We start from the raw sequence: 461,373 nt of genomic DNA on the forward strand, positions 1-461,373 counted from the left end.
GAAACAGAAATGGCCGCCGGACAATTCCGACGGCCATTCGTATGACTGTTACAGGGTTGGATAAACCAGTTCGTGCAGGAGTTTAGGAAGCTGTTCCTCCATGTTTTCATCGCCAAACTGGCAGGTGCCGACGTTCTTGTGACCGCCGCCGCCGTATTTTAACATCAGGCTTCCGACATCAAGAGACGCGGTACGGTTTAAGACGCTGTAACCGACTGCGACAGAGCAGCCGATACCGCCCTTTCCATTGACGATCCATGCGGAAATATTCTGCTCCGGATACATGCTGTAGATCAGGAAACGGTTGCCCGTATAGATGGGATCGACTCCCCGCAGGTCTGAGATGATCACATCCTGTTCCACTCTGGTATGTTTGGCAATCATGGCCATGAATTTCTCTGTCTGCTCAAAATAGACCTCGATCCGCTCCTGTACATCCGGAAGATTTAAGATTTCCTCGGTGTTCATGGTGCGGCAGGCGTCGATCAAACGCTCCATTAACTGGTAGTTGGAGATCGTAAAGTTCCTCCAGCGTCCCAGGCCGGTTCTCGGGTCCATCAGAAAGCCGATCAGTATCCATCCCTTCGGATTCTGGATTTCATCGATGGTGAGGTGACCGGAGTCCACCTTGTCCACGGCCTCCATCATCTCATTAAAATGAGAGAAACGCTCATTTCCGCCGTAGTATTCGTATATAATCCTGGCACAGGAAGGGGCCAGACGGCTCTCTCCTTTGTATTTGCCTTCCAGCTCGAGCCTCTCGAACTCGCTGGAATGATGGTCGAACCAAAGGCCGCAGCCTTCTACAAAGGGGACATTTGCCAGACAGTCATCCTCTGTGATCTCGACGAGACCGTCCTGTAAGTCCTTCGGATGAGCAAATTTCCAATGGTCGATGACGCCTGCCTCTTTTAGAAGAGCGCCGCAGACGAGACCATCAAAGTCAGAACGTGTTACTAATCTCATGGTTTCATTTCCTCCTGCTTTTGACATTTTCGTACATTTTATGTAATTACTGCCTCTATCATATCACTTTTGAGGGCAGTTGAACAGTGAATAAAAAAGTTTGCTTCCTATGGAAAATGCTTGACAAGGCTCTTTTCATACGATAATATTAATATCGCAACAGAAGTAACAGGAAACAGAATAACAATTGAAAAGTACGTAATATCCCTTATTCAGAGTGATGGAGATAAAAGGATCTGTGAAGTCACGGCAACCCCGGCCTGAATGGCGCACATTGGTGTGCAGTCAGGAGAGGGCGGAAGGTGCCAACCTGAGCGAGAAATCGAGCAATAAGAGGATTTGATACATGATTTATCAAGTCCGCATTGCTGCGGGCTTTTCTTTTTGTTATTCCCGCGGGCAGCGAGCCAAAGTCAAGCTTGTTTGAATTTGGCGACTGCCGCGAGGGTCAGAAAACCGGCAGCTGGCTGCAGGTTTTCTGACTCCCCCATGTACATAAGGAGGAAATGACAACATGGAAAAATTATTATTTACATCCGAGTCCGTGACGGAAGGCCATCCGGACAAAATGTGCGACCAGATTTCCGATGCGATTCTGGACGAGATGTTAAAGCAGGACCCGATGAGCCGTGTGGCCTGTGAGACTTGCTGTACCACAGGTCTTGTACTGGTTATGGGTGAGGTGACCACTCACGCATACGTGGATATCCAGAAGGTAGTCCGCGAGACGATTCGCCAGATCGGCTATGACCGCGCGAAATACGGCTTTGACTGCGATACCTGCGGTGTGGTCGTATCCCTGGACGAACAGTCCCCGGATATCGCTATGGGCGTAAACAAGGCTCTGGAAGCGAAGGAACACACGATGTCTGAGGCTGAGCTGGATGCAATCGGTGCCGGCGACCAGGGCATGATGTTCGGTTTTGCCAGCAATGAGACGGAAGAGTATATGCCTTATCCGATCGCCCTGGCTCACAAACTGGCACTCCAGCTGACGAAGGTGCGCAAAGACGGCACGTTAAAGTACCTGCGTCCGGATGGAAAGACTCAGGTTACGGTGGAATACGATCAGAATGGCCGTCCGATTCGTCTGGAAGCAGTGGTTTTATCAACCCAGCACGACGAGGCCGTTACTCAGGAGCAGATTCACAAGGATATCAAAGAGTATGTATTTGACGCCATTATCCCGGCTGATATGATCGATGAGGAGACCAAGTTCTTCATCAACCCGACAGGACGTTTCGTTATCGGCGGACCGCAGGGAGACAGCGGACTGACAGGAAGAAAGATCATCGTGGACAGCTACGGCGGATATGCGCGCCACGGCGGCGGCGCCTTCTCCGGTAAGGACTGCACCAAGGTAGACCGTTCAGCGGCCTACGCGGCCCGCTACGTGGCTAAAAACATGGTGGCCGCAGGTCTGGCGGATAAATGCGAGATTCAGTTGTCCTATGCCATTGGTGTGGCACATCCGACTTCCATCATGGTGGATACGTTCGGAACGGGTAAGTTAAGCGACGACAAACTGGTTGAGATCATCCGTGAAAACTTTGACCTCCGTCCGGCGGGAATTATCCGCATGCTCGATCTTCGCAGACCGCTTTACAAGCAGACTGCCGCATACGGACATTTCGGAAGAAATGATCTGGATCTGCCGTGGGAGAAGCTGGATAAGGTGGAGCTATTGAAGAAGTATTTATAAAGGGAATAACGCGATCACTCCGGTGTCCGGCCGGGGTGGGAAATTAGTGAGAAAAGACAGGTGAGAAAGAATTGGCAAAGCGTCTCAAAGCGCTTGAAAGATTCCTTTTCACCTGTTTTTTGTGTGATAATCCGTATGGGCCTGACAAGTGACTATCCTCCCGAGCGCCGCCGCGTGACTTTCCGCCATGAATATGTTATAGTCAGCTCAACAGATTATTAGGGGAAAATAAGGGATACATGAGCGTACAAGGACGCATGGTATCCATGAGAATGGAGGAATCGCTATGGGCTGTGATATACATCTTTTTGCAGAAGGGTATACCGCTGATGTTCGTAACAACGCGCTCCGGAACAGGGGACCCGGTAACCGGCGCTGGAAGAACATCGAACACTGGTATCGGGACGATGTGTGGGCGGATTTAAGGATTCAGGGCGATGGCGGCTTCAGCCGTCGTGATTTGATCGATGGGCACCGCGATTATGGGTTGTTTTATCTGCTGGCCGGAGTCCGGGGAGAAGAGGAGGAAATCTCCTGGCCCCCGATTGCGAAGCCGCGAGGCCTGCCGGAGCAGATGGACGAACTGGTTTTTCGGTATGAGACAGACGAGATGGAGATCGGAAGCATTGACTGCCACGATCTCTCCTGGCTGACGCTGAGAGAACTGAAGGAAAGCGGTTACGGAGGACGATTGCCGTTAAAAGGCTGGGTCAGGGAAGATGAATATGAGAAAATGCTGGAGTTTGATGCGGCTGGTAAACCTTACCAGCTGGCGTTCTGTGATGAAAAGAGCAGGGAGACACCGGAGGCCGGGCTGGTCTACCGGGAATGGCTGGGGTACTTAAATCTGAACCTGACCATGCTGATCAGCCGGCTGGAGGCGCTGAAAGAGGAGTGGAGAATCAAAAGTGACGATGAGGTACGCATCGTGTTCTGGTTTGACAATTAGAGAAAGGCCCGCAATTCAGACGGAACTGGAGCTGGATGACGGAGCCGTGAGAATGAGCGCACTCCAGGGCGGCGCAGAACCGTCAGTCAGACCATTTGCAGTGATTCCGGCCGCATGCGGCGGAAATGCATACGTAAATCAGTACACGGTTCGGAATCTGGAGGCAAACGGCCTTCTGCTGACCGATGAAATGATGACAGAAGGGAACGGCAGTTTATAAAGGGACAGGCAAATTTTATAATAGTTTTATAAATGCGGTCTTCATTCTGTGTTATAATATTTTTGTATAAAATGGAATACTATAAGCAGAGGAGAGACGCACGTTGTGAAACTAAAATTAAGAACACGTCTGGCGGTCGCTTTTGTGATCATAACCGTGGTGCCGCTGGCGCTGATTTACGCGGTTGTGGCGGGACTCAGCAATTATCAGATGAAATCGTTCCGCAAGGCGTATAATTTAACGGAGCAGGTAAATCTCTTTTCCGGCAATTCCCTTCAGATTTTTAACCGAATGACGCAGGTTGAACAGAAAGAAATCGAGAAGATTTTAGACAGCAGCCCGGAGAAGTTTAGTGATATGGAATATATGCAGAAGCTGAATGAAAAGCTGTCGAATAAATATGCATATATGATTGTACGAAAAGACGACCAGATCGTATTTGACGGAAACAGTCATGTGACTCAGGAGCTCCTCGATCAGCTGCCCAAGTATGAAGATGTGGACAGCAGCATTGACGGAGCCATCTATCTGGATGGGGATACGCAGCATCTGGTCAAGCAGATGGATTTCCTTTACCCGGATGAGGGAAAGGGCAGCGTGTTCATTGTATCCAATGTAGACGGACTTCTTCCGGAGATTAAGGCCATGATGGCGGAGATGCTTCTGGCGGTAATTCTGATCATCGTGTTTACGGACGCGATCCTGATGATGTGGGTCTACAGTTCTGTGGTACACCCGCTGGGGCGGCTCCAGGAGGCCACGAAGAAGATCAGGGACGGCAATCTGGATTTTGCACTGGAAGTGGAGAACGACGACGAGATCGGCCAGCTGTGCCAGGATTTCGAAGAGATGCGCATGAGGCTGAAGGAGAACGCGGAAGAGAAGATCCAGTATGACAAGGAAAATAAAGAGTTAATCAGCAATATTTCTCACGATTTAAAGACCCCGATCACAGCCATCAAGGGTTATGTGGAAGGGATCATGGACGGAGTGGCGTCCTCACCGGAGAAGTTAGACCGGTATATACGGACCATTTATAATAAGGCGAATGACATGGATAAGCTGATCGATGAGCTGACGTTCTACTCAAAGATCGATACGAACAAGATTCCGTATACATTTTCCAAGATCAATGTGGCAAGCTACTTCAGAGACTGTGTCGATGAGGTGGGGCTGGAGATGGAAGCGAGAAATATCGAACTGGGATATTTCAACTATGTGGACGAGGACGTGATGGTCATCGCCGACGCGGAGCAGATGAGACGCGTCATCAACAATATTGTCAGCAATTCAGTGAAGTATATTGACAAGAAGAGCGGAATTATCAATATCCGCATCAAGGACGTGGGAGATTTTATCCAGATTGAGATTGAGGATAATGGAAAAGGCATTGCGGCTAAAGATCTGCCCAACATTTTCGACCGGTTCTACCGGACAGACTCTTCCAGGAACTCCTCTCAGGGTGGAAGCGGTATCGGGCTTTCTATCGTAAAGAAGATTATCGAGGACCACGGCGGAAGGATCTGGGCGACCAGTAAGGAAGGCATAGGCACAGAGATACACTTTGTGCTAAGAAAATATCAGGAGGTTATTGCAGAATGAGCAGGATACTGATTATTGAAGACGAAGAGAGCATTGCAGAGCTCGAGAAGGATTATCTGGAACTGAGCGGCTTTGAGGTGGAGATTGAGAATGATGGAGAAGCCGGACTTACGAAGGCTCTTCATGAAGACTTCGATCTGCTGATTCTGGATCTGATGCTTCCGGGCGTGGATGGATTCGAGATCTGCCGCAAGGTCCGGGAAGTGAAGAACACCCCGATTATCATGGTATCTGCGAAAAAAGAGGATATCGATAAGATCCGCGGGCTGGGACTGGGCGCCGACGATTACATCACGAAGCCATTCAGCCCAAGTGAGATGGTAGCACGTGTCAAGGCTCATCTGGCCAGATACGAAAGACTGATCGGAAGCGGAACCCCGGATAATGAAATTGTCGAGATCCGCGGCCTGAAGATTGACAAGACTGCGAGACGCGTGTGGGTCAACGGAGAGGAAAAGAGCTTTACAACAAAGGAATTTGATTTGCTGACCTTCCTGGCACAGAACCCGAACCACGTGTTTACCAAGGAAGAACTGTTCAGCAAAATCTGGGACATGGAATCCATCGGAGATATCGCTACAGTCACGGTTCATATTAAGAAGATCCGCGAGAAGATCGAGTTTAATACGGCGAAGCCGCAGTATATCGAGACGATCTGGGGCGTGGGGTACCGGTTTAAGGTGTAAGACGGGGCGATAACAATGAAGGAAAAATTATATGAAATACCAATGAATGACGCGATGGATGCGGATGACGAATGTCCATTCTGTTACGTGGAACGGAAAACGGAGCAGGAGTTAATGGACTTTGTCCTGGGTTCCTGTGCCTCGTATATGGAGAGTGATACGAGGGAAGCGACGGACAAGGCGGGATTCTGCCGGGTCCATCAGAAGAAGATGTTTGATTATGGCAATGCACTGGGGAACGGATGGATTTTAAAGACGTATTATAAGAAAATGATTCAGGAGATGAAGTCCGAGTTTAAGGATTATACGCCGGGAAAAACCTCCATGATGGACCGGATTACGGGAAAGGCCGGAAAACGGGACGGCGGTAATGGGAATCCCATTGAAAAATGGGTGAACGAAAAGGAACGGACCTGCTATATCTGTGATCGTTTTAATCAGGTCTATGAGCGATATATCGCCACATTTTTTCATCTGTACAAAAAGGACGCGGCCTTTCGGGAAAAGGTTAAGAACGGGAAGGGCGTCTGTCTCCATCATTTTGCAGAGCTGTGCGCAGGGGCGGACCGGTATTTAAACGACGCTGAACGCAGAGACTTTTATCCCATGATTTTTGATGTGATGCAGCGCAACATGGAGCGCCTGTCCGCGGATGTGGACTGGTTTATTGAAAAATACGATTACTTAAACCGTGATGCAGACTGGAAGCAGTCCAAGGATGCCATTCAGCGGGGCATGCAGAAGATCCGCGGCGGATATCCGGCGGATCCGGTTTACCGGATGAAATAGGATATCGGATGTGCCGAATCATATAGGAAATAGAATACAGGATATGCCTGTCAGGGATGGACATATTAAACAAAAAGCTGCCTGCTTATCGGAATGATAAACAGGCAGCTTTTTTACGTATAAAGACAGGGAAAAATAGTTGAAAATTATACGATATAAACGAAAAAAATATAGTTATTTTACTTTAATTGACACTAATTACTAAAGGTGCTATGTTAAAAACAAAGCTGACCGTCAGATTTTTAAACCAGGAGGAACGGGTATGGAAAATGAAATGTACCGGTATCAGAAAGTGAAGCAGGATCTTCTGCAGGAGATCAGGCACATGGCCCCGGATTCCAGACTGAAGTCCAGGCCGCAGCTGGTAAAACAGTATGATGTGACACGGACTACCATAGACAAAGCCATTTCGGAGCTGATAGGGGAGGGATATTTATACGCAAAAAACGGAAGCGGAACCTATGTTTCTCAAGGGAAAGAAACGGAGACAGAGATCATGTTTCCTTCTGCCAGCTGGGGCGTGATAATTCCGGATATTCGCAAGGATGTCTATCCGGGCATGGTTAGAGGAATTGAGGATGTGGCAAATCGTTATAATGTCAATGTGATTATTGGCAATACGGATTATGAGATGGACAAGCAGGATGAATATATCAGTAAATTTATCAGATCCGGAATCGGAGGACTGATTATTGTACCTACTATCCATGAATCTGGGCGGATTACCATGTTTACGGAGGCCAGAACAGCGGGAGTCCCTATCGTCTTCTGCAACAGAGGGGTGTCAGGCTTCGAGGCGCCGCTGGTGCTGTCCAATGATTTTTACGGCGAGTACATAGCTGCAAAATATGCGATTGGCAGCGGATATAGGAAAATAGCATTCTTAGCCCGGTACTGGTATTCTACATCCAGGGCGCGTCTTCAGGGATATTTAAGCGCTATGACAGAACACGGGATAGTACCGGAGGAAATTTACTACAGTTATAATGGTCAGGATAAGATTGATGTGGAAAAAGCGGCAGAAGAACTGTTGGTGAGGCCGGAACGTCCTGATGCGATTATGTGCTTTAATGACAATATAGCAGAGATTGTATACCGGGTTGCGGAGCGGCTGGGGATTGCCATTGGAAGCGATTTAGGACTGATCGGCTACGATAATACGGCGCTATGCGAACAACTGCCTGTTAAGCTGACTTCAGTCAGTTTCAAGACTTATGAGATAGGGGAAAATGCTGCAAATCTTTTGTTGGACATCACCAACGGGCGTCAGATATCCGAGAAAAAGATGGTTGTTCTGCAGCCGGAACTTGTGGTGCGGCAGAGCTGTTTGGGCAGGAGATGCCGGACAGGAGAAGCGTTGGCATAGCATCGTACTGTTTTGTACAAGATTACGGCGATGCTTTACCAGTTTAGAATGGAGGAGTTTATATGAGGAAGGTTGTTTCAGTAATATTGGCAATGAGTATGGTTTTATCGCTTTGTGCATGTGGCAGGAAGGAAGAAAAGACTGCCGCGTCAGAGACGGCGGCGGAAACAAAGACAGAGGCCGTTGTGCAGGAGAAAACTTCTGAGGCCACAACAGAACCGGTTTCTGAAGCAGAAGCAGGACTGCCGGAAGGACCTGTGGAGATCCAGATGTGGACAGATTTTAACGTTAGTGAAGAGGTGCTGCAGGGAGTGATTGACAGATTTGAAGCGGCTTATAAAGATCAGGGCTATACCATCGTTCTGGATAAGTTCGCGGGTTCAGACCGGGCGACGAAGCTTTCACTGGCAAAAGAATCCAGGACGCTGCCGGCTCTGTTCTTATCCGCATGGTTTACTTCGGCAGACGAAGTACATCAGGGAAATATTCTTGATATTGATGATATTGCGCAGACGGCGAAAAGTGATATTTACCCATCAACGTATGACGCAACCTGTATTAACGGAAAGAGTTATATGATTGGCTTATATCAGTCGTACTTTGGATTGCTTTACAATGCAGATTATTTTAAAGCGGCCGGTCTGGAGGAATTCATTCCTGCGAATGAGCTGGAAATTGCGGCATGGAGTCTTTCAGATTTCCAGGAAAAAATATTGCCGGCGCTGGCAGAGCAGTTTAGAGGGACGGAAAAGTATCCGCTGGGACTTTTTGCGGCTTCTGTACAGGCGGATACCCACATGATGAACTGGCTTAGTATGTATGGCGGACAGATGTGGAAAGATGGAAGGAGCAATTCTGGTTCTGATGAAAAGGTAATAAAGGCACTGGATACCATGAAGGCCTGGACAGATGCAGGATACACCAATACAGATGTTGCTACCAAGGACGGCACCGAGGTTATGCCTGATTTCCAGAACCAGCTGTGTGCCATTTCCCATGGTCAGTACACCAATTATGTAGCAACCAAAGGAAAGATTGACAGCGGAGAAATCGAGAAGTTTGATGTCAGGCTTGCTTCTGTTCCGGCAGAGGATAACGGGAGCGACAGAAATATCATGGCCAGCTACATATACGGTGCCTGTGTTATGAACAATGGAAAAGAAGACGAAATTGCGGTGGCCAAGGAATTCCTTCGCTGGCTGCTTCAGGATAAGGAGAGCTTGACAGCAATTAATACTGCCGGTACTCCATGCTTTAAATCCATTGCAAAGTCCGTGGAGGCGGAATATCCGATTTATGCCTCTTATGAGAAAATGTCGGGGAATCTCTGGGATTTTACGGGAAATGTACCAGGCTTTGTAGAGACGAGAAAGGATTTGTTTCCGGCGATCCAGTCCGTATACTCGGGAGAAAAGACGGCGGCCGATGCGCTGACGGAGTATTCTGAAAAAGCAAACAAGGTAATTGATGAATATACACAGAATTCTCTGGTATTAAATCCATAAGCAGATTGGAAAGGTGACTGCCATGAAACGGAAAAAACTGATGGCAAATCTGCAGGCGTACCTCTTTGTGGGACCGTTTGTGATCTTGTCAGTAGTATTTATGATTTATCCCATCATCAGTGGGTTTATCAGCAGCTTCTATACCACGAGATTCAGCCGCAATGCATTTGTGGGGCTGGAAAATTACATAAAAATATTTACGGACGACATTTACCTGATAGGAATCCGCAATAGCGTGCTGTTTGTGATAACCGTGGTACCGCTGCTGATTATTATGGGAATTTGGATATCAGGGGCGATTTTTGACAAGCTGCCGTCCTATATCTCGGCGGTGAGAGTCTGCCTTTATATTCCTGTAATTGCGTCCATGGTGGTTATGTCCATTATCTGGCGGTTCATACTGGATTCACAGTCCGGCCTTGTGAAATATTTTAGCATGGTGTTCGGGTTCGAGGCGGTTAACGTCCTGGCTGACAGGACGTGGACCCTCGTGCTTTTGATCTTTATTCTGTTTACCATGAATATCGGTCAGAGTGTGATTCTGTATGTGGCCGATATGATCGGAATATCAAGGGATTTAATCGAGGCCTGCAAGATTGACGGCGGTTCCAGACTGGATATGTACCGCTATGTGCTGGTACCGTTGACAAGGCCTACGACTGTTTTTATCTTTATCACGCAGACTGCCGCTGTAATCCGGGTGTTTGTTGTGATACAACTGCTTACCCGCGGAGGCCCCAGTTACCAGTCTACTACGATGATGTATCTGATGTACCAGCAGGCCTTTGAACAGGGCAACACAGGCGTCGGATCTGCAATCGGAGTGCTGCTGTTCCTTTTTACCCTGGTACTTGTACTTTTACAGCAGCTGGTCACCGGAAAGAGGAAGGGGGGCTGATTATGGCTGGAAGATTTACTGTAAAGCTGAGACATGCATCCAAATTTGACTTAGTGTCCAACGCGCTTATTATTTTATTTTGTTTCTTTTCACTGTTTCCTGTCTATTGGCTGCTTACCGGTTCTATAAAATACTCTTCGGATATTGTGAAGATTCCACCGGACTGGATTCCTTCCAGAGTGACTGCACAGAACTTCCTCCACGTATTTGAGAAGAATCCGGCATGGCATTGGATGTTCAACAGTGTAGCAATCACTGTGATTACGGTGGCTCTGCTGGTGCTGGTGTCCTCAGCGGCAGGATACGGATTGTCGAAAATGGAGTTTGTGGGCAGGAATATTATTTTTGCTTTTATTATTGCAGCGCTTTTGATTCCAAAAGAAATATATATTATTCCGCTGTATAAGCTGATGGTGAAGTTCCAATGGGTAGGGACGTACCGGGCGATTATACTGCCTGATGTGGCAATGCCTTTCGGTGTTTATCTGCTGAAAAATTTCTATGACTCCATTCCCAATGAGATTATGGAGGCCACTGAGGTAGACGGCTGCAGTAAGATGCGCTTCTTTCTGGAATTTGGACTTCCACTTTCCAAACCGGGTATCGGGGCACTGGCGATTCTGTCGGCTGTCCGAGTATGGAATGGTTACTTATGGCAGCTGGTGAACGCTACAGATAAGTATTCTTATACACTGCCGGTGGGAGTGGCAAAGCTGTTTGACACTACGGGAGGCGATGTGGATTACGGGCTTAAATTCGCCGGTGCGGTGCTGACTGCCCTTCCGCTGTTTATCATTTTCTTTTCCTTCCAGAAGTTTTTTACGGAAGGAGTATCGGCCGGTGCGGTCAAAGGTTGACATAAAAAATAAAGATTTAGAGGTAATGGTATGAATAAAAAATTTAAAGGTATTTATGCGGCCTTATTGACCCCATTCGATCAATACGGCCAGGTGAATGTAAAAGAGATGAAAAAGCTGGTTCGGTATCTGATTGGAAAAGGAATCGACGGGTTCTATGTGGCAGGAAGCAGCGGTGAGACCTTCCTGCTCTCTCTGGAAGAACGGAAACGGGTGCTGGAAGCGGTGCTGGAAGAAAATAACGGGGAGAAAACGGTGTTTGCACATGTGGGTCATATTTCTACTGAATTTGCAAGGGAATGCGCCGTACATGCCAGGCAGGCCGGTGCTGACGCAGTGTCAGCCATCAGTCCGTTCTATTACAAATTTACCGCCGATGAGGTGAAACAGTACTATTTTGATATTATGGACTCCAGTGATCTCCCCATGTTTATTTATAATTTTCCCAGTCAGTCAGGCTTTTCCCTTACAACTGATTTACTGGATGAGTTGTGCGCCAACGGTCGTGTGGCAGGAGTGAAGTTTACCTCCAATGAGTTTTTTCAGATGGAGCGAATGAAGGCGGGACATCCGGAGCTGACCCTGTTTAATGGATTTGATCAGATGTTCTTATCAGGTCTGGCGGCCGGAGCGGATGGCGGAATTGGGAGTACCTATAATATTCTGGCGCCAGTGATACGGAAAATCTATACTGGTTTCTTAAGTGGGGATATGGAGACAGCCAGGGAGAATCAGGCCCGCGTCAACGAAGTAATTTCGGTTACCAGAAAATATGGAACTCTGAAATGCATCAAGGCAATTCTTCAGATGGAGGGCATTGAAATGGGAGAAATGAGACGTCCGTTTCTGCCTCTGCCGCAGGAAGCCATGGACAGTATGCATCGTATCTGCGAAGAGTTTGTGAGACAGCCATAAAGACGGACCGGGGGTGTGAGATGGAACTGTGCGAAATGCCGTTTGTGCTGGAATTGAACAGAATTTCCTACCTTATGAAAGGAGGAAATTTATTAAAAGAGTTTTTTGGATACAGCGATCCGGACTGCCGGTACTCCCAGGTCTGGCTGGCCTCCACGGTGAGATCCGCGCTAAACGGAGGGCGGGAGGGGCTGTCTGTGCTTAGGAAGGATTATGGAGGGGATTATCTAAAAACGGTGCTGGAAAGGAAGCCAGAAGAATTTCTCGGTAAGGAACATGTGAACAAGTATGGCGCTTCACCCGCTGTACTGGTCAAACTGCTGAATTCGAAAACACGCCTGCTGGTACAGACACATCCGACGAAGGAGAAGGCAAAAGCGTATTTTGACCTGCCGTTTGGGAAAACAGAATGCTGGTATGTCCTGGATACAGTCAAGAATCGTACAGCGTATATTTATGCAGGATTCCGGCCGGGAGTGACGAGGGAATGCTTTCGATCTTATATAGAAATGCAGGAAACTGAGAAAATTTTAAACTGTCTGCACCAGTTTACTGTCGCTCCAGGGGATGTGGTCTATATTCCTGCGGGTACGCCCCATGCCTTGGGAGCGGACAGTCTGGTGGCGGAAATTCAGGAACCGGTGGATTTGACACTGCGGGCAGAGCGAATCCGCCCGGATGGCAGTGTGCTTCCGGAAGAATCGCTTCACGGAGGATTAGGAATGGCCGTTCTGCTTGACTGCTTTGATTTTACCTGTCTGGAACGGGAGCAGGCGGGTAAACGGTATTTTGTAAAGCCACAGACGCTGGCTCAAACGGGTGGAACCAGGGCTGTTTGTTTGATTGGCCCCAGTACCACGAAGTGTTTTTCCATGAACCGGGTTACCTTGTCGGGGGGAGGGGAATACAGTGCCCAAAACCACCATTTTGTAATTGTATTTGCTGCAGCGGGCAGAGGGGAACTGATGGTTGGGGGCCAGTCACTTAAGATAGAAAAGGGGATGGAAATCTTCATTCCTTATGGTGTCAGGGAATACCGGTATCGGGCGGAAAACTCTCTTGAGGTTCTGGAGTGTTTTCCGCCGGAGTAAGAGGAGGGGAAGGACAGATAAAACGGAGTACGGATCGGCTCAGTCCCTGTCCGCTTCCCCCTCCGGGAAAATAATTTTATAAACAGGAAAGTAGATCACCATCTGTACCCCTCCGTTAATCACTGTGATAATAAGATTATACACTGCTGGCGGCAGATAATTTCTGCAGACGGGAACGTAAAAGGACATCAGCAGACTGCAGGTGACCGTGATGACGATCCAGGCTGCCGCATACCAGGCCATCTGGTACCAGATATTTCCGTGGGAGTGAAAGGCAAAATTCCGCTGCATGGGAAAGTTCACACACTGAGCGATCAACAGAGTGACTGCAAATGCTGAAAAATAGCCCATACCTCCCAAAGCATCTCCGGTAACCGGGTAATTAAACACATAGGTATCTACTACTCCAAACTGCAGGTGAATAAGCTGGCATGGGATACTGCACCAGTCTGTGGCCCGGTAAATGATCCCGGGAAGAAACGTCAGCAAAAGATACTGCAGAAGCGTTACCAGCAGGGAAAATAGATAGAATTTTATAAACTGGACCAGCATTTTTGCCAGCTTTGGATGGCTTTTTTCAAAGGCAGACCAACCGTTTCTGTTTATCGCTGTCGTATTCATTCTAAATCACTTCTTTCTGTAATTTTTATCCGCGTTTCCCCGGTATGGATGCCGTCGGCAGCTGACAGATGGATTTCGCCTCCACTGCCGGCCATGACAATTGCCAAAGCTTCGCCAAAGTACGTATCCGTGGTGTCGGAAAGCCAGCCGTCACTGTTATACGGACAGGCGCTGCCAAGAGCCGTCAGCTGCCCGCCAGTGACAGTGACTCGCACCCGGTGACGCTCCAGGGGCTTTATGACGCCGTTTAAATCGGTGTATTTCAGGCGGATAAAACAGAGTCTTCCCTGAGCAGTTTCGGTTTGGTCGGGAGTGGCTTTTAATACGGTTTCCTCTCCCGCAGTCATAAGCGATGACCGGGCGATTTCTTTTCCGGAGTGATCGTAAGAGATGGCCATGATCTCTCCGTTTTCATAGGCTGTATGAAAAAGGGTGCGGCATGTATTTTTCAACACTTTCTTTCCAACGGATTTACCGTTAATTAGCAATTCTACGGAAGCAGCCCGTGCATACACCTCGATCTCCGCCCTGTACCCTTCACAGCCGCGGAAAGACCAGCTTTCCAGTGCATTTGTCATCTTCCAGGCGGAGGGAGAATGCTTTTCTCCAGTATGATTAACCGGCCGGACGGCAATAACAGGCCCTTTCTCCAGTTCGAATGCGACACGGGTATAGGCCGCTTCTGCCAGAGGCCTGCCGGTGAGATCGATTCTTCCGGATCCGGCCGATATCCAGCCAGGGCCGTGAGAAAAGTCGGGGGCATAGTCTTTATACTCCCATGCGCCGATTCCGACTTCCCCCAGATAATCCATACCGGCCCACACAAAATCCCCGATGATACGAGGGTTCTTTTTAGCCAGCTCCCAGAACGCATACGCATCCTTGCAGAAGGTTTCGCTGCCCAGAATCAAACGGTTCGGATATTTTTTTAAATCATGGCAGTATCTCAGGATTCCGTAGTTGTATCCGGCAATATCCATGGAGGCAAAGGCGTCTCTCGTCCTCACATCACAGCCGTGAAGGGTGGCGCCCAGTTTCATGGTATTGTCACCCAAAAGCCCAGCCAGATTGTTGAAGAACTCACTGCCCACCGCTTTTGGTTTTCCTGCCTTTTTGACTTCTTTTCTGGCTTTTTTGTCATTGTAGACGCCAAAGCCTATGGAGCTTAGAAAGTTAAAGAAAATGTTAATTCCACAGGTTACAGGGCGGTCATCCAGGGTATGTAAGTATTCTGTCATGTCCTTTGTCAGCTGTATTCCTTTTCTCTGGGCTGTTTCAGAAACTTCATTTCCTGTAGAATACAGGATTACACTGGGGTGATTGTAGTCTTTATCCACCATATCCTTTAAATCTTCCCGCCACCAGTCCTCAAAATATCGGACGTAGTCATATTCAGTTTTGTGGATGTACCAGGCATCCACATACTCGTCCATGACAAGCATACCCTGCCGGTCACAGACATTCAGGAAGGCTTTGGAGCAGGGATTGTGAGCGGAACGAAGCGCATTGTAGCCGTTTTCCATCAGAATACGGACCTTTCGTTCCTCAGCCTCGGGATAAGCGCAGGCGCCCAGCAGACCATTGTCATGGTGAATACAGGCGCCGCGCAGAATGACGCGTTTTCCATTGATGCAGAGGCCATCGCTTCCATATGATATGGTGCGTATTCCAAATATTACAGTTTCTTCATCTGTTCCGAATGTTACCCGGCAGGTGTACAGTTCTCCTTTTCCGGGTTCCCACAGTCTGGCATTGGGGATTTCTGCTTTCATGACAAGCTCACCGGTGGTAAAAGCAGAGTGGCTGAACACGTCTTTTCCACCGTCAAAGACGGAAACGTTCACTGCGCCTTTACCCTCCGTCATTATCCGGATCTCAATGACTGCCGGATGAAGGCTTACGGTGCGGATTTTTACACCGTTTAAGAGGATTCTCTGCTGGTCTGAGATCCACATCACCACCGGACGGTAGATGCCGGCGCCGGAATACCAGCGGCTGTTTGGCTGGTCACTGTTTCTTGCGATTACCTGTATTTCATTGGCTTGGCCGAAGTTTAAATAACCTTCTGTATCTACATAGAAATTGGTGTATCCATACGGACGGAAGGCTGCTTTTTTTCCGTTAAGTATTATTTCTGCGTTATGGTAAACGCCTTCAAATTCTAAAATAATCTTTTTACCTTCGTACTCCTGCGGGATGTAGAAGGTTTTGGTATATAAATAGTCATGGCCCTCGTACCAGCCGGTGTTGATGCCGCCAGGGCTTAAGGAAGAACGAGCTTCCTTAAGCATGGCGTCATGGGGGAGAGCGGCCGGAGTGGCCGTCTCCTCCGATTCCAGGTGTCTATAGAACCACCCGTCGTTGAACGCAGCAGCTTTCATGGTGGTATATTCAACTCCCTTCTTTTACCTGCTTACAAAAACTTGCCGCAATGCAGGCTGCCATAGTCAGTACGTAGAAGACGACAGCAGTGAAAAATGATGCGTGAAGAGGCGCAAAGTTGGCATTATGGGCGGCAAGACCGCCGAGCCATTCCATTCTGCCTGTGATAAAGCGTACCAGACAGAATGCGGACAGTAAAGCTGCCAAAAATGAGGCTGTGTTATAATAAGTTTTTCCAGTTTTCGTCTGATTGAAAGCCATCACGGCCAGCTGGACGGCAATGGCGGCCACTGTCAAAAGATAGACGGAGCCAGGGGTATTTTCACCGTCCTGTGCCATCATGGCGTAAGAGATCATGGCGATCACCGCCAATATGACGGAGGCGGCCGAGATATAGAATCCCGCTGCTTGTTTCTTTAAAAAGTGATTCATCCTATTTCCCCTCCTTATTTCTACGGTTCCGGACAAGAATCCGTGTATTTACCAGGTACAGAATAAAGCTTACAGCCGCCAGTGCGGCCAGGGCGATACTGATGCCGTTCAGCGCTGCTTTCCACCAGGGAGTGACTCTTACGATGGTAGAGTTGGAGGACACTCCGTTCATGGCATTGCTATTTACATAAGTGTAGAGAATCCTGTGACAGGACTCACGTACTCCCGACAGCAGCGTTAAGTCATTTTTCAGTGATTCTGCATTAATGGCGGAGAAATCACTGATCATGTTGTCAAATGCGTTGGTTCCGGAGGTGATGGAAGCGTAAGGGTACATTAAGTCACTAAATGCAAAATCTGTGATCGTATAACCTTCAAATCCCCATTCGTCCCTCAGAATGCTGACCTGAAGCGGTTCAGAATAGGTGACATGTGTAACTCCGACACGGTTGAATGCCGTCATGGTACCCATGGAGCCGCCCTCATCTGGGAGGAAGGCTCCCTCGAAGGCGCGAAGCTGGATTTCCCGCGCAGCCTGCTCATTCATAAAGGTAGCCACACCCTGGCGGTTGGTTTCCTGATCATTAAAGGCAAAATGCTTTGGCCCCGCTACGCTGCCGTACCGCTGACCCTCCGCGCAGATTTCCGCGGCCATTAAGTTTGTGAGCATGGCATCCTCAGAGAAGTACTCGTAGTTACGGCCTGAATACGGCGTGCGGTGAAGATTACAGCCGGGCGCCCAGATCTCGGTATAGCCGGACCAGAGGGAATCTTCCCCATTCACTCTTCCGCGTTCTTTCGCAAGCTCAGGATTAAAGGAAGCGGCCAGAACCGGCTCTGTGCAGAATGTGGTAAAATTGTAATTGCGTATGTAATCGGATTCCGTACCGTCGATGTGGTAGACAGCTTCCGTATCCGTATTGAATTTGGCATCGTATCCAATGGGGCCATCCTTGTCGAGGCTGCCGCCGTAGTTGATGGTTGCGACAGGAGTCGTGTGCTCGCAGGCATCTGTGACAAGCTGGGCCATCTCATCCGCTGTCATCTGGTTTAAGATGCTTTCCCAGAGCTCGTCGTCGTAGGCTGCGCCGCGCATTGTGATTAAGTTATAGCTTGTTTCCGCAGAACCGGTCACAATCGGGGAGGTATCGGAAGATCCTGCCTCGTAGATTTCAGTGGTCAGCCAGGGAATCATCTCAGAGGTTGCCTCCAGTCCGTCATAGCCATCGGACCAGGTTCCGCTCCAGTCATTTCTGGAAAGGTATGTGACGGTTCCCGGCTTCCAGTAATTATAATCAGCATCCTCCAGCTGATTGGTGATTTTAGTCTCTCCGTCAAAGGCAAAGGAGTAGTTTTCCATATCGCTGTCTGTTTTCGACCAGTGATATGCGTTCCCAGCATTTCCGTCGTAATCCATTCCTTCCCCGGATGTCATACCCTTTGCAGCCAGAATATGGTTCAACGCATCATGGGCGCCGTTGCCGATTGAAAAGTAGTAGTCTCCTGCTTCCATGATGTAGGTTTTTGCGTTCTTGTAATCGTAGCTGGCCAGATATTTTAAGTCGATGTCGATGGTGAGTGTCTCCGATTCTCCAGGCTCCAGAGTCTGAGTCTTGTCGAAGGCCATCAGCTGAACCGCCGCCTTTTCTACCTGGTTTGCCCTGTCATAGTCCGTGTAGGGCGACTGGGCATATATCTGAACCGCATCCTTTCCGGCAGTGGTTCCGGTATTGGTCACAGTAACTGTGACGGCTGCCGATTTGTTTTCCTCATCCACCTCCACACTGTCCAAAGTCTGGGTAAATGTGGTGTAGGACAGTCCATAGCCGAATCCATAGGAGACTTCATCGTCATAATTCCAGGAATCACTGCCGTTTGATGCACCTGGGGCCGAATCTGCGCTGCCCGCACCCAGTACACAATCCTCATACCGGGTTTCATAGTATTTATACCCCAGGTAGATGCCTTCCGCCTGAACCAGATAGTAGCTCCCATAGTTTCCCAGATTCTCCGCCTCTGCATTGGAAAAGGTAAAGCTGCCTGCGTTTTGCCAGGCAGGGGAGGAGACGGAGCTGACTGCATAGGTATCGGGGAGGTGGCCGGAGGGGGTTTCTCTGCCTGTAAGGATATCGGCTACCCCATAGAGTCCGTGGGTACCCGGTTCGCCGATCCAGAGTATGGAATCGATATCCGGGTCCTGTTTAAGCGGTTCGATCTCCATGGCAGCAGAGCCGTTTAAGATAACGATCACCTTATCAAAATTCTGCTTGGCCTCATCGATTAAAGCCTGTTCCTCCTTTGTGATGGATAGACTGCCTTCTTCTAAATCGCTGCCTTCCCCTTCCAGACGACAGAGCATGACAATGGCTGCATCGCCGTAGGAGGAATAGCTGTCTCTCCAGCCTTCAAAAGCTGCTGATGCATCCGCCTCCAAAGCACCTCGGGACCGGGTGGCCAGCTCCACCTTTTCATTATCCCAGGGACCGCTGGTGGTGACGCTTCCGTCCCGTCCGGTGGAGTCGATCACGCAGTTTTCGGGGATGCCGGTTTTTCTATACCACTCCCGAACCGTCTCATTAATGTGGATGCCGGATTCTGTAAATACCTGGTAAATAGGCACAATCTGGTCTGTGTTTTTGATAACGCCTCCGCCCTGGGCACCGGCATAGACAGGGCTGACGCCGCCGATGCCAAATACGGTGACGTTGACGCCGCCGGTTCCCAGCGGCAGAGCATTGTTCTCATTTTTTAAGAGCACCGAGCCCTCTGCTTCAATTTGTTTATTCAAGTTCTCCCTGTAGTCCACCAGTTCCTGGGCAGATGCGAAACCAGATTGAAAATAGACGCTGCTTTCTGCTTTCCCTGAATCTACGCTGATTACCCTTGAGGACTGTGTGCCGAAAATAGAATTAATTCGCGCCTCCATGGTGCCGGCAATCGATGTCCCGCCCAGCACGACTGCGAGAAGACAGCAGCTCGTTGTGGTAAGCCCATGCCATAGGCGCTGTGATGTACTTGTAACCCTCATAACCTTCCTCCTTCATATGATAATTGCACATTAATATTGAAGAATAGAATCATTTGCGTTCAATATTAACGTGAAAAATAAATAAAATATATCCTGTCGAGCTATATATTATCATATAAATTCATAAAAAAAAGGGTTCTCTCGCAAGTGGCGGAAACTTCCGCGTAAGTGGTCGGAAAACAGAAAAAACGTGTACGATTTGATGAAATCGCACACGTTTTTTCTGCCCTTTATCTGTTATATCAATGGAAATAGGAGGTTTAGGGAGAAGATATTATCTGCACTCTGGATAGACATGGTCCCACCGTATTTCTCTGTAATAAAGCGAATACTTTTCAGACCATAGCCATGGTAGGCGCGGTCGGCTTTTGTGGTCACCGGAAGGCCGTCTTCAAAGGTTAGCGGTCGGTCAAAATAGTTTTCCATGTGGATGACGAGACAGTTGGCCCTGGCTGATACATTCATGCTGATAATTCTTTTTTCCTCATCTGCTAATCCGCAGACGCTTTCGATCGCATTCTCCATCGCATTGCCGAATAGGGAGCAGATATCTGTGGGACTGATAAAGCCCAGGCGGCGGCCATCGACAATATAGCTGAAACGGATTCCGAATTTCTCGCAGTAGAGTCCCTTTTCCGCCAGGATAACATCGAGAGAATCGTTGCCTGTTTTAGCAAAAGCGTCATAGATCATAATGGCGTCTTCCAGTTCTTTGATACTTCTGTCATGCTCGCTCTGGCTTTCCGCGTAGCGCAGGGCGGAAATCTGGTGTTTTAAGTCGTGGCATTTCAGATTGATCAGTTCGATGGTCTCTCTGGAAATAGCGTGCTGCTCCTGTTCCATATGGAGAACCTGCTTCATAATCTCATTTTGTTTTTGAATATTTCCCCATTCGAACATGCCGAACTGGAGAACAAGCAGAAGAATACAGCAGAAGCAGTCAAATAAATTACAGCCGATAGTTTCTGTTTCTGTCATGGTGGTCCAGAGGCTGACACAGTATACCATAAACATGGAAAATAGGGTAAATGCAGTCAGGTAACGGTTTTTGACGGCGATATCCTCTCCCTTTTCCAGACGGCGTACAAAAACCAGATAGAAGGCGAGATAAAGGATCACGGCCAAAAACAGCTGGACGAACTGGCTCGTCATGGTATCACCGAGTGAGAGCGCCATATCGAATATTTTCGATACTGTGTGGACGAGATGCTGGATCACACAGGCTGCTGTTCCGTAAAATGCCAGGTATTTAAAACCGGGGATTTCGAAGCAGTACCAGATCAGGACGAGTGATAGTACCAGCATGATTAGAAAACCAAAGGTAAACCAGTTTCCCACACGAAATCCGGACCAGAAAAAACTTTCAGGCAAAAGATAGGGAAGCAGACTGTAAACCGCTGTACCGGCAATGATCGTCGGCCAGAAGTTTTTTTGACGTTTCAGCTTTAGACAGAATAACAGCTCTGCGGCCAGAATCTGAATATGAAACGAATTGAGAAACAGCCAGGTTTGTTTGATATTGCCCATCAGAAACCACCTCCCATATAGTCAGCCAGATTTTTCATAAAATCCTTTTTGCGGCGCCGGCTGATCGGAATCTCATCATCACCGATAAGGATAGAATTGGGGCGTACCTCTGTAATGTGCCTTAAGTTTACAAGATAACAGGAATTGCATTTTGTAAAATTGCAGGGAGCCAGAATCTCCTCTAAGTTCTTTAACTGTCCGTATGATTCGTATGTATGGCCCTCTGTATGATAAATTAGAGTGTGATTGATGACTTCTATATAATAGAGGTCGCGGACAGAAACTCTTTTTATTACATCTCCGGTATTGATGGTTATCTTTGTGTCCTTATGTTTTTCAATATAATGGATCACCCGGTTCAGTTTCATCTCAAAGTCGTAGTATTTCACTGGTTTTAAGATAAAATCGAGGGCGTTTACCTCATATCCCCGGATAGCGTACTGCGCCATGCTTGTGATAAAGATTAACGCTGTATCTTCATCGATCTTCCGCAGTTTTTTTGCCGCCTCCATGCCATCCATATGCGGCATTTTAATATCCATAAAAATCACATCGTAAACAGGCAGATAATCGCTGATAAATTCCAGGCCATTGTTAAAAAAGACCAGCTGACAATCCGTATGATGGGTCTGCTGGTACCGTTTTATGTAATTTTGTAATAAGGAAGCGCTGCTCTCGTCATCCTCAACGATTGCAATTTTAATCATTCGTTTCCCCTCCCCCCAGCGGTGGCAAATGGTTAATGGCAGTAATCCACCGCTATCAGTATACCATCCCGAAGAGCGGCGCGCAATAGAGCGCCGCTCTTCGGGAAATGGAAGATAAGGAGGGGGTTACAGTGCGGACCGCAGACTAAAAGTGCTCTGCAGCGGAAACAGTTTAGGCCATGATAAAAGATGCATTAAATCTGTCTTTTCTGTATGGATCATAAAATCCGTCGCTGATATCCCAGCCCTCGAATTCCTCTGGTGAAAAGAGCAGATGCTCTTCCCGGTGAGAGCGGATTGGAAGCTCTCCGATCAGAACGCCCTTTTTAGCCACCCGAAGAAGTTCTTCCGTGGCCTTTTGGGCATATGTCTTATTATCAAAATACAGAAATACGCCGTAGCAGATCACCTTGTCAAAGAATTGATCCTTAAACGGAAGGTCAGCCGCTTCACCGACCAGTACCGGGTTATGTAAAAGTTCGATGTGGCGTCTTACGAGAGTGGGAGAATAGTCGATGCCGGTATAGTCACAGTCCAGATACTGGGCCAGTGCGCCTGCACCGCAACCGACTTCCAGCACACGGTCCTCTTTTCTGATATCGAGCCGGCGGATAATCTCTGCGGCTACTTCTTTCATGTCAACCTGTGTCCTCTCATATCCATCAAATTCCAGAAGGTTTTCAAGGCCTCCGGCGGCCCTGCCCTTACGAGTCCAAATCTGTTTCCAGGTTTCTGCTTCCATGGTCGAGTTCTCGCTTGCGACTGCCTGTGATATAACGGGAGCGGTTACTGTGCCGTTACTGTTTTTCTCTGATCCAATCATGACTAATCCTCCTTGTGTTGTGCTAGTATTCAAAACTTGTTCAAAAAATATAAAATTTATAAATTATTGAACATCCTAACAGCAAAAAAGCAGTTTGTCAATAGCATTTTACATTAAAATATTTTTACGCCTTTTTCTTTTCCTTCATAATCAGAAAGATACTGATACACATAGCCGCCAGCTGGGAGATCGGTACTGAGAGCCATGTTCCGCCGATCCCTGTCATTTGCGGCAAAATGAGCAGCAGCAGGAATAGGATTATTACTTCCCCATAGATCATAATGTAGGCCTGCAGGTCTTTGTCCGTAGCGTAGAAATAGGCCGTCGTCACCCTGGATATGCTGACAAATAAGTAACCGCTCAGGAATATAGGGAGAATATCTGCAACGCGTGCTGTAATCTGGGGAGAGGCGCCGAACAGCGCGGCCGCCTGTCCTCGAAGGAGAAACAGCACTCCCATACACAGGAGTGAGACCACGGCGGCAAAGCTATACGCCAGGTTACGGAACTGTTTTGTGCGGTCGTGACGGCCCTCACCGTAGGAGAGACTGATCAGCGGCTGACAGCCGTCACTGACACCCTGCAGCAGGAGGATGATGACGGCGGAAATATAGCTGACCGGCGCATAGCAGGTGACAGCCGCCGCACCGCCTGCCAGGGCCGCGCTTTTATTGATCAGGATCAATGTGATATTAGGTGAAAATGTGAGTCCAAAGGGAGATAGGCCTACCTTCAGAATCGTTTTAAAGAGAAATGTACCATCTTCTCCAAACCGGAGCAAAGGTTTCTTCTTTTTCGCAATGAAAAATGCCACGCACACCAGAAAGGTTACCGCCTGCCCAATAACCGTCGCTACGGCGGCTCCCATCATACCGAAGGGAAGATGCCATACGAACAGGTAATCGAGAAATATGTTCGTTAAAAAACCTGCGATCATAGCGGCCATGGCCGAAACTGCGCCTCCCATATTGCGAATGAAAGGGACAAGCCCCGTTCCCAGAACCTGAAAAATGGCTCCAAAAGCAATATAAAGAATGTATTCCCGCGCCAGCTCCCCGATCGCGCCAGACGCACCAAAAAAGCGGAGGACCACAGGGGCGCTTAACAGCAGCAGCGCGGATAAAAGAATTCCGGAAATGGTTAACATAATGAGAGACATACCAAAATACTGGCGGCCCCGTTTATGATTTTCCGTGCCGGCGCTGATGGCGTACTGGATTGCGCCGCCCATGCCGATTCCGGTGCCGACGGCCTGTAAAAAAGCTGTCAGCGGGTATGCAATATTGACTGCGGCCAGGGCGCTGTCGCCCAGGGCGTTGCCGACGAAAAATCCATCGGCGATGGCATAGACGCCCGACAGCGCAAAGGCCAGCATGGAGGGAATGACGTAGTGAAAAAACTCTTTATGCAGTTTCATTTGAGTCTGTCTCCTTAAATAGTTTGTTATAGAGCGCGGTGCTCTCTAACAGTGCACTGGCATTCTCCTGGCCCATCTTTTGCCAGACGGACCTTTCATGGGCCTGAAGATCGGAAGCAGTAGCTTCCATAAATAACCGACCCGCGTCAGTCAGCAGAATGACCCTGCCCCGCCGGTCTTCCTCCGAAGGCACAAGTGTAATCCAGGCGCGTCCGGCAAAGTTTTTCAGGATGGTGTTGACCGTCTGTTTCGGAAGCTGCCAGTGGGTGCAGATGTCTTTCTGAAGACACGGGCCGTCCGGCTCCATGATGGAAAGGATAACCAGGAGTTCATAATAGGACAGACCACGCTTCTTGGCCCATTCTTCGTACAGGGCGCTGGTTTCCCGCCAGAGTACGGTGTAGTGTTTTAGCTGTTCCGTCAGAATATCGTACATGATTGTGTTGACCTCCGTTTTATAGATGAATAGTCCGGTGACGGACTAATTGTAACATGCAGGGAGAATTTTTGTCAAGGAAATATTTTGTGAATATTTTTGTTTAGATGGCTTATTTTCAGAGCTGGGGGATTTGTGACTTGCGGCAGCTTCTTCTATAACATATAATGGGTGGGAGAGGTGCTATGAAATGGAAGAGATATTTTGAAATGGAAGAGATAGGACGACAGGAAAGAAATGCATCAAGTACTGCGATAATATAAAGGACAGGGGGGGATTGCCAATGCGTGAACTCGAAGTTCAGCTTTCAAAAAAGGATATTCTGCGCATGATGTCGGATATGAGGTTTAAGAAGGACGGGATGAAGGAGTCAAAGATTCAGGCTGTTATGCTTATCATAGCCGGAACATCCCTGATCTATACCGTGGGTGTTATGCTGCTTGGCGGTCATGACCCGTCTATTTTCTGGTGGCTAACCGATCTGTGCGCGGGAATCGGGCTGTGGCTTGGCTTTGCCGTGATGATCACGATTTTCATTAAAACGGTTCAATACTTCAGAATTATAAAAGGTCCGCTTATGCACAGGCAACTGGTTCGGTTTGAAGAACATCGGATTGAGATGTGTACGGAGGAAGGCGTAAGCTGTTATCCTTACGCCTCCATTTTATATGCGGAAAAGACGAGGCATCAGATCCTGGTTTATATGAAACGGATTGGGACGGTAAAGACGCTGCTGACGCTTCCGGATTCTGCGTTTACCGGCGAAGCCGAAATGGACTGCTGCCTCGCCTTTCTGCAGGAAAAGCAGCAGCAGGAGGCCTTTATGGATCCTCTGGACCAGCAGGCGGAGATCATATGTCCTGAAGAACAGGTATATTCCTTTGCATTTATTCAGGAGGAGGCAGAATGGCTGGATGTGCTGACTGCGGGCAAGTATTATATGATGCGGACGAGGTATGCGCTTAAAATACCAGAAAGCATGACTATGATACTGTCGTTGTTTCTGGTTACCGGCGTTGGAATCTTTTCATTTATACGGGACAGAGATCCGGTGACTGCCGCGGTCTATGGAATTTTTATTATTCTGTTTATTGGTATGGCTTATCAGATGTTTTGCAGCAGGAAATGGATTTACCGCGGCGTAAAACGAGCCTTAAAACGCGGAAAAACGGTGCCGGACAGGACTGGGCGCCAGGTAATTTCCTTCGACCGGTCGGGAATCAGCCTCTGTACGGATAAGGAACAGTGGAACCTGACTTATCCCACGATTTACAAAGTGGTGGAGAGCAAAAAAGAGGTATTTATTTTTACGAAAGGTCCATATTTTTTGAATATTCCAGTTTGGGCATTTCAGACAGAGAGGGAAATGCTGGAGGTACTGAACTACTTAAGAGCGCGCGGGATTTGCGTGTTACAGAAAAATATATAGTCGGGATATCATGGATATAAAGAAAACTCCTTGACATGAAAAAATATTTCTGTTATAGTTTAAACTTGTGAAACGAGAGGATGAAGGTCTGAAACGTATACCTGACACCTCTCGTTTTCTTTGCGAAAAGTGTGTGTGCGGCCGTCGGCAACAGGTGAACCCGGCAGGCCTAGAAAGGACTTATTTATTTATGGAGACATTGAGATTTGACGAATTACAGTTAGACGAAAGAATTTTGCGGGCAGTTGCGGACATGGGATTTGAGGAGGCTTCGCCGATTCAGGCACAGGCAATTCCGGTACAGATGGAGGGCAGGGACATCATTGGCCAGGCTCAGACAGGAACCGGTAAAACGGCCGCATTTGGTATTCCGCTGTTACAGAAAGTGGATCCGAAATCCAAGAAACTTCAGGCGATCGCCCTGTGTCCCACCAGAGAACTCGCAATTCAGGTGGCTGACGAAATCCGTAGATTAGCAAAATATATGCACGGTGTCAAGGTTCTTCCAATTTATGGAGGACAGGACATTGTTAAACAGATACGTTCTTTAAAAGATGGTACCCAGATTATCATCGGAACACCGGGCCGTGTGATGGATCATATGCGCCGCAAGACGGTGAAATTTGACCATATTCATACCGTAGTCATGGATGAGGCCGATGAGATGCTGAACATGGGCTTCTTAGAGGATATGGAGACCATCTTAAGCCAGCTTCCGGAGGAGCGCCAGACTGTGATGTTTTCCGCCACCATGCCTCAGGCGATCGCGGACATCGCGCACAAGTTCCAGAAGGAACCGGTGACTGTGAAGGTGGTTAAGAAAGAACTGACCGTTCCGAAGGTAACCCAGTATTATTATGAAGTAAAGCCGAAGACAAAGGTAGAGGTTATGTGCCGTCTGTTAGACATGTACGCACCAAAGCTTTCCGTTGTATTCTGTAATACGAAGAAGGGCGTGGATGAACTGGTACAGGCACTTCAGGGACGTGGTTATTTCGCGGAAGGTCTTCACGGTGACTTAAAGCAGATTCAGCGTGACCGGGTTATGAACAGCTTCCGTAACGGAAGAACGGATATTCTGGTGGCCACCGATGTGGCGGCCCGCGGAATTGACGTAGATGACGTAGAAGCCGTATTTAACTACGATCTCCCGCAGGATGACGAGTACTACGTACACCGGATCGGCCGTACCGGCCGTGCCGGCCGTGAGGGGATTGCATTCAGCTTTGTCGTTGGAAAAGAAGTTTATAAGCTTCGCGATATCCAGCGTTACTGCAAGACCAAGATCATACCTCAGGCGATTCCTTCCTTGAACGACGTGACAGGAATTAAGGTCGATAAGATTTTAGAGAATGTGGCGGACACCATCGAAGAATCCGATTTAAGCGAAATGATCAATATTCTTGAAAAGAAGCTGCTGGAAGAAGATTATACTTCCCTGGATCTGGCAGCCGCTCTGTTAAAGATGATGATGGGCGAAGAGAGTGAGGACATTGTCGACACAAGAGAACCACGGTCTCTCGACGATTTAGACAGCTATTACAGCGGAGGAAGCCGTAATGGCAACGGACGCGGAAGAGGCAGAAGCGGCGGCGGCCGTGACAGCCGGTATGACAGCGGCCGTGAGGATATGGCCCGTCTCTTCATCAATATCGGAAAGAACCAGAACGTGAAGCCGGGCGACATCCTGGGAGCCATCGCAGGCGAGTCAGGAATGCCGGGTAAGATGGTCGGAAGCATCGACATGTATGACAAGTATACATTTGTGGAAGTGCCGAGAGAAAACGCCGATGCAGTGTTGAAGGCCATGAAGGATGTGAAGATTAAGGGTAAGAATATTCATATGGAAAAGGCTAACGGCGGCAAGGCGAAATAGGAAGCCGGAGACGAATTGGCGGTAGTAGGCCGGTGAAGTCTGGATGGCGGTTAGATAGAGCAGTTGATGAATAGATGATAATTAGGAAGGCTGATAATTAGGGCAGCTGATAATTGGATTAGCTGTTAATTAGGGTAACTGATAATTAGAATCGTAAGAAACGGTTGTGTAAGGGCGTAATGAAGATCGCTCGTATACAGCCGTTTTTGATATGAATAAGTGGTTTGATGGTCTGATCTGGAAGAATAATTATGCTGTGTAATTTTGATATTTGGCAGAGACGGAGATATTTCTTGCGTATTGAAAGGAAAGAGGATAGAATAAAACTTAGCCGAAAGAAATTCATATATGCTGGAATTAAGGTGATATTCGGAGTATGCTGCCGGGAGGACGACAGGATGTCTGAAAGACGGATACGCGTTTTGCCAGTGTATTGAGATGGAATTAAAACGAATCGTATAGAACAATCGGGGAGAACAATTAATATGGAATGGAAAAAGAATGACAGGATTCAGGTGACAATAGAGGATATGGGAGATACAGGTGAAGGAATCGGCAAAACCGATGGTTACATCTGGTTTGTGAAGGATGCAGTAATTGGAGACGAGGTGGAAGCCAAGGTAATGAAGACAAAAAAGTCTTATGGCTTCGCCCGCTTAGAGAAAATCATCAATGCGTCGCCAAACCGTGTGACGCCGCGATGCCCGGTGGCCCGCCAGTGCGGCGGCTGTCAGCTCCAGGCAATGGACTACAAAGAACAGTTAAATTACAAAGAACGGAAAATATATAATAATATTACACGAATCGGCGGATTTGACGAAGTTCCGATGCTGCCCATTATGGGGATGGACGAGCCATGGAGATACCGCAATAAGGCACAGTTTCCCTGGGGACTTGATAAGGACGGTAAGATTATAACCGGATTTTATGCAGGCCGGACACATGCCATTATTGAAAACGGGGATTGCCTGCTGGGGATTGAGGAAAACAGAGAGATACTGAAGATAATCAAAAATCATCTGGAACGCTACCATATAAGACCATACGATGAGGCATCCCATTCAGGCTTAATCCGCCATACCCTGATTCGAAAGGGATTTCATACCGGCGAACTGATGGTATGTCAGGTGATCAATGGAAAAAGCCTGCCTCATCAGGATGAGCTGACAGAGCAGCTGTTAAAGATACCGGGAATGACGAGTATTTCGATTAACATAAATCGTGATCAGACAAATGTGATACTTGGAAATGAAGTAATCAATCTTTATGGGCCAGGTTATATTACGGATTCGATTGGCGGCGTGAAATACCGCATTTCCCCGCTGTCATTTTACCAGGTAAATCCGGTGCAGACGGAGAAACTCTACTCCACAGCCCTGGAATATGCGGGACTGACTGGCGGAGAAACCGTGTGGGATTTGTATTGTGGGATCGGTACCATATCACTATTCCTTGCACAGAAGGCGAAGAAGGTCTATGGCGTGGAGATCGTGCCGCAGGCTATCGATGATGCCCGGGAGAACGCAAGGATTAATGGGATAGAGAACGTGGAGTTCTTCGTTGGAAAAGCGGAGGAGGTACTGCCCCGGGAATATGAGAAGAACCAGGTATATGCCGATGTGATCGTCGTGGACCCGCCGAGAAAAGGCTGTGATGAGGTCTGCCTGGATACGATCGTGAAAATGGGACCGAAGCGGGTGGTCTATGTCAGCTGTGACTCGGCTACGCTGGCGCGGGATATGAAGTATCTGGCGGAGAGAGGGTATGAGGTGGCGAAGGTGAGAGGGTGTGATATGTTTCCGCACGCGGGGCATGTGGAGACCGTAATAATGATGCGGAATTGTGGGTTGAAGGGAAAATAGAAGGGTTAAACCACAAAATATAGTGAAAAATAATAAGAAATTGGTTATTTAGAGTATTATTATGAATGTTTGAAAAATATGGGGGATGAAGATGATTAGAGGTAAAGGGGCAATGGTCTATCACTATTGTGATTTAAATGCATTTTTAAATATTATAAAAACAAGAAAATTATGGTTATCTGATGTTAAGAAAAGTAATGATTCAATTGAAGGTAAGTATTTAGCATTATTAATGTTACAGTCATTAGACAGTGGAATAAAACTTGGATTTTATGATGATAAGGTTTATGAAGAATCAAACGTTTTGGAAGCAGCAGAAACATTAAATTCTTTTTTAAATAATAAGTCATTTCGAAAGTATATTCCAAAAGGGTATACCATAGATTCATTAGAAAAAATAGAAAAAGTAATTGAACAAATAGCGGAAGGAAAATCAAGTATTTTAATGTACACAACTGAAGACGGAATTACTAAAGTTGAAGTTACATTTGATAATGACACGGTGTGGCTCTCGTTGGATCAGATTGCAGAGCTATTTCAAAAGAATAAGTCTACAATATCCAGGCATATCAAAAATATTTTTTCAGAAGGTGAGTTATTGGCGGAAGCAACTGTTGCAAAATTTGCAACGGTTCAAAAAGAAGGGTAGACAAAGTTCTAAAACTTAAAACAATGTTTTACTCGGATTCCATAACGTATTTAGGATTTGATTCTGAAGCTATAAACAAAATTATTTAATTTTGATACAACAAAGAATTTACATTATAAATAAAGTAAACAAATGGATAAAAAGGAAGGAGAATAATCGTTGAAGTGCAATAACTGCGGCGGGAAAATGGTCAAATGGAAATACCTGGATTATGAGGAAATGGAGACTTATTTATTGAGTGAAGAAAAACAGTCAGCCAGCGCGGGTACATATGAAGAATGGCTTAGGTCACTGCACGCAGACGAACTGGTTTTAACTTCCTTAAAAAGGATAGATTTCAGCGGAGAAAAAGAGAAGTATTACGTAAGGGTAGTAGAAAAGACAACAAAGAACGGTATAAAACTGAAGCATCTTACTAAAATATTTCGTTATGGAACAGGGGAGGTCAGATATGAGGGGAAAAGCAGATTTGCTCCAACTGCAATATATAAGATACTCCCGATTGATGAAACGATCGGCAAAGTTATTCGAAATTACTGCAAAGATGATGTGAATTTTGACATTGATGTATGAAATAACCTTATAACAAAAATACGAGAAGATTGCGATCAGGGGGATAAATAAGATGGCGTCTGCTATGAATTTGAAAGAGTTTACATTAGCTGTGGATCAGGCAGCGCAGAATATGGATCAGGGACAGCTGCAGCTTTTGATTCACAGTATTGCGCGAAAAATACCGGAAGAGAACCGTAAGGATTTTATGGGACTCCTTAAAACTGTGCAGGGAAGCAGTACCGCAGAGTGCAGCGGAGGCAAACTGAAAATTGATATTAAAAAAGCAGATGGAATTGAAATCAAAAGGGATATGGAGCGCCTGAAGAAACTTTTCCATGAGATTGAAGACGAAGAGATATGCCTGCAGGCCGATGGTTACGAAGATTATTCCATGGGGTATGGCGGTGATAACTGGGTATGGGAGTATGAGGAAACGGATGAAATAAAAAAGGTTTTCGAGGATTCCGGCAGACTGCTGATACGCTGCGTCAATGACGGATTTTATCACGAGGCAGTGGAGCTGTTTAATATTATGATGGAAGCAGAGGTAACGGTTGAAAACGACTGGGACCCGTTCACTATGGGACTGGAAGAATTGCTGGATGAAGGATTAATATCCGTAAATCTTGAAAATCTTGCACTTCATGTTTTGTTTGCGGTATATCAGAAAGCGGCTCCGGAAGAGAGGGCGCGGGTGCTGTATGATTATTTTTCGATTTCGTTTTTTAAGAACATAAATTTGGAGAACATGCTGAGCCTGGGAAAAGAAGAATTGAAAGACTTACCACAGTTCTGGGAGACGTGGATTGCTCTGCTGTCGGAAACACCCGGAGATACAGCACAACGGCTATTGGAGGAGGCTGTTATTTACCAGCATGGAGAAGATGGATTGTTGGCGGCAGCGCGCCTGGCTTGTGAAAACCATCCGTCACTCTATTTGAGAACGCTTCAGGCGCTGGAACAGCTTCATGATAGTGAAAAATTACTGGAGATTGGAAAAGAAGCCCTTGAAAAAGTAAATAAAAAATATGTGGTACGCAGTGAAATCGCATTGAAAACTGGGGAAGCGGCTATTGATTTGGGAGGCGAAGAGGATGCTAAAGTCTATTGGCTGGAAGCATTCCGTTCTAATCCGTCTCCAGTGAATTGCCTGCGGCTTATGATAACAACCCAAACTCAGGACAACTGCCGAAAAGCCATGAAGGAGATTATAGATCAGCCGCACTCTTATAGCGGCCGTGAATATAATTCCGTAAAGGAACTGGCTGAAAATCTTGTCACGGCAGATCATAAAAATATACTAAGATTTCTGAACGGTGATTTTGACTTCGTGATGAATCAGTGCCGCCAGATAAAAGTATCCCTTGGCTGGTCTTCAACCTTTATGAAATGTGGGATTTCGTTACTGCTGCTGTTACTGTTAAAAGACGATGATTTAAAGCAGGGGTGTAAGAAACTGGCAGAAGCTGCACGCTGTTACATGAACTTCGATGCAGAAACTTATTTTAAAGGTACCGGACATGCAAGGGAGTACGGCAAAAACCGAACCGTTTCCCCGAATGAACAGAAGATTTTCTGGCAGTGTTTTCGTCAGTGGAAGACAGAATTTTCTGTAACGGATGAACAGGCAGCACTGTATTTAGCGGATTTAGAAACAATTATCGATAAAAGAGTAAGGGCAATTATATCCGGTCAGCACAGGGCGCATTATGGCAGTGTGGCAGTATTGGCGGCAGCTTTGGGCGAGGTAAAGGAGTCTCGTGGAGAGGCGTCCGCCAAAGAGGCAGTCCTGCGGAAGTATTGGGAAGCGTTTCCACGGTATTCAGCATTTCATGCAGAACTGAGAGAATATGGGATGAAAGATATGCGGAAAAAGAAGACAAGGTGACAGGACGGAGGATTCATATGGCATATAAACCGGAATTATGTCCGGCAGCTTTTGAGATTTATGAACAGCTAAAAGAAGAGTACGGTTTTAGAAGAAACAGATAATTCAGAAATTAAATCTCAACCCCATGAAACCCCAGAAAATTCCGCGCCGCCCGAGACAGCGGATACTCCTTATTAATAATAAACGCGCTGGTAATAAACAGATTGTCATCAGAAAAATGTTTCACTGCCAGATCCTTAATCTGCTGAAAGTCGGCAGTCGTCAGCGAGGCCAGCGCGACGGTGCCGAAGGATCTGGCCCACTCGATGGCGGTTGCGTTGGATGAGGTAATGATAGAAATATTCGGCGCAAGCAGGCGGTGTCCAAAGGAAGAGCGGACCAGGTCCAGGCAGTCAAAGGGAACTGCCAGCGGGTAATCAGCCAGTTGAGCGATATCGAGAATATCACCTTTTTGCATCAGAGGATGATCTGGTTTACAGATAGCGACGATCTCCTCTTTCTCATAGGGATAGACGGCCAGGGATGCATAACCAGGGAGGCTGGAACGTATGAGGCCGATCTCCGTTACGTGGTTTAGGACATTGGGAATCGCAAAATCACTGGGAATTTCATAAAAATCAAAATTGACATTAGGGTAAGCCGCCCGGAAATCATCGAAGAGATGGTGCAGAAAATAGGCGGAGTTTCCCGCAGGGATTGACAGCTTTAGCAGTTCGGAAAAAGCTGTTTTTTTGTTGTGAATCTCGTTGTGAAGTTTCTCCTCGGCCTGGCAGATCTCTCTGGCATGCAGATAAAAGACGCGCCCTGCATCGGTCAGTTCCAGTTTGTGCCGGTTTCGGATTAGCAGCTTCGCTCCATAATAGGCTTCTATATTTTTTAACTGATTGCTCAAAGATGGCTGAGCGATCAGCAATTGATTCGCCGCGGCCAAAATACTTCCGCATTCCACAATCGCAACAAAATTTCGGTAAGACTCTAAAGTCATAGAGCAACCCTCCTCATTAATATAATAAAAATATTATATAATATATGTAAAAATGATAGTTTTATTATATTAAAAAATATGCTACAATGCAAATTGTTTTTAAAAATGCATGCTTATAAAAGATATAATAATTATAAGCAATACTAATTAATAAAAATAAGGGGGACTAAAGATTACGATGAATGCTTTACTGACAGATTTACTTGCCGTATTTGGTGTTGTTTTGAATGCGCTTCCTCAGGGACTTTTGGCGCTGTCATTTGGATTTGCAGCTGTCCCAACGGCGATGGCGTTTTTTATTGGAGCAGCAGGAAATGTAATTACGGGAAATGTGGCGCCTATCTCATTTCAGGCGGAGACCATAACCTATGCGGGAACCAGCGGCAGGAACCGCTCGGAGCGGTGTACCATGATCTTTATTGGTGCGGTCATTCTTGCGGTGGTCGGCGCTTGTGGGATGCTCACAAAAATTGTGGATTTTATTGGGACAGATATTGCGAACGGAATGATGGCCGGCGTGGGGCTGATTTTGACGAAAGCGGCTGTCAACATGGTAAAGGAAGATCACATTGCCGGCGGAGTGTCGCTGGCTGCGGCTGTTATCACTTATCTTTTGACCAGATCCAGCGCCAATACTCTGGTTTATACAATTGTTATTTCGGTTATCGCTTCCAGCATTGCTTCTGCGGTTCTGAATAAAGAAAAGAAGAATATTGTTATTGTCGATGATAAATTTAAGCGGCAGAAATTTACGATAAACGGAACGGTTATTTTTGGAGCACTCGGTATGGTATGCTTAAATATCGGGTCCAACATTTCCTTCGGGGCAATTACTGCCAGCATGGCGGGGGCAGATACTTTTAATGTGGATCATTTAACCCTGATCTCGTCCCTTGCGGACATCGGCTCCTCCTTCTTCGGCGGCGCGCCGGTTGAGTCAATTATTTCCGCTACCGCAAATGCGCCCCACCCGGTATGGGCCGGAGTTGCGATGATGGTAGTGGTAGGCGTGATTCTTTTAAGCGGCCTGCTTCCGAAGATCGGCAATTACGTTCCGTCCTCGTCCATCGCAGGCTTTCTGTTTGTGCTGGGCCTGTTCAAGACATTTGTGCTGGATGCGCCTGCGGCGCTTGCGGTGAATCCGGCAGTGGGCGGAAGTGCACTCGTTGTCACGGCAGTCTCCAATCCGTTTCTCGGAATGCTTGCCGGAATTGCAGCCAGAATTATTGGAATGTAAAGGAGGAAATTATTGATGAAAAACTATGAATTAAATCTATTTGGTGTGAAACGGAAACTGCCTTTTATCGATCTGGAGGATAATCTGGCATTTGCAAGTTTTGTCATTATGGGGGATACGGAGCTTATTATGGCCTGCGCGCCTAAGCTCGCCGAGAAGATCGGGGATGTGGATGTCATTATAACCGCGGAAGCCAAAGGAATTGCGCTGACCTATGAAATCAGCAGAATTCTTGGAAAAAAAGAGTTTATCGTTGCAAGGAAAAGCATCAAATCCTATATGAGCGGAGTCGTGTCGGTTTCGGTACACTCCATTACGACTTCAGGAGAGCAGCACCTGTACCTGGACGGCCATGATGCAGAGAGTCTCAAGGGGAAAAAGGTGTGTATTGTGGATGACGTCATTTCCACCGGAGAATCGCTTTACGCGCTGGAGGCACTGGTGGAGAGTGCCGGGGGAATCGTCACCAAAAAGGCAGCAGTGCTCGCGGAGGGAAATGCGGCGGAGCGGGATGATATTATCTTTTTGCAGAAACTGCCGCTGTTTCAGAAAACAGAAGATGACGAATATGAAATCAAGGAGTCATAGGGGCAGAAGAAGCTTTAAATAAAAGCAGATATCATATCATTCCAGAGGGAATGGATCATATCTGCTTTTTATATCAAAACAATTCATAAAAGCGTGTTTTGAAGGAATCGAAGGAATCTCTTTAAAACAACAATCCAGTCAGTATAGAAGAAACAAAAATAAACATTGATTATAAGCAAAAACGCCTTATAATAGAGATTAAGACAATTCAAAAGCAATAACAGGAGGTATTCTTGTGACAGACAGATTGGAAACGGACCGATTGATTCTCAGACCATGGGATGAGGCGGACGCGGAGTACTTATACAACTATGCAAAGGATGACAGAGTGGGCCCCATCGCGGGATGGCCGGTACATACAAGTGTGGAGAACAGCCGCGAGATCATTAGGGATGTCCTGTCGAGGGAGGGAACGTATGCGGTTGTTTTAAAGGAGACCATGCTTCCGGTGGGAAGTATTGGATTGATGGCAGGCAAAGACAGCAATCTCAATATTCCTGATACAGAAGCGGAAATCGGATACTGGATCGGAGTTCCTTATTGGGGCCAGGGGCTGATTCCGGAAGCGGCACGCGAACTGATTCGGTACAGTTTCGAGGAACTGCATATGGAGAAGCTGTGGTGCGGATATTTTGATGGAAATGAGAAATCCCGCCGTTCTCAGGAAAAGTGCGGCTTTCTTTATCACCATACCAATGAAAATATCCATTGGGAACTGATGAATGATACCCGTACAGAACATATCACCTGTATGACAAAGAAACAGTGGGAAAAGACAAATACACAGAGAGTTAAGGCAGAATTATGATATTTCAACTGATGGGATTAGCGGTGATGCTCCTTTTTTATGGGGTTTATTTTGGAAAGATGGCGGCTCAGAGGAAGCAGGGCATACAGACCGATCACATTGCCAAAGGCGGAAAAAAGGGACGTCTGTTCCGGGTGGAAATGGCTATGAAGGCGGCGACTTATGCGGTCCCTGTTGTGGAAATCATAAGCCTGCTCTCAGGGACCAGCCGGATGCCGGCTTTGATCAGATATTTGGGGGCGTTGGCAGCATTTGCCGGAGCGGTGTGTTTTGCTGCTTCTGTTTATACAATGCGGGACAGCTGGCGGGCCGGGATACCGGAAGGTGATAAAACGGAGATTGTGACGACTGGAATCTACAGTATCAGCCGCAATCCTGCATTTCTGGGATTTGATCTGGTGTATATCGGCTTGCTGCTCATGTTTTTTAATCCTGTGTTACTGGTGTTTTCGATTTTTGCAATGGTGATGCTGCATATGCAGATATTGCAGGAAGAAAAATATATGACAGATACATTTGGCGGCGAGTACGAGAAATACAGAGAACACGTTTACAGATATATAGGGTCGAAATGAAGATATGGAGGGAATACAAATGAAACGTGAAATGGGTATAGCAAAATGCGGGCTTGCCTGCTGTCTGTGTTCGGGGAACGACACATGCGCAGGCTGTAATTCCGGTGAATGTCCGGGCCGGGACTGGTGCGAAAATCGGAACTGTTCCATGGAAAAAGGAATTGAAGGCTGTTACGTCTGTGACGAATCCTGTTCAAAAGGGCTGCTGGGCAAAATAAAACCGCTTGGATTCCGCACATTTATTCAGCGATACGGCGTGGAAACGCTGCTGGACTGCCTGGAACGTAATGAAAAGAATGGAGTCCTATACCACAGGGAGGGCATTAATGGGGATTACGATGATTTTGAAGATGTGGAAGCACTGATTTCCTTTATCCAGTCTGGAAAATAAATCGTAACGATGGTAGACAGGGAGACTCAGAGAGGAACTGCGGTATGAGTCTGAACAGTGCCCAGACTGATCGCGTATAATTTAGGACTGTCAGGGAGAAAATAGCAGGGTAACAATCAATCACAGATCATTCATAGGGGGTGTATTTGCAGCTGCAAATATACCCTCTTTTTACAGAAAGGAGGTGGTCCTGTGGACAATCATAAAAATATACCCAATAGATTAATCAATGAAAAATCGCCTTATCTGCTGCAGCACGCTTACAATCCCGTGCAGTGGTATCCCTGGGGCGGGGATGCGTTTGAGAAAGCAGTGCTTGAGGATAAGCCTGTTTTCCTATCTATTGGGTATAGCTGACCTGTCTACAATGACGTACATGCCACTGGTGCCATGTGATGGAACAGGAATCATTTGAAAACAATACGATCGCTGAGCTTTTAAACAGGGAGTATATCTGTGTAAAGGTGGATCGGGAGGAACGGCCGGATGTGGATGCTGTATACATGTCAGTCTGCCAGGCCATGAATGGACAGGGTGGATGGCCGCTCACGATTATTATGACGCCTGCGTGCAGACCGTTTTTTTCGGGCACGTATTTACCGCCTAAAGCACGGTATGGTCGGGTTGGGCTGGAAGAGCTGCTGACTGCGGTGGCAGGGCAGTGGAAAACGGGCAGAGGAAAACTCTTAGACAGCGCAGGACGGATCGAAGCGTACCTGAAAGAACAGGAGCGGGCGACAGTGTCGGCGGAGCCCGGAATGGATCTGGTGCATCAGGCATTTCGGCAGTTTGCAGGCAATTTTGATAAGAAGAATGGAGGCTTTGGCGGCGCACCTAAATTTCCGACACCCCATAATCTGCTGTTTCTGATGGAATATGGAACGAGGGAGAAGAAGCGGGAAGCTTTGACTATGGCGGAAACAACGCTGGTACAGATGTACCGGGGTGGAATTTTCGACCATATTGGAGGCGGATTCTCCAGATATTCTACGGACGAAAGGTGGCTGGTGCCGCACTTTGAAAAAATGCTTTATGATAATGCGCTGTTGGCGCTGGCTTATGTGGAAGCCTTCGGCCTGACCGGCCGTGAGTTATATGGAGGCGTGGCGCGGAAGATTCTTGCATATGTGGGTGCGGAACTGACGGATGCACAGGGCGGATTCTATTGCGGACAGGATGCGGACAGCGACGGCGTAGAAGGAAAGTATTATGTTTTCACTCCAAAGGAAATATGCAGGGTCTTGGGCGAAAACGCAGGTACGGCATTTTGTGACCGTTATGGGATTACGGAGCATGGAAATTTCGAAGGAAAAAGCATACCGAATCTGTTGGGAAATGAAGCGTATGAGGAAGATGTAAAAGCAGGAAACACAAAAGCGGAACAGGCAGAAAACGAACTGACAATAGCTGACCTTCAAAAACTATATGAATACCGAATCCATCGGACCCGGCTTCACAAGGATGATAAGATTCTGGTTTCCTGGAACGGCTGGATGATCTGCGCGTTTGCGAAGGCCGGAGCTGTGCTGGGTGAGACGGAATATGTGGATCTGGCTGTGCGGGCGGAAGCATTTATCCGTAAAAACCTTGCGAAGAACGGTCGGCTGATGGTGCGCTATCGTGATGGCGATGCTGCGGGAGAGGGAAAGCTGGACGATTATGCCTGCTATATTCTTGCATTGCTGGAGCTTTACAGGGTGACCTTCCAGGAAGATTATCTCGCGCGTGCGTCCATGTGGGCGGAAACGATGATTGAGCAGTTTTTTGACCGGGAGCGGGGCGGATTCTATCTTACGGCAAAAGACGGGGAACAGCTTATCGTGAGGACAAAGGAGACTTATGACGGTGCGATGCCTTCTGGAAATTCGACTGCTGCCCGGGGACTTCAGCAGCTGGCTCAGATTACCGGGGAGTCAAAATGGCAGGAAATACTGGATCAACAGATGCATTATCTGGCCGGCGCCATGGAGGGATACCCAGCCGGGCACAGCTATGCGCTGCTGACAATGATGAGTGTTCTGTATCCGTCAAAAGAACTGGTTTGTACGACTTCACCTGCTGTCCGCGATGCAGAGCAGAAAACTCTGTTTAACCGTCTGGCCTATCTGTCAGAAACGGTGCCGGGACTGGCCGTCGTGGTGAAGACTGCGGACAATGAAATGGAACTGGCAAAGCTGGCGCCATATACCAGAGATTATCCGGTGCCGAAAGACGGTATGCTGTTCTATCTCTGCAGCGGCAGCAGATGTTTGCCTCCTGTAGAGAAACTGGAGCAGTTGATGGAGAAATGGTTATGAGCTTAAAAGACAGAAACGAAAAAGAGATGTATGGGGAAGAGCAATACAGAAAAATAGAATCACATCTCCTTCTGGACAACCGTCCATCCGAGTATCTGGAGAAAGTAGGAGAAACGGAAGAATTTAATCATTTCCCCTTCGATCTTCTGAAACGAATGAAAAAGACAGAGCAATCACCGAAATACCATCCGGAAGGCAACGTATGGATTCATACGATGATGGTGGTGGACGAGGCGGCTAAGCGCCGGGAACAAAGCCAAAATCCGCAGGTATTTATGTGGGCTGCCCTTCTTCATGATATTGGAAAGCCGTCCGTTACCAGATTCCGGAATGGAAAGATCACCTCCTACAATCATGACAGGGAGGGGGCGGAACTGGCGCGGGAGTTCCTTCTGGTCTTTACAGAAGATGAGGCGTTTATTGATGCAGTCTGCGGGCTGGTGCGATACCATATGCAAATCCTGTTTGTGACAAAAGGGACAGCACGCGCACAGCTGAAGGAGATGAAGCGTTCCGTGGACATCCGGGAGGCGGCGCTGCTGGGACTTTGCGACAGGCTGGGACGCGCCGGTGTGGATATTGAGAAGGAGAAAGAGAGCGTCATGGCTTTTCTTCAGGTATGCGGCGTTCCAGGAAAGGATTTTGATTTCATCTAATAACCGGGCTGAAGATAATACCTCTTATAAAAACAGCAAATTAAGCGGCATAGGCAATATTGGCTATGCCGCTTTGTTTGCTGCGGTATATCGGACTTGAGATTTAAACAGTGATCTGATATAGTGTAACTATTTAGAAAAATAAATTTCAGAAAACAGTGATGAAACAAAGTATAAGCAGGAGGCAGCCTAAGCCGGATGCGCAGGGCTCTGCCTGGCGGTTCTGTGGAAAAAGAAAGAAGGGGATATTGAAAATGGACGCTGTAAATATCAATATTGAGGAGCTGGAGCACCATCTCCGGCAGGCAGGAAAACTGTTTCAGGATAGAACGGCCGCCGGGCAGGTTCAGACAAAGGGAATTGCGGATTACGTAACAGCAGTGGATTACGCGGTACAGCAGTATATTCAGGAGCATTTAGAGGTCTCTTATCCTCATATTCAGTTCTTGAGTGAGGAAAAGGCAAACCAGGAAATCGATCAGTCGGGTCTCGTGTGGGTGCTCGATCCAGTGGATGGAACCACCAATCTGATTCACGATTACCATACCAGCTGTATTTCCCTGGCTCTGATGGGCGGGGGAGAGGTGGTGCTTGGTATGATCTACAATCCCTACAGCAAGGAACTATTTCAGGCGAAAAAGGGCGGCGGCAGCTATTTGAATGGGGAACGGATTACGGTAAGCGGTGCCACGAAGATGGAGGAAAGTCTGATTGCCATAGGCACCTCGCCTTATCACAAAGAAATGGCAGATGAAAACTTTGAGCTGTTTAAACGCCTGTTCCTGGACTGCCAGGATATCAGAAGGAGCGGTTCCGCAGCCCTCGATCTCGCACATGTAGCCTGCGGGAGGCTGGAAGGCTATTTTGAAATCGGCCTGAAGATCTGGGATTTTGCGGCAGGTATGCTTTTGGTGCGGGAGGCTGGCGGAAGCGTCCTGGATTACAGCGGAGCCCAGGCAGATACCAGCATGGTTAATAACATTGTGGCGGGCAATTCTGAGATATGCCGTCTCTTGGCGTCTAAATACTTATAAAATCGGGTTTGGAGGGATACGGTATCCTGGGGGCCTGTGCATTTCCGGAGGAGGAATGATTGCTCCGCATCATGGCAGCTAAATTTGCTATTGAAACTATATCATTTTCTTCTGCCCAGCGGCCTTGGCAAGAGGATTTTCGATCAGATCCACGAAAGGAATCTACTATTTTAATGGTTAAAATATCGTTCAATCAGTTGGTGATTGAGCGGTATTTTTTGCCGGTCAGCAGGAGATTGACTCTGGGGCCGATCGTACAGTTTAACCGTCGGGCGATCATGCCTACCAGGACAGCGGCCACGATCGTCCCCTCCCTCACTCCGGCCAGTTCCCTGTAAAGGATGAGTCCGATGATGGCTGCGGCCACAGTGATCGAAGTATCGAAAGCCACCTTGGTCCTGCCGAAATCGGTATGAAATGTCCTGGAAATGGCGTTGACGAAGCATTCACCTGGCAGCATGACCACGCCTGCGGCCATTTCCATAAATACTCCGAAACCCAGGATGCCGCAGCCCAGCAGCAGGCATACCACCTTGGCAGCATAAACATCCGGTGTCAGGAATCCCAGCAGTTCCATGGTCATGTCAATGAACCAGGAAAACAGAAAGGACACGGGAATCTGCAGCAGATACTGCCGGGGAAAATCCCTGCGCAGCAAAATCATCTGAACCAGGATGAGCACAATACTCATATACAGAGTAAACATCCCCAGTGTGGGGGCGAAGCCGAGACTTAATGTATAGGGAACGCTGGATATGGGTGAAGTCCCCAGGGCGGCCTTGGTTATGAAGCTGACGCCGAACGAGTTAATAAAAAGCCCGGCCAGAAAAAACAGATAACGTCTGCACCATTCTCTTCGGGTCATTGCAGTACCTCCAAATCAGTCATATTGCGGCATAGGGAAATTAGGGTTTCCTTGAGTGCGTCCATCTGAGGGGCGCTTAGTCCGCCGCAGATTTGTTCTTCACATTCCTGAAACACATCCATTACTTCCCTTTGCTTTTTCCAGCCAAGCGGCGTTAAATAGACGTGGAATGAGCGGCGGTCGCCGCCTTCGGTTCTGCGTTCAATTAGCTGTTTTTCCTCCATACGTGAAAGAAGGCCGGTCAGCGTGGCCGGATCAATCTGGCAGCCCTGGGCAATCTGCCGCTGCACGCTTCCGTCATGAAGCCCGAGATAGTCCAGAATTTTAGGCTGCCCGGGACCTAAATCGCTGAGCCCGCTGAATACCTTTTTCTGAAACAGAGAGTGGGCTGCCATCAGTAAATAGTGAAGACTTGTATCCATAATACCTCCCCCAAGATAGAACCAGATAAAAAGTTTGTATAGAAATAATTTGTATACAAACTATTAAGAGCCAGATATTAGTCTAGCATAAATATTTGATTTGTCAAGAACAGCCTGTCCGGAGCTAACCAGGAATATCAAATATAAAACATAAAAATATAAATTATAAAATATAAATTATAAAATATAAAAACGGCCGGTTAGGCGGCCGCTTTTAATTCAGAACATAAACTTGTTTTAATCCACGCTCGATAATTCCCCTATCCACTCACACAGATCCCCTATACCTCCAGCCAGTCAAATGATGCCGGTTTATTTAAGCGTACCAGGGAGACCGCTTTTAGATCGCCTCCGGACGCAGCAGGCAGTTTCACTGCGGTAATCCGGCTGTCATCATATGTTTTAAAGAAATATTCTTTTGCGGTAAGATCGATAAACGCCGTGTACTGTGTATAGCTGGGAGTACCTCGGGAGGTCATGACGGCCCCTTTTGGGATGGTGACACTGTCCATTATATGAAAACAGGTGTTTACAGCGGCCTGTCTGTCAGCAGGAAGCGGAGTGTGACTCTTGAGCCATGCGGTCCGCACGAATCTCGACGGCGAGGTGTAATCCCCCGGAAGGCCAAAGGTTCCCCCTCCCTGTCCAAACGGCGTAAGCTTTACGGAATCCCACTCCCTTTCGGGGGTTTGGTCCGATGTCACATTCATGTAATTGCGTAGATTGGTCAAATGCCATGAAAGATCGGGGCTGTTGGTCAGCACACCCATGGGATTCTCCATGATGTGTAAGCCGTCCGCAGTTTTTTCCGCGACCATACATTTTCCGCTTTGATCCGCCATGATCCAGTGAAGCGGAGCGATGGAGTGGGTGACAGAATCTTCCGCTCCTACGATCCTGACAGAGCGGAGCAGGGATGCGGCCTGATCTACGGAGGGGCATAATCCCAGCAGAAAATTAACCACCTCCAGGGCAGTAATGGAAAGTCCCTTAGAATCCGGTGAGGCGATGGGATCGTAAACAGCATAACCAGGGAAATACAACATTGCAGCCGCAAACCCCATCTCGTTGACGCCATCGGCGAATATGATCCGTGAGATATCCTGGCCGATTCCCATAAAACTGTATTGATTCCTGATCTTGTGAGTGTTCAGGAGATTTTTCCACTCATACCCCTTTGGAATAAAATACAGCTCCGGCTCCAGTTGATAGGAAAAATCCATGGTGCGGCCAAAATATGCTTCTCTTTGCGGTGTCTGGACAGTAATTGCGGTGCACATTTCAATTCCTCCATGTCGGGTAACAATAAGATATGGTTATGTATATTCCCGCCGCCGCATAAATATTCAGCCAGGTATATCATCAGGAGGAATACGGCAGAGATACCGTAAAAGCAGAGCCGCCGCCGGGGCAGCTGTCCACCGTGACGGAGCCTGCGCAGAGCTCGACAATCCGTTTGACCAGGGCCAGCCCCAGGCCGTTGCCTTCCATATTCCGGTTGCGTTCCCCCTGATAAAATTTGTCGAAGATATGGTTTTGTATTTCTTTTGCCATGCCAACACCGGAGTCTCTGATTTCGACGGAAACGAAATCAGGGGCTTTTTCTATTTTAACGGATATCGTACCATTTTGAGGCGTGAATTTGACCGCGTTGGAAAACAGATTGGTCCACACCTGGTAGATCAGATCCTCATTCCCATAATATTCCACCTCGGGCAGGTCGATCTCAATATCCAAATTCTTTGCACTCCATAATGGCTCCAGGGACAGCACCGCCTGACGCAGCTGTTCGTCTAAGGAAAATAAGCTTTTCTCCGGTAAGATCTGCTGGTTTTCCAGCTTGGAGAGCCTCAGGATGTTGCCGGTGAGGGACGAGAGCTGCCGCGTGCTTTCCAGAATCCGGTTGGCGTACTCGTGGAGTTCTCCGTTAAGCGGTGCGGAATTCAACAGGGTAGCGTAGCCCTCGATGGCCGAAAGCGGGGTTTTAATCTCATGGGAGACATTCTGAATAAAATCGCTCTGAAGAAGCTCCATGGAATTTAATTCGCTTACCATCTTATTGAAATTTACATTCATCTCTGTCACTTCGGGAGTTTCGGACTGTTCCGGCAGGCGCACGTCAAAGTTGCCGGAGGCAACCTTTTTAAGTGCGGCAATCAGCCGTTCAATGGGGATAAAAAATGTCCTGGAAATCATAAATGTCAGAAATATGGAAACAACGACTGTGGCAGTAGCAAGCCCCAGCATTGGGAGCCAGGCGGCCGGCCGGCTGTATTGATCGGGAGCCGAGCGGAGGCTTAGATACGTCAGAAAACCGGTGGCGAAAAAAGCCATCGCCATAATCAGGGTAATTGTGAAAAAGAATGCGACGGACAGCTTGAACTTACGGATCATTTCAGCACCACCTTATATCCCAGTCCGCGAACCGTGACGATCTCGAAATCAGGATTGTCACAAAAACGCTTGCGAAGCCGGTTGATATGGACGTCTATGGTCTGGACATCGGATGTACTGCCCCGGCCCCAGATCTCATCCATGAGCTGAAGGCGTGTAAATATTTTATTAGGATAGGAAACAAGCTTAAACAGTAAGTAAAATTCCTTCTGAGGGAGCATCAGAGGGGTGTCACCCACAGTCACGGTGAGCGCGTCATAATCCAGTACGGTACCTGAAAGCACCAGCTTTCTCTCAGACTCTATGTTCGCTCTGCGCAGCAGCGCCCTGACGCGAAGAACCATCTCATTAATATCGATGGGCTTTGTCATGTAATCGTCGGTTCCCAGTGAAAATCCCCGGCTCTTTGATGAAAAATCATCCTTTGCCGTGATCATTAACACCGGAAGCATGGGATTGCTTCTTCTCAGCAGTTCTACAAATTCATACCCATCCATGACAGGCATCATGATATCGGTCATGATTAAGTCAATGTGTTCTCTCTCAATCACATCCCACGCCTCCTGGCCGTTATGCGCCAGAAATGTGTCATATCCTTCCTTTCTCAGTGCAATGCTGTACAGCTGGAGAAGTGACGGATCATCCTCAATAATTAAAATTTTATGCATCAGCATAGAATTCACCTCCTGTTTATGGCGGGAAATAATTCCCGCCCACTGATAAGACGGCCGCTGTGCGGCCAGACGTTCCATTTCTTCTATTATACATGACCAACATGAATTAAAGATGAATGAAACGGCAATAAAACAGGAAAAGTGTGAAAAAAGTATGATTTCATGTTGCGTTCATCATGAGTTTAAAGAGGGTTCATCCAGGTGTGATAATATGTCATAAGCCGGAATTCAAAAGGTTTCAGCCTGAGGGCTGTCAGACTCATGGAATTCAATAAAGGAGGATAACAGATGCCGACGCAAAGATTTACCCGGTTACAGGAAGAAAAAAAGAAGAAAATAAGCGAAGCGGTCATTCACGAATTTCAACGGACTTCCTATGGGGAACTTCAGATATCAAAGATTGCCAGAAGCGCCCACGTGTCCAGAGGAAGCCTGTATACATATTTCCGTGACAAGGAGGATATGTTCCTGTTTGCATTAAATCAGACGTGGAAAACCATGCTGGAATACAACAAACGAAAATTAATTGAAAACGGCGGCGACTACTGGGAAATGATGTTCTCGTCGCTGCAGTACCATTTGAGAATCTGTAAGACCAACCAGATCTACCGCCTGCTGTATCTGGCCTCGGAAAATGCGGTACTTCCGTATGAGGCAGCGTTCAGCAGGAAAAGGGATGAGGAGTACAGGAAATACAAAGAATGGATCTGTGAACATACGGCGAGAGACAGTTTTAAAGATCTGACGGAAACGGAATTCAGTGTCCTGCAGGATACCTGCCAGTCACTGCTCATGGTATCCGTTCAGATGTATTTACATGACAGCAATGTGGAATCGGTAATCGAAAGAGATTTTAAGACCAGGCTGTTACAGATAAAAAAGGGAGCATGCTTAAGCAGGTGATTGAGAGGAGATAACCATGAAAAAGGGAATTATTACAGGATGCGTCGTGGCGGCGGTCCTGTGTGCAGTAATCGTACCAAAGCTGTTGACAAAAAAAACATTTGCGGAGCCGGTGTCTGATCCGGTCGTGGAGGTGGAGAGTCCGAAAAACGGTGATATCATCCTGTCTTCCGGTCTTGTGGGAAGTGTGGAGCCGGAGGAAGTCGTCTATATCTATCCAAAAGCATCGGGTGATGTCACGGAGGTGAAAATAAAGGCAGGCCAGACTGTGGAAGCCGGGCAGGTCATCTGTGTGATTGATACGAAACAGATTGAGAGCGCCAAAAGTTCGCTGGAGTCCGCACAGCTTGCGTTAAAGCAGGCAAACGAGGAACTGTCGAGACAGTCTGTTCTGTATGCCAGCGGAGGAATTTCCGAACAGGCCTACAGCCAGTATCAGGACAGTGTGAAATCAGCGCAGATTTCCTATAATAATGCAAAGACCAATTATGACAACCAGGTATCCTACAGCCAGATCACGGCCCCCATCACCGGAACTGTGGAAGTCTGCAATATAGAAACCTACGACACGGTTTCCCAGAATGACCTGATCTGTGTTATCTCCGGAGAGGGAGCGCGGATCGTTTCATTCTCCACATCGGAGCGGATCAAGAAGAATCTGACAGAGGGGGACCATATCATTGTCGAGAAGGACGGAGAACAGTTTGAAGGGACGATCTACGAGGTGAGTTCTATGGCAGATTCGTCCACAGGGCTTTTCAAAGTAAAGGCGAGGCTCGATGAAAATATGGATGAAACGAAGCTTTCCACCGGTTCGATGGTGAAGCTGTATGTCGTATCGGAGAGCGCACAGGATGTCATGATGGTTCCGGTTGACGCCGTATACTACGACGGCGGGCTGTCCTATGTCTATACATACGACAGGGAAACAGGAACACTGCATAAGATACAGGTGGAAACAGGACTGTACGATGCGGATTACATAGAAGTGAAGAGCGGTTTAAACGGAGAGGAAGAGGTGCTGGTAACCTGGAGCACGGAGCTGCATGAAGGGACCAGGGTCCGCTTAAAGGGGGACGAATGATATGGGAATTACGAAATTTGTCCTGAAACGGCCGGTTACAGCAGTATTGTGTATCCTGTGCCTGATTGTCTTTGGCTACCAGGCTATAACCGGAGCCACGCTGGAGCTGTCACCGGATATGGATATGTCCATGATGATCGTCTACACCTCCTACTCCGGCGCCAGTCCTGAGGATGTGAGCGAGCTAGTGACGAAGCCCATCGAGGAAAAAGTGAGTACGCTGAGCGGCCTCGACTCGATTTCATCTACCTCAAGCGAAGGTACCTCCATGATCATGCTGGAATATGAGTACGGCACAGACATGGCGGAGGCGTACGATGATTTGAAGAAGCAGATTGATATGGTTGTGCGGGAACTGCCGTCTGATGTGGAAACGCCTACCGTGATTGAGATGAACGCAAATTCTTCCTCGGATATTACGATGGTTATTGACAATCCAGAGAAAGATAATCTGTATGATTATGTAAACAATGATATTGTTCCCGAGTTTGAGAAGCTTTCCGATGTGGCCGAGGTCGTGGTGACAGGCGGTGCAGAAAACTATATCAGGGTGGAGCTTCTGGAAGAGAAGATGAAGCAGTATGGCGTAACCATTTCTTCCATTGCAAGTGACATTAAGGCTGCGGATATCGCTTATCCCGCCGGATCTGCAAAGGTGGGAAGCCAGGAACTGTCTGTATCCACAAGAATGAACTACGATACCGAGGAGCTGCTTAAGGAAATCCCGCTTACAACGGGAAGCAGCGACGTCGTATTTCTGGCCGATGTAGCCAATGTCTACACAGCTTCGGATGACGAGGACAGTGTTGCGCGCTATAACGGCAATGACACCATATCCGTGCAGATCACGAAGCAGCAGAGCGCAACGGCGATGAATCTTTCCTCCGCTGTGGAAAAAGTTATAAACTCTCTGGTAAGACAGGACCCGGCGCTGAATATCACCGTGGTAAGCGACAGTGCGGATTCCATTGTGGACTCCCTGTTGTCGGTTGTAGAGACCCTGGTGCTGGCTGTCATTATTTCCATGGTAATCATCTGGCTGTTTTTCGGGGATATTAAAGCCTCCCTGATTGTAGGAAGCTCGATTCCTGTATCCATCCTGGCATCACTAATCGCCATGAATCAGATGGGACTGTCCTTAAATGTCATTACGCTGTGTGCGCTGACGCTGGGCGTCGGCATGATGGTTGACAACTCCATTGTAGTGCTGGAGAGCTGTTTCCGGGTTTCAGTAAACAGAGAGTCAGGGCTGATTGAGTATATGAAGGATGCCCTGGAGGGAACGAAAATTGTTGGCGCCTCTGTTTTGGCCTCCACGGTGACCACCTGTGTCGTATTCCTTCCGCTGGCGTTTTTAAACGGAATGACTGGCCAGCTGTTTGGCCCGTTAGGCTTTACAATTGTATTCTGTATGGCGGCGTCTCTGCTTTCTTCCATTTCGGTGGTCCCGCTGTGCTATATGCTGTACCGGCCGAAGGAGAGAACAAGGGCTCCGTTATCCGGGCCAATCGTGAGACTGCAGGATTTATACAGAAGCGCCATGCGTGTGATTCTGCCGAAAAAGAAGACCGTCATGCTGACTTCCGTCCTCCTGCTGGTTCTCTCGTTTTTACTGCTTACGCAGCTGGATATGGAGCTGATGGCCTCCGATGACCAGGGGCAGGTGTCAATATCGGTAGAGACGAGGCCGGGACTGGAGACCGCGGGCGTGGATCAGGTACTGAGACAGATAGAAGAAATCATTTTCCAGCATTCGGACCTGGATTCCTATATGACCACCAGCGGAGGAAGCGGCATGATGAGCGGCGGAAGCTCGTCGATCACGGCTTACTTAAAGGATAACCGATCCATGTCCACGCAGGAGGTTGCAAGCCAGTGGAAAAAAGATTTGCAGGATGTGGCCAATTGTAATATCACGGTAGATGTCGGTGGTTCCATGAGCATGATGTCTTCCTTTGGAGAGAGCTTCGAAACCATTGTCCAGGGCGCCGATTACGATGAGGTAAAGGCCGCCTCCGATGCGATCGTATCAGATTTAATGGAGCGGGATGAGGTGGCAAAGGTTCACTCCGACGCAGAGAACTCCTCCCCCGTGGTCGAGATTACAGTGGATGCCATCAGGGCCAAGGCTGTTGGACTGACTGCTTCTTCCATCGGAAGCACGATCAACCATATGTTAAGCGGAATCGAGGCGACTGAGCTTGACGTGGATGGAGATAAAATATCCGTCATGGTAGAGTATACAAAGGGAACGTATGAAACGCTGGATCAGATCAAAGGAATTGTGCTGGACGCAGGGGCCAATGGCTCCGTTCTGCTGACAGATGTAGCGGATATCGGATTCAAGGACAGTCCGGCCTCCATCAAGCGTGAGAATAAACAGTATAAAATAACAGTTTCGGCCGATTATACCGAGCTGGCTACCAAACAGAGTATGATGACCCTGAACTCGGAGGTGGTACAGCCGCATCTGTCCGAGACGGTTACCACGGGCATGAATTCCATGGATCAGTCCATGAATGAAGAGTTTTCCGCCCTGTTCAGTGCCATTGCAACCGCAGTATTCCTTATATTCGTGGTTATGGCGGCACAGTTTGAATCACCGAAGTTTTCACTCATGGTCATGATCACCATCCCGTTCAGCCTGATCGGATCCTTCGGCCTCCTGTGGCTGACTGACTGTAAGATCAGTATGGTTTCTCTGGTAGGATTCCTTATGCTGGTCGGTACCGTGGTAAATGCCGGTATACTCTATGTGGATACGGTCAACCAGTACCGTGAGACCATGGACCGGGACACTGCCTTAATTGAGGCGGGAGCCACAAGGCTGCGTCCGATCCTGATGACGACGCTGACAACCATTATTTCCATGATTCCGATGGCCATGGCGATGGGGAATACCGGTTCCATGACTCAGGGGCTGGCTATCGTTAATATCGGTGGCCTGACCGCGTCGACAGTTTTAAGCCTTCTGATGCTGCCGGTGTTCTACAGCATCATGAGCCGTACCCCGAAGGAACAGGAGGCCAGAGAGGAAAAGAAGAGGAAAAGGAGCAGAAACAGGAGGAAGAAAGGAAGGGCATCGGATGAGGAGAATGAGTAAATTAAAGATCCTGCTTCTGGCCGGCGTCATGGGGATGAGTCTCCCCATCACGTCCATGGCCAGTCCCGAGTTCTCCCGAACTGCCGGGGAATGGAGCAGTCTCCGGGACAATGTGCTGGAGTACGGGGAAATTGCGGACCTGATTCATGAATATAATGTCACAGTCCAGAATAACCGGTACGAATACAATGAGTTTATCAAGGACTATGGAAAGAAAAAGGATGATGTCGCCCAGGCGTACAGAGATCTTGCGGACGATCTGGAGGCGGAGAAATCCGGGGACGACAGCGCCATGTCCAGAGTGAGTGATTTACAGCTGGATATCCAGGCAAAGCAGCTGAGAGAGCAGGCGGATGACAACTTGGAGGACAGTGAAATCCACTATCTGTCCTATTCCCAGGCGGAAGATAATCTGGTACTGTCGGCGCAGTCGAAATTTATCTCCTATTACAAGAACCAGCTGGAGCTGGAGGCGGCGGAAGCTCAAAAAAAGACGCTGGAGAATACAGAGACCCTGACGGCTGCAAAACGTCAGGCGGGTATGGCCACGGAGGCAGATGTTCTGAGTGCGCAGGAAAGCGTCCTGGAACAGGAAAAAACCATTTCCGGCTTAAAGCAGGAGATTGAGCGCACGAGACAGGAGCTGATCATCATGCTTGGCTGGAAGGGGAGCGACCAGCCGGAGATCACGGGGCTTCCGGACAATATCATGGCGGAGCTGGATTCCATAGATTTGCAGGCGGACCAGGAGACTGCGCTGGAGAAGAATTACACGCTTCGGATCAACAGAAAGAAACTGGAGAACGCGGATGACGCGGACAGCAAGGCTAAAATCAAAAACACGATCAGCGGAAATGAAAGACAGATCGAAGTTTCCGTTACCAATGCGTGGGAGGGACTTCAGACAGGGAAGCTTTCCTATGAACAGGCCGTAAGCGATGCGGCGGCGGAGGCCAGAAACATGGAACAGGCGGTTCAGAAATGGTCGGCCGGGATGATTACAAGGTATGACTACGAGCAGCAGCAGGCTGCTCTGACAAAGAAGGAGCTGGCTGTGAAGACTGCAGAATTAAATCTGATAGATCTTCTGGAGACGTACCGGTGGAATGTAAACGGCCTGGCCAGTGCGGAGTAGGAGGGAAAATGGCAAAGAAAAAAAGCGTGCGAAATGCGTATATCTGTGCCGCGCTGGCCGGTATCCTCGCCTGCTCCGGCCCAGGCAGCATGACCGCATGGGCGGAGGAAGAGCTGTATCAGGCAGTTGACGGAAATCAGATTGCAGAGGAACGGCTGCGGGATCAGACAGTCGAATATGAGGAACTGGGGAGTCTGATCCATGCTAATAACGTAACCGTTCAGAATGCGGCCAGCGGTGTCGAAAACAGCAGGAAAACGTACACAGAGGACCTGGAATATCTTCGCTCTGAAAAGGCCAGTGCCAGGTGGAATAAGGATGAGGCGAAGGACGAAGGAGATATGGTAAGCTATGCGGAATATGCGTCCTACGAAGCCGTCTACAAATCCTCGATTAAGAGTTACAACAAGATGCTGGACCGGTTAGATCAGAATTCCACGAACAAGAGCAGGGTGATGCTGGAAAAGCAGCTGACCAATGCGGCGCAGAGCCTGATGATGTCGTATCAGTCCATGACGCTTCAGAAAGAGTATTTAGCCACAATGGAGGAATTACTGCGGACTCAGTATGACAATGCGCAGACACGGCAGCAGGCAGGCCTTTCGACAGATCAGGAGGTAATGACGGCCCGCAGCAGCTGGGAGTCTGCCAGAGCTTCACTAAAATCCATGAAGTCCGGGGAAGCGGCCATTTATCAGAATCTTTGTATCCTTTTGGGCGTTGGAGAAGAAGGGGAGGTGACGATTCAGAAGATACCTTCCGTGGACGTACAGAAGATGGATGAAATGAATCTGGAAGAGGATACGAAGAAAGCCATCACCAATAACTATGATATCATCAGTGAACGAAGCCAGTCTTCCGGAAGAAGTACGGCGGGTGTCAACAAGAAGACGCGTACAGTGGAGGAGATGGAAGAGAAGCTGACCGTGAAGATGAACCAGCTGTATGAAGATGTGCAGCAGGCCAAAACTGCTTACGACGCCGCAGAGGCCGGAAATTATGCCGCGGATATTACGTGGAACAGCGCTCAGAAAAAGCATGAAATGGGGATGCTGAGCAATGACGGATATTTGCAGGAACAGATTCAGTACCTTCAGAAAAAGAATAATTTTGAGTCTGCGGAGCTGAATCTGTTTCAGGCGCTGGAGACTTACTGGTGGGCGGTTAACGGTATTGCAGATTTTTAAGAAGAACACAGGGGCGGTATGATTACCGCCCCGTAACTGTGTGATAAATGGTAATAAACCCTGTAATGGTCACGATGGCGACCATTACAGGAGTGATAAATTTGATTAAGAAAACCCAGGCCTTTGCGAGCTTGAAGCGCACGCCGTCCTGTTCGATTTCCGCGATCAGATTCCTGGGGCTCCATTTCCAGGCTACGTAGTAGCACATGAAGATGCCGCCCAGCGGAAGAAAGATGTTGTCCGTCAGCATGCAGACAAAATCAAATATATTGTAATTCAGTATGGAGATATCCGCCAGTGGTCCAAAGGACAGGGAACTGGGGATTCCAAGCAGGAAGATGGCCGTGGCTAAGAGAAGCACGGCTTTTTTTCTGCTCCAGTGCCACGTACCCATGACGAAGGACGCGCATACCTCAAGAAGCGCTACGGCGCTGGTAACAGCGGCAAAAAATACCAGTAAAAAGAACAGGGTTGCAAAAACAGTGCCGCCCTTTAATGCGTCAAAAACTTTTGGAAGTGTGACAAAGATCAGGCTGGGTCCGGAAGCCGGCTCCAGGCCGCTGGCAAATACGGCCGGAAAGATGGCAATTCCGGCCAGCACGGCGATGGTGGTGTCCAGCGCGGCGATATTGATACAGCTCTTCGGGATGCTGACCTCTTTGGTTAAATAGCTTCCATAGGTGATGGTGATACCCATGCAGAGACTCAGGGAATAGAAGACCTGTCCCAAAGCCGCGCTTACCGAGGTGATGTTAAATGCGTCAAATTTGGGTGAAAAAATAAAGGCAATCCCTTCTCCGGCACCCGGCAGTGTAACGCCGCGGATGATGATGACGATCAGTATGACAAACAGCGCCGGCATCATGAATTTACTGGCCTTTTCGATTCCGTTTACGCCGAAATAACAGATCAGGCCGGTGATCAGCATGAATAGGAAAAACCAGATAAGCGGTTCCACCGGCTTGGCCGTAAATGCCCCGAAATCAGCGGGGGCCTGAAATGTGGTCGCATAGCTGACAAAGTATTTGATAATCCATCCGCCGATAATGGCGTAATAGGACAGGATGACGAAGGCCGCCAAAACACCGAAATAGCCCACAATCCTGGCATGCGGATGAATCGTATCATACGCCAGAACCGGATTTTTACCGGTTTTCCGTCCGAGGGACATTTCCGTGATCATGACGGGAACGCCCAGTATGCAGATAAAAAACAGATAGGCGATAAGAAACGGAAATCCGCCGTTACGCCCCATGAGATACGGAAACTTCCAGAGATTCCCCAGGCCGATGGCTGCGCCGGCGGTAGCCAGGATAAAGCCCATCTTGCTGGCCCATTTGTTGTTTGTTTTCATAAGTCCATAACCCCCAATTATATGTTCTTTTCTCGTGTGTACACGCCGAAGGCCAAGGCCTGAAAATGGGCGTGCCGATACACAGCCTTTCTATTATACTGAATAATTGGGGAAATAGCAATTCTCAATTGAGGCCAATAGAATGGCTGCTGAGAAAAATAGACCAGTACGCTGTATTGACTGGTTCCTTTTTTTGTCGTATTATAACGGTGTTATATAACACTGTTATAAAAAATGCTCGAACCAGAGCAGAATTGAGGTAATAAATGGGTACCCAAAACAGAGATACGGCTGCGGCGATTCTGGAGGCCAGCAGGAAAGAATTTATGGAATACGGATATGAGAAGGCATCGTTACGGCGGATCGCCAAAGAGGCCTCGGTCACCACCGGCGCAATCTATGGCTATTTTGCAGGAAAGGATGCGCTGTTTGCGGCGTTGACGGAAGATGCGGCGGAGGAACTGGTGGAACTGTATACAAAGGTGCACAGCGACTTTGCGTCGCTTCCGCCCGAGGAGCAGCCGGATATGTTAAATGTTGTGACGGAGGAGTGTGTTCCGTGGCTGGTGAATTACGTCTATGACCATTTCGAGGCGTTTAAGCTGCTTCTGTGCTGCGGCGCTCCCGGCTGCGGAGAACGCTTCTTTGACCGGCTGGCCGAGGTGGAGGAGCAGTCATGCCATGATTTTGTGGCGGCGGTAGAGCAGATGGGTTATCCGGTCCCCAAACTGGGAGACGCGTTGATCCATATCGTGTGCAGCACCTTCTTTCGGCAGATTCAGGAGTTTGTAGACCACGATATCCCGCGGGAAGAGGCGATGTCCTGCTCTCTCATATTAAGCCGTTTCCAGCATGCGGGGTGGAAAAAGATTTTGAATCTGCCTGACTAGTACAGCATTCACCGGAACTTATGCAACGCTGTACTAGTCAGGAATGGCAGACAGATAGGTCAGATGAAGTAGTACCTATAAATAGGAACGTATCCCGCCATTAAGTTAGTTAGAACTAACTAGACTGTGAGTTACGATGCGAGTTGCGATGTAAGTTACAATGCGAGCTATGATGCGAGTTGCGATTCAACAAAAAGGAGGATGAAAAATGGAAAGCAGTAACAGGAAAATCATGACACGGCTTCCGGAGACAAAGAAAGTCACGCTGATGACCTTTGCCGGAAAGTACCGGTTTCTCACGGGGACCGGCTGCGTCTTATCGGGAATCAGTTCCGTAGTTGCGCTGGCGCCCTATCTGTGCATGTGGAATGTAGTGAAAGAGGTGGTTCTGAACTGGAATACCGGTCTGGACGGCCGAAGTCTGGTTCATTGGGGCTGGCTGGCGGTGGCGTCTTCCCTGATCAGCATGCTGTTTTATTATGGAGCGCTCATGTGCACTCATTTCTCGGCCTTTCGCACAGCCAGAAATATGAAGACCGCGGCGCTTCATCACCTGACAAGGCTGCCCATCGGATATTTCAAACAGGAGGGGAGCGGAAAGCTTCGACGGATAATCGACGATGGAGCCGGCCAGACGGAGACGTATCTGGCCCATCGGCTTCCGGATCTGGCAGGGGCTATTGTGACGCCTGTCGCCGTTCTTGTGCTTCTCCTGGTATTTGACTGGAGATTCGGCCTGATCAGCCTGGTTCCGATGGGCGTGGGCGTATTTTTCTTAAGCCGCATGATGGGAACCGGGATGGCGGAGTGTATGCGGCAGTATCAGAATGCCCTGGAGGATATGAATAACGAAGCGGTGGAGTATGTCCGGGGAATTCCGGTGGTTAAGACGTTTCAGCAGAGTATATTTTCGTTTAAGAGCTTTCACGATTCGATCCTCCGGTATCGGGACTGGGCGGTGAATTATACCATCTCTCTGCGCATTCCCATGTGTGCCTATACAGTCAGCATCAACGGGATTTTTGCAATACTGATCCCCGCCGGAATTCTGCTGATCGGTGATATTTCCAGAGGAGCCTCCTATACGGCTGCGGCGCTGGACATTATCTTTTATATTTTATTCAGCCCGATCTGTGTGGCAATGATGGATAAGATCATGTGGACCAGTGAAAATACCATGGCGGCCAAAGACGCCATGAACCGCGTCTTAAAAATTCTGAAGGAAGAGCCGCTTTCCGAGCCGCCCGCGCCGAAGAAGCCAAAGGATTATACGATTCAGTTTCAGGATGTGACCTTTTCTTACCGGAAGGGAGGAATTGCAGCTCTGGATAAAGTATCCCTTACGGTTCCGCAGGGGGCTACCGCAGCCGTGGTGGGCGCTTCCGGCAGCGGCAAGACAACATTAGTAAGCCTGATTCCCCGGTTTTTCGATGTCAATGGCGGAAGCATCACCATAGGAGGCATTGATGTGCGTGAGATCAGTACGGAGGAGCTGATGAAAATGGTCAGCTTTGTATTCCAGGACTGCCACTTATTTAAGGATACCCTGCTGAATAACATACGGGCGGCCAGGCCCCAGGCTGCGGAGGCCGAGGTGAGGCGGGCTCTGGAAGCCGCACGGTGCGAAGATATTATTGAGAAAATGCCGCAGGGTCTCCATACTGTGGTCGGCACAAAGGGAGTCTATTTATCGGGAGGTGAGGTACAGCGGATCGCCCTGGCGAGAGCCATCTTAAAGGATGCCCCCATCGTTCTGTTGGATGAGGCGACCGCATTTGCAGATCCTGACAATGAGTACCTGATTCAGCAGGGATTCGAGAAACTGGTAGAAGGCAAGACGGTTATCATGATCGCCCACAGGCTGTCCACCGTCTGCCGTGCGGACCGCATCTTTGTGATGGAGAAGGGACGCATTGCGGAAGAGGGAAGCCATAACGCGCTTCTCGCCTCCGGCGGACTGTACGCCAGGATGTGGGCGGATTACCAGAGGTCAGTAGAATGGAAGGTAGGTGGAAAGGCATGAGTAAATATCTTCAGAAAAAATTTGCGTTGAGCGGGCAGGGAGGAAAAGATCTGACAAAGGCAATCTTTTGCTGTGCCCTGACGAATATCAGCCTGATGTTTCCGATGGGAATCCTGTTCCTCTTTATGGAGCGGCTGACCGGCCCTCTCGTCGGCCTGGAAGCCCCGGACATGGGAATCGGCGGATATGTGGGAATCAGTGTGGTTCTGCTGGCGGTGATTGGCTTCTTTGAGTGTCTGCAGTACAACGCCACGTTTCTCTCTTCCTATCAGGAGAGCGCCAATATGAGAATCAGGCTGGCGGAACGGCTTCGTATGCTGCCGCTGTCATTTTTCGGTAAAAGAGATCTGGCCGATTTGACGACTACCATTATGGCGGACTGTGCATTTGTGGAGAAGGCATTTTCTCATTTTATTCCGGAACTGATAGGGGCTTTGATTTCCACGGTGCTGATCGGAGTTGGACTTCTTGCCACAAACTGGAGGATGGGAATTGCGGTCCTGTGGGTGGCGCCAGTGTCATTTCTGCTGGCTGCTTTGACAAGACCGCTTGTGGACCGGATGGAGCGGAGACAAAAGGGGAAAAAGATCGCAGCCTCCGATGGCATTCAGGAATGCATCGAGAATATTCAGGATATCCGGGCCAATAACCAGAGCGCGGATTATCTGAAGAAGCTGGATCAGAAAATCATGGACGTGGAATCCATTACGGTTAAACTGGAGCTGTTAAACGGCACGCTGGTGACCTCGGCTCAGATGATTCTAAAGATCGGCATGGCAACCACGGTTCTGGTGGGAGCGTCCCTTCTCGTTTCCGGCTCTATAAGCTTTATGATCTTTCTGATGTTCATGCTGGCTGCGACCAGGCTGTACCAGCCGCTGAGCGGCTGCCTTCAGAATCTGTCTGCCGTGTATTCCACGCTGCTTGTGGTAGAGCGGATGAAGTCCATCGAGGAACAGAAGATTCAGCAGGGGAGAGAGGACGCCGCCTATCGTGGGTATGATATCGTGTTTGACCGGGTGGGATTTTCCTATAAGGAAGGGGAACCGGTCCTGCGGGAGGTGTCCTTTACCGCGAGACAGGGGCAGGTTACGGCTCTCGTAGGCCCGTCCGGAGGCGGCAAATCCACCAGCGCAAAGCTGGCCGCACGGTTCTGGGATATCGATAAGGGAACGATCACCATCGGCGGCAGTGATATCAGCAAAATAGAGCCGGAGACGCTGCTGAAGAGCTTCTCCATCGTATTCCAGGACGTGGTTCTGTTCAACAATACGATTATGGAAAATATCCGCCTGGGCAGAAAGGGCGCCTCCGACGAAGAGGTTCTGGCGGCAGCCAGGGCAGCCCAGTGTGAAGAATTTATTAGCCGTCTTCCTGAGGGCTATCAGACCCGGATCGGAGAAAATGGCTCCACCCTTTCCGGAGGCGAACGGCAGCGGCTGTCCATCGCAAGGGCTCTTTTAAAGGACGCACCAATCATACTCATGGATGAGGCCACGGCATCCCTGGACGTGGAAAATGAGACGCTGGTCCAGGAGGCCATCTCCAATCTGGTGAAGGATAAGACTGTGCTGATTATCGCCCACCGGATGCGGACTGTAGCGGGCGCCGACCAGATTGTCGTACTCAAGGACGGATGCGTGGCGGAACAGGGAACGCCGGAAAAGCTGCTTGAGGATAATGGGATTTACCGTCATATGACGGAGCTTCAGAATAGAAGTTTGTCCTGGAGTTTGTAAAAATTTAGAAGTTTGAGAGAGTCATTGCCGAACAACGGCGGCTGATGATACAATAAGTAATCATTATTTAAAAATATGAATGGCACATCTTTTACCAATTTGGCGTAATACGTAAAATACCCGTTTTACGTATTACGCTGTTGTCCATGATTCAAAAAGAATATAGTCATCTTCCGTTTCAATCAGATAATCGAAAGCGTTCCAGGCGTGAATATCACCGTATCGAATGATAGAAATAATACGTGATGGAACTGCAAGATCAAGTATTTTATTCTTAATATCGAATCCTTCTATGGTATCCGCCTGTATATATTTGATACTTGAAGTACCTCTACACGAAAAGTATTCTGGTATCCAATTGTTTTTTAAGTGCTGTTTCCATTCACCAGTACTAAAATTATTCTTCCACGGTTTTCCTGTTTTCGGCCATTCTTCATGATCATATAATGAATAGATAAAAAGGGCAGATACTGCCATTTCCAGGGAATTGCACAAAAATTTTGGAATTGCACAAAAAAAGGCCCCTTCTTCTCTGGCATCGCGGGAATATACACGATTGCTGCGTATGCTGTCTTTATAATTTTCTACAGCTACTTTTGAGGCTAATTCAGCAAAATAATCTATATCACAAAACAACTTACCCACTGTATTTAATATAAAATCAACCTCCTGTTTCAGTTTACATACTCAAAGTGTCTGTTATAAATTGCCTTTATTTCACATCTTTCGGCTAAGGTAAATATTTTTTATTGCCTGTATAGCTATTTCAGGTGTCATAAGACGGCAAAGAGTTCTATAGGGCTACCCCGCAAACCCTCATGAAATGGGTATTTTCTCAAATTCCACGAACAATGCGGCATAACCTTGAACACATGGTTTTGTAAGGTTGGGCGCCATCTTGGCACCACAAAATAAAATATCAGCAAGCCCTTCAGAGGCGTTTTATACCCCCGAAACCGGGATAGGGTTCCCATGCGGTACAGCCGGGGGCTCACGGAAAACAATCGTGGCAAGCAGGGCAGGAGTATGGCACTCCCGCAAAACGCGTAGCCGCTCCAGCTGTGGCGCGTTTGACAAGGCGGCGTAAGCGGCCCTTGCCGGGGGATTGAGGGCGGCCCTCAACAAGCAGATTTTACTGGTTTTCGCCGGGGTGAAAATCGCAAAGTGTGTATCACTTTGCCCTGTTTGCCAATATTGAAAACAGATAAAAGGAAAGTACGTATTATACCAATAATGTGTACTTGAATAGGCCCAATAAAATGGAAGTTATCAGGCTTATACTAAGTAGATTAAACATCTGATACCTCAAAATTTAATGTACCCCTCTCGACACCGTTGACAATTAGCGTAACAGAATGAATTCCGGGATAATGCTTCCTTGTGCTTGCATCTGCAAAGGAATGTGTTTTACTATAAGATTTTTTTTCATTTTTCCTCAACGTAGGCTCGGATATTTTAAATATCCTTCGGGAACGCGTGCCGTTTGCTTTCACATAATCAATGCCATATTCCAGCCGTACCTTGATTTCCTTATTATTTGCTACAATTCGGAAAGAAAAGACCATATCCTCTCCAACGCAAACAGAAGCGGCATTCAACGAGAAGTTATCAATATTTACGCAATCGGCATCTGTAAACCCGAAAATGCCTAATACATCCCTGTTACCCTTTTTAAGAAGTGTCCTGCATCCGTGCTTTATAATCCAATCGGTATGCTCATTTTTACCGTACCAATCCTTTGCAAGTCCTACTATTAAATCGGGATGGTTTTTTGAAATATCGTTTAGATTGTTTGCTACACTTTTGCGGACATACAACGATGGGTCGGCTTTCAGCCTCTCTAAAATTCGGAGAACTGGCGACGGGTCTTTTTTGAAACTGGTCAACGCCTGTCCCCAGGGTAGCGCCGGACGGCACCCCTCGCTGGCAAGCCGCCGCACATGTTCGTTGTCATGCTCCGCCCAGGAAGCCATCTGCGCCATCATTCTGACTTCATGCTTGATAATAAATGGCCTTACAGCAAATTCTGCCGTCGAATATTGCGTATACCGTTCCAACGCAACCATTGATAAATCCCAATAGCGCTCATCTTGACCATACACTTCAACGAAATCGGGGAAGTAAAGCAGGCCGGAATCCACATTTCCAACTGGATAATCCGTAATAGCCTTGTCCAAAATACCGAGAGCATGTTCGTAATCAGGTGGCAGATATTTTCCTAAATTGATAGTGATGCGCCGCATACGGGCCTTCAATTCCAATGTATGCCATGTTTCGTCCATAACGTCGGTAATAAAATCATCGGCCGGAAAGGTTGGATATACGGCGTTTACGCACATAGCAAGTTCATGAATTGTATTGTAATTATAATATCGATCCTTCATTAAATCAGGCATATACTTCCTCTTTTCTAAGGGGGACTGTCTAAGGTTCGCTACTTACGACAGGAAACTTCTTCTTAGGACTAATTCACAATTTCCGATTTGTCGAGTGCGCTTTCTCCGCCTAAGGCGTACAAACCCATAATCTTTTTTCATTTTAATATGACCGCATGGAAATGTCAAACAGCTCATTTTGTTTCCTTACTTCATGCTGCAGCTCATAACTCGGTTTGTTTGCTTGGGCACCATTTTACCCTTTGCAGGACGGTTTCTCACATGGCAGAAATGCTGATTTCATTGGCCTTTCCGGCTGGAAAAAGGATTTTATGGTTCCTTTTTGGTTTCCGGAAATATGAATTTTGCATATAAGTGATCCGCCCCACACAACTACCCGCGTTTTATCAGGAAATATCTGTAAAAAAACAGTATTTGATGGTAGAATGGTTATTAACACAAGCAAAGTAACTATTGCAAAGACGGGAGACGATCATATGGAGAATCAGAAAATCAGAATCATAAAGAAAAACAACGATTTTTCCCTGGAATACCAGCCTGGAGATATTTTTACGGTAGACAGCACCTGGTACGGAGGGGTCAACGTGACCAGCAAATCCGGAATTCCGCTGTCGCTCGACCGGGAAGAATACGAGCTTTATCAGGAGGAAGAGGAGCCGCGCCGCGAGATCGACCGGTATTCCTATCACCTGGGCGCGATAGACAGTTTCTGTGAGATGGTGGCGGCGGGGGTAAAGAAGCTGGCCATGAGCCACCCCTGTGCCACAAAGGAGGAACGGGATTTATTTCTGCCGGAGGTGAAGCGGATCTGTGATTCGTACGGGATACGGTTCTATCCGGAGGATGAAGCGTTTCTGACGGACTTATTTCCTGAGGAGCTGAACCGGGGGACGTATAACTATCTGTTTTACAGCGCAGACGAGGTGCTGGAATCGTATCTGGGTCTGAAAGAAGAGCAGAAGCGGCTTCTGGAAAACGGCACTTACACCAGACAGCAAAGCTATGAGACTGCCAGGAAATTCGGGCGGCTTCTTTCCTATACGGAGGAGGGAACCAGGCGGCTGATCGAGAAAACAGAGAAGCAGAAGGCGGAAGGAGACACGAGCCATGGCTGATCAGAAGAATCAGGAACGCTGCCAGGAAGTCGATGATTATATCGCCGGTTTTGAGGCTCCGGTGCGGGAGCGGCTGGAGGCGGTCCGATCCCTTGTCCTGGAGACTGCCGCCGGATGCAGCGAGAGGCTGGCGTGGGGCGCCCCAACGTACTACTTAAACGGATATCTCTTACAGTTTGCCGCGTATAAGAAGCATCTGGGCTTCTACACCACCCCGGCCACGCTGGAGCATTGGAAAGAGGCGCTTTCCGGTTATAAGACAAATGAGAAGAATACGGTGCAGTTCCCTCATAATAAGGAACTGCCGCTGGATCTGATGAAAGAAATGATTCTGTTCCGGATCCGTGAGAAGGAGACTGATGCGGATGGCTCTGTTAAAATGTAAGATGTGCGGCGGAACGCTCACAATTGATAAAGACAGCAGCCTGGCTGTCTGTCCTTACTGTGGGACGAAATCCACAGTATACGATCAGGACAGAAAACTGTTCGAGCAGTTTCAGACCATGTTTGCGGCTCTTTTGAATAAAGATGCAGACGCGGGAAAGACGGAGGAAGGCTTCTGGGTGGAGGCCACGGACGAGGAGCTGGTCAGGGAGGATGGGGAGATTATTGCCATCCGCTGCCTCTGGAGGATGAAGGCCGATTTCTGTACCGTGTATGTGGCGAAGAAGAATGTGATTTACACGTTTGATAAACAGTATGAAGCCTATGCGGACCGTTACATCAAGATGGTTTCGGAGGTGAAGTATCCGAACCGGGAGATGGAACAGGAGCTGAAAAACTACATTCCGCAGGTGGTGACCCACTGCCGCCTGGAAGACGGAGGCCGCATGGTGGCTATAGAAAAGAAGCCGGGCGTCTATCCATTACGGCTGTTAGGCATTCTGCTGGACCGCCATGCGGCCTGGGTGATCAGCCGGCTGGAGAATTTGTGCTGCCTCCTCTCCTATAGCGGAATTGTTTTAAATGGCCTGACACTGGACAATTTATTTGTGGAGCCAGCCACCCATCAGATTTACTTATACGGCGGATGGTGGTTCGCCGGATATCAGAACGGAACGATGAGCGGAATCTCCGCGGACGCAAGAACATGCATCTACAGGAAATACCTGGAGAGCAAGCGATGCCATTTCTCCACGGACTTGGAATCGCTGCGTCTTGCGGCGGCAAAGCTGCTGGGATGCGAGACAAGGGAGGCGGTGGAAGGCCTTCTGACTCTGCCGGAACCGTTCCGGGAGTTCCTGCTGGAGCCGGCAGCAGGCAGTGCCGGAAGCGATTTTGCCGAGTGGGACAGAGTGCTGGAGGCCTCGTACGGGGAACGGAAATTCATTCCCCTTCCCGTCACGGATGAGGAAGTCTACAGCTAGTACAGCTTTGCATCATGGCAGTATACCGGAATAAAAGATCTATCACATATGCAGGAGGAAACAGTATGGGACACGGAAGTTACCAGAGTAAGGATTGGAATAATTTAAGATCAGCAAGAAACATCAACCAGAATTCCACGGTGAACGATATTTACCGTTCCAGGCAGATGAGACCGAATCTGGACCCCAACGGGGTGAAATACCGGGAATCGTGTGATTCCATGGATAATCCGGCGTCCACCGCAATTATTTTCGGGCTGGATGTGACGGGCTCCATGGGATACTTATCGGAGGAGATCGCCAAGGGCGCCTTAAACCGCACCATGCTGGAGATCTATGAGAAGGAGCCCGTTACGAACCCGCATATTATGTTCCAGGCCATCGGGGACTCCAAGACGGATGATGCGCCTCTCCAGGTGACCCAGTTCGAGGCGGATATCCGGATTGCGGAACAGCTTTTGGATGTCTGGTTCGAGGGCAGGGGCGGCGGCAACGGCGGGGAGTCTTACCTGCTTTCCTGGTATTTTGCGGATAAGCATACGAAGATTGACTGCTATGACAAACGCAGGGAAAAGGGATTCTTATTTACCATAGGCGACGAGCGGTGCCATAAGATTCTGACGAAAGCGGAGATCAAGCGTGTGTTTGGAGATCTGGCTTTCCGGGATTACAGCGCCGAGGCCCTCTATGAAAAGGCCTCCCACAGATATGAGATTTTCCATATCGTGATGAAAGCCGGAGCCTACAAGGCACAAAACAGCGGGGAAGACTGGAAGCAGCTGATCGGATCCCGGGCCGTAGAGCTGGATCCGAACGACCTGGATGTGCTTCCGGAGGTCTTTGTCAGCCTGATGCAGGCGGCCAGAGGTATGGAGACAAAGGCAATTACCGCGCAGTGGAGCGGAAAAGCCGCGGACGTGGTTGCGGAAATTATAAAAGATATCAGAAAAGAAGAGGGAGAGGGCTTCCTGACATTTTGACATGGGTGATTACGGGAAAGAGGTAAAAGCGGTTATCGGCAAGAATTTCGGTGACGAGGGAAAGGGAAAATGCGTGGACCTCCTCTGTGCCGAGGCCATGGAACAGGGAAAAAAGGCTGTTGTAGTGCGTCATAACGGCGGCGCGCAGGCAGGCCACACGGTGGAGGGGAAAAATTTCCGGTTTGTATTCCACCAGCTGGGGAGCGGCTGCTTCAGAGAGACGCCGTTTTACTGGAGTGAGACATTTCTCCCTGATCTGGTGAAGCTGGGGGAGGAGGCAGAAGCGTTTGAGCGGATACGCGGTGACAACGGGGCCGGGCATGACTCGGTGGCCGTCTATGCCAACCCGGACTGCGTCTGTGTGACCGTCTTTGACGTGCTGCTGAACAGTCTGGCGGAGGAGCTTCGGAGGGAGGCGCGCCACGGCTCCTGCGGCATGGGGATCTATGAGACGGTCCGCCGCGCCAGGTCGGTTACGGGCGGCGCAGTGACCTTCCGCCTCGGTGATATGGAGGGAAAAAGCACGGAGGAGATTGCCGGGATGCTGAAAAGGATCCGGGACTGTTACGTACCCGGACGACTGGAGGAACTATGCAGGGAGCTGGACGGCGGCCTGGAAGCGTCCTTTGACCGTCACGGTGACTCGTGCGCAGAGCGTGCGGGTGATCGTTGGGACAGGCTGTGGGATCATGAGTGGTTCCGGCTTCTGCGTGATGACAATGTGCTCTGGAACGCGTCAGATCAGATGCGGGAAAATTTTAACCGCTACGTCATCACGGCAGATCCCAGCCAGGTCTTTGAGCCGTTCGATACGGTGATATGCGAAGGCGCCCAGGGGCTTTTACTGGACGAGGACAATACGGAGTACTATCCTCATTTGACGCCGTCCCACACGGGACTGTTCAATGTGAGCCGCCTTCTGGCATCGGCAAGAATCGAGCCTGCATCGCTGGACGTCCGCTATGTGACACGGTCCTACGTGACGAGGCACGGCGGAGGGCGGCTGGATCATGAGTGCCGGAAAGAGGAGATCAATCCCTTCATGCAGGACTTAACCAATCTGCCCAATCCCTGGCAGGGAGAGCTGCGGTTTGCAAAGCATCCTGACGTGAACGGGTTCTTTGCCCCGCTGGAAATGGATCTGGGGAATTTACCCGCACGGTTTAAGAATCGCCTGTGCGCGCGGATCGAGGTGACCCATCTGGATGAGACAGACGGGCGGATTCTGTGCTGCGGCGGCTCCCGGGAACTGGAGGAGTTTCAAAAAGAATGTGAGAACATGGGGAAGGAAGTGCTATGTTTCAAAATATAAAAGAAATCTGGTTGACAATCTCTCTGAAGCGGAAGATCGGCTCTTTCGCCGTCATGGTAATCCTGGTCATGGGGCTTTCCGTGGCCTTTAATATTCGTATTATGGATTTCTCTCTGGGCAGTTTCAATGTCATTCTCGACGATAATTCACGGTGTCACGATTTCCAGGAGGCGATGGAACTGGAAATAAAGGCGTTTGAAGTGTATGTGAGAGACCGCACACAGGAAAACAGGGACGAGTATATCCTGGCCTGCGTCAGGTCGGAGCGGTGTCTCCGCTCCCTGCCCTTCGATTATGAGCGGATCGGCGAGGAACGGTATGCCAGGACCTGGAATGTGAAGAATGGTTATGAGGGGTACTTAACGGCCCGCGATCAGCTGCTGGAGATGGATTCCGGCTCCGAGGACTTTATTCCCCGTCTGTACGAGATCTATGATATGCAGTCTTACATTCAGACCTACGTCAGAAGACTGGTGCAGGTAACCTTAAAAGAGGGAAATGCGACCTACCAGGAGAAGGTTCCGGTGTTCTACCAGCTGCCGTATCTGATCCTTCTGTTCTCCGCCGTCATGATGGTGGTGGCTTTATGCCTGACGAAGCTGCTGTCTGGCGCCCTGATCGATCCGCTGGTCAAGCTGGCCCACACCTCCAGGAAGATTGCCAGAAATGATTTCAGCGGCAAGGACATAACCGTTGAAAATAAAGATGAGATGGGGGAACTGGTCAGCGCCTTTAACAAGATGAAGCACGCCACGGAGGGGTATATCAACACCCTGAAGGAGAACAACGAGATGGCTGAGCTTCTCCACAAGGAGGAGCTGGAGAAGATGGAGATGGAGAAACGTTTGGACGCCACGCGGCTGGAGGTGCTGAAGAGCCAGATCAATCCCCATTTCCTGTTCAACACGTTAAATATGATCGCATGTACGGCAAAGCTGGAGGAGGCGAAGACCACGGAGCGGATGATCGCCAGCATGAGCAACCTGTTCCGGTATAATTTAAAGACATCGGAGCAGATTGTGCCGCTGGAGCAGGAACTGAAGGTGGTGGAGGATTACATGTATCTTCAGCAGATGCGTTTCGGCAGCCGGATCGGGTATGAGTGCCGGATCGATGTGGATGCCAGGCAGGTGATGATCCCGGCCTTCACGCTGCAGCCGGTGGTGGAAAATGCTATTATTCACGGCCTGTCGCCAAAAGAGCAGGGCGGAAGGGTCTTTTTAAAGGTGTGGAAGGACGGAAACAGCGTGATAATCTCCGTGGCCGACACCGGCCTGGGAATGGAGGAGGAGACGCTGGAGGAACTGGTGGCCGCGCTGAAGAACAGCCACACGGCAAAGGTGGGCATAGGCCTGGGTAATATCTACCAGCGGATTCAGACCATGTACCAGAACGGCGGCCTGAGGATATACAGCAAAAAGGGGCGGGGAACCGTCATTCAGATGACGATACCGCAGGAGGAAGTATGAGTATGTACCGTGTATTAATTGCAGATGATGAAATGATTGAGAGAAAGGTTCTCTATAAGACGCTTACGGAAAATCTGGGGGACCAGTGCACGATTTTCCAGGCGGAAAACGGGCGGGAAGCCCTGCGGGTCTATGAAGAGGAGAAGATTCAGATTGCCATCTTAGACATCGAGATGCCTGGAATCAACGGAATCGAGGCCGCGCAGAAGATTCGGGAGCAGGACGGGGACTGCTGTATTATCTTCCTGACTGCGTTTGATGAGTTCGCTTATGCCAAAAGCGCCATTACGGTTAAGGCACTGGACTACCTGCTAAAGCCGTATGACGAGCAGGAACTGATGCTCGTCCTGGAGGAGGCCATGCGGCTGACCGAGGGGCGGATGAGGCGAGAGAGAGCCGCAAAAGAGAAGATGAACGCAGGGGCATATTCCGGTACCGGACCAGACGGCAGATCTGCTTCCGAGACGGCCGGATGCGATGGAGGCGTCGCGGAAGCATCCAAAATGACGGGACGCGACGGAGGCGGCGCGGAAGCTTCCAGGGATGAGGGTGAGGATTTCGGCAGCATCCGTCTGTCCAGAGTGGCAGAAATCATCGACAAGTATATCCATGAGAATTACATGTTTGACATATCCATGCAGGACATGGCCAGGATGATGAATTATTCGGAGGCCTATTTCTGCAAGCTGTTCAAACAGTGCTTTAATAAAAATTTCACATCCTACTTAACCGAATTCCGTGTGGCGGAGGCGAAAAAGATGCTGGAAGAGCCGACGGTGAACGTAAAAGAGATCGGGAAAGCGGTCGGATATGCGGATTCCAATTACTTCGCAAAGGTTTTCAAACGGATTACAGGGCAGAGTCCCACGGAATACCGTATGGTTATTTTTCAAAGAATGTAAAGAACGTGTTAAGAAGGTGATTGTTAGAAGTGCATAAATAAAAACGAAATATAGGTTAAAATAATACTATGATTCACAATTATTTACCGTTTTCACGGAAAAGAAATCCTCTTATAATGAACTTAACGTAAAGAAAACGTTAAGAAACACACAGAAATGTAAAAAGAGTGTTAAGAGGAGGAATTGTGACATGAAGAAGAGATTTGTGAGCACAGTGTTATGCGCGGCAATGGTAGCGGGTTCCCTGGCGGGCTGTGGGTTAAAGACACCGGAGACGACGGCGGCGCCGGCACCTGAGACCACCACGGCAGCGGCGGCTGAAGAGACGAAGGCAGCAGCAGAGGAGACTGCAGCGGCGGCAGAAGCTTCCGACACGCCGGAAGTAACACTTGTTTATGCCGAGGTAAACCCGTTAGACACCATCGTCGGACAGATGGCAACCGCGTTCAAGGAGAAGGTAGAAGAGCTTTCCGGCGGGAAGATCGCCATCGACATTCAGGCCAGCGGTGTTCTCGGTTCTGAAAACGATGTCCTCGACACCATGCTGGGCGGCGGCGGAACCATCGACATGTCCCGTATCTCCGCGTTCGCTTTGACAAGCTACGGCGTGGAAAAATCCGTACTTCTGTCTATTCCGTATACATTTGTAAACCGTGACCATTTCTGGAATTTCGCCAACAGTGACCTGGCGCCGGAATTCCTCATGGAACCGCATGACAACGATCTGGGAGTAAGGGGCTTATTCTATGGCGAGGAAGGATTCCGCCATTTCTTCACGGTAAAAGAGATCAGTGGCCTGGAAGACTTAAAGGGCATGAAGTTACGAGTATCCAACGACCCAATTATGAACGGTATGGTTCAGGGCCTGGGTGCCAATCCAACCGTTGTTTCCTTTAACGAACTGTATTCCGCTCTTCAGACCGGCGTTGTAGACGGTGCGGAACAGCCGATTGCAAACTACAAGTCCAATGCGTTCCAGGAAGTTGCGCCGAACTTAATCCTTGACGGCCACACCCTTGGCGCGGTTCAGGTTATCATCACAGACGAAGCATGGGATAAGCTGACGGAAGAGCAGCAGAACATCCTGATGGAAGCAGGAAAATACGCATCTGATTTCAACAGAAAGATCTCCGAAGAGGCAGAGAACAAGGTCCTGGATGAGCAGAAGGCAGAAGGCATCAATGTCATTGAAGTGCCGGATATCACCCCATGGCAGGAAGCCTGTAAGGATATCATCGATTCCTCTACAGCAGACAACAAAGAACTGTATCAGAAGATTCTCGATATGAAATAAACTCATAAATTGTTGCTGCAATGGAAATGGGCACAGAGGAAGATTCTTGTTACGCCTCTGTGCCCCGTTCGTTCCGGGGCATGTGCGCGAAAGTGTGCATGCGGCCGTATTGGAAAGGGGATCAAGATGCCGGGTATTTTTAATAAAATTGATAAGATTAAACCTGCCTACGATGCCACCTATCAGTCTGTCATGTTCTTATGCAAGCTGCTTCTGGTCGTGGATATCCTCATTACCACCATGTCTGTAATTGGGCGGTACGTTCCGTTTATTCCGGATCCAGCATGGAGTGAAGAGGTGGTTTTAACCTGTATGTCCTATATGGCGGTGCTTTCGGCTGCTCTCGCAATCCGGAGAGGCGCCCACATCCGCATGACGGCTTTCGACTCGTATCTGCCGAAAAATGTCGTAAAATTTTTAGATTTATTCTCTGACGCGGCCGTTCTGGCCCTGGCGCTGATCATGATTTTCGTCGGTTGGAAGTATGCCAGGGGAATCGGCTCCAAGGGTTCCTACGTGAGTATGCCGAAGATCTCCAGATTCTGGATGTATTTTCCGGTTCCTTTAGCGGGTGTGGCCATGATGATTTTTGAGCTGGAGGCAGTATACAATCACATCAAGAGCTTTTTCGTAAAGGAGGCGGACCAGTCATGAGTGGAGAAACATTAGCAATTGTCGTTTTACTTGTCAGCTTTTTTGTCATGGTTTTTCTGCGTTTTCCGATTGCCTACGCGGTGGCGCTTTCCTCCGTGTTCTGTCTGCTCTCCCAGGGACTTCCGCTGACGACTATCTGCCAGCAGATGGTAAAGGGAATCAGTTCCTTCAGCCTCATGGCGGTTCCGTTCTTTATTACCATGGGCTGTCTGATGGGCTCCGGCGGTATTTCGGAGAAGCTGATCGCGCTGGCCAACGCCTGCGTCGGATGGATGCGCGGCGGCATGGCAATGGTAAATATCGTTGCCTCCTATTTCTTCGGAGGAATCTCCGGTTCCGCGGCAGCGGACACCGCGTCCCTCGGCACAATTCTGATTCCAATGATGGTTGACCAGGGGTATGACGACGATTTTTCAACGGCCGTTACCATCACCTCATCCTGTGAGGGTCTTCTCGTTCCTCCCAGCCATAATATGGTCATCTATGCCACCACGGCGGGCGGCATTTCCGTAGGAAGCCTGTTCCTGGCCGGATATATTCCCGGTGCGCTGCTGGCGGTATCCTTAATGGTGGGATCGTATATTATATCGGTCAGACGCAACTATCCGAAGGGCGAGAAATTCAGCATTATCAACCTGCTTAAGCAGCTGGGCGTGTCCTTCTGGGCACTGGCGGCGGTTCTGATCGTGGTATTCGGCGTTGTCGGCGGTGCGTTTACGGCGACGGAGTCTGCAGCGGTCGCGGTTATCTACAGCCTGGTTGTCAGTGTGTTTATCTACAGGGGGCTGGACTGGAAGGGCGTCTGGAGAGTTCTCGGCGACTGCGTCGACACGCTGTCCATCGTGCTGATCCTGATTGCCACCTCCAACATCTTCGGCAACTGTCTGACACGCCTCCACGTTCCGGTTCTGGCAGCGGGTGCGATCATCGGCCTCACCGATAATCCAATTCTGCTGGCTCTGCTGTTAAACTTGATTCTTCTTGTACTTGGATGTATTATGGATATGGCGCCGATCATCCTGATCGCTACGCCGATTCTTCTCCCGATCGCCACGTCGATCGGTATCGATCCGATCCAGTTTGGTATTATGGTAATTCTGAACTGTGGTATCGGGCTTTTAACACCTCCTGTAGGCGCGGTGCTGTTTATCGGATCCGCGGTATCCAAGACGCCGATGGAGCGGGTTGTCAAGGCGACGCTGCCATTTTACCTGTGTATGATCATTACGCTGATGCTGATTACGTTTGTTCCGGCCTTCAGTATGTGGCTGCCCATGGTATTGGCGAAATAACAGCGTTTGGCGGTTCGGAGGTGCGAGTGATGAAATATAAGTATACCTACAGGAATACCGCAGGCGAACTGTGGCAGCTTTCCATGTATTATACGTACGGTTCGATGGTCGGGATGTGCAACCTGATCTTTACGGCAGCTGTGATCGCCCTGACCATCAATAAATGGAATACAGTCAGCAGTGTATGGCGGTTCCTTCTGCTCCTCGCCTGCTGTCTCTTTACGGTCATCCAGCCGCTCGTCGTCTGGAGAAAGGCCGAAAAACAGGCTGCCGTGATCAGCCGGGATACGGAGATGGAGTTTGGAGACACGGGAATCCGCATCCGGGTGGGTGACGAGAACTCGGCGATTCCATGGACCGCAGTTAAAAAGATTTCTAAGAAACCTACAATGATTGTCCTGTTTTCCGATACCACCCACGGTTACGTGCTTACGAACCGGGTGCTTGGAAAAGACCGGGAGGCGTTTTATAACTATGTAACATCAAAAAGTGCTGTATAGAGGGAACATGGCGGAAAGGAGGGACTGTGCTGTGAAAATAAAGACGGCTGCTCTGTTTGTCTTTGCAATGGTTATCCTGGCTGCGTGCGGCGGCCGGAAGGAAGACCAGACAAAGGCTGTAGATCCGGAATATGTATTTACGTATGCAGAGAATCAGGCAGAAGACTACCCCACAACACAGGGGGCCTACAAATTCGCCGAGCTTGTGGAAGAGAAGACCGGCGGGAGAATTGTGATCTCGGTCAACGCACAAGGCGTGCTGGGCGATGAGAAGACGGTTATTGAACAGATGCAGTTCGGCGGTGTCGATTTTGCCCGTGTGTCCTTATCGCCGCTGGCAGAATTTGTTCCCAGGCTGAATGTGCTTCAGATGCCGTATCTCTATACGGGAAGGGAACACATGTGGAAGGTCCTGGATGGGGAGATTGGCGACGATTTCTTAAATTCCTTCGATGGCTCCGATCTGGTAGCCCTGTCCTGGTACGATGCGGGAGCACGTAATTTCTATAGTTCGACGAAGCCGATCACGAAGCTGGAGGACATGAAGGGCATGAAAATCCGTGTCCAGGAGTCGGAGCTGATGGTGGGAATGATGGAGGCGCTGGGGGCCACCGCGGTGCCTATGGCCTACGACAAGGTCTATTCCGCCCTTCAGACCGGGATTATCGACGGGGCGGAGAATAACTGGCCTTCCTATGAGTCCACGGCTCACTATGAGGTCGCCAAATATTATACCATCGATGAACACACCCGGGTTCCGGAGCTTCAGCTGGTATCCCAGGCCACATGGGAGAAGCTGAAGCAGGAGGACCGTGATATCATACGCGAATGCGCCCAGGAATCCTCCCGTTATGAGAGGAAGCTGTGGGAGGAGCGGGAGCGGACCTCTGAGGAAAAGGTACGGGCGACAGGCTGCCAGGTGGTGGAGCTGCCTCCGGAAGAAAAGGCCAGATTCCAGGAGGCAGTCACGTCCATGTACGGCAAGTACTGTGCGGAGTATGTGGATGTCATTGATGCGATTGTTGCAGAGGGGAAATAAATGGCTTACCATTTATTTCCCTATTGCTTTTTCCAATTCACTGATCATCATGGTTATATCCAGCGGTTTTACCAGATAGCCGTTCATGGAGGCCTCGAACGCCTTCTTCCTGTCTTCCTCGAAGGCGTTGGCCGTCATGGCCAGGATGGGTACTGAGGCGGAGTCCTCACGGTTCAGGGCCCGGATTCCCCTTGTGGCCTCCAGCCCATCCATGACAGGCATGCGGATATCCATCAGAATGGCCTGATACGTTCCGGGTTTCTGATCGCGGAAGCAGTGGATGGCCGCTTCCCCGTTCCCGGCGACATCCACTGCGGCGCCGTTCATCTCCAGGAGCGTCTTTGCAATCTCCTGATTGAGCTCGTTGTCCTCCACCAGGAGGATGCGGGCGCCCTTCAGAACGGATTCCTGAGTCCGCGTCTCGACTGCGGCCGGTTCCGCGGAGTCTTTTTTGTCCAGCTTCGAAAAGGTATCGTAAATGACCGAACGGAACAACGGTTTGGCGATGAAGTAGTCGATTCCGGCCTCGCGGGCCTCCTCCTCAATGCCGCGCCAGTCGTATGCCGTAATCATGATAAGCATGGTGTCAGGGCCAACCAGGTGGCGGATTCGCCGGGCGGTTTCGATGCCGTCCATACCGGGCATCTTCCAGTCGATCATGGCGATATCAAACATCCAGTTCTCCCCGATGGCCTTTTCCACTTCCCGGACAGCCCGGATACCGGCGTCCACCCACAGCGTTTTCGCCCCGATATCGTCGAGAATCAGGGAGGTCTGCCTGCCGACGGAAGGATCGTCGTCTACCACCAGTACCTGGAAGCCCTTTAAGAGATTCTGGCGTTTCCGTTCCCATTCGTTCTCCTCATCGTCGGTTACCAGCTGGAAGGGAATGGTGACGGTGAACTGGCTTCCTTCCTGCTTACGGCTCATGACGGAGATGGTTCCGCCCATCAGCTGCACGAGGCTGTAGACGATGGAGAGTCCCAGGCCGCTTCCCACGTTGTTGCGGGCGTTGCCGGGGGATTCCTGCTCAAAGGGCTGGAAGAGACGCTTCATAAAGTCTTCCGACATACCGATCCCGTTGTCCTCAATGGTAAACTGGATATAGGCGTATCCGTTGGTTCTCTTTTCTTCCGCGATATCGACGCAGATCGAGCCTCCTGGCGGCGTGAATTTCAGCGAGTTTGACAGGAGATTCATGAGAATCTGCTTCATGCGCAGCGAATCCCCGATATAATGGCTTTCCAGAGGTTCCAGGTGACGCATTTCATAGCCTATCTCCCGTTCCAGCGTCTGCGGATAGATAATCTGGTTGATCTCCTCCACAAATGCCGTGAAATCGAAGAGGTCATGAGCGATTTCCATCTTATCCGTCTCAATCCTGGACATATCCAGAATGTCGTTGATCAGGGAGAGGAGAAACTTAGACGAGGTATCAATTTTCTGGAAGCAGTCCTTTACGGTCCTGGTATCGTTAAGCTTAACCTGGCCGATGGTGCTCATGCCGATGATGGCGTTCATCGGTGTCCGGATGTCGTGGCTCATGCGGGAGAGAAAGTCCGATTTGGCACGGCTGGCCGCCTGGGCTGACGCGAGGGCATCCCGGAGCAGCTGTTCCTGACGGGCCTGTTCCTGCCGCAGTTCATCGAGGAACTTGATCAGACAGATCGTCAGAACATCGTCGCTGAACGGATTCTCCACGGCAATCGCGTGGATAGAAAGCCAGTGGTATTTGCCGTCCACTGCCCGTCCCTGCAGTTCCATATAGACTTCCTGTTCTCCGGCTGCAAAGCGGCGAAGAAGGGCATCACGGCGGAAGGCATTGGTAAAATCAGCCTGGTAGGTGCTGTAGATTCCCGGAATGCTGTCAGCCTGAAGGTCTGTATAGCGGCCTTCCTCAGGAAATTGATACTCCAGCTGGTCATTTACAAAGCAGTGGTACGTGTCCTGAGTCAAATTGACGCTCACGATCAGAGGATAGGCAGTGCAGATCGCAGCACGCAGCGAACGGTTTTCCAGAATCCGCTCCTGTTCCTGAGCCTGCTCCAGACGCATCTGTTCGGTAATATCGGTAAATACCGCCTGGATGACCTCCAGACCGTTGCTGTTGATGATTCGTCCCATCACCACATTGATCCAGGCTTCCTCCCCGTCTTTTTTGATGCAGTGACGGCGGTAGGAGGCGGACTCTCCGTTCAGAGTGAGACGGTCTAGCAGCGCCGAAATCCAATCCTGGTCCTGTGTGTCAACCTTTTGGAGCGGGTTCCTGACCGCTTCGCGGTACTCCGACTCCGAGGCGTATCCGTAAAATCGCCATACCATGGGGTTGACCGAGATGATGCTGCGGGACGGGTCGGTGGAAAACTGGAGGATACCGCAGGGAAGCGTATGGTACAGCTGTTCCAGAAAACGGGTCTGATGTTCGTATTCCTGTTTTTTCGTGTCCAATGCGGATTTCAAACGCTCGAAGGCCTGGCGGCCCGATTCCAACGGAAAGAGTTCGTCGTCCTGAATCTCCGCAAATGGAACTGAGTTATGAATATGTACCGTTTCCAGGTCATCCCCTTTTTCGCGGAAAACGAAGGTAGCCCTCTGCTGGGTATTTAAGTAGGTCTCGGATTCGGGCTTGCTGATCAGACGGCTGACCGCCTCGCATAAGTAGGAGCCGCCTAAATCGATGGAATGATACTGTTCCTCGTACATGTCGCAGGCGATCATCCCATCCCTGCCGCTGCGGAAAACTGCGGCTACTGCTTCTTTTCCTTCCGCCTTCTGGTGTTCTCCGCCGCCAAGCCATACGATGTCATCTGCAAATGTCGAAATCATAAATTCCATGTCAGAGTCGCAAAAGTACGTAGTCAGTATTTTGCGGGCCAGTGACTCTATCTCAGCCAGTGTTTTCTTACCCAAAACAATTACCTCCCGGTTCAAACCTAAAGTATATTTCTTTTATCATAGCACAGTTTGATAGAGGAAGAAAGTGCGTAGGCCGGGAAACCACGAAAAATAAGGGATTTTGCCTTTGACATCGGGATAATAATTGGATACAATATTAAATATAAAAAGAAAGCCGGGTAAGATCAATGTACATGTGTGCCAAATGTAAAGTTTACGCCTGCAGTGCAGGAGAGAAGAAGGCGCTTCCTAAAAACTGCCCCATGAGAAATGAACCGCTCTTGAAGGAAGCGCTGTCCGAGTATGAAAAACCGGAAAATCACGATTTTTACGTGACTTCGTCGGAGATAGAGAGCCTGGGATACGGTCAGTGGGTGAGAGTAAAGGAAACCATAGAATTTTGCAGACGTATGGGATACCGGAAGCTTGGCCTGGCGTTTTGCAGGGGCCTCCGGAAGGAGGCGGAGATTGTGTCGGATATCCTGACGAGGCATGGATTTACGGTGGTATCCGTGATCTGCAAGGCCGGAGGGACAGACAAGAGCCGCATCGGAATCGCCGAGGAACGGAAGGTCCATCCGGGCGAATTTGAGCCGATGTGCAACCCGGTCTTTCAGGCCAGACTGCTGAACGAGCAGAAGACGGAGTTTAACATCGCGCTGGGCCTGTGTGTGGGCCATGATTCCTTCCTGTATAAGTATTCGGACGCATTTGTCACTACGCTGGTGGTCAAGGACCGCGTTATGGCCCATAATCCGGTTGGTGCTTTGTACTGCTCGGAGGGGTATTATAAAGAGAAACTGAACGGATAATACACGATACCGGAAGAACAGGAGTGATAACATGGAGACAGTGAGCGCAGTACAGACAAAAGATTATATCGTTTCCGTCATACGCAGCGAGATTCTGGCCGGCAATATGAGGCCGGGCGAGGAGCTGACGCAGGAACTGATCGCGGAACAGCTGGGGGTGTCGCGCATGCCGGTCAGGGAAGCGCTTCAGTCTCTGGCGCAGGAAGGCCTGATTGTGCGCCTCCCCAACCGCCATATGCAGGTCGCGGCCATGGAAGAGAAGCAGGTGAGGGACACTTTTCGCATGGCTGCCACCATGGAGACGGAGATCCTGCTGATGATACCGGAGGAAAAGAGGGACGAGCTCCTTCTCCGGCTGTCGGAGCTGGCAGAGACAGCGGGAAGCGGAGAACGGAAGGCCGCCGCCGGGGCCGAGATGGCCTGGCATAAGTATGCACTGGCCAGCCTCAGGAATTCCTATATTCATCAGCTGTTTCGGCGCCTTTTAGACAGCTACGTTTCCTATGCGGTCGAGAGATTAAAACGGGGAAATGCGGCTGCGGAACTGCTGACTGATGTGGGAGCCGCGCTTGCGAGCGGGAACGAGGGGGCGTTGAGGGCCGCCATGAACCGTTACTACGGCCGTATGGCGGACTGCCTGCTGAACAGTAAGGAGGAAACTCATGAATAATCTGGGAAAGGTAAAGCTGCTTCCGGCCCGGGAGCAGGTAGCGTCTATTCTGAGAAAAGCTATTCTTTCCAGGGAGCTGCAGGAAGGGCAGGAGATCACGCTGGAAGGAATCGCCGAGCTGGTGGGCGTCTCGACGACACCGGTGCGGGAGGCATTTCAGATTCTGGCCAGAGACGGGCTGATCAAGCTGCGCCCCAACAAGGGGGCCGTAGTCCAGGGGATCAATGAAAAGACCATCCGGGATCACTATGAGACGAGGGCCGTCCTGGAAGGGGAGGCCGCGGCCAGGGCCAGCGCCGAGGGCGTGGATTTATCCGCGGTGGATCAGGCGTATCAGATCGCTGAGAAGGCGCTGGAGGACAACGATTCGGCGGAATATTCCAGATATAACCAGGCATTCCATATGGGAATCTGGGAGGCGGCGGACAACGAGAAGATGAAATCGCTTCTCTCCTCCATGTGGAATGGGCTGTCCATGGGACACAAGGTGACGGAAGAGGATTATGCAAAGATTTCCATCTACGAGCACAAGAAGATTCTCGACGCCATGAAGGCCCACGACGGCAGCCGGGCCAGAAAGCTGATGAACGACCATATTATCAGAAGTATGAAGAACATCCTCACCAGATTCGAGACAGACTGATGGGATCAATCAAAGGTTGGAGATGCCGGAATTGATGGGATCAGCCAAAGCCTGGTAAGGCGGAAGTTGTAAGAATTGAATAAAAAGCATCACTGAAAATCGTACAAAACAACGAAATCAAACAAACGCCTTGACAAATGGATCTGCCGAGGCGTATGATTAGGATAACAAATGGATACATTATCATATATCAAATATCAAGAAGTGTATCCGATGAAAAGGAGGGGCTTTATGGATCCAGTAGTTGTTACACTGTTGTTTCTCTTGTTTGCCATTGTGATGTTCGTGTGGGAACGGATTCCGCTGGCAGTCACGTCGATGATCGTGTGTATTGGCCTTGTGCTCACGGGAGTGCTGAGCACGAAAGACGCGTTTGCGGGCTTTACGAACAGCAATGTCATTCTGTTTGTGGCCATGTTTATTGTCGGGGGCGCGCTTTTTGAGACGGGAATGGCCAACAAGATCGGAGGCGTGGTTACAAGGTTTGCAAAGACGGAGCGCCAGCTGATCGTCACCATCATGATCGTGGTGGGCCTGATGTCGGGCTTCTTATCCAATACGGGTACGGCGGCCGTATTGATTCCGGTGGTAATCGGTATTGCGGCAAAGTCCGGGTATTCGAGATCCAGACTTCTGATGCCGCTGGTATTTGCGGCAGCTCTGGGCGGTAACTTGTCCCTGATCGGAGCACCGGGCAACTTAATTGCCCAGAGCGCCCTGCAGGAGATGGGAATGAGCTTCGGTTTCTTCGAATATGCCAAGATCGGCCTGCCGATGCTGATCTGCGGCATCATCTATTTTGCAACCATCGGTTATAAATTCCTGCCGGACAAGACACCGACCGACGGGGACAGCACCTTCGATGAACAGGTGGACTACAGCAGCGTTCCGAAGTGGAAGCAGAGCGTATCCCTGGTTGTCTTAGTCTGTACGATATTAGGAATGATCTTTGAGAAGCAGATTGGAATCAAGCTGGAGATAACCGGATGTGTCGGCGCGCTGATCATGGTCTTAACCGGAGTTATCAGTGAAAAACAGGCCTACAAGGCCATTGATATGCAGACGATCTTCTTATTCGGTGGAACGCTGGCCCTTGCAAAAGCGCTGGAGACCACAGGAGCCGGAGCAGCCATCGCCGATTTCGTGATTGGACTTCTCGGTAAGAATGCGTCTCCGTTCCTGCTGCTGGTAGCCGTATTCATGATTTCCTGTGTGCTGACAAACTTCATGTCCAACACAGCGACGACGGCACTGCTGGTTCCGATCAGCGTCTCGATCGCAGCCGGTATGGGCGCGGATCCGAGAGCCGTTCTCATGGCAACCGTAATCGGCGGTTCCTGTGCCTATGCGACACCGATCGGCATGCCTGCCAACACCATGGTCATCTCGCCAGGCGGGTATAAATTTATGGATTATGTAAAAGCAGGGCTTCCGCTCATCGTGGTATCCACGGTTGTGAGTCTGGTGCTGCTGCCCATATTCTTCCCATTCTATCCGTAAGGACCGGGAAGGAATGATTTAAGATACGTACTGTACATAAGCGGCCCGCAGACAGCCGCAAAGTGCTCATAACAAGGAGGATGTAAGAAATGAACAAGGAACAGGCTGTTGCACAGATGACAGACACCATGGCGAAGTTCGTGGCTTATTCGGGAAAGGTACTGCCCGACGACGTCTATGCGAAATTGGAAGAACTGAGAGAGAAGGAGACCAGCCCGCTGGCTAAAACCATCTATGATACCATGTTTAAGAACCAGATGCTGGCAAAGGAGCTGGACCGTCCCTGCTGTCAGGATACGGGAGTCCTGCAGTTTTTCGTGAAATGCGGGGTCCATTTTCCACTGATGGGAGAACTGGAGGCGCTGTTAAAGGAAGCGGTGATCGAGGCCACCATCAAAGCACCCCTCCGCCACAACAGTGTGGAGACCTTTGACGAGTATAACACCGGCAAGAATGTGGGAAAGGGAACGCCGACCGTATTTTGGGAGATCGTCCCGGACTGCGATACGTGCTGCATCGATACATACATGGCGGGAGGCGGCTGTACACTTCCCGGAAAGGCCATGGTGCTGATGCCGGGAGCCGGATACGAGGGAGTGACCCAGTTCGTCATGGACGTGATGACCAGCTATGGACTGAACGCATGTCCGCCTCTTCTGGTGGGCGTAGGTGTGGCTACCTCCGTGGAGACGGCGGCCCTGCTGTCCAAGAAGGCGTTAATGAGGCCTCTGGGAACTCACAATCCCAACGAGAGAGCCGCCTCGCTGGAACGTATGCTGGAAGACGGGATCAATAAGATCGGCTTAGGGCCCCAGGGCATGAGCGGAAGCTATTCCGTCATGGGTGTGCATATCGAGAATACGGCCCGCCATCCCTCCACCATCGGCGTGGCGGTTAACGTCGGATGCTGGTCGCACAGAAGAGGACACATCGAGTTTGATAAGGATTTAAACTATACCATCACATCTCATAAGGAGGTAACGTTATAATGGAGAAGAAGGTATTAACAACACCGCTTCGGGCGGAAGATCTGGAAGATATCCATGCTGGAGATATTATATACTTATCCGGCCATATCGTAACCTGCCGTGATGTGGCACACCGCAGACTGATCGAGGAAGGCCGGGAGCTTCCGGTCGATGTGAGGGGCGGAGCCATCTTTCACGCAGGCCCTATCGTAAGGCCCATTCCGGGAACCGATGACGCGTTTGAGATGGTATCAGTAGGTCCCACTACCAGCATGCGTATGGAGAAATTTGAGAAGGAATTTATCGAGGAGACCGGAGTCAGGGTCATCGTCGGAAAGGGCGGCATGGGAGAGAAGACCATGGAAGGATGCAGGGAAGGAAAGGCGATTCACTGTGTATTCCCAGCCGGATGTGCAGTCGTGGCCGCCACCTGTGTCGAGGAGATTGAGGACGCACAGTGGCGTGACCTGGGCATGCCGGAAACGCTCTGGGTGTGCAGAATCAAGGAATTTGGCCCTCTGATCGTCTCCATCGATACCCATGGAAGAAATTTATTCGAGGAGAACAAGGTGGTGTTTAACCAGAGAAAGGACGAGGCAGTGGAGGAAATCTGCCGGCACGTCAGCTTTATCAAATAAAAAATAACCTGTTTTCTGCCGGAAGAAGGCCGGTTCGCATCTGCTGCGGACCGGCCTTCTTTTCTGTTTGCTGTATGGGGCAGAATGGGGAAATATTCTTCCTTCGGGTCGTTTTATTCGGTGTCTTCCTCTTCATAAGGGATATATTCGCGGGATTCTCCGATTCCCTCATCGTAGAAGTATGCCGGTTCCCGGGGCGTCTTGTTTACACGGAGCTGAAAGACGTCGAAACGCTGGTAGGCTCCCGCGATGTCGTGGATTCCCTTTGCCGTGATCTCGTTTGCAATGTCGCAGTCGGCGTAAATAATGCCTTCCTGATTATTCTCGATCGATGGGCAGCACGGCTGTCCATTAGGGCCGGCAATCATGGTCAGCGCCCAGGACTGGTTGTGGAGCCATTCCTTTAAAGCGGGATCGCCCACGGACATCTGCTCCATGGCATCCTCGTCGAGGGACGCGGAAGAACAGATATTGAACACCTTTGCCTCAAATGCGTGAGCACAGGTGCGGACGCGCAAGCAGTCGGCGTAGTTGCCTTTTTCTCTGTTGGTTGGCCAGCAGGGCGGATAAACGGAGATATGAACCTGCTCTCCCTGGGCTACCAGGGCGTAACGGGCCAGAGTATTGGAATTCTCGCCGCAGATCAGGGAACCGATCCGGCCGATCTCCGTGTCATGAATATTGAGTGAAGAGCCGTCACCGAACGCCCATACCAGCTTTTCTCCCCAGGTGGGAAGAAGCTTTCTGTGGTGGCCGATCATATTGCCTTCCCGGTCGAACAACAGAGTGGTGTTCCACATCGTCCCAAAGTTGGCCGTGCTCTTCTCGCAGATGCCGACGGATAGGAAGATGCTGTTGTCACGGGCAATTTTCTGCAGTTCATGAAAGGCAGGTCCTGGAACGGTGACTGCATTTTCAAACAGTCTTTTGTAAAATGGATGCTGGTCTACCGGCGGCAGGAACAGGCACCAGAGCGGGAAGGTAGGAATAAAGGATTCCGGGAATACCACGAGGTCTGCCCCGTTATCCTTAGCTTCCTTTGTCAGACGGGCGACCTTCTGAACCGTCGCATCGCGGTTTAAGAATACGGGTGCCGCCTGAACGGCCGCGGCTCTTAATTTAGGCAGTGTATCACCGATGGTATGAGTAACTTCTTTGACTGCTTCTTTTTTAGACATAATATCTGCACTCCTTTTCTCTTTGTTGTATGTTTGACTTGTTTTATAAGCGGCGGATTAATACACCGCCGTCTTTCTACGGAATCAGTCCCAGAATCTTCCAGTAGGGCACGCTTGCGGTCAGTGCCAGAATGCTTACGATGTGGAAGACCAGACAGAATGGCACCAGCATGGTATGGCTGAGTTTCTCATCTCCGCCGGCCGAGTTGAACGCGGCGAGGAAATTGATGTTCTGATACTTGGTAAAATACGGATATACCACGCAGTAGGCCGCCATGGCCGCGATCCATGGACTCATGCCTGCCTGGAGACAGAACGGAGTCAGGATTACGATAAAGAGCGTGTAGCAGGTGGTCATATCCACAATGATGAAACGTGCCAGCAGGGCGACTGTGGCAATGACAAAGACGAATAAATACGGATTGCTGATGAGACTCGCCATGGAGGCTCCGAAGGTATTGCCGAGCCAAGTGTCGATTCCCACGGTGGTGATGGCATTAGCCAGGTTGATGGCACCGCCCATAAATGCGATAATGCTCCAGTTGATACGGCTGTTATAGTCCTTCGGTGTAATGACGCCCAGGGCCAGCAGCGTGGACATACCTAATACCGCAGTGATGGCTGCCGGAATGTTTAAGGTGCGTTCCAGAACCCAGAAGAAGATACAGGCAACGAGCACGATCAGTGTGATCTTTTCATTTCTCGACATGGGGCCTAAGTCGGTCAGCATCTTGTTGACGTCTTCCTTTGTCAGCTTCGGCGCCTGAGTGGGCCGGTAAAGGATCCGGATGGCGAAGTAGCTGGCAATGGTACAGATAATGAGCCACGGGAGCATGGCACGCAGCCAGAACATCCAGCTGAACTGAGCCTGTACATTTTCCGGGAGAAGTCCCATGATGATGTAGGAAAAGAAGGAGGCGCTCAATACCGCCTGACTTAACAGCGTATAGCCCGCGTACATGGCGGACCACATGCCGGCCATACCCTTGGAGCGGTCCTCAAAACCCAGTTTCTCACCGATGTCGGTGGCCATGGCGCCTACGATAGATACCTTGGCGATGGTGGAGGGAATAAACGGTCCAATGATGACGCCGGACCCCAGCAGGGCCAGAACCTGTCCGTTAAAGGTTGGCGGGCAGACACGCATGATCCAGAGCGCGACTCTTGCCAGCAGCCCGCTCTTGGTTACGGCGGCGCCGATTCCCATGGCCGCGATGAGCAGCCAGACCGTGGTTCCTGAGAAACTTCCAAATGCCGTTGTAAACGGCACAATTCCTAAGAGAACCCATGTACAGCACATGATGAAGATGCATACAAAATCGGGGATTGCATTGGTCATCCAGTTGATAATAGCCCAGATTAACAGACCCATTGTCCACATCGCCTTTTGCTCCAGCCCCCCGGGTGCGGGAATCAGGGCGATGCCAAGGCCCACAGCGATGGCGACAGCTTCGCTTATGAGCTTCTTTTTTGTCTCTTTTGTCATGATAAAAGTACCCCTTCCTTCAATAAATGAATGACTGGGCACAGCCGTCAGTACTTCACCGCAGCAGCATCATCCCCCCGGATAATCATGGTTCCTCCTCTCTCTTGCCCGATAGATTTGCGATAGAAAGTAAGTATCTGTGCCTTCTCCCAATTGCATATTGCAATAGTGACAAAAATATTTGCTATATAAGGAATTATATGTGCATAACGCCATAATGTAAAATACTAATACATTTATAGACTTATGCCTTTTTTGTTATGTATCGGGGGAAATGATTGATGCAGCGGGTGATATGAATGCAGGCATGATAATAGCCTGAGGCAGAAACCCCAGGCCAGTGTTGGTGTGTCTATTTTTCAATTCGCCCGGCGAATTGGTGCGAGCGCCGTCATGCCCCGCATGACATATTACCTTGGGGCGCTCTGCACATCCGCCGGAGGCTTCGACATTCAGAAGTGGATTGCACCACCACTGATTAAAATTTGCCTTAACCCGCCACCTAAGAGGTAGGGGAATCTGCTTGTGAATGTTGAAATGTCTTAAAATAATCCTGAACAAAGTCGCGGAACAGAATTGCAGCAGGAGAGAGATACCCCTGAGCGCGCCAGGATAAGTTGATGTAGCGTCTGCACTGCGGGAAGGAGATGGGGACCAGAACGATGTTCTCCGTATCCATACCCTGCCAGGTAATAGAAGGGATGAAGGAGATGCCGATGCCGGCGCGGATCAATTCCCGGACGGTCTCCGGGCTGTCGCTCTCCAGCACGACGGAAGGTTCGAAGCCGGCTATCTTGCAGAAGGTGTCGGTGATGGTACGTAAGCTCTTTCCCTGCTGGAGGCAAATGAATTCCTCACCCGCCACCTCGCTTAAGTTTAAGTTCTCCCGTTTGGAGAGCGGATTGGACTCGGGCAGGGCCAGGAGAATCTCTTCCTCAATCAGGGAGGCGGAATGATCCTGCGTACACGGCTGCATGGAGGAAAACAGGGTCAAGTCACATCCGTCGGGTTGATTCTTGGTCAAGTCTTCCTGGATAATCTGAAGCCGGATGGAGGGATATTCATGTTTAAACGCCATGACCAGTTCCGGAAGAAGCTTGGAAGCCGCATAGAGGGAGAGTGTTACGGTCCGGCTGCGCTCCCCGGCCGCATCGCCGATCTCCTGCTCGATGTCTTTCAGCTCCTGAAGAATTCGATTCGTATGGTTTAAAAGAATCTCGCCGTAGGAATTCAATATTATGTTTTTCCCGGAACGTTCAAACAGCTGGACACCCAGTTCCTTCTCAAGCCGGGAAACCGTACGGCTTAAAGAAGGCTGTGCTACGTGGAGTTCTTCGGAAGCCCTGGTGATGTGCTGAAGCTCTGCGACTTTCTTAAAATAAGTGAGAGAATGAATGTCCATGAATACGCCTCCTTATATAACATTTTAGATATCGTTATGTAACAAAGTATATATTGGACGTTATAAAAAGTCAATGCTATTATTTTTTTATCAGGAACGCATTTTAAGAAAGGGGAGAGCGCATGATTTGGGATAAAGAACGCCGTTCAAAGGCGGAACGGATGGAGAAGGCTGCCGGATATGCTAAGGGAAAGCGAGTTGGGACGGGAGAGATCATTCCATTTTTAGAGAGTATTTTAAGGCCGGGTGACAGAGTCGTGCTGGAGGGCTGCAATCAGAAGCAGGCCGCATTTTTAGCAGAGGCGCTTACAAAAGTAAATCCGGAAAAAGTCCACGATCTGAATATGATCATCCCATCGATTTCCAGGGATGAGCACCTGGATCTCTTCGACAGAGGGATAGCGTCGGAAATCAATTTTTCTTTCGCCGGGGTACAGAGCAGGCGGCTGGCGGAAATGGTGGCGGAGAACACCGTGAAAATCGGGGCAATCCACACGTATCTGGAGCTGTACGGCAGGCTTTATGTGGATCTGACGCCCAATGTCTGTCTGATTGCCGCGGACAAGGCGGATTCAAACGGAAACTTATATACCGGCTACAACACGGAGGAGACGCCCATGCTGGCGGAGGCGGCCGCATTTAAGAGCGGGATTGTCGTCGCACAGGTCAATGAGATCGTGGGAGAGGGGGACCTCCCGCGGGTCGATATTCCGGGTGGATGGGTGGATTATATCGTGAAGGCAGACGAGCCGTATCCAATGGAACCGTTGTTTACCAGAGATCCGGCCCGGATTCAGGAGGCCCATATTCTGATGGGTATGATGACGATCAAGGGAATCTATGCAAAGCACGGTGTGGAAAGCCTGAATCACGGCATCGGCTACAACGGCGCGGCGATTGAACTTCTGCTTCCCACCTTTGGCGATTATCTGGGACTGAAAGGGAAAATCTGTACCAACTGGGTCTTGAATCCCCATCCCACCCTGATTCCGGCTGTGGAAGCAGGCTGGGTGAAACAGGTATGCGCCTTTGGCGGAGAACTGGGTATGGAACGGTATACCGCCGCGAGATCCGACATCTTCTTTACCGGAAAGGATGGCATGCTCCGGTCTAACAGGGCGGCCGCCCAGGTGGCAGGGCTTTACGGGATCGACCTGTTCCTGGGAGGCACACTCCAGATGGATTATGAGGGGAACTCCTCGACCGTGACGGGCGGACGGCTCAGCGGCTTTGGCGGTGCCCCCAACATGGGAAACAGCACCGGCGGGCGCCGCCATACGACAAAAGCATGGCGCGACATGGCTCCACTGACCGGTTCCATGGCCTCCGGGCGGAAGCTGGTGGTTCAGATGACAAAGAGCCAGAGCAAATACGGCCCGGCCTTTGTGCCGGAACTGGATGCCGTTAGGATCGGCAGAAAGGCCGGCATGGATGCGGCTCCTGTCATGGTCTACGGCGAGGATGTGACCCACGTGGTGACGGAGCAGGGAATCGCCTATCTCTACCAGGCGCAGAACGCAGAAGAGCGGACGAAGATGCTGGGCTGTATCGCTCAGGGAACGCCGGTAGGTTCCATGGTGGGGAACGGGGAGATCGAACGGATGCGGAGAGAAGAAAAGGTGGCGTATCCGCAGGATCTTGCCATTTCACCTGACGCGGCGAAGCGTGAACTCTTAGCGGCGAAATCTCTGGAAGAGATTGCCGATCTGTCCGGCGGTTTATACCGTGTGCCGGAGCAATTTAGAAAAAAGTCTGAGTGACGGTCTGGAGGGAAAAGGAATTGGCTACAAAAAAACAGGAAGAACTGTTGATTTTAAAGAACAAACTGCGGATGGGCGGCGGTGAAAAGGCCATGGATAGGCAGCACTCGGCCGGGAAGATGACCGCCCGGGAGCGGCTGCTGGCACTGTTTGATGAAGGAAGCTTTGTGGAGACGGGCTTATTTGTGAAACACCGCTGTACGAATTTCGGCATGGAGAAGAAGGAGTCCCCGGGAGAGGGCGTCGTGACAGGCTATGGAACGGTGAATGGAAGGCTTACATACGCCGCGGCCCAGGATTTTACTGTGATAGGCGGTTCTCTGGGAGAGATGCATGCGGACAAGATTGTAAAGACGCAGGAGGCGGCCATGAAAGCGGGAGCCCCCATGATCTGCATCAATGACTCGGGGGGAGCGCGCATTCAGGAAGGTGTGGATGCCCTGGCGGGCTATGGACGCATTTTTTATAACAATACCATGGCTTCGGGGGTGATTCCCCAGATATCCGTAATCATGGGCCCGTGCGCCGGCGGCGCTGTGTACTCGCCGGCCCTGACGGATTTTATTTTCATGGTAAAGAATACGAGCCAGATGTTTATTACCGGTCCTTCGGTAATCGCGGCCGTTACGGGGGAGTCGGTGACAGCGGAGGAGCTGGGGGGAGCGAGGACCCATAATGCGATCAGCGGGGTGGCCCATTATATGGCGGAGGATGAGGGCAGCTGTATCCGGCAGATCAAAGAACTGCTGGGCTATCTCCCCCAGAATAACATGGAGAACCCGCCGGAAATGGATCTGGGCGACGACTGGAACCGCATGGCTGAATCTTTAAATGAGCTGATACCCGAAAATCCGGGGAAGCCCTATGACATGAAGGCCGTCATCGAAGCCCTGGCAGACGGCGGTCAGTTCATGGAATACCAGGAGTATTTTGCCCCCAATCTCATTACCGGATTCATTCATATGGGAGGACGGAGCACAGGAGTGATTGCAAACCAGCCGAAGGCCATGGCGGGCTGCCTGGATATCAATGCCTCCGACAAGGCCGCGCGTTTTATCCGCACGTGTGATTCCTTTAACATACCGCTCCTTACACTGGTGGATGTGCCGGGATTTCTGCCCGGTACGATGCAGGAGCATAATGGAATTATCCGTCACGGCGCCAAGATGCTGTACGCTTACAGCGAGGCGGTGGTGCCGAAGATAACAGTAATCACGAGAAAATCATACGGCGGGGCCTATATTGGAATGTGCTCCAGACATTTGGGAGCCGACGCGGTCTTTGCGTGGCCGGATGCTGAGATTGCGGTAATGGGAGCTGATGGAGCTGCTAACATTATCTTTTCCAAAGAGATAAAGAACGCTTCCGACGGAGCGTCCAGGCGGAAGGAAAAGATCGCCGAGTACCAGGAGTCGATGATGAATCCGTATGTGGCGGCCTCCAGAGGATATGTGGATGACGTCATCATGCCGGCCGAGACGAGAAAACGCGTCATCAGCGCGCTGGAGGCGTTCCGCGGCAAGAGGGTTCAGAAAATGCCGAAAAAGCATGGAAATATTCCACTGTAGGAGGTGTGTCATGTTTGGTGATAGTGTGACTGTGGCGGATACGCTGTTGATTTCCGGATTCAGTATACTGATTGTGTTTCTGGTGCTGCTTCTGCTCTCTTTTATGATTGATTTCTGCGCCTGGCTTTTAAGACGGCGGGAGGGTGCGCCTTCCTCACAGGAGCCTGGCGCCGGGCCGGCGGCTGGGAACAACAGCGACGCGGTGCTTGTCGCTGCGGCGGTTGCGGCATATCTGGAGTCGGATCCGGACGAAATTGTGGTGCGGAGAATTACCAGAGTGGAAGACTGTGACAGCGCGTGGGCCAGAAATGCGCGACAGGAATCCATACGATAAAGAACAGGAAAAGGAGTTAAAACCATGGGAATAAAAGTATTTCGGATCGTGCTTGACGGTGTGGTTCATGAGGTGGAAGTGGAAGAGATTCACCGGGAGGTACAGGGCGGCGGTTATGCGGCGCCGGCGGGGGCCGTTCCGCAGAAGCAATCCGCAGGAGGAACTCGAGCCGCTGCAGAGCAAAAGAGAAGCGATGCTTCCGCAGGCGGCGAGGTGATCACCGCGCCTCTTCAGGGAATCGTTCTGGCGGTTTCCGCAGCTTCCGGACAGACAGTAAAATGTGGGGAAGTGCTGGTCATCATCGAGGCAATGAAGATGGAAAATGAGATTATCGCCCCGCGCGACTGCACGGTGACCTCCATCATTACCTCAAAAGGCGCTTCCGTGGCAGCAGGGGATCCGCTGCTTGAAATCTCTTAAGGAGGCTAAAAGGATGAATGGAATTTTACTGGAGTTCTGGAAGAGCAGCGGATTTTCACAGCTGTTTCAGTGCGATACCGTGCTGTTTGGCCTGCATCTGCCCGGCGAACTCATTATGATCGGAATTGCCTGTCTCTTTCTCTATCTGGCGATTCATAAGGGGTATGAGCCTTATCTTCTCATTCCCATTGCGTTCGGTATGCTTCTGGTTAATCTTCCGAAGACCGGCCTGATGGCCGCCGCGGTGGGGGACGAGAATGGAGGCCTTCTATATTATCTATACCAGGGAACAAATTTAGGAATCTATCCGCCGCTGATCTTTCTGTGCATCGGCGCAGGGACGGATTTCGGCCCGCTGCTGGCCAACCCGCGGAGTCTCCTTTTAGGGGCTGCGGCCCAGCTGGGAATCTTCTTAACCTTTATCGGAGCGATTATGCTGGGATTTGTAGGACCGGAAGCCGCCTCCATCGGAATCATCGGAGGTGCGGATGGGCCGACGGCGCTTTATTTAACCAGCAAGCTGGCCCCGCATCTGCTGGGAGCAATTGCTATTGCGGCCTATTCCTATATGGCGCTGGTACCTATCATACAGCCGCCGATTATCCGTCTTCTCACGACAGAGAAAGAGCGGAAAATCAAGATGGAGCAGCTGAGAGCGGTCGGTAAAACGGAGAAGATCGTATTTCCTATCGTGGTAACCTTATTTACGGTACTGCTTCTGCCGTCGGCAGGCGCGCTGATCGGTATGCTGATGCTGGGAAATTTAATAAAAGAATCTGGCTGTGTCCCACGCCTCGTGGACGCATTACAGAATTCCCTGATGTATATTATCTCTGTCTTTCTGGGAATTACTGTTGGGGCAAAGGCCAGCGCGGACGCATTTCTGCGGGTGGATACGTTAAAGATTATTGTTCTGGGCCTGATCGCATTTTCAGTGGGAACCGCCGGCGGTGTGCTGCTTGGTAAGGTGATGTGTAAACTGTCCAATGGCAGGGTGAACCCCATGATCGGCGCCGCAGGCGTCTCCGCAGTCCCGATGGCGGCCCGCGTGGTGCAGAAGGAAGGCCAGAAATACAACCCCTCCAACTTTTTGCTGATGCATGCCATGGGCCCCAATGTGGCCGGTGTCATCGGCTCGGCGGTGGCGGCCGGAATGCTCCTGTTATTTTTCCAGTAGCAGGAAACGTCGGTCTCCGATCCGTATGTCCGCCTTTCCTTCCCAGGGCAGATCGGTGAGACAGACAGCAGGCCCGGATACATGTCCGAGAACTATTTTTGCCAGTAGATTTTTGGGTTCAATCCATTGTATAATAAAAACAGCCGGCAGGTCATGGTATGGCCTGCTTTCTGATTTTACTTTATTGGATGGAAGGAATTTAATTATGCCAGAGAATAAAAATGGTTTGGAAATAGAGATGACATGTAATAATGAAGAAACATCATCAAATACAGATCAGGTGTCCCCCAACGGATTCCTTTCGTACGCCATTTCTCAGGAGATCGTCCGTGCATTGGAGCTCCTGGGGTATCACGAACCAACGGAGATACAGCGGGAAGTGATCCCTGCGGTTCTGGAAGGAAAGAATGTGGTGGCGCGGTCCAGGACGGGGACGGGAAAGACGGCGGCATTCGGTATTCCGCTCTGTGAGAAGATTGTCTGGGAAGAGAATCTGCCTCAGGCGCTGGTGCTGGAGCCCAGCAGGGAACTGGCGGTCCAGGTGAGCAGCGAGCTGTTTCACATAGGACGAGGCAAACGCCTGAAGGTCCCGGCGGTCTTTGGCGGCTTTCCGATTGATAAGCAGATACGCACGATCAAACAGAAGTCTCACATTGTCGTGGGAACTCCGGGCCGTGTCATGGATCTGATTCAGAGGGACTGTTTAAAACTCACCGGCATCCGGTATCTGGTCATCGACGAGGCGGATCTCATGCTGGACATGGGGTTCCTGGACGAGGTGAAACAGATCATGGCTCTTCTGCCGAAAGGCGGAACGGTTCTTCTGTTCTCAGCTACACTGGATGAGAAGGTGCGGCTCCTGGTGGATGAGTATATGGCGGACGCCGTCATGATTGCCCCGGAGGCGGATACAGAGGAAGAAGAACCCGCGATCTCCCAGGCGGTATACCGCACGGACCAGGAAGAGAAATACGACCTGCTGAAACGGGTTCTGATTCTGGAAAATCCGGAGAGTTGCATGATATTCTGCGGAACCAGAGAGATGGTAAATGTGCTCCTTCAGAAGCTTAAGAGAGACCGGATATTCTGTGGGATGATTCATGGAGAAATGGAGCAGAGGGAGCGTTTAAAAACAGTGGACGCTTTCCGGAGAGGCGGATTCCGCTATCTGATCGCCACCGATGTTGCGGCCAGGGGGATTGATTTCGATAAGATCGATCTCGTGGTGAATTATGATTTCCCGGGCGGCCGCGAGACCTACGTACACCGCATCGGCCGGACGGGAAGAAACGGAGAAAAGGGGAGAGCCGTAAGTCTCCTGTGCGAGAACGAGGAGCGGATGCTTCATATGGTGGAAGCCTATATGGGGCGCGAACTTCCGATGACTTCATGCCCCGAACCGGATGAGGAGACGACGAAGGCCTTTTGGGCGCGGCAAAGGGAGAGACGGGCCCCGAAAGCACAGAAGGGAGCCGCCTTAAACGCTGGAATCATGCGTCTTTCCATCGGCGGCGGCAGAAAATCGAAGATGCGAGCAGTGGACATTGTGGGTACAATCTGCAACATCGATGGGATTCGGGCGGAAGATATCGGTATTATCGACATCAGGGAAAGCCTGACATACGTGGAGATTCTAAACGGTAAAGGTCAGGTGGTACTGGAAAAGCTTCAGGAAAAAGCAATTAAGGGCAGGCTGCGGAAAGTGAGGATCGCGCGCAGATGAGTATGACGCTGGTGGATATGGCATGCATTACGCTGCGGGTGGCGTGCTGCTTAGGCGTATTCGCATTTTTTCTGTTTTGTTCGTTTCAGTCCCGGCTGAAGCTGGGATATGGGAAGACGGCGGCGCTGGCTTTCTTTTATATAGCAGTTACAGCAGCAGTTACCATTTTATTTCTCGTTCCGGGGGCGGTCTTCCGGGAATATAACATTTTAGGGATCTGTTTGTGGCTTCTGATGGCAGTTGCAGTGTTCCGGCTTGTTATTAAGGGGAGCGCCTTTGAGATTCTTTTTATTATACTGGTGACGCTGAATTTATATGTGAATATTGTGGCGATTGCAAAAGTGATCGGGAATCTGCTGAACCTGGATTCCGCGGCGGAGACGACGAAGATGGTGCTGGTGCTGGCCGTTTTGGCGGCCTATACGCCTCTTTTGTGGCTTTTAATGGCAAAGCTGTATAAGCAGGTGATTGATTTTCGGCTGTCACTTTCTTTCTGGAACTATATCTGGATTATTCCGGCGCTGACGTACTTGATATTCTATGTGAAAATTGTCAATGATTACTGGATAACCGGGGTCCATACGGGGCCGGGTGACGTGGTTTTCGTGATTCTCTGGTCGTTTGCCACCTATGCATTCTTTTACGTGACGCTGCAGATGTTAATTCAGGCGTACAAGGGAATTACGGCGGTACAGCAGGCGGAAACGGTTTCGGCCCAGCTCACGCTGCAGAAGGAGCAGTACGGTAAACTTCTGGAGAGTATCGAAAAAACGTCGCGGCTGAAGCATGACTGGCGGCACCATCTCCTGTCCATCAACGGATTTGTGGAGGCGGAGGATATAAAAGGGCTGAAGGAATATGTAAAAGAGCTGATTCCGGAGTATATAGAGGGAAAAGAGATTTCCATCTGCCGGAACCATATTGCCGATGTCATTCTGCGCCATTATGCGGGGGCAGCGGAGGCAGCCGGGATCCGGCTGGATATCAGCGCGAATCTTTCGGAGATACCGGATGTTTCCGATATGGATTTGTGCATTCTTTTCGGCAATCTTTTAGAGAACGCGCTGGAGGCGTGCAGCGGTATGGAGGACGGCGCCGGTCATGTGGAGATTCAGGCGGAGATGAGGGGGAAACAGCTGGTTCTTCAGATTCAGAATACATATCAGCGGGATGTGATTTTAAAGGAAGGGAAGTATTACTCCACAAAACACAGCGGAGTGGGGATTGGTCTCTCCTCTGTGGAGAAGGTTGTGGATAAGTATCATGGAATCATGCGGGTCAGCTATGACCGCATAATTTTTAAGGTCCAGATTCTGCTTTTCTGAATAGGATGCCATTAGAACATCATATCAGATGGGAGAAATCTATGAATCGAAGAGTATTGTTGGAACCGGCGGCGGAGACTGTCTGTATTGAGAATTCAGTTCCGCCGCTGATTTTTGAACTGCCGCCGGAAGAGGGACGCCGGGTGCTGGAGAAGGCCCAGGACGCGCCGGTCTACATGTATCCGGCCCAGGTGGAGGCTTCCATGGTCGAGACAGGCCATTGGGGAAGCATTCCCGTATACCGGGTAACACCGATAAACAATGAATTTGCAGAAAATGTGATTTTCTATATTCACGGAGCCGGATGGGTATTCGGGAGTTTCCATACGCATGAGAAGCTGGTGAGAGAGCTGGCCGCCAGGACCGGATGTACGGTCATTTTCCCGGAATATACCCGGTCTCCCGAGGTGTGTTACCCGAATGCCATTGAGCAGTGCTACAGCGTACTCTGCCAGCTGCCCCAGCTGTTTGAACAGATGGGAAGAGGGCTGAATGGTAATACATTGACCGTGGCCGGAGACAGCGTGGGCGGTAATATGGCGATCGCCATGACGCTGTTCTCCAAATACAGAAGGGGGCCGGCCATCCACAAGCAGCTTCTCTATTATCCCGTGACCAACGCCTGTTTCGATACGGCGTCGTACTGTGAGTTTGCGGAGTGCTACTACTTATACCGGGCGGGTATGATGTGGTTCTGGGATCAGTACACCACATCGGAATGCTGCAGAAACCAGATCACCGCCTCCCCGTTGAGGGCATGTACCGATCACCTTACCGATCTTCCGCAGGCCATGATTTTAAACGGCCAGGCGGATGTGCTGAGAGACGAGGGTGAGGCCTATGCCGAAAAGCTGCGGGCGGCAGGCGTGTCAGTGACGGCGCTGCGTTTTCAGGCGATCATCCATGATTTTGTCATGCTGAATGTGCTGGATCAGACCAACGCGTGCCGGGCGGCGATGGACGTTTCCACAGAATGGATCAACAGGAAGAATATGGAGTGGTACCAGGACAACGAAGAGCGGTCAGCGGATCAGTGATATAGGGAGAGTTCCCGTTTCTGTATGAGTATTTCTGCGTAAACGGGAACTCACATGGTGAAAGTGCGTAGTGAATGCACAACGAATAAACATTTCGTAAAATGCGCGATCAGGATAAAATGACATGGAGGAATGGTATGATGAATAAAAATACATATTTAAAGCTGCGTCTGGAACGCCAGCATTTCACAAAGCCCGCCGGGAAGAAGGAATATGGAGTGCTTTTTAAGCAGATGTCTCCCGTACTCTGCGTATACTGGAGCTGTCCGGGCTCTCCGCCGGAGCTTTTATACCGCGCGGCATTTGATGACAGGAAGTATTGCTATAAGATGAGGGGAAGCCGTACTATTATGAAGGGAAGATTCCAGAACGGTAATATCGCCTACATTTATGCGGACGAACTGGAGCTGTTCGCGGCTGTCTACCGGAAGGACAAGCCTCTTACGGACACAGAGCTGGAGCTCTATGAACTTCTGAACCGGGAAGGCCCGATGACGATCCATGTGATGAAGGAGTTCACGGGTATGCTGACGAAGGAGATCACGCCCGCCCTGCACCGCCTGCAGGAGAAATTCCTCGTATTCGAAGATCAGGCGGACAGCGAATGGGATCGCGCCTGGTATCCGTTCGAATCCGAGTTTCCCGATGTGAATCTGGAACGGTATACAAAGGAGGAGGCGGAAGAGGAGCTGATAAGGCGGTTCGTGTGGCTGAACGTCTGGATTGACGCGGCCATGGTGAGGTCCTTCTACAGGCTCCCGTTAAAGGAAATAAAAGGCGTGCTGGAACGGCTGGCATCAAATGGAACGCTGGCGCCGTATGAAGGGGGATACGTTCGCAGAGAGGACTTACAGCTGCTGGTGGGGGTACCGTCTGATACAGTGGAGAATGCGCCAAAGAAGGTGGAGAAACATTCCGTTTTTATTCTCCACAAAAATGATTTTCTGGTGAAGTCCAATGAGCACTGGCTGAAGGATACATTTACACACCCGGAATACGATGTTCTGGGATATCTGCTGATTGATGGTGCGTTTAGGGGATGCCTGCTGGGGCATTTCCGGAACGGGCCCTTTGAGCTGGAGGACGTGGCGCTTTGGGCAGAAACAGAGGGAGAGGCACCGGTTTGTCTGAGGAATGAAGCTGCTGATGGATTAAATGAGGCATTAAAAGAGGATATTTTAAATGCGGTGGAGCTTCTGTATGATCCCGAGATTAGCCCGCTGAAGCGGTATATGGGTGAAATGCTGTAATATTTCAATTCGCGCTTGACTCTCACACTGTGGTACGGTCTATAGTGATATTGAGCTCAAAAACACATATATGTGAGGTGACAATATGTTAAAGATTGGTGATTTTTCAAAGCTGTCGAGAATCAGTATCCGTATGCTGCGCCATTATGATGAAATTGGCCTTATGGAACCAAGAGTAGTCGATCCCGCCACCGGTTACCGGTATTATGGGGAGGACCAGCTCTCCGTGGCGGGGCAGATCCAGAGCCTGAAATCCATGGGATTTGGCCTGACGGTTATCCGTGAAATCTTAAACTGCTGCGGCGGACCGGAGGAAATGGAAAAGTTTCTCCGGGTTAAGAAGAGAGAGCTGGAGGACCAGCTGGGCGACATCGGTACGAAGCTGCAGCTTCTTGATAACACCATCAAATGGATCAGAAAGGATGGAAATATGATGGATTATCAGGTAACGTTAAAAACTCTGCCGGAGAGGTATGTCGCAAGTGTCAGAAAAGTGATTCCGGCCTACGACCAGGAGCAGATTTTATGGGGAATTCTTCATGGAGAGACGGGCAGCCAGAATCTGCAGATGGCATCCCCGGGGTATGGCTTGGCTATCTTCCACGATGAAGGTTACAAGGAGCAGGATGTGGATGTGGAGATTCAGATCTCAGTTGAAGGAACATGCAAGGACACGGAGCATGTGAAATTTAAAACTGTGCCGCCTGTGCTGATCGCTTCTGCTACTTATCAGGGAAGCTATGCACAGATTACCAGAGTCAACGAGGCGGTAGCCCGCTGGATTCACGACAACGGTTACGAGTACGAGGGTGCTTCGTTCTGCATCTACCATGTCAGCCCCCACGACACATCGGATCCGGAGAAAATGGTGACGGAGGTGTGTTATCCGGTGAGGAAGAAATAGATAAGGAAACAAAGGCGGATGGGATATGCTGAAACCAGCATACCCCATCCGCCTTATTCGTCTGTACCAGGCCCCGGCGGCGCCAGCAGAACCTGGGTCAAATCGCCGCTCAGGCGTATTTCCCATCCATCAAAGCCGGAGGGCGGCTTTAAAAATGATTCCCGGTCCGTCTCGGTCAGCTGCCGGTAGGGAGGAGCCGCCTCGGCAATTACGATGGGAATGCCGGCGTCGTTGGGGCTTACATAGCCGGAGCCGTCGATCTGAATCCTGGAACCGGCAGCCAGCGGCCCCACGATCCTGACGATGGAGTTTCGCGAGGAGAGGTAGACACCGTTTGTGATAACCCGTGTGTTTTCGGCCCGGAACTCTCCGCTGTTGTAGATGCCCGGCGCGTACAGGGAGGCGGTATTCGTGCCCTCACCGCCGAAATCCCCGGTGGAGGAGAGGGTGACGCTGGACTGCTCTGCGTTATAGATGCCGCCTCCCGCGTCCGAGCTGTTTCGGCTGACGGTGCCGCCGGTGATCAGCAGGGCCGCACCGGGATCGTTGTAGAAGCCGCCGCCGTAGACGGCATGGTTATCCAGGATTTCACCGCCGCTCATGGCAAATACACTCCTGTCACGGAGCCAGACGCCTCCGCCGTAGCGGGAGGAACGGTTGTCATGGACAGACCCGCTTAAGAAGGTGAGGCGTGACTGCCCGGAAGCGGCAATACCGCCTCCGCGGGAGGAGGCCGTGTTATGGCTTATCTCGGTCCCGTTTAACGTTATGACGGCAGGCAGGTCAGCGGCGGTGTTTTTAAACCAGAGTCCGCCGCCGGACCCGGATTCGCCGCTTTGCGCCGTATTGTCAGACAGGCGGCTCTCAAGAAACGTTACGGCCCCGCCGAAATTCGTGAGCAGATAGATGCCGCCTCCGGTCCCTGCGGTATTGCCGGTGACAGCAGATTCGGTGATCAGGAGGTCCGCTCCCGCGGTGGGTGCCAGACAGCAGATGCCGCCTCCCGTCCCTGCGGCCGTATTGGCGGCAATTGTGCCGCCGTCCGTCACGATCATACGGTCTCCGCAGTTTGCACCGTAGAAGAAGACGGCGCCTCCGTGAACGGCTGTGTTACCGGAAAGAACGACTGATCCATCCAGCACGAGAAGCGAGGGCGCGCTGTCTCCCGGCCGGTATCCGGAAAATGAGATGCCTCCTCCTGCAAAATGCGAAACATTGTCCGTGATCCGCGCCTGTTCCATGACGGCCAGGGTACCGCCGAGGCAGGGGATTTCGGAAGTGAAACTGAGTCCGCCTCCGTTCAGCGCCGAATTGTGGTCGATCACGGCCTGGTCTGAGATGGAGATGCAGTCGTCGGGACTGCTTAAGGAGACCGCCGCCCCGCCGCCGTTTGCCCGGGTGGAACAGCCGGTGATCCTTGCACTGCCGTTCATTTCAAATCGGTTCGTACAGCAGGTGCCGCCGCAGATCCGGACCCCGCCGCCGTCGCTGTAGGATCTGTTGTTTTTTAACACGGACTGAGTATCCAGACAGAGGGAGCCATCCGTCACACAGATGAGGGAACGCGCCAGCACGGAAGCCGGATCATGGTCCTCCGAACGACCGTCGAGGGTGATGTTTGCAAGCCGGAGGGCGCCGCCTCCGAAGATCCGGAACAGAAAGCCGTCATAGCCCGGATCCTTGAACAGCGTATGAAGGGAATACGGCGCAAGACTTTCTATTGTAACATCATACAGGATATTCAGCTGGGAAGTGAGGGGAATATCAGCGGTTATCTGTATGGAGGGTTCCTGACGGCACAGCGCGGCGGCCAGCTGTGCCTGATTCGATACGTGTGCCATGTGGCTTCACCTGCTTTCTCATAGATATATCATTTTATGCGGAGGCCGAAGCGCGTGATACCGGAAGAACAGGGGAAATTGTCATTTCCAGTCCGGGATGCTATAATAGAATCCATTAAAGAATAAATAAGAACTGGGAAAAAACTGGATTGGGGAAATATGAAAAAAGTCTGGAAAATGGAACGCTACCGTAACGCGTCCATTCAGAAAAAACTTACTTTATCGACATGGGTGGTGGCAATTATACCGATTATGATTATATTTGCCATCGTTTTTTTCGTGTTCATAAATGTTAGCGTGGAGAATTCAAAACGCCAGTCTCAGATGCTTTTGGATAAGACGGTGGAAGAACTGGATTCGTATTTCGCACAGGCGCAGGAGGGCATGAATCTGATGGTAACGGACATCAATGTACAGAATACCATCGATGATTACGTGATGGGAACCTATAAGGAAAGGCTGGATTTAAGAGATTTTATCAGGAACCGCCTGACCAATATGAGCACTGTGGGGAGACGAACAGGCGCGATATCCATCTACATTAAGGAGGCCGATAAGACGTTTTCCAGAGACTTTTCCGACAAGGATCTATCGGCGGCCTGCGCCGGTGCGCCCTGGTTTGAGGCGCTGCTGGCGGGGGATACAGCCTTTGTCCGGGAGGACGGAGATTCCCTGCAGGACGGGAGGCCGGTTTGGATTCTGGCGTCCAATATTGTCAGCGTCAAAAACGGAGAGGTCCAGGGCCTGGTCTATGTGGAGTTGGATAAACAGAAGATGATTCAGCCTTTTTACGATCTGGTGGAGGGCAGCGGAGATGAGATCATCTGCAGTGGAAACGAGATTATCTCCGACGCCTACAGGGAAGGCGGCCATTTCGTCCCGGTGTACTCCTATTCCTCTGCCCTTGGGCAGGACGTGGAGTTCCGGCTTCAGTTAAAGGAACTGCAGAGAGGCTACGGCGCGGCTCTGAGTTATTTCCTGATCGGCATGGTAGTCCTCATTATCCTGATCTATCTCATCGACAAGCTGCTGGCGGACTGGTTTTCCAGGAGAATCATCACGCTGCGGGATGCGACGAGGGAGATCGCCACGGGGAATTTAGATGTGGTCGTCTGCGATGACCATACCGATGAGATCGGAGAACTGGTACAGAGCTTAAATACCATGGTAAAGGATATGAAGCGCCTGATTGAAAGCGAGTATATGGTCAAAATTGAAAGCCAGCAGGCTACCCTTACGGCGCTTCAGAGCCAGATTAACCCTCATTTTATCTACAACACGCTGGAGAGCATCTCCATGCTGGCGCTGATTCGGGATAATTATGAGATTGTGGATATGGCACAGGCATTTTCCATGATGATGCGCTATTCCATGGAGCCGTCCACCCTTGTGGCGGTCAGAGAAGAGGTGGAAAATGTGCGGAATTTCGTGACGATACAGAAAATCCGTTTCCCGGACCGCTTTCTCGTGGAATACGCGATAGATGAGGAGTGCATGGCGGAAAAGATTCCGAGACTGACCATGCAGCCGCTGGTGGAAAATGCATTTAAACACGGTTTCGAGGATACGCCGGAACACAAGCGCCTGCTGGTTTCCGTTTTAAAGCGGCGTGGTTTCCTCGTAATCAGGATTTTTAACGACGGTATGGCGGTTCCGGCAGAGCGTATCGCCAGAATCAGGGAACTGTTAATGCCGGATAACCAGGAGGAGACTCTGGATTGTTTTGCGCTGCGGAATTTAAGCAGGCGCCTGAAGCTTCTGTTTGGGGGAAAAAGCCGGGTGACGCTGCGTTCGGGAAATGGCATTGGAACGATTGTTTCACTGAGAATTCCGCTGCGAAAAGAGGGGGAAGAGGACGATGATAAAGATTTTGATCTGTGACGATGAGGCGATCATACGACAGGGGATCAGAAAGATTCTGGAGAATTTCTACGGGGATATCGAGGTGCGGGAGTGCGGTGACGGCATGGAGGGATATAAGACCATGGCTGTGTGGAATCCGGACGCGGTCATCACGGATATCCGCATGCCGGTGTTGGACGGGCTGGCCATGATTGAGAAGGCGCTGGCCGCGGGAATTACGACCCAGTATGTGGTAATCAGCGCGTACCGGGATTTTGAGTATGCCAGAACGGCGATCCGATGCGGAGTGCGGGAATACATTTTAAAGCCGGTCAACCGTTTTGAACTGACAGACTGCACTTCGCGCCTCCTGGGGATCAGAGAGCAGGAGGAGACGAAGGAAGAGAAGGGGACGGTGCCGGAGGAGAGCGGAAGCATCGGCAAGGCGGTCCAGTACATAGAAAATAATTTTTACCGCAACATCAGCCTGGAGGAGGTCAGCCAGGTGGTTCACATGAACACGGCCTACTTCTCCACGCTGTTTAAAAAACAGACGGGGAAAAAGTATATCGACTACGTAACGGACTTGCGCATGGAAAAGGCGAGAAAACTGATTTTAAATACAGATTTAAAGATCGTAAATATCGCGGAAATGGTAGGATACAGCAGCACAAAGCATTTTGCACGAATTTATAAGGAGAAATACGGAGTCACACCCAATGGGGAGAGATAAAGTGCACAATAATCATGCATAATAAACTTAAAAACTATAAAAACAGCACTAAAACTAAATTTTGGGTCCCTTCTCTTTTGATCAGCCTCTGTTATAATGAGAGTATAAAAGTTAAGCGGAATGAAACAAACCGAAATAGAAAAAAGGAGGATTTTTTTATGAAAAAAACGCTTGCTGTTGTACTGTCAGCCGTAATGGTCAGTGGGTTAGCCTTAAGTGGCTGCGGAGGTAACAGCACATCAGCCACCACTGCCGCGCCGAAGGAGTCAACGACTGCCGCACCGGCGGAGACGAAAAAGGAAGAGACGAAAGGGGAAGCCGCATCGGGAGAACAGGTGACGATCACCATGAGCAACTGGCTGGAGGCGGAGGAAGCCACTTCAGATATTTTCAAAGAACTTCTGAATGATTTCATGGCGGCCAATCCCGATATCAAGGTGGAGTCCCAGGCGATCCCGTTCAACCAGTATAAGGATCAGGTCTTAATCGCAGGAACCTCCGGCAATGCAGCCGATGTCATCATGGGAAATTCTCAGATGATGAGCGCATTTAACGGAGCGGGAATCCTGGCAGAACTGGATGATCTGGCCTCCGGAGATGTGCTGGACGATATTTATCCTGGCTATTTATCGGGAACGACGTATGGCGGAAAGGTAAAGGCATTATCCTGGGCGCCGCATCCGATCGCCATGTATTACAATAAGGACTTATTTACCAAGGCCGGTTTAGACCCGGAAAAAGCGCCTGCAACCTGGGAAGAGATGACGGAAGCCGCGAGAGCCATTGCCAAGCTCGGAAAAGACGAAGCAGGCAACACACTCTACGGCCTGGGAATCCCAACCGGCAAGGTTGCCCATACCGGTACCGTGTTTAACGGCATTTTCTATACGTACGGCGGTCACTTTGTTGACGATAGCGGAAACGTTGATTTAAATAACGAAGGCAATGTGGAAGCGCTCACGTGGACCAAACAGCTGGTGGATGAAAAAGTGATTCCGGCAGGTCTGGAAATCAAGGATTTAAGAGGTTTATTTGCATCAGGCCAGATCGGCATCATCTTTGACGGCGACATGGGCCGCAGCGCATTCAGAAGCAGCAGCGGACTGAACGAGGAATTTGACAAGAAGATGGGAATCGCTGTGATTCCGGCAGGAAAGACAGGACGCAGTGAGACGGTGTATACAGAGCATCAGCTGGGTGTATTTGCAAAATCAGAGCATAAAGAAGCAGCAGTCCGCCTGGTAGAATATTTAATCGGCAAGGATGCCATGGTAAAATACCACAAATCCAATGCAGTGCTTTCCGCAAGAAAATCCATAGCGACTCTTCCGGAGATGAACGAAGATTACTTCATGGAAGTATTTAACAAGCAGTCTGAGACGGCCAGCCCGCTTCCGGCTACCAATGCGATGTTTGACAATGCCATGAATGAGGTGACAAAGGCGATCGAACGGATCGTTGTCAATAATGAAGATATTAAAACCGTACTGGAAGAAACCAATAAGACGATCAAAGAAATGTACGGTCAATAAGAATGGAACTGAACTTATCAGTCTGAACGATCACTCGCCCGCACTGCGCGCGAGCCACCGTAGCAATCAGGAGCGGCTGCAGATCATCCTGCATCCGCTCCCTTTGTATCTATTGGAGGTTGTATTATGGGTGAAATAACGCGAAAAAAGAAAAAAATCAACTGGTTCATGGTGATGCTTCTGGTACCCGCTCTGGCGATGCTGACAGTCACCATCATCATCCCGGTATTTGTCGTGGTTGGAATGAGCTTCTTTCATTACAATCTGCTGGATATGAGCAATATCAAATGGAACAATTTTTCCAATTATAAAGCGGTCTTTTCCGACGCGGAGTTTATCCGGACCTTTGGGAGAACGCTGGTCTATGTGTGCGGGACAGTCATCGCCCAGTTTTTTATAGGTCTGGGGGTGGCGCTGCTGCTGAATAGCGGAAGCCTCAGGGGGAGAAAGGTGTTCAGAAGCCTTTTATTCCTTCCGTGGACGATCCCGTCGCTGGTGGTGGCGGTCACCTGGATGTTTATCTTTCAGCCGCAGTACGGCATTGTCAATTACCTTCTGGGCCTGGGGGATTACAGCGTCCTGGGAAGCCCGAAGACGGCCATGCTGGGCGTTATCATTTCGGCGGTATGGAAACAGATGCCCCTGATGATGATCATGCTTCTCTCCGGACTGCAGACCGTGCCGGAGGACTTAAAAGAGGCGGCGGAGATCGACGGAGCCACCGGAGCACAGAAGTTCTGGTGCATCACAGTGCCGTGCATCATGCCGGTTGTGAAAACGGTGACGCTGACCTCTATCGTGTCGAATTTCCAGATGTTCGTTCTGTTCTTCACCATGACAGGAGGCGGTCCGGTCCGCGCGACCACTACGCTGCCCCTGTATACGTATGAGACGGCATTTTCGGGCTTCAATCTGGGCAAGGGCGCGGCGATCGGGGTCTGCTGGCTCGTGTTCCTGGTAATCTTCTCTACGGTTTATAACAGGATTCTTTCTTCCAAAGAAGTGGAATATTAGGAGGTGGGCAAATGAAGAAGAAAACTTATCGGAAAATTCTTATGTATGCGGCGATTCTGGCCGCCACGATCTGCTTCGTATTCCCTATTTACTGGATGCTGCTCACATCCTTAAAGCCCAATGAAGCGATTCTGCGTCTGCCGCCCCAGTTTCTGCCGGTAAACGCCACGCTGGCCAATTATAGGGGGATTTTAACCGACGGAAAATTCCTGATTTTCTATAAAAATAATATCATCGTCTCGGGAATTACCACACTGGTGACGCTGACGCTGGCAGTGCTGGCAGCCTATGCATTTTCCCGGTACCGGTTTAAAGGCGACAAGTTCGTGATGATGCTGTTTCTCTCAACGCAGATGTTTCCGGCCATGACGCTTTTAATCGCTCTTTACAACATGTATTTCCGTCTGGGCCTGTTAAATACGTATACGGCGCTGGTTCTGGCCTGCTCCACCAATGCGCTGCCCATGTCGGTATGGATTCTGAAAGGCTTTTTTGATACGATCTCCAAGTCCCTGGAGGAGGCGGCCTACATCGACGGCTGTTCCAAGGGGAGAACCCTGGTGCAGGTGATACTCCCGCTGGTTAAGCCGGGAATCCTGGCTGTGGGCCTGTATTCCTTCCTGATTTCCTGGGAAGATTTCCTGTGGGGCTTAACGTTGGTGAATAAGACGGAGATGCGGACGCTGGCCTCCGGTATTGCCATGACGTACCTGGGGGAATACAACTACGACTGGGGCCGCGTTATGGCCGCTGCCGTGGGCGCCGCAGTTCCGATTCTCGTGATCTTTATTTTCCTTCAGAAATATATGATCGCCGGTCTGACGGCCGGTGCGGTGAAAGAATAGGAGGCAGTTTATGAAACAGAGACAGAACATTGTATTTTTCTTTTCCGACCAGCAGCGGGCGGATACGCTGGGCTGCAACGGCCAGCCGCTTCCCGTATCGCCCAGGCTGGATCAGTTTGCCTGTGGGGACGCGGTGAATTTTGCCAATGCTTTTACGCCCCAGCCAGTCTGCGGACCCGCCAGAGCCATGCTCCAGACGGGACTGTATCCGACACAGACCGGCTGCTACCGCAATGCGGTTTCCCTGCCGCCCGGCCAGAAGACGGTGGCTAAATATCTGCGGGAAGCCGGATACCGGGTGGCTTACGTGGGGAAATGGCATCTGGCATCCGATAAAGATGAGAACCATTATGAGACGGTTCCGGTGCCGGCCGAGAGGCGCGGCGGTTACGACGACTACTGGATGGCGGCCGATGTGCTGGAATTCACCTCTCACGGATACGGCGGATATATCTTTGACAAGGATGGAAATAAGCTGGAGTTTACCGGATACCGGACCGACTGTCTGACGGATTATGCGGTGCGCTATATTGAGGAGTATGAAGATGAGAAACCATTTTTCCTGATGGTTTCCCATATCGAACCGCATCACCAGAATGACCGGGCCGATTACGAGGGGCCGGACGGAAGCCGGGAGCAGTTCGCAGGATTTGTCCCGCCCCCGGATCTGAAGCCTGGGGAGGGAGACTGGGAACGGTTCTACCCCGATTATCTTGGCTGCTGCCACGCCCTCGACCGGAATTTTGGCCGCATTGTAGATGTGCTGAAGGAGCGAGGGATCTACGAGGATACCATGGTGATATACGGCAGTGACCACGGCTGCCATTTCCGCACCCATGCAGACGAGGTGGCGGAAGGCGGATATGATGACTATAAACGCAACAGCTTCGAGGGAACCATACATGTTCCGCTGCTGATCAAAGGGGCTGAATTTGAAAAGGGAAAGCGGGAGGAGAAGGTGGTAAGCCTTTTAGACCTGCCGAAGACGATTCTGTCCGCCGCCGGATTCGATACAGAGCTTCTGGGACTCCAGGGGCGGCCGCTTCAGGAGGCGTGTAATCCCGACTGGGAGGAGGCAGTCTATATCCAGATCAGTGAGAGCTTTGTGGGCCGCGCACTGCGCACAAACCGGTATAAATACGTGGTTCACGCCCCGGACCGCGATCCATGGAAGGAGAGCGGAAGCCCGGTTTATAAGGAAAAGTATCTGTTTGATCTGGTCAATGACCCGTTGGAAAAGGTGAATCTCGTCAATGACCGGGCGTATGAAGAGATAAAGAACGCGCTTAAGGAGAGACTGATCCGCTTCGGTGAGGAAGCGGGAGAAACGTTTATCGTAGAATGTTAATTGGTGATTTCAAGTGAATTGTCAAGGCGGCAGGAGAGCGGGTGAGTTCTTTTGCCGCTTTTTCATTACATAGGAAATTCGTCCTATGAAATAAAAACCCTCCGGGAGGATGCACACTCCGCGCTAAGGAAGTATGGCCGCTGAAGCGACCGCGCTCCGGCGCGAGAGTCCGGCGAGCCGGACTCTTTATTCTAGAGAAGAATTGGGAATATACTATTAAACATAAAATCGATCAAGCGCTGCCAGGGAGAGAAATCCACTTGCATTTCCGGCCGCTGTCTGCTATACTATTATCCGGGAATGAGGTCTCCCATGGTAGTGTAATATTTACCAAAACCGCTTATGACGGCTGATGGCTTCTGCATTGTGCAGGAGTCACCAGCTTTTTTTGTGTCTCTCCTGCAGGTCAAACACGCCCTGAGGTGCAGCCATTTTGCAGTGCTGCGGGTGGAAATAAAATACAGGAATTCGGAGGTTGCAACGTATGCTTACAAGTTTATCACTGGTTTTTCTTCTGGGAATGCTGCTCAGCTGGGCATTTCAGAAAATCAGGCTTCCCGGGCTGCTGGGAATGCTGCTGACGGGCATGATTTTGGGGCCATATGCCTTAAACATGCTGGATGGATCTATTCTGGGTATTTCGGCGGATTTGCGCCAGATTGCGCTGATTATTATCCTGACGCGCGCCGGTCTGTCCCTGGACATTCAGGATTTAAAAAAGGTAGGGCGCCCGGCCGTGCTCATGTGCTTTGTACCGGCCTGCTTTGAAATAATTGGAATGATCCTTTTGGCGCCGCGGCTTCTGGGAATCTCCATATTGGACGCGGCCATCATGGGAGCTGTGGTGGGAGCTGTGTCTCCGGCCGTGATCGTTCCCAAAATGCTGAATCTGATGGAGAAAGGGTACGGAGTTAAAAAGAGCATCCCGCAGTTGATTCTTGCCGGAGCATCGGTAGATGATGTGTTTGTCATTGTTATGTTTACGGCGTTCACCGGGCTGGCGCAGGGCGGAACATTTTCACCGGCCAGCATCCTGTCGATTCCGGTTTCCATTGGAACGGGTATCGTGGCCGGCGGACTGGCCGGGGTCCTTCTGGCACTGTTCTTCCGAAAGGTTCATATCCGGGATTCCGCCAAGGTGGTGATTCTCTTAAGCATCTCATTTCTGATGATTGAACTGGAGAACCGTTTGAAGGGATATGTGCCTTTTTCAGGTCTGCTGGCAGTTATGAGCATCGGCATTGCCCTGCAGAAAAAACGGTATGAGGCGGCGGCCCGTCTTTCCGTCAAATACTCCAAGCTGTGGGTGGCCGCTGAAGTATTGCTGTTTGTTCTGGTGGGAGCAACCGTAGACATCAGCTATGCGATGAAGGCAGGAGCCGCGGCTGTAATTTTGATTTTCGGCGTTTTGATTTTCCGTATGGCGGGCGTTTTTTTCTGTCTGCTGGGAACGGATATTAACAGGAAGGAACGGCTTTTCTGCATGATTGCTTATATGCCGAAAGCAACGGTTCAGGCTGCGATCAGCGGGGTTCCTCTGGCTATGGGACTGGGCTGCGGTAAGATTGTTCTTACGGTGGCGGTGCTTGCGATTCTGATCACTGCACCGCTGGGAGCGTTTGGAGTTGAACAGACATATAAGCGGCTGCTAAAGGCTGAATAAATGAACATTTTATAATGCAGAACCGATATGAGGGGCAGGATTTGAGGAAATGTGGCCGGGATAGAAGGCTGTAAATAGTAAGAAAAAATGGAATTGTGATGCTTTGCGGTAAATCGAATGATTTCCGCAAAGCATTTTTGTTTTTCTGGTATACAAATTTTATTCTAAGAAAAGCATTAATTAGAAGTAAAGTGTATAAAAGTAATAATTACTTATAAATATAGTGTAATCAGATAAAATATATAATATATGAGGTGTTGACACAAAATTAAAAAGCTGATATTCTGAGAATACATTGACAGATCTATATTTATACAGGGGTGTATTTATGAAGAGAATATTGGGGTTTTATATTCCGGATAAGGAAGAACGAAGAAAACGGGATGATGAAGTGCTGCATCGTTATTTCCGCTACGGAGCAAAGCACAGGGACAGGGTAGGAGAGCTTTTGGAAGAACTGATTCCGGGAGAGAAGCGTGAACATCTGATTCTGTATTATATGCAGATCAAAGACCGGCTGGAAACAAACGAGGCGCGGACATTTGAGGAGGCGGTAAAGCAGATCAGGCGTAAGTATATTATTATTTCAGCGAATGATTCAGTAAACCGATATTACAAGGCGGTCATGGAAGCGGATGCGGCGATTCATGAGGATCTGTACTTTCCATGTGCAGACGAGATACGAAAGATGGTTGAGCAGGATGGGAAAAATTATACTGTATGATCCGGAAAAACGGCTCGCTGGACTGGGAGATTCGTTTTCTGCCGGAGAAACGGCGGATCACAGGACCTTACATACGTTTACGTCAGAAGACCAGCTGCTCTTTTACTTAGAAGAAGTGGACGAGGATGTAGATATTCTGATTGTAAATCTGGTGCGTCAGAAGGAAAAGGGAGCAGGGCTTGCAAGAATGTGCAAAAATAGAATTCATCATTTAAAGCTTGTTCTGGTGATCGACCGGCTGGAAGGGACGGAGCATTTATTCGAACTGCAGCCGGACTCTCTGCTTTTCTTTCCTCCGGATCAGGATGATTTCCAAAGAACCATTCTGCGCCTGGAACAGATGGCACAGCAGGAGTACAAGCGGTGCCTGACACTGGTGACGAAAGGGAAGATCTACCGGATCCCATACCAGAAAATTCTGTATGTGGAGAGCAGGGGGCATCAGCTCAGCGTAAAAACATGGGAAGAAGAGATACGGGCTTATGGGAAGCTGGATGACCTGCTGAAGCGGCTGCCGCCGTATTTTCTTCACTGTCATAAGAGCTATCTGATTAATTCAAACTACGTCCGGCAGCTGGAGATGTACCGAATTCGTCTGGAGGGGAAAGAGGAATGGATCCCCGTCAGTCAAAAATATTATAAGATAATCAAAAATACCCTTCTTGCCGAGGCAGAATGATAAAAATGATGTTTCCGCCCTCGATTTTGCAAAACCCCCCAGATAAAAATAACAGGATATATAATGACAACAGAATATAGTTTACCGAGGTTAGTAAATAAAGTTTACTTACTAAAAAGCGAGGAACGACATGAAAGGGCTGAATCTGTACCTGATCAACGGGATGTACTGGATTACAGCATCTCTGTATCTGCCTTTTATTACGATGTATTTTTCACAGAAAGGGATGGATTCCATGCAGATCGGGATTCTGTCGGCACTCCTTCCGATTGCGTCTCTGACGGTACAGCCTCTATGGGCGGCACTGGCAGACCGGACGGGAAGACGGCGCCGTGTCCTGATTTTGCTGAATCTGTGCTGCGCGGCGGCAGTTCTGCTCTTTCCCGGGATGGGTTCCTTTGGTGAAATCCTGGGAGCGGTTACCTGCTATGCATTATTTAACAGTGCGGTGCTTCCGATCTGTGACGCATTGGTGGTGAGTCAGGCGGAAGAAAAAGGAATCAACTTTGCATGGGTCAGAATGTGCGGGACGGTCAGTTATGCAGCTATTGTTTTGGGCATGGGATTTTACTTGAAAAAACATATGAACCTCATGTTTTATGGAAACAGTGCATGCTTTCTGTTGTTTACACTGCTCTGCCTGACGCTGCCAAAGGACAGAAAAACTTTGAATGCGCAGGAGCAGGGAGGACGAGGTCCGGAAGCTGATAAAACCGTAAAAAAGGCAGGGAAAGGTCCAACCTTTCAATCGAAGGAAATTTATCTGATCCTTCTCTTCGCCTTTGCCATGCAGTTTGGAATCAACTACTATTCGGCCTTTCTGGGGGTATACCTGCTGGAACTGGGATACAGCCAGTCGCTTCTGGGCGTGCTGAACTGTATTTCGGCGCTCAGTGAGATTCCGGTTTTGCTGCTGATTCACCGGCTGTCACGCCGGTATAAGGAAACCGTGCTGCTGACTGCGGCTGTAGGCTGCATGGCCTTAAGACTTGTATTGCTGTCCGCCGGGAACGTAGCGCTCATGGCGGCGGCGCAGCTTTTGCAGGGGCCTTCGTATATGGTGTGCTACTTTGTCTGCGTCACTTATATCAACCGCATGGTGGTGCCGGGAAAGATATCCCAGGGGCAGAGCACGCTGGCGTTTGTCCAGATGGGGCTGGGCAGTCTAAGCGGCAGCCTGCTGGGCGGAGTCCTGGCCAGTGTGTACGGGATAAAAGAGGGATTTTTGATTATAGCTTTTTTACTGCTGGCCATAACGGCCGCGGCAGGCATAACGGCAGGATGGAGAAGAACGTGAAATGAAGATCAGGAGAATGGGAACACTTCCGGATTGTACCGATGTTCAGGAAGTGGTGATTGCGAACGAATCCGGAATGGCAGCCCATATCATTACTTACGGTGCTGTCATTAAGAATCTGAAGGTTCCGGATGAGAATGGGAATATGGATGATCTGGTGCTGGGACAGGATACGCTGGAAGAATACAGAAGGAATCCATCCTGCAGCGCGGCTGTTATAGGCCGGGTGGCGAACCGGATCAAGGGCGGTGAATTCCATGTGAACGGCCGGGGGTACTGGCTTGAACGCAACGACCGGGGCAATTGTCTTCACAGCGGAAGCGCGGGCTACGCATCGAAGAATTTTCATATAGCAGCTGGCGGAGACGACTGGGTTACGCTGTACTGGAAGGATTCCGCAGCAGATGGGTTTCCGGGCAGTGTCTCGCTTGAAGTCACCTACCGTGTGACGGCCGATGATGCACTCGATATTCGTTACCGGCTCATACCGGAAGAGGATACTCCGGTGAACCTGACTAATCATGTTTATTTTAACCTGTCTGGCGGGAAGGATGCAACTGTTTTTAACCATGAGATGAGAATAATGGCTGATTTCTATACGCCGGTAACCTCAGACAGGATTCCAACCGGAGAGATCCGGAAGGTAGCCGGAACGAACCTGGACTTCACCAATCGGAGAACGTTAGGCGAGGTGCTGAACGAAACGTCAGGCCTTGATGATAACTATGTGCTGCGCGGCTGGGGCTATCGGAAAGCAGCGGAGCTATGGCATGAAAAGAGCGGAAGATGGCTGGAGGTCTATACAGACCAGCCGGGGATTCAGATATATACGGGGAACCACTTTGACGGCAGTCTCGCCTGTAAAGGCGGTGTACGCTATGAGAAATATGCGGGTATCTGCTTCGAAACACAGGGATTTCCCAATGCAGTCAACTGCAGCCATTTTCCAGGCTGTATTGTAAGAAAGAACACGGTGTTTGCCTCAAGGACAACATACCGGTTTCACATCGGACCGCAGCCGGGAGGGAATGGAAAGTAAAGTGAGGATGATTCACCATGCTGGATGCAAGAAAGGTGAAGGCAGAAAAGCCCAGGAATATCAAGCGAAGAAACCAGAAGGCGATTGTCGCACTGCTTCAGAACAATACGGAGATGACAATTCCGGAGATCGCTGAGCGGCTGGAACTGAGCAGGACATCAGCCACTCAGATTGTAAATGAACTGTGCAAAGAAAAGGTATTAAAGAAGGTGGGCACCAGGGACGCGACGACTGCCGGGGGAAAGCCCCCCAGAGTTTTTTCCATGAATGCATCATTCCGTTACACTATTATTGTAACTATAGGGAACGATTTTATCAGCTGTAATATTTCCAATATGAAGTGCCGCGTCATTCAGAAAAGAGTGCGGGATATCGCTGATATCAGCAAGTGGAATGGCTGGAATCTGGCGATGGAGGTTACCGTGGCTGAAGTGAGGCTTCTGCTGAAAGAAAGCGGTATCCGCAAGGAACAGATTTGTATGATGGTAGTGGCGTGCGGGGGCGTTGTTGACAGAAAAAGAGGAGTATGTATGTTTCCTATTGGAACAAAGCGCAGGAACGATTTTCCCGTTTGCGAATTTCTTCGGACAGAACTTCAATTTTCATTTCCAATTATTATTGACAATGTGGGACGTTTTCTGGGGTACGCAGAGTTGTTAGAGGACCCATCCCTGAATCACAAGACAGTGGCTGCATTATTTATGCACTCCGCGGGCAGCGTGGGAGGCTGTGTGATTGAGAAGGGGGAACTTTTGTATGGCAGGCACGGTTATCAGGGTGAATTTGGCCACCTTCTGGTAGAGACACATCAGGGCAGAGCGTGTGTCTGCGGAAACGACGGGTGCCTGGAGAGTATGATGTCACCGGAATCCTTAAGAGCGATCTGGAAAAAGCATGCGGCGGCGTATCCGTCTGTCATCCTGGACCGGCGGAAAGCAGGGGATATCCGGGAAGTCTTCCGGGAGGCCAATGGCGGTAATCCGCTGGCCAGGGTCATGGTGGATGAGTTTGCCGTTTATGTGGCGAGAGCGATTTATAATATCGTTCTGATGTATGATCCGCAGCAGATTATTTTACAGGGGCTGCTGGCTTACGGGGGAGAATACTTTGAAAAGAAACTGAATGATCTGGTAAGGATTTTTCCTTCCTATGGCAACGCAGAGACAGGGATAGTCACATATTCGAAGATAAGCGATTCAGACGGAGGATTTATAACCGGGGCGGCACTGTACGCGCTGAATACCTGTCTGTTTGGTGACAAATACCTTTTCGATATAGAGCAGTAAAGAAACTTGGGGGATTATTAAAATTCACATATAAGAAAAAGGAGGAGGCAGTTATGAGGTACAAGCATTTTAAGAACGCCGATGTATCCGTCTCGGCACTGGCGGTGGGCACCTGGGCGATCGGCGGCCAGAATTATGGCCAGGTTGACCGGAGTGATTCGGTAAGAGCGATCCGGACCATGATTGACCAGGGCGTCAACCTCGTAGACACAGCGCCGTGCTATGGAAACGGTGCGTCTGAGAAGATTGTGGGGGAGGCACTTCGGGGGATTCCGAGAGATCAGATTCTTATTTCCACGAAATTCGGCCTGATCACAGACGTCTATTCCGGCGAATACATAAAACACGCCAGCTATAAGAGCGTCATGCGCGAGGTGGAAAGCTCTCTGATGAATCTGGAGACGGATTACATCGATTTTTACTACGTCCACTGGCCGGATGTGAACACACCCATTGATGAGACCATGGCGGCATTAAACACACTGAAAAAACAAGGTAAGATACGGTTCATCGGCGTATCCAATTTCAGTGAGGAACAGATTCTGGCAGCAGAGGAATACGCCAATATTGATGTTCAGCAGCCCCCGTATTCCATGGTAAACCAGAAGTTTACCGGTCTGATGAAGTGGGGATATGAAAGAGGAATCGATTCCATGACCTATGGCTCTCTCGGCTCCGGAATACTGGCGGGTGCGATCCGTACCATGCCTGATTTCAAACCGGGTGATATGAGACTGACATTTTATGATTTCTTCAGGGAACCGGTATTTTCAAAAATCATGGAATTTTTAAAGACCATGGACCGGATCGCCGAAGGTCACGGTGTCCCCGTGGCGCAGGTGGCGCTTAACTGGAGTACCCAGAAGGAATTCGTGGGAACGGCGCTCTGCGGTGTCAGAAATGAGCAGGAGGCAGCCCAGAACTGTAAGGCGTTCGAGTGGAAACTGGCCGAGGATGAGATCGCAGCTTTGGACCAGGAACTGGTAAGATTAAATATAGGTTTTTAAAACGGGAGGAAGCATATGAAAAAAACAGTTAAAAAGGCACTTGCATTATCCATGACAGCAGCATTATTTATGACAGCATGTTCCCAGAAGGCGGCGGAGACGCCTCCCGCCACGGCAGGAGGAGATACAGGGACGGCGGCCACAGAAGCGGCAGCCGCGGCCACAGAAGGCAAATCAAAGGCCGAGCGCTCAGTGGCAGGTATGACATGCTATATGTATTCCGATACCCATATTGCCAACGTACGTAATACTGTGTTAAAAGCAGCGGAAACAGGTACTGTTGCTGTCGAGACTTCCGATTCCCAGTTTGACGTGGGCCTTCAGATGAACGCCATGGACGCGTTTGTGACAAAAGGCTGTGAATATCTGGTGATCAACAATATCAATACCAATGCGAAGGATCAGGTTATCGATGTGGCGCGCAAGGCGGACCTTCCGATTATTTTCTGGAACACCGATTCTCCTTCGGACGAAGAGATGGATTCTTACGGCCCCTGCTATTTCGTCAGCTCTGCGGCCGAGCAGTCCGGTGTCGTGCAGGGAGAGGCTGCGGCAAAATACTGGAAAGAGCATCCGGAGGCAGACCGCAATGGAAACGGCAAGATGGATTACGTCATGCTGATGGGGCAGATCGGAAACTATGATACGGAGATGAGAACCAAGTATTCCATCGATACCGTCAAGGAAGCCGGCGTGGAAACCAACTGCCTGCTGGAGGTTGTCTGCGAATGGCAGAGAGCGAAGGCGCAGGATCAGATGGCATCCGTAATTTCCGCTAATGCGGATGATATCGACATTGTATTTGCCAACAACGATGACATGGCCCTCGGAGCAATTGAGGCGTTGAAGGCAGCCGGATACTTTACTGACGAAAGTAATTACATTCCGGTACTCGGCGTTGACGCGACCAAAGTAGGACTTCAGGCACTGGAGGACGGAACGATGCTGGCAACCTCATTAAACAATCCGGTAACCATGGGGAAATGTATCTATAAGATCCTGGAACTTCTGGAAGCAGGAGAAGAAATCACATCAGAAAATCTGGGGTACGATATTGACGAACACAAACGGGTATGGCTGGATTATGTGGCAATAACCAAGGATAATCTTGAAGACGCGGATCTTTCAAAATACGAATAGTCGCCAGTCCTTTTTTGGTGGACCGGTATGTATCATACCGGTCCACGCTCATTGTCACGGCTATTTCTGCGGACCGTATTCCGGGCGGATGTGCCTGCAGGCCCGTCTGGCGGCTGCCGCGAAGGGATGACCGTATAAACAGAAGCAGGAGAAGACAGTATGGAAGATAAGAGTATCATATTGGAAATGAAAAACATCAGCAAAAGCTTTCCGGGTGTAAAGGCATTGAACGGCGTTTCTTTTACGCTGAGGCCAGGAACGGTACATGCTCTGATGGGAGAAAACGGCGCGGGAAAATCAACTCTGATGAAATGTGCTTTTGGCCTGTATGATCCGGATGAGGGAGAGGTGTATTTTAAAGGAGAAAAAGTACACTTCGATAATCCCCGTCAGGGTTTGGAAGCAGGAATATCCATGATTCATCAGGAACTGAATCCGATCCGCAGAAGGAGCATAGCGGAAAATATCTGGGTAGGGCGGATGCCGGAGAAGAAGATAGCGGGACTCTCTTTTATAGACCATAAGAAGATGTATGAGGAGACGAAACGGCTTTTTGACCAGCTTCATATGAACGTAGACCCCAGAACACAGGCGATCGAACTTTCGTCATCTGTGCTGCAGCTTGGTGAGATTGCGCGTTCGATCTCTTATGGGGCAAAGGTCATTATCATGGATGAGCCCACATCATCTCTTACAGAGACGGAGACCGCTACGCTTTTTGAAGTAATCCGTAAGCTGACCTCGGAAGGAATTGCTATTGTATACATATCTCATAAAATTGATGAAATTCTCAAGATATCCGATGAAGTGACAATTATGCGTGACGGCTGCAAGATCGGGACGTGGCCGGCGGAGGAACTGACAGAGGAACTAATTGTAAACCGGATGGTGGGCCGTCAGATGGATAACTGGTTTCCGGAACTTGACAACAAGCCAGGAGACGTGGTTCTGGAGGTCAAGAATTTCACCTCCCCCAATCCAATGTCGTTTCAGGACTGCTCGTTTCAGCTGCGCCGCGGGGAGATCCTGGGGCTGGGCGGACTTGTGGGAGCACAGAGAACCGAGCTGATGGAAGCGCTGTTTGGAATCCGAAGCGTTCAGTCGGGCGAGGTCTATAAGGACGGAAAAAAGATTTCCATCAAGTCATCGGCGGACGCCATTGCCAATAAAATCGGACTTCTGACGGAAGAACGAAGGGCGACGGGAATCATACCGGGGGCAAGCGTGCTGGACAATACAGTAATTGCAAAGCTTGGAGAATACAGCAATGTCATGGGAATGCTGGATTTGAAAAAATGCCGCCAGGATACGGACGAGTATATTAAAACCATGAATATAAAAACACCGACCAGGGACACGAGAATTGCCGATTTATCGGGCGGAAACCAGCAGAAAGTGCTTCTGGCCAGGTGGCTGCTGACAAACCCGGATATTTTAATTCTCGATGAGCCGACTCGAGGAATAGACGTCGGTGCAAAATACGAAATTTATACCATCATGCTGAATCTGGCAAAGGAGGGAAAGTCCATCATTATGATTTCCTCAGAGATGCCGGAACTTATGGGAATGTCAAACCGGGTGATGATCATGTGCGAAGGGCATGTGACCGGTTTCCTGGAAGGAACGGACATTGATGATTCCAAGATTATGCAGTTTGCCAGCAAGGTGAGTTAAATCTGCCGGGGGCGGCGGTGGGTACGTCCGGGCCCGGATAAGGAGAAAGGATTGGTTAATATCATGCAGACGAAGCAGTTTGATATAAAGAAATGGGCGCAGAACAATGCGATCTATCTTGTCTTAATCGCAATTATTATATTGATAACAGTAAAGAATCCGGCATTTCTGTCCCTCCGTGTATTTCGAGATATTTTAATGCAGTCTTCAACGAGACTGATTATGGCAATGGGGTGTATGTTTGTTATTCTGTCCGGTGGTGCGGATCTGTCCGGAGGCCGTATGCTCGGAGCGGCGGCTGTCCTGGCAGGGTCACTTGCACAGATGTCCACTTACGCCAATAAGTTTTTCCCTAATCTGCAGGAACTTCCGATTATCGTTCCGATCATTGCCTGTCTTCTGATGGGGATGGCTATGGGGCTGTTAAACGGAATCGTAGTGGCGAAATTAAATGTTCCCGCTTTTATTGGCACGTTGGGCGTTCAGCTTATCATTTACGGTGGAATCTCTATTTACTATAACATGGAGCCCAACCGTTCCCAGCCATTAGGCGGTTTTTTAAAGACATACTCAAAGCTGGGTACCGGGTCATTTTTCGGAATACCATACATATTAATCATCGCGGTAGTTCTGATGATCGCCTGTCACATCGTACTGAATTATCACCGGTTTGGAAAGACGCTGTTTGCCGTTGGCGGCAATCAGGAGGCGGCCAGAGTTTCAGGAATCAACGTCCAGAGAATTATTATGATCGTCTATATTATTGCCGGGGCATTTTATGGACTTACAGGAGCGCTGGAGGCGGCCAGAACCGGCGGTGCTACGAACAATTATGGGCAGGGCTATGAACTGGATGCCATTGCTGCCTGTGTGGTTGGCGGCTGTTCCGTAGCCGGAGGTGTCGGCGCGGTTCCTGGTGTAGCGATTGGCGTTACGGTATTTACTGTAATTCAGTACGGAATGACCTTCGTAGGAATCAATCCATACTGGCAGAATGTTGTAAAAGGTGCAATCATCGTAATTGCAGTAGCTATTGACGTTCGTAAATATGCAAAGAAACGGTAAGCGTTTCTTCGCGGAAAGGATAACTTATGATTCGATATACACAGGACAGAACGATCGTACTCGGTCTGGTTCCGGTCCGCAGGGATATGTTCCCGCCGGAACCGGCAATTGCTTTAAAGGACCGGGTGGTAAAGCGGTTTGAAGAGATGGCGGAAAGTAATGGAGATATTCATCTGGTAACCATAGATGCGGTGGTCGACGGCGGCATGCTCTGGGATCTTCGCGATGTGGAAAAGGTCGTGGATTTATTCCGGGCGGAGAAAGTAGATGCGATCGTCTTCCCGCACTGTAATTTCGGACAGGAGGAGGTAGTCGCAAAGACTGCTGCGGAGATCGGAAAGCCGGTTCTCTTATGGGGGCCGAGAGATCCTTCTCCGGAGACGGATCAGTCCGGCAAGACCGGCCCGAGAGATTTCGACACACAGTGCGGAATGTTTGCAACCTCCAGAGCTCTCAAGCGTTACCATGTTCCATTTACCTACATAGAAAACTGCTGGCTGGACAGCCAGGTGCTGGACCGTGGTTTTGAAGAATTCCTGCGGGTGGCTTCCGTTGTAAAGGCATTCCGTGGCATGCGTATCGGTCAGATCGGAGCGCGGCCGCGGCAGTTCTTATCTGTCAAGATCAATGAATCGGAGCTGCTTTCCAAATTCGGCATTGAAATTGTCCCGATCTGGCCGGAGGAGGTAAAACGTACTGTCGAGAAATTAAAGAGAAATATGCCTCTGTCACCGGAAGGCTGTGAGCTTCCCATGGGACAGCCGCCTCTTCCGCCCGGAGAAGGAATGTTATCAGATCCCAGGATCGCCGATATCGTGAAAGAGATCAAGGAAGCTGTGGACTGGTCTTCGATCGGCCACGAGGCAGTGGAAAAGATGGCATATTTAGAAGCTGCCATTATGGATCTTGCCTCAGTGAACCGATGTCAGGCGGTAGCGGTGGACTGTTGGGGCTTCTCCCAGGATTCCTATGGAATCCCAAGCTGTTTTGTGCTGGCGGAGTTGTTTGACCGGGGATTGCCTGCGGCATGTGAGACAGATATTCATGCGGCAGTTGGCGCGGTTCTGCTGCAGGCAGCAGCCAGATATACCACTCCGGCGTTTATCGCTGATGTCACCATACGCCATCCGGAGGATGATAATGCGGAACTTCTATGGCACTGCGGGCCCTTTGCAAAGTCACTTGTGAGAAAGGGAACGGTTCCGGCTGTCAGAGAGTGTAAGGGAATGTATGAGATCGAAGGCGGACCGCTTACTGTGGTACGGTTCGACCAGGATGATGGAAACTACATGCTTCTGGCTGATGAAGGCGAAGGTACAGAAGGTCCAAAGACGACTGGAAATTACGTCTGGTTCAAAGTGAAGAACTGGGTGAAATGGGAGAAAAAGCTGATGTATGGACCGTATATCCATCATGTAAGCGGAATTCACGGCAGCTTTGCAAAAGTACTAAAGGAAGCCTGTAAGTATTTAGGCCCGGTCGCACATGACAGCGTCGAGCCCGTGGAAGAGATGTAGGAGGAAAATGGAATGCCATACGTAAAAGTAAAAGAACTGCTGGCAATGGGAAAAAAGAACAATGCATGTGTACTCGCGTTTGACGCCGCGGATATCAATATGATTAAATCCGTGATTAAGGGTGCGGAGACAGCCGGAAGACCGGTGATTGTCATGTTGTATCCCGGTATGAGAAATATCATGCCCTTTGGTGTGTTTGCGGAAGTGACCAGATATTACGCAGAACGTGCATCTGTCCCGGTAGGGCTGCATCTGGATCATTGCAGCGATTTTGACATGATTCTTGAGGCGATTCACGAGGGCTTCCCATCGGTGATGGCAGATGGCTCCGTACTTCCGTTTGAGGAGAATGCGGCGTTTACAAAAAAGGTGGTGGAAGTCGCCCGGAATTTCGATGTTGATGTGGAAGGTGAGCTGGGACATGTGGGAACGGCAGCCGATTCCGATGAATTCAGCCGGAAGGAGTTTTTTACCAGACCGGACGAGGTCAGGGAGTTTGTAGAGAAGACGGGAGTCACCTCTCTTGCCGTGTCTTTCGGCAGTGCGCATGGATTATATAAGAGCACACCGAAACTGGATATCAATCATTTAAAGACCTTGAGCGCCGCTACGGATATTCCGCTGGTTCTTCATGGCGGTACCGGTATTCCGGATGACCAGCTGGCGCAGGCCTTTTCCAATGGAATCAACAAGATCAACATCGGAACGGAATTCTTCAATTTAAATACGAGGTTGAATCAGGAATTCTATGCTCAGGACTTTTCAAAGGCGGATCCCTTTGGGTTCCCGGAGTATATCCAGCCAAGGCTGACCGAATATATTGCGGGCAGGCTGGAACTTTCGAAAATCGTATTGTAAAAGGAGTCTGTCATGGAGAAGGTTTATGATGTAATTGGGGTGGAAAATCCAATCATGGATTTTGCGGTGAGCATTGACCGGCTGCCAAAAACGGATTCCATGAGTGTCATGCACGATTATTTATGGCAGTCCGGAGGAAACGCCTCTTCCGCCATTGCAGCGCTGGCCCGTCTGGGGGCGAAGTGCAGTATGCTGGGAGTGGTGGGTACCGACGAATTCGGTACATTCTGCCGTGATGATATGGTCCGCCACGGTGTGGATGTCTCTCATTTGTATACACAGGAGGGAGGGACGACCTTTACCATCTGTCTGGCAGAGGAAGAGACAAAAGGCAGGAGTTTTCTGGGGAAAATGGGTGTAAACGGAACCCTGACCGACGTACAGGTGGATGAGTCTTACATCGCAGGGGCAAGGTATATACACACCAGCATGATTGAATGCTCTGCAAAGAAAAGAGCTGTCGAGTTAGCAAGAAAGAACGGGGTTCTTGTATCGGTAGACGGAGGGGCGTATACGGCCGAAGCGGACTTCCTGGTGACAAACTCTGATATATTGATTATATCGGAGGAATTCTACGGCGCGCTGTTTGACGATGGGAATTACGTGGAGAATTGCAGACGGATGGTTGAGAAAGGGCCGCAGATCGTCATAGTGACGCTGGGATCCAAAGGCTGCGCAGGGGCGGACCGGTCAGGGAATACATTCAGGCTCCCTCCGTTTTCAGGACACAAAATCGTCGATACGACAGGAGCCGGAGATGTATTTCACGGAGGCTTCCTATACGCACACAGTCAGGGCTGGGAGCTGGAATACTGCGCAAGATTTGCAAGCGCGGTATCCTACATTAACTGTACCAGTTTGGGCGGCAGGGTGGGAATTCCTGACCGTGCCATGGTGGAACAGTTTTTAAAAGACAACACGATCGACTACTCCGGTATTGAACCGAGAAAGGCATTCTACCGGAATGTGATGAAATTTAACAGGGAAAGAGATTTATGAAAACAGAAGAAGGAATCCGCAGCTCTCATGTGGGGATTAATGTCTGTGATCTGGATAGAAGCATCAGGTTTTATGAGTCTCTCCTTGGCTTTCAGCTGGTTAGCCGGATTGTTCTTGAGGATGGGCTCAGAATCGGATTTCTCGAGCTGCCGGAGGCTGCAGGCGGAAGGCATTATCTTTGAGACGGAGAAGCTGTTTAGGAAGGAATTCTGGGAACACGGTATGAAGTTTGCATTCTTCCGGGGACCGGATGGGGAACGCCTGGAGATTGCAGAATATTAGGAGGGGCTTCAACATGGACAGAAACTTGTATCAGAAACTATTGGTAAGCTTGAAAGCAGGGGAAAGGCGGATCTGTGCAGACGGGGCAGTGATTGCGGTCCGCAGCTGTTATGACCGGGAGGAAGGCTGTCTCGATCCGAGGACGGAGGCTGCTGCGACACTGACACGGGAAGATTTCGAGACGCGGGCTGGCGAGATTGACCCGGAGCTGTTAAGAAATCAGGACAAGCTGCTTGGAATGGATAATCCGGAGGGGCATACCCTGCTGGAACAGCTGCGATATCAGTTCGGCTGGAGGACTCTGGACCGGAGTTCCGGAGTCAGAACAAGATTTGTCTCTATGGATCAGGATGGATACAGAGGTGTGAGGTGGATCTATACACCGGAGGACGGTAAAGCAGAAAAGCCATGTCTGATATTTATTCACGGAGGAGGCTTCTTCGGAGGCGATACACTGACCGTGGAGAATCAGTGTAAGCGTTTTGCCGAACTGGCAGATGCCGTTGTTATCTCTGTAGACTATCCGCTGTCGCCGGAAGTAAAGTATCCGGTCGCATTTCACATGTGCTGTGAGACGGTCCGATGGGTATGGGAAAATGCAGGCATGCTCGGCGTAGACAGGACGAAGATCGGGATTTCCGGAGACAGCGCGGGCGGAACCATGGCTGTTGCGGTAACTCTTTGGGACAGACAGGAAGGGAATGGCTGTATTTCCTATTCAGGCCTTATTTACCCGTCTGTCGTGTGGGACCCGGATATGAGTAATCCACACTATGTGTGGAAGAGAGAAATGTTTGACAATCCTGGTGGAAACCGGATTATTGAGGAACAGATCGAGACGACCGGAGCGATGAAAAGAGAAGTATGCGGCTGGTATTTTGAGGATAATGAAGATATCCACACTCCATATATCAATCCGGTCGAGGGCGATTTTAAGGGATTCCCGAAGACGTTAATTATGACTGCGGAATATGATTACTTAAGACCGGAGTGCGAGCTGTTCACGAAGATTCTGCAGGATGTGGGAGTGAGCGTACGCCATATCCGCTATGGAGGAATTGTTCATGGCACCTTTGACCGTCTGGGCTACGCCCCTCAGGTTGAAGATATGCTGATGGAGATGGCGGCGGATTTCGCCTGCCTGTGAAGGAGGGAATGTAATGAAAGAGATTAAGGTACGGTGTCTGGGCGATGAGGCGTTTAGAAAATATGGTGTATATCAGAAACTGACAGCCGATGCGGAAATGAAGAACAGAGTGATTCCGTGCGGAGATTTTTATCCCGATTTACTGACACTGGATTTTGGAAAAACTACCCTGCCTACGGTTTCCTGCTGTCATGTCTATAAACAGGAGCGGATGGTCGTAGACTTTCTGGAATATCATAAATATACGTGCGAAGGCCTGGTTCCCCTTGACGATGATGTGATTATCTATGTGGGCGTACCGGAAATGGGAGAACTGAGGATTGAGAATCTGGAAGGATTTTATATTCCCAAACACACCTTTGTAAAACTGAATCCAATGATCGTCCATGGAGGACAGTATCCGGTGAATGAACCGGAAGCTCATTTAATCTGTATGCTTCCAGGAAGGACATTTCAAAACGATATGGTGTACTTAAGGATTGAGGAAGAGGATAAAAAGGGTGTACTGATTATGTAGGAGGGAAATGCTCATGTATAAACAGAAGGTTATACTGGGGGTAGCTCCGGTTAAGAGAAGCTTTCTAAGCATGGAAGAAGCTGTTCGCCAAAAGAAGCGTTTTATGGCGGTGATCAGAAGAACACTGTCCGAATCAGTGGATATCATTGATATTGATGATATCAGCGAGAACGGAATCTGCTGGAGGACGGAGGAGACACCCGCAATCGTGGAGAAATTTAAGACTGCCGGGATTGATGCGCTCTTCCTCCCGTTCTGTGATTTCGGAGAGGAACAGGTAGCGGCACAGATTGCTGCATCGTTTCATCTGCCAGTACTGATCTGGGGAGCCAGGGACGAGAGGCCGAATACGGACGTAAGCCGGGGACGGGATACCCAGTGCGGAATGTTCGCTGCGACTAAGGTGCTCAGGCGCCATGGTGTGAAGTACAGCTATATTTATAACTGTGAGACGGAGAGCGATGCATTTGCACAGGGATATGACCGGTTTATCCGAACGGCGGCTGTGCTGAAGGCGCTTCGGAACCTGCGTCTGGCAAAAATAGGCGACCGCCCGGTTCCGTTTATGAGCGTCATGACAAATGAAGCCGATTTGATCCGCCGCATGGGGGTTACTGTGATCCCCATCTCCCCTGCTGAGGTAAGCAGACGGGCAAAGAAGATCGTGGAAAAGAAAACAGAGGATTTTCTTTCCTACTACAACGATCTGACTGCGCGTATGAACACGGATGCGATGAGAGAGGAACTGGTGGAAATGGCAGCGGCCACGAAGCTGGCGCTTTCAGAGCTTATGCGGGAAAATGACTGTTCCGTGGGTGCGTTTGAATGCTGGTCCGCCTTTCCTTCCCTGATAGGTGTATGCCCGTGTGTGGCGCTGGGGGAGATGGCGGATGAAGGGTATCCTCTCGCATGTGAGGCGGATGTAAATGGAGCGATTACCCTTGCTATTCTGCGGGCATGCAGTCTGTATGAGAAGCCGCCGTTTCTGGCTGATCTGACAATCCGCAATCCGATTCATGACAATTCAGAACTGCTGTGGCACTGCGGCCCATTCCCCTATTCTTTAAAGGCGGAGGACAGCCCGGCCGCACTGGTGGACGGACAGGAGCGCTTTCGGATGAGGCCGGGTCATATGACTACATGCCGGTTCGACGACGCGGAGGGAAAGTACTATCTGTTTGCCGGGGAAGGCGATACGACGGAAGGGCCGGAGACCAACGGAACCTACGTCTATCTGGAAGTAGACGACTGGAAACGGTGGGAAGAGAAGCTGATGTTTGGTCCATACATTCACCATCTCGGCTGTGCATACGGCTCTTATAAGCCGGTATTAAGAGAGGTGGCCAGATATCTCGATATCATATTCGATGATGCGGATGTCCGGGAAACTTACAGCCTGTAAAGGAGATGGAAATATGAAATTCGAGAATGTGAAGAATGTGGAACGTCTGTTTCAGATAATACGGGATGAATGCAGCGGAACAGTGGAGCTCGTGTCCTCCGAGGGAGACCGCATCAATCTAAAGTCCAGGCTGTCCCAGTATATTTCAATGGTACGGCTTCTGGATACGGAATTCGTAAAGGAACTGGAGCTGGTGGCTTCCGATCCGGCGGCTGTGGATCGGCTGCTGCGGTTTATGCGCGATGGCGAGTGAGATGTTACGAGGAGGTAGCCGCACTCTGCGATATTACTGAGCGTGGATTGAAACAAAAACACAGAAAGGCCTAACTCTTTTTCAAAAAGGGTTGGGCCTTTCTGTGTTTTTGTTTGCACTGTGACTCGTGCGCAGCGTTCCGGTGTGCAAGCCCGGCTTGCCGGCTACTCTGTATTTACAGAATATTTATAGCAATCACTGGAATCGCCTTGGAATGTTTATACGGAGTGATGATAGAATAAGAATCTGTTACAGAACAGATTAAGGAGGTAAAGGGCATGATGGACATTTGCATGATAGGAACTATTTTAGTCAGTTGTATTCTCATGAAATTGTTCGTAAACTGGTGCGATTCCCAGGTGGATCCGAAGACAAAGAAATAAGACGTGTAAGCGAATAAAAGGGAATGCAGCACGAAAGATTTACGAAGAGACAATTCGGCAGACAAGGAGTGAGCGGTATGGTGATTTTAGGCGTTATCATTCCGGGATTGGCGGCATATCTAGTGTATGCCCTGGTTAATCCTGAGAGACTGTAGGGCAGAAGATATGAGGAGGAATAACTGAAATGTTTCAGATTATGATGACATTGCTTATCTATATGATCCTGGTAATCCCCATTGGAATTTATCTGTATCATGTGGCAGCGAAGCAAAAGACGTTTGCAGATCCGGTATTTGACAGGATTGATAATTTGATTTACAGGGTTTGCCGGATCAACCGTGAAAGTATGAACTGGAAGGTCTATGCACTGAACCTTATTATGACCAACGCGGTAATGATTTTAATCGGATATGTGGTACTTAGAGCGCAGGGGCTGCTGATGCTGAACCCCAACGGAATCGGAGCTATGGAACCAACGCTCTCCTATAATACGATCATATCCTTTATGACCAATACGAATCTCCAGCATTATTCCGGTGAGTCGGGACTATCCTATTTAAGCCAGGTGGCCGTTATTATATTCATGATGTTTACTTCGGCGGCAACTGGTTACTCAGCCTGCATGGCATTTTGCCGCGGTCTGTCGGGGCGGCCTATGGGGAATTTTTATGAGGATATGGTCAGAAATACTACCCGTATTCTGATCCCACTCTCCTTTATCGTCGGCCTGATCCTAATCTGGCAGGGGACGCCGCAGAACTTCCAGACGAATTTCACCGTACATACGCTGGAAGGAAAATGGCAGGATATTGCTACCGGTCCGATCGCGGCATTGGAATCCATTAAGCACGTCGGTACCAACGGCGGTGGATTTTTAGGGGCAAACTCTTCCACACCGCTGGAGAATCCGACGATTATTACCAATCTGGCAGAGCTGTATTCCATGATGATACTGCCCGGAGCCTGTGTGATTGCCTTTGGACATATGATTGCAGACAGGCGCAGGGGAACCGGTAAAAAAACTGTTTTCGGCAGTCAGGGCAGAACGGTATTTGCGGCAATGGCAATTATTTTCCTGATCGGAATCGTCGTTTGCTATACAGCAGAGAAGGCGGGAAACCCCATTCTGGCAGGCGTCGGATTGAATCAGAGTATGGGCTCCTATGAGGGAAAGGAAGTCCGGTTCGGTATCGCCCAGTCGGCTCTTTTTACCACAACGACAACCTCTTTTACCACGGGAACGGTTAACAACATGCATGATACGCTGACCCCCCTGGGTGGCATGGTGCCGCTTCTGCACATGATGCTGAACTGTGTATTTGGAGGTAAGGGCGTAGGGCTTATGAACATGATCATGTACGTGATTCTTGCGGTTTTCCTGTGCGGATTGATGATCGGCCGTACGCCGGAATATTTAGGAAAGAAGATCGAAGGAAAGGAAATGAAGCTGGTTGCCATCTGTCTGATCGTGCATCCGCTCCTGATTCTTGGCTTCTCCGCACTGGCTGTTGCAACGCCGGGAGGATTGGCAGGTATTACAAACCCTGGATTCCATGGGCTGACACAGGTCTTGTACGAGTACGGCTCCTCCGCCGCCAATAATGGCTCCGGATTTGAAGGGCTCGCTGACAATACCGCATTCTGGAACATTACGGCAGGACTGGCCATGTATTTCGGACGTTTTCCGGCAATTATCATTCAGTTGGCAATCGCAGGCAGCATCCTTGCAAAACGCAGGGTAAATGAGACAATCGGCACACTCAGAACGGATAATGTGATATTTACACTGATACTCGTATTTATCGTATATATTTTCGCGGCGTTGACGTTCTTCCCGGCACTTGCCCTTGGACCGGTCGCAGAACATCTGACGAACTGGTTCCCGTTATAGAGTTGAGTTTAGGAGGCAATTTCAAATGTCAAAAAAGAGACAACAGTCAACAAAGTTTATAACGCGTGACATATTAAAGAGTTCCGTATTTGGAGCGTTTCAGAAGCTTGATCCCAGATATATGCTTAAAAATCCGGTAATGTTTGTGGTGGAAGTCGGATTTCTTATTACTCTGGTTCTCTGCTTCGTCCCCAACCTGTTTGGAGATGTGCAGGCACTTGCTGGTAAGCTTCCGGCAGCGTCCTTAAGAACCTATAATGTGATTGTGACGCTGATCCTTTTTATTACGGTCTTATTTGCTAACTTTGCCGAGTCGGTGGCTGAGGGACGTGGAAAGGCCCAGGCGGAGACGCTGAAGAAGACGAAGAAGGATACGGTCGCCCACTTACTCTGGGACGACGGTTCTGAAACGGAGGTTTCCGCTTCTGAGTTAAAGAAGGGGGATGTGGTCATTGTAAGAATCAATGAGCTGATACCCAATGACGGAGAGGTAATCGAAGGAATTGCCTCCGTTGATGAGTCCGCCATTACCGGTGAATCCGCTCCGGTAACGCGTGAAGCCGGCGGCGATTTCTCGTCAGTAACCGGGGGCACCACGGTGGTGTCCGACTGGCTGAAGATCAAGATAGCAGCGGAGCCGGGCGGTTCCTTCCTCGATAAGATGATTGCTCTGGTCGAAGGGGCATCCAGGCAGAAGACGCCCAATGAGATAGCTCTTAACACCTTGCTGGTCGGCCTGACCATCATATTTCTGATTGTTATAGTCTGCCTCTATCCATTTGCGGTTTACTCCGGCGTTCAGATTCCGGTGGCAACCCTTGTGGCGCTCATGGTCTGCCTGATCCCCACTACTATTGGCGGTCTGCTCTCCGCAATCGGCATCGCCGGGATGGACCGGGTGACGAGGTTTAATGTCATCGCCATGTCGGGAAAAGCGGTGGAAGCCTGCGGTGACGTGGACACCATGATTCTCGATAAAACGGGTACCATCACCTTTGGAAACCGTCTGGCTGCGGATTTTTATCCCGTGGAAGGCATAGACAAAATGGATTTAATCGACCTTTCCGTTCTCGCTTCCTTAGAAGATGCCACACCGGAGGGAAAATCCATCACGGATCTGGGTCATAAAATGGGCAGCCGCGTTGAAAAATCGATGGTGAAAAAAATGAATTTTATTGAATTTACAGCTCAGTCAAAAATGTCCGGGGTGGACTTATCTGACGGCACCAGGATCCGTAAAGGTGCGGGAGAAGCCGTAAAAGAGCTGGTTTTGGCCGAAGGCGGTAGAATCCCGAGGGACCTGGATAAAATTGTGGAAGAGATCTCGAAACTGGGCGGAACACCGCTTACCGTCTGCGCCGATCATAAGGTTTACGGCGTCGTCTATTTAAAGGATACGGTCAAACCTGGTCTGGCGGAACGTTTTGCCAGGTTAAGGGAGATCGGAATCAAGACGGTCATGTGTACGGGAGATAATCCCCTGACTGCGGCCACCATTGCGAAAGAAGCCGGCGTGGACGGATTCATCGCAGAGTGCAGGCCGGAAGACAAGATAACCGAGATTAAGAAAGAACAGGCAGAAGGAAAGATCGTAGCCATGACGGGAGACGGCACCAACGATGCACCGGCCCTGGCGCAGGCGGACGTGGGGCTGGCAATGAACTCGGGCACACAGGCCGCCAAAGAGGCCGCCAACATGGTAGACTTAGATTCGGATCCGACGAAGATTCTGGAGGTGGTCGAGATTGGAAAACAGCTTCTGATCACAAGAGGTTCCTTAACGACCTTCTCTGTTGCAAATGACGTGGCAAAGTATTTTGCAATCATACCCGCCATGTTCCAGCTGGTGATTCCGCAGATGAACATGCTGAACATTATGAAGCTGACGACCCCGTACAGCGCAATCTTGTCGGCGCTGATCTTTAACGCAGTCATCATCCCGAGCCTGATTCCGATTGCCATGCGCGGCGTGAAGTACAAACCGATGCGTTCGGAAAAAATGCTGCTGAAAAATATGGGAATCTACGGTGTCGGCGGAGTGATCGTGCCGTTTATCGGCATCAAACTGATCGATATGATTGTGGCCCCGCTGCTGGCCGTGCTGGGCCTGTAGACCAACGGGCAGAGAAGCGTATGAAAGGAGATTTGGATGAAATCATTTATGAATTATTTTAAAAATGCATTGATATGCACCATTGTCCTGGGTGTCCTGTGCAGCGTCGTGTATCCGGCGGCGCTGACACTGGCCGGGCAGGCATTTTTCCCGAAACAGGCAAACGGCAGCCTGATTGCGGTTCAGGCGGGTGGACAGGAGCAAATTGTAGGTTCGAAGTTTGTAGGACAGCAGTTCGAGGATTCCCGTTTTTTCCATGGGAGAGTGTCCTCTGTAAACTATAACTGCTACACGGATGAGGAGAAAGAGGACGGCAGTTACGGCGGTGTATCTTCCGGATCGTTTAATTACGCAAACTCCAATCCGGATTTAAAGGCACGTGTGGAAGAAGATATGGCGGCCTGGATGGAGGCGCACCCGGATGTGAAGCAGGAAGACATTCCTTCAGACCTCCTGACCGCTTCCGGTTCCGGACTGGACCCTCATATAACGGTTCAGGGCGCGCGGGTACAGGTTGGGGCAGTGTCGAAGGCCTCCGGCCTGACGGAAGAGGCGCTTAATGATATCATTGACCGAAACACGACGGGAAAGCTTTTGGGCATATTCGGAGAAGAGACGGTCAACGTGCTGGGATGCAACCTGGACATTGCGGAGGCATTGGGCATGATCATCAGTACTGCACCGGAATTTACGCAGCGCAGTGCTGGAGAGCAGGGATAGGGTTATGCAGGAAAATGACACGCGTCCTGATCCGGAAGTGCTGCTGGCCAGGCTTAAGCAGGAAGAGCAGGAAGAAGGCGGCCGCGGAAAACTCAGAATTTATCTGGGCTACGCGGCCGGTGTCGGAAAGACATATACCATGCTGCAGGCCGCCCATGAGGCTGCGGACAGCGGAGAAGACGTGGCAGCAGGTTACATAGAGCCTCATGTCCGCCGGGATACTCAAAAGATGGCCGAGAAACTTGAGACGATTCCGCCGCTGATGGTATCATACAGAGGAACAAAGCTGAGAGAATTTGATTTGGATGCCGCTTTAAAACGCCATCCCCGGATCTGCCTGGTGGATGAGCTGGCTCACACCAACGCTCCCGGCCTGAGACATATGAAGCGCTACCAGGATATCGAGGAACTGCTGGACGCGGGAATCCATGTGTGGACGACCGTAAATATTCAGCATCTCGAAAGCTTAAACGACATTGTAGGAAGTATTACCGGAATTACCGTGCGGGAAAAGTTCCCGGACAGCGTGTTTGACCACGCCGATCAGGTTAAGGTAGTGGATATAGAGCCGGAGGAGCTGTTAACCAGGCTCTCAGAAGGAAAGATTTACAAAAAAGAGCAGGCGGAGCGGGCCGTAAACCATTTCTTTACAAGGGAAAAGCTGGCGGCCTTAAGAGAGATCACGCTCCGGCGTACGGCTGACCGGGTGAATCATCTGGCGGTAGAAGAGAAGAAAAATCGTCAAAAGACGGGAGACTATTATACAGGAGAGCACATACTCACCTGTATTTCTCCTTCCCCGACCTGCGCGAAGGTGATCCGGTCAGCGTCAAGGCTGGCCTACGCATTTCACGCGGAATTTACGGCTCTCTACGTCGAAACGCCGCAGATGTCAGGGGCGTCTCTGAAAAATAAGAAGGCACTGGAGGACAACATACAGCTGGCGAAGGCTTTGGGTGCGAAGATTGCCACGGTATACGGGGAAGATGTCGCATACCAGATAGCCGCCTACGCCAGGGTGTCTAATGTGTCAAAAATCGTCCTGGGAAGAACGAATCACCGGATCATCCTGGGACAGACCAAGGGGACTCCGGCGGAACGGGTGGCGCAGTACGTCCCCAATCTGGAAATTTACATTATACCTGATGCGACAGCGGCTGGAAAACGGCGTGCGCTGACGATGAGTGACTTCGGGCAGAAAATGACCGCGTATAAACCTATTTACATTAATACGCTTAAGATTACGGCGTTTACCAGCCTGGCCACCTTTCTTGTGTTCCGGATATTCGGGATATGGATGGCGCGGGAACATGTGATCATGCTCCTGATTATGGCATTTATTATTGCAACGCTGCTCACAACTGTCAAGCGCCAGTCCCAGGAACTGATAAAAAAGTCCCATCGTCTGGAGATTCTTCTGGAAAATTCTTCCCGCCTCAGAAGGTGCGTCACGATCAGGGATGTAGAGAATGAGGTGGCGGAGCGAATCGTTCAGCTGATGGATTTATCGGTCATCTTTTATTTACGGGGAGAAGGGGATCATACGCTTCCCTTCAATGGACCTGATTTTTATCCGAAAAAGGGGGTGGCGGCATCGGAACTGGAGTTTTTTAAGGAGCAGCAGGAGACGGCCACGGCCGGATGGGTGATGAGCAATGGAAAACGGGCCGGATGCAGTACGAGCGCCCTGCCCAGCGCGAAAGCAATCTATCTTCCCGTGAGACTGGATGAGACCGTCTACGCAGTGGTGGGAATCTATCTGGAAGAGGGAAGGGGAATTGCTGAATTTGAGTATGGAATCATCAGTGCGATGCTGAATGAGGCGGCGCTGGCATTCTCGAAACGGTACGGTGATTTCTGGGGATATAATCCCGGTATGCAGGTGGAGCGGAAGAACGGGCAGGCGTCAGCCCCTCTCCGCAGGATGTGAAAAACTCCCGTTTAAAAGCGGGAGTTTTCCTCTTATCTATATCAAGGCCTTCATGGAAGTCGGAAGTAAATCACGTTCTCTGTTTATTTGGAGGAACAAAAAAACAGCGCTTCATGATCTTACTCTCTCTTACCGCTCCTGCAGCAGCAGGATAACAGCATACATGGAAAGCTAAAGCAGCAGTCACCCTGCGGAAAGCAGAGCCCGCGCCGGCAAGGAGGATCAAACCGGTAATGCTGTTGTGGCGGCTGTTGCGGAATCACTCACGATAAATCTTCTATATGATTGGGAAGAAGAGCCGCAGGGATTTGTCCTGCTGATATATAGTATGACAGGCTGTACCGTTTGGTTACGATCGTTCCAAAGAAGCCTGTCCTTTCGTCTGCCGCGTGCCATGAGCCCCCTCATTTTCCCCCTGTTTTGGAGTGCGTACGCCGATTACCAGGAAAAATACTGACAAATGCCTGCATGATGTGCTATAATAGAAGTAAATCAAAATTGATGCCTTCGGATGCAATCACTTCTGAAGCATCTTTTTTTTATTCTCAGACGCGGTTTTGTCTCTGAATGATCGATTTGGCGGTATCTGTTGGTTGGTTTCAAAGGAGGTAAAAATGTATCAGGTAAATGACCATGTTGTCTATGGAAACTATGGGATCTGTGTGGTGAAGGCGATTGGAAAGCTGGAGATGGATTCGGCTGCGAAAGACCGGCTTTACTATACACTGGAACCGTTGTATTCGGAGAAAAATACAATCTATACCCCGGTGGATAAAAAGGACGCTACCATGCGCTGCGCGATTACGGAACAGGAGGCATGGAATCTGATTGACGGAATTCAGGGACAGGAGATGATACAGGTCGCCGATGAGAAGAGAGCGGAACACGAGTACAGAGAAATTATGAAGACAAATGAGTGCACGGGATGGAGCCGGATTATCAAGACCATCTATTTGAAAAACCGGAAACGTCTGGAAGGCGGAAAACGGTACACGGCGAAGGACGACGTCTATTTACGTCTGGCCGAAGACTTTTTGTACCGGGAACTGGCTGCGGCTCTTAACGTAAATAGGGAAGATGTGGAATCGATCATATCGGACAGGGTAAAGCAGCTGAACTGATGTGATAAGACTGCCCCGCAGAAAAACATTTTTCTGTCAACTTTTTTGATGGCAAAAAAGCAAAATGCATGGTAAAATAAGAATAATTGTGTGCAGTTAAATCCCCCGCAGCGAACTACGGGGGATTTGCCCCGTGAACGGCAGTGCCCGATAAAGAGGGGGGAGGCTGCCATCAGACGGAACGACAGGCTCGTTACCCGTGGGAGTCAAAAACCCTGCTGCAAACAACGGGAATCAACAAAAGTCGAAACAGAGGGACAAGAACAATGAGGTTTATCGGAAGCAAGACATTGCTGCTGGATCATATCAGAGCGGTTGCAGAGGAGAAGGCGCCGGACGCCCGGAGCTTCTGCGATATTTTTTCGGGAACAGCGGCTGTGGCGAGACATTTTAAGCAGTGGTATGAGGTGTATTCCAACGATCTGCTGTATTTTTCATACGTACTGCAGCGCGCTACCATAGAGAATGACAGTGTGCCGGAGTTTGGACGGCTGAAGGAAGAGCTGGGAATTAAGGACCCGGTGGAATTCTTTAACGGAAAAGAGACCCGGGACATGGAGGACCTGGTGCAGGAGAGACGTTTCTTTCAGAATACGTACGCCCCTACAGGCGGTCGTATGTATTTAAACGATGACAACGCCCTGCGCATTGACTATGCCAGATGTACCGTGGAGGACTGGAAGACCGCGGGACTGCTGGATGAGAATGAATACTACTATCTTGTAGCCTGTATCGTGGAGGGGATCCCGTTTGTATCCAATACTTCCGGTACGTATGGTGCGTATCACAAGAGCTGGGAACGGCGCAGCTATAAGAAATATGAGTTGTTCCGGCTGGATGTGACGACGAATCACAGGGAGAACCGCTGTTACAACGAGGACGGTGCCGAGCTGTTAAAACGGCTGCAGGGCGACATCCTCTATGTTGACCCGCCCTACAATGAGCGCCAGTATCTTCCGAATTACCATGTTCTGGAGACGGCGGCCAGGTACGACTACCCGGAGGTGACCGGCGTCACGGGACAGAGGCCCTATGAGAATCAGAAGTCGGAATTCTGCATGAAGAAGAATGTGACCGACGCCTTCGAACGGCTCATCAGCAACGCCCGTTTTCAGCACATCATCTTAAGCTACAGTACGGATGGTCTGATGACGACGGAGGACATCGAGAGAATCATGAAGACGTATGGAAAACCGGAGACATTTCACATTTATGAGATTCCATACAGGAGATATAAGAGCAGAAAGGTGAAAGAGACCGAACGCCTAAAGGAACTGCTCGTTTACGTAGAAAAGCAGGTGGAACCATGTATATAAAAAGCCCGCTGAACTATACCGGGGGCAAATATAAGATCTTAAAGCCGGTTCTGGGCGCGTTTCCGCGGCAGATCGGCAGCTTTGTGGATCTGTTTGCCGGGGGCTTTAATGTGGGGATCAACGCATCAGCGGACCGCATCTTCTGCAACGATCAGATCACGTATTTGATCGGGATGTTTGGCATGTTCCGGGAGACGGAGACGGAGGTGCTTCTTACGCGCATCCGGGGGCTGATTGCCGCGTACCAGCTGACCCAGCAGAATAAGGAAGGCTACCTTGAACTGAGACGCCACTATAATGAGAGCAAAGATTTGACGGAGTTATTCGTTCTGACCTGCTATGCGTTTAACCATCAGATCCGTTTTAATAACAGCCACGAATTTAACTCGCCCTTTGGAACTAACAGGAGCTCCTTCAACGGGAATATCGAGAAGAATTTAACCGCCTTCTGCCGGGCCCTTAAGGAGAAGGATATCGTATTTTCCACCACGGATTTCCGGGAGATGGATTTGGGATTCCTGGGAGAAAATGACCTGATTTACTGTGATCCGCCATATCTCATATCCACCGGCTCCTACAACGATGGGAACCGCGGATTCCGGGACTGGCACGAGGAGGAGGAGGCGGCGCTCTTAGGGCTGCTGGACCGGATGAACGGTCAGGGAACGAGATTTGCGCTCTCCAATGTCCTGTATCACAAGGGACTCTCCAACGATCTTCTCATCGAATGGAGCAAAAATTACCATATCACCTACATCGATAAGAGCTACGCCAACTGCAACTATCATTTTAAGGACAGGGACGCGGTGACGGTGGAGGTTCTGATTACCAATTACGTGCCGGAGGGCGCGGAGGAATAGAAAGCGTCATGCTATGTGACGCTTTTTTCTATTGACTTTTTGTAGGCCGTCTTCTATAATTACATTAACGATAACATTAACGTTAATGTAAAAGGAGAAGAAATGAGAGAAGGAGTGGTTTTCGATGTGGAGGAATTTACCGTTTTCGATGGTCCGGGCCTTCGGCAGACCGTATTTTTAAAGGGCTGTCCCTTGAGATGCAGCTGGTGCCACAATCCGGAGGGGTTAAGCGGGGGTCCCCAGCTGATGGTCAGTACCGCCTCCTGCACTGGCTGCGGGAAGTGCAGGGAGGTGTGCCGGCATGAGACTTGCATCAGCTGCGGAGAATGTATTCCTGTATGTCCGCTGCATTTAAGACGGATTGCAGGCGAAAGGATGACCTCGGGGGAATTAATCCGGCGGATCCGAAAGAGCAGTGATTACTACGCCCGGTATGGCGGCGGAGTGACATTTTCGGGGGGCGAACCGCTTATGCAGGCGGACTTTTTGACGGAAGTCTTATGTGGTATTCCAGATGTTCACCGGGCTATAGAGACCTCTGGTTACTGTGAGGAGGATGTCTTTCGGCGTGTGACCACCCATCTGGATTATGTGATGCTGGACATCAAGCTGTTTGACGCCGCCCTTCACAAAATGTATACAGGAGTAAACAATGAAAGGATCTTAAGAAATGCCCGGATACTCTGTGAGGGGGAGATTCCGTTTGTTATCCGCATCCCGCTGATTCCGGGCGTGAATGACAACGAGGAGAATTTTAGGAGTACTGCAAAGTGGATCGCAGGGGCCAGGGCACTGATCAAGGTAGAACTTCTGCCCTACCATAAGACGGCGGGGGCCAAGTACGCCATGGTTGAGAAGGAGTACAGGCCGGCCTTTGACCCGGAACAGGCCGTGTGGGTGTCACAGAAAATATTTGAAGAATATGGAATAAGGAGCGAGGTATTATGACAGAGAGAATTGAGAGGATGCGTCAGTTTTTTGTGGTGGATAAGGGGCAGAAGGCCATGTGGCAGAAAGAGGAGAACCCTTACGTGCTGGCGGAGCAGTTTGCAGCGGAACAGACTCCGGATGTGGACCGGGCGGCCAGGCGGCTGATCTATGTGCTGGATAAGGAAGTGCCGGTCTTATTCGAGGATGAGCGGATTGCATTTACCAGGACAGTGACAACGATTCCGGAGATTTTTACGGAGATGGAGATGGAGGAACTTCGGAAGGAACACTGGATCCACGAAAAGGGAGACGTGTGTAATATCAGCGTCGATTATACGAAGCTGCTGAATCAGGGCTTTGATGCGAAAAAGGCGGAGCTGGAAGCGCTCAGACAGCAGTTTTCTCAGGTGGGGGAGGCAGCAAAGGCACATTATATAAAGCTCCAGATCGATATTCTGGATCACGTGCTTGCCCTTGCCGCCAGATATCAGGAATTGGCTGAAAAGAAAGGGAATGATGTGGTAGCCAGGACATTAAAGGCCGTACCGGCGCACGCGCCGCAGAGTTTTCTGGAGGCGCTTTCTATGTTTCGGATCATCCATTTTACGATGTGGTGCGGGCGGAACTACCACAATACGGTGGGACGGTTCGACCAGTATATCTATCCGTACTTAAAGGCCGATCTGGATAAAGGACTGTATACGGAAGAGAGTGCGCTGGAGCTGCTGGAAGAATTCTTCTTAACCTTTAACCGGGACAGCGACTTATACCCGGGCATGCAGCAGGGAGATAACGGCCAGAGCCTGGTGCTCGGGGGCCTGAATGAAGATGGTTCGGACAGCTATAACCTTCTGTCGGAGCTGTGCTTAAAAGCCAGCCTTGAGCTGAAGGTGATCGATCCCAAGATCAATCTCCGCGTGCATGAGAAGACACCGCTGAGTACCTACATACTGGGAACACAGCTGACAAAGCAGGGCCTTGGCTTCCCCCAGTATTCCAATGACGACGTGGTGATTCCGGGTCTAATGGAACTGGGATACGAGAAAGAAGATGCCTGCCGCTACGTGGTAGCCGCCTGCTGGGAATTCATCATTCCGGGCGCTGCCATGGATATACCCAATATTGAGGCGCTTTCCTTCACAAAGGCCGTCTCCGATGCGGCTATGGAAAAACTGGAGCAGTGCCGGTCCTACGATGAATTCGAGAAAATGGTCCGGGATAAAATCAATGAACAGGCCGATGAATTATGTAAACGGGTGAGCGGAGTCTACCTTTATCCCGCGCCGTTTTTATCTCTGATGATGGATGGCTGCTGTGAAAATGGAACCGATGTGTCCCTGGGCTGCAAATACAACAATTACGGTTTTCACGGAACGGGTATCGCCACGGCGGCGGATTCCTTGGCGGCTGTAAAGAAGTTTGTCTTTGAGGAAAAGAGCATGGAGGCCTCTGCGCTGGTGAAAGCCCTTGAGAATGACTTTGAGGGCGAGGAACTTCTCTGCAACCGTCTGCGCTATGAGTCCCCCAAGATGGGCAACAACGACGATTACGTGGATGAGATAGCGGCCCGGCTGCTGAATGATTTTGCCGATTCCCTAAAGGGACGGGTCAATGACAGAGGCGGCATTTACCGGGCGGGAACGGGTTCCGCCATGTACTACATCCGCCATGCCGAGAACCTGCCGGCGACGCCTGACGGAAGGCGAAAGGGGGAGGGCTTTGGCGCCAATTACTCTCCCAGCCTGTTTTCCAGATGCAGGGGTCCTGTTTCCATTATCCAGTCCTTCACCAAACCGGATTTAAAACGGGTGATTAACGGCGGCCCGCTGACGCTGGAGCTTCATGACACCGTGTTCCGGACAGAGGAGAGCTGTGCCAAGGTTGCGGTGCTGGTAAAGTCCTTCATGGATCTGGGCGGTCACCAGCTTCAGCTGAATTCCGTGAACCGGGATACCATGCTGGAAGCACAGAAACACCCTGAAAATTATAAGAATCTGATCGTGCGTGTGTGGGGATGGAGCGGTTATTTTGTGGAACTGGATAAGGAGTATCAGGATCATATTATTCAGAGGATGGAGCTGATGCTGGCTGTATAGGGGAAAGACGAGAATGGCAGAACGTGGTATCGGATGATATAGATGAAACAGGGGCGTGAGGATCATGACAGGTATCATGATTCCCACGCCCCTGTTTCTGGTTGGGGTGGTGATGCGGGCCGGCGGCCTTTCTTACGTCTTTCTTCGCAGTTTGTCGTTCTGTCCCATATTACAGGGAATTCTGACAAACGCCGTCGTCCCCCGGTCCGGCTCGCTGTCAATCGTAAGCATATAATGATCCCCATAGAGCAGCCGCAGCCTGTCGTTAACATTTTTCATGCCGTAGCCGCTCGTCTGCACGGAAAACAGATGGTCCACAGCGTCCTTTTCCATACCGCAGCCGTTGTCCTCAATCCAGATGGAGATGAAGTCCATCGTCATGTACTCCTCCTTTTTCACGGTGACGGTCAGTTTTTTATCTTTCTTCAGACTGTTCTTTAAGCCGTGGTCGAGCGCATTTTCCACCAGGGGCTGAAGGATAAAGTTGGGAAATGGGGCACCCGATAAGGAAGTCTCGATGTTGTATACAACGTCGATGGACTCGCTGTAGGAGAAAAGCTGTATTTTTACGTAGGCCTGGATATTCATCAGTTCATTTCCCAGTGTGGTGATATCTTTTCCCTTATTCAGAGCGGTTCGGTAGAAGGTGGACAGGAGGATGACCATCTCGCTGATATCGTTCTGCCCGGACAGGATCGCCCGGCTGTTGATAAGTGATAAAGAGTTATAGAGGAAATGTGGATTAATCTGTGCGTACAGGATTTTCTGTTGATAATTCTTTTTTTCCAGCTCATGTTTTAAGTTCACCATAATATAGTGGTTGATTTCCCCCATCATGTGTGAAAATGTGTGAAAGAGCGTGCCGATCTCGTCGTGGCGTTCGCTCACAAGGGAAACCGACAGATCGTTCATATCCCCGGAACGCACCTCGTCGATCTTTTCGGTCAGGTCCTCGATCGGAGTGACAATGGAGATGGAGATGATTAAGACCATAACTCCGAGGAACAGCAGGATAATCCAGCCAAAGGCGTAGGTGCCGCGTGTGATCGCATTTACCGCGCTGTGGATCGAGGTATAAGTCTTATAGTAGCAGATGTTCCAGCCGGTCTCTGGTATGAAGGAGGTCAGCTTTAGATACTGAGTATCGGACATATTGGCCAGAAATGGAGTCAGCTCCTCCTCCGGCAGATCAGAGGTGGAAAAGATCAGGCTTCCATCCCGGGCCGTAACTACTACATCGTATTTATCCTCCGAGAGAGATAAAAATGGTTCGAAGAACAGGTCATAATTGATTCGGAAGGAGAGGTAGTTGGAGTTCTTGTACTGTCTGATATCCCCGATCAGTCTGGTGGAGTAAAGATACGGTTTGCCGTCTTCCATAGAGGAGACCCAGGTGGGAATATACTGGTTATGCACCTGGGGAAACCAATCCTTCTGATACAGGCTGTCCAGGCCCAGAATATAGTTATTATAGGGATGGATATCGCCGGAAGAGTAGATCGTGATCGCCTCCAGATCCGGATACAGGGCGTAGTAGGTGAGAAAAAGGGGCTCGATGGTGTCGGAATACGCCTTGTACATTTTAAAGTAATCATCGTTGTAGCTGGTGTTTAATACCTTCAATATCGCGTTGTTGTTAAACATGAAGTTAGAGAGGTTGTTATAAGTGACAAGCTTATTGTCAACGGAGCTGACCGCCTGCTCCAGGGCGAGTTCGGTCAGGGAACGTTCTCTTTCCAGTATGATCCGGTTGGTGTAGCGGTTGGAAAGGATGATGTAGCACAGAAATGGAAGCGCTCCCATCAGAAGGAATATGATCAGTACCTTTCTGCGGATCCCCAAGTCCAGAAAGCCCCGTTTGATTCGTTTCAGCGTATTTGTCATCAATGAGTCTCCTTCTGACGGTAATTTTCCGGGCTTTCCCCATAGTAATCACGGAAACGCTGGGAAAAGTAGGAGGGATTGGGAAAACCGACGGATTCGGCTATTTTGTTGACTTTCATCTCCGTCTCCAGGAGCAGACGGGCGGCCTGCTCCAGCCGGTATTCATTGATGAATTTCATCAGGTTGCACCCGGTCTCTTTCTTAAACACGGAACAGAGATAATTGGGGCTTATGTAAAAATGGCTGGAGATGTCGTTTAAGGACAGTGGCTGGGCGTAATTCTGGCAGATATACTGCCGGATCTTATCCGATTTCAGGCAGGTACCCTGGCTCCTTTGGGCCTGGCTGCGAAGTCTTCCGGCCAGATCGTAGGTCATATCCATCAGCTCCACGATGTTGGCGGAGCCATAGATCTTTTCCGCCACTTTATTTAAATCCGGCTGCTGGTCATCTGGAAGATAGCGGATAATCTCCTTCATCAGCTCCGTAAAACAGTATTTGACAAAAATAAGGGAACGGGTCTTCTCGTGTTTTAAGGATTCGAAGAGATCCTCCAAATGAAGCATCAGAGAATCGTAGTCCTTCAGACGCAGATCGTCGGATACAATATCAATGGAAATGTGGCCGGAGGCGGCATAGGGGTGGTCCGGGCCGTCCGGCAGGAAGATATTCTGATCCGGAAAGAAAAAGTGGTTTTCCAGCCGTTCCTCCAGCTGTGTGTAAACCTGGCTGATGGAGCCGTTGTCGGGAAGCGTCTGAAACGCTACGCAGCATTTCTGATGGAATTCCTTTTCGGCGCACAGGCAGACCGACTGCGCACAGGAAAAGAGAAAGGCCCCTTCCTTGAAAAACAGAATGCTGCGGGACGGATCGAGATTCAGATAGTCGAAGGGGACGGTGAGAATACCTGCCAGCTTTTCCTGAAATAAAATTCCTTCCAGACTGAAAAATTCATTGTCACATTCGACTAACATGAGGCCGGTATAGCGGTCTTTCAAAAAGGGCGTACTGTCCGCAATCATACTGGATTTACCGTTGACGGCCAGCCAAAGCATATGATTTTTTAAAATCTTTGCCTCACTGCGGCGTGTCCTGAGCTGGCGGTTGGTCTCTTCCACACTGTTTATGACGCGGGTCATGACAGAGACGAATTCATCAGGAATTACCGGTTTCATCAGATAGTCTTCCACTCCGATGGTAATGGCGGTTTTGGCATATTCAAAATCATTGAAACCGCTGAAAATGATGATTCTTGTATTCGGTGAAAGTTTTCTCACCTCTTTGGACAGCCCCAGACCGTCGAGAAAGGGCATGCGGATATCCGTAAAGAGAATATCATAATGATTTTCAGGTTTAAAAAAAAGCTCCAGAGCATCCTGACCGTTTACCGCCGTGGTAACCTCGAGAGGCAGTTTGTATTTCTTTATAAGAAATGTGATACAGTCAACATCGAGAACAGAATCATCGACAACTAAAATCTGATACATGGCTAACACTCCTTCCAATCGCGTATTTCCATAAATTCATTCTATCAGATTTGCCGGAAGGAAAACAGTAGTAGGACATAAAAGGGTAATTTTGTGATAGGAATGCGAAAAACCTTGTATATACAGGGAAAATAAGAGGGGATATAATAAATACATGAAACAAAACGCTGCTTAAGGCGCCGTAAGCAGCCAGGGTTGAAGAATAATAAAAACGGAGGTTACCATGAAAAGAAGGAAAAAATTAGTATCATTGTTACTGACTGCATGTATGGCAGGGAGCTGTTTGGCAGGCTGCGGGGGAAATACGAAGGCGCCGGAAGAATCTTCTGTTAAAAATGAAACTACAGCGAAGGAAGTACAAAACGAGACGACCGAAGGGGCGGCTGTGGGCACAGAGGAGGTAGATCCTTATGGGCCGGTCAGCGAGGAGAAGACCGTAATCCATGTGGGAAGAGCGGAGTCTGCCAACGTCACGTACCCGGACGGTGAAGATTCCCACAACAACTACATCGTAAAATATCTTCAGGATCAATTGAATACAGAATACATATATGATTTCTCTGTTGACGACGCTTCTTATCCGACGAAGGTTGCCATGGCCATCGCATCGGGAGATATGCCGGATGTTATGAACGTAACGTATACCCAGCTGGTTCAGTTAGTGAACGCCGGTGCAGTGGAGGACATGACGGATGCCTTTGCAACGTACCGTTCCGACGCATTAAAGAAATGCTTTGATTCGACCAACGGCATGTCGGAAGGTCTTGCAACCTTCGACGGAAGGCTGATGGCCATTCCTGATATCCAGCCTGGTATGGACAGCGTTCCTCTCGTCTATATCCGCGGCGACTGGATGGAAGAGCTGGGATTGGAAGAGCCGAAATCACTCGACGACATTGTGAACATTGCCAGGACCTTTATGGAGAAGAACCCTGGCGGCAATGTGACAGATGGAATCGCTGTGGGTCTTTCTTCCGATAAGAAGCTTGTTCAGAAGAATGGGGGAACGTGGCATGTAAACGGACTGTTTACCTTATTTGATGCCTATCCGAAGATGTGGATCAAACAGGATGACGGCTCCGTGGTATACGGTTCCATCACAGAAGAGGCCAAGACGGCTCTCGGTGAGATCAGATCGCTGGTAGAAGAGGGCATTATCGATCCTTCTTTCGCAGTCAGAGACTCCGAGCAGTGTGTGGAAATGATCAGCAACGGCCAGGCCGGCATCTTCTTCGGTGCATGGTGGTCAAACCAGTGGCCGGTAGTATCCATGCTGGAAGGCGCGGCTGACTCCGTTAAATGGAATTCCTATGTAGCTCCTTTGAATGCGGAAGGCAAACTGAATGTGCCCATGAAGAGCCCGACCACCACTTATATTGTAGTGAAAAAAGGCTGTTCAGAAGAGATCAAGGAAGCAGTCGTAAAGACCGTGAATTATCAGTATGATTTAGACCAGTCCCAGGCTGAGAATGTGCGTCCAAACGGTATGGACTCACCATTCTCCTGGCACTATTATCCCATCAATGTCCTTCACTGTGACTATGATGCCAAGGAAAAACAGATCCAGTCAGTGATGGACTGCATCGACGGAAAAGTGGCTTACGACGATTTAAGCGGTGATGGAAAGACATGGTACAACGGTTATACCGCGGTTTTAAAAGACGGCTTCAGAAAGACCGTGGAGAAAAATATTTCCACTGCCAACGGCTGGGGCTGGGCCAACGGCGCCTGGACCGTGCAGAGCCAGGCTGACAAGCTGAATCTTCAGTATGCCGCAAGCTACGCAGATTCACCATCCATGGAATCCTTATGGGCGACCCTGGAGACACAGGAAGATGAATTCTATTTACAGGTACTCACCGGAAATACCTCTGTCGATGAATTCGATAAATTCGTCAGCCAGTGGAAGGCTCTGGGCGGTGATACGATTACACAGGAAATGACGGAACTGTCTGGTGCCAATTAAAGACGCCGGGTAAAGGAGAATCAGAAAACCGGAGGCCCAAAACCTCCGGTTTTCAAAATCGGGATGAACAGGAAGGAAGTTTCGTATGGGAAAAGTAGCAGGAAGGAAGAGAAGAAGAAAGGAAGGGAGACACGTCACCATAAGGCAGACATACCAATACCATCTGCTGATGCTGCCAGGCTTTATCATATTGTTTATTTATACGATTATTCCGTTTTTCGGGAATATTATGGCATTTCAAAATTATCAGCCGATCATGGGATTTTTAAAGTCCAAATGGGTGGGGCTTGCCAATTTCAAGCACATGCTGCTGCTGCCCGATACGGCCAGGATATTCCGGAACTCGTTCACCATCGCGGTGGGGAAACTGGTACTCACGATGGTGCTGTCCATATTCTTCGCCATTCTTTTAAATGAGATTACCAGCGTGAAGTTTAAGAAATCGGTCCAGACCATCTGTTTTCTGCCGCATTTCCTGTCATGGGTGATTCTGGCAACGATATTCAAGAATCTTCTGGACACGGGAGGAATCTTAAATCAGGGTCTTATGAGTCTCGGAATCTTAAAGGAACCGTTAATGTTCCTAGGCTCCAATAAGCTGTTTCAGGGCGTGGTGATCAGCACAGACGTGTGGAAGGAGTTCGGCTACGGGGCCATTATCTTCATTGCGGCCCTCATGGGCATTAATCCGGAACTCTATGAAGCGGCCTCGGTGGACGGCGCAGGCAGACTGGCGAAAATATGGCATATTACGCTGCCCAGCATCCGCGTCACCATTGTCATGGTAGCTACCTTAAATATCGCCAATATCTTAAACGCAGGCTTCGACCAGATCTATAACATGTACAGTCCGGTCGTCTACCAGAGCGGAGATATTATCGATACGTATGTATACCGGTTGAGTTTCGTCAACGCCCAGTACTCACTGGCCACCGCCATCGGGCTCTTAAAGTCGGCGATCAGTTTCATTATGATTGTCACGGCGCATAAGATGGCTAAGAAATTTGCCAATTATCAGATCTTTTAGGGGGGATAAACCATGAAAAAATATAATACATGGCAGAACCGGGTGTTTGACTTCTGTGTCTTTCTGCTTCTGCTTATCCTGGGACTCAGCTGTTTAATCCCTCTTTTGCATGTCATTGCGCTGTCGCTCAGCAGCAAGACGGCCGCCCTTTCGGGTAAGGTGACGCTCTGGCCGGTGGAACTGACCTTTACACCGTACAAGGTTCTGATGACCGATCACAAATTCATGCAGGCCATGTGGATCTCCGTACAGCGGGTGGTCTTAGGCGGTGCGATCAATCTGGTTCTTACGGTAATCACTGCATTTGCCCTGTCCCAGGACGAATCGGATTTCCCGGCCAGAAAGGTGTATATGTGGTTTATGATCTTCGCCATGCTGTTCGGCGCGAGCCTCGTCCCGTGGTACTTCGTCATAAAGGCGACCGGGCTTATGGATACCATATGGGCGCTGGTAATTCCCGGAGCACTTCCGGTTTACAACACCATTCTCCTGATGAATTTCTTCAGAAATCTTCCGAAGGAGATCAAGGAGTCGGCCATGCTGGACGGAATCACCCCATTCCAGATGATGATGCGTATCTTCGTGCCGTTAGCCAAGCCGGCGATCGCCACTGTGACCGTATTTTCCGTGGTATTTCACTGGAACAACTTCTTCGACGGCCTTCTGCTGATGAATACGCCCAGCAACATGCCTTTACAGACCTATATCCAGACTCTGACCAATACGACGGTCAGCGTCATGAGCTCCTCATTAACTCCGGCGGAAATTGAAGCGCTCACCTCGCTTAAGACGTTCAACGCGGCGAAGATTGTCGTGGCGTCCCTGCCGATCGTAATATTCTATCCATTTATGCAGAAATTCTTCGTCTCCGGCCTGACGCTGGGGTCGGTGAAAGAGTAGGCGTATCAAATAAAGGAGATTTAATCGTATGAGAATCAAACGTATGGCAAGCGTGCCCCTGCTGGTGCACGATCCCTATTTTTCTATCTGGTCACCAGCCGACTGTCTCTATGACACGGACACAGCTCACTGGAGCGGAAAGGAAAAACGACTTTACGGCCACGTCACCGCGGATGGAGAACGTTTCCGCTTCCTGGGCGGTGAGGACGGCTGTCCGGTCATCCCCCAGACGAGCCTGGAGGTTACGCCGACCGCGACTACCTGTACCTTTGAAAATGAGAAGCTGAGGCTTTCCGTTCGTTTTCTGTCACCGCTTCTGCCGGAGGATCCGGTTCTGGTCTCCAGACCGTGTACCTACATCGATTTTACTGTAGACAGGAAGCAGGAGGTCTCCGTGAAGATTGATTTTACCATTACCGGAGACTTAGTCTTCGATACGCCGGGGAAAATCATTGGCGGAAGCCATGAAAATGAGACGTATCATTTCCATTATGGTACTATGAGGAAGGCATTTCAGACACCTTTAGGACACAGTGGGGACCGGATTACCATAGACTGGGGCGATATGATTCTGGCCTCGGAGGACGAAGCCGTCACAATCTTCTTCGATCCGGATTACAGTCTGCTAAAGGCGTCTGCGGAGCTGGGGACCGATCAGACAGCGTGTACGGTGATCGCCGCCTATGACGATCTGCTCTCCATCTTTTACTTCGGTTCCTGGCAGAAGGCCTATTGGACGACGAGATATGAGACCATTTTCGATGCGGTTGGAGAGAGTTTCCGTGATCGGGAAGAGGTGACCGAAAAGGCGGAGGCATTTGACCGGAGTCTGGAGGAGCAGGCCAGGAGTACAGGCGGGGCCGACTACGCGTTTCTATGCAGTATTTCCTACCGCCAGGTCATGGCAGCCCATAAGCTGATCGCGGACCAGGAGGGGAATCTCGTCTTTCTTTCCAAGGAAAATGACTCCAACGGGTGTACGGGGACCGTCGATATCAGCTATCCATCCGCCCCCATGTTCCTTCTCTTTAATCCGGAATACGTGAAGGCCATGCTGCGGCCGGTCTTCCGTTTTGCCGGCTGTCCGGTGTGGGAGTACGACTTTGCGCCGCATGATGTGGGTCGGTATCCGTATGCGGCAGGCCAGGTCTACGGACTTGGAAAAGAAGGGGAAAACCGGGAATTCTGCTACGATAACGGCGCCATTTTCCCGTTTTACTACGAGTATCCCGCGGGGCTGTCCGTCTACGATGTGAGGGACCAGATGCCGGTGGAGGAATCCGGCAATATGATGATTTTGACGGCAGCGGTGTGTGAACTGGAGCGTTCGGGGGCCTTTGCCGCGCCGTATTACGAGGTGCTGAAAACATGGGCCGGATATCTGCTCGCATACGGTGAAGATCCGGGAGAACAGCTCTGTACCGATGATTTTGCCGGCCATCTGGCCCACAACGTAAATTTGTCGGCAAAAGCGGTTATGGGAATCGAGGCCTTCAGCAGAATCGCCGCCTGTCTCGGAGAGGAAGAGGAGGCGAAAAAGTACCATGAGGAAGCCGTGAGGATGGCACAGAGCTGGGAGAAGCGTAGTGCCGCCGGCGATCACTACCGTCTGACCTTTGACTGTGAAGAGTCCTGGAGCCTGAAATACAATCTGGTGTGGGATCATTTCTTTGGAAGCGGTCTCTTCAAGCCGGAGGTATTTGAGAAAGAGACGGCGTTTTATTTAAAGAAGACCAGTACCTTCGGTGTTCCGTTAGACAGCCGGAAGACGTACACAAAGAGCGACTGGATTCTCTGGTGTGCCTCGTTTGCACCTGATCGGGAGGCATTTTACCGTCTGACGGCTCCGGTAGCGGAGTATGCGAGGTCCACAGAAGACCGTGTACCGTTTTCCGACTGGTACGATGCAGAGAGCGGAAGATACTGTCATTTCATAGGAAGAAGTGTTCAGGGCGGCATATATATGCCGATGCTGATAGAGAATAGGAAGAAAAAACAGGAGGCTTAAAGCATGAAAAAAGCGGTAATTAAGATTGACAGGGATTATAAAATCGGCCCGATCGACAACCGGATCTACGGTAATTTCATCGAGCACATCGGCAGAGCGGTCTATGGAGGAATCTATGATCCGGGCCATCCGCTGGCGGATGACATGGGATTTCGAAAGGATGTGATCGCGCTCACAAAGGAACTGAAGGTTCCCATTGTGCGGTACCCGGGCGGCAACTTCGTCTCCGGCTACAACTGGGAGGACGGAATCGGACCGAAGGAGCTGCGGCCGAGGAGAACGGAGCTGGCATGGTTTGCCATTGAGGACAACCAGGTGGGGACGGATGAGTTCTGTGAGTGGAGCCGCCGGGCAGACACGGATGTGATGATGGCCGTGAACCTGGGGACGAGAGGCGCGGACGCCGCCCGCAATCTGGTGGAATACTGCAACTTCCCGGGAGGCACCTACTGGAGCGATCTGCGAATCAAAAACGGTTATCGAGATCCCCACGGTGTGAAACTCTGGAATCTGGGAAATGAAATGGACGGCCCGTGGCAGATCGGCCACAAAACGGCAGAAGAGTACGGACGCGCGGCCTGCGAGACAGCCAAGGTCATGAAATGGGTGGACCCGTCAATTGAGCTGGTGGCCTGCGGAAGCTCCAACTCGGGTATGAACACGTGCTATGAGTGGGAGGCTACAGTGCTGGATCATACCTATGACTTTGTGGATTACGTTTCTATGCATCAGTACTACGGAAATGAGAAGAACGATACGCCCAGCTTCCTGGCCAATACCATGGATATGGACCGTTTTATCAACCACATCGTCTCTGTCTGCGACTACATACAGGCGAAGAAGCGCTCCAAAAAGGTTCTGAACATCTCCTTTGACGAGTGGAATGTCTGGTATCACGCATTTGCGGACAATGCCAAAGCGGAGAAATGGAGAGAGAAACCGGCGTACAATGAGGATCAGTATAACTTCGAGGATGCTCTTTTGGTGGGCGGCATGATGATTACGCTCCTAAAACACGCCGACAGGGTAAAGGTCGCCTGCATGGCTCAGCTGGTCAATGTCATCGCGCCGATCATGACGGAAAACGGCGGCAGGATCTGGAAACAGACAATCTACTACCCATACCTTCACGCTTCTCTCTACGGCAGAGGAACAGCCTTAAATGTGCTGGTGGACGCTCCTAAGTACGACTGTAAGGAGTACACCGATGTGCCGGCTCTCGAGAGCATCGCAGTGGAGAGCGAGGACGGAGCGTATGTAACCATATTTGCCATGAACCGCGGCGAGGAGGACCTGGAAGTTTCCTGCTGTCTGCGGGATTATCCGGGCTGCCGTGTGGAAGAGTTCATCACCATGGCGGGATACGATTTGAAGCAGTATAATACGGCGGACCAGCCGGACCGCGTGATTCCGCAGTCCTCCAGTGCCTATGAGATGGAGGGAGACTGCCTTACGGTTACGTTCTCGTCTTATTCCTGGAATGTTGTGAGGGTGAGAGTGGGGAAATAGATTTAATGAATTGAAACAATATCATAATTTACAGAGGCGGCTGAACCATATTCATATAATTGGTTCTGCCGTCTTTTAAACTTATCCTTTCTATTCCAGATAGTTCTAAACGTTCATTTTGAATTTCACTGTAAGAAAATTTCTTTCATATCCAAACGTTGGAACAGACGCGCATTTTCTGATTAATTGATAATGAATGGTAAAAAATGGATATCCAGGCAAAACGAAAAAAAGCGGTCTTCTGTATGGTATAGTTATGATACCGGAATACAGAAAACTGCTTTTTATCTCTCCGCCTGAATTCTGTCCATCACACATTTATGCTCTTTGTATATCTGTTGAATAATATGAATACTGCTGGATAATGGTTTGCTCAGATACTTATTTTTGTGATAGAGCAGGAGTGTTTTTCTGGTTCCCTGAAATTCCATGACAGGAAACACATGCAGTGATTCAAAACATTTTGGCTGAGTATCATACAAGTGCTTTAAAAGCATGGGGGTACTGAAAAATACACCATATCCTTCCGCGCAGAGAGATACAAGAGAGCTGGTCAGTGATGTTTTTATGCGCATAAACGGCGGTGTACCATTCTGGACGAGCTTTGATACGATCGCTTCGTGCAGGCGGCTGGAGGCAGGATGTAAAAACATTGGAACATGGGAAAAATCGGTTACAGAGACACCCTCCATAAAGGCTGTTTTACAGGCTGGATATTGATCACTGAAATATTTGCGGAGCAGCCCATCCGAGATAATCAGATACAGGTCTTCCGTTTCCAAAGGAACGATTTCACATAAATCTGAATCAAAATACTCATATTTTGAGACAAGCGGGAGTGCAAGGTCAATCTCGTTATTTTTAACAGCCGCAGATAAATCAGGAGATGTTTTTTCAACCAGATGTATGGTCATGTTCGGATATTCGCTGGAAAAATGCGGAGTAAATTCGCAGACAAATGCTGTCGACCTGTTTGGCGGCAGTCCAATGGTAATTTCGCCAACAAATTCGTCCTGCATGGTAATAAACTGGTTCAGCAGCTGATTCTCCCGGTCTATAATATCTCGTGCTGCCTCCAAAAGCATCTGTCCGGAGGGCGTCAGCTTCAGAGATGGTTTGCGTTCAAACAGTTGTACCTTATAGGTACTTTCGAGATGCTTGATGTGAAGACTTACAGCCTGCTGAGAAGTATAAAGAGCTTCAGCGGCCTTTGTAAAGCTCATTAGTTCCGTCACCTTGATAAAGCATTGAATATCGGTCATATTCATAATTAGGTTCTCCTTGCATAAAGACAAGTTTTTTGTTGTGACTTTGACAAAAAAAACAATATTTTCTTTTAATTTTAAACGAATTATAATGGAAATACAATAAAAATTTTTGTTGATAACAGAGAATGAGAAGGAGAAGATTATGATAGTCGGTTTTATCGGTTTTGGCGAAGCGGCATCGTCCATCGCGCTGGGGCTGCGCGGAGAAGGTATCGACAGAATGGTGTGCTATGATGCCATGCAGGATGATGAACGTATGAGTGAAATCATGAAGGAGAGGGTAGCAGCCTGTCAGGGAGAAAAAGCGGAGAGTGCTGCAGCGGTATGCCGGAAATCGGATGTGGTGATTTCAGCGGTTCCTTCCAACTATGCAGTATCCGCTGCTGAAGATGCAGCGGCGGGAATCAAAGAAGGACAGCTCTTTCTGGATGTGTCTACAGCGACACCGATAGAAAAGAAAAAGATCAGTGAGATGGTAAAGGCCATGGGAGGCCGGCTTATTGACGGAGCGATGATGGGGGCATTGCTAAAGAGTAAGCATCAGGTGCCGATGTTGTTGAGCGGCGATGGTGCGAAAGCCTTTCGGGATAAAATGGAGCCATACCATATGTGCCTGGAAGTCGTGGAGGGGGAGGCCGGGACTGCGACGAGTATTAAGTTCATACGCAGCATTACAGCAAAAGGACTTAGCTGTTTGCTGATTGAATCACTGCAGGCGGCACAGCGGTTTGGCGTGGAGCAGACGATTGTAGACTCGTTTGTGGATACTTTTGGATCAGAATTCATTGGAATCATCAACGGATATGTTTCGGGGGCGATCATTCATGCGGAACGGCGTGAACATGAGCTGAAAAATGTTGTTGATTTCTTACAAAGTGAAATGCTGCCATATACAATGGCTGAAGCTACTCGGACAAAGCTGCAGTGGCTGGCTGATCATCATGTGAAGGATAACTTTGAATCCGGTGTTGCCCGTGATTGGAAAAAGGTATTGGAGGGATGGAAACTGTAGCACATACCGATAAACGCGTTTAAAAGGAGAAGTGAGTGATTTGATAAAGATTAATGTTCCGTTTAGAGACAAAGAATGCAGTCTCAAAGCCGGTGATTTGATTGAGATGAGCGGAAAAATATATTGCGGCCGTGATGCGGCACTCCCACATGTCGTGGAGCTGGCGAAGAAGGGTGAGCTATCGGAGCACGGTATTGATCTGGAGGGGGCTGTAATTTTTCATACTGCGGTAAGCTGTGCCGGCATAGCGCCAACTACTACGAGTAAGCCGGAAATTGAGGGATCGATTATACCATTATCAGAAAAAGGTGCCATGTTCCATCTTGGTAAAGGCAGGCTCCTTCCTGAGACCATTGAGGGATTAAAAAAGAATAGGGCGTATTTTCTGATTACTCCGCCGGTATCTGCATTACTGACTGCTTCGATGAGTGAATGCCGCGCGGTACTGCATCCGGAATTTGGGATGGAAGCATTCTATGAGATTACGGTTAAAGATCTTCCAGCAATTGTTGCAGTGGCTGACGGAGAAAGTGTTTTTTCGAATTAGGGGGGACATATGGTATTTTTAAATAAAGTGACAGATGATGTCGCTCGGACGGTGGTAGATGCAAGCTCTCACTGGCGAGACGATCAGGTTGCCTGCTGGAAACAGGCATGTGCAGAGGAAGAGATTCCACATGCAAAATGGGCAATGGAAAATTTTATTAAAAATGCAGTTGTTGCAGATAAGAAACATTGTGCATTGTGCGATGACACAGGGACGCCGCACCCGTTTCTGGAAATTGGAGATGAGGCCAGCCTTCCGGCTGGATTTCTGGAGGCAATGGAAGAGGGAATTAGAAAAGGATTAAATGACCTGCCGGCGCGTCCGATGGGAGTACGCGGAGATGAATTAGAGCGTATTTCACAGTGCAAAGGCCTATATGACGAGCCTGGTATGTTAAAACCCGCTCCTACACAAATCCGCCGTATGGCGGGAAGTAAAATTCGTCTCACCGTCCTGATGCTTGGAGGAGGACCAGAGATCAGGAGCAGAACCCAGGCTTTATTTCACATGCATTCTCTGGATCATGTAGTTGAGGAGATGATCACATGGGCGGTTCCGCAGGTAGCAGCGCTTGGATGCCAGCCGTGTACACTGTCATTTGGCCTTGGGCGTACGGCGGTGGAAGCCTCTTCACTCTCTCTTGAGGCAATGAAGGACGGACGTTATGATGTGCAGAGTGAGATAGAGAAACGCATCACGGACGCAGTCAATGGAAAGGGGATTGGACCGATCGGTTTGGGTGGTGCCAGTTCGGTGCTTGCTACATTTATTAAAATCGGAGACATGCGTGCGAGCGGCTTCCGGGTGGTTTCGATGCGCCCGAACTGCTGTATGGAGATTCGTAAAGCATCCTGTGAATGGGAGACCTTATGATAACGGAAACAAAGTCACTGCACTAAGCTCGTGAAAGACCTCACTAAGTGCCAGTGATATGTATCGCACGTAAGCGGCTAAAAGACAGCCGCTAAGTGCTCATAACAAGGAGGAGAGTATGAGAGAACTAATTCAAGGGGCATATGATCTTCATGTGCATACAGCCCCAGATGTGCTGCCAAGAAGACTCGACGATTTCGAGATGGCACAGCGGGTAATGGACAGTGGGATGGCTGGATTTGCAATGAAGTCTCATTACTTTTGTACGGGAGAACGCGCTGCAATGACCAGGAAGCTTTATCCCGCATGCGATGCGGTGGGGACAATTACACTAAATGGTTCGGTAGGGGGAATCAATCCTGCAGCTGTGGAGATGGCAGCACGCGCTGGTACGAAGCTTGTCTGGTTTCCAACCAGTGATTCTGCGCATGAGCAAAATCTTACTTTGGGAGAGGACTGGAATCCGGATAAAAAACTTCCGTACTGGGCGCAGGTGGTACTGCAGATGCGTGAAGAGGGAATTGACAATCCGGTTATCCGCGTGGTCGGTGAAGACGGGAGGCTGACAGAAGCAACGCATCAGGTTCTGGAGGTGATTGCAAGACATCAGATGATCCTGGCAACGTCGCATCTTTCACATGAGGAGACATTTGCTCTTGTAAGGGCGGCGAAAGAACACCGGGTAGAGCATATTATTATTACACATGTGGACTTCCCAACCACATTTTACACGGTGGAAGAACAAGTGGAACTGCTGCGCTGCGGTGCTTATATGGAACATTGTTTTGTTACATATAATTCTGGAAAAGTAGACTTTGAAGTAGTGTTGGAACAGATACGTGCGATTGGAGCCAGCCATATCATTCTCTCTACGGATTTAGGACAGAAAACAGGAATATATCCGGATGAAGGTCTGGAGCAGTTTGTGACAAGCCTGTATGATCGGGGTATTTCAGAAGGGGATATTAAGAAAATGACATGTCATAATCAGCGGATACTGCTGGGAAAAGCATAACTGACATCACTCGCAATATTTATCACAGATAGAACAGGGGGTTTCAAATGAAGAGAAAGAATACAGGTTTGGCGATGCTGGTGTTGGCAGCTGTTTTCATGACTGCAGCATGCAGCCCGACAAACAGTACAACGGGGAATTCCGGCAGTACGGCGGCCGAAGGTGCTTCAAGTGGCGGAACACATTATGACCTGACACTGGGAACCGCGGCCAGTACTGGTACTTATTATGTTGTCGGCGCTGCAATTGCTAATGAAGTCAATACAAAGAATCCCGACTTAACGGTTGTGGCACAGACTACAAATGGAGGGGTGGAGAATGTAAACCTTTGTATGTCAGGAGAGATGGATCTTGGCATGACAAACGCAGATGCTGCCTACTGGTCATCGCATGGAGGCGGCAGTGGTTTTTATGAAATCTATGCAGAACCAGGCAATGTAAAAGGCGTTATGCGTCTGTATGAGAGCCAGGGGCATATGATTACAACGGCAAATTCAGGTATCGAGACGTATGAGGATTTAAGGGGCAAGACAGTTTGTCTTGGACCGCCAAGCAGTACGATTCCCGCTATGTCTATCGCAATTTTGGAAGCTTACGGTATCAATACTGATTCGGATATCAAAGCGGTTTACTACTCCATTGACGAGGGGCTCGAGAAACTGACGGATGGTGTGATTGATGCTACATTTTTTGTCGCCTCGGCACCAGCATCGGGTCTTACGAGTGCTTCTGCTACCTCTGATTTAAAGTTTGTTGACGCAGGAGAGGAGATCCTTAAGCAGGTAGTAGAGAAGTACCCATACTATACCGCTGCGACTACAAAAGAGGGGGCATATCCAAATATGAATTCCGTGAATACACTGAAAATATATACGGAAATCATTGCATCCGGAGATGTTCCTGAAGAGGCGGTCTATCAATTTGTGAAAGGGGCACTGGAAGGACAGCCTGATTATGTAGACGCACATGTGGCATGTCAGGAAATAAATGCGGAGACTGCAGCTTCTGCGGCGGCCAAACTGCATCCTGGTGCGGCGCGTTACTACAGGGAGCTGGGATTAGTTGACTAGAGCGTGAACTTGTGAAAGGAATTGTTTATGACAGAAAAATTAAAACACCAGAAGATGGTAGATATGATCGCACTTGGCATGTCTGTAGTACTTTGCCTGTTCCATATGTTTTCTGCCTCCTACGGAACTTGGACCTCCTACGTCCTGGCGGCGGTTCACTGGGGCTTTATTGGGAGTTATATTGTACTCAGGAAGCCCACAAAACTTAAGTATATCGGACCAGTGTACGATGCCGTTATTATTATGCTGACGATTTATACCTGTTATCATCAGGTTGCCATGCAGGAGCGTCTGGTCACGCAGGCAGGACTTTATACCACAGAGGATATCATTGTAGCGGTAATCGCTGTACTGCTTGTGTTGGAAGTCGGACGGCGGGCTGTAGGGAAGATTCTCCCTTTAATCGGGGTTGCGTTTCTTCTGTACTGCTATTTTGGGAATATGGTACCAGGGCTGATGAAGACAACCAGGTTTACAGTGAACCGAATTGCGATTTTTATCTATACCTCCAGTGATGGAATCTTTGGACAGACCCTGTACGTGAGTGCGAAGTATATATTCCTGTTCATTTTGTTCGGGAGCATTCTGGAACTTACAGGCGCCGGCGCATTTTTCGTGGATTTGGCATTTGCGTTTGTGGGTAAGGCGAGGGGAGGCCCGGCACAGGCTGCGGTTTATTCCAGTATGCTGATGGGAACTATCAATGGCTCAGGGGCCGCAAATGTAGTAACGACAGGTACCTTTACCATACCACTGATGAAAAAAATTGGCATTCGGCCGAGTACTGCGGGCGCCATAGAGGCAGTCGCATCGTCTGGCGGCCAGATTATGCCGCCGGTTATGGGGGCCGTGGCATTTCTGATGGCTGAGATGACAGGGATCGACTATGCCAAGATTGCATTGGCGGCGTTGGTTCCGGCAATTCTTTATTATATGACATTGTCATTGTCAGTATATTTGATTGCCCGCAGAGATAATATTGCGGCCGGCAATCCTGAGGATATTAAAAAACCGCGCGAAGTATTGAAAGAAGGCTGGTTGTTTATTGTTCCTTTGCTTGTACTGGTGGCACTTATCATTTCAGGCATGAGTGTTCAATTATCTGCGTTTTACAGTATTATCGTAACATTAATTGTTGGTTTTATTAAAAACCGCAGGAATATGACTGTTGGAAATATATTAGGAGCCTGCGAAAATTCGGTGAAAAGTATCGCCCCGGTAGCGGCTGCATGTATATTGGCCGGTATTATCATGGGCTCCATGAGTCTTACCGGTTTTGGACTTAAGATCAGCAGCCTGATCGAAATGATATCCGGAGGAAATTTATTGTTTGCACTATTGCTTTCCATGGCAGCCAGCCTTCTGCTTGGTATGGGACTTCCGACATCGGCGGCATATATGGTATTGGCGGTATTGGTTGCTCCTGTATTGCTGAACCTTGGAGTGAGTAAAATGGCGGCACATTTGTTCTTGCTGTATTTCGGCGCGATTTCTACAATTACACCTCCTGTTGCACTGTCGGTATTTGCTGCTTCCGGAATATCAGGGGCGGGGGTATGGGAAACTGGCTGGGATGCGCTGAAGCTTGCATCAACCGGATTTATTATTCCATTTATCTTTGCCTTTGATAATAGTCTGCTGCTGATGGGAAATCCGGGAATGATTGTGATTGCAGTAGTCACCGCAGTCATAGGCTGCATGATTTTGTCAGTGGCAGTGTCGGGATGGCTGGTACATAATTTGAATGTAGGTACAAGACTGCTTTTACTGGTTGCGGGTGTGTGTATGATTATTTCAAATCCGTTATGGATTAATGCGGCAGGTTTGGCGCTTGCCGTTATCGTAATAGTTACGGTTTTAAGAGCAAATCAAAACAATACAAAAACTGAGGGGTATGTTAATTATGGAAAATTATTATGAGTTACCGGAATTAATTTCTGAAGATCTTATTGAGCGCGCATCTAAGCTGAGCTCAGCAAATATTTGTGATGGTCTAAGCAAGCTTGGACTTCTTGCGGGCCGTTGTATGAGCGGACAGATTAAACCGGTTTCAGATAAGATGAGTGTTGTCGGGACCGCTTGTACTGTGGAAACAAAAGATGGTGACAATTTGCCGCTGCATGTTGCAATTTATAACTGCAGGCCCGGATATGTAATTGTTGTAAGTGGAAAGGCCTTTGAAGAGAGGGCTTATATGGGTGACTTGATGGGCGGTGCGGCAGAGGCAATCGGTGTGTCAGGAATTATCGTCGACGGATATATACGTGACAAGACAGGTCTTGATGAAATCGGAATGCCGATGTTCAGCAGAGGTTATAAGCCGGCGAGTCCGGCAAAAAAAGGACCAGGAGGATTGAATATCCCAGTCGAATGTGGCTCTGTCCTGGTAAACCCGGGAGATTTAATTGTTGGAGATTATGACGGAGTGGTGGTTGTACCGAGAGAAAAAATAAAAGAGGTTTTAGAGGCGGCAGAAGTAAAAGTTGCCTACGAGGAAAAAAGGGTAGCCGCTATCAATGAGTACAGGAGATGCAAGACAGAAGGTTCTGATTTGCCGGATTTGACACCTGCATGGGTTAAAGAAATGATGGAACAGAAACGGGAGGCATAATTATGCCGCGAATTCAGATTCAAATGCTTAAGGGACGAACAGCAGAGCAAAAACGGCGACTTGCTAAAGGTGTAACAGAAGCGGCGTCGGAAGCTCTTGGAATATCACAGGAGCGCATTTCACTCATTATGCTGGAGGTGGAGGAAGATCAACTGGCACACGGTGGCCTGTTATGGTGCGACAGAGAGGTGAAGCCTCCGATTTAATGACGGAGATAATTTTAAGCCCTCATAACAGGAACTGATATGCTGGTGGAAGGAGGAAATAAGCCGGGCTCATGATTGAGTACCGGTTTTTCCTTTTTTATGGGGAGTGCAATTAAATTTGTCCGTTTCGGCTGGAATAATGACTCTGCCCTTGTGTTTCCACATGGAACAGGATATAATTTTTATATCGTATGTGGTGTGTAAGGAGGATTTCAATGCAGAAAAAGCCTTTGCCTGTAGGAATTGATGATTTCGAAAAGTTAATTAGAAATAATTACTACTATGTAGATAAAACTCTTTTTATCAAGGAACTGCTTGACAAAAAGGGGGAGGTAAATTTGTTTACCCGGCCGAGAAGGTTTGGCAAGACCTTAAATCAAAGCATGATCCGCTTCTTTTTTGAGAATACCGGAAGCCTGGAAGGAAATGAAGCGAATCAGGCCCTTTTCAAGGATATGCAGATCATGAAGCAGGGAGATCGTTATACGCAGGAGATGAGCAGTTATCCGGTTATCAGTCTGTCTCTTAAATCCTCTAAGCAGCCGGATTGGGAATTGGCCTATGGCTGTTTGAAGGAGGAGATAGGAAGAGAATACTTAAGACACCGGATTGTGCTTGATTCTTTGAAGGTACCAGAGCAGAAAAGAAGATATGAGGATATTATGAATCTGAGTGGAAGCCAGCAGGACTTTGCCACATCGATTCGCTTTCTTTCCGAGTGTCTGTATCAACACTGGGGGAGAAAAGTCATCATTCTGATTGATGAGTATGATGTACCGCTTGAAAATGCCTGGTTTTCAGGATTTTATGATAATATGATAGGATTTATCCGATCGGTGTTTGAATCTGCGCTTAAGACGAATCCCTGTCAGGAATTTTCTGTTGTTACAGGCTGTCTGAGAATTACAAAGGAATCTATATTTACAGGTTTGAATAATCTGGATATTATTTCAATATTAAGCCGCTCTTATGATGAGTACTTTGGTTTCACCCAACAGGAAGTTGACAGGATGCTGCGGTATTATAATCTTGACATGAAAAGAGAGCTGATTAAATCATGGTATGATGGGTACTTGTTCGGTGATGCAGAAGTTTATAATCCATGGAGTGTGACAAACTATATCAAAGCACTGACTGTTTTTACCGATGAACTGCCGACGCCATACTGGGCCAATACAAGCTCCAACAGCATTGTTCGCAGTCTGGTAGAACGGGCGGATATCTCTGTAAAGGAAGAACTGGAGATTCTGTTAGCCGGCGGAACGATAGAAAAACCTGTCCACGAAGAAATTACGTATGACAGCGTATACGATTCAGAGGATAACTTATGGAATTTTCTGTTTTTTACGGGGTATTTAAAACAGATATCCAGGAAGATGGAGAATGAAACCCAATACCTGACAATGGCGGTTCCAAATCTGGAAGTTAAGTATATTTTTAATAATACAATCACCAAATGGTTTCGCGATCAGATAAAAGTAAAAGATTTATCGCAAATGTATGCGGCCATGCTGGAAGGGGATGCCGATCAGTTTCAGGCAGAGCTATCCGGACTGCTTCAGGAGAGCATCAGCTATATGGATACCCAGGAAGTTGGTAAGTCCCCCTCACTTTCGTTCGGCGGAAAGTATTATCATGGTTTCATGATGGGTGTATTAAATAATCTAAGGGATTATCTGGTAAAGTCGAACCGTGAGAGTGGAAATGGGCGTCTGGATATACTGGTACGCAGCCACAATGTGTCAAAAACGCCAGTCATCATGGAACTGAAAGTATCCGAGACCTATAAAGGCATGGAAAATGCCTGTGACACAGCAATGCAGCAGATTGAAGAAAAAAAGTATGATTCCAGTCTGCCTGAGGAGGGATACACCGATGTTCTGCTCTATGGCATTGCATTCTTCAGGAAGCAGTGCAGAATTAAGGTACATCGCAAACAATTTTAAAAAGTGCCAGTTCAGACGGCGGGAAAATTATGATTGCGTAAAGACATATGGAACTGCAGTTTCGTTTTGCATAGGAAACTGCAGTTCCTGTTTTTTTAACAGATAATTCTCCCAATCTGCGCTCTATTTTAAAGCGTACTTCCGGCTTTCTGCTTGACGCACAGTGGAAAAAAAGATATACTTTCATTAACGTTAATGGAAAGGAAGTACATCATGAACAGAACCATATTTGGAGCAGCAGAAGGAGCGCAAGAAGTCAGCCTTTTTACACTGAAAAACAGAAACGGCATGGAGATCACCATGTCGGATTTAGGAGCTGTGCTGACCAGAGTTATCGTGCCGGACCAGGAGGGCCATCCGCGCGACGTAGTATTGGGATACGAAAGCCCGGAGGAGTACCGAAAGAATACGAATACATATTTCGGCTCAACAGTAGGGAGAAATGGTAACAGGCTGGAAGGCGCCGCAGTCACCCTGGAAGGGAAAGTCTATCATATGACGCCCAACGAAGGGGAGAACAATCTTCACAGCGGCCCTGACGGATATCAGATCCGTATGTGGGAAGTGAAGGAGACGGCAGAGGACAGGAATGAGGTTACGTTCGTCCTGGAGAGCCCCGACGGCGACCAGGGATTCCCGGGTAACTTAAAGCTGGAGGTCACCTATGCGCTGACCGATGAGAATGAGATCCGCATCACCTATAAAGGCGTGTCGGATGCAGAGACTGTATTTAACCCGACGAATCACAGCTACTTTAACTTAGGCGGCCACGACAGCGGCACGATTTTGAATCATGTACTGACTCTGATGGCAGATTCCTATACGCCGGTCAGAGATTCCGCCTCGATTCCCACCGGCGAGAAGGCGGATGTGACGGGGACTCCCATGGATTTCCGACAGGGGAAAGCGATTGGCCTCGATATCGATGCAGATTTTCAACAGCTACAGTATACCGGAGGATATGATCACAATTTCGTAATCAATCAGAATTCCGTCTCAGACGATACCACCACAGGTCTTTATAGAGCCGCTGTCGTTGTCTGTTCTGAGAGTGGGATTACCATGGAAGTGGATACGGACAGACCGGGTGTCCAGCTGTACGCAGGGAATTTCCTGAAAGAAGAGCCTGGAAAGGGCGGCGTGAAGTACGGAAAAAGATGTGGATTCTGCCTTGAGACCCAGTATTTTCCCAATGCAGCCAATGAACCGGCTTTTGCATCTCCCATCATAAAGGCCAATGAGCCGTGCGTGACGGAGACGGTATACCGCTTTAAAAGCCAGGGGCTTAAACAGGGCGGAGAAGGCAGATGAAGAAGAGAAGACCGGCCGTCACGTTAAAGGATATTGCTGCGAAGACCGGTTACAGCGTCAATACGGTTTCTAGGGCGCTGAGGGATAAAGACGATATCGCAGCCCCGACAAGAGAGATGATTCAGAAGACTGCGCAGGAAATGGGACATGTAAGCAACACGCTGGCGGCTTCCCTGCGTCTGGGATATACGAATACCATCGCAGTGATTTTAGGAGACATCTCCAATCCTCATTTTTCCATTATGATGAAGGAGATCGAGGGCTATGCGTGGAAAGCCGGATACACCTCCATTCTGTTTAACACCAATGAAAATGAGGAGCTGGAGCTGGCGGCGATACAGTCCGCTCTCAACAAAAATGTGGACGGTATTATCATCTGTCCGGCACAGAAGACACCGGACAACTTAACTTATTTAAAAGAGTCGGGCGTTCCCTTTGTGCTGATCGGGCGCCGTGACGAAGCATACAGCTACGTGGTCTGCAACGATGAACTGGGCGGGTATCAGGCGACGAAGGAATTACTCTCGGCCGGCCACCGGGATATTCTGCTCCTTCATGGAGCCACCTATATATCCAGCGCCAGGGAGCGTCTGGAGGGCTACTGCCGGGCGTTTCGCGAGGCGGGGGTTCCCGTGAATGAGCGGCTGATCCGCCAGGTTCCGGTGGTTTCCGACGGATGCGAGGCTGTTTTAAGGGACCTGGAGAACGAGGGACAGGAGTATACTGCGATCTTTGCCTTCAGTGACATGCTGGCCTGGGAGGCCTGGTGCTGTCTGTTAAAACGCGGCAAAATGGTGCCAAAAGACTGTTCCATCATTGGCTTCGACCATATTGAGTCGCGGTTAAAGCTGCCCCTGGGCCTGACCTCTGTCAGCTCCTATAAGGGCAGGATGTCCGCCATGGCCGCACAGATTCTGGTGGAACAGATACAGGGAAGTGCAGAGATCAGGCAGGCGGTGATCGATACAGCGATTGCGGCTGGCGGGACGGTCAGAAATAGAAACGAGTATAATTAGACGAGGACAAATAAATGGGGATTATGCATTCGGAATACAGAGACAGAATCAATCATTGGATCAGGACCCTGAAGGAAGATTTTTATACCCCGGCAGGTACGCTTGACTGGGAAGTATTTAAGACGATGGAGCAGCTGAGCTTCGAGGAGGCCGGCGAAAGAACGTATGAGAGGGTGGAACCCGGCTATACCTGGGGCGATACCTACGAATATGCGTGGTTCCGCACGAAACTCACGCTGCCGGAAGAGACTGCCGGAAAGAGAATTGTACTGAACTTATGTCCGGGCGGAGAATCTACGGTGTTTGTGAATGGTTCAGCGTTTGGCACGTACCGGGCTGACTGGGTGAAACAGCCCCACCATTTTCTGGTGGATAATACACTGACCCGGGAGGCGAAACCGGGAGACGTATTTGAGATCTGCATGGAGACATACGCCGGCCATTTCTACGCAGAAGCCCAGGACAGCGGCTGTTCCACCGGTCCGGTTCTTCCCGGACTTTACAGGGACGAGCTGGCTGAGGGAGCAAGAAGGACGCTGGGAGAAGGAACCTATGGAATCTGGGATGAAGACGCATACCAGCTTTTTATGGATGTGGAGACACTTTCCAGCCTGCTTAAGACCCTGGATGAGGATTCCCTGCGGGCGGCCAGAGTCGCGGAGGCGCTGGAACAATTCACACTGCTTGTGGATTTCGAGCAGGAAAAGGAGGCCAGGAGCCGGGATTACCGGAAAGCCCGTGCCATGCTGGAGCCGGTGCTTTCCGCTGTCAATGGCTCTACGATGCCGGTATTTTCCGCGATTGGAAACGCCCATCTCGATCTGGCATGGCTGTGGCCCATGGCGGAGACCTACCGGAAGACGGCCAGGACATTTGCGGCACAGCTGCGTCTGATGGAGGAGTATAAAGACTACAAATTTATCCAGAGCCAGCCGGCGTGTTATGAGATGTGCCGGAAATACTACCCGGAGCTGTTTGAGGAGATCCGAAAAGCAGTGAAAAACGGCCAATGGATCGCAGAAGGAGCCATGTGGGTGGAGCCGGATACGAATATGGCGGGCGGTGAGGCGCTGATCCGCCAGCTTCTGTACGGCAAGGCATACTATAAAGAAATGTTTGACGTGGACAGCAAGATGCTCTGGCTGCCGGATACCTTCGGCTACACTGCGGCGCTTCCGCAGATTCTGAGAAAATGCGGCGTCGATTATCTGGTCACCCAGAAGATATTCTGGTCCTACAACGAAGGCGAGCAGTTCCCCTACCACTATTTTTCATGGAGAGGAATGGACGGAAGCGAGATAGAAGCCTTCCTTCCTACCAACTACACGTATTATACGTCCCCGGAAGAGATGAACACCGTGTGGAAGAAACGGGCTCAGAAGCGGGATCTGGATACGTTTCTGATTCCGTTCGGCTACGGAGACGGGGGCGGCGGTCCGACCAGAGATCACATCGAGTTCATAGAGCGTCAGAAGGATTTAGAGGGCGGTGTCCGCATCGAGATGGAGAACCCGGTCGATTACTTTGAACGCATGGAGAGCCGGGGCGGCCCGGCCAATACGTATGTGGGAGAACTGTATTTTACGGCTCACCGCGGCACCTACACTTCACAGGCCGCTATCAAGAAATGGAACCGCAGAGCAGAACTCACCATGAGAGACTTAGAACTGTGGGCATCCGCCGCCGCATCCATGGCAGCAGGGCACGGCACAGAGAGCATTTCCGGGAACAATACGGAAAATGCCGCGGGCAGCGCTTACCAGTACCCCGCAGAGCAGACGGAACGCTTATGGAAGGAAACACTGCTGAACCAGTTCCATGATATTCTCCCCGGCTCCAGTATCCACCGGGTATACGAGGAAGCGGAACGGTCTCTTGGCCGCGTCTGTAAGGAAGCAGAAAAACTCTGTGGAGAAGCAGTTTCAAGCCTGATAAAAGAGGGCGATGGAATTACCGTGTTTAACTCCCTTTCCTTCCCGCGCATCTGTCTGATCGAAGTTCCGGAGGAGTACGAAAAAGGCTGCAGGACTCTGGAGGGTGAGGCAGTCCCTGTGTATACCGATGGAAAAACAGTTACCGCCAGAGTGGCAGTCCCGCCGATGGGCGCGGTTACGGTTGTTCCGTGCGAAAATGAAGAGACGATACCTGGAGCGATAAAAGAGACAGCGCCCGCGGCGGTGAAAGGGACCGGATCCGTTCCGGCCCCATCCTCAACTCTGGCCGTAGTCATACCACAGGGGGACGGCTTCGTGATGGAAAATGACCGGCTCCGGGTAACCGTTGCCTCCAACGCGGAGATCACCTCCTATGTGCTGAAGGAGAGCGGAAGAGAATTTGCCAGGACACCGATGAACCATTTCCGCCTGTTTAAAGACGTGCCGAGAAAATTCGACGCCTGGGATATCGATTCCAATTATGCGGAACAGGAAATCGGGGGCGCCTTCGATGTGCACGTAGAGATTGTCTGCGCCGCAGGCGCCAGAGCAGCTCTGAGGGCGGCAGGAAAGATTGGCAGTTCTTCGTTCAGCCAGGATATCACTCTGGCTGTGGGAGAAAGCAGGCTAGAATTTGCGACGGAAGTTGACTGGCGCGAACTGCACAGGCTGTTGAAGGTCAGCTTTCCTACCGTATTATACGGAGAGTATGGGATCAATGAGATGCAGTTTGGCTATGTGGAGCGCCCGATGCACCGGTCCAGGGCGTATGATAAAGACCGTTTCGAAGTGTGCAACCACCGGTACAGCGCCGTGTGCGACGGCGGCAATGGATTCGCTGTCTTAAATGACTGTAAGTACGGAATCAGTATGGAGGACGGAGCACTGGAGCTGACGCTTCTCCGCGCGGGAGCCTGCCCGGATATGCGGGCGGATAACCGGATTCATACCTTTACGTATGGAGCGGCGGCATGGAATGGAAGTATCCAGGAGAGCGATGTGGTCAGACAGGGGTATGAGATGAATGTAACACCTCTTGTCGTAATCGGAAGAACAGATACCTTCTCATTGGCAGAGACCGGATCAGACCACGTAGTGATCGAGGCCGTGAAGCTGGCAGAGGACGGAAGCGGAGATGTGGTTTTACGGCTTTATGAATGCAAGAAACGGATGGATTCGGCAGCTGTAAAGATCAATCTTCCGGTGAAATCCGCATGGCTGTGCGATATGCTGGAGAATAAGGAAGAGGAAGCAGCTGTGACGGACGGCGTCATCAATCTGGACTTCAAGGCATTTGAGATAAAAACAGTGAGAATTGCTTTAAAATAATGGAAACAGGAGGCATCTCATGACGATTCAACAGCTCCAGTACGTATTGGAAATCAGCAGGACAGGTTCCGTATCGAAGGCGGCAAAGACGCTCTACCTTTCCCAGCCCAACTTAAGTAACGCCATTAAGAACCTGGAAAATGAGCTTGGAATTACCATATTTGAACGGACACCCATGGGGATGCAGCTGACGGCCAGCGGGATGAAGCTGGCGAAAAAGGCCACCTCCATCATGGCGGATATTCAGGAGATTACCAGCGGGATAAGCCAGGAAGAGGACTGTCTGTTCCGGCTCGTATACCCCCGTTACGTGCCTGCCTTCGAGGCCTTCTGGGATTTGTGTACCGATTACCAGGAGATGGCTCATCTTCATTTTTCCTGTTATATCGGCGACGGGGAAAAACAGGTGGAGGCGCTCTACAGAAACCTCTGCGACCTGGTAATCTATCTTGAGACAGGATCATCCAGCTTTGCAAGGCTCTGTTCCGACCTCCACGTGAAATTTGTAAAGCTGAAGGATGTGTGCTTCTATGTGCAGCTGGCCGAAAACCATCCGCTGCTCCAGAAGCCGCATTTTGATATGGGAGAGCTGAAAAACTATCCCTATGTGGCGTTTTCGAATATCTATGAGAGAGATGCCAACTGGATGCCCTGGCAGGATATTGTTAATCCGAACCGGCTGATCTGCGTTCAGTCCACATCCTCCCGGGTATCGCTGGTCTCCAATTCCCTGGCGTTCAGCATCGTGCTGCCCCATTCGGAGGAGTATAACCGCGCCCATCACGTAGTCAGCATACCCTTTGACAACCGCCAGCTGGAACTGGGATACCTCTATCCCATGGACCGTGGTTTGAGCGATTACGCCAAAGAGTATCTGGAGTATTTTAAGAAGAGAATCAATTTTTAATTATAAAAACGCTGTGCAGAGACTGTCTGCCGGCGTTTTTGTTTTATAAAAAATCCAGCCTGTAATACAATGATTTTCAACATTATTCAATATCACCATATAGATTGTTTATATATCTCCATAAATGAATCATATTTCCTCCTGAACCCGAGTATCTGATAATATTAACTATAACAAATGCACAGAAGGAGAGGGGAAAATGGAAGAAAGACAATTAATTCATGACATCGTGGCAGAAAAGGCAGATATCATTGCCGGAATCAACCGGGCCGTGTGGGATTATGCGGAATTTGGTTATCAGGAAGATCAGAGTGCGGAGAAGATCAAGGCGGTTTTAAGACAGGAAGGCTTTGAGGTGGAAGAAGGGGTGGCGAAGATCCCTACCGCATTTGTGGGAAGATACGGAAGCGGTAAGCCTGTCATCGGAATTTTGGCCGAGTATGATGCTTTACCAGATTTAAGCCAGAAAGCCGGATGTGCGAAGCCATGTCCCATCGAAGGAAAAAAGTACGGACATGGATGCGGCCACAGCGCCCTGGGGGCAGGGGCCGCAGGGGCGGCGATTGCGGTGAAGGAGTATTTACAGAGGACCGGAGTGACGGGAACCGTGGAATTATACGGATGTCCGGCCGAGGAGACTGGATTCGGCAAGGCATTTATGGTAAAGGAGCACTGTTTTGACGGCATCGACGCGGCGTTCAGTTGGCATCCGATGGACGGCAACATGTCCATGTCGGTGAGAACGGTAGCCTATTATAAGGTCCGGTTCGATTTTAAAGGGACGACCGCCCACGCGGGAGCAGCTCCGGAGCTGGGGCGCAGCGCACTGGATGCCTGTGAGCTGATGAATGTGGGCGTGAATTACCTGCGGGAACACATTATTTCCGATGCCCGTGTGCACTATGCGTATTTAGACTGCGGCGGAGAGGCCCCCAACATTGTACCGGATCACGCCTCGCTTCTTTACTTTATCCGTGCTCCAAAGCTCGTTCAGAGCGGAGAGATCCTGGAGCGCATGAGAAAGATCGCGGAAGGCGCCGCGCTGATGACAGAGACGAAGGTAAGCATCAAGGTCCTGGGCGGCTTAAGCGACACCATTCCCAATCCGACGCTTTCCATGCTTTTATCCGATGCGTACTTAGAAACCGGCGCCCCGGATTTTGGGGAAGAGGAATTCGCCATTGCGAGAGACTTCCTGGCCGCCATGCCGCAGGAACAGAGAGAGCGGGTGGTGAAAAACGGAGCAAAGCAGAACGGAATCAGCGAGGAAGAATTTGCGCAGCGTCCTCTCAATACTTTTATTATGCCTTATACGCCTGCCATGAGAGACAAAGTGATGACCGGCTCCAGTGACGTGGGAGACGTGAGCTATCAGGTGCCGACCGCTCAGATCACGGCGGCGACGGGAATCCCGGAGACTGGCGCGCATACGTGGCAGATGACGGCGCAGGTGGGAACCTCCATCGGTGACAAGGCCAGCCAGGCGGTAGCGCGTGCGATTGCCCTGGCCTGTGCGAAGATCTATGGAAATCCGGAGATCCTTGATACCGCAAAGAAGGAACTGGAGGAGGAAACCGGCGGCGTATACCTTTCACCGATTCCCGAAGGAGTCCAGCCAGGAGAGATTTCCTAACCAGGAGAGAGTTCCTGACCGGGTGATGATCCCTACCATATAAAAAGGAGAAAAGAATCATGACATTTAACGAAATAATGAACAGTCCGCTTCTCTACGCGTTAGTCGGGGCGGGAATCGTATATATCCTGATATTCTGCATAATTACACTGAGAAAAGCATACCGTCACGGTCTGGAAATCGGCCTGACAAAAGAGAAACTGAAGACGGCTATTACCTCATCGGCCATCTATTCCATCGTCCCCTCCATTTCCATCGTCATCGGTCTGTTCAGTCTGGCGGCTGTTCTGGGGGTCCCGTGGTCATGGTTCCGCTTATCCGTGGTGGGCTCCGTTACGTATGAACTGATGGCGGCCGATATGGTAGCCACGGGAGCCGGCTATGAATCCATTGCTGCGCTTAACGCGGCGGGAGATGCCTCCATCGTCGGTACCGTCATGTTTGTTATGAGTATCTGTATTCTGGGTGGTATTGTCGGCGTCCTGATCTTTGGAAAACGGGTGCAGACCAGTCTGCAGAAGGCGAAAAACACACATGGAGCGATGGGCGCTCTCCTGACAGGCGTGCTGTCCCTGGCTATCATCGAAGCATTCCTTCCGATTCAGATCATGAAGGGACCGGTCTATCTGGCGGTAGTCGTCACCTCCTGCGTGATCGTCATGATACATATGGCTGTTATTAAGAAATTTAAGATTCTCTGGCTGCGAAATTTCGTCATGGCAGATACGCTTTTGCTGGGCATGGCATCGTCCCTTTTGTGGGTCAGGATACTTGGTTAATGGGGAAAAGGAAAGGAAGGTATTATCATGGATAAAAATTACGAGACAAGCATCCACCGGACCGGGCGCATCGGCGTTATCATAGCAATCGGATTTATGATGGGAATTCCTGCGGTCATATCCACGGTCTACGGCGTATGGCCGGAGAGCATCGGACAGATATTTGCAGTGGGAGGCGGACTGCTGGCGGTCTTTCTGCCCACAAACATTGCAGAGGTACTAAGCTACACGCCGATCCTGGGCTCCTCCGCGTACTTAACCTTTTTAACCGGTAATGTCATGAACTTAAAGATACCGGTGGTCATCAACGCCCAGGTGCTCACAGACACCTCGCAGGGCACAGATGAGGGAGACACGATTGCGACGATCGGCGTCGCGGTTTCCTCCATTGTTACCACACTGATTATTGTGCTGGGAGTTATTCTTCTGGTACCGCTCCGCCCGCTGCTTACGAGTCCGGCGGTTCAGACGGCGACTCAGTACCTGCTTCCTGCGCTGTTCGGCGGAATTCTTTTAAGCTTTGTCAATGACGACTGCGGAGAATACGAGGCAAAGGGAAAATCACTCACCATGATCTTTCCGCTGATTCTGGTGTTTGTTATCAATGCATTTTACCCGCTGGGGGGCAAAGAGGGATTCGTAGTGCTTTTGTGTATGGGTGTCACGGTTGTCTGTGCCATGGTGATGTATAAGACAGGGATCATCAAAATGACGCTGAAGAGCGAGTTAAAGGCCAGAAAGAAAAATTAATGGGAATGCAGGGAGATGAATAATACCCTGATTAAAAAAGATGAACGTCCACTCATTCAATTGAGCGGGTATTCATCTTTTTTGTCTATATTGTACAATTATTGCGCTGTTATCGTATATCCTTCACATAGACATCATATCTTCTGCGTGTTATGATAGGCTTAAATAAAAGGTAATACCTATTACCCATTACCTAATACTATTAAACAGGAGGATTCTATATGAGTTACCAGAGCCATGAATACTATTTAAGACGTGCAATTGAGATATCCAAGGAGGCCCGTGCTGCGGGCAACACACCCTTCGGAGCGCTTTTAGTGAACAAGGACGGAGACATTGTGATGGAGCAGGGGAATATCGAGATCACAGACAAAATCTGTACAGGTCATGCGGAAGCAACTCTGGCAGCGCGTGCATCCCATGAATTTACAAAGGATTTTCTCTGGGACTGCACCTTATATACCACAGCGGAACCATGCGCAATGTGTGCCGGCGCCATCTACTGGGCCAATATCGGCCGCGTAGTTTATGGCATGACCGAGCGCCGTTTGCTGGAGCTGACTGGCAGCAATGAGCAGAATCCCACCTTTGACCTTCCCTGCCGTGAAGTATTTTCCCGGGGACAAAAGGCAATTGAGGTGGTGGGACCTGTTCCGGAAGTGGAAGTAGATGCAGCCAAAGTTCATGAAGGCTATTGGGACTAGCAGGAGGACCTGATATGGATATGTTTTCTGAGAAAATAAGCCCTGGCAAGAACCTGTTGGTAGGCTTCCAGCATGTGTTAGCCATGTGCCCCGGAACCATTGCGGTTCCTCTTATCATGGGCGGCGCCATGGGGCTGGATGCCAGGACCACTGCGTTTCTGGTATCAGCCAACCTTTTTACCAGCGGAATCGCTATTCTGATACAGGTATTTGGTTTGAGCAAATACATAGGCTCCAGATATCCTATCATTCTGGGCTCCTCCTTTGCACCTCTGGCTCCCATGATCATGATTGGCAATACTTACGGCCTTCCCACCCTGTTCGGAGCCATTATGGTATCCGGTGTCCTGATCTTTCTTCTATCCTTTTTCCTGGATAAGATTCTTATGCTGTTTCCGCCGGTGGTCGTTGGTACTTTCGTTACACTGATCGGCGTCAGCCTGGCCCCTACGGCTATCCAGGATCTGGCCGGAGGAGCCGGCAGCAGTACGTATGGATCGGTACAGAATCTTCTGCTGGGATTTGGCGTTTTAATCTTTATCATCCTGGTGGAGAAGTTCGGGAAAGGAATCTGGCGGGCCATGTCTCTTCTGCTGGGGATTATCGGCGGAACTGTGGTCGGGGCTTTCCTGGGAATGGTGGATATAACACCAATTCAGGAGGCAAGTGCATTCCGGCTGGTGACACCCTTTTACTTTGGTGCACCGCAGTTTGAGGCGGGTTCCATATTGATTATGACCATTTTCTGTATTATAAATATGATTCAGTGCATTGGCGTCTTCTCTGTTTTGGATGAGATTGCCGGAACGCATACAGACAATGCCACTAAGATTAAAGGCATCAAGGCGCAGGCGGTTTCGCAGGTTATTACAGGAGCCTTTAACTCCGTCCCCTCCACCATGTTCAATGAAAATGTCAGCCTGATCGACCTCACAAAAATAAAAAGCCGCTCAGTAATTGCAACAGCCGGAGTGATGATGCTTCTTCTTGGCATATTCCCCAAGGTATCTGCGGTGATAACGGTTGTTCCAAAGGCAGTTCTGGGAGGAGCCACCCTGGCTCTGTTTGGCGTCATTACTTCGTCAGGCATCTCCATACTGTCCAAGCTGAATTTCTTTGAAAACAATAATTTCACGATTGTAGGAACCAGTATTGCCATCGGCGTTGGTGCTACCTTCACCTCAGATATTTTTGCAGGTCTTCCCTCCACACTCAGCATGATTTGCAGCAATGGTCTTTTTATGGTAAGCGCCAGTGCCATTCTTCTAAATCTTCTTTTAAATGGAAGCAAGGGTTTGAAGCGTTGACAAAGAGCCTCCCACCAACTATGATTAAAGAAAAAGGCAGGAGGCTATCACATGGAGTACCAGAAGCTGAACACACTGACACTTTCCGAGCAGGCAAAGCGTGAAATACATAAATATATCAAGAACATGGATTTAACCCGTAATAATAAGCTTCCCAGAGAAGAGGTGATGGCTGAGCTGATCGGTGTCAGCCGCATCACCATACGACAGGCGTTCAATGACCTGGCTTCAGAGGGCATTATCTTTCGCCGCCAGGGAAAAGGCACCTTTGTAAACGTAGATTCTCTCAATATTAAGGTTAAATTTAATCCTTGTATGGAATTTACTCAAATGATTGAGAACAGTGGATATACACCTTCTGTCAGGCTGCTGAACATTCAGAAAATCGACCGGGATGAAGCCATCTGCCAGCAGCTGCAGATGGAGAGCGGTGAACAGCTCGTAGTAGCGGAGAAGATGTTTCTGGCCGATGATACGGTATGTGCTTTCTGCCGTGATTATTTTAGTTTATCTCTTATCGGAGGGGAAGAGGCATTTCGTGAATTCAGCAAATATGAGAATTCCATTTTTCAATACATCTACAATCTTTCCGGTGAAAAAATCGAATGGGACAAAGTGGAGATCGATACTATTCTGACGACAGAGATCGAAGGGCTGGACCAATATGCAGATATGAATCAGCTGGGGTGTAAACCCTTTTTATACTTGAAAGGAATAAACTACAGTTCATCGGATCGGCCTCTGATTCATGCAAATGAGTATATAAACACGGCCATTATAAAGTTTAATATGATACGGCAGAAAAATATACGGTACTAAAAAAGAGGAATTTCAACTCAATGAAATGAGCTGAAATTCCTCTTTTCTATACCATATTTACTCAGATTCCCGTTCCACCTTGATCTCCCAATGGATCAGGAATGTCAGCGCCGCCCTTAGGGCGATAATCGCGGCCACCACGGCCACTTCCGACAACTGGCGTACCACCACGGTACGCAGGATCTCGCTTCCCAGTTTGAATTCCAGCCCCAGAGCCATGCCCTGGGCCAGATTCAGACGGATTGAGGGGTTCCGTTTCACGTAATCATAAATCCCGCGGAGCCCTGCCGCGATGATGACCAGAACTCCCATAAATTCGAACAGGAGAATGGTGATATCGACCACCTGCTGTAAAATTGTTTCTAATGCGTTTACCACGATGCGTCCTCCTGACTGCGGCGGGTACTGTCATGCGTAAGCGATGCAGCCCTAATTCGATTTCACTTCTTTCCAGTATTCATTATAAATAGAATCTACATCAGTTCCAAGATACTGAAAAACTTCGCAGTTTTTCAGAGAATCGGTATCCGGAAATACAGCCTTGTTGTTCTGAAGATCAGAATCAAGTAAATCAAAGGCACCCTTGTTCGGTGTCGGGTAGGTGATGTATTCAAAATTCTTCTTGGCGATTTCCGGGCGGCAGAGGAAATTAATCCATTTCTCTGCATTCTCCTTGTTCGGAGCGTTGGCCGGGATTACCCAGGAATCCAGCCAGAGATTGGTTCCCTCCTCGGGGATTACGTATTCCAGCGAGTAATCCAGTCCGAGATCGGCCACCTCCTGCTGAATGTAAAGCATTTCACCAGAGTAGATGACACCCATGGCAGCTTCGCCGCCGATCATCTTGTCGCGGACCTGATCGATCACATACGCCTGAACCAGAGGCTTCTGCTTGATCAGTAAGTCTCTCGCCTCGGCAATTTCCGCCTCATTGGTGGTATTCATCGAGTAGCCCAGAGATTTTAGCGCTACCATGAACGCATCGCGGACGCTGTCCTGCATCAGGATATTGTCCTTAAATTTCTCATCCCATAAATCGGACCACTTCGTCGGTGCATCCTCCGGGGACACCATGCTGGTGTTATAGAGGATTCCCACGGTACCCCAGCAGTAAGGAACGGAATATTTGTTGTCCGGGTCAAAGCTCCTGGACATATCCATATACTTGGAATCAATTTCTTTAATGTTAGGAACATTGTCAAAATTGATTTCAGCAAGCATGTTATTCTCGATCATCTTCTGAATCATATAATCGGATGGGCAGACTGCGTCGTATTTCACGCCGCCGGCTTCAATGACCGGGTACATCTCTTCATTAGTCTCAAACATATCGTAAATAACCTTGATCCCGGTCTCTTCTTCAAACTGGGAAATGACATCCTCGTCAATATACTCCCCCCAGTTGTAAACGTAAACTTCTCCGGCGCCTCCTGCTTTTTCGGCAGATTTGCCGCAGCCGCTCATGGTGACGGCGGATAATGCGGCCACGGCCAGGACGGCCATGATGGAACAAAATCTCTTTTTCATAATCTGTCTCCTTTTAAATGATCTTAATAAATGATCTTAATAAATGATCTTAATGTTTCTTCCGTTTCGGTGCAAAGTTGGTAATCAGTAAGAGAATCAGCACTGTTAAGAAGATGATGGTGGACAGCGCGTACATGGATGGCTTGATGCCGCGGCGTACTTCGCTGTATATTAACGTGGATAAGGTGTTGATGCCGGCGCCGCGGGTAAAATGGGTGATGATGAAATCATCCAGCGACATGGTGAAGGCCAGCAGAAAACCGGAGAGCACGCCCGGAAGGATATCCGGAAATACAACCTTGAAAAAGGCGTAGACCGGAGTTGCGCCCAAATCCATGGCGGCCTCATAAGTACTCTTATCCGTTTGTTTTAACTTCGGCATGACACTTAAAATGACATACGGAATGTTAAAGGTAATATGTGCAATCAGAATCGTTTTAAACCCGAGGGAGATTCCGAAGGCGATAAATGCCAGCATCAGGGAGATGCCGGTCACAATATCTGCGTTCAGCATGGGAATATTGGTGATTCCCATCACAATACTGCGGGGAACACGCTTCATATTATTAATGGCAATAGCTGCCGCCGTGCCGATGATGACCGCGATGATCGAAGACAGAAAGGCGATCAGCAGCGTATTGTAGAGCGCTGTCATGATGGTACTGCTGGAAAACAGCTCCGTGTACCACCGTGTGGTAAAGCCGCCCCACTGAGTCCTGGACTTGGAGCTGTTAAAAGACAGCACCGTCATGGTCGCAATCGGAGCGTACAAAAATACCAGGATGAGGACCAGATAAAAGTCCTGAACAAAACGTTTGAGTATACCAGTCTTTTTGCCCATCAAAATGCAGTCCCCTCCCCATTTTTATCGTATTTGGCGATCAGCGCCATACTGATTAAGATAAATATCATCATGACAAGAGAGAGGCCGGAACCCAGGTTCCAGTTGCTTCCCTTGGTAAATTCCTGCTCGATGACATTGCCGATTAAGAGGATCTTGCTTCCGCCCAGTAAATTGGAGATAACGAAGGTGGTAAGCGCCGGCACAAACACCATGGTGATTCCGCTGACGATCCCCGGGATGCTTAACGGGAGCAGGATGCGGAACAGGATCTGAAAAAAGTTGGCTCCCAGGTCCTGGGCGGCATTTATGACGTTGTCATCGATCTTGGACAGTACATTATAAATAGGAAGAACCATAAATGGCAGGAAGTTGTATACCATGCCGAGAATAATGGCTCCCGGTGTGTTGATTAAGCCCTGGGTCGGCAGGTGGAGCGCCGATAAAATTCCGTTGATCACTCCGTTCTTCTCCAGAAGCGTCTGCCATGCCAGCGTGCGCAGCAGGAAATTCATCCACATCGGCAGAATGAATATGAAGACGATAAAGCTGCCCTGGCCGATGCCCCGCGACCGGAGAATGAGGGCCAGCGGATAGGCGAGGATGAGACAGATAATAGTGCTGACGAAGGACAGCCCGAGGGACAGCCACAATGCCTTGGAGTGTTCCGCCGTGGCGATGGATAAGACATTCGCCAGAGTGAACGCCCCGCTTCTGTCTGTCAGACCATAAAATACGATCAAAGCCAGCGGAATGATGGTGAAACCGATCATCCACATGAGATAGGGACCGGATAATAATTTCTTACTCATTGACTCCCACGGCCTCCTCATCCTCTGAAGCCGGTTTGTTCATGATCTGGATGTCGAATGGATCCACGTGGATATCCACTTCCTGTCCGACCGGGAACATATCCGTGCTGTGTACGAGCCACTCGAAGCCATCCGGTGTGGTGACTTCCATCTCGTAGTGAACGCCTTTGAAGATTAAATGGGTTACGACGCCTGAGATCGAGCCCTGTCCGGGAGCCACTAAATCGATGTCCTCCGGACGGATTACCACGTCAACCGGCTTGTTGTTGCCAAAGCCCCTATCGACACAGACAAACTTCGCGCCAAAGATTTCCACCAGCTCATCCCGGATCATGATGCCGGGAACGATGTTGCTTTCCCCGATAAAATCCGCCACAAAGGCATTTTCCGGTTCATTATAGATGCTTTCCGGAGATCCCATCTGCTGGATATAGCCCTGGTTCATGACGACGATGGTGTCGGACATGGTGAGGGCTTCCTCCTGGTCATGGGTCACGTAGATAAAGGTGATTCCCAGTTCATTCTTTAAACGGATCAGCTCATACTGCATATCCTGGCGGAGCTTTAAGTCAAGCGCTCCCAGCGGTTCGTCGAGGAGCAGGACGCGGGGCTCATTGACGATGGCGCGTGCAATGGCGATTCGCTGCTGCTGGCCGCCGCTTAAGGAGTCCACGGTACGGTTTTCGAAGCCGTCTAAGTTCACCAGCTTTAAGGCGTACTTGATCTTATCCTGGATATACGTCTTCGGTTTGTTTTTGATCTTTAGTCCGAATGCGATATTTTCCGCAATGGACATATGGGTGAACAGCGCGTATTTCTGGAATACGGTGTTCAGCTGGCGTTTATTTGGCGGAAGGCTGGTGATGTCCTGGCCGTCAAAGATGACCGTGCCCTGATCCGGCCGTTCGAATCCGCCGATAATCCGGAGCGTTGTGGTTTTACCGCAGCCGCTGGGTCCAAGCAGTGTGACAAATGTATTTTCCTTTACGGAAAGATTTAAATCGTCCAGCACAACCGTGCCGTCAAATGCCTTCGTAATGTTTTTTAAATCAATTAATGGCTGACCCATGACCCTTTATCCTCCTCGTTATGAGCACTTAGCGGACGTCTTTTGGCCGCTTACGTGCGATACATGTAATTTAAAAGCTGGGCGGAGAGCTGACCCAGATTAAGACTGCGCCGGCCTTGCTGCTTAAATAGTGCTTTTTATCTGAAACAAAGTAAAAGGATTCCCCTTTTTTCGCTTTATATGTCTTGCTTCCTATATGAATGGAGATATTTCCCTGCAGGACGTAGCCAAACTCTTCTCCCTCATGCGGATTGTCGGGGTACGTTTCCCCGCCCGGCTCCAGTGTCAGAAGAATCGGCTCCATCATGTTCTTCTGTGCGTTGGGAATGATCCATTTGATCTCATTTTTCAGTTCCAGATCGTGCTTTTCAAAGTAATCTGTCTTTCCAAAGACGATCTGCTCCTCCGGAGTCTCGTTAAAGAACTCTCCGATGGAGGTCCCAAGGCACTGCAGGATGTCCATGAGAGTCGCGATGGAGGGGGAAGTTAAGTCCCTTTCCAGCTGGGAAATGAATCCCTTTGACAGCTCTGCACGGTCTGCCAGCTCTTCCTGGGTTAGGCCTTTTAAGATCCGAAGTTCTTTTAATTTCGCACCGATATCCATACGCTCCTCCTTTTAATAAATATAAGCCTGGAGTTTAGTTATACTAACTGATGATAATAATAACTAAAAAGTTTAGTAATAATAAACACACGGCAAAATACATTATACCGGATTTTATCCGTATGTCAATAGTTTCTCCTTAACAAAAATACATTTTTATGATATGATATTTTTAGTTTATACAAGGAACAATCCAGGAGGACGCGAATATGAAAGGAAAGTATATGGCATACGTAGGTTCCTACTCCTACAACGGCCAGGCAAAAGGGATTACGGTGTACGATGTGGACGTGGCCAAAGGCCGTTTTATACCGAGATGCGAGATGGAAGTGGACAACTCTTCCTATGTCATCGCATCGAACGACGGAAAGACCCTGTACTCCATCGCGGACGAGGGTGTCGTATCATTCCGGATTCATGAGAACGGGGCGATTACAAGACTGAATTCCGCTAATATCAAGGGAATGAGGGGCTGCCATCTGTCTACAGACGATAAGGACAAGTATATATTTGTATCCGGATACCACGACGGGAAGTCCACAGTGCTGAGACTGAACCCGGACGGAACGGTGGGTGACATCGTAGATGGAGTGTTCCACAAGGGACTGGGCAGCGTGGCGGAGAGAAACTTCCGTCCGCACGTAAGCTGTACGAGAAGAACGCCGGATGGCAGATTCGTTATGGTGGCCGATTTAGGGATCGACCAGGTAAAGATTTACCGGTTTGATGAAAAAGAGGAGAAACTTATGCTGGTGGATGCGCTCCGCTGTGAGCTGGAATCCGCGCCCAGATGCTTCCGGTTCAGCTCAGATGGTAAATTCTTCTATCTTTTATATGAATTAAAGAACGTAATCGACGTTTACTCCTACGAGACGGGCGAGCGCCAGCCGAAGATCGAGAAGATACAGACCATCTCCACGACAGGGCCGAAGGCATTATCCCAACTGACCGCTGCCAGCTCCATGCGCTTATCCACCGATGAGAAGCACATGTTCTGCGGCAACGCCGGCGATAACACGGTAACGGTCTATGACCGCGATTCAAAGACCGGCCTTTTGGATTATATCTGCTGTCTTCCCATCAGCGGCAGTTACCCGAAAGACATCTGTGTATTCCCGGATGATAAGCACATTGCTTCCATCAACCATGATAACGGCAGTATCACATTCTTTTCCGTGGACTACAAAAAGGGTCTGCTGATCATGAACGGCAAGGAAATCAGAGTCAATGAACCCAACAGCTGCGTGATCGTAAAGGTCAGCGACTGATTGCAGAAAATGGTATTTGAAAACCGGGGACCGGTCCGTTTGCACAATGGACGCGGGCCCCGGTTTTAAAAGCTGAGATAAGGAGAGATCATACATGGCAGGATCAACACTGGGGACCATACTGAAGGTAACAACCTGGGGAGAATCACACGGAAAGGGAATTGGCGTCGTGGTGGACGGATGTCCGGCGGGGCTTCCGCTCACGGAAGAAGACATTCAGGCGTGTTTAGACCGCAGAAAACCGGGGCAGAGCCGTTTCACTACCAAACGCCAGGAGGCGGACCGGGTGGAAATCCTTTCCGGAGTGTTTGAGGGGAAGACGACGGGAACACCGATTTCCATGGCTGTGATGAATACGGACCAGAGATCGAGGGATTACGGGAACATCATGGAGGTGTACCGTCCCGGCCATGCGGATTATACCTTTGACGAGAAGTACGGATTCCGGGATTACCGGGGCGGCGGCCGTTCCTCAGGCCGGGAGACTATCGGCCGTGTGGCTGCGGGAGCCATTGCGGCAAAGCTATTAAAGAGCCTGGGTATTACGGTATGCGCCTATACGAAGGCGGTAGGACCGTACGAAGCGGATCCCGCACAGTTCGATCCGGAAGAGATGTACAGAAACCGTCTCTACATGCCGGATGCAGGAGCCGCTGCTTTAGCCGAAGCGTATTTGGACCGTATGATGTCGGAGTGCAACTCTGTAGGCGGCGTGGTGGAGTGCGTGATCGACGGACTTCCTGCCGGAGTGGGTGATCCGGTCTTTGAAAAGTACGACGCATCTCTGGCAAAAGCCATCCTGTCCATCGGGGCCGTGAAGGGCTTTGAGATCGGAGACGGATTCCAGGCCGCGAAGTCGGTCGGTTCGGAAAACAACGACGCGTTTCGCATGGACGAATCCGGTAAGATAAAGAAGGAGACGAACCACGCGGGAGGAATCCTGGGCGGCATCAGCGACGGAAGCCGGGTCGTGCTGCGGGCGGCCTTCAAACCGACGCCGTCTATTGCACAGCAGCAGAAGACCGTGACGCGCGGTATGGAGGAGACGGATATCGAGATCAAAGGCCGTCACGACCCGATTATCGTACCGCGGGCCGTGGTGGTGGTGGAAGCGATGGCGGCGCTGACTACGGCGGACTTACTCCTTCTGTCCATGACATCCAGACTGGACCGGATTCAGGGATTTTTCGGAACACCAAATTATGAAACATACAATTAACAGGACCATACAATCAATCAAAACAGGAGAGAAGAAAATGAAAATAGCAATAGGAAATGACCATACAGCCCTTGAGATGAAGAATGAGATGAAGAAGTTTCTGGAGGAAAAGGGATACGAAGTAATCGATTACGGCACGAATTCCACGGAGAGCTGCGACTACCCGGTTTACGGAGAAAAGGTGGGCAGCGCGGTGGCAAACGGCGAGGCGGATCTGGGGCTCGCCATCTGCGGAACCGGCGTAGGCATTTCGCTGGCCTGCAACAAGGTAAAGGGAATCCGCTGCTGCGTCTGCAGTGAGCCGTATACGGCAAAGCTTTCCAGAATGCACAACGATTCCAACGTCCTTGCCTTCGGCGCCAGAGTGATCGGTGTGGAGATGGCGAAGATGATAACGGAAGAATGGCTAAATGCAGAATACGAAGGCGGAAGACACCAGAGACGTGTGGACCAGGTGATGGATATCGAGAGACGTAACCAGAACGCGCTGTAGTCCGGTGTATGGTATGAACGGATGAAAAAAGGAAAGATTACAAAGAGTCTCTATCTGTGGGTGCGGTCCTTTATCATCGTATCCGTCGTCATGATCGGCATGCTGGTGGCGCTCACGACCTGGATGGTAAAAGAGTTCTCCGGAGAGATTGAAGAGTTGAATCACGGCCTGACATCCGTGCTTCAGACCAGCATCGATATCCGCCTGAATGATATCGACAGTTTTGCCGCCCAGCTGCAGATGAACGCTGTGAACCTGAAGCTGAGCCGCTCAAAGGAGCTGAGTGAAATTGACAAGGATTTTCTCGTTCAGTTTTCACGCCAGCTCTATGATTACAAGCTTTCCAATACCTTTATTAAAGAAATATACGTCTATTATCCCCATTTGAACTATGTGGTTGGCGATCTGGGATACTTTGGAGCGGAGAAATACTATCTGCTGAAAAATGAGTTAAAGCTGGACGGATATGAGGAGTGGCTGGAGACGGCCGGCGGCCAGAAGAGAGACGGCTACAGCTTCATGCCTCAGGGCGACGGGAGCATGGAGCTGTGCCTGTTCCGCCAGCTTCCCTACGACTTATCCAGCGATAAAACAGCCATTTTGATGATTCTCATCAATAAATCGGAGGTGGAATCCATTCTCCGTAACGCAAATGAGGGGATGGGAAACACCATGACCGCGGTAGTTGCCGCGGATGATTCCGTCTATGCCAGCTTCGGCTCCGGAATTGACCACGCGGACTTAAAGGAAAGCCTGCAGGCAAACGGCGGAAAGCCGTTATTTAAGATGGAGGGCAACTACGGTTCCGTGATGGATTCAGATTATTACGGCATCAAATACGTCACCTTAATCGAACGGCGCAAGCTGCTGGACTCCGGTTACTTCATACGGAATATCGCCTATGTTTCCATCGGGCTGTGTATGATATTCGGCGCGGTCTTATTCGTCCTTCTGGGACGCCGCAACGCAAAGCCGCTGAAGGACATTCTGGATAAGGTTGTGAATAAGACGGATGAGGGCGGCCGTTTCCTGGATGATTACGATCTGATTGACAGCGGAATCAGCCGGATGCTGAAAATGAATGTGGAGAGCACCCGGAAGCTGGAGGAACAGAGGGAGGCCATAGAGGGCCTGTTCCTGTGCAATCTCTTAAGCAGCGAGGAACGCAATAATTCCGTGATTTTCGCATCCATGCAGAAATTCGGCATTCAGATGGAATACTCCCTGTTTCAGGTCGGATTGATTCGAAATCCCATGGGATTCAGCCAGGATGAGATTCACGACGCGGACGTGCGAATTCGCGGGGCGCTGAAGGAAAAAGAGGATATAGCCGTCATGACCGCCGAGTTTGACGGAAGCCTCGCACTGCTGTTCCATATGGAGCCGGAGTACGGAAAGGCGGAGATGCAGGCCATTGCCGCTGAAATATTAGACAGCCTGCATTCGCTGGTGGAATGCAGGATTGTGCTGGGCGGAATCTATGATTCCATGTCTAACATCATAACCAGCTTTCATCAGGCGCAGATGGTTGCGGAATTCTGTGAAAATGACAGGGGCCGCGTGTTCTTCTATGACGAAACAATGGTGGGAAGACAGGAGAACGCCGCTTATGTAAGCGTGATGCCGGAGTACGAGATGGCCATGCTGGAGGAGAAGTTCGAGGAGGCCGACCGGCTGCTGGATCTCCTTTTCAACCAGTATATCGGCACCGACCGCAACGTCTACACGAGCAGGGCGAAAAAATACGCGGTTATCAATCCCATTCTGATGGCTCTGGAAAACCACGCAGGGAGCTGTACCGAATACAGCATGGAGGAATACACCAGGAATTTATCTGAGGCAAAGGATGGACAGAAGCTGCTGAAGCTCCTTCACGAAGGCTTTGGCTATCTGATCCGGTGGCAGCAGAAGCGCCAACTGGATCAGAAGGAAAATATTGCGGAGCGGGCCAGACAGTACATCAGCCTGAACTTTGAAGATCCCATGATCGGACTTTACAGTATTTCCGACATGCTTGGCGTGAGCAATACGTATCTATCCACCACCTTCAAGAAAAAATACGGAATCGGAATCGCACAGTACATCAACAGTCTGAGGATAGAAAAGGCCAAACGGCTCATTGTGAATACGGACGAAAATATAAAGGAAATAGCGCTGTCCGTGGGCTTCTCCAGTGACGCCGCCTTTATCCGGGTGTTTAAACAGTTTGAAAATACGACACCGGGCCGTTATAAGAAAAAATAATGCATAAAAAAACTGATTAAAATCGAGATATTTTAATCAGTTTTTTTGATTTTCACCTAAATAATTGTGAATCAGTGAAAGAATTGTATATCACAGTGTCTCGAAATCTCTATATAAAACATTAGAGAATTAGAAAAACAGCACAAAAATAGAAAATATACAGGGAGTATTTTCGGTGTTATGATAGGGCCATCATCAAACCGATTGGAAAAGGAGGCAAAAACAATGAAAAAAAGAATGAGGAAATGTCTGAGTCTGGCACTTGCAGGGGTGATGGCCGGGATGCTGGCTACCGGATGCAGCGCCAATGGACAGAAGGATGCAGCGTCAGCCGGGGGTAATGAGACAGGGGGAACACCTGCCAAGGAAAATGTGGCTGCCGATAAGAGCACAGAGGGGGAGAAAGCCAGCGGAGAGAAGACGAAGCTGGTGCTCTGGATGCCGCCCTTCGGCACGGAGGAGTCTCTCGACAAGGAAGTATGGGGAGAGATCTTAAAACCGTTCGAAGAGGAAAACAACGCCCAGGTTTCTATAGAAATCATTCCCTGGAGCAATTACGAAGAAAAGTATTTAACCGGAATTTCATCGGGCCAGGGGCCTGATGTGGGCTACATGTACATGGAGATGATCAACGATTACATAAAAGCAGGCGCCATCGCACCGTTTGACGACTTTTTGACAGCAGAGGACAGAGACAATTTCTACTATCTCGATAAAGGTGTCATTGACGGAAAGCAGTACGCCATGCCGATCGTGGTGGGCAGCGCCCGCGTTATGTTCTATAACAAGGCAATCTTAAAGGAGGCCGGTGTTCAAAGTGTTCCTGAGACCTGGGATGAATTTAAGGATGCCTGCCAGAAGGTGGCGGCCATCGGCAAGACTCCGCTGCTCCAGCAGTGGGGAGACAAATCCAAGGGTGCCATGAACTCCATCTTCTTCCCCTATTTATGGCAGGCAGGCGGAGAGATCTTCAATGCAGACGGCACAAAAGCAGAGTTTGACAGCGAAGCAGGCATAAAAGCGGCCCAGTTCCTGGCAGATTTACGGTTTAAGGATGGAATCATGCCGGAATCCATTACCTCCATGTCGGAAGACCAGGTATTTGCAGAATTCAAGGCAGGCAACACGGCGTTTGTCATGAGCCCGACGAATCAGGGAGCGGGATTTAAGGAGGCCGGCATCGACTGGGGCTTCTTCACCTCCTTGAAGGATCAGAAGATGGGGACATTTGCGTCAGCGGACTCCCTGGTTCTGATCAGCGCCAGCAAGAATAAGGACCTGGCAGTGAAAATGGTGAAATACATGCTGAGCGGCCCTTCCATGACAAAATTCCATGAGATGGCGGCGTTTCCGCCGATCGCCAAAGACGAGGAGTATCACGATGACCCGGCGTTTAAGGCAGTATATGAGGACAACAAGGACGCTCTTATTACCCTTCCTGCCGTACAGGGTTCCGCAGCGGTCTACGATAACCTGTATAAGAACCTTCAGCTTATGATGCTTGGACAGATGACGCCCGAGGAGGCCTTGAAGAATGCGGCCGACTACGCGAACAACACGCTGTCACAGAACAGGTAAGGAAAGAAAGAAGCTAGGTGTCGCGGAAACATTCGCAGAAAATGTTCCGCGGCATCTTTTTAGAAAGGAGATCATTCGTTTGAAGGCGATATCAGAATTTATCAAAAAAAACATTGGATTTTTGTATGTGCTTCCCAGCTTTCTTCTGCTGGTGCTGTTTTCTCTTCTCCCGCTGTGCATGACCGGATATTTCAGCTTTACGGAGTACAGCGTGCTGAAGCCGCCGGTGTGGGTAGGCCTGAACAATTATAAGAGTATGGCCGGCGATCCGTTTTTCCGGCCGGCAATCCGCAACACCGTGATCTATACGCTTGTGACGGTTCCGGTTCAGACCGTGCTGTCGCTGGTGATAGCCAATCTGCTGGCCTCCCGGTTCCGGGGAAGAGCCGGCAATTTCTTCAAGAGCGCTCTGTTTATCCCGGTGATTTCCTCCATGGTCCTGGTCGGAACCGTGTGGAAGTTCATGCTTGCCACGGAAGGCGGTATCATCAATAACATCCTGGGGCTCGTCGGTATCGGCAAGGTAAACTGGCTGGGCCGGTATAATCTGGCTCTGATCAGCGTGAGCATTGTAGCAATCTGGAAAAATGTTGGGTACTTCCTGGTAATCTATTACGCTGGACTCATGGACGTGCCGAAGAGCCTTTACGAGGCGGCGAAGGTGGACGGCGCGTCTCCACTGCAGCAGTTTCTCTATATTACGGTTCCGGCTCTGAAGCCGATTACGTATCTGGTCATCACGCTGGGGACGATCTGGTCCTTCCAGGTGTTCGATCTGGTCTATACGATGACCGGAGGCGGCCCGGGAACAGCGACAATTACCATGGTAATGTCCATCTATCAGTCCGGCTTTAAACAGTATAAGATGGGGTATGCCAGCGCCATGGCGTTCGTTCTGTTTTTGATTGTCATTGTGATCTCGATCCTTCAGAAGAAGGTATTCAGCGGAAAAGGAGGGGAATAAGATGGAAAAGAAGGTACAGCCCGTTCTCTGGGCGGAAGCGGTTCTCCTTGCAGTGCTGGCACTGGCGGCGTTATTTCCGTTTGTCTATATGGTATTAACCTCCATGCGGCAGACGTATTCGATGGAACTGAATTTCGGTCTGACTGGATTGAATCTTAGAAACTATTCAACCATTTTCAAAAATTTCGAATTTGGCAAATATTTATTCAACAGTGTCTCTGTGGTGGTGATTGCCTGCTTCTTCAACGCCGTGATCTCCTCGACCGCGGCCTACGGCTTCGAAAAAAAGAAATTTGTGGGAAGCGAGCTTCTCTTTGCGGTCTATTTAGCCACGCTCATGGTGCCGTCCCAGGTGATCTTAATTCCGCTGTTTCGGATTGCGCAGAAGCTTCATCTGCTGAACACATACTTAATCCTGGCGCTTCCGGTGGTCAATGCCTTTGGCGTGTTCCTAATCCGCCAGTTTATCACCAGTGTGCCGGATGATCTGATCGAGGCGGCACGGATTGACGGCTGCAGGGAATTCCGGATCTTTTATTCCATCGTCGTTCCGCTCATCAAGCCGGTCCTGGTGTCGCTGACCGTGTTTACGTTTATCACTACCTGGAACGACTTCGTGTGGCCGTTAATTGCCATCACGAATACGAACCGGAGCACCCTGACGCTGGCCCTGGCCTCCCTCCAGGGAAATTACGCCACGAATTACGGCTTGGTCATGGCGGGCGCTACTCTGACATTTATGCCGCCCTTCATCCTGTACATTTTCCTTCAGAAGGAGTTTGTGGAAGGAATCGCCTTGAGCGGCGTGAAGGGCTGAGAAAGGAAGAAAGTATGGCCAATTATGAATTTATGCTGACAGACAGTCTGGAGAAGGTGTTCCCGGACAAACGGCCGGAGCGGCGCCTAGGCAAAACCATCACGGCCCTGGGTGGAGAGAGAATCTCCATGCAGCTGGCCTTTTATATGGAGTATGGCGGCTGTGAGCTGAATGAGCAGGAGATCACGGTAAGCTTTGAATCGGAGATCGCGGACCGCATCCGCATGCGAAAGGTCGAGCTGGTTCCGGCGGCCATGGCGGCGTACCGGGAACAGCTGGATGACAATTACTTATTCACAGAACCGTGCCTTTGCCCGGACCTTCTGACGCCGGTGCGCGGCGGAATCCTGCGGCCCTATGCATCCCAGTGGAGAGCCGCATGGATCGATCTTTTGGTCACGCCGGAAATGTGCGGCGGCTCTTATCCGGTAACTGTCTCAGTAAACAGAGGGACAGAGCTTTTATGGTCTGAAACGGTTACGATTTCGGCGGTTCACAGTGTTCTACCGGAGCAGCGGCTGATCTATACGGAATGGCTGCATGCAGACTGTCTGGCCGATTATTATAGAGAGGAACCATTTTCAGAAAGATACTGGGAGATCCTGGAGCAGTTTGTGCACACGGCGGCGGAGCATGGCGTGAACATGCTTCTAACTCCGGTATTTACACCACCTCTGGATACGCTGGTGGGCGGTGAGAGAACCACGGTACAGCTGGTGGGCGTGAAGAAAGAGGAGGGCGGCTATACCTTTGATTTCACACTTCTGCGGCGGTGGATAGCCATGTGCAGGAGAAAAGGGATCAAATATCTGGAGATTTCCCACCTGTTTACCCAGTGGGGAGCAAAGCATGCGCCGAAGGTGATGGCCCTCGTGAATGGGGAGAAAAAACAGCTATTTGGCTGGGATACAAAGGCGGCTGGCGAGGCTTACCGCGGATTCCTGAGCGCTTTTCTGCCGGAGCTGAAAGGCGTTCTTAAGGAGGAGGGGATGTTTGAACAGACGTATTTTCATATTTCAGACGAACCTCACGGGGAACAGATGGAGACCTACCGCGCGGCGAAGGAGAGTATCTGGCCGCTCCTGGCGGACTGCCATGTGATCGACGCGCTGAGCAGCTTTACCATCTATCAGGCCGGAGTGGTGGAACATCCCATTGTCTGCAGCGACTTCCTGGAACCATTTTTCGAGGCGGGAGTGGAGGATCTCTGGACGTATTACTGCTGCGTCCAGGGCCATGAGGTGAGCAATCAGTTTATGGCCATGCCGTCAGCCAGAAACCGGATTCTGGGGGTTCAGCTGTACTTGTACCGCATGAAGGGATTTCTGCACTGGGGATACAATTTTTATAATTCCCAGCACTCAATTTCCACAGTGAATCCATATCTGGTCACTGACGCAGGCGGCGGTTTCCCGGCGGGGGACCCGTTCGTCGTCTACCCCGCGGAAGACGGGACTCCTTACGAATCGCTTCGCTTTATGGTCATTACGGAGGCAATGTATGATCTGAGAGCCTTCGAAAGGCTGGAGGAGCTGGCTGGGCGGGAATATGTGGAGCGCCTGATCCATGAGGGGCTGGAATATCAGATTACCTTTAAGAAGTATCCGAAGGACGCGGAGTATCTGCTGCGGCTGAGAGAAAAGGTGAACTGTGCGATTGATGAGATGGGGAAATAATTTGTTGGAAAACGCACTATTTCCATACGTTTGGAATTGTGCTAGAATAAAAATATCACAAAAAACAAAACTGCATCAAACGGTTTAATTAAGTGCTTTATATCTGCATAGATTTGCGATCCTGAACTTGACCGCATGGGCAGATGCAGCGAGGGCTGAAATCATTTTCCTGGATTGTGGAGAGGGTTTGGATATGCATTCTTATGAACTTGATATAATGAAAATAAGAAAAAGAAACTTTTTAGTAGTATTTTTTCTTGCTTTATTACCACTAATATCGTTGACTGGTTATCGGTTGTTTTCGATTATTGTAGAGTTAGCAGGCTCGATGAAAGATGGGGATATTATTTCAGGTGTAATAGCCTTTCTTTTGAGGATATTTGTTGAAACGATTGTATTGATAATCATCTCTGTTATATGGATTGCAATCTGTTGCTACATCCCATTAAAAAAGCTGCATGGTTTTTATTGTGAAAATATTTTTACGCAGGCGGTTTTGCGCAACTCCGAATACTCCTATGTGCACTATACTGAGCGATTGTTGAATACAGCAGAACTGGTGAAAGCGAAGATTATACCTCCGTATACCAGCTGTAAGCAAAAAGAAGCGGAATATCTGGTAGGCAGATACAAAAACATCGATTTTGAAATCGCGCCGCTCACCTTATCCTATGGAAAAGGACCGAATGAGGAGATTGACGGCAGCATCGTTGTGTTTACCGGCTTAGCAAGTCTGTTTCATAACGAAGATTTTGTGCAGGTATCTTGCAGCACAGATGAGGATGTCTTTGCAGAATACCTTCCCCAAAAACGAGGGCTGGAGGTTAAAAAGAAGATTTCCATGAATCATAATAGAAACTGCCTGTTTATCGCACCGAAAAATCAGAGGATTTCCGAGGAACAATTTGTATTGTTGGAGCATCTTGTGAGGGAACTTTCCGAACAGGTGAGAACACATTTTTATATAATATTCGCCCAGAGTCAGGTATACTTTATCAACAATGATAAAAGTCTTATTATTAATCTTCCTTTGTGGCACAGTATAGAAAAAGAGATTCAAGATGTGGAGAAAAACGGGATTGTTAACATAAATCTGTTTATCAACACATTTATCCGTGCAGCAGACGGGCTATCAGCTTATCGCCGATAGTCCGTTTTTTGGTGTCATATCCTGCTTGCCGGCTGCACAATCTGAATGTTCTTTAATACTGCCTCATTGGGGGTCAGCCTTTATGAGGTATCCTTTTTCCCATTTTACTCCATATACCCGCCCTTCATAGGCGATACGGCGTGTTCAGAAAAGATTTTCAGCACACCGGAGGTATATTTGGCCGGTTTCGGCGTCCAGTTTTTCCGGCGCACGGCCAGTATGGCATCCATTTCCTCCGGTGTTTTCTTCTCGCCTCTGACTCCGATAATCCGGAGAATTCTGGCGGGAATATCGATTTCAATTAAGTCATCCTCTTCGATCAGGGCGATCGGTCCGCCCTCCGCGGCTTCGGGGGATACGTGGCCGATGGCCGGTCCCCTGGAAGCGCCGGAGAAACGCCCGTCGGTGATGAGCGCAATGCTCTTCGACAGTTCTTCATCGGAGGAAATAGCCTCAGTGGTGTAGAACATCTCCGGCATACCGCTTCCCTTCGGGCCTTCATAGCGGATGATGACGGCATCTCCCGGCCGTATGGTTTTGTCTAATACGGCGGCGATGGCCTCTTCCTCACAGTCGAACGGTTTTGCCTTTAACACGGCCTGGAACATTTCTTTCGGAACGGCGGAATGCTTCACCTCCGCACCCTCGGGCGCCAGATTGCCGCGAAGGATCGCTATGGTGCCGTTGTCTCCAATGGGATTTTGGAAGCTTCGGATGATGTCGGTGCGTTTTCTTCCGACCTTCGCCAGGTATTCATCACATTTCTCATAGTAACCGTTTTTCTTTAAGTCTTCCAGATTCTCCCCCAGCGTCTTGCCTGTGACGGTTAAAACGTCGAGGTGAAGCATGCTCTTAATCTCCTCCATGATCCTGGGAACACCGCCGGCATAATAGAAATACTGGGCCGGCCATTTGCCTGCGGGGCGGATATCCAGCAGATAGTGGGCGTTCCGGTGCATACGGTCGAAATAGTCCGCGTCGAGTTCATAACCGAACTCATGGGCGGCGGCCGGAATGTGAAGCAGGGAATTGCTGGAACCGGATATGGCGGCATGCACCATGATGGCATTTTCAAAGGATTTCATCGTTACGATATCGGTGGATTTAAGTCCGGCCTCTGCCAGCTTTACCGCCTGTACTCCGGCATCGTAGGCCGCCTTCTTCAAATCTTCACAGGTGGCGGGCATCAGAGCGGTGCCCGGCAGCATGAGACCCAGCGCTTCGGCCATTACCTGCATGGTGGAAGCCGTTCCCATGAAGGAGCAGGCGCCGCAGGAGGGACAGGCGTGCTGCTTGTACCAGGTCAGCTGGTCCTCTGTGATTTCCCCCCTCTGGCATTTGGCACTGTACATTCCGATCTGTTCCAGCGTGAGGAGGTCGGGACCGGCGTCCATGACGCCTCCGGTTACGATGATAGAGGGAATCTTCAGCCTTCCAATCGCCATCAGATGAGCAGGAACCGCCTTGTCACAGCTGGCAATGAAGACGCCTGCGTCAAATGTCGTGGCGTTTGCATGAATTTCGATCATGTTGCAGATGGTGTCCCGGGAAGCGAGAGAGTAGTTGATCCCGTCGTGGCCCTGTGCCATGCCGTCGCAGATATCGGTGGCAAAATACCGTGCTCCCTTGCCTCCGGTGTGACCTATTCCCTTCACGGACTCTTCCACGAGCTCCAATAGATGAGCGCTGCCCGGGTGGCTGTCTCCAAATGTACTTTCTACTATAATCTGAGGCTTCGATAAGTCATCCACTTTCCAGCCCATTCCCATACGCAGCGGATCCATCTCCGGCGCAAGTGCGCGGACCTCCTGACTCTTTAGTTTCATAGCATTTCCTCCTGAATTCTATGTTTTTCCTGGCAAAGGCATAATACGTATGATGTATTTTGTAAAACCAAAATACCATACTCGCAGGACAAAGTCAACAAGGCATTGGAAAAATACAGGATAAACTTGTAAACTTACAGAATTATTAAGAATCGTGGTTCCTCATGAGGCTGAGAGGGATTTCGCGGTTTCCCCTCCGCCAGGGAACCTGGGCCGGAGCGCTTCCCTGGCGGAACGAAAACCCTGAAATCCCGGCTTAAGTTATTGACGAAAGCTGCTTTTCTTCTTTCTCCAGCTGTCGGAAGACTCTCCGGTTATAGATCAGATGCATGTACATGGCACATTTTGCGCCTTCTGCGTCGCGTTCAGCGATGCAGTTTACGATTTCGCGGTGAGTCTCGATGGTTTCCTGACCCAGGGCGCGGTTGGTTACATCGACAAACACGGCGATGGAGGAATTGATGACCGGAATCAGTTTTTCTACTACACTGTTGCCGCTGCAGGAGGCGATCATCGTGTGAAGACGGATATCGGCCTCCATGTGGTCGCGGCCGGATTTGATCAGCTCTTCAATCTGATCGCACTGGAGCTTCATCTCCCCGATCTGTTCCGGCGTCGCGTGATCGGCCGCCATCATGGCGATCTCAGGTTCCAGCATCAGACGTACGCTGACTAAGTCCAGCGCCAGCTTGGTCTTGTCTTTTACAAAGGTAAGTCCCAGCGGATCGTCGGTAATTCCCTGTCTCTCGGAGACGAAAGTGCCGGCGCCGCGCCGGATTTCCAGGATCTGCCGGGATACCAGGATCTTGATGGCCTCGCGAATCGTAGTACGACTGACGTTTATCATCTTGCCGAGTTCGAATTCATTGGGGATCTTAGCCCCTACTTCCAGATTGTTATCTATAATATAGTTTAATATGTAGTCGGCTACCTGCTCTGCCAACGGTTTTCCATTATAAAACTCTAAGCTGCTCACCCATTTTACCTCCTGTTGAATTGAGTTTATTTTAACATAGAACCGGCGTTTTGTCACCTGATGGCCGTTGAAATTGAAGGGTTGAGGGCTTAGAGAACGCCAGATCCATATCTGAAGAAGAGATCATACGTATTTAAAGAAAATATGCACAAAATAGAGTGGGATAATTTGTATAAAAAGTAAAATTATATGAAAATACTTGACATATTTATCCGGTAATGATATTTTATAGAGGCAAAGACATCATACGTATTATGAAAAAAGATAAAATGAAACAGGGAGGTATTTTTATTATGGATTATGTAGCTAATCCGGCGCAGCTGATAACTGCCACACTGGTGGGGTTCGTGGTACTTTTGTTCCTGATTATTAAACTGAAGCTTCATGCGCTTCTGTCGGTTCTCATCGCGGGAGTCATAATCGGAGTTGGAAGCGGTATGCCGTTTTCGCTGGTTACTCAGGCTGTCACGGATGGTATGGGCAACACCTTAAAGGGGATTGCGCTGATCGTCGGACTAGGTTCCATGTTTGGCGGCATCCTGGAAGTCAGCGGCGCGGCGCAGGCGATTGCCGACAAGCTGGTGAAGGTATTTGGTGAAAAGAATTCCGCATTTGCGCTGGGGCTTGCGGGCGTTATCATCGGTATTCCGGTATTCTTTGATCCGGCTTTCATTATTCTTATGCCAATCGTTTATTCCATTGCAAAGAAGACGAACAAATCTTTACTATATTACGTGCTTCCGATGACGGCGGGGCTCGGTATCGGATCAGCGATTCCGCCCACACCGGCTCCCATGCTGATCACGGGAAGCCTTCCTGTGGATCTGGGAACGGTCACGATCCTGGCACTCGTACTCGTAATTCCGAAATATTTGATCAGCTACGCGGTAGCGGTTCCGTTTGCAAAGAAAATGTATGTACCGGTTCCTGAAAATGCCGTTATGGCTCCTGAAAAGAAAGAGGGCACTGCGGGTGGGCCGTCCTTCGGCCTGGTTATCTCCATCGTGCTTCTGCCGATTCTCCTGATTTTAATCAGCGCATCCGCAGGTATGATGACCGCGGAGGGCGCCGGAATGCAGAGATTCCTGGACTTCTGCGTATTTATCGGCCAGCCGTATCTGGCATTAATCATCGCCAATGTGGCCGGAATCATCTTCCTGTGTGTGCGTAAGGGGATTACCATGGAGACGGTGGAGTCCGTTCTTGCAAAATCCCTTCAGCCTGTGGCCATGATTGTCCTGGTTACCTCGGCCGGCGGCGTGCTGCGTTACGTTCTGGATTATTCCGGGATGGGAACCCTGATCGGTAATGCCCTGCAGAATGCCAACCTTTCCATTATCCTTGTAGCCTATATTATTTCTACTCTGATGAGAATCGGCGTGGGCTCCACCACGGTGGCGCTGACTATGACACTGGGAATTGTAGCATCGTTTCCGCAGATTTCCACCTACTCTCCAATGTATCTTGCCTGCATCGGTATGTCCGCCATGTTTGGAGCGACCAGCTTCTCTCATGTCAACGATTCCGGCTTCTGGCTGACAAAGGAGTATATGGGAATTGATTTAAAGACAGCGTTCAAATCCTGGACCCTGTATGGAGGCTTCTGCTCCATCCTGTCATTTATCGTATTGTATGCCATCAGCTTTATCTGGGCATAGACGCAGAAAGAAGGGAGAATACATATGGCACTTTTAAATGTAGATTTTCACTCATACTACCTCGGAATGGATTCACCGCTGACCGTTCTTCTTCCTGAAAAAAGGGGAAGGAAGCCGGAGGCGGCCCCTGATAAAAAGTATCCCGTTCTGTATCTGCTGCACGGCCATGCAGACGACAACACCGCATGGATCAGAAAGAGCGATTTGGAACTGCTGGTCCGGGATCACGATGTCATCGTGGTTATGCCGTCGGCACACAGAAGCTTTTATACAAATGGAAAATACGGGCACCTGTACTTCGATTACATCACAAAGGAGCTTCCTATCGTTGTGAGCAATTTCTTTCCGGCATCCACCAGGAGAGAGGATACGTTTATCGGCGGTCTCTCCATGGGTGGCTACGGAGCCTTAAAGGCGGCGCTGTCCTGCCCGGAGCAGTACGCCGGTGTCGCCGCAATGTCGGCGGCCAACAGCCCCTTCGAGGCCATGAAGGCGGCCGGAACCATGTTCTCGGTCTCCGATTTTATGGATAATGTTTACCACATTTTTGGAGACGAGGAGGAGTATAAGGGATCGAAGGACGATCTGGAGTATCTGGCGAAACAGACAGCCGCATCCACAGTGCCCAAGCCGAAAATCTACCACAGCTGTGGACAACAGGACCCTCTTTACAGTCTGAATGTGGAATTTAAGCAGTTTATGGAAACGAATTGCCCGGACCTGGATTACCATTACTGTGAATGTGAAGGGAACCACAACTGGGGCTTCTGGAATCCACAGCTGAAATGCATACTGGAATATTTCGGACTGATTCCGGCCAGCCAGGAGAAGTCCGGTACGTGAGAGCAGAAAGCCGGGAGCCGGTCCGCAGATATAGTTACACTGCCGAACCGGTCCGCTGCTTTTGACGAATGAGACAGCCCGTGGTACAATCGCAGTATGGAGGGGTGCTATGATACATACAATCGATTTTTTATACGAGGTAAGAAAGTCAAAAGAGCTGGAACGGAGACTACTGGATAATATGAAAAACCGAAAAGAAGCGCACCTGCTGATTGGCGATTTTTCACTGGAATTCGATTTCGACAGACGCATGGTGAATATTTCCTGCATGAATCCACAACACTCCTTTTTCCATAAATGCCCGCCGTTAGACTGGACGTTTGAAGAAATGGAAGAGACTGTGAAGGCGGTTGTGGGGGATAAAAAATAATGAAATGTTTTTTGATGAGAGTATCTGAAATGCTTCGGCCGGATTCGGCGGCGGGCGTTCTGGTACTCTCATTTTTTGATTCATATGGGGCGGCGGCTTATGAAAAAGAAATTCCCCGGGAGGTGCACGTTGTCTTCCTGCATTTCGATGCAAAAGCCCGGACGGCTGTACGATTCTTTACAGACATCTTGGGTTCCAATCGTGATTGTGAAAAAAATGCTAATTTTTTAATAATAGTTATTGTTATTATTTTAACGGTGTGATATAATGAGACCATATTGGAGATACTCTAATTATCTGAAGCATTTTTTAGAACTAAGGTTTTACTTATTAAATCATGAACAGGAGGATATTCACATGAAAGAAACTATTGTAGTAATCGGGGCAAATCATGCGGGAACGGCGGCGCTCAACACAATCCTGGATAATTATAAGGATAAAGAGGTAATCGCCTTTGATTCCAACAGTAACATCAGTTTTCTGGGCTGCGGTATGGCGCTCTGGATCGGCAAACAGATATCGGGACCGGAGGGACTGTTTTACTCGGATAAGGCGGCGTTTGAGGCAAAGGGTGCCAAAATATACATGGAGACTCCGGTGACCTCCGTCGATTATGATAAAAAGATCGTCTATGCGGCCGACCGCGAGGGCAATACGTATGAGCAGCATTTCGACAAGCTGATTTTTGCGACCGGTTCACTCCCGATTCGTCCGGCCATCGAAGGAATGGAGCTGGAAAATGTACAGTTCGTAAAACTATTCCAGAATGCGCAGGACGTGATTGAGCGTTTGAAGGATGAGAGCGTAAAGCGCGTCGCAGTAGTCGGCGCCGGTTATATCGGCGTGGAGCTGGCGGAGGCATTTAAGAGAAACGGCAGGGGAGTGGTGCTGATCGACTGCGCGGAGACGTGTCTGGCCGGATATTATGACAGAGAATTTTCCGATCAGATGGCGGATAATTTAAAGGAGCACGGAGTTACGCTGGCCTTTGGAGAGACTGTGAAAAAGCTGGAAGGTTCCGTTCGCGTGCAGAAGGTAGTCACGGACAAGGGAAGCTACGACGCCGACATGGTGGTGTTTGGAATCGGCTTCAAGCCCAATACTGCACTGGGCGGAGAACAGATCAAGCTGTTTAAAAACGGCGCGTTCCTGACGGATTTATGTCAGGAGACCAGCATTCCGGGCGTCTACGCGGTCGGAGACTGTGCGACTGTTTACAACAACGCGATTCAGGCCACAGACTACATTGCACTGGCGACAAATGCGGTCCGTTCCGGAATTATCGCGGCTCACAATGCCTGCGGTACGAAGCTGGAATCCGTGGGCGTTCAGGGCTCTAACGGCATCAGCATCTGGGGACTTAATATGGTGAGTACGGGAATCAGCCTGGCAAAAGCCGAGAAGCTGGGAATCGAGGCGCTCGCCACGGATTTCGAGGACTGGCAGAGAGCGGAATTTATGGAAAATGGAAACTATAAGGTAAAACTGCGCATCGTCTATGACAAGAACACGAGAGTGATTCTGGGCGCGCAGATCAGCTCGGACTACGATATTTCCATGGTGATCCATCTCTTCTCGATGGCGATCGAGGAGCAGGTGACCATCGATAAGCTGAAACTGTTCGATGCGTTTTTCCTTCCTCACTTTAACAAACCTTACAACTATATCACCATGGCTGCGCTGAGCGCGAAGTAAGAAGGCCGGGAACGGCAACTGGTCCCCCGAATGAATGCAAAAAGTTACCTCCGGTAATTTACAACCGCCATGGCTCGTGTTAAAATCGAAATAGAAGACGGACAATACGAGAAGGAGGATAAGGATACATGAAAAAGGTGGGATTTATCGGAATCGGGATCATGGGGAAATCCATGGTGCGCAACCTGATGAAAGCTGGTTTTGAGGTGGCGGTTTACACGAGAACAAAGGAAAAAGCAGAGGATGTGATCGCTGAGGGCGCTGTCTGGTGCGAGGACGTGAAGACCTGTGCCGCCGGACGTGACGCGGTGATTACCATCGTGGGATATCCGAAGGATGTGGAAGAAGTATATTTTGGGGACGATGGAATCATTGCCAGTGCAGATCCGGGTACATTTCTGATTGATATGACGACGACCAGCCCGAAGCTGGCGGTCAGGATATACGAAGATGCCGCAAAAGCGGGTCTGAAGGCCCTGGATGCACCTGTAACCGGCGGAGACACAGGGGCGAGAGAGGGAACGCTGACGATCCTGGCCGGCGGAGATGAAGCAGACTTTAACGCGTGCATGCCGCTCTTTGAAGCCATGGGAAAGAACATCAAGTACGAGGGAAAAGCGGGCAATGGCCAGCATACGAAGATGTGCAACCAGATTGCCATAGCCGGCGCGATCTCCGGCGTATGCGAGGCTATGGTCTATGCGAAGGCCACCGGACTCGACGTGGGCCAGATGGTGGATTCGATCGGAACGGGAGCGGCGGGCAGCGCACAGCTTAAGACGGTAGCACCGCGTATCCTTGTTGGCGATTTTGATCCCGGCTTCTTTATCCGGCACTTTATCAAGGATATGAAGCTCGCTTCCGAGGAAGCGGAGAACGCAGGGGTTCATCTGGGCGTGCTAGACTATGTGCTTTCCATGTATGAAGATATGGAGGCGCAGGGAAAAGGAAGTCTGGGGACTCAGGCGCTGGTTCAGTATTACCAGTGGTAGAGGAAAATGAAGATATAGCAGAAAATGCGGAGGTCTGCCGGGAACAACCGGCGGACTTCCGCATTTTCCATTACTTATAAGGAAAGAGTTCAGCCTTCGCATACGGCAGCCGTATGCGAAGACTGAACTCTTTCCTTATTCGATTTTTCCGATGCCCGGATAATACCGGAACAGTACTTTTGCAATGATTTTATCACGCTTTACGTATTTATTCTCCCAGCGCCTGGCGTCTGCGGAGAAATTACGGTTATCGCCCATCATAAAGTAGGAATCCTCCGGCACTTCGAAGCGGACCGGCGGTTCCGGGTCCATGGGCTCCCGAATGTAAGGTTCGTCGAGAGGCGTCTCAGATCCGTTTAAATAGACCTTTCCATCGATGATAACAACGGTGTCTCCGGGCAGACCGATAATCCGTTTTACATAGTAAATGGTACCGGTCGGATCATCCGGAAAGTGAAAGATAACGATGTCGCCGCGCTTTGGATCGCCGAATCTGTAAGACAGCCTGGAACCGATGACACGGTCTCCGGTCATGATTGTATTTTCCATGGAGCCGCTTGGAACCTTGCTGTTTGCGATGATGAAGTTGTTCAGAACAAAGGCGATGACGGCCGCCGCAATAATAATTTTAATCCAGCTTATGATCTCGGCCTTCCAGTCAAATGCCTCGCTCTTCTCCAGTCTGTTATCTTCCTTTTTCATAGAGACCTTCTTTTCTATCCATATATTTTGTCCATAAGAGAGTTTAAATGAGTTTCCGGGATTCCGCAAGGGGTTTTCTTAAATGGTAAGAAAATATTCACAAACATTCCACGAAATGTCCATAAAAATATGGTACCGTTATTTTAAACAATCCGCTGTGTGGGGCATGGCGGAATACTTCGGGGGGAAGACGTATGGGAGAGATTATTCAGCAAAAGAGCATGAACAGCGGTGCAGAGGAGAATCCTGCACAAATGGACGCGGGAGTCAGAGCGGCGGAGAATGAGAGCGCAGTAATAGCGCCATCAGGACGGGGGGAGAGGAAGAAGCGGGAGATCCGGCTGCTTCTGGCATCCGGCGTCCTGTTTGCGTTATCACTGCTTTTTCAGCTTCTGGCCCGTCTTGTGCCAGGATTTGGAGAATGGTATGCAGTAACCGTTTATCCGGTTATTGTGGGAACACTGGGACGAATATCCGGGATTTTTCCATTTTCCGTAGTAGAGTCAGCCGTTTATTTCCTTATCGCAGCAGCGGTCTGGTATACGATCACTCATATCAGGCGGATTAAAATGGTTCTTGTGAGGGCGCTGCTTCTGCTGACGGGGATTTTTTTCCTGTTTACATTTAACTGTGGTGTCAATTATTATAGAAAACCGTTTTCCAGCTACTCCGGTCTGGAAGTCAGAAAGTCTTCAAAGGACGATCTTACAGAACTTTGCGCCGTGCTGACAAAGACTGTGAATCAGTACTGTGAAGACGGCGTCGGAGCGGCCATGGATATGAAGGATGCCAACCGGGAAGGCGTAGCGGCCATGAGGCGGCTGGGAGAACAGTATCCCCAGCTTGCAGGCTACTATCCCAGGCCGAAGCCGCTGGCGTGGTCGTATTTCTTCTCGGTTCAGCAGCTGTGCGGCCAGTATTCGCCCTTTACCGTGGAGGCGAATTACAACAGGGAGATGCCGGATTACAACATTCCCCACACGATCTGCCATGAACTGTCCCATCTGCGGGGATTTATGAGGGAGGACGAGGCGAATTTTATCGGCTATCTGGCCTGCATTGGTTCCGATTCTCCATCCTACCGTTACAGCGGATACTTAACCGGATGGGTCTATGCGACCAACGCCTTGGCGAAGACCGATATGGATGCGTATCTGGAGCTGTGCGGCGCTCTGGACGAGCGGGCCTGGGTGGATCTGAGAGGAAATAATGAATTCTGGGCAAGATATGACGGGAAGGCTGCGGAGGTGTCCAACCAGCTGAATGATACGTATTTAAAAATAAACAGTCAGGCGGATGGTGTGAAGAGCTATGGCCGGGTTGTTGATTTAATGCTGGCCTATGCCAGGAAACAGGCGGATTCCCTGGCTGGAGAAGAATAGGAAAACATGTAGATTTCGGAGGCTTTCTGTCGGAAAAATACGGAAAGTGCTGTGGGATTCTATTGTAAAATATGCATATGAATGCTAAAATAGACTCAGTCGAAAACCCCGCCGCAGTCAGCGGGGATATCAAAAGTGCAGCGCCGTGAGCGGTGGGTTTTCCGACCCTCGCGGCAGTCGCCGGACGGACCCGCAAGCGCGCCGTCCGGCTCGTTGCTCGCGGGAATAAACAGGGACCAGGAGGATATTGTATGGACAAAAAGTTGTATGATTTGATGGATTGGGCCGGGATTGAAGAGATTGTATATTCAGAAGCGGCGGACCCCCACAAGCTGCTGGGACCGCATATCACAGACGACGGGCTGCTGATTTCCGCATTCATACCGACGGCAGTCATGGTGACGGTCAGACTTGCCTCCTCGGGAAAGGAATTCCCGATGGAACTGGCAGATGAGGCGGGCTATTTCGCAGCGCTGATTCCGAGAAAGAATATTCCGGAGTACAGCCTGCTTGTGGTTTATGATAATGGCACGTCGGAGGAACTTTACGATCCGTATGCATTTTCACCGCTGTATACAGATTCGGACTTAAAGAAGTTTGAAGCGGGTGTTCATTATACAATCTATGAGAAGATGGGCGCACACCCGATGAGCGTGAATGGTGTAGAGGGTGTCTATTTTTCCGTGTGGGCGCCGTGCGCTATGCGCGTCAGTGTTGTCGGAGATTTTAATTTATGGGATGGAAGACGTCATCAGATGAGACGCCTGGGCGATTCCGGGATTTTTGAATTGTTTATACCAGGTCTGGCATCGGGATTGATTTATAAATATGAGATTAAGAACAGCCGTGGGGAGCCGCAGTTAAAGGCGGATCCGTATGGTAATTTCTGCGAGCTGCGTCCGAACACGGCTTCTGTCGTATGGGATACGGGCCGCTATGAGTGGCAGGACAACGCATGGATGAAAAAACGCGCGAAGATGGATTCTAAAAATCAGGCCATGTCCATTTATGAGATCCATCTTGGATCATGGATTCGGAAAGAGACGGAGCGTAATGAAAACGGGAACGATATCATCGGTTCTGAATTTTATAATTACCGCGAGATAGCGGTAAAACTGGCGGAGTATGTGAAGATGATGGGTTACACCCATGTCGAGCTGCTTCCGGTTATGGAGCATCCGCTGGACGCATCCTGGGGCTATCAGGTGACCGGGTATTACGCGCCGACCAGCCGGTATGGAACACCTGATGATTTTATGTATTTTATGGATTATATGCATGGGCAGGGCATCGGCGTGATTCTCGACTGGGTTCCGGCACATTTTCCGAGGGACAGCTTTGGACTGGCTAATTTTGACGGGACATGCGTATATGAACATAAGGACCCGAGACAGGGCGCTCATCCGCATTGGGGCACTCTGATTTATAATTATGGCCGTCCGGGAGTATCCAACTTCCTGATTGCCAATGCACTGTTCTGGGCGGACAAGTACCACGCGGATGGAATCCGTATGGATGCTGTGGCTTCCATGCTGTACCTGGATTATGGTAAAAATCCAGGGGAGTGGGTTCCTAATATTTACGGCGGTCATGAGAACCTGGAGGCCGTGGAATTCTTAAAGCATTTAAATTCTGTATTTAAAGGAAGGGCAGACGGAGCTGTTCTGATCGCTGAGGAGTCGACCGCATGGCCGGAGATCACCGGTGATATCAAGGAAGGCGCCCTGGGCTTCGACTATAAATGGAACATGGGCTGGATGAATGATTTTACGGGATACATGCAGTGCGATCCCTTTTTCAGAAAGCACCATTATGGAGAATTGACCTTCAGCATGCTTTACGCATACAGCGAAGATTTTATTCTTGTATTCTCGCACGATGAGGTGGTCCACGGAAAGGGATCCATGATCGGTAAGATGCCGGGGGAAGAACTGGAGACCAAGGCTGCGAACCTGCGTGCCGCATACGGTTTCATGATGAGCCATCCGGGCAAGAAGCTTCTGTTTATGGGCCAGGAGTTTGCGCAGGTTCATGAATGGAATGAGAATGCGGAGCTGGATTGGGGGATTACGGAACAACCGGTTCACAAACAGATGCAGGAGTATGTGAAGTCCTTAAATGAGATTTATGTAAACTATCCGGCGCTGTACCAGATGGATTATGAACCCGAAGGCTTTGAGTGGGTGAATTGTACGGATTCGGAAGAAAGCATTGTGGTATTTTTACGAAAGACGAAAAAGAAGGAGGAGACACTTCTGATTGTCTGCAACTTCGATACGGTACTTCATGAAAAATTCAGGATTGGTGTTCCGTTTGCCGGAAAATATAAAGAGATCTCCAACAGTGACGCGGAAAGCTATGGCGGCGAAGGCCGCATCAATCCGCGTGTGAAGAGCTCGAAAAAGGCAGAGAAGGACGAGAGGCCGGATTCCATCGAGATTACGGTGGCCCCGCTTTCCGTGATGATCTTTACCTGCACACCGGTGGAAGAAAAAACGGTTAAGAAAGCTGCCGGAGTGAAGACAGCGGCTGCAAAGACCGCCGGAGTAAAGGCGGCTGGAACAAAAGCAGCTGTAAAGAAGACAACGGTTAAAAAAACTGCTGTAACAAAAGCGGCAGATAAGAAGGCTGCGGCGGAAAAGATCGAGGACAAGAAGCCGGAGACAAAGAAGATTGCGGATAAGAAGGTCACGGTAGAAAAGATCGAGGACAAGAAGCCGGAGACAAAGAAGATCGCGGATAAGAAGGTCACGGTAGAAAAGATCGAGGACAAGAAACCGGAGACAAAGAAAATCGCGGATAAGAAGGTCACGGCGGAAAAGATTGAGGACAAGAAGCCGGAGACAAAGAAGATCGCGGATAAGAAGGTCACGGTGGAAAAGATCGAGGACAAGAAGCCGGAGACAAAGAAGATCGCGGATAAGAAGGTCATGGTGGAAAAGATAGAAGATAAGAAGCCTGTGGCCAAGAAAATCACGGATAAAAAGAATGAGAAAAAATAGAGGATTAGTAGTCTGAAAGTTGATTGGAGAGATATAAGGATATGATCACTGGCAGTTCAAGCGCGAGCGTTCCGGAAGAATCTCTGGCAGCCCTGCAGCAGGAGGTCCAGCAGAATTTAGAGCAGCTGAAGCCCAACGTTATGCTGGAGACGATGAAAGGCTGGATTCCGGGACTGATCGCATTTGGAATCAAGCTGCTGATTGCACTGGCGATCTTTGCCGTTGGTTCCAGAGTTATTAAAGTTATTTACCACATGCTGAACCGTTCTTTTACAAGGATGGATATGGAGATCAGTTTAAGGAAGTTTTTGCTGTCCGTGCTGAATGCGACCATGTACTGTCTGTTGGGATTCATCATTGCCGGGCAGATTGGTGTGAATTCAGCTTCCATTGTGGCTTTGCTGGGATCGGCCAGTATCGCCGTAGGCCTTGCTGTCCAGGGAAGCCTGGCAAACTTTGCCGGCGGGGTATTGATCCTGATGATGAAACCATTCCGGGTAGGTGACTATATTGTCTCCAAAGACGGAGAGGGAACGGTGCATACCATTGGTCTTGTCTATACGGTATTGAATACGGTTGACAACAAGCAGGTTGTAATTCCCAACGGAACGCTGTCCAACTCGCCATTAACCAATGTAACAGCCATGGACAAACGGCGTGTTGATATTAAGATTGGCATTGGTTACAGCTCGGATCTGAAACGGGCCAAGGAGATACTGGAGCAAATTTATGTAAACCACCCCTCCATCTTAAAAGAGGAGTCCATCGATATCTACGTGGACGATCTGGGGGCCAGTTCTGTCACCATCGGCGGCCGCGGATGGGTTGCCACGGAGGATTACTGGTCTACAAGATGGAATATGATGGAGCAGATTAAGCTTCGGTTTGATGAAGCGGGGATCGAGATTCCGTTTAATCAGCTTGATGTGCATATAAGAAGCGGAAATACGGAGACACAGAATCGCTAAATGCAGGGCCGGCTGATTAAATAATGCTGCAGGGAGGCTTAAGCTTCCTGTATCTGCCTGACACACTGCTCATTACAAAAATAACCGGGAGCGGCGTACACAAAATGCATGTGTTCGCCGTTCCCGATCATTTTTATGGAGAGTATCCGGAGAGCTGAACTGTCAGACTATGTGCGGTAAGCGGTGATCAAACGATTGCTTTTTCCGGTGCTCTTTGCTATACTCGAAGCAGTATATCTTATAAATAAAAATATTACAGATACTGTCCGGATTGGGAATTCCGGCGAAGGAGTACGGATGATGAAACGGGCATCAGTCGTGAAAGGGTTCGGGCTTTGGGCTGCGGTGAGCCTGATGATAATGGTAATGTCACTGCTTTGTATCACCTCTGCGGCGGCAGAGAGTCAGCCGCGTGTGCTTCGTGTAGCATTTTGCGAAGCAAAAGGAATTTCAGAGAAAGATCCGGATGGCAGCCGTCATGGCCTTGTGGTGGATTACCTCAATGAAATAGCCAAATACACTGGCTGGGAATATGAGTATTTCGATACAACTCCGGATGACATGCTCAAAGGGGTTGCCGCAGGTGAGTTTGACCTGATGGGCGGCAATTATTATCTTCCCGGCCTGGAAGAGTATTATGATTATCCTGATTACAACATTGGATACAGCAAGACGGTTATTTTTGCACGTGAAGACGATGATTCTGTACAGAACTATAATCTCAGGTCGCTCAATGGAAAAACCATTGGAGTGTATGACCGTGCCGTTGAAAATATCCGCCGGTTAAAACAATACCTGTCCATGAACGATCTGGACTGCACACTGAAGTATTATACCTTTGAACAGCTGGTGGATGGGAATCTTTATCCATATTTAAAGGATGGCGAGGTAGATTTACTGCTGGGTAACAGCGTGGAAGCAAAGCAGGGTGTCCGTGCGGTAGTCTCGTTTGATTCACAGCCTTACTATATTGTGACCAAAGCAGGAAATCAGGAGATTCTGGATGGACTGAATATGGCCATGGCGAAAATCGCAGACTCGAATCCAGATTTTGCGGCGGACCGCTATGCTACCAATTTTTTAAACGAGTCAACAGTTGATATTCGTCTGTCAGAGGAGGAAAAGGACTATATCCGGCAAAAGGGCAGCGTAACTGTAGCCATGCCGCGTAATTTTCATCCGTTGGCCTGCGAAACTCCGGATGATATGCATGACGGATTATCCTATGACATTTTACAGGAGGCCGCAGAGTTTACCGGGCTGGAATTTCATTATGTTCCAGCAGCCTCTTATATTGAGGCGCTGGATCTGGTGCGCCGGGGAGATGCGGATATGCTCGGATTTTATCTGGGAGGTGAGTCGGATTCCCTGGAGCAGAAAATGGTGCTCACCGCGCCGTTTGCCAGTTTGAACAGTATAATCGTGCGCAATAAGGCGTCCAGCTATCCGGGCAGCGAGCTTGTGGGCGCGGTGATCGAGGGGAGGGAACTGCCGAAGACTATCCGGGCAGCGGAAGTGAAGCGTTACCACAACATTAACGACGCTTTAAAAGCAGTGAACCGGGGAGATGCAGATTTTGTATACGGTCTGGCCACCTATATGGAGTATGAAATACAGAAGAGCCACTTTGCCAACGTTCTTCCAGTAACGCTGGTCAATGACCGCATGGATGTCAGCTTTGCTATGGCGAGACCGACGGATCCGGAGCTGCTGTCCATTATGAATAAGGCCATCAACAGTATATCTGCTGACAGGAGAGAGGAACTGCTGGATCAGAACATGGTTTCTGTGGGGACGGGCAGGCTTTCCATGACGGAGCTCATCTATGCAAATCCCCTGATGTTTGTGGGGATTTTAACGGCAGTCCTTTTAATTATAGTTACTGTGGTTCTGTGGATCAACCGGGTGCGGGTGAAGGCTGCGGTTATGCAGAGCGATTTGAAAAAGGCAGAGGCGGAGAGCCGTGCCAGGGGAGAATTCCTTTCCCACATGAGCCATGAACTGAGAACTCCGATCAACGCTGTGGTAGGACTGGCGGATCTGGCCGGAATGACAGAAGGAGTGCCGGATAATGTCCGGGATATGCTTGTGAAGCTTCGGGCTTCTGCCCACTATCTGCTGGATCTGATTAATGATATTCTGGACATGAGCCGTCTGGACAGCGAGAAGCTGACCATTGCCAGCGAGCCGTTCTCGCTGGAACGTATGCTTGATGAGCTGCAGACAATGATGGAGATGGACGCAAGGAGACGCGGCCTGACTTATCGGATCGAAGCAAATATTTCTCACGGGGGAGTTATTGGTGATGTCATTCGCCTTCGGCAGGTTTTAACGAATCTGCTTTCGAATGCGTTTAAGTTTACCCCGGAAGGCGGCACCGTGATTCTCCGGGTGACGGAGATGCCAGATGCGGATGAGAAGACGAGCTTTGAGGCGGCAGACTATGAGTTCCAGGTGATTGATACTGGAGTGGGAATTGATCAGAAAGATCAGACCCGCATTTTTGAAACCTTTGAACAGGTGGGGACGAATTACTCCAAGAGCCAGGGAACTGGTCTTGGCCTTCCGATCAGTCACAGCATTGTGCGGCTGATGGGCGGAGAACTGAGGGTAAAGAGCGAATCGGGCCATGGCAGCGAGTTTTATTTTACACTTACACTGCCCGCAGGGGCCCCTTCCGGTGCCGGGGAGAATATAAATCAGATGCCTGTCGGAGAAGAACTATTAAAGGAAATCAGGATTCTGCTTGCAGAAGACAATGATTTAAACGCTGAGATCGCCATCCAGCTTCTGGAACTGAAGGGCGCAGTGGTCAGCCGGAGCGAAAACGGCAGGCTGGCGGCGGAGAGATTTGCCGAGAGCGCACCGGGGGAATTCCAGGTGATTCTCATGGATATTCAGATGCCGGAGATGAACGGTCTGGAGGCTACGCGAGCCATACGGGCCATGGACAGGCCGGATGCGGCATCCATTCCTATCATAGCCATGACGGCAAATGTATTTAAGGAGGATGTAGATGCGGCCATGGAGGCTGGAATGAGTGCATTTGAAGGCAAACCGCTGGATGTGGAACACCTTTACCTGAAGATCTGCCGGCTGCTGGGGCTTGACACAGGATGTCCCAGGGAAGAATAGTGTGATGCGTTTAAAACAGAAAAACCCGTTTTGGAACAGTGGATTCCAAAGCGGGTTTTTTAACGATAGTTTGGAGGAGCACCGTCTTTGCTTTGAGGGCTTTCTTTTCTATTGAGAGGGAAGCCCGTTTTCTTTCTGCATCTTTCTGTAGAAGAACAGCAGGTGGTTCATGTGAGCCGTGCTTCTCTGGAATCCGCCGTTTCGGTTTCTGGCTGTCCAGAGAGCATAATGATTCTTCAGTATTTCATCCAGATCATCAAAGAGAATGGCCATTTCCCGGGAAAATGCCTGTGGGTCGTCCCTGAGAACCGTCATGGTGTAATAAAGATGGAGCCCGTGGCGGACCATGCGAAGGCCGCCAGCCATCTCTGCACGGATCAGCCCGGCATCGGCGCAGGTCAGGGATACATCGGAAATTTCAGCTTCCACCCGATCCAGATACTCTTTTATGGCGGCAAAGTCAATGCGGATGGCCGGTTCCCTCGGCGGAATGGAGTTTGTTCGCGCGATGTTGGCGGAAAGCGTCAGAAGCCGTTCCATCTTTGCATCAAATTCCTCAATGGATTCGAAGGTGTATTTGCTTGACATGACTGCAAAGGCCAGTGTGGTGTTGTACAGCGGCGCCTGTTCCAGATGGTAGTAGTTGCCCAGATCCCAGGCGGTCTGGAACGCGTTTTCTGTCGGGCTTTCATAGATAAAGCGGTTGCAGAACCAGGCAGTTAAATCGGAATCGCTTTCCGGACCGCTCCAGGAGCAGGCCGCAGTATACGCAAATCCGGGATAGCTAACACTTAAGTACTGCCAGTGGCCTAAATCACCCCAGTCAGTCGTGATAATGCCGCGTCCGCCGTATCGGACCGCGCAGGAAGCAGCATCCCGGATATTCTTCGCCATATTATCAGAACGTCCTGTTAAGGATCCCCAGGAACTGGTACCAGGGCAGAGACAGTAATTTAAACCGGTTTTCTGCATCAGCCTGGCGTGGTCTTCAAAATGAGCGTCGCCTTCATAGATCCAGTCCAGCAGGGTGGCGTCTTTTGGAAAACGTGATACACAGTCAGGGTGGTGCAGAATCTCATCGCCCCACATAAGCATCTTTTTGCCGTGGGAGGTGCAGTAATCATGGAGCTTTTCCACATACTGGAAGTACAGGTTCAAGCGGCCTTCCTTCCCGGCGGTCTCCTTATTCTTTCCCATGCCCAGTTCGAAGGGCTCATCCATGTTGACGTTGATGAAGCTGGAGACGGAAGCCTCCATCAGTGTACCCAGCAGCGTTTCAGCCAGTTCGAAGCTTCGGCCGTCACGGACATCCAGAGTCATCGGGGGCCGCCAGAAAAGATTTTCAAAGATGTAACCATCTTCGCATTCCGCCAGGCCGCGAAACTGCGGCTTTTCCAGCCATTTTTCCATGTGCCCCAGAACGTTCTGGTTGGGGACAAGATCGATAAAATGCGCTTTGGCATACAGGGAAAGTTCCCGGAACTCTGCCGCCGTTACCGGCGTCTCGTTGGTAAAGAGGTAGTGAAAATCCTCGTAATCGAAACTGAATCCCTCCATATACAATTGAAGATGGTTGATCCTCATGGAGGAGAATAAGTCAATCAGCCCTTTCAGTGTCTTCATGGAGGGGATTTTGTCGCGGCCGATATCCAGCATAATGCCTCGAACCGAAAGGGCTGGTTCGTCTGTAATCTCCGCACAGGGAAGCGTGCCGTGTGTCTGAGTGGACAGCTGAACCAGAACATTCAGCGCGTAGAAGAAACCGGCGCCGTCGCTGCAGGCAATCCGTATGCCGGAGGGGGTGATGCTGATCTGGAAGCCCTCCGGTGTACACGAAATATACTCAGCTGTCAGCGCGATTCCTTCCGGTGAAAAACCACCTGGAAATGCAGCGGCAAGAAGCAGGGAGGGATCGAAACCGGCAGCCCGGCAGGAGTCTGCAATCTCAGGCGCTGTAGTGACACTGCCGTAACTGATGGCGGAAAGCATAGTTTGATGAAACGTGCATTGTTTCGGTGATGGAAAAATTCGGTACATGATAAATACCTCCTAACATTTATCTAGTTGAGAGACAGAAAGCGGCAGTGGAAACCAGTTTACGGAAAAAAGAGGGGAAGATGACTCTCTGCCATAGAGAGAGGCCGGAGAAAACAAAAGGTCTACCGCTTCCACGTCGGTTAAGCAGAGATCCGGGGCGTCGTCACATGGTTCAGCGGTAATTTTGCCGGAAGAGACTGCTATGGCAAGTGTGGATCTGTCACCGATTTTCAGCGTGAGGCGGCCATCGGTTAATGGCTCTTTTTCCGACTTGATGGAAAGGAAGAAGTGGATCGCATCACTGTAGTTGAAGATACGGTAATTATCTTCTTCTTGTACCGAAAAACGTTCATAGAAACCGGATACTCCCCGGATTCGTTCTGAATCGTAGGGAGAAACTGCGAGTGTAAATGATTCACAGCCATGGAGCGCAGACCAGGCCTTCAGAGCAGAGAAGAGCAGCGTCTCATCCTCCAGAACCAGTTCATAGACATGATCCTCAGTACCGCAGATATAACCGGCTGCTGTTCCTTCCTGTTCCACGGCATATAACTGGCTGCCCCAGCTGGAACAGATGTCAAAGAAATCCTGGTCAGAACGGACTGTATGGACAGGAAGCGCGGAATACATGCGGCAGAATTCACCGATCTGCATGGTATTCCCGGCCTCGGCCAGGCGCAGCGTGAGGGGAATATCAGGATAACGGGAGGCGCAGTGGCGGAAGTTATCCCCATTGAATCGGTATTGCAGAGAATGACCGCCGGGCTCGTAGCCGTAATACTGATAGCGGTGGCGCCTTCCGGCCAGAATGCTCAGGGTAATGCCCTGTTGCTCCATATCTTCCACAGCCATGGCCATGAGCTGCTTCATGTAGCCCTTTCCGCGGCTGTAAGGATGAACCGAGACACTGCCTACAGTGGCGCAGGTGATGGTGTGCCCGTCATGCTTCAGGGTGATGGGGAGCACACAGACGACGGCCTTTATCTTACCGTCTTCTTTTGCCAGATAGTGGCACCACTCGGTAGGCCGGCTCTCGCCATAAAGTTTGGGTAAGAGGGTACGGAAGTTGTGAGGGGCCTGATGCATGCTGAATACCATGTTGATAAAGTCCAGAATCTCCGGAAGCTCTCCCGGCTGGCCCTTGCAATAGAAGGTCATGAGGCAAATCTCCTTTCTGTTTTAAAATGCATTCTGAAAATCTATAACGCTGTGCCACAGAATGCCATAGCAGCCAGGCTGCTGTTATCGGGAAACACCAAAAGAAAATATTCCTAAAAGTATGAAAAAAGCATAAAAACAGATTAAAATTTAGATATCATCCATGTTAGCACAATTTGGGAAGTAACACAATATAAAAGTAAAAAAATCAAAAATATTAGGAAAGTTCCATAACATACAGCAAATAAATACGGCATATTGACTATATTGACAGAAACGTAAGAAACGTGTACGATTAAGAAAAATATTAAAAAAAGTATGAAAAAGGAGATGCAATATGTCAAAGATTGTATTTATTCCTCTGGATGAGCGGCCCTGTAATTACGTGTATCCTGACTACATCGGAAGGCTGAGCGGGCTGTATTTAAGTATGCCCCCAAAGGAAATACTGGGAGACTTTAAGAGAGAAGCCGATGTGGAGGCTGTCTGGGAATGGACGAAGGAGCAGGTGAAAGGAGCCTCCCATCTGGTGGTGTCCATGGATATGCTGCTGTACGGCGGGATCGTGCCGTCGAGGCTCCATCACCTGCCGGAGGAGGTCTGTGCAAAACGGCTGGAGCGCTTAAAAGAGATTAAAAGGCTGGAGCCGGGGATTCAGATCTATGGTTTTCAGTTGATTACCAGGGCGCCGGCCAGGGATGGAAGCGGGGAAGAGCCGGATTACTATGAGGATTACGGATATCGTATTTTCCGCTATGGCGTGATTCGGGACAAGGAGTCGGTGAAGGCGGCCACACCGGAGGAGCTGGAGGAACTGGAGACTATCTGCCGGGAAGTGCCGGAGGAGTATTTAAGCGACTTTTTAGAACGGCGCAGAATTAACTATGGCAACCATATCCGATCCATCGAGCTGGTGGAGGAGGGCGTGATTGACTACATGATTATTCCCCTGGATGACTGCCGGGAGTATGGGTATGCTCCATCTGAACGAAAAAAACTCAGTTCCGTTATGGCAAAGAAAAATCTGCTTTCCCGTATTGCCATGTATCCGGGAGCGGACGAGATCGGCTGTACACTGCTTGCCAGGGCGGTTAATGGGCAGAGCGGCCTGATTCCAGCCGTCTATGTCGATTACTCCTCTCTGCGGGGAAAGACACAGATTCCATCCTATGAGGACCGCAGCATCGGTGAGACGGTTCTGTCTCATTTGCTGGCGGCCGGCTGCAGCGAGGCGGAGACCTCTGCGGAGGCGGACTTTGTGCTGGCGGTCAACCCGCCGACACCGTTCAGCTTAAAGCTGGAAAAAGAGATTCTTACCGACGATATTATTCTGGAAAGTGAGCGGAATCTGCCAGCATTTCTGGCGAGAATCAGAAAATACAGGGCAAGAGGTCTGGCGGTGGGAATTGCCGACTGCGCGATTCCTAATGGGGCCGACCGGGCGCTGATGCAGTTTTTATACGAGCAGGGCATGCTTGAAGAACTGGCCGCTTACGGGGGGTGGAATACCTCCTCCAACACCCTTGGAACGGTACTGTCTCATTTATGTGCGTGGAACGCGGCAGAGAGGCTGGGCCGTCTGTCCCGGGAGGTGCGGGAGATATCGGAAGAATTCCTGTTTTTCCGGTACCTGGAGGACTGGGGATATATGGCGGAGGTGCGCAGAGACGTTACCGACCATCTGACGGATATCGATCCGGCTTTGAACCGTCTCGATTTAAAGGATAAGGAACCGGTGGTTCGGGAGATTGTCAAGAAGAGGCTGGAAGAGTTCCAGGCAAAGTACTTTCCGAAGGAGCCGTACCGCTTTGACCTATGGATGCCATGGAACCGTATGTTTGAGGTGGAGATCCGGCTGACCAGATTGTAGTCCAAAGGAAATAAGCTGTGCCGGAAAGTTGGAGAGCAGCTGAAAATCAAACCGCGTTTTGTGGAGCCTGTAGAGCAGGTTAAAACACGCTCTGGGACAGCCCGAGGCGCGGTTTGATCTTTTTGCGGTAGTAGATTCCCATACAGACCGCGGCGGTTCCCCAGGTGACGGGATAGCCGAGATACAGTGTGTAGATGGATGGGAAGAGGGGGATCATGATGGTCAGCCATAGGATTCTGAGTCCGCATAAGTTCAGGATAGACAGAAGCATGGTGCTGAACGTATCCCCTGCGCCCCTGGCGGTTCCGATCAGGATCTGACACGTAATCAGCAGAATATAACCCGGTCCGAGAACCTGCCCCATCATGGCTCCAAAATGGACGACCTCCGGGTCGGAGGTGAAGAGCCGTAGCGGGCCCGCGCTGAAGAAGCAGAGCAGGATTCCCATGACGACGGCGTAGAGGTTGCCGAGCCACAGAAAGCTTTTAAAGCCCTTCTTCACACGGTCAAACTTCCTGGCCCCCATGTTCTGAGCGATGTAGGTGGTCGTGGTTAGGGACAGGCAGTTGGCCGGGAGCAGAGCAAAGCTGTCTACCTTCCCGTAAATGTTGCTGCCAGCCATGGCCAGGGAACCGAAGCCGTTCAAATAGCTCTGTACAATGACATTGGACAGGGAGGTGATGGCGGTCTGAAGCCCGGTGGGAATGCCGAATTTTAATATCTTTACCAGCATGGCCTGGTCGGAACGTATCTGTGAGGGAACCAGACGGTAAATGTCATCGGTATGAGTCAGCTTCCATAACACACAGACAGCCGAGACCAGCTGGGCGATTAAAGTGGCCAGCGCAACCCCCGGCACGGCCATGTGGAAGACGGTGACGAAGAGTATGTCCAGCACTACGTTGACCACAGAGGAGAGGCAGAGATAGTAGAGCGGGTGCTTCGTATCTCCTGTCGCCTGCAGCGTACCGGCTCCCATATTGTAAAGGATATTGAAGAGTGCCCCGAGGAAATAGACGCGCAGATAGAGCGCTGCGTCGGGAATGACCTCGGCTGGGGTGTTCATGGCGGTTAAAATAAGAGGGGAGAGAAGACAGCCTGCGATAGAAACCAGAATTCCTCCCAGGATACAGAACCAGAAGGACGTATGGACGGCTGAGTGAAGACGGGTGCCATCCCCTGCGCCGTAATACTGCGCGATGATGATTCCCGCACCGGTGGTCAGGCCGATGATGAAACCGATGAACAGATTGATAATCTGGGCGCTGGCGCCGATGGCGGCCAGCGCACCGCTGCCTACGAAATTGCCTACGATAAAGGAATCCGTGGTGTTGTAAAGCTGCTGAAACAGGTTCCCGATGATGAGGGGGCCTGTAAACAGCAGAATCGACCGGGTGATGGGCCCTTCAGTCAGTGAAGTTGATGAGCGCTCCTTCATAATACTGTCTCCCGCGTGTCCTGTCAGGTCTGGTCGCTGTCAGAAGAATCGGACTGGCTGCGGCTGATTTCGAGGTAATTATAAAAGGTGAATTTGCTGATTCCCAAAAGTTCGCAGATCTGTTCCCCGGATTTTGTGATGAGGAACGCGCCCTTCTGGTCGAGAAAACGGATAAATTCGATCTTCTCGTTTTTGTTCATCTCCAGGGCAGGCTTTCCGATCTGTTCCTGTCCCATCTGAATCAGATGGCTGAGAAGATTATTTACGTCGGGAGCGAAAATCTCCTCGTCGTTGGATGTAAAGTTATCAAATTGGTTGAACTGGCGTAAATAGCCTTCAAACTGAAGCGTCTCCGTGATATCCAGATTCACACAGATCGATCCGATGACGTCTCCCTGATCATTTTTAAGATAAATGGATGAGGAGCGCAGGATCTTTCCATCCTGTGTAGTGGTAACGTAGTTAAAACGGTCCCCATCCAGCACGGTGCCACGAAGGACCTCCAGTCCTAAGTTGCTTCCGCAGCCGCCTATGGAACGGTGCGTAATGTCTCCGTTGCGGATATCGACAATGGTATGGTTGTAATCCTTCGTGAGATCGTGGAGCACGACTTCACATTTGTTTCCAAAGTGCTGTTCCACTAATGTGAGGAGCTGCTGAAGTACGGGCATAATTTCATCAAGGGTTTTCATCGTATCACCTCTCAAATATGAAAAAAAATAAGAATATAGTTCCAAATACTGTTTGTAAATTCAGTATATCATATTAAAAGTTTTTAAACAATAGAAAAACCAGAAAAAAAGTATGAAGGTTACGCCGAAATCCCGGAGGGAGACGGCACCGCACCGCCATGTATATTCCGTGTCCGTCTTGCTTCCTACTCGCCATAAGAAAGTCCGAGACTGGCGTACACGCTAACGACGGGCGCGTTCGCCAGTCTCGGACTTTCTTATAACTCGTAACATTCCGCCGAACGTAGGTGAGGGGGACTTTCCGCTTCAGATGCCGGCACACTGGAATATACATGGCGGTGCGGTGCCGTCTCCCTCCGGGATTTCGGCTGTGTACTGGCTTCACTGGGAAAATGCCGAAATCTAATGCTGCAAATGTGTCCCGCAGCTTTCTCCGATAATCAGTTCCGGGGGGAAGGTGATGCGGGCGTTTTCGGTGGAGCCCTGGACGGCCTGGATCAGGGTGCGGACGACCATCTGTCCCCAGCGGCGGCTGTGGTGATGGATGCTGGTGAGGCGGGGGATCGTATAGTCGGCGAAGTAGAAACGGTCGCAGCTGATGAGAGCCACGTCGCGCGGGACTGAGAGGCCGTGGTCGGCGAATGCGCGGATGGCGCCGAGGGCCACATTGTCGTTCATGGTGATCACGGCGGTAAATGGCGCATTTCTGGATATAAGGGCTTCGGCGGCCTGGTATCCATCCGGGAGATAGTAGTCGGAGAGGGATATCAAATCCTTACGTACCTCGCGGCCTGATGCGGCGGCGGCTTTTTTGTATGATTCCAGGCGGGTCTCTGTAATGGTGACGCCGGGCTGGCCTCCGACGAAGGCGATATCTTTATGTCCCAGCGAAGAGAGATAGTTGTAGGCAGTCGTGACGCCGCTTCCGTTCTCTGAGTCAATAAAGATGCAGCCGGCGCCTGGAATCTCGCGGCCTGCCGCCACGACGGGAAGCGAGGCCGAAAGCTTGTTCAGCGCCTCTTTATAGGCGGGAGTGATTTCGACCATGTCCAGCTGTCCGCCGATGATCAGAATTCCATCCACCTTTTTATCCATCATCATACGGAAATATCCGGTCTCATCGATCGGGGCATCTCCGTGGTGAAAACGGGTGTTGCACAGATAGACGGAGTATCCCTCCTCAGCGGCGCATCTCTGGACTTCCTGAAAAATGGTCGCAAAATAAGGATTGGTGATATCCGGCAAAATGACACCCAGCGTCATGGTTCTCTTCGATATTAACCCGCGTGCAAGCGCATTGGGCGTAAAATCATATTTCCTGACGACTGCTTCAATCCGGGCTTTTTTGTCAGCAGATACCGGCACTTTGCCATTTAAAAAACGGGAGACGGTGGCGACCGAAACGCCGCTTTCCTGGGCGATCTGGGTAATTGTAATCGTTGATTTCATATTCTGCCCCTCCTAAAGATCTGATGAGCACTCCTGATTGAGTACTCCTGATTGATTTCCACGAATAAAGAATCGGGGGTCCTCCCAGTATATCACGAACGAAATAAAATTGCAATGAAACCCTTTTCACAAAAATACGAGGTTAAATTTATGGAATATCACGAATTGACAAGCGGATAATCGGATGGTATTGTAAAAATATGAAAACCTTTTCATAAATTTCAAGTGAAGAAAGGGAGTAAAGGGAATGAATACATATCTGGGAATTGATTATGGGGGAACGAAACTCATCATCGGAGAAGTCCGGGAGGATGGCGAGCTTCTGCGTTACAGGAGATACCCGACCGGGCTGACCGGGCAGGCGGAAATAGCGGCTCATCTGCTTCAGTGCCTCGATAACTATGTGGCGGAGGAAGCCCCGGGGGACAGAGTCCGGGGAGCGGGTATCGGCATTGTAGGGATCAGCGATTACAGAAATGGAATCTGGCATTCCGTGAATCATGAAGAAGGAATTCCAATTCCTTTGGCGCAAATGGTTGCCGATCGGCTGGGAGTGCCTGCGGGAATCGATAACGATGTCAGAAGCGCGGCGACGGCGGAGCTTCTGTGGGGCGAAGGAAAGAATTGTTCCGATTTTATCTATGTGAATGCGGGAACGGGTCTGGCTGCCGGATTTGTGATTGATGGAAAGGTGCTGCATGGGGCCCACTGTGATGCCGGGGAAATCGGCCACATGGTTGTGGATTACAAGAGCCGCAGGGAGTGTGTCTGTGGACGAAGGGGATGCTGTGAACTCACGGCTTCCGGAATAGGAATTCACAAGATGGTCGAAGAGAGGCAGGCGGAGGCTCCGGCGGAACTCCTGGAGCTGGGACTGAATGGGAGATATCCGGCGGCGGCCGTATTCCGGCTGGCCCGGGAGGGCAGTGATTTCTGCCTTTCCATTGCGGAGGAAGCCGCTGAGGTGCTCAGCTGTACCATTATGAATCTGGTGCGCATGTCAGATCCCGATATGGTGGTGGCAGGAGGCGGCCTGATGTCAGATCCGTGGTTTTTCCAGCGAGTGGAAAATCTCCTGGAGAAAGTGACCATGCGCCACGTATCAAAAGGATTCCGGGTATCCGGCTTCGATGCAGCATTTTCCGGTGTAATCGGCGCGGCGGCTGTAGGGTGCCTGAAGGCGGAAGCATTGGAGTCAAAAACAAACAATATCTAATAACAGGAGAATAAATCATGAAGATAACCATTGCAGAAAATGAAAAACAATTTGACGAAATAGCTGCCTGGAGAATCATCGGGCAGATTCTGGAGAAGAAGAATTCCGTAATCGGCCTTTCCACAGGGCAGACGACTACAAATATGCACAGAATTGTCAGCGAGCTGTATGGGCTCCATCCCTTTGACGTATCGGAAGCCGTGTTCTTTAACGTAGATGAACTGACGAATCTCCCTCGGAGCTATGCGGGTAGCTGCTATGCCATGATACGCAGCCAGCTGCTGGACCATTTAGGCGTGCCGGATGAGCGCTTTTTGATGCCTCTCACAGAGAGCGATGATTTTGAACTGGAGAGCAGAAAGTTCGAGGACAGTATCAGACAACACGGCGGTGCGGATCTGCAGATTCTGGGAATCGGCTGGAATGGTCATATCGGGATCAATCAGCCGGGAACACCGTTTGGCAGCAATACCTGGGTGTCTCCTATGGACGAGATATTCGAGGCAAGGGTGAGAAGAGAGACGGGAGTGCCCGACGGGCACGAACTGGGCGGTCTTACACTGGGGATTAAGACGATCATGCAAAGCAGGCGGATTATTCTGGCGGCAAAAGGAGTGCATAAGGCGGAGATTATAAGACAGGCCCTGCAGGGTCCTGTGACTGAAGCGGTACCGGCCTCCGTTCTTCAGCTGCATCCGAACTGCGAGGTGCTTCTGGATCGTGAGGCAGCGGATGCTGTATTAGCTTAATAAACTTTACCGGTTTTTTAAACTTTGCAGGAATATAAATCCCGGACTCCCGGCGGAATGCGGAGTGATGACAGAAAGGACGGAATATGCGGATGAATACAGAGTTTCAGCAGGAACTGATGGAGAGCGGCTACATTCACAGACCGCTGCCTCTCCACGAGGAGGCATCTCTGGAACAGGCGGAGAGAGAGAAGAAGGTGACGGCGAGGCGAACCGTGTGGAGCGGAAACGGGGAGGGCTGCTGCGGCAATCCTGTGTCCATGGAGCGCGGAACGGTGGAAACTGTCCGTATAGAAGAGGAAAATGTGCTGGCTATGGAGGCCTCTCTCCTGTGCCAGTGCTGGCCTGAAGGGATGCCGCAGGATGGGGACTGCGCATATTACGGCCATATTCATGCTGCATTTCCGGTGAAGGAGGCGGACTGGACGTCGTTTTACCGCGTACGCGCCCTGATCAGGCCGGAGTGCGACGGATCGAGAACGGTCAGCCTCTCCATGTATCTGGAAAATGACGGAGAGCGCAAAGTGCCGGACCGGTACCGTCGACAGGGTTTTCATATGATGAACTTAAATAACCACCAGTGGAACGACTGTATATGGGAGTTCCCGTCTCTGCCGCGGGACTGCGTGAGCGGATTTGGATTTCGCTACCGGATCAATGGCCGGGATACCGCCAGCGGCGAGAACGCTGTCTTCTATGTAAAGGAAATCTGGCTGGAGACCGTGGAAAATCCGGGAAAGGAGAGCGGATGGCTCCCGGAGTCAAATCGATTCTGCTATTCCACCTGCGGCTATGAGCCTGGTGCGTCTAAAAAGGCGGTGCTGGCTGCGGGGGCGGATACGGATACATTTACAATTGAGGACCGAAAGGGAGAAGTTTGCCTGGAGAAACGTCTGGAAAATGTGGCCTGGAAGGGAGAAAACTTCCAAATCGCGGATTTCTCAGAGCTGACTCAGGAGGGAGAATACCGAATCTGTGCAGGCACCATGGCCGGAGACTGGTTTCCGATAAGGGACGGTGTTCTGGAGGACGTAACGTGGAAAGGAATCAACTTCCTGTTCTGCGAGCGGTGCGGTTATCCGGTTCCGGGCAAGCATGGCCTCTGCCATATGGATACATACGCGGAGCATAAAGGCCTGAAGCTTTCCTACTGCGGCGGCTGGCACGACGCGGGCGACATGTCACAGCAGACGGTCCAGACGGCGGAGACTGTCGAGAGTCTTCTGGAGCTTGCCGCAGAGCGAAGAGGGAGTACGCTGCTGTACCAGAGGCTGATGGAAGAGGCCCTGTGGGGACTTGAATTCATCTTCCGGACGAGATTCGGAGACGGTTACCGGGCCACCAGCCTCGGCCTGATCCGGTGGACCGATGGAAAGACAGGCAATGACGATGACGCTTCCAATGTGCGGGTCCATAACCACGCCCTCGAGAACTTTATCTGCGCCGGAGTCTTTGCACTGGCTGCCGAGTGTCTGGGCGATTACGACAGGGAGCTGGCCTGGCGGTGTGCGGGGGCGGCAGAGGAGGACTTCGGATTTGCGCAGGAACGCTACCGGACCCATGGCATGGAACTGCCGCTTCCGTGGGAGCACACATACTCTTCCTCTGCGGCGCTTTATTACGGAGAGATTGTGACTGCTGCCGCCAGAATCTGGAAAGTGACGAAGAAGGAGGAATACGCGGAGGCGGCGGCAGAGTATGGAAGGAAACTTCTGGACTGTCAGGAAAAGGATTCCTCGAAGACGGGAATGCGCGGCTTCTTCTACAGGGACGAGACCCATCAGGATATTATCCACTATAATCACCAGGCCAGGGAACACGTTCCGGCCACGGCCCTTGTACTGCTGTGCCGTGTGCTGGAACACCATCCCGACAAGATCCTGTGGGAAGAGGGAATCCGCCTGTACGGAGAATATGTAAAGAATCTGTTGGGGTATGCCTCCCCCTATGAAATGCTTCCGGCCGGACTCTATTCGGAGACGGCGGAGGATCCGGATATTTTCCGCCTGCTTCATTTGCAGGCGGATTATGAGACGGAGAAAGATAATCATACGCTTCAGGTAAAAGCGGGAACCCGAGTAAAGCCGGGCTATGGAGTGCGCCAGTTCCCGGTATGGTTTTCCTTTCGGGGAAATACGGCGGTGATGCTGTCCGCGGCCAAAGGCGCAGCTGCTGTGGGCGGATATCTAAAGGATACGTTTCTGATGAAGGCCGCGGCCTCCCAGACGGACTGGCTGTTCGGCAAGAATCCGTTCGGACGCTCTCTTATGTACGGTGCAGGCAGAGGATATCAGCAGCTTTTCTCCACTTTTCCGGGTACCTGTGTAGGACAGCTGCCCGTGGGAATCGAGACGGACGGCAATTCCGATGTCCCTTACTGGCCCGGCGGCAATCAGTCTACCTACAAAGAAGTCTGGGTCACATCAGTTGCCAAATTGTTTGGAATAATTGCGGAAATATACAAAAATCAGACATAAAGTATGAAAAAGCAAACTAAAAAACATATAAAAAAAGAGGAGAAATTAAAAAAAGTAAGCGGTTAATTAAAAAAAGTGATAAAAAAGCCGAAAAAAAAGAAAAAAAATACTTGAAAACTAACAAAAAGTATGATATTCTAAAACTACCAAAAGAAAAAAAGATTTTAAAAAGCATAAAAAAAGTTTGAAAAATATGACGAATATTAATAACTGCTTTTATGCAAAGAAAAGGAGGAGAATTATATGAAGAAGAGATTTATGTCCTGCCTGCTGGCGACTGCTATGGTGATTACCTCACTGACAGCGTGCGGAGGCGGAAAGAGCACCACAACTGACACCACTGCGGCTGCAGGCGGAGACGCAAAAGAGACAACAGCCGGAGAGGCAGTGGGGGATACAAAGGTAGAGAGTGGTGACAGAAAGAAGGTTGTTTTCTGGTATTCCCATACAGGTGATGAGGCAACCTGTTTTGAGAATGCGATTAAGGCTTATAACGAGAGCCAGGATAAGTACTTTGTAGAGGGTCTAAGCGTATCCGATAAGCAGAAGATCATCGTTTCCATTTCCGGCAACGAGGCGCCTGACGTTATCGAGGTATCCAACCAGGATGTTCTTTCCTACGCCACCAACGGTCTGGTAGAGTCCATCTCCGATCTGGCAGCGGCTGATAATTACGATCTGCCGGGTGTATTTTCAAACCAATCCCTGGAAGCCAACACACTTGACGGCACCGTATACGGCGCTCCGCTGGCATCCATGATTATTCAGATGTTCTATAATAAGGACATTCTTGAGGAGATCGGTTATACAGAGCCTCCGAAGACCATGGAAGAGCTGTATGAGATGGCGATAAAGGCCACTGAGGTTGACGATAAGGGAACCATTACAAGACTCGGCTATCCGTTATTCCCGCTGGCAAGTGCAAGACAGGAACTGATCTATGCATTTGGCGGAAAGTGGTGGTCAGATGACGGATTAACCTTAACACCGGATGATCCGGCGATCCTCGACAGCCTTAAGATGAACATCGACTTCAGAAGCCAGTACGGAATTGAGAAGGTTCAGGAATTCGTAGCAACCGCCAACACCAACCGTTATACAGAGAACGACATGTTCTTCGCCGGAAAGCAGTTATTCCGTTTTGACGGAACCTGGATGGCAGCCATGATGAAGAATTTCAACTCCGACGTAAACTACGGCGTGGCCCTGATCCCTGGAACCGAAGCGCATCCGGAGATCGCAGGTACCAGCCGTTATGAGACCAACTCCTTAAGCATTCCGGTTGTAGCGAATGAAAAAGAGGGAGCATGGGATTTCGTTAAGTACTTCACAAACTCTGAGGCGACAAAAGAACTGTTAATCGGTATGGCAAACCTGCCGACACAGCTTGCGTTATATGATGATCCGGATATTCTGGCACAGCCGAACTTCGATATGTTTATTGAAGCGCTTAAGACAGAAAACGGCATCCAGTATGCTAAGATTGAAGATCTTGCAAAATATACTTCCTTAATTGAAGAGTATCTTGACTATGCTTACAACGGTATGCAAACACCGGAGGAGGCCATGAAGGGCCTTGCCGACCAGGCAAAGATGCTTCAGTAACCCATAGCTCAGCGGGTCACCGTGACAATCAGAATATCACATATGATGCCGCAGCACATATGTGATATTCGTATTTATTCAGCTATACGGCTGAATGGATACTGATATCCGGATCGTTTTCGCGATCGCACACATCAGAAAGGAGTAGTCCAATGTCAAAACCGACTGCCAAGAAAATGAGCAAATCAGAACGGCGGGACAATATCAATGGATTTCTGTTCGCACTTCCATGGATTATTGGATTCGTATGTTTCAGCCTGATACCGCTGCTCACCTCGTTTTACTACAGCTTCACGTCCTTTAACCCGGTGAAGCCGCCGGAATGGATCGGCCTTGAGAACTTCAAGTATATTTTCCAGGACCCGCTGGTTTTCAAGAGCCTGAGAAATACTCTGTTCATGGCCTTTGTATCCACTCCCATCAACTTATTCATTGCAATGCTCCTTGCTTCCTTATTAAATAGTAAGTTTAAGGGCAGAGGTGTGGCGAGAACCGTTTTCTTCATGCCTTCTATTATCCCGATGGTTGCGGCTACCATGGTATGGATCTGGATGTTCGACCCTACATACGGCTATATCAACCGTGTCCTGGAGATGGTCGGCATCAACGGACCGTCCTGGCTGGTTAATCCGGCCTACACGAAGTGGGCGCTGGTATTAATGGGTACCTGGTGTACCGGTACGACCATGCTGATCTGCCTTGCGGCGCTTCAGGATGTGCCGAACAGCTATTATGAAGCTGCCGAGATCGACGGAGCCAATGCCTTTGATAAGTTTTTCCGGATTACGATGCCGTGTGTGGCGCCGGTTCTGGTTTATCAGGGAATATTGAATATCATCAACTCATTCCAGTATTTTACACAGGTATATGTTATTATTAATGCAAGCTCCGGCGGCGGCGCCAGTAATGCCAGCGGCGGACCGGCCAACTCGATCTTAATGTATCCTCTGTATCTGTTTAATACGGCTTTCTCCTATATGAAGATGGGGCGGGCTTCTGCGATGGCATGGCTGCTGTTTGTCATTGTATTTGTACTGACACTGGTGATGACCAGGATCACGAAGAAGGTATCCGAGAATGGCGTAGGGGGTGAATAAGTATGAAAAACAATAGCGCGTATTATAAAAAACGTTTAAAACCGATTCCGAAGTATGTACTTGTTATTGTGCTGAGTCTCGTCTTCTTTTCACCGTTTTTAATCATGGTGACGACGGCCCTTAAGACAAACGCGGACGCCTTTCAGCTGCCGGTCAGACTGTTCCCGAGAGAGATCATCTGGAACAATTTCCCGGAGGCCATGGCGAAGATTCCTTATGTCAGATATATGATGAACACTATCTTCATCACGCTGCTTTCCGTAGTGGGACAGATGGTAGCTACCCCGCTGGTAGCCTACTCTCTTGCCAAGATCAAATGGAAAGGCGCCCCCATCATATCCGCTCTGATTATGGGAACGATGATGATCCCCTATACGGTAACCATGATCCCGTTATATAAGATCTGGTCCAGACTGGGCTTCACCAATACATATGTACCGCTGATTCTGCCGACATTCTTTGGCAGCCCGTTCTACATCATTATTATGAGACAGTTTTTTGCGGGTCTCCCCAACTCCTTAATGGAGGCGGCGAAGATTGACGGCGCAGGTGAATTCAAACGCTACATCGCCATTGCGCTTCCGCTTTCAAGACCTGCGCTGACAACCGTCGGTATCTATGCGTTTATCAATGCATGGTCAGATTACCTGGCACCGCTCATTTATATCAACAAGACAGAAAAACTGACGCTGTCCTTAGGCCTTCAGGGTTTCCTGAACCAGTACTCGGTTGACTGGACGCACCTTATGGCGGCGGCAACTATTTTCGTAATTCCGGTCGTGATCTTCTTCCTGTTCTTCCAGAGGAACTTCGTAGAAGGTATTGCAACGTCCGGTATCAAAGGCTAGCAGGAGCAGATTATGGAACATCGAATTACACTGAATGGCACCTGGAACTGGTGCAATATGGAATCGAAGGAATGGCATAAGGGGTCTGTACCGGGAACTGTTTTGACCGATATGATGGATAGTGGTCTCATCGAAGATCCCTATTGGCGGACGAATGAGTATGAGACACGGGAGCTTTCCCGCAGCGATTACCGATATGAAAGAGAGTTTGAAGTGCCGGAAAGCTTTTTCCGGGAAGATGAACAGTGCCTTGTGTTCGAGGGGCTTGATACGATCGCAGACATTTATTTGAACGATGAACTGCTCCTCGCGGTAAATGATATGCACCGCACTTGGAGAATTGATGTAAAAGGAAAGTTAAAGGCTGTAAACCGGCTGGCTGTTGCGTTCCATTCCCCCACCGCCTTTATCGAAAAGGCGGACCGGGAGGGAGATATCTTTTATGCTTCTACTGGCTGCATGAAAGGAAACGGAGCGCTCAGAAAGGCCCATTATATGTTTGGATGGGATTGGGGGCCTCAGCTTCCCGATGCCGGAATCTTCAGAAATGTCTATCTGTCCGACTTTTCCACCGCCCGTCTCGATGATGTGAGAATCCGCCAGGAACACGGAGCCGGCGGGGTGAAGCTGTCGGTTGAAAGCAGTGTAAGGAAGCTCAGCGAAAGTGACACGGCTGGAAGTGGTACGCTTGCATGTAAAATCACAGCACCGGACGGAACCGTGATATCCGTGGAAAAAGAGTTATGCATAAATGATACCATCGAAGCCCTGATCGAAGCCCCGCAGCTGTGGTGGCCGAACGGATACGGCGCGCAGCCGCTGTACACGGTCCGTGTGGAGTTAAGGATGTCGAATTCTGTTCTCGATGTGTGGGAGAGAACGATTGGTTTAAGGACCGTTACGGTCTGCACCGATGCAGATGAGTGGGGGAACCAGTTTGCCTTTGTGGTCAATGGTCAGAAGATATTTGCCATGGGTGCCAACTACATACCGGAAGACAATCTCCTTGGCCATTTGAGCGAGGAACGCAGTGAACGGCTGATCCGTGACTGCGCCAGGGCCAATTTTAACTGCATCCGGATCTGGGGAGGCGGTTACTATCCGGAGGATTACGTATATGACGCCTGTGACCGGTACGGAATTCTGGTCTGGCAGGACTTAATGTTCGCCTGTAATGTCTATGATTTAAACGATGAATTTGAAGCTAATATTCTGGCTGAGACGGCCGATAATGTGAAACGAATCCGCCACCATGCATGCCTCGGCTTATGGTGCGGCAACAACGAGATGGAATGGGGCTGGCGCGACTGGGGCCGTCTGGAGGGACACAGACCGAAATACAAGGCGGATTACACGAAGATTTTCGAGATGCTTCTGCCCCGTCTGGTAAAACAGGTGGATGACCAGACGTATTACTGGCTGTCTTCTCCATCGTCAGGCGGTTCATTCGACGATCCCAATGACTTTAACCGGGGCGACAACCATTACTGGGAAGTATGGCATTCAAACAAACCGTTTACGGAGTACCGGGATTTTTATTTCCGGTTCTGCTCGGAGTTTGGCTTCCAGTCATTCCCCGGTAAGAAGACGCTGGATAGTTTCAGCCTTCCGGAGGACCAGAACATCTTCAGCGAGGTCATGGAATCTCATCAGAAGAACGGCCTTGCAAATACCAAGATATTCTCCTATATTTCCGGCTACTATAAGTATCCGAAGGATATGGAGAGCATCGCTTATATTTCCCAGATTCTCCAGCTGAAGGCGATTCAGTACGGCGTGGAGCACTGGAGAAGGAATTGGGGCCGGTGCATGGGTTCCATCTACTGGCAGCTTAATGACTGCTGGCCGGTGGCTTCCTGGGCCAGCATCGATTACTATGGCCGCTGGAAAGCGCTGCATTACGGAGCGAAACGGTTCTATGCCCGTTTCATGGCTACTGCCTGTGAGAAGGAAGAGCTGAGTACAGAGATTGACTATTACATTCATAATGAATCCTTTGAGGAGAGGAAGGCCGTATTAAGGGTCCGCCTCATCGACCGGGATTTCCATACACTGTACGAGACGGAAACGGAAATTACGGCGGCGGCCTTCGAAGTGAAAAACGTGCTTCCCATGGACTTCGCCCCCTTCCTGGCAGAAGCCGGGATGAAAAAGAGAGCGGTGGCGGAATACAGCCTGATTGAGGGCGGCTGTGTGGTAAGCCGCGGAACCACGCTGTTTGTGAAGCCGAAATACTTTGACTTCAAGACTCCGGAGTACCGGATTTCTGTGACAGAGAAGGAAGATGTATTCTGTATTCACGCAGATGCCGATACGTATGTGAGTTATGCGGAACTGAGCCTGGATGGGTATGATGTCGTATTGGAAGAGAATTTCTTTGATATAACATCGGAAGAAGGCGTGGATATAACTGTGGATAAAAAAGAATTCCCGAACCAGGTAACGGCGGAGGAAGTGGCGGCTGCGCTCCACATCAGGAGTGTGGCAGACAGTTTTTAAGTGGAGGTAGAACGTATGCAGAAAGAATTACTGGATCAGTTGGAGACACCCTGCATTGTCATCAATATGGCCAGGACGGAGGAGAATGTGATCCGGATGCAGGCGGAAGCGGATGCGGCCGGATGCAGGCTGAGACCGCATATCAAGACACACAAGATGCCGCTTTTTACCAGAATGCAGCTGGCACACGGGGCTGCCGGCATCACCTGTGCCAAGGTCTCCGAGGCGGAGGTTATGGCAGATGGGGGAGCGGAGGACATTTTTATCGCTTACCCCATGGTCGGTGATTTCCGGATAAAAAGAGCCATCGCACTGGCCGGGCGTTTAAAACGCCTGATTCTGGCGGTGGACAGCATGGAATGCGCGGTTCCACTCAATGAGGCGGCAAAGGCCGCCGGCATTACCCTGGAGGTTCGGCTGGAAGTGGACACCGGAGCGAAGAGGACCGGCGTCCAGAGAACAAAGGCCGCCGAGCTGGCGAAGGAAGTCCATCAGCTTTCCAATTTGAATCTGACTGGTATTTATACCTTTAAGAGTCTGGTTTATCACGATGAGCCCACCGAGGATAAGGTCATTGCGGGAGCCGAGGAAGGTGATATGATGGAGGCTATAGCGGAAGAGATCAGGAAGGCCGGCGTTCCCATTGCCGAGATCAGCGCAGGCTCCACACCTACGGGCGTGGAGGTTGCGAAGACGGGAAAGGTGGATGAGATTCGCCCGGGCACCTATATTTTCAAGGATCACATGCTGTGCAAGGAGGGGGCGGCTGAGCCGGAGGACATTGCTGTCCGGATCTACGCCACAGTGGTCAGTACGCCATGCAGGGAGTATGCGGTGATCGATGGCGGCACGAAGACATTTCCCATGGATATTCTTCTCGATACGCCTCCCTACTATTACCCCGGATACGCACTGGTTGCCGGAAATGATGATCTTCAGCTTCGCCGTATGAATGAGGAACACGGAATTATTACCAGCAAAAAGGGAGACACCGGACTGAAGGTCGGCGACAAGGTGGAACTGATTCCGATTCACGTCTGCACCGCCATCAATATGCAGAATAAAGTTTATCTCTATGACGGGGAGACGCTGCGTCAGGAAGTGGTGGCCGCAAGAGGAATGCTGGTATGAGAACACTGATAAAAAATGGACTGGTCTATGATGGAAGCGGCGGTACGCCTTTCCGGAAAGATGTGCTTATAAAGGATGGATTCATTGAGGCGGTGACAGAGAGCGCGGAAGCGGCAGCAGCGGAAGTCATCGACGCGTCGGGGCTTGTCGTGACGCCGGGCTTTATCGATACCCACAGACACTGTGATATCGATGCCCTGTATAATCCTGAATTCGGCAGACTGGAGATGGCTCAGGGCCTTACGACGGTCATTGGAGGAAACTGTGGCCTGGCGCCGATTCCGGCACCGAAACAGTACCGCCGGGATATTTATGATTTTATCGAGCCTTGTCTCGGTATTGCGCCTGAGGAGATGGCCATCGAACGGTTTGGCGATTATCTGGAGGAACTGGGGAAACGGGAGCTTCCGCTTCATGTGGGCAGCTTGCTTGCGACAGGGACGCTTAAGGCAGCGATCAAGGGATATGGGAAAGGTCCGTTTACCAGACAGGAGATGGACCAGGCAAAAGCCTATATCCGTGAAGGGCTTGAGGCTGGGGCCGCGGGCCTTTCCATGGGCATTATGTACCAGCCGGAATGCTATTCCGCCCGGGCTGAGATGCAGGAGCTGATCAGCGCAGCCGCACCGTTTGGACGCCCTTTGTCCTGTCACATTCGAGGTGAGGGGGATAACCTGGTCTCTTCTGTGAAAGAGATTATTGAGGTCACAAAGGAAGCCGGGGTCCCCTTGAATATCAGCCATTTTAAGGCAACCGGAGTGAAAAACTGGGGCAAAGAGATCTATCAGGCGATCGAACTGATTGACGCGGCCAGAGCGGCCGGCCAGGATGTGACTGTGGATTTCTATCCCTACTGCGGCGGTTCCACCACGCTGATCAGCCTTCTGCCTCCTTCCGTGATGGAAGACAGCGTGGAGCTGACCTTAAAAAAGCTTAAGACAGAAAGCGGAAAGGAAGAACTGAGGCGGGAGATCTACCGGGAACATACAGGCTGGGACAATATGGTGACCGCCATAGGCTGGGAGCGTATTCTGCTTAGCTCCGTTACGAAGGAGGCGAACCGCAGGTTCACAGGAAAGAATTTCCGGGAAGCTGCATCCCAGGCCGGATACGAAGAGCCGGCTGATTTCTGCAGCGAACTTCTGGTAGAAGAACAGGGAAAGGTGGGAATCATCGTTCTCTCCATGTCCCAGGAGGATGTGGATACGGTAGCCCGGCTTCCATACTCCATGGTAATCTCAGATTCCCTGTACGGCGTGAGCGACTGTCCGCATCCCAGACTTTACGGTTCCTTCCCGAAGATTATCCGGGAATACGTCAGAGAACGCGGGGTTCTGACAATGGAGGAAGCAGTTAAGAAGATGACGCTTCTGCCTGCAAAGAGGCTTTCCCTTGATGGCCGGGGTATGATAAAAGAAGGTTACCATGCGGATCTTAACGTGTTTGACCCTGCAAAAGTAAGGGATTACGCGGTTTACGAAAATCCAAAACAGCTGTGCAGCGGATTTCAGATGATTATGGTAGATGGAACGGTTGCCGTTTCAAACGACAGGATATTGAAAAGAAACTGCGGCAGTGTTATAAACTTATAGTATAACAGAAAAATCAGAAGAATGAGGGAATGAATCATGAGTGATGTATATGCAAAGTTAAAAGAATTAGGTCTGGAACTGCCGAAGGCGCCTGCAAAAGGAGGCGTTTACTCATCCTCCAGAATGTTTGCAGGCAATCTCGTTTATATCTCCGGCTGCGGCCCGGTAATCGACGGTCAGGTGGCTGGCAAGGTTGGTAAGGAATTTACAAAGGAGGAGGCGTACGTATTCTCCAGGAATTCCATGTTAAATGTTCTGGCTGTTTTACAGGACCGCATCGGCGATTTAAACAAGGTAAAACAGGTTGTGAAGATCCTGGTTTATGTGGCAAGCGATGATGAGTTTTATGAGCAGCCATACGTTGCAAACGGCGGTTCCCAGCTTCTGGTGGATTTATTTGGCGAGGAAGCAGGGGCACCGACCAGATCTGCAGTAGGCATGAACGTGCTGCCGGGTAATATTCCGGTGGAGACAGAGGCTATTTTCGAAATCGAAGAATAGGTCGCAGGAGTACGAGATGGAACCGGTATATTTGGATGAGAGCAGGACAGATGAAGAGAGGGTGCGGGATCTGGTGTCACAGATGACGCTGGAGGAAAAGGTATCGCAGCTTCGTTACGATGCCCCGGCGGTAAAACGTCTGGGGATTCCCAGCTATAACTGGTGGAACGAGGCGCTGCACGGAGTGGCCAGAGCCGGAGCGGCTACGGTATTTCCGCAGGCTATCGGATTGGCGGCAATGTTTGATGAGGCGCTTCTGGAGAAAATTGGCGATGTGACCGCTCTCGAGGGGCGGGCAAAATATAACGAGGCGGTGAAAAACGAGGACAGGGGACTCTATAAGGGAATCACCTTCTGGTCTCCCAATATCAATATTTTCCGTGATCCGAGATGGGGGAGGGGACATGAGACGTACGGGGAGGACCCGTGCCTGACAGGACGCATGGGAACCGCCTACATTAAAGGGCTTCAGGGAAATGGAAAGAGGCTGAAGGCGGCTGCCTGCGTGAAGCATTTTGCCGCCCATTCGGGGCCGGAAAAGGGGCGGCATTCCTTTAATAGCGTGGTGAGTAAAAAGGATCTGACGGAGACGTATTTTCCGGCGTTTGAGCGGTGTGTGAAGGAGGCAGGAGTCGAAGGCGTGATGGGGGGCTACAACCGTTTGAACGGCGAGGCTGCCTGCGGGAGCCATCATCTGATCTCAGAGATTCTGAGGGAAAAATGGGGCTTCGATGGTTATTACGTTTCGGACTGCGGGGCGATCAAAGATTTCCATATGCATCACGGGCTGACAGACACGCCTCAGGAATCGGCGGCTCTGGCGCTTAAGAGCGGCTGTGATTTAAACTGCGGCGCCGTATATCTTCATGTGATGAGTGCCTATAACCAGGGGCTGGTGTCTGAGGACGATATCGACAGAGCAGTCACCCATTTAATGATGACGAGGATGAGGCTGGGAATGTTTGATCACTATACGGAATTCGATGAGATTCCGTATGAGGTCAATGACTGCGCCGAACATCACAGTCTGGCCTTAAAAGCGGCGGAGGAATCCATGGTGCTTTTAAAGAATGACGGAATTCTCCCTCTCGATAAGGCGAAGCTTAAGACTGTGGCAGTAATCGGACCCAACAGCGACAGCGAGGAGATTCTGAAAGGCAATTACAACGGCACAGCAACGGAAAAATACACGCTTCTGGAAGGAATACGGGCCGTACTGGGGAAAGATACCAGAATTTTCTGCTCGCAAGGCGCCCATCTCTACCGCGACAATGTGGAAAACCTCGCCGAGGCGGATGACAGGATCAAAGAGGCTGTTTCCATGGCGGTGCGGAGCGACGTGGTATTCCTATGCCTGGGCTTAAACGGCACACTGGAAGGGGAAGAAGGCGACGCCAACAACAGCTATGCCGGTGCGGACAAGGTAGATTTAAATCTTCCTGAGTCCCAGATGAGACTTTTAAAGGCGGTCTGTGAGACGGGAACCCCGGTAATTCTGCTCCTGTCTACAGGCAGTGCCATGGCGATAAACTATGCTGATGAACACTGCAGTGCGATACTGCATGTATGGTATCCTGGACAGATGGGAGGTCTGGCCGCGGCAAGACTGTTGATGGGAGAAGCAGTGCCTTCGGGCAGACTGCCGGTCACGTTTTACCGGACAACGGAGGAACTTCCGGACTTCACAGACTACAGCATGAAGGGCAGGACATACCGCTACATGGAACATAAGGCACTGTATCCGTTCGGATATGGCTTGAGCTACGGCGATTTTGAATACAGCAATTTGAAGGCGGAGCAGATCGAAACGGGACAGGTCAAGCTCTCTGTGGAAATTACGAACCATTCGATGTTTGAATGCGACGAGGTGGCCGAGGTTTACGTCCGGATTACGGATTCGGAACTGGCGGCGCCTGGGGGATCCCTGGCGGACTTTAAGCGGATTCATTTGAAAGCCGGAGAGTCTGCGGCTGCTGCGTTTATCCTTTCTGCCAAAGCATTTATGGTGGTGAATGAGGAGGGAGAGTTTGTATTTGACGGAAGTGCGGCGGTTGTCACCTGCGGAGGGAGCCAGCCGGACAGCCGCAGCGTCGAACTGACAGGAAAGACTCCTTTAAAACTGGACTTAAAGTTGGAGGACTTAAGATGGTAGAGCAGTACCAGGCCATATTGGCAGCGGAGGCGGCAGAACTGAAAAAACGTCTGCCTGAGGGCAAGCTGGCGGATATGTTTGAACGGTGTTATTTGAATACGATTGATACGACGGTAAAAGAACTGGAAGATGGCAGCCTGTTTGTCATAACCGGCGATATTGAGGCCATGTGGCTGAGAGATTCAGCAGCGCAGGTGCATCACTACTTGCCAGCCGCGGCCCGGCATGAGGAAATCTATGATCTGATCAGGCGGGTCCTTGAAAAACAGGTCTATTATATGAATAAAGATCCTTATGCCAATGCATTTAACGTCACCGCCAACGGACGTCACTATGCGCCGGATCGGTCAGGCCAGACAGACTGGACCTGGGAACGAAAATACGAGGTGGATTCTCTCTGCTTTCCGATTGCACTGGCCTTTGAACTGTGGAAGACAACAGGGCGTACGGACCATCTGGATTATGCTTTGAAAGGCGTCTGTGAGAAGGTCGCAGACCAGTGGGCCGCAGAACAGAACCATGAGGCAGAATCCCATTACCGGTTTGAACGGGATACGGATAAAGAGACAGAGACTTTAAAACGCTCCGGACTGGGAACGCCGGTTGCCTATACAGGCATGACCTGGTCAGGCTTCCGGCCCAGTGATGATGCCTGTACTTATGGATATTTGATTCCATCCAACATGTATGCAGCTGTGGCTCTGGACCAGATGTCTGATATTGCAGAAACGGTATGGCAGGATCATGCGCTGGCCAGCCGGGCAAAGCTTCTTAGCCAGGAGATTCGGGGCGGAATTGAGCGGTACGGAATCGTGGAGCACGGAACATATGGGTGTGTCTACGCTTACGAGGCGGACGGATTGGGAAATACACTTTTAATGGATGACGCAGGAATTCCGGGGCTTTTGTCTATGCCGTATTTTGGATACTGTGACGCATCCGATCCGGTATATCAGAATACCAGGAAACTGGCGCTCAGCAGTGAAAATCCGTACTACTTTGAAGGAACCAGGCTCACCGGAATTGGAAGTCCCCACACGAAACCCGGCCACGTATGGCCGATGGCTCTGATTATTCAGGCTCTTACAACGGATGATAACGCAGAAATTGACCGCTTGATTCATATGCTGGTGGAGAACGATGCGGGCACGGGATATATTCATGAGAGCATTCATAAGGACGATGAGATGATTTATACGAGGCCCTGGTTTGCATGGGTGAATTCGCTGTTCAGTGAGATGCTGATGAAGAAGGTTATGAGATAAAAGAGGAATTGAGACAGGCTTGCCTGTCTGGTTGACTGAAAGAAGTCTTCCAGGCGGGCAAGCCTGTTTTTGTGCCGTTCAATACAATTAGAAGTCATTTCCCTTACTGAATTTCAAACTCCACAGTCACCCGCGCCTCAACGCTTAACTGTCCCGGCTCGACGCTCATGGCTGCCGCGCCTGCGGCCATATCTTCAGTGGCAGCGTTCTTATAGGTGGAGTAACGGGCGATTTGGTTGTCGTTATATTCTTCTACATGGACCACCGGCCCCAGTGTGCAGCCGCCTGCTTCCGCAATGGCTTCAGCCTTGACTTTGGCAGAGGCGATGGCATTCTTAAGCGCCTGCTGGTATGACTCGTCATACTTGCTGGAAAGGTAGGTGATCTGGCTGATGCTGTTAATTCCGGCTTCGACGCTGGAAGATATCAGGGTTCCTGCCTGATCGATCGGAATATCGGACACGGTAATGGTGGTATTCATCTCGTAACCTGTGATCGTTCTTCCTGAATTCCAGTCGTAAATCGGATCAAGCCCATAGTTGGAGGTCTGAATCGAAGTTTCCGCAATGCCGGTACCCTTCAAAAAGCTGATAACATTTTCCAAATCTTTGCTGTTCTGCTCCTGGCATGCCTTCGCGTCTGCCGCCTGAGTGGTCACTGAGAAGACCAGTTCCGCCATGTCGGGGACGACCTTCACCTCCTCCGTACTCTGTACGGTGATTACATTATCTTTTACATTTTCTACTTTAATTGTGTCTGGAATGGGAGCGGAAGTGCTGCCCTGTGTGCAGGCCGTAAGGCCTATGGCCGAAACCGCGGCCAGAATAACTGCTGTCTGTGTAAAATGTTTTCTCATAATAAATCTCCTCCTTATTCTGTCGTACCTTCATTTTACACTAAATTCAAGAGTTTACTATTTCTTTTCTCTTAACATTACAGGTCGAATTCTTGAATTATCTCGTCGGTGTGGCACAGCCGGATGAACTCCCTGGCAGACGGCGTTAAATACTTATGTTTATGGTAAATGATAGAGAATTTACGGGAGAGCGAGATACCTTCCACTCTTTTTTCCAGGATAACACCGTTTCTGATGTCATCGGCGACCAGGAGATAAGGGAGAATGGAGATCCCAAGCCCCTCGGCCACCGCCTTGACAATGGCCTGCGTGCTGACACTCTCCCAGGCAGCATTCAAATGAATCTGAAAGCCGGTTAAGAGACTCTCCAATATCTCGCGTCCTCCGCTTCCCGGTTCTCTTAAGATAAAATTGTGCTGCTCCAGTTCCGTCAATGGAACCGCGTCTCTCGATGCAAGAGGATGAGCTTTGCCGCAGATCAGGCAGAGACGGTCGTTCATAAAGGGGTCCCTCACAATTAGCGGAGATTCCGGAATTCCTTCGATCAGTGCAAAATCGATCCTGTTGTTCAAAATACAGTCTTCAATATAAGAAGAGTTACGAACCGATACATTTACATTCATCTTGGGGTGCGTGGTCGTAAACTTCTTTACGAGGCCTGGGAGAAGGAAGTTGCCAATGGTGATGCTGGAACCGATACGAAGCGTACCCATGTGTTCCCAGTTACGGATTCCCATCTCCATCTCATCGAACAGGGAGACGATGTGGAGCGCGTAATCGTAGAACATCCTTCCCTGTTCTGTGACGTAGAGCCTTCGGGAGATCCGGTCAAACAGGCGGATTCCGTAGTAATCCTCCAGCTCACGGATAGCCAGGCTGACAGACGGCTGGGCCAGGTGGAGTTCTTCGGAAGCCCTGGTAATTCCATTGTTCTGGTAGACTGATACAAAGATTTTCATATGGCGGAGCGTCATAAAAATACCTCCTTGCGATCGGGTAAATTTGCGATACATAAGAAATACGTTATATACTTGATATAATAATACTATTTTACTTATTAATCAAGTGGAAATATACTGTTGGTAAGAGGAGGGAAGCAAAATATGAAACGAGAAAAAGGAATTTTATTGAAGCTGTTTCTATCCATGATATCGCTTGGAACTTTTACATTTGGAGGCGGCTACGTGATCGTGACTCTGATGAAAAAGAAATTTGCCGATGAATATCACTGGATTGACGAAAAGGAAATGCTGGATCTGATTGCCATAGCACAGTCCGCACCCGGAGCCATTGCGGTCAACGGTTCCATCGTAGTCGGCTATAAGCTGGCAGGCATACCGGGGATGCTGGTGTCCATACTGGGAACGATTCTTCCGCCGTTCGTGATCCTGTCCCTGGTCTCGATGTTTTATATCGCATTCCGCGATAACATCTGGGTCCACTCCATGCTGACGGGAATGCAGGCAGGCGTCGCAGCAGTGATAATTGCCGTGGTAATCGAGATGGGACATGGAATTCTGGTGGAAAAAAACAGGGTGTCCGTACTTATTATGGTAGCGGCCTTCATTCTTACATTTTTCCTGAACATCAATGTGGTATATGTGGTAATTGGCTGCATCGTGTTTGGAGCGGTCAGAACCTGGAGAGCGATGAAGAAGGGGGCGGTACAATGAGTTACATTCAGTTGTTTTTAAGCTTTTTGCAGATTGGGGCTTTCAGCTTTGGCGGAGGCTACGCGGCAATGCCGCTGATTCAGAATCAGGTGGTAACGCTTCACCACTGGCTGACAGCGGGGGAATTTAATGATCTGGTTACAATCTCCCAGATGACACCGGGACCGATCGCAGTCAATTCCGCTACCTTTGTGGGGCTGCGTATCGCCGGACTTCCGGGAGCGGTTATAGCAACCGCCGGTTGCATTCTGCCGTCCTGTATTCTGGTGTCGGCTCTGGCATACGTCTATACGAAGTATAAGAAACTCACGATGCTTCAAGGAATTTTGAATACCTTAAGGCCGGCTGTAGTGGCAATGATTGCGACTGCAGGAATGAGCATCATTATCACCTCTTTCTGGGGGGATGCCGGATTTTCACTTCCGGCGGTCATGTCCGGACTGAAGGTGGACGCGGTACTGATCTTTGCGGCGGCACTGTTTGTGCTTCGCCGGTTTGATATCAATCCCATTTATGTCATGGTACTGGCAGGTGTCTGTCAGACCGTTATTACAGCAGCAGGAGGTATGGTAGGATGAAAATCAGGATTAAAGAATGTGTGGGAAATTCCAGAATTTACGGGGAAGATGGAAGCATGGCAGGAACTATAGAGGGATGGCCCAAAAACGGTCCTGCCCGTGAAATATGTGGGACAGACGGTAATGTCCTTTACCGTATGAGAAAGGAAAAGGGCGGCTGTCTCATAGAAAACAGGACAAAGCCGCAGATGAAACAGGAAGTTACAATCTCCTTTCAATATGAGGAGAGCAGAGAATGCGGTAAGGGAGGTGGTAAAGGAGGCAGTAAAGGATATGGAGCGGCGGTCCTGTTTCGTGCGCCTCTGGCCGTGAAGGCGGTGATTCCTCTGACGGCAGGTGATGTGATGGTACGGCAGAACCGGAAACGGGAGATAGTTCTGGAAGATCAGAACGGACAGATCGGGCGCATTACCCGGATCGCCTCTTTGACAGGACATGAAGTGGAATGGGAGAATACACTCGATGTATACGAAGCGGCTGTGGTGTTTGCGGTGGCGGAATATATGTATCATGATGATGATATTGATGTGGTGTAGAATCAGGATTAGTGTTTAGCGCCTCCAAAGAGTCACAACTCTATGGAGGCGCTTTTACTCTCTGTGAAGTCTTAACTTCAAGCTTTTTCTCAATGTCTCTCCAACCATACAATTCGACGCTTTTACCAATAATCCCCTCTGCATTTTTAAATAAGAGGAATAATAATTGTAACATATGCATAAAATTATAGAATAATATTGTGGTATAGTGACAAAAATAGAAAGGAAAATAAAAAAACTCTTGCATCTCCCCGTACACTGTGCTATAGTGAAACCAAGGTTATTGGAAACGTTACCGATACCGTTGCCGAGAAGGTTCCCGGAAACAGTTCCAAAAGTAACGTAACACATAATATGGTAAGTACCTGCGGCAGAGAACGCAGATACGGAAGGAGGATATATATTATGAAACTAAGAAAACTGGCAGCACTTTCACTGGCAGCCGCTATGGCGGCTGGAACACTGGTTGGATGCTCTTCCAAACCGGCGGAGACGAAACCGGCAGAGACCACAGCGGCTCCGGCTGGAGAGACCACCGAGGCAGCAAAGGCGGAGGAAACTACTGCAGCACCATCCGATGCGAAGGGACAGATCTATTACTTAAACTTTAAGCCTGAGGTTGCGGATGTATGGGTAGAGCTGGCTGAGAAGTACACGGCAGAGACCGGTGTACCGATGAAGGTTCAGACAGCAGCGGCCGGAACGTATGAGCAGACATTAAAATCCGAAGTAGCGAAGAAAGAACCGCCGACACTGTTCCAGATCAACGGACCGATCGGATATAAGTCATGGGCTAAGTACTGCCGTGATTTAAAGGATTCCGATATTTACAGCCATCTGGTTGATAAGAGCATGGCAGTGACAGACGGCGACGGCGTATACGGTATCCCGTATGTAGTAGAAGGCTACGGCATTATTTATAACGATGCGGTTATGCAGAAGTATTTCGCACTGGACGGCGCAAAAGCAAAATCCATGGACGAAATCAAGAATTTCGATACATTGAAGGCAGTTGCCGAGGATATGCAGGCAAGAAAGGCTGATCTGGGCATTGAAGGCGTATTCGCTTCCACATCCTTCGCACCTGGTGAAGACTGGAGATGGCAGACCCATCTTGCAAACCTTCCGATTTATTACGAATACAAAGATGACAATGTAAGCGATAAAGACGCCATCGACTTCAAGTATTCCGATAATTTCAAGAATATTTTCGACTTATATTTAAATAATTCCTGCACAGATCCGAAGATGGTAGGCGCCAAGACCGTAGAGGACTCTATGGCTGAGTTCGCACTGGGCAAGGTTGCCATGGTTCAGAACGGTAACTGGGGCTGGAGCCAGGTAGCAGGCGTAGAAGGTAATACCGTGAAGGAAGAAGATGTTAAGTTCCTTCCGATCTATACAGGCGTAGCAGGCGAAGAGAAACAGGGCTTATGTATCGGTACAGAGAACTTCTTCTCCATCAACAGCCAGGCCAAGGAAGAGGATCAGCAGGCATCTCTTGACTTCTTAACATGGCTCTTCAGCTCTGATACAGGAAAAGACTATGTGACAAATAAGTTAGGCTTTATCGCTCCGTTTGATACTTTCGCAGCAGACGAGAAGCCAACCGACCCGCTGGCAAAAGAAGTTGACAGATATATGAGCAATACCGATTTGTACTCCGTATCCTGGAACTTCACATCGTTCCCGAGCCAGACCTTTAAGGATAACTTTGGCGCATCCCTGTTACAGTACGCTCAGGGCGGAAAAGAATGGCAGGCCGTTGTGGACGACATGAAGGCCGACTGGGCTAACGAAAAAGCGATGACCAAATAAGACTAAGGCAACAGACATGAGATGGGTGAGCGTAAGGGAACTTCCTCACCCATTTCTTTACTTATCACGGTGACTCGTGCGCGAAGCGTCCGGGTGATCGTCACTAGTACAGCGTTGCATAAGTTCCAGTGAATTCTGCACTCGCTATTCACGCCAGGACCACGCCCGCGAAGCTAACCGTAGGGTCCACTACGCCGTCGCTTCGCGGACGCGCTCCTGACGCAAATATCAAGTACATAATTCACCGAAACTTACGCAATGCTGTACTAGCTAAGAATCAGTATGAATGTTCAAGGAGGGTGCACCATGCAAAAATCCATTAAACGGTATTTTCCGATTTTTGTGCTGCCGACGCTGATTGCATTTATCATTGCATTCCTGTATCCGTTTATCATGGGGATTTATCTTTCATTTACGGAATTTACCACGGTAAAGGATGCGACGTGGGTAGGCATAAGCAACTATAAAAAGATATTTCTGGACCAGAACTTTTTAAACGCATTGGTATTCACTGTGAAATTCACCATAGTGTCCGTTGTTACAATCAATGTGTTTGGATTTTTGATGGCGTATGCTCTGACAAGAGGAATCAAGGGGACGAATTTATTCAGAACCGTGTTCTTCATGCCTAACTTAATCGGCGGTATCGTTCTGGGCTATATCTGGCAGCTGCTATTAAACGGTATTCTGGCGAAGTTCGGAGTCACGCTGTCCTTCGATGCGAAATACGGCTTCTGGGGTCTGGTTATCCTGATGAACTGGCAGCTCATCGGATATATGATGATCATCTATATCGCGGGCCTTCAGAACGTTTCTCCGGACCTGATCGAAGCGGCCAAAATTGACGGAGCTACGAAGACACAGACGCTGCGGCGTATCATCATCCCGATGGTTATGCCATCTCTTACGATCTGTCTCTTCTTAACCCTGACCAATTCCTTTAAGCTGTTTGACCAGAACCTGGCTCTCACTGCGGGAGGACCGGGCAGACAGACCAGCATGCTGGCACTGGATATCTACAGCACGTTTTACGGCAGAGTCGGATGGGAAGGCGTCGGTCAGGCGAAGGCGGTTGTCTTCTTCCTGATGGTAGCAATTATCTCTCTGACACAGCTGTATCTGACAAGGCGTAAGGAGGTGGAAAACTGATGAGCGGGAAAGCTAAAAAAGTGGAAAATCAGCAGATGGAAGTCAGCAAATCGACTGGCGCTGTGATGACGGCGTTCTTCGGCATACTTTCACTCGCATTTCTGTTTCCCATTTTCCTGGTACTGGTGAACTCCTTTAAGAGCAAGCTCTACATCAGCGACGCGCCGTTCCAGTTTCCTAAAGTGGGAACGTATGTGGGCCTTACAAACTATTTTGAAGGCGTAAGGAAGACCGGATTTTTCCCGGCGTTCGGACGGTCTCTGTTTATTACGGTGTGTTCCGTGGCGGTAATTGTGCTGTTCACCTCCATGACTGCGTGGTACATTACGAGAGTAAAATCGAAATTTAACAGTATTCTCTACTATGTTTTTGTGTTTGCCATGATTGTGCCGTTCCAGATGGTCATGTTTACCATGTCCAAGACGGCCAATGACTTATATTTAAACTCCATGTATGGACTTGTTCTGCTGTACCTGGGATTCGGGGCGGGGCAGGCGGTGTTCCTGTTCTGCGGTTTCGTAAAGGCGATTCCGCTGGAGATCGAAGAAGCGGCCATGATTGACGGATGTTCTCCCATTCAGACTTACTTTAATGTGGTATTTCCGATGCTCCGGCCAACCGCTGTTACAGTAGCGATTTTAAATGCCATGTGGATTTGGAACGATTATCTGCTTCCGAGCTTGATTCTTCCACAGGAAAAAGGTACAATACCCATGGTTATCCAGAACTTAAAGGGCGGATACGGTTCCATAGACATGGGAGCCATGATGGCCATGCTGGTTCTGGCGATTGTACCAATTATTATTTTCTATTTAAGCTGTCAGAAATACATCATCAAGGGTGTGGCTGCCGGCGCAGTAAAAGGATAAGGATAAAGGAGACACACGATGCGGGAATGTGGTATGTTGCTTCCGGTTGCCAGTCTGCCGTCAAAGTACGGAATCGGAGCATTTTCTAAAGAGGCATATGAATTTATTGATACATTGAAAGAGGCGGGGCAGCACTACTGGCAGATTCTGCCATTGGGACCGACCAGCTACGGGGACTCGCCCTACCAGTCATTTTCGGCTTTCGCAGGCAATCCCTATTTCATCGATCTTGACAGGCTGGTGGAGGAAGGTCTCCTTACAGAAGAGGAATGTGACGCCGCGGATTTCGGAGATAATCCGAGGGATATTGATTACGGAAAGATCTATTTTAATCGTTTTCCTCTGCTTCGCAGGGCGTATGAGCGCTGGCTGAAGGACGGACACACAGCGGCCGAAGCCAGGGAGAAGCTCTGGTCAGAGACCGTGGAATACAGCTTTTATATGGCCGTTAAGAACCGTTATAAGGGAAAGAGCTGGACGGAATGGGATGAAGATATCCGTCTTCAGAAGCCGGAAGCCATGGAACAGCTCCAGTATGAACTGGCGGATGAAGCGGGATTTTACGCCTTTCTTCAGATGAAGTTTGAAGAACAGTGGAGCGCGCTGAAATCTTACGCGAATGAGAAGGGAATCCGTATCATTGGGGATATTCCCATCTATGTGGCTTTGGACAGCGCGGATACGTGGTACCATCCGGAGCTGTTTCAGTTCGATGAGAACAGGGAGCCGGTGGCGGTAGCAGGATGCCCTCCTGATGGATTTTCAGCCACAGGACAACTCTGGGGGAATCCGTTGTACCAGTGGGAGTACCATGGTAAAACCGGATATCAGTGGTGGATGAGGCGTATGGAATACAGCTTCCGCATGTATGACGTGGTGCGTGTGGATCATTTCCGGGGCTTCGATGAATACTATTCCATACCGGCCGGGAGTGAAACTGCCATCCATGGAACCTGGGAAAAGGGACCCGGAATTGAGGTTTTCCAGAAAATGCAGGAAAAGTTTGGTAAACTCGATATTATTGCGGAAGATCTTGGATTTTTAACGCCATCTGTGTTAAAATTAGTAAAAGATACGGGATTTCCAGGAATGAAGGTACTGGAATTCGCGTTTGATTCCAGAGAGGAAAGCGATTATCTGCCGCATAACTATACGACTAACTGTGTTGTTTATACGGGGACTCACGATAATAACACCATCCGTGGATGGTATGAGGAGATGGACGAGGCCGACAGACAGCTTTCCGTGGACTATATGAACAATGCACACACACCCGAGGACGAGATTCACTGGGATTTCGTACGCCTTGCACTGTCGAGTGTGGCGAAGCTTGCAGTGATACCGGTTCAGGACTATTTAGGGCTTGGAGGAGAAGCGAGGATTAACACGCCTTCCACTCTGGGAGAGAACTGGAGATGGCGCATGCTTTCCGGGGAGATAAGTGACGAGATCGCGGTAAAGTGCCGGAAGATGGCAAAGCTTTACGGCAGGGTATGACAGGGGATGAGTATTTCTTATGGATTCTATCAATATTAAGGATATAGCCAGAATCTGCGGGGTTGGCGTGAGTACGGTATCACGTGCTATCAATAATCACCCGGATATCAATCCGGAGACGAAGAACATGATTATGCAGGCGATTAAGGAACATAATTATATTCCTAATAACAGCGCCCGGAATTTGAAACGCACGGATTCAAAGGCCATTGCAGTTTTGATCAAGGGAATCAGCAACCCATTCTTCAGTAAGATGATCCGCGTTTTTGAAGAGGAGATCCAGAAGAAGAAATACTTGTTTATCATGCAGCGTGTGGACGCCAGTGAGGATGAGGTGGACGTGGCGCTGGAACTGATCAAGGAAAAGAAGCCGAGGGGAATCGTGTTCCTGGGCGGATTTTTCTCACACAGCAGGGAGAAGCTGGAGCAGCTGACGGTTCCCTTCGTGCTGAGCACCATCGGAATGACGGATTCTCTGGAGGAATCCTCCTCCTATTCCTGGGTTTCCGTGGACGACTTTGCGGAAAGCTACAAGATGACGGATTATTTATGTAAACTTGGACATAAAAGAATCCTGATTCTGGCGGCGACACAGGATGATGAGAGTATCGGAAGGCTGCGGCTTGAAGGATATAAAAAGGCACTGGTGGACAATGGGATCGAGCCTGATGAAGAGCTCTGTGTGTTCTCTGAGGTAGGCAGGGACTGCTACACCATGGATTACGGATTCATGTCTATGAGCCGGATTCTGAGGGAGAAAAAAGTGGATTTTACGGCGGTCTACGCAATATCGGACAGCATCGCCATAGGAGCCTGCAAGGCGATTACAGAGTGCGGCGGGAAGATCCCGGAAGATTATTCTGTGGCTGGATTCGACGGGCTCGATATCGCTCATTATTACAATCCGACGCTGACGACCATAAGACAGCCGGTGGAGGAGATGGCTGAAAGCACCATAAAGATTCTGTTCGATGTAATCCGCGGGAAGGCGGGCCATCAGAAACGGGTGTTTAAGGGTGAATTGGTGGAGGGAGAGTCGACCAGGAGCGTTTGAGGCTGGTGGGAAAACGTAACACGGGATATTCCGGAATGGGATATTTTGTAACAGTTCAGCCTTTGCTTCCGGCTGCCGCTGTTACGATATTTTAACTATTTAATTAAATTCTAATTGACTTAACAGATGAAAAAGGTTTATAATAAAGGTACAAAAAGGCAGTCCACTCCACAGAGTGGCTTCCAAAAGATTAATTTCTATTAAAAAATAGTCACTGACCTTTGGGTGGAGGGTGACTATTTTTTTGTACCGTTTTTTCTAGCTATGTAAACGAGAATAGCAACGATAAGCATCGCTGCATTTATGATAATCATAAATTCTTCATAAGCAGACATATTATAGAACCACCTCCTTTCGGAGATGGAAGTCACCCGGCAGATGGACTGCCTGATTATATTATATCAAAATGGAGTTAAAAATACAATAAAGTAAAGTGAATAAATATTGATAAGAGTATGATAGGGAGGGAGCTGTAACTGACAGGAATGAAATGGACTTTTGTGATATCATATATTGCGTAATGTGGGGACAGTGGACTTATATAGAACACTGTCCCCGTTTTTTTGCGCACTTCTGTCCAATTTGCTTTTATCAGAATCAACCGGCCAGCCGTCTTTTCAGGAGTTCCAGATACGGCTCGTTTACCTGACAGCTTTCAAGTGCAAAGGACCTCATGATTCTGGCAATGTCATCGGCGGAACAGTTCTGAAATGCCTTGGCGTATTCCGGCTGCAGGACTCCGGCGCAGAAACTGGTGAGAAGAGCGTAGTTCATGCATTTCTGGAAGGTACCGAAGGTGTAGTTCGGCGACTCGCTTAAAAGTGACATGACGTAGCGGGTGAACTGTCCGGTAACCTCCTTGCCGGGGCAGGCGCTTCGCCAGGCGGTAAAGTTCTCTGCGCCAAGCAGACCCTTCATGCGCTGTACATCAGAGACTGTTTTCATGTATTCGCTCTCAGGATCTAAAGTGACCCAGCCCATGGTACCGCAGTCCTTGTACGTCCAGGTGGTCCAGTGAAGCCCCAGTTCATTGAAGGCCCGGAGCTGATCATCCATGGAGGCCAGCCGGTAAGGGATGTCATCGCTTCCGGTGCAGTACTGAGAACCGAATTCCCCTACCCACAGCGGAACCTGATGGATCTCGGAAAACTGCCAGCCTTCCGTCTCCTTTATGTGGCGGATCTGTTGGTCATAATCCCAGTAGCAGCCGGCCTCGACACGGTCATTGTGAAGCGTCTCATACTGGCCGGGATAGGCGCCGGGACCGAAGCTGGAGACGATATAATCGTGGGAGGAGTATACCAGATTATCGTCAAACGGAGCCTCCAGGCCGGAGAAATTATGGCCGTAGGAGTCGCCTTCTATGAAGATGATGTGGCGTTTGTCTATCTCTCTGATCCGGTCAACCGCAGTGTGGATGATACGGTTAAAGGCCGGATAATCAGAGGTAAAGTTTTCGTACATATTAAAAGGATAATCGCCGCTGCGGCAGCTGGAGCTTGGCTCGTTGAGAAGTTCATAGCCGGCCACGGCCGGACAGTCTTTGAAACGGGCCGCTATTTCCTGCATCAGGGCGTAATAGCGCCTCTGGTAACAGGCGTCAGACCAGAACAGGGAGATTCCCCGGTCATTATCGCTGTGCCAGTGGGTGTTCTGCCAGCCCTGAACGGCATGCATGTCAAAGATTACGTAAAGTCCGTGTTTTTCGCAGAGATTCACGGTCTCCCGGAGAAGACGGAAGCCCTCTTCTCTGTAAACAAATGGAGCGTCATCGGTCTCAAAATGCCGGTAGTTCAATGCCAGACGCACCACAGTAGCGCCCGTGGAAGCAATAAATGCCAGGTCTTCCTCTGACAGAAAATTGCGAATCATTTCCTGAAAAAAGTAAGTTCCGTTCTCTTCCCCCAGCCTTTTTTTCATATGCTCGCGAAGCGAGATCTCTGTTCCGGGGAATCCGTTGATAAAGTTCTCCATGTTCATCCAGCCGCCGACACAGGTGCCCCTCAAGTAAACAGGCGTTCCGGATTCCGTTACAATGCTCTTTCCTCTGGTTTTAAGGAATTCCATACAGTATAACTCCTTTCTGAAAACAAATGTTTATCTAATTTTACTATGAAGAAGTGGCGCGGACAAGATGAAAAAACATAAACATTAACAAAAAAATGGATAATAACAAAACAATTAACGAAAATGTTGATAAAAAAATCATACTTATTTTTTCTGGGGAGATGTGCTAAGATGCAATCATGAAGTTCAGATGACGCCGGCGCTGGCAGCAGAACTTGTAAATGAAAAATGGAGGAGTCTATCATGAGATTAAAAAAGTATTTAGGGGTTTTACTGAGCGGAATAATGGTACTTTCCATGGCGGCCTGCGCCGGTACGAATAAAGGGCAGATGGCAGCGCCGGAAAGTGGACAGACTGAGGGGACAAAAAAGGAACAGGCATGCTGTCTGCTGCTCTCTTCAAAAAGTACGCTGCTGAAACCTCATCAGTCATTACTTTGTGTAGGTGGAGGGGAAAACCAGTATGCTTGAAAGAGAAATATGAAAAAAGATCGACATAATGTTAATTACCATACATTATGCCGATCTTTTTTCGCTTATGAAGGGAACCAAAGTCCCTTACTTTGCACCAGAAAATCATATTTGTCATATACTTCGCCGTCTGTCGCATTGCAATACAAAATGTAAGTACATATAAGCTTACAAAATTGTAACTTGTGTGCAAAATAAACGTGCAGTGTTTGTATAAAAGGTAAAATAACATAATAAAACAATAAAAATAGAAAATAAATATTGCATATTGCATAAAAGTATAGTACCATGTAACTAACAAAAGAAATAAAATGTATGCATACAAAACGGACGCATTATGAATGAAGTTGGAGGAGGGGCTTATGGAAAAATTAAAGGCAAGGGAGAATGACAGGCGGATCAGGCGAAGCACGATTGAGGTGACGGCCGAGTACCTGATCATCGCGATTCTGGCGCTGGCGTTTATCGTTCCATTTATCTGGCTGATTCTGAGTTCTTTTAAAACAAGTCAGGATTTATTTCGAACACCGCCGAGGTGGCTGCCTGAAACATGGACGATAGGGAACTATATCCAGGGATTTACCGGATTTCCATTTCTAAAGTATCTGGGAAATACGTTGTTTATCATTGTATTTAATGTGATCGGCGGACTGTTCTCCAACTCTCTTGTGGCCTACGGGTTTTCCAGAATCAAATGGAAAGGAAGAAACGCGGTGTTCTATCTGGTCCTTATGACGATGGTTCTGCCGTTTCAGGTAACCATGATTCCATTGTTTCTGATGTTTCAGAAGCTGGGTTGGATCGGAACCTTTCTTCCGCTGATCGTTCCGTCATTCTTTGGAAATGCCTTCTTTATCTTTCTGCTGCGGCAGTTCCTGGTCGGGGTACCGTATGATATCTCGGAATCCGCCAAGATAGACGGGGCAAGCGAATTTACTATTTTTTACCGGATTATTATTCCGCTGGCAAAACCGGCGCTGACGACGGTGGCAATCTTTACCTTTATGAACTGCTGGAATGACTTTATCGGACCGCTGGTATTTTTGACGGATAACAAGCTGTATACCCTGTCCATCGGAATTCAGCAGCTGATGAGTACGAACGACCCGAGGTGGCCTCTGGTTATTGCGGTTGGAGTGTCGATGACACTGCCGATGCTGGCGATCTTCTTTATTCTTCAGAAATACTTTATCGAGGGAATTTCATTTTCCGGTATCAAGGGGTAATACTTGGGTTGATGCGTAAGGTTTGATGCGTGAGAGGTGACACGCAGATAGGAGTGAGATATGAACAGGAAAAAAACGAGGAGCAGTTCAAAGGCGGACAGACGGAATATTCTGACGGGCCTGGCCTTTATCAGCCCGTGGATCGTGGGATTTTTGTGCTTTACCTTATATCCGATTATGAATTCTTTGCGGTATTCATTTACGAACTATTCCGCACTTAAGGCCCCCAGATTTGTAGGGCTCGATAATTATAAGACGCTGTTTACCAGTGACCCTCTGTTTATGAAGTCCATAATGAATACAGGGTATATGATGCTGGTGGGCCTTCCCGTAATAATCATTGTAACATTCATTATTTCGGCAATTGTAAATGACCGGAGGCTGAGAGGTGTTTCTTTTATCAGGACATTATTCTTCATGCCGACACTGGTGCCGATGGTTGTGCTTTGTATTCTGTGGATATGGCTCCTTAAGGACAATGGGGCGGTAAACCAGGGACTTGCATTGATCGGGATCGATGGACCGGGCTGGCTGGCCAGTCCGCGGTGGGCGAAGCCGGGCATGATTCTGATGAATTTATGGTGCTCCGGCAACTTAATCATTATATTCCTGGCCGGTCTGCAGGATGTGCCGACAAGCCTTTATGAGGCGGTGGAGATCGATGGGGGTAATATTTTACATAAGTTCCGGTATATCACCATTCCTTTTATGAAGCCGATTATCGTGTACAATGTGGTCACTTATATGATTAAGCTGCTGCAGCAGTTCACGGAATCCTTCGTTATGACGAACGGAGGTCCCAATGATTCGACGACCTTCTTTGGATATTATCTGTATAACAATGCTTTCAAGTTTATGAAAATGGGGTATGCATCCGCAATGGCCTGGATCATGCTGGTAGCTGCGATGATTTTGACTTTTGTCATGCTGAAGGTAACCGGTTTTGGCAAAGAAGAGTCTTAACATACTAATAAGAAGGAAGAGAGGAAGAAAAATGGGAAGCGTAATAGAAACAAATGTAGTGTGTCAGATTGGACTGGTAGTCAATGATGTGGAGAAGACAGGACAGGCTTTTGCGGATTTCTTCGGAATCGAGAGGCCGGAGGTTGCGGATTCCGGCCCTGATGAGATCGTAAAGGCGGAAGTTTACGGGGAACGTTCCACGGCCTCCTGCAAGATGATGTTTTTCGATACGCCAACGGTTCAGATCGAACTTATTGAACCGGATGAGAAGCCCAGCGCATGGCGGGATATTCTCAATGAAAAGGGGGAGGGACTTCATCACATTGCCTTCCAGGTAAAAGATGCCGAGGGTAAGATAAAGACTCTGGGTGAAAAAGGATTTCCGCTGATGCAAAAGGGCAATTACGGAAATGGTTCGGGAATGTACGCCTATATTGATGCAAGAAAAGATTTGAAATTGATATTTGAGCTTTTGGAAAGCTTTTAAGAGAAGGAGATACGAGATGGAGAACTTAAAAGGAATTATTAATCCTAAGACCTGCTGTCAGGTAGGGCTTGTCGCCAGGGATATTGAGAAGACGGCGGCACTGTACGCGGAAGTGTTCGGAGTCCCCATGCCTGAGATCAATTCGATGCCGCCGGTGGAGATGGCACAGACAAAATTCCGGGGAATCGCCTCCGACACGCAGGCCAGGCTATGTGGATTTGATATGGGCCAGCTGTTTCTGGAGATCATGGAACCGGATGAATGCGACAGCTCCTGGAAGGAAGCGCTGGGGGATAAGGACGTGGTGTTCCATCACGTGGGCTTCATGGTCGATGATCTGGAGGAAGCCGTTGCATTTTTCGAAGACAGGGGCTGCCCGGTCAGGCACCATGGAAAATATCCGGGGGGCGAGTATCTGCTTCCGGAGTCCATGGAGAAGTATGGAATCCTGTTCAATTTGAAATATGAGCCGGAAGGCTGAAATGAATCATAAAAAATAAAAGGAGGAGTATTTCATGAGAAAAAGAGGAGCAGCACTGGTTCTTACAGTGGCAGTGGCGTGTAATCTGGCTGGATGCGGCGGTACGGCGGCCACAAAGAATGAAACCACGAAGAGCGATACCACGCAGAGTGAGACCACGAAGGAGGCGGGAGCACAGGTGGAGGAGAGTAAATCGGAAGCAGCGCAGACGCCGGTGGAAGGAGAGGTTGTAATCAAATACTGGTATCCGTGGGGGGGAGATTCGGAGACCTGGGATCTATGGCGTATCGAGGAATTTGAAAAGAACAATCCGGGCATAAAAGTAGAAGCTACGTATGTGCCGCCGGATGCGGGAATTACCAACGGAAAGCTGATGGCGGCCATCGCCTCCGGCAATGTACCGGACGTCATCTGTGCACCGAACCTTCTGACCTATCCCATGGCGGCCCAGGGCGCCTTCGAGGATGTGTCCGCGGCTATGGAGAAGCTTGGCCGATCCAGAGACGATTACCAGCCCAGCGTTCAGAGCCTGATGGATATCGATGGAGCATGGTACATCATGCCGATGGAGACGGACACACAGATGCTTTTCATTAATAATGAGAAAGCGGCTGCAGCCGGATTGGACGTGAGCAAGCCGCCGAAGAGCATATCGGAACTGGATGAGTGGGCGGATAAGATGACGGTGAAGGAAGGCGACGACTACACGACAATGGGCTTTATCCCATGGATTGATGGCGCGGAGACCGACGTTTACAATCAGGCATGGTACTTTGGCGCTCAGATTTATGAGGACGGGAAGATCAACCTGACCGATCCGGACCTTGTCGAGATGATGAACTGGCAGAGAAAGTATGCAGAAAAATATAACCCGGAGAAGATTAAATCCTTCGCTTCCGGTTTTGGAGGCGCATTCTCACCGGATCACGCGTTCTTTACAGGAAAAGTGGCCATGACGATGAATGGAAACTGGTTTAACAACGCAATCAAGCAGTATGTGCCGGATATGGACTATACGGTAGTGCCGATGGTAGTAAGCGACAGCCATCCGGAACTGTACGGCGGTTCCGTCCTGGGCGTCAATACGTACTGCGTGCCAAAGGGGGCGAAGAATATCGAGGCGGCTGTTCAGTTTGTTGATTACATTGCCAATGCATATATTGCGGATGACAACAACAAAACATGGTACAGCACCCCCACCAGAAAAGACGTAATCGATGAGCTGACTCTGGTAAAGGAGAATGACGAACGCTATTCAGTTATCAAGAATATGGTCTTTAACGAGCATTCCAATACTCCGGCGCTGTGCAGCATTCGAAGCGTTATGGGCCAGGAGCTGATCTCCGTCCGCGATAAGTGTCTTTATGAAGATAAGGATCCGGAGCCACTGCTGACGGATCTGCAGGGAAGAATGGAAAAGGAATTGCAGAACACGCAGTAGAGCAATATACAGATACGCTCTGGTGAAAAACGGGGCTGCTGCACTGAATCAGTGCGGCGGCCCGTTTGTACGCGGATGGAGGTAGAAGCTATGGATGTATTGGTATCGGGTGCGCTTATGGGGCTGGGCGCCGCGTTATGCAGAAAATTTTTAAGCGAAGGACACCGGGTTTTCGCAGGTGTGCTGCAGACAGAAGATTTTATGGAGCTGGAAGAACTGAAGGGCGATTCCCGGCTGATTCCCGTCTTGCTGGACGTTTCGGATAAAGACAGTATTGAGTCGGCGAGAGCGGCAGTCGGGAAATACACGGACCGTCTGGATATCTTGATCAATGTGGCTGGAGTGCTCTTAAACAGGGAGGGAACGATTCTGACGGACCGCTATGAGGATCTGGAGAAGACCTTTAAAGTAAATACCATAGGCCCTGTCTATATTTGCAGCCGCTTTTTCGACCTGTTGGCGGAAAGCGGGGGAGGAACCGTGATTAATATTTCTTCTGAGGTGGTCTCGATTGACGGAGTGGGGCCGAAGTACGCGGCCTACTGTATGAGCAAGACGGCAATAGCACAGTATGGTTTTATACTGAAGCAGACAGCCGCCGGGCTGGGTGTACCAACCCGCGTTTTTTCCGTTCACCCGGGGCGTATGAAGACGGCCATGGGTGCGGAGAACGGCCAGATTGAGGCGGCGGAGTCGGCCGAGGGTATCTATCGTCTGGCGGTAGGAGAAACGCTTGCGGATAACAGGGAAATCTATGTGGATTATCGTGGAACAGCAATGCTGGGACCGCATCCGGATAGAAGAAAGGAGTGACAGGATGGGATTTAAGGATGGATTTGTGTGGGGAGCGGCAACGGCTTCCTACCAGGTAGAGGGGGCTGTGACGGAAGGCGGCAGAGGTTTAACCGTCTGGGATGAATTTGCGCGCATTCCTGGTAAGACATTTTCCGGGCATACGGGAGATGTGGCGGCGGATCACTATCACCGTTACGTGGAGGACGTGGCACTTATGAAAGCGCTCGGGTTAAAGGCCTACCGCTTCTCCGTGGCCTGGAGCAGGATTCTGCCGCAGGGATACGGGGAGGTGAATGAGGAAGGTCTCCGTTTTTATAAGAACCTGGTGGACGAACTCGTTAAGAATGGAATTGAGCCGTATGTGACGCTGTTCCACTGGGATCTGCCTTACGGGCTTTACCGGATCGGCGGTTGGCAGAATCCTGCGATCACGGATTATTTTGCAGAGTATGCGCGGATCGTGGCGGAGTACCTGGGCGATAAAGTAAAACACTATATTACGTTTAATGAACCTCAGTGTTTTATCGGTCTGGGCCACGTGACCGGCGAACATGCCCCGGGAAATATCATGTCCCGGAGGGCTGTTCTGGAGATGGCTCATCATGTGCTTCTTGCCCATGGAAAAGCCACAAAAGTATTGAGGAAAGTGGCTCCGCATGTTAAAATTGGGTATGCGCCGACGTGCAGTGCCCATTATCCGTATACGCAGGAACCGGAGGATGTGGAGGCTGCGAGAAAGGCAACTTTTGATATCTGTCCGGACCCGGATAATTTTATGTGGAATATTCCCTGGTGGAGCGATCCTGTTCTCTTTGGGAAATACCCCGAGGAAGGGGTTCGCCTGTACCGGGATATTATGCCGGAGATGGGGGCCAAGGACTTGGAAGTGATCTCTGAGCCGATCGATTTCTACTGTCAGAATATCTATAATGGGAGCGCGGTGCGCGCGGATGGAAACGGCGGATACCGCTATGTCCCGCGTGAGCCGGGATATGCCCGCACATCCATCGGATGGCCGGTGACGCCGGAGAGTCTGTACTGGGGTCCCAGGTTTTTATATGAGAGATATCAGAAGCCATTTTACATCTCAGAAAATGGAATGGCGGCTCACGACAGTATTTCACTGGATGGAAAGGTCCATGATCCGAACCGGATCGATTTTCTGCAGCGGTATCTGCGCTGCTTAAAGAAAACGGCGGAGGAGGGGACTCCCGTGGAGGGATATTTTTTGTGGTCCCTGATGGATAATTATGAATGGTCGAAGGGTTACTCAGAGCGTTTTGGAATCATTCATGTCGATTACAAGACACAGGTGAGGACTATCAAGGATTCCGGATACTGGTACAGAGACGTAATAGCCGACAACGGCGATCATTTGTGATAAAAGGTTACTGTACACAGCTTGTACCGTAACGATAAAAGAGATTGTCAGAACCCAGGGGGTACGAAGATGAGGACAACACAGCAAGATATTGCAGATTATTTGAAAATATCCAGACTGACTGTTTCCAAGGCGTTAAATTATGCCTCGGGAGTCAGCGAGGAGACGAGGAACCTGATTTTGAGCACGGCAAAACAGCTCGGATACCGTCATATTTCTGAATGGCAGATGCAGGAGGCAGAAGTCCCTTCGGAACAGGAGGGAAACGTGATAATGTCGGATTTAAAACAGATTTGCCTTTTTTCAAACTTAAACTGTACAACGGACTCTTACTGGGCGCCTGTCATCAGCGGGATGGTCAGGACTCTGACGAAACGCGGCTATAATCTGAATCTCTGCTTTTTGGATCTGTCGGAGGACACGGATTTCGAGTTTCCGATTAACTTTAATCCCAGGACGGCCAGCGGAATCATTCAGCTGGGTAATTTTAAAAAACACCATATCCGCCGGATCAGGGAGTGCGGACTTCCGGTGGTGGCTGTGGATACGGTGGAAGACGCGTGGACGGAAGGGCTTTTCTCCGATGTCATCATGGGAGTAAACGAAGAACCCATGAAGGTGCTGATCGGCCATCTGGCGGATCTGGGACATACGAGAATCGGTTATGCAGGAGCCATAAACGGTCAGCTGACAAATAAGGAGCGTTGGCAGGGCTACCGGCGGGGGATGGCGGCCGCGGGTTTAAACGTGGGATCGGAGGACTTCTTTATCGGAGAGTTTCAGGAGATTGTACAGAAAATTGAGGCAGAGGAACGGCTTTCGCATTTGAAGAATTTCCCTACGGCGATGGTGTGTTTTAATGATGTTCTGGCCATTTCGATAATGCGGTATTTCCGCGCAGCGGGGGTAAAGGTGCCGGAGATGGTGGCGGTGGCCGGTTTTGATAATCTGAGCGAATCTCTGGCCGCGGATTTGACCACGGTGAGTGTAAACCGGGAGGAACTGGGGATGAGCGCTGCGGAGACGATCCTGTGGAGAATTGAGAATCCGGAACGCCCGTACCGGGTGATCCGGATATCGGGGGCGGAATTGATCGTTAGAAACAGCACCAGCGCTACCTGGTGTAAATTCGCCTTATAGAGCCCTCGCTATTTCTTAAGCTTGGGGGAAAGAGAAAATAGAACTCATGGATAGAGTGAAAACAGGTATTTTAGGCTGCGGTGTGATCAGCAGCACCTACATAAAGAACATACAGGAGCTGTACCGGCCTCTGGAAATCGTGGCGTGTGCGGACGTGGATACCGGGAAAGCTGAGGCGCGCGCCAGAGAGTTTGGGATAGAAACGTGGTCTGGCCCGGACCATCTGCTTGAGAATAAGGACGTCTCCATGATTATCAATCTGACGCCGCCTAAGTTCCATTATGAATTAAACCGCCGGATTCTGATGGCGGGTAAGAATTTATTCTGCGAGAAGCCATTTGCCTTTACCTGGGAGCAGGCGAGGGAGCTGACGGAACTGGCAGAGAAGCGGGGAGTGCGGATCGGCGGTGCTCCGGATACATTTTTAGGACCGGGGCTGCAGCGGACCAGGCTGCTTCTGGAGCGGGGAGCCATAGGACAGCCGCTCTATTTAAATGCGGCGATGATGTCCTGCGGAGTGGAAACGTGGCATCCGGCACCGGCTCAGTTTTACCAGGAAGGGGCCGGGCCGCTTTACGATATGGGACCATACTATTTAACTGCTGTCGTGGCCTTGTTTGGACCCATTGCGGAGATCAGAGCTATGGCGGCAACCGGATTTGAAAGGCGGAAAATATACAGCCAGCCTTTGGCGGGCGTAGAGCTTACCGTTGAGACTCCCACTTATTATACGGCCCTTTTAAAGCTTTCCGGCGGGCTGATTGCCAATCTGACCATCAGCTTCGATATCTGGAAATCTAATTTGCCGATGTTTGAAATATATGGAACAGAGGGGACGCTGTCTGCACCGGATCCTAATATGACGTCGGGAATGCCGGAGGTTATCAGGAAAGAGGCTGTGCTGGCGGACCGTAAAGCCGCAGCGGAGCCGTTAAACCGCAGCTTCCCGGATGAAGAAGAACTGAGACGGCTCTATCCCGAAACTGCGGAGTATATAAGAGGAGCCGGGGCGCTGGATTTAGCGATGGCCATAAACGAAAACAGGCCTGCAAGAGCCGGAATGGACCTGGTCTGCCACGTGTTGGAAGCCATAAATGGAATCATGGAAGCTGCGAAGAGCGGCGGGTGCTATTATATGAAGACAACCTGCGGGAGGCCGGAGCCTCTGAGGGAGGGACTCTCTGCGGGAGAAGTCAGATAGAATAGAGCGTAAAACTGAGTGTAAGAGCAGAAGTGAGAACAGAAAGCGAGAATAGAATATGAAGCTGGGATTAGCGTCGCCGCTGAAACATGAGACTCCAAAGGAGTGGGCGGCCAATATGAAAGCCATCGGCTGCGGCTGTGTTGTATTTCCTGTGGATTATATGGCGGGAGAGGCGGTTGCCGGTGCGTATGCCGAAGCCGCAGAGCAGGAAGGGCTTACAATCGCTGAGGTAGGGGCGTGGTCCAATCCGCTGTCACCGGATGAAGATGTGCGGAGTGAGGCTTTCACCCGCTGTGTCCGGCAGCTTCAGCTGGCAGACCGGATTGGCGCGTCGTGCTGCGTCAATATAGCCGGAAGCGCGGGAAGCCGGTGGGATGGGGCTTACAAGGAGAATTTTACAGAAGCGCACTGGAAGAAGACGGTGCGATCCATTCAGAATATTATCGATGAGGCGATGCCGGAGCGGACGTATTATACGCTGGAACCAATGCCCTGGATGGTACCAGCCGGTCCGGAGCAGTATCTGCGGCTGCTGGAGGAGGTGAACCGGGAGCGGTTTGCCGTGCATATGGATCTGGCAAACTGGATCACAAGCCCGGATAAATATTTTAACAATCATGAATTTATGGAGCAGTGCTTTGCAATGCTGGGAGACCGGATAAAAAGCTGCCATATTAAGGACGTATCCCTGCGGGAGGAATTTACCTTCCAGTTAAAGGAGACGGCCTGCGGAGACGGAACGCTTGATTTAAGGAATTATATCAGGCTGGCAGAACACGTCAATCCGGATATGCCGGTTATCATTGAGCACCTCAAAGGGGATGAGGAATACTTAGAAAGCCTGAAGTATGTCAAGCGCTTCGGTCAGGATATCCCATAGAAGGTTACAATTCATGGCCCCACCGCGGGCCTCTGCCGTCTGGCGCTGTCAGTTCACGCGCGTTTTTTTGTGACTTTGCAGGGGATTTAGCGGTTCTTAGCGCGCAGAATTTTTTGTTCATGTGAAATCCCCACTTGTTTGAGCAACGCGAGTTTGGGGATTTCACATGGCTTTTAGAAAAATCCTGCACGTTTAGAACCGCTTATGCCCGAAACCGGAACAGAAAAGCGCGCGTGAACTGACAGCGCCAGACGGCAGGGGCCTGCGGTGGGGCCGTGAATTGTAACCATAGGAAATACCTATATAATACAATACAAAATTTATATTTCCCTATGCTGTCGATCTATGCTATGATTATGGTCATAAAATCAGAGCCGCCAAATGCGAAAGTGGCAGCTGCCCTTTGCATGTGGCCGAACCGGCAGGGAGATAGAGAAATGAAAACAACAGATATATTTGCAAAGAAACCGGTGTTGTCCTTCGAGGTCTTTCCTCCGAAGAGAACCAATCCGGTCGAGACGATATACGAGACACTGGACAGTTTAAGAAAACTGAATCCGGATTTTATCAGCGTTACATACGGGGCGGGCGGCAGTGAAAACTGTAAGGCGACGACGGAGATCGCCTCCAGGATTAAGAATGAATACGGCATCGAGAGCGTGGCGCATTTGCCATGCATCGGTTTGAAGAGAGACGATGTAATCAGCCTGCTGGACGGATTTAAGAAAGCGGGAATCGACAATATTCTCGCTCTGCGCGGAGATATCCCAGAGGGCGGCCGCCCGGATGGCGACTTTGAGCATGCCAGCGATCTGATCTCCTTTATAAAAGAAAAGGATGAGTACAAGGATTTTAATGTGCTGGCAGCCTGCTATCCGGAAGGTCATACGGAATCGGAAAACATCCTGACCGATATCCGCAGCTTAAAGACCAAGGTGGACGCAGGCGCCGATCATTTGATCACACAGCTCTTCTTTGACAATGACTGTTTCTACCGGTTCCGGGAACGCGCTTCTCTGGCGGGAATTCATGTCCCGGTGGAGGCGGGGATCATGCCGGTCACCAACAAAAAGCAGATCGAGCGTATGGTATCCCTCTGCGGCGTAAGCCTGCCTTCGAAATTTACCGCGATTATGGAACGGTATGAGCATAATCCCGAGGCCATGCGTGATGCCGGAATCGCCTACGCGGTGGATCAGATCGTGGATCTGATAGCGCGGGGCGTTGACGGCATTCACCTTTATACCATGAACAATCCTTACGTTGCGGCGAAGATTCACGAGGCTGTCTGCCGCCTGCTGGCCGCGTAAGTAACCTTACCGGTCGGCCTCCGGCAGAATGGTGAATCCTTCTTCCAGAATCAGCGTCTTCAGTTCGCTGATATAGGAAAGTGAAATTGGGCTTAAAGGGAATTTATCGCTGCAAATATAGCCCACCCGCATCCATTCATCCGTTTGAAGCGGTACGGACACGATGTTGTCACCATTTAGATTGCTGTTTAGTATTCCGCTGCAGATCGTGTAGCCGTTCAGACCGATCAGCAGGTTAAACAGAGTCGCCCGGTCGCTGACGTGAATAGTCTTCTTATGCGGAGCGGTGCTTAAGATCTCCTCTGAGAAATAAAAGGAATTATAGGTTCCCTGTTCAAATGCAAGAAACGGATAGTCCTCTAAGTCATCGAGAGTGACCGCCTCCCGTTTGGCGAGCGGATGGGCGGAACTGATAAACACGTGGGGAGCCGCCTCGAACAGGGGCACAAAGGCCAGATGATGCTCCTTCAGCAGCTTTTTCAGCACCTTTTCATTAAACTGGCTGAAGTAGAGGATCCCCACCTCACTCCGGAAATTTGCCACATCTTCTATGATCTCGTACGTCCGTGTTTCCCTTAAAGTAAATTCATACTCATCCGTATCGATCCGGGAAATTAAGTTGACAAAGGCGTTGACCGCAAATGCATAGTGCTGCGTGGATACGGAGCAGAGCCGCTTCGCCGGCTTTCCGTTCGTATAGCGCTGCTCTAAAAGCTGCGTCTGCTCAATGACCTGGCGCGCATACGATAAAAATTCCGTGCCTTCGGCCGTCAGGGATATCCCCTTCGCTGTTCGGTAGAAAAGTTCAATACCAAATTCTGATTCCAGTTCTTTTAAAGCCGCGGAAAGGCTGGGCTGCGATATGTACAGCTGCCTCGCCGCCTCCGTGATCGACCCGCATTCCACGATCTTTATGATGTATTTCAGCTGCTGAATCGTCATAGGACACCTCCCATAGTTTTTTTCTATAATATACTGTATTTTTACCAAAAGTGCAAATAATAACGTAAAAATGGGCCTTTCGGGCGATATTTCGACCCGTCAAAACCGCAGAATTCGCCCGGCGGTCCGAAATTCCGACAAAATTCAATTATGGAAAAAATTACCATTTTTGGAAATTACCAAAATATGGTATGATGAAACAAGGTTTTTATATTCAGGAGGAGAAAAATTGAGAGGCTTACGATGGGATTATGACTTGCAGGAGAGAATTTATCAATTTATCGTGTACTTTGTTTCTGAAAATCTGTATTCTCCCACTATCCGCGAAATCTGCGACGGTGTGGGAAAAAACTCAACGGCTACGATCAGCCTTTATCTGGAGGAACTGGAGGATATCGGGAGGATTATTCTCGGCCATGGACCGCGGACGATTAAGCTGGTAGGATTTAAGGTCGTGGAGGAGTGTGAGCATTAAAACTGTATGAGAACTGAGAGGGGAGTCAAAAACCCGGGAGAGCATTTCATCTGATGGATTCAGCTGAAATGCTCTCCCGGGTTTTTGTATGGCAGTTATGTTGTTATTCTGCTGTTTCCAGATTGGCGTCGTTCTCAGCGCTGTCACCGGCGGCCGCATCACTGGCCTCGGCCGCTTCCTGGCTGGCCTGGGCAGCGGCTTCCTCCGGGTCCAGATTCTCGCCCTGCGGTGTGATCGTTACACGGGCTTCGTTGCCGATTAAGTCCTTTACACAGATAGTCAGATTCTCCTTCTGCATATCGAACGTGATGAGTCCGGTACTGCGGTCGATCGAGAGCGGAAGAATCTCCGGCGTGTCATCATCGTAAGCGTATACGGTGTCATAATTTACTCCGGACTGGGTATCCTCCAGACGGAAGGAAAGAACGCCGTCCTCGATGATGGAATCCTTTATGCTTGGCGGAGTATCATCCAGGACATTGACCTGTTCGGAAAATATATTTTTCATGCCGTTAAAGGCTGTTAAACTCACTTTTACGGTTCCGTTGGAGCCGAGTGTCGCCGTGTAGGTCTTGGAGGCAGTTTTGGTGAGCTCCACCGCGTTGCCGTCCAGCGTCACAGTCATCTCCTTGATGGGAAGCAGTGATTTTATCTTTAATTCCATGGTCGTTGTCGTAAAATTGGTGGCCTCACCGATAGTCAGATCACCCTTCGGAGCCGCGGTGACGAGAATAAAGATAATGGAATTAACGACAATAAATGGAAGCACATAAAACAGGAGGACCGTCATAAAGTCACTCCGTCCGGAATCGTGCCGGTTGGAGCCTCCTCTCCCTCGGTTCTGCCTGGAATTGTTGGTATATGGACTCATATTGATTAAGGTTCCTCCTCATGTTTTTTACGTTTCCTAGCATAACAGAAAAAAGCGTTTCTTACAAGATGATCTGTTAAATCGTAATAAATTGTGGTAATATATTAAGAAAGAGCTTGGAGCGGTAATGAATTTTCAGACAAGCTCCAGAAGGAGATGCCATATGGTTGACGATGCCGTAGCATTTGCGATGAAGGCCCATGAGGGGGCCTTCAGGAAAGGAACCAGAGTTCCTTATATCGTCCATCCGCTGGAGACGGCAGTGATCGTTTCCATGATGTCGGAGGACGAAGAACTGATTTGTGCGGCGCTTCTCCATGATGTAGTGGAGGATGCGGGAGTATCGGAGCAGCAGCTGGAGGCTTTATTTGGTCCGCGGGTGGCGGCACTCGTGATGGCGGAGACGGAGGACAAGACGAAGTCCTGGAAGGAACGCAAGGCAGCGACCCTTGATCATCTGGATACGGCGCCGAGGGAGAGCAAGATTCTGATTCTGGGGGACAAGTTAAGCAACCTGCGGTGCACGGCCAGAGATCATATGGTAATCGGCGAAGCAATCTGGGACAGGTTCAATGAAAAGAGGAAGTCGGAGCATGCCTGGTATTATAACGGAGTGGCGGAACGGATCAGGGAACTGGCCGGGTATCCGCTGTGTCAGGAGTATTTTGAACTTTGCCGGAAGGTGTTTGGAAACCAGTGAGTGGTAGCGGGGATGAAAAGACTGTTTGGGGGAATATCAAAGTTTTCGGTTAAGATGTTTTTGTTGATTGTGATCTGCGTGGTGATCCCGTTCGCAGGCGTATGTCTGTATATACGGATCAACATGGAGAACTTTATTCAGGAAAAACTGAGCGAAAGGATTATTCAGGATATATCGAGAGGAGAGCGCAATATTACAGAGGGGCTGGAGGAACTGGCCTCTCTTTCTGATGTCTTCGTATTTGATAAGGAACTGATCGAACGTATAGGGGATGAAAACAGAACGGAATTCGAAAATGTAGTCTATTTTAACCAGCTTCTGGATCAGCTCAGCATTTACAGAGGAAGAGCCGGCATGGAGGATGTAAAGGTCATTCTGTTTGACAACTATGGGCGTGTCTATTCCAACTGGAGCCTAAACTACAGAAATTATGAATTTCTTTTGAAACAGGACTGGGTTGCTGAGAGTATGAACCAGTGGGGCCATGTGACTTGGTCCATGTTCAGTCCGCCGTATATTGCGGAGGAAAAGGATAAGGGAGAAACGTACATATCACTTGCTAGATCCCTGATGGAAGACGGGACGACAGGGGACCGGGCAGGCACACTGATACTCAGCATGGAACAGTCCCGGTTCAGCGAGATGATGATGACCTATGCCTATGAGGATGATGTCGCTTACGTATGTGTGGATGACGGCCAGATTCTGCTGAACAATGACAAGGAGAGAAAGATTGGTGAGAGCGATTTAGATGCGCTGTACCGGCAGACCGCCGGTAAAAAAAGCGGGAATTTACGATGCAGCGCCAATGGAGCAGAGTATCTGCTGAATTTTTATACAATACCGAGGCCCTGGGTGTTTAACGGGCAGCAGATGAAGGTCTTTCATTTTACCGGGTATCAGGAAGTGCTGAGCGAGGTCAGCATGGTGACGAAGCGGATCAATGCCGTGATTTTAGTCATGCTGGTGCTGATAACAGCTATCTCCTACGCCGCGGTACGGCTTCTGGTGAGGCCCATCGTGGTTCTGACGAAAAAGATGGGAGACTATACGATCGAGAGCGAGATTTCCGGGATTGATACGGAGCGGAAGGATGAGATCGGCCATTTAAACCAGGCATTCTGCCGTCTGGATGGCAACATCAAGCAGCTGTTCGCCCGCCTGCAGGAGGAAAACAAGATCAAAGAGCAGTACCGATATGAATCGCTGAGGGCGCAGCTGAATCCGCATTTCCTGTTTAATACCCTGACGACAATCCGTTGGATGGCGATGATACGCGGCGCTCATAATATCGTGGAAAGCATCGACGCCCTGGCCAGCGTGCTGAATTACAGCATGAGCCGGGATGACCGCCTGGTGACTCTGGAAGATGAGCTGGACAATATTCGTAACTTTGTATACATTCACAATTACCGGTATCAGGACTACTGCAGTCTGGATATTGATATTCCAGATGAGATGAAACAGCTTCGAATGATGAAATTTATTCTTCAGCCTGTGGTGGAAAACGCGCTGATTCACGGGTATGACAAACAGCGGGAACAGATCACCATCCGGATATACGGATACACGGAGGATCAGATCCTCTATCTGTTCGTGGAGGATGACGGCATCGGAATATCAGACGAGGTGATTGAACAGTTTGAGACGTTTCGCCAGACTGCCGGAAAGGGAGACCGCCTGACGGGGATTGGCCTGACCAATGTGGACTCCTGTATCCGCATCACCTTTGGAGAGCAGTACGGACTGACACTGGAGCGCGTGGCGACACATGGAACATCGGTAACATTTACACTGCCGGTCATAGAGGGGGAAGACGATGAAAAAGGTCATGATTGTGGATGATGAGGTACTGGTGAGAATCGGCATAAAGTCCATGACATCCTGGGAACAGTATGGATATACAATTGTCGCGGATGCCTCAGATGGAGAAGAGGCGCTTAAAAAGATCCGGCAGTATGAGCCGCATATTATTTTGACGGATTTAAAAATGCAGCCTATGGATGGATTTGACCTGATCGCCAAATGTGCAGCGGACTATCCAAGAATACGGTTTATCGTTCTGAGTAATTACAATGATTTTGAAAATGTAAGAAAAGCAATGAAGCTGGGGGCTTATGATTACATTTTTAAACTGACAATTCATGTAGATGAACTGCTTAAGATTATGGATGAAGCCAGTATGGACCTGGACGAGGAGGAGATGAAGCCGAGGAGCGATACGAGCGAGGTGGTTTATAAGAACCTGGATGCCATCAAAAACAATCTTGTCAAGCAGGCATTAACGAAGAAAGACGGCTTTCTCGACGGTGTGCAGAAGGGCTTCGATGATATTCACTTAAAGATCGATTTCCGCAGGCCCTACTGTGCTGTGACAATACAGCCGGACAGTCTCGAGATCGTGAGAAAAAGAGGCGATTTCCTGGAAAATGATCTCTTTCTGTTCTCCATGGAAAATATCATCACCGAAATTTTGGGCCGGGGCGGCCGGGCCGAGGTGTTTCTGGATCCGGATCAGGACTTTCTGGTGGTGATAAACCAGGGAGAGGCCCAGGACTGGAAGGAATTTTTTGAGATACTGGAGCTTAAATTCGGCACGCTTGTAAAATATATTAAGCAGTATTACGGAATAGGAATCAGCGGCGCCGTAAGCGGAGAACTGTGCGGCATCGAGAAGCTGAAAGCAGCGGCAGAGCGGAACAAAAAGCTTCTGGGAGAGCGGTTTTTCCGGCAGACAGGAGAACTGGCCGCCGGACCGGTACGGGAATATGAAGATATGGTACTTCCGGAGGAATACCGGACCGCCCCGCTGGAGCAGCTGCTCTTAAACGGGGATTTCCATGGAATGGAAGATTATATGGAAAAACTGCTGCTGTTTTTCGAGGACAAGGGCTGCTGGCGCCCGGAGGATATCCGAAGACGACTGATGAAGGCGTATAAAAAGCTGAATCTGGGATTGTCGAGATATGGTATTGACGTAGAGAGCATCAGAGATGAAAACGGGGCGAATCTGGAAGATGCCATTGGCGGCTATGCGTGTTATAGAGATATTGAATGCGCGGTGCGTGAGCTGCTCACGCTCTATCGGAAGGAATATGAGAGTATGACGGGGAAGCCGTGCAGACGGGAGATCGCCCTGGTCAAGAGCTATGTCGGTGACCATTTGTCGGAGGAACTGTCCATTGTCAGGATTGGGGAGGTGGCCGGAATGAGCGAGAGCCGTTTTTCCCACGTATTTAAAGAAGAGACGGGAATCAGCTTCATGGAATATGTCGGCATGGTACGGATGGAGAAGGCGAGGGAGCTTTTGCAGAATACGGATTTGAGAATCAATGAGATCGCAGAGCAAATCGGTATTGCCAACCCCAATTATTTCAGCGCCCAGTATAAAAAAAGGACGGGACAGTCACCGAATGAGTTCCGCAGATCCCTGATGGAGCAGAATATGAAAGAAAAATAGCAGGATATGAGAGAACGCGGGAGAAGAAACACATCTTAGATTTGCCGGATGGCAGAAATCGGTAGAAAGACAGCAGGCAGGAATATGGTTCCTGCCTGCCTTTTTTGTTATAGTATAGACAGAAACAAAAGGCCGGCCAGAGTATGATAATAAACAAGGAGGAAGTAATCGTGAGAAATATGAAAAAAGTATGGGCGTTGGTTTTAACTACAGCAATGGCACTGTCCGTATTATCGGGCTGCTCCGGTTCCCAGAAGCCGGAGGCTGCAGCTGCATCCGGGTCGCAGGAACAAAAAACAGAGGAACAGAAGACAGAAGGAGAGAAAACGGAGGCGGCGGGAAACAGCGAGAAGGAGACGGTCACTCTGAGAATGTGGGGCGGCGTTCCTGCCGAGGCAGGTCCTCAGGCGGCCTGTGATAATTTCAATGAGCTGTATAAAGACAAGGGAATCCAGGTGGAGTACGAGCGGTTTGTGAATGACGACACCGGAAACCTGAAGCTGGAGACAAACCTACTGTCCGGCACTGGCGTGGACCTTTATATGACCTATGCCACAGACGTTCTGGCCAAAAGGGCAGGCGGCAATATGGCGCTGGATCTCACCGATCTGATGGCGAGAGACGGATTTGATTTGAAACAGTATTTCGGCAATATGGCGGAAGCGTACTTTGTGGACGGCAAGCCTTACTCCATCCCGACGAAACTGGACCAGTATGGAATCGTTATCAACAAAGACATGTTTGATGCGGCCGGCATTGAGATTCCGACCGAATGGACATATGAAGAATTTGCAGAGACCGCCAGAAAGCTGACTCATGGAGAGGGACAGGATAAAGTGTATGGAATGTTCTGGAATTCCCAGCAGGATCTCACATATTTGTTTACCTATCTGGTAGCGCAGACGAACGGTGGGGATCCGATGTATTTAAGCGGGACGGAAACCAGCTTTACCGATCCGGTCGTTGTTAAATCAGTGGATTTAATCAACAGCATGATGAATGTCGATAAGACATCCCCGACCCATACGGATTCCGTGACACAGAAGCTTTCTCAGGAGGGAATGTTCCTTACCGGAAAATCAGCTATGACAGTCGGCCCGTGGATGGTCCGGAGCATTAAAGACACTGCCACGTATCCTCATGATTTTACCACGGCATTCGCACCGTATCCGGTGGTGGAAAAAGGACAGAGAAACTATACCCAGGGCGGTTACGGCGATCATTTATGCATCAATCCGAAGTCGGAGAATATTGACGCGGCATGGGAATTTGCGAAATGGTACGCAACGGAAGGTATGATTCCGGTCGTGGAAGGCGGAAGAGTACCCGCAGCCAATACGTATAATCCGGAAGAGGTAGCAAAAGCATTTTTAAATGGAGCCGAAGATCACATTGACTTAGATTCCGCCATGAAGATTTTAATTACACCGGCCGATAATTACGCGGTTCCCTCTATTACGAACCATATCGCCGAAGTGAAGAAGGTTGCAACGGAAGAGCTTGAGAAGATCTTTATCGGACAGCAGACTGTAGAAGAAGGAATGGCAAAGGCCAAGGAACGCGCGGATGCCCTCTTGAAGTAGAGACGGACTACGCAGATTTCTGAAAGCGGCCGGAGGCTGGAAAGCCGGTCTCCGGCCATTCTGCGCAAAAAATCAGAGAAAGTGAAGGAAAGGAGAGAGGAAATCGTGAAAAGAAAGATGAGCAGACAGTTAAAAACAGATCTGGTGGGATATTCCTTTATCCTTCCCAATATTATCGGTGTTCTGCTGTTTACGCTGATTCCCATGGTATTTTCACTGGTGATCAGCTTTACGGACTGGGATTACACGCAGGGCCTGGGAAACTGGACATTTGTTGGAATTCAGAACTTTATCGATATGTGGAAGGATGAGTGGTTTATCAGTTCTCTGATCAATACGATCATCTTTGCGGTTACAGTCGTTCCGCTGACCATTTTTCTGGCATTAATACTGGCTGTTGTGATCGACAAGTACTGTGTCGGCAAGCTTCCCATACGACTGGCCCTGTTTATGCCTTATATATCCAATATTGTGGCGGTCGCCATTGTATGGGTGATGATGTATTCTCCCTGGGGACCATTTACCCAGCTGGTTAAATTCTTCGGAGTGGAGAATCCGCCGCAGTGGCTGGGAGACCCGAAGTGGGCGCTGCCCGCGTTAATCATCATGACCATATGGTCGGGTGTAGGCTATGCCAACATGATTTATACCTCCGCGATCCAGGGGCTTCCGAAGGATGTCTACGAGGCGGCCGATATAGACGGTGCGGGGGAGATTACCAAGTTTTTTAAACTGACGGTACCGTTTCTGTCTCCAACCACATTTTTCCTGGTAATTACGACGTTCGTTACGTCTTTCCAGGTATTCGCACCCATTCAGATCATGACGAGAGGCGGCCCGGGAACGGCTACGAATGTGCTCGTATATTATATCTACACGTCTGCGTTTACCTTTTATAAAATGGGATATGCGGCGGCTATGTCATGGATTCTCTTCCTTATCCTGTTTGCAATCACCATCATACAGTGGAAGGGACAGAAGAAATGGGTAAGTTATTAAGAGGGGAGGCGGAAATATGGAAAAACAGGAACGGTTTAACCGGGATAAAATGAAACGGACCGCTGTGAAAATCTTTTTCACCGTGTTGATTGGACTGGTGGCGCTATCCATGGTCACCCCGTTTATCTGGATGGTGTCCGCTTCCATGAAGCTGCCGCTGGATGTTATGAAGCTGCCGATCAAATGGATTCCAGAGTATTTTTATCCGGATAACTATAAAAAAGTATGGAATATAGGAGGAGTCGCGGCGCGGGATTACCATTTCGGGCTGGCATATTTCAACTCCATCAAAATCGCCGTCATCAACCTGACGGGCTCTGTCATCACAAGCACTCTGGCCGGATATGCGTTTGCAAAAATTAAATTCCGGGGTAGCAACGTGTTGTTTCTCCTGTATTTAGCGACGATGATGATTCCGAGTCAGGTGACGCTGATCCCCAAATTTGTGCTCTTTAACAAAATGGGGCTGACGGGCACGCATCTGACCCTGATTCTTCCCGGACTCATTACGATCACGGGAACCTTCCTGATGCGTCAGTACTTCATGCAGATTCCGGATGAACTCCGGGAGTCCGCACGGGTAGACGGGGCAAATGAGTATGTGATATGGGCGCGGATCATGGTGCCGATCGCGAAGCCAAGTATGGCGTCACTCGCTATGGTGGTATTTTTATGGAACTGGAACAGCTATCTGGAGCCGCTGGTATTTTTAAGCGACTGGAGACTGTATACAATTCCGATCGCATTGACGAACTTTATTGAAGAAAGCGTAACAGAATATAATCTGGTAATGGCGGCGGCCTCTTCCGCCCTGATACCGGCGTTTCTGGTGTTTGTTCTGGGTCAGAAATTCCTGGTAAAGGGGCTGGTGGCAGGGGCCGTAAAGGGATAGGAGGTATCCATGAACTACATAGAAGAACCGAAGAGAGAGATTCCGGTCGCCTGGGAAACACAGGTGCTGGTGCTGGGAGCAGGACCGGCCGGAGTTGCGGCAGCCATAACGGCAGCCAGAGAAGGCGCCCGCACCGTACTGATTGAACAGACCGGGGACGTGGGCGGAATTGCCACCGCAGGACTGATGAGTCACTGGACGGGCAATACAGAAGGCGGTATTTATGAGGAAATTCTGGAACGTTCTGCGGAGTGTATGGAGCGGGAAGGCCATCTTTTCAATGGCGGAGCCAGGCAGATCATTAATCCCGAGAGGCTTAAGACTGTACTTCTGGAAATGCTTGTGGAAGCCGGAGCCAAATTGCTCCTATACACCTTTGTCAGTGATGTGGTCATGGAAGGCGATACAATTAAGGGCGTTATTGTGGAGAGCAAATCGGGCCGTCAGGCAATTCTTGCAGATATCGTGATTGATGCCACCGGAGACGGTGATGCAGCAGCGAAGGCAGGAGTCCCCTGCTTTAAAGGCCGAGAGACGGATGGAAAGATGCAGCCCGCCTCTATCATGTTTAAGGTAGCGGGCGTCGATGTGGAACGGGGAGTATTTCCCGGTGGCTTTGAAGAGACGTTCCAGATTCCCGCCGGGGACTTACAGACGCTGGGCCGTCAGTATCTGCCGGAGCCGGCCGGCCACGTTCTGCTCTACAAAACCACTCTTCCGGGTGTAGTCACCTGCAACATGACAAACTGTACCGGAATTGACGGAACAAAGGCAGAGGATTTGACCAGGGCCACATTTGTTTGCAGGGAGCAGATGGACCGCATTGTCGATTTTTTGAGGAAGGTCGTTCCGGGATTTGAAAACTGCTATTTGATCAGCTCCGCCTCTCTGATTGGTATCCGGGAGACGCGGCATTTTGAAGGTGAAAGCACCATCACGGAGCAGGATATTCTGGAGGCCAGAGTATTTGACGATTGGGTGGTGACAAGGGCGAGCTTTAACTTCGACGTTCACAATTTGACAGGGAACGGCCTGGATGAAACGGGAAGCCAGAAGACGTTTAAGCAGAAAAAGGGATATACCATTCCCTATGGCTGCTTTGTTCCGAAGAAGGTGGAAGGTCTGTATCTGGCGGGGCGTGATATATCGGGCACACATATGGCGCATTCCAATTACCGTGTCATGCCAATCTGTGCCAATATGGGTCAGGCGGTGGGAATCGCAGCAGCGCTCTGTGTGAAAAATAAAAAACTGCCCAGGGAGCTGAAGGCGGCACAGGTACAGGAACGACTGTTGGAGCTTGGAGTGAGACCGTGACCACGCGGAAACTATGAGGAGGGAAAGCCTTGGAACAGATGCTTGAAAAACAGTATGATTTCGTAGTCGTTGGGGGCGGACTCGGTGGAATCTGCGCCGCCATAGCGGCGGCCAGAGGCGGGATACGAACCGCACTCGTACATAACCGGCCGGTACTGGGCGGAAATGCCAGCTCGGAGATGCGCATGCATATCTGCGGGGCGGACCACCATATGAGCCGCCCTGATGCCAGGGAAACCGGAATTTTAGAAGAAATCCTTTTGGAAAACAAAAGGCGGAATCCGGAGATGATCTACCCGATTTTCGATGCGGTTCTGTGGGAAAAAGTCCATTACCAGGAGAAGCTGGAACTCTATCTAAATACACAGATGACGGATGTGGTCTGTGACGGGGAGAAAATTACGGCCATCTGTGCGGAGCAGCTGACGACCGAAAAGAAGTTTTATATAAAAGCAAATATGTTTCTGGACGGAACGGGTGACGGTGTTCTCGGAGCGAAGGCCGGAGCAGAGTACCGGATCGGCAGGGAAGCAAAGAGGCAGTACAATGAGGAACTGGCGCCGGAGGAGGGGGATCACTGTACCATGGGAAATTCCCTGATGTTCTCCGCACGCGATATGGGGCATCCCGTCCCATTTGTCAAGCCGTTCTGGGCGAACACCTATACAGAAGAACAGCTGAAATTCAGGGATCACTCCGATGTGACCTCCGGATACTGGTGGATCGAGCTGGGAGGCGGTGAGAAACGTACAATTGAAGATGCGGAGCTGCTCCGCGATGAGCTGTTAAAGGCTGTCTACGGTGTGTGGGACCACATAAAAAACGGCGGCAGCCACGGCGCGGGATGCATGGAGCTGGAATGGGTTGGCTTCCTTCCGGGAAAGCGGGAGAGCCGCCGCCTCATCGGTGATTACGTGCTGACAGAGCATGACTGCCTGGGGGAACAGAATTTTCCCGATACCGTTGCATACGGCGGGTGGCCCATGGATATCCATACTGTCGAGGGCTTTTTAAATGAAGAGGATGATCCGACGGTCTGGAACAAGGTAAACGGGATCTATCCGATTCCATACAGATGCCTGTATTCCAGTAACATAAAGAATCTGTTTCTGGGCGGAAGAGCCATTAGCTGTACCCATGTGGCATTTTCTTCGACCCGGGTGATGGCTACCTGCGCTGTAGCAGGCCAGGCGGCGGGAGTGGCGGCAGCAATAGCTTTGAAAAAGGGCTGTACTCCATCCGGTGTTCTGGAGTTTATAGATGAACTGCAGCAGGAACTGTTAAAGCAGGACTGCTATCTGCCTGGGGTGAGGAACACAGACCCCAAAGATCTGGCAAGAACGATGAAGGTGAGTGCTTCGGATCAGACAGAGGGCTGTCCGCCGGAGAATGTGGTAAATGGAACCGCAAGAAGTGAAGGCGGGGCTTCCAATTGCTGGAGAGCGTCTATAGAAGGAAAGCCTGTCATCACGCTCACGGCAGAACAGCCGATGCTGGTGAAACAGATCAGATTGACACTGGATTCCAATTTAAGCAGGGAGATCACGCCTTCGATTAACCGTGCGGTCCTGAAAAGACAGGAGATGAATCCGCCGTCGGAGCTGATCCGGAATTATACCGTGGAATTTTTTCTGAACGGAAATTCCGTTAAAAGGCTCAGCAGGGAATCCATGGGCCAACGGCTTCAGATCATCGGGTTAGAAGACGAAATACGGTGTGACAGCGTCAGCATCAGAGCGGAATCGACGTACGGAAGCCCTCTGGCCTGTATTTTCGAAATCCGCCTGTATGCCGGGGAAGAATGCGGCAAATAACAGAAAATGGTATGGTCTGCCCTGAAACTGTGATATCAGGACGGCACCATACCATTTTCTTCGGTGGAACCGTTACAGCGTGTTCGCACGATCTGCAACATTTTTGTTAAAATTAATTACCTGATGCTCATAGGTTGCGCCCATCAGCGGAGAGGTGATAATAAAATCCGCGGTCGCCCTGGTATTGGCGATGGGAATATCATAAACCTGAGCGATACGGAGCAGGGCCTTCACATCGGGGTCGTGGGGCTGTGCGGTCAATGGATCGGAGAAGAAGATGACCAGGTCAATTCTCCCTTCTACGATTTTTGCGCCGATCTGCTGGTCACCGCCTAAAGGACCGCTGTTGTAGCCTTTCACCGACAGGCCCGTCTGGTCCGTGATCATGCGCGCTGTGGTGCCGGTTCCGCATAAGGTGTGCTGGCATAAGATGTCTTTATGTTCCTTGCACCACTCGATGAGGGAATGCTTTTCATTGTCATGGGCGATGAGAGCAATATTTTTCTGTTTCTCCAGTGTCAGTGTGATAAAATCTTCCTGTATCATAAGATTCCTCCTGTAAAATATAGATTCTGATGTCTTATCTGGTGGTATTTTCCTTTTTCAAACTCCCTTTTATCATAAATGATTTTTAAACAATTGAATAGTGTAAAATGGTAAAATTCTTTAAAAGAATTGAATTGTAAGGGGATATCAATTGGTATTGTAGGAAAGATTTAAGGAATTCAGGAGTTATTTGCCCGGAATCTATGCTATACTTAATATATCAAAATTGAAGATGCTTGCGGAGGTGGGAGAAATGAAGAGTATTAAATGGAAGATTCTGAGAAGAATCGGGGCGTTTGTTCTGGCAGCCGCGCTGATTGCCGGCGGACAGCCCTTCTGTTCCTGTGCGGATGAGGCTGCGGCAGAAGAAGAGATCGGACCGGGAATCATCCCAAAGGTGAATCCGGAGGATTTGACGCCTCTGGTGGTGAACTACAGCGCCTACCAGGACAGCGTGGGATGGAGTGAGGTTAAGGCCGACAACGACCCGCTGAAGGTTCAGACGGGAAGCTTTGCCAGCGCCATCCGCATGACGGTCTCCGGACAGCCGGAGGTCCTGAAGGGAACGCTTGCCTATCAGGTGAATATCATCGGCAAGGGCTGGCTTGACTGGGGAGAGAATGATGTGGAGATCGGAGCGGCTCCGGAACAGCTTCCGATTGAGGCCGTCGCCATGAAGTTTACCGACAGACTGGGCGAGTATTACGATATCTATTATTCCGTGTGGGAAAATGGCGCATGGACCGAATGGGGCATGAACGGCGCGGCGGCGGGAGCGGAAGGCTCCGGTATCCGTGTGGAAGGCTTAAGGGCCGCGGCTGTGATCAAGGGGGCCGCTCCGCCGGAGATAAAACCGGAGGGAATCGATCCTGCGAAGCCCATGGTGGCCCTTACCTTTGACGACGGGCCGAGCACGCCTGTGACCACGAGGATCTTAAACAGCCTGGAAGCAAATGGAGGCCGGGCCACCTTTTTCATGGTGGGCAACCGTGTCCCCGGAACGCAGGCGGTGGTTCAGCGCATGAACACCCTGGGATGCGAGGTGGCAAACCATACATATGAACACAAGTACTTAACAAAGGTGGGGGACGCGGGAATCCGTTCTCAGGTAGGGCTGACGAATCAGAAGATCGCCGAGGCATGCGGCGTGACTCCGACTTTGGTAAGACCGCCGGGTGGCTTTTATAATCAGGCGTCTCTGGATACACTGGGCTCCATGGGAATGGCGGCCATCATGTGGGACATCGATACGCTGGACTGGAAGACGAGAAACGCGCAGAACACGATCAATGTTGTACTGAATCAGGTAAAGGATGGGGATATTGTGCTGATGCATGATATTTACAGCACTTCGGCGGATGCCGCGGAGGTGATTATTCCGGAACTGGTGAATCGGGGATATCAGTTGGTAACAGTCAGCGAGATGGCCCAGTACCGGGGCGGAATTCAGGCCGGACACGTATATAATCGTTTCCGGCCCTGAGGATTCTTATGCTGCAGTATTAGCTTGGTATAATGCTCTGAAGTGAATACGTAATGGATAAGTCTTTTCTGGAATACGCTTTTTTGAAATTCTGGATAATCCGCTTTAATACCATCTCTCCGTTTTCATAGGTGGCTGTCGGAAGCAGCATAAGGTACTGGCTGACGCTGTACCGGCTGTAGATGTCGCCCCGGCGGAGAGAGGTGCGGATGGACTCACCCAGTTCATCCATGGCCCTCGTCTGTACGGAGGGCTTTAATAATTCTCCCTTTAAGTTGCTGATGGTGATCAGGCACAGGAAGATGGAGTCGCCGGTACGCTCGATGGCGCGGGTCTCCAGCTGATAGACATCCCGGAATACGGAAGGTTCACAGCAGAATGCGCCTTTTTCCTTGGCTCCTTCCATCAACGTCTCCTGGATCGTGCTTAAATCCATGGTGATGCCGTGCTTCTTGTCGCTGATCAGCTTATAAAGCTCTTTAAACCGAGCAGACGGAGTGATGGCGAACTCATTATAAAACATGTCATTGACATGCTGATAGTGTTCCATGGCCATATACTGATTGCCGCTCTGGTAAAGGGCGTAGATCAGATAGTAATGGGCATCCTCCTCATACTGGTCGATCGCAATGGCCTGCTGGCAGACGTCGATGATCGTCGGATAATCCTTCTGCTCATCGAGCAGCAGCAGCGTGCGGTGAATCAGATTCTGATAAAGGGTATGGTAATACGTATGGATCGGTACGACCCAGGATTCCCACTCAGATTTTGGAAGAAAATTACCCTTATAGAGGGCTACCGCCTCCAGACAGAGGGTGAGGCATTCCTCGCTGTTTATATCTGTCGCCTCGGAACGAAGGCATAAGTCCTCAAAACGGTCTGTGTCGGTGATGGTAGTCAGTTCTTTGGTCCAGCCGTAGGCCTTCCTGTTCTGAGTAATTAAGTCCTGAGGCGGAACTCCCAATGGATCTAAAAGCTTCCTGACACGGAACATCAGGGTCTTCAAAGCGCCGGCCGGGTTATTGCTGGCCTCGTCCTTCCAGAATAAATCGATCAGCTCCTCAACCGGGATGTTTCGGTCGCGGAAGGTAATTAAATACTCTAACAGGCTCCAGGGTTTCTTGGACTGGTTGTTCCGGTCCATGATCGTCTGGCTGCCTATCGTTATGGAGAATTCCCCCAACATATTTACATATATGATTTCATTCTTGTTATTCATGAGTATCTCACACTCCCATTTTCTAATATTAGTATAAAGAATAAAAGGAAAAATGTCCAGTACTGCTTGTGAAACATTTTAAATATGAAGGGAGGGGGCGGAAAAAGATTGAGATTTCACCAGAAATCATATATACTGTAGGAAAAAATACATAAAACCGAAGGAAAGTGACAGTATGAAGAAAAAACGTATTGCATCGGTCCTCCTACTGCTGGCCGTGGTGCTGGCGGCGGTAGCGGGAATAAAAACTTATGTGGATTACCAGGTGCGTGCTGCGGCTGAGCGGGAGTATGAGAGTCTTGCGGAACTGGCCAGAGAGACTGAAGCGCCGACCGAGATTTCGACCGAGGCCGAGACGGAAGAGACAGAGGCGCCTTACGTGTCGCCGATCCAGTTTGACGAGCTGCGAAAGATCAATCCGGACATTGTGGGCTGGCTTAAAGTCGAGGGGACTGAGATCGATTACCCTATCGTTCAGACCGGAAATAATGATACTTACTTAAATACGGACTTCGAGGGCAAAAAAAGTGTGGCTGGAGCCATATATCTTGATTATGAGAGTGAACCTGATTTTTCCGGCAGGCATAATATAATTTATGGGCACAATATGAAGAATGGAAGCATGTTCAAAGACATCGTAAAGTATAAGGACGAGGAATATTTCAAGGAACATCAGGATATCACCGTCTATACTCCGGAGTGCGAATACCATTTACGCCCCATGTCTGTGCTTTACACGGAACCGACCGGCATGAGACGGAAGACGAAGTTTGCCACGGAGGAAAGTTTTCAGGCGTATGTGGAAGAGATGACGAAGGGCTGTGATTTTGCACAGATCCCGGAGAAACCGCTGGAGCAGCTCTGGTCCTTCATCACCTGCAGCTATGAATTTAACGACGCCAGAACGATTCTGTACGCTTATGAGGTTGCCGAAGAATAGTTTCAGCGGCGCTCTGTAAAATTATAATAGTTCAGGCGTTAAACGAAATAAGAGAATCTTAATTGAAAAAAGAAAACATGTGTGCTATAGTACATTCTGATTCTGGAAAATCAGTTAGCAGTAAGCCAGTACTGCATTGCGCAAATACCAGTATTGAAAAGAGGAGATAAAAATATGGGCAAGTATTTTGGAACTGACGGTTTCCGAGGGGAAGCCAACGTAACGCTGACAGTAGAAGATGCTTTTAAAGTAGGACGGTTTCTGGGCTGGTACTACGGACAGAGGAAGAAGGGCGATGTATGCCGGATCGTCATCGGAAAAGATACGAGAAGAAGCAGCTACATGTTCGAGTATTCCCTGGTGGCGGGTTTAACCGCATCCGGAGCGGATGCTTATCTGCTTCACGTAACGACGACTCCCAGTGTGTCTTATGTGGTCCGCACAGAGGATTTCGACTGCGGCATCATGATCTCAGCAAGCCATAATCCTTATTATGACAATGGAATCAAGGTAATTAATGGAAACGGAGAGAAGCTGGAAGAGAGCGTAATCGTTGAGATCGAGAAATATCTGGATGGGGAGACTCCTGAGATTCCGCTGGCTAAACGGGATAAGATTGGAAGAACCGTTGATTTTGCCGCCGGCAGAAACCGCTATATCGGATACTTAATTTCCATTGCTACCCGTTCTTTTAAGAATAAGAAGGTGGCGTTAGACTGTGCCAACGGCAGCGCTTCTGCCATTGCCAAGAATGTGTTCGACGCTCTGGGAGCGGAGACTCATGTAATCAGCAACAGTCCCGACGGCCTGAATATCAATACAAAATGCGGTTCTACCCATATCGAGGTGCTGCAGGAGTTCGTGAAGGAGATCGGAGCCGATGTAGGATTTGCCTACGACGGCGACGCGGACCGCTGTATCGCGGTAGATGAGAACGGAAATGTCGTGGATGGCGATGTGATCATGTTCGTCTGCGGTAAGTACATGAAGGAGCAGGGCGCGTTAAAGAATAACAAGGTGGTTACCACCATCATGTCCAACTTCGGCTTATACAAGGCGCTGGACCGAGAGGGAATCGGATACGAAAAGACGGCGGTCGGTGACAAGTACGTTTATGAGAATATGGTAACTTATGGAAACTGTCTGGGCGGCGAGCAGTCCGGCCATATCATATTCAGCAAGCATGCCACCACGGGCGACGGCATCTTAACGTCCTTAAAGGTGATGGAAGTCATGCTGGAGAAGAAGGAGAGCCTGGCTAAGCTGGCTTCTGAGATTGAGATTTATCCGCAGGTGCTTAAAAATGTCCGCGTGAAGGATAAAGCAGCGGCTCAGGACGACGCCGTGGTGAAGGCAGAAGTTTCCAGGGTGACGGAAGCTCTCGGAGACAGCGGAAGAATCCTGCTCCGTCAGTCCGGCACGGAACCGGTAGTCCGTGTCATGGTCGAGGCGGCCGATTTGGAGACGTGTGAGAAGCACGTGGATCAGGTGATCGAAGTGATGAAGCAGCAGGGGCACATCCTGTAAGCGCATGTGACTGGAGGGGCGGCACCCCGGAGGCCCGCGGTCCGGAGGAGAGGAAGTAAAAGTTTGTTCCTCTCCTCCGGGCCGCGGGCTTTCTGTTTTTCCGGGAACTGGCCCGATTTTAACAGATTTTAACCGAGAACTCCCCTGTCCTCTTAGGCGGTGGGGTGAATCGGCTTCGGTTGTAAGGTGTGGTTACGTTCTTTGTAACTATATCGCAACAGCCGATAAACAAAGCTTGAATAGAACGGATAAAAAAGGTATTATATAATGGAGTTGGACAATAATGCGCACTCAGTATTCTTGCGGCATTATCACCCGGTTCTTGTTGTAAATAGCGGGGAAAAGTCTTTGATGATATTGTTTACGAAAGAACAAAATCCATTTTTGAGTATATTGCTCCTAAATATCATAACACATTGATGGAATGGAATCATGACCATGACCATGTGCATGTGCTTGTGCTTTTCCGGGCACATCCTAAATCTGAAATCAGCAAATTCATCAATGCCTGTAAAAGTACATGCGGCAGGCTGATTAAGAAAGTGTTTCCGAGCATAAAGACAAAGCAGTGGAAAGAGTATTTCCGGAGCCAGAGTTTTTGCCTTATTACAGCAGGCAGTGTACCGCTTTCTGTCATAAAGCAATCCATAGAATCGCAGGGAGGTAAGCAGTGAACAAAGCCTTTGTGTTTCGAATCTACCCAGACAGAGAACAGAGAATCCTGCTGGCCAAAACATTTGGCTGTGTCAGGTTCATCTGGAATAAGATGTTATCAGACAAAAAAGACTGCTATGAAACGACAGGCAAATCCTTAAAAACAACTCCTGCAAAGTATAAGAAAGAATATCCCTTTCTTTGTGAAGTGGACAGTCTGGCACTTGCCAATGAACAGTTGTCTTTGGAGAAAGCCTATAAAAACTTCTGGAACGGAAAAGGCAAAGTGGGATTTCCGAAATTCAAAAGCAGACACAGGGACAGGAGTTCCTACACAACAAATTACGTGAACGGAAATATAGAAATCGCAGACAGCAAAATAAAACTGCCAAAACTCAAATGGGTGAAAATAAAACAGCACAGGGATATACCGGAAGATTACAGGCTGAAATCCTGTACGGTATCACAGGACCCGGATGGAAAGTATTATATTTCTGTTTTGTTTGTATACGAAGAAACGGCCACGCAGCAAAAGATAGAAAAAGTAACAGGTTTGGATTTTTCCATGAAAGAGTTATATGTCGATGATCAGGGCCGCACACCTGAATATCCGGGATTTTACCGTAAGGCACAGGAAAAACTGGCAAGGGAGCAAAGAAAGCTGTCTAAATGTGAAAAAGGAAGCAGTAACCGGGCCAGGCAACGAAAAACAGTTGCCAAACTCCACAAAAAAATATCGAACCAGAGAAAAGATTTTCTCCACAAGCAGAGCCGGCAGATAACCAATGCTTACGATGCCGTTGTGGTGGAAAATCTTAACATGAAAGAAATGTCTGAGGCATTACGGTTTGGAAAATCTGTTCACGATAATGGCTGGGGGATGTTTATCCGGTTCCTGCAGTACAAGCTGACAGAAGCAGGAAAACAGCTTGTAAAAGTAGATAAATGGTTTCCGTCAAGCAAAACCTGTTGTGTGTGTGGAAAGAAAAAAGATGAACTTGCCTTGTCAGAACGAGTGTATCTATGCGAGTGCGGGAACATCATGGACAGAGACCAGAATGCAGCAATAAACATAAGGCAGGAGGGACTAAGAGTGTTAGGCATAGCCTGAAACCTTATAGCAACCGTGGGACACACGGGGATAGCTTGTTGATACTGTCGGGATTACCCGGCTTGAACAGGAAGCCCCCACTTCAAGAGAAAATCATCCAGTGAATGATTTTCTCTAAGTGGTGGGAGTATGTCACATTGTAAACGGGCTCAATTCATGATATGATAGGTAGTGCTATAAAGGATGCAAATGTTGAATGCATATGGAGAAAGGCCATTGTTTATGGATAATAAAGACTTTTCAAATTTAGGAGATCAAATCAGGGATTCAGTGCAGGATGCCATAGATTCCATGGATTTTAAACAATTGAACAGAACGATTTCGGACACGGTGAATTTCGCGCTCGACGAGGCCAGAAGCCAGATGCTGGGAGGGCTGGACGCAGCCCGAAGGAGGGATACCGGAAGCAACGGACGAAAGGGACCGGACAAAGGACAGGGCACAGGGCCGGACACAAACGCAGGCGCTTATGATACGGCCGCAGCTGCGGACGCAGGAAGATATGCGGGGAGAGACCGCGGCAGCTGGACGGGATCGGCAGCCGGCAGCGGCCGTACCGGGGAAAGAAGGCGGACAGGCTATGAGAGCCGCCGCTACACCACGGAGAGAACCACCACACGCGCGGAAAGTCCGGGGTACCGCGCCTTTCAGACCAGCGAGACGGCAGGGGAAGACCAGAGAGCGTACCGCGTCAGAAAAATGGCTCCCAATCCGGTTGCCATAAGACTGAATCAGCCAGGGCGCATTTCCGGGATTCTGTTTACCGTGTTTGGCGGTATTGGGCTGGGCGTGGTAGGAATCCTGTTTCTCGTGACATGGATTCTTGCCCTCGTGGTAAAACCGTTTTGGGGAGCCATTCTGGGATCGTCAGGGCTTCTTCTGGTGCTGGGATGCGTCTTCGGCACCATGCTGGGCACCGGTATCTCGACGAGAGGCCGTTTAAAACGGGCCGGACTTTATTTGAAGCAGGCGGGCAGCAGGCTGTTCTGCGATATCGAGGAGCTGGCGCGCAGCATTGGGAAGTCAAGAAGATTCGTTGTCCGCGATTTACAGAAGATGATTGAAAAGGGGATTCTGCCGGAGGCGCATATCGATGAGCAGAAGACCTGTCTGATGTTAAACGAAGAGACGTACAAACAGTATTTAAGCGCCCAGCAGTCCTTAAAACAGAGAGAGAAGGAGATGGCTCTTCTGGCTGAATCGGAAAAGAAGCAGAAGAAGAGTGCAGCGGCTCCTGAAGGAAAGAAAAAGGCAGAGGAAGATGAAAAACAGCTTCCGGAGGGCTTAAGAGAGATGATGGCCCAGGGCCATGAGTATTTAAGAATTCTGCGGGAAGCTAACGATGCGATTCCGGGAGAGGCGATATCCGGGAAGATATCCAGGCTGGAGAATGTCATCAGAAGAATCTTCGAGACAGTGGAGCGCCAGCCGGATCAGATGGAGGAGATGGAGCGTTTTATGGAGTATTATCTCCCAACCACGGTGAAGCTGGTAACCGCGTACCGCGATTTCGACAGAATTGAGATAGAGGGAGACAACATCGTCTCGGCGAAGCATGAGATTGAGGAGACACTGGATACGATCAATACGGCGTTTGAGCGCCTTCTGGATGATTTATACCAGGACGCAGCGATCGATATCACCACTGACGCCTCCGTGCTTCAGACGATGCTGAAAAAGGATGGATTCGCAGAAAGCGATTTTAGTAAAAGCGACTTAACAGGAGGGAAGAATCATGAGTAAAGACATCGAAACGATGATAAACGAGGCACCGGTGCTGACCCTGGACCCATTCAGCACATCGGAGCTTCCGGCGGAGAGCAGCCAGGCGGTGCCTGCAAAGATGGAGGAAGAGAGCTTGACAGAGTCCATTCCCGAGGCGGAGCTGACACCGGAGGAGCGAAAGATGATCGACAGTTTCGCGGCGAGAATTGATCTGACGGATTCCAACCTCGTGCTTCAGTACGGAGCAGGAGCCCAGAAAAAGATCGCTGATTTCTCCGAGGCGGCGCTGGATAACGTTAAGACAAAGGATTTGGGCGAGATCGGCCAGATGTTAAGCAGCGTGGTGACGGAGCTTAAAAGCTTCGAGGCGGAGGACGAGGATAAGGGCTTCTTCGGCTTCTTTAAGAAGAGCTCCAACAAGCTGGAAAGCATGAAGGCAAAGTACAACAAGGCTGAGATCAATGTGAACCAGATCTGCAAGATTCTGGAGAACCATCAGATTCAGCTTTTAAAGGATATTGCGCTGCTGGACAAGATGTACGACTTAAACACGACTTACTTTAAGGAACTGAGCATGTACATTCTGGCGGGCAAGAAGAAACTGAATGAGGTTCGCGGAAGCGAGCTGCCGGCTCTCATGGACAAGGCTCATAAGACCGGCCTTCCGGAGGATGCGCAGGCGGTCAACGATATGGCGTCTCTCTGCAACCGGTTTGAGAAGAAGATCCATGATCTGGAGCTGACCCGTATGATCTCCATTCAGATGGCGCCTCAGATCCGTCTGGTGCAGAATAATGATACACTGATGTCGGAGAAGATCCAGTCGACCATCGTCAATACGATCCCGCTCTGGAAGAGCCAGATGGTTCTGGCTATCGGAATCAACCATTCCGAACAGGCAGCCAGAGCCCAGAGGGAAGTCACCGACATGACGAACGAGCTGCTGAGAAAGAACGCCGAGGTCTTAAAGACGGCTACCATCGAGACGGCCAAAGAGTCGGAACGCGGAATCGTGGATATGGAGACCCTTAAGATTACCAATGAATCCCTGATCACCACGCTGGACGAAGTGGTCCGTATACAGACGGAAGGCCGCCAGAAGAGGAGAGAGGCGGAGACGGAACTGGCCCGTATGGAAGGCGAGTTAAAGCAGAAGCTTCTGCAGCTGAGCAATTAAACTTAACGAAGATTTTTGTTGTAACTCAATTCTGAACGTGCTATAATAGTATAACACTTTACCTCGGCAAATTCCGGGAGGGTGATTCTTATAGTAAAGGAATGATGAAGATGGGGTTAGACCTGTAAAAACCACGTTGTTCATTGTCAAGAAGTATAGCGTGATTTATCGACTCCAAAGCCCTGGATGAAGATAAAAGGGAATGAATCGAATAAAAATTATAATTTGGAGGAGAAAACCATGTTAAACTATCAGAGATATAAGCGGGTACCAGTAATCAATTATCCGGAGAGACAATGGCCGTACAAAGAGATTGAAAAAGCACCGATCTGGTGCAGCGTTGACTTAAGAGATGGAAACCAGGCGCTCATTGAGCCCATGGTTGTGGAAGAGAAGATTGAGATGTTCAACCTTCTTGTGAAGCTTGGTTTTAAGGAGATTGAGATCGGATTTCCGGCCGCTTCCCAGATTGAGTTTGATTTCTTAAGACAGCTCGTAGAAAGGAAACTGATTCCTGATGATGTGGTAGTCCAGGTTCTGGTTCAGTGCCGTGAGCATCTGATTAAAAGGACGTTTGAGGCTATTCAGGGAATTAAGAAGGCGATTGTACATATTTATAATTCCACCTCCACTCTGCAGAGGGATGTGGTATTTCACAAGAGCAAAGAGGAGATCAAGGAGATTGCCGTAGAAGGCACAGAGATGGTAAAGAAGTACATGGACGGTTTTGACGGGGAAGTGATCCTCGAATATTCACCGGAAAGCTTTACCGGAACGGAACTTGATTTCGCGCTTGATATCTGTACGGCAGTACAGGATACATGGGGAGCGACTCCCGAGAAGAAGATCATTATCAATCTTCCTTCGACCGTGGAGATGACGACTCCTAACGTTTACGCAGACCAGATTGAGTGGATGGACCGTCACTTCAAGAACCGTGACAGCATCATTTTAAGCGTTCATCCCCATAACGACCGCGGCACCGGTATCGCGGCCACGGAGCTTGCGCTTCTGGCAGGCGCTGACAGGGTGGAGGGAACTCTGCTCGGCAACGGCGAACGGACCGGCAACGTGGATATTCTGACCGTGGCATATAATATGTTCTCCCAGGGCATCAATCCCGAGTTAAACCTGGAGAATATCCGTGAGATCGTGGACGTATGTGAACGGTGCACCAAGATGGAGGTCGAGCCGAGACATCCGTACGCAGGAAAGCTCGTCTTTACCGCGTTCTCCGGTTCCCATCAGGATGCCATCAACAAGGGCATGCAGGCCATGCACGAGAGAAACCAGGAGCACTGGGAGGTTCCGTACCTTCCGATCGATCCGGCGGATATCGGCAGACAGTACGAACCAATCGTGCGCATCAACAGCCAGTCCGGCAAGGGCGGCGTGGCGTTCGTCATGGATACATTCTATGGTTTCAGGCTTCCGAAGGGAATGCACAAGGAATTTGCCGATGTCATTCAGGCGATTTCCGAGAAACAGGGTGAGGTTGCGCCTGAGCAGATCATGGATGAGTTCAAGAGGAATTACAGCGAGCGCAAGGAACCGATCCATTTCCGTAAGTGCCAGATTACGGAGGCCGAGGACGATACCGAGTTCTCAACACTGGCCAAGGTCCGTTATACCGACCACGGCGTGGAGAAGGTCTTTGAAGGCGTCGGAAACGGTCCTATCGATGCGGTGCAGAAGGGACTTGAGAAAGCGCTGGGAATTGAAATCCGGGTACTGGATTACAACGAGCACGCACTTACTTCCGGTTCAGGAGCACAGGCGGCTTCCTATATCCACCTGCTGGATGTGAAGTCCGGACGCGCCACATACGGCGTGGGCATCAGCTCCAACATCACCAGAGCCTCAATCAGAGGTATCTTTAGTGCGGTAAACCGTCTGTTTTATTAAAAAGAAAGAGATATAGCAGAAGCTGCTGCAGAACGACTGAGCGACCGGTCGTTTTGCAGCAGCTTTTTTGTTCACAGGAAAGTTCGTCCTATGAAACATACTCCTATTACTTTAATTTAACGGATACTCTGTGCCGTTGACAGAAATGGACTGTATCTCGGTTACCAGGATAATCCGGCCGAATTCACCGGCTATTGCAAGCTTTCCGCTGGGATTCCTCTGCCCGTATGTGGTGGTGACAAGCGGTCCGGTTATAGGATCTTCTCCGATGACAACGCCGCCGCCTCCGGTTATCGTGCCGCCTTCGCCGGAGTCGAAGGACATGGGCGTGATTAAATCTTCCTGTGATCCGTCCTTAAAGGTAAGGCTGATGGAAGGCGTGGGAAGTCCGCCGGAGGCAGCGCCTTCACTTCCGATAACCAGGAAGCCTAAGGGGGAGATCTGGAGCGTCTCAATCGTCAGACTGCTGTCAATAGCCTGATTGATGGTAAGCTCTGCAGCGGCCGCCGAGCCTTTGATATCCGATTCCAGGGTTAAGTTTCCCAGACTTTCGGACAGGGAGACTTTCATATTCCAGCCGGTACAGTCGGTCAGGGAATCCAGCTGAATGTGGTAAAAATGCTGGCTTTTCGATGAAAATTCCGTCAGTTCCGTGCAGGTAAAGGCCATAGTTTGTTCCTCCTGCTCAGGACTGGAGACGGGAGGCTGAAGCTCTACCTGGAACAGATTGAAAGGATCTGTTTTTTCGATGTCTTTGTCGGCCTTGCCGGATACGGTCTTCAGCGATACAATGAGGTTGATCTTGTAGCCGTCTGTCAGCATGCTGTCCAGCGCCATTTGCCGGGTGCCGTCCGTGACGGTAATTTCAGGTGTCAGAATATCCTGTCTGGCATTGTCAACCGTGTTTCCGTAGATGGAGCGGAAATACTCGAAGCCTCCTGCCATGGCAAACGCAGTCGTTGCAAACAGGCAGAAGACAGCGGCGATCGCCGCAATTTTCCATGTGTTCTTTTTCATATTTACTCTTTTCCCGGCCGGTGCGGCCGTTTTCTGTTCCGGATGCAGCTTCTGAAATACGATATCTTCTATGCGCTGCTCCGAGGGGTGCAAGTCTGTCATATTGGTCACTTCCAGGTCTTCCATATATTGCGGGTCCATCCGGGAACATAAATCACTGATTTTTATCTTTTTATTCATATTGATATCCCCTTTCTTCAAAGATCCCTTTTATCCGTTTGCGGCAACGGTGCAGCTTTGTACGGATTGTCGACTGGTTCATGGCCAGCCGTCTGCCGATGGCCTCGATGCGCTCACCCAGAAAGTAAAATCGGATAAAGATTTCCCTGTCCGGCTCGCCGAAGGCTTCCACTGCCGAATTGATAATCTGTGTCTGCTCCCGTTTGATGGCCAGTTCATCGGGATTTTCCCCGGCCTGCAATGTGATGATGTCATCATCAAAGGGCAGGGCAGCTTCTCCGCGCTTTCGCAGTCTGCTGATCGCCGTATTGCGGGCGGCCTGCGCCAGATAGGGGCGCAGCGGCCTGTCCTCCATGAGGCCGGCTGCATGGTTCCAGACGGACAGAAACACGTCGGCGGACAGTTCCTCCACATCCTCCACGCTCAGGATCCCCTGGGAAATGTTGCAGATAATAGCCGCTACATAGCCGGAATACTGCTTCATTAAGTCCCGGAGGCCGTCCTCCTCCCTGCGCTTTAGCTTTTGGATGATTTCGTAGTCATTCATGATATCCTCCTTTTTATGTATCTCACCTATCAGTACGCAGTCTGTCAGAAAATGTTTCAGTTTATTCAAACTTTTTTATTTCCGCGCAAGGCAGAAACGCAGAGACCGCGGCAGCCTTCCGAGAAAGGCGCCGCGGTCTCCAAATGGGTTTGCTGAGCTATAGCGGATAGATGTTCAGCCGTTTTATTTTGCCGTTCTCATCCGTCTCGGATAAGAAGGCGGTAACCGGTACGACGTGATCGTGGTAGGTAATAAAGTACCATACGGTATTATCCCCCACGTATTTGACACTGTGAATGGGAAATGGTCCCCCGTTGAATCCAAATTTGTGGTGGAACATCATTTCCACGGCCATCCTTCCTTCCAGGTGGATGGTGTCCATGCCGGCTTTTATAACGGACGAATCGTGAAGAACACCGTACTCATTAAACAGATCGGCCAGTGCCACTTCGTCGCCCTTTTTCATGCATTCAATATACTGCTCTAAGATTGTCATCACTTTTTCCTCCTTATTTAAATCTGCTCTGAACGAAGCAGGGCGTCAATGCCGCCGTCAACGAACAGAATGACTCCGTTGATGCCGCTTGCCAGTGGAGAAGCCAGGAACACAATTCCATTGGCGATCTCCTGGGCGTCCAGGAATTCCCTGCGTCCGTAGCGGGTCGGTATCGGGATTAATAAGGCGGCTTCCATCTGGGCGTCTGTCATACCCTGGGGCATCGGTGTCGTCGTGTTGCCGGGGGCCACAGAGTTGATTCTCAGTCCGTCTACGGCCCAGGAAGGAGAAATCCGACGGACCCAGCGGGCGAGTGCGTGTTTGGAGGAGCTGTAGCAGGACGGTGTCTGATTCCTGGGGATATCATCCGCCAGTTCCAGAATTCTGTCTTCATCCATGACGTTGGAGAGCATATCAACCCAGTCCATACGCACCGTCATGTTGGTGATGGAGTTGGAGGAGGTGATGACACAGTTGCCGCGTTTCTTCTTAAGTAATGGTCTTAAGCCTTCCGCCAACTGAATGCTGGCAAAGAAGTTCAGGGCAAATATCATCTTGGGCGGTGCGGTCGGGCCGACACCTGCATTACAGATCAGAACGTCGATTCCGTCGGGATACTTCTCAAAGACCGCCTCGATGGCGCCCTGGCGTCCCTCCTTCGTGGTCAGATCGGCCAGGTAGTCTCCGCCCTTATAATCAATGTTAAATACCTCATGGCCCTGGTCCAGTAATGTCTTTCGTACCGCTGCTCCGATTCCGGTTGTTCCGCCGGTAATTACATATGTACTCACGGTTCTTACCTCTCTTTCTCCCATCTGTTTCATGGTGATACCTAAATAATAGTAATTATTATTAACTTATGAAAATAGCATATCATGTCATGAATTGATTGTCAATTAAAATAAATATTTCACAATCTACGATTAAAAAAAGGACAAACAGGTATTGTTGTTGCACAAAAATGGTGGTAAACTGGGACTATAAAAAATCCTGCATAAGAAAAGCGGGGAAAGAAAGGAGACAGAATATGGCAAAATTTCAGTGTGGTGTGTGCGGATTTGTTTATGATGAGGAAAAAGAAGGGAAACCTTTTGAAGATCTGAAAGAATGTCCGGTGTGCAGGCAGCCGGCCTCTGTGTTTGCCCCGTTAAAGGAAGCAGAGGAGGAAGCTGCATTGACGAAGGAGGAGGCAGTATCCGCGGAATCTGTGGATATCGGTGAAAATCGGCCGAAGGGCCTGGAATACGATCCAAAGTATGCGAGACAGGACAGTACCTGCCGCTATATGAAAGAGATTCATGAGATGGCGGTGAGCGGGAAGACGATTATCGACGCCATGGGCACAAAGATGGCCATGCCAAATTGGGATGATATCCTGATTCTGGGTGCGCAGCTGAATCCACCGCCTTTGATGGAGCACGATCCGGTGAATATCACCACGGTGATCGGCAAGCGCGCGAAAAAGCCCATGGTGCTGGACGGACCGGTCTACATATCCCATATGTCCTTCGGCGCGATGTCGAAGGAGATGAAGGTGGCGCTGGCAGAGGGAAGCGCCATGGCCAGGACTGCCATGTGCAGCGGTGAGGGCGGAATACTGCCGGAGGAGAAGGCCGCGGCTTACAAGTATATCTTTGAGTACGTACCCAATAAATACAGCGTGACGCCTGAGAATCTCCAGGAGGCGGACGCCATCGAAATCAAGATCGGCCAGGGAACGAAGCCCGGGATGGGCGGCCATCTGCCGGGAGAAAAGGTAACTCCCGAGATTGCTGCGATCCGTAATAAGCCGCTGGGCAAGGACGTGATCAGCCCTTCCAAATTTGAAGATATCCGCAGCAAAGAGGATCTTAAGGACCTGGTAACCCAGCTGCGCCTTGCGTCTGACGGACGGCCCATTGGGATCAAGATCGCGGCGGGAAGAATTGAAAAGGATTTGGAGTACTGTGTGTTCGCAGAACCTGATTTTATCACCATAGATGGCAGAGGAGGCGCTACGGGAGCCAGTCCGAAGCTGGTACGGGATTCCACCAGCGTTCCCACGGTCTTCGCCCTGTCACGGGCGAGAAAGTATTTAGATGAGGCAGGAGCCGACATTGATCTGGTGATCACAGGCGGACTGCGGGTCTCCTCCGATTTTGCAAAGGCCATTGCCATGGGCGCGGATGCCGTGGCGGTAGCGTCTGCGGGCCTGATTGCGGCGGCATGTCAGCAGTACCGGATCTGCGGGAGCGGAAACTGTCCGGTTGGAGCGGCCACGCAGGACCCGGAACTGAGAAAAAGGTTTAATGTCTGTGCCGCGTCTGCACGTGTCGGCAACTTTTTAAAATGCAGCTTTGAGGAACTGAAAACATACGCGCGGATTACCGGTCATGAAGATATCCATGATATGACGGTGGACGATCTGTGCACGATTAACCGGGAGATTTCGGAATTTACGGATATCCGGCATGCGTAAGCCGGAAGACATATGAGATACATAAGATACGGCGGCCGTTGTTTACATTTCCGGGCAGATATAGTACAATGATGGGCAGATGATTACAGAACAGGAGAACACAAAACATGAAAAAGTATGATTACGTACTGGCAGGCAGCGGACTCTATTCCGGAGTCTTCGCATATCTGGCGGGAAAAAAGGGCAAGAAGTGTCTGGTGGTGGAAAAGCGGGATCATATTGGCGGCAATATTTACTGTGAGGACGTGGAAGGCATCCATGTTCATCGTTACGGCGCGCACATTTTCCATACCAGCAACCGGGAGGTCTGGAAATTTGTGAACGAACTGGCAGAGTTCAACCGCTATACCAACAGCCCGGTGGCAAATTATAAGGGTGAAATGTACAATATGCCTTTCAACATGAATACATTCAGCAGGATGTGGGGCGTATCCACTCCGGCGGAGGCGAAAAAGAAGATCGAGGAACAGAAGGCCTCAGTAAAGGGAGAACCGAAGAATCTGGAAGAACAGGCCATCAGTCTGGTGGGCATGGATTTATACCAGAAGCTGATCAAGGGCTATACGGAGAAACAGTGGGGCCGTGACTGCAAGGACTTGCCGTCCTTTATCATCAAGCGGATTCCAGTGCGTTTTACGTATGATAATAATTATTTTAATGACCTGTTTCAGGGAATTCCGGTAGGCGGCTATAACGTAATTATAGACAAGCTGTTCGAGGGATGCGACATCGAGACGGGAGTGGATTACCTGGAGAATAAGGAGCGGTATGACGGTCTGGGCGATACGGTCGTCTATACGGGGACTATCGACGCTTACTTCGGATACCGTTACGGGAAGCTGGAGTACAGAAGCCTGCGTTTTGAGAGCGAGACGGTGGACACCGATAATTATCAGGGTGTTGCTGTGGTAAACTACACAGACAGGGAGACTCCGTATACGCGGATTATCGAGCATAAACATTTTGAATTCGGAACCCAGCCTAAATCGGTGATCACCCGGGAGTATCCGGTGACCTGGAGTGAGGGCATGGAACCGTACTATCCGGTCAACGACGAGAAAAATCAGGAGCTGTTCCAGAAATACGCGGTCCTGGCAGATGGCGAAAAGAACGTGATCTTCGGCGGCCGGCTGGGCGAATACAAGTATTACGATATGGATAAGGTGATTGAATCGGCGATGAAAAAGGCCGGAGAGGTGCTGGGAGTATAAACGGGATCTCGGCGGAATAATATAGAACGTGATACAAATTCAGAGTGGAGGCCGCAGGAAACTGCTGCCTCCATTTGACACATTCGGGCAGGAAGCAGTTTCGATCCGCCTCCATTTTAAAGAGTTTTGGTAAGATAATACCGTTTTCCCGTGAGTGGATATTCTTCCAGCGCAAACACTTCACGATAACCGTGTTTTTTATAAAAATCCGGCGCCTGGAAGCTGAACGTATCCAGAAAGGCGTATTTGCAGCCCCTTTTCCTGGCTTCTATTTCTGCTTCCCCCAGAATCCGGCTGCCGATATGCCGGCCTCTCAAGGATTCATCCACCCATAAAAACTTAACCATAAGCCAGTTGCCATGGGTCTCTCCAATCAGCCCCGCCAGTTTCCTGCCCTGCTCATCTTCCAGATAGATGCCCAGTTCCTTTGGATTTCTGTCCTCGATTCTGGCCAGATTATATTCCAGCAGTCCCTGAAAGATTTCCGATCTGTCCTTTTCTTCTATCTTTTCTGTTATTTTAAAATTCATTCTAATCCCCTTTCTGATGTATGCTCCGCCTTCTGTGAGGCGGAATGGAAGTGCGGTGTGGGAGGTGCCCTTACAGTATAGGGGAAAGCCGGGCGGAGTGCAATGGTCTTTCTAAAGAATTCATGACATTTCCAGATGGCTATGGTAAACTGTATATATCAGCGGAAGTGGAGGTGAGGCCATGCCTGAGAAAGGACCATTGCATGCAGCCGCGATACTAATTGAGTAATTAACGATTCTTACAGATATGATGCTCAGAGCATACAAACGGTATGCTTTTCCCGCTATGCCTGTCTATTACCTGTATATTTTTACTCCAATCGTAATTTCAATCCTGTCTTTTATAAAGATAAAAATGCAAAACAGAATGCCGGTTAAGCTTAGCAGACTTCTTAATATCATAGTAATTATATTTTTTGTTATTGGGGTAAAGCTTTTTTATTATACGCTTGGATTCATGCATTTTATCAGCACGTACGTCTTCTCTGCTTACCTGCCGGAACTCCAGCCCGGGAAGACGATTCCCTGCATAAAACGGCCGGCGGCATGGAACCATTGAGTTCATATGCCGCCGGCCGTTTTATTCCTTGCAATTTATAAGGCTTCTGCACCGTCTGCCATCGCCTTAAGCGCCGTGATAAGCCTTAAGTTATCTTCTCCATTTCTGACTGCGATCCGCACATACTGTCTTCCGTTATGCAGCTTTGAGGTCAGATCCTTGATGAAAATATCGTGTTTCAACAGTTCGCAGGCAATCTCCCTGCTGGTGCGGCCTTCCGTGACCTCACACATCACATAGTTCGCCTGAGAAGGGATCGGCCGGAGAAATGAAACAGAGCTTAACTCCTTTATCAGCCCGCTTCGGTCTGCAGCCAGTTTTTTTAAGGATTCCCGGTAGTCTTTTTTATACTTTTCGCTGTTCTGCATAAAGAATTCGCCAAAGGAGTTGATGTTCCAGATCGGCGCCTCTTTCTTTAACAATGCGATCGCGGCCTCGTCGGAACTTGCCAGAACACCGAGGCGGATTCCGGGAACTCCATAGGATTTGGAGATGCTCTTTACGACGAAAAGACCGCTGTAGGACTGCAGCACCTCCTCGTTAAGCAGGGATAAGTCCAGGGCCTGCGTGTCTCCCGGCAGCTCTGCAAAGTCAGAAAAGCTTTCATCGATAACGAGGCGTATGGAACTTGTCCTGGCCCAGTCAATCAGCTTTTTAAGGCCTTCGCAGTCGATGTAATTGCCGCTGGGATTATCAGGGTTTATGAGAACCAGCGTACCGACCGTGTGGCCGGGGCTGTCGAAGTACCGGATTAAATCTTCCGCCGTGTAGGAGAAATCTTCATTATCTGGTGTAAAGACAACCGATAAAGCGCTGTCATAGCGATTGGGATATTCTTCAAAGGTCGGGCGGATAAAGCCTACAGGACCTTCCGTGTGTTCCATGAGTACCTTAATCAGTTCCGCGGCGCCATTGCCGATCACGATGTGCTCCGGCCGTACGCCGAAGTTTCTGGAGGCCAGCAGGCTGTTGATCCGCATGCCGGAGGGATATTCCGAGATCAGGATCTCAAAATTGGATTTCATCTCGTCGAGCATCTTCTGAGGCGGAAAATAGGGATTGACGAGATAGCAGAAGTCCAGCAGCTTCGGATAACGCCAGTGGCCGCCGTAGCGGGAGGCAATGGCGTCATACCGCTTCTGGATGGTGCCGGCAAAAAGGCTTTCCGCAATATCCAGATCCTGAATGTCGTCGATCTCATACCAGACCTCACCGTTCAGCCTTTTAGCCTTGATCTCCTTTGTCTCCAGAAGGGCGATGAGTTTGATGACGGATTCGTAGTATTCGTTGTTGCCCATGGCCTTCGCATACGCTTCCAGGAAGGGAACGTAGGTGTTGGCGGAAAAATGCTGACTGAATTTATAGATATTGACGGTCTTATAGTAACCGCCCTTGTCTTCGAACTTTAAGTATTTGCCCGGGATAAAATCCTTGATGGAATCGTCGTCATCCAGCACCATGCAGGTTCCGTCCATCCAGCTGGCGAACTTGTCCACCAGAGCCAGGGTCTCTCTGGAGTCTTCCATCAGAATATCTACCAGGGCTTCCTCAAAAATGATATCGGATTCAAAGAGCAGTGTATCCTCGGATACGAGATACTGTTTGGCCAGAGCCAGGGAGTAGATATTGTTCGTTTTGTCATAGACCTCATTGTTGATAAAGCAGATGGGAGTCTGTATGGCCAGCGTGCTGATATAGTCCATGAGCTTCCGGCCTTCATAGCCTGCCACAATGACAATTCTGGAAAGCTGTTTTTTATCGAGAATGCGCAGCGCGCGTTCAATTAAAGTGGTTCCATTCACCTTTACCATACATTTTGTATTTTCCGCGGTATATTCCTTCAGTCTCTTTCCCATACCTGCGGCCAGGATGATTGCCTGCATCGCGTTCCTCCAATCTGCGCCCGTCGCGGGCACTTCAAAATTCAGCTTCATTTTATCACAGGCGGGAGATGATTACAATGCGGAAACGCTGGGATTGGGATGAATGTGTAACAGTTCAGCCTTTGCTCCCGGCTGCCACTGCCCGTCCCGGTGCTTTCGGTTCCCAGACCTTTTCAGTTCCGGTTTCGGGCATAAGCATTTCTAAATGTGCAGGATTTTTCTAAAAACCAGTGAAAATCCCCAAACTCGCTGCGCTCAGACAGGTGGGGATTTCCCCTGAACGAAAAATTCTGCGCATTAAGAACTGCTAATACCCTGCAAAGTCACTGGAAAGGTCTGGGAACCGAAAGCACCGGGACGGGCAGTGGCAGCCGGGAGCGAAGGCTGAACTGTTACATGAATGCATCTTAAGATATTAAGAATTCTTACGATTTTCTTATAAAATTACGATTTTTCCGGATGCTTTACTTTTAAAAATCGCTATAGTATAATGATACTATCTGCTTTTTAGAGTATGGAAAGCCCGTTTCTTTCGGGAAAAAACGGATGTATCAGGAGGATAAGGATATGTTACAGGCATTGAAAAAGGTGGCGGGTGCCGTAGCGCTTGCCGCTTTCATGGTGTTAGGATGCATGACGGCATTTGCCGACGATGAGGTACAAAATCCACCGTCTCCACATGTTGTATATCAGGTATTTACCGATGGTCAGTGGAAGAATGAAGCCATGGACAAGCAGTCGGCATCAGATTCAGCATCGCCGGTGGAGGGCCTTAAGGTATGGCTCACCGGTGTGGACGGGAGTATTTCCTACCGCGTATACTTACACGACGGCGGCTGGCAGGGCTGGGTTTCTGACGGCGCTGTGGCAGGCGGAGAGAATACCGGGAATCAGATTGAAGCGATTCAGATGAAGCTTTCAGGATACGCAGGACAGGTATTGGATGTCTGGTACCGGGCTACTGTTTCAGGCAAAGAAAAACTTGGCCTGGCCATGACAGGAAGTCCGGCCGGAACCGTAGGAGAGGGAAAACCCTTGACGAGCCTGGAGGCGTACCTGACAGAAGTGAATCATAACGAGAGCGACGGGACACCGTCTGTCAGAACGAATCTTCCATTTGGATTCTATGATGACAACGGCGTAACACGCTACACGGATGTTCCGGGCGGTATTTATACCGGTTGGATTGATCATGACGGAGCACGTTACTATGTCCGGGACAACTCCTTCTTAACGGGCTGGCAGTATATAGACGGACTGAAGTTTTACTTTGATGAACAGGGAAAACTGGTTCAGGATCTGGATCCGATTATTGGAATTCAGAGCTCTTACGTGATTAAGATCAACAAGCAGTTAAATACACTGGTTCCATACGCCAAGGATGGCGATAACGGATACATAATTCCGGTTAAAACGATGTTATGCTCCGTGGGAGACGATACTCCGCTGGGGACCTTCCACACACCGGAAAAATACCGCTGGCGTCTTATGGTGAATGATACTTATACACAGTATGCGACCAGAATTACCGCTGGACAGGGATTCCTGATCCATTCGGTCTGCTATGACAAACCTGATATTTACACGATGCAGTCCGTCGGATATAACGGACTGGGCGTGGTACGCTCTCTTGGCTGTATCCGTCTGACCGCGGAGAATGCCAAGTGGGTATATGACAACTGCGCGATCGGCACTACGATCGAGATTTTCGAGGACCCGGTAAATGTAGGACCCTACTATAAACCAACCATTACTCCGATTCCGGTTGAACAGACATGGGACCCGACCGATCCGCTGGTAAGCGATGAGGTAAAGAATCAGGCCGCAGCGCAGCAGCAGGAAGAAGCTGCACGCCGTCAGGCGGAAGAGCAGGCAGCGGCACAGGCCGCAGCCGAGCAGAAGGCAGCAGAAGAAGCCGCAGTGAAGGAAAGACAGGAAGTCGGACCGGGCTTTGGACTGTAAAAGATGAAAGAAGTGCAGCATCAGAATCTGTTAAAGGCAGATTCTGATGCTGCTTTTTCGTTACTCCATCATAGCCAGCCGTATAAATTCATCCATTTCCCGCGTCTTCCATTTATCCTTGTGGTAGAAGATCTGGCGGTACATGGAGGCGTGAAAATCGGTGACATCGAGGACACAGGTCTGCCCCTTTGCGGCGCTTTCCATAACGGCGAAGCGTGGAAGGAAGGAGAGACCCTTGTTCTCCTCGATCATTTTAATGATAAATTCGGTATTGCTGATCTCCAGAAATGGGGTCAGCAGTATATTCTTCGTTGCCAGATAGCGGTCAAATGCGCGCCTGTAATTGGCATTCTTCTCCGTCAGGAAGAAGGGCTCATGAAGCAGCTCCTCCAGTTTAATCCCTTTCTTTCCGGCTAAAGGAAAGGAGGGCGAGGAGAGGAAGACCACCTCTTCCTTCTGTTCCATGGCCTTATACCAGTTGCTGTCATAGCGGGGCTCGTCCAGAATATAGATAAGATCCAGCTGGTTGTGTTCCATCATTTCGATCAATTCTTCCGGCGGCGCGGTGGTGATCCGTATCGCTACCTTCGGGTGATGTTCCCTGAAATAGCGCAGGATAGAAGGAAATTTCGAAAAACAGAGGGACTCAATGGTGCCGATATGAAGGGGATTTTTGAGTTCCGTTTCATCGCTGACGGACAGCTTCGCCCGATTGACCTCATAGAGGATATCGTAAGCGCTGGTCAAAAACTGGCTTCCCTGCGGTGTGAGTGTGACCTTTCTTCCGATCCGGTCGAAGAGTCTGGTGCCCAGCTCCTCCTCCAGCAGCCGGATCTGCACCGTGACAGCGGACTGAGAATACCCCAGGCTCTCGGCTGCCTTTGAAAAGCTCTGAAGCTGTGCCGCCCGGATAAATGTGCTCAACTGACGCAGTTCCATTTGATTTATGCCCCTTTCCAAGGATGATTCCGGAATATAATCTATTAAAAATATTCAATAAGTACATAAAATATATGAATTGGATTCATACATAATGCCATGATATAATGAGACCATAAAGATGTCAACCGTGAAATGAAAAAACAGGAAACGGTGCAGGGAGGTTATCATGTCGTTTATCAGTGTTTTTGATGTATTGGGGCCTAATATGATCGGCCCATCCAGTTCCCACACGGCGGGAACCGCTGTCATTGCCTATCTCGCCCAGAAGATGATCAATGGGCCGCTTAAGAAGGTAGAATTTACCCTTTACGGGTCATTTGCCAAAACCTACAAAGGCCACGGTACGGACCGGGCTCTCTTAGGCGGAATTATGGGATTTTCCACGGATGATACCAGGATCCGGGAATCATTCCGTATTGCTGACGAGCGGGGCCTTGAGTTTCATTTCATTGTAAATGATACGGAAACTGATATTTACCCAAACACCGTGGATATCCGCATGGAGAATGAGGCTGGCCAGGTTATGACCGTGCGCGGGGAGTCTCTGGGGGGCGGAAAGGTGCGGATCGTGCGCATCAACCAGGTGAAGGTGGATTTCTCCGGCGAGTACAGCGCCGTCATCGTCGTCCATCAGGACAAGCCGGGTGTCGCCGCCCATATCACAAAAGTATTGAGCGACTGCAGCGTCAATATTGCCTTTATGAGAATATTCCGCGAGGCGAAGGGACATACGGCTTACACCATTGTGGAGTCTGACAACCGCCTGCCCGAAAATATAACTGAGACCTTAAGAGAAAACAGCCACGTTCATGATGTGATGATCGTACAGTCATAGGAATGGTGCCGCCGTGTATCTGAAGCAGGCGGCACAGGTGAGGAGAAGAGAAATGATGGATTTTAAAAATGCCAGAGAGCTTCTGGATTTATGCAGTGAAAATCATTGTCCGATATCAACGATTATGCGGGAGAGAGAATGTGACCAGGGAGAGACGACATCCAAGGAGGCGGACGGCCGTATGAGGCGTGTCCTGGAGATCATGCGCTCATCCGCCACAGAGCCGATTGAAAAGCCAGGGAAATCCATGGGCGGCCTGATCGGCGGAGAGGCCCGGAAGCTGGCCGTACGCCGGGAACATGGACAAGCCGTATGCGGCACAGTCATGAGCCGGGCGATCACCCACGCCATGGCTGTCCTGGAGGTGAACTCCTCCATGGGACTGATCGTAGCGGCTCCCACAGCCGGTTCTTCCGGCATCGTACCGGGACTGCTGCTGGCCCTTCAGGAAGAGTACGGCCTTACTGACGACCGGCTTATTGACGCCCTTTACAACGCCGGAGCCATCGGCTACCTGGCCATGCGCAACGCCACGGTGGCGGGAGCCGTAGGGGGCTGTCAGGCCGAGGTCGGAATCGCCTCCGCCATGGCCGCGTCAGCCGCTGTAGAGCTGATGGAAGGAACCCCGGAACAGTGCCTGTACGCCGCCTCCACGGTTCTCATGAACATGCTTGGCCTCGTCTGCGACCCCGTAGGCGGCCTTGTAGAATATCCCTGTCAGAACCGCAATGCATCCGGCGTGGCTAATGCCCTGATCGCCGCAGAGATTTCCTTGAGCGGAATCAGGCAGCTGATCCCCTTCGATGAGATGCTGGCTACCATGTACTCTGTGGGCAAAAAGCTTCCCTCTGAACTTCGCGAAACCGCTTTGGGAGGCTGCGCCTCGACTCCATCGGCCTGTCAGTTGTGCCATTTATCCAGTTAATTGAGAGGCTTTACTTTTCCGCCCCAATATTGTAGAATAAAACGGAACATTGTTAGAAATTGGAGGCAGACGGATGGCAGGTTTTTATGAACCGGAGATCCTTTCCCGTGTACAGCAGATGGAATTGGAGATACTGAAGGATGTCATGGATCTCTGTGACAGCCATGGGCTTCTCTGTTTCGGCATGGCGGGAACGGCGATCGGAGCGATTCGGCATAAGGGGTTTATTCCGTGGGATGACGACATTGACGTTGCCATGCCAAGGAAGGATTTTGAGTGCCTTTTAAAGCTGGTGGAAGAAGAACTCGGCGATAAGTATTACGTCCTGAACTGGCGGACCAGTGAGAATTACCCGCTGATGACGACGAGGATCTGCCGCCGCGGCACCAGATTCGTGGATTCTCCCATGAGGGATGTGGACAGCCCTCTCGGAGTATTTTTAGATATGTATGTATATGACGATATACCGGATTCCGGGTTTCTCATGAAGCTTCAGGCATGGGAGGCCTGGTTTTTCAGTAAACTTTTAATTCTGCGGTCGATTCCCCGGCCGTATCTGGCCCAGACCGGCTGGAAGGCCAGGGTGATCACCGCCATCTGTATTGCGGTGCATAACGTGCTGAAGGGGCTCCGCATCTCGAAGCGGGGACTGGCGGCCCGCTGTGAGAAGATCTGCCGCCGTTACGAGGGGAAAGATACGAAGCGCATGGCCTTTTATCCGGATACGAATCCGTTCTGGAATGTAGTGGAAAAGGCGGCGTTTTCGCCGGGCATGAAGCTGGATTTTGAGGGCTTCAAGCTGTTATTTCCAAGAACAGAGCATGACATTCTCACCTATATGTACGGGGACTATATGCAGATGCCTCCGGTGGAGAAGAGGAAGACCCATTATCCCTACATTCTCGACCTGGGCGACGGAGCGGTACTGTCGGGAGAAACGGTCACAGACAGAGGAATGAAGAAGATATGAGATGGCTCAGACAAAGGATGTTCGGCAGTCTCCGTACAGGAACTGCCGAGGTAGAACGGCAGAATATTGCCTGGAACATGATCGGGAGCCTGATTTATGCCGGCTCCAGCATGATTCTGACTGCTCTGGTCAATCATTTAATCGGCCCGGAGCAGGGCGGTATCTTCGGATTTGCGTTCAGCGCATTTGGTCAGCAGATGTTTCTGGTGGCCTATTTTGGTATGCGTCCGTTTCAGAGCACCGATGTAAATCAGGCCTACACCTTTGGAGAGTACCGTCGTGTCAGGCTTTATACGTGTGTGGCGGCCGTTATATTCGGCATAATCTATATTTTCGTTAATTCGTATATCGTACCGGATGGATATTCACGCCAGAAGACGCTGGTGGTTTTTCTGATGGTAATTTATAAGGTTCTGGATGGCTTTGCCGATGTCTATGAATCGGAATTCCAGCGGGAAGGACGTCTCTATCTGACCGGGAAAGCCATGGCATACCGGACGATTCTGTCAGTAATCCTGTTTTTGGGCGCGCTTTATGCGACACAGGATCTGGTATTTTCCTGTATAATCGCAGTACTGGCCCAGGCGGCCGGGATTCTGTTGTTCGACTGGAACACCATGAAGCTGGTGCCTGGCGTGAACCTCTCGCGGGCGGCAGGAAAATCCCTGGCTCTGATCCGGGAGTCATTTCTTCTGTTTTTGTCGGTCTTCCTCGACGGTCTGATCTTTGCTATGGCGAAATATGCGGTGGATGCGCAGATGACCTCGATGGACACCGCCATTTTCGTGGCTGTCTTTATGCCGACCTCTGTCATCAATCTGGCGGCCAACTTCGTGATCCGGCCGTTTTTGACGAAGATGTCCTACCAGTGGGAGGAAAAAAAGTTTCACGAATTTACCCGGGATATAAAGAGGCTGGTGGCCATTATACTGGTATTAACAGTCATCGCACTGGCCGGTGCCTGGGCGATCGGTGTGCCGGTGCTGGGGGCGATCTCCAATGTGGAGCTGGCGCCATATAAGTCCGGACTTCTGTATATTATTCTGGGAGGCGGGTTCTTTGCGGTTATGAATCTGTTTTATTACGTGCTTGTTATTATGAAATGCCAGCGCAGGATTTTCTTTGGATACGTTCCTGTGTGCCTCCTGTCCGTGGTTCTGTCGTTTCTTCTGGTTAAGATCGGCGGAATCAACGGAGGGGCATTTTCCTATATGCTGGAAATGCTGGTGCTCATGATGTGCTTCATGGGTCAGGCATTCTATGTATTTCACAGAGCGAAGAAACAACAGGGAGGGTGTTGACCATGGACAAGGTGCTGGTGATCATACCTGCGTATAACGAGGCGCTCAATATTGAGCGTGTCGTGACGGGGCTTCAGGAGGAATATCCCATCTTCGATTACGTGATCGTCAATGACGGCTCTGCGGATGAGACGGCGGCTGTCTGCCGGCGCTGCGGATTTCATCTGATCGATCTGCCTGTAAATCTGGGGCTGGCCGGGGCATTTCAGACAGGACTCAAGTATGCGTACCGTAAAGGATACCGCTACGCGATCCAGTTTGACGGCGACGGACAGCACAGGCCGGAATATATTGAGGCAATGCGGGAAAAAATGGATGAGGGATACGATATTGTGATCGGGTCCCGTTTCGTCACGGAAAAGAAGCCGAATTCCATGCGCATGCTGGGAAGCAGGCTGCTGTCGGCGGCGATCCGGCTGACAACCGGAGCTTCCGTCACGGACCCGACCTCCGGAATGCGTATGTTTAATGAACGCATGATCCGTGAGTTTGCAGAAGGCTTAAACTATGGCCCGGAGCCGGATACGATTTCCTATCTGCTGAAGCAGGGTGCGCGGGTGGCGGAGATTCAGGTGACGATGGATGAGAGAATCCTTGGAGAGAGTTACTTAAAGCCTGTGAGCGCCGCTCGTTACATGGGGAAAATGATGTTTTCCATCCTGCTGGTGCAGAATTTCAGGAAACGCGACTGAGTTTCCGAGAGTGCTCAATAAGAGAAGGGAGAATGTACGATGACCGTTATACTTCGGTGGGTACTGATAATAGTTTCCATACTGCTGACATTTTTTGTGCTGAGAAAGATCCGTCAGTCCAAGGTAAAGATTGAGGACTCCATATTCTGGGTGATGTTCGCCCTGATGATGGTTGTGTTCAGCATATTCCCGGGATTAGCCGACATTCTGTCTGATTTCGTCGGAACGTATTCCACCTCTAATTTCATCTTCATGTTTGTGATCTTTATTCTGCTTGTGAAGGTGTTCTTTCTGTCGCTCAAGATCTCACAGCTGGAAAGCAGGGTGACGGAGCTGATCCAGCAGATGGCGCTCGACAGAAAAGAAGATGCAGACAGAAAGGAAGATGGAGGCGTGGAAACCTATCCGGATAAGAAGGGAGAAACGCGCGATGAACGCAGATACTGTTAAAGTTGGAAAGAAGAGAAATCTCCAAACTGCAAAAAAGATTGCGGGACAGAGCGGTCTGTGGATGGCGGTGGCCGCAATCCTTTTTCTTTTCATCGTCTTCGTAAAGCCGTATCACAATGTGATTGACGCCATTCCTTCTCCGGAATATGAGTCTGTGCGTCTTTTTTATATCTGGGTTTTACGTCTGGGGATCGTGTTTCTGGCAGTTCTTGCCGGAATACTCTGGATATACGGGAAGAAACCTGGCTGGTTGTTTCCGGCTACGGTCATCTGCCTGGGACTCTTTTACATGATGATTCTGCCGCCGTTTTCGGCTCCGGACGAACCGCGCCATTTCGTCAGCGCATACCGGCTGTCAAACCAGATTATGGGGAAACAGGCAGTGGCGGACGAGGCATTCCTTTCATCGGCGTCGGATAAGGAAAAGGAATACATTGCCCGGGGCGGCAACGTGCTGGTGCGGGAGCAGGACGGACGGGAGGAACCGTATGCCAGCGTGGGACGGGATTCCTACGCGCTGATGCTTAGGGAACTGTTTACGAAGGATGCAGGCAGCGGCACGACGGTCCGCTTTGAGGCGCCGGTGAATACGACGCCGGTGGTCTATTTACCGCAGGCGCTGGGCATTTCCTTTGCAAGAGTACTGCATCTGGGATATATTCCGCTCATCTATATGGGGCGTCTGTTCAACCTGCTGACATTTGCCGGCATGGCATGGCTGGCTGTCCGCATTATGCCGTTTAAGAAAGAAATGTTCATGGCCGTGAGTCTTCTCCCCATGACCCTCCATCTGGCAGCCTCCTTATCGTACGATACGTCGCTTATCGGACTGTCTCTCCTGTTTTTCGCATGGTGCTTTTATCTGGCCTACGAGAAGAAACAGATCGGAATCCGTGACACGGTGATCCTTGGACTTCTTCTTGTCCTTTTAGAACCGTGCAAAATTGTATATCTGCCGCTGGCGGGGATCTGCCTTTTGATTCCGGCATCGAAATTCGGTGAGAAGAGACGGTACTGGATCTCGGTAACTGCGGTCATTGGAGTGATGGCGCTGGCTATCTTTTTAATCAACAATGTGGTACTGTCCGCCTGGATTCAGGATACGGAAAATATAATCAGCTGGGAAGGCGGATCGGCCGGATATACGATCCAGGATATCTTAAAGGAGCCGTACCAGGCGTTCCTGATTTATTATGAGACACTGGTGACACAGTTTGACTACTATCAGGCCACCATGCTGGGCGGGTATCTGGGAAATCTGGATCCCAATCTGACGGTTCCGTATTTCTGTCTGTATCTGTTGTGGGGAATCTTGATTGTAAGCTCTGTCAGGAGGGCCGGGGATCACACTCCGTTTAAGCCCGGTCAGAAGGTGTGGATCGCGGTTCTTACATTACTGAGCTTCTGTCTGGTGCTGACCTCCATGCTTCTGGGCTGGACGCCAAAGGGCTTCACCTATATCGCGGGAATCCAGGGGCGGTATTTCCTGCCGATTCTTCCGCTGATTCTGCTGATGATTTATGGAGACAATCTGACTATTAAGAGGGATTATTCGAAGGGGATTTATTATCTGGAGTGTTTTGTCAGCATCTATGCGCTTGTGAGAATCTGCACTGTGATGTGTATCAGATGATGGGAGATAGCAGGCAGATGATAGATAGCAGAAATAAATAACAGAAAGGCTGGACTATGGCAGTAGAAACGATTGAAAAAAACCGAACAGTGGATGTCATTATTCCGGTATATAAACCGGATTCGGTATTTGAAACGCTTTTAGAGCGGCTGGGAAAGCAAAACTATCCGATTCGGCGCATTATTATTATGAATACGGAACAGTCTTTCTGGAAAGAAGATATTTATGAGACTGTCCCTAATCTGGAAGTACACCACGTGACAAAAAATGAGTTTGATCACGGTGGAACGAGAAACCAGGGAGCTTCATATTCGGAAGCCGATATCATGGTATTTATGACGGACGATGCGATCCCCGCGGACAGGGAGTTAATCGGAGCTCTGGTAAAGGGGCTGAGTCAGAAAGGGCCGTCAGGGGAATACGTGGCGGCGGCCTATGCAAGACAGCTGCCAAACCGTGACTGCGCTCCGGCGGAAAAATATACCAGATCCTTTAACTATCCGGCGGAAAGCTATGTGAAGACGAAAGGCGATTTAGAGGAACTGGGAATTAAGACATTCTTTGCTTCCAATGTCTGCTGTGCCTATGACAGAAAGCTTTTTCTTGAGGCAGGCGGATTCACGAACCAGACGATCTTTAATGAGGATATGATTTACGCAGGAAATGCAGTTCTCTATCGGGGGCAGGCGATTGCCTATGTTGCAGAGGCCAGGGTGATTCATTCTCATAATTATGGGTGCAGCGCTCAGCTAAAGCGCAATTTTGATCTTGCAGTTTCCCAGACAGACCACCCGGAAGTATTTGACGGGATCCGCTCAGAGAGCGAGGGAATCCGTTTGGTGAAGAAGACGTGTAAATGGCTCGTAGAACAGAAAAAGCCATGGCTGATCCCCGGAGTGATTGTAAAAAGCGGATTTAAGTATCTGGGATATCTGATGGGGAAACGGTATAGGAAGCTTCCGAGGTGGGTGATTATGAAAATAACGATGAATCGGGAATATTGGGGGAAAGTATCGGGATAATAAGGGAGTAAATAAAAATAGAGTATATAATACTGTTTTTTATTGTAAAACATTGCTATATATGTTAATATAAAGTTGGGTGCTGCCAAAACGGTAAGCGGTTCACCTTTCGCCGAAATGAGTACATTTTGAGAACTTCCCGTATTTTCGGAGGTGATACATATGTGGAAAATAAGAACGAAAGGGACAGATGATGCCAGTACTCCATCCAGCCAGTAATCATAGTTCCAACACTGCCTATTTTGCCATCTGCCGCGTTGTCGTCGGTCAGCGGAGGAACCACTCCGCTTCCCTCCTCCGCCTTGCAGACTGACAAAATATTCAGCACTGGAATTATGATTACTGACTGGATGGAGCACTGGGTATTGTTGTCGGGATTGTCGGTATCATCGTGACTGTGATCAGTATTGTAGTAACAGTCGTGAGTATCAGACATGATGACAAAAAAGACAGAATAAATTGACATCAAAAAAGCAACCGCTCGACTTCCCAAAGTAGTAGTTGCTTTTTTTGATAGTAACTATTAACCAAGGTGAACCGTTTGCTATGGCAGCACCTTTTTGTAATTACATTGTAGCAGAGTAGAATGATTGTGTCAAGGATTCTAAAATATAATGTGGAAAAAAATAAGAACGAAAGGACAGATGATGTTAGGGATTGTCGGTATCATCGTGACTGTGATTAGTATTGTAGTAACAGTCGTGATTATCAGACATACTGACAAAGAAGACAAGAAAGACTACTATCAAAAAAGGTGAGCCGTTTGCTATGACAGCACCTTTATGTGTTTACATTGTAGCAGAGTAAATATCATCTGTCAAGATGGGAAGATACACGAATTCTAAGGTAAAATCCCCCATCTAGTGGAAATTTAAGCTGAGTTGTGATAGAATGCTACAAGACAAGAAATGACAAAGTGATGTAAAGGAGCATGAAAATATGGGAAAGATAAAAGTAACACCGTGTGATATTAAAGGGCTTTATGTGATTGAACCGTCTGTATTTCCGGATTCCAGGGGATATTTTATGGAGACTTATAACCAGAATGATTTTAAGGAAGCAGGACTTAACATGGTATTTGTGCAGGACAACCAGTCCATGTCTGTGAAGGGTGTGCTTCGCGGCCTTCATTTCCAGAAACAGTTTCCACAGGGAAAGCTGGTGCGTGCAGTGCGAGGAAGTGTCTTTGACGTGGCGGTGGATCTTCGTTCTGATTCCGAGACGTACGGGAAATGGTTTGGCGTTGAACTGACTGCAGAGAATAAAAAGCAGTTTTATATCCCGGAGGGCTTTGCCCACGGCTTCCTGGTTCTGTCCGATGAGGCGGAATTTGCTTACAAATGTACGGATTTCTACCATCCGGGCGACGAGGGCGGAATTCTCTGGAGCGATCCGGAGATCGGCATCGACTGGCCGATCGAGGAAGGTATGGAACTGATCATTTCCGATAAGGACCAGAAGTGGAGCGGAATTCGGGATACATTTAAATTTTAACCGGAGAGGAGCGAACCATGGATTATCTGGTTTCCTTATGTAAAGAGATTGTACACAAGAGAAAATTGATTCTGGACCTGGCAAAGGCGGACTTTAAGAAGCGGTTTGTAGGTTCTTATTTCGGTATCGTGTGGATGTTTTTGCAGCCGCTTGCGACTGTGCTGGTCTATTTCTGCGTGTTCCAGCTGGGGTTTAAGAGCGTGCCGCCAGTGAATTATCCGTACGTGCTGTGGCTGCTTCCCGGCATCATGCCGTGGTTTTACTTTAGCGAGGTATTAAACACGGGAACCAACTGCCTGCAGGAATACAGCTATCTCGTTAAGAAAGTGGTATTCCGCGTGGAGATTCTGCCGGTTATCAAGTTGCTGTCCTGCATGATGGTTCATGGAATATTCGCCGTCATCATGATGGTTGTCTTTCTGGCCTATCGGATTCCGCCGAGAATCAGCTGGATACAGATTGTTTATTATACCTTTGCATGTTCCATGCTGTCTCTGGCCCTGACATACTGTACCAGTGCCATCAATGTTTTCTTTAAGGATATGGCGCAGATTGTAGGGATTGTCCTGCAGTTCGGCATGTGGATGGTTCCGATCATGTGGGCGCCGGAGAATTTTCCAGGTGCGCCGGAATGGCTGGATAAAGTGCTGAAATTTAATCCATTCTACTACATCGTGGCCGGTTACCGCGACAGCATGCTGACCGGGGACGGATTCTGGATGCGGCCGACACTGGGAATCTACTTCTGGGCGGTGACCATCATTTTGATGCTGATCGGACTGAAGGTATTTAAAAAGCTGCGGCCGCATTTTTCCGATGTACTGTAAGAGGCCCGAAATGGAGGACTAAGATTCGTGAAATCAAAAAATAGTGCGATTTCGGTAAAGGATGTTACAAAGATTTACCGGCTATACGAAAAGCCCATCGACCGTTTAAAAGAGGCGATGAGCATTACCCATAAAAATTATCACAGAGATTTCTACGCGTTAAACGGAATTTCCTTTGATGTAAATAAAGGCGAGACGGTGGGAATCATCGGAACAAATGGTTCTGGTAAGTCCACCATCTTAAAGATTATTACCGGGGTTCTGACCCCGACGACCGGCGAGGTGGAGGTGGACGGAGTGATTTCCGCCTTACTGGAGCTGGGAGCCGGATTCAACATGGATTACACCGGCATTGAAAATATCTTTATGAACGGCACCATGATGGGCTTTTCCAGAAAGGAGATGGAGGCGAAGCTTCAGGATATTCTGGAGTTTGCCGATATCGGAGATTTCGTCTATCAGCCGGTTAAGACGTATTCCAGCGGTATGTTTGTACGGCTGGCTTTTGCGCTTGCGATTAATGTGGAGCCGGAGATTCTGATCGTTGACGAGGCGCTGTCAGTAGGCGACGTCTTCTTTCAGGCCAAGTGCTACCGTCGTATGGAAGAGATCAGGAAGAACGGCACCACCATTCTGATGGTTACCCACGATATGGGCGCTATTATTAAGTACTGCGACCGCGTCGTGGTGCTGAACAAAGGCGCATTTATTGCCCAGGGAGAACCGGGGAAGATGGTTGATCTATATAAGAAGATTCTGGCGAATCAGATAGATCAGCTGGAAGACGAGCTGGTGGAACTGAATTCGGAGGAGATGAGTGATTTCTCGGGAGACAGCGCCGCCGGACAGAGGCGGAAGGCGGAAGCCCACAGCGGCCTCATGAAGGAAAAACTGACGATCAATCCCGCAAAGACAGAATATGGCGACGGACGGGCGGAGATCGTGGATTTCGGCCTTTTTGACGAGCGGGGTAATTTGACGAACCTGCTTTTAAAGGGCGAGATGTTTACGATTAAAGAGCGGATCCATTTTAACACCAGCCTGGATACCCCGATTTTTACGTATACGATCAAGGATAAACGGGGAGCTGATTTGACGGGAACCAATACCATGTATGAATCGGCGGATGTGAAGCCGGTGAAGAATGGCGACGAATACGAGGTGGAATTCAGTCAGAAGATGACGCTTCAGGGAGGCGAATATCTGCTATCCATGAGCTGTACCGGATTTGAAAATGGGGAGCACGTGGTATATCACCGCCTGTATGATATTGCAAATATAACGGTAATTTCCAATAAGAACACAGTGGGCGTCTACGATATGGAATCGGAAGTGAAGGTGGCCCTGAAACGGGGAGTCGCTGTACTAAGCGGTCAAAGAACGCCCGCTAAGTACCAGTGACATGTATCGCACGTAAGAGACCAAAAGACGGTCTCTAAGTGCTCATAACAAGGAGGAAAATGATATGGGGAGCATCAGTTCCGAAATAAAAGATCTCCTGTTGAAGTATCACGGCAACACGAAGCAGGCGATTAAGGAAGAGCCGGAGCCCGCATACTTCTATGCGTTATCGGATACCCGGGAAAATGTACTGGAATGGTATGATTTCAAGCCGGAAGCCTCTCTTCTGGAGGTCGGATCCGGCTGTGGGGCCTTAACCGGCCTTTACAGCAGACGTGTGAAGGACGTGACCGTTCTGGACGAAGATCTGGAGGATCTGGAAGTGAACCGCCTCCGCCATGGCGCCCGCGGAAATATTCAGTATGTGAAGGGCAGCCTTAACACGTATGAGGGCGGCGCATTCGATTACGTGGTGATGGCCGGATCCCTGAAAATGCCGTATGAAGCGCAGATTAACAGGGCTAAATCTCTGCTGAAGCCGGGCGGAACCCTGATTGTAGCGGTGGATAACCGTCTTGGCCTCAAATATAAGTCGGGCGTGAAACCGGATGAGACCTGCCTGCTTAAGATGGAGCTGACGGAGCTTCTGTGCAGTGCCTCTGACGGAAAATGCGGCAAACTCGAATACTATTATCCCATGCCGGATTACCGTCTGCCCGTGACCATCTATTCGGATGAGCATCTTCCTGCGAAGGGAGAGCTGGCTCACGCGGTTCTCGCTTACGATTATCCGGAGTATATCCGGTTTGATCCGGGAAAATTTTTCGACGAAATATGTGAAGCCGGACTGTTTGAAGCGTTTGCAAACTCATTTTTAGCCATATGGAGCAGCTATGAAGAAGACTAAGTACATTAAATACAACAGGACCCGCCGGGAAGAGTTTCAGATACGGACCTGTATCGTGGAAGAGGACGGGAAACAGTATGTGGAGAAAACGGCTTTAAACGAGCAGGCAGTCTCCCATATCCGGTCGATGAAGGAAAAATATGACCGTCTGACCGATCAGAGTCCTCTGGGCGTGGCCCTGGTGACGCTGGATCAGGAGGGACGCACTGCACGTTTCCCATTTCTGAAGGGGGAGACCATGGCCGAGATCCTGGGCCGCAAAATAAAAGAGGAACGTGTCCCGGTGGAGGAACTGAAGAAAGCCATGGAACTGGTCCTGGAGGTTCGGGAAGGTTTCTTAAGACCGTTTGTGGAAACCGCTGAGTTTGTCACGGTGTTTGGCCGGTATACGGGTTCAGAAGGGAAGGCAGAAGCTGATTCGAGTGAGGAACAGGACGAGGCATTTGTTGCTTCCAATGTGGACTGCCTGTTCGAGAATATCATGGTGACCGAAGACGGTCCGTGTTGTCTCGACTATGAATGGGTGTTCTTTTTCCCGATTCCGGTGCGCTTTATCCGTTACCGCATGCTGTATTATTTTTATGAGCAGTACAGAAGCCTTCTGGGAGAGACGACTCTGCCGGAGTTTATGGTGAATTTCGGCATCCGGCCGGAAATGATTCCGGTTTACGGAGAGATGGAACACCATTTCCAGGAGTATGTTCATGGCGAGAACCAGAAGATCTATCTGACGAATTACATGCATGATGTCCATATCATTCCGGAAGAAATGAACGAGGTAAAGCGGGCGGTAGAAAAGCAGCGGGAATGGGTAAAACAGCTCCATCTGGAGATTGAGGAAAAGGATTTGTCCATCCGCAAGCAGATCGAGCTGAAGCGTCTGACAGACAATCATGTGACGAACCTGGAAGTGATGATCGGCAATCTCCGCCAGGATAACGAGAACATGGCCCAGACGATTGCGGTCTTAAACCGTCATGAAGCCATCATTTTCAAGGTGAAGAGAAAGCTGGGAGAGAAATTCAACCAGAAGTTTCCCAAGGGAACCAGAAAACGGAAGATTCTGGGCTATGTGAAGAACACATTCTGCCATCCGGTGGAGTCCTTTCACTTATATACCACTCCCGAGGGGCGGAATCTCATTGAGGGAGACATGAAGATCGGCGAGGGATATCGGATTCATGGAAAACTTAAGTTTAAAGAAGAGAACGAGCCGATGGTATCCATCGTCATTCCGGTTTACAATCAGATTGACTATACGTATGTCTGTCTGGCATCCATTTTGGAACACACCACGGATGTATCGTATGAGGTGATTATCGCGGATGATGTCTCGACGGATGCCACTATGGAGCTGTCGAAATTTGTGGAACATGTGACCATCTGTAGAAATGAGACGAATCAGGGATTCTTACGCAACTGCAATCAGGCGGCGAAGGCGGCCCGCGGAAAATACGTGATGTTTTTGAATAACGACACCCAGGTCACACCGGGGTGGCTTAAGAGCCTGGTGGATTTAATTGAGCGCGATCCGTCGATTGGTATGGTGGGTTCCAAACTGGTTTATCCGGACGGGCGGCTTCAGGAGGCGGGCGGAATCATCTGGAGCGACGGTTCCGGCTGGAATTACGGCCGTTTGGACGATCCGGACAAGCCGGAATATAATTACGTAAAAGATGTGGACTATATTTCAGGAGCCGCAATTCTCTTATCCAACAATCTATGGAAACAGATCGGCGGTTTCGACGACCGGTTTGCGCCTGCGTACTGTGAAGATTCCGACCTTGCTTTTGAGGTGAGAAAGGCTGGTTACCGGGTGGTATATCAGCCGCTTTCGAAGGTAATCCATTTTGAAGGCATTTCCAATGGAACCGATGTGGGTGGTAGCGGCCTTAAGCGGTACCAGGTGGAAAATTCCGTGAAGTTAAAGGAAAAATGGGCGGATGAATTCAGGAAACAGTGTGTAAACAACGGTAATCCAGACCCATTCCGGGCACGCGAGCGGAGCCAGGAAAAGGATATTATCCTGGTGATCGATCACTACGTTCCTACGTATGACAGGGACGCGGGGTCCAAGACCACCTTCCAGTATTTAAAGATGTTCCTGGAAAAGGGATATGTGGTGAAATTTTTAGGGGACAATTTCCTTCACGAGGAGCCGTATTCCACCGTACTGATGCAGATGGGCATAGAAATCCTCTATGGACGCGACTATCAGGTGAAAATATGGGACTGGCTGAAGGAGCATGGGGGTGACATCACAGCCGCCTATTTAAACAGGCCTCATATTGCGGAAAAATACGTGGACTTTATTGAGGAACACACCAATATTAAGATGATTTACTACGGGCATGATCTCCATTTCCTGAGAGAGGGCCGGGAATACCAGCTGACCGGGGACGAAAAGAAGCGGGATGCGTCGGAATACTGGAAAGCCATCGAATTTCGCATCATGCGGAAGGCGGCGGTATCGTATTATCCGTCCTATGTGGAGCGCGACGCGATCCATATGATCGATCCCACAATCCGGGTAAAGGCAATCGTGGCCTATGTATTCGAGAAATTCTTGGAGTCAGTACCGGATGACTTTGATAAGAGGGAAGGGCTGCTGTTTGTTGGCGGCTTCGCCCATCCGCCGAATGCGGATGCGGTTCTCTGGTTCGCGCGCGAGATATTCCCTAAGATCCGCGAAAAACTGGAGGTTCCCTTCTACATCGTCGGATCGAAGGTGACAGAGGAAATCCAGGCCCTGGAGCAGCCGGGAAACGGTATCATCGTGAAGGGGTTCGTCTCTGAAGAAGAACTCTCCGAACTGTACCGTACCTGCCGGATCGTGGTAGTTCCCCTGCGCTACGGCGCCGGAGTCAAAGGCAAGGTCATCGAGGCGCTTTATAACGGCGCTCCTGTCGTGACAACCTCGATCGGCGCGGAAGGAATCGCGGAGGCTGAATCGGTCATGTGCATCAAGGACGCCCCGGAAGAATTTGCCGAAGAGACGGTCCGCCTCTACCAGGACCCGGAGAGTCTCCGTGAACTGAGCCGGAAAACGCAGGATTATATTCGTGAGTATTACAGCGTGGATGCGGCGTGGAGTGTGGTGGAGGAAGACTTTAGAAGAACGGAAACGATATAGTGTGAGTATATACGCGAGAAGATGTGAAGTATAAAATATTATAAAAAGCCAGTGACTCCTGTTATTTAAGAGCCACTGGCCTTTTTGGGCGGTCAGACAAGCGCTTTACAGTCAGACAAGCGTTTTGCGGACTGACTTTACGCGGCACTGTTTTTTGAAAAATGCAATTCCATAGTTAAGGACTTCTGTGTATCCTTCCTCTGGCAGCCAGTCGTCGTAATGGTTTACTTCGATCTGTTTCAGAGCGGCGTCACAGGCGGTCTCCATACCTTTGTAGGTATCGGACACCTTCAGCTCCAGAATAATGGGGGGCTTCGATACATTGAGACTGCGTATCGCAATGTCGTATCGTCCAAGTCCGGCCTCTCTGTTAGACGTTACAAGGTATTCCTTCAAATTCTCTAAAATTCCCAGAAAAAATCCGTGGTAGAATGCTTCTCCTCCATCCATATAGCTGATGGAGTTTATTAGCAGCTCCGACAACTCCTTCTGGAAGCTTTCCGCCTCACCGCTTAAAAGTGCCTGATAAAGAGCGGTCATATCCTTTGTTTTTATCAGATCACGAAACCAGTTCATAACCGTGCTGTTATAGATATACCGTACCTCTCTGTTGGGAATGGCCAGACGGACATATGGGATATCCTCTTCCATCCTGACAGAAGTCTGTTTCAGGTAACCGGTAAAGAACAGAAAATTCCAGAGATTATCTTCAGAATCATAGATATCTCCGTATGTGATGTCTTCATGAACCGGTTTTTCTATGATGCCGCCGGCTATAAGATTTTCGATTTCAGATTTTACCTGGAAGTCCGCCCTCTCAACAAGGTCCTTTACTATGGCATTGGAACTGGTATTTTTCCAATAAGGGGACGGAAATGCTGCCGGGTTTATTGACAGAGCTTTTACGTAATTAATCACGCTCCAGGGATTATAAACTTCGGCATTCCCGAACAGATATCCATCGTACCATTCCTTTAGTTCCATCTGCTTTTCCGTTCTGTGATAATCCTGGAGCATCTGATCGGCTTCCTCCTGCAGGAAACCAAAATGTTCTCCGTAGGCATCAGACAGAATGGAATGAATCTCCAGATTGTTCAGACCTGTAAAAATGGATTCTTTCGAAACCCTTAAACAACCGGTCATCACTGCAAATTCCAGGCATGGATTTGTCTTGAGCGCCGATTCAAAAACGGAACGGATAAAACTTATCATCTGGTCATAAAAACCCGCGAACCAGGAGTTTTCCAGAGGTACATCGTATTCATCGATGAGGATAACGGTTTTTGCATCGTAGCATTTCGTCAGACATTCAGAGAGAAAACGGATTGAGGTAGCGTATTCCTGTTCACTGCCTTCTTCTTTTGCTATTCTCATATATTTATCCCTTTCCAGCTCTAATTTTCCGCTGTCAAGAATCGATATATGGCGTTTGTATTCTCTGGCGATTTCTTCACGCAGGCAGCCGAAGGCCAGTTCATAGGAGGGCTGTTTCCCTGATTTTAAGGAGAGGTTTATGACCGGAAAGGCATTCATTTTTGCCAGATAAGTGTCGCCGGCTTCCATAATTTTCATTCCTTGAAATAAAGAACGATTGCGTTCATTCCATTCATTTTCACCTGTATTTTCAAAATAATACTGGAGCATGCTTATATTCAGTGTTTTGCCAAATCGGCGAGGACGGGTAAATAAGTTCACTTTCCCCTTCAGATCGAGCAGTTCCTTTATGAACCAGGTTTTATCTACGTAGTAGTAGCCACCGAGAATTAATTCATCAAAGCGATCAATTCCGACAGGTAGTGGTTTATATTTCATAAAGACGACCTCCTTTTGCCAAATCAATGGTATCGTATCCTTTGCTAATTATATCAGAAAGCCAGGGTGTTCTCAATCGTTTCAATCAGGTATTATGTAGAAGTACACTGCAAAATTATTTCAAAATCCTTAAGATGGTGGATTGTTCCCCGCAATCTATGGTATAATGTGATGCAAAATGGATTATTATGCAGTTTTGTAGCTGTTACAGATATTTTTATATAGCAGGAGGAAATCATACGATGCAGGCAGTATTACTGGCAGGTGGACTGGGAACCAGGCTTCGTTCCGTGGTGGCTGACAGACCGAAGCCCATGGCGCTCATTGAGGATAAGCCGTTTATGGAGTATGTGGTGCGGGAGTTAAAGAATCATGGAATCACGGAAATCATTTTCGCTGTTGGATATAAAGGCTCTATGGTGGAAGAATATTTTGGTGACGGAGAACGTCTGGGAATCAAGGTTTCCTATGCGTATGAGGAGACTCTGTTAGGCACTGCAGGAGCCATTAAGAATGCCGGCCGCCTGGTGACGGATGAGCGCTTTTTCGTCTTAAATGCGGATACCTTCTATCAGATTCAGTATGACCGCCTGGTGAAGATGAGCCAGGAGAAGAATCTGGACATGGCGCTTGTACTCCGTGAGGTACCCGATGTGTCGCGGTATGGCCGGGCTGTTCTGGAAGGAGACCGTCTGACTGCGTTTGACGAAAAGACGGAAGGTACCAGTCCGGGGACGATTAACGGCGGGGTTTATTACATGAAACGCGCCCTGCTGGACGAGATACCGGAGGGAAAGGTTTCCTTAGAGCATGATATGATTCCAAAATGGCTTTCCGGCGGGGAGAAGGCTCTCGGCGGAATTGTAAACGACGGATATTTCATTGATATCGGAATTCCGGAGGACTATTACCGTTTCATAGATGATGTGGAGAAAGGGGCAGTAACTGTATGATAATCAGAGGAAGAGCGCCGCTTCGGGTCAGTTTTGGCGGCGGAGGCACGGATGTGGCGCCGTTCTGCGTGGAGCAGGGCGGAGCGATCATTGGAAGCACGATCAACAAGTATGCGTATTGTTCCATCGTTCCCAGGAATGACGATCAGATAATTGTCCATTCGCTGGACTTCGATATGACGGTGAAATACAATACAAAGGAAAACTACGTTTACGACGGCCGCCTGGATCTCGTGACGGCGGCGTTAAAGGCCATGGACATCAAGCAGGGATGCGAGGTATACCTGCAGTGTGACGCACCTCCAGGATCAGGTCTTGGAACATCCTCCACGGTTATGGTGGCGCTGCTGATTGCCATGGCGAAGTGGAAGGGCGTTTATTTAGACGGTTATGCCCTGGCCGATCTGGCATACCAGGTGGAACGGGAAGACTTAAAGATTGACGGCGGCTATCAGGATCAGTACGCGGCTACCTTCGGCGGATTTAATTTCATTGAGTTCCATGGACGCAACAATGTAGTGGTGAATCCGCTGCGCATTAAGAAGGAAATCATCCACGAGCTGCAGTATAATTTACTGCTGTGCTATACGGGAAATATCCATGTGTCCGCCAATATCATCAAGGATCAGGTGAAGAATTACGAAAAGAAGGATGCGTTCGACGCCATGTGTGAGGTGAAGGCGCTGGCTTACGCCTTAAAGGACGAGCTCTTAAAGGGAAATTTATACAGCTTCGGCAAGCTGCTGGACTACGGATGGCAGAGCAAGAAGCGTATGAGCAGCAAGATCACCACTCCGCAGATCAACGAACTCTATGATGAGGCGCTGAAGGCGGGGGCTCTTGGCGGGAAGCTGCTGGGCGCGGGCGGAGGCGGATATCTGCTGGTATACTGTCCCTACAATGTGCGCCATAAAGTGGCGGCCAGGCTGGAAGCGGCGGGCGGTCAGCTGACGGACTGGAATTTCGAACTCAGAGGCGCCCAGGCATGGGTGACGGATGAGGAACGGTGGAATTACGACAGTGTGAAGGTGCACATGCCTAACGGAGACTACACATTTAATCTGTAAAACGGGAACCTATGCAATTTGAATAAAAAAATATATTACAGGAAGACGATGCATGGACAGAGTTATTTTTTTAGACCGGGATGGAACCATTAACGAAGAGGTGGAGTATCTACACAGGCCGGAGGATTTAAGACTTCTTCCCGGTGTGGGAGAGGCCATCCGGCGTCTGCGGGAGCATGGATTTGCCGTCGTAGTGGTGACGAATCAGGCGGGAGTCGCAAGAGGGTATTATGAGGAAGAAGACGTAACTGTGCTCCATGACTTTATGAATGAGCAGTTAAAAGAGCAGGACGCCTTCATCGACCATTTTTTCTACTGCCCTCATCACCCGGTTCACGGAATTGGGAAATATAAGACCGCATGTCACTGCCGCAAGCCGGAGACCGGAATGTTTCTCATGGCAGAGCAGTTCTATCAGGTGGATAAGGCCAATTCCTATATGATCGGCGACAAGCTGCTGGATGTGGAAGCCGGCCACAACTACGGCGTGAAATCCGTGCTTGTGGGGACCGGATACGGCGCAGAGACTGTGGCAGACATGACGGAGGAGGAGAAGAAGAACGCATTCGAACACTACTCCCCGGATCTGCTGTCTGCGGCGGACTGGATAATCGGAGAAACCACGACAAAACGCCCATAACAAAGTGCCCATAACAAAATGCCCTTAAAAAGGAGGAACAATAAGATGGAACCTATGAAGTATTTAGAGGAACTGGTGGAGCGGTATCCGGTACTTGATGTGGTAAAAGATGATGTGCAAAAAGCGTATGAACTGCTGGAAGCCTGCTATGAACAGGGCGGGAAGCTGCTGATTGCCGGTAACGGCGGAAGCTGTGCCGACGCGGAACACATTGTCGGTGAACTGATGAAGGGATTCGTGAAACGCAGAGAGGTATCCGATTCTTTTGCCGAATGCTTAAGAAACGCTGATGAGGTCCGGGGAGCGGAACTGGCGAAGAAGCTGCAGGGCGGCCTTCCGGCCATCGCCTTAACCGGCCACGCAGGACTTTCCACCGCCTATTTGAATGACGTGGACGGGGATCTGATTTTCGCCCAGCAGACGTACGGATACGGAAGGCCTGGCGATGTGCTGATCGGTATTTCGACCTCCGGCAATGCGAAGAACGTGATGTATGCCATGACCGTTGCAAAGGCCCTGGGCATGAAGACCATCGGACTCACTGGAAAAGACGGCGGAGCGCTGAAGAGAGAGGCCGATGTTTCTGTCGTCGTGCCTGAGACGGAGACATTTAAGATTCAGGAGCTGCATCTTCCTGTTTATCACGCCCTGTGCCTGATGCTGGAAGAACGCTTTTTCTAAATTCGGGACAGATTGGAGACTGCTATGACAGAAAAGCACTTTATGGATGGAATCGGTAAATGGAAGGATGAGATCATTGCCGCGGGACTTCTTATTGCGTTTGCCTTCTTCATAAACAGAGGAATTGAAATAAAGGGGCTTTATATGGATGACCTCTATCTGTGGTCCTGTTACGGAGAGCAGACCTTTGGGCAGTTTATATTTCCCATGGGGAGTACGCGGTTCCGTTTCCTGTATTATCTGGCCGCATGGCTGGAGCTGGCGGTAATCGGTAATCATATCGGATGGTTTGTACCTCTGAACATCATCTTAAACGGCTGTATCGCCTATTCGGTATACCGGTTTGGAAAGCGGCTGTCGAGAAGCTATCTGATGGGACTCGGATGCGGGTTTCTGTACCTCTTATCCAGAATGTCCTACTACCAGATCAGCCAGGTGTACGGGCTGATGGAGAGTCTGGCTCTGTGGGCGGCGCTGGGGATTCTTTACTGTCTGCTTCGTTACGTGGATGAGAAGGGGGAGGGAAAGAAGTACTTAATCCGGTCGTGCGTGCTCTATTTTGCAGTCTGCTTTATCCATGAGCGCTATCTGGCGCTGCTTCCCCTCATTTATCTGGCGATTCTGTATAAAAAGGGAAAAAAGAAGGCGTTCTGGTTTCTTCCTGCTGGAGTGTTCGCAGTGGTCATGGCGATCCGTGTGCTGACGACCGGAGGTGTAGCGCCTGCAGGCACGGGAGGGACCAATGTCGCCGAGACATTCAGCGTGATGACCTCCATACGCTATGCGATCGACCAGGTCCTGTATATTTTCGGCATCAATGCCGGACCGGGCCATCTAAGCGGCGCCAGCTGGACCGAGTCGCCGTCATGGATCCATGTGCAGATCATTGCCGCGGATCTGGTGCTGCTGGTGCTTGTGATACTGGCAGTCATCCGTGTGATCCGGGATAAGGAAGGCCGCCTTAAGTATCTCCGTGATATCAGCCTGTTCGTGGTATTTATCGCCCTCTGTATCGGCGCATCCAGTGTCACAATCCGTGTGGAGACGAGATGGATCTATGTGTCCATGACAGCCGCCTATCTGCTGGCCGCCTATTTATATGGGATGATAACGGCAAAGCCGGAACACGGCAAGGTCGTTGATATTAAGCGGGAAGTGAGAAAGGCAGCCGATAAAAAAGCGGGACGCCAGAGCGCGGTTCTCTGCGGCGGCCTGTTTCTGGTCTATATTATCATCATGTTTCCCGTGGAGAATTACTATCGGGGACAGTATCCCAACCTCTATTTCTGGGCCGACCAGCAGCGGTATAATTCGCTGGCGGAAGAGACGTATGAAAAATACAGGGACGAGATCTTTGGCCGGAAGATCTATATTATAGGTAATTCATACCAGATGAGCGATTTCACGGCGAGGACCTTCTTCAAGGAGTTTGACCGTGACAGGAAGGCGGAAGGAACGGAAGTTCATTTCATCGATTCCATCCATGATATCGGCCTGATCACCAATAATATGCTGGTGCTGAAGGAAGATCCGGCCCACAACGCGTTCCAGGATGTCACCGACTTTGTACGTAATTTAAAATGCGAGGCGGTATACGGATATTACCGGGACGGCTGGATGGACGAGAGCGCCGAAGTCAGGGTTATGACAGGTACCAGCGGAGTGATTAAATTGGAGATCTATTACCCGGGAGAACTGACAGGATCGGAGATCTCAAAGATTTCCCTGAATGGGGAACCGGTAAGAGATCTGGTCATCAATCAGAATACCATGAAGCTGGAGATTGAGGCGGAACCGAATCAGATCGCCTGCCTCCGGTTTGATAATAATTTTTACTTAAAGGACGCGGGAGAACAGAGAGGGGAGAAACGTTTCTCCATGATTGTGAACTTTGCGGCAGATTAGTGCCGCCCGGCGTAAATACTCCGGGAGGCACTAATATAACATTGCATGAGAATGAATTACCTGGAAAGGAACTTTATGAAACGCAGATACTATTTAACCCTCCTTCCCCTGGCCGGAATCCTGTTCGGCATGTGGTATATCCATATTGCGGCTTCCGATGTGATCTATTCCGATTATATCAGACTGGTGAACAGTTATCTTCCGGATGTGTGGAACCCGACGAAATTCTTTGTGCCGGATGTTCTCACCAGAATTCCGGTAAATTATCTGTCCCGCATCATCAATGTGGCGTTTTTCGGATTCAACACCATGTTTGACCGGGTGCTCGGCGTTCTTGCGCTGGGACTTTCCGGATTTGTCCTGGGAAAATACTGCCGGTTAAGGAAGGTGGGAGCCGTCTGGTTTACCATTCTGATGGCGCTGATGTTCAGTCTGAATAAATGGGAGATGCTGATCAATGGAAGCGGCTGGGCCCATTTCCTGGCCTTTGCCGGATTCTATTACCACTATCTCGTCATGGACAGGCTGTGGACCGGGGACGAGAAGCCGGGAGACAGAAAGCTTCTCGTGATCCTTCCGTTTGCCATAACCATCCTGACTGCCGGTCCGTACTGCGCTGTCTATTCTGTGGTGGTCATGATGGCATATGGCTTTATGGCGATTCTGGATTACCGGAAAACGAAGCGGTTTGAGAAAACGTATCTTCTCTATGCGCTGTGCACATTGGCGGCCCTGCTCCTTTATATGTGGAGTAATTCGCTTACGGTGGAGGATCATGCCGCGGCGGCCGAGGTGGGGCTGTTCACACAGCTTGCGCAGACTCCGGGCTTTTTTGTCCGGTTTATTCTGATCTCCTTTTCCTCCATGGTCGTTGGAATCGAGGAGGCAATTGCCGCATTTAAGGGCAATATCGTCCCGTTTGCGATTCTGGGATTTCTTGTGATAGCGGCTTACTTATACGCGCTGTATTTAAATTTCCGGTACCGGCTGTATGAAGAGTCAATGGTGCCGCTCATACTGATTGTATCGGGAGGGCTCAACCATGTGCTGATTCTCCTGTCACGGTGGATTTTTCTGGTTGATGACTATGGCGCCAGTTCGAGATACGCCCTGCAGTTTCAGGCGGGGATATTTGGAATTATATTGACTTTTGCGCTGTGCCGGAACGAGATGGTGATGAAAAAAATGGTGCGCGGAAAATACCGGCTGTTCTCTGCAGCGGTTGTTTCTTTCTGCCTGCTGTTTCTGGCCGGTAATGCGTATACGACATACCATGAACTGAAAAAGGCTCCGGATCGGAAAGGAACCTTTGAGATACGGGCGCAGATGGCGCTGAACTTCGAAGAGATGACGGATGAGGAACTGAGGGCCGGGTTTGAATACCGGACGACCCGCCCGGAAAGCGGGGCACAGGTCAGGGAGGCGCTGACGATCTTAAAAGACAACGGGTGGGGTGTCTTTAGGCCAAATAAATAAATTTGTAACTGAGGTGGAGAAACTGATGGAACGGACTCATAAATCTCCCCGCGGGAGGCGGGGCGGCAGCTCTCTGCAGAGCAGAGGGCTGGTTTTACTTCTGTGGGTGTGTGCCCTGGGGGCGATTGTGTATTCCGCGGACCAGTTGTTCGTAAAGGGAATCCTGTCCTGGCACAGGCAGCAGAAAGAATATTACGATATGATGGCAGAAGTGACTGCGCTCTTCTGCGTTTTTACTGTCCTGTATGGACTCATAAGAAGCCGGATTTTAAAGGCGGTCGGGACCGTGGCAGTTCTGTCCGTCTTTTTCTGGGGGCATATGGTATTTCTGCCGGTGGTGACGGCAGGCGTCTATCTGGCCTACTTGACTGTATTGGGAGAATTTTTTTGCAGAAGGGTCCTGAGGCTTAAGGCGTCCGACGGCGCAGCGGTACATTTCCTGTGCGGCTCTCTTCTTGTGATCCTGGTCTTCTGCCTGATGTCGGCCGTGGGAATCGGTGCCATCGGGTATCTGCAGGTATTTGTGGCAGCCAGCGGAATTCTTCTGGTGTTCTGGCGGTGTGCGCGGTGCGGTAAGAAAAATGTGGAAGAACCGGCTGGAAATGGCCGGGGAAATAGCTGGAAAAATAGCTGGAAAAATAGCTGGGGATATAGCCGGAGGTCCGGGCGGGAGAGTGAGAGCGGAATTTGGCTCATGGCGCTCTGCTTTGCATTTATCGTAACCATGTTCTGTATACAGGCCGGGCGCATGAATACCGCTCTGGATTTTGACAGCCTCTGGTACGGCGTCCGCTCCCGGTACGTGCTGGACAATGGAAACGGAATTTACGAAAATATGGGGACTATCGGAATCGTCTACACCTATTCCAAGGGCTGGGAAGTGATGACGCTTCCACTCGCAAATCTGCCCTCATACAGCTTCCTTCTTGCTTTTAATCTGTGGCTGACGGCGGGTGTCATATTTATGGCGTACCAGATTGCCCGTTTCTATATGGGAAAAGGCCACTCGACCGTATTTGCCGCTCTTTTAGCCGGTGTGCCGGGTATCATGAATATGGCCATCACTACAAAGACGGATATTGCCACACTTCTTTTCCAGGAAATCATGATCTATTATCTTCTCAAGTATTTGAAGGAGGGAAGAAGGGAGTGGAGATATCTGGCATACGGATTCGCCTCCTTCTTTCTGACATGGACACTGAAGCCGACGGCCCTCGTATTCTCTACCGCTATTCTCGGTATGAGCGTGCTGTTTTTGTTGTGGAAACGCCTGCTTCCGTTGTGGGGAGGGAAAAGAAAGGCTGGACAGGCCGGTGGGAAAGGGAATGCTGGACAAGGCGGCGCGCTGGGGCTTTTTCTCCTGTCGATTCTGGCGCTCGCCGGAATCTGGGCCAGAACTGTAATCATCACAGGACTTCCGGTGACCTCGGTGTTCTCCTCCATTCTTACGAAGCTTGGGCTGGAGATGAAATATCCCTTCAATGTCAATAAAATTCCTAACAGCGGGGCGGAGCTGCCTCTTGGCGAACAGCTTGTGAATTTCATCGAGCGGGCCTTCGGCTTTCTGCTTCGGCCGCTGGGCGTGGATATGGACCATGTGATTCTGGCCTGGGGTGGATTTCTGCTGTTTATCGTGCTTCTTTTGTGGATATTCAGTTTGTTTTACAGAAAAAATGTGGAAAATGATAGTGAAAGGCTGCTTTCGTCCTGGCTAAACGTAGTGTTTATCCCCTTTTTGATCGTCTGCGTAGTCAGTCTCTATATGCTGGTCCAGGTGGACGGAAATTACTTTATGCTGCTGTATGTCCTGGCTGCGCTTTACGTGATGCGGCTTGTGGTCCGGATCTCGGATAAGGCGGTGAGAAACGGGCTATGCGGTATACTGGTTCCTGTCATGTGTTTCTGTGCGGTGGTGTCCTCCCTGACAAACTGGAGCTGGGTCGTGGGATTTTCGCCGGTTTCCTGGAATCATCACGGGTACTACGACCACCAGGAGGCGAAGCACCAGGAAATGGTGGAAAAAGGAAACGGGCAGATCTGGGATATTCTTGCGGAAGACCCCGAAAACCGTCTGATTGCGGTGGGAGACCATCCCGGAGTGCTGGGATTCCCCTGCAATGCCCAGTCGTACGATGATATCACCGGTTCCTGGGGAAATGTGGTTCTGGTGAAAACCATGGATAATTTCGTGGAGTTTATGGACTATGCGAAGACGGATTACGTCTACACAGAGGCCGGATATATGGAAGAGGAGCAACGGTGTTACAGCCTCGTTCGCACGCTCATTGAATATGGCAAGCTGATTCCCATCTGTTATGAGGAGGGAAACATGCTGGCGCGGGTGGAGATCGACGGAGAATATACGGAAACCAGCCGGGCAGCATTGACAGAATTTGACAAATGTTATATAAAGAAGAATGTGGAATAGGCGGAAAGGTTGGAGTAGGAAATGAAGAAAGAAGTTAAAATAGGAATCGGGCTGGTATTTCTGGCGTTTTACGTGTTTCTGATCATGCAGTTCGGCAAGGTATTCGTGTATTATGACGATTTCGGATACTTATCGCTCAGCTATGGAAATACGGTGCCGGATGTGATTGGTTCCAATTATACGTTATCCCAGCTGCTTATCTTTATGGGGAAACACTACTTCTATTCGAATGGAAGGCTGTTCTATTTATTCCTGTTCAGCTTTTTAAATATGATAGGCGGACTGGCTGCGGTCCAGACTTTTATGGCGACCAGCGTTCTGGCGATTCTGATTCTGGTCCATTACGTGGTAATGCGCCATATAAAGCCGGATGGATGGCGCCCGGTGTTTCTGGCTGCTTTTATCTGCCTGCTCTATGGAACCATCGGAATTCTGATTCAGCGTCTGGGAACGTACTGGTATGCGGCCAGCTTTCTGTATGTGGTACCTACGGTTACATTTCTGGTACTGGCAGTTCTTTACTATGAGACAATTGGGGAGGAACCGGAGACCTGGAAAAAGGCAGTCTGCATCGTGCTGGCATTCTTCGCAGCATTTTCTCAGGAAGAGTGGCTGGTGGCCGTGATCGGATATATCTGCATGGTGATTGCCTGGAAGACTTTGAAGAAATACCGCGTCCGCGCTTACGATTTTGGAACGCTGGCAGCGGCTGTGGCCGGGGCGCTTCCGATTCTGACCTCACCGGCGGTAAAGATGCGTATGGACAACAACAGTGAGTTTTCCAATCTGCCGTTTATCCAAAAGGTAATGACCAACTTAAGAAATTTAATGAACCTGTTCTTTTCTTCCGATAATCAGAATTACCTGGCAGTGCTCCTGATGGCTCTGATGGGGCTTGGAGCCTATATGATCTGGAAGAAGATGAAGCTGCCTGTTTTAAATATCGTTTATCTGGCATTTTCCGCGGCCATCACCGTGTACCTGTTCCTGAAGCTGAACCGCCATGTCCTGGGGGCTGGCGGCCATTCTCAGGCGATGATATGGGTTCTGTTTCTCTACCTGATCGTGACTGCGGTACAGGTGATCCGTATTTTATATGACAGAGACCAGATTTTGATGGGAATGATATTCCTGGCGGCGATTCTGACACTGGCCTGCCTTGTGGTGGTGCCGGAGCTTCCCCAGCGGGTGCTCCTTCCGTTTATCTATCTGTCCTATACACTGTTCGGGTACTTATTCTGCCTGATCCTGCTGGAACGGAAGAGTGTGGTATGGGGGCTGGCCGGGCTCGTCTTCGTGGCGGCCGTCAGCATTCCCAACCTTAAGAATATTTACCGGGGGTACAGCATCAACTATGAAGTGCTCATGTATAACGATGGCGTCATCCGGGATGCCGCGGCCCGAATCCGCGGGGGAGAGGAGATAAAGAAATTAAAGCTTTATCAGAATCCCGACCGTCTGTGCAGCTGTGAGATGGTTTACGATGAGAATTTTAAGTATATGATATACTGGATGGACGAGTATTATGATCTGCCGTCCGAAGTGGAACTGGAGTATGAGCCAATCACTGATCTTGGTGCATGGCAGCAAACACACTGACTTAAAGGAGTATAAACTGTGGAGAAAAAATTATCGGTCGTCGTATCCTGCTATAATGAGGAACTGGCGCTGCGCCAGTTTTACGCGGAGACGTCGAAGGTACTGAAAAGCTTAAGCTGGGATTATGAACTTATTTTCGTCAATGACGGAAGCCAGGATGGCAGCATTGAAATTCTGAAGGAACTGGCGTCTGGGGATGAGAAGGTGAAGGTGGTAGATTTTTCCCGCAATTTCGGCCACGAGGCCGCTATGATTGCGGGCATGGACTACAGCAGCGGGGACGGAATCGTCTGTATGGACGCGGACCTTCAGCATCCGCCGGAATGCCTGCCTGGAATTATTGCAAAGCTGGACGAGGGGTACGATGTCATCAATATGGTCCGTACGAAAAATGAGTCCGCCGGCTGGTTTAAGAACTTTGCCGGAGCGGCGTTTTACCGGCTGATTAATATTCTCTCCGATGTGAAATTTGAACCGAACGCCTCCGATTTCTTTGCTGTATCGAAGAAGGCGGCAAAGGTGCTTAAGACAAATTACCGTGAAAAGGTTCGTTTTCTTCGCGGCTATGTGCAGAATATCGGATTCAGACGGACAACCATTGAATACGAGGCCAGAAACCGTGTGGCCGGGGAAAGCAAGTACAGTATCAAGAAGCTGATCACATTTTCCATGAATACGATCATGTGCTTTTCCAATCTGCCGCTGAAGCTGGGCATTTACGCCGGCGGATTTGCGGGAGTCCTGGGAATTATTATGATGATCTACACGATCTGGAGCTGGGCGGAGGTTGGAACACCCAGCGGCTACGCGACAACCATTGTGCTGATCTGCTTCATGTTTGCGATTCTCTTCCTCATTGTCGGGATCATCGGGAATTATATTGCGATTCTGTTTGCAGAATTGAAGGACAGGCCGATCTATATTGTGGGTGAGACGAAGAATTTCCCGGACGAGAAGGAATAAGAATAGATAGAAGTGTTTGAGCAGTTCTGCGAAAATAGAGAAAAGCGGGGAAAGTAAAGATGACATATAAAAAAGTGGATACGATGAACTATGTAGTGGCGTTTCTGGAAAAACTGGTCAATACGCCGAGTCCCAGTGGATTTACGGATGAAGTGATGGCTCTGGTGGAGAATGAGGCGGCCGGTTTTGGGTTCCTGTCCCATTACAGCAGGAAAGGCGGTCTCATCATTGAGGTTCCTGGGAATACGGATGCGGTTTTGGGGCTTTCCGCCCATGTGGACACGCTGGGGGCTATGGTCCGTTCCATCAGCTCCGAGGGAATGCTGCGCATCGTTCCGGTGGGCGGCTTTATGATGGAGAGTATTGAAGGGATGTACTGTAAGGTGCATACCAGAACGGGAAAGGTATATACCGGTACGATTCTCACAAAGGAACCGTCGGTTCATACGTATGATGATGCCAAAACCCTGGAGCGAAAACCGAAGAATATGGAAGTACGCCTGGATGAGAGAGTGAAGAGTGAAGACGATGTCAAAGCGCTGGATATCTCCGCCGGTGATTATATCAGCTTTGATCCGATGTTTGTCTATACGGAAAACGGGTTTATCAAGTCACGCCATCTCGATGATAAGGCCTCCGTGGCTGTGCTAATGGGAGTATTGAAGGAGCTGGGGGAATCCGGTGTGAAGCCGGAGCGTACACTTAAGATCGTAATCAGCAATTATGAGGAAGTTGGTTTCGGTGCAAGCTGGATTCCGGAAGATATCGAGGAATTTATTGCAGTTGATATGGGAGCGCTGGGTGATGATCTGGCTGGGGATGAATACCGGGTATCCATCTGCGCACTGGATTCTTCCGGGCCATACGATTACAAGATGACAAGCCGTCTGATCGAGATCGCTAAGGAGCGGGAGATCGGGTACGCCGTGGACATTTTCCCGCATTATGGCTCTGACGTGGGAGCGGCTCTGCGCGGCGGTCACAATATCCGCGGCGCGCTGATCGGACAGGGGGTTCATGCGTCGCATGGCACGGAGCGGACGCATGTGGAAGGGCTGGAGCAGACACTTCGGCTGATTGAAGGGTATCTTGGAGTGAACTAGGGCGTGCAGATGGGGAGGTCAGAATGGAAACGGTTCATTTAACCAGGGAGCAGGCGCGGCGTTTTTTGCTGCGGAGACATGGCCTTTTGGGCGGATACCGGTTTGAAGGAAAACGGGGAGTCCTGGAGTTTGTAAAACAGGAGGGCTGTATACAATTCGATCCGGTAAACGTATGCGGAAGGAGTCCGGAGCTGGTCCTGTTGTCCCGGGTAAAGGGATTTACGAAGCAGATGCTTTATGAGCTTCTGTACCAGGACCGGGTGCTGATTGATTACTTCGATAAAAACCTCTCCATCTTTGCCACGGAGGACTGGCCCTATTTTGAATGCTACCGCGACCAGCACCGGCAGTGGGAACGGAGCCATGCCGATATCGAGACGGTGAGTGAGCAGGTGAAAGGGATCATTGCGGAGCGGGGAGCGGTCTGCTCCGCCGATTTGGACATGCCGGGGAAGGTGCACTGGTACTGGAGCGATACGAAGCTTTCCCGGGCGGCGCTGGAACATCTGTATTTTACCGGTGATCTGGCTGTTCATCACAAAAAGGGTACGGTAAAATATTACGACTTGATCAGCCGCTGTGTCCCGGAGGAAATCTTAAACCGGAAGGATCCGCTGCCGAATGAACAGGAACACCAGAAATGGCGCGTTCTGCGGAGAATCCGTTCCGTCGGTCTCTTATGGAACCGCCCGTCAGATGCATGGCTGAATATTACAAACTTAAACGCTGCCGGCCGCCGGACTATTTGCGAAAGCCTGCTGAAAGAGCATGCCATCGTTCCCGTTTCGGTAGAAGGAATTCCGGAAACTTTTTATATGGCTAGCGAGGATCTGGAACTGGCGGAAGCGTGCGGAGCAGGGAAGAACTGGAAGAAAAGGTGCGAGTTTCTGGCGCCGCTCGATAACCTGCTGTGGGATCGGAATTTGATTCGCATGATCTTCGACTTCGATTATAAATGGGAGATTTATACTCCGGTAGAGAAACGGAAATACGGCCATTACGTGCTCCCGATTCTCTACGGCGACCGCCTGATCGGACGTATCGAAGCACCATACGACCGGAAGGAAAAGCAGCTAAATGTGAAAAATATCTGGTATGAGCCGGGAGTCAGGAAGACGGCAGAGATGCAGAGGGCGCTTAACGGTGCAGTGGAGCGGCTGGCTGAATTTAACCGGGGGGAAGTTAGCGGAAGTTAGCGGTTTTACCTTTCCGCCGCCGTAAATATATTTGCGATTCAGAATCATCTATAGTATAATTATATTTATGAATAAATATCGATGGTTCCTATAATGGCACTTATGAGAAGCGTATTTTCTTATAGGTGCTTTTTTTCATCAGATCTGATTCCGCCAGGTCTGTATTTTTTTGAAATTTTCCGGAAATTCCTGTTAATTTTCCGTACGTTGATAAACATAAGTGCCATTATAGGAAAAATATCCAATAACGGCGTTTTTATCAAACGTTTCGTGCGAAAGGAGCTCCTCAAAATGACTGAAAAAGCATGTTTTACCACTCTGGAAACAGATGAAAAGTTAAATTATCTTTATGAAGAGATGAGAGGATTGGCAAAGAGGCAGGACCAGATGATGGGGGATTTGGAATACATAGGAAAGCAGCTCAGAAGGGTAGAGATTATTCAGGATGACAATATTGCGGACAGCATTGCGGCCATGGTATCGAATTTCTCAGACATATCAAAAAAAATGGATCGTTTCATTAACATGGAAGCGGTCCTTCATACAATAAAGTCAGATGTGAAGATCATAAAAGAGCTTTAGAGTGTGTTCCTAATGCAGGGCCGGCTATTTGCCGGCCCGCTCCAGGTCTTTCTGAAATACGTTGAGATCCTGTCCCTTCAGAGCCCGTTCCAAAAGCTGGGGAACCTTCTGCGGATTGCACGCAAAGCAGGGGATTCCCATGGAGGCGATCCGTCCGGCAATCTGTTCATCGTAGTAGGGACGGCCGCCGTCGGCAATGGCGAGAAGGCAGATGACGGACACTCCGGAATCCTTCATTTCGCCTAGACGGCGCAAAAGGCCGGCGCGGCTTCCGCCTTCCATCAGATCGCTGATGAGGAAGAACAGAGTTTTCTTTGGGGTATCAATCAGCTGTTGGCAGTAGGCCACCGATTTCTCGATGTCGGTGCCGCCGCCCAGCTGGAAGCCAAACAGAAGATCAACTGGATCATCGCATTTTTCTGTTAAGTCCACCACATTCGTGTCGAAGGCCACGATATGCGTTTTTAAGGATCGGAGACTGGCCAGAATGCAGCTGATCACGGAGGAGTAGATCACCGATTCTCCCATGGAGCCGCTCTGGTCCACATCCAGGATCACTGTGTAGCGGTTGGACATATTTTTGGATGTCCTGTCATAAAAGTAAAAGCGTTCCGGGACTAGCTTCTTTAAATCGGGATTATAGTTCTTCAAATTCCGGCGGATTGTTTCCTTATAGTCGAGGGCAGCGGCTGATGGGATCGGGCTGTGGCGCCTCCGGTCAACCGCGGCGGTAACGGCTCTGCGGATATCGTCTGCCAGCAGGCGGTTAATCTCTTCCACGATCCGTTCAATAAAGGAACGGACCTGCTCCTTGGATCGTTTTGGTATCTGATCCTTCAGGGTCAGCATCATGGAAGCCAGATTTAAGTCCGGTTCCAGCTTTTCCAGGAGCTCCGGCTCGAACATCAGCTGTTTTAAGCCGCAGCGTTCCATGGCGTCCGCCTGGATGATCGATACCAGTTCCTTGTCGAAAAGCGATCTCACATCGCCCAGCCATTTGGAGACAACGGGGGCCGAAGGGCCTTTGCCTGCGCCGCGGGAGCCGAAGCCTCCGCCGGAGGAGGTATTGTCATAGATGGCGGCAAGCGCCTGATCCATCAAATCCTGTTCCCCGCTTAAGGAGGTGTCGCCCATAGCAGAAAATCCGGCCTCACTCTCCTCACCCAGAATTAACCGCCACCGTTTGATTCTATCTTCCAGTTCCATATATGTCACCTCCCATGTAACTTTTGAGCACTCTCGGAAACTCCTGTTCAGACGGCTCATCTTACTGGCCGAAAAAGCCGGTCATATTCCGTCAAAGTCAAAATCATCCAGCGAATCTATCATTTCCAGTTCTTCCGTCTTTAAGGCGCGGGTCACGGTTTCGGAGACCTGATCCTTGTTCACCTGCCAGATTTCCCCCAGATTCTCTGCCACATCGGCTTTTTCGCCTGGAGTAAAATCAGAGAATGCCCGCCGGAGAAAAAGGAGCGCCCGTTTGAACTCTTCCTCATCCAGCGTATCTAAGTAGCTGCTTAGTTCCTTCCACAGGCTGAGCCGGGCGATAAGCGCGTATCGGTTCTTTTTCGACAGCCCTGCAAACCATCCAGCGCCCATTTCGGCCGGAATTCCCTTTGAAAGCCGTCTCTGGACTTCCCGTCCCAGCTCCTCATCCTGCATGCGGCCGCGTTCCAGAAGAACAGCCGTGCAGAAACCGGAGATTCTGGTGTTTATATCATCCCGCGAGGCGATCTCCTCCATCAGGCGGACGAAACGCTCCTCATCCAGAAAATCATGGTGAAGGCAGACGGAATTTAACCGATCCACACTCCTTACAATCTGTTCCGCGGCGGGATCGTCGCAGAAACAGGCAGAGACCAGCAGCAGGCAGGCGCGCAGGAAAATCTGTTCCAGAACGGGAACCAGCGGGGCTGAATCGAGGCGCCGGATATCTCCAAAACGCATGACCACGGAGATGCTTTCCGCCGAAGCCGCAAGATCGGTCAGAGCAGAAGAGTCCGCGGCCAGGTGCTGCAGAATATCCGTGATATAAGCGACCATCTCAGGCATACCGCAAAGGTAAGATTCCTCCAGAAGCTTTGCGGCAGCGCTGATTTCCGTGGCATCCCTGGCCCGCTCTCTCATGGAAAAGGAGGCGGCCCCGGTGACCGTGTCCCCCTTCAGCGTGGCTTCAACCAGCTCGATCTCGACCTCCGGCGTCCATTTTACTGTCCAGGCCTCCGCCCATGTGGCGTCCTCCTGTCTGAGCGGCTGCAGCGTACCGAAGCCGATGTTTAAGACCCTTAAACGGTGCAGAAAAAAAGAACGGTTCAAGTCGCGGAAGGCGGCCGCTTCGGATTTTACATTTAGATTTTCACGAAGGTCCAGGGATATGCTTTCCGCAACCTCGGACCGGTATTTCTCCAGCCTTAAGTCCCGCAGGTTCCGGTAAAAATCATCCTGAAGGCTGGTGCGGCTCACCCCCTGGGGAAGGGAGCCTGTCACAGTCCCGATCTCCGTGTCTGCGGCGGCGAGGGCGATTTCAGAAAAATGTCCATGTCCCATGCAGGTTACGGCAGCGTCGCGCAGATCACAGAGGGCAGGCAGACTGTGTCCGCCTAAAGCGGCCAGAGATTTGGAAAGTTCGACCGCTTCGATGACTTCGGCGGACGAGACCATGAAGCCATGCTCTCTCTGATAGGTGGAAATGGAGGTCAGGTACGTATAGAGCGCCAGCTCCCGGTCCTGTTCCAGGAAAGAGCGCCAGACCATTCCGTAATAGAAGGGGGCCTTGTTACCGGCGCCGTATCCGGATCGGGAGGAGAGGCGGTAATAGGAGTAGGGCATCAGCGTCACGCTGCACTCCACGGCCGGAAGCTCTCCCCGCTCTTTGTCGGTCATGGCAGGGGCGTCGCTTAAAAGGCCTGCCGTATGGTACGCTCCGGTGACCACCACCGTGCGTTCCGGCGCGAAGCCTTCTGCGGCAGCCCGGGCAATCTGGCGGCGCATGTAAGCCTCGCGGACGAGGATTTCGGGCCAGTTGCTGTCATTTCCCGCGGTCAGGCTGCGCAGCTCTTCACCGAATACCGCGGCTCCGGCCATATATTCCTCCGGAGTCTGGCTGTGCTCCATGGTATATTCCCAGAATGCCTCATGACCGCCTTCTCCGCACTGGGAATCCAGCAGCCGGTATACGTCGCCGGAGCCTTGATTCTCTGAATCATCGGAAAGAGTGGTCTCCGTCACCGGTCTCTGAATGCCCAGAAATACGCTGGAAGGCAGATCAATGAAACGGCAGGGGACGCCATGGTCCTTCGCCCAGAGCACCGCCTGATACTCCGGTGAATATTCTGCAAACGGGTACAGGATCGTGCGGATGGGCGACTCTTTTGTGTAGGCCATGATCGCGATCGGCGGTTTTGTCTCCTCCCCTGCAATGTCGCCAAGGAGAGCGGTAAAATCGGAGGGGCCCTCCACTAATATCAGTTCCGGTTCCCTTTCGTCCAGGAGCCGTCTCAAATGGTATGCGCCGGCGGGCGAAAGATGACGGATTCCAAAACAAACCGGATGCTCCATCTATTTGTTCAACTCCTTACACTCTTTGTAAAGGCCAAGCCACTGGCTGCCGCGTTTCTTCATGATGTTTTCCAGATACTCCTTAAAGACCATGCTGTCCTTGTCCTCGTCCTTTACGATGGCGCCCTGCAGAGCGGCCGCCAGATCGTAGTCGGTAATCGTTCCGTTTCCGAAGCTTCCCGCCAGAGCCATGCTGCCGGCAAGAAGGGAGATGGCCTCAGCCGTGGAGAGTACTCCGGAGGCCGGCTTTAGTTTCTGTTTTCCATCCAGCGTCATCCCGCTCCGCAGTTCACGGAAAATGGTGCAGACCTTTTCCACCACGTCTGCTTCCGGGAGTCTGGCGTTTAATTCCAGATTGGCCGCCATCTGATCCACCCTGGTTTTTACGATTTCCATTTCAGAGGTTAAGTCTGAGGGCGTCGGAAGGACCACGATGTTGAAACGCCGTTTCAGGGCTGCGGACATCTCGTTGACGCCCTTGTCACGGGTATTGGCCGTTGCGATAATGGAGAAGCCTTTTTTTGCCGGCAGCTCGTAGGCCAGCTCCGGCACTGAAATCCGTTTTTCGGACAAAATGGAGATCAGCGCATCAGAAACCTCGGAGGCGCAGCGGGAAATCTCCTCAATTCTGGCGATACTTCCCGCTTCCATGGCGCGGTAGACCGGACTTTTGATCAGCGCCTCGTCGGAGGGCCCCTGGGCGATCAGCATGGCGTAGTTCCAGGAATACCGGATGTGCTCCTCTGTGGTGCCTGCGGTTCCCTGTACTACCTTCGTAGAATCTCCGTTAATGGCGGCCGTTAAATGTTCCGACAGCCATGATTTGGCCGTTCCTGGTTCGCCGATTAAGAGCAGGGCGCGGTCGGTGACGAGCGTGGCGATGGCGATTTCCACCAGGCGTCTATTTCCGATATATTTCGGTGTGATTTCCACTCTGCCGGCCCGGCCCCCTGTGATGTAGGTGAGCACGGAGCGGGGACTCATACGCCATCCGGATGGCACCGGATCTTTTTCCGAGGCGATCAGGGCATCGATTTCTCTCTGATACATTTCCTCAGCGGGCATACGCTGTACATTCTCGTTGTCTTGTCTGTTCTTTTCTGTTACCATCATTTACCTCCCAGGTGCTATATAATACCAGCTGCCTCATCAATCATTTTTCTCATCATGCTGCTGGAATCCCAGTTTTTACGGACAGCGCTCTTCACGGGATACGTGCAGATGAAATTGTCGATTTCCCGAAATTCCTGACGCTTTTCTTCTTCTGTCATGGGTAGTTGGTCGATCAGCTGTCTGACACGCCAGAAGCTGATGCCGGAATCCTCATTATTTTCCACGTAACGGGCCACCAGTCCTTTAAAATCAGTCCAGCCGCACTGGATAAGCGGTCTGTAGAGGACGCTGTTATCGGACACGATAAGAGCCTTTTTATAGAGATGACTTCCCAGAAGAGGCCGAACCTCGGGAGCGGCCATCTTGGCAAGCAGATGATCGCTGTCCAGCTTTTGCGGCGTTCCATTTTCGGCAACGCAGCTTATGCCCTCCCGGACTGGAACCATACTGCCGGTAAAGAATTCAAACCATCGGGGATCTAAGTTTTCTTTCAGCGGCCGCTGAAGCTTTATGAGACACTGCCGTCCGCCGCCTTCTCTCAGGGGAATGAAATACTCGTGGCGCCCGGAGCGTTCCACGTAATTGATCTGACCGAACACTGCCATCAGAGCAGTGGTGGCACGGCTTTTCTCCTCTTTCCCGATACCAAGAATACTGGTCTTAGGGAAACGTTCCCGATACTGGTCGTAAACCGTTTTGGCAGACATGGTCAGCAGATCTGCTGTCAGCGAAGCGGGATACCAGGCTTTTCCGTGTGTTTCGGCCAGCGTGCGGGCGCAGGTTATGAGCCGCTCATCGAGGCTGCGGGCGATGGATCTCGATAAAAGCTCCGGGAATCTTCCATAATAGCTCTTCTTATTCCAATCGGCTGCGGCTGCACGTTCATACAGGGCCAGGACAGAAGAGTCCGCTTTGCCGGTCAGGGCCTCGAGGAGAAGCTCCAGATGCTCTTTCTGTTCCTTTTTTTCTTTCTGCTCCTTCGTCTTATTTTCGGAACTGAGGTCAAGCTCATCAAAGAAGATATGGGCCAACGCTCCAAGGCGGGCTGAAAGGTGGTCGGAGCGCGAAAAATTCAAATATTTCATGGCCTCCCAGGGAGTGCTGTCCAGAAGGGTTTCTAAATACCGTTCTGACTCTGCGGTATCCATATGAACCAGAACCTGTCGGGCCACCTCGAGGCTGCTGCCTTTTTCTGTCTTCAAAAGGTCGAGAAGCAGGCCGGAATTCCTCTTGTCGAAACGGAGTGCGGATACAGCCTCCTCCCTCAAGTCCTTTTTTGCCCAATCCAGCAGGCTTATGTAGAAATCATTTTCCTTCTCTCCGGAGATCGCCTCGATGACACGAAGACGGCGTACCCGGCCTCCGTCACTGCACTCTGCAAAACCCTGTTTCAGGAGAGGAAGGAAGCTTTCATCCTGATGGGAGAGCCAGTCCTCCGCCAGAGCCGCAATCTCGTTGTAGCGGTCAGACAGGGCGGGAACCATGGCGGCCTGTACACGGTAATCGTCAAAAAGCTCCGGTGTGTTTTGAAGCGCTTCTGAAATGACGGCATATCTCCCGCCTCCTGTGCCTGTGAGGGCCTCCAGAAGAGGTTTTACTGCACGGAAGGGCTGGCAGGGGGAGAATGGCCGCATGGCCAGCTCCAAAGGAACGAGCGTGCCGGGAACGCCGCACCCGGCCTGCGTGCAGAGAATGGCTTCGGACAGCGCCAGCGTATCGAGCAGGGTCCTCGCCCGGTCTTTGCAGTCCGGGGCGATGGTCTGGGCGGCCATCAGATAAAGCTTTTTAATTACCGGAGATGCGTCGGCCAGAGGGGCGATGCTGTCTACGGCTCTTTTCAATCGAAAGTCTTCTCCGGCAAGCCGGACGCCTGCCGCCGCCGTGGCTTCCAGCCGTTCCTGAAGATCATATAATGCCTGAAGTTCCATAATTGTTCCTCCCTATTATTAATAAGAGTACTCTCGGAAACTCCTTGTACTCAGATTTGTGAGATGATTTTCCGTCAGGAAAGTCTTCTCCGGCAAGCCGGACGCCTGCCGCCGCCGTGGCTTCCAGCCGTTCCTGAAGATCATATAATGCCTGAAGTTCCATAATTGTTCCTCCCTATATTAATAAGAGTACTCTCGGAAACTCCTTGTACTCAGATTTGTGAGATGATTTTCCGTCAGATGTGCACAAATTTATGAGGCGTACACGGCGTGTACGTTGAATAAATTTGTGTGCATATGGCGGAAAATCAGCCACAAAGATGAGTGCAAAGGAGTTTCTGAGAGTGCTCAATAAAGCAGACGTACGACAGCCTGATCTGTGATGACAGCATGCGGGTGCAGACAAATGGCATGAAGTTCTGTGCTGTACCATAAGACACCGAAAAGTACCTGATTTTCTAAAAACCCGGGATCGGGAAGCTGGGTAAGTCTGAACACACCTGGCTGGTCGCCGGGGCGGTCCGCCAGCCTGATGGTAGTATTGTCGTGGTCCATCAGTCCCAAGGTGGTCTCATCAGTAAGTTCTTCGGCACTATGACCAATCAGAGCATAAGAAAGCAGACAGCCGTACCGTCCGGAGGAGAGTGTATTTTTCAGTTCATTTTTGGCAGTCTTAACCGCTTCTTTGACGGATGCACAGGCATGGGCCCGGACTTCACTCATAACGGCACTGGTGACCGGTTCGAATTCCTGACGGTCCCAGCGAATCCGGCGGTTTCCCGTACCCGGATAGTAGGAGAGGCAGGGAACCCGCACCATGTCGGATACCGAATCTTCTTCCTTTACATATTTTAATGCCTTCAGCGGGCGATAATGACAGGTGACGGAAAGCTCTCCGCTGTCTAAGTCGATCCACCAGCCCTGGTCCACCAGTTCTTTTCGGGCCATGTCGCAGGATTCCTGGAAGGAAAGCTGCAGGAGACGAGCGTTCTCCTTCTTTAAGCCCAGTTCATTTAAACGGTCAAGTGTCCAGATTCCGCCAAGTTCCTCGTAAAGGACGCTGTTCTCGTCTTCCACATTTCCCTGTTCCAGCTTCTCGGTCAGCCATGCTCTGGATTTCCGGATCAATGCGCGCAGCCGTACCAGCGTTCCGGCGGATTCAGCGATACCTCTTTCCCGAATGCCGTTTTCCACGCCTGCCTTTTCCAGATCCTGCATTTGCAGAATGAGCGTGCGGATCAGGCGCTCCGGGCCGGGCAGATAGTAGTCACCAAGCTGCTTTGCCAGATCCTGATACGTCTTTAAGGAACTGCCTTTTAATGTGGCAAGTCCGGCGTCCAGAAGTTCATTTACCATGGATTCCGCCATGGCGAGGCCGTCCAGCTGTTTTTTCAGTTTCTTTGTGCGGGCTGCAAGACTCGCTGGTTTTGAAGCTTTCGTGGACTTCTTTGTCTCACCGTCCGTGCGGCCTTTCTCTTCTTTTTTCTCCTCGCGGGCCTCTTTCCTGGCGCGTTTGTCGAGGATGGTCTGCGGAATCTCACAAGTTTCCCACGGCTCATCTTCCAAAAGCCTAAGCATCAGAGCCAGGCCATGTTTACAGGGAAACTGACGGCTGGGACAGCTGCAGCGGCAGACAGGCGCTGCTTCATCTATGAAATCGACGGATACGCTGTAAACGGAACTTCCGCTTCCCTTGCAGTCTCCCATGTAAAAGGTGTCGTCGGCGGAGCGGGCCAGGTGTGTAAATCCGCCGCTCTTTACAATCTTCTTTGCATTGGCCACAGCACTCGCGTTCGGCGCCATGGCTGCGATCTGTTGTTCGGTCAGATGCTTCATGATGCGGTCCTCCTGATTGGTAGATTCTTTTATTCCCGTGTCGCTGATATATGAGCCAGGCGGGCCTGTGCGTATGTCCGCAGCGGCTGCCATGAGAGGCTGATTCCATGGCGGTTGAGGCGGGAAATTAGCTGATCGTAATTTCGCTAATCAGTTTACTATGATAAGAGTATAGCATAACTTGATGCATTGGGGCAGAGGGGGAAGGGATTTTATCTGAAATTTATACAGTATAGAAATATTCGGATAGAATTATGCTGTTAGAGATAGAAGAAAGAGAGGAGGCAGGAGGGGCTGATGGGGAGGGAGGGGAGCGCGGTGGAGATAAGATATATCTGATAGAATGGATATGAATAAGAAGGGGCGTTGGAGCTGGAAATTAAAGAAACTTAGAGGCGAAGAGGAAAAGAGGCGAAGATGCAGAAAAGCAAAAAAAGCCGCAACACGGCAAGCTGATATGCACACTGTAATCGCTTTTGAAACGGCTGATCCGGTGTTACTGAACGAACCAGCCGCTGATTTACATACTTCATCAATGGCTCTTAAACAATATTTAAAGTATTTCCCCAAACACATACTTCCGAATAGCCCAGGCCACGCCGTCTTCGGCGTTGGATTTCGTTACATATTTGGCCCTTTTACGGATACAGTCCATAGAATTGCCCATAGCCACGGTCCAGCCGAATTCCGGAGTAAACATGGAGATGTCATTGTCGCTGTCGCCGAGAACCATGACGTCATCCAGGGAGATTCCCTTTGCCGCAGCGTAGGTCTTCAACGCGTTGCCCTTCTGGGCGGCAGTGTTGGTCAATTCTATATTATTGGGAAATGAAGAGGCAGCAGCTAAATCCGGGTAGTTGGTAAATGCCTCTTTCATGCGGATTACCAGATCGCAGTCTAAGTCGTTCCCACAGATTTTGTAGATATCCGCATCTGCGGGAATTTCACCCAAGTCCCGGACGAAGGTCATGGTATCCATGCGCTCTTTGGCGGCAGCCCGGATTTCGTCAGGAATTTCTCCCGAAAATGGGGCACGGCCATTTAAAAAGTCGTAAAGCTCCAGGATTTTTCTCTCCGGATCGGCAGTGGAGTAGCGGCCATGAGAGGTCAGAACATCCATAGCAGCCCCGAACTCTCCGAAAACGTGGCTGATATCCTTTAAATTCTGTTTGTTCATTGGAAGATTCACCATTTGTGCTCCGGTCTGGTCATAAATGACGGCCCCGCTCAAACAGATATAGCCACAGGTAATGCCGCAGCTGTCCATCATTCCTTTTGCATCGTGGTGGTCACGGCCGCTGCAGATTAAAAATTCCACGCCATAGTCGGACAGGCGGTGAATCGCGTCGATATTGGCCTGAGAAATATTTGTATATGGGTCAAGAAGGGTGCCATCCATGTCGGAGGCAATCAGTCGAATGCTCATTGGTACATGCTCCTTTATTGGTAAATGCTGATAAATAAGATTCCTTTCCATAGCTTATACTAAAAAAAGATATTCGTCAATGAAGAAACTGGTTCTGGCCGCAGCCATAGAAAAAACAGATTACAATTCAGAGGCCGGCAGGGCCGTGAACGGCAGTAAAAAATAGTGCTTGACCGTGACCTGACGTCACCCTGTATACTCCAGTTAGCAGAGTAAATGGTTAGCCACATAAAGGGTTAGCTGAGTATAAGCCTGGCTATGTAAAAATCAGGAGGAAAAGGAATGGGCGGTTTTAAGTTTGAACAGTGCGGGAACATAGAAGGGCTTTATCTCGTGGAGCTTCAGGTGTTCTCGGATGAGAGAGGATATAACCTTGAGGCATACCATGCAGGCAGCTTCCGGGAGGCGGGGCTGGACATGGTATTTGTGCAGGACAATTTATCCATGTCTGCGAAGGGGACGCTCAGAGGGATGCATTTTCAAAAAAACTATCAACAGGGAAAGCTGGTCTGTGTCGTGAGCGGAGAGGTGTTTGACGCAGTGGTCGATATCAGAGAAGGCTCCAGGACGTATGGCCAGTGGTTCGGCACCGTACTTTCCGCAGAAAAGAAGAACATGCTGTATGTACCGGAAGGCTTTGCACATGGCTTTCTGGTGCTTTCAGATACTGCTGTTTTTTCTTATAAGCTGTCCGATTATTACCACCCGGAGGATGAAAGCGGCATTCCGTGGAATGATAAAACCGTTGGAATCCGGTGGCCCATTCCGAAGGACATGACGATTCTAACCTCGGAACGGGACAGCCGCCATCCGGCTTTTGGTGAAGAAAGCGCTTTGAAGCCGAAAAAGAACCGGAATACAATGGAGGCGACGGTCCATGCAAATGTAATGGCTGAGACGAGTCGTGGCAGGATTTAGAAATTCTTTCAAAATAATGAATAGGGTAGATTGTTTGAGGATGTTTATGGTATACTAGGAACACTTAGTGAGGCAGAAAACCACGCATAGAAAGAGTAAAATATAATGAAGCCACATACATTTGCAGTCTGCGCATACCGCGATTCTCCATATTTAGAGGCGTGTATCCGTTCCCTGAAGGGGCAGAGCGTGCCGACGGATATTATTCTCTGTACTTCCACACCCAGCCCCTATATTATGGATATGGCGGACAAGTACGGCATTTCCGTTCATGTGCGCGAGGGAAAGAGCAGGATCATGGATGACTGGAATTTTGCGTACCACATGGCAGATTCCCGTTTCGTGACCATTGCACATCAGGACGATATGTATCAGAAGGATTATGTAAAGCTGCTTCTGGAGTCCTGGAAGCGGTATCCCGATATGACGCTGTTTACCGGCGGGTATACGGTGGTGAAGAGGGATACGCTTGTAAAGTTTGAAAAAGTAGAGTTCATCAAGCGTTTTCTGCGGCTGCCGCTGCGGCTCCGTCCGCTCAGCCACCTGCGGGCTGTCAAGAGGAGCGTGCTGCTGTTCGGAAACTCCATCTGCTGTCCGGCATGTACGTACAACAAGGAACTTCTGGGAGAACCGCTCTTTGATTCGCCGTACCAGTTCGCATTGGACTGGGACACACTGTGGAAGCTGGCGGGGCGAGGCGGCCGCTTTATCTGCATAGAACGTCCGTTAATGTATTACCGGGTCCACGAGGAGGCCACAACGAAGGCCTGTATTAAGGACAACAGCCGGGCGCGGGAGGAAGCGGAGATGTTTGCAAAGATGTGGCCTAAGCCCGTTGTGAAGCTTCTCATGCATTATTACCGCAGAGCATATGAGGAATATGAATAAAGAAATAGCCACTCCACTAAGTTCGTGAAAGACCTCACTAAGTGGAGATGACATGTATCGCACGTAAGCGGCCAAAAGACGTCCGCTAAGTGCTCATAACAAGGAGGATATACAGATGAAAGTAGTACTGCTGGCCGGTGGATTAGGAACCAGAATCAGCGAAGAAAGCCATTTAAAGCCGAAGCCCATGATCGAGATCGGGGGCAGGCCGATTTTATGGCATATTATGAAATACTATTCCGAATTTGGTTTTCATGATTTTGTGATCTGCCTTGGATATAAACAGTATGTAGTGAAGGAGTTTTTTGCGGACTACTTCCTTCACACATCGGATGTGACCTTCGATCTTGCCAATAATAAGATGGAGGTTCATAATAACTATTCCGAACCATGGAAGGTAACTCTGGTAGACACGGGCTTAAATACGATGACAGGCGGAAGAATCAAGCGGATTCAGCCGTATATCGGCGACGAGCCATTTATGATGACGTACGGCGACGGCGTGTGCACCGTGGATTTGAATGCCCTCGTGAAGTTCCATAAGGAGCATGGAAAGACGGCCACCATGACGACGGTGAACATCGCACAGATGAAGGGGGTTCTGGACATCAGCGACGACAACGCGGTCCGTTCCTTCCGCGAGAAGGATGAGAAGGACGCCAGCCTCATCAACGGCGGTTTCATGGTCCTGAATCCGGACATATTCTCCTATCTGGAGGATGACACCACTGTATTTGAAAAAGAACCGCTGCAGCGTCTGGCGGCAGAGGGACAGCTGATGAGTTTCCATCACACCGGGTTCTGGCAGTGCATGGATACGCAGCGTGAGATGCAGAAACTGGAGGCCTTATGGCAGACAGGAGCAGCACCCTGGAAGATCTGGGAAAACTGATACAGGAGAATAGAATTCATATGACAGAATGGACAAAGGAAATGTGGCAGGAATTCTGCACATTTTATAAAGGAAAAAAAGTATTGGTGACAGGACACACCGGTTTTAAGGGCTCCTGGCTCGTCCGGATGCTTGAGGAAGCAGGGGCAGCGGTGACGGGATACTCTTTGGAGCCGCCGACAGACCCCAGCCTCTTTTACGTCGCAGGGCTTCATAACACCATGGATTCGGTGATCGGGGATATCCGGGATCTGCCCCACCTGATGGAGGTGTTTGAGAGAACACAGCCGGAGCTGGTGTTTCATCTGGCGGCACAGCCCATCGTGCGGGATTCCTATAAAGATCCCGTATATACGTACGAGACGAACGTGATGGGCACGGTTCACGTGCTGGAGTGTATCCGGAAGAATCCATGTGTGAAGTCATTTTTAAATGTGACCACGGACAAGGTATATGAAAACAGGGAATGGGAATACGGCTACCGGGAATGCGATCCCTTAGATGGATTTGACCCCTACTCCAACAGCAAATCCTGTTCCGAGCTGGTGACACACAGCTACGCGAAGTCATTTTTTGCGGACGGCCATACAGCGGTGTCCACATCCCGGGCGGGGAATGTCATCGGCGGAGGTGATTTTGCCAACGACAGGATCATTCCCGACTGCATACGCGCGGCGACGGCCGGCAGAGAGATCGTAGTCAGAAATCCATATTCCACGCGGCCATACCAGCTGGTGCTGGAGCCGCTGGCGATTTATATGGCTATCGCCATGAAACAGTATGAAGATCTGAACTTTCAGGGATACTATAATGTGGGCCCGGACGACCGAGACTGCGTGACCACCGGTGAACTGGCGGATTTATTTACGGCTGCCTGGGGCGGCGGAATCACGTGGGTGAACCGGTATGACGGAGGCCCTCATGAGGCCAATTTCCTGAAGCTGGACTGCTCCAAGATTAAAAAAACCTTTGGCTGGAGCCCCCGCTATGGCGTGAAAGAGGCCGTGGAGAAAACGGTGGAGTGGACAAAGGACTATCTGGCAGGTGAAGACATGCTGGCTGTGATGGACAGGCAGATTAAAGAATTTTTTGATTACTGATCAACAACAGACTGAGAGGAAAGAAACAATGTTTGAAAATAAGACAGAACAGGAAGCGAGACAGCAGATCCTGGACATGGTGGGAGCTTACTGCGATACCTACCATAATAAAAAGGAGCCATTTAAGGCGGGAGACAGGATTCCCTACGCGTCCCGTGTGTATGACAGAAATGAGATGGTGAATCTGGTAGACAGTTCCCTGGAATTCTGGCTGACTTCCGGCCGGTATACGGATGAATTTGAAAAGGAGCTGGCCGGATATCTGGGTGTGAAGTACTGTTCTCTGGTGAATTCCGGATCTTCCGCGAACCTTGTGGCCTTTATGACACTGACGTCTCCGCTTCTTGGCGAACGCCGGGTGAAGCGCGGTGATGAGGTTATTACAGTGGCCGCCGGTTTCCCAACCACGGTGACGCCGCTCATCCAGTACGGCGCTGTGCCGGTATTCGTGGATGTGACGATTCCGCAGTATAATATCGATGTGACGATGCTGGAGGAGGCGTACTCCGAGAAGACCAAAGCCGTGATGATTGCCCATACCCTCGGCAATCCCTTCGATCTGGCGGCGGTGAAAGCATTCTGTGACCGCCATAATCTGTGGCTGGTGGAAGACAACTGCGACGCTCTTGGAACGAGATACACCATAGACGGACAGGAACGGCTGTCGGGCACCATCGGAGATATCGGTACCTCCAGCTTCTATCCGCCTCACCATATGACGATGGGAGAGGGCGGCGCCGTTTACACGAATCACCCGATGCTGAACAAGATCATCCGGTCCTTCCGTGACTGGGGCCGTGACTGCGTCTGCCCATCGGGAAGAGACAACATGTGCGGTCACCGTTTCGACCGGCAGTTTGGCGAGCTTCCGCTGGGATACGACCATAAGTATGTTTACTCACACTTTGGGTACAACTTAAAGGCGACAGACATGCAGGCAGCCATCGGATGTGCCCAGCTAAGGAAGTTCCCGACCTTTGTGGAACGCCGCCGCCATAATTTTGACCGGCTTCGTGCCGCGCTTTCAGCGGTGGAAGAGCAGCTGATCCTTCCGGAGCCGTGCCCGAATTCAAAGCCAAGCTGGTTCGGTTTTCTTATCACCTGCCGGGAAGGTGTGGACCGGAACGGAATCGTGCAGTATGTGGAGTCGCACGGTGTGCAGACCAGAATGCTGTTTGCAGGCAATTTGACAAAGCATCCGTGCTTCGACGAGATGCGTGCGGAAAAGACCGGATACCGGATCGTCGGAGAGTTAAAGAACACCGACCGGATTATGGCCGATACGTTCTGGATCGGAGTCTATCCGGGAATGACGGATGCGATGATTGATTATATGGCCGAGACCATTATAGAAGCAGTAAAGAAAAACAGCTAAACGAAAGAAGCCCGGATGTGGGGATTCATGGGGAGAAGGAAACCAAATGGAGAATTACGATCTTAAAAAAGTCCATGAGGCGAACCTGGCTATTTTGAAGGAAATTGACCGGATTTGCCGGAAATACAGGATAAAGTATGTTCTGGATGCGGGAACTCTCTTGGGTGCGGTGCGCCATAAGGGCTTCATCCCGTGGGATGATGATGCGGACGTGGCGTTCACAAGGCCGAATTACGACGCATTTTTGAAGGTGGTTAAAAGAGAACTGCCGGAGGGAATGACGTTGGTGGAGCCGAAGGACCTGCGGGACGGGAAGGCATTTTTCGATTTTACGGCCAGGATTATCTATGAGAAGAGCCAGATGCATGAGGATACGGAGGAGATGCAGTATTACGGAGGCAAGCTGAATCACCTTTGGGTGGATTTATTTACAATTGACGAGCTTCCCGCCAACAAGGCGGCATCCACCTGGACTCTGTTCCTGCACACGGCGATTTACGGACTGGCCATGGGACACCGCTATAAGCTGGACTTCGGAAAGTATGGCGTGATGGGAAGAATCTGCGTGTGGATACTGTCCACCGTGGGCAGGCTGATTCCCATGAGCGTCATCAGAAAGCTGCAGCATATGGCAGCGGTGAAGGACAGAAAAGGAAAGAGCCCCCTGCGCTATTACAGCAACTACCAGCCGGATTACCTGTATGTGACGCTTCAGAAGGAGTGGTGCGAGGAGACGGTGGATCTGTCGTTCGAGGACACCTTGCTCATGGCGCCCAAGGGATGGCATGAGGTTTTGACCTGGGTCTACGGGGACTATATGACCCCGCCGCCGAAAGAGGAACAGATACCCTCTCACTCCAGCATGAAAATAAAAATCATGGATTGATTACTTAATGTCTACTGAGCGTATAGATTGCTGGAAAATATTTCCAATCGGACATTATATCGACCGAATTCTACAATTTTTTTAGTTACACTAAAGAAAAAAGGAGGGATTCGGTCATGACGATATGTGAAGCAACCAGTAAGAGGATTGAGCAGCTATGCAGGCAGAAGCGTCTGACGGGATATTCTCTGACCTTTCAGGCAGGGATGCCGCCATCAACCTTTAAGAGTATTATGAATGGAAAGAGCAAGAACCCCGGAATCTGCAACATTAAAAAAATCGCCGATGGTTTTGGAATGACCATCCGCGAATTCTTTGATTCCGATATATTCAATGATCTGGACCAGGACGATTAATTCGCCCTGGTCTTTTCTTTTTCGATTTTATTTCCAGGTATCTCTCCGCCTTCGCAGTGGTCTAAATATTCCCTCGCATCCTTAAAGAAGCTGAAAAGTATCAACAGAATAATGATTCCGATGGGGAATGCCGCGATGATGGATACGGTCTGAAGATTCGCCATCGAGTTCTCTGAGAAAATGAGGGCAATGGGGAACAGCATCAGCAGTATGGCCCAGAACAGCTTCACGTGCTTATCGGGCTGGGCGTCGGACGGCAGTTCCTTGTAGGAATAGGACGAAGCCACCATGGTAAGGGCATCGAAGGAGGTGGCATAAAAGGCGATCATGGTGACTGCCAGCAGGATAAGCCCCAGCTTCGCCAGCGGAAGCGTCTCGAAGATGGCCATGATAGTCTGATATAAATCCCCGGTGGCTGCGTAGATGCCCATGACATCCAGATGTCCCTTCGTCTGCAGCGCCAGGCTGTAGTTGCCGAGTATGATAAAGGAGGTAAATGTTCCCGACAGACCGAAGCAGTATCCGCCGAGCACCGTCTGGCGGATGGTGCGTCCCTTGCTGATGGTACCGATGAAGAACGGGGTGGCTACGCACCACACCATCCAGTAAGCCCAGTAGAAGATGGTCCAGTTCTGCGGGAAAGACGAGGTGCGCAGCGCGTCGGTCCATGTGGACATGCCGATGAAATTCTGCACCATGTTGCCGATAGCCGTAACTCCCGTCTCAATGGTATAGCGGGCCTCTCCGCCGCCGATCAGCACGTAGAGCAGCAGGCCGAAGAAGAGCCAGGTACAGGAGGCCGCCAGCTTGGCGATGCCCTTCATACCAAAATAAACGGTGATGGTGTAGACGACACAGATGATGACAAGGATTAAAATTGTCAGCATGTTGGATTCCGGGATTCCGGTCACGCGGCTGATCGCCATGGAGAGCAGCGGAGTGGCCAGAGAAAATGTGGTAGCTGTCCCTGCCAGCAGTGCGAATACGGCGATCAGGTCGATGACTTTTCCGCCAATCCCATCCACGTGTTTTCCGAGGATCGGACGGCAGGCCTCAGAATACTTCTGTTTGGTGCGCTTTCTGACGTGAAGCATGAAGCCGAAAGCCACAGCCAGTACCATATAAAAGCTCCAGGGAATCGGTCCCCAATGGAAGAGGGGATAGGTGGAGGCCCAGTCCTGAAATGTCCCCATGTCTGCAATGTGCGGTTCATTGGCATAGAGCACCCACTCGCAGAGCGAGTAGAAGAGAATGTCGGCCGCAAGGCCTGCCGTAAACATCATGGTTCCCCATTTGAAATTGGAGTACTGCGGCTTCTCTATATTTCCCAGCTTAATCTTTCCGTATCTGGAAAATGCCATGTAGAGTGAGCAGAGAAAGACGCCGAGTCCGATCAGTAAGTAGTAGCTGCCGAATTCATTGCCGAGGAAGAAACGGATCGATGAAAGCACATCGGTCGATTTCTGCGGGAACACCATAAATAAAAGACAGAGTATAAGAACACAGATGAACGGGACGATGGTCGTAACCCAGTCCAGCTTCTTTATCAAGTATTTTTTTTTATCCTGGTCCATGATAGTACCTCCTAAATGTTCAAAAAAGTAAAAATAAATTTGATATTGAACATAATACCATGGTTATCCAGAAAATGCAAGAATTAATTGTGAAGATTTTCTGACTTTTTTCCAAAACCACTACAAAAATGAAGCCGCATCCGATATAATAGCCTCGTGCAGAAAAAAGGAGGACTGAAATTGATCATGAAGAAAAAAGTGTTAATTATATGTGGAATTACGGCGATGCTGCTGGCTGGCTGTACCAAAAGCAATATTGTGACAGGAGGGCCTGCGGAGCCGGTATTTGAAACTCAGGAAGGGATTGTGCTGGACTGGGGACAGATCGGAGATGATCTGGATGAGGAGTACTTAAATAACGAGGATTACCCGAAGGCGGTGAGCGTCAATTACAGCGTGGATCCGGATAAGAAGACCATCGATTTAACGCTGATGATGAACGCGGGAGCCACCCCGGAGGAGGCCGTGGCCTTTGCGAATGCGGTTGTGAGAACGATCAACGATGAGGCAGCAGTACAGGACTTCTCCATTGAGACCTCTACCGAGGATTCCTATGGCGGATTCTTCCAGGACTATACGCTTAATCTTATTGTTATGCCGGACGGCATGATGACGGATAAGTCCGTATGGCTGGTGAATATGACGATCCCGGCCGGTTCCAACGAGGCTATTGTGCCGGTAGAAGGCGCGAAGGTTATGGAGCCGACGTCTGCAGAAGAGGACATGGGCGAAGAAGTGGAAGACAGCGGTGAGGAAAGCCAGGAATAATCGATTTACCGAGACCGCGCAGATACGAGAAACAAAAGGTGCAGCAGCGAATTCCCTATTCGCGTCTGCACCTTTTAACATCCTGAGAATCCCAGAGCGTGTTTGAAAATTCATTCCCGCCATCTGCCCGCCCCACTTCGCGGCATATTTGCCCCAATTCAGTCAGCGTAGCCCACTACGCCTCCTTCATCGGGGTCAAATCTCCCACAAAGTGTGACGCACAGCTGACGGAAAGCAATTTTCAAACGCGCTCTAAGATACTGCCAGGCCGCTGTGGTAGGAGTAGTTGCCCAGTTCCTTTAACAGCGCTCCATGGTCCTGATGAGAGAGCGGGGTGGTTGATATCAGCTCTTCATTAAATAAGTAGAATACGTCGCTGCATTTCCGCATGGACTGGTGGAAGAGATCCGGGAACGATGCCTGGGAAGCCAGACGTTTATCCCATGGATTACACCAGGTCTCGTGATCTAAGTTCATGGCTCTGACCGGATCCGGCGGTATGTCGGTTACCAGCTTTTTAGAAGCGATGGGATTCTTCAAAAGCAGATTTTCCACCACGGCGATGCTGTTTCTTTTGCGGCTCCTGGGATCGGCCAGTGTGCGGCAGCCGATGCGCATGGCCAGAATGGAGCGGGATACCATCCGGGGCGTTACGCGGAAATTGTTCCGGTAGTTGATCGGATAGTAGGCTTCATTGATGCAGGACGAGAGGAAACCGGAGATAAACTGCGTCTCCAGTCCGTTTAAACAGATCGTGGCCGCCTGGTTAAACTGGGACGGCTTTTTCTTTTTATATTTCATAAGAAGAAGGGCGTCGATGTCATTCTCCAGCGTGGCATGAAGGCCATGGTAATAATTGCCGGAATTCTTAATGTCGTATTCGATCCGCCCATACACGTAGGGATGGCAGATGGAATCCGCAACGTAGTGACAGAAATAGCCGCTTAAGTAGGAGATGGCCTGCTCTCGCTGCTGCTTCGACTCGATGGTGGCCAGGTGGTTTAAGCATACGGCGAAAAAGGTGCTCACGTGGTTCTCGTGCATGTAGGAACCTACGTTTCGGTAGTCACGGTGGCGCAGGATCGGAATGTTGTAGAAAAACATATCGGGGCCCTGCAGCCCTAACTGATAAAGCCAGCGGTACTTGGAGATAATTCTTCTTAACTGGTTGTTCGGAAGATCGTTGTATGCTTTGACGCCGAGTAGATAATGGGTGGTAAATCCGGGCATTTGATCACCTCTTGATGGAGTATTTTGGGGACAGTCAGCGATAACCGGTGAGTGAATCGAAGGGACTGACGATCCCGGGCAGAGAAGCTGAAACGCAGACGTTCCGGCCGCCCTGGCCTATACGCACATTATACCACATCCCGCCTCGCATGGTGTAATATATAGTGTGATTTTTAATGGAAATTTTATTCCTGTTTATTTTTTATTCTTATATTCCGTGCTCTCTGCCTGGAAAGCGAAAGAAATCAGGGGAAACAGGTGCTCACTCGGCAGTATTGTGATAATATTACCTTTGAATAAGAGAAAGGGGTGTGAGACCATGTTTCATGGAAAAATGAAGGCACTGACCTTCAGCTACGATGATGGCGTGACGCAGGACAGGAGGCTGGTGGAGCTGTTTGACCGCTACGGGCTAAAGGCAACATTTAACATTAATTCGGAACTGCTGGGAAAACCCGGTACCCTGTGGCGGGAAAATATGTGGGTAGATCACAATAAGATCCGGCCGGAGGAGATCGGTGAGCTTTACAGGAATCACGAGGTGGCTGTGCATACACTGACCCATCCGCATTTGACGGAGCTGGAAGAACCGGAGATCATCCGTCAGGTGGAGGAGGACCGGATAAACCTGGAGCGTCTGACCGGAAAGGCGGTTGTGGGAATGGCCTACCCTGGCGGCGGGATCAACAACGATGAGCGGGTGGCGTCAGTCATAAGGAATCACACGGCCATGAAATATGCCAGAACCATCACCTCCTGCTGCCACTTTGATGTGCAGCAGGACCTGCACCGGTTTCAGCCATCCGTTTATCATATCGAGTTTGAACGGATGACAGAGCTGGGAGAGGCGTTCCTGAAATTACAGCCGGATACGCCGCAGATATACTATATCTGGGGACACAGCTACGAGTTTGACTACCATGACACATGGGGAAAATTCGAGGAATTCTGCCAGATGATGAGCGGCCGGGATGATATTTTTTACGGGACAAATTGTGAGGTTCTGCTGTCTGGTGTAACCGACAGCCTGTACCATGCATAGAACGTTGTCTCTCCGAATAAGTCTTAATAAAAGCAATTTGGAGCGGCATTGATGATACATAGAATTCATGAGCTTGTCTGGGGGCCATGGCTGCTGGTCCTGTTTCTGGGAATCGGCATTGTCTACACGGTGAAGTCCGGTTTTTTCCAGATTCGAAGGCTGCCGTACTGGTGGAAGATGACCATCGGCAGCATACGGGAAGAGGAACTGGAAGAGGAAGGCGCCGTGACGAAGTTCCAGACGGCCTGTACGGCCCTGGCGGCTACCATCGGGACCGGAAATATCGTGGGAGTGGCGACCGCGCTCACCGCAGGGGGGCCGGGAGCGCTCTTTTGGATGTGGGTGTCCGCCGCCATCGGCATGATGACAGGCTATGCGGAGACCATGCTTGGTATCCGCTACCGTTACCGGGATAAGAAGGGCAAATGGATCTGCGGTCCCATGGTTTACCTGGAGCGCGGAATGCATATGCCGTGGCTGGGAATGCTGTACAGCTTCTTCTGTGTCATGGTGTCTCTGGGTATGGGGAGTATGGTGCAGTCCAATTCCATCGCGGAAACCTTCCAATATACGTTTGGGAGCCGCCCGGAGGTGGTGGGAGTAATTCTGACCGGCATCGTCTTTCTCGTGATTTTTGGCGGAATCGGCCGGATCGCCATGGTTTCCGAACGGCTGGTTCCCATTTCAGCCGGGATTTACATGCTGTTTTCCATGGTGGTCATCATGTCGTGCTACGACCAGATTCCCGCCATTTTCGCCTCGATTTTTCACGATGCGCTGAAGCCTGGTGCGGCTGTATCCGGGGCTGCGGGATATGGAATCTCCAGGAGCCTTCAGTATGGCATGTCCAGAGGCGTGTTCTCCAATGAGGCCGGACTGGGCAGCATGGCCATTCTGCATGGAGCGGCTGAGGAGACGACGCCGGAGCAGCAGGGCATGTGGGCCATGTTCGAGGTGTTCTTCGATACCATTTTGATCTGTACCATGACGGCCCTTGTCATCCTGTGCATGACCGGTGGAGACGCGGCAGGCTCCGGATATGATGGAGCGGCTCTCACGGCCTACTGTTTTTCCAAGCGGCTGGGCGGCCTGGGAGAGTACCTTGTGTCGGCAGCGATGATGCTGTTCGCATTTGCCACCATTATCGCCTGGTATTATCTGGGACGGCAGGCGTCGGCCTATCTGGCCGAACGGCTGAAGGAGCACGGCCATTTCCTGCTTCTCTCCAGGATTCTGCGGGGAAAGGCGTATACGTTCCTCTATCTGGGCGCGGTGTTCTTAGGCTGTGTGGCCAGACTGGAAACGGTGTGGGAGCTGTCTGATATCTGGAACGGCCTGATGGCGCTGCCCAATATTGCGGCTTTAATCTTTTTAATGAAGGAAGTAACCTTTCCCAAGGGAAAAGAGGGGGAAATACAGACTGGAAAAAACTGATATGGCAGCAGCCGAAAAGAGCCTCTCCGCAGCGGAGAGGCTCTTTTTAAATATTTGTTTGAAAAAGGGAGGAGAGCTGATAATAAATTATCAGCTCGAGTATTATGAAAAAAATCTTATAAGCTATTTATTTGTTTACAATTAAAGTATATCCACGAATCATGAAGAAATCATGTTATTTATGTAAAAGGTTTTTGAATGAAATTTAAACAAAATGTGAACAAAAGCCTGACACGACCTGTAATGTGCCTTAACTGGTTTTAAATGCGCCGAAAAGAATTGTAAATACTGTCTTCCGTCTTGAAAAGCCGGGACAGATTTGGTAAAATACTTTCAGGTTGTACAGAATGCATGGTACAGAGAAAGGAAGAAATAATAATATGAATAATCCGGTTGTTACAATAACCATGGAAAATGGCGATGTCATGAAGGCCGAGCTCTATCCTGAGATTGCTCCGAACACAGTAAATAATTTTATAAGTCTGGTAAAAAAAGGTTTTTATGACGGACTGATTTTCCACAGAGTCATTAACGGCTTTATGATCCAGGGCGGCTGCCCGGACGGAAACGGAATGGGAGGCCCGGGATATTCCATTAAGGGTGAGTTCAGCCAGAATGGATTTACCAACGCGTTTAAGCACACCGAGGGCGTGCTGTCCATGGCCAGAGCCATGAACCCGAACTCCGCAGGCTCCCAGTTCTTTATTATGCACAAGGTTTCCCCGCATCTGGACGGTTCCTACGCGGCATTCGGCAAGATTACCGAGGGCATGGACATTGTGAATAAGATTGCCGATGTGCGCACAGATTACAACGACCGCCCGATGAAAGAGCAGAAGATTAAATCCATGACAGTGGAAACCTTCGGCACAGAGTATCCGGAGCCGGAGAAATGCTAATTAAGAAGTACTAATTAAGAAATGCTAATTAAGACAGAGGATGATTGTATGACAGAGGAACGAACCGTATTCATCAGCGGTACGCCGTATACTGTCACCATTTCCAGTGAACAGGAGGTCCTGTCGGCCGCGTATGCGGCAGGCGGGACCATCATTGGTTTATGGGACAAAAACAGAAGCGGTCAGAGCCTTGCTCCGGCGGACTACATTGTGGAATGCGTGGAAGACGCCGATGCGGAGTTTCTGGAGCGGGTGGTGAGAAGAAGGCTTCATATGCCCTGGATCATCGCAGAGACGGAGCGGCTGGTGATCCGGGAATTTACGGCGGAGGATGCCGCGTACATGATTCCGGAAGATGCGGGACCCGGTGATGAGATTTTTCACAGCAGAGAGAAACTGACCGCATATATCGACAGCCAGTACCGGTTCTTTGAATACGGAATCTGGGCGGTGGTGGAAAAGGAGAGTATGACCGTGATCGGAAAGGCCGGGCTCTTTCAGCCAGCCGGAGGATTCGTGAATGCGGAAATACAACAAACAGAGATCCGGCAGGCAGAAGTTCAACAAACAGAGTCTCAGCAGGCAGAACCTTCTCCGCCGCAAAAAAAAGAGGATACCCCGCTGGAACTGGGATATCACATCTTCACTCCCTGGCGGCGTTCCGGCTATGCGAAGGAGGCGTGCAGGGAAATATTAAATTACGGTACCGGCCGGCTGACGGGCCGCATCTGCGCGGTCATTGAGGAAGGAAATACGGCCTCCATACGCCTGGCCGAATCACTTGGCTTTCGTCTTACTGCTCAAAAATGTAGCGAATCAGCTGAATTGCTGTATCTGTATGAGGCGAGTTGCTCATAATGGTGAGGACAGGATCTTCCAGGATCAGGCCAGTCTTCTCACCAAAGGAGGTATCTCCGATGCGGATGCCGCAGAACGATTCCTGGCCGGTCTCAGCATTGGTGACCGGATAGAGGTAATCCTTTACCTGCTCGTATAAATCCGCGGGGAGGGCTTCTTCCAGATTGAGAAATCCGTCCATCTCTCCGTAATGGTCAATGACATCCGGGCGTCCGATCATGACGTCCAGCCCCTTGCTGGAAATCATGGCGGTCAGCTTTGCCAGCTCCGCGTAGGAATATTCGTTCATGGCCGATTCATCAAACGAAGGGGACATGGAATAGTCCACGTCGATCTTCGTATTTTCATCGAGACCGATAAAGGCGCGGAACCCCTCGTCGAAATATTGGTCTACAGTCAGCGCCTCGCTGTCGTAGCGGCTGTTTAGGACGGCGCAGCTCAGTGCGGTGTCGAACCTGTTGTTGTACATGGCGCTTCCGATGGAACCCACCAGAAATACCGCGATCACAACCCCGATGATGGGAAACTTATAGTATTCCCAGATATACCAGAATTTGTCTCTGAAAGACATCTCCTTAAGCTTGGCGGCTTCCTCATGCAGCCGTTCTTTAAAGGTAACATTTTCATAAGGTGTCATGGATAGTCAAACCTCTTTCGTGAATTAGTCGGCCCGGATTACACCGGTTCCGGTTGAGCGGCTGGCCAAAGACCCGGCACTGCAGTGCTGACCGATGCTCATTGTATACCACATTATACCACAACCCTGACGTAATAATTGTGAAATTTTCATGAAATAAAGAAGAACGTTTGCTTTTTGTGACAGGATTCGTTATAATACTCTGTAATGCTACTAGGGCCTGTTTGAAAATTCATTCCTGCCATCTGCACGCCCTAAAAAAAGAGAAGGGGTACGACTTATGCTGTCTGGTTTTTTTAATTATGATAATCCTGTCTGGCGATTTATCGGGAAGTTTGGAGATCTGATCATACTGAATGTTTTGTGGTTCGTATGCAGTATTCCCATTTTTACAATCGGTGCGTCGACGACCGCTGTATATTACGTGACATTAAAGCTTGCGAGAAATGATGACGGATACACGATCCGGTCCTTTTTCAAGTCCTTTAAGGAGAACTTTAAGCAGTCGACCATTATCTGGCTGATTATGCTGGCTGTGGGGCTTATTCTGGGTTTTGATATGCTGTTCTTTACAAGAGGCGGTTTTAATATGTCCCAGCAGTTTAAGACAGTCATGGTAACGATTTTCCTTGCAATGTCCATTATCTATCTGGCAATTATGACCTACATATTTCCGCTTCAGTCCAGATTTTATAATACAATTAAGAGAACGTTCTTCAATGCGTTTTTCATGTCCATCCGTCATTTATTTCAGACAATCGCTATCATTGTAATCGATGTGGCCGTGGTTGTGGCGATGGTGATGATTCCGCAGATTATGATGTTTGGCGTGCTCTTTGGATTCCCGCTTCTTGCGTTTATTAACTCTTATATTTTATCTCCGATCCTTCTGAAGTACATGCCGAAGGAAGAGCGTGAAGACGGCGAGATGAGACCGATTTTTGCTGATGAGGAAGAAGCCGTAAGGGCTGTAGGAACGGTAAAAGAAGATGATGTTAAGACAGAAGAGCCGACAGAACAGTAATAGATCATAAACCGGCTGTTTTATAATAGAAGAAAGCATTGTGATTCTGAGCAGAAAAAGTTCAGAAACCACAGTGCTTTTTTTAGAATTTGGACATGAGATGGACACAAAAAAGAGGTATAATAATTTTCAGTATGGTTGGTTTTTGAATAATCCGGGAGGTGGCATATGACGGAAGAGGAGTATGTTGTGTTTATCCAGCCTTATGAGGATGCGCTGAAGAACATTCGCGTCCGCGTCGAAGTGTTAAATGACGATTACCGGCGCAAATACCAGAATTATCCCATTCACCATTTGCAGGACAGAATTAAAAAGAAAGAAAGTATAGAACAGAAACTGGTGCGCAGAGGCTACGGAAGCGATGTGGAAGCTGCCAGAGACTGTCTGACCGATATATCGGGAATTCGTGTGATCTGCTATTTTGTGCGTGATATTTACGCGGTAGTGTCCCTGCTTAAGAAACAGACCGATATCGTAGTAATCAAGGAGTGTGACTACATCAGCAATCCCAAGCCTAACGGCTACAGAAGCTATCACATCGTGTTCGGCGTCCCCGTCTATCACACGGACGGCATGGAGTACTATCCCGTGGAGATTCAGCTTCGGACCATGTCCATGGACTTGTGGGCGAGCATGGAACACCGCATCTGCTATAAAGGCAGCCAGAAGCTGGAAGAGAAGGCAGCACAGGATTTTAAGGAGTATGCGGAATATTTAAAGAACATGGAAGAAGAGATGGAAGGGTACTTATGAGGTGAGCCTCAGACTTAAGTTACAGCCATACCCCCCGCTGGCGGTGTACTGCCGGCGGGGGGTATGAAGTATATAGATAATATGAGGGAAAGCGTGTTTATTTATCAATCCGGAATCCGGAGTATGCAGTCATCCCGTGCTCATGCATATCCAGTCCGTCCAGCTGTTCCTGATCGGATACCCGCAGGCCGATGGTCAGGCGGATCACGGTGAATATAAGGGATGCCAGCACCGCCGCGTACACAAGCACGGCTGCGACTCCGGTAAGCTGTGTGACGAAATTGCAGCCTTCACCGAATACGCCGGTAAGCAGAGTGCCCGCCAGACCGCAGCAGCCGTGAACGCCTACGGCTCCAACCGGATCATCCACACGTACCACCTTGTCGATAAATTCAATGGCCAGCACGACGACAAATCCGGCGATGACGCCGATGATGATGGCCTCGTAGGGAGTGACGACATCGCAGCCGGCGGTGATGGCCACGAGTCCGGCCAATGCTCCGTTAAGCGTCATGGATACATCAGGCTTACCGTAGCGGACCCAGGTAAATAAAAGGGTAACCAGAGTGGACGCGGCGGCCGCAAGATTCGTGGTGATGGCGATGTCTCCCAGAGACGTGGAGGCGGCAGTGGTGGAACCGCAGTTGAATCCGAACCAGCAGAACCAGAGGATGAACACGCCCAGGAAGCCCAGAGGAATGTTGTGGCCGGGAATTGCATTGGGTGTTCCGTCACTGTTGTACTTTCCAAGTCTGGGCCCCACGATTTTAGCGCCCACAAATGCACATACGCCGCCTACCATGTGAACGGCTGTGGATCCGGCAAAATCATGAAAGCCCATCTGGGACAGCCAGCCGCCGCCCCAGATCCAGTGGCCGGTTATTGGATAGATAAAGATACTGATGGCTGCCGAATAGATGAGATAAGAAGAAAATTTTGTCCGTTCCGCCATGGCGCCGGAGACGATGGTCGCGGCGGTGGCACAGAACACGGTATGGAAAATCATGAACACGCCGATGGGCAGCCCGTTGATCATTCCATCCGCATCCGCAAGGGAATAGGGATTGAAGAAACCGGAACCGCCGATGATGCCGGCAATGTTCTTTCCGAACATGAGAGGGAAACCGAGAATGAAGAAAAAGAGAGAGCCGAGAACGAAATCCATCATATTTTTCATACAGATGTTTCCAGCGTTTTTGGCTCTGGTGAAGCCGGTTTCGACCATGGCGAAGCCCGCCTGCATGAAATAGACGAGAAAAGCGCCGAGCATAGTCCACATAATATTCATCAACAAGGTTGTTTCTTCCATAATTTGATTCCTCCTGAACTGTTTTGGTAAATGCCGTCAGAATCCGGGAAACGGATGCAGAAAAGGGGATAACCGCTCACCTGCCGGCAAGCAATTATCCCCTTTGATAATTTTCGTAATGGATTCTGTATGGAATTTAAAGTGGCGTGGATGCATTTGCAGCCCATGATACAGCAAAACTGTGCCGTTACAGCGCCTCGCGTCCGTGCTCCCCGGTACGGATCCGGATGGCGTCCTGAACGTCATAGACGAAGATCTTTCCGTCGCCGTAATTTCCGGTGTTGATCTCATCGACGATTGCATCGATGATGGGATCCGCCAGTTCCTTTGGAATCACGGTTTCCACCTTTACCTTGGGGAGCAGATTTACATTGTACTTGGTCCCCCGGTACATCTGCGTATACCCCTTCTGATTGCCATAGCCCATGACGTTGCTGATCATGATGCCGTTGACTTCACAGCCCTCCAGAATCGCCTTCAGGCTCTCCAGCTTTTCCGGCTTAATAATGATTTCCAGTTTTTTCATACAGCATATCCTCCTTTATCGTGTTGACAACAAAAACGAGGGCAATTCCATAATGGAACGCCCTCGTTCGATATTAAACATTATACATTTCTGAAAACAAATGTCAAATACATTTTAAAACGGAAAAATTAGAAAAGTTTGTGAATTATTGACAAAATTATGGCGCCACAAAACTTAGAAAAGACTTGTGCTTTTTCTTCTTTCGTACTATACTTAATACTGTATACAAAATAACGAAAAAGTACAATTTGAAGAAATTAAGAAAATGCGAGGTATTTATGCCTATGATAAGACATCTTGGACTTAAGGCTTACGGAAAGATTAATCTGGGGCTCGACGTTCTTAAGAAGAGAGAGGATGGATACCATGAGGTCCGTATGATTATGCAGACAGTCGGACTTTATGATAAGATTGATCTTTACTTAAAGGAGACGCCGGGGATTACCGTCGAGACCAATCTGTACTATCTTCCGGTAAACGAGAATAATCTGGTGTACAAGGCGGCGAAGCTTTTGATGGACGAGTTCCACATCAACCACGGAGTCACCATTCACTTAAAGAAGTTTATTCCGGTATCCGCCGGGATGGCGGGAGGCAGCAGCGATGCAGCGGCCGTACTGTTCGGAGTGAACAAGATGTTTAACTTAGGGCTTTCCATGGAAGCGTTAATGGAGCGCGGAGTGAAGATCGGCGCCGATGTCCCCTACTGCGTGATGCGTGGGACAGCGCTCTCGGAGGGCATCGGAGAGATTTTAACCCCCCTGCCGCCTATTCCCCAGTGTCAGGTGTTGATTGCAAAGCCAGGCATCAGCGTGTCCACTAAATTCGTATATGAGCATTTGGATGCCGCTTCCCTGCGTCCGTCGGACCATCCGGATATAGACGGCATGATAGCAGCCATCCGGGAACGCGACATTTACGGGGCCGCATCTCTCCTGGGCAATGTTCTGGAGACAGTCACAATACCGGAATACCCTGTGATCGCGGAGATCAAGGACCGGTTAAAATCACTGGGAGCGGTAAATGCCCTGATGAGCGGCAGCGGACCCACGGTTTTTGGAATATTTACAAGCCCGAAGGCGGCGGAAGAGGCCTACGAGGAAATGCGTTACGGCAAGTCCGCCAATCTGGCGAAATCTGTATATCTGACTAATTTTTACAATACAAAGGAGGTTTCCCATGGGAAATGATCTGAAGGTGAACATGAATGAATATCTGCCGCTGCGCGATGTGGTTTTCAATACGCTGCGCCAGGCTATCTTAAAAGGAGAACTGGCTCCGGGCGAGCGTTTGATGGAGATTCAGCTGGCGGAGCGTCTGGGCGTTTCCAGAACACCGATCCGCGAAGCGATCAGAAAGCTGGAGCTGGAAGGGCTGGTGCTGATGATTCCGAGAAAGGGCGCAGAGGTTGCGAAAATCTCCGAGAAGAGCCTGCGTGATGTCCTGGAGGTAAGACGTTCTCTGGAGGAACTGGCCATTGAGCTGGCCTGTCAGAGAATGACAGAGGAAGAGGTTGACGCCCTGGAACAGACCCAGGAGGTATTTAAGGAGGCAGTGGCCTGCGGAGACGCCATGAAGATCGCGGAGACCGATGAAACGTATCACGATGTCATTTATAAAGGCACCGGCAACGACAGGCTTGTACAGATTCTTAATAACCTAAGAGAGCAGATGTACCGTTACCGCTTGGAATATATTAAGGACGAGGATAAGCGTCAGATTCTTCTTCTCGAACACGACAAGATCTTAAAGGCTGTGAAGCTGCGCCGGGTTGAGGAAGCAAAAGAAGCCATGAGGGAACACATCGATAATCAGGAGATAACCGTTTCCAAAAATATAAAGGAGCAGGAGGGCTAAAGAGGTATGATGACGTTCAAGGACCGGTATTTGGCAGGAGAAATAGAATTTGAGGCGATTGATGATTATGTGGAAGAGTGGAACGGCAGTGATGATCCACGTACTCTGGCCGGATTTCTGGGTCTTAATGAAGAAGAGGAAGACATCTGGATTGAGGAAAGTGATGAAGCCCTTCAGGCGCTTCTTGACAGTAAAAAATAAATGAGAATAAAATTTATAAAAAAAGTATAACCTTTATTGACAAGGTGACAACATGTCATTATAATAAGTGACAGGTTGTCACTTTTTGCATTTCTGAGAAGGCTGGCCGGGAGTAAAAGTGAGAACAAATATTAAGGGGTGAGAATATGCCGACAGAACGATTTAACAAATTGCCGGAAGAGAAGAAAAAAGCGATACGTGATGCGGCCATGGAAGAATGTATCCGGGTGCCTTTTGAAAAGGTGTCCATTAACAAGATTATCCAGAACGCGGGAATATCCAGGGGAAGCTTTTATACTTATTTTGAAGATAAGCGTGATGTAGTGAGGTACATATTCAGTGATACTGCGGATAAGCTGAAGGATTTCTGGACGACATCGGTAATCAGTAACGGAGGTGACTTATGGATCTCGTCAGAGGAACTGCTGGATCAGGCTATTTCCTTTGCTCAAAAAGGAAAGACGTTCCAGATGATGCAGAGCTTTGTGCTCTACCAGGATTTCGATAAATTATTTACTGAAGTCCACGGCGCGAACAACATGGGAGAGAAAAAGGGAAATGAGATACTGGCGGCGCTCTACGAGGTGACTGATAAAGAGAAATTCCAGAAAACGGATTTCAATTCGTTTGGTCTTTTAGTCTCCATGATTATGGCATGCGTTATGGAAAGCATAGGCTGGTATAACCGGCATATGGATAGTGAGGAAAATATTAAGAAAATTTTCCGGGAAAAATTAGAAATACTGCAATATGGAATTTGTAAACAGTAACTAGAATAATCTGTGTGATGAAGTGAGGAGTTCAGCATGAGTAAGAAGAAGGTAATAACAATTGCAGTCAGTGTGGTTCTGGTGGCTGCTGTGGCAGCTTTAATCGTATCCAATGTTGCCGGAGGAAAGAAAGAGGAGACTGTGGCGGAGGTGCCGCCGGTGGTATCCGTCGAAAATCCGGAGCTTCGGTCGATTGTGGTGAATACAGAGCTGATCGGTACCATTGAGCCCGACAGTATTGTATATGTAACACCAAAAGGAGCAGGAGAGATCATAAGCGTCAATGCCCAGACAGGAGACCAGGTGACGGCCGGTCAGCTCTTATGCGAGATTGATACAAAGCAGGTGGAGGCTGCCAGACTTACGATGGAGACGGCCCGCGTATCTTACGAGGATGCAAAGAGCAATCTGGACCGGTATTCAGTGCTTCATGCTGCGGGCGATATGGCGGAAGCGGATTTTCAGAAGCTGGCCGACAATGTAGAGCTGGCAAGGCTTCAGTATGAGAGCGCGAAGCTGGGGTATAACCTTCAGCTGGAGAGCAGCCAGGTTACCGCTCCGATATCCGGCCGGGTGGAGAGCTATAACGTTAAGGTTCATGATATGGTTTCCCAGCAGAGTCAGATCTGTGTGATTGCAGGTTCAGGAGATGGTAAGGCGGTAACCTTCTATGCTTCAGAGAGAATCATAGGCGGATTAAAGGCGGGAGATGCCCTTACTGTTGAGAAGAACGGTGTGGATCACGCGGCGTCTATCACAGAAGTAAGCTCCATGGTTGATCCGCAGAGCGGGCTGTTTAAAGTGAAGGCATCAGTTCCTGACGGAGCCGCCCTGGCCACGGGAACCTCCGTAAAGCTCCGTGTAGTGTCACAGAGAGCCGACAATGTTCTCACAGTGCCGGTTGACGCGGTATATTACGAGGGCGGAGATCCTTACATCTATACGTACGGAGACGGAGTTCTCCATAAAAATGCAGTCACAGTCGGAATTGCAGATAACAGCTACATAGAAGTAAAAGAGGGCATCAATGTCGGCGACCAGGTTGTCACCACATGGACAACAGAGTTTTATGACGGTTCCAAAGTCACCTTAAGTGAGAATCAGACAGCAGAAGACGTGACACCAGACGCTCAGACTGAAACAGAAGGTCAGACAGAGCCGGCTGATGCGAATCAGTAAGGGGGCGGAAGAATGGGAATTACAAAAAGTGTTCTGAAAAGACCCATCACCACCGTCCTGGCAGTCCTTTGCCTGTTGGTGTTCGGATTATCTTCCGTGTTATCTTCCAAGATGGAGCTGACACCGGAGATGAACTTCCCGATGATGATGATTACCGCCGTGTATGCGGGAGCCAGCCCTGATGACGTCAACGAACTGGTTACCAAACCGATTGAGGAATCGGTGGGAACCCTTTCCGGCGTTAAGAATATTCAGTCCATGTCCCAGGAAAATATCTCGATCGTCATGATGGAATATGAGTACGGCACCGACATGGATAAGGCATATTCCGATCTGAAGAAGAAAATGGACAATATCACCATGCCGGACGACGTGGATGTACCCAGTATCTTTGAGTTTAATATGAACGATATGCCGAGTATTACACTTTCTGTCAACGATCCTTCGGCAGACAATTTATACAACTATGTGAACGACGAGATCGTTCCTGAGTTTGAAAAAATCTCTTCCGTGGCCAGTGTGGATTTAAGCGGCGGCCAGGAAGGCTACGTCAGTGTCCGCCTGATTCCGGAGAAGATGAATCAGTACCATCTGTCCATGAACTCCATCAGCCAGGCGATAAAGAGCGCGGATTTCACCTATCCGGCCGGAAGCACCGGAGTCGGAAAGCAGGATTTATCGGTCAGTACCTCAGTAAGCTTTGATACGGTCGAGAGCCTGAAAAAAATCCCGGTAGTGGCGGGAAGCGGTAAGACCATTTACCTTGAGGATGTCGCGGATATATCCGAGACAACCGGAAAAGATACGAGTATCGGCCGTTATAACGGAGAGGATACCGTATCCTTATCCATCAACAAACAGCAAAAAAGCAGTGCGGTGGATGTGTCAAAGTCGGTAAACCGTACCATCGAAACACTGAAGGCAGAGCATCCCCAGCTGGAGATGATCGTGGTCAACGATACCAGTGATCAGATTACATCGGCATTAAGCTCCGTGACGACCACCATGGTTATGGCGGTTATCATTTCCATGATTATTATTTTCCTGTTCTTCGGAGATATTAAGGCGTCCCTGATCGTCGGAAGCTCAATTCCGGTATCGATTCTGGCGGCTTTAATCCTGATGTCGGTCATGGGATTTTCCCTGAACGTTGTCACCATGGGAAGCCTCGTTCTCGGCGTCGGTATGATGGTCGATAACTCCATCGTAGTTCTGGAAAGCTGTTTCCGTTCCCACAAGGGGCAGGGCTTCCGGGAATATATGGAGGCTGCGCTGGAAGGAACTGGTAAGGTAATCCAGTCGATCTTCGGCGGAACGGTTACTACCTGTGTCGTATTTATCCCTCTGGCTCTCTTAAAGGGTATGTCGGGACAGATGTTCGCGCCCCTTGGCTTCACGATTGTATTCTGTATGGCGGCTTCCCTGATTTCCGCTATGACGATTGTACCTCTGTGCTACAGCCGGTTCCGCCCGGTAGAGAAGAAAAATTCTCCGGCGTCGGGTCTTGTACGCATCATGCAGGACGGTTACAGAAAGATTATCGGAAAGCTTTTAAACAAGAGAAAAACAGTTATGGCGGTGTCCGTACTGCTTCTTGTCGTATCCTTCTTAATTGCAGGAAAGCTGGGTTTTGCCCTCATGCCTGATGTCGATCAGGGAACGGTAGCCGTAACGGTAGAGGTCCGCCCGGGTCTCAAAATTGAAGAGGTAGATAAGATTTTAAGCCAGGTAGAACAGATCGTTAAGGCTGAACCTGACAGAAAATCCTATATGGTTACTTATGGAGGCAGCGGCTTAAGCCTTGGCGGAAGCAGTGCTTCACTGACTGCATATTTAAAAGATGACAGGGAACTTACGACGAAGGAAGTCGTGGATAAATGGAAAAAGGCAATGCGGGATATACCGGACTGTAATATAACGGTGGAATCCAGCTCCATGATGAGTTCCTTCAGCAGCACCAATGATTTGCAGGTTATTTTACAGAGTTCTCAGTTAGATGAGCTTAAGGATGCCTCTGACAGTCTGGTTAATGAGCTTACGCAGTATCCGGGTCTCATCAAGGTGCATTCCGATCTGGAGAATGCGGCGCCGGTTATCAAGGTTCATGTGGACCCGATCGAAGCTGCCGCGGATGGCGTCGCACCGGCGTCTGTCGGAGGGCTGCTTAATAACATGTTAAGCGGTGTGAAGGCTATGACCATGGACGTAGACGGGAATAACGTGGACGTTAAGGTCGAATATCCGGAGGGAGAATATGATACTCTGGATAAGGTAAAGGGAATCACCATCCCCACACAGACCGGCGGTTCCGTGGCGCTTACCGATATCGCGGATATCGTTTATGAAGACAGCCCGGCCGGTATTACCCGTAAGAATAAGCAGTACCAGGTGACTATCACGGGATCCTTTACAGACGAACTGGCGACCAAGGAGCAGAAGGCGGCTGCGTTAAAGGATATCAACGATCAGGTGGTAGGCAAATACTTAAACGGCACGGTCACAAAAGCGCAGAACAGCGTTGACGAGTCCATGTATGAGGAATTTGGCGCTCTGTTTAAGGCCATCGCCATCGCTATCTTCCTGGTATTTGTAGTTATGGCGGCTCAGTTCGAGTCACCAAAGTTTTCACTGATGGTCATGACCACAATTCCGTTCAGCTTAATCGGTTCCTTCGGTCTGCTGGCGGCCATGGATGTGAAGATTACCATGCCTTCTTTGCTGGGCTTCCTGATGCTGATCGGTACGGTCGTTAACGCCGGTATCCTCTATGTCGATACGGTCAACCAGTACCGCTCAACGATGGATAAGAGGACGGCTATGATTGAAGCAGGCGCGACAAGGCTTCGTCCTATCTTAATGACGACACTCACCACCATCGTGTCCATGGTACCGATGGCAATCGGGTACGGCAGCAACGGGGAACTGATGCAGGGGCTTGCCCTTGTTAACGTCGGCGGTCTGACGGCTTCCACGATTCTTTCTCTCCTGATGCTTCCGGTCTACTACTCGATCATGAGCGGTAAGGTAGATACGACGCCCATGCCGGATTAAGGGCGTGCATCCGGGAGATTAATAAAATTGGAATAATGTGTCTTTGAACTTACGGGAGTTATATGGTAAGATAAGGATACAAAAAGCAGATGATTCAGACTGTAACATGAAATCCATCCGGTACGAGGTTAGGAGGACCAATTGATGAAAAAATGGAAACAGATTAGTGCCTGCTGTATGGCAGCAGTTCTGGCGGCTGCCGTTCCGGCGGGGACTGCCTGGGCCGGAAGCCCGGAATTTGCCAGAAGCGCCGAGGAGTGGGCAAAGCTTCGCGACAACGTCATGGAGTATGACGAACTGGCGGGGCTGATACATGAATACAATGTGACGGTACAGAATAATCAGCGTGATTATAACGATAAAAGAAATAAAAGCAGCGATGAGATCGCGCAGGACTACCGTGACGCGGCTGACGCGATCAGGAGCAGCATGTCGGGGGAGGACGACGCAGGCTCGATTCTCTCCGATGCGATGTCCGAGGCTCAGGCTCAGACTCTTGAGCAGCAGGCCGACGACAGCGTGGAAGACAGCGAGATATTTAAGATGACGTATGACCAGACGGAGAAGACACTTGTGTCCAATGCCCAGGCCAACATGATATCATATCACCAGAAGGTACTGGATCTGGAACTGAAGCAGAAAAATAGAGAGCTCCTTGCCGCCACCTATGATTCCGTGTCTCTTAAGATGAACAACGGCATGGCCACGCAGATGGATCTGCTGACTGCCCAGGAAAACTTACAGAATGCGGACGCGGCAATTTTAACTGCCCAGTCTGATTTGGAGAACACAAGGCAGAAGCTGTGTGTTATGCTGGGCTGGAGATACGACGCTTCCCCGGAGATAACGGATATACCATCCGCGGACAGCAGCAGGGTAGCGGCCATGAATCCGGCTGAGGACAAGGAAAAAGCGCTGGAGAACAATTATACGCTCCGCATTAACAGGAAGAAGCTGGCCAACTCCTCCAACAACTCAAAAAAAGAAAGTCTTCAGATGACAATAGACGACAATGTCCAGAGGATCGGCGCATCGGTTGATTCCGCATATAAGAATGTGATTCAGGCGCAGACTGCCTATCAGCAGGCGTCGGTATCCCTCGATGTGGCGTCAAAGAACATGGAAGCAGCGGAAAGAAAGATGTCAATCGGAACTATCAGCCGTCTGGACTACTTATCCCAGCAGTATGCGTATCTTCAGGCACAGACTGCCATGAAGAACGCGGATATGGATTTATTCCAGGCGATGGAATCGTACGACTGGAGTGTAAATGGTCTGGCAAGTGCCAGTGCAGGCATGTAACCGGCAGACAGGAACGCTTATCTCAGCCGGAAGGAGTAGAACATGAGAAAATGGAAAATGATGTTGTGCATGGCTCTGGCCGGTGCACTCGCCTTCGGAAGCCCGACTGCCGCATGGGCAAAGCTGTCAGACTACGATGCGGAGACTGCGGCGAGGCTGCAGGATAATAATCTGGAGTACGACGAACTGGAGAATCTGATCAGGGAGTATAATCCGGAGATCAGCTATGCGTACGGCCAGCTGGATTTCACGAGGGATGATACGGCGTCGACTGTCAGAGCAGTAAGAGATGATATTGAAGAAAGCGAATATAAAGATTTAGTCAAGGCCCTGAAGAAGCAGAAAAAACAGCTGGAGGCAATGCCTGACTCAGAGGAGAAGACGAAAGCACTGCAGGAACTGAATACCACGATCAAAGGGATGGAGGGGCTGATTTCCGCCCCGTCTTCCACAACCAAATCAACCGATAAGCAGCTGGAAAAGGCCAAAAAGCAGCTTGATACCGGTGTAAAATCAGCCTTAAAGGGCACACAGATGCTGATGATTTCCTACGATAATCTCCGCGCCCAGGTGCAGACTCTCGAAAAAGTGGTGGAACTGCAGAATGAAGCGCTGGAAGCAGCAAAGCTTCAGGCAGGGCTTGGAATGGCTACTGATACCGGCGTCTTACAGGCCCAGAGTGATTTACTGTCCACGCAGTCCCAGCTGGATAATCTCCGCAATCTGGCCGATAACCTGCGAAGCCAGCTTTGCCTTCTGACAGGCTGGAAGGTTGACGCAACACCGGAGATCGGCACTGTCCCCGCGGCCGACCCGTCCAAAATAGACGGGATTGATCTTGCAGCCGACATACAGACTGCCATTGGGAATAATCAGACACTGATTTCACAGCGCCATGCATCCTCGACGAAGTCTACCGCGGCAATCGATAACCGTCTGAAAAATATAGACGTGTCGGAGCAGCAGCTGACAGTTGAAATGCAGCGTTTATATCAGGTTATGCAGCAGAAAAAGGTGTTAAATGATGCGGCCGAGACCGCGTACCAGAAGGCGCTTCTCGCCAAAGGGGCGGCCGAACGCCAGTATCAGCTGAAAATGCTGAGCAAGCTTCAATACCTCGGAGCCGAGGTTCAGTACTATCAGGCGGAAGGCGCCAGGAAGTCTGCCGACACGGCACTGCTTCAGGCCATGCTTGACTACGACTGGGCGGTCCAGGGTTTTGTCTCGGTTCCTCAGTAATACAGCATCAAAAAGCATAGTAAAATGACGCAGTAAAACAGCAAAGATAGAGCACAGCAAAAAAGCTGTGAAACAGACAGGATGGGATCAGCGGTTAAGCTGTACCCGTCCTTCTGTTTTTCCACTGTCTTTTTTCAGAAGATCGAGAAGCTTTGAGCGTATCCGCACGTGGACCTCCGGCTGTTTTAGGATCAGCGCCTGGTAATCCGCAGCATCGAGGGACTGCTTTAAGACCTCTCTGGAGGAATCCGGAACGACGGCGTAGGTTGAATCGACAAAGCAGAGCGGAGGATAGAGGACACACCACCAGTTGTGTCCTTTTCCGCTGCCTATCTCCACCCGTACTGCGTCGTAGGTACCGCATGGGAACACCATATCGCCGTAAGTTTTTGTCGGAAAATAGCATTTTGTCACTTCCATATGTGCGGGATAGTCATATCCCTGGGCTTTCATGTAATCCTCTGCCTGCTGTTCTAAGCTGCTTTTATTGGCAAGAACATATTCTTTTGTGTCGTCCAGGGAGGCATTTTCTCCCAGCCCCTCATATATTGAATCAAGGAGCAGGGTTCTCACGCGCAGCTTCAGCTGCTGGTCTCCATCGGAATCACTGTTGGCAAGGACGTGGAACCGCAGAATTTCCGGTGCGATCCGGGCAGCCATGGCTTCTTCATTTCGGCGTCCGGAAGCCATGGTGAGCAGAAAAGCCAATAAAAGGCAGGTCATGCATAAGAATAAGTCACGTTTATATTTCATCAAAGAACCTCCAGTCTGCATTAAGAAAACTAAACTATCTATCAGTTGTAATTGTAACCATATGTGCTATAATATAAACACTGCAAAAAGGAAATTCCTTGGGCGGTAGAATGCTGCCGGAGGAATGAAAGTATGAGGAGAATGTAAAATGAACAGGAAAACAGCGGTCGTCTTATTCGGCGGCCAGTCATCTGAGCATGTGGTATCCTGCATGTCTGTGGTCAACGTCATCAATCATATGAATAGAGAGAAATACGACCTTCTTCTGATCGGAATTACAGAAGAAGGGCACTGGATCAAAACGGAATCGGTCAAGGATATTGAATCTGGTATCTGGAGGGAAGGAAAGACGAACGCAGTCATATCCCCTGATGCTACGAAGCAATGCGTCATCCTGACGGAGGGAGACCGTGTGGACTTTGTGAAAGTGGATGTCGTATTCCCGGTGCTTCATGGCCTGTTTGGGGAGGATGGTACCGTTCAGGGCCTTCTGGAGCTGGCCAGAATCCCATATGTGGGCTGCGGCGTGCTTGCGTCAGCCGTATCGATGGATAAATTGTATACAAAAATAGTGGTTGACGAATTAGGCGTGCGCCAGGCTGCCTACGTTCCCGTGATGAGGTCTGATTTGGGCGACATGGCAGCCGTTGTGGGAAGAGTCGAGGAGAAGTTCTCTTACCCGGTCTTTGTAAAGCCATCGAACGCCGGTTCGTCGAAGGGCGTGGCCCGCGCGGACGACAGAGAGGAACTAAAAGCCGCGCTTAAAGAGGCGGCAAAGCATGACAGGAAGATCCTGGTGGAGGAGATGATTAAGGGCCGGGAGATCGAGTGCGCGGTATTCGGAGGCGGGCTGGTTCCAGTGGAAGCTTCCGGTGTGGGCGAGATTCTGGCGGCCGCTGAATTTTACGATTTTGACGCCAAATACTATAATTCCGATTCCAGAACCGTTGTAAATCCGAATCTTCCGGGAGATGCGGCCAACGCGGTAAGAGAAGCGGCAAAGGCCATCTTTCAGGCTGTGGACGGATACGGTCTTGCCCGTGTGGATTTCTTTGTAAAAGAAGACGGAACCGTGGTGTTTAATGAGATCAACACGCTGCCGGGCTTTACGGCCATCAGTATGTACCCCATGTTGTGGGAAGCTGCCGGGGTAAGCAAGGACCTGCTGGTTGACCGCCTGGTAGAGCATGCGTTTGACCGTTATAAGCTCTAGGGCGTGTTGTAATAACACCCTGGAAACGGATCAAAACTTAAGGAGAGACACTATGGCAGACAGGAATTCACCCATAGGGGTATTTGACTCCGGCGTCGGTGGTCTGACCGTTGCGCGGGAGATTATGAGACAGATGCCGGAAGAGAGGATTGTCTACTTCGGCGATACCGCCAGAGTTCCATACGGCAACAAATCCGGCAATACGGTGATTCGTTTTACGAGACAGATTATCCGCTTTCTTCTGACACAGGACGTAAAGGCTATCGTCATTGCGTGCAATACTGCGACAGCCTATGCGCTGGAGGCGGTAGAGGGGGAACTGAATATCCCTATTCTCGGTGTTATCCATGCCGGTGCCAGAACGGCCACCCAGGCTACGAAAAATGGGAAAATAGGCATCATTGGCACGGAGGGGACGATACGAAGCGGAGTCTACACAAAGGTAATGATGGAAATGCGTCCTGACATCGAGGTAACCGGCAAGCCGTGCCCGCTCCTGGTGCCGCTGGTGGAGGAGGGACTTCTGCACGATTCCGTCACGGATGAGATTGCCTCCCGTTACTTAAGCGAGCTGAAAGGCAAATATATTGACACGCTGGTTCTGGGCTGTACCCATTATCCGCTCTTACGCTCTACAGTGGGACGCCTGATGGGACCGGAGGTGACTCTGGTGAATCCGGCCTATGAGACGGCTCTGGAGCTGAAAGCCGTCTTAACGGAGGCAGATCTGCTGTGTAGCGGCCCGGCAGAAGGGCAGGAACAGTATCTGTTTTATGTCAGCGATTTAGCGGAGAAGTTTACCGGCTTTGCGACGTCGATTCTTCCCGGCGCGGTAAAGGAAACCAGGCAGATCAACATAGAGGAGTTTTGATATGACAAGAGATGTACTGATTACCATAAGCGGCATTCAGTTTGCAGATGGTGACAGCAATGAGGTCGAGATGATCACTGCCGGAGATTATTTTCAGAAAAACGGCAGCCATTATATTCTATATGACGAGGTTATGGAAGGTCAGAGCGACATTATAAAAAATACCATTAAGATCCGTCCCCAGGGACTGGACATCATAAAGAGGGGATCCTCTAACGTCCATATGACGTTTGAGAAGGATAAGAAAAACCTTTCCTGTTATGCCACACCATTTGGAGAGATGATGATCGGAATTAACACGAACGATATCATGATTGCTGAAGATGAGGACAGCTTAAAGGTAAGGGTATCGTATTCTCTGGATATTAACTATCAGCATGTGTCGGAATGCAATATTAATCTGGACATTCATTCGAAGTCCACAGCGGATATTCATTTGAACAGTTAGAATCCCAACTGCCAGAATATAATACAGAACAGTCCATAACAGGATGGAATTAGGAAAGCGGCGTCAGGCTTCGGATCAGTATGGATCCGGAATCCGGTGCCGCTTGTTTTTCAGTACATGAAGTGAGTAAAGCTGCAAATTGACAGGAGGCCCTCTCTTTTGCGTACTCTTTTAGTAACAGACTTTAACGGCATGAAAAAAGCAGGTATGGATATTAGTTTCCATGCCTGCTTTGATTTACAAATTATTTGGAACTGCCTTTTGCCTTCTTATCTCTTTTAAACCTGTCCATAAATTTCTTCTTCTTCGGCGCAGCCGGAACCGCACCGCCGCGAATGCTCTTAATCTCGGTTATGTAGATACCGCTCACTACGACCTTAGCCTCCGTCTTGACTGGAAGAACATCGAATACCTTCGCATCTGCGATCAGCGTCATGACCTTCGGACCAATCTTGGCCTTTACGATCGGTACCTTCGCACGCCTCATGTACTTCGGCGTCTGCTCGTAAACGATCTTTGGAAGTCCGGCGTCCTTCAGCTTCATCTTTTTCTTGTCGATGACCAGCATGGATACGGTCTGTGCTGCCGCTTCCATAGCCTGCTGTTGTTCAACCTGGCGTTTTTCCAGCTTTCTACCGAGAAAATAGAGAACAGCCAGTACTACCACTAAGATGAGAAGAATCACCAGTAATACGTTTAAAATTGTGCTCACGGGGAATACCTCCAATAGTTCATTTTGTAAATAAAGTCTATCTGTAATAGTATAGCATTATATTATGGAAAGTGCAAGCAAAAAATGCTTGACACCTTGACAGGGCTATGATATTATGGAATGTGCACTATTGTGGCATCATGTGCCTTGAGGGACATTTATGCCCAAAAACAGAACCAATAGAAAGAAAACAGGGGTGAAACGTCAATGGAAAAAAGCAGAATGCGTCCGGTCCCAGCCGGTAAAAGCCTGAGAATGAGCTTCTCGAGACAGAAAGAAGTCCTTGAGATGCCTAACCTGATCGAGATTCAGAAGAATTCCTATCAGTGGTTCCTTGATGAGGGATTGAAGGAAGTCTTCGAAGATATCTCTCCGATCGCAGACTTTGCGGGTCACTTGAGTCTGGAATTTGTTGACTTTACATTATGTAAAGACGACATCAAGTATACCATAGAAGAATGCAAGGAAAGAGATGCGACTTACGCAGCTCCTTTAAAAGTCAAGGTAAGGCTTTGCAATAAAGATAAAGATGAGATTAATGAACATGAGATCTTCATGGGTGATCTTCCGCTTATGACAGATACCGGTTCCTTCGTCATTAACGGTGCCGAACGTGTTATTGTCAGCCAGTTAGTACGTTCCCCAGGTATATATTATGGTATCGGACATGACAAGGTAGGTAAGGAGCTCTATACCTGTACGGTAATTCCTAACCGAGGTGCGTGGCTGGAGTATGAGACAGACTCCAACGACATTTTCTACGTACGTGTAGACAGGACCAGAAAGGTTCCGGTTACCGTACTGATCCGTGCCCTTGGTTTCGGAACGAATGCCGAGATATTAGAACTGTTTGGCGAGGAGCCAAAGCTTTTAGCCAGCTTCGGTAAGGATACGTCCGATAATTACCAGGATGGCTTATTAGAGTTATATAAGAAGATCCGCCCAGGTGAACCTTTATCTGTTGATAGTGCAGAAAGTTTATTAAACAGTATGTTCTTTGACCCGAGAAGATATGATCTTGCAAAGGTCGGAAGATATAAATTTAATAAGAAGCTTCATTTCAAGAACCGTATCGTGGGCCACGTGCTTTCAGAGGATGTGGTGGATACCACAACCGGCGAGATTCTGGCGACTGCCGGCACGACTGTAGACAAGCAGCTTGCCGTAGATATCCAGAATGCAGCCGTACCTTACGTATGGGTGGAAGGCTTAGAGCGCAAGCAGAAAGTCTTATCCAACTTAATGGTAGATTTAGGCGCTTACGTGTCCTTCGATCCAAAGGACGCAGGTGTTACGGAGTTAGTATTCTATCCGGTACTTGAAAAAATTCTGGAAGATGTTGGCACGGAAGATGAAGAAGTATTAAAGAGCGCGATTCACAGAAGTTTGGGCGAACTCATTCCGAAGCATGTCACAAAAGAAGATATTCTGGCATCCATCAACTACAACATGCATTTAGAGCAGCAGGTAGGTAATGCCGACGATATCGACCATTTAGGAAACCGTAGAATCCGTGCGGTCGGCGAGCTGCTGCAGAACCAGTACCGGATCGGTCTTTCCAGAATGGAACGTGTGGTTCGTGAAAGAATGACAACACAGGATATGGAGGGCATTACTCCCCAGTCCTTAATCAACATTAAACCGGTAACTGCGGCTGTAAAGGAATTCTTTGGAAGTTCCCAGCTGTCCCAGTTCATGGATCAGAACAACCCGCTGGCTGAGCTGACTCATAAGAGACGTTTATCCGCATTGGGACCTGGCGGTCTGTCAAGAGACCGTGCCGGATTCGAGGTTCGAGACGTACACTACACCCATTACGGACGTATGTGCCCGATCGAGACCCCTGAAGGTCCTAACATCGGTCTGATCAACTCCCTGGCTACGTATGCGAGGGTAAACCAGTATGGATTTGTGGAAGCGCCTTACCGTCTTGTAGACAAGACCGAACCGGCCAATCCGATCGTTACCGACGAGGTCGTTTATCTGACTGCTGATGAAGAAGATAACTTCGTTGTCGCACAGGCGAACGAACCGCTGGATGAAGAAGGCCACTTTATTCATAAGAATATTTCCGGACGTTTCCGCGAGGAGACATCCGAATTCCAGAGAAAGAGCATCGATTTGATGGACGTTTCCCCGAAGATGGTATTCTCCGTGGCGACAGCCATGATTCCTTTCCTGGAGAACGATGATGCCAACCGTGCGCTGATGGGATCCAACATGCAGCGTCAGGCCGTGCCGCTGTTGACGACGGAGGCGCCAGTCGTTGGAACCGGTATGGAAGCCAAGGCAGCTGTTGACTCGGGTGTCTGCGTTGTGGCGAGAAATGCCGGTGTGGTAGAGCGTTCCGCTTCCAACGAGATCATCATCAAGAGAGATGCTGACGGCGGAAGAGACGTTTACCATCTGACCAAATTCAAGAGAAGCAACCAGAGCAACTGTTACAACCAGAAGCCGATTGTATATAAGAATAATCATGTGGAAAAGGGAGAGGTCATCGCTGACGGCCCGTCCACACAGAATGGTGAGATCGCCCTTGGCAAGAACCCGCTCATCGGATTCATGACCTGGGAAGGCTACAACTACGAGGATGCCGTTCTGCTCAGTGAAAGACTCGTTCAGGAGGATGTTTACACCTCCGTTCATATTGAGGAATACGAGGCGGAAGCCCGTGATACCAAGCTGGGACCGGAAGAGATCACCCGTGACGTTCCTGGCGTCGGTGAAGATGCGTTAAAGGATTTGGATGAGAGAGGTATCATCCGAATCGGCGCGGAAGTCCGTGCCGGAGATATCCTGGTGGGAAAGGTTACTCCGAAGGGAGAGACCGAGCTGACAGCTGAGGAGAGACTGCTTCGCGCAATCTTCGGTGAGAAGGCGAGAGAAGTCCGTGACACTTCCTTAAAGGTACCGCACGGCGCCTACGGTATTATCGTGGATGCCAAGGTATTTACAAGGGAGAATGGTGACGAGCTGTCCCCAGGTGTGAACCAGACAGTCCGTATCTATATTGCCCAGAAGAGAAAGATCTCTGTTGGTGATAAGATGGCCGGCCGTCATGGCAACAAGGGTGTTGTTTCCCGTGTACTTCCGGTTGAGGATATGCCGTTCCTGCCCAATGGCCGTCCGCTGGATATCGTTTTGAACCCTCTGGGCGTACCTTCCCGTATGAATATCGGGCAGGTTCTGGAGATTCACTTAAGTCTTGCGGCCAGAGCCCTTGGATTTAACATTGCAACACCTGTATTCGACGGCGCAAACGAGATCGATATCATGGATACCCTCGATGTTGCCAATGACTACGTCAACATGACCTGGGAAGAATTCCAGGATAAATATAATGACACTTTAAAACCCGATGTAATCGAGTATCTGGGTGAGCATCTGGATCACAGAGAACTGTGGAAGGGTGTACCGCTCAGCCGTGACGGTAAAGTAAGACTCCGCGACGGACGTACCGGTGAGTATTTCGACAGTGCGGTTACGATCGGACACATGCATTATCTGAAGCTGCATCATCTGGTTGACGATAAGATCCATGCCCGTTCGACAGGACCATACTCCCTGGTTACACAGCAGCCTCTGGGTGGTAAAGCCCAGTTCGGCGGTCAGCGTTTCGGAGAGATGGAGGTTTGGGCTCTCGAGGCGTACGGCGCATCCTACACACTGCAGGAAATCATGACTGTGAAGTCGGATGATGTGGTAGGCCGTGTGAAGACGTATGAAGCGATTATCAAGGGCGAGAACATTCCTGAGCCGGGTATTCCGGAATCCTTCAAGGTACTGCTGAAAGAGCTTCAGTCACTGGCTCTCGATGTACGTGTACTGCGAGATGATAATACCGAGGTACAGATTGCAGAGGCAATGGATTACGAGGAGACAGATTTACGATCCATCATCGAAGGTGACAGAAAATTCAGGGAAGAGGAACCTCTTGCTGACTACGGTTTCCAGAAGCAGGAATTCCAGGATGATGAACTGGTTAGTATTGATGAAGAAGAGGATGCAGACGGTATCGACGATTCTTACGAGGATTTCGATGACGCCGAATTAGACGATTCAGACGAAGAATAGTTGTGTATGTTAGGAAGGAGAACCGCTCATGCCTGAGAATAATGAAACTTATCACCCAATGACGTTCGACGCTATCAAAATTGGGTTAGCGTCTCCGGAAAAGATTCTCGATTGGTCCCATGGCGAGGTTAAAAAGCCAGAGACGATCAATTACAGAACCTTAAAGCCGGAAAAAGACGGTCTTTTCTGCGAGAGAATCTTCGGACCGAGCAAGGACTGGGAGTGTCATTGCGGTAAATACAAAAAGATCAGATATAAAGGCGTTATCTGTGACCGATGCGGTGTCGAAGTCACGAAGGCCAGCGTTCGTAGAGAGCGTATGGGCCATATCGCGCTTGCTGCTCCAGTTTCCCATATCTGGTATTTTAAGGGAATCCCGAGCCGTATGGGCCTGATTCTCGATATCTCACCGAGAACCCTTGAGAAAGTACTGTACTTCGCATCCTATATCGTACTGGATGCGGCGGATACAGGACTTCAGTATAAGCAGGTGTTATCTGAGAAGGAATACCGCGAAGAGGTTGACAAATACGGTTACGGCGCATTCCGCGTAGGGATGGGTGCAGAAGCAATCCTGGAACTCTTACAGGCGATCGATTTAGAGAAAGATTCCGAAGAGTTAAGAAAGGGACTGAAGGATGCCACCGGCCAGAAGCGTGCCAGAATCATCAAGAGACTGGAAGTCGTAGAGGCATTCCGCAACTCCGGCAACAAGCCGGAATGGATGATCATGACTGCGATCCCGGTTATCCCTCCGGATATCCGGCCGATGGTACAGCTGGATGGCGGACGTTTTGCCACCTCCGATTTAAATGATTTATACAGAAGAATTATCAATAGAAATAACCGTCTGGCCCGTCTTTTAGAGCTGGGCGCGCCGGATATTATTGTCCGCAACGAGAAGCGCATGCTGCAGGAAGCCGTTGACGCCCTGATCGATAACGGCAGAAGAGGCAGACCTGTTACCGGACCTGGTAACCGTGCTCTTAAATCCCTTTCTGATATGTTAAAGGGTAAGCAGGGACGTTTCCGTCAGAACCTGTTAGGAAAGCGTGTCGACTATTCCGGACGTTCCGTTATCGTCGTAGGACCGGAGCTGAAGATTTACCAGTGCGGTCTTCCGAAAGAGATGGCGATCGAGTTATTTAAGCCGTTTGTTATGAAGGAGCTGGTTGCCAACGGCACCGCTCACAATATTAAGAATGCCAAGAAGATGGTGGAGAGACTTCAGACCGAGGTTTGGGATGTACTGGAGGACGTAATCAAGGAGCATCCGGTTATGTTAAACCGTGCGCCTACACTGCACAGACTTGGTATCCAGGCGTTCGAGCCGATTCTGGTGGAAGGTAAGGCGATCAAGCTGCATCCGCTGGTTTGTACCGCGTTCAACGCGGACTTCGATGGTGACCAGATGGCCGTTCATCTGCCTCTGTCCGTAGAAGCACAGGCGGAGTGCCGGTTCTTACTCCTCTCACCGAACAACTTACTGAAACCTTCCGACGGTGGCCCTGTGGCCGTTCCGTCTCAGGATATGGTCCTTGGAATCTATTACCTGACCCAGGAAAGACCTGGCGCCAAGGGCGAGGGCATGGTATTCCATAATGTAAACGAAGCGATTCTTGCCTATGAGAACGGAGCCGTAACCTTACACTCCAGAATCAAGGCGAGAGTGACAAAGAAAATGCCGGATGGCACCGTGAAGACCGGTTCCGTAGAATCTACAGTGGGCCGCTTCATTTTCAATGAGATCGTTCCTCAGGACCTGGGCTTCGTAGACAGAAGCATTCCGGGCAACGAGCTTCTGATGGAGGTGGATTTCCACGTCGGCAAGAAGCAGTTAAAGCAGATTCTGGAGAAAGTTATCAACGTTCACGGTGCAGTTCAGACCGCTGAGACGTTAGACGATATCAAGGCGATCGGTTATAAGTATTCCACGAGAGCGGCCATGACCGTATCCATTTCCGACATGACCGTGCCGGAGAGCAAACCGAAGCTGATTGCGGACGCTCAGGCGACCGTTGACCAGATTGCCAAGAACTTCAGACGTGGTCTGATCACGGAGGAAGAGCGTTATAAAGAAGTTATCGATACATGGAAAGAGACGGATGATCAGCTGACTCACGATCTGCTTACCGGCCTTGACAAGTATAACAACATCTACATGATGGCGGACTCCGGAGCCCGAGGTTCTGATAAACAGATCAAACAGCTGGCTGGTATGCGTGGACTTATGGCCGATACAACCGGTCATACCATCGAACTTCCTATTAAGTCCAACTTCCGTGAAGGTCTGGACGTACTGGAGTACTTCATCTCCGCTCATGGAGCGCGTAAAGGACTTTCCGATACGGCTCTGCGAACAGCCGACTCCGGTTATCTGACGAGACGACTTGTAGACGTTTCCCAGGATATGATTATCCGCGAGGTAGACTGCTGCGAAGGAAAGACAATTCCTGCCATGGAGATCAAGGCTTTCATGGATGGCCAGGAGACGATCGAGGGTCTCGAGGAGAGACTGACAGGCAGATATATCGCTGAAACTATCACCGATCCGGACACCGGAGAAGTAGTTGTGAAGGCAAACCATATGTGTACACCGAAGCGTGCGGCTGCGGTTATGAAGACATTACAGAAGATGGGACGCGATTCCGTCAAGATCCGTACCGTTCTTACCTGCAAATCCCATCTGGGTGTCTGCGCGAAATGCTACGGTGCCAACATGGCTACCGGACAGCCGGTACAGGTTGGTGAGGCAGTCGGTATTATTGCCGCTCAGTCCATCGGTGAGCCTGGTACACAGCTGACCATGCGTACGTTCCATACCGGCGGTGTTGCCGGCGGCGATATCACACAGGGTCTTCCCCGTGTCGAGGAGCTTTTTGAGGCGCGTAAGCCAAAGGGACTTGCGATCATCGCGGAGTTCGGCGGCGTAGCTACGATCAAGGATACGAAGAAGAAACGTGAGATCATCATTACAGATAATGAGACCGGCAACTCCAAGACGTATTTAATTCCTTACGGATCCAGAATCAAGATCCAGGATGGCGTCTATTTAGAGGCCGGCGACGAGCTGACAGAAGGTAGTATCAACCCGCATGATATCTTAAAGATCAAGGGTGTCCGCGCGGTACAGGATTACATGATCCAGGAAGTTCAGCGTGTTTACCGTCTGCAGGGTGTTGAGATCAATGATAAGCACGTTGAGATGATCGTCAGACAGATGCTTAAGAAGATCAAGATCGAGGAGAGCGGAGACAGTGATGTGCTTCCGGGTACCTCCATGGACGTTCTTGATTACAACGATATGAACGAGGCACTTCTTGCAGAAGGCAAGGAGCCGGCGGATGGAAAACAGGTTATGCTGGGTATCACCAAGGCATCTCTGGCTACAGACTCCTTCTTATCAGCGGCTTCCTTCCAGGAGACCACCAAGGTTCTGACCGAGGCAGCGATCAACGGCAAGGTAGACCACTTAATCGGCTTAAAGGAGAACGTAATTATCGGTAAACCGATTCCTGCAGGTACTGGAATGAAGCGTTACCGTACCGTTAAGCTGAGTACGGACGGGGAAGAGATGAATGAAGATGAGATTATCCTTGGCGACGATCTTGCGATTCCCGTTACAGAAGAGTATTTAGAGGCTGAGGAAGTTCTGGACATCGATGATATTGATGAAGAGGACGTATAAAGCTGTCTGAGAATAATATAAGTCCCGGCGGACGGAGCCGGTTGGGCGTATGCTCAGCCGTCCGGCCCGCCGGGATTCTTATTTCTGCGGGTCACGAACCAGACGGAGCCTTCCGGCACATAGAAGAATGATTCGGAGGGGTGGAATAAACAGAACAGGCAGAATAGATGAATCAACTGCTTTCACAGGAGGTGAAGTTCATGGCAGATCTTATGATCGGAATCATTCTGATAGCAGCGGTGGGCGCGGTGATCTGGAAGAAAAGACGGGATAAAAAAATGGGAAAATCCGGCTGCGGAGGATGCTGCGGCAGCTGCGGGATGAACTGCCATCAGAGAAAAGACGATGGGAATGAGGAGACGGGGGACTGTAACTGACTGCCATATCCATATAAGTACGACAAAACAGAGATTGCGTCTTTCCAGAAAATATGATATCCTTATAATACGGTTTAAGAAACAGCGGTTCCGCTGACTTGCCAGGTCCGGTCATTTCGACAGAAGTTCCAGAATAAACCTGTACTATGATAACTGTATATCGATGGACTTTGCCTGTTTTTCATGTTATGATAAAAGACGAAAACTTGCCTGTCAATTAGTGAAAGGGGAGGGATAGAATGGCAGATCAGGAAACACTAGATGCGATTGCCGTCATGCTTGACGGACTGGAGACGCGGCTGTACCGGAAGCTGGACGAAAAGCTAGAAGAAAAATTAGAAGAAAAGTTAGAATTGAAATTAAAGCCGATCCGTACTGACATACTGACTTTATATGGAGAGGTACATGGTCTGAAGAACGAGATGGCCGATGTGCGTGATGATATCTGTGAACTTCGGAAGGATATGGATATTGTAAAGAAGCAGACTGTATACAATTACGATAAGATTATCGACAATTACGCCGCCATTCGGGAATTGCAGACTGTAGTGGAAGGAAAGATGGATAAACCGAGACTCGTTCAATAGGATGAATGGTATAAATTGAGAAAAAAGGCAAAGTCCGGGCCGGCCGGAGCTGCCTTTTTTCATTTTTTAGAATGTTTTAAAGAATTTCCTTGACAGAAAAATACAAAGTGTATATAATAATTAGGCGTGCATAAACGCGTCATGTTTTTGTGCAAGCAATCAGGCTGAAAGAAATACAGCAACCACAGACAATATCACAGGAGGTGAAAAGAATGCCAACATTTAACCAGTTAGTTAGAAAGGGAAGACAGACATCCGTAAAGAAATCCACAGCTCCGGCTCTGCAGAAGGGTTACAACTCTTTACAGAAGAGAGCTACAGATGTTTCCGCTCCTCAGAAGAGAGGTGTCTGCACAGCAGTTAAGACTGCTACACCTAAGAAGCCTAACTCAGCGCTCAGAAAGATCGCCAGAGTACGTCTGTCTAACGGGATCGAAGTAACAAGCTACATTCCAGGTGAGGGTCACAACTTACAGGAGCATAGCGTTGTTTTAATCCGTGGCGGAAGAGTAAAAGACTTACCAGGTACCAGATATCATATCGTTAGAGGTACACTGGATACCGCAGGCGTAGCCAACAGAAAGCAGGCTCGTTCCAAATACGGTGCTAAGAGACCAAAAGACAAAAAATAATAATTAGAACCACATGATTGAATTTCTAGTGCCGGATTGATGATATTGAACCTGTAGGTTGCAGGATTATATATAAGAGAACCGAGCGCGAACGCAACTTCAATGTTTGTGAGTACCTAAGATCTAATGAAAAGCTGTGGAACCTGTATCATGCAGGCTCGGGCGGCGATATTAAGGAGGGAAGTAACGTGCCACGTAAAGGACATACTCAGAAGAGAGACGTATTAGCAGACCCGCTTTACAATAACAAGGTTGTTACCAAGTTAATCAACAACATCATGTTAGATGGTAAAAAGGGCGTTGCTCAGAAGATTGTATACGGCGCATTCGGCCGAGTAGAAGAAAAGATGGGCAAACCGGCTGTCGAAGTATTCGAAGAAGCGATGAACAACATCATGCCTGTACTGGAAGTAAAGGCAAAACGTATCGGTGGTGCTACCTATCAGGTGCCGATCGAAGTTAAGGCTGAGAGAAGACAGGCATTAGCACTCAGATGGATCACTCTGTACTCCCGTAAGAGAGGCGAGAAGACCCAGGAAGAAAGACTTGCTAATGAGATTATGGATGCTGCCAACAACACTGGTGCTTCTGTAAAGAAGAAAGAAGACATGCACAAGATGGCAGAGGCAAACAAGGCATTTGCTCATTACAGATTCTAATAGGAGGAAAAAGCTTTGGCTGGAAGAGAATATCCATTGGAAAGAACCAGAAATATTGGTATTATGGCCCATATCGATGCTGGTAAAACAACATTGACAGAGCGTATCCTCTATTATACTGGTGTAAACTATAAAATCGGTGATACTCATGAAGGTACTGCTACCATGGACTGGATGGAGCAGGAGCAGGAAAGAGGAATCACAATCACTTCAGCTGCTACAACCTGCCACTGGACCCAGCAGGAACACTGCAAGGTAAAGCCGGGTGCCCAGGAACACCGTATCAATATTATTGATACTCCAGGCCACGTTGACTTTACAGTAGAGGTTGAGCGTTCCCTTCGTGTACTGGACGGCGCCGTAGGCGTGTTCTGTGCAAAGGGTGGAGTTGAGCCGCAGTCTGAGAACGTATGGCGTCAGGCGGATACCTACAATGTACCACGTATGGCATTCATTAACAAGATGGATATCATGGGTGCGAACTTCTATGGTGCCGTTGATCAGATCAGAACCAGACTTGGCAAAAACGCAATCTGTCTTCAGCTGCCAATCGGCGCAGAAGATGAATTTAAAGGTATTATCGATCTGTTCGAGATGCAGGCTTATATCTACAATGACGAGAAGGGTGAGGATATTTCCATCGTTGAGATCCCTGAGGATATGCAAGTCGATGCCGAGCTTTACCACACCGAATTAGTAGAGAAAATCTGCGAACTTGATGATGATCTGATGATGCAGTATTTAGAGGGAGAAGAGCCTTCTGTAGAGGAACTGAAGAAAGCACTGAGAAAAGCGACATGTGAATGTACTGCGATTCCGGTATGCTGCGGTACCGCTTACAGAAACAAAGGCGTTCAGAAACTTCTTGATGCAGTTGTAGAATATATGCCTTCACCGATCGATATCCCATCTATTAAAGGTGTCGATATGGATGGCAACGAAGTCGAGAGACATTCCTCCGACGACGAGCCGTTCTCAGCGCTGGCATTTAAGATTATGACAGACCCATTCGTGGGTAAGTTAGCATTCTTCCGTGTATACTCCGGAAGTATGAACTCCGGTTCTTACGTTCTCAATGCTACAAAAGGCAAAAAAGAGCGTGTTGGACGTATCCTTCAGATGCATGCCAACAAGAGACAGGAGTTAGATAAGGTTTATGCAGGAGATATTGCTGCTGCTGTAGGTTTCAAGACCACAACAACTGGCGATACTATCTGTGACGACCAGCATCCGGTAATCCTGGAATCCATGGAGTTCCCGGAGCCTGTTATCGATATCGCGATCGAGCCGAAGACCAAAGCTGGTCAGGGCAAGATGGGCGAGGCGCTTGCAAAGCTTGCAGAAGAAGATCCGACCTTCAGAGCGAAGACAAACCAGGAGACCGGTCAGGTTATTATTTCCGGTATGGGCGAGCTTCATCTGGAGATCATCGTAGACCGTCTGCTGCGTGAGTTCAACGTAGAAGCCAACGTAGGTGCTCCTCAGGTTGCTTACAAGGAGACATTTACTAAGGCTGTTGACGTAGACAGCAAGTATGCGAAGCAGTCCGGTGGACGTGGACAGTACGGACACTGTAAGGTTCACTTTGAGCCTATGGATGCCAACGCAGAAGAACTGTTTAAGTTTGACTCCTCCGTTGTCGGCGGTGCTATTCCGAAGGAATATATCCCGGCAGTCGGTGAAGGTATTGAGGAAGCTTCCAAGTGTGGTATTCTTGGCGGATTCCCTGTACTGGGTGTTCATGCGACCGTATATGACGGTTCCTACCATGAGGTAGACTCCAGTGAAATGGCATTCCACATCGCCGGTTCCATGGCGTTCAAGGATGCGATGCACAAAGCCGGAGCTATCTTACTTGAGCCGATCATGAAGGTTGAAGTAACCATGCCGGAAGACTACATGGGTGATGTTATCGGTGATATCAACTCCCGTCGTGGCCGTATCGAAGGTATGGACGATTTAGGCGGCGGTAAGATTGTTCGCGCATTCGTTCCGCTGGCAGAGATGTTTGGATACTCCACAGATTTACGTTCCAAAACACAGGGACGTGGTAACTACTCTATGTTCTTCGAGAAATACGAGCCAGTTCCAAAATCTGTACAGGAGAAGGTACTTGCTGAGAAGAACGGTAAATAATCCGTCGCTCCCAAAAGGGACTTTGGCAGACCAGAAAATCCGGGTACTAAATGGACTCCGAGCGGCCTAAAACCGCCCGGAATCCATCAAATAGGCTTGAAAATAGTGCATAAATAGCATATAATAAAAGACAGCCTAACATAAAAATTAAAGCTCAAAAGAGCACAAATTAAGGAGGACGTTATAAAATGGGCAAAGCTAAATTTGAAAGAAACAAACCACATTGTAACATCGGTACTATTGGCCACGTTGACCATGGTAAAACAACTTTAACAGCTGCTATCACAAAGACTCTTCATGAAAGATTAGGTACCGGTGAGTCCGTAGCTTTCGAGAATATCGATAAGGCTCCGGAAGAGAGAGAGCGTGGTATCACTATTTCTACTTCTCACGTTGAGTATGAGACAGAGAAGAGACATTATGCTCACGTTGACTGCCCAGGCCATGCTGACTATGTAAAGAACATGATCACTGGTGCTGCTCAGATGGACGGCGCTATCCTTGTTGTTGCTGCTACTGATGGTGTTATGGCTCAGACAAGAGAGCACATCCTGCTTTCTCGTCAGGTAGGCGTTCCTTACATCGTAGTATTCATGAACAAGTGCGATATGGTTGACGATGAAGAATTACTTGAATTAGTAGACATGGAAATTCGTGAACTGTTAAATGAATATGAATTCCCGGGCGATGATACACCAATCATCCAGGGTTCCGCTTTAAAGGCTCTTGAGGATCCGTCCAGCGAGTGGGGCGACAAGGTTCTTGAATTAATGAAGGCTGTTGACGAGTGGGTTCCAGATCCAGTTCGTGAAACAGACAAGCCTTTCTTAATGCCAGTAGAGGACGTTTTCTCCATCACAGGCCGTGGTACTGTTGCTACAGGTAGAGTAGAGCGTGGTACATTACACGTATCTGACGAAGTTGAAATCGTTGGTATCCATGAAGAGACCCGTAAGGTAGTTGTTACAGGTATCGAGATGTTCCGTAAGCTGTTAGACGAGGCTCAGGCTGGTGATAACATCGGTGCATTACTTCGTGGTGTTCAGAGAACTGAAATCGAAAGAGGACAGTGTCTTGTTAAACCAGGTTCTGTAAAGTGCCACAAGAAATTTACAGCTCAGGTTTACGTTTTAACAAAAGATGAAGGTGGACGTCATACTCCTTTCTTCAACAACTACAGACCTCAGTTCTACTTCAGAACAACTGACGTAACTGGTGTATGTGATCTTCCAGAAGGCGTAGAAATGTGTATGCCTGGCGATAACGTAGAGATGACCGTAGAGCTGATTCATCCAGTAGCTATGGAGCAGGGTCTTCGTTTCGCTATCCGTGAAGGCGGCAGAACCGTTGGATCAGGAAAAGTTGCTACAATCATTGAATAATCATGCGTAAGCAATGAGCAGTGCAAATAATGCGCAAGCATTGAGCAGTGCAAAAATAAATGTGAAAGTGCCCAGAGGAGAGCTAGCTCTTCGCTGGGCACTTTTGCATTTATTTTTATAGGGCGAAAGCCCGGAGCTTCTTGTCCGCCGAATTTGCGGACAAGAAGATGCACTGCGGAGTAGCGGGAGGCCAAGGGAGAGCTAGCTCTTCGCTGGGCACTTTTGCATTTATTTTTATAGGGCGAAAGCCCGGAACAGGAGAAATACCATGAAAATATTCATCAGCGCAGACATCGAAGGCTGCGCCGGACTAAGTTTCACCGATGAGACTCATAAAAACGAGTCTGTTTACCAGAGGTATGCAGAGGAGATGACAAACGAAGTCGTCGCAGTCTGCGAGGCGGCTCATGCCGCCGGAGCGGCCGCCATTGTCGTAAAGGATGGCCATGGTGACGCCTCCAATATCAACCCTCTTGCGATGCCGGAATACGTAACGCTGATCCGGGGGAAGAGCGGACATCCGTATAATATGATGTTCGGCCTTGACGAAACCTTTGACGGAGTATTTTTTCTTGGGTACCATGCGGCCGCCGGCAATCCGGAGTTTGCCATCAGCCACACCTCTACAGGAAACAGCCAGTACATTCGCCTCAATGGCCGCTATATGAGCGAGTTTATGCTCAATACCTACACGGCTTCCTCCCTCGGAATACCAGTTCTTTTTCTCTCTGGAGACGAAGCCGTGTGCCGGGATGCCAGAGAACTGGCGCCGCATATTTCGACTGCCGAGATCAAGCGCGGTGTAGGCGGTGCCACCTTCTGCATTCCGCAGAAGCTCGCAATAAAACGTCTCTGTGAAGCTGCCAAAATCGCTGTAGAAAACCGGAGAAAATCACTAATCCCTATAGTGGATTTACCGGAAGATTTTATTTACGAAGTGACCTACAAGGACTGGAAGAAGGCGTATCAGATGTCTTTCTATCCAGGTATGGAGCAGGTGGACCGTTTTACAAACCGTCTCAAAGCCAAATGCTGGATGGAGGTTATTACTGCCCACAGTTTTGTCGTTTATTAGCCATAATATCCACAAAGCGGCGTTTGATGGAGGTGCTCGTGGAGTTCCAGATGGTACCAATATTGTAAGTAAATTTAGAATTCCGTAATAAAAACTTTATTGCAAATGGTATTGCAATTAGGTATCATGGTAGAGTACATAAAGTTAGACAGCACGGAGGGAAACAGGAATGGATAGTAAGATGATAAGAAGAGGAGCGGCAGGCATTCTGGCTACAGTGTTGTTGTGCTTTACCGGTGTGTTTGCTTCATTCGCCAGCGTGGACACTGAGACTTCTGAAAACGCTGAGACACAGGGACCCAAGGTGGAATCATCGATCACCTCCTGCCTGATCAATCCGGATAAGAAAAGTGTGACGGTCAAGGTCACCAGCAGCGGAGATATGACCGGTACGGATGGAGTTCTCTATTTGGTGGAACAGAAGCCGTATCAGAAGAATCTGGAAGGACGCCTTGATTACGCGGGGGCCGCTTCATTTGGAACGGAGGTAACGTATCAGTTCCCGTTGAATGAAGGCACTGCGGAGGACCGGTTATACAGCAGATTTGTGGTAGCGGTCTGGGATGGGACGAAATACATCGAGGTCAGCGACCCGCACTATATCACAAATCCGGAGGCGGTAGCCCCGAACACAGCGGCGTTTAATGATCCTTTGACAAAAAAAGGGCTTAATATTGAGCTGAACATGCTGGCAGACGCATTTGATCTGGGTGTCAAGCATGTGGGAACGAATATTGCATTTCATCAGATTTTAGGTCAGGGTATTGACTATCAGTATGATGGTAAGATGTATCATTTTGACAAGCGGGTCATTGAAGATTACGATAGAACCATCAGTGCGCTTTCCGGCAAAGGTATGACGGTTACGGCTATCATCCTGAATGGATGGAATGATGCAACGCCGGATCTGATCTATCCTGGTACGAAGAAGTCTTCAAAAGCATTCTATTATTTATTTAACGCAGCAACAGAAGCCGGTTTTGAGCAGACCAAGGCTATTGCTTCATTCCTTGCAGAGCGGTACAACGGTTCGAATCCGAATCAGGGTAAGATATCCAACTGGATTATCGGTAATGAGATTAATAACCAGCAGTGGAATTACACCGGGGCCTGGGATCTAAACAGCTATGTTCAGGCGTATCAGGATGCATTCCGCGTGTTCTATACGGCAATCAAGAGCACCAGTGCAAATGACAGGGTCTATTTTTCCCTCGATTATAACTGGAATGCGGAGATCGACAACAAGTTAAAATACGGCGGAAAAAATATTGTGGATACATTTAATTCTATCGCCAACACGCAGGGACAGATGGATTGGGGATTATCTTACCATCCGTATCCGGCGCCTATGACGGAACCGGAATTCTGGGATGATGCGCAGACCGGATGGATTACCAATGACTTTAACTCCCCTGTCATCAACTTTGCGAATTTAAGTGTTCTTACAGACTACATGGCACAGGCTGCATTCCGTTCACCGACTGGAGATGTCCGCCATATTATCCTTACAGAAGAAGGATTTACGGCGAAGAGCCCGACAAGAGGAGACATTCCTCAGATTCAGGCGGCGGCATTTGCCTATTCCTATTACCTGGTAGATAGTAATCCATATATCGACGCCTATATCTTAAGCCGTCAGGTGGACGCGCCGTTGGAGGTGCGCAGCGGATTGGCATTTGGTCTGTGGGAGTGTGATATGAATCAGGGTGATACCATTGTGGCCACGAAGCGCCGTAAGATCTGGCAGGTGTTCCGTGACATTGATAAGAAGAAGTATACGCTGGAAGCTACGGAATTTGCAAAGCCGATTATCGGTGTCAACAAGTGGTCTGATCTTATTCCGAATTTCAGATGGCGTTCCATGGAGTAGAAGAGACGAAAGTGAACGAATAAGAGGTGGAAGTGATACCCGGGAAGATTTGTGCTTCCCGGGTTATTTTTATGGCAAGACAGGAGTAGATTATGCAGAATCAATCAGAACAGGGGGAATCAACCCTAAGAAATTGTATACAGAGAAACCAAAATCAACAGAGTCGGGAGATTAATCGGGAAACGCTGCCAAAGGGGGTAAACCAGGCAGAAATAATTTTGCAGGAAGTACGAAGCGATGAGTTGATCGATCGCCTGACAGAAGTATGGAGGCGCTCCGTCAAGATGACCCATCTTTTCCTGTCTGATCAGGAAATCGGGGAAATAGAGAAGTATGTCCGGGCCGCGCTTCTTGAAGTTCCCACTCTGGTGATTGCTATAAATGCAGAGCGGGAACCCATTGCCTTCATGGGTACAGCGGGAGAGCGTCTGGAGATGCTTTTCCTTGAACCGGAATTGCGTGGATCTGGTTTGGGCAGGCGGCTTCTTACCTATGGTATAGAGGAGCTGGGGATACGTGAATTGTGTGTAAATGAGCAGAATCCGCTGGCGAAAGGGTTTTATGAGCACATGGGATTTGAACGTTTCAAACGGACGGAGCTGGACGAGCAGGGAAATCCATATCCGCTGTTATACATGCGTCTGACGGAAAAGACGGCAGGCGAATCAGGCAATGAGGCAATCGATTGTCCGAAGAATGAGGAGTAAGTTCGATAAAAACATGTAGTTTATAAATGGGCTTTTTGAAAGCCTCTTCAAATACATTATAAAATATAGTAGGAAAAAGCATAAAAGCAACATAAAATCCAACCTACCCCAACATAAAAGGACGCCTCCCGTCAAATACCTGACAGGAACGTCCTTTCTATAATTGATCTTAAAATCCAAATTTCCTCCCTGAATACTGAGATCCAACATCTCCCATCACTGACTACCCACCTTAATATTACTGGTAACTCAGTGCTGCGTACGCATCCAGCATTCCCCCGCTCACCATTTTCCCGCTTAACTGGTCCATCTTTCGGCTGGAATTCAGCAGAATATTTTTCACGTCAGACAGTGAGATCTCGGGACGGTAGGAGTAGAGCATGGCGGCGACTCCGGTTACCATGGGGGCGGCCATGGAAGTGCCGCTCATAAAACCGTAATTATTGCCCGGCAATGTGCTGACAATATAGGTTCCGGGGGCCGCGATATCCACGCTGGCGGTTCCGTAGTTGGAGTCACGGCTCAAGCTTCCGTCGAATAACAAGTTGGCAACAGAGATTACATTGTCAAATGGGAACGATGCGGGATAGACCGGGTAAATGTCGGTGTCATATCCCTTTCCGGCGATGCCGCCGTTGCCGCAGGCCACGATGAACAGCATCTTCGAATTCTGCATGGTCTGGGCCAGCGCCTCGTTATAGGCGGAGGTTCCCATGCTTAAGTTACAGATGGTGGCGCCGTTGGCTTCCGCGTAGCGGATCGCCTGGATGACAGAGTCGGGCGATCCGGTTCCGTCACTGCCGCCTAATGCCTTTAAGGACATAATCTTTACGTAATTGTTATCGGTGATGCCGGCGATTCCGTAGGAACCGCGGACCGCGGCGATGGTGCCTGCGGCGTGGGTGCCGTGGCTGTCTTCTTCGCCTACAAAGATCTGGCTGTTGCCGGAATAGAAGTTCCAGCCGTGAACATCGTCTACGTAACCGTTTCCGTCGTTGTCAATTCCATCACCGGGAATTTCTCCGGGATTCGTCCACATGGCGCCCGAAAACTCCTGATGGTTATAGTCGACGCCTGTGTCGATGATGGCTACGACCACGGACCGCTTATTTTCGGACTGGTCATAGAGATCCCAGGCCGGCCGGATATTGATATCGACACCCGTTACCGCGTCGGTAACCGTGGACTCGAAGTCGCCGGGACCAAGGCCCGGAAGGCCGAAACCGCCTTTGCCGCCGGAATAGATATTGTCAGCGGCCTGAAACTTTGCTTTTATCTCGACGAGCTGAAATTCCCCGTCATTCTTTAATCCCCATTGATAGGTGGCAAACTGGTCAGCCGGGGATAAATTGACAAGGCCTGGCCCCAATGCGAAGGTCTGCAGGGACTGGCCGCTCTGGCTGACGGACAGCATGTCTCCCTGTGCCGCCTTCCAGGAGGCCGTTCTATTACTTCCCGAATCGGAAATGGATCCGGAATCGGAATCGGAAGTGGATGCAAAAGTCCATGGGATCACTGCAGACGCGGCGATGGCAAGGGCTAAAGAAAGACTGACTGCGCGCGTTCTTTTCTTCATTCTGATGATTCTCCTTATGCGAGGAACATTTTTCTTTAGTATACCATAATCCCGGAGCAAAGGAGTGGAAAAATATGTGAAAATTCCCTTAATATTTTCTCACCAGACCGGCCAGTGCGGTGGCAAGCGCCTCGTGGCCCTCTTTTGTAAGGTGCATATAATCGATTTTATTGTTTTCTTTTACGACGGTATTGGCGTCGAAATAGTGGCAGCCCATCAACTCTGCGATTTTTCTGTATTCTTCGGCTAGGCCTTCTGATTTTTCCGCACAGCCGCGGCCCATCGTAGCACCTACCGCTGTGGCCTCGTACTCTTTCTCGATGTTCTTGGGAGCGACCACAAGGATACCCGGCTTCTTATCCCGCCAGCAGTCGGTGGTGGTGATGGCCTTTGCGATGAGACGCTTGAGGCCCAGCGCAATGCAGGCAGCGGATGCGCCGAAACGTTCCTTGGTATCATTGGTTCCCAGCATGATGATCAGCAAATCTACGGGTTCGTGGCTCATGAGGCATGGATAAATATAATCCAGCCCGGATAAGCCCTCGTGGATCGGATCGTTAAAACAGGTGGTCCGGCCAGACAGGCCTTCCTCGAGAACGAGATAATCTTCTCCCAGCTTCTGTTCCAGAAGACGCGGCCAGCGCTCATTTTCATCAAAACGGCCGTCGTTCGCAGCACAGTACCCGTGGGTATTGGAATCTCCGTAGCATACAATGTGTTTTTTCATGATGTACTCCTCCTAAAAAAGAGAGGATGCAGCCTGCAAGCAGGTACATCCTCTCAGACTGATTTTAAAGTCTTTATAAATCTTTCGTATCCTCGACTGCTTTTCTGATATCGTGGTAGAGCTCTACCAGCTTCGGATCATCCAGTGCAACCGGAAGGAATGGAAGTCTCGGATCGCCCATCGGGCAGCCGTCCAAGGAGATGATTCCCTTTACTGCGCCGTGCATGGACGGGAAGGAGCAGAGACGGTAAATGAGCGGGGTAACCAGATTCTGCACTTCTCTGGCCTTTTCCCATTCGCCGCGGTTAACCAGTTCGTCCATCTTTAAGTATAACTCAGGCATGGCACCGTATGTACCGCCGATACCGGCATCAGCGCCCATCAGGCGTCCTGCGATGAACTGCTCGTCCGGTCCGTTGAATACGATGAAATCTTTGCCGCCGGCCAGCTTAAAGCGCAGGATATCCTGTGCCGGGTCGGAGGAGCATTTTACGCCGGCAACGCGCTCGTTTTCCAGCATGCGGCCGAACAGCCCCATAGACAGATTGAATCCGGTCAGCTGCGGGATATTATAAATGAAGAAAGGAAGATCGGCAGCCTCGGTAATTTTTGTCCAGTGCTGGTATACACTTTCCTCGCCCATGTGGTAATATACACAGGGAACCGCAGAGGTAGCATCGGCGCCTACAGCCTCCGCATGTTTGGCGAGTTCGGCGGAATGTCTTGTATCAGGACAGCCTACATGGACGATGATATTCATGCGTCCTGCTGCTTCCTTTACAACAGTCTCCGTCACGGCCTTTCTTTCTTCCGTATCCAGAAGGAAGCCTTCACCTGTACTGCCGCAGACATACATCTGCTTAATACCTTTGTTACAGAAATAGTTTACAACGGCCTTTGTCGCTTCTAAATCAACATCGCCATTTTTGTCGAACGGAGTGTTGAGCGCAACAGTAACGTTTTTGAATTTGTTGACATCATACTTGGACATAATACATACCTGCCTTTTCAATTATTATAATAATTCAACAGTATCTGTGTGTATCATATCATCATTACTGGCAGAAATCAATAAAAATAAAAACTTTTTTTTATTTAATGTTTGTATTGAAAATATTTTTTATACGTGCTATGATTAAAACAGTTAAAAATCCCAAAAAAGCAGTAAAAAATACAAGAGGGGGTATCTAATATGGATTATTCAGTACTGGAACAGGTCAGAGGTGGTCTGATCGTTTCCTGCCAGGCATTACAGGAGGAACCACTGCACAGTTCTTACATTATGGGCAGGATGGCATACGCAGCAAAAGAGGGCGGAGCAGTTGGCATCAGGGCCAACACGGTTGCAGATATTGTGGAAATTAAGAAAACGGTAGATCTTCCGGTAATCGGCATTATTAAGGAGGTTTACGGGGACTGTGACGTATATATCACACCGACCATGAAGGAAGTGGATGCGCTTGTGGAGTGTGGAGTGGATATCATTGCCACGGACTGTACCAATCGCATCAGACCGGACGGAAAGACTCTGGACGAGTTCTTTACAGAAGTACGTGCCAAATATCCGGATCAGCTTTTTATGGCAGACTGTTCCTGTTATGAAGAAGGCCTTCATGCCGCACAGATCGGACTTGATCTGGTTGGTACGACAATGAATGGTTATACGGATTATACAAAGGGAGCCAACCTTCCGGATTTTAATTTGATGAAGCATCTCGTTGAGACCTGCGGCAAGCCGGTTATCGCGGAAGGCGGAATCTGGACGCCGGAGCAGTTAAAGGCGGCTCTCGATACCGGTGTGCTGGCGGCAGTTGTAGGTACCGCGATCACGAGACCGAGGGACATCACAAGACATTTTGTAGCTGCGATACAGTAAAGAATATTAGGTATGACGGACAAAGAGGCCAGAAAAGTTAGTTTCTTTGTCCTTTTTCTATCAGGAGGAGATTGTTATGAGGATAGCGGCACTGGATATCGGGGGCACCTCCGTTAAGTCTGGAATCTGGAACGGACAGGACATTGTGGGGGTGAAGGAGCATGCCACCAATGCCAAGAACGGCGGAAGGTACGTGATGGAGCGGGCTGTGGAGATTCTCCATCAGTACGATGACTTTGAGGCCATCGGGATCAGTACTGCCGGCCAGGTGAATTCTGCAGAAGGCTATATCCGCTACGCCAATGAAAACATACCCGGTTATACGGGAATGAAGGTGCGGGAGATCATGGAGCGCGAGTTTCATGTGCCTGTCGCCGTAGAGAATGACGTCAACGCGGCAGCCATCGGGGAAGGTCAGTTTGGAGCGGGAAGAGACTTTAAGGATTTTCTCTGTATCACCTACGGGACCGGAGTTGGCGGCGCCATTGTCATGAATAAGGGAATTTATACGGGAAGTGCCTGCTCGGCTGGAGAGTTCGGCGGTATTATGATCCATCCGGAGGACAGCGTGTACGGGGAACCTTTCTGCGGATGCTACGAAAAATACGCTTCCACCACGGCGTTGGTGCGTAGGGCCATGGCCTACAACCGGGACCTGGACAATGGAAGAAAGATATTTGCCAGACTGGACGATCCGAAGGTGAGAGACATTGTGAACAGCTGGATCGATGAGATCGTGTACGGGCTGATTTCCGTGATTCATATTTTTAACCCATCCTGTATCGTTTTAGGAGGCGGCGTCATGGCACAGCCCTATATTCTGAAAGAGGTGAAACAGAAGGCTTCTGCCAGAATCATGAGCAGCTTCCGTAATGTAGAACTGCGCCAGGCGGAACTGGGCAACCGTGCCGGGCTGATGGGCGCGGCGTATCTGGCAGGTGCACTCTTGGAAAAGAACGGCCGGACTGAAGTGCAATAAGCAGAGCTGAAGTAAGCAATAGCGAAATAAGCATAATTGTTTCAAAAACAAATGCAATAATACAAAACTGTATACAATATCACGAAGGAATCTTTTAGATATTTGTAAACAGGATAAAAAATACATAAAATAAAAAATGGAAAAAATTTTTTTCTATTCAATGTTGACAAAATAAATTTTCGGTAATATAATGTGTTTATCAACAACAAGGGCGTGACGGATGAAGGACAAATGATCCATTGCGCCTTTTTATTTTAAAAAAGGAGGAAGTATTGCATGAAATTGAAAAAAATCTTTTCTTTAGGACTGGCAGCGGCGATGACGGCATCTTTGCTGGCAGGCTGTGGATCCGGTAACCCGGCGAGTTCCACCACAGCTGCTACTGCGGGGGGACAGGCAGATACGACAGCCGCACCTGCAGAGCCGGCAGCAGCGGGGGAATCGGGTGTCCTTTACAGCAACGGCGGCCCTACTGAGTTCTTCGAGACACCGTGGCTCAATCCTGGTACATACACATATAACAAAACCCTGTACGCACATCTGATCTTTGCCGATGAGAACCTGGCGCCGGTAACCGGTGAAGGAGATCTGGCTAAATCCTACGAGATGTCCGACGATGGAATGACACTGACCTTTGAGTTAAGAGATAATATTTTCTGGCACGACGGCGAAGCGATTACAGCAGACGATATTCAGTGGAGTATCGAGTATGCGCTTAAGACAACGGTGTTAAACTCCGTATTCCGTTCCACATTTGAAGCATTAAAGGGTGCGGCTGCCTATGAGGACGGCAGCGCCGAGCACATCGAAGGAATTGCCGTGGACGGCAGCAAGATTACACTGACCTTTGAGAAAGTCGCACCGGATGCACTGCTGACATTTACGCAGTTTGCTCCTCTGCCTAAGAAGTATTTGGCGGATACAGATCCGATCTCCTTACAGCAGGCCAAGTATTTCCAGAGCCCGATCGGTTCCGGCCCATTCATGGTAGATGAAGTTCAGATGAACAACTACACCACATTGAAGCCGTTTGACAAGTACTACGGCGGAACCGCGAACTTCACCATTCACTTAAATCCGAGTGCAGGCGACAGCGATGCGAACTTCGTAACGAATGCGAAGGCAGGCAAGCTGGATTACGCTTACACCAAGAACATTGCCGATGTCAAGGCGCTGGAGGGAACACCTGGACTTACCATCGACACTGTTAACGTGCGTTATACCCGTCTTCTGTATTTAAACAAGTTTGACAAAAAGGACGGCAAAAAGGCGCCTCTGGCAGACGAGAAAGTACGCCAGGCCATCGCTTACGCACTTGACATGAAATCCATCTTAGACGGCGTTTTCGAGGGAGCAGCACTTCCTGCAAACAGCCTGACACCAGACGGAGCGGACAAGGCAGACGGACTGAACAATTACGATTACAATCCGGAAAAAGCAAAAGAACTGTTGAAGGAAGCAAACTGGGATCCGAATACAGAGCTTGATGTTGTTTATTACTACACGGATCAGATGACACAGGATCTTATGGCTATCATTCAGCAGTACCTTGCAGAAGTAGGCATAAAGATGAACGCAAGACTGGTAGAAGGCGATCTGGCAACCATTCTCTGGAAAGCTCCGGAAGATCCGGTCAACGGACCGAGCGCAGTGGACTGGGATATGTGCTATGCGGCGAATGCAGCCTTATCCTTACACGAGTACTATGACAGATATCAGACCGGTTATTCCATCAATTCCCATACACCGAGCGATCCGAAGTTAGACGAACTCATCGCAGCCACCAACGCTTCCGTAGATGCAGAGGTACAGAGAAAGGCATTCTTCGAATTACAGAAGTATGAGAATGAGACATTATTCGAGCTTCCGCTTTACTATCAGCCAATCTTCCTGCTTCAGAGCGACAAGATTGTAAAGGGCGCAAAGCTTGGCAACCCGCAGTTTAACTATAACTGGGATATTCAGAACTGGGAAATCAAGTAACACTTAGGAGGTGCTGTTAAGGGATTGTATATCATGTACAGTCCCTTAACTTTTAAGAAAGGTGATAAAATGGCAAAATACACAATTAAAAAAATTCTTGGTATGATTCCCATGCTGTTGATCATTACGTTTATCATTTACTGGCTTCTGGATTTGACACCAGGCGATCCCGTTTCGTACCTGATGGACCCGGAGGCGCTTGCGAGGCTGACCGCCGAGCAGGTAGCGGCGCTGCGCGCGCAGTATGGACTTGATGATCCTTTTTTTGTCCGCTATTTTAAATGGCTGGGCCGCCTGCTGACCGGAGACTTTGGCTACAGTTCTTCCAGTGGAGTGCCTGTAATCCAGATTATGGCGGAACGGCTTCCGGCCACTCTTGAACTGGCCGTGGCGGCACTCTGCATCTCCACCGTATTAGGAAGTGTTCTCGGTGTTCTCGGCGCAATCTACAAGGGAACTATCGGCGACAACGTTCTGACCGTAGCCGGTATGATCGGCGTTTCTATCCCTCAGTTCTTCTTCGGTGTCTGTGCAATCTTAATCTTCGCATTAAATTTAGGATGGCTGCCGGTTGGCGGCCGAACGGATCCGACCGTGGTCAATTTCGCAGGGCGAATCAAGTATCTCGTCATGCCGGCTCTCGTTCTGGGAATCTCCATGACGGCGGGTGTCATGCGTTACGCCCGAAGCAGCATGCTGGATACCATGAACAAGGACTACATAAAGACGGCCCGAAGCAAAGGCCTCTCTGAATTCAGAGTGAATTTAGTACACGGCTTCCGTGTATCGCTGACTCCTGTTATCGTCCTGGTGGGCTTCCGCCTTCCGACCCTGATCGCAGGTTCCGTAGTTATCGAGACCGTATTCCAGTGGCCTGGAATCGGAAGTGCATTCAATACGGCGGTTCGTTCGCAGAACTACAATCTGGTCATGATGCTGGCGCTGTTATTCGTCTTCATGACACTGTTTGCCAGTACACTGGTCGACATCCTGACTGCCGCGTTAGACCCGCGTATTAAGCTGGAACGATAGGAGGGACGGAAGATGAGTATAAAATCAAAACAGCTGCATTTAAACCGGAAGTTTGACCAGATCCGACAGATGGAGGAATCCGGAGAACTGAAGAACAAGAAGTCCGGCAACCGGGCGCTACGAAAGCTTTTGAACAACCGTCTTGCCATCGTGGGCGGCGTAATTTTCCTGATCATTCTTCTGGCCTGTATCTTCGCACCGCTTTTAACCGGCTATTCGCCGAAGGCCGTGGATATGAAATCTATTCTGAAGCCGCCGTCAGGCGAGCACTGGTTTGGGACGGATAAGATCGGCCGGGATGTATTTGCACGAGTCCTGTACGGCGGCCGCATGTCCATCGCGATCGGATTCGGAAGTGCCCTGGGCTGTGCATTTATCGGCGTACTCTTAGGATGCTACAGCGGATACCGCGGCGGCTGGTTCGATAGGCTTATGGTCCGGATCTCCGAGGTGTTCATGTCCATTCCACAGCTGATTCTCGTTATGATGCTGGTTGCAATCATGGGACAGAGCGCGAAGAACATCGTGATTATCTTTATCATCTGTGGATGGGGTTCCTGTTTCCGTATGGCCAGATCCCAGGTGCTCTCCATAAGAGAAGAGGAATACGTACAGTCCTTAAAGGTGTTCGGACTCAATCCGTTTATCATCTGCTATAAGCATATTTTACCAAATGCGTTAAGCCCGATTATTGTCAATGTTACACTGAGTACGGCCATGTTTATCCTGGAGGAGGCTTCCTTAAGCTTCTTAGGCCTGGGCGTTCCGCTGGAGGTCCCGACCTGGGGCAATATTTTAAATGCGGCTCAGGATATGTTCACTCTTCAGAATAACTGGTGGATGTGGCTCCCAACCGGTATTGTGGTTTCCTTATTCGTCATGAGCATCAACTTCATGGGCGACGGCATCAGAGATACCACAGATCCGACACAGCAGGGCTAGGAGGCAGGATATGAGCGATAATGCAGTAATTTCCGTTAAAAATTTAAAGACGTATTTCTATACAAATGAGCGCTGCAACAGGGCGATCAACGGCGTTTCCATGGATATTAAAAGCGGCAAGACACTCTGTATCGTAGGAGAGTCGGGCTGCGGCAAGAGCGTGACGGCTACTTCCATCATGCAGCTGCTTCCCAAGCTTTCCAGGATCGAGGAAGGAGAAATCATCTATCACAGCGGAGACAAGCGCGGTGATATTAAGATCCACGAACTGGAAAGAAACGGAAAAGAGATGAGGGATATCCGCGGCAAGGATATCGCCATGATTTTCCAGGATCCCATGACAGCGCTGAACCCGGTCTACACGATCGGATGGCAGATTGAGGAGATGATCCGCTCCCATAACAAGAACGTATCCAAGAAGGAGGCCAGGGAAACAGCCTTAAAGCTTCTGACCGATATGGGAATCCCCAATCCTCAGAAGAGAATCGACCAGTATCCCCACGAATTCTCCGGCGGTATGAGACAGCGTGCCATGATCGCCATGGCCATGAGCTGTAATCCGAAGGTCCTGATCGCCGATGAACCGACTACGGCTCTCGATGTGACCATTCAGGCCCAGATTTTCGAGCTGATGGATCATTTAAAGAAGAATTACAACACGGCTATCATGCTGATTACCCACGATATGGGCGTGGTCTGCGAGCTGGCCGACGATGTCGCCGTCATGTACATGGGCAATATCATCGAAAGCGGCTCTGCGGAGGAGGTGCTGGATCACCCCACGCATCCGTACACGAGAGCGCTGTTAAAGTCCATCCCTGTTCTGGGAAGGGGCGCCGAACAGGACATCAACCCGATCAAGGGTTCCACGCCGGATCCGTACAACAGGCCGCCCGGATGCCAGTTCGCGCCGCGGTGCGACTACGCCTGCCCGGAATGCGACAAATGCATGCCTGAAGAGATACAGCTTGGCGGAACTCACATGGTACGATGTGCACGGTATCAGGAGGTGACAAACGATGGCAGATAAGAATCATGTTAAGAATAAAGAAGCGCTGCTTACAATCAAAGGCTTAAAAACGTATTTTCCGGTCAAGGGCGGCTTCATGGGAAAGACCCAGAGCTACGTCCAGGCCGTCAACGATATTGATTTGACCATCTATAAAGGGGAGACCCTGGGGCTGGTAGGAGAGTCGGGATGCGGAAAGACGACGCTGGGCAAAACCATCCTTCAGCTCTATAAGCCGACCGAAGGGGAGATGGTCTACGAATTTGAGAACGGCCCCCGCAATCTGGAGAAGCTGACCAGTAAGGAGATGGATGAGGCCAGAAAGAAGATTCAGATCGTTTTTCAGGATCCCCAGTCTTCCTTAAACCCGTCCTTTACGATCTACCAGTCCCTGTCCGATCCGCTGAAGAAATTCGGCATCAAAACGAAAGAGGAGAGAAGGAAGATCATCGGCGATCTGCTGGAAGCCGTAAATATGCGGCGGGAATACATGGACCGTTATCCCCATGAGTTCTCTGGCGGCCAGAGACAGCGTATCGGCATCGCCAGGGCGCTGTGCATCAATCCCGAGCTTGTGATCTGTGATGAGGCGGTCAGCGCGCTCGACGTATCCATCCAGGCTCAGGTGTTAAACCTGTTAAAAAAACTGAAGGAAGAGCGCAATCTTACCTATATCTTTATCACCCACGATTTGAGCGTGGTAGAGTATATCAGCGACAGAATCGCGGTCATGTATCTTGGCAGAATCGTGGAACTGGCTGAGGCGGATGAGCTGTACCGCAATACCGTTCATCCATACACCCAGGCCCTTCTCTCCGCGATTCCGGTTGCGGATATTCATCATAAGAAAAAGAGGATCATTCTGGAGGGCGATGTGCCTTCCCCGATGAATCCGCCAAGCGGCTGCCATTTCCACGGAAGGTGCAGCCAGTGTCAGGAAATCTGTAAGAATCAGAGGCCGGAACTTAAGAAATATGACATTGACGGGCGTGAACACTACGTCGCCTGCCATTTTGCAGAGGAAAATATCAAACATGCGGCTGAAAAACGAAATAAAATGTGATGTGCTTGTCATGGGGGCCGGGATCGCGGGCATTATGGCTGCGATCTCAGCCGCCGAAGCGGGGGCAGATGTCTGTATCGTAAGCGGTACGCGCATCTGCTCCGGCTCCAGTTTTTATCCGGGGACATGGGGCCTGGGGCTCGTGGGACCCGAAAGTGAGGCGGATGAGGAAGACTTAAAGTCCGTGATTTTAAAGGTCGGTGAAGGCATGGCAGACCCGGAGCTGGTCTCCGTTCTGGTCAGCCATATCCGCAGGGGGACGGACCGGTTAAAGGCATTTGGAATCCAGCTGAAGGAAGCTGAAAACAAAGGGGAGAAGGAGTTCATCCCCTGTTTTGATTATAAGAACAGAGACTGGCACGGGATTGTAAAAGACAGTGCCCGGGAGGTATTCCTGGCTCGGTTAGAGGAACTGGGGGTCAGATGCTTTCCGTCCACCCGGATCTTACAGTTTATCACGACGGACGGACGGGTAAGCGGCGCGGCGGCCTTGACGGAGAAAGGCGGACTGACCGCGTTTTCCTGCAAAAGTCTGGTTGTGGCTTCCGGAGGTTTGGGCGGACTGTTCCAGTACCGTCTGAACACGGATGACGTCACCGGATGCGGCCAGTATCTGGCGCTCCGTGCCGGTGCGAAGCTGGTAAATATCGAGTTTATGCAGATGATGCCAGGGTATCTGTCTCCGGCACCGAAGACGATCTATAACGAAAAGGTGTTCAAATACAGCAATTTCTGCCGTCAGGAGACGGGGCGTTCCATCTTTGAGGACTGGCGGAAGGCGGATTTGGAAGAGCGGATGGAGGTGCGTTCCACCCACGGTCCGTTTACCACCAGACTTCCGTCCGCGCCGGTAGATATCAGGCTGTTCACGGAATTTTTGAGGAATCCCAGGGGCGTCACGGTGACGTACCGGGAATCCTTAAGGGAGAATCAGCCGGAATTCATCAGGACCTACTTTGAATGGCTGAAAGAAGAGAAGCATTTGACGATCGACGATCCCATCCAGCTGGGAATTTTTGCCCACGCGTCCAACGGGGGAATCAGGATCGGACCGGACGGAAGCACGGGAGTTCCCGGCCTGTATGCCTGCGGGGAGGCGACGGGAGGAATGCATGGGGCGGACCGGCTGGGCGGCTTATCGACGGCTAATGGCCTGGTGTTCGGAGAGATCGCGGGGAAAGCCGCGGCCGGCTGGAGCAGCAGCATCTCCGGACCGGAGGAGGAATGGGCGGAGGTACTGCTCTCTGTCATTCCCAATGCCGCTTCCTATTTAAAACAGATTCAGGAAATGAATTTCGAATGCGCCATGGTGATTCGCAATGGCGCACGGGCGGAGCTTGCATTAAACCGATTGGAACGGATCAAGGAGCTGTGCAGATGTGAAGCGGGATACCTGGAAACGGGAGACGACACGGCGGGACTTGCGGTATCCTGCCGTCTTACCGCGGCGCTGTATTTATCCGAGTGTCTGATGAAGGCGATTCTGCTGCGAAAGGAAAGCCGTGGTTCCCATTATCGCTGGGATTACCCGGAGAAAAAAGAAAATCTCTCCAAAAGGATTTTATCGGTGTGGTATGATGGGGTGAAAACCGGCTGGGAATAATTTGTCAGTTAAAAAGAAAATTTTAAATTATATAATAAAAAATCTTTTTTTTTATTAATTGACAAACGACTGTTCCCTGGTATATTCTAATAGCAGAGGCGGCGTAGGCGCGACGGAAACGGCATGATGCGGTGCCGTTTCCGGCGTGCCTTTTCTTATTACGGTGATCCGTGCATCATGCATGGGCATCGTTGCAGGATTGCCGTTGGAAACATAAAGGGGGATTAAACATGCAAGGAGACTTTTTAACAAAAATCAGAGCAGAGTACAATCAATTTACGAAGGCGGAAAAAAAGGTGGCCGATTATATCCTGCAGAATCCGAGAGAAGTGCTTTTTATGTCGATTACGGATCTGGCAGAGGTATGTGAGGTTGGAGATACGAGTGTATTCCGCTTTTGTAAGACCATGAATTTGAAAGGATATCAGGAGTTTAAGATGATGCTGTCCTTAAGCCTTCACGATGGGAAAACGGGGCTTGGTCAGCTGGATGGCGACATCAGCCAGGAGGACAGCTTCTCGGAGATGGCTCAGAAGGTGCTGAACACGAATGTAAACGCGCTGAAGGAGACATTTTCACTGCTGAATGAGGAGAACTTCGATAAGGTGATCAGACACCTTCATGATGCGGACAGGATCTGCTTCTATGGAGTGGGTGCCAGTATGCTTACGGCCATGAAGGCGGCCAACAAGTTTCTGCGCATCGAGCCGAAGGTGTACTGTGTCCAGGATTCTCATATGCAGGCCATGGTAGCTTCCATGATGAGAGCGAATGAGGTGGCGGTGGTCTTTTCCTACTCCGGAGCCACAAAGGACACTATCCATGTGGCGGAACTGGCCAAGCGTGCCGGGGCGACGGTGATCTGTGTGACCAGATTTGTCAAATCGCCGCTGACATCATTTTCCGATGTGACGCTGCTGTGCGGAGCCAATGAGGGGCCGCTTCAGGGCGGTTCGACTTCGGCGGAGATCAGCCAGCTATTCCTGATTGATTTAATGTATACAGAATACTACCGTCGATACTTCGAAAAATGCAGCAAAAATAACGAAAAGACTTCTTCGTCGGTCATTGAAAAACTTTACTAACCAAAGAATATTCCTAAAAAAAAGAAAAAAAGAAAAATTTTTTTATTTCAGATTGACAAAAAGAAAATTCCGATATATAATAAATTCATAAACGAGAAAGGCGCTTAATTGCAAAAAGTATACAGATTGACCAAATGCCTTTGGCGTTAAATTGACTTATTATAAGGAGGAGTAGTAATGAAGAAAATTTTATCTCTTGGTTTGGCAACGGCTATGGTAGTTGGTACGCTGGCAGGATGTGGTGGAAACAAACCGGCAGAGACAACGGCAGCTCCAGAGACGACGACAGCGGCGGCAACAGATGCAAGCAAGGCACCGGAAACAACCGCAGCAGGCGGCACCACGGATATCGTATGGTGGGCATTCCCGACATTCGGCGTAGACACTGGATACGAGCAGGAAGTCGTTGATGCATTTACTGCGAAAAATCCTGACATTAACGTCAAGGTAGAGTACATCGACTTTACGTCCGGCCCGGATAAGCTGACAGCAGCTCTGACTTCCGGTACAGCACCTGACATTCTCTTCGATGCACCAGGCCGTATCATTGAGTTTGGAGAAGCCGGCTATCTGGTTCCTTTAGATGATATGTTAGACGAACTGAAGAGCGATTTAACCAGCCAGTCTCTGATTGAAACCTGCGTAGGCGCAGACGGTACCGCCTGGATGTATCCGATTTCCTCCTCTCCATTCTATATGGGTCTGAACAAAGAGGCTCTGGAAAAGGCAGATGCACTCCAGTATGTAAACCTGGAAGGCGACCGTACATGGACGACCGAGAACTTCGTAAAGATGTGTGAAGCGCTTCGTGACGCAGCTCCCACACAGGTTCCCGGCATTGTATACTGCGGAGGACAGGGCGGCGATCAGGGTACCCGTGCTCTTGTAAATAACTTATATGGCGCTTCCATCGTCGGTGATGACGGCAAATGGAATATCAGCGAAAATGGCGTAAAAGCTCTCACTCTGTTAAAGAGCATGTATGACAGCAAGGCAATCGATGCAGGCTTTGACATGGCAGCAGCAGATGAGCTTCAGAAGTTCCAGCAGGAGACTGCAGCGATGACATTCTGCTTTGGTACTTCCAGTGAAATTACATATGCATCAGATGACTTTACACAGCTTTCCGTTCCATTCCCATCAGAGAGCGGCAAACCTTCCTTAGAGTATCTGGTTAATGGCTTCGCTATCTTTGACAACAAAGATGAAGCACGCGCTGAGGCATCGAAAAAGTTCGTGAAATTTATCTGTGATGATGCAGAATGGGGTCCAAAGAGTGTTGTTAAGACCAATGCATTCCCGGTACGTACTTCCTTTGGCGATCTGTATCCTGGAGATGAGCACAAAGCGATGCTGGCTTCCTGGAGCCAGTACTATGGCCCATACTACAATACACGTGCAGGCTTTGCAGCCATGCGTCCGCTGTGGTTCAATATGCTTCAGCAGGTATTCAACGGTACCGACCCACAGGCCGCTGCTGACGAGTTCAACGCGAGTGCAAACAGCAACTAATAAAACACTAATTTATGAACAGCAACATTTACATGGCTTCCTTCTTCTGCCGGGTGCAGAGGGAGGAAGCCAATCTTTAGGGAGGGAGTGTAAAACACATGGCAAATACAACTGTTTCCACACAGAAACCCGGGCGTCCAAAAAACAAAAAAGAAAAAATGCCTGCACGCAGTAAGGTGCTTCAGCGCAGAGAGACATTTGTTTCATATATGTTCCTGCTTCCGGCGTTGATTTTCTTTGTAGGCTTTGTTATTTTCCCTATGGCGTCAGGGGTTATCACCAGCTTTACCAATGCCAGTTTTTCAGATCCGAAGGGAACTGCCGTAGGATTTGCCAATTACATACGGCTTTTTCAGGATAAAATTTTCTTAAAATCGGCGGTGAATACCGTTATTATCGTGGTGGTATCGGTTCCTGTTGTAACCGCATTCTCCCTGTGGGTCGGAACAGCCATCTATAAGATGCGTTCCGGTATCCGTTCCTTTTTCCGCTGTGTATTCTATCTTCCGGTAGTTACCGGTTCCGTCGCAGTTGTTGTAGTATGGAAATGGATGTTCGATAAGTATGACGGCCTTTTTAACTATATCATCAGGAGCTTTGGCGGTCAGCCGCTTCCCTGGACTTCCGGTGAGTCCATGGCCCTGTGGTGTATTATTCTGATCCTGTTTACGACCTCCATCGGTCAGCCGATCGTTCTTTACGTAGCAGCATTGGGCAATGTGGATGCCTCTATGGAGGAGGCTGCCAAGGTGGATGGAGCCAATAATTTCCAGGTGTTCTGGAATATTAAGTGGCCGTCTATCATGCCGACGACACTGTATGTGGCGGTTATTACCACCATCAACAGCTTCCAGTGTTTTGCACTGATCCAGCTTCTGACCTCCGGCGGTCCGAATTACAGTACCAGTACGGTTATGTACCTGCTGTATGAGATTGCATTTAAGACCACCAAGGAGTTTGGTTATGCCAACGCCATGGGTGTGGTTCTGGCAATTGTAATTGCGCTGTTCAGTGCCTTGCAGTTTAAGGTCATGAATGGTGGAACATCAGAATAGGAGGGGCGAAAGATATGGGAAATAAAAAGAAAGCAATAAGTCCGTATTATGTGATTACACTTATCCTCCTGGCGGCTATGGCCGTGTTCTTTCTCTTTCCTCTGTACTGGATTATCACCGGTTCCGTGAAGGAGAAGAGCGACATTATTATAAAGTCCGGTGAAATGGTAAAGTGGTTTCCTACAACGATTACATGGGATAACTACAGCCGGCTCTTTAAGAGCGGGACGAAGCTTTTCGGCATAGGCATGCCGATGGCAATCCGCTGGCTGTTTAACAGTGTGTTCATCTCCGTAGTGGCGATGGGACTTACCTGTATTACCTCTTCTCTGGCGGGATACGCACTGGCGAAGAAACGTTTCTGGGGCAAGAGCCTGATCTTCGGTCTGTTCGTATGTGCCATGGCACTCCCGAAGCAGGTTATTCTGATTCCTTTGATGAGACAGATGTCAGCTATGGGATTTTTGAAATCCGTATGGGGCTCCATGTTTGCAGTAATCTTCCCGGTTGTCGGATGGCCATTCGGTGTATTCATGATGAAGCAGTTCTCTGAGAATATTCCGACCTCTCTTCTGGAAGCATGCCGGATTGACGGGGCAGGAGAGCTGACAACCTTTGTGAATGTGGCATTTCCAATCATCAAACCTGGGTTTGGTGCGCTGGCGATCTTCACATTCATTAACTCCTGGAATGAATATCCGCTGCAGTTGGTTATGCTGACTCAGAATGAATCTAAGACCATCGCTTTAGGTATAGCCAGTAAGCTGAGCGAAATGTCCAACGATTTCGGATTAATTATGGCAGGTGCAGCTCTGGCCTCCGTTCCGATTATCATTGTGTTCCTCTGCTTCCAGAGATACTTTACGCAGGGAATTACGATGGGAGCGGTAAAAGGTTAAGTGTGCCGGAAACAAGCCGCACATTTATATCGGGTGCAGACGTACGCTGTAAAGTGATTGCGTGTGGATTGAAATAAAACTTCTTCATATAATAAGGAGAGGCTGACCGGAATGAATTCGGCCGCCTCTTCTTTTTTTGCAGCAGACTCAAACCAGACGGCAGAGCCCCGGGGTGGGAGGAAGCAGTAACTGTCTGGAGGTTTGCTGTGGGGATTATACTAAATATATTGCCTGTTCTTTTCCGGGTGTGATAGAATAAAATAAGTATCAGGACGGAGAGGGAGGTACGGTTTCTATGGCAGAGAAAACATTCAGAAATAAAATATACTGGTTTACCTTCCTGTTCAGCGTGCTGGTTATCTGGGTCCACTCCTATAACGCCGTACTGTTCCTGGGAAATACCGGGGCGGCGGCCTCCCTGGTGCGGCTGGAGCGCTTCTTCGGCGACAAAATCGCCCAGATCGCGGTTCCCGGATTCTTTATGATTTCTTCTTATCTCTTTTTCCGCGGATATAAACCGGAGATATTAATGCGCAAATGGAACTCCCGGATCAGGAGTGTTCTGGTTCCGTATATCGTGTGGAACAGTCTGTACTATTTCGGCTATGTGATCGGAAGCAGGCTTCCCTATATTTCTGATGTGATCGGTAAGGGAAAGATTCCGTTTGGCCTTTTGGAAACGGTTGATGCGATTCTGAATTATACCTATAATTATGTGTTCTGGTATCTCTACCAGTTGATTCTTCTTATTCTCCTGGCTCCCCTCATCTATCTCGCGGTAAAACGGGTCTGGCCCGGAATCGTGTTTCTGACGATCCTGCTGACAGGGGTCTATCTGGGGATCGATCTGCCGTTTCTGAACCTGGACGCGCTGTTTTACTATTCCTTTGCGGCCTTCGCGGCGGTACACAAAAAAGCGGTGGTGGAAGGCGTCTGGTCACGGAAACGCCTGATTGCGGGTCTGGTGCTTCTGGCGGCCGGCTGCATCTCCCTGCGGACGGATCTGCCTGGAAGCAGCCTGGGAGAGGCTGCGTCTGTTACAGTGGTCTACCGGCTTCTGGTCCCGGTCGGCCTGTGGCTCATGGTGCCGGAGGAGAGACTTTTCGAAGCCAGAGATTTCATGAAGAATAACTTCTTTTTATATGCGGTTCACTTTGCACTTGTCCGTCTGATCAACAAAACGGGAGCATTGCTGCTCCCGCCTGTACCATTTCTTGCTTTTCTTCTGTTCTTTTTAATGCCTCTGTTCGCCGTTGTCATCAGCTGGCTGGCAAGCCGTCTGATCCGGCGCTTTGCGCCTGTCGTATGGAGGCTGTTAAACGGGGGTCGATGACCACCGGCCTGAGGCTCCGCACGGAAGTACAAGGGCTGTCCTGGTAACCGGAAGACCCACCTCCTCCGACTGAACGAAGCCGCCGTGTTTGCTGGCCACCTCAATGGACAGCATGTAGGTTAAGACGGCGGGAGCCAGTCCCGTGGTGTAGGAGTTGATGAGATAGAAGAGCGGATCATCCGAGAGAAGCTGGGCACAGAGCCTGACCAGCGGATGAATGGATTCCTCGATCTTCCAGATCTCCCCTTTGGGACCGCGGCCATAGGATGGCGGATCCATAATGATTCCGTCATAGTGATTCCCGCGCCGGATTTCCCGCTCCACGAACTTGACACAGTCGTCCACGATCCAGCGGATGGGCGCCGATTCAAGACCGGAGGACTTGGCATTTTCCTTGGCCCAGCCTACCATGCCCTTGGAGGCGTCCACGTGGGTGACCGAGGCGCCGGCGGCTGCGGCTGCCAGTGTGGCTCCGCCCGTGTAGGCAAACAGGTTTAAGACTCTGATTGGCCGTCCCGCCTCCCGGATCTTACTGCCGAACCAGTCCCAGTTGGCCGCCTGTTCCGGAAACAGTCCGGTATGTTTGAAACTGAAGGGCTTCAGTTGAAATGTCAGCTCCTTATATTGAATACTCCACTGCTGAGGCAGATCAAAGAATTCCCATTCTCCGCCTCCTTTAGCGCTGCGGTGGTAATGTCCGTTCCTGTGTTTCCAGCCTTTCTCCGTCTTTGGGGTAGACCAGATGACCTGCGGGTCCGGGCGAACCAGCGTGTAGTTACCCCAACGCTCCAGTTTTTCTCCCTCTGAACAGTCTATCACTTCATAATCCTTCCAACCGTCTGCAATCCACATGCCACTTATCCCTGACCTTTCTGTATTCACCGTAAAATGCGTTCTATGATTCTATGATTATACTGGATAAGAGGAAAAGCGTCAAGGGAACGGCGTTCTGACCGGCAGACGATTTTTTTACGTAGTTACGGAGCGGTGTATTATCCATAATTTACGTAAAAATTGTAATAGAATTGAAAGATAATAATAGTTGAATAATTTCAGATAAATTGCTACAATGAATAGTGTAAAAAGGAGAATCCTGTAAGGAGTGACAATATGAAGAAAAAAGGTTTCGTTGTGCTGGCAGTTGCTGCGGTACTGACATTAGGAACTGCCACCATGAGCGCATGGGCAGCGGAAGGCTGGGCGCAGTCTGGAAACAGCTGGTCATACTATGATTCCAATGGATATAAAGTGACCAATGTGTGGAAAAAAGGCGCGGACAACTTATGGAGATATTTGAACGGCAATGGCGAGATGGCCGTCAATACATGGGTAGATAATACTTATTATATGGATTCTAACGGGATTCTGGTAACGGATAAGTGGATGAAGTTTCAGGAGTCCGGCAGCTCCGAGTATAAGTGGTATTACTTCGGAAGCAGCGGAAAAGCGATTATGGACAACTGGTCCAAGATTAATAATAAATGGTATTATTTCGATTCTAACGGTGAGATGCAGACCGGCTGGGTTCTGGATAACATGTACTACTGCGGTACGGATGGAGTAATGAGGACAGGCTGGCAGAAGCTGTTTCCGCCGGACAGTGATTACGATCCGGACCGCGTGTCCCCTGGAGACGAGGATGACGACGGAAAGCACTGGTATTACTTCAGTGACAGCGGCAAAAAGTATATGCCGAAGGAAACCAGCGGAGATTACGGTACTTATAAGATTGACGGCGTAGCTTACTGCTTCGATTCGGACGGCGCGCTTCAGACGGGCTGGAAGAATGTCGGAGTGGATAACGCAGATTATGACATTCAGAATTATAAGTATTACGATTCCAGCGGAAAGTTAAGGACCGGCTGGTATTCGATCGAACCGCCGGAGGATTTAAGCGGATACGAAGGTGATGTAGAATGGTTTTATTTTTCCAGCAACGGAACGCCAAAGGCGGGACCGAAGGAAGGAGAGGCCACAACACAGAACTTAACAAAGATCAACGGAAAGACGTATCTGTTCAATGACAGAGGGAATCCGGTATACGGTCTTCAGAAGGTTCGGATTGGAAGTACTTCGGAGTATACCTCCTATTATTTTGGTGACAAGAAGACGAGTACCATGCAGAAGGGAAAGATCAAGGTTACCGAGGGCGACGGCGATGAAGAGACGTATTACTTCAGCGACAGCGGCCGCGGCTATACCGGCGTTAAAGACGGATACCTCTATTACATGGGCAAGCTGCAGCGGGCGGAGGACGGCGTCAGATATGAGCCGATTACTATCCCAGCAGGAAACAGCTATACTACTTATGTGGTGAATGCTTCAGGCAAGGTTGCCAAGAATACGACGGTTAAGAATGCGGATGGTGTGAAGTACAAGACCAGCAGCAGTGGTTCCCTTATAAAGGTGGACGACGAGGGGGCTTCCGGAAGCTACCGGGATCCGATTGAACCGGTTTGGAAAGAATAAAATAAAGGATTCAGGGATTGGAGTTAAAAGACAGCTCTAATCCCTGAATCCTTTATCGTTTCATGCCGCCCTTTTGTGGTTGCGGCATTGGTTTCTTTTGGTCTGAATGAGCAGAAGACGGGGCTGCCTTTTCTTTTTCTCCGGAAGGCGTGGGCGTTTTCGTCTCCTGTCTGGGAGAAGAGAGGGCCGTACGGTCTTTTGCCGCTTCTTTGGTGCGATTGGCGCCGATTCTTGGTGCATCTGCTTTCTGCTGCAGATCACGAAGGCCGATCGGCCTTTTAAAATCATCCGGTACGGCGTCTCTCCAGGGGGCATTGGTGATATCGCCCACGAGCTGCTGAAGAGAGCCTTCTCTGTTATCACGCCTATTGTCCGATGGAACCATATTTTTTTCTGCCCGTTTTGCAAGGTCTGATTGATAATCTTTATGATCCTGACACATCTTTTTTGCGTCGGCACTGCCAAGGGAAGCCTTAAACCGGGTGAAGAAGCCGGGCTTTTTGGGCGGAGCCGCTGCACTTAAATCGCGGATACATTTTTCAGGAACGGTATCAGCGATGGCGTATTCCGGCATCACAAGGCTCTCTTTCAGCTTCTCGTGGTCAATCCCCATGCGTCCCATCATAGATGACAGCTGATAATTCGACATGGGAAGGCCGCATAGGGCGCTGTTGATATTTTCCAGCTCTTTGCCGGCCTCGGGATTCACCATCCCCTCCTTCAGTATGGTTCTGTAATGATCCGTAAATTCATTGACAGCAGATGCCAGTTTGTCATGAGGAATATGGGTGCAGTCTACAATTCTGCCGCCGTATTTATCGCCCATCTCATCCGTACGCTGTCCAAGAAAGCTTGACATGAACTCCGGAGTGGCTTTGGCATTGTGAGTATGCCCCTGCTGGTTGGTTACACCCGGCGAATCGGACTCGAAGCCTATCAGAAGACTGCTGCATTTGTTGGTGCCGCCTTTATCAATATGCATGTACATATGGCCGCAGCTGCCGTCATTCTTTAATGTCTGAGGTCCATTGGGGCCGTTTATTCCAGGATTCCCGGCTCCTCCAATGGCGATATTCATACCGTACTGATTTGCCATGCTGAACTTCTTTAATTCCTTAAAGTCATCGATAGAAGGGCCAGAGGATACCGAATGGGTCGCTGCTAAGCGGGGGTTCACTCCGGCACCCTTACCCATATCAGATCCTAATATGGAATGAAAGAGTTTATCCTGCTGTGTGCTGTTCCCGGGAGGAAAGACATAGGCAGTACGGGAACAGTGAGCCATCATGCTGGCCACAGGTCTGTCCAGTTCCTCCTTCTGAGGCGTGGAATCCGCTGTTCCGGCTTTTACCAGCTGAGCTTTTCCCAAATGGGTCAAAAATAGAGTTTTAGCGAGCATAACCTGCTTTTCTATGTTCTGTTCCACTTCGTGATTCAGCTTTTCACTGGTCAATCCCTCGTTCTGCAGGTTTTGAAGCCTGGAACTGTCCAGTGGTTTTAAGGACTGTTCCATGAGATGCGTGTTCATATAATCATCGTATCCTTTATAGTTGTCACCAATCGGATCACCGCTTTTAGACCGGAGAGAACATCCCAGGCGGAAGAGGGGATTCATGGCCTGATCCTTTAACAGATTATCTAAATCATGGGTTGCCGCAGGCACTTTTCCCAGAAGAGGCTGGCGCCTGCTCATGGCTTCCATATATCTTTTCGCCAGTTCCTCCCGCTTTTCAGGGTTTAGTTTTTCAAAATGTGAATAGTCACCTTTCCAAGTGCTTTGTAAATATTCCTCCTGCTTTTTTTTGCCCTGCCCATTCGTATCGCCTTTTCCTGCCATAGTATGTTCTCCTTTCGTGATTCTTTCGCAGCTTTTGATAAAATTATATAAGTTAAAAGTTTCAATATCAATTAGCTGCTACCGATACTCATGAAAAGCGACCGAAAGTATCGGGAAAGGAAGTCTGTACTTTTACAGAAGTTCCATATTTTTAAAAAAAATGCTTGCAATGTAAAAAAAAATGTGCTATCCTGTAAAGGCTGTGGCATGATAGCTGTGAAGCGTGAGGTTGCTGCCCAAGAGGCAGGTTTTCCGTGGAGCGAATGTCAAGTTAGGAAACTGGCGACAAGTCACTGTACAATTAAAGAATTCTGTTTCAAAAAAACGGAAAATCAGTGTGGGGTCCTGGAGGACACACACGGGAACGTGTACAGTCACCGCTTGTCGTACTTCTATTAAGTGCGAAAAGGAGGCGACTTTTTTTATGGCAAGTCAAGTAATGAGAATCACATTAAAGGCGTACGATCATCAGTTAGTTGATCAGTCTGCAGGCAAAATCATCGACACTGTGAAAAAAACAGGATCACAGGTGAGCGGACCGGTGCCGTTACCAACGAAGAAAGAAGTGGTAACTATCTTACGTGCAGTTCACAAGTACAAAGATTCCAGAGAGCAGTTCGAGCAGAGAACGCACAAGAGACTCATCGATATCATTACACCAAGTCAGAAGACTGTGGACGCATTATCCAGACTGGAAATGCCGGCCGGTGTATACATTGATATCAAGATGAAGAATAAATAATTTTTCTTCATCGCATCAATTAAGGTAATATCCTGAAGGGTTTAGATATAGAAGCAACACACCATTCCGCCGAACCTCGGTGAGGGGAACTCTCACATTCCTCCGAACGAAAGTGAGGAGAGTTACCAGTTCCTCCAAAGGAATCAACATCTCCGGAAAAGCCCGCTCTGAAAGCAGCAGAGGAAGCTTCAGATGGAGTCATAGTGTTCCACTTATATTGGACTGTTCTAGGATGATTGCAGAAGGGATCTTTAATCCCGGCAATCCGCTGTAGAATTAACAAACAGGAGGTAAAAACATGAAGAAGGGTATATTAGCTACCAAAGTCGGAATGACACAGATCTTCAATGAGGACGGAGTATTAACTCCAGTAACAGTTCTTTTAGCTGGCCCGTGTGTAGTAACACAGGTTAAGACAGCTGAGAACGACGGTTACAATGCAGTACAGGTTGGTTTTGTTGACAAGAGAGCAAAGCTTGTAAGCAAGCCGCTTAAGGGCCATTTTGATAAGGCCGGCGTATCTTACAAGAGATACGTAAGAGAGTTCAAGTTCGAGAATGCTTCCGAGTATTCCGTTAAGGACGAAATCAAAGCAGACATCTTCGCTGCAGGCGATAAGATCGACGCAACCGCAATCTCCAAAGGTAAAGGTTTCCAGGGTGCTATTAAGAGACACGGACAGTCCAGAGGACCTATGGCTCACGGTTCCAAGTTCCATCGTCATGCAGGTTCCAACGGTTCCTGTTCTGACCCGAGCAAGGTATTCAAGGGCAAAAAGATGCCTGGACAGATGGGTAACAAGCGCGTAACAATCCAGAATCTCGAGATCGTTAAGATCGACGCAGAGAACAACTTAATTCTGGTTAAGGGCGCTGTACCAGGACCGAAGAAGTCCTTAGTAACAATCAAGGAAACAGTAAAAGCAGCAGTTTAATGCTTTTATAAGAAAGGAGGAACACACAGATGGCAAACGTATCTGTTTACAATATGGAAGGTAATGAAGTTGGCACATTAGAGTTAAGCGATGCTGTGTTTGGTGTGAATGTAAACGAGCACCTTGTACACTTAGCAGTTGTCAGCCAGCTTGCTAATAAGCGCCAGGGCACACAGAAAGCGAAAACTCGCTCTGAAGTATCCGGCGGCGGAAGAAAACCGTGGAAGCAGAAAGGAACCGGTCATGCAAGACAGGGTTCAACAAGATCTCCACAGTGGACAGGCGGCGGAGTGGTATTTGCTCCAACACCAAGAGACTATACGATCAAACTGAACAAGAAGGAAAGAAAGCTTGCGCTTAAGTCTGCTCTTACAAGCAGAGTGAACGAGAACAAGTTCATCGTTGTTGACGATTTAAAGTTTGACGAAATCAAGACAAAGAAATTCCAGAACGTATTAAATAACTTAAAGGTATCCAGAGCACTTGTTGTTGTTGGCGATGACAGCACAAACGCAGTGAAGTCCGCAAGGAATATTCCGGCTGTGAAGACTGCATTTGTTAACACGATCAATGTATACGATATCTTAAAGTACAACACAGTTGTTGCTACCAAGACTGCTGTTGCAGCAATCGAGGAGGTGTACGCATAATGGCAGATATTAAATATTTTGACGTAATCCAGAAGCCGATCGTTACCGAGAAGAGCATGAACGCTATGGCGTCCAAGAAGTATACGTTCACCGTTCATCCGGATGCAAACAAGGCTATGATTAAAGAAGCTGTTGAAAAGATGTTCCCGGGAACCAAGGTTGCCAGCGTGAACACCATGAACTTAGAAGGTAAGACCAAGAGAAGAGGAACAACCTTCGGTAAGACAGCTAAGACGAAGAAAGCGATCGTTCAGCTCACTGCTGACAGCAAGGATATCGAAATCTTCGAAGGACTGTAGGATATTCGCCGTTACGGCAGTATTGGTCCTATATTATGTGATGAACATTATATCACGATAAAATGAAACGCCAGGCGGCGTTGAAGCATTTGCGGGCCATGATAACAGAGGCTCATGTATAAGTGCTTTTAGCAAGAAAGGAGAGTTACAACATGGGAATCAAAAAGTATAACCCATATACCCCTTCCAGAAGACATATGACTGGTTCTGATTTCAGCGAGATTACAAAGACAACTCCAGAGAAGTCCTTAATCAGCGCTACAATGAACAAGCAGGCTGGTCGTAACAATCAGGGTAAGATCACTGTTAGACATCGCGGCGGCGGTGCTAAGAGAAAATATAGAATTATCGATTTCAAGAGAAACTCCAAAGACGGCATTCCGGCAACTGTAATTGGTATCGAGTACGATCCGAACAGAACTGCTAACATCGCTTTAATCTGCTACACAGATGGTACAAAGTCTTATATCCTCGCACCGGCTGGTCTGACAGACGGCATGAAGATTATGAGCGGCGAGAATGCAGAGGCAAGAATTGGTAACTGTTTACCATTAGGCCAGATCCCGGTTGGTACACAGGTACACAACATCGAACTTTATCCGGGCAAGGGCGGTCAGCTGGTTCGTTCCGCTGGAAACTCTGCTCAGTTAATGGCTAAAGAAGGCAAATATGCAACCTTAAGATTACCTTCAGGCGAGATGAGAATGGTTCCGATCAACTGCAGAGCGACTATCGGCGTTGTAGGCAACGGAGATCACTCCCTTATCAACATTGGTAAAGCTGGTAGAAAGCGCCATATGGGCTTCAGACCTACTGTACGTGGTTCCGTTATGAACCCGAACGACCATCCACACGGTGGTGGTGAAGGAAAGACCGGTATCGGCCGTCCAGGTCCGTGTACACCATGGGGCAAACCTGCTCTTGGTTTAAAGACCAGAAAGAAAAACAAGCAGTCTAACAAGTTAATCGTTAGAAGAAGAGATGGAAAGACCATTAAATAATTGAAGGAGGTTAGAACCTATGGCTCGCTCACTGAAAAAAGGACCATTCGCGGATGCGTCTTTACTGAAAAAAATTGATGCTATGAACACAGCAGGACAGCATCAGGTAATTAAGACCTGGTCCCGTCGTTCTACCATCTTCCCACAGATGGTTGGACATACAATTGCAGTTCATGATGGAAGAAAGCACGTTCCGGTATATGTTACAGAAGATATGGTTGGACATAAACTCGGTGAATTCGTTGCAACCAGAACCTACAGAGGTCATGGCAAAGACGAGAAGAAATCCGGACGTAAGTAATAGATTGATTAGTTGAAAGGAGGCTTCACCAATGGCTAAGGGACATAGAACCCAAATTAAGAGAGAAAGAAATGCTCAGAAGGACACAAGACCGTCAGCAAAGTTATCTTATGCCAGAGTTTCTGTTCAGAAGGCATGCTTCGTATTAGACGCCATCAGAGGCAAAGATGCACAGGCAGCACTTGGTATTGTAACTTACAATCCCAGATATGCTTCTACTTTAATAGAAAAGTTATTAAAATCAGCGATTGCGAATGCTGAGAATAACAACGGTATGGATCCGTCCAAACTTTACGTAGAAGAATGCTACGCAAACAAAGGACCGACAATGAAGAGAGTAAAACCGAGGGCACAGGGCCGTGCTTATAGAATCGAGAAGAGAATGAGCCACATCACCATCGTGCTTAATGAAAGATAAGGAGGCAAATAATGGGACAGAAAGTTAATCCACACGGCTTAAGAGTCGGTGTTATTAAAGACTGGGATTCCAAGTGGTATGCAGAAGCTGACTTTGCAGACAATTTAGTAGAAGACTACAAGATCAGAACATACCTGAAGAAGAGATTATACAGTGCCGGCGTATCTGATATCGAGATTGAAAGAGCGTCTGACCGTGTTAAAATTATTATTCACACTGCAAAACCGGGTGTTGTTATCGGTAAGGGTGGTTCTGAAATTGAGAAGTTAAAAGCAGAAGTTCAGAAGATGACAGATAAGAAATTATTTGTTGACATCAAAGAAGTTAAGAGACCTGACAAAGACGCTCAGTTAGTAGCTGAATCCATCGCACAGCAGTTAGAGAACCGTGTTTCCTTCCGTCGTGCTATGAAGTCCACTATGGGCCGTTCCATGAAGTCAGGAATCAAAGGCATCAAGACTGCAGTCGCAGGTCGTCTTGGCGGCGCTGATATGGCTCGTACAGAGTTCTACAGCGAGGGAACGATTCCGTTACAGACATTAAGAGCAGATATTGACTATGGTTTCGCTGAAGCAAATACTACCTACGGCAAAGTTGGCGTTAAGGTATGGATCTACAAAGGCGAAATACTTCCAACTAAAGGAAATAGGGAAGGGAGCGGTAAATAATGTTAATGCCTAAGAGAGTTAAACGTCGTAAACAGTTCCGTGGTTCCATGGCTGGTAAGGCTTTAAGAGGCAATACAATCAGCAATGGTGAATACGGTTTAGTCGCTTTAGAGCCATGTTGGATCAAATCGAACCAGATTGAGGCAGCCCGTGTTGCCATGACCCGTTACATCAAGCGTGGTGGTAAAGTCTGGATCAAGATTTTCCCGGATAAACCTGTAACAGCAAAGCCAGCAGAAACCCGTATGGGTTCCGGTAAGGGCGCTCTGGAATACTGGGTAGCAGTAGTTAAACCAGGCCGTGTATTATTTGAAATCGCTGGAGTACCTGAAGAAACAGCTCGTGAAGCTTTACGTCTTGCTATGCACAAGTTACCATGCAGATGTAAGATTGCTGCTAAAGCGGATTTAGAAGGCGGTGATAACAGTGAAAATTAATAAATATGTAGAAGAATTAAAGGCAAAATCAGTCACAGAGCTGAACGAAGAATTAGTAGCTGCGAAGAAGGAACTCTTTAACTTAAGATTCCAGAACGCAACGAATCAGCTGGATAACACCAGCAGAATCAAAGAAGTTCGTAAGAACATTGCCAGAATCCAGACTGTTATGACAGAAAAGGCTAAACTGGCTTAAGCAGATATTTTTCATCTCAGTATGACACACACGACCGTGTGTAACATTGAAAGGAGTAACGTAGCGTGGAAAGAAATTTAAGAAAAACCCGTACGGGCAAGGTAGTCAGCAATAAGATGGATAAGACTATTGTTGTGGCTATCGTAGACCATGTAAAACATCCTTTATACGGCAAGATCGTAAAGAGAACGTATAAATTAAAAGCTCATGACGAAAACAACGAATGCAACATGGGCGATACAGTAAAAGTAATGGAAACAAGACCGCTGTCCAAGGACAAGAGATGGAGACTTGTTGAGATTATCGAGAAAGCGAAATAAATTATTTCCAGGAAGGAGTAACAGGCATGATTCAGCAGGAGACCAGGTTAAAGGTTGCCGACAATACCGGTGCGAAAGAATTACTGTGTATCCGTGTTATGGGCGGCTCTACAAGAAGATATGCTAATATTGGTGATATTATCGTCGCTACCGTTAAGGATGCAACACCAGGCGGTGTTGTAAAGAAAGGTGACGTAGTAAAGGCCGTTGTTGTGCGTACTGTAAAAGGTGCCCGCCGCAAAGACGGTTCTTATATCAGGTTCGATGAGAACGCTGCAGTAATAATCAAAGATGACAAGACTCCGAGAGGAACTCGTATCTTTGGACCGGTTGCAAGAGAATTAAGAGAGAAACAGTTCATGAAGATTGTTTCTTTAGCTCCAGAAGTATTATAGGGAGGTGTCGACTGTGCATAAAATTAAGAGAGATGACCTGGTAAAGGTTATCGCAGGAAAAGATAGAGATAAACAGGGCAAAGTTCTTCATGTAGATACAAAGAACAACAAAGTTCTGGTGGAAGGCTGCAACATGATTACAAAGCATGTAAAGCCAGGCCCTGGCAACCCACAGGGTGGTATTGTTCAGAAAGAAGCTGCGCTTGATATCTCCAACGTAATGCTTGTTGTAGACGGAAAAGCAACCAGAGTCGGCTTCGAAGTAAAAGACGGCAAAAAAGTCCGTGTTGCCAAAACAACCGGAAAAGCGATTGACTAATTCGGAGAGGAGGAATAAAAATTGGCTAGATTAAAAGAAACATATCAGAGCGAAATCGTAGAAGCTATGATTAAGAAATTCGGTTATAAAAACATCATGGAAGTGCCGAAGTTAGATAAGATCGTCATCAACATGGGTGTTGGCGAAGCAAAGGAAAATGCCAAGGTTTTAGACTCTGCAGTCAGAGACTTAGAAATCATCTCCGGACAGAAGGCAGTCTTAACAAAGGCAAAGAAATCTATTGCTAACTTCAAGCTCAGAGAAGGCATGCCAATCGGCTGTAAGGTTACATTACGCGGTGAGAGAATGTATGAGTTTGCAGATCGTCTGATCAATCTTGCATTACCTCGTGTACGTGACTTCAGGGGTGTTAATCCTAACGCTTTTGACGGCAGAGGAAACTATGCCCTTGGTATCAAGGAACAGCTTATTTTCCCTGAAATTGAGTACGATAAAGTTGACAAGGTCAGAGGTATGGACATCATTTTCGTTACTACCGCTAAGACCGATGAAGAAGCCCGTGAACTTTTGACATTATTCAATATGCCATTTGCAAAATAACAGGAGGAATATTCCATGGCAAAGACTTCAATGAAGATTAAACAGCAGAGACCTGCAAAATTCTCCAGCAGAGAATACAACCGTTGCAGAATCTGTGGACGTCCACATGCTTATTTAAGAAAATACGGTATCTGCAGAATCTGCTTCCGTGAATTAGCATACAAGGGTCAGATCCCAGGCGTTAAGAAAGCAAGCTGGTAAAATAAGGAAGGAGGCAATTCAAAATGACAATGAGCGATCCAATCGCAGATATGCTTACAAGAATTCGTAACGCAAATACTGCCAAACACGATACAGTAGATGTACCTTCATCCAAGATGAAATTAGCTATTGCTGATATCCTTGTAAAAGAGGGCTACATTAAGAAATATGATCTCGTAGAAGACGGTGCATTCCAGACAATCAGAATCACCTTAAAGTACGGCAAAGACAAGAACGAAAAAATCATCACAGGTATCAAGAGAATCTCCAAGCCTGGTTTACGTGTATACGCAAACAAGGAAGAGTTACCGAAGGTTCTGGGTGGTTTAGGAATAGCTATCATCTCCACCAACCAGGGCGTTGTAACCGATAAGGCAGCACGCGAACTCGGCGTAGGCGGAGAAGTGCTGGCATTTGTTTGGTAATTTAAGAACTACTGAAAACAGAAGAGGCGCAGACGCTTTTTCCGAAAATTTAAGGAGGTACACGGCATGTCACGTATAGGAAGAATGCCTATCGCGATTCCGGCAGGCGTTACTGTCACAATCGCAGAAAATAATAAAGTGACTGTAAAAGGTCCAAAGGGAACTCTGGAAAGAGTATTACCGGCTGAGATGTCCATCAAAGAAGAAGATGGCCAGATCATCGTTACAAGACCCAGTGATTTAAAGAAGATGAAATCTTTACACGGTCTGACAAGAACACTGATCAACAACATGATCGTTGGCGTAACCGCTGGTTACGAGAAGAAACTGGAAATCAATGGTGTAGGTTACAGAGCTCAGAAGCAGGGTAAGAAGCTTGTTCTTTCCCTCGGTTATTCTCATCCGGTTGAGATGGAAGATCCGGAAGGTCTGGAATCCACAATGGAAGGCCAGAACGTCATCATTGTAAAAGGTATCGATAAAGAAAAAGTAGGCCAGTACGCTGCTGAAATCAGAGACAAGAGAAGACCTGAGCCGTATAAGGGCAAAGGTATCAAATATGCTGATGAAGTTATCAGACGTAAAGTTGGTAAGACTGGTAAGAAATAATTTAAGGAGAGTGTAAAAATGGTTAGCAAACAGTCAAGAAGCGAAGTTCGCGTGAAGAAGCACACCAGATTACGTAATCGTTTTGCAGGCACTGCAGAAAGACCGCGTTTAGCTGTGTTCAGAAGTAATAATCATATGTATGCTCAAATTATTGACGATACAGTTGGTAAAACTTTAGTCTCAGCTTCTACAGTTGATAAGGAAGTAAAGGCTGAATTAGAGAAAACTAACAACGTTGATGCTGCAGCATATGTAGGTACAGTAGTTGCCAAGAGGGCTCTCGAAAAGGGAATCAAGGAAGTTGTATTTGACAGAGGCGGCTTCATATATCAGGGCAAGATTCAGGCATTAGCAGACGCAGCCAGAGAAGCTGGTCTGGAATTCTAGTAGAGAGGAGAATAGGGCGTTGAAACATACAATTATTGATGCAAGTCAGTTAGAATTAAACGACAAAGTAGTTGCTATCAAGCGAGTATCGAAAACCGTAAAAGGCGGACGTACTATGAGATTCTCTGCTTTAGTAGTCGTAGGCGATGGCAATGGCCACGTAGGTGCAGGCCTTGGCAAAGCCGGCGAAGTTCCGGAAGCAATCCGTAAGGGTAAAGAGGCTGCAGTTAAGAATATGGTAACTGTTCCGATTGATGAGAACAACAGCATTCCTCATGATTTAACCGGAAAATTCGGAAGCGCATCTGTACTTCTTAAGAAGGCTCCGGAAGGTACCGGTATCATCGCAGGCGGTCCTGCCCGTGCGGTAGTGGAGCTTGCGGGAATTAAGAATATCCGTACAAAATCTTTAGGATCCAACAATAAGACAAACGTAGTTTTGGCTACAATCGAAGGATTGACTCAGATAAAGACTCCTGAGGAAGTTGCAAAGCTTCGCGGCAAATCTGTAGAAGAGATTTTAGGCTAAGGAGGATAAGAAAATGGCAGATAAATTAAAAATCACATTGGTGAAATCCCCGATCGGCGCAGTTCCGAAGCAGAAAGCAACCGTTGAAGCTTTAGGCTTAAAGAAGCTTCATAAGACAGTTGAGATGCCGGATAACGGTGCTGTAAGAGGCATGATCCAGAACGTAAGACATTTAGTAAAAGTTGAAGAAATTTAAGGAAAACAGTAAGGAGGTGCAAACGATGGAATTATCAAATTTACAGCCTGCATTAGGATCCAAACACAGCGATAGCTTCAGAAGAGGCCGTGGCCATGGTTCAGGAAACGGTAAGACTGCAGGTAAGGGCCATAAAGGACAGAAAGCTCGTTCTGGTGCTCCGAGACCAGGGTTTGAAGGCGGTCAGATGCCTTTATACAGACGTATTCCTAAGAGAGGCTTCACAAACAGAAATACCAAGACTATCATTGGAATCAATGTTAGTGCTTTAGAGCAGTTCGAAAACGATACTGTTGTTACAGTTGAGACTCTGTTAGAGAGCGGCATTGTTAAGAATCCGCGCGATGGTGTTAAGATCCTTGGAAACGGAGAATTAACCAAAAAGCTTACAGTAAAGGTAGATGCTTTCAGCGAAGGCGCTAAAACCAAAATCGAGGCTTTAGGTGGAACCTGCGAGGTGAACTAATATGTTAAAAACGCTCCGTAATGCATTCAAGATCAAGGACATCAGAAAGAAACTTCTGTATACGTTCGCGATGCTGGTGGTTATTAGAATTGGCTCACAGCTGCCGATTCCTGGAGTAGAAACAGCATTTTTCAAAGATTTTTTCGCTCAGCAGAATAACGATGCGTTCGGATTTTTTAACGCCATGACAGGTAGCTCCTTTACCAATATGTCCGTGTTCGCGCTGAGTATTACCCCGTACATCACTTCTTCCATTATCATGCAGCTTCTGACCATTGCGATTCCGAAGCTGGAAGAGATGCAGAGAGATGGTGAAGACGGCAGAAAAAAGATAGCAGAATACACCCGTTACGTAACAGTTGCTCTGGCTTTAATTGAATCCATTGCTATGGCAGTCGGATTCGGCGGCCAGGGACTGTTAAGCGAGTTCAACGCAATCAGCGTCATTATCGCCGTAGTCACTATGACTGCAGGTAGTGCGCTTCTGATGTGGATTGGTGAGCGTATCACTGAGAATGGTGTGGGAAATGGTATCTCCATCGTCCTGTTATTTAACATCATTTCCAGTTTGCCCTCTGACGCATCTACACTTTATACCAGATTCATGTCTGGCAAGTCGGTTGCAGTGTCAGCGGTAGCTGCCATCATCATCGTGGCCATCGTGATTGCAATCGTGGTATTTGTCGTTGTCCTTCAGGATGGCGAGAGAAGAATTCCAGTCCAGTATTCCAAAAAGATGCAGGGACGTAAGATGGTTGGCGGCCAGTCCTCCAACATCCCGTTAAAAGTAAATACAGCCGGCGTTATCCCGGTTATCTTTGCTTCCTCCATCATGTCATTCCCGGTAGTTATCGCTCAGTTCTTTGGCAGCCGGATTAACTATGACAGCATTGGCGGACATATCCTTCTGATGCTGAATTCTTCTAACTGGTTCAAGCCGGAGCGTCCGGTCTATTCGATTGGTATGGTGGTTTATATCGCTCTGATCATCGTGTTTGCTTACTTCTACACATCGATTACTTTTAATCCGTTGGAAGTAGCGAATAACATGAAGAAGTCGGGCGGCTTTATCCCGGGTATCCGCCCAGGCAAGCCAACCAGCGATTACCTCAATTCCATTTTGAACTATGTAGTATTTATCGGTGCATGTGGTCTGACGGTTATATGTATCATCCCGATTATGGTATCCGGCCTCTTCAATGTAAGCCGCCTGTCATTTGGTGGTACATCCTTAATCATTATTGTCAGCGTTGTCTTAGAGACACTGAAGGCAATAGAATCTCAGATGCTTGTACGTTATTATAAGGGATTTTTGAATGACTAAAGGGCAAATCCAAGAGGAACACATTATGGCGTGTTTCTCTTGGTCTTTGTGCTATATGAACATATTGCAGGGAGGGACTGCTGATGAAGATTATCATGTTAGGTGCCCCAGGTGCCGGTAAAGGTACCCAGGCAAAGAAGATTGCTGAGAAATATCAGATTCCACACATTTCCACAGGCGATATTTTCCGTTTTAACATTAAAGAGGGAACCGAGCTTGGAATGAAGGCGAAGGCGTTTATGGATCAGGGCGGCTTAGTACCGGATGAGCTGACGATCGGCATGCTGATGGACCGCATCCAGAAGGAAGACTGTCAGAATGGTTACGTATTAGACGGTTTCCCAAGGACGATTCCGCAGGCGGAAAGCCTTACGAACGCTCTTAATGAGAGAGGACAGAAGATCGACTACGCCGTGAATGTGGATGTTCCGGATGAGAATATCGTGAATCGGATGTCAGGACGCCGCGCCTGCTTAAGCTGCGGTGCTACATATCATATCGTCTATAAACCCAGCAAAGTGGAAGGCATCTGTGATGTCTGCGGTGACAAGCTTGTCTTAAGAGAAGACGATAAGCCGGAAACCGTTAAGAAGCGTCTGTCCGTGTATCATGATCAGACACAGCCTCTGATTGACTATTATAAGGAAGCCGGCGTACTGGCAAATGTTGACGGAACACAGGATATGGAAAAAGTGTTCTCCGATATTGTCGCTGTTCTGGGAGCGTAATGTATGTCAGTTACGATTAAATCTGCAAGAGAAATAGAACTTATGAGAGAGGCCGGGAAAATCCTCGCGAAGACCCACGAGGAGCTGGCGAAAGCCTTAAAGCCCGGTATGACAACCTGGGATATCGACCATTTGGGAGAAGAGATCATCAGAAGCTACGGCTGCATCCCTTCCTTTAAAAATTACAACGGCTATCCGGCTTCTATCTGTGTATCGGTGAACGACGAAGTGGTTCACGGAATTCCCAGCAGGAAGCATTTCATAGAGGAAGGCGACATTGTGAGCCTGGATGCCGGCGTGATCTACAAGGGATACCATTCCGATGCGGCAAGGACGTACGGGATCGGTGAAATCTCCCCCGAAGCAGGCAGACTCATCGAGGTGACAAAACAAAGTTTCTTTGAAGGGATTAAATTTGCAAAAGCTGGCAATCATCTGAATGATATATCTTCTGCGATCCAGGCCTATGCGGAAAGCTTTGGCTTTGGCGTGGTACGGGATCTGGTAGGACATGGAATCGGAAGTCATCTCCATGAAGACCCGGAGGTGCCCAATTTCGCCGGAAGGCGGCGCGGCCTAAAACTGAGGCCAGGCATGACACTCGCCATTGAACCGATGATCAACGCGGGAACGCCGGAAGTGGTATGGCTCGATGATGACTGGACGGTTGTAACAGAGGACGGAGCATTATCAGCCCACTATGAGAATACGGTCCTGATTACAGAAGGCGAACCGGAGCTTTTAAGCCTGGTTTCGGAAGCCCATTAGGGAATTTGAGTGAGGACAGTATGGAGATCACGACAGGAACGATTGTAAAAAGCCTGGCTGGACACGATAAAGAAGAAGTTTTCTTCATATTAAGAGAAGAAGGCGAATATGTTTATCTGGTGGACGGAAAATACCGGACGCTCGACAAGCCGAAGAAGAAAAACAGAAAGCATGTGGAGACCGTTTCCTGCGAAGCGGGCAGTCCGGGCGAGAAGATCAGGGAAGGCCAGAGAGTCACCGATGAAGAGATCGCTCGTTTCATCAAATGTTTCAAAAAACAAAAGAAGTGAGTAAAGACACAGGTTGTCAGGAGGTAAGATTTTATGTCGAAAGCAGATGTTATTGAAATTGAAGGAACCGTTGTTGAAAAGCTTCCGAACGCCATGTTCCAGGTAGAACTGGAGAACGGCCATCAGGTGCTTGCGCACATCAGCGGAAAACTTCGTATGAACTATATCCGTATTTTACCGGGTGATAAGGTAACCATTGAGTTATCCCCTTACGATTTGTCCAAGGGAAGAATTATCTGGAGAGATAAATAAAAGTAAAAACAAGGAAAAAGTGCTTGCATTCGTATATGGAAAGTGTTATAATGCTATAGCGACTTTGTTGAAATACCGGGTGTATTATGCCCAAACGGCAGCACTGGTTGGTTTTATATAAAACACATTGCGGGTATACCTGGATGTCCTCATTTTGGGGACGCATAACGGAAAGGAGAATTGCTGTGAAGGTTAGATCATCAGTCAAACCGATTTGCGAAAAATGCAAAATCATTAAGAGAAAAGGCAGTATCAGAGTAATCTGTGAAAATCCTAAGCATAAGCAGAGACAAGGTTAAAAATTATTAATGGAGGTGTACTACACAAATGGCTCGTATTTCAGGTGTTGATTTACCAAGAGAAAAACGTGTTGAGATCGGCTTAACTTATGTCTACGGTATCGGTAGAACAAGTTCAAACCGCATTCTTAAAGAAGCTGGCGTTAATCCTGACACTCGTGTTAAGGACTTAACCGATGACGAAGTAAAGAGAATATCAGTTGTAATTGCTGACAGTCAGACTGTTGAAGGTGATTTACGTAGAGAAATCGCTATGAACATCAAGAGACTTCAGGAAATTGGCTGCTATCGTGGAATTCGTCACAGAAAGAGCCTGCCGGTTCGTGGTCAGAAGACAAAGACCAATGCAAGAACTCGCAAGGGCCCGAGAAAGACCGTAGCAAACAAGAAGAAATAAGCATTAAACTTAATGAAACTAAAACAGTGAATCACGTTACATGTTTTAAAAACAGGAATAACAGGATTCAAGAAATGAAGAAAGTAGGTTAGTTTAAAATGGCTAAAAAAGTGTCCACTACTAAAAAAGTGACAAAAAAGCGCGTAAAGAAAAACGTTGAACGCGGACAAGCACATATCCAGTCATCTTTTAATAACACAATCGTGACATTAACTGATACTCAGGGTAATGCCTTATCATGGGCAAGTGCTGGTGGTCTGGGATTTAGAGGTTCAAGAAAATCTACTCCATATGCAGCTCAGATGGCGGCAGAAACTGCTACTAAGGCAGCTCTTGTACATGGTTTAAAATCAGTAGACGTTATGGTAAAGGGTCCTGGTTCAGGCCGTGAAGCAGCTATTCGCGCACTTCAGGCATGCGGTTTAGAAGTAACCAGTATCAAGGATGTTACTCCGGTTCCACATAACGGATGTCGTCCGCCAAAACGTAGAAGAGTCTAATTAGGAGGTAATTACAGTGGCAGTAGATAGAGTTCCTGTTCTTAAAAGATGTAGATCCCTTGGTCTTGATCCAATCTATTTAGGAATAGATAAAAAATCCAACAGAGAATTAAAAAGAGCTAACAGAAAGATGAGTGAGTACGGCCTGCAGTTAAGAGAAAAGCAGAAAGCCAAATTCATCTACGGCGTTCTTGAGAAACCGTTCCGTAACTACTATGCAAAGGCTGAAAAGATGAATGGTATGGTCGGTGAAAACCTGATGATCCTTCTGGAAAGAAGACTTGACAACGTAGTATTCCGTATGGGCTTTGGAAGAACAAGAAGAGAGACCAGACAGATGGTTGACCATAAGAGCATCTTAGTAAACGGCAAGTGTGTAAACATTCCGTCTTACTTAGTGAAAGCTGGCGACGTAATCGAAGTAAAAGAGAAATGCAAAGGAAACGCCAGATTTAAAGATGTAGTAGAGACCACAGCAGGACGTTTAACTCCGGCCTGGGTTGATGTTGACCATGAGAATTTACGTGGTACTGTTAAAGAGTTACCAACAAGAGATGAGATTGATGTTCCAGTGAATGAAATGCTTATCGTCGAGTTGTACTCCAAATAATTGAAAGTCTGTTAAAGAGAAACAACAACTTTCGCCCGGAGTATGGGAAACTGTACTCCGGGCAAGGATTTGAGTATAAGACCCTCGATACAAATTACCCAAAAGGAGGGGCTATTAGTGTTCGATTTTGAAAAACCAAACATTGAGATTGCTGAAATCTCTGAGGACAAGAAATATGGCAAGTTTGTAGTTGAACCGCTTGAAAGAGGTTACGGTACGACTTTAGGCAATTCCTTGAGAAGAATCATGCTTTCTTCTTTACCGGGAGCCGCAGTCAGTCAGGTAAAAATCGACGGCGTTTTGCATGAATTCAGTTCTATCCCAGGCGTTAAAGAGGATGTGACTGAGATCATTATGAACATCAAAAGCTTAGCAATCAAAAATAACAGCGACACCAATGAGGCAAAGGTTGCATACATCGAGTTTGAAGGCGAAGGTGTAGTAACGGCTGCTGACATTCAGGCGGACCCGGATATTGAAATCATGAATCCGGACCAGGTGATCGCGACACTCAGCGGCGGCACAGACAGTAAGTTCTACATGGAGCTGACTATCACAAAGGGCCGTGGCTATGTAAGCGCAGACAAAAACAAGAGTGAAGATTTACCGATTGGCGTGATTGCCGTTGATTCCATCTATACACCAGTAGAGCGCGTCAACATGACGGTACAGAACACCCGAGTAGGTCAGGTTACCGATTTCGATAAGCTGACATTAGATGTATTTACAAACGGAACACTGGCACCAGACGAGGCGGTCAGCCTTGCTGCGAAGGTGTTAAGTGAACATTTAAATCTGTTCATTGACTTATCCGAGAATGCCAAGACTGCAGAAGTCATGGTAGAGAAAGAGGATAATGAGAAAGAGAAGGTTCTGGAGATGAATATCGACGAACTGGAACTTTCCGTACGTTCATACAACTGTTTAAAGAGAGCCGGAATCAATACGGTAGAAGAGCTGTGCAACAGAACTTCTGAGGATATGATGAAGGTTCGTAACTTAGGCCGCAAGTCTTTAGAAGAAGTGCTGGCAAAGTTAAAGGAGTTAGGCTTACAGCTTAACCCGAGTGATGACGCGAACAGCTAATTGCTCGATACGTAATTTATGGAGATTAAGTGCAGGATGCAGTAAGACCGAAGAAGCATGCGCCGGCGTTCCACAAATGGAGGGAAATAAGACATGGCAGGATATAGAAAGCTGGGAAGAACTTCCAGCCAGAGAAAAGCACTGATCAGAAGCCAGGTAACAGCATTATTACACAATGGCAAGATCGTTACAACAGAAGCGAGAGCAAAAGAAATCCGTAAAGTAGCAGAAGGACTGATTGCTCTGGCCGTAAAAGAGAAAGACAATTTCGAAACCGTTAAAGTAACCGCTAAGGTTGCCCGCAAGGACAAAGACGGCAAGAGAGTCAAAGAAGTGGTGAACGGCAAGAAAGTTACCGTATACGACGAAGTAGAAAAAGAAATCAAGAAGGATCTTCCTTCCAGACTTCACGCAAGAAGACAGATGTTAAAGGTACTGTACGATGTAACAGAAGTACCGCAGGCAGCAGCTGGAAAGAAGAAAAATACAAAGAGCGTAGATCTTCCAAAGAAATTATTTGAGGAAATCGCACCGAAGTATGTATCCCGGAATGGTGGATATACGAGGATTGTAAAGATTGGCCAGCGTAAAGGTGATGGGGCTATGGAAGTGTTGTTAGAACTTGTCTAAGCACTGAGCAGTGTCAAAAAAAGTCAAGAGAAAATTTTCGTTGTGCTTGCACATAAGAAAATTTTCTCTTGGCTTTTTTTGTAGGGCGAACGCCCCACACCGAACTGGAGCGGAGCGGAAGTGAGGTGTGCACTGCGGGGTCCCGGCTGAGAAAGTCTAAAAAATCCCCCAACGATGCGCAAGCGAGTCGTCCCTCCCCATTCCAAACACATTTTCTCCCCCCAACATATTCCCCCATCCCTCCAAATATGTTATGATACAAAAGAACGACAAAGAGCAATTGAAAAAAGAAAGAGGGCGGTTACAATGATAAAATACTACGAAGGCGACATATTCAACTCCGGGGCGGACATCATCTGCCACCAGGTAAACTGCCAGGGTGCGTTTGGGCGTGGAATGGCGGGCCAGGTAAAGAAGTTATTTCCGGAGGTAGAAAAGTCCTATAAAATTCTGACAAAGCAGTGGACAGAAGAAGCGCGGGGCAAGACGTCGGCGCTGTTGGGGCGGGTATCAGCCCAGCCGGTAGAAAAAGACGGCCGCTGGTTCCTGATTGCGAACCTCTACGGTCAGGACGACTATGGAAAAGGCGGAGTCTACACTGATTACGAGGCTTTAGAAAAAGCCATGGAAGAGATCCGCGAGTTTCTGACGGTACGCGGCAGAAACGAGACAGCCGCATTCCCGCAGGGAATTGGCTGCGGCTTTGCGGGCGGCGACTGGCAGATTGTAGAATCCATCATCAAGCGTGTATTTGAAGATTACCCAGGAGAAGTACAGATCTGGAAATACGACGGAAAATAAAAATACGGAAAATAAAAATATCGATACATACTCCCCATAAACCACCTAAACCACTATAAACCACCATATACCGGCCACAGAAGGCGCCTCCGCCCCGCAGGCATACTTTATGCCTGCCCCGCCTCCCCCCCCCGCCATACGGCCCGCTACAGCTGTCAAAACGCCCCTTCTGCCCGGCCCCTGGTAAAAAATAACTCCCCTGTTCCCCACTCCACCACCCAGGGAAATCTACAGCATCAGAAAGGATATTGGATGAAAAATAAATTTGTGATCGTGGATGGTTCTTCCATGCTGTCCACCTGTTATTATGCCGTGCTTCCGCGGGAAATCATGTTCGCCAAAACCGAAGAGGAAAAGCAGAAGCACTACGGAAAGATCCTGCACGCCGCGGACGGAACATACACCAATGCGATCTTCGGCATGCTGAAGACCGTTGCGTCTCTCATCAGGAAACAGGAACCCGGATATATCGCCTTTGTGTTTGACAAGACGAGGGACACATTCCGGCGGGAACTGTATGCGGAATATAAGGGGACGAGGGGGGCGACTCCCGAGCCTCTGAAGCAGCAGTTTGTCCTGATCGAGTCAATCCTTCAGGAAGCCGGATTCAAGGTGCTCTACAGCGACGACTACGAGGCTGACGATTACGCGGGATCCCTGGTCATGAAGTTCCGCAGTCAGCTGCCTGTGGTTGTTATGACGAAGGACCACGATTACCTGCAGCTGGTCAATGACGAATACAACGTTCGGGCCTGGATGGTGCAGGCAAAGCAGGAGAAAGCAGATGAACTGTACGAAAAATACTACGGCCCTTACGGCCTGACGAAAAAAGACGTCAACCTTCCGGAGAAGACGTTTGAGTTTACCGCGGAGCATGTGTTTGCTGAGGAAGGCGTGTGGCCGGAGCAGATCACCGATCTAAAAGGAATTCAGGGAGACACCTCGGATAATATTCCGGGAGTAAAGGGCGTGAGCAGCGCGGTGCCTCCTCTCCTGGCTGAGTATGGAACCGTGGAGGCCATGTATGAGGCGATCCACGACGCAGAGACGGACAAAAAGCAGCTAAAGGAGCTCCAGGATTTCTGGAAGGAGAAGCTGGGGATCTCCAGAACTCCCTACAAAGCGCTGACGAAGACCGGGGAGGACGGCGAACTGTGCGGCGAAGCCGCGGCCATGCTGTCGAAGCGTCTGGCTACCATTAAGACGGATATTCCGCTGGATCTGGAACTGGCTGATTTTTCCGTGGAACAGTACAAAGAGAAGGTTCTCCGCAAATGGTGTAAGAAACTGGATATCAAAGAAACCTCTGTATTCGGCTGAGCCATCTCAGAGCCGGCAAGAATTTCTGGTAAAAATTGACATTCTTGCAAATTAATTACTCAATTTTCCTCAAACGCAAGAATAAAGAAAGAATATCTTAAGTTGACGGTGAATTACCCCAGGGGCTATAATAATAGTAGGAAAAAGGAAAATGAGGATTGATTATAAAGAGTGGGAGGTATTTTTATGAAACGGTTTGGGAAACTATTGGCTTTGACCGCAATTGTGAGTGTGCTGGGCGTGAGTATACCATTTCAGTCATTTGCTGCGTCGAAGACGATATCATCAGTGACGATCTATGCGGGGCTTGAGGAATTGGAATCCGGAGAGAGTCTTCCGGAGGAGACGGCCTTTGAACTTAAGGAAAATTCCAAGGGTAACTATGTGTATACGAACAACAGCAGATACGAGGTCAGCGGCGTAGAGTGGATTACCTCTGAGTCGAAAGAGATGACGATCGGATATGAGCCTAAGATGAAAGTGGAGCTGCATGCCACCGATTCTGATGAGTACGCATTTAAAGGCGGCTATCAGTCCAGCAACGTGACGGTGAAGGGCGGAACCTATGTGTCGGCCAGCCGTTCCGGCAGCGACACCTTATACGTGACATTTAAGTTCAAACCGATCAAGGGTACGTACAGCTCCCCGGATGATGCCTACTGGAAGGATTCCGGATACGGCGGCGCCCGCTGGAGTAAGGTTGACAACGCGTCTGACGCCTATGACGTCTATTTATACCGCGGAAGTACGGTTGTGAAGAAGGTTGAGGGGCTTAAGGCCACATCCTATAACTTCTATCCCTACATGACGAAGGCCGGTACGTATTCCTTTAAGGTACGTACGGTTCCATATACCGAGAGTGAGAAGAAGTACGGAAAGAAGAGCGACTGGACAGAATCTGACGAGGTTTATCTGCCGGAGGAGAAGGTGTCTGACGGTTCGGGACAGGAAAGCGGAACGCCTGGAACCACCGGTCAGGTTGGCTGGATTAAGGACGGCAATAACTGGTATTTCAAGTATCCGGATGGAACTTACCAGAAGAACAACTGGGCCAAGATCAATGAGAAATGGTATTTATTTGATTCCAACGGTGCGATGCTCACTGGATGGCAGCAGAGAAATAATTTATGGTACTATATGAACGACCAGGGAGCCATGGTAACTGGCTGGGTCGTATCGAACAACAAGTGGTATTATTTAAATCCTTCCACGACTACAGGTGTAGAAGGCGCGATGCTTACAGGCTGGATCGCCTACAACAATAAGTGGTACTGCACAGATGCTTCCGGCGCGATGCTTGAGGGGTGGCGCCAGGTTGACGGCAGCTGGTACTACTTCTATCCAGGTGAAGGCTCCAAGGCGGTGAATACCACCATCGATGGTTTCCCGGTTGACGGCAACGGCGTGTGGCATAAGTAAAATCATCAGGAAAGGAAGATGACACGAATGCGAGGAATAAAGGGAAAGGGCAGATGGCTGATACTTCTGGGAGCGGTGTTGACGCTCGGCACCGCCATGACGTCCATGGCGGCGAAAAGTGTTAAGATTCGATTTGATAATGATACAAGAAGCGAATGGACGGAAGATGTCAAGGTACCGAAGGTCACGGTCAATTACGATGAAGTATCGCCGGAGTGGAGCAAGACTCCTGAGGAATGGGTCCCTGGAAAGAAGGTGACTGCTACCTTCACAATCTCCGGAGACTATGTGAAGAGCAGCTGCAGCGTGTACGGCGGCGAACTGGTTTCCGCCAAGGCTTTGGACGGCGAGACGACCATCAAGGCTACCTACGTACCGGTTGCACAGCTCGGAGCACCGGAATCTGCCGGATGGAGTGATGCTGCGAAGACGAAGGCTTCCTGGAAAAAGGTTGATCACGCTTCGAAGTATCAGCTTCGCCTTTACCGGGAAGATCAGTGGATCAAGACGCTGACCACCGGTTCCACCTCCATCGATTTACTGGAGTATTTACAGGATGGCTACAGCTATTACTATGAGGTAAGAGCCATTGCGAAGGACAGCTCCGAGGAGAAGTATCTAAAAGACGGTGAATTTACCGTTTCTAATGATTCTGTGGTTCAGGAGCTGGGAGACACATCGGGCCGGTGGTCCAATACGCAGACCGGTAAACGGTACCGTGATGAGAACGGAAATTATGCGGCGAACTGCTGGAAGATGATAAGCGGCAAGTGGTACTATTTCAATCAGGACAGCTACGCACTGACCGGATGGCAGAATCTGAACAGCAAATGGTATTATATGAATGATAACGCAGAGATGGTGACCGGATGGCAGCAGATCGGCGGCAAATGGTACTATTTCAACACAGGCGGCGACATGGCTACGGGCTGGCTTCAGGCAGAGCCTGGGAAATGGTATTACCTGTATGAAGACGGCAGCATGGCTGCGGATACGGTAATCGACGGTACGTACCGGGTAGATGCATCCGGACAGTGGGTGCCGTAAGGAATTCGTAATTCAGGAAAGACATGGTGAAAGGCGCCATGTCTTTCTTTTTTCCTGTCTGACAAAGAAGAATCGGGCTTATTATGAAATCCGGCTTGACTGTTAAGCAAATTTCATCTAAAATTATGTGACATATAAAGACAGTATATGACGTGACATTGTCCGCGTTTATCGCAGAAAGGTAAGCCATGGGAATTATAAAGACATCAAAGCTGATTTTCGATTATATCAGAAGAGATGAAGAAGAGAATATAGAAGAAGTAAACCGTGCCATCGACGACGTCAGCATCGAGATTAAGGAGGGCGAGTTTGTGGCGGTCTTAGGCCACAACGGATCCGGAAAGTCCACCTTTGCCAAGCAGCTGGACGCGATCCTGCTTCCGACGGATGGGACGGTGTGGATCCAGGGGCTGGATACTTCCAAAGAGGAGAATCTGTGGGAGGTTCGAAAGAAAACGGGGATGGTATTCCAGAATCCCGATAACCAGATTATTGGTAATATCGTCGAGGAGGACGTGGGATTCGGACCGGAGAATATGGGGATTCCGACCGACGAGATCTGGAAACGGGTTGACGAGAGTCTGGAAGCGGTGGGCATGACGGCATACCGCATGAAGTCGCCCAACAAGCTTTCTGGTGGCCAGAAGCAGCGGGTGGCCATCGCAGGTGTCATGGCCATGAGACCCCAGTGCATCGTTCTGGACGAGCCTACCGCCATGCTGGATCCCAACGGACGTCGGGAAGTGGTGAAGACCGTTCATGAGTTAAACCGCCAGGAAGGGATTACCGTGGTGCTCATCACTCATTATATGGAAGAAGTCATTCATGCTGACCGGGTTATCGTCATGGACGATGGACGGGTGGTGATGGACGGAACGCCCAGGGAGATATTTTCCCGGGTGGAAGAACTCAAGTCTTACCGCCTGGATGTGCCGCAGGTGACGGAGCTGGCTTATGAGCTTCAGAAGAACGGCGTGGATTTACCGGATGGGATTCTGACGCTGGAGGAGCTGATGAAATATCTGCTTCCCATATTTGCGGAGCGTTATCCGGACAGAGTGACTCTGGGAGATGGAGGATGCAATGGCAATTAAGATAGAACATTTAAATTACGTTTACGGACAGGGCACCGCGTTTGAACAGCAGGCGCTTAAGGATGTGAATCTGGAGATCCAGGATGGCCAGTTTATCGGACTGATCGGCCATACCGGTTCCGGTAAGTCCACGCTGATCCAGCATTTAAACGGGCTGATTAAGGCAACGGACGGTGCGATCTATTATAATGGAAAGAATATATATGACGACGGCTATGACATGCGGGCGCTGCGAAGCCGTGTGGGGCTGGTATTTCAGTATCCGGAGCACCAGCTGTTTGAGATCGATGTGTTTACTGATGTCTGCTTCGGGCCGAAGAACCAGGGACTGTCGAAGGAGGAGACGCAGAGTCGGGCAAGGGAAGCGCTTACGATGGTAGGACTCGATGAGAGCTTTTATAAGCAGTCGCCCTTTGAGCTGTCGGGCGGCCAGAAACGCCGGGTGGCCATTGCCGGTGTGCTGGCTATGGAGCCGGAGGTGCTGATTCTGGACGAGCCTACGGCGGGACTGGATCCGAGGGGACGCGATGAGATCCTGGATCAGATTGAACGTCTTCATCATGAGAAAAAGATGACGATAATCCTGGTGTCCCACAGCATGGAGGACATCGCAAAATACGTGGACCGGATTCTCGTTATGAACCACGGGGAGAAGGTGTTCGACGACACGCCGAAGGAAGTATTTAAGCATTACAAGGAACTGGAGGCCATCGGTCTGGCCGCCCCGCAGATCACCTATGTGGTGCATACGCTGCGGGATCATGGAGTTCCCATTGACAATAATATTACGACGGTGGAGGAAGCGAGAGACGAGATCCTTGCGCTGTTAAAAAAGGAAGGACAGGCGGCCTGCGGTGACGGAAGCCGCGGACAGGAGACATTATGTTAAGAGATATTACACTGGGGCAGTATTATCCGGTGGATTCCGTACTTCACCGGATGGACCCGAGGACAAAGCTGTTCGGAACCATGGTATTTATTATTTCCCTGTTTGTCGCAGACAGCATCGGGGCTTATCTGGTGGCTACGCTTTTTCTGGCCATGGCGATCAGACTGAGTCACGTTCCGTTTAAGTTCATGGTGCGGGGACTTAAGGCCATCATCTTCCTGCTCTTAATCAGTGTCAGCTTTAACTTATTTCTGACCCCGGGTGAAGTGGTCTTTAAGCTGTGGTTTTTAAAGGTGACGAAGGAGGGCTTAATGACGGCCGGATTCATGGGAGTCAGGCTGATCTATCTGGTGGTGGGATCATCGGTTATGACGCTGACGACCACGCCCAATGAGCTGACAGACGGACTGGAAAAGAGTCTTGGATTCTTAAAAAAGATAGGACTGCCGGTACATGAGGTATCCATGATGATGTCCATCGCACTTCGTTTTATTCCGATTCTGGTAGAGGAGACGGATAAGATCATGAAGGCGCAGATGGCGAGAGGCGCTGATTTTGAAAGCGGTAATATCATTCAGAGAGCCAAGAACATGATTCCGCTCCTTGTGCCTCTGTTTATCTCCGCGTTCCGGCGGGCTACGGATCTGGCTATGGCCATGGAGGCGAGATGCTACCGCGGCGGCGAGGGAAGAACGAAGATGAAGCCGCTTCACTATGCAAAGCGGGATGGTGTGACGTATCTGGTTTACGTCTTTTACCTGGCTGTGATAGTTGTGTTAAGAATCCTGATATAAGGCGGTTTTTAGAGAAGATGAAACGGATTAAGCTGATAGTGGCCTACGACGGCACAAATTACTGCGGATGGCAGATACAGAATAATGGGCGGACCATAGAAGAAGTCTTAAACGAGGCGCTGACCGCGCTGTTTCACGAGAAGGTGGCGGTAATCGGGGCCAGCCGGACGGATTCCGGCGTCCACTCCGATGGTAATGTGGCAGTGTTCGACACGGAGAGCCGGATGCCGGCGGATAAGGTCTGTTTTGCACTCAACCAGAGACTGCCGGAGGACATCCGGGTCCTTGCGTCGGAGGAGGTTCCCTTAACGTGGCATCCCAGAAAATGCAACTGCGTAAAGACGTACGAATACAGAATCCTGAACCGGAAGATCGAGATTCCGACGCTGCGGCTGTATGCCTATTTCTGCTATTTCCCCCTCGACGCAGAGAAGATGAAGCAGGCGGCGGCGTATCTGGTGGGAGAACACGATTTTACCAGCTTCTGCGCACCGAGGACCCAGGCAGAGGACATGGTGCGTACCATTTACAGCCTGGACGTCGTGAAGACGGGCGATATGATTACGATACGGGTCAGTGGAAGCGGGTTCCTCTATAATATGGTCCGCATCATCGCGGGGACGCTTATGAAGGTGGGGCTGGGAGTCTATCCGCCGGAGCATGTGGAGGAGATTCTGGATGCAAGAAACCGCGCGGCAGCAGGCCCTACCGCGGTGGCCAGAGGACTGACGCTGATCAGCCTGGAGGAAGAGACGGAGCTTCGCCCTGTCATAGCGGCTGAAAATAAGGAGTGGAAATATTCTCTGGATCAGACGAAGACGGTAAAAGAGAAGCAGTCATTTCTCACCATAGAGCGGTGCGTCCCGGAGGAGTTTGAACGCCTTCTGTTCCGGGTGGTGCACCAGGCTGTCAGGAACGGAGCGGAAACGGTTTATGTAAACGATCAGGAAGCCGCCGGGCGGATCGAAGCGGGCAAGGCATACGGCTATTACGTGTTTTGGCCTTCAGACGAGAAGGGCGGATGGTATGTGACCCACGACGCGCGAGTCTGGGGAAAGAGCGGGGAGGAGACCTGATTTTTAACGGAATTGTTACTTGTATACGGCGGAGGTTTTTGATATACTTGCTAAAATCTCCATGGCAGGAATGCCGGGACGGTTGTGATACAGCCGTCTTTTTTCGTGCAAATGAATATACTGCGGCGGGCCTTTGAATGCGCAGGGAGATAAGGGCGCTGCCGAAAAAGAGGTTTTGATATGACGGCGGACAGAACAAAGACACATGAGATACCGACGAGCGCCGGTGCTGTATTGATCACGATGGGTGTGGTGTACGGAGATATCGGGACGTCTCCCATGTACGTAATGAAGTCAATCGTGGCCGGCAACGGGGGATTGGGAGGAGTCAGCGACGAACTGATCTTAGGCGCGCTCTCCCTGGTCATCTGGACCATCACCCTGCTGACAACGATGAAATATGTGGTGGTGGCCATGCAGGCGGATAACCACGGTGAGGGCGGCATTTTCTCCCTGTACAGTCTGGTAAAGCATTTTGGAAAATGGCTCATCTTTCCGGCCATGATTGGCGGAGCGGCCCTGCTGGCGGATGGCGTGATGACACCGGCAGTGACGGTGACGACGGCGATCGAGGGGCTTAGAAGCATCTCTTCCATGGGGGAGCTGCTGGGAGACGGGCAGAATAAGATCATTTTTATAACGATAACAATTATTGCGCTGCTGTTCCTGGTTCAGAGAGCGGGCACCAGTTCCATCGGAAGGGCCTTTGGCCCTGTTATGGCAGTCTGGTTTCTGTTTCTGGCCGCGGCGGGGCTGGGGAACATAGGCGGGAATGTGGCGGTACTGAAAGCCTTTAATCCGGTCTACGCGGTGAAGATCCTGACCAGTCCGGCCAATGATGCCGGGATTATGATCTTAGGCAGCGTGTTTCTGGCGACAACCGGCGCGGAGGCGCTGTACTCGGATATGGGGCACGTGGGAAAGAATAATATTTTCCTGAGCTGGCCTTTCGTTAAGATCTGCCTGATTATCAATTATCTCGGGCAGGGGGCCTGGCTGATGGCCTGTAAATCTAATGCGGCGCTGGCGGAGATACCGGATATGAATCCATTTTTTCAGATGCTGCCGGAAGGAATCCGGCCCTTTGCCGTGTTCCTCGGCGCGGCCGCTGCAATTATCGCGTCCCAGGCGCTTATATCCGGTTCCTTTACGCTGGTATCGGAGGCGAGCCGGCTGGATTTAATGCCTCATATGCAGATCACATACCCATCCCAGCAAAAAGGGCAGATTTATATTCCGCTGGTGAATCAGGTGCTGTGGGTTGCCTGTACCGGAGTGGTTCTTCTGTTTCAGACCAGCGCCCATATGGAAGCAGCTTACGGTCTGGCGATTACGCTGACCATGCTGATGACAACCGTGCTGCTCTTTCTCTATCTGCGAAAGGTGAAGAAACTGGCTGTGGTGCCTTTCCTTTTCCTGGTCTTCTTCGGCGGTCTGGAGGGAAGCTTTTTCATATCCAGCTTAAGTAAGTTCAGCCATGGGGGATACGTGGCGCTCTTTATGGCTTTGATTCTGTTTGGGATCATGGTCGTATGGCATGAGGGGACCGGCATTGAGTCTTCCCAGGCGGTGCTCCTGCCCCTGCGGAAGTATCTGCCCCAGCTGGAAAAATTAAAAAATGACAGTTCCCAGGAGCTGTTGGCCGACAATCTGGTCTTCATCACAAAGGACAGTGACAAAAACAAGCTGGACAGAGACATTCTGTATTCCATCTTTGACAAGAAGCCAAAGCGTGCCAATGCATACTGGTTTGTGGGCATTACCGTCACGGATGAGCCCTATACCCGGGAATACAGCGTGGACAGCATGGGGACGAATTACATGTTCCGTGTGCAGCTTAAGCTGGGCTTTCGGGAAAATCAGCGGGTGAATGTCTACTTGAGGCAGATCGTGGACGAGATGGTGAAGAGCGGGGAGCTGCCGTCTCAGAAGCGCCGGTACTCCATCTATGAGCCGGGCGTCGTGGGGACCTTTAAGTTCTGTATGATCCGAAAGCTTCTGGTTCCGGAAAGCGATATCGGCCCCTTTAAACGGGCGGCGATATCGCTGAAATACGCAATCCGCCATTTCGCAGGCACACCGGACCGGTGGTACGGACTGGAGAATTCCTCCCTGATCATCGAGTATGTTCCGCTCTTTATCCAGATGAAGCCGGTAAGTCATCTCACGAGGGTATGACAGACGGGGAATATGAAAAACAATATTTTGTAAAAAACATCGAAAAAACCTTGATTTTATGGGAAAAAGAGGTTGACACACCCGGCTGAATGTAATATAATGTATAACTGTGACGTTAGACGAAAATGCTTATGCCAATGCCCCGGAGTGAGCGTTTTACGATATAGTTTTAATAATAACAGCAATTTAACAGGAGGTTAACCAATGAAAACTTTTATGGCTAGTCCAGCAACAATTGAGAGAAAATGGTACGTAGTTGACGCTACAGGACATACATTAGGACGCTTGGCTTCAGAAGTGGCTAAAGTATTAAGAGGAAAGAATAAACCGATCTTCACACCACATATGGATTGCGGCGATTATGTAATTATCGTAAATGCAGATAAGGTGAACGTATCTGGAAAGAAGTTAGACCAGAAGATTTACTACAATCACTCTGATTATGTAGGCGGAATGAAGGAAACAACCTTAAGAGAAATGATGGCTAAGAAGCCGGAGAAGGTTATGGAATTAGCAGTTAAGGGTATGCTTCCGAAAGGACCTTTAGGAAGAAGCATGATGACAAAACTTCACGTTTACGCTGGACCGGAACATGATAATGCGGCTCAGAAACCAGAAGTTTTAGAAATCAAATTTTAATTAAGGTACTGAAAGGAGGAAGTTATCATGGCTAATGCAAAATTTTATGGAACAGGCAGAAGAAAAAAATCTATTGCCAGAGTATATTTAGTACCGGGTACAGGTAAGATCACAGTTAATAAGAGAGACATCGATGAGTACTTCGGTCTTGAAACATTAAAAGTTGTTGTTCGTCAGCCGTTAGTTGCTACAGAGACCAACGATAAGTTTGACGTACTGGTTAACGTTCATGGTGGTGGTTTTACAGGACAGGCAGGTGCTGTAAGACACGGTATCTCCAGAGCTCTTCTTCAGGCAGACGCTGATTACCGTCCGATCCTCAAGAAAGCTGGTTTCTTAACAAGAGACCCGAGAATGAAAGAAAGAAAGAAGTACGGCTTAAAGGCAGCTCGTCGTGCTCCACAGTTCTCCAAGAGATAATAAGAAATATTATAAGAAAATTAACAGAACCCTTGAAAACTCAGTGTTTTCAAGGGTTTCTCTATGTTTAAAGCAATTATGTGAAAGCCTAAAAAGTTTTGAAAACATGTTCGTAACAGACAAAAAATGGGTATTTGAGATAAGACTTATATGGTGGTAGATCAACAAGCGTCAATAAAGGTTTGTCAGAAACATATTTGATTAGTGGCATTTTGGTGTCTGGGCAAAAAGAATAGGGAGTATCTCAATACAATTTATAGATTGTATTGAGATACTCCCTATGATAAAATGGACGCAAAGACAATCGTGTTGCAGGGTGAGTTGACTCCTATTCTTATAGAATGGGTGTGATGCTTATGAAAAATCATTTTGATTTTAAGGATATAATGACTTTTGGTCTGTTCCTTTTGGCATTACTTACATTCATTTTTTCGTTTTGTAAGTAGTTCTACATAGCAAAACCGCCCTTGTACTTTGGCGAGTAAGGGAGGTTCTTTAACTAAACTTATGGGTCAACCCCTTGTGGGCGGTTGTTCCTTTTCTATCTTTATAACATAACATGATATTAAATTCAATAGCCTATTTTGTGGGTTTGAAGTTCTCAAAGAGATAATCAGACAAATTACGAGTTCATTCAAATCCCGCAGGCGGTTTCGTCTGTGGGATTTTTTGATACAGCGATAAAGTGCGGGAGGTCTTATGCTTCAGATTGCCATTTGTGATGATGAAAAATATTACCGGGAAACCATCCGGTCGCTCCTCACGAAATACTTAGAGAAGCGTGGGCTAACGTACACGTTTTCCATATTTCTGTCCGGAGAAGAGTTATTGAGCCTGCCGGAAAACGCCGTGAAATATGACGTTGTGTTCATGGACATCAATATGAGCCGTGTGGACGGGATCGAGACGGCCGCCTGGATGAGGTCCCATCATTCGGAGACGGAGATTGTGTTTGTGACCGCATTTATTCATTATGCGCCGGAGGGATATAAGGTGGATGCGGTACGGTTTATCATGAAGGACACCCTGGAGGCGGCTCTTCCGGAGTGTATGGATGCGGTTCTCAAGAGAAAACGGCTGGAACAGGTGGAATTTTCCTGTGTGGAGGGGCATGTGAGGCTGTTTACGGATCGGATTCTCTACGTGGAGAGCCGGAAGCATAAGTCCATCTTCTGTTATCAGGGGGCGGAGCCGGCAGGCTACCAGGTCTATTTGAAGCTGGATGAGATCGAAGGGCGGCTGAAGGAATACGGTTTTCTGCGAATCCATAAGAGCTATCTGGTAAATATGAAGCATGTGAGGCGGATCAGCAATTATGAGGCTGAGCTTGACAGCGGGGAACGGCTGCCCATTCCGCGGCTCCGGTTCCAGGCGGTGAAAGAAGAGTATGCAGTATACAAAGGAGCGCTGTAATGGGGATTGTGATGCGAAATATCCTGTTGTGCCTGATGCTGGGGACTGGCTGCAGCATTTATTATGAAACGATCGTGCCGGTGCGGGTCTGGCGCAAAGCATGGGTGAGGTATACGGCGGTTCCGGCGTTTTCGCTGGGATTTCTGGTGATTGCATTTACGGAAATTCCGCCCTATATCCTGCAGCCGGTGAGAGTGATCGCCATCCTGTGGCTGGTCTCGTGGATTTACTTTCAGATGAAGGCGGTGCAGAGTTTGATTCTCTCCGTGCTGTTCTGCACGGCCATGTGGATCGTGATGGCCATTGTCGTGTCGGCCGTATACGCACTGCCGCCGGGGTACCGGGGACTTGAGATGATCGAGGAAGAGGTGTCCTACAGTGTTCTGCTGTGTCTGCTGCTGGTGTTTCATTTTCGGTACCGGAAGAAGATCAGCGGCCTTACTGGGGCGCAGTGGGCCAGGTTTGGGTATTTTCCCATATTCAGTATGATCGTGATCATGGCAATCAGTATGATGATGGGAAGCGGGGATACGGAGCGGTTGGTGGCAGTGGCCGGTTTTGGCGTTCTCAATGTGATTGCCCTGTATTTTATTGGAAATATTCTGGAGAAGGATGCCCAGGTGCAGGAGATGAGACTGCTCCAGGAACGCACACAGAACCAGATGGAGATGTACCAGAATATGCAGAGGAATTATGAACGGCAGAGGCGTGACCTGCACGACTATAAGAACCAGTTGACCTGCATCCAGGGCCTTCTTCTGGAGGACCGCAGGGAGGAGGCGCTCCGTTACGTGGAAACGCTGAACGGAAATCTGCGAAAAAACGCGGATTTTGTAAACACGAACCATGCGGTTGTCAATGTGGTGCTAAATCAGAAGTATCAGAGCGCGTTGGAAAGAAATATTACGATGCTTCTGTCTGTCAACGATCTGTCCGGGCTGACGATGCGTGAGGAGGACTTAGTCACGCTGCTTGTCAATCTGCTGGACAATGCCGTGGAGGCCTGCGAAAAGCTGAAAGAGAACCGGGTGATCAGGTTTAAGATGGTACTGGAGGAGGGGGAGCTGATCCTTTCGGTCAGAAATCCTGTGGCGGTGCCTGTCGTCATCGACGGAAAAAGAATTGTTACCACGAAAATGGATGGGGGCAATCATGGAATCGGGCTGCTCAATGTGAATGGCGTGATTGAACGCAGCGGCGGAACCTCTGCGCTGAGATGTGAGGACGGTTGGTTTTGCTTTTCTGCGATGATTCCGGCTACAGAGTAAAGGGGTTATTGGCGGAGTCAGTATTCTGAAGTTTATGATACGCAGTACTGGTTACCTGTTGAGGGGAAAAATAGAAGGAGGTGCCGGAAGGCGCCTCTTTTTGCTGCCGCACCGTCTGTTTGTGCTCTGGTTATTGTTCTGTGAGGCGAAGATTCCTATAATTAGGGGGACGAATCAGAGAAGCGGCTGAATCAGAGAAGCGGCTGGATCAGAGAAAGCGGCTGGATCAGTGAATCTGACGTTTCACGGAAAGGAGAGAGGGCAAATGAAGGGACTGAAAATGAGGCTTGTAATGGCAGCAGTGGTATGTGTCTGCCTGGCAGCCTGCGGCGGGAAGAGGAGTACTGCCAATGCAGAGACGCCGGAAGCGGCGGTTAAGTCGGCCATGGAGGCTTTACAGGCACTGGATTTAAGGACGTTTAATGCCTGCACGGATAATTATGTCAGCACCGACAGAAACTGGCTGGGGATACCGGTGGAGAGGAGATACCGGGTGTTCAACGAGCTGCAGCAGCCGGGGATCCTGCAGGGGGCGAAAGAGCGGTCTAATCAGGCGTTTGCGGAGAAAATGGTGGAGAATCTGACATGGGAGATCCTTGGGGAGACGACAGAGGGCGGCCAGTCTGCTATTACCTTGCGCATTACGAATACGGATATGTCCAACGTCATGGGATATTATACGGTTCATATTCTGGAGAAAATGGCGGGCGGCAGGGGAACCGGGATGAAAGAGCTGTTTGAAGAGATCGCGGAGTCTGATTACGACAGAGGCGGAGTCCTTCCATTTCTCGATGAGGCGGAAGGAAGTGTGACGACCGATGTGGAGGTGACGGTATGCCGGGAAAATAACAGATGGATTATGAAGATCACAGATCCATTTATTGAGGCGTTTATGGGGAATTTCGGAACAGGGGAATTTTCTGATGAGGTGAAAGTGCGTATCGATGAACTGGAAAAGGAGTATGAAAAGAAGATGGACCAGTGGGGAGAGGACTTCGGCAGCCGGATCGAGCAGTGGGTGGAAGGGATTTTTGATTAAAATACCGCTTGAATTATGGACCGGACTGTGCTAAAATCTATTTTTTCCTAAAACGCAGGAGATGGATGGAGCATCGGAAAGGAACCGTATGGAGTGGGAGAAATTGCTTTCAAAGGAACGTTTTTATCATTCGGGAGACAGGGAAGAGTCTGGCCGGAATGATTATGATACGATTATCAGGAGTACGCTGTTTCGGCGGCTTCAGGACAAGGCACAGGTATTTCCGCTGGAGGCGGACGATTATGTCAGAACGCGTCTTACGCACTCTCTGGAGGTATCTGCCATCGGGAAAAGGCTGGGAGAGCTGACATTCCGGCGGCTGAAGGAGAGGCGGACAGACGCCTGGTTTGAAGAAAACCCGGAAACAGAATTTTCAGATACGCTTCTGTGTGCGGGATTGGTGCATGACATTGGAAATCCGCCCTTCGGTCATTTTGGAGAATATGCGGTCCGGGAGTGGTTTCAGCGTTATTTGAAGGACATGGAGCTGGGCGGACGCAGCGTCACGGAGGTGCTGGAGCGTGAGATGGTGACGGACCTTTACTGTTTTGAGGGCAATGCCCAGTCGCTGCGGCTTCTTTCCAAAACACCTCATCTCGGGAGGCAGCAGGGGTTCAATCTGACGTACCGTGTGCTGGCGTCCATTATCAAGTACCCGGTCTCCTCTTTTGCCATGAAGAATGGCAGCGGGAGCAGCCAATACGGAAAGTTCGGATATTATGTGGCGGAGCGGCCGCTCTTTCTGGCAGTCGAGGAGGCTGTCGGGACGGCCGGGGCGCGCCATCCGCTGTCCTATCTCCTGGAAGCGGCGGACGATATCGCTTACCGGACCTCGGATCTGGAGGATGCAATGGTAAAGAAGATTCTGACATTTTCCCAGATTGCCGCTGTGCTGGAGGAGTATGTGCCCGGAGACGGCATAAGCGGAGAAGGAAGAGAGGAGATGACGGAGGCAGTTCTTCTTCTGAAGCAGATGTATGAAGAGGAAATTGCACACGGTGACCGGAAGATGGGAGGCGCTGTGGTCAGAAACCCGAAGCCGGAGCTGGCGGCCGTCCAGCGCTGGAACCGGTACGTACAGGAGATGATGATCGGGGACGCGGCCAGTTCGTTTGAGAAAAATTATGATGCGATAATGAACGGCGCCTTTGAGGGCGATCTGCTGTCGGGGACGCCGTCCGGGTGCCTGGTGGAGGCCATCTCCAGGCTCTGCGAGGAGGTGGTCTATACAAGCCCTGTGAAAATAAAGGCGGAGCTGTTCGGGCGCAGAGTCATCGATTCCCTGATGGGCCAGTTTATGCCGGCGGCAGTCAAATATGATACCGGCGAGGCAATGACATTTATTGAACGGCGGATTATGGATACGGTGTCGGATTTTTATAAATCCATGTACCATGCACAGGCGGTGGGAAAGAGCGAAGAGGAGAGACTGTATCTCAGAATTCTGATGGTAACGGATTATATCAGCGGGATGACGGATAATTATGCCAGACGGCTGTATCGGGAGTTGTTTTCCTGAGGCGGATGCGGGATTTAAAGCTATAGGCGATTGAAAAGGTAATGCAGAAGTAAGAAAGATGTAAGGTGCCCCAACCGGTATCGTGATGTATAATGAGGGTAAAGAAGGGACCGGAAGGGGGATATCCAATGAGAAAAACAGTTTTGTTGTGGATTGTGGCGGCTCTGACCGTGGGGATCACGGCCTGTGGGAGTGCGGAGAAAGCAGAAGCAGAAACCGAGTCAGAGTCAGAAGTGAAATCGTACTGCGCATATGTGATTAGTCTGGGAACGGATACGATCGAGGTGGATATTGCCGAATACATTACGGATGAAGACACGGAACGGATGAGGGAACTGGATCTGACCGAGGGGGATATGCCGGATGGATACTATATTTATAATCCGGATGAGACGACGGAGACGCTGCATTTGACGACGGAGACCAATTATACATTTATTGACTGGGGACGTGACTTTGTAGATGCGGATCTATATGAAGACCTTCTGATCAGCACCACCAGCCGGGAACTGTTTCGTAGCTATCTGAAGACGTATCGCAATTCGAGGCCGGGGATGCCGTTTTTCCTGGAGGTGGAGGACGGAACGGTTAAGAGTATTTTAGAGAAGCCCTTCATGTGATGGAGAGGGCGAGACGCGATTATTGGAATTGGATAATCACTGTTTCGCCCTCTTTTCTGGTATTATTTTCTAAAATATGTTAATATTTCTATTAGCGGTACATGATCCGGAAGGAGGCGGAAGATGGAGAAGAACGATATCGGTATCATTCACGGTACAGAATACCGGGCGATGACGAAGAAACTTCTGGAGTGGGCGGATCTGGCGGGAATGATTGGAAGTAAGGATAAAAAGATCGGTTTAAAGCCGAATCTGGCGGTGGCGAAGGCGCCGGAGAGCGGGGCCACCACGCACAGGGAGCTGCTGGAGGGGACCATAGAGTATTTGCAGGAACATGGATTTGGACGGATTTCCATTATGGAAGGTTCCTGGGTGGGGGACAGCACGAAGGCGGCATTCCGGGCGGCAGGATACGACCGGGTATCTGAAAGGTATGGTGTGCCTCTGGTTGATTTACAGCGGGATTCTTTTACGGAGTATGACGCAGCGGGAATGAAGATCAGCCTTTGCGATGCGGCGGCGGAAGTGGATTTCATGATTAACATGCCGGTGCTGAAGGGCCATTGCCAGACTGCGGTCACGTGCGCATTAAAGAATCTTAAAGGAGTGATTCCCAATTCGGAGAAAAGACGGTTCCATACTTTGGGTTTACATAAACCGATCGCGCATCTGAATACGATAGCGAGAAATAATTTTATTCTGGTGGATAACATTTGCGGGGATTTAGATTTCGAGGAAGGCGGGAATCCGGTGGTGATGAACCGGATTCTGGGATTTCTGGATCCGGTGCTGTGCGATGCCTGGGTCTGCGGCAGTATGGGGTACGAGACGGAGGAGGTGCCGTATATTGGGCTGGCAGAGAGACTGGGAGTCGGAAGCAGCGATACAGGGAGCGCCAATGTCGTCTTCCTGAACGAAGATGCAGCGGGAACAGCGAAATTTACCATGACCGGACGGGTGAAAAGGCTGGCTGGATATGTGGAACCGGAGGATGCGTGCAGTGCCTGTTATGGATCCTTGATCTATGCGCTGGACCGGCTGAATGACCGGGGGCTGCTCTCGAAAGGGGCTGGTCCTGTCTCGATCGGCCAGGGATGCAGGGGAAAAACAGGAAATACGGGGATCGGACGGTGTACGGAGCTGTACGAGCACTCTCTCGGCGGGTGTCCTCCGAAGGCGGTGGATATGGTGAAGTTTCTGGAGGAACATTGGGTTTCAGAACAGTAATAACAAGCAGAGCAGAAAGAAGGAAACAAGAATGGGACATTTGACAACGCGGGACGCATACCGGAACTTAAGCGACCGTATCAATTGGTTTACACAGGGCGCGCCTACTTCGGAGACCCTTTATAAAATACTGGAAGTGCTGTACACGGAGAAAGAGGCCAAATGGGTGGCACTCCTGCCTGTGCGCCCGTTTACGGTGAAGAAGGCGGCGAAGATCTGGCAGACATCAGAGTTTAAAGCGGAGCGGCTGCTGGACCATTTATGCGAGAAGGCACTTCTGGTGGACTCTTACCACAATGGAATCCGCAAGTTTGTGATGCCGCCGCCAATGGCTGGATTCATTGAATTTGCGTTGATGAGGACGAGAGGAGATATCGACCAGCACTATCTGGGGGAACTTTACTACCAGTATATGAACGTGGAGGAAGATTTTATCAAGGACCTGTTCTTTGCCACGGAGACAAAGCTGGGCCGGGTGTATGTACAGGAGCCGGTGCTGACCAATGACAAGACGAATCATATCCTGGATTACGAGCGTGCCACCCATATCGTGGAGGAAGCAGAGTACATTGGTCTGGGACTTTGTTACTGCCGTCACAAGATGTTCCACGCGGGCCATCCGTGTGAGATCAATGCACCCTGGGATGTCTGCCTTACGTTTGACAATGTGGCGCGTTCCCTGGCGCAGCATGGCGACTATGCGCGGTTAACATCCAAGGCGGAGGCGCTGGATGCCCTGGAACGCTCTTACGCCAGCAATCTGGTACAGATCGGGGAAAATGTACGGGAACATCCGGCATTCATCTGCAACTGCTGCGGCTGCTGCTGTGAGGCGCTGCAGGCGGCAAGGCATTTCAGTCCGATGCAGCCGGTGGCTACGACGAATTATATACCGGAAATATCCCTGGAGAACTGTGTGGGATGCGGTAAGTGCGCCAAGGTCTGTCCGGTTCTGGCCATTTCCATGGAAGATGGGGAGAACGGAAAGAAAAAGGCAGTGGTGAACAAGGAAATCTGTCTGGGCTGCGGCGTCTGCGCGAGAAACTGTGCGGTGAAGGCCATCGAACTGAAGAGACGCCCGGAGCAGATTATCACGCCGGTTAACAGCACTCATCGGTTTGTTCTTCAGGCGATTGAAAAGGGGACTTTGCAGAATCTGATTTTCGATAACCAGGCATTTGCCAATCACCGGGCGATGGCGGCTGTGTTTGCATCTATTCTGGAGCTGCCTCCGGTCAAACAGGCGCTGGCGAGCAAACAGCTGAAATCTGTGTATCTGGACAAGCTGCTTTCCCATCATAAGAAGTAATGGGAGGGAAGATGGGGAAGGAGACACAGAAGGAAATAATAAAAAGCATAATCCAATATCCAACCAGTAAGATAAAAACTCCGGAAAAGGGCTGCAGTTCCTTTTCCGGAGTTTTTATCTTACTGGTTATTTAAATGGTTCCCGCCGGTTTTAACGGATAGCAGTGATGCAGCAGCAGCTTGTCCTGAATCTCAGCAGTCTCTGCGTAAAAGGTTTCAGAGATTCTATTGGCGATCAGTTCCGCGTTCTGATTATCCACATCCGAAACCATGACGAGGTACTGACAGCTGCTGTACTGGGTGAAGACATCGCCGAGGCGAAGGGAATGCTGGGTGACGGACTTTAAGGTATCCATCTGCAGCTCCCGCGTTTGAAGCTTGGGGAAATCTCCATTTTTGTCGGTCAAAGTAAAAAGAATAATGTAGGCGCTTTCACCGCTTCGGCGCAGCCGGCGTTCTACAAAACGGTATATGCTTTTAAAGGTTTCATAGTCCTGGCAGTAAGCGCCGGAGGTCAGCTCCTGTTCCGATAATTCGGAACGGATTAATGCCATATCGATGTCGATACCTTTTTTTGCGGTGGAACGGCGTTCCTCGGCGGCGGTCAGAGCCGGTTTCTTATTCTTCTTCCGTTTTTCTGCCAGAAGCAGCTGATCGGCGCGGTCAAACAGATTTTTATAATCATCACCGGGCTGATAGAAGCTTCCGCATACAGTGACGGAAATACCGTTGATAAGCGGGCTGGTCATCTGGATTCCTAAAAGGCGGGTCCGTATCTGGCGGCACCGCTCATCTACAAAACTCTGGTCCTGGGCAAGCGGCATGTAGATGACGAATTCATCTCCGCCCACACGGCCCAGTATATCATTTTTAAAGGTCATGAGACTCAGGATCCGGACGACCTCCTGGATCACCGAATCTCCTGTAATATGGCCGTATCGGTCATTGATCTGCTTGAACTGGTCCACGTCAAGCACGAAAAGGACACCGGTCTTTTTTTCGGCCAGCAGCTGGTTGATTTTTGTTTCTGTAGCACCTCGGTTATAGATGCCGGTCAGCCAGTCGTGGCTGGCCAGTTTGCTTAAAATTTCGTTCTCCTCTTTCAAGGCTTCCAAATCCCGCTTCATATGTTGTTATGCCCCCTGTCACTCTGCCTTAATGATACACAGAACCCTTCTGCAAGTCAAGAAATATAGCATGGAATGCATGAAAAGAGGCACAAAGTGCATGCGCCATGGGAGATGCGGCTTGCTGTTTTGCAGGAAAGAAGGTAGAATAAATGATAACGGGAAGGCGCGTTGCAGATGGAAATGCTTCCGGCAATATGATATACTCGTAAGATGGCAGAATGACAGAAAGGAATGCAGAATTATGTATGATAAGCTGACAAAGAATGATATTCAGAAAATGCAGGAAGAGATAAATCACAGGAAGCTGGTGGTTCGGAAGGAAGCGCTGGAAGCGGTCAAGGAAGCGCGGGCCCACGGAGATTTAAGCGAGAATTTTGAGTACCACGCGGCCAAGAAGGATAAGAACCAGAATGAAAGCCGGATCCGGTATTTGGAGAGAATGATCAAGACGGCGCAGATCGTGTCCGATGAATCACGGGAAGATGAGATCGGCCTTTACAATACGGTGGATTTATATTTTGAGGATGACGACGAAGTGGAGACGTATAAGCTGGTGACCACGGTGAGGGGAAATTCCATGAAGGGTCTGATCAGCTCGGAATCACCTCTGGGCAGCGCCATTATGGGGCACAGGGTGGGAGACCGGGTCTATGTGAGGATTAACGAGAAGGCGGGATACTACGTGGTGGTGAAACGTCTGGAGAATACGACGGACGACGGGAGTGACAAGCTGAGAAGCTATTAAAGCCGCGGGAGGCGAGGTATGAAAAAAACACAGGGTGACGGCGGTCTTACGATAAAATATGCGGCGCTTCAGGGAAACTACTGGATGCTGTTTGGCTCGGTCTTTACGTTTATAGCGGTATTTCTGCTGTCCCGGGGATTTTCGGCGGGCGGTGTCGGGGTTCTGATGGCCCTTGGAAATATCACGGGGGCAGTCCTGCAGCCGTGGATCGCCGCTGTGGCGGATAAGAGTGAGAAATATACGCTGAAACAGCTGATGATGTGTATCACCGTCCTGGGAATTATTCCGGCGGCAGCGCTGGCGCTTGTACCGGGATCGCGGTACCTGGCAGCAGGGCAGCTCATGGTGGTTATGGCCGTGGTAAGCGTTCAGCAGCCTCTGGTCAATGCGGTGAACGGATATTACTTAAGCCGCGGGAAATCCATGAACTTCGGGATTGCGAGAGGAACGGGCTCTCTGGGATTTGCGGTTCTTTCCTGGATTATGGGGTATTTTGTGGCGTCTTTCGGTGAAAATGTGATCCCTATTGCCATCTGCTTCCTGCTGGTCACCATGCTGGCAGTGCTTTCCTCATTTCGGATGGAACGAGGATGGGAAGATGACGCAGAAAAGGATGAGAGTGCAAAAAAGCCATCGGAGACCTCATCAAAAGGAGACGTCATTTCCCGGACACACGGCAGCGGCTGGGGGCTGATCAGAAAATACAGGAAGTTTTTCCTGGTGCTGGCCGGCATTGTATTTTTGTTCGCTTTTCACAATATGGTAAATACCTATTTAATACAGATCATGGGGCGGTTTGGCGGGGACAGCTCTGATATGGGAGCGTCCATAGCCATTGCTGCGGTCTGTGAGATTCCGGTGATGGTGATGTTTTCGAAAATTGCAGAGAGAATCAGGCCCAACCGTCTGCTTAAGATCGCAGGACTCGGCTTCCTGCTGAAAGCCGTTGCAATCTGGATGGCCGGCAGTGTGCTGCTGGTCCATGCAAGCCAGCTGCTTCAGGCCCTGTCCTTCGCGATCCTGATCCCGGCCTCCGTTTATTATTCGGATGAAGTGATGGAAGAGCAGGACCGGGTAAAAGGGCAGGCCTTCATTACTGCGGCTATCACGGTCGGCGGAATGGTGGGCAATCTCTTTGGCGGAAAGATCATTGACGCGGCAGGGGTTCCGGCCATGCTGACCATTGGTGTGGCCTGCGCGGGAGCCGGCATGCTCTTCGTCTGGATCGGTGCGGTTCCGACGAAAGAAAGGGGATCAGACGGCACATTATGATGAAGGATATGACAAAGGGGAAGATACCGTCGGAGCTGATCCGGTTTTCGATTCCGCTGATTCTGGGCAACTTGTTTCAGCTGACCTATAACGCGGTGGACTCGATCATCGTCGGCAGATGGGCGGGGGAGAATGCCCTTGCAGCGGTGGGAACGGCGAATCCCGTGATGAACATTGTGATCCTGGGGATTACCGGTATCTGTATCGGGGCCTCGGTATTAATGAGCGAATTTTTTGGGGCGGGCCGCGGGGAACAGCTGAAGCGCCAGGTGTCCACCACGCTGATCTTCGGCTGCTTCTTTTCGGCTGTCGTGGTTCTCCTGGGAGTGCTGTTTTCGGCCCCGGTTATGAGGGCACTGCGGGTGCCGGAGGAGATCTTTGGGGATGCAGTGCTGTATCTGAGGATTATCTTTCTCGGAATGCCGTTTACCTATCTGTATAACGCGGTGGCGTCCGCCCTGCGGAGTGTGGGGGATTCCAGGACGCCGGTCCGTTTCCTGGCAATGGCCTCGGTGCTTAACGGCTGTCTGGACCTGATGTTTGTCGCCGGGTTTGGCATGGGAGTTGTGGGGGCGGCGCTGGCCACAGATATCGCGGAGGCGGTGTCTGCTGTCCTGTGCGTCGTCTACGTTTACCGGAAGGTGCCTCTGCTGCAATTGAAACGGGAGGATATCCGCATGGATAGAGAACTGCTGAAGCTGACGCTGAAGCACGGCTCCATTACAGCGCTGCAGCAGTCCTGCCAGCCCATTGGCAAGCTTCTGATCCAGGGAGCCATCAATCCGCTGGGGGTCAGTACGATAGCGGCATTTAATGCGGTGAACCGGGTGGATGATTTTGCATTTACTCCGGAACAGAGTATCTCAAGTGGTATGATGACGTTTATCGCCCAGAACCGGGGGGCAGGGAAGAAAGAACGCGTGAAGAAAGGCTTACGGTACGGTCTCCTCGTCGAAGCAGGATACTGGGTGATAATCTGCACAGCGATCCTGCTTCTGAAGGAGCCTCTGATGAGGCTGTTTGTATCGGAGGGAGATACGAAGATGGTGGCGCCCGGCGTGGAGTATTTGAGCCTGATGGCATTCTTTTATCTGATGCCGGCATTTACCAACGGAATCCAGGGTTTTTTCAGGGGAATGGGGAATATGTCGATTACGCTGGTCTCCACGCTGATCCAGATCACCTTCCGTGTTGTCTTTGTATATCTTCTGGTGCCGCGGATGGGAATGACAGGGGTCGCCTGGGCCTGTCTGATTGGCTGGAGTTTCATGCTCATGGCGGAAGTTCCGTATTACTTCTGGTTTAAACGCCGCCACGAGCTGTTAAAGAATTAAATCAATCAACTTTTGCCTAAATCGCTGCTTCTGTCTATGTAGGAGGTGTGAAGCATCTCCTCCGCGAGAGGGCTGAGCGGTTTTTCATAGAAATTCTTATAAATGGCTTTTATCTCCGGGTTTTCATGGGATAAACGCAGCTTCATCTGGCGGTCTCTCGCGTAGAGGCCATCAATTCGTTTCTGACGCAGCCCGTCGCCGGAGAAGTTCTTGTCCTTCGGCTGTCCGCCGCCGCCGATACAGCCGCCCGGGCAGGTCATGACTTCTATGAACTGATAGAATTTTTCGCCGCGTTTGATGCTGTCCAATAGGCGTCTGGCGTTGGCTGTGCCATAGACGACGGCAATGTCCAGCCTGGTTCCCGCGATGGTGAGAGAAGCCTCCTTCGTGCCGGCCAGTCCGCGGACTTCCTTAAGGTCATAGAGATCATCGGGGACCGGTTCGCCTGTAAGAGCAGCATAGGCGGTACGGACCGCGGCTTCCATGACGCCGCCGGTATTGCCGAAGATCACTCCCGCGCCGGAACCCTTTCCCATAAACGGATCGTATCCAGAAGGTTCCAGAGCAAGGAAATCGATGCCCTCCGCCCTGGCCCACTGGGCCAGTTCTCTTGTGGTGATGACGTAGTCCATATCACGCATGCCTTCGATTCCCAGCGTTTTGCCTGCGGAACACATCTCCTCACGGCGAATCTCGAATTTCTTTGCGGTACATGGGGTGACCGCTACGTTTACGATCTTTTTCGGGTCCAGGTTTTCCTGATTGGCAAAATACGTCTTGATGGTCGGACCCTGCATACCGATGGGGCTCTTGGAGGTGGAGAGATTTTCCTTGAATTCCGGATAGTACGTCTCCACAAATTTTACCCAGGCGGGGCAGCAGCTGGTGAGCTGGGGAATGGGGATATTGCTGCTGGTTAACCGGCGGATCAGTTCGTTGGCCTCTTCCATAATGGTCAAGTCGGCTGCGAAATTGGTATCCAGAACGTAATCACCGCCCAGGGCGCGAAGCAGTGCAACCATGCGGTCTTCCACAAAGCTTCCCTCTTCCATGCCGAATTCTTCTCCGAGCGCCACGCGCACAGACGGCGATGTGGAGAAGATGACGATTTTGCCGGGGTCGTTCACGGCTGCTTTTACGCTTTCCCATTCAGGAACTTCTGTAATACAGCCGACAGGACAGACATTGGCGCACTGACCACAGTGGATGCAGATGGCGGTGTCGCCCGTCTTTAACAGATCATAGTAGCCTGCGACTCCGATGGACTCGGTACAGACCGTTTTACACTGGCCGCATTTGATACACAATTCCTCATGCCGCATGACAGAGGGATTATCCGGCTCGATGGGGACCCGGATGTCGGTAAATAGGTGTTTGCTCATGTGAATATTCCTCCTGAGTACGAATTAATAACAGTAACTGTTATCGATTATAAAACTTCTGACATATTTTGTCAATGGCGTTCTCCTGTTTTTTATATTCGTTGGTAATGGTTCAGCCTTCGTTTGTGCCTTTTGCGACAGCAGATGGCGGCCAGAGAGCATCGTAAAGAAATCGTGAAGATTCGGGAAATGCCATTGTAAGAAAGGCGCGGAGGCGGTATAATTTTCTTGTAATTAAGGAAGCAGCCCCCCCAATAATAATGTTTCCATACAACACATTTCCCCGTCCGGGAACCACAGCCGCTGATTCAGCCGCTGTGGTTTTCGGGCGGGGGATTTTTATTTCATAGAAAAGTTCGTTCTATGAAATAAAGACCCTCCGGGCAGGAGGCGTACTCTGCGCTAAGGAAGTATGACCGCTGAAGCAACCGCGCTCTGTGGGTTTTCTTGACGGATAGGGGAATATTCGATACAATGTAGACATCTGTAATTACAAGAGACGGGAGATAAGAAGATGATAAAGAATATTGTATTTGATATGGGAAAAGTGCTGGTCGGCTATGACGCGGACAGAGTCTGCGGCCATTACATGGATGACGAAGAGGAGAAAAAGGCGGTCAGCACCAGCGTGTTCGTGTCGCCGGAATGGCTGATGCTGGATATGGGCGTGATTTCGGAGGAAGAGGCTTTGAAACGGATGCAGGCCAGACTGGAAACGGATCATGCGAAGGAGATGGCGGCCCTCTGCCTGGCGCACTGGCATGAGTATAACATGTGGCCTATGGAGAGTATGGGGGAGCTGGTTCGGGAACTGAAGGCGATGGGGTACGGAATCTACCTCTGCTCCAACGCGTCTGAGCGGCTTTTGGAATGTTACCGGATTATCCCGGGCATTGAATGCTTTGACGGAATCCTCTTCTCTGCAGAGGTGAAATGCGTGAAGCCGCAGCAGGAGATGTACCAGCATTTATTTGAAAGGTTCCATTTAAAGCCGGAAGAGTGTTTCTTCATTGATGATATGATGTTAAATATCGAAGGCGCCAGAGCCTGCGGTATGGACGGATACTGTTTTGCGGATGGTGACGAGGCGGCGCTCCGGGCTGCTTTGAAGCGGCTGAACAGGAATGCGGATTAGGGCATGATGGAGACCATGAATGTACAAGACAGAGATTAAAAATATGGATTTGGGCCAGCTGGCGAAGTCCGGCCAGTGCTTCCGTATGCGGCTCGCTGCGGAAATGGAGCATGGCGGAATATGGTCCGCGGCCGCCGGGGGACGGTATGTGGAAGTCATGCAGGATGGGAGCCATTTCCTGTTTTCCTGTGAGGAAGACGAATTTGAAGGGGGCTGGCGTACGTATTTCGATATGGATACGGACTATGAGGCGGTAAAACGCTCGGTGGACCCGGAGGATGAGTACCTGCAGGCGGCCATGGCCTTTGGCGGCGGCGTGCGGATTCTCCGCCAGGATCTGTGGGAGATGATCGTCACCTTCCTGATTTCACAGAACAATAATATTCCCCGAATCCGAAACAGCGTGGACGCACTGTGTGCGAGATTCGGGGAAAAGAAAACCGGTATTGGGCTGGTTTTGGATCTGGAAGGCTGTGTGAAAACGGTGGAGAAGACGTACGACCCGTTTCCGGAGGCAGGGGCGGTAGCGGCGGGAGGTCTGGAAGGGCTTGCCGGCCTGGGACTCGGATACCGGGATAAGTACATATGGACCATGGCGGAGAAATGCAGCGGCCCGGACGGCACAAAGTGGCTGGATGACCTGCGCGCCGCCGACTATCACACGGCTCACGGCATGCTCACGGCAGAATTTGGCATCGGCAGGAAGGTAGCAGACTGTGTCTGTTTATTCGGGCTTCACCACGTGGAGGCATTTCCGGTGGACACCCATGTAAAACAGATTGTGAACACTTATTATCCCGGCGGTTTTCCGCTCGAACGGTATCGGGGATACGCGGGGATTCTGCAGCAGTACATGTTTTATTATAAACTGAACGATAAGTAAGGCAGGGGATCTTATGGAAAAAGAGATGAGTTTTCATATCCTGGGCATCGAAGAGACGAAGGATGAGAACGCCGTGAAAATGGCTTACAGGAAGCTTCTGAAGGAGACGAATCCGGAAGACGACCCGGAGGGCTTTAAGCGCCTGCGAACGGCGTACGAGACTGCGGCGGCATATGCCGCGAATTCGGATGACGAGACGAAACCGGAAAACGGCGGCTGTACGGAGGAAAAGACTGCGGTTGACGCGTGGATGGACCGGGTCGGCGAGTGCTACAGCGATGTATACGACCGCGCCGATGAACAGGCGTGGAGGGAGCTTCTGGAGGATCCGGTCTGTGACGGTCTGGATACGTCGCTGGAAGCCAGAGAGCGGCTTCTGGCCTATCTGATGAATCACGTCTATCTGCCGCAGAAGATATGGAAGCTGCTGGATAAAAACTTTCAGATTGTGGAAGATATCGAATTTCTGGAGGAGAAATTTCCAAAGAATTTTTTGAATTATGTCGAGTATTACGTGGGACATGAGGGCTTCATCCGGTTCGAGTATTTCCGGCGCAGGGGCGCGGGGGAAGAGAATGTGGATGGCTATCTGGACCACTATTTTGCGGTGAAGAAAAAGATGGACAGAAATGAGGTCGAGGGATGCGGGCAGGAACTGGACGACCTGGCGGCGTTTGGTGTCTGGCATCCTTACGAGGAGGTGGAGCGCCTGCGTCTCCTGCTTGCGGAGGATGATGCCGCCGGTGCGGCGCGTCTCGCCGATGAGCTGGAGGAAACCTGCGGCGGTTCCATGAGAAATGACCCTTATATCTGGTCCTATATCGGACGGGCCCGTTATCGGGAAGGAAAAAAGGATGAGGCATATACCGTCTGGACCAGAGTGCTGAACGACTATCCGGACTATTATCAGGCCAAGTCCGGCGCAGTCTCCTGTCTGATGGAGAAGGGGCGGTTCTGGCAGGCCCGGGAATGGATGATGGAGATCCTGGAGCTGGACGGGCGCGATGAGGAGATACTCGGTCGGCTGAAGGAGGCCAATGAGGCACTGATCACAAGGCTTCAGGAAAATCCGGAGTACCATGAAGAGGCAAAGGACATCCCGGCGGAAGAGGGGGCCATTGAGCTGGCCTGGTGCCTGTTCCAGAATGAGAGGCTCGATGAGACGATACGGTATCTGGAGAACTATACACCGGAAGAGGGACAGGAATACAGCTACACTAATCTGTTCGGCCGTGTTTTATATCAGGCGGAGCGCTATCGGGAAGCGCGCCCTTATTTAGAGGAGTGGCTCCGTATGATTACCGAGACCGTGGATGACGGGACGCAGGAGAATCAGAGGCGGAGATCCAGACTGGGGCGGGCGCTCTATATTCTGGGCGGATGCTGTTACCAGCTGGGGGAACAGGAGGACGCGGCCGCGTATGTGGAACGGGCGGCAAAAGAAGCGGACAGCCAGCAGGAGCGTATGGGGTACCGTCAGTACCTCGCCCACATTCTCTGTGAGTCGAAGCAGTATGAGCAGGCGGTGGACGTCTGCGATCAGATTCTGGAGGAAGATGAGAATTACTATCCGGCCTATTTAATCAGGCAGGAAGCGTGCTATGAGCTGAGAAAGGGTCAGCAGGTTGTGGATGATTACCACCGGGCGGTAGGCATTTTCGCCGGATATTATAAGCCGTATCTTTTGGCTGCGCAGGTATTTTTCTATCATGACCAGTTTGAGGATGCCAAGGGAGTCATCGACCGGGCAAAGGAGAACGGGGTGGAGTTTTCCAGCTGCTTAAAGCTGTATGAGGTGAAGATTCTGCGCAATCTGGCGGGGAAGAAGGAGGAGAGGGAGCTTCCCTTAAAGCTTTGCGGGGAGTTAATGAAGGAGATAGAGGGTGAAACGGACATTGAGGATACTTCCGAGGTGGAATTCGAGACGGCCCTCCTTCACTGGGATAACGATGAGTTTCAGGAGGCCCTGTCACACATGGCCGAGGCTATTCGGAAAAATGCGGGCCGGATGCAGTACCGGCTGGTGCGCGGGAACATTTATCTGGATATGAAGAAGTACAATGAGGCACTGACGGAATACGCCGGCGCCGAGGAGGTCTATCGCAGCTCGCCCTCCCTTTATTATAACCGGGGACTGTGCTATGAGGGAAAGAAGATGAAGGTGCAGGCCGCCGAGAACTTTGAAAAGGCGCTGGAACTTCAGGAGGGGTATCGAGATGCCTGCGAGAAGCTGGCGGATTACTACCGGGAAAAATATGAGGATCAGTACAAACGGGCTGATTTTGACACTTCTATCGCCTATATCAGCCGTCAGATCGCGGTTACGGAGAACTGCTACTATCTGGTGCACCGCGGCCTGATCTATATGAACGCCATGGAACTCGACGAGGCCATACGCGACTTCGAAAAAGCGCTCGAGTACGTCCCGGAGGACTGGGCGGCGCATAACAACCTGGGGTGCTGCTATAAGTATCTGGGCCGTTTTGAGGAGGCCATCGGATATTTCGAGAAGGCCGTGGAATATATGGAGGACAGCAAAAGCCTGCTTCCGTACAGCAATATGGCCGACTGCTATGAGGCGCTTGGGGATTACCGGAAAGCGATCGAATGCTATCAGAAGGATCTGAAGCTGTTTCCGGATTACACGTCGTTCTGGAAGGAAATCGGCCAGCTTTACGCCTACCTTGGAGAGTATGACAGGGCGGAGGAGGCCTACGGCCAAACGAAGAAGATGGACGACTACTACAGCCGTATGGGTGATCTGTGGTTTTACCAGGGAAACGATAAAAAGGCCCTGCATTTTTATAAGAAAGGGATTGAGAATGCGGCGGCGGATAAGAAGGCGGAACGGCAGTCCGATTTAGGCCAGGCTTATATGGACCAGCTGCAAAACTATTCGAAGGCGGCGGCCTGGCTGAAACGGGCGATTGCCAGAACGACGGATCACGGCGATTTATTCGACTATGAACGGTATCTTGCGCGGGCGTATTACCTGATGGGCAAATACGGTCCGGCAAAGGAACATGCGAAGGCGGCGCTGGAGCATTTTAAGCAGTCCGGAGAGGGAACAGAGGAGGACTATCTGGCCTACGGCCCCTACAAACCAGCCCGGGAAGGTGTGATGGGCTGGCTGTATCTGGCGATGGGAGAACGGGAGAAGGGCATGGAGCTGTTCGGACAGATGGACCGGGGATACCGGTGCAAGGGCTGCCGCTACCAGGGCTGCTATGAGAAATACCTTTTCCAGGGCTGGTGTTACGAGACCATGGGCGATCAGGAGAACGCGCTTCTCATGTACCGGGAGGCGGCCCGGCTGAATCCCCATTCTATCGCGGTGATGTGTGCGCTGGATAATTTACAGAAGAGGGTGGACAGAAAGAAATGATCATTGGAATCGATTTGGGAACGACCAACAGCCTGGTGGCTTATTATACAGATGAGGGGCCGAAGATCATCCCGAACCGGCTGGGAAGGCGTTTGACGCCTTCCGTAGTCAGTATGGATGTGGAGACTCCCCCTCACATTCGTTCGGCGGAATGTGTGGAGACTCCCCCGCACGTTCGTTCGGCGGAAGGTGAGGAATATCAGATTTATGTGGGGGACTCTGCGGTGGAACGCGGACTGCTCCATCCGGAAAGTACGGCCAGCGTCTTTAAACGCGATATGGGAAGCAGGAAGCAGTTTCATTTGGGCCATAAAAGCTTTCTGGCTGAGGAGCTTTCCTCCTTTGTGCTCCGGGCGCTGAAGGAGGACGCGGAACACTATCTCGGGGAAGAGGTGACGGAGGCGGTGATCAGCGTGCCGGCCTATTTTAATGATGCCAGAAGGCGGGCGACGAAGCGGGCCGGGGAACTGGCGGGCCTTTCAGTGGAGCGGATCATCAGCGAGCCCACGGCGGCGGCTATCGCCTACGGTCTGTATCAGAACCGGGAACACGCCAGATTTCTGGTGTTCGATCTGGGCGGCGGGACGTTTGACGTGTCCATTCTGGAGCTTTACGATACCATCTTAGAGGTGCGTGCCGTGGCGGGCGATAATTTCCTGGGAGGGGAGGACTTCACGGCGGTTCTGGAGGACATGTTCTTCGAGAAATACCGGGAGCTTGACCGCCTGTCCCTGGATGAGAAGACGATTCGCCATATCCATAAGCAGGCGGAGTTGTGCAAGATCGGATTTACTGATGCCAGGAGCTCCTCGATGCACTGTAAGATCGGGGAGGAAATTATGGAATTTACCGTGGAGCTCTCCCGATACGAGGAGGCGTGTGAGGGCCTTCTGGAGCGGATACGGGGGCCGGTGAAACGAAGCTTATCGGACGCCCATATCCGGCTCTCTGATATCGACAAGGTGGTGCTGGTGGGCGGCGCCACGAAGAGTCCGGTTATCCGCCGGTTTGTGAGCCGGTTGTTTAAGATGCTGCCGGACACCAATGTAAATCCCGACGAGGCCGTGGCTCTGGGCGCTGCGATTCAGGGCGCCATGAAGGAGCGTAGGGAATCCATCAAAGAGGTGATCCTGACGGACGTGTGCCCGTTTACCCTGGGAACCGAGGTGGTGCGGGAATGGGAGAAGGGAGTGTTCGAAAACGGCGTGTTCTGCCCCATCATCGACCGGAATACGGTGATCCCGGCCAGCCGTACGGAACGGCTCTACACCGCCGGCGACAACCAGACGAAGATACGCGTCAATGTGCTTCAGGGGGAGAGCCGCTTTGCGGCCAATAACCTGTCGCTGGGAGAGCTGATGATCGATGTACCGGCCGGCCGGGCCGGTGAGGAGGCTGTGGACGTGACGTACACCTACGATATCAACTCGATTCTGGAAGTGGAGGTGAAGGTGGTCTCCAGCCAGAAGCAGGTGAAGGAGGTATTTAAGGGCAGCGATGTGGATATGACGGATGAGGAGATTAAGGAGCGGTTCGAGACGCTGTCCTACTTGAAGATCCACCCGAGAGACCGGGAGGAAAACAAGTATCTGCTGCTGCGCGGTGAACGGATCTATGAGGAAAGCATAGGAGAAAAACGGCTGTATGTGGAGGCGGCGCTTCATAAGTATGAGAAGGCACTGTCCTCGTATGATACGGGTCTTATTGATGAGGCGAAGAAAGAGTTTAAGAAGTTTCTGGAAGAGATTGAGGAACTGTAGAGACAGGGGAAATGCGGCTGAACGGCTGCATTTCCCCTGTGTTTTTCTGGTTAAGCTATGAGATGGCTCCGAGTGCACACTCATCAATTCGCCGGACTACGCCGCTGGTATACGGTTCAAAGTATTTGGGCCAGAAATGCGCCGTAGTGGTAAAGTCAATTGATATATGCTAGAATGGTGTCAACCTGTTAAGGAGGAAAAAACATGAATCGAATTGAGAAAGTGCGGGAAGCCGTTGACGCTGTCCTTTTAAACATCGCCGATGCCGGTGAAAGAAGATGCGGATATATGCATCTGTACGGGGTCTCCCAAGCCTGCGTGCTGATTGCCTTAAAGAGAGATGAGAACGCTGAACTGGCGGCGGTTAGCGGTATGCTTCATGATATTCACACGTATGCAACGATGGATCCCAGGGATCACGCGCATAAGGGATCGGCCATGGCCAGGGATTTACTGAATTCCATGAAGTGCTTCGAGGCCGGGGAGATTGACGTAATCTGCAGTGCAATCTATCATCACAGCAGCAAAGAGATAACCCACGCACCGTTTGACGAAGTGTTAAAGGATGCGGATGTCATGCAGCACTGCCTGTACAATCCTCTGTTTGATGTCATGAAGCATGAAACGGAGAGATTCGGAAAACTGAAGGAAGAATTTGGGCTGACAGGAAGGGAACCGTAGAATTTTTCAGCCATTGGTTCGGAGGAAATACTGAAAAATAGCTAAAAATCCCCTTTGGATTTTGTTACGTATCCGTATTGTGAAACAGTTCCATAAATGGTATGATAATACAGAAGAGGCCGGCAGCATGATGATGCCTGAGCCGGAAATCGATGACAGAGACAAAAATGACAGAGACAGAAGGAGTGGGAAAATGGCAAGTATCAGAGAGGTGGCCAGACTTGCCCGGGTGGCTCCCAGTACGGTCTCCCGCGCACTGAACGGGAGCGGATATGTGGCAGAAGAGACGAAGGAAAAGATCAGGGAAGCCGTGGATGAACTGGACTATGTGCCGAATCAGTGGATACGGAATCTTTATCAGCAGAAGACAGGAATCATCGGAGTCATGGCGCCTGAGATCGTGCATCCTTACTTTTCGTCACTGTGGAGTTTTCTGGAGCTGGAGCTGAACAAATACGGATATAACATGATGCTGTGCAATACGTCCGGCAAGAAGGATATTGAACGGCAGTACCTTGACACGCTGGAACGAAACCTGTTCGACGGGATGATTGTCGGAGCGGCCTTTCTTCCGGATAAATATTATGAGCAGATTCAGAAACCAATTCTGTCTCTGGACCGGATTATCCCGGGAATCCCCCTGGTGACATCGGATCACACACAGGGCGGCTTAATCGCGGCGGATAAGATGCTGGAGAAGGGCTGTAAGAAGGTGCTGAATTTAATCGATCCGCAGGCGAAGACCGTGGCGTCATCCCGCGGTGGATTGAATTTCATCAGGAAGATGCAGGAAGCGGGGGCGGAGGTCATCACGGAGGAGTTCCTGTGGGATGATGTCATCCACTACCCCAGAAGCATTCAGCGGACCAGAGAGATTCTGGCAGAATACCCGGGGCTGGACGGAATTATGGCCAATGACCTCTGTGCGTCGTCATTTTTAAAGACCGCAAGGGAGCTGAATATCAAAGTGCCGCAGCAGCTTAAAATCATAGCATACGATGGGACATACATTACTGACTTTAATTACAGGACGATCGCGTCGATCCAGCAGGACGTGGCCCTGATTGCAAAGGAGGCCGTCCAGGTACTGGTAAAGCTGATTAATGGGCAGCCGCTGGCGAACGAGGCGGTCTACGTGCCTGTGAGCTATAAAGAGGGGGATACGATATAGAAGGTGATCAGTGGAAATCTGATTTAAACCGCGTCTGGCCGGGAAACGGAAGTTTCCGGAAGCAGGCGCGGTTTTTAGATACAGGATGGGGAAGCAGGCACACGTAAAATATAGATCAGGAGGCCTTTTTTTGTAAATGTGCAATAAAATGACTGTATAAATTTAGTAAAAATGATGATTGTAGGAAAAATGTAAAAAAGTACTTGAAAAAATGCTTCGAAAGTTGTATATTAAGCACATGGAACAGTTCCACATATTGTGGAACTTTAAAAATAGGAAAATATGGAACAGTTCCATATTAGAAAATCACTCCACCGGATTCATGGTAAATTTATGATACCCGAAGAAACAGGGCACGCTGAGTGGAGATGACATGTATCGCACACAAGTGACCACAAGAAGGTCACTGGGCGCTCATAACAAGGAGGATATTTTTATGAAGGCAAAAAGAACAGCGGCACTCGGTCTGGCAGCAGTAATGGCGGCATCACTTCTTTCCGGATGCGGCGCAGGGGGCGGCAAATCGGCAAAAACAGAGATTACGATTTACCAGAGCAAGATTGAAGCAAACGAGGGTTACAAAAAGGCGATCGCAGCTTACGAGGAGTCCCATCCGGATGTGAAGATCAATCTGGAAGCAGTAACCGGCAACGACTTCGCAGCCTCCTTAAAGGCAAAGATGCAGTCCGATCCGCCAACCATCTTTTCCGTCGGCGGTTTCCAGGATTTAAAGGACTACGGCGATATTCTGGAGGATATCTCAGATCTGGAGGTGCTTAAGAATGCGCTGCCGGGAACCACGGATATGTTTACAAAGGATGGCAAGGTGCTTGCGGTTCCGCTTTATATGGAAGGATATGGATTTGTTGTGAACCGTCAGATGTTTGAGGATGCGGGCGTCGATTTTGAATCCATGATGACGTTTGAGGGCATGAAGGCCGGTTTCGATACGCTGAAGGCGAAGATCGACAGCGGCGAGATGAAGGAGAAGTATCCGAATCTGGAAGCGGTTATGGAATATCCGACCAAGGAGCTCTGGATCGCAGGCGACCACGATGTGAACGTGGCGTTGACTCACGACTTTGATACGGCAAAGACTGCTTACGACTCCGCAACTCTTCCGGGCACCGGTTTTGCCGACTATAAGACGATGGTTGATTTCCAGGCCAGCTACACCACCAACGCGGAAAATACCGCAAACTTAAACTCCGTTGATTATACTGCTTCCCTGGAAGGCGGACTGGCAATTGAGCGTGTGGCTTCCATCAAGCAGGGCAACTGGATCGCACCGGCAGTAGAGACGACGGATCCGGAAGTGCTGGCAAAGCTGGATATGCTTCCATACTCGGTTCCGGGATACTCAGACGGCAAGTATTTCGTGGGCGTGTCCGGCTACTGGGCCATCAACAGCAAGGTTACCGACGAGCAGAAAGCTGCGGCTAAGGATTTCATCAACTGGTTATATTCTGATCCGGCAGGACAGAAGATTGTAGTGGAAGATTGTAAATTCGTTCCTCCGTATGACAACTTCGGCGATTTAAAGGCAGGTGATCCCCTTTCTCAGAGAATCATGGATGCCAACGAGGCGGGAGATACCATGAACGGATGGGTATACAGCGGAGCTCCCAATACATGGGGACAGCAGGCAGCAGGCGTTGAAGTGCAGAAGTATTTAGCCGGACAGGCGACATGGGATGAAGTGACGGAGAGCAGCATTAAGCAGTGGGCGTCCATGCGCGAGTCTCAGAAATAGGATTCCCGGAAAGAGGAAGGTGTAAAATGAAAAAGAGCAAAGCAAGATTCTGGATATTTCTGGCCCCTGCATTGATTTCTTTTTCCCTGGTTGTTTTGATTCCAATGCTGATTGGCTTCTTTTACGCCTTTACAGACTGGAACGGAATCGTGGGAAGTGAAATTACATTCGTAGGTTTTCGGAATTTCATTGAAATATTTACAAGAGACAGTTCCTTCATGCACGCGTTTGGCTTTACTGCGCTGTTTTCCATCTGTGCAGTGGTGCTGGTCAATATCGTCGGATTTGCCCTGGCGCTTCTGGTGACACAGAAGTTCCGCGGTGCGACGCTGCTTCGCGGCATCTTCTTCATGCCGAACCTGATCGGCGGCCTGCTGCTGGGCTTTACCTGGCAGTTCATCTTCGTCTCTATTTTCGGAGCCATCTCCAAGGCGACCGGATGGCAGGCACTTAACGGATGGCTTGCCGACCCGGTCACCGGATTTGTGGGACTTCTGATCCTGACTGTATGGCAGTTATCCGGCTATATGATGATTGTGTATATCGCGCAGATTCAGCAGATTCCAGAGTCCGTGAAAGAGGCGGCCCGTATCGACGGCGCCGGTTACAAGGATATGTTAAAGAGCATTATCATGCCGCTTATGATGCCGGCATTTACGATCGGCCTGTTCTTATCCATCTCCAACTCGTTTAAGATGTT

The 461,373-nt window shown here is 49.7% G+C and carries 404 protein-coding genes, 4 pseudogenes and 1 riboswitch (1 of these 409 cut by a window edge); of the genes and pseudogenes, 330 read left to right on the plus strand and 78 right to left on the minus strand.

All coding sequences use genetic code 11. The annotated features are described in order from the left end of the window. Positions 1-48: 48 nt before the first annotated feature. Positions 49-966 (minus strand): DHH family phosphoesterase, encoded by a 918-nt coding sequence (locus DFR60_RS03480; RefSeq protein WP_110321657.1) that lies wholly within the window; start codon positions 964-966, stop codon positions 49-51. A 205-nt stretch (positions 967-1,171) separates the two neighbouring features. Beyond that, positions 1,172-1,302: riboswitch (SAM riboswitch) on the plus strand. A gap of 178 nt (positions 1,303-1,480) precedes the next feature. On the opposite strand from DFR60_RS03480, the gene metK reads away from it, so the two are divergent. The 12 genes from metK (at position 1,481) to DFR60_RS03540 (ending at position 13,546) form a co-directional block, all read left to right on the plus strand. Next, the gene (metK, locus tag DFR60_RS03485) at positions 1,481-2,668 is read left to right on the plus strand and encodes a methionine adenosyltransferase (RefSeq protein ID WP_002605024.1); all 1,188 of its coding nucleotides are present in this window, start codon (positions 1,481-1,483) and stop codon (positions 2,666-2,668) included. A 286-nt stretch (positions 2,669-2,954) separates the two neighbouring features. Continuing rightward, the gene (locus DFR60_RS03490; protein WP_110321658.1) at positions 2,955-3,617 is read left to right on the plus strand and encodes a hypothetical protein; all 663 of its coding nucleotides are present in this window, start codon (positions 2,955-2,957) and stop codon (positions 3,615-3,617) included. Then, positions 3,577-3,837, plus strand: coding sequence for a hypothetical protein (locus tag DFR60_RS03495; protein ID WP_146218574.1), 261 nt, complete (start codon positions 3,577-3,579; stop codon positions 3,835-3,837). Before DFR60_RS03490 ends, DFR60_RS03495 begins: the two co-directional genes overlap by 41 nt. Before the next feature lie 105 nt (positions 3,838-3,942). After that, a complete protein-coding gene (locus DFR60_RS03500; protein ID WP_002605021.1) occupies positions 3,943-5,439 on the plus strand; it encodes a sensor histidine kinase in 1,497 nt (498 codons plus the stop codon). After that, positions 5,436-6,125 carry a response regulator transcription factor gene (locus tag DFR60_RS03505; protein WP_002605020.1) on the plus strand — a complete coding sequence of 230 codons (690 nt, stop codon included), beginning with the start codon at positions 5,436-5,438 and terminating at the stop codon, positions 6,123-6,125. The genes DFR60_RS03500 and DFR60_RS03505 overlap by 4 nt, the downstream gene beginning before the upstream one ends. A 15-nt stretch (positions 6,126-6,140) precedes the next feature. Further along, entirely contained in the window at positions 6,141-6,914 is a 774-nt protein-coding gene (locus tag DFR60_RS03510; protein ID WP_110321660.1) for a DUF6062 family protein, read from the plus strand. 262 nt (positions 6,915-7,176) lie between these two features. After that, the gene (locus tag DFR60_RS03515) at positions 7,177-8,280 is read left to right on the plus strand and encodes a substrate-binding domain-containing protein (protein ID WP_110321661.1); all 1,104 of its coding nucleotides are present in this window, start codon (positions 7,177-7,179) and stop codon (positions 8,278-8,280) included. A 62-nt stretch (positions 8,281-8,342) separates the two neighbouring features. Further along, positions 8,343-9,785, plus strand: coding sequence for an ABC transporter substrate-binding protein (locus DFR60_RS03520; RefSeq protein ID WP_110321662.1), 1,443 nt, complete (start codon positions 8,343-8,345; stop codon positions 9,783-9,785). A 22-nt stretch (positions 9,786-9,807) separates the two neighbouring features. Next, a complete protein-coding gene (locus DFR60_RS03525) occupies positions 9,808-10,683 on the plus strand; it encodes a carbohydrate ABC transporter permease (protein ID WP_110321663.1) in 876 nt (291 codons plus the stop codon). A gap of 2 nt (positions 10,684-10,685) precedes the next feature. Beyond that, a complete protein-coding gene (locus DFR60_RS03530) occupies positions 10,686-11,540 on the plus strand; it encodes a carbohydrate ABC transporter permease (RefSeq protein ID WP_110321664.1) in 855 nt (284 codons plus the stop codon). 30 nt (positions 11,541-11,570) lie between these two features. Beyond that, a complete protein-coding gene (locus DFR60_RS03535) occupies positions 11,571-12,455 on the plus strand; it encodes an N-acetylneuraminate lyase (protein WP_110321665.1) in 885 nt (294 codons plus the stop codon). Positions 12,456-12,475: 20 nt separating this feature from the next. After that, positions 12,476-13,546, plus strand: a complete 1,071-nt coding sequence (locus DFR60_RS03540; protein WP_110321666.1) for a class I mannose-6-phosphate isomerase — start codon at positions 12,476-12,478, stop codon at positions 13,544-13,546. Positions 13,547-13,585: 39 nt separating this feature from the next. Here DFR60_RS03540 and DFR60_RS03545 read toward each other — a convergent pair whose 3' ends face one another. The 9 genes from DFR60_RS03545 to DFR60_RS03585 form a co-directional block, all read right to left on the minus strand. Then, positions 13,586-14,167 (minus strand): hypothetical protein, encoded by a 582-nt coding sequence (locus DFR60_RS03545; RefSeq protein WP_243004971.1) that lies wholly within the window; start codon positions 14,165-14,167, stop codon positions 13,586-13,588. Further along, positions 14,164-16,548: a glycoside hydrolase family 2 TIM barrel-domain containing protein gene (locus DFR60_RS03550; RefSeq protein ID WP_110321667.1), complete on the minus strand. Its 2,385-nt coding sequence runs from the start codon at positions 16,546-16,548 to the stop codon at positions 14,164-14,166. Before DFR60_RS03550 ends, DFR60_RS03545 begins: the two co-directional genes overlap by 4 nt. Before the next feature lie 10 nt (positions 16,549-16,558). Beyond that, positions 16,559-16,981 carry a hypothetical protein gene (locus DFR60_RS03555; RefSeq protein ID WP_110321668.1) on the minus strand — a complete coding sequence of 141 codons (423 nt, stop codon included), beginning with the start codon at positions 16,979-16,981 and terminating at the stop codon, positions 16,559-16,561. Position 16,982: 1 nt separating this feature from the next. After that, positions 16,983-20,009, minus strand: a complete 3,027-nt coding sequence (locus tag DFR60_RS03560) for a glycoside hydrolase family 3 protein (RefSeq protein ID WP_110321669.1) — start codon at positions 20,007-20,009, stop codon at positions 16,983-16,985. Positions 20,010-20,246: 237 nt separating this feature from the next. Then, a complete protein-coding gene (locus DFR60_RS03565; RefSeq protein WP_110321670.1) occupies positions 20,247-21,536 on the minus strand; it encodes an ATP-binding protein in 1,290 nt (429 codons plus the stop codon). Next, positions 21,536-22,243 (minus strand): LytR/AlgR family response regulator transcription factor, encoded by a 708-nt coding sequence (locus tag DFR60_RS03570; RefSeq protein WP_110321671.1) that lies wholly within the window; start codon positions 22,241-22,243, stop codon positions 21,536-21,538. The genes DFR60_RS03565 and DFR60_RS03570 overlap by 1 nt, the downstream gene beginning before the upstream one ends. Positions 22,244-22,415: 172 nt before the next feature. Continuing rightward, positions 22,416-23,066, minus strand: coding sequence for a class I SAM-dependent methyltransferase (locus DFR60_RS03575; RefSeq protein WP_432764098.1), 651 nt, complete (start codon positions 23,064-23,066; stop codon positions 22,416-22,418). A 124-nt stretch (positions 23,067-23,190) separates the two neighbouring features. After that, positions 23,191-24,483 carry an MATE family efflux transporter gene (locus DFR60_RS03580; protein ID WP_110321672.1) on the minus strand — a complete coding sequence of 431 codons (1,293 nt, stop codon included), beginning with the start codon at positions 24,481-24,483 and terminating at the stop codon, positions 23,191-23,193. Continuing rightward, the gene (locus DFR60_RS03585; protein WP_110321673.1) at positions 24,470-24,919 is read right to left on the minus strand and encodes a MarR family winged helix-turn-helix transcriptional regulator; all 450 of its coding nucleotides are present in this window, start codon (positions 24,917-24,919) and stop codon (positions 24,470-24,472) included. The genes DFR60_RS03580 and DFR60_RS03585 overlap by 14 nt, the downstream gene beginning before the upstream one ends. Positions 24,920-25,202: 283 nt before the next feature. Between DFR60_RS03585 and DFR60_RS03590 the strand changes: the two genes are divergently transcribed. The 6 genes and pseudogenes from DFR60_RS03590 to DFR60_RS03615 all read left to right on the plus strand — a co-directional run bounded on the left by DFR60_RS03590 (position 25,203) and on the right by DFR60_RS03615 (position 33,178). Further along, entirely contained in the window at positions 25,203-26,348 is a 1,146-nt protein-coding gene (locus tag DFR60_RS03590) for a YcxB family protein (RefSeq protein WP_110321674.1), read from the plus strand. A gap of 190 nt (positions 26,349-26,538) precedes the next feature. After that, positions 26,539-28,224 (plus strand): DEAD/DEAH box helicase, encoded by a 1,686-nt coding sequence (locus DFR60_RS03595; protein ID WP_110321675.1) that lies wholly within the window; start codon positions 26,539-26,541, stop codon positions 28,222-28,224. Positions 28,225-28,709: 485 nt separating this feature from the next. Continuing rightward, the gene (gene rlmD, locus DFR60_RS03600; protein WP_110321676.1) at positions 28,710-30,086 is read left to right on the plus strand and encodes a 23S rRNA (uracil(1939)-C(5))-methyltransferase RlmD; all 1,377 of its coding nucleotides are present in this window, start codon (positions 28,710-28,712) and stop codon (positions 30,084-30,086) included. 445 nt (positions 30,087-30,531) lie between these two features. Beyond that, positions 30,532-30,732: pseudogene (locus DFR60_RS31315) on the plus strand (virulence RhuM family protein); the annotation flags it as partial. Between the two features lie 162 nt (positions 30,733-30,894). After that, the gene (locus DFR60_RS03610) at positions 30,895-31,308 is read left to right on the plus strand and encodes a hypothetical protein (RefSeq protein ID WP_110321677.1); all 414 of its coding nucleotides are present in this window, start codon (positions 30,895-30,897) and stop codon (positions 31,306-31,308) included. A 52-nt stretch (positions 31,309-31,360) separates the two neighbouring features. Further along, the gene (locus DFR60_RS03615; protein ID WP_110321678.1) at positions 31,361-33,178 is read left to right on the plus strand and encodes a hypothetical protein; all 1,818 of its coding nucleotides are present in this window, start codon (positions 31,361-31,363) and stop codon (positions 33,176-33,178) included. Positions 33,179-33,290: 112 nt separating this feature from the next. Here DFR60_RS03615 and DFR60_RS03620 read toward each other — a convergent pair whose 3' ends face one another. Beyond that, complete coding sequence (locus DFR60_RS03620; RefSeq protein WP_110321679.1) at positions 33,291-34,166, minus strand: LysR family transcriptional regulator; 876 nt, start codon at positions 34,164-34,166, stop codon at positions 33,291-33,293. Between the two features lie 178 nt (positions 34,167-34,344). Here DFR60_RS03620 and DFR60_RS03625 point away from each other — a divergent pair, with 178 nt between their 5' ends. The 9 genes from DFR60_RS03625 to DFR60_RS03665 all read left to right on the plus strand — a co-directional run bounded on the left by DFR60_RS03625 (position 34,345) and on the right by DFR60_RS03665 (position 41,752). Continuing rightward, entirely contained in the window at positions 34,345-35,403 is a 1,059-nt protein-coding gene (locus DFR60_RS03625) for an NCS2 family permease (protein WP_110321680.1), read from the plus strand. Positions 35,404-35,418: 15 nt separating this feature from the next. Then, on the plus strand, positions 35,419-35,991 hold the full coding sequence (locus DFR60_RS03630; protein ID WP_110321681.1) for a phosphoribosyltransferase family protein: 573 nt from the start codon (positions 35,419-35,421) through the stop codon (positions 35,989-35,991). A 235-nt stretch (positions 35,992-36,226) separates the two neighbouring features. Beyond that, positions 36,227-36,799 carry a GNAT family N-acetyltransferase gene (locus DFR60_RS03635; protein ID WP_110321682.1) on the plus strand — a complete coding sequence of 191 codons (573 nt, stop codon included), beginning with the start codon at positions 36,227-36,229 and terminating at the stop codon, positions 36,797-36,799. Beyond that, positions 36,796-37,374, plus strand: a complete 579-nt coding sequence (locus tag DFR60_RS03640; protein ID WP_110321683.1) for a methyltransferase family protein — start codon at positions 36,796-36,798, stop codon at positions 37,372-37,374. Before DFR60_RS03635 ends, DFR60_RS03640 begins: the two co-directional genes overlap by 4 nt. A 19-nt stretch (positions 37,375-37,393) precedes the next feature. Then, complete coding sequence (locus tag DFR60_RS03645; protein WP_110321684.1) at positions 37,394-37,765, plus strand: DUF3795 domain-containing protein; 372 nt, start codon at positions 37,394-37,396, stop codon at positions 37,763-37,765. 192 nt (positions 37,766-37,957) lie between these two features. Then, positions 37,958-38,122 carry a DUF255 domain-containing protein gene (locus DFR60_RS31125; protein WP_110321685.1) on the plus strand — a complete coding sequence of 55 codons (165 nt, stop codon included), beginning with the start codon at positions 37,958-37,960 and terminating at the stop codon, positions 38,120-38,122. Between the two features lie 38 nt (positions 38,123-38,160). Then, a complete protein-coding gene (locus DFR60_RS03655) occupies positions 38,161-40,062 on the plus strand; it encodes a thioredoxin domain-containing protein (protein ID WP_110321686.1) in 1,902 nt (633 codons plus the stop codon). Beyond that, positions 40,059-40,718, plus strand: coding sequence for an HDIG domain-containing metalloprotein (locus DFR60_RS03660; RefSeq protein ID WP_110321687.1), 660 nt, complete (start codon positions 40,059-40,061; stop codon positions 40,716-40,718). The genes DFR60_RS03655 and DFR60_RS03660 overlap by 4 nt, the downstream gene beginning before the upstream one ends. A gap of 254 nt (positions 40,719-40,972) precedes the next feature. Further along, on the plus strand, positions 40,973-41,752 hold the full coding sequence (locus tag DFR60_RS03665; protein ID WP_110321688.1) for an inositol monophosphatase family protein: 780 nt from the start codon (positions 40,973-40,975) through the stop codon (positions 41,750-41,752). Positions 41,753-41,945: 193 nt separating this feature from the next. Here the strand turns inward: DFR60_RS03665 and DFR60_RS03670 are convergent, their stop codons facing one another. The 5 genes from DFR60_RS03670 to DFR60_RS03690 form a co-directional block, all read right to left on the minus strand. Further along, positions 41,946-42,617 carry a YczE/YyaS/YitT family protein gene (locus DFR60_RS03670; protein ID WP_207659495.1) on the minus strand — a complete coding sequence of 224 codons (672 nt, stop codon included), beginning with the start codon at positions 42,615-42,617 and terminating at the stop codon, positions 41,946-41,948. Further along, positions 42,614-43,039 carry a MarR family winged helix-turn-helix transcriptional regulator gene (locus DFR60_RS03675; protein ID WP_110321689.1) on the minus strand — a complete coding sequence of 142 codons (426 nt, stop codon included), beginning with the start codon at positions 43,037-43,039 and terminating at the stop codon, positions 42,614-42,616. Before DFR60_RS03675 ends, DFR60_RS03670 begins: the two co-directional genes overlap by 4 nt. 281 nt (positions 43,040-43,320) lie before the next feature. Continuing rightward, entirely contained in the window at positions 43,321-44,319 is a 999-nt protein-coding gene (locus tag DFR60_RS03680) for a choloylglycine hydrolase family protein (RefSeq protein ID WP_110321690.1), read from the minus strand. Positions 44,320-44,401: 82 nt separating this feature from the next. After that, positions 44,402-45,433, minus strand: a complete 1,032-nt coding sequence (locus DFR60_RS03685) for a HAMP domain-containing sensor histidine kinase (protein WP_110321691.1) — start codon at positions 45,431-45,433, stop codon at positions 44,402-44,404. Continuing rightward, positions 45,430-46,101: a response regulator transcription factor gene (locus DFR60_RS03690; protein WP_167437518.1), complete on the minus strand. Its 672-nt coding sequence runs from the start codon at positions 46,099-46,101 to the stop codon at positions 45,430-45,432. The genes DFR60_RS03685 and DFR60_RS03690 overlap by 4 nt, the downstream gene beginning before the upstream one ends. A 294-nt stretch (positions 46,102-46,395) precedes the next feature. Between DFR60_RS03690 and DFR60_RS03695 the strand changes: the two genes are divergently transcribed. The 5 genes from DFR60_RS03695 to DFR60_RS03715 are packed head-to-tail and all read left to right on the plus strand — an operon-like array spanning position 46,396 to position 53,519. Next, complete coding sequence (locus DFR60_RS03695) at positions 46,396-47,010, plus strand: TetR/AcrR family transcriptional regulator (protein WP_110321693.1); 615 nt, start codon at positions 46,396-46,398, stop codon at positions 47,008-47,010. 16 nt (positions 47,011-47,026) lie between these two features. After that, positions 47,027-48,094: an efflux RND transporter periplasmic adaptor subunit gene (locus DFR60_RS03700; RefSeq protein ID WP_110321694.1), complete on the plus strand. Its 1,068-nt coding sequence runs from the start codon at positions 47,027-47,029 to the stop codon at positions 48,092-48,094. Between the two features lies 1 nt (position 48,095). Next, positions 48,096-51,197: an efflux RND transporter permease subunit gene (locus DFR60_RS03705; RefSeq protein WP_110321695.1), complete on the plus strand. Its 3,102-nt coding sequence runs from the start codon at positions 48,096-48,098 to the stop codon at positions 51,195-51,197. Further along, entirely contained in the window at positions 51,181-52,332 is a 1,152-nt protein-coding gene (locus DFR60_RS03710; RefSeq protein WP_110321696.1) for a TolC family protein, read from the plus strand. The genes DFR60_RS03705 and DFR60_RS03710 overlap by 17 nt, the downstream gene beginning before the upstream one ends. A gap of 8 nt (positions 52,333-52,340) precedes the next feature. Continuing rightward, the gene (locus DFR60_RS03715; RefSeq protein WP_110321697.1) at positions 52,341-53,519 is read left to right on the plus strand and encodes a TolC family protein; all 1,179 of its coding nucleotides are present in this window, start codon (positions 52,341-52,343) and stop codon (positions 53,517-53,519) included. A 22-nt stretch (positions 53,520-53,541) separates the two neighbouring features. Here the strand turns inward: DFR60_RS03715 and DFR60_RS03720 are convergent, their stop codons facing one another. Next, a complete protein-coding gene (locus DFR60_RS03720) occupies positions 53,542-54,873 on the minus strand; it encodes a sodium-dependent transporter (protein WP_110321698.1) in 1,332 nt (443 codons plus the stop codon). 266 nt (positions 54,874-55,139) lie between these two features. Here DFR60_RS03720 and DFR60_RS03725 point away from each other — a divergent pair, with 266 nt between their 5' ends. From DFR60_RS03725 to DFR60_RS03735, 3 genes are all read left to right on the plus strand, one after another. Then, on the plus strand, positions 55,140-55,763 hold the full coding sequence (locus tag DFR60_RS03725; RefSeq protein ID WP_110321699.1) for a TetR/AcrR family transcriptional regulator: 624 nt from the start codon (positions 55,140-55,142) through the stop codon (positions 55,761-55,763). A gap of 208 nt (positions 55,764-55,971) precedes the next feature. Continuing rightward, positions 55,972-57,786 (plus strand): ABC transporter ATP-binding protein, encoded by a 1,815-nt coding sequence (locus DFR60_RS03730; protein WP_110321700.1) that lies wholly within the window; start codon positions 55,972-55,974, stop codon positions 57,784-57,786. Then, positions 57,783-59,525 carry an ABC transporter ATP-binding protein gene (locus DFR60_RS03735; RefSeq protein WP_110321701.1) on the plus strand — a complete coding sequence of 581 codons (1,743 nt, stop codon included), beginning with the start codon at positions 57,783-57,785 and terminating at the stop codon, positions 59,523-59,525. Before DFR60_RS03730 ends, DFR60_RS03735 begins: the two co-directional genes overlap by 4 nt. Positions 59,526-59,657: 132 nt before the next feature. On the opposite strand, the gene DFR60_RS03740 is transcribed toward DFR60_RS03735, so the two are convergent. Both DFR60_RS03740 and DFR60_RS03745 read right to left on the minus strand, forming a co-directional pair. After that, positions 59,658-60,161, minus strand: a complete 504-nt coding sequence (locus DFR60_RS03740; RefSeq protein ID WP_146218575.1) for a hypothetical protein — start codon at positions 60,159-60,161, stop codon at positions 59,658-59,660. Positions 60,162-60,814: 653 nt separating this feature from the next. After that, positions 60,815-61,921, minus strand: coding sequence for a DNA alkylation repair protein (locus DFR60_RS03745; protein WP_110321703.1), 1,107 nt, complete (start codon positions 61,919-61,921; stop codon positions 60,815-60,817). Positions 61,922-62,397: 476 nt separating this feature from the next. Here DFR60_RS03745 and DFR60_RS03750 point away from each other — a divergent pair, with 476 nt between their 5' ends. The 12 genes from DFR60_RS03750 to DFR60_RS03805 all read left to right on the plus strand — a co-directional run bounded on the left by DFR60_RS03750 (position 62,398) and on the right by DFR60_RS03805 (position 73,845). After that, on the plus strand, positions 62,398-63,036 hold the full coding sequence (locus DFR60_RS03750; protein ID WP_110321704.1) for a hypothetical protein: 639 nt from the start codon (positions 62,398-62,400) through the stop codon (positions 63,034-63,036). Continuing rightward, entirely contained in the window at positions 63,029-63,421 is a 393-nt protein-coding gene (locus tag DFR60_RS03755) for an iron chaperone (protein ID WP_110321705.1), read from the plus strand. The genes DFR60_RS03750 and DFR60_RS03755 overlap by 8 nt, the downstream gene beginning before the upstream one ends. Continuing rightward, positions 63,402-64,403, plus strand: a complete 1,002-nt coding sequence (locus tag DFR60_RS03760) for a TFIIB-type zinc ribbon-containing protein (RefSeq protein WP_110321706.1) — start codon at positions 63,402-63,404, stop codon at positions 64,401-64,403. Before DFR60_RS03755 ends, DFR60_RS03760 begins: the two co-directional genes overlap by 20 nt. 65 nt (positions 64,404-64,468) lie before the next feature. Next, positions 64,469-65,383, plus strand: coding sequence for a hypothetical protein (locus DFR60_RS03765; RefSeq protein WP_110321707.1), 915 nt, complete (start codon positions 64,469-64,471; stop codon positions 65,381-65,383). Position 65,384: 1 nt separating this feature from the next. Then, positions 65,385-66,695 carry an adenylosuccinate synthetase gene (locus DFR60_RS03770; RefSeq protein WP_110321708.1) on the plus strand — a complete coding sequence of 437 codons (1,311 nt, stop codon included), beginning with the start codon at positions 65,385-65,387 and terminating at the stop codon, positions 66,693-66,695. Beyond that, positions 66,680-68,164, plus strand: coding sequence for a sensor histidine kinase (locus DFR60_RS03775; RefSeq protein WP_110321709.1), 1,485 nt, complete (start codon positions 66,680-66,682; stop codon positions 68,162-68,164). The genes DFR60_RS03770 and DFR60_RS03775 overlap by 16 nt, the downstream gene beginning before the upstream one ends. Positions 68,165-68,166: 2 nt before the next feature. Further along, entirely contained in the window at positions 68,167-69,066 is a 900-nt protein-coding gene (locus DFR60_RS03780; RefSeq protein WP_110321710.1) for a response regulator transcription factor, read from the plus strand. A gap of 190 nt (positions 69,067-69,256) precedes the next feature. Then, the gene (locus DFR60_RS03785) at positions 69,257-70,360 is read left to right on the plus strand and encodes a TRAP transporter substrate-binding protein (RefSeq protein ID WP_110321711.1); all 1,104 of its coding nucleotides are present in this window, start codon (positions 69,257-69,259) and stop codon (positions 70,358-70,360) included. A gap of 126 nt (positions 70,361-70,486) precedes the next feature. Continuing rightward, on the plus strand, positions 70,487-71,014 hold the full coding sequence (locus DFR60_RS03790; RefSeq protein WP_110321712.1) for a TRAP transporter small permease: 528 nt from the start codon (positions 70,487-70,489) through the stop codon (positions 71,012-71,014). After that, entirely contained in the window at positions 71,011-72,306 is a 1,296-nt protein-coding gene (locus tag DFR60_RS03795; protein ID WP_110321713.1) for a TRAP transporter large permease, read from the plus strand. The genes DFR60_RS03790 and DFR60_RS03795 overlap by 4 nt, the downstream gene beginning before the upstream one ends. A gap of 29 nt (positions 72,307-72,335) precedes the next feature. Further along, a complete protein-coding gene (locus DFR60_RS03800; RefSeq protein ID WP_110321714.1) occupies positions 72,336-72,806 on the plus strand; it encodes a YcxB family protein in 471 nt (156 codons plus the stop codon). 67 nt (positions 72,807-72,873) lie between these two features. Then, a complete protein-coding gene (locus DFR60_RS03805) occupies positions 72,874-73,845 on the plus strand; it encodes a TRAP transporter substrate-binding protein (RefSeq protein WP_207659501.1) in 972 nt (323 codons plus the stop codon). Positions 73,846-73,857: 12 nt separating this feature from the next. Here the strand turns inward: DFR60_RS03805 and DFR60_RS03810 are convergent, their stop codons facing one another. After that, on the minus strand, positions 73,858-76,755 hold the full coding sequence (locus tag DFR60_RS03810; protein WP_110321716.1) for a response regulator: 2,898 nt from the start codon (positions 76,753-76,755) through the stop codon (positions 73,858-73,860). Positions 76,756-76,934: 179 nt separating this feature from the next. On the opposite strand from DFR60_RS03810, the gene DFR60_RS03815 reads away from it, so the two are divergent. The 6 genes from DFR60_RS03815 (at position 76,935) to ttdB (ending at position 81,971) form a co-directional block, all read left to right on the plus strand. Next, complete coding sequence (locus DFR60_RS03815) at positions 76,935-77,552, plus strand: DUF1847 domain-containing protein (protein WP_333562811.1); 618 nt, start codon at positions 76,935-76,937, stop codon at positions 77,550-77,552. Positions 77,553-77,583: 31 nt separating this feature from the next. Further along, positions 77,584-78,222: a GntR family transcriptional regulator gene (locus DFR60_RS03820; RefSeq protein ID WP_110321718.1), complete on the plus strand. Its 639-nt coding sequence runs from the start codon at positions 77,584-77,586 to the stop codon at positions 78,220-78,222. Further along, positions 78,215-78,865, plus strand: coding sequence for a GntR family transcriptional regulator (locus DFR60_RS03825; RefSeq protein ID WP_025530027.1), 651 nt, complete (start codon positions 78,215-78,217; stop codon positions 78,863-78,865). The genes DFR60_RS03820 and DFR60_RS03825 overlap by 8 nt, the downstream gene beginning before the upstream one ends. Before the next feature lie 231 nt (positions 78,866-79,096). Then, complete coding sequence (locus tag DFR60_RS03830; protein WP_110321719.1) at positions 79,097-80,365, plus strand: SLC13 family permease; 1,269 nt, start codon at positions 79,097-79,099, stop codon at positions 80,363-80,365. An 89-nt stretch (positions 80,366-80,454) separates the two neighbouring features. Next, a complete protein-coding gene (gene ttdA, locus DFR60_RS03835; protein ID WP_110321720.1) occupies positions 80,455-81,354 on the plus strand; it encodes a L(+)-tartrate dehydratase subunit alpha in 900 nt (299 codons plus the stop codon). After that, entirely contained in the window at positions 81,354-81,971 is a 618-nt protein-coding gene (ttdB, locus tag DFR60_RS03840) for a L(+)-tartrate dehydratase subunit beta (protein WP_110321721.1), read from the plus strand. The genes ttdA and ttdB overlap by 1 nt, the downstream gene beginning before the upstream one ends. 113 nt (positions 81,972-82,084) lie before the next feature. On the opposite strand, the gene DFR60_RS03845 is transcribed toward ttdB, so the two are convergent. From DFR60_RS03845 to DFR60_RS03855, 3 genes are all read right to left on the minus strand, one after another. Next, positions 82,085-83,149, minus strand: a complete 1,065-nt coding sequence (locus DFR60_RS03845) for a carbon-nitrogen hydrolase family protein (protein WP_110321722.1) — start codon at positions 83,147-83,149, stop codon at positions 82,085-82,087. 76 nt (positions 83,150-83,225) lie between these two features. Continuing rightward, positions 83,226-84,635, minus strand: a complete 1,410-nt coding sequence (locus DFR60_RS03850) for an SLC13 family permease (RefSeq protein ID WP_110321723.1) — start codon at positions 84,633-84,635, stop codon at positions 83,226-83,228. Positions 84,636-85,137: 502 nt separating this feature from the next. Further along, the gene (locus DFR60_RS03855) at positions 85,138-86,037 is read right to left on the minus strand and encodes a LysR family transcriptional regulator (protein ID WP_110321724.1); all 900 of its coding nucleotides are present in this window, start codon (positions 86,035-86,037) and stop codon (positions 85,138-85,140) included. 122 nt (positions 86,038-86,159) lie between these two features. On the opposite strand from DFR60_RS03855, the gene DFR60_RS03860 reads away from it, so the two are divergent. The 10 genes from DFR60_RS03860 (at position 86,160) to DFR60_RS03905 (ending at position 97,535) form a co-directional block, all read left to right on the plus strand. After that, positions 86,160-87,797: a malonate decarboxylase subunit alpha gene (locus DFR60_RS03860; RefSeq protein WP_110321725.1), complete on the plus strand. Its 1,638-nt coding sequence runs from the start codon at positions 86,160-86,162 to the stop codon at positions 87,795-87,797. Positions 87,798-87,817: 20 nt separating this feature from the next. Then, entirely contained in the window at positions 87,818-89,365 is a 1,548-nt protein-coding gene (locus tag DFR60_RS03865; RefSeq protein ID WP_110321726.1) for an acyl-CoA carboxylase subunit beta, read from the plus strand. Between the two features lie 10 nt (positions 89,366-89,375). Next, complete coding sequence (locus DFR60_RS03870) at positions 89,376-89,699, plus strand: OadG family transporter subunit (RefSeq protein ID WP_110321727.1); 324 nt, start codon at positions 89,376-89,378, stop codon at positions 89,697-89,699. 24 nt (positions 89,700-89,723) lie between these two features. Next, positions 89,724-90,119, plus strand: a complete 396-nt coding sequence (locus DFR60_RS03875) for an acyl-CoA carboxylase biotin carboxyl carrier protein subunit (protein ID WP_110321728.1) — start codon at positions 89,724-89,726, stop codon at positions 90,117-90,119. Positions 90,120-90,132: 13 nt separating this feature from the next. Further along, positions 90,133-91,296, plus strand: a complete 1,164-nt coding sequence (locus DFR60_RS03880; protein WP_110321729.1) for a sodium ion-translocating decarboxylase subunit beta — start codon at positions 90,133-90,135, stop codon at positions 91,294-91,296. 238 nt (positions 91,297-91,534) lie between these two features. Continuing rightward, the gene (locus DFR60_RS03885) at positions 91,535-93,019 is read left to right on the plus strand and encodes a DEAD/DEAH box helicase (RefSeq protein ID WP_167437520.1); all 1,485 of its coding nucleotides are present in this window, start codon (positions 91,535-91,537) and stop codon (positions 93,017-93,019) included. Beyond that, positions 93,016-94,344: a sensor histidine kinase gene (locus tag DFR60_RS03890; protein ID WP_110321730.1), complete on the plus strand. Its 1,329-nt coding sequence runs from the start codon at positions 93,016-93,018 to the stop codon at positions 94,342-94,344. Before DFR60_RS03885 ends, DFR60_RS03890 begins: the two co-directional genes overlap by 4 nt. A 41-nt stretch (positions 94,345-94,385) precedes the next feature. Then, complete coding sequence (locus tag DFR60_RS03895) at positions 94,386-95,381, plus strand: alpha/beta hydrolase (protein WP_110321731.1); 996 nt, start codon at positions 94,386-94,388, stop codon at positions 95,379-95,381. 137 nt (positions 95,382-95,518) lie between these two features. Further along, entirely contained in the window at positions 95,519-96,631 is a 1,113-nt protein-coding gene (locus DFR60_RS03900) for a DNA glycosylase AlkZ-like family protein (RefSeq protein ID WP_243004972.1), read from the plus strand. 85 nt (positions 96,632-96,716) lie between these two features. Then, positions 96,717-97,535, plus strand: coding sequence for a MerR family transcriptional regulator (locus DFR60_RS03905; RefSeq protein WP_110321732.1), 819 nt, complete (start codon positions 96,717-96,719; stop codon positions 97,533-97,535). 53 nt (positions 97,536-97,588) lie between these two features. Here DFR60_RS03905 and DFR60_RS03910 read toward each other — a convergent pair whose 3' ends face one another. Further along, positions 97,589-99,376, minus strand: a complete 1,788-nt coding sequence (locus DFR60_RS03910; RefSeq protein ID WP_110321733.1) for a hypothetical protein — start codon at positions 99,374-99,376, stop codon at positions 97,589-97,591. A gap of 159 nt (positions 99,377-99,535) precedes the next feature. Here DFR60_RS03910 and DFR60_RS03915 point away from each other — a divergent pair, with 159 nt between their 5' ends. The 34 genes from DFR60_RS03915 (at position 99,536) to DFR60_RS04085 (ending at position 138,599) form a co-directional block, all read left to right on the plus strand. Then, positions 99,536-101,257 (plus strand): sensor histidine kinase, encoded by a 1,722-nt coding sequence (locus DFR60_RS03915; protein ID WP_110321734.1) that lies wholly within the window; start codon positions 99,536-99,538, stop codon positions 101,255-101,257. Beyond that, positions 101,235-101,951 carry a response regulator transcription factor gene (locus DFR60_RS03920; protein WP_110321735.1) on the plus strand — a complete coding sequence of 239 codons (717 nt, stop codon included), beginning with the start codon at positions 101,235-101,237 and terminating at the stop codon, positions 101,949-101,951. The genes DFR60_RS03915 and DFR60_RS03920 overlap by 23 nt, the downstream gene beginning before the upstream one ends. Before the next feature lie 158 nt (positions 101,952-102,109). After that, complete coding sequence (locus tag DFR60_RS03925) at positions 102,110-103,483, plus strand: ABC transporter substrate-binding protein (RefSeq protein WP_110321736.1); 1,374 nt, start codon at positions 102,110-102,112, stop codon at positions 103,481-103,483. A gap of 126 nt (positions 103,484-103,609) precedes the next feature. Further along, positions 103,610-104,497: a carbohydrate ABC transporter permease gene (locus DFR60_RS03930; protein ID WP_110321737.1), complete on the plus strand. Its 888-nt coding sequence runs from the start codon at positions 103,610-103,612 to the stop codon at positions 104,495-104,497. An 11-nt stretch (positions 104,498-104,508) separates the two neighbouring features. Beyond that, entirely contained in the window at positions 104,509-105,342 is an 834-nt protein-coding gene (locus tag DFR60_RS03935; protein ID WP_110321738.1) for a carbohydrate ABC transporter permease, read from the plus strand. Between the two features lie 10 nt (positions 105,343-105,352). Then, positions 105,353-106,690, plus strand: coding sequence for a sulfatase family protein (locus DFR60_RS03940; protein ID WP_110321739.1), 1,338 nt, complete (start codon positions 105,353-105,355; stop codon positions 106,688-106,690). A gap of 484 nt (positions 106,691-107,174) precedes the next feature. Then, positions 107,175-108,353, plus strand: coding sequence for a cation:proton antiporter (locus DFR60_RS03945; RefSeq protein WP_110321740.1), 1,179 nt, complete (start codon positions 107,175-107,177; stop codon positions 108,351-108,353). 328 nt (positions 108,354-108,681) lie between these two features. Beyond that, entirely contained in the window at positions 108,682-109,077 is a 396-nt protein-coding gene (locus DFR60_RS03950) for a hypothetical protein (RefSeq protein ID WP_110321741.1), read from the plus strand. Further along, positions 109,055-109,756: a LytR/AlgR family response regulator transcription factor gene (locus DFR60_RS03955; protein ID WP_110321742.1), complete on the plus strand. Its 702-nt coding sequence runs from the start codon at positions 109,055-109,057 to the stop codon at positions 109,754-109,756. Before DFR60_RS03950 ends, DFR60_RS03955 begins: the two co-directional genes overlap by 23 nt. A 130-nt stretch (positions 109,757-109,886) precedes the next feature. Next, the gene (locus DFR60_RS03960; RefSeq protein WP_110321743.1) at positions 109,887-111,053 is read left to right on the plus strand and encodes an MFS transporter; all 1,167 of its coding nucleotides are present in this window, start codon (positions 109,887-109,889) and stop codon (positions 111,051-111,053) included. Position 111,054: 1 nt separating this feature from the next. Further along, the gene (locus DFR60_RS03965; RefSeq protein WP_110321744.1) at positions 111,055-112,092 is read left to right on the plus strand and encodes an aldose epimerase family protein; all 1,038 of its coding nucleotides are present in this window, start codon (positions 111,055-111,057) and stop codon (positions 112,090-112,092) included. Between the two features lie 17 nt (positions 112,093-112,109). Then, positions 112,110-113,378 (plus strand): ROK family transcriptional regulator, encoded by a 1,269-nt coding sequence (locus tag DFR60_RS03970; protein ID WP_110321745.1) that lies wholly within the window; start codon positions 112,110-112,112, stop codon positions 113,376-113,378. 53 nt (positions 113,379-113,431) lie between these two features. Then, the gene (locus tag DFR60_RS03975; RefSeq protein WP_110321746.1) at positions 113,432-114,385 is read left to right on the plus strand and encodes an aldo/keto reductase; all 954 of its coding nucleotides are present in this window, start codon (positions 113,432-113,434) and stop codon (positions 114,383-114,385) included. 15 nt (positions 114,386-114,400) lie between these two features. After that, positions 114,401-115,525, plus strand: coding sequence for a galactose ABC transporter substrate-binding protein (locus DFR60_RS03980; RefSeq protein WP_110321747.1), 1,125 nt, complete (start codon positions 114,401-114,403; stop codon positions 115,523-115,525). Positions 115,526-115,684: 159 nt separating this feature from the next. Next, positions 115,685-117,199 (plus strand): sugar ABC transporter ATP-binding protein, encoded by a 1,515-nt coding sequence (locus DFR60_RS03985; RefSeq protein WP_110321748.1) that lies wholly within the window; start codon positions 115,685-115,687, stop codon positions 117,197-117,199. Positions 117,200-117,250: 51 nt separating this feature from the next. Next, complete coding sequence (mglC, locus tag DFR60_RS03990) at positions 117,251-118,264, plus strand: galactose/methyl galactoside ABC transporter permease MglC (protein ID WP_002604934.1); 1,014 nt, start codon at positions 117,251-117,253, stop codon at positions 118,262-118,264. Positions 118,265-118,290: 26 nt separating this feature from the next. Beyond that, positions 118,291-119,781 carry an L-fucose/L-arabinose isomerase family protein gene (locus DFR60_RS03995; RefSeq protein WP_110321749.1) on the plus strand — a complete coding sequence of 497 codons (1,491 nt, stop codon included), beginning with the start codon at positions 118,291-118,293 and terminating at the stop codon, positions 119,779-119,781. A 12-nt stretch (positions 119,782-119,793) separates the two neighbouring features. Next, complete coding sequence (locus DFR60_RS04000; RefSeq protein ID WP_110321750.1) at positions 119,794-120,639, plus strand: class II fructose-bisphosphate aldolase; 846 nt, start codon at positions 119,794-119,796, stop codon at positions 120,637-120,639. Positions 120,640-120,651: 12 nt separating this feature from the next. Continuing rightward, the gene (locus DFR60_RS04005) at positions 120,652-121,638 is read left to right on the plus strand and encodes a carbohydrate kinase family protein (RefSeq protein WP_110321751.1); all 987 of its coding nucleotides are present in this window, start codon (positions 120,652-120,654) and stop codon (positions 121,636-121,638) included. Beyond that, positions 121,635-121,820 (plus strand): VOC family protein, encoded by a 186-nt coding sequence (locus tag DFR60_RS04010; protein WP_110321752.1) that lies wholly within the window; start codon positions 121,635-121,637, stop codon positions 121,818-121,820. The genes DFR60_RS04005 and DFR60_RS04010 overlap by 4 nt, the downstream gene beginning before the upstream one ends. Positions 121,821-121,933: 113 nt before the next feature. Next, positions 121,934-123,067 (plus strand): alpha/beta hydrolase, encoded by a 1,134-nt coding sequence (locus DFR60_RS04015; RefSeq protein WP_110321753.1) that lies wholly within the window; start codon positions 121,934-121,936, stop codon positions 123,065-123,067. Positions 123,068-123,080: 13 nt separating this feature from the next. After that, positions 123,081-123,584 (plus strand): hypothetical protein, encoded by a 504-nt coding sequence (locus tag DFR60_RS04020; protein ID WP_110321754.1) that lies wholly within the window; start codon positions 123,081-123,083, stop codon positions 123,582-123,584. Positions 123,585-123,597: 13 nt separating this feature from the next. Continuing rightward, on the plus strand, positions 123,598-124,986 hold the full coding sequence (locus DFR60_RS04025; protein ID WP_110321755.1) for an L-fucose/L-arabinose isomerase family protein: 1,389 nt from the start codon (positions 123,598-123,600) through the stop codon (positions 124,984-124,986). A gap of 13 nt (positions 124,987-124,999) precedes the next feature. Further along, complete coding sequence (locus tag DFR60_RS04030) at positions 125,000-125,239, plus strand: polya polymerase (RefSeq protein ID WP_110321756.1); 240 nt, start codon at positions 125,000-125,002, stop codon at positions 125,237-125,239. Positions 125,240-125,699: 460 nt separating this feature from the next. After that, on the plus strand, positions 125,700-125,777 hold the full coding sequence (gene kdpF, locus DFR60_RS31370; RefSeq protein ID WP_432764101.1) for a K(+)-transporting ATPase subunit F: 78 nt from the start codon (positions 125,700-125,702) through the stop codon (positions 125,775-125,777). Positions 125,778-125,806: 29 nt separating this feature from the next. Beyond that, a complete protein-coding gene (gene kdpA, locus DFR60_RS04040) occupies positions 125,807-127,513 on the plus strand; it encodes a potassium-transporting ATPase subunit KdpA (protein WP_110321758.1) in 1,707 nt (568 codons plus the stop codon). A 25-nt stretch (positions 127,514-127,538) separates the two neighbouring features. Further along, complete coding sequence (kdpB, locus tag DFR60_RS04045) at positions 127,539-129,626, plus strand: potassium-transporting ATPase subunit KdpB (RefSeq protein WP_110321759.1); 2,088 nt, start codon at positions 127,539-127,541, stop codon at positions 129,624-129,626. A gap of 36 nt (positions 129,627-129,662) precedes the next feature. After that, positions 129,663-130,346, plus strand: coding sequence for a potassium-transporting ATPase subunit KdpC (gene kdpC, locus DFR60_RS04050; RefSeq protein ID WP_110321760.1), 684 nt, complete (start codon positions 129,663-129,665; stop codon positions 130,344-130,346). Between the two features lie 4 nt (positions 130,347-130,350). Continuing rightward, on the plus strand, positions 130,351-132,276 hold the full coding sequence (locus DFR60_RS04055; protein WP_110321761.1) for a sensor protein KdpD: 1,926 nt from the start codon (positions 130,351-130,353) through the stop codon (positions 132,274-132,276). 614 nt (positions 132,277-132,890) lie between these two features. Further along, the gene (locus DFR60_RS04065; RefSeq protein WP_110321763.1) at positions 132,891-133,397 is read left to right on the plus strand and encodes a CarD family transcriptional regulator; all 507 of its coding nucleotides are present in this window, start codon (positions 132,891-132,893) and stop codon (positions 133,395-133,397) included. Between the two features lie 266 nt (positions 133,398-133,663). Further along, entirely contained in the window at positions 133,664-134,713 is a 1,050-nt protein-coding gene (locus DFR60_RS04070) for a DNA adenine methylase (protein ID WP_110321764.1), read from the plus strand. Continuing rightward, the gene (locus DFR60_RS04075; RefSeq protein ID WP_110321765.1) at positions 134,704-135,573 is read left to right on the plus strand and encodes a Dam family site-specific DNA-(adenine-N6)-methyltransferase; all 870 of its coding nucleotides are present in this window, start codon (positions 134,704-134,706) and stop codon (positions 135,571-135,573) included. The genes DFR60_RS04070 and DFR60_RS04075 overlap by 10 nt, the downstream gene beginning before the upstream one ends. A 102-nt stretch (positions 135,574-135,675) precedes the next feature. Then, entirely contained in the window at positions 135,676-136,521 is an 846-nt protein-coding gene (locus tag DFR60_RS04080; RefSeq protein ID WP_110321766.1) for a glycyl-radical enzyme activating protein, read from the plus strand. Next, positions 136,518-138,599, plus strand: coding sequence for a pyruvate formate lyase family protein (locus DFR60_RS04085; RefSeq protein ID WP_110321767.1), 2,082 nt, complete (start codon positions 136,518-136,520; stop codon positions 138,597-138,599). The genes DFR60_RS04080 and DFR60_RS04085 overlap by 4 nt, the downstream gene beginning before the upstream one ends. Before the next feature lie 132 nt (positions 138,600-138,731). Here DFR60_RS04085 and DFR60_RS04090 read toward each other — a convergent pair whose 3' ends face one another. Both DFR60_RS04090 and DFR60_RS04095 read right to left on the minus strand, forming a co-directional pair. Then, the gene (locus DFR60_RS04090) at positions 138,732-140,483 is read right to left on the minus strand and encodes a sensor histidine kinase (protein ID WP_110321768.1); all 1,752 of its coding nucleotides are present in this window, start codon (positions 140,481-140,483) and stop codon (positions 138,732-138,734) included. After that, positions 140,483-141,970, minus strand: a complete 1,488-nt coding sequence (locus DFR60_RS04095; RefSeq protein WP_110321769.1) for a response regulator transcription factor — start codon at positions 141,968-141,970, stop codon at positions 140,483-140,485. The genes DFR60_RS04090 and DFR60_RS04095 overlap by 1 nt, the downstream gene beginning before the upstream one ends. A 223-nt stretch (positions 141,971-142,193) precedes the next feature. On the opposite strand from DFR60_RS04095, the gene DFR60_RS04100 reads away from it, so the two are divergent. The 5 genes from DFR60_RS04100 to arfA all read left to right on the plus strand — a co-directional run bounded on the left by DFR60_RS04100 (position 142,194) and on the right by arfA (position 149,380). After that, positions 142,194-143,936 carry a type 2 periplasmic-binding domain-containing protein gene (locus tag DFR60_RS04100; RefSeq protein WP_110321770.1) on the plus strand — a complete coding sequence of 581 codons (1,743 nt, stop codon included), beginning with the start codon at positions 142,194-142,196 and terminating at the stop codon, positions 143,934-143,936. 85 nt (positions 143,937-144,021) lie between these two features. Then, positions 144,022-144,963, plus strand: a complete 942-nt coding sequence (locus tag DFR60_RS04105; RefSeq protein ID WP_025530648.1) for an ABC transporter permease — start codon at positions 144,022-144,024, stop codon at positions 144,961-144,963. A 12-nt stretch (positions 144,964-144,975) separates the two neighbouring features. After that, positions 144,976-145,863, plus strand: coding sequence for a carbohydrate ABC transporter permease (locus DFR60_RS04110; RefSeq protein ID WP_110321771.1), 888 nt, complete (start codon positions 144,976-144,978; stop codon positions 145,861-145,863). 28 nt (positions 145,864-145,891) lie between these two features. Further along, on the plus strand, positions 145,892-147,871 hold the full coding sequence (locus DFR60_RS04115) for a glutaminase domain-containing protein (protein ID WP_110321772.1): 1,980 nt from the start codon (positions 145,892-145,894) through the stop codon (positions 147,869-147,871). 3 nt (positions 147,872-147,874) lie between these two features. After that, positions 147,875-149,380 (plus strand): arabinosylfuranosidase ArfA, encoded by a 1,506-nt coding sequence (gene arfA / locus DFR60_RS04120; protein ID WP_110321773.1) that lies wholly within the window; start codon positions 147,875-147,877, stop codon positions 149,378-149,380. A gap of 284 nt (positions 149,381-149,664) precedes the next feature. Here arfA and DFR60_RS04125 read toward each other — a convergent pair whose 3' ends face one another. Continuing rightward, positions 149,665-150,834, minus strand: a complete 1,170-nt coding sequence (locus DFR60_RS04125) for a LysR family transcriptional regulator (RefSeq protein WP_110321774.1) — start codon at positions 150,832-150,834, stop codon at positions 149,665-149,667. On the opposite strand from DFR60_RS04125, the gene DFR60_RS04130 reads away from it, so the two are divergent. From DFR60_RS04130 to DFR60_RS04220, 19 genes are all read left to right on the plus strand, one after another. Next, complete coding sequence (locus DFR60_RS04130; RefSeq protein WP_110321775.1) at positions 150,791-151,660, plus strand: NAD(P)-dependent oxidoreductase; 870 nt, start codon at positions 150,791-150,793, stop codon at positions 151,658-151,660. The genes DFR60_RS04125 and DFR60_RS04130 overlap by 44 nt on opposite strands. A gap of 31 nt (positions 151,661-151,691) precedes the next feature. Then, positions 151,692-152,207, plus strand: coding sequence for a fumarate hydratase C-terminal domain-containing protein (locus DFR60_RS04135; protein ID WP_207659496.1), 516 nt, complete (start codon positions 151,692-151,694; stop codon positions 152,205-152,207). 9 nt (positions 152,208-152,216) lie between these two features. Next, positions 152,217-153,080 (plus strand): fumarate hydratase, encoded by an 864-nt coding sequence (locus DFR60_RS04140; protein WP_110321777.1) that lies wholly within the window; start codon positions 152,217-152,219, stop codon positions 153,078-153,080. Positions 153,081-153,198: 118 nt separating this feature from the next. Further along, positions 153,199-154,095: a DUF6282 family protein gene (locus tag DFR60_RS04145; protein WP_110321778.1), complete on the plus strand. Its 897-nt coding sequence runs from the start codon at positions 153,199-153,201 to the stop codon at positions 154,093-154,095. Between the two features lie 47 nt (positions 154,096-154,142). Continuing rightward, a complete protein-coding gene (locus DFR60_RS04150; protein WP_110321779.1) occupies positions 154,143-155,165 on the plus strand; it encodes a TAXI family TRAP transporter solute-binding subunit in 1,023 nt (340 codons plus the stop codon). Positions 155,166-155,192: 27 nt separating this feature from the next. Continuing rightward, positions 155,193-157,085 (plus strand): TRAP transporter permease, encoded by a 1,893-nt coding sequence (locus DFR60_RS04155; RefSeq protein ID WP_110321780.1) that lies wholly within the window; start codon positions 155,193-155,195, stop codon positions 157,083-157,085. Continuing rightward, positions 157,069-157,776, plus strand: a complete 708-nt coding sequence (locus tag DFR60_RS04160; RefSeq protein WP_110321781.1) for an RraA family protein — start codon at positions 157,069-157,071, stop codon at positions 157,774-157,776. Before DFR60_RS04155 ends, DFR60_RS04160 begins: the two co-directional genes overlap by 17 nt. A 2-nt stretch (positions 157,777-157,778) precedes the next feature. Continuing rightward, positions 157,779-157,982: a 2-hydroxymuconate tautomerase gene (gene thmT, locus DFR60_RS04165; protein WP_006774379.1), complete on the plus strand. Its 204-nt coding sequence runs from the start codon at positions 157,779-157,781 to the stop codon at positions 157,980-157,982. Positions 157,983-158,197: 215 nt separating this feature from the next. Further along, positions 158,198-159,928, plus strand: coding sequence for an AAA family ATPase (locus tag DFR60_RS04170; RefSeq protein ID WP_110321782.1), 1,731 nt, complete (start codon positions 158,198-158,200; stop codon positions 159,926-159,928). 213 nt (positions 159,929-160,141) lie between these two features. After that, positions 160,142-161,239, plus strand: coding sequence for an aldose epimerase family protein (locus DFR60_RS04175; protein ID WP_110321783.1), 1,098 nt, complete (start codon positions 160,142-160,144; stop codon positions 161,237-161,239). Then, positions 161,236-162,255: a LacI family DNA-binding transcriptional regulator gene (locus DFR60_RS04180; RefSeq protein WP_110321784.1), complete on the plus strand. Its 1,020-nt coding sequence runs from the start codon at positions 161,236-161,238 to the stop codon at positions 162,253-162,255. The genes DFR60_RS04175 and DFR60_RS04180 overlap by 4 nt, the downstream gene beginning before the upstream one ends. A 14-nt stretch (positions 162,256-162,269) precedes the next feature. After that, complete coding sequence (locus DFR60_RS04185) at positions 162,270-165,518, plus strand: alpha-mannosidase (protein WP_110321785.1); 3,249 nt, start codon at positions 162,270-162,272, stop codon at positions 165,516-165,518. Between the two features lie 19 nt (positions 165,519-165,537). Beyond that, positions 165,538-166,425, plus strand: a complete 888-nt coding sequence (locus DFR60_RS04190; RefSeq protein ID WP_110321786.1) for a LysR family transcriptional regulator — start codon at positions 165,538-165,540, stop codon at positions 166,423-166,425. A gap of 199 nt (positions 166,426-166,624) precedes the next feature. Continuing rightward, the gene (locus tag DFR60_RS04195; protein WP_110321787.1) at positions 166,625-168,058 is read left to right on the plus strand and encodes an amidohydrolase; all 1,434 of its coding nucleotides are present in this window, start codon (positions 166,625-166,627) and stop codon (positions 168,056-168,058) included. 59 nt (positions 168,059-168,117) lie between these two features. Further along, complete coding sequence (locus tag DFR60_RS04200) at positions 168,118-168,837, plus strand: DUF5058 family protein (protein WP_110321788.1); 720 nt, start codon at positions 168,118-168,120, stop codon at positions 168,835-168,837. 27 nt (positions 168,838-168,864) lie between these two features. After that, positions 168,865-169,587, plus strand: coding sequence for a hypothetical protein (locus tag DFR60_RS04205; RefSeq protein WP_110321789.1), 723 nt, complete (start codon positions 168,865-168,867; stop codon positions 169,585-169,587). A gap of 221 nt (positions 169,588-169,808) precedes the next feature. Then, positions 169,809-170,291, plus strand: coding sequence for a nucleoside deaminase (locus DFR60_RS04210; protein ID WP_110321790.1), 483 nt, complete (start codon positions 169,809-169,811; stop codon positions 170,289-170,291). Between the two features lie 14 nt (positions 170,292-170,305). Next, the gene (locus DFR60_RS04215) at positions 170,306-171,598 is read left to right on the plus strand and encodes a uracil-xanthine permease family protein (RefSeq protein ID WP_110321791.1); all 1,293 of its coding nucleotides are present in this window, start codon (positions 170,306-170,308) and stop codon (positions 171,596-171,598) included. A 51-nt stretch (positions 171,599-171,649) separates the two neighbouring features. Beyond that, a complete protein-coding gene (locus tag DFR60_RS04220; protein WP_110321792.1) occupies positions 171,650-172,417 on the plus strand; it encodes a GntR family transcriptional regulator in 768 nt (255 codons plus the stop codon). A gap of 57 nt (positions 172,418-172,474) precedes the next feature. Here DFR60_RS04220 and DFR60_RS04225 read toward each other — a convergent pair whose 3' ends face one another. From DFR60_RS04225 to DFR60_RS04250, 6 genes are all read right to left on the minus strand, one after another. Then, positions 172,475-172,795, minus strand: a complete 321-nt coding sequence (locus DFR60_RS04225; protein ID WP_110321793.1) for a DUF1622 domain-containing protein — start codon at positions 172,793-172,795, stop codon at positions 172,475-172,477. Between the two features lie 51 nt (positions 172,796-172,846). Further along, on the minus strand, positions 172,847-173,944 hold the full coding sequence (locus DFR60_RS04230; RefSeq protein ID WP_110321794.1) for an ABC transporter substrate-binding protein: 1,098 nt from the start codon (positions 173,942-173,944) through the stop codon (positions 172,847-172,849). A gap of 49 nt (positions 173,945-173,993) precedes the next feature. Continuing rightward, positions 173,994-174,785 (minus strand): ABC transporter permease, encoded by a 792-nt coding sequence (locus tag DFR60_RS04235; protein ID WP_110321795.1) that lies wholly within the window; start codon positions 174,783-174,785, stop codon positions 173,994-173,996. Then, positions 174,785-175,597, minus strand: a complete 813-nt coding sequence (locus DFR60_RS04240; RefSeq protein WP_110321796.1) for an ABC transporter permease — start codon at positions 175,595-175,597, stop codon at positions 174,785-174,787. The genes DFR60_RS04235 and DFR60_RS04240 overlap by 1 nt, the downstream gene beginning before the upstream one ends. After that, on the minus strand, positions 175,590-176,666 hold the full coding sequence (locus DFR60_RS04245; protein WP_110321797.1) for an ABC transporter ATP-binding protein: 1,077 nt from the start codon (positions 176,664-176,666) through the stop codon (positions 175,590-175,592). Before DFR60_RS04245 ends, DFR60_RS04240 begins: the two co-directional genes overlap by 8 nt. Before the next feature lie 70 nt (positions 176,667-176,736). Continuing rightward, positions 176,737-177,270 carry a helix-turn-helix domain-containing protein gene (locus DFR60_RS04250; protein WP_002604892.1) on the minus strand — a complete coding sequence of 178 codons (534 nt, stop codon included), beginning with the start codon at positions 177,268-177,270 and terminating at the stop codon, positions 176,737-176,739. Positions 177,271-177,479: 209 nt separating this feature from the next. Between DFR60_RS04250 and DFR60_RS04255 the strand changes: the two genes are divergently transcribed. From DFR60_RS04255 to DFR60_RS04295, 9 genes are all read left to right on the plus strand, one after another. Continuing rightward, on the plus strand, positions 177,480-178,538 hold the full coding sequence (locus DFR60_RS04255) for a lactonase family protein (protein ID WP_110321798.1): 1,059 nt from the start codon (positions 177,480-177,482) through the stop codon (positions 178,536-178,538). A gap of 94 nt (positions 178,539-178,632) precedes the next feature. Beyond that, on the plus strand, positions 178,633-179,757 hold the full coding sequence (aroC, locus tag DFR60_RS04260) for a chorismate synthase (RefSeq protein ID WP_110321799.1): 1,125 nt from the start codon (positions 178,633-178,635) through the stop codon (positions 179,755-179,757). Positions 179,758-179,794: 37 nt separating this feature from the next. After that, positions 179,795-180,250: a ribose 5-phosphate isomerase B gene (gene rpiB, locus DFR60_RS04265; RefSeq protein ID WP_110321800.1), complete on the plus strand. Its 456-nt coding sequence runs from the start codon at positions 179,795-179,797 to the stop codon at positions 180,248-180,250. A gap of 21 nt (positions 180,251-180,271) precedes the next feature. Further along, the gene (locus DFR60_RS04270) at positions 180,272-182,494 is read left to right on the plus strand and encodes a helix-turn-helix domain-containing protein (protein WP_110321801.1); all 2,223 of its coding nucleotides are present in this window, start codon (positions 180,272-180,274) and stop codon (positions 182,492-182,494) included. A 225-nt stretch (positions 182,495-182,719) separates the two neighbouring features. After that, on the plus strand, positions 182,720-184,072 hold the full coding sequence (locus tag DFR60_RS04275) for an ABC transporter substrate-binding protein (RefSeq protein ID WP_110321802.1): 1,353 nt from the start codon (positions 182,720-182,722) through the stop codon (positions 184,070-184,072). A gap of 79 nt (positions 184,073-184,151) precedes the next feature. Then, the gene (locus DFR60_RS04280; RefSeq protein ID WP_110321803.1) at positions 184,152-185,036 is read left to right on the plus strand and encodes a carbohydrate ABC transporter permease; all 885 of its coding nucleotides are present in this window, start codon (positions 184,152-184,154) and stop codon (positions 185,034-185,036) included. A 1-nt stretch (position 185,037) separates the two neighbouring features. Continuing rightward, entirely contained in the window at positions 185,038-185,853 is an 816-nt protein-coding gene (locus tag DFR60_RS04285; RefSeq protein WP_055653321.1) for a carbohydrate ABC transporter permease, read from the plus strand. Positions 185,854-185,867: 14 nt separating this feature from the next. Continuing rightward, the gene (locus DFR60_RS04290) at positions 185,868-187,529 is read left to right on the plus strand and encodes a DUF4091 domain-containing protein (RefSeq protein ID WP_110321804.1); all 1,662 of its coding nucleotides are present in this window, start codon (positions 185,868-185,870) and stop codon (positions 187,527-187,529) included. 193 nt (positions 187,530-187,722) lie between these two features. Continuing rightward, complete coding sequence (locus DFR60_RS04295; RefSeq protein ID WP_146218576.1) at positions 187,723-188,679, plus strand: hypothetical protein; 957 nt, start codon at positions 187,723-187,725, stop codon at positions 188,677-188,679. A 104-nt stretch (positions 188,680-188,783) separates the two neighbouring features. Here DFR60_RS04295 and ilvD read toward each other — a convergent pair whose 3' ends face one another. After that, positions 188,784-190,505, minus strand: a complete 1,722-nt coding sequence (ilvD, locus tag DFR60_RS04300) for a dihydroxy-acid dehydratase (RefSeq protein ID WP_110321806.1) — start codon at positions 190,503-190,505, stop codon at positions 188,784-188,786. 256 nt (positions 190,506-190,761) lie between these two features. Continuing rightward, positions 190,762-191,481 (minus strand): FadR/GntR family transcriptional regulator, encoded by a 720-nt coding sequence (locus DFR60_RS04305; protein WP_110321807.1) that lies wholly within the window; start codon positions 191,479-191,481, stop codon positions 190,762-190,764. A gap of 293 nt (positions 191,482-191,774) precedes the next feature. Here DFR60_RS04305 and DFR60_RS04310 point away from each other — a divergent pair, with 293 nt between their 5' ends. The 6 genes from DFR60_RS04310 to DFR60_RS04335 all read left to right on the plus strand — a co-directional run bounded on the left by DFR60_RS04310 (position 191,775) and on the right by DFR60_RS04335 (position 197,039). Next, positions 191,775-193,139 carry a GntP family permease gene (locus tag DFR60_RS04310; protein WP_002604880.1) on the plus strand — a complete coding sequence of 455 codons (1,365 nt, stop codon included), beginning with the start codon at positions 191,775-191,777 and terminating at the stop codon, positions 193,137-193,139. A 24-nt stretch (positions 193,140-193,163) separates the two neighbouring features. Next, complete coding sequence (locus DFR60_RS04315; protein ID WP_110321809.1) at positions 193,164-193,982, plus strand: alpha/beta hydrolase; 819 nt, start codon at positions 193,164-193,166, stop codon at positions 193,980-193,982. A gap of 109 nt (positions 193,983-194,091) precedes the next feature. After that, complete coding sequence (locus DFR60_RS04320) at positions 194,092-194,352, plus strand: hypothetical protein (RefSeq protein ID WP_110321810.1); 261 nt, start codon at positions 194,092-194,094, stop codon at positions 194,350-194,352. Beyond that, complete coding sequence (locus tag DFR60_RS04325; RefSeq protein WP_110321811.1) at positions 194,352-194,615, plus strand: hypothetical protein; 264 nt, start codon at positions 194,352-194,354, stop codon at positions 194,613-194,615. Before DFR60_RS04320 ends, DFR60_RS04325 begins: the two co-directional genes overlap by 1 nt. A gap of 94 nt (positions 194,616-194,709) precedes the next feature. Then, positions 194,710-196,047: a H2O-forming NADH oxidase gene (gene nox / locus DFR60_RS04330; protein ID WP_110321812.1), complete on the plus strand. Its 1,338-nt coding sequence runs from the start codon at positions 194,710-194,712 to the stop codon at positions 196,045-196,047. Positions 196,048-196,175: 128 nt separating this feature from the next. Next, on the plus strand, positions 196,176-197,039 hold the full coding sequence (locus DFR60_RS04335; protein WP_110321813.1) for an NAD(P)-dependent oxidoreductase: 864 nt from the start codon (positions 196,176-196,178) through the stop codon (positions 197,037-197,039). 135 nt (positions 197,040-197,174) lie between these two features. Here the strand turns inward: DFR60_RS04335 and lepB are convergent, their stop codons facing one another. Further along, entirely contained in the window at positions 197,175-197,741 is a 567-nt protein-coding gene (gene lepB / locus DFR60_RS04340) for a signal peptidase I (RefSeq protein WP_110321814.1), read from the minus strand. Positions 197,742-197,935: 194 nt separating this feature from the next. On the opposite strand from lepB, the gene DFR60_RS04345 reads away from it, so the two are divergent. The 4 genes from DFR60_RS04345 (at position 197,936) to DFR60_RS04360 (ending at position 206,228) form a co-directional block, all read left to right on the plus strand. Further along, on the plus strand, positions 197,936-199,123 hold the full coding sequence (locus tag DFR60_RS04345) for a DUF3810 domain-containing protein (protein WP_110321815.1): 1,188 nt from the start codon (positions 197,936-197,938) through the stop codon (positions 199,121-199,123). Between the two features lie 251 nt (positions 199,124-199,374). Beyond that, a complete protein-coding gene (gene glgB / locus DFR60_RS04350; RefSeq protein ID WP_243004973.1) occupies positions 199,375-202,125 on the plus strand; it encodes a 1,4-alpha-glucan branching protein GlgB in 2,751 nt (916 codons plus the stop codon). A 41-nt stretch (positions 202,126-202,166) separates the two neighbouring features. Next, positions 202,167-203,093 (plus strand): mechanosensitive ion channel family protein, encoded by a 927-nt coding sequence (locus DFR60_RS04355; RefSeq protein ID WP_110321816.1) that lies wholly within the window; start codon positions 202,167-202,169, stop codon positions 203,091-203,093. A gap of 297 nt (positions 203,094-203,390) precedes the next feature. After that, positions 203,391-206,228 carry an ATP-binding protein gene (locus DFR60_RS04360; protein WP_110322059.1) on the plus strand — a complete coding sequence of 946 codons (2,838 nt, stop codon included), beginning with the start codon at positions 203,391-203,393 and terminating at the stop codon, positions 206,226-206,228. A 108-nt stretch (positions 206,229-206,336) separates the two neighbouring features. Here the strand turns inward: DFR60_RS04360 and DFR60_RS04365 are convergent, their stop codons facing one another. Together DFR60_RS04365 and DFR60_RS04370 are read right to left on the minus strand one after the other, a co-directional pair. Further along, on the minus strand, positions 206,337-208,265 hold the full coding sequence (locus DFR60_RS04365) for a family 20 glycosylhydrolase (RefSeq protein ID WP_110321817.1): 1,929 nt from the start codon (positions 208,263-208,265) through the stop codon (positions 206,337-206,339). Between the two features lie 12 nt (positions 208,266-208,277). After that, positions 208,278-209,423, minus strand: coding sequence for a GNAT family N-acetyltransferase (locus DFR60_RS04370; RefSeq protein WP_110321818.1), 1,146 nt, complete (start codon positions 209,421-209,423; stop codon positions 208,278-208,280). 337 nt (positions 209,424-209,760) lie between these two features. Between DFR60_RS04370 and DFR60_RS04375 the strand changes: the two genes are divergently transcribed. Then, positions 209,761-211,293, plus strand: a complete 1,533-nt coding sequence (locus DFR60_RS04375) for a DUF4127 family protein (protein WP_110321819.1) — start codon at positions 209,761-209,763, stop codon at positions 211,291-211,293. 79 nt (positions 211,294-211,372) lie between these two features. Here the strand turns inward: DFR60_RS04375 and DFR60_RS04380 are convergent, their stop codons facing one another. The 3 genes from DFR60_RS04380 to DFR60_RS04390 all read right to left on the minus strand — a co-directional run bounded on the left by DFR60_RS04380 (position 211,373) and on the right by DFR60_RS04390 (position 214,872). Beyond that, on the minus strand, positions 211,373-212,731 hold the full coding sequence (locus DFR60_RS04380) for an MATE family efflux transporter (RefSeq protein ID WP_110321820.1): 1,359 nt from the start codon (positions 212,729-212,731) through the stop codon (positions 211,373-211,375). Between the two features lie 23 nt (positions 212,732-212,754). Next, on the minus strand, positions 212,755-213,423 hold the full coding sequence (locus DFR60_RS04385) for a helix-turn-helix transcriptional regulator (RefSeq protein ID WP_110321821.1): 669 nt from the start codon (positions 213,421-213,423) through the stop codon (positions 212,755-212,757). A 402-nt stretch (positions 213,424-213,825) separates the two neighbouring features. Then, positions 213,826-214,872: a LacI family DNA-binding transcriptional regulator gene (locus tag DFR60_RS04390; RefSeq protein ID WP_110321822.1), complete on the minus strand. Its 1,047-nt coding sequence runs from the start codon at positions 214,870-214,872 to the stop codon at positions 213,826-213,828. Positions 214,873-215,119: 247 nt separating this feature from the next. Between DFR60_RS04390 and DFR60_RS04395 the strand changes: the two genes are divergently transcribed. From DFR60_RS04395 to DFR60_RS04450, 12 genes are all read left to right on the plus strand, one after another. Further along, on the plus strand, positions 215,120-216,088 hold the full coding sequence (locus tag DFR60_RS04395; protein ID WP_110321823.1) for an ROK family protein: 969 nt from the start codon (positions 215,120-215,122) through the stop codon (positions 216,086-216,088). A 17-nt stretch (positions 216,089-216,105) separates the two neighbouring features. Further along, positions 216,106-216,837 (plus strand): 6-phosphogluconolactonase, encoded by a 732-nt coding sequence (locus tag DFR60_RS04400; protein WP_110321824.1) that lies wholly within the window; start codon positions 216,106-216,108, stop codon positions 216,835-216,837. A 92-nt stretch (positions 216,838-216,929) separates the two neighbouring features. Further along, a complete protein-coding gene (locus DFR60_RS04405) occupies positions 216,930-219,314 on the plus strand; it encodes a glycoside hydrolase family 9 protein (RefSeq protein ID WP_243004974.1) in 2,385 nt (794 codons plus the stop codon). Positions 219,315-219,557: 243 nt separating this feature from the next. Beyond that, positions 219,558-220,919, plus strand: coding sequence for an ABC transporter substrate-binding protein (locus DFR60_RS04410; protein WP_110321826.1), 1,362 nt, complete (start codon positions 219,558-219,560; stop codon positions 220,917-220,919). Between the two features lie 152 nt (positions 220,920-221,071). Beyond that, on the plus strand, positions 221,072-222,016 hold the full coding sequence (locus DFR60_RS04415) for a carbohydrate ABC transporter permease (RefSeq protein WP_110321827.1): 945 nt from the start codon (positions 221,072-221,074) through the stop codon (positions 222,014-222,016). A 2-nt stretch (positions 222,017-222,018) separates the two neighbouring features. Then, positions 222,019-222,864 carry a carbohydrate ABC transporter permease gene (locus tag DFR60_RS04420; RefSeq protein ID WP_002604857.1) on the plus strand — a complete coding sequence of 282 codons (846 nt, stop codon included), beginning with the start codon at positions 222,019-222,021 and terminating at the stop codon, positions 222,862-222,864. A 12-nt stretch (positions 222,865-222,876) separates the two neighbouring features. Next, positions 222,877-225,363 carry a beta-mannosidase gene (locus tag DFR60_RS04425; RefSeq protein ID WP_110321828.1) on the plus strand — a complete coding sequence of 829 codons (2,487 nt, stop codon included), beginning with the start codon at positions 222,877-222,879 and terminating at the stop codon, positions 225,361-225,363. Between the two features lie 15 nt (positions 225,364-225,378). After that, positions 225,379-226,494 (plus strand): alanine racemase, encoded by a 1,116-nt coding sequence (locus DFR60_RS04430; RefSeq protein WP_110321829.1) that lies wholly within the window; start codon positions 225,379-225,381, stop codon positions 226,492-226,494. Continuing rightward, the gene (locus DFR60_RS04435) at positions 226,491-228,086 is read left to right on the plus strand and encodes an N-acyl-D-amino-acid deacylase family protein (RefSeq protein WP_110321830.1); all 1,596 of its coding nucleotides are present in this window, start codon (positions 226,491-226,493) and stop codon (positions 228,084-228,086) included. The genes DFR60_RS04430 and DFR60_RS04435 overlap by 4 nt, the downstream gene beginning before the upstream one ends. 36 nt (positions 228,087-228,122) lie before the next feature. Next, positions 228,123-228,587, plus strand: coding sequence for a RidA family protein (locus tag DFR60_RS04440; RefSeq protein WP_110321831.1), 465 nt, complete (start codon positions 228,123-228,125; stop codon positions 228,585-228,587). A 16-nt stretch (positions 228,588-228,603) separates the two neighbouring features. Next, positions 228,604-230,739 carry a glycoside hydrolase family 3 C-terminal domain-containing protein gene (locus tag DFR60_RS04445; protein WP_110321832.1) on the plus strand — a complete coding sequence of 712 codons (2,136 nt, stop codon included), beginning with the start codon at positions 228,604-228,606 and terminating at the stop codon, positions 230,737-230,739. Beyond that, positions 230,733-232,004, plus strand: a complete 1,272-nt coding sequence (locus DFR60_RS04450) for a glycoside hydrolase family 125 protein (protein WP_110321833.1) — start codon at positions 230,733-230,735, stop codon at positions 232,002-232,004. Before DFR60_RS04445 ends, DFR60_RS04450 begins: the two co-directional genes overlap by 7 nt. Before the next feature lie 103 nt (positions 232,005-232,107). Here the strand turns inward: DFR60_RS04450 and DFR60_RS04455 are convergent, their stop codons facing one another. After that, a complete protein-coding gene (locus DFR60_RS04455; RefSeq protein WP_110321834.1) occupies positions 232,108-232,860 on the minus strand; it encodes an SIMPL domain-containing protein in 753 nt (250 codons plus the stop codon). 77 nt (positions 232,861-232,937) lie between these two features. Beyond that, positions 232,938-233,834, minus strand: a complete 897-nt coding sequence (locus DFR60_RS04460; protein WP_110321835.1) for a LysR family transcriptional regulator — start codon at positions 233,832-233,834, stop codon at positions 232,938-232,940. A 129-nt stretch (positions 233,835-233,963) separates the two neighbouring features. Between DFR60_RS04460 and DFR60_RS04465 the strand changes: the two genes are divergently transcribed. The 8 genes from DFR60_RS04465 to DFR60_RS04505 all read left to right on the plus strand — a co-directional run bounded on the left by DFR60_RS04465 (position 233,964) and on the right by DFR60_RS04505 (position 242,034). Then, a complete protein-coding gene (locus DFR60_RS04465; RefSeq protein ID WP_110321836.1) occupies positions 233,964-234,533 on the plus strand; it encodes a chromate transporter in 570 nt (189 codons plus the stop codon). Then, positions 234,530-235,111 carry a chromate transporter gene (locus tag DFR60_RS04470; protein ID WP_110321837.1) on the plus strand — a complete coding sequence of 194 codons (582 nt, stop codon included), beginning with the start codon at positions 234,530-234,532 and terminating at the stop codon, positions 235,109-235,111. Before DFR60_RS04465 ends, DFR60_RS04470 begins: the two co-directional genes overlap by 4 nt. Beyond that, positions 235,108-235,647, plus strand: a complete 540-nt coding sequence (locus DFR60_RS04475) for a hypothetical protein (RefSeq protein ID WP_110321838.1) — start codon at positions 235,108-235,110, stop codon at positions 235,645-235,647. Before DFR60_RS04470 ends, DFR60_RS04475 begins: the two co-directional genes overlap by 4 nt. Positions 235,648-236,052: 405 nt before the next feature. After that, the gene (locus tag DFR60_RS04480) at positions 236,053-237,465 is read left to right on the plus strand and encodes an ABC transporter substrate-binding protein (protein WP_110321839.1); all 1,413 of its coding nucleotides are present in this window, start codon (positions 236,053-236,055) and stop codon (positions 237,463-237,465) included. 306 nt (positions 237,466-237,771) lie between these two features. Further along, positions 237,772-238,614, plus strand: coding sequence for a carbohydrate ABC transporter permease (locus DFR60_RS04490; protein WP_002604844.1), 843 nt, complete (start codon positions 237,772-237,774; stop codon positions 238,612-238,614). Continuing rightward, on the plus strand, positions 238,614-239,483 hold the full coding sequence (locus tag DFR60_RS04495; RefSeq protein WP_207659497.1) for a carbohydrate ABC transporter permease: 870 nt from the start codon (positions 238,614-238,616) through the stop codon (positions 239,481-239,483). The genes DFR60_RS04490 and DFR60_RS04495 overlap by 1 nt, the downstream gene beginning before the upstream one ends. An 18-nt stretch (positions 239,484-239,501) precedes the next feature. Continuing rightward, positions 239,502-240,980, plus strand: coding sequence for a 4-alpha-glucanotransferase (gene malQ / locus DFR60_RS04500; protein WP_110321840.1), 1,479 nt, complete (start codon positions 239,502-239,504; stop codon positions 240,978-240,980). Between the two features lie 19 nt (positions 240,981-240,999). Beyond that, complete coding sequence (locus DFR60_RS04505) at positions 241,000-242,034, plus strand: LacI family DNA-binding transcriptional regulator (RefSeq protein ID WP_110321841.1); 1,035 nt, start codon at positions 241,000-241,002, stop codon at positions 242,032-242,034. A 597-nt stretch (positions 242,035-242,631) separates the two neighbouring features. Here the strand turns inward: DFR60_RS04505 and DFR60_RS04510 are convergent. Continuing rightward, a complete protein-coding gene (locus DFR60_RS04510) occupies positions 242,632-244,101 on the minus strand; it encodes a glycoside hydrolase family 5 protein (RefSeq protein ID WP_110321842.1) in 1,470 nt (489 codons plus the stop codon). A gap of 243 nt (positions 244,102-244,344) precedes the next feature. Here DFR60_RS04510 and DFR60_RS04515 point away from each other — a divergent pair, with 243 nt between their 5' ends. The 12 genes from DFR60_RS04515 (at position 244,345) to metF (ending at position 255,880) form a co-directional block, all read left to right on the plus strand. Beyond that, complete coding sequence (locus DFR60_RS04515) at positions 244,345-244,572, plus strand: hypothetical protein (RefSeq protein ID WP_110321843.1); 228 nt, start codon at positions 244,345-244,347, stop codon at positions 244,570-244,572. Positions 244,573-244,934: 362 nt separating this feature from the next. After that, on the plus strand, positions 244,935-245,798 hold the full coding sequence (locus tag DFR60_RS04520; protein WP_110321844.1) for a carbohydrate ABC transporter permease: 864 nt from the start codon (positions 244,935-244,937) through the stop codon (positions 245,796-245,798). 60 nt (positions 245,799-245,858) lie between these two features. Continuing rightward, entirely contained in the window at positions 245,859-246,761 is a 903-nt protein-coding gene (locus tag DFR60_RS04525) for a carbohydrate ABC transporter permease (protein ID WP_110321845.1), read from the plus strand. 31 nt (positions 246,762-246,792) lie between these two features. Then, positions 246,793-247,248 carry a VOC family protein gene (locus tag DFR60_RS04530; RefSeq protein ID WP_002604838.1) on the plus strand — a complete coding sequence of 152 codons (456 nt, stop codon included), beginning with the start codon at positions 246,793-246,795 and terminating at the stop codon, positions 247,246-247,248. A 16-nt stretch (positions 247,249-247,264) separates the two neighbouring features. After that, positions 247,265-247,729, plus strand: coding sequence for a VOC family protein (locus DFR60_RS04535; RefSeq protein ID WP_110321846.1), 465 nt, complete (start codon positions 247,265-247,267; stop codon positions 247,727-247,729). 34 nt (positions 247,730-247,763) lie between these two features. Beyond that, a complete protein-coding gene (locus DFR60_RS04540) occupies positions 247,764-249,170 on the plus strand; it encodes an extracellular solute-binding protein (protein ID WP_110321847.1) in 1,407 nt (468 codons plus the stop codon). A gap of 90 nt (positions 249,171-249,260) precedes the next feature. Then, complete coding sequence (locus DFR60_RS04545; protein WP_167437505.1) at positions 249,261-249,983, plus strand: SDR family NAD(P)-dependent oxidoreductase; 723 nt, start codon at positions 249,261-249,263, stop codon at positions 249,981-249,983. Positions 249,984-249,987: 4 nt separating this feature from the next. Continuing rightward, entirely contained in the window at positions 249,988-251,346 is a 1,359-nt protein-coding gene (locus DFR60_RS04550; RefSeq protein ID WP_110321849.1) for a GH1 family beta-glucosidase, read from the plus strand. 69 nt (positions 251,347-251,415) lie between these two features. Continuing rightward, the gene (locus DFR60_RS04555; protein ID WP_110321850.1) at positions 251,416-252,486 is read left to right on the plus strand and encodes a LacI family DNA-binding transcriptional regulator; all 1,071 of its coding nucleotides are present in this window, start codon (positions 251,416-251,418) and stop codon (positions 252,484-252,486) included. 46 nt (positions 252,487-252,532) lie between these two features. Beyond that, positions 252,533-253,687, plus strand: coding sequence for a Gfo/Idh/MocA family protein (locus DFR60_RS04560; RefSeq protein ID WP_110321851.1), 1,155 nt, complete (start codon positions 252,533-252,535; stop codon positions 253,685-253,687). Between the two features lie 58 nt (positions 253,688-253,745). Continuing rightward, entirely contained in the window at positions 253,746-254,570 is an 825-nt protein-coding gene (locus tag DFR60_RS04565) for a sugar phosphate isomerase/epimerase family protein (RefSeq protein ID WP_110321852.1), read from the plus strand. A gap of 437 nt (positions 254,571-255,007) precedes the next feature. After that, a complete protein-coding gene (gene metF, locus DFR60_RS04570; RefSeq protein ID WP_110321853.1) occupies positions 255,008-255,880 on the plus strand; it encodes a methylenetetrahydrofolate reductase [NAD(P)H] in 873 nt (290 codons plus the stop codon). A 6-nt stretch (positions 255,881-255,886) separates the two neighbouring features. On the opposite strand, the gene DFR60_RS04575 is transcribed toward metF, so the two are convergent. Next, positions 255,887-256,822: a LysR family transcriptional regulator gene (locus tag DFR60_RS04575; RefSeq protein ID WP_110321854.1), complete on the minus strand. Its 936-nt coding sequence runs from the start codon at positions 256,820-256,822 to the stop codon at positions 255,887-255,889. 229 nt (positions 256,823-257,051) lie between these two features. On the opposite strand from DFR60_RS04575, the gene DFR60_RS04580 reads away from it, so the two are divergent. Then, positions 257,052-257,297, plus strand: a complete 246-nt coding sequence (locus tag DFR60_RS04580; RefSeq protein ID WP_002604828.1) for a LexA family protein — start codon at positions 257,052-257,054, stop codon at positions 257,295-257,297. A gap of 103 nt (positions 257,298-257,400) precedes the next feature. Here the strand turns inward: DFR60_RS04580 and DFR60_RS04585 are convergent, their stop codons facing one another. Then, positions 257,401-258,168: a hypothetical protein gene (locus DFR60_RS04585; RefSeq protein ID WP_110321856.1), complete on the minus strand. Its 768-nt coding sequence runs from the start codon at positions 258,166-258,168 to the stop codon at positions 257,401-257,403. 163 nt (positions 258,169-258,331) lie between these two features. Here DFR60_RS04585 and DFR60_RS04590 point away from each other — a divergent pair, with 163 nt between their 5' ends. From DFR60_RS04590 to DFR60_RS04625, 8 genes are all read left to right on the plus strand, one after another. Continuing rightward, the gene (locus DFR60_RS04590) at positions 258,332-258,868 is read left to right on the plus strand and encodes an HD domain-containing protein (protein ID WP_110321857.1); all 537 of its coding nucleotides are present in this window, start codon (positions 258,332-258,334) and stop codon (positions 258,866-258,868) included. Between the two features lie 12 nt (positions 258,869-258,880). Then, a complete protein-coding gene (locus DFR60_RS04595; RefSeq protein ID WP_110322062.1) occupies positions 258,881-260,713 on the plus strand; it encodes a cache domain-containing sensor histidine kinase in 1,833 nt (610 codons plus the stop codon). Then, the gene (locus DFR60_RS04600; RefSeq protein ID WP_110321858.1) at positions 260,688-262,328 is read left to right on the plus strand and encodes a response regulator transcription factor; all 1,641 of its coding nucleotides are present in this window, start codon (positions 260,688-260,690) and stop codon (positions 262,326-262,328) included. The genes DFR60_RS04595 and DFR60_RS04600 overlap by 26 nt, the downstream gene beginning before the upstream one ends. A gap of 179 nt (positions 262,329-262,507) precedes the next feature. Next, positions 262,508-263,911 carry an ABC transporter substrate-binding protein gene (locus DFR60_RS04605; RefSeq protein WP_243004985.1) on the plus strand — a complete coding sequence of 468 codons (1,404 nt, stop codon included), beginning with the start codon at positions 262,508-262,510 and terminating at the stop codon, positions 263,909-263,911. Between the two features lie 105 nt (positions 263,912-264,016). Continuing rightward, the gene (locus DFR60_RS04610; protein ID WP_243004975.1) at positions 264,017-264,910 is read left to right on the plus strand and encodes a carbohydrate ABC transporter permease; all 894 of its coding nucleotides are present in this window, start codon (positions 264,017-264,019) and stop codon (positions 264,908-264,910) included. 16 nt (positions 264,911-264,926) lie between these two features. Further along, positions 264,927-265,802 (plus strand): carbohydrate ABC transporter permease, encoded by an 876-nt coding sequence (locus DFR60_RS04615; RefSeq protein ID WP_110321860.1) that lies wholly within the window; start codon positions 264,927-264,929, stop codon positions 265,800-265,802. 9 nt (positions 265,803-265,811) lie between these two features. Continuing rightward, a complete protein-coding gene (locus DFR60_RS04620; protein WP_110321861.1) occupies positions 265,812-267,119 on the plus strand; it encodes an FAD-dependent oxidoreductase in 1,308 nt (435 codons plus the stop codon). A gap of 38 nt (positions 267,120-267,157) precedes the next feature. Next, entirely contained in the window at positions 267,158-268,933 is a 1,776-nt protein-coding gene (locus tag DFR60_RS04625; protein WP_110322064.1) for an FAD-dependent oxidoreductase, read from the plus strand. 72 nt (positions 268,934-269,005) lie between these two features. Here the strand turns inward: DFR60_RS04625 and DFR60_RS04630 are convergent, their stop codons facing one another. Next, a complete protein-coding gene (locus tag DFR60_RS04630) occupies positions 269,006-269,479 on the minus strand; it encodes a methylglyoxal synthase (RefSeq protein ID WP_110321862.1) in 474 nt (157 codons plus the stop codon). 253 nt (positions 269,480-269,732) lie between these two features. On the opposite strand from DFR60_RS04630, the gene DFR60_RS04635 reads away from it, so the two are divergent. Continuing rightward, positions 269,733-270,962, plus strand: a complete 1,230-nt coding sequence (locus DFR60_RS04635) for a polysaccharide deacetylase family protein (protein WP_243004976.1) — start codon at positions 269,733-269,735, stop codon at positions 270,960-270,962. Positions 270,963-270,981: 19 nt separating this feature from the next. Here DFR60_RS04635 and DFR60_RS04640 read toward each other — a convergent pair whose 3' ends face one another. Continuing rightward, a complete protein-coding gene (locus DFR60_RS04640; protein WP_110321863.1) occupies positions 270,982-272,181 on the minus strand; it encodes an AfsR/SARP family transcriptional regulator in 1,200 nt (399 codons plus the stop codon). Between the two features lie 175 nt (positions 272,182-272,356). On the opposite strand from DFR60_RS04640, the gene srtB reads away from it, so the two are divergent. The 7 genes and pseudogenes from srtB (at position 272,357) to leuA (ending at position 281,220) form a co-directional block, all read left to right on the plus strand. After that, positions 272,357-273,121: a class B sortase gene (gene srtB / locus DFR60_RS04645; RefSeq protein WP_110321864.1), complete on the plus strand. Its 765-nt coding sequence runs from the start codon at positions 272,357-272,359 to the stop codon at positions 273,119-273,121. A gap of 174 nt (positions 273,122-273,295) precedes the next feature. Next, on the plus strand, positions 273,296-274,648 hold the full coding sequence (gene glmM / locus DFR60_RS04650) for a phosphoglucosamine mutase (protein WP_110321865.1): 1,353 nt from the start codon (positions 273,296-273,298) through the stop codon (positions 274,646-274,648). 267 nt (positions 274,649-274,915) lie between these two features. Next, positions 274,916-275,322: pseudogene (gene tnpA, locus DFR60_RS04655) on the plus strand (IS200/IS605 family transposase). 11 nt (positions 275,323-275,333) lie between these two features. Next, positions 275,334-276,413: an RNA-guided endonuclease InsQ/TnpB family protein gene (locus tag DFR60_RS04660; protein WP_341457922.1), complete on the plus strand. Its 1,080-nt coding sequence runs from the start codon at positions 275,334-275,336 to the stop codon at positions 276,411-276,413. Positions 276,414-276,704: 291 nt separating this feature from the next. Next, positions 276,705-278,156, plus strand: a complete 1,452-nt coding sequence (locus DFR60_RS04665; protein WP_243004977.1) for a 5-bromo-4-chloroindolyl phosphate hydrolysis family protein — start codon at positions 276,705-276,707, stop codon at positions 278,154-278,156. Beyond that, positions 278,149-279,315, plus strand: a complete 1,167-nt coding sequence (locus DFR60_RS04670) for a toxic anion resistance protein (protein ID WP_110321868.1) — start codon at positions 278,149-278,151, stop codon at positions 279,313-279,315. The genes DFR60_RS04665 and DFR60_RS04670 overlap by 8 nt, the downstream gene beginning before the upstream one ends. Before the next feature lie 240 nt (positions 279,316-279,555). After that, on the plus strand, positions 279,556-281,220 hold the full coding sequence (leuA, locus tag DFR60_RS04675; RefSeq protein ID WP_110322066.1) for a 2-isopropylmalate synthase: 1,665 nt from the start codon (positions 279,556-279,558) through the stop codon (positions 281,218-281,220). A 111-nt stretch (positions 281,221-281,331) separates the two neighbouring features. Here leuA and DFR60_RS04680 read toward each other — a convergent pair whose 3' ends face one another. From DFR60_RS04680 to DFR60_RS04695, 4 genes are all read right to left on the minus strand, one after another. Next, positions 281,332-282,417, minus strand: coding sequence for a DUF4179 domain-containing protein (locus DFR60_RS04680; protein WP_110321869.1), 1,086 nt, complete (start codon positions 282,415-282,417; stop codon positions 281,332-281,334). Continuing rightward, positions 282,410-282,964: an RNA polymerase sigma factor gene (locus DFR60_RS04685; protein WP_110322067.1), complete on the minus strand. Its 555-nt coding sequence runs from the start codon at positions 282,962-282,964 to the stop codon at positions 282,410-282,412. Before DFR60_RS04685 ends, DFR60_RS04680 begins: the two co-directional genes overlap by 8 nt. Positions 282,965-283,121: 157 nt before the next feature. Next, entirely contained in the window at positions 283,122-283,460 is a 339-nt protein-coding gene (locus tag DFR60_RS04690) for a hypothetical protein (RefSeq protein ID WP_002604815.1), read from the minus strand. A 17-nt stretch (positions 283,461-283,477) separates the two neighbouring features. Beyond that, positions 283,478-284,251: an SDR family oxidoreductase gene (locus DFR60_RS04695; protein WP_110322068.1), complete on the minus strand. Its 774-nt coding sequence runs from the start codon at positions 284,249-284,251 to the stop codon at positions 283,478-283,480. A 236-nt stretch (positions 284,252-284,487) separates the two neighbouring features. Here DFR60_RS04695 and DFR60_RS04700 point away from each other — a divergent pair, with 236 nt between their 5' ends. Next, on the plus strand, positions 284,488-285,918 hold the full coding sequence (locus DFR60_RS04700; RefSeq protein ID WP_110321870.1) for a glutamate synthase-related protein: 1,431 nt from the start codon (positions 284,488-284,490) through the stop codon (positions 285,916-285,918). 107 nt (positions 285,919-286,025) lie between these two features. Further along, positions 286,026-287,129: a UDP-galactopyranose mutase gene (gene glf, locus DFR60_RS04705; protein ID WP_110321871.1), complete on the plus strand. Its 1,104-nt coding sequence runs from the start codon at positions 286,026-286,028 to the stop codon at positions 287,127-287,129. Positions 287,130-287,245: 116 nt separating this feature from the next. Here glf and DFR60_RS04710 read toward each other — a convergent pair whose 3' ends face one another. Together DFR60_RS04710 and DFR60_RS04720 are read right to left on the minus strand one after the other, a co-directional pair. Continuing rightward, on the minus strand, positions 287,246-287,659 hold the full coding sequence (locus tag DFR60_RS04710) for a GNAT family N-acetyltransferase (protein WP_110321872.1): 414 nt from the start codon (positions 287,657-287,659) through the stop codon (positions 287,246-287,248). Positions 287,660-288,253: 594 nt separating this feature from the next. Then, the gene (locus tag DFR60_RS04720) at positions 288,254-290,101 is read right to left on the minus strand and encodes an aminotransferase class I/II-fold pyridoxal phosphate-dependent enzyme (RefSeq protein ID WP_110321874.1); all 1,848 of its coding nucleotides are present in this window, start codon (positions 290,099-290,101) and stop codon (positions 288,254-288,256) included. Positions 290,102-290,668: 567 nt separating this feature from the next. On the opposite strand from DFR60_RS04720, the gene DFR60_RS04725 reads away from it, so the two are divergent. Beyond that, the gene (locus DFR60_RS04725; protein WP_110321875.1) at positions 290,669-292,063 is read left to right on the plus strand and encodes a L,D-transpeptidase family protein; all 1,395 of its coding nucleotides are present in this window, start codon (positions 290,669-290,671) and stop codon (positions 292,061-292,063) included. Between the two features lie 60 nt (positions 292,064-292,123). Here DFR60_RS04725 and DFR60_RS04730 read toward each other — a convergent pair whose 3' ends face one another. After that, a complete protein-coding gene (locus tag DFR60_RS04730) occupies positions 292,124-293,002 on the minus strand; it encodes a LysR family transcriptional regulator (RefSeq protein WP_110321876.1) in 879 nt (292 codons plus the stop codon). Positions 293,003-293,171: 169 nt separating this feature from the next. Between DFR60_RS04730 and sdaAB the strand changes: the two genes are divergently transcribed. From sdaAB to DFR60_RS04795, 13 genes are all read left to right on the plus strand, one after another. After that, complete coding sequence (gene sdaAB, locus DFR60_RS04735; protein ID WP_110321877.1) at positions 293,172-293,840, plus strand: L-serine ammonia-lyase, iron-sulfur-dependent subunit beta; 669 nt, start codon at positions 293,172-293,174, stop codon at positions 293,838-293,840. Between the two features lie 55 nt (positions 293,841-293,895). After that, positions 293,896-294,765, plus strand: a complete 870-nt coding sequence (sdaAA, locus tag DFR60_RS04740; protein WP_110322069.1) for an L-serine ammonia-lyase, iron-sulfur-dependent, subunit alpha — start codon at positions 293,896-293,898, stop codon at positions 294,763-294,765. Between the two features lie 73 nt (positions 294,766-294,838). Then, positions 294,839-295,735, plus strand: coding sequence for a LicD family protein (locus DFR60_RS04745; RefSeq protein ID WP_110321878.1), 897 nt, complete (start codon positions 294,839-294,841; stop codon positions 295,733-295,735). Then, positions 295,732-297,036, plus strand: coding sequence for a lipopolysaccharide biosynthesis protein (locus DFR60_RS04750; protein ID WP_110321879.1), 1,305 nt, complete (start codon positions 295,732-295,734; stop codon positions 297,034-297,036). The genes DFR60_RS04745 and DFR60_RS04750 overlap by 4 nt, the downstream gene beginning before the upstream one ends. Positions 297,037-297,038: 2 nt before the next feature. Then, complete coding sequence (locus tag DFR60_RS04755) at positions 297,039-297,728, plus strand: glycosyltransferase family 2 protein (RefSeq protein WP_110321880.1); 690 nt, start codon at positions 297,039-297,041, stop codon at positions 297,726-297,728. A gap of 39 nt (positions 297,729-297,767) precedes the next feature. Then, on the plus strand, positions 297,768-298,178 hold the full coding sequence (locus DFR60_RS04760) for a DUF2304 domain-containing protein (RefSeq protein ID WP_110321881.1): 411 nt from the start codon (positions 297,768-297,770) through the stop codon (positions 298,176-298,178). Next, positions 298,159-299,811 carry a DUF2142 domain-containing protein gene (locus DFR60_RS04765; RefSeq protein ID WP_110321882.1) on the plus strand — a complete coding sequence of 551 codons (1,653 nt, stop codon included), beginning with the start codon at positions 298,159-298,161 and terminating at the stop codon, positions 299,809-299,811. Before DFR60_RS04760 ends, DFR60_RS04765 begins: the two co-directional genes overlap by 20 nt. A gap of 56 nt (positions 299,812-299,867) precedes the next feature. Continuing rightward, positions 299,868-300,833 (plus strand): glycosyltransferase family 2 protein, encoded by a 966-nt coding sequence (locus DFR60_RS04770; RefSeq protein ID WP_110321883.1) that lies wholly within the window; start codon positions 299,868-299,870, stop codon positions 300,831-300,833. A 939-nt stretch (positions 300,834-301,772) separates the two neighbouring features. Continuing rightward, a complete protein-coding gene (rfbC, locus tag DFR60_RS04775) occupies positions 301,773-302,327 on the plus strand; it encodes a dTDP-4-dehydrorhamnose 3,5-epimerase (protein WP_002604796.1) in 555 nt (184 codons plus the stop codon). Between the two features lie 17 nt (positions 302,328-302,344). Continuing rightward, positions 302,345-303,154 (plus strand): ABC transporter permease, encoded by an 810-nt coding sequence (locus DFR60_RS04780; protein WP_110321884.1) that lies wholly within the window; start codon positions 302,345-302,347, stop codon positions 303,152-303,154. Positions 303,155-303,181: 27 nt separating this feature from the next. Next, positions 303,182-304,555 (plus strand): ABC transporter ATP-binding protein, encoded by a 1,374-nt coding sequence (locus DFR60_RS04785; protein ID WP_110321885.1) that lies wholly within the window; start codon positions 303,182-303,184, stop codon positions 304,553-304,555. Positions 304,556-304,619: 64 nt separating this feature from the next. Continuing rightward, on the plus strand, positions 304,620-305,402 hold the full coding sequence (locus DFR60_RS04790; RefSeq protein WP_110321886.1) for a class I SAM-dependent methyltransferase: 783 nt from the start codon (positions 304,620-304,622) through the stop codon (positions 305,400-305,402). Next, positions 305,389-308,535 carry a glycosyltransferase gene (locus tag DFR60_RS04795; RefSeq protein WP_110321887.1) on the plus strand — a complete coding sequence of 1,049 codons (3,147 nt, stop codon included), beginning with the start codon at positions 305,389-305,391 and terminating at the stop codon, positions 308,533-308,535. Before DFR60_RS04790 ends, DFR60_RS04795 begins: the two co-directional genes overlap by 14 nt. 111 nt (positions 308,536-308,646) lie before the next feature. Here the strand turns inward: DFR60_RS04795 and DFR60_RS04800 are convergent, their stop codons facing one another. Further along, positions 308,647-310,347, minus strand: coding sequence for an AAA family ATPase (locus DFR60_RS04800; protein WP_110321888.1), 1,701 nt, complete (start codon positions 310,345-310,347; stop codon positions 308,647-308,649). Between the two features lie 242 nt (positions 310,348-310,589). Between DFR60_RS04800 and DFR60_RS04805 the strand changes: the two genes are divergently transcribed. The 12 genes from DFR60_RS04805 (at position 310,590) to DFR60_RS30140 (ending at position 324,940) form a co-directional block, all read left to right on the plus strand. After that, on the plus strand, positions 310,590-311,300 hold the full coding sequence (locus DFR60_RS04805; RefSeq protein ID WP_110321889.1) for a nucleotidyltransferase family protein: 711 nt from the start codon (positions 310,590-310,592) through the stop codon (positions 311,298-311,300). Beyond that, entirely contained in the window at positions 311,297-312,367 is a 1,071-nt protein-coding gene (locus DFR60_RS04810) for a GHMP family kinase ATP-binding protein (RefSeq protein ID WP_002604790.1), read from the plus strand. The genes DFR60_RS04805 and DFR60_RS04810 overlap by 4 nt, the downstream gene beginning before the upstream one ends. Before the next feature lie 52 nt (positions 312,368-312,419). Next, positions 312,420-313,007 carry a D-glycero-beta-D-manno-heptose 1,7-bisphosphate 7-phosphatase gene (gene gmhB, locus DFR60_RS04815; protein WP_110321890.1) on the plus strand — a complete coding sequence of 196 codons (588 nt, stop codon included), beginning with the start codon at positions 312,420-312,422 and terminating at the stop codon, positions 313,005-313,007. Between the two features lie 45 nt (positions 313,008-313,052). Then, positions 313,053-313,688 (plus strand): D-sedoheptulose-7-phosphate isomerase, encoded by a 636-nt coding sequence (locus DFR60_RS04820; RefSeq protein WP_110321891.1) that lies wholly within the window; start codon positions 313,053-313,055, stop codon positions 313,686-313,688. A gap of 24 nt (positions 313,689-313,712) precedes the next feature. Beyond that, positions 313,713-315,593: a hypothetical protein gene (locus tag DFR60_RS04825; protein WP_110321892.1), complete on the plus strand. Its 1,881-nt coding sequence runs from the start codon at positions 313,713-313,715 to the stop codon at positions 315,591-315,593. 75 nt (positions 315,594-315,668) lie between these two features. After that, positions 315,669-317,069 (plus strand): hypothetical protein, encoded by a 1,401-nt coding sequence (locus DFR60_RS04830; RefSeq protein WP_110322070.1) that lies wholly within the window; start codon positions 315,669-315,671, stop codon positions 317,067-317,069. A 25-nt stretch (positions 317,070-317,094) separates the two neighbouring features. Beyond that, positions 317,095-319,497 (plus strand): glycosyltransferase family 39 protein, encoded by a 2,403-nt coding sequence (locus DFR60_RS04835; RefSeq protein WP_110321893.1) that lies wholly within the window; start codon positions 317,095-317,097, stop codon positions 319,495-319,497. Positions 319,498-319,518: 21 nt separating this feature from the next. Further along, positions 319,519-321,096: a DUF6056 family protein gene (locus DFR60_RS04840; RefSeq protein ID WP_110321894.1), complete on the plus strand. Its 1,578-nt coding sequence runs from the start codon at positions 319,519-319,521 to the stop codon at positions 321,094-321,096. An 18-nt stretch (positions 321,097-321,114) separates the two neighbouring features. Beyond that, on the plus strand, positions 321,115-322,059 hold the full coding sequence (locus tag DFR60_RS04845) for a glycosyltransferase family 2 protein (protein WP_110321895.1): 945 nt from the start codon (positions 321,115-321,117) through the stop codon (positions 322,057-322,059). 59 nt (positions 322,060-322,118) lie between these two features. Next, positions 322,119-323,162 (plus strand): M42 family metallopeptidase, encoded by a 1,044-nt coding sequence (locus DFR60_RS04850; protein WP_341457915.1) that lies wholly within the window; start codon positions 322,119-322,121, stop codon positions 323,160-323,162. Between the two features lie 23 nt (positions 323,163-323,185). Next, complete coding sequence (locus DFR60_RS04855; RefSeq protein ID WP_110321896.1) at positions 323,186-324,358, plus strand: winged helix-turn-helix domain-containing protein; 1,173 nt, start codon at positions 323,186-323,188, stop codon at positions 324,356-324,358. Between the two features lie 291 nt (positions 324,359-324,649). Beyond that, positions 324,650-324,940, plus strand: coding sequence for a hypothetical protein (locus tag DFR60_RS30140; protein WP_146218577.1), 291 nt, complete (start codon positions 324,650-324,652; stop codon positions 324,938-324,940). A gap of 24 nt (positions 324,941-324,964) precedes the next feature. On the opposite strand, the gene DFR60_RS04865 is transcribed toward DFR60_RS30140, so the two are convergent. From DFR60_RS04865 to DFR60_RS04895, 7 genes are all read right to left on the minus strand, one after another. Then, complete coding sequence (locus DFR60_RS04865; protein WP_110321898.1) at positions 324,965-326,146, minus strand: VWA domain-containing protein; 1,182 nt, start codon at positions 326,144-326,146, stop codon at positions 324,965-324,967. A gap of 81 nt (positions 326,147-326,227) precedes the next feature. Then, positions 326,228-328,498: a DUF5682 family protein gene (locus DFR60_RS04870; protein WP_110321899.1), complete on the minus strand. Its 2,271-nt coding sequence runs from the start codon at positions 328,496-328,498 to the stop codon at positions 326,228-326,230. Then, positions 328,499-329,608: an AAA family ATPase gene (locus DFR60_RS04875; protein ID WP_110321900.1), complete on the minus strand. Its 1,110-nt coding sequence runs from the start codon at positions 329,606-329,608 to the stop codon at positions 328,499-328,501. It lies immediately after the preceding gene. 17 nt (positions 329,609-329,625) lie between these two features. Continuing rightward, positions 329,626-331,539 (minus strand): hypothetical protein, encoded by a 1,914-nt coding sequence (locus DFR60_RS04880; protein WP_110321901.1) that lies wholly within the window; start codon positions 331,537-331,539, stop codon positions 329,626-329,628. Next, positions 331,517-331,702 carry a hypothetical protein gene (locus DFR60_RS04885; RefSeq protein WP_110321902.1) on the minus strand — a complete coding sequence of 62 codons (186 nt, stop codon included), beginning with the start codon at positions 331,700-331,702 and terminating at the stop codon, positions 331,517-331,519. The genes DFR60_RS04880 and DFR60_RS04885 overlap by 23 nt, the downstream gene beginning before the upstream one ends. A 185-nt stretch (positions 331,703-331,887) precedes the next feature. Then, a complete protein-coding gene (locus DFR60_RS04890; protein WP_110321903.1) occupies positions 331,888-333,375 on the minus strand; it encodes an SWIM zinc finger family protein in 1,488 nt (495 codons plus the stop codon). Between the two features lie 553 nt (positions 333,376-333,928). Further along, on the minus strand, positions 333,929-334,801 hold the full coding sequence (locus DFR60_RS04895) for a Cof-type HAD-IIB family hydrolase (RefSeq protein ID WP_110321904.1): 873 nt from the start codon (positions 334,799-334,801) through the stop codon (positions 333,929-333,931). A 282-nt stretch (positions 334,802-335,083) separates the two neighbouring features. Here DFR60_RS04895 and rfbC (DFR60_RS04900) point away from each other — a divergent pair, with 282 nt between their 5' ends. The 7 genes from rfbC (DFR60_RS04900) (at position 335,084) to DFR60_RS04930 (ending at position 341,216) form a co-directional block, all read left to right on the plus strand. Further along, positions 335,084-335,719, plus strand: a complete 636-nt coding sequence (gene rfbC / locus DFR60_RS04900; RefSeq protein WP_110321905.1) for a dTDP-4-dehydrorhamnose 3,5-epimerase — start codon at positions 335,084-335,086, stop codon at positions 335,717-335,719. A gap of 102 nt (positions 335,720-335,821) precedes the next feature. Continuing rightward, positions 335,822-336,607, plus strand: coding sequence for a glycosyltransferase (locus DFR60_RS04905; protein WP_432764102.1), 786 nt, complete (start codon positions 335,822-335,824; stop codon positions 336,605-336,607). Positions 336,608-336,722: 115 nt separating this feature from the next. Further along, entirely contained in the window at positions 336,723-337,499 is a 777-nt protein-coding gene (rfbF, locus tag DFR60_RS04910) for a glucose-1-phosphate cytidylyltransferase (RefSeq protein ID WP_002604766.1), read from the plus strand. Between the two features lie 20 nt (positions 337,500-337,519). Beyond that, the gene (gene rfbG, locus DFR60_RS04915) at positions 337,520-338,599 is read left to right on the plus strand and encodes a CDP-glucose 4,6-dehydratase (protein WP_207659502.1); all 1,080 of its coding nucleotides are present in this window, start codon (positions 337,520-337,522) and stop codon (positions 338,597-338,599) included. Between the two features lie 28 nt (positions 338,600-338,627). After that, positions 338,628-339,974 (plus strand): lipopolysaccharide biosynthesis protein RfbH, encoded by a 1,347-nt coding sequence (gene rfbH / locus DFR60_RS04920; protein WP_110321907.1) that lies wholly within the window; start codon positions 338,628-338,630, stop codon positions 339,972-339,974. 46 nt (positions 339,975-340,020) lie between these two features. Beyond that, positions 340,021-340,860, plus strand: coding sequence for a LicD family protein (locus tag DFR60_RS04925; RefSeq protein WP_110321908.1), 840 nt, complete (start codon positions 340,021-340,023; stop codon positions 340,858-340,860). A gap of 116 nt (positions 340,861-340,976) precedes the next feature. Beyond that, a complete protein-coding gene (locus tag DFR60_RS04930; RefSeq protein WP_025529472.1) occupies positions 340,977-341,216 on the plus strand; it encodes a helix-turn-helix domain-containing protein in 240 nt (79 codons plus the stop codon). Here the strand turns inward: DFR60_RS04930 and DFR60_RS04935 are convergent. Then, positions 341,213-342,790 carry a BCCT family transporter gene (locus tag DFR60_RS04935; protein ID WP_110321909.1) on the minus strand — a complete coding sequence of 526 codons (1,578 nt, stop codon included), beginning with the start codon at positions 342,788-342,790 and terminating at the stop codon, positions 341,213-341,215. The genes DFR60_RS04930 and DFR60_RS04935 overlap by 4 nt on opposite strands. 186 nt (positions 342,791-342,976) lie before the next feature. On the opposite strand from DFR60_RS04935, the gene DFR60_RS04940 reads away from it, so the two are divergent. Next, positions 342,977-343,558, plus strand: a complete 582-nt coding sequence (locus tag DFR60_RS04940) for a hypothetical protein (protein WP_034533385.1) — start codon at positions 342,977-342,979, stop codon at positions 343,556-343,558. Between the two features lie 200 nt (positions 343,559-343,758). Here the strand turns inward: DFR60_RS04940 and DFR60_RS31320 are convergent. Further along, positions 343,759-343,803 (minus strand): annotated as a pseudogene (locus DFR60_RS31320) (hypothetical protein); the annotation flags it as partial. 7 nt (positions 343,804-343,810) lie between these two features. Then, on the minus strand, positions 343,811-344,788 hold the full coding sequence (locus DFR60_RS04945) for a zinc dependent phospholipase C family protein (protein WP_002604759.1): 978 nt from the start codon (positions 344,786-344,788) through the stop codon (positions 343,811-343,813). A gap of 319 nt (positions 344,789-345,107) precedes the next feature. Here DFR60_RS04945 and DFR60_RS04950 point away from each other — a divergent pair, with 319 nt between their 5' ends. The 5 genes from DFR60_RS04950 (at position 345,108) to DFR60_RS04965 (ending at position 349,021) form a co-directional block, all read left to right on the plus strand. Next, a complete protein-coding gene (locus tag DFR60_RS04950; RefSeq protein ID WP_110322072.1) occupies positions 345,108-345,830 on the plus strand; it encodes a polysaccharide deacetylase family protein in 723 nt (240 codons plus the stop codon). A gap of 51 nt (positions 345,831-345,881) precedes the next feature. After that, positions 345,882-347,264 (plus strand): alanine/glycine:cation symporter family protein, encoded by a 1,383-nt coding sequence (locus DFR60_RS04955; protein ID WP_110321910.1) that lies wholly within the window; start codon positions 345,882-345,884, stop codon positions 347,262-347,264. Between the two features lies 1 nt (position 347,265). After that, a complete protein-coding gene (locus DFR60_RS30245; RefSeq protein ID WP_155521531.1) occupies positions 347,266-347,409 on the plus strand; it encodes a hypothetical protein in 144 nt (47 codons plus the stop codon). A gap of 235 nt (positions 347,410-347,644) precedes the next feature. After that, positions 347,645-348,163 carry a peptidylprolyl isomerase gene (locus tag DFR60_RS04960; RefSeq protein WP_002604756.1) on the plus strand — a complete coding sequence of 173 codons (519 nt, stop codon included), beginning with the start codon at positions 347,645-347,647 and terminating at the stop codon, positions 348,161-348,163. Positions 348,164-348,211: 48 nt separating this feature from the next. Beyond that, entirely contained in the window at positions 348,212-349,021 is an 810-nt protein-coding gene (locus tag DFR60_RS04965) for a GNAT family N-acetyltransferase (RefSeq protein WP_110321911.1), read from the plus strand. Here the strand turns inward: DFR60_RS04965 and DFR60_RS04970 are convergent. Further along, entirely contained in the window at positions 348,957-349,658 is a 702-nt protein-coding gene (locus tag DFR60_RS04970) for a hypothetical protein (protein ID WP_110321912.1), read from the minus strand. The two genes, DFR60_RS04965 and DFR60_RS04970, sit on opposite strands and share 65 nt — an antisense overlap. A gap of 280 nt (positions 349,659-349,938) precedes the next feature. Here DFR60_RS04970 and DFR60_RS04975 point away from each other — a divergent pair, with 280 nt between their 5' ends. Continuing rightward, positions 349,939-350,682, plus strand: a complete 744-nt coding sequence (locus tag DFR60_RS04975) for a YesL family protein (protein ID WP_110321913.1) — start codon at positions 349,939-349,941, stop codon at positions 350,680-350,682. A 168-nt stretch (positions 350,683-350,850) separates the two neighbouring features. Further along, positions 350,851-351,435: a GTP pyrophosphokinase gene (locus tag DFR60_RS04980; RefSeq protein ID WP_110321914.1), complete on the plus strand. Its 585-nt coding sequence runs from the start codon at positions 350,851-350,853 to the stop codon at positions 351,433-351,435. Between the two features lie 97 nt (positions 351,436-351,532). On the opposite strand, the gene DFR60_RS04985 is transcribed toward DFR60_RS04980, so the two are convergent. Together DFR60_RS04985 and DFR60_RS04990 are read right to left on the minus strand one after the other, a co-directional pair. After that, a complete protein-coding gene (locus tag DFR60_RS04985; RefSeq protein ID WP_110321915.1) occupies positions 351,533-352,744 on the minus strand; it encodes an ammonium transporter in 1,212 nt (403 codons plus the stop codon). A 187-nt stretch (positions 352,745-352,931) separates the two neighbouring features. Continuing rightward, the gene (locus DFR60_RS04990) at positions 352,932-353,270 is read right to left on the minus strand and encodes a P-II family nitrogen regulator (RefSeq protein ID WP_110321916.1); all 339 of its coding nucleotides are present in this window, start codon (positions 353,268-353,270) and stop codon (positions 352,932-352,934) included. Between the two features lie 284 nt (positions 353,271-353,554). On the opposite strand from DFR60_RS04990, the gene ispE reads away from it, so the two are divergent. The 8 genes from ispE to DFR60_RS05030 all read left to right on the plus strand — a co-directional run bounded on the left by ispE (position 353,555) and on the right by DFR60_RS05030 (position 362,869). Beyond that, a complete protein-coding gene (ispE, locus tag DFR60_RS04995) occupies positions 353,555-354,460 on the plus strand; it encodes a 4-(cytidine 5'-diphospho)-2-C-methyl-D-erythritol kinase (protein ID WP_207659498.1) in 906 nt (301 codons plus the stop codon). Continuing rightward, positions 354,450-355,127, plus strand: a complete 678-nt coding sequence (locus DFR60_RS05000; protein WP_110321918.1) for a GntR family transcriptional regulator — start codon at positions 354,450-354,452, stop codon at positions 355,125-355,127. Before ispE ends, DFR60_RS05000 begins: the two co-directional genes overlap by 11 nt. A gap of 6 nt (positions 355,128-355,133) precedes the next feature. Continuing rightward, positions 355,134-355,328, plus strand: coding sequence for a hypothetical protein (locus tag DFR60_RS05005; RefSeq protein WP_110321919.1), 195 nt, complete (start codon positions 355,134-355,136; stop codon positions 355,326-355,328). Positions 355,329-355,474: 146 nt separating this feature from the next. Beyond that, complete coding sequence (locus DFR60_RS05010; protein WP_110321920.1) at positions 355,475-356,098, plus strand: TetR/AcrR family transcriptional regulator; 624 nt, start codon at positions 355,475-355,477, stop codon at positions 356,096-356,098. A 36-nt stretch (positions 356,099-356,134) separates the two neighbouring features. Continuing rightward, on the plus strand, positions 356,135-357,277 hold the full coding sequence (locus tag DFR60_RS05015; protein WP_110321921.1) for an efflux RND transporter periplasmic adaptor subunit: 1,143 nt from the start codon (positions 356,135-356,137) through the stop codon (positions 357,275-357,277). A gap of 12 nt (positions 357,278-357,289) precedes the next feature. Continuing rightward, positions 357,290-360,328 carry an efflux RND transporter permease subunit gene (locus tag DFR60_RS05020; protein ID WP_110321922.1) on the plus strand — a complete coding sequence of 1,013 codons (3,039 nt, stop codon included), beginning with the start codon at positions 357,290-357,292 and terminating at the stop codon, positions 360,326-360,328. A gap of 144 nt (positions 360,329-360,472) precedes the next feature. Then, on the plus strand, positions 360,473-361,630 hold the full coding sequence (locus tag DFR60_RS05025) for a TolC family protein (RefSeq protein ID WP_110321923.1): 1,158 nt from the start codon (positions 360,473-360,475) through the stop codon (positions 361,628-361,630). A gap of 42 nt (positions 361,631-361,672) precedes the next feature. Continuing rightward, positions 361,673-362,869: a TolC family protein gene (locus DFR60_RS05030; protein WP_110321924.1), complete on the plus strand. Its 1,197-nt coding sequence runs from the start codon at positions 361,673-361,675 to the stop codon at positions 362,867-362,869. A gap of 87 nt (positions 362,870-362,956) precedes the next feature. On the opposite strand, the gene spoIIR is transcribed toward DFR60_RS05030, so the two are convergent. Beyond that, a complete protein-coding gene (spoIIR, locus tag DFR60_RS05035) occupies positions 362,957-363,622 on the minus strand; it encodes a stage II sporulation protein R (protein ID WP_110321925.1) in 666 nt (221 codons plus the stop codon). A 148-nt stretch (positions 363,623-363,770) separates the two neighbouring features. Here spoIIR and DFR60_RS05040 point away from each other — a divergent pair, with 148 nt between their 5' ends. The 3 genes from DFR60_RS05040 to DFR60_RS05050 are packed head-to-tail and all read left to right on the plus strand — an operon-like array spanning position 363,771 to position 366,154. After that, on the plus strand, positions 363,771-364,835 hold the full coding sequence (locus DFR60_RS05040) for a D-alanine--D-alanine ligase family protein (RefSeq protein WP_110321926.1): 1,065 nt from the start codon (positions 363,771-363,773) through the stop codon (positions 364,833-364,835). A gap of 52 nt (positions 364,836-364,887) precedes the next feature. After that, the gene (murI, locus tag DFR60_RS05045) at positions 364,888-365,706 is read left to right on the plus strand and encodes a glutamate racemase (RefSeq protein WP_110321927.1); all 819 of its coding nucleotides are present in this window, start codon (positions 364,888-364,890) and stop codon (positions 365,704-365,706) included. A 1-nt stretch (position 365,707) separates the two neighbouring features. Further along, positions 365,708-366,154, plus strand: a complete 447-nt coding sequence (locus DFR60_RS05050; protein WP_110321928.1) for a YwiB family protein — start codon at positions 365,708-365,710, stop codon at positions 366,152-366,154. Positions 366,155-366,398: 244 nt separating this feature from the next. Here DFR60_RS05050 and DFR60_RS05055 read toward each other — a convergent pair whose 3' ends face one another. Beyond that, positions 366,399-366,866: a hypothetical protein gene (locus tag DFR60_RS05055; protein WP_110321929.1), complete on the minus strand. Its 468-nt coding sequence runs from the start codon at positions 366,864-366,866 to the stop codon at positions 366,399-366,401. Positions 366,867-367,073: 207 nt separating this feature from the next. Here DFR60_RS05055 and rpoB point away from each other — a divergent pair, with 207 nt between their 5' ends. The 11 genes from rpoB to DFR60_RS05110 all read left to right on the plus strand — a co-directional run bounded on the left by rpoB (position 367,074) and on the right by DFR60_RS05110 (position 384,053). Further along, entirely contained in the window at positions 367,074-370,940 is a 3,867-nt protein-coding gene (gene rpoB, locus DFR60_RS05060) for a DNA-directed RNA polymerase subunit beta (protein WP_207659499.1), read from the plus strand. Positions 370,941-370,968: 28 nt separating this feature from the next. Beyond that, on the plus strand, positions 370,969-374,628 hold the full coding sequence (gene rpoC, locus DFR60_RS05065; RefSeq protein ID WP_110321930.1) for a DNA-directed RNA polymerase subunit beta': 3,660 nt from the start codon (positions 370,969-370,971) through the stop codon (positions 374,626-374,628). A 200-nt stretch (positions 374,629-374,828) separates the two neighbouring features. Beyond that, entirely contained in the window at positions 374,829-375,005 is a 177-nt protein-coding gene (locus DFR60_RS05070) for a FeoB-associated Cys-rich membrane protein (RefSeq protein ID WP_110321931.1), read from the plus strand. Between the two features lie 239 nt (positions 375,006-375,244). Next, positions 375,245-375,592 (plus strand): hypothetical protein, encoded by a 348-nt coding sequence (locus tag DFR60_RS05075; protein WP_110321932.1) that lies wholly within the window; start codon positions 375,245-375,247, stop codon positions 375,590-375,592. A 212-nt stretch (positions 375,593-375,804) separates the two neighbouring features. Further along, the gene (gene rpsL / locus DFR60_RS05080; protein ID WP_002604732.1) at positions 375,805-376,224 is read left to right on the plus strand and encodes a 30S ribosomal protein S12; all 420 of its coding nucleotides are present in this window, start codon (positions 375,805-375,807) and stop codon (positions 376,222-376,224) included. A gap of 188 nt (positions 376,225-376,412) precedes the next feature. After that, on the plus strand, positions 376,413-376,883 hold the full coding sequence (gene rpsG / locus DFR60_RS05085; RefSeq protein WP_002604731.1) for a 30S ribosomal protein S7: 471 nt from the start codon (positions 376,413-376,415) through the stop codon (positions 376,881-376,883). A 15-nt stretch (positions 376,884-376,898) separates the two neighbouring features. Further along, positions 376,899-379,019 carry an elongation factor G gene (gene fusA, locus DFR60_RS05090; RefSeq protein ID WP_002604730.1) on the plus strand — a complete coding sequence of 707 codons (2,121 nt, stop codon included), beginning with the start codon at positions 376,899-376,901 and terminating at the stop codon, positions 379,017-379,019. Between the two features lie 188 nt (positions 379,020-379,207). After that, on the plus strand, positions 379,208-380,401 hold the full coding sequence (gene tuf, locus DFR60_RS05095) for an elongation factor Tu (RefSeq protein ID WP_002604729.1): 1,194 nt from the start codon (positions 379,208-379,210) through the stop codon (positions 380,399-380,401). Positions 380,402-380,669: 268 nt separating this feature from the next. Next, a complete protein-coding gene (locus DFR60_RS05100) occupies positions 380,670-381,476 on the plus strand; it encodes a M55 family metallopeptidase (protein WP_110321933.1) in 807 nt (268 codons plus the stop codon). A 169-nt stretch (positions 381,477-381,645) separates the two neighbouring features. Further along, complete coding sequence (locus tag DFR60_RS05105; protein WP_110321934.1) at positions 381,646-383,346, plus strand: DUF5722 domain-containing protein; 1,701 nt, start codon at positions 381,646-381,648, stop codon at positions 383,344-383,346. A 218-nt stretch (positions 383,347-383,564) separates the two neighbouring features. Next, positions 383,565-384,053 (plus strand): GNAT family N-acetyltransferase, encoded by a 489-nt coding sequence (locus DFR60_RS05110; protein WP_341457920.1) that lies wholly within the window; start codon positions 383,565-383,567, stop codon positions 384,051-384,053. A gap of 238 nt (positions 384,054-384,291) precedes the next feature. Here the strand turns inward: DFR60_RS05110 and DFR60_RS05115 are convergent, their stop codons facing one another. The 3 genes from DFR60_RS05115 to DFR60_RS05125 form a co-directional block, all read right to left on the minus strand. Continuing rightward, positions 384,292-385,629 carry a S8 family peptidase gene (locus DFR60_RS05115; protein WP_110321935.1) on the minus strand — a complete coding sequence of 446 codons (1,338 nt, stop codon included), beginning with the start codon at positions 385,627-385,629 and terminating at the stop codon, positions 384,292-384,294. Between the two features lie 88 nt (positions 385,630-385,717). Next, on the minus strand, positions 385,718-386,356 hold the full coding sequence (locus DFR60_RS05120) for an SGNH/GDSL hydrolase family protein (RefSeq protein WP_207659500.1): 639 nt from the start codon (positions 386,354-386,356) through the stop codon (positions 385,718-385,720). A 73-nt stretch (positions 386,357-386,429) separates the two neighbouring features. Continuing rightward, positions 386,430-387,347, minus strand: coding sequence for a dihydrodipicolinate synthase family protein (locus DFR60_RS05125; RefSeq protein ID WP_002604723.1), 918 nt, complete (start codon positions 387,345-387,347; stop codon positions 386,430-386,432). A gap of 201 nt (positions 387,348-387,548) precedes the next feature. Between DFR60_RS05125 and DFR60_RS05130 the strand changes: the two genes are divergently transcribed. The 13 genes from DFR60_RS05130 to DFR60_RS05190 all read left to right on the plus strand — a co-directional run bounded on the left by DFR60_RS05130 (position 387,549) and on the right by DFR60_RS05190 (position 402,727). After that, on the plus strand, positions 387,549-388,232 hold the full coding sequence (locus DFR60_RS05130; protein WP_110321937.1) for an N-acetylmannosamine-6-phosphate 2-epimerase: 684 nt from the start codon (positions 387,549-387,551) through the stop codon (positions 388,230-388,232). A 76-nt stretch (positions 388,233-388,308) separates the two neighbouring features. After that, complete coding sequence (locus tag DFR60_RS05135; RefSeq protein ID WP_110321938.1) at positions 388,309-389,211, plus strand: ROK family protein; 903 nt, start codon at positions 388,309-388,311, stop codon at positions 389,209-389,211. Between the two features lie 276 nt (positions 389,212-389,487). Further along, positions 389,488-391,194: an ABC transporter substrate-binding protein gene (locus DFR60_RS05140; RefSeq protein ID WP_110321939.1), complete on the plus strand. Its 1,707-nt coding sequence runs from the start codon at positions 389,488-389,490 to the stop codon at positions 391,192-391,194. Between the two features lie 69 nt (positions 391,195-391,263). Next, positions 391,264-392,226, plus strand: coding sequence for an ABC transporter permease (locus tag DFR60_RS05145; RefSeq protein ID WP_025530777.1), 963 nt, complete (start codon positions 391,264-391,266; stop codon positions 392,224-392,226). Positions 392,227-392,238: 12 nt separating this feature from the next. Then, positions 392,239-393,168: an ABC transporter permease gene (locus tag DFR60_RS05150; protein WP_110321940.1), complete on the plus strand. Its 930-nt coding sequence runs from the start codon at positions 392,239-392,241 to the stop codon at positions 393,166-393,168. A gap of 10 nt (positions 393,169-393,178) precedes the next feature. Continuing rightward, the gene (locus tag DFR60_RS05155) at positions 393,179-394,198 is read left to right on the plus strand and encodes an ABC transporter ATP-binding protein (RefSeq protein WP_110321941.1); all 1,020 of its coding nucleotides are present in this window, start codon (positions 393,179-393,181) and stop codon (positions 394,196-394,198) included. Continuing rightward, the gene (locus DFR60_RS05160; RefSeq protein WP_110321942.1) at positions 394,188-395,240 is read left to right on the plus strand and encodes an ABC transporter ATP-binding protein; all 1,053 of its coding nucleotides are present in this window, start codon (positions 394,188-394,190) and stop codon (positions 395,238-395,240) included. Before DFR60_RS05155 ends, DFR60_RS05160 begins: the two co-directional genes overlap by 11 nt. Beyond that, positions 395,212-396,843: an FAD-binding protein gene (locus DFR60_RS05165; protein WP_110321943.1), complete on the plus strand. Its 1,632-nt coding sequence runs from the start codon at positions 395,212-395,214 to the stop codon at positions 396,841-396,843. The genes DFR60_RS05160 and DFR60_RS05165 overlap by 29 nt, the downstream gene beginning before the upstream one ends. A gap of 230 nt (positions 396,844-397,073) precedes the next feature. Then, positions 397,074-397,928 carry a MurR/RpiR family transcriptional regulator gene (locus tag DFR60_RS05170; protein ID WP_110321944.1) on the plus strand — a complete coding sequence of 285 codons (855 nt, stop codon included), beginning with the start codon at positions 397,074-397,076 and terminating at the stop codon, positions 397,926-397,928. A 177-nt stretch (positions 397,929-398,105) separates the two neighbouring features. Beyond that, positions 398,106-399,440 carry an ABC transporter substrate-binding protein gene (locus tag DFR60_RS05175; protein WP_002604713.1) on the plus strand — a complete coding sequence of 445 codons (1,335 nt, stop codon included), beginning with the start codon at positions 398,106-398,108 and terminating at the stop codon, positions 399,438-399,440. Between the two features lie 98 nt (positions 399,441-399,538). After that, complete coding sequence (locus tag DFR60_RS05180; RefSeq protein ID WP_002604712.1) at positions 399,539-400,495, plus strand: carbohydrate ABC transporter permease; 957 nt, start codon at positions 399,539-399,541, stop codon at positions 400,493-400,495. Between the two features lie 14 nt (positions 400,496-400,509). Beyond that, a complete protein-coding gene (locus DFR60_RS05185; protein ID WP_002604711.1) occupies positions 400,510-401,394 on the plus strand; it encodes a carbohydrate ABC transporter permease in 885 nt (294 codons plus the stop codon). Positions 401,395-401,689: 295 nt separating this feature from the next. Then, positions 401,690-402,727 (plus strand): acyltransferase family protein, encoded by a 1,038-nt coding sequence (locus tag DFR60_RS05190; protein ID WP_110321945.1) that lies wholly within the window; start codon positions 401,690-401,692, stop codon positions 402,725-402,727. Here DFR60_RS05190 and DFR60_RS05195 read toward each other — a convergent pair. Further along, complete coding sequence (locus DFR60_RS05195; RefSeq protein WP_110321946.1) at positions 402,710-403,579, minus strand: class I SAM-dependent methyltransferase; 870 nt, start codon at positions 403,577-403,579, stop codon at positions 402,710-402,712. The genes DFR60_RS05190 and DFR60_RS05195 overlap by 18 nt on opposite strands. Before the next feature lie 258 nt (positions 403,580-403,837). Here DFR60_RS05195 and DFR60_RS05200 point away from each other — a divergent pair, with 258 nt between their 5' ends. Then, on the plus strand, positions 403,838-405,196 hold the full coding sequence (locus tag DFR60_RS05200; RefSeq protein ID WP_110321947.1) for a cell wall-binding protein: 1,359 nt from the start codon (positions 403,838-403,840) through the stop codon (positions 405,194-405,196). A gap of 52 nt (positions 405,197-405,248) precedes the next feature. Here DFR60_RS05200 and DFR60_RS05205 read toward each other — a convergent pair whose 3' ends face one another. Further along, positions 405,249-407,033: a hypothetical protein gene (locus DFR60_RS05205; RefSeq protein ID WP_110321948.1), complete on the minus strand. Its 1,785-nt coding sequence runs from the start codon at positions 407,031-407,033 to the stop codon at positions 405,249-405,251. Positions 407,034-407,457: 424 nt separating this feature from the next. Between DFR60_RS05205 and rpsJ the strand changes: the two genes are divergently transcribed. From rpsJ to DFR60_RS05455, 50 genes and pseudogenes are all read left to right on the plus strand, one after another. Further along, the gene (gene rpsJ / locus DFR60_RS05210) at positions 407,458-407,775 is read left to right on the plus strand and encodes a 30S ribosomal protein S10 (protein WP_110321949.1); all 318 of its coding nucleotides are present in this window, start codon (positions 407,458-407,460) and stop codon (positions 407,773-407,775) included. 298 nt (positions 407,776-408,073) lie between these two features. Further along, positions 408,074-408,709, plus strand: a complete 636-nt coding sequence (rplC, locus tag DFR60_RS05215; protein ID WP_002604704.1) for a 50S ribosomal protein L3 — start codon at positions 408,074-408,076, stop codon at positions 408,707-408,709. Positions 408,710-408,738: 29 nt separating this feature from the next. Then, positions 408,739-409,359 (plus strand): 50S ribosomal protein L4, encoded by a 621-nt coding sequence (gene rplD, locus DFR60_RS05220; protein WP_110321950.1) that lies wholly within the window; start codon positions 408,739-408,741, stop codon positions 409,357-409,359. Beyond that, positions 409,359-409,658: a 50S ribosomal protein L23 gene (gene rplW / locus DFR60_RS05225; protein ID WP_110321951.1), complete on the plus strand. Its 300-nt coding sequence runs from the start codon at positions 409,359-409,361 to the stop codon at positions 409,656-409,658. Before rplD ends, rplW begins: the two co-directional genes overlap by 1 nt. A gap of 152 nt (positions 409,659-409,810) precedes the next feature. Next, the gene (rplB, locus tag DFR60_RS05230; RefSeq protein ID WP_002604701.1) at positions 409,811-410,659 is read left to right on the plus strand and encodes a 50S ribosomal protein L2; all 849 of its coding nucleotides are present in this window, start codon (positions 409,811-409,813) and stop codon (positions 410,657-410,659) included. A gap of 19 nt (positions 410,660-410,678) precedes the next feature. After that, positions 410,679-410,960, plus strand: coding sequence for a 30S ribosomal protein S19 (gene rpsS, locus DFR60_RS05235; RefSeq protein ID WP_002604700.1), 282 nt, complete (start codon positions 410,679-410,681; stop codon positions 410,958-410,960). 31 nt (positions 410,961-410,991) lie between these two features. Next, complete coding sequence (gene rplV / locus DFR60_RS05240) at positions 410,992-411,378, plus strand: 50S ribosomal protein L22 (protein ID WP_002604699.1); 387 nt, start codon at positions 410,992-410,994, stop codon at positions 411,376-411,378. Between the two features lie 11 nt (positions 411,379-411,389). Continuing rightward, positions 411,390-412,046: a 30S ribosomal protein S3 gene (rpsC, locus tag DFR60_RS05245; RefSeq protein WP_002604698.1), complete on the plus strand. Its 657-nt coding sequence runs from the start codon at positions 411,390-411,392 to the stop codon at positions 412,044-412,046. Further along, positions 412,046-412,483 carry a 50S ribosomal protein L16 gene (gene rplP / locus DFR60_RS05250; RefSeq protein WP_006771874.1) on the plus strand — a complete coding sequence of 146 codons (438 nt, stop codon included), beginning with the start codon at positions 412,046-412,048 and terminating at the stop codon, positions 412,481-412,483. The genes rpsC and rplP overlap by 1 nt, the downstream gene beginning before the upstream one ends. Beyond that, on the plus strand, positions 412,473-412,679 hold the full coding sequence (rpmC, locus tag DFR60_RS05255) for a 50S ribosomal protein L29 (protein ID WP_006771873.1): 207 nt from the start codon (positions 412,473-412,475) through the stop codon (positions 412,677-412,679). Before rplP ends, rpmC begins: the two co-directional genes overlap by 11 nt. Before the next feature lie 65 nt (positions 412,680-412,744). Then, positions 412,745-412,999, plus strand: coding sequence for a 30S ribosomal protein S17 (gene rpsQ, locus DFR60_RS05260; RefSeq protein ID WP_002604695.1), 255 nt, complete (start codon positions 412,745-412,747; stop codon positions 412,997-412,999). Positions 413,000-413,025: 26 nt separating this feature from the next. Beyond that, complete coding sequence (rplN, locus tag DFR60_RS05265) at positions 413,026-413,394, plus strand: 50S ribosomal protein L14 (RefSeq protein ID WP_002604694.1); 369 nt, start codon at positions 413,026-413,028, stop codon at positions 413,392-413,394. A 13-nt stretch (positions 413,395-413,407) separates the two neighbouring features. Next, a complete protein-coding gene (rplX, locus tag DFR60_RS05270; protein ID WP_002604693.1) occupies positions 413,408-413,713 on the plus strand; it encodes a 50S ribosomal protein L24 in 306 nt (101 codons plus the stop codon). A 21-nt stretch (positions 413,714-413,734) separates the two neighbouring features. After that, entirely contained in the window at positions 413,735-414,274 is a 540-nt protein-coding gene (rplE, locus tag DFR60_RS05275) for a 50S ribosomal protein L5 (protein WP_002604692.1), read from the plus strand. Between the two features lie 15 nt (positions 414,275-414,289). Continuing rightward, a complete protein-coding gene (locus DFR60_RS05280; protein WP_002604691.1) occupies positions 414,290-414,475 on the plus strand; it encodes a type Z 30S ribosomal protein S14 in 186 nt (61 codons plus the stop codon). A gap of 23 nt (positions 414,476-414,498) precedes the next feature. Then, on the plus strand, positions 414,499-414,900 hold the full coding sequence (gene rpsH, locus DFR60_RS05285) for a 30S ribosomal protein S8 (RefSeq protein WP_002604690.1): 402 nt from the start codon (positions 414,499-414,501) through the stop codon (positions 414,898-414,900). 66 nt (positions 414,901-414,966) lie between these two features. Further along, positions 414,967-415,509, plus strand: a complete 543-nt coding sequence (rplF, locus tag DFR60_RS05290) for a 50S ribosomal protein L6 (protein WP_002604689.1) — start codon at positions 414,967-414,969, stop codon at positions 415,507-415,509. Positions 415,510-415,527: 18 nt separating this feature from the next. Next, positions 415,528-415,896, plus strand: coding sequence for a 50S ribosomal protein L18 (gene rplR / locus DFR60_RS05295; RefSeq protein WP_055653533.1), 369 nt, complete (start codon positions 415,528-415,530; stop codon positions 415,894-415,896). Positions 415,897-415,915: 19 nt separating this feature from the next. Continuing rightward, positions 415,916-416,425, plus strand: coding sequence for a 30S ribosomal protein S5 (gene rpsE, locus DFR60_RS05300; protein WP_110321952.1), 510 nt, complete (start codon positions 415,916-415,918; stop codon positions 416,423-416,425). 13 nt (positions 416,426-416,438) lie between these two features. After that, on the plus strand, positions 416,439-416,621 hold the full coding sequence (gene rpmD, locus DFR60_RS05305) for a 50S ribosomal protein L30 (RefSeq protein ID WP_002604686.1): 183 nt from the start codon (positions 416,439-416,441) through the stop codon (positions 416,619-416,621). Positions 416,622-416,646: 25 nt separating this feature from the next. Beyond that, the gene (gene rplO / locus DFR60_RS05310) at positions 416,647-417,087 is read left to right on the plus strand and encodes a 50S ribosomal protein L15 (protein ID WP_002604685.1); all 441 of its coding nucleotides are present in this window, start codon (positions 416,647-416,649) and stop codon (positions 417,085-417,087) included. A gap of 1 nt (position 417,088) precedes the next feature. Further along, positions 417,089-418,411, plus strand: a complete 1,323-nt coding sequence (gene secY, locus DFR60_RS05315; RefSeq protein ID WP_110321953.1) for a preprotein translocase subunit SecY — start codon at positions 417,089-417,091, stop codon at positions 418,409-418,411. A gap of 83 nt (positions 418,412-418,494) precedes the next feature. Next, on the plus strand, positions 418,495-419,139 hold the full coding sequence (locus DFR60_RS05320; RefSeq protein ID WP_110321954.1) for an adenylate kinase: 645 nt from the start codon (positions 418,495-418,497) through the stop codon (positions 419,137-419,139). Between the two features lie 3 nt (positions 419,140-419,142). Continuing rightward, positions 419,143-419,907, plus strand: coding sequence for a type I methionyl aminopeptidase (gene map, locus DFR60_RS05325; RefSeq protein ID WP_002604682.1), 765 nt, complete (start codon positions 419,143-419,145; stop codon positions 419,905-419,907). A 20-nt stretch (positions 419,908-419,927) separates the two neighbouring features. After that, the gene (locus DFR60_RS05330) at positions 419,928-420,197 is read left to right on the plus strand and encodes a KOW domain-containing RNA-binding protein (RefSeq protein ID WP_110321955.1); all 270 of its coding nucleotides are present in this window, start codon (positions 419,928-419,930) and stop codon (positions 420,195-420,197) included. Between the two features lie 33 nt (positions 420,198-420,230). After that, positions 420,231-420,449, plus strand: coding sequence for a translation initiation factor IF-1 (gene infA / locus DFR60_RS05335; RefSeq protein WP_002604680.1), 219 nt, complete (start codon positions 420,231-420,233; stop codon positions 420,447-420,449). Between the two features lie 185 nt (positions 420,450-420,634). Continuing rightward, complete coding sequence (rpmJ, locus tag DFR60_RS05340) at positions 420,635-420,748, plus strand: 50S ribosomal protein L36 (protein ID WP_003497809.1); 114 nt, start codon at positions 420,635-420,637, stop codon at positions 420,746-420,748. Between the two features lie 28 nt (positions 420,749-420,776). Then, entirely contained in the window at positions 420,777-421,145 is a 369-nt protein-coding gene (gene rpsM / locus DFR60_RS05345) for a 30S ribosomal protein S13 (RefSeq protein WP_110321956.1), read from the plus strand. Between the two features lie 98 nt (positions 421,146-421,243). Then, positions 421,244-421,645 (plus strand): 30S ribosomal protein S11, encoded by a 402-nt coding sequence (gene rpsK / locus DFR60_RS05350; RefSeq protein ID WP_006771855.1) that lies wholly within the window; start codon positions 421,244-421,246, stop codon positions 421,643-421,645. 16 nt (positions 421,646-421,661) lie between these two features. Next, on the plus strand, positions 421,662-422,255 hold the full coding sequence (gene rpsD, locus DFR60_RS05355) for a 30S ribosomal protein S4 (protein WP_055653543.1): 594 nt from the start codon (positions 421,662-421,664) through the stop codon (positions 422,253-422,255). Positions 422,256-422,372: 117 nt separating this feature from the next. Continuing rightward, positions 422,373-423,341, plus strand: a complete 969-nt coding sequence (locus tag DFR60_RS05360; RefSeq protein WP_002604677.1) for a DNA-directed RNA polymerase subunit alpha — start codon at positions 422,373-422,375, stop codon at positions 423,339-423,341. A 93-nt stretch (positions 423,342-423,434) separates the two neighbouring features. Continuing rightward, a complete protein-coding gene (locus DFR60_RS05365) occupies positions 423,435-423,971 on the plus strand; it encodes a bL17 family ribosomal protein (protein WP_110321957.1) in 537 nt (178 codons plus the stop codon). Between the two features lie 306 nt (positions 423,972-424,277). Continuing rightward, positions 424,278-424,772 (plus strand): macro domain-containing protein, encoded by a 495-nt coding sequence (locus tag DFR60_RS05370; RefSeq protein WP_110321958.1) that lies wholly within the window; start codon positions 424,278-424,280, stop codon positions 424,770-424,772. A gap of 252 nt (positions 424,773-425,024) precedes the next feature. Further along, complete coding sequence (locus DFR60_RS05375; protein ID WP_110321959.1) at positions 425,025-426,092, plus strand: 5'-3' exonuclease; 1,068 nt, start codon at positions 425,025-425,027, stop codon at positions 426,090-426,092. Between the two features lie 186 nt (positions 426,093-426,278). After that, positions 426,279-427,511 (plus strand): cell wall-binding repeat-containing protein, encoded by a 1,233-nt coding sequence (locus DFR60_RS05380; protein ID WP_110321960.1) that lies wholly within the window; start codon positions 426,279-426,281, stop codon positions 427,509-427,511. A 27-nt stretch (positions 427,512-427,538) separates the two neighbouring features. After that, a complete protein-coding gene (locus DFR60_RS05385; protein ID WP_167437509.1) occupies positions 427,539-428,558 on the plus strand; it encodes an N-acetylmuramoyl-L-alanine amidase family protein in 1,020 nt (339 codons plus the stop codon). A gap of 188 nt (positions 428,559-428,746) precedes the next feature. Then, positions 428,747-429,652 carry an energy-coupling factor transporter ATPase gene (locus DFR60_RS05390; RefSeq protein WP_002604671.1) on the plus strand — a complete coding sequence of 302 codons (906 nt, stop codon included), beginning with the start codon at positions 428,747-428,749 and terminating at the stop codon, positions 429,650-429,652. Further along, the gene (locus DFR60_RS05395) at positions 429,642-430,541 is read left to right on the plus strand and encodes an energy-coupling factor transporter ATPase (protein WP_110321962.1); all 900 of its coding nucleotides are present in this window, start codon (positions 429,642-429,644) and stop codon (positions 430,539-430,541) included. The genes DFR60_RS05390 and DFR60_RS05395 overlap by 11 nt, the downstream gene beginning before the upstream one ends. After that, the gene (locus DFR60_RS05400) at positions 430,535-431,335 is read left to right on the plus strand and encodes an energy-coupling factor transporter transmembrane component T family protein (protein ID WP_110321963.1); all 801 of its coding nucleotides are present in this window, start codon (positions 430,535-430,537) and stop codon (positions 431,333-431,335) included. Before DFR60_RS05395 ends, DFR60_RS05400 begins: the two co-directional genes overlap by 7 nt. Before the next feature lie 17 nt (positions 431,336-431,352). After that, positions 431,353-432,087: pseudogene (truA, locus tag DFR60_RS05405) on the plus strand (tRNA pseudouridine(38-40) synthase TruA); the annotation flags it as partial. Between the two features lie 504 nt (positions 432,088-432,591). Continuing rightward, positions 432,592-434,589 carry a KUP/HAK/KT family potassium transporter gene (locus DFR60_RS05410; RefSeq protein WP_110321965.1) on the plus strand — a complete coding sequence of 666 codons (1,998 nt, stop codon included), beginning with the start codon at positions 432,592-432,594 and terminating at the stop codon, positions 434,587-434,589. A gap of 204 nt (positions 434,590-434,793) precedes the next feature. Beyond that, positions 434,794-435,228 carry a 50S ribosomal protein L13 gene (rplM, locus tag DFR60_RS05415; RefSeq protein WP_002604666.1) on the plus strand — a complete coding sequence of 145 codons (435 nt, stop codon included), beginning with the start codon at positions 434,794-434,796 and terminating at the stop codon, positions 435,226-435,228. Between the two features lie 27 nt (positions 435,229-435,255). Beyond that, entirely contained in the window at positions 435,256-435,648 is a 393-nt protein-coding gene (rpsI, locus tag DFR60_RS05420) for a 30S ribosomal protein S9 (protein WP_055653562.1), read from the plus strand. Between the two features lie 699 nt (positions 435,649-436,347). Beyond that, a complete protein-coding gene (locus DFR60_RS05425) occupies positions 436,348-437,061 on the plus strand; it encodes a LytR/AlgR family response regulator transcription factor (RefSeq protein WP_110321966.1) in 714 nt (237 codons plus the stop codon). Further along, positions 437,061-438,329 carry a sensor histidine kinase gene (locus tag DFR60_RS05430; RefSeq protein WP_110321967.1) on the plus strand — a complete coding sequence of 423 codons (1,269 nt, stop codon included), beginning with the start codon at positions 437,061-437,063 and terminating at the stop codon, positions 438,327-438,329. Before DFR60_RS05425 ends, DFR60_RS05430 begins: the two co-directional genes overlap by 1 nt. Positions 438,330-438,594: 265 nt before the next feature. Further along, positions 438,595-439,368 (plus strand): hypothetical protein, encoded by a 774-nt coding sequence (locus DFR60_RS05435; RefSeq protein ID WP_110321968.1) that lies wholly within the window; start codon positions 438,595-438,597, stop codon positions 439,366-439,368. An 88-nt stretch (positions 439,369-439,456) separates the two neighbouring features. Then, complete coding sequence (gene dgt, locus DFR60_RS05440) at positions 439,457-440,887, plus strand: dGTP triphosphohydrolase (RefSeq protein ID WP_110321969.1); 1,431 nt, start codon at positions 439,457-439,459, stop codon at positions 440,885-440,887. 128 nt (positions 440,888-441,015) lie between these two features. Continuing rightward, positions 441,016-441,507, plus strand: coding sequence for a hypothetical protein (locus tag DFR60_RS05445; protein ID WP_110321970.1), 492 nt, complete (start codon positions 441,016-441,018; stop codon positions 441,505-441,507). Positions 441,508-441,630: 123 nt separating this feature from the next. Next, a complete protein-coding gene (locus DFR60_RS05450; RefSeq protein WP_110321971.1) occupies positions 441,631-442,734 on the plus strand; it encodes a DUF362 domain-containing protein in 1,104 nt (367 codons plus the stop codon). A 31-nt stretch (positions 442,735-442,765) separates the two neighbouring features. Continuing rightward, on the plus strand, positions 442,766-444,043 hold the full coding sequence (locus tag DFR60_RS05455) for a 4Fe-4S dicluster domain-containing protein (RefSeq protein ID WP_110321972.1): 1,278 nt from the start codon (positions 442,766-442,768) through the stop codon (positions 444,041-444,043). Positions 444,044-444,173: 130 nt separating this feature from the next. Here DFR60_RS05455 and DFR60_RS05460 read toward each other — a convergent pair whose 3' ends face one another. Next, the gene (locus DFR60_RS05460; protein WP_110321973.1) at positions 444,174-445,169 is read right to left on the minus strand and encodes a GGDEF domain-containing protein; all 996 of its coding nucleotides are present in this window, start codon (positions 445,167-445,169) and stop codon (positions 444,174-444,176) included. Positions 445,170-445,413: 244 nt separating this feature from the next. On the opposite strand from DFR60_RS05460, the gene DFR60_RS05465 reads away from it, so the two are divergent. Genes DFR60_RS05465 through DFR60_RS05475 form a run of 3 tightly spaced genes read left to right on the plus strand, consistent with a single transcriptional unit; the run spans position 445,414 to position 448,523 of the window. Next, positions 445,414-445,917, plus strand: a complete 504-nt coding sequence (locus DFR60_RS05465) for a GreA/GreB family elongation factor (RefSeq protein ID WP_002604655.1) — start codon at positions 445,414-445,416, stop codon at positions 445,915-445,917. An 18-nt stretch (positions 445,918-445,935) separates the two neighbouring features. After that, positions 445,936-447,189 (plus strand): MFS transporter, encoded by a 1,254-nt coding sequence (locus DFR60_RS05470; RefSeq protein WP_110321974.1) that lies wholly within the window; start codon positions 445,936-445,938, stop codon positions 447,187-447,189. Beyond that, positions 447,186-448,523 (plus strand): MATE family efflux transporter, encoded by a 1,338-nt coding sequence (locus tag DFR60_RS05475; protein WP_341457921.1) that lies wholly within the window; start codon positions 447,186-447,188, stop codon positions 448,521-448,523. The genes DFR60_RS05470 and DFR60_RS05475 overlap by 4 nt, the downstream gene beginning before the upstream one ends. Positions 448,524-448,528: 5 nt before the next feature. Here DFR60_RS05475 and DFR60_RS05480 read toward each other — a convergent pair whose 3' ends face one another. Further along, entirely contained in the window at positions 448,529-449,905 is a 1,377-nt protein-coding gene (locus DFR60_RS05480; protein WP_110321976.1) for a [FeFe] hydrogenase, group A, read from the minus strand. A gap of 514 nt (positions 449,906-450,419) precedes the next feature. Between DFR60_RS05480 and DFR60_RS05485 the strand changes: the two genes are divergently transcribed. From DFR60_RS05485 to DFR60_RS05520, 8 genes are all read left to right on the plus strand, one after another. Next, positions 450,420-451,040 carry an HAD family hydrolase gene (locus DFR60_RS05485; RefSeq protein ID WP_110321977.1) on the plus strand — a complete coding sequence of 207 codons (621 nt, stop codon included), beginning with the start codon at positions 450,420-450,422 and terminating at the stop codon, positions 451,038-451,040. 19 nt (positions 451,041-451,059) lie between these two features. Further along, positions 451,060-451,923: a DNA-3-methyladenine glycosylase family protein gene (locus tag DFR60_RS05490; protein WP_110321978.1), complete on the plus strand. Its 864-nt coding sequence runs from the start codon at positions 451,060-451,062 to the stop codon at positions 451,921-451,923. Between the two features lie 13 nt (positions 451,924-451,936). Next, a complete protein-coding gene (locus DFR60_RS05495; protein WP_110321979.1) occupies positions 451,937-455,308 on the plus strand; it encodes a tetratricopeptide repeat protein in 3,372 nt (1,123 codons plus the stop codon). Beyond that, positions 455,305-457,068, plus strand: a complete 1,764-nt coding sequence (locus DFR60_RS05500; protein ID WP_110321980.1) for an Hsp70 family protein — start codon at positions 455,305-455,307, stop codon at positions 457,066-457,068. The genes DFR60_RS05495 and DFR60_RS05500 overlap by 4 nt, the downstream gene beginning before the upstream one ends. A 204-nt stretch (positions 457,069-457,272) precedes the next feature. Next, positions 457,273-457,749: an HD domain-containing protein gene (locus DFR60_RS05505; protein ID WP_110321981.1), complete on the plus strand. Its 477-nt coding sequence runs from the start codon at positions 457,273-457,275 to the stop codon at positions 457,747-457,749. 127 nt (positions 457,750-457,876) lie between these two features. Continuing rightward, a complete protein-coding gene (locus DFR60_RS05510; RefSeq protein WP_243004978.1) occupies positions 457,877-458,920 on the plus strand; it encodes a LacI family DNA-binding transcriptional regulator in 1,044 nt (347 codons plus the stop codon). A 436-nt stretch (positions 458,921-459,356) separates the two neighbouring features. Continuing rightward, positions 459,357-460,673, plus strand: coding sequence for an ABC transporter substrate-binding protein (locus DFR60_RS05515; RefSeq protein WP_110321982.1), 1,317 nt, complete (start codon positions 459,357-459,359; stop codon positions 460,671-460,673). A 26-nt stretch (positions 460,674-460,699) separates the two neighbouring features. Then, on the plus strand, positions 460,700-461,373 hold the 5' portion of the coding sequence (locus DFR60_RS05520) for a carbohydrate ABC transporter permease (RefSeq protein ID WP_110321983.1). It continues 196 nt past the right edge of the window; only the first 674 of its 870 coding nucleotides appear in the window; it begins with the start codon at positions 460,700-460,702; its stop codon lies off the right edge, out of view.

Source organism: Hungatella effluvii, from assembly GCF_003201875.1.
Taxonomy (GTDB): Bacteria; Bacillota; Clostridia; order Lachnospirales; family Lachnospiraceae; genus Hungatella; species Hungatella effluvii.

Excerpts from the sequence above, each read along its gene's own strand:
- DFR60_RS03870 (WP_110321727.1), top strand. The coding sequence starts at position 89,376 with ATGTTTGGTGATAGTGTGACTGTGGCGGATACGCTGTTGATTTCCGGA.
- DFR60_RS03855 (WP_110321724.1), bottom strand. The coding sequence starts at position 86,037 with ATGGACATTCATTCTCTCACTTATTTTAAGAAAGTCGCAGAGCTTCAG.
- DFR60_RS04320 (WP_110321810.1), top strand. The coding sequence starts at position 194,092 with ATGATACATACAATCGATTTTTTATACGAGGTAAGAAAGTCAAAAGAG.
- DFR60_RS05165 (WP_110321943.1), top strand. The coding sequence starts at position 395,212 with ATGCGGCTGAAAAACGAAATAAAATGTGATGTGCTTGTCATGGGGGCC.
- DFR60_RS05105 (WP_110321934.1), top strand. The coding sequence starts at position 381,646 with ATGGATAGTAAGATGATAAGAAGAGGAGCGGCAGGCATTCTGGCTACA.
- kdpC (WP_110321760.1), top strand. The coding sequence starts at position 129,663 with ATGAAATCATTTATGAATTATTTTAAAAATGCATTGATATGCACCATT.
- DFR60_RS04525 (WP_110321845.1), top strand. The coding sequence starts at position 245,859 with ATGAACAGGAAAAAAACGAGGAGCAGTTCAAAGGCGGACAGACGGAAT.
- DFR60_RS03805 (WP_207659501.1), top strand. The coding sequence starts at position 72,874 with ATGGTTATCCTGGCTGCGTGCGGCGGCCGGAAGGAAGACCAGACAAAG.
- kdpF (WP_432764101.1), top strand. The coding sequence starts at position 125,700 with ATGGTGATTTTAGGCGTTATCATTCCGGGATTGGCGGCATATCTAGTG.
- DFR60_RS04595 (WP_110322062.1), top strand. The coding sequence starts at position 258,881 with ATGAAAAGACTGTTTGGGGGAATATCAAAGTTTTCGGTTAAGATGTTT.
- DFR60_RS04685 (WP_110322067.1), bottom strand. The coding sequence starts at position 282,964 with ATGAATGACTACGAAATCATCCAAAAGCTAAAGCGCAGGGAGGAGGAC.
- DFR60_RS04085 (WP_110321767.1), top strand. The coding sequence starts at position 136,518 with ATGACAGAGAGAATTGAGAGGATGCGTCAGTTTTTTGTGGTGGATAAG.
- DFR60_RS05390 (WP_002604671.1), top strand. The coding sequence starts at position 428,747 with ATGGGAATTATAAAGACATCAAAGCTGATTTTCGATTATATCAGAAGA.
- DFR60_RS05375 (WP_110321959.1), top strand. The coding sequence starts at position 425,025 with ATGAAAAATAAATTTGTGATCGTGGATGGTTCTTCCATGCTGTCCACC.
- rplP (WP_006771874.1), top strand. The coding sequence starts at position 412,046 with ATGTTAATGCCTAAGAGAGTTAAACGTCGTAAACAGTTCCGTGGTTCC.
- DFR60_RS04185 (WP_110321785.1), top strand. The coding sequence starts at position 162,270 with ATGGGGATTATGCATTCGGAATACAGAGACAGAATCAATCATTGGATC.
- DFR60_RS04375 (WP_110321819.1), top strand. The coding sequence starts at position 209,761 with ATGTCAAAGATTGTATTTATTCCTCTGGATGAGCGGCCCTGTAATTAC.
- DFR60_RS04875 (WP_110321900.1), bottom strand. The coding sequence starts at position 329,608 with ATGGTAACAGAAAAGAACAGACAAGACAACGAGAATGTACAGCGTATG.
- DFR60_RS04095 (WP_110321769.1), bottom strand. The coding sequence starts at position 141,970 with ATGTATCAGATTTTAGTTGTCGATGATTCTGTTCTCGATGTTGACTGT.
- DFR60_RS04495 (WP_207659497.1), top strand. The coding sequence starts at position 238,614 with ATGAGCGGGAAAGCTAAAAAAGTGGAAAATCAGCAGATGGAAGTCAGC.
- DFR60_RS03695 (WP_110321693.1), top strand. The coding sequence starts at position 46,396 with ATGCCGACGCAAAGATTTACCCGGTTACAGGAAGAAAAAAAGAAGAAA.
- DFR60_RS05380 (WP_110321960.1), top strand. The coding sequence starts at position 426,279 with ATGAAACGGTTTGGGAAACTATTGGCTTTGACCGCAATTGTGAGTGTG.
- DFR60_RS04975 (WP_110321913.1), top strand. The coding sequence starts at position 349,939 with ATGCTGTCTGGTTTTTTTAATTATGATAATCCTGTCTGGCGATTTATC.
- DFR60_RS03570 (WP_110321671.1), bottom strand. The coding sequence starts at position 22,243 with ATGATTAAAATTGCAATCGTTGAGGATGACGAGAGCAGCGCTTCCTTA.
- DFR60_RS04520 (WP_110321844.1), top strand. The coding sequence starts at position 244,935 with ATGGAAAAATTAAAGGCAAGGGAGAATGACAGGCGGATCAGGCGAAGC.
- DFR60_RS03955 (WP_110321742.1), top strand. The coding sequence starts at position 109,055 with ATGGGAAAAATTATACTGTATGATCCGGAAAAACGGCTCGCTGGACTG.
- DFR60_RS03490 (WP_110321658.1), top strand. The coding sequence starts at position 2,955 with ATGGGCTGTGATATACATCTTTTTGCAGAAGGGTATACCGCTGATGTT.
- DFR60_RS04545 (WP_167437505.1), top strand. The coding sequence starts at position 249,261 with ATGGATGTATTGGTATCGGGTGCGCTTATGGGGCTGGGCGCCGCGTTA.
- DFR60_RS04700 (WP_110321870.1), top strand. The coding sequence starts at position 284,488 with ATGGCAAAATTTCAGTGTGGTGTGTGCGGATTTGTTTATGATGAGGAA.
- DFR60_RS04270 (WP_110321801.1), top strand. The coding sequence starts at position 180,272 with ATGAAAAAAGGAAAGATTACAAAGAGTCTCTATCTGTGGGTGCGGTCC.
- DFR60_RS03850 (WP_110321723.1), bottom strand. The coding sequence starts at position 84,635 with ATGACAAAAGAGACAAAAAAGAAGCTCATAAGCGAAGCTGTCGCCATC.
- DFR60_RS04025 (WP_110321755.1), top strand. The coding sequence starts at position 123,598 with ATGTATAAACAGAAGGTTATACTGGGGGTAGCTCCGGTTAAGAGAAGC.
- DFR60_RS05445 (WP_110321970.1), top strand. The coding sequence starts at position 441,016 with ATGAGAAAAACAGTTTTGTTGTGGATTGTGGCGGCTCTGACCGTGGGG.
- sdaAB (WP_110321877.1), top strand. The coding sequence starts at position 293,172 with ATGTCGTTTATCAGTGTTTTTGATGTATTGGGGCCTAATATGATCGGC.
- DFR60_RS03670 (WP_207659495.1), bottom strand. The coding sequence starts at position 42,617 with ATGACCCGAAGAGAATGGTGCAGACGTTATCTGTTTTTTCTGGCCGGG.
- DFR60_RS04220 (WP_110321792.1), top strand. The coding sequence starts at position 171,650 with ATGGAGTACCAGAAGCTGAACACACTGACACTTTCCGAGCAGGCAAAG.
- DFR60_RS03700 (WP_110321694.1), top strand. The coding sequence starts at position 47,027 with ATGAAAAAGGGAATTATTACAGGATGCGTCGTGGCGGCGGTCCTGTGT.
- DFR60_RS05100 (WP_110321933.1), top strand. The coding sequence starts at position 380,670 with ATGAAAATATTCATCAGCGCAGACATCGAAGGCTGCGCCGGACTAAGT.
- metF (WP_110321853.1), top strand. The coding sequence starts at position 255,008 with ATGAAAACAACAGATATATTTGCAAAGAAACCGGTGTTGTCCTTCGAG.
- DFR60_RS04430 (WP_110321829.1), top strand. The coding sequence starts at position 225,379 with ATGCAGAAAGAATTACTGGATCAGTTGGAGACACCCTGCATTGTCATC.
- DFR60_RS05020 (WP_110321922.1), top strand. The coding sequence starts at position 357,290 with ATGGGAATTACAAAAAGTGTTCTGAAAAGACCCATCACCACCGTCCTG.
- DFR60_RS03950 (WP_110321741.1), top strand. The coding sequence starts at position 108,682 with ATGAAGAGAATATTGGGGTTTTATATTCCGGATAAGGAAGAACGAAGA.
- DFR60_RS03755 (WP_110321705.1), top strand. The coding sequence starts at position 63,029 with ATGGCTGATCAGAAGAATCAGGAACGCTGCCAGGAAGTCGATGATTAT.
- DFR60_RS05455 (WP_110321972.1), top strand. The coding sequence starts at position 442,766 with ATGGGACATTTGACAACGCGGGACGCATACCGGAACTTAAGCGACCGT.
- rplO (WP_002604685.1), top strand. The coding sequence starts at position 416,647 with ATGGAATTATCAAATTTACAGCCTGCATTAGGATCCAAACACAGCGAT.
- DFR60_RS05410 (WP_110321965.1), top strand. The coding sequence starts at position 432,592 with ATGACGGCGGACAGAACAAAGACACATGAGATACCGACGAGCGCCGGT.
- DFR60_RS04475 (WP_110321838.1), top strand. The coding sequence starts at position 235,108 with ATGAAAATCAGGATTAAAGAATGTGTGGGAAATTCCAGAATTTACGGG.
- DFR60_RS03875 (WP_110321728.1), top strand. The coding sequence starts at position 89,724 with ATGGGAATAAAAGTATTTCGGATCGTGCTTGACGGTGTGGTTCATGAG.
- DFR60_RS04275 (WP_110321802.1), top strand. The coding sequence starts at position 182,720 with ATGAAAAAAAGAATGAGGAAATGTCTGAGTCTGGCACTTGCAGGGGTG.
- DFR60_RS03560 (WP_110321669.1), bottom strand. The coding sequence starts at position 20,009 with ATGAGGGTTACAAGTACATCACAGCGCCTATGGCATGGGCTTACCACA.
- DFR60_RS04790 (WP_110321886.1), top strand. The coding sequence starts at position 304,620 with ATGGGGAGCATCAGTTCCGAAATAAAAGATCTCCTGTTGAAGTATCAC.
- DFR60_RS05025 (WP_110321923.1), top strand. The coding sequence starts at position 360,473 with ATGAAAAAATGGAAACAGATTAGTGCCTGCTGTATGGCAGCAGTTCTG.
- rlmD (WP_110321676.1), top strand. The coding sequence starts at position 28,710 with ATGGAATGGAAAAAGAATGACAGGATTCAGGTGACAATAGAGGATATG.
- rpoB (WP_207659499.1), top strand. The coding sequence starts at position 367,074 with ATGGAAAAAAGCAGAATGCGTCCGGTCCCAGCCGGTAAAAGCCTGAGA.
- DFR60_RS04635 (WP_243004976.1), top strand. The coding sequence starts at position 269,733 with ATGAAGAGTATTAAATGGAAGATTCTGAGAAGAATCGGGGCGTTTGTT.
- DFR60_RS04600 (WP_110321858.1), top strand. The coding sequence starts at position 260,688 with ATGAAAAAGGTCATGATTGTGGATGATGAGGTACTGGTGAGAATCGGC.
- DFR60_RS03725 (WP_110321699.1), top strand. The coding sequence starts at position 55,140 with ATGGGTACCCAAAACAGAGATACGGCTGCGGCGATTCTGGAGGCCAGC.
- ttdB (WP_110321721.1), top strand. The coding sequence starts at position 81,354 with ATGGAGAAGAAGGTATTAACAACACCGCTTCGGGCGGAAGATCTGGAA.
- DFR60_RS04390 (WP_110321822.1), bottom strand. The coding sequence starts at position 214,872 with ATGAAATCAACGATTACAATTACCCAGATCGCCCAGGAAAGCGGCGTT.
- DFR60_RS03705 (WP_110321695.1), top strand. The coding sequence starts at position 48,096 with ATGGGAATTACGAAATTTGTCCTGAAACGGCCGGTTACAGCAGTATTG.
- DFR60_RS03525 (WP_110321663.1), top strand. The coding sequence starts at position 9,808 with ATGAAACGGAAAAAACTGATGGCAAATCTGCAGGCGTACCTCTTTGTG.
- DFR60_RS03920 (WP_110321735.1), top strand. The coding sequence starts at position 101,235 with ATGATAAAGATTTTGATCTGTGACGATGAGGCGATCATACGACAGGGG.
- DFR60_RS03995 (WP_110321749.1), top strand. The coding sequence starts at position 118,291 with ATGATTCGATATACACAGGACAGAACGATCGTACTCGGTCTGGTTCCG.
- rpsM (WP_110321956.1), top strand. The coding sequence starts at position 420,777 with ATGGCTCGTATTTCAGGTGTTGATTTACCAAGAGAAAAACGTGTTGAG.
- secY (WP_110321953.1), top strand. The coding sequence starts at position 417,089 with ATGTTAAAAACGCTCCGTAATGCATTCAAGATCAAGGACATCAGAAAG.
- DFR60_RS03970 (WP_110321745.1), top strand. The coding sequence starts at position 112,110 with ATGCTGGATGCAAGAAAGGTGAAGGCAGAAAAGCCCAGGAATATCAAG.
- DFR60_RS04615 (WP_110321860.1), top strand. The coding sequence starts at position 264,927 with ATGGAAAAACAGGAACGGTTTAACCGGGATAAAATGAAACGGACCGCT.
- DFR60_RS04780 (WP_110321884.1), top strand. The coding sequence starts at position 302,345 with ATGGATTATCTGGTTTCCTTATGTAAAGAGATTGTACACAAGAGAAAA.
- DFR60_RS05465 (WP_002604655.1), top strand. The coding sequence starts at position 445,414 with ATGTATGATAAGCTGACAAAGAATGATATTCAGAAAATGCAGGAAGAG.
- DFR60_RS03940 (WP_110321739.1), top strand. The coding sequence starts at position 105,353 with ATGAAACAGAGACAGAACATTGTATTTTTCTTTTCCGACCAGCAGCGG.
- DFR60_RS03780 (WP_110321710.1), top strand. The coding sequence starts at position 68,167 with ATGTACCGTGTATTAATTGCAGATGATGAAATGATTGAGAGAAAGGTT.
- DFR60_RS05145 (WP_025530777.1), top strand. The coding sequence starts at position 391,264 with ATGGCAAAATACACAATTAAAAAAATTCTTGGTATGATTCCCATGCTG.
- rpsJ (WP_110321949.1), top strand. The coding sequence starts at position 407,458 with ATGGCAAGTCAAGTAATGAGAATCACATTAAAGGCGTACGATCATCAG.
- DFR60_RS05395 (WP_110321962.1), top strand. The coding sequence starts at position 429,642 with ATGGCAATTAAGATAGAACATTTAAATTACGTTTACGGACAGGGCACC.
- DFR60_RS04510 (WP_110321842.1), bottom strand. The coding sequence starts at position 244,101 with ATGGAATTCCTTAAAACCAGAGGAAAGAGCATTGTAACGGAATCCGGA.
- DFR60_RS03620 (WP_110321679.1), bottom strand. The coding sequence starts at position 34,166 with ATGACTTTAGAGTCTTACCGAAATTTTGTTGCGATTGTGGAATGCGGA.
- DFR60_RS04925 (WP_110321908.1), top strand. The coding sequence starts at position 340,021 with ATGGAGAATTACGATCTTAAAAAAGTCCATGAGGCGAACCTGGCTATT.
- DFR60_RS04840 (WP_110321894.1), top strand. The coding sequence starts at position 319,519 with ATGAAGAAAGAAGTTAAAATAGGAATCGGGCTGGTATTTCTGGCGTTT.
- infA (WP_002604680.1), top strand. The coding sequence starts at position 420,231 with ATGTCGAAAGCAGATGTTATTGAAATTGAAGGAACCGTTGTTGAAAAG.
- DFR60_RS05505 (WP_110321981.1), top strand. The coding sequence starts at position 457,273 with ATGAATCGAATTGAGAAAGTGCGGGAAGCCGTTGACGCTGTCCTTTTA.
- DFR60_RS04725 (WP_110321875.1), top strand. The coding sequence starts at position 290,669 with ATGTTACAGGCATTGAAAAAGGTGGCGGGTGCCGTAGCGCTTGCCGCT.
- glmM (WP_110321865.1), top strand. The coding sequence starts at position 273,296 with ATGGGCAAGTATTTTGGAACTGACGGTTTCCGAGGGGAAGCCAACGTA.
- rplV (WP_002604699.1), top strand. The coding sequence starts at position 410,992 with ATGGCTAAGGGACATAGAACCCAAATTAAGAGAGAAAGAAATGCTCAG.
- DFR60_RS04710 (WP_110321872.1), bottom strand. The coding sequence starts at position 287,659 with ATGAATTTTAAAATAACAGAAAAGATAGAAGAAAAGGACAGATCGGAA.
- DFR60_RS04195 (WP_110321787.1), top strand. The coding sequence starts at position 166,625 with ATGGAAGAAAGACAATTAATTCATGACATCGTGGCAGAAAAGGCAGAT.
- DFR60_RS05175 (WP_002604713.1), top strand. The coding sequence starts at position 398,106 with ATGAAGAAAATTTTATCTCTTGGTTTGGCAACGGCTATGGTAGTTGGT.
- DFR60_RS05365 (WP_110321957.1), top strand. The coding sequence starts at position 423,435 with ATGGCAGGATATAGAAAGCTGGGAAGAACTTCCAGCCAGAGAAAAGCA.
- rfbG (WP_207659502.1), top strand. The coding sequence starts at position 337,520 with ATGACAGAATGGACAAAGGAAATGTGGCAGGAATTCTGCACATTTTAT.
- rpmD (WP_002604686.1), top strand. The coding sequence starts at position 416,439 with ATGGCAGATAAATTAAAAATCACATTGGTGAAATCCCCGATCGGCGCA.
- ispE (WP_207659498.1), top strand. The coding sequence starts at position 353,555 with ATGATAAGACATCTTGGACTTAAGGCTTACGGAAAGATTAATCTGGGG.
- DFR60_RS04830 (WP_110322070.1), top strand. The coding sequence starts at position 315,669 with ATGAAACGCAGATACTATTTAACCCTCCTTCCCCTGGCCGGAATCCTG.
- DFR60_RS05500 (WP_110321980.1), top strand. The coding sequence starts at position 455,305 with ATGATCATTGGAATCGATTTGGGAACGACCAACAGCCTGGTGGCTTAT.
- DFR60_RS03480 (WP_110321657.1), bottom strand. The coding sequence starts at position 966 with ATGAGATTAGTAACACGTTCTGACTTTGATGGTCTCGTCTGCGGCGCT.
- DFR60_RS04080 (WP_110321766.1), top strand. The coding sequence starts at position 135,676 with ATGAGAGAAGGAGTGGTTTTCGATGTGGAGGAATTTACCGTTTTCGAT.
- DFR60_RS05075 (WP_110321932.1), top strand. The coding sequence starts at position 375,245 with ATGGCAGATCAGGAAACACTAGATGCGATTGCCGTCATGCTTGACGGA.
- DFR60_RS04170 (WP_110321782.1), top strand. The coding sequence starts at position 158,198 with ATGCAGAAAAAGCCTTTGCCTGTAGGAATTGATGATTTCGAAAAGTTA.
- DFR60_RS04865 (WP_110321898.1), bottom strand. The coding sequence starts at position 326,146 with ATGGAACTGGAAGATAGAATCAAACGGTGGCGGTTAATTCTGGGTGAG.
- rpsL (WP_002604732.1), top strand. The coding sequence starts at position 375,805 with ATGCCAACATTTAACCAGTTAGTTAGAAAGGGAAGACAGACATCCGTA.
- DFR60_RS03765 (WP_110321707.1), top strand. The coding sequence starts at position 64,469 with ATGGGACACGGAAGTTACCAGAGTAAGGATTGGAATAATTTAAGATCA.
- DFR60_RS03540 (WP_110321666.1), top strand. The coding sequence starts at position 12,476 with ATGGAACTGTGCGAAATGCCGTTTGTGCTGGAATTGAACAGAATTTCC.
- glgB (WP_243004973.1), top strand. The coding sequence starts at position 199,375 with ATGGACAAAAAGTTGTATGATTTGATGGATTGGGCCGGGATTGAAGAG.
- DFR60_RS03930 (WP_110321737.1), top strand. The coding sequence starts at position 103,610 with ATGGGTGAAATAACGCGAAAAAAGAAAAAAATCAACTGGTTCATGGTG.
- DFR60_RS04175 (WP_110321783.1), top strand. The coding sequence starts at position 160,142 with ATGAACAGAACCATATTTGGAGCAGCAGAAGGAGCGCAAGAAGTCAGC.
- DFR60_RS03945 (WP_110321740.1), top strand. The coding sequence starts at position 107,175 with ATGCTTACAAGTTTATCACTGGTTTTTCTTCTGGGAATGCTGCTCAGC.
- DFR60_RS03550 (WP_110321667.1), bottom strand. The coding sequence starts at position 16,548 with ATGAAAGCTGCTGCGTTCAACGACGGGTGGTTCTATAGACACCTGGAA.
- DFR60_RS04955 (WP_110321910.1), top strand. The coding sequence starts at position 345,882 with ATGATACATAGAATTCATGAGCTTGTCTGGGGGCCATGGCTGCTGGTC.
- kdpB (WP_110321759.1), top strand. The coding sequence starts at position 127,539 with ATGTCAAAAAAGAGACAACAGTCAACAAAGTTTATAACGCGTGACATA.
- DFR60_RS04755 (WP_110321880.1), top strand. The coding sequence starts at position 297,039 with ATGGACAAGGTGCTGGTGATCATACCTGCGTATAACGAGGCGCTCAAT.
- DFR60_RS03680 (WP_110321690.1), bottom strand. The coding sequence starts at position 44,319 with ATGTGCACCGCAATTACTGTCCAGACACCGCAAAGAGAAGCATATTTT.
- arfA (WP_110321773.1), top strand. The coding sequence starts at position 147,875 with ATGAAAAAAGCGGTAATTAAGATTGACAGGGATTATAAAATCGGCCCG.
- DFR60_RS03800 (WP_110321714.1), top strand. The coding sequence starts at position 72,336 with ATGAAATATAAGTATACCTACAGGAATACCGCAGGCGAACTGTGGCAG.
- DFR60_RS04070 (WP_110321764.1), top strand. The coding sequence starts at position 133,664 with ATGAGGTTTATCGGAAGCAAGACATTGCTGCTGGATCATATCAGAGCG.
- rpsI (WP_055653562.1), top strand. The coding sequence starts at position 435,256 with ATGGCTAATGCAAAATTTTATGGAACAGGCAGAAGAAAAAAATCTATT.
- DFR60_RS04155 (WP_110321780.1), top strand. The coding sequence starts at position 155,193 with ATGACAGAAAAATTAAAACACCAGAAGATGGTAGATATGATCGCACTT.
- DFR60_RS04730 (WP_110321876.1), bottom strand. The coding sequence starts at position 293,002 with ATGGAACTGCGTCAGTTGAGCACATTTATCCGGGCGGCACAGCTTCAG.
- DFR60_RS05485 (WP_110321977.1), top strand. The coding sequence starts at position 450,420 with ATGATAAAGAATATTGTATTTGATATGGGAAAAGTGCTGGTCGGCTAT.
- DFR60_RS05385 (WP_167437509.1), top strand. The coding sequence starts at position 427,539 with ATGCGAGGAATAAAGGGAAAGGGCAGATGGCTGATACTTCTGGGAGCG.
- DFR60_RS03775 (WP_110321709.1), top strand. The coding sequence starts at position 66,680 with ATGTTTCAAAATATAAAAGAAATCTGGTTGACAATCTCTCTGAAGCGG.
- DFR60_RS04360 (WP_110322059.1), top strand. The coding sequence starts at position 203,391 with ATGATGAAACGGGCATCAGTCGTGAAAGGGTTCGGGCTTTGGGCTGCG.
- DFR60_RS04315 (WP_110321809.1), top strand. The coding sequence starts at position 193,164 with ATGGCACTTTTAAATGTAGATTTTCACTCATACTACCTCGGAATGGAT.
- DFR60_RS03630 (WP_110321681.1), top strand. The coding sequence starts at position 35,419 with ATGAAAAACTATGAATTAAATCTATTTGGTGTGAAACGGAAACTGCCT.
- DFR60_RS05135 (WP_110321938.1), top strand. The coding sequence starts at position 388,309 with ATGAGGATAGCGGCACTGGATATCGGGGGCACCTCCGTTAAGTCTGGA.
- DFR60_RS03735 (WP_110321701.1), top strand. The coding sequence starts at position 57,783 with ATGAGTAAATATCTTCAGAAAAAATTTGCGTTGAGCGGGCAGGGAGGA.
- DFR60_RS05010 (WP_110321920.1), top strand. The coding sequence starts at position 355,475 with ATGCCGACAGAACGATTTAACAAATTGCCGGAAGAGAAGAAAAAAGCG.
- DFR60_RS03595 (WP_110321675.1), top strand. The coding sequence starts at position 26,539 with ATGGAGACATTGAGATTTGACGAATTACAGTTAGACGAAAGAATTTTG.
- DFR60_RS03575 (WP_432764098.1), bottom strand. The coding sequence starts at position 23,066 with ATGATTGGATCAGAGAAAAACAGTAACGGCACAGTAACCGCTCCCGTT.
- DFR60_RS04455 (WP_110321834.1), bottom strand. The coding sequence starts at position 232,860 with ATGAGAAAACATTTTACACAGACAGCAGTTATTCTGGCCGCGGTTTCG.
- DFR60_RS04115 (WP_110321772.1), top strand. The coding sequence starts at position 145,892 with ATGAGAATCAAACGTATGGCAAGCGTGCCCCTGCTGGTGCACGATCCC.
- DFR60_RS04400 (WP_110321824.1), top strand. The coding sequence starts at position 216,106 with ATGAAGATAACCATTGCAGAAAATGAAAAACAATTTGACGAAATAGCT.
- DFR60_RS05115 (WP_110321935.1), bottom strand. The coding sequence starts at position 385,629 with ATGAAGAAAAGAACGCGCGCAGTCAGTCTTTCTTTAGCCCTTGCCATC.
- DFR60_RS04295 (WP_146218576.1), top strand. The coding sequence starts at position 187,723 with ATGCATTCTTATGAACTTGATATAATGAAAATAAGAAAAAGAAACTTT.
- DFR60_RS05475 (WP_341457921.1), top strand. The coding sequence starts at position 447,186 with ATGATGAAGGATATGACAAAGGGGAAGATACCGTCGGAGCTGATCCGG.
- DFR60_RS04590 (WP_110321857.1), top strand. The coding sequence starts at position 258,332 with ATGGTTGACGATGCCGTAGCATTTGCGATGAAGGCCCATGAGGGGGCC.
- DFR60_RS05170 (WP_110321944.1), top strand. The coding sequence starts at position 397,074 with ATGCAAGGAGACTTTTTAACAAAAATCAGAGCAGAGTACAATCAATTT.
- DFR60_RS04405 (WP_243004974.1), top strand. The coding sequence starts at position 216,930 with ATGAATACAGAGTTTCAGCAGGAACTGATGGAGAGCGGCTACATTCAC.
- DFR60_RS03820 (WP_110321718.1), top strand. The coding sequence starts at position 77,584 with ATGGAGACAGTGAGCGCAGTACAGACAAAAGATTATATCGTTTCCGTC.
- DFR60_RS04370 (WP_110321818.1), bottom strand. The coding sequence starts at position 209,423 with ATGACCTTCTATTGCAAGGGCCAGCCGGGAGAGCTTCCGGAGATTCTG.
- DFR60_RS04850 (WP_341457915.1), top strand. The coding sequence starts at position 322,119 with ATGACATATAAAAAAGTGGATACGATGAACTATGTAGTGGCGTTTCTG.
- DFR60_RS03785 (WP_110321711.1), top strand. The coding sequence starts at position 69,257 with ATGAAGAAGAGATTTGTGAGCACAGTGTTATGCGCGGCAATGGTAGCG.
- DFR60_RS04880 (WP_110321901.1), bottom strand. The coding sequence starts at position 331,539 with ATGGAACTTCAGGCATTATATGATCTTCAGGAACGGCTGGAAGCCACG.
- DFR60_RS04795 (WP_110321887.1), top strand. The coding sequence starts at position 305,389 with ATGAAGAAGACTAAGTACATTAAATACAACAGGACCCGCCGGGAAGAG.
- rplM (WP_002604666.1), top strand. The coding sequence starts at position 434,794 with ATGAAAACTTTTATGGCTAGTCCAGCAACAATTGAGAGAAAATGGTAC.
- DFR60_RS04890 (WP_110321903.1), bottom strand. The coding sequence starts at position 333,375 with ATGAAGCATCTGACCGAACAACAGATCGCAGCCATGGCGCCGAACGCG.
- DFR60_RS04090 (WP_110321768.1), bottom strand. The coding sequence starts at position 140,483 with ATGACAAATACGCTGAAACGAATCAAACGGGGCTTTCTGGACTTGGGG.
- rplW (WP_110321951.1), top strand. The coding sequence starts at position 409,359 with ATGGCAGATATTAAATATTTTGACGTAATCCAGAAGCCGATCGTTACC.
- DFR60_RS04365 (WP_110321817.1), bottom strand. The coding sequence starts at position 208,265 with ATGTACCGAATTTTTCCATCACCGAAACAATGCACGTTTCATCAAACT.
- DFR60_RS03655 (WP_110321686.1), top strand. The coding sequence starts at position 38,161 with ATGGAACAGGAATCATTTGAAAACAATACGATCGCTGAGCTTTTAAAC.
- DFR60_RS05185 (WP_002604711.1), top strand. The coding sequence starts at position 400,510 with ATGGGAAATAAAAAGAAAGCAATAAGTCCGTATTATGTGATTACACTT.
- DFR60_RS04435 (WP_110321830.1), top strand. The coding sequence starts at position 226,491 with ATGAGAACACTGATAAAAAATGGACTGGTCTATGATGGAAGCGGCGGT.
- DFR60_RS04105 (WP_025530648.1), top strand. The coding sequence starts at position 144,022 with ATGGGAAAAGTAGCAGGAAGGAAGAGAAGAAGAAAGGAAGGGAGACAC.
- DFR60_RS03535 (WP_110321665.1), top strand. The coding sequence starts at position 11,571 with ATGAATAAAAAATTTAAAGGTATTTATGCGGCCTTATTGACCCCATTC.
- glf (WP_110321871.1), top strand. The coding sequence starts at position 286,026 with ATGAAAAAGTATGATTACGTACTGGCAGGCAGCGGACTCTATTCCGGA.
- DFR60_RS04200 (WP_110321788.1), top strand. The coding sequence starts at position 168,118 with ATGACATTTAACGAAATAATGAACAGTCCGCTTCTCTACGCGTTAGTC.
- DFR60_RS05435 (WP_110321968.1), top strand. The coding sequence starts at position 438,595 with ATGAAGGGACTGAAAATGAGGCTTGTAATGGCAGCAGTGGTATGTGTC.
- DFR60_RS03975 (WP_110321746.1), top strand. The coding sequence starts at position 113,432 with ATGAGGTACAAGCATTTTAAGAACGCCGATGTATCCGTCTCGGCACTG.
- DFR60_RS04100 (WP_110321770.1), top strand. The coding sequence starts at position 142,194 with ATGAAAAGAAGGAAAAAATTAGTATCATTGTTACTGACTGCATGTATG.
- DFR60_RS04990 (WP_110321916.1), bottom strand. The coding sequence starts at position 353,270 with ATGAAAAAACTGGAAATCATTATTAAGCCGGAAAAGCTGGAGAGCCTG.
- DFR60_RS04245 (WP_110321797.1), bottom strand. The coding sequence starts at position 176,666 with ATGGGTCAGCCATTAATTGATTTAAAAAACATTACGAAGGCATTTGAC.
- DFR60_RS05205 (WP_110321948.1), bottom strand. The coding sequence starts at position 407,033 with ATGGCAGGAAAAGGCGATACGAATGGGCAGGGCAAAAAAAAGCAGGAG.
- DFR60_RS03770 (WP_110321708.1), top strand. The coding sequence starts at position 65,385 with ATGGGTGATTACGGGAAAGAGGTAAAAGCGGTTATCGGCAAGAATTTC.
- lepB (WP_110321814.1), bottom strand. The coding sequence starts at position 197,741 with ATGAAAAAGGAAGATAACAGACTGGAGAAGAGCGAGGCATTTGACTGG.
- rpsK (WP_006771855.1), top strand. The coding sequence starts at position 421,244 with ATGGCTAAAAAAGTGTCCACTACTAAAAAAGTGACAAAAAAGCGCGTA.
- rplF (WP_002604689.1), top strand. The coding sequence starts at position 414,967 with ATGTCACGTATAGGAAGAATGCCTATCGCGATTCCGGCAGGCGTTACT.
- DFR60_RS04445 (WP_110321832.1), top strand. The coding sequence starts at position 228,604 with ATGGAACCGGTATATTTGGATGAGAGCAGGACAGATGAAGAGAGGGTG.
- DFR60_RS04855 (WP_110321896.1), top strand. The coding sequence starts at position 323,186 with ATGGAAACGGTTCATTTAACCAGGGAGCAGGCGCGGCGTTTTTTGCTG.
- DFR60_RS05030 (WP_110321924.1), top strand. The coding sequence starts at position 361,673 with ATGAGAAAATGGAAAATGATGTTGTGCATGGCTCTGGCCGGTGCACTC.
- DFR60_RS04190 (WP_110321786.1), top strand. The coding sequence starts at position 165,538 with ATGACGATTCAACAGCTCCAGTACGTATTGGAAATCAGCAGGACAGGT.
- DFR60_RS04180 (WP_110321784.1), top strand. The coding sequence starts at position 161,236 with ATGAAGAAGAGAAGACCGGCCGTCACGTTAAAGGATATTGCTGCGAAG.
- DFR60_RS04625 (WP_110322064.1), top strand. The coding sequence starts at position 267,158 with ATGCTTGAAAAACAGTATGATTTCGTAGTCGTTGGGGGCGGACTCGGT.
- DFR60_RS04235 (WP_110321795.1), bottom strand. The coding sequence starts at position 174,785 with ATGGGCAAAAAGACTGGTATACTCAAACGTTTTGTTCAGGACTTTTAT.
- DFR60_RS05130 (WP_110321937.1), top strand. The coding sequence starts at position 387,549 with ATGGATTATTCAGTACTGGAACAGGTCAGAGGTGGTCTGATCGTTTCC.
- dgt (WP_110321969.1), top strand. The coding sequence starts at position 439,457 with ATGGAGTGGGAGAAATTGCTTTCAAAGGAACGTTTTTATCATTCGGGA.
- DFR60_RS03905 (WP_110321732.1), top strand. The coding sequence starts at position 96,717 with ATGTTAAAGATTGGTGATTTTTCAAAGCTGTCGAGAATCAGTATCCGT.
- DFR60_RS03815 (WP_333562811.1), top strand. The coding sequence starts at position 76,935 with ATGTGTGCCAAATGTAAAGTTTACGCCTGCAGTGCAGGAGAGAAGAAG.
- DFR60_RS04940 (WP_034533385.1), top strand. The coding sequence starts at position 342,977 with ATGAAGAAAAAAGTGTTAATTATATGTGGAATTACGGCGATGCTGCTG.
- DFR60_RS05160 (WP_110321942.1), top strand. The coding sequence starts at position 394,188 with ATGGCAGATAAGAATCATGTTAAGAATAAAGAAGCGCTGCTTACAATC.
- DFR60_RS03685 (WP_110321691.1), bottom strand. The coding sequence starts at position 45,433 with ATGATCCGTAAGTTCAAGCTGTCCGTCGCATTCTTTTTCACAATTACC.
- DFR60_RS03710 (WP_110321696.1), top strand. The coding sequence starts at position 51,181 with ATGAGGAGAATGAGTAAATTAAAGATCCTGCTTCTGGCCGGCGTCATG.
- DFR60_RS03845 (WP_110321722.1), bottom strand. The coding sequence starts at position 83,149 with ATGTCTAAAAAAGAAGCAGTCAAAGAAGTTACTCATACCATCGGTGAT.
- DFR60_RS04505 (WP_110321841.1), top strand. The coding sequence starts at position 241,000 with ATGGATTCTATCAATATTAAGGATATAGCCAGAATCTGCGGGGTTGGC.
- DFR60_RS03750 (WP_110321704.1), top strand. The coding sequence starts at position 62,398 with ATGGAGAATCAGAAAATCAGAATCATAAAGAAAAACAACGATTTTTCC.
- DFR60_RS03980 (WP_110321747.1), top strand. The coding sequence starts at position 114,401 with ATGAAAAAAACAGTTAAAAAGGCACTTGCATTATCCATGACAGCAGCA.
- DFR60_RS05470 (WP_110321974.1), top strand. The coding sequence starts at position 445,936 with ATGAAAAAAACACAGGGTGACGGCGGTCTTACGATAAAATATGCGGCG.
- DFR60_RS04395 (WP_110321823.1), top strand. The coding sequence starts at position 215,120 with ATGAATACATATCTGGGAATTGATTATGGGGGAACGAAACTCATCATC.
- DFR60_RS04960 (WP_002604756.1), top strand. The coding sequence starts at position 347,645 with ATGAATAATCCGGTTGTTACAATAACCATGGAAAATGGCGATGTCATG.
- DFR60_RS03510 (WP_110321660.1), top strand. The coding sequence starts at position 6,141 with ATGAAGGAAAAATTATATGAAATACCAATGAATGACGCGATGGATGCG.
- DFR60_RS04765 (WP_110321882.1), top strand. The coding sequence starts at position 298,159 with ATGAACGCAGATACTGTTAAAGTTGGAAAGAAGAGAAATCTCCAAACT.
- DFR60_RS03590 (WP_110321674.1), top strand. The coding sequence starts at position 25,203 with ATGCGTGAACTCGAAGTTCAGCTTTCAAAAAAGGATATTCTGCGCATG.
- DFR60_RS04575 (WP_110321854.1), bottom strand. The coding sequence starts at position 256,822 with ATGACGATTCAGCAGCTGAAATACATCATAAAGATCGTGGAATGCGGG.
- DFR60_RS04640 (WP_110321863.1), bottom strand. The coding sequence starts at position 272,181 with ATGAATAACAAGAATGAAATCATATATGTAAATATGTTGGGGGAATTC.
- DFR60_RS04690 (WP_002604815.1), bottom strand. The coding sequence starts at position 283,460 with ATGACAATCTTAGAGCAGTATATTGAATGCATGAAAAAGGGCGACGAA.
- rpsC (WP_002604698.1), top strand. The coding sequence starts at position 411,390 with ATGGGACAGAAAGTTAATCCACACGGCTTAAGAGTCGGTGTTATTAAA.
- DFR60_RS04290 (WP_110321804.1), top strand. The coding sequence starts at position 185,868 with ATGGCCAATTATGAATTTATGCTGACAGACAGTCTGGAGAAGGTGTTC.
- DFR60_RS05005 (WP_110321919.1), top strand. The coding sequence starts at position 355,134 with ATGATGACGTTCAAGGACCGGTATTTGGCAGGAGAAATAGAATTTGAG.
- DFR60_RS04015 (WP_110321753.1), top strand. The coding sequence starts at position 121,934 with ATGGACAGAAACTTGTATCAGAAACTATTGGTAAGCTTGAAAGCAGGG.
- DFR60_RS04160 (WP_110321781.1), top strand. The coding sequence starts at position 157,069 with ATGGAAAATTATTATGAGTTACCGGAATTAATTTCTGAAGATCTTATT.
- tuf (WP_002604729.1), top strand. The coding sequence starts at position 379,208 with ATGGGCAAAGCTAAATTTGAAAGAAACAAACCACATTGTAACATCGGT.
- DFR60_RS04895 (WP_110321904.1), bottom strand. The coding sequence starts at position 334,801 with ATGAGCATTCGACTGATTGCCTCCGACATGGATGGCACCCTTCTTGAC.
- DFR60_RS04065 (WP_110321763.1), top strand. The coding sequence starts at position 132,891 with ATGTATCAGGTAAATGACCATGTTGTCTATGGAAACTATGGGATCTGT.
- DFR60_RS05195 (WP_110321946.1), bottom strand. The coding sequence starts at position 403,579 with ATGTGGATTGCAGACGGTTGGAAGGATTATGAAGTGATAGACTGTTCA.
- DFR60_RS03565 (WP_110321670.1), bottom strand. The coding sequence starts at position 21,536 with ATGGGCAATATCAAACAAACCTGGCTGTTTCTCAATTCGTTTCATATT.
- DFR60_RS03795 (WP_110321713.1), top strand. The coding sequence starts at position 71,011 with ATGAGTGGAGAAACATTAGCAATTGTCGTTTTACTTGTCAGCTTTTTT.
- murI (WP_110321927.1), top strand. The coding sequence starts at position 364,888 with ATGGCAGACAGGAATTCACCCATAGGGGTATTTGACTCCGGCGTCGGT.
- DFR60_RS04885 (WP_110321902.1), bottom strand. The coding sequence starts at position 331,702 with ATGGAACTTCAGGCATTATATGATCTTCAGGAACGGCTGGAAGCCACG.
- rplB (WP_002604701.1), top strand. The coding sequence starts at position 409,811 with ATGGGAATCAAAAAGTATAACCCATATACCCCTTCCAGAAGACATATG.
- DFR60_RS04965 (WP_110321911.1), top strand. The coding sequence starts at position 348,212 with ATGACAGAGGAACGAACCGTATTCATCAGCGGTACGCCGTATACTGTC.
- DFR60_RS03505 (WP_002605020.1), top strand. The coding sequence starts at position 5,436 with ATGAGCAGGATACTGATTATTGAAGACGAAGAGAGCATTGCAGAGCTC.
- DFR60_RS03690 (WP_167437518.1), bottom strand. The coding sequence starts at position 46,101 with ATGCATAAAATTTTAATTATTGAGGATGATCCGTCACTTCTCCAGCTG.
- DFR60_RS05490 (WP_110321978.1), top strand. The coding sequence starts at position 451,060 with ATGTACAAGACAGAGATTAAAAATATGGATTTGGGCCAGCTGGCGAAG.
- DFR60_RS04530 (WP_002604838.1), top strand. The coding sequence starts at position 246,793 with ATGGGAAGCGTAATAGAAACAAATGTAGTGTGTCAGATTGGACTGGTA.
- srtB (WP_110321864.1), top strand. The coding sequence starts at position 272,357 with ATGAAGAAAAAACGTATTGCATCGGTCCTCCTACTGCTGGCCGTGGTG.
- DFR60_RS04335 (WP_110321813.1), top strand. The coding sequence starts at position 196,176 with ATGAAAAAGGTGGGATTTATCGGAATCGGGATCATGGGGAAATCCATG.
- DFR60_RS05515 (WP_110321982.1), top strand. The coding sequence starts at position 459,357 with ATGAAGGCAAAAAGAACAGCGGCACTCGGTCTGGCAGCAGTAATGGCG.
- DFR60_RS04215 (WP_110321791.1), top strand. The coding sequence starts at position 170,306 with ATGGATATGTTTTCTGAGAAAATAAGCCCTGGCAAGAACCTGTTGGTA.
- DFR60_RS03960 (WP_110321743.1), top strand. The coding sequence starts at position 109,887 with ATGAAAGGGCTGAATCTGTACCTGATCAACGGGATGTACTGGATTACA.
- DFR60_RS04985 (WP_110321915.1), bottom strand. The coding sequence starts at position 352,744 with ATGGAAGAAACAACCTTGTTGATGAATATTATGTGGACTATGCTCGGC.
- aroC (WP_110321799.1), top strand. The coding sequence starts at position 178,633 with ATGGCAGGATCAACACTGGGGACCATACTGAAGGTAACAACCTGGGGA.
- DFR60_RS04410 (WP_110321826.1), top strand. The coding sequence starts at position 219,558 with ATGAAGAAGAGATTTATGTCCTGCCTGCTGGCGACTGCTATGGTGATT.
- DFR60_RS04820 (WP_110321891.1), top strand. The coding sequence starts at position 313,053 with ATGGAACCTATGAAGTATTTAGAGGAACTGGTGGAGCGGTATCCGGTA.
- DFR60_RS03530 (WP_110321664.1), top strand. The coding sequence starts at position 10,686 with ATGGCTGGAAGATTTACTGTAAAGCTGAGACATGCATCCAAATTTGAC.
- DFR60_RS04030 (WP_110321756.1), top strand. The coding sequence starts at position 125,000 with ATGAAATTCGAGAATGTGAAGAATGTGGAACGTCTGTTTCAGATAATA.
- DFR60_RS03515 (WP_110321661.1), top strand. The coding sequence starts at position 7,177 with ATGGAAAATGAAATGTACCGGTATCAGAAAGTGAAGCAGGATCTTCTG.
- DFR60_RS04750 (WP_110321879.1), top strand. The coding sequence starts at position 295,732 with ATGAGATGGCTCAGACAAAGGATGTTCGGCAGTCTCCGTACAGGAACT.
- DFR60_RS04810 (WP_002604790.1), top strand. The coding sequence starts at position 311,297 with ATGATAATCAGAGGAAGAGCGCCGCTTCGGGTCAGTTTTGGCGGCGGA.
- DFR60_RS04745 (WP_110321878.1), top strand. The coding sequence starts at position 294,839 with ATGGCAGGTTTTTATGAACCGGAGATCCTTTCCCGTGTACAGCAGATG.
- DFR60_RS05140 (WP_110321939.1), top strand. The coding sequence starts at position 389,488 with ATGAAATTGAAAAAAATCTTTTCTTTAGGACTGGCAGCGGCGATGACG.
- DFR60_RS05120 (WP_207659500.1), bottom strand. The coding sequence starts at position 386,356 with ATGAAAAAACACATTGTATGCTACGGAGATTCCAATACCCACGGGTAC.
- DFR60_RS04565 (WP_110321852.1), top strand. The coding sequence starts at position 253,746 with ATGAAGCTGGGATTAGCGTCGCCGCTGAAACATGAGACTCCAAAGGAG.
- DFR60_RS03900 (WP_243004972.1), top strand. The coding sequence starts at position 95,519 with ATGATGAATAAAAATACATATTTAAAGCTGCGTCTGGAACGCCAGCAT.
- DFR60_RS05000 (WP_110321918.1), top strand. The coding sequence starts at position 354,450 with ATGGGAAATGATCTGAAGGTGAACATGAATGAATATCTGCCGCTGCGC.
- DFR60_RS04020 (WP_110321754.1), top strand. The coding sequence starts at position 123,081 with ATGAAAGAGATTAAGGTACGGTGTCTGGGCGATGAGGCGTTTAGAAAA.
- DFR60_RS04835 (WP_110321893.1), top strand. The coding sequence starts at position 317,095 with ATGGAACGGACTCATAAATCTCCCCGCGGGAGGCGGGGCGGCAGCTCT.
- DFR60_RS04000 (WP_110321750.1), top strand. The coding sequence starts at position 119,794 with ATGCCATACGTAAAAGTAAAAGAACTGCTGGCAATGGGAAAAAAGAAC.
- DFR60_RS05430 (WP_110321967.1), top strand. The coding sequence starts at position 437,061 with ATGGGGATTGTGATGCGAAATATCCTGTTGTGCCTGATGCTGGGGACT.
- DFR60_RS04800 (WP_110321888.1), bottom strand. The coding sequence starts at position 310,347 with ATGAAATATAAACCACTACCTGTCGGAATTGATCGCTTTGATGAATTA.
- DFR60_RS05425 (WP_110321966.1), top strand. The coding sequence starts at position 436,348 with ATGCTTCAGATTGCCATTTGTGATGATGAAAAATATTACCGGGAAACC.
- DFR60_RS05015 (WP_110321921.1), top strand. The coding sequence starts at position 356,135 with ATGAGTAAGAAGAAGGTAATAACAATTGCAGTCAGTGTGGTTCTGGTG.
- DFR60_RS03660 (WP_110321687.1), top strand. The coding sequence starts at position 40,059 with ATGAGCTTAAAAGACAGAAACGAAAAAGAGATGTATGGGGAAGAGCAA.
- DFR60_RS04130 (WP_110321775.1), top strand. The coding sequence starts at position 150,791 with ATGATAGTCGGTTTTATCGGTTTTGGCGAAGCGGCATCGTCCATCGCG.
- sdaAA (WP_110322069.1), top strand. The coding sequence starts at position 293,896 with ATGGATTTTAAAAATGCCAGAGAGCTTCTGGATTTATGCAGTGAAAAT.
- DFR60_RS04145 (WP_110321778.1), top strand. The coding sequence starts at position 153,199 with ATGAGAGAACTAATTCAAGGGGCATATGATCTTCATGTGCATACAGCC.
- DFR60_RS04255 (WP_110321798.1), top strand. The coding sequence starts at position 177,480 with ATGAAAGGAAAGTATATGGCATACGTAGGTTCCTACTCCTACAACGGC.
- DFR60_RS03520 (WP_110321662.1), top strand. The coding sequence starts at position 8,343 with ATGAGGAAGGTTGTTTCAGTAATATTGGCAATGAGTATGGTTTTATCG.
- DFR60_RS04140 (WP_110321777.1), top strand. The coding sequence starts at position 152,217 with ATGGTATTTTTAAATAAAGTGACAGATGATGTCGCTCGGACGGTGGTA.
- DFR60_RS04480 (WP_110321839.1), top strand. The coding sequence starts at position 236,053 with ATGAAACTAAGAAAACTGGCAGCACTTTCACTGGCAGCCGCTATGGCG.
- DFR60_RS04620 (WP_110321861.1), top strand. The coding sequence starts at position 265,812 with ATGAACTACATAGAAGAACCGAAGAGAGAGATTCCGGTCGCCTGGGAA.
- DFR60_RS04665 (WP_243004977.1), top strand. The coding sequence starts at position 276,705 with ATGGATTTTAAACAATTGAACAGAACGATTTCGGACACGGTGAATTTC.
- DFR60_RS05200 (WP_110321947.1), top strand. The coding sequence starts at position 403,838 with ATGAAGAAAAAAGGTTTCGTTGTGCTGGCAGTTGCTGCGGTACTGACA.
- DFR60_RS03830 (WP_110321719.1), top strand. The coding sequence starts at position 79,097 with ATGGATCCAGTAGTTGTTACACTGTTGTTTCTCTTGTTTGCCATTGTG.
- DFR60_RS03730 (WP_110321700.1), top strand. The coding sequence starts at position 55,972 with ATGGAAAGCAGTAACAGGAAAATCATGACACGGCTTCCGGAGACAAAG.
- DFR60_RS05280 (WP_002604691.1), top strand. The coding sequence starts at position 414,290 with ATGGCAAAGACTTCAATGAAGATTAAACAGCAGAGACCTGCAAAATTC.
- DFR60_RS05510 (WP_243004978.1), top strand. The coding sequence starts at position 457,877 with ATGATGATGCCTGAGCCGGAAATCGATGACAGAGACAAAAATGACAGA.
- DFR60_RS03665 (WP_110321688.1), top strand. The coding sequence starts at position 40,973 with ATGGACGCTGTAAATATCAATATTGAGGAGCTGGAGCACCATCTCCGG.
- DFR60_RS04945 (WP_002604759.1), bottom strand. The coding sequence starts at position 344,788 with ATGCCCGGATTTACCACCCATTATCTACTCGGCGTCAAAGCATACAAC.
- DFR60_RS05180 (WP_002604712.1), top strand. The coding sequence starts at position 399,539 with ATGGCAAATACAACTGTTTCCACACAGAAACCCGGGCGTCCAAAAAAC.
- DFR60_RS04355 (WP_110321816.1), top strand. The coding sequence starts at position 202,167 with ATGATCACTGGCAGTTCAAGCGCGAGCGTTCCGGAAGAATCTCTGGCA.
- DFR60_RS04415 (WP_110321827.1), top strand. The coding sequence starts at position 221,072 with ATGTCAAAACCGACTGCCAAGAAAATGAGCAAATCAGAACGGCGGGAC.
- DFR60_RS04670 (WP_110321868.1), top strand. The coding sequence starts at position 278,149 with ATGAGTAAAGACATCGAAACGATGATAAACGAGGCACCGGTGCTGACC.
- DFR60_RS04980 (WP_110321914.1), top strand. The coding sequence starts at position 350,851 with ATGACGGAAGAGGAGTATGTTGTGTTTATCCAGCCTTATGAGGATGCG.
- rplN (WP_002604694.1), top strand. The coding sequence starts at position 413,026 with ATGATTCAGCAGGAGACCAGGTTAAAGGTTGCCGACAATACCGGTGCG.
- DFR60_RS03890 (WP_110321730.1), top strand. The coding sequence starts at position 93,016 with ATGAGTATGACGCTGGTGGATATGGCATGCATTACGCTGCGGGTGGCG.
- rplD (WP_110321950.1), top strand. The coding sequence starts at position 408,739 with ATGGCAAACGTATCTGTTTACAATATGGAAGGTAATGAAGTTGGCACA.
- DFR60_RS04550 (WP_110321849.1), top strand. The coding sequence starts at position 249,988 with ATGGGATTTAAGGATGGATTTGTGTGGGGAGCGGCAACGGCTTCCTAC.
- DFR60_RS04250 (WP_002604892.1), bottom strand. The coding sequence starts at position 177,270 with ATGGATATCGGTGCGAAATTAAAAGAACTTCGGATCTTAAAAGGCCTA.
- DFR60_RS04310 (WP_002604880.1), top strand. The coding sequence starts at position 191,775 with ATGGATTATGTAGCTAATCCGGCGCAGCTGATAACTGCCACACTGGTG.
- DFR60_RS04230 (WP_110321794.1), bottom strand. The coding sequence starts at position 173,944 with ATGAAAAAGAGATTTTGTTCCATCATGGCCGTCCTGGCCGTGGCCGCA.
- DFR60_RS04125 (WP_110321774.1), bottom strand. The coding sequence starts at position 150,834 with ATGGACGATGCCGCTTCGCCAAAACCGATAAAACCGACTATCATAATC.
- DFR60_RS04010 (WP_110321752.1), top strand. The coding sequence starts at position 121,635 with ATGAAAACAGAAGAAGGAATCCGCAGCTCTCATGTGGGGATTAATGTC.
- DFR60_RS04385 (WP_110321821.1), bottom strand. The coding sequence starts at position 213,423 with ATGAAAACCCTTGATGAAATTATGCCCGTACTTCAGCAGCTCCTCACA.
- rplC (WP_002604704.1), top strand. The coding sequence starts at position 408,074 with ATGAAGAAGGGTATATTAGCTACCAAAGTCGGAATGACACAGATCTTC.
- ilvD (WP_110321806.1), bottom strand. The coding sequence starts at position 190,505 with ATGAAACTAAAGAGTCAGGAGGTCCGCGCACTTGCGCCGGAGATGGAT.
- metK (WP_002605024.1), top strand. The coding sequence starts at position 1,481 with ATGGAAAAATTATTATTTACATCCGAGTCCGTGACGGAAGGCCATCCG.
- DFR60_RS04110 (WP_110321771.1), top strand. The coding sequence starts at position 144,976 with ATGAAAAAATATAATACATGGCAGAACCGGGTGTTTGACTTCTGTGTC.
- DFR60_RS04585 (WP_110321856.1), bottom strand. The coding sequence starts at position 258,168 with ATGAGTCCATATACCAACAATTCCAGGCAGAACCGAGGGAGAGGAGGC.
- DFR60_RS04760 (WP_110321881.1), top strand. The coding sequence starts at position 297,768 with ATGACCGTTATACTTCGGTGGGTACTGATAATAGTTTCCATACTGCTG.
- DFR60_RS04825 (WP_110321892.1), top strand. The coding sequence starts at position 313,713 with ATGACAGAAAAGCACTTTATGGATGGAATCGGTAAATGGAAGGATGAG.
- DFR60_RS03760 (WP_110321706.1), top strand. The coding sequence starts at position 63,402 with ATGGCTCTGTTAAAATGTAAGATGTGCGGCGGAACGCTCACAATTGAT.
- DFR60_RS03985 (WP_110321748.1), top strand. The coding sequence starts at position 115,685 with ATGGAAGATAAGAGTATCATATTGGAAATGAAAAACATCAGCAAAAGC.
- DFR60_RS03555 (WP_110321668.1), bottom strand. The coding sequence starts at position 16,981 with ATGAATCACTTTTTAAAGAAACAAGCAGCGGGATTCTATATCTCGGCC.
- rplR (WP_055653533.1), top strand. The coding sequence starts at position 415,528 with ATGGTTAGCAAACAGTCAAGAAGCGAAGTTCGCGTGAAGAAGCACACC.
- DFR60_RS03915 (WP_110321734.1), top strand. The coding sequence starts at position 99,536 with ATGAAAAAAGTCTGGAAAATGGAACGCTACCGTAACGCGTCCATTCAG.
- DFR60_RS04470 (WP_110321837.1), top strand. The coding sequence starts at position 234,530 with ATGAGTTACATTCAGTTGTTTTTAAGCTTTTTGCAGATTGGGGCTTTC.
- rfbH (WP_110321907.1), top strand. The coding sequence starts at position 338,628 with ATGTTTGAAAATAAGACAGAACAGGAAGCGAGACAGCAGATCCTGGAC.
- DFR60_RS03935 (WP_110321738.1), top strand. The coding sequence starts at position 104,509 with ATGAAGAAGAAAACTTATCGGAAAATTCTTATGTATGCGGCGATTCTG.
- rfbC (WP_002604796.1), top strand. The coding sequence starts at position 301,773 with ATGGGAAAGATAAAAGTAACACCGTGTGATATTAAAGGGCTTTATGTG.
- DFR60_RS04210 (WP_110321790.1), top strand. The coding sequence starts at position 169,809 with ATGAGTTACCAGAGCCATGAATACTATTTAAGACGTGCAATTGAGATA.
- DFR60_RS04450 (WP_110321833.1), top strand. The coding sequence starts at position 230,733 with ATGGTAGAGCAGTACCAGGCCATATTGGCAGCGGAGGCGGCAGAACTG.
- malQ (WP_110321840.1), top strand. The coding sequence starts at position 239,502 with ATGCGGGAATGTGGTATGTTGCTTCCGGTTGCCAGTCTGCCGTCAAAG.
- DFR60_RS05320 (WP_110321954.1), top strand. The coding sequence starts at position 418,495 with ATGAAGATTATCATGTTAGGTGCCCCAGGTGCCGGTAAAGGTACCCAG.
- DFR60_RS04950 (WP_110322072.1), top strand. The coding sequence starts at position 345,108 with ATGTTTCATGGAAAAATGAAGGCACTGACCTTCAGCTACGATGATGGC.
- DFR60_RS05050 (WP_110321928.1), top strand. The coding sequence starts at position 365,708 with ATGACAAGAGATGTACTGATTACCATAAGCGGCATTCAGTTTGCAGAT.
- nox (WP_110321812.1), top strand. The coding sequence starts at position 194,710 with ATGAAAGAAACTATTGTAGTAATCGGGGCAAATCATGCGGGAACGGCG.
- DFR60_RS03885 (WP_167437520.1), top strand. The coding sequence starts at position 91,535 with ATGACATGTAATAATGAAGAAACATCATCAAATACAGATCAGGTGTCC.
- DFR60_RS04075 (WP_110321765.1), top strand. The coding sequence starts at position 134,704 with ATGTATATAAAAAGCCCGCTGAACTATACCGGGGGCAAATATAAGATC.
- DFR60_RS03715 (WP_110321697.1), top strand. The coding sequence starts at position 52,341 with ATGGCAAAGAAAAAAAGCGTGCGAAATGCGTATATCTGTGCCGCGCTG.
- DFR60_RS04490 (WP_002604844.1), top strand. The coding sequence starts at position 237,772 with ATGCAAAAATCCATTAAACGGTATTTTCCGATTTTTGTGCTGCCGACG.
- DFR60_RS05460 (WP_110321973.1), bottom strand. The coding sequence starts at position 445,169 with ATGAAGCGGGATTTGGAAGCCTTGAAAGAGGAGAACGAAATTTTAAGC.
- DFR60_RS04555 (WP_110321850.1), top strand. The coding sequence starts at position 251,416 with ATGAGGACAACACAGCAAGATATTGCAGATTATTTGAAAATATCCAGA.
- DFR60_RS05155 (WP_110321941.1), top strand. The coding sequence starts at position 393,179 with ATGAGCGATAATGCAGTAATTTCCGTTAAAAATTTAAAGACGTATTTC.
- gmhB (WP_110321890.1), top strand. The coding sequence starts at position 312,420 with ATGGACAGAGTTATTTTTTTAGACCGGGATGGAACCATTAACGAAGAG.
- DFR60_RS04540 (WP_110321847.1), top strand. The coding sequence starts at position 247,764 with ATGAGAAAAAGAGGAGCAGCACTGGTTCTTACAGTGGCAGTGGCGTGT.
- map (WP_002604682.1), top strand. The coding sequence starts at position 419,143 with ATGTCAGTTACGATTAAATCTGCAAGAGAAATAGAACTTATGAGAGAG.
- DFR60_RS03790 (WP_110321712.1), top strand. The coding sequence starts at position 70,487 with ATGCCGGGTATTTTTAATAAAATTGATAAGATTAAACCTGCCTACGAT.
- rpsS (WP_002604700.1), top strand. The coding sequence starts at position 410,679 with ATGGCTCGCTCACTGAAAAAAGGACCATTCGCGGATGCGTCTTTACTG.
- DFR60_RS30140 (WP_146218577.1), top strand. The coding sequence starts at position 324,650 with ATGACTGAAAAAGCATGTTTTACCACTCTGGAAACAGATGAAAAGTTA.
- DFR60_RS05370 (WP_110321958.1), top strand. The coding sequence starts at position 424,278 with ATGATAAAATACTACGAAGGCGACATATTCAACTCCGGGGCGGACATC.
- spoIIR (WP_110321925.1), bottom strand. The coding sequence starts at position 363,622 with ATGAAATATAAACGTGACTTATTCTTATGCATGACCTGCCTTTTATTG.
- thmT (WP_006774379.1), top strand. The coding sequence starts at position 157,779 with ATGCCGCGAATTCAGATTCAAATGCTTAAGGGACGAACAGCAGAGCAA.
- DFR60_RS04770 (WP_110321883.1), top strand. The coding sequence starts at position 299,868 with ATGGCAGTAGAAACGATTGAAAAAAACCGAACAGTGGATGTCATTATT.
- DFR60_RS03640 (WP_110321683.1), top strand. The coding sequence starts at position 36,796 with ATGATATTTCAACTGATGGGATTAGCGGTGATGCTCCTTTTTTATGGG.
- DFR60_RS04380 (WP_110321820.1), bottom strand. The coding sequence starts at position 212,731 with ATGAAGGAGCGCTCATCAACTTCACTGACTGAAGGGCCCATCACCCGG.
- DFR60_RS04440 (WP_110321831.1), top strand. The coding sequence starts at position 228,123 with ATGAGTGATGTATATGCAAAGTTAAAAGAATTAGGTCTGGAACTGCCG.
- DFR60_RS03675 (WP_110321689.1), bottom strand. The coding sequence starts at position 43,039 with ATGGATACAAGTCTTCACTATTTACTGATGGCAGCCCACTCTCTGTTT.
- DFR60_RS04970 (WP_110321912.1), bottom strand. The coding sequence starts at position 349,658 with ATGACACCTTATGAAAATGTTACCTTTAAAGAACGGCTGCATGAGGAA.
- DFR60_RS03965 (WP_110321744.1), top strand. The coding sequence starts at position 111,055 with ATGAAGATCAGGAGAATGGGAACACTTCCGGATTGTACCGATGTTCAG.
- rpiB (WP_110321800.1), top strand. The coding sequence starts at position 179,795 with ATGAAAATAGCAATAGGAAATGACCATACAGCCCTTGAGATGAAGAAT.
- DFR60_RS05450 (WP_110321971.1), top strand. The coding sequence starts at position 441,631 with ATGGAGAAGAACGATATCGGTATCATTCACGGTACAGAATACCGGGCG.
- DFR60_RS03585 (WP_110321673.1), bottom strand. The coding sequence starts at position 24,919 with ATGTACGATATTCTGACGGAACAGCTAAAACACTACACCGTACTCTGG.
- rfbC (WP_110321905.1), top strand. The coding sequence starts at position 335,084 with ATGGGCGGTTTTAAGTTTGAACAGTGCGGGAACATAGAAGGGCTTTAT.
- DFR60_RS05070 (WP_110321931.1), top strand. The coding sequence starts at position 374,829 with ATGGCAGATCTTATGATCGGAATCATTCTGATAGCAGCGGTGGGCGCG.
- DFR60_RS03880 (WP_110321729.1), top strand. The coding sequence starts at position 90,133 with ATGAATGGAATTTTACTGGAGTTCTGGAAGAGCAGCGGATTTTCACAG.
- DFR60_RS04535 (WP_110321846.1), top strand. The coding sequence starts at position 247,265 with ATGGAGAACTTAAAAGGAATTATTAATCCTAAGACCTGCTGTCAGGTA.
- DFR60_RS04055 (WP_110321761.1), top strand. The coding sequence starts at position 130,351 with ATGCAGGAAAATGACACGCGTCCTGATCCGGAAGTGCTGCTGGCCAGG.
- DFR60_RS04285 (WP_055653321.1), top strand. The coding sequence starts at position 185,038 with ATGGAAAAGAAGGTACAGCCCGTTCTCTGGGCGGAAGCGGTTCTCCTT.
- DFR60_RS05400 (WP_110321963.1), top strand. The coding sequence starts at position 430,535 with ATGTTAAGAGATATTACACTGGGGCAGTATTATCCGGTGGATTCCGTA.
- DFR60_RS05190 (WP_110321945.1), top strand. The coding sequence starts at position 401,690 with ATGGCAGAGAAAACATTCAGAAATAAAATATACTGGTTTACCTTCCTG.
- DFR60_RS05125 (WP_002604723.1), bottom strand. The coding sequence starts at position 387,347 with ATGTCCAAGTATGATGTCAACAAATTCAAAAACGTTACTGTTGCGCTC.
- DFR60_RS04680 (WP_110321869.1), bottom strand. The coding sequence starts at position 282,417 with ATGAATAAAAAGATAAAAATCAGTGATTTATGTTCCCGGATGGACCCG.
- DFR60_RS03895 (WP_110321731.1), top strand. The coding sequence starts at position 94,386 with ATGAATCGAAGAGTATTGTTGGAACCGGCGGCGGAGACTGTCTGTATT.
- DFR60_RS04515 (WP_110321843.1), top strand. The coding sequence starts at position 244,345 with ATGAGATTAAAAAAGTATTTAGGGGTTTTACTGAGCGGAATAATGGTA.
- leuA (WP_110322066.1), top strand. The coding sequence starts at position 279,556 with ATGTTAAACTATCAGAGATATAAGCGGGTACCAGTAATCAATTATCCG.
- DFR60_RS04870 (WP_110321899.1), bottom strand. The coding sequence starts at position 328,498 with ATGGAGCATCCGGTTTGTTTTGGAATCCGTCATCTTTCGCCCGCCGGC.
- DFR60_RS05480 (WP_110321976.1), bottom strand. The coding sequence starts at position 449,905 with ATGAGCAAACACCTATTTACCGACATCCGGGTCCCCATCGAGCCGGAT.
- DFR60_RS04720 (WP_110321874.1), bottom strand. The coding sequence starts at position 290,101 with ATGCAGGCAATCATCCTGGCCGCAGGTATGGGAAAGAGACTGAAGGAA.
- DFR60_RS04345 (WP_110321815.1), top strand. The coding sequence starts at position 197,936 with ATGGGAGAGATTATTCAGCAAAAGAGCATGAACAGCGGTGCAGAGGAG.
- DFR60_RS04605 (WP_243004985.1), top strand. The coding sequence starts at position 262,508 with ATGAAAAAAGTATGGGCGTTGGTTTTAACTACAGCAATGGCACTGTCC.
- DFR60_RS03625 (WP_110321680.1), top strand. The coding sequence starts at position 34,345 with ATGAATGCTTTACTGACAGATTTACTTGCCGTATTTGGTGTTGTTTTG.
- DFR60_RS03910 (WP_110321733.1), bottom strand. The coding sequence starts at position 99,376 with ATGGCACACGTATCGAATCAGGCACAGCTGGCCGCCGCGCTGTGCCGT.
- DFR60_RS04560 (WP_110321851.1), top strand. The coding sequence starts at position 252,533 with ATGGATAGAGTGAAAACAGGTATTTTAGGCTGCGGTGTGATCAGCAGC.
- DFR60_RS04425 (WP_110321828.1), top strand. The coding sequence starts at position 222,877 with ATGGAACATCGAATTACACTGAATGGCACCTGGAACTGGTGCAATATG.
- DFR60_RS04150 (WP_110321779.1), top strand. The coding sequence starts at position 154,143 with ATGAAGAGAAAGAATACAGGTTTGGCGATGCTGGTGTTGGCAGCTGTT.
- DFR60_RS04240 (WP_110321796.1), bottom strand. The coding sequence starts at position 175,597 with ATGAGTAAGAAATTATTATCCGGTCCCTATCTCATGTGGATGATCGGT.
- DFR60_RS04465 (WP_110321836.1), top strand. The coding sequence starts at position 233,964 with ATGAAACGAGAAAAAGGAATTTTATTGAAGCTGTTTCTATCCATGATA.
- DFR60_RS05150 (WP_110321940.1), top strand. The coding sequence starts at position 392,239 with ATGAGTATAAAATCAAAACAGCTGCATTTAAACCGGAAGTTTGACCAG.
- DFR60_RS04420 (WP_002604857.1), top strand. The coding sequence starts at position 222,019 with ATGAAAAACAATAGCGCGTATTATAAAAAACGTTTAAAACCGATTCCG.
- ttdA (WP_110321720.1), top strand. The coding sequence starts at position 80,455 with ATGAACAAGGAACAGGCTGTTGCACAGATGACAGACACCATGGCGAAG.
- DFR60_RS30245 (WP_155521531.1), top strand. The coding sequence starts at position 347,266 with ATGGCAGCAGCCGAAAAGAGCCTCTCCGCAGCGGAGAGGCTCTTTTTA.
- DFR60_RS03745 (WP_110321703.1), bottom strand. The coding sequence starts at position 61,921 with ATGCCTGATTTAATGAAGGATCGATATTATAATTACAATACAATTCAT.
- DFR60_RS04805 (WP_110321889.1), top strand. The coding sequence starts at position 310,590 with ATGCAGGCAGTATTACTGGCAGGTGGACTGGGAACCAGGCTTCGTTCC.
- DFR60_RS04205 (WP_110321789.1), top strand. The coding sequence starts at position 168,865 with ATGGATAAAAATTACGAGACAAGCATCCACCGGACCGGGCGCATCGGC.
- DFR60_RS04325 (WP_110321811.1), top strand. The coding sequence starts at position 194,352 with ATGAAATGTTTTTTGATGAGAGTATCTGAAATGCTTCGGCCGGATTCG.
- kdpA (WP_110321758.1), top strand. The coding sequence starts at position 125,807 with ATGTTTCAGATTATGATGACATTGCTTATCTATATGATCCTGGTAATC.
- DFR60_RS04935 (WP_110321909.1), bottom strand. The coding sequence starts at position 342,790 with ATGGACCAGGATAAAAAAAAATACTTGATAAAGAAGCTGGACTGGGTT.
- DFR60_RS05495 (WP_110321979.1), top strand. The coding sequence starts at position 451,937 with ATGGAAAAAGAGATGAGTTTTCATATCCTGGGCATCGAAGAGACGAAG.
- DFR60_RS03545 (WP_243004971.1), bottom strand. The coding sequence starts at position 14,167 with ATGAATACGACAGCGATAAACAGAAACGGTTGGTCTGCCTTTGAAAAA.
- rfbF (WP_002604766.1), top strand. The coding sequence starts at position 336,723 with ATGAAAGTAGTACTGCTGGCCGGTGGATTAGGAACCAGAATCAGCGAA.
- DFR60_RS03720 (WP_110321698.1), bottom strand. The coding sequence starts at position 54,873 with ATGAAAACAAACAACAAATGGGCCAGCAAGATGGGCTTTATCCTGGCT.
- DFR60_RS04005 (WP_110321751.1), top strand. The coding sequence starts at position 120,652 with ATGGAGAAGGTTTATGATGTAATTGGGGTGGAAAATCCAATCATGGAT.
- DFR60_RS03615 (WP_110321678.1), top strand. The coding sequence starts at position 31,361 with ATGGCGTCTGCTATGAATTTGAAAGAGTTTACATTAGCTGTGGATCAG.
- rpoC (WP_110321930.1), top strand. The coding sequence starts at position 370,969 with ATGCCTGAGAATAATGAAACTTATCACCCAATGACGTTCGACGCTATC.
- DFR60_RS05330 (WP_110321955.1), top strand. The coding sequence starts at position 419,928 with ATGGAGATCACGACAGGAACGATTGTAAAAAGCCTGGCTGGACACGAT.
- DFR60_RS03860 (WP_110321725.1), top strand. The coding sequence starts at position 86,160 with ATGATTTGGGATAAAGAACGCCGTTCAAAGGCGGAACGGATGGAGAAG.
- DFR60_RS03645 (WP_110321684.1), top strand. The coding sequence starts at position 37,394 with ATGAAACGTGAAATGGGTATAGCAAAATGCGGGCTTGCCTGCTGTCTG.
- DFR60_RS03925 (WP_110321736.1), top strand. The coding sequence starts at position 102,110 with ATGAAAAAAACGCTTGCTGTTGTACTGTCAGCCGTAATGGTCAGTGGG.
- rpsH (WP_002604690.1), top strand. The coding sequence starts at position 414,499 with ATGACAATGAGCGATCCAATCGCAGATATGCTTACAAGAATTCGTAAC.
- DFR60_RS04930 (WP_025529472.1), top strand. The coding sequence starts at position 340,977 with ATGACGATATGTGAAGCAACCAGTAAGAGGATTGAGCAGCTATGCAGG.
- DFR60_RS03580 (WP_110321672.1), bottom strand. The coding sequence starts at position 24,483 with ATGAAACTGCATAAAGAGTTTTTTCACTACGTCATTCCCTCCATGCTG.
- DFR60_RS03825 (WP_025530027.1), top strand. The coding sequence starts at position 78,215 with ATGAATAATCTGGGAAAGGTAAAGCTGCTTCCGGCCCGGGAGCAGGTA.
- DFR60_RS04630 (WP_110321862.1), bottom strand. The coding sequence starts at position 269,479 with ATGATACAGGAAGATTTTATCACACTGACACTGGAGAAACAGAAAAAT.
- DFR60_RS05040 (WP_110321926.1), top strand. The coding sequence starts at position 363,771 with ATGAACAGGAAAACAGCGGTCGTCTTATTCGGCGGCCAGTCATCTGAG.
- DFR60_RS04460 (WP_110321835.1), bottom strand. The coding sequence starts at position 233,834 with ATGACGCTCCGCCATATGAAAATCTTTGTATCAGTCTACCAGAACAAT.